Annotated in this window: 407 protein-coding genes, 7 tRNA genes, 3 rRNA genes, 29 pseudogenes and 2 riboswitches (2 of these 448 running past the window's edge); of the genes and pseudogenes, 194 read left to right on the plus strand and 252 right to left on the minus strand. The window is 72.9% G+C overall.

Annotated features, from left to right (window positions below):
- Positions 1–568, minus strand: partial view of a DUF1501 domain-containing protein gene (locus MRQ36_RS05070; RefSeq protein WP_242793243.1) — the start only. Its footprint begins 812 nt before the window's first position; the window shows 568 of its 1380 coding nt (coding positions 1–568); the start codon lies at positions 566–568; its stop codon lies beyond the left edge, outside the window.
- A gap of 8 nt (positions 569–576) precedes the next feature.
- A complete protein-coding gene (locus tag MRQ36_RS05075) occupies positions 577–2619 on the minus strand; it encodes a DUF1800 domain-containing protein (protein ID WP_242793244.1) in 2043 nt (680 codons plus the stop codon).
- Positions 2620–3082: 463 nt separating this feature from the next.
- Between MRQ36_RS05075 and MRQ36_RS05080 the strand changes: the two genes are divergently transcribed.
- Complete coding sequence (locus MRQ36_RS05080; RefSeq protein ID WP_242793245.1) at positions 3083–3340, plus strand: DUF3040 domain-containing protein; 258 nt, start codon at positions 3083–3085, stop codon at positions 3338–3340.
- On the opposite strand, the pseudogene MRQ36_RS05085 reads toward MRQ36_RS05080, so the two are convergent.
- A pseudogene (locus MRQ36_RS05085) lies at positions 3335–4224 on the minus strand (SWIM zinc finger family protein). The gene MRQ36_RS05080 and the pseudogene MRQ36_RS05085 sit on opposite strands and share 6 nt — an antisense overlap.
- Positions 4221–7311, minus strand: a pseudogene (locus tag MRQ36_RS05090) (SNF2-related protein). The pseudogenes MRQ36_RS05085 and MRQ36_RS05090 overlap by 4 nt, the downstream one beginning before the upstream one ends.
- Positions 7312–7373: 62 nt before the next feature.
- Between MRQ36_RS05090 and MRQ36_RS05095 the strand changes: the two are divergent.
- A complete protein-coding gene (locus MRQ36_RS05095; protein ID WP_242793246.1) occupies positions 7374–7844 on the plus strand; it encodes a hypothetical protein in 471 nt (156 codons plus the stop codon).
- Positions 7817–8245: a PfkB family carbohydrate kinase gene (locus MRQ36_RS05100; RefSeq protein ID WP_242793249.1), complete on the plus strand. Its 429-nt coding sequence runs from the start codon at positions 7817–7819 to the stop codon at positions 8243–8245. Before MRQ36_RS05095 ends, MRQ36_RS05100 begins: the two co-directional genes overlap by 28 nt.
- Positions 8246–8263: 18 nt before the next feature.
- Here MRQ36_RS05100 and MRQ36_RS05105 read toward each other — a convergent pair whose 3' ends face one another.
- Entirely contained in the window at positions 8264–8785 is a 522-nt protein-coding gene (locus tag MRQ36_RS05105) for a DinB family protein (protein ID WP_242793251.1), read from the minus strand.
- A gap of 82 nt (positions 8786–8867) precedes the next feature.
- Between MRQ36_RS05105 and MRQ36_RS05110 the strand changes: the two genes are divergently transcribed.
- A complete protein-coding gene (locus MRQ36_RS05110; protein ID WP_242793253.1) occupies positions 8868–9074 on the plus strand; it encodes a hypothetical protein in 207 nt (68 codons plus the stop codon).
- 6 nt (positions 9075–9080) lie between these two features.
- Here the strand turns inward: MRQ36_RS05110 and MRQ36_RS05115 are convergent, their stop codons facing one another.
- Entirely contained in the window at positions 9081–10223 is a 1143-nt protein-coding gene (locus tag MRQ36_RS05115; RefSeq protein WP_242793255.1) for a polysaccharide pyruvyl transferase family protein, read from the minus strand.
- 67 nt (positions 10224–10290) lie between these two features.
- On the minus strand, positions 10291–10869 hold the full coding sequence (locus MRQ36_RS05120; RefSeq protein ID WP_242793257.1) for a TetR/AcrR family transcriptional regulator: 579 nt from the start codon (positions 10867–10869) through the stop codon (positions 10291–10293).
- Positions 10870–10960: 91 nt separating this feature from the next.
- Between MRQ36_RS05120 and MRQ36_RS05125 the strand changes: the two genes are divergently transcribed.
- A complete protein-coding gene (locus MRQ36_RS05125; RefSeq protein ID WP_242793259.1) occupies positions 10961–11530 on the plus strand; it encodes a dihydrofolate reductase family protein in 570 nt (189 codons plus the stop codon).
- A gap of 39 nt (positions 11531–11569) precedes the next feature.
- Here the strand turns inward: MRQ36_RS05125 and MRQ36_RS05130 are convergent, their stop codons facing one another.
- The 3 genes from MRQ36_RS05130 to MRQ36_RS05140 form a co-directional block, all read right to left on the minus strand.
- Entirely contained in the window at positions 11570–12355 is a 786-nt protein-coding gene (locus MRQ36_RS05130) for an alpha/beta fold hydrolase (RefSeq protein ID WP_242793261.1), read from the minus strand.
- A 65-nt stretch (positions 12356–12420) separates the two neighbouring features.
- Positions 12421–12903 (minus strand): GNAT family N-acetyltransferase, encoded by a 483-nt coding sequence (locus MRQ36_RS05135; protein WP_242793263.1) that lies wholly within the window; start codon positions 12901–12903, stop codon positions 12421–12423.
- A gap of 219 nt (positions 12904–13122) precedes the next feature.
- The gene (locus tag MRQ36_RS05140; RefSeq protein WP_242793266.1) at positions 13123–14610 is read right to left on the minus strand and encodes an NCS2 family permease; all 1488 of its coding nucleotides are present in this window, start codon (positions 14608–14610) and stop codon (positions 13123–13125) included.
- A gap of 344 nt (positions 14611–14954) precedes the next feature.
- Here MRQ36_RS05140 and MRQ36_RS05145 point away from each other — a divergent pair, with 344 nt between their 5' ends.
- The gene (locus MRQ36_RS05145) at positions 14955–16802 is read left to right on the plus strand and encodes a glycoside hydrolase family 15 protein (protein ID WP_242793268.1); all 1848 of its coding nucleotides are present in this window, start codon (positions 14955–14957) and stop codon (positions 16800–16802) included.
- A gap of 1 nt (position 16803) precedes the next feature.
- Here MRQ36_RS05145 and MRQ36_RS05150 read toward each other — a convergent pair whose 3' ends face one another.
- Entirely contained in the window at positions 16804–17886 is a 1083-nt protein-coding gene (locus MRQ36_RS05150; RefSeq protein ID WP_242793270.1) for a trans-acting enoyl reductase family protein, read from the minus strand.
- A 96-nt stretch (positions 17887–17982) separates the two neighbouring features.
- Here MRQ36_RS05150 and MRQ36_RS05155 point away from each other — a divergent pair, with 96 nt between their 5' ends.
- Positions 17983–18939 (plus strand): helix-turn-helix domain-containing protein, encoded by a 957-nt coding sequence (locus MRQ36_RS05155; RefSeq protein WP_242793272.1) that lies wholly within the window; start codon positions 17983–17985, stop codon positions 18937–18939.
- Here MRQ36_RS05155 and MRQ36_RS05160 read toward each other — a convergent pair.
- The 4 genes from MRQ36_RS05160 to MRQ36_RS05175 form a co-directional block, all read right to left on the minus strand.
- Positions 18894–20108 carry an acyltransferase gene (locus MRQ36_RS05160; protein ID WP_242793274.1) on the minus strand — a complete coding sequence of 405 codons (1215 nt, stop codon included), beginning with the start codon at positions 20106–20108 and terminating at the stop codon, positions 18894–18896. The genes MRQ36_RS05155 and MRQ36_RS05160 overlap by 46 nt on opposite strands.
- A gap of 179 nt (positions 20109–20287) precedes the next feature.
- Positions 20288–20737, minus strand: coding sequence for an iron chaperone (locus MRQ36_RS05165; RefSeq protein WP_242793276.1), 450 nt, complete (start codon positions 20735–20737; stop codon positions 20288–20290).
- A gap of 209 nt (positions 20738–20946) precedes the next feature.
- Positions 20947–21267, minus strand: coding sequence for a hypothetical protein (locus tag MRQ36_RS05170; protein WP_242793279.1), 321 nt, complete (start codon positions 21265–21267; stop codon positions 20947–20949).
- A 114-nt stretch (positions 21268–21381) separates the two neighbouring features.
- On the minus strand, positions 21382–21756 hold the full coding sequence (locus MRQ36_RS05175; protein WP_242793281.1) for a nuclear transport factor 2 family protein: 375 nt from the start codon (positions 21754–21756) through the stop codon (positions 21382–21384).
- Positions 21757–21934: 178 nt separating this feature from the next.
- Between MRQ36_RS05175 and rox the strand changes: the two genes are divergently transcribed.
- The 3 genes from rox (at position 21935) to MRQ36_RS33140 (ending at position 23973) form a co-directional block, all read left to right on the plus strand.
- A complete protein-coding gene (gene rox, locus MRQ36_RS05180) occupies positions 21935–23377 on the plus strand; it encodes a rifampin monooxygenase (RefSeq protein WP_242793283.1) in 1443 nt (480 codons plus the stop codon).
- A gap of 105 nt (positions 23378–23482) precedes the next feature.
- Positions 23483–23839 (plus strand): hypothetical protein, encoded by a 357-nt coding sequence (locus tag MRQ36_RS05185; RefSeq protein ID WP_242793285.1) that lies wholly within the window; start codon positions 23483–23485, stop codon positions 23837–23839.
- A gap of 5 nt (positions 23840–23844) precedes the next feature.
- Positions 23845–23973, plus strand: a complete 129-nt coding sequence (locus MRQ36_RS33140) for a hypothetical protein (protein WP_278187432.1) — start codon at positions 23845–23847, stop codon at positions 23971–23973.
- A 49-nt stretch (positions 23974–24022) separates the two neighbouring features.
- Here the strand turns inward: MRQ36_RS33140 and MRQ36_RS05190 are convergent, their stop codons facing one another.
- From MRQ36_RS05190 to MRQ36_RS05210, 5 genes are all read right to left on the minus strand, one after another.
- Positions 24023–24196: a hypothetical protein gene (locus MRQ36_RS05190; protein ID WP_242793287.1), complete on the minus strand. Its 174-nt coding sequence runs from the start codon at positions 24194–24196 to the stop codon at positions 24023–24025.
- Positions 24193–24411, minus strand: a complete 219-nt coding sequence (locus MRQ36_RS05195) for a hypothetical protein (RefSeq protein WP_242793289.1) — start codon at positions 24409–24411, stop codon at positions 24193–24195. Before MRQ36_RS05195 ends, MRQ36_RS05190 begins: the two co-directional genes overlap by 4 nt.
- On the minus strand, positions 24408–24746 hold the full coding sequence (locus MRQ36_RS33815; RefSeq protein WP_374251090.1) for a hypothetical protein: 339 nt from the start codon (positions 24744–24746) through the stop codon (positions 24408–24410). Before MRQ36_RS33815 ends, MRQ36_RS05195 begins: the two co-directional genes overlap by 4 nt.
- A 176-nt stretch (positions 24747–24922) precedes the next feature.
- Positions 24923–26134, minus strand: coding sequence for a helix-turn-helix transcriptional regulator (locus MRQ36_RS05205; protein ID WP_242793293.1), 1212 nt, complete (start codon positions 26132–26134; stop codon positions 24923–24925).
- A 150-nt stretch (positions 26135–26284) separates the two neighbouring features.
- Entirely contained in the window at positions 26285–26740 is a 456-nt protein-coding gene (locus tag MRQ36_RS05210) for a DUF4878 domain-containing protein (RefSeq protein WP_242793295.1), read from the minus strand.
- Between the two features lie 129 nt (positions 26741–26869).
- Between MRQ36_RS05210 and MRQ36_RS05215 the strand changes: the two genes are divergently transcribed.
- Positions 26870–27151: a hypothetical protein gene (locus tag MRQ36_RS05215; protein ID WP_242793297.1), complete on the plus strand. Its 282-nt coding sequence runs from the start codon at positions 26870–26872 to the stop codon at positions 27149–27151.
- 20 nt (positions 27152–27171) lie between these two features.
- Here the strand turns inward: MRQ36_RS05215 and MRQ36_RS05220 are convergent, their stop codons facing one another.
- Entirely contained in the window at positions 27172–28104 is a 933-nt protein-coding gene (locus tag MRQ36_RS05220; RefSeq protein ID WP_242793299.1) for a hypothetical protein, read from the minus strand.
- 786 nt (positions 28105–28890) lie between these two features.
- Between MRQ36_RS05220 and MRQ36_RS05225 the strand changes: the two genes are divergently transcribed.
- The gene (locus tag MRQ36_RS05225; RefSeq protein ID WP_242793301.1) at positions 28891–29259 is read left to right on the plus strand and encodes a hypothetical protein; all 369 of its coding nucleotides are present in this window, start codon (positions 28891–28893) and stop codon (positions 29257–29259) included.
- Positions 29260–29477: 218 nt separating this feature from the next.
- Here MRQ36_RS05225 and MRQ36_RS05230 read toward each other — a convergent pair.
- The 6 genes from MRQ36_RS05230 to MRQ36_RS05255 form a co-directional block, all read right to left on the minus strand.
- Positions 29478–29552 (minus strand) — tRNA-Val (locus MRQ36_RS05230).
- 83 nt (positions 29553–29635) lie between these two features.
- Positions 29636–30103, minus strand: coding sequence for a peroxiredoxin (locus MRQ36_RS05235; RefSeq protein ID WP_242793303.1), 468 nt, complete (start codon positions 30101–30103; stop codon positions 29636–29638).
- Positions 30104–30152: 49 nt separating this feature from the next.
- The gene (locus tag MRQ36_RS05240; RefSeq protein WP_242793305.1) at positions 30153–30590 is read right to left on the minus strand and encodes a DUF3052 domain-containing protein; all 438 of its coding nucleotides are present in this window, start codon (positions 30588–30590) and stop codon (positions 30153–30155) included.
- A gap of 112 nt (positions 30591–30702) precedes the next feature.
- Positions 30703–33387 (minus strand): thiamine pyrophosphate-dependent enzyme, encoded by a 2685-nt coding sequence (locus MRQ36_RS05245; protein ID WP_242793307.1) that lies wholly within the window; start codon positions 33385–33387, stop codon positions 30703–30705.
- 51 nt (positions 33388–33438) lie between these two features.
- The gene (locus MRQ36_RS05250; RefSeq protein WP_242793310.1) at positions 33439–33918 is read right to left on the minus strand and encodes a MarR family winged helix-turn-helix transcriptional regulator; all 480 of its coding nucleotides are present in this window, start codon (positions 33916–33918) and stop codon (positions 33439–33441) included.
- 100 nt (positions 33919–34018) lie between these two features.
- Positions 34019–34423 carry a secondary thiamine-phosphate synthase enzyme YjbQ gene (locus MRQ36_RS05255; RefSeq protein WP_242793312.1) on the minus strand — a complete coding sequence of 135 codons (405 nt, stop codon included), beginning with the start codon at positions 34421–34423 and terminating at the stop codon, positions 34019–34021.
- Between the two features lie 164 nt (positions 34424–34587).
- Here MRQ36_RS05255 and aceE point away from each other — a divergent pair, with 164 nt between their 5' ends.
- On the plus strand, positions 34588–37332 hold the full coding sequence (gene aceE, locus MRQ36_RS05260; protein ID WP_308194780.1) for a pyruvate dehydrogenase (acetyl-transferring), homodimeric type: 2745 nt from the start codon (positions 34588–34590) through the stop codon (positions 37330–37332).
- Positions 37333–37601: 269 nt separating this feature from the next.
- Here the strand turns inward: aceE and MRQ36_RS05265 are convergent, their stop codons facing one another.
- Positions 37602–38048 carry an SRPBCC family protein gene (locus tag MRQ36_RS05265; RefSeq protein WP_242793314.1) on the minus strand — a complete coding sequence of 149 codons (447 nt, stop codon included), beginning with the start codon at positions 38046–38048 and terminating at the stop codon, positions 37602–37604.
- A gap of 188 nt (positions 38049–38236) precedes the next feature.
- On the opposite strand from MRQ36_RS05265, the gene MRQ36_RS05270 reads away from it, so the two are divergent.
- Genes MRQ36_RS05270 through gltX form a run of 3 tightly spaced genes read left to right on the plus strand, consistent with a single transcriptional unit; the run spans position 38237 to position 42298 of the window.
- Positions 38237–39568 carry a GH1 family beta-glucosidase gene (locus MRQ36_RS05270; RefSeq protein WP_242793316.1) on the plus strand — a complete coding sequence of 444 codons (1332 nt, stop codon included), beginning with the start codon at positions 38237–38239 and terminating at the stop codon, positions 39566–39568.
- Complete coding sequence (locus tag MRQ36_RS05275) at positions 39565–40842, plus strand: MFS transporter (RefSeq protein WP_242793318.1); 1278 nt, start codon at positions 39565–39567, stop codon at positions 40840–40842. The genes MRQ36_RS05270 and MRQ36_RS05275 overlap by 4 nt, the downstream gene beginning before the upstream one ends.
- A 46-nt stretch (positions 40843–40888) precedes the next feature.
- Positions 40889–42298 (plus strand): glutamate--tRNA ligase, encoded by a 1410-nt coding sequence (gltX, locus tag MRQ36_RS05280; protein WP_308194781.1) that lies wholly within the window; start codon positions 40889–40891, stop codon positions 42296–42298.
- A gap of 340 nt (positions 42299–42638) precedes the next feature.
- Here the strand turns inward: gltX and MRQ36_RS05285 are convergent, their stop codons facing one another.
- Complete coding sequence (locus MRQ36_RS05285) at positions 42639–43190, minus strand: copper resistance CopC family protein (protein WP_242793320.1); 552 nt, start codon at positions 43188–43190, stop codon at positions 42639–42641.
- Between the two features lie 275 nt (positions 43191–43465).
- On the opposite strand from MRQ36_RS05285, the gene MRQ36_RS05290 reads away from it, so the two are divergent.
- A complete protein-coding gene (locus MRQ36_RS05290) occupies positions 43466–44131 on the plus strand; it encodes a hypothetical protein (RefSeq protein WP_242793322.1) in 666 nt (221 codons plus the stop codon).
- Positions 44132–44169: 38 nt separating this feature from the next.
- Here MRQ36_RS05290 and MRQ36_RS05295 read toward each other — a convergent pair whose 3' ends face one another.
- The 3 genes and pseudogenes from MRQ36_RS05295 to MRQ36_RS05300 all read right to left on the minus strand — a co-directional run bounded on the left by MRQ36_RS05295 (position 44170) and on the right by MRQ36_RS05300 (position 46155).
- A complete protein-coding gene (locus MRQ36_RS05295; RefSeq protein WP_242793324.1) occupies positions 44170–45096 on the minus strand; it encodes an NADP-dependent oxidoreductase in 927 nt (308 codons plus the stop codon).
- 36 nt (positions 45097–45132) lie between these two features.
- Positions 45133–45458: pseudogene (locus MRQ36_RS33825) on the minus strand (hypothetical protein).
- Between the two features lie 148 nt (positions 45459–45606).
- The gene (locus tag MRQ36_RS05300) at positions 45607–46155 is read right to left on the minus strand and encodes an orotate phosphoribosyltransferase (protein WP_242800849.1); all 549 of its coding nucleotides are present in this window, start codon (positions 46153–46155) and stop codon (positions 45607–45609) included.
- 112 nt (positions 46156–46267) lie between these two features.
- Here MRQ36_RS05300 and MRQ36_RS05305 point away from each other — a divergent pair.
- The 6 genes and pseudogenes from MRQ36_RS05305 (at position 46268) to MRQ36_RS05330 (ending at position 52764) form a co-directional block, all read left to right on the plus strand.
- Positions 46268–47527, plus strand: a pseudogene (locus tag MRQ36_RS05305) (PucR family transcriptional regulator).
- A 78-nt stretch (positions 47528–47605) separates the two neighbouring features.
- Positions 47606–48772, plus strand: a complete 1167-nt coding sequence (locus MRQ36_RS05310) for an acyltransferase domain-containing protein (RefSeq protein WP_242793326.1) — start codon at positions 47606–47608, stop codon at positions 48770–48772.
- A 58-nt stretch (positions 48773–48830) separates the two neighbouring features.
- Entirely contained in the window at positions 48831–49775 is a 945-nt protein-coding gene (locus MRQ36_RS05315; RefSeq protein WP_242793328.1) for a beta-ketoacyl-ACP synthase III, read from the plus strand.
- A 77-nt stretch (positions 49776–49852) separates the two neighbouring features.
- Positions 49853–50092 carry an acyl carrier protein gene (locus tag MRQ36_RS05320; protein WP_030330276.1) on the plus strand — a complete coding sequence of 80 codons (240 nt, stop codon included), beginning with the start codon at positions 49853–49855 and terminating at the stop codon, positions 50090–50092.
- 2 nt (positions 50093–50094) lie between these two features.
- Complete coding sequence (fabF, locus tag MRQ36_RS05325; protein WP_242793330.1) at positions 50095–51321, plus strand: beta-ketoacyl-ACP synthase II; 1227 nt, start codon at positions 50095–50097, stop codon at positions 51319–51321.
- A 21-nt stretch (positions 51322–51342) separates the two neighbouring features.
- A complete protein-coding gene (locus MRQ36_RS05330; protein ID WP_308194782.1) occupies positions 51343–52764 on the plus strand; it encodes a carboxyl transferase domain-containing protein in 1422 nt (473 codons plus the stop codon).
- A gap of 441 nt (positions 52765–53205) precedes the next feature.
- On the opposite strand, the gene MRQ36_RS05335 is transcribed toward MRQ36_RS05330, so the two are convergent.
- Together MRQ36_RS05335 and MRQ36_RS05340 are read right to left on the minus strand one after the other, a co-directional pair.
- Entirely contained in the window at positions 53206–54936 is a 1731-nt protein-coding gene (locus MRQ36_RS05335) for a glycoside hydrolase family 3 protein (protein WP_242793332.1), read from the minus strand.
- A gap of 25 nt (positions 54937–54961) precedes the next feature.
- Positions 54962–55453, minus strand: a complete 492-nt coding sequence (locus tag MRQ36_RS05340) for a DUF3145 domain-containing protein (protein WP_242793333.1) — start codon at positions 55451–55453, stop codon at positions 54962–54964.
- Positions 55454–55778: 325 nt separating this feature from the next.
- Here MRQ36_RS05340 and MRQ36_RS05345 point away from each other — a divergent pair, with 325 nt between their 5' ends.
- From MRQ36_RS05345 to MRQ36_RS05370, 6 genes are all read left to right on the plus strand, one after another.
- Positions 55779–56108: a hypothetical protein gene (locus tag MRQ36_RS05345; protein ID WP_242793335.1), complete on the plus strand. Its 330-nt coding sequence runs from the start codon at positions 55779–55781 to the stop codon at positions 56106–56108.
- Between the two features lie 204 nt (positions 56109–56312).
- Positions 56313–57251: an alpha/beta fold hydrolase gene (locus tag MRQ36_RS05350; RefSeq protein ID WP_242793337.1), complete on the plus strand. Its 939-nt coding sequence runs from the start codon at positions 56313–56315 to the stop codon at positions 57249–57251.
- Positions 57252–57360: 109 nt separating this feature from the next.
- Positions 57361–59478, plus strand: coding sequence for an AAA family ATPase (locus tag MRQ36_RS05355; protein WP_242793339.1), 2118 nt, complete (start codon positions 57361–57363; stop codon positions 59476–59478).
- Positions 59479–59585: 107 nt separating this feature from the next.
- On the plus strand, positions 59586–60500 hold the full coding sequence (locus tag MRQ36_RS05360; protein WP_242793341.1) for a cation diffusion facilitator family transporter: 915 nt from the start codon (positions 59586–59588) through the stop codon (positions 60498–60500).
- A gap of 143 nt (positions 60501–60643) precedes the next feature.
- Positions 60644–60773: riboswitch (cyclic di-AMP (ydaO/yuaA leader) on the plus strand.
- Between the two features lie 4 nt (positions 60774–60777).
- A complete protein-coding gene (locus MRQ36_RS05365) occupies positions 60778–61851 on the plus strand; it encodes a hypothetical protein (protein WP_242793343.1) in 1074 nt (357 codons plus the stop codon).
- A 115-nt stretch (positions 61852–61966) separates the two neighbouring features.
- Entirely contained in the window at positions 61967–62467 is a 501-nt protein-coding gene (locus MRQ36_RS05370) for a hypothetical protein (protein ID WP_242793345.1), read from the plus strand.
- A gap of 2 nt (positions 62468–62469) precedes the next feature.
- Here the strand turns inward: MRQ36_RS05370 and MRQ36_RS05375 are convergent, their stop codons facing one another.
- Both MRQ36_RS05375 and MRQ36_RS05380 read right to left on the minus strand, forming a co-directional pair.
- On the minus strand, positions 62470–62931 hold the full coding sequence (locus MRQ36_RS05375; protein WP_242793348.1) for an SRPBCC family protein: 462 nt from the start codon (positions 62929–62931) through the stop codon (positions 62470–62472).
- A 98-nt stretch (positions 62932–63029) separates the two neighbouring features.
- The gene (locus MRQ36_RS05380; protein ID WP_242793350.1) at positions 63030–63392 is read right to left on the minus strand and encodes an STAS domain-containing protein; all 363 of its coding nucleotides are present in this window, start codon (positions 63390–63392) and stop codon (positions 63030–63032) included.
- 331 nt (positions 63393–63723) lie between these two features.
- On the opposite strand from MRQ36_RS05380, the gene MRQ36_RS05385 reads away from it, so the two are divergent.
- On the plus strand, positions 63724–63870 hold the full coding sequence (locus MRQ36_RS05385; RefSeq protein ID WP_242793352.1) for a hypothetical protein: 147 nt from the start codon (positions 63724–63726) through the stop codon (positions 63868–63870).
- Positions 63871–63999: 129 nt separating this feature from the next.
- Positions 64000–64401, plus strand: a complete 402-nt coding sequence (locus MRQ36_RS05390; protein WP_242793354.1) for a hypothetical protein — start codon at positions 64000–64002, stop codon at positions 64399–64401.
- Between the two features lie 122 nt (positions 64402–64523).
- On the opposite strand, the gene MRQ36_RS05395 is transcribed toward MRQ36_RS05390, so the two are convergent.
- Both MRQ36_RS05395 and MRQ36_RS05400 read right to left on the minus strand, forming a co-directional pair.
- On the minus strand, positions 64524–67247 hold the full coding sequence (locus tag MRQ36_RS05395; protein WP_242793356.1) for a cellulose binding domain-containing protein: 2724 nt from the start codon (positions 67245–67247) through the stop codon (positions 64524–64526).
- A gap of 194 nt (positions 67248–67441) precedes the next feature.
- Positions 67442–69210: pseudogene (locus MRQ36_RS05400) on the minus strand (hypothetical protein).
- A gap of 171 nt (positions 69211–69381) precedes the next feature.
- On the opposite strand from MRQ36_RS05400, the gene MRQ36_RS05410 reads away from it, so the two are divergent.
- Both MRQ36_RS05410 and MRQ36_RS05415 read left to right on the plus strand, forming a co-directional pair.
- Positions 69382–70059, plus strand: coding sequence for a BON domain-containing protein (locus MRQ36_RS05410; protein WP_242793358.1), 678 nt, complete (start codon positions 69382–69384; stop codon positions 70057–70059).
- The gene (locus tag MRQ36_RS05415; protein WP_242793360.1) at positions 70059–70610 is read left to right on the plus strand and encodes a DsbA family protein; all 552 of its coding nucleotides are present in this window, start codon (positions 70059–70061) and stop codon (positions 70608–70610) included. Before MRQ36_RS05410 ends, MRQ36_RS05415 begins: the two co-directional genes overlap by 1 nt.
- Here MRQ36_RS05415 and MRQ36_RS05420 read toward each other — a convergent pair.
- Positions 70611–73456 (minus strand): annotated as a pseudogene (locus MRQ36_RS05420) (LuxR C-terminal-related transcriptional regulator). It lies immediately after the preceding gene.
- 165 nt (positions 73457–73621) lie between these two features.
- On the opposite strand from MRQ36_RS05420, the pseudogene MRQ36_RS05425 reads away from it, so the two are divergent.
- The 5 genes and pseudogenes from MRQ36_RS05425 to serS all read left to right on the plus strand — a co-directional run bounded on the left by MRQ36_RS05425 (position 73622) and on the right by serS (position 79020).
- Positions 73622–74074 (plus strand): annotated as a pseudogene (locus tag MRQ36_RS05425) (hypothetical protein).
- Positions 74071–75210 (plus strand): zinc-dependent alcohol dehydrogenase, encoded by a 1140-nt coding sequence (locus MRQ36_RS05430; RefSeq protein ID WP_242793362.1) that lies wholly within the window; start codon positions 74071–74073, stop codon positions 75208–75210. The pseudogene MRQ36_RS05425 and the gene MRQ36_RS05430 overlap by 4 nt, the downstream one beginning before the upstream one ends.
- A gap of 28 nt (positions 75211–75238) precedes the next feature.
- A complete protein-coding gene (locus MRQ36_RS05435; RefSeq protein ID WP_242793364.1) occupies positions 75239–76411 on the plus strand; it encodes a trans-acting enoyl reductase family protein in 1173 nt (390 codons plus the stop codon).
- Positions 76412–76520: 109 nt separating this feature from the next.
- A complete protein-coding gene (locus MRQ36_RS05440; RefSeq protein ID WP_242800853.1) occupies positions 76521–77600 on the plus strand; it encodes a MerR family transcriptional regulator in 1080 nt (359 codons plus the stop codon).
- A 133-nt stretch (positions 77601–77733) separates the two neighbouring features.
- Positions 77734–79020, plus strand: coding sequence for a serine--tRNA ligase (serS, locus tag MRQ36_RS05445; protein WP_242793366.1), 1287 nt, complete (start codon positions 77734–77736; stop codon positions 79018–79020).
- Positions 79021–79080: 60 nt separating this feature from the next.
- On the opposite strand, the gene MRQ36_RS34335 is transcribed toward serS, so the two are convergent.
- The 5 genes from MRQ36_RS34335 to MRQ36_RS05465 form a co-directional block, all read right to left on the minus strand.
- Positions 79081–79449: a hypothetical protein gene (locus tag MRQ36_RS34335; RefSeq protein WP_374249904.1), complete on the minus strand. Its 369-nt coding sequence runs from the start codon at positions 79447–79449 to the stop codon at positions 79081–79083.
- A 265-nt stretch (positions 79450–79714) separates the two neighbouring features.
- Entirely contained in the window at positions 79715–79966 is a 252-nt protein-coding gene (locus MRQ36_RS34340; protein ID WP_374249905.1) for a hypothetical protein, read from the minus strand.
- The gene (locus tag MRQ36_RS05455; protein ID WP_242793367.1) at positions 79963–80595 is read right to left on the minus strand and encodes a redoxin domain-containing protein; all 633 of its coding nucleotides are present in this window, start codon (positions 80593–80595) and stop codon (positions 79963–79965) included. Before MRQ36_RS05455 ends, MRQ36_RS34340 begins: the two co-directional genes overlap by 4 nt.
- Positions 80596–80614: 19 nt before the next feature.
- Positions 80615–82081, minus strand: a complete 1467-nt coding sequence (locus MRQ36_RS05460; protein WP_242793369.1) for an NADH-quinone oxidoreductase subunit NuoF family protein — start codon at positions 82079–82081, stop codon at positions 80615–80617.
- Positions 82078–82698 carry a hypothetical protein gene (locus tag MRQ36_RS05465; RefSeq protein WP_242793371.1) on the minus strand — a complete coding sequence of 207 codons (621 nt, stop codon included), beginning with the start codon at positions 82696–82698 and terminating at the stop codon, positions 82078–82080. Before MRQ36_RS05465 ends, MRQ36_RS05460 begins: the two co-directional genes overlap by 4 nt.
- A 78-nt stretch (positions 82699–82776) precedes the next feature.
- On the opposite strand from MRQ36_RS05465, the gene MRQ36_RS05470 reads away from it, so the two are divergent.
- The 4 genes from MRQ36_RS05470 (at position 82777) to MRQ36_RS05485 (ending at position 86478) form a co-directional block, all read left to right on the plus strand.
- Entirely contained in the window at positions 82777–83067 is a 291-nt protein-coding gene (locus MRQ36_RS05470) for a hypothetical protein (RefSeq protein ID WP_242793373.1), read from the plus strand.
- Between the two features lie 345 nt (positions 83068–83412).
- Complete coding sequence (locus MRQ36_RS05475; RefSeq protein WP_242793375.1) at positions 83413–83784, plus strand: hypothetical protein; 372 nt, start codon at positions 83413–83415, stop codon at positions 83782–83784.
- Positions 83785–84034: 250 nt separating this feature from the next.
- On the plus strand, positions 84035–85480 hold the full coding sequence (locus MRQ36_RS05480) for an alpha-amylase family protein (protein ID WP_242793377.1): 1446 nt from the start codon (positions 84035–84037) through the stop codon (positions 85478–85480).
- A gap of 104 nt (positions 85481–85584) precedes the next feature.
- Entirely contained in the window at positions 85585–86478 is an 894-nt protein-coding gene (locus MRQ36_RS05485) for a L,D-transpeptidase (protein WP_242793379.1), read from the plus strand.
- 3 nt (positions 86479–86481) lie between these two features.
- On the opposite strand, the gene MRQ36_RS05490 is transcribed toward MRQ36_RS05485, so the two are convergent.
- The 6 genes from MRQ36_RS05490 to MRQ36_RS05515 all read right to left on the minus strand — a co-directional run bounded on the left by MRQ36_RS05490 (position 86482) and on the right by MRQ36_RS05515 (position 92533).
- Positions 86482–87141 (minus strand): response regulator transcription factor, encoded by a 660-nt coding sequence (locus MRQ36_RS05490; RefSeq protein ID WP_242793381.1) that lies wholly within the window; start codon positions 87139–87141, stop codon positions 86482–86484.
- Positions 87138–88271 carry a sensor histidine kinase gene (locus tag MRQ36_RS05495; RefSeq protein WP_242793383.1) on the minus strand — a complete coding sequence of 378 codons (1134 nt, stop codon included), beginning with the start codon at positions 88269–88271 and terminating at the stop codon, positions 87138–87140. The genes MRQ36_RS05490 and MRQ36_RS05495 overlap by 4 nt, the downstream gene beginning before the upstream one ends.
- 30 nt (positions 88272–88301) lie before the next feature.
- Positions 88302–89099, minus strand: coding sequence for an ABC transporter permease (locus MRQ36_RS05500; protein WP_242793385.1), 798 nt, complete (start codon positions 89097–89099; stop codon positions 88302–88304).
- Between the two features lies 1 nt (position 89100).
- Positions 89101–90060 (minus strand): ABC transporter ATP-binding protein, encoded by a 960-nt coding sequence (locus MRQ36_RS05505; protein ID WP_242793387.1) that lies wholly within the window; start codon positions 90058–90060, stop codon positions 89101–89103.
- A gap of 202 nt (positions 90061–90262) precedes the next feature.
- Positions 90263–91123: a type IV toxin-antitoxin system AbiEi family antitoxin domain-containing protein gene (locus MRQ36_RS05510; RefSeq protein WP_242793389.1), complete on the minus strand. Its 861-nt coding sequence runs from the start codon at positions 91121–91123 to the stop codon at positions 90263–90265.
- A 288-nt stretch (positions 91124–91411) separates the two neighbouring features.
- Complete coding sequence (locus MRQ36_RS05515) at positions 91412–92533, minus strand: DUF3103 family protein (RefSeq protein WP_242793391.1); 1122 nt, start codon at positions 92531–92533, stop codon at positions 91412–91414.
- Between the two features lie 156 nt (positions 92534–92689).
- Here MRQ36_RS05515 and MRQ36_RS05520 point away from each other — a divergent pair, with 156 nt between their 5' ends.
- Positions 92690–93835, plus strand: a complete 1146-nt coding sequence (locus tag MRQ36_RS05520) for an acyl-CoA dehydrogenase family protein (protein ID WP_242793393.1) — start codon at positions 92690–92692, stop codon at positions 93833–93835.
- An 8-nt stretch (positions 93836–93843) separates the two neighbouring features.
- On the opposite strand, the gene MRQ36_RS05525 is transcribed toward MRQ36_RS05520, so the two are convergent.
- The 3 genes from MRQ36_RS05525 to MRQ36_RS05535 all read right to left on the minus strand — a co-directional run bounded on the left by MRQ36_RS05525 (position 93844) and on the right by MRQ36_RS05535 (position 94687).
- Positions 93844–94008 carry a hypothetical protein gene (locus tag MRQ36_RS05525; protein ID WP_242793395.1) on the minus strand — a complete coding sequence of 55 codons (165 nt, stop codon included), beginning with the start codon at positions 94006–94008 and terminating at the stop codon, positions 93844–93846.
- A gap of 113 nt (positions 94009–94121) precedes the next feature.
- Complete coding sequence (locus MRQ36_RS05530) at positions 94122–94376, minus strand: hypothetical protein (RefSeq protein WP_242793397.1); 255 nt, start codon at positions 94374–94376, stop codon at positions 94122–94124.
- A complete protein-coding gene (locus MRQ36_RS05535) occupies positions 94373–94687 on the minus strand; it encodes a DivIVA domain-containing protein (protein ID WP_242793398.1) in 315 nt (104 codons plus the stop codon). Before MRQ36_RS05535 ends, MRQ36_RS05530 begins: the two co-directional genes overlap by 4 nt.
- Positions 94688–94960: 273 nt before the next feature.
- On the opposite strand from MRQ36_RS05535, the gene MRQ36_RS05540 reads away from it, so the two are divergent.
- From MRQ36_RS05540 to MRQ36_RS05555, 4 genes are all read left to right on the plus strand, one after another.
- A complete protein-coding gene (locus MRQ36_RS05540) occupies positions 94961–95797 on the plus strand; it encodes a helix-turn-helix transcriptional regulator (RefSeq protein ID WP_242793405.1) in 837 nt (278 codons plus the stop codon).
- Positions 95798–95810: 13 nt separating this feature from the next.
- A complete protein-coding gene (locus tag MRQ36_RS05545) occupies positions 95811–96017 on the plus strand; it encodes a DUF397 domain-containing protein (protein WP_242793407.1) in 207 nt (68 codons plus the stop codon).
- 138 nt (positions 96018–96155) lie between these two features.
- Positions 96156–97469, plus strand: a complete 1314-nt coding sequence (locus MRQ36_RS05550) for a hypothetical protein (RefSeq protein ID WP_242793409.1) — start codon at positions 96156–96158, stop codon at positions 97467–97469.
- Between the two features lie 473 nt (positions 97470–97942).
- Positions 97943–98365 (plus strand): hypothetical protein, encoded by a 423-nt coding sequence (locus tag MRQ36_RS05555; protein WP_242793411.1) that lies wholly within the window; start codon positions 97943–97945, stop codon positions 98363–98365.
- A gap of 52 nt (positions 98366–98417) precedes the next feature.
- Here MRQ36_RS05555 and MRQ36_RS33830 read toward each other — a convergent pair whose 3' ends face one another.
- A complete protein-coding gene (locus MRQ36_RS33830) occupies positions 98418–100499 on the minus strand; it encodes a prolyl oligopeptidase family protein (protein WP_242793413.1) in 2082 nt (693 codons plus the stop codon).
- A 110-nt stretch (positions 100500–100609) separates the two neighbouring features.
- On the opposite strand from MRQ36_RS33830, the gene MRQ36_RS05565 reads away from it, so the two are divergent.
- The 3 genes from MRQ36_RS05565 to MRQ36_RS05575 are packed head-to-tail and all read left to right on the plus strand — an operon-like array spanning position 100610 to position 102430.
- Positions 100610–100819 (plus strand): type II toxin-antitoxin system VapB family antitoxin, encoded by a 210-nt coding sequence (locus MRQ36_RS05565; protein WP_242793415.1) that lies wholly within the window; start codon positions 100610–100612, stop codon positions 100817–100819.
- Positions 100816–101235: a PIN domain nuclease gene (locus MRQ36_RS05570; protein ID WP_242793417.1), complete on the plus strand. Its 420-nt coding sequence runs from the start codon at positions 100816–100818 to the stop codon at positions 101233–101235. The genes MRQ36_RS05565 and MRQ36_RS05570 overlap by 4 nt, the downstream gene beginning before the upstream one ends.
- A gap of 52 nt (positions 101236–101287) precedes the next feature.
- Positions 101288–102430, plus strand: coding sequence for a site-2 protease family protein (locus tag MRQ36_RS05575; protein WP_242793419.1), 1143 nt, complete (start codon positions 101288–101290; stop codon positions 102428–102430).
- Between the two features lie 4 nt (positions 102431–102434).
- Here the strand turns inward: MRQ36_RS05575 and MRQ36_RS05580 are convergent, their stop codons facing one another.
- Positions 102435–103679, minus strand: coding sequence for an FAD-binding protein (locus MRQ36_RS05580; RefSeq protein WP_242793422.1), 1245 nt, complete (start codon positions 103677–103679; stop codon positions 102435–102437).
- Positions 103680–103770: 91 nt separating this feature from the next.
- On the opposite strand from MRQ36_RS05580, the gene MRQ36_RS05585 reads away from it, so the two are divergent.
- Positions 103771–104109 (plus strand): hypothetical protein, encoded by a 339-nt coding sequence (locus MRQ36_RS05585; protein WP_242793424.1) that lies wholly within the window; start codon positions 103771–103773, stop codon positions 104107–104109.
- A 3-nt stretch (positions 104110–104112) separates the two neighbouring features.
- Here MRQ36_RS05585 and MRQ36_RS05590 read toward each other — a convergent pair whose 3' ends face one another.
- The gene (locus MRQ36_RS05590; protein WP_242793426.1) at positions 104113–105042 is read right to left on the minus strand and encodes an LLM class F420-dependent oxidoreductase; all 930 of its coding nucleotides are present in this window, start codon (positions 105040–105042) and stop codon (positions 104113–104115) included.
- A 91-nt stretch (positions 105043–105133) separates the two neighbouring features.
- On the opposite strand from MRQ36_RS05590, the gene MRQ36_RS05595 reads away from it, so the two are divergent.
- Complete coding sequence (locus MRQ36_RS05595; RefSeq protein WP_242793434.1) at positions 105134–105442, plus strand: helix-turn-helix transcriptional regulator; 309 nt, start codon at positions 105134–105136, stop codon at positions 105440–105442.
- 1 nt (position 105443) lies between these two features.
- Entirely contained in the window at positions 105444–105977 is a 534-nt protein-coding gene (locus MRQ36_RS05600; RefSeq protein WP_242793436.1) for an SRPBCC family protein, read from the plus strand.
- 23 nt (positions 105978–106000) lie between these two features.
- Here the strand turns inward: MRQ36_RS05600 and MRQ36_RS33835 are convergent, their stop codons facing one another.
- From MRQ36_RS33835 to MRQ36_RS05620, 4 genes are read right to left on the minus strand one after another with little or no spacing between them, the layout of a single operon-like run.
- Positions 106001–106654 carry a response regulator transcription factor gene (locus MRQ36_RS33835; protein ID WP_242793437.1) on the minus strand — a complete coding sequence of 218 codons (654 nt, stop codon included), beginning with the start codon at positions 106652–106654 and terminating at the stop codon, positions 106001–106003.
- On the minus strand, positions 106651–107256 hold the full coding sequence (locus MRQ36_RS05610; RefSeq protein ID WP_242793440.1) for a sensor histidine kinase: 606 nt from the start codon (positions 107254–107256) through the stop codon (positions 106651–106653). The genes MRQ36_RS33835 and MRQ36_RS05610 overlap by 4 nt, the downstream gene beginning before the upstream one ends.
- Before the next feature lie 34 nt (positions 107257–107290).
- On the minus strand, positions 107291–108778 hold the full coding sequence (locus MRQ36_RS05615) for a hypothetical protein (protein WP_242793442.1): 1488 nt from the start codon (positions 108776–108778) through the stop codon (positions 107291–107293).
- 24 nt (positions 108779–108802) lie between these two features.
- Positions 108803–109501 carry a hypothetical protein gene (locus MRQ36_RS05620; protein WP_242793444.1) on the minus strand — a complete coding sequence of 233 codons (699 nt, stop codon included), beginning with the start codon at positions 109499–109501 and terminating at the stop codon, positions 108803–108805.
- A 274-nt stretch (positions 109502–109775) separates the two neighbouring features.
- On the opposite strand from MRQ36_RS05620, the gene MRQ36_RS05625 reads away from it, so the two are divergent.
- Together MRQ36_RS05625 and MRQ36_RS05630 are read left to right on the plus strand one after the other, a co-directional pair.
- On the plus strand, positions 109776–110945 hold the full coding sequence (locus MRQ36_RS05625) for an acyl-CoA dehydrogenase family protein (protein ID WP_242793446.1): 1170 nt from the start codon (positions 109776–109778) through the stop codon (positions 110943–110945).
- Between the two features lie 79 nt (positions 110946–111024).
- A complete protein-coding gene (locus MRQ36_RS05630; protein WP_242793448.1) occupies positions 111025–111816 on the plus strand; it encodes a hypothetical protein in 792 nt (263 codons plus the stop codon).
- Between the two features lie 320 nt (positions 111817–112136).
- Here MRQ36_RS05630 and MRQ36_RS05635 read toward each other — a convergent pair whose 3' ends face one another.
- Both MRQ36_RS05635 and MRQ36_RS05640 read right to left on the minus strand, forming a co-directional pair.
- Entirely contained in the window at positions 112137–115451 is a 3315-nt protein-coding gene (locus tag MRQ36_RS05635) for an ATP-binding protein (protein ID WP_242793450.1), read from the minus strand.
- Positions 115448–116119 (minus strand): hypothetical protein, encoded by a 672-nt coding sequence (locus MRQ36_RS05640; protein ID WP_242793452.1) that lies wholly within the window; start codon positions 116117–116119, stop codon positions 115448–115450. The genes MRQ36_RS05635 and MRQ36_RS05640 overlap by 4 nt, the downstream gene beginning before the upstream one ends.
- Before the next feature lie 368 nt (positions 116120–116487).
- On the opposite strand from MRQ36_RS05640, the gene MRQ36_RS05645 reads away from it, so the two are divergent.
- The 3 genes from MRQ36_RS05645 to MRQ36_RS05655 all read left to right on the plus strand — a co-directional run bounded on the left by MRQ36_RS05645 (position 116488) and on the right by MRQ36_RS05655 (position 123866).
- Complete coding sequence (locus tag MRQ36_RS05645; protein WP_242793460.1) at positions 116488–116817, plus strand: CU044_2847 family protein; 330 nt, start codon at positions 116488–116490, stop codon at positions 116815–116817.
- Between the two features lie 15 nt (positions 116818–116832).
- Positions 116833–120903: a trypsin-like peptidase domain-containing protein gene (locus MRQ36_RS05650; protein ID WP_242793462.1), complete on the plus strand. Its 4071-nt coding sequence runs from the start codon at positions 116833–116835 to the stop codon at positions 120901–120903.
- 563 nt (positions 120904–121466) lie between these two features.
- Complete coding sequence (locus MRQ36_RS05655; protein WP_242793464.1) at positions 121467–123866, plus strand: non-reducing end alpha-L-arabinofuranosidase family hydrolase; 2400 nt, start codon at positions 121467–121469, stop codon at positions 123864–123866.
- A 120-nt stretch (positions 123867–123986) separates the two neighbouring features.
- Here MRQ36_RS05655 and MRQ36_RS05660 read toward each other — a convergent pair whose 3' ends face one another.
- Positions 123987–124463: a nuclear transport factor 2 family protein gene (locus MRQ36_RS05660; protein ID WP_242793466.1), complete on the minus strand. Its 477-nt coding sequence runs from the start codon at positions 124461–124463 to the stop codon at positions 123987–123989.
- Between the two features lie 69 nt (positions 124464–124532).
- Between MRQ36_RS05660 and MRQ36_RS05665 the strand changes: the two genes are divergently transcribed.
- Together MRQ36_RS05665 and MRQ36_RS05670 are read left to right on the plus strand one after the other, a co-directional pair.
- Positions 124533–125069 carry a TetR/AcrR family transcriptional regulator gene (locus MRQ36_RS05665; RefSeq protein WP_242793468.1) on the plus strand — a complete coding sequence of 179 codons (537 nt, stop codon included), beginning with the start codon at positions 124533–124535 and terminating at the stop codon, positions 125067–125069.
- Between the two features lie 119 nt (positions 125070–125188).
- Positions 125189–125515, plus strand: a complete 327-nt coding sequence (locus MRQ36_RS05670) for a YciI family protein (protein WP_242793470.1) — start codon at positions 125189–125191, stop codon at positions 125513–125515.
- 38 nt (positions 125516–125553) lie between these two features.
- Here MRQ36_RS05670 and MRQ36_RS05675 read toward each other — a convergent pair whose 3' ends face one another.
- Positions 125554–126198: a hypothetical protein gene (locus MRQ36_RS05675; RefSeq protein WP_242793472.1), complete on the minus strand. Its 645-nt coding sequence runs from the start codon at positions 126196–126198 to the stop codon at positions 125554–125556.
- Positions 126199–126388: 190 nt separating this feature from the next.
- Between MRQ36_RS05675 and MRQ36_RS33175 the strand changes: the two genes are divergently transcribed.
- The 8 genes from MRQ36_RS33175 (at position 126389) to MRQ36_RS05710 (ending at position 132313) form a co-directional block, all read left to right on the plus strand.
- Complete coding sequence (locus MRQ36_RS33175) at positions 126389–126520, plus strand: hypothetical protein (protein WP_278187437.1); 132 nt, start codon at positions 126389–126391, stop codon at positions 126518–126520.
- A 91-nt stretch (positions 126521–126611) separates the two neighbouring features.
- Positions 126612–127418, plus strand: coding sequence for a class I SAM-dependent methyltransferase (locus MRQ36_RS05680; RefSeq protein WP_242793474.1), 807 nt, complete (start codon positions 126612–126614; stop codon positions 127416–127418).
- A gap of 139 nt (positions 127419–127557) precedes the next feature.
- A complete protein-coding gene (locus MRQ36_RS05685; RefSeq protein ID WP_242800855.1) occupies positions 127558–127812 on the plus strand; it encodes a type II toxin-antitoxin system Phd/YefM family antitoxin in 255 nt (84 codons plus the stop codon).
- The gene (locus tag MRQ36_RS05690) at positions 127809–128183 is read left to right on the plus strand and encodes a type II toxin-antitoxin system VapC family toxin (protein ID WP_242793477.1); all 375 of its coding nucleotides are present in this window, start codon (positions 127809–127811) and stop codon (positions 128181–128183) included. The genes MRQ36_RS05685 and MRQ36_RS05690 overlap by 4 nt, the downstream gene beginning before the upstream one ends.
- Positions 128184–128347: 164 nt before the next feature.
- The gene (locus MRQ36_RS05695; RefSeq protein WP_242793479.1) at positions 128348–129202 is read left to right on the plus strand and encodes a helix-turn-helix domain-containing protein; all 855 of its coding nucleotides are present in this window, start codon (positions 128348–128350) and stop codon (positions 129200–129202) included.
- Positions 129203–129277: 75 nt separating this feature from the next.
- Positions 129278–130222 (plus strand): NADP-dependent oxidoreductase, encoded by a 945-nt coding sequence (locus MRQ36_RS05700; RefSeq protein WP_242793487.1) that lies wholly within the window; start codon positions 129278–129280, stop codon positions 130220–130222.
- A 54-nt stretch (positions 130223–130276) separates the two neighbouring features.
- A complete protein-coding gene (locus MRQ36_RS05705; protein ID WP_242793489.1) occupies positions 130277–131215 on the plus strand; it encodes an alpha/beta hydrolase in 939 nt (312 codons plus the stop codon).
- Positions 131216–131230: 15 nt separating this feature from the next.
- A complete protein-coding gene (locus MRQ36_RS05710; RefSeq protein WP_278187438.1) occupies positions 131231–132313 on the plus strand; it encodes an alkene reductase in 1083 nt (360 codons plus the stop codon).
- A 34-nt stretch (positions 132314–132347) separates the two neighbouring features.
- On the opposite strand, the gene MRQ36_RS05715 is transcribed toward MRQ36_RS05710, so the two are convergent.
- From MRQ36_RS05715 to MRQ36_RS05745, 7 genes and pseudogenes are all read right to left on the minus strand, one after another.
- A tRNA-Ile gene (locus MRQ36_RS05715) sits at positions 132348–132424 on the minus strand.
- A gap of 62 nt (positions 132425–132486) precedes the next feature.
- The gene (locus MRQ36_RS05720; RefSeq protein ID WP_242793493.1) at positions 132487–133680 is read right to left on the minus strand and encodes a hypothetical protein; all 1194 of its coding nucleotides are present in this window, start codon (positions 133678–133680) and stop codon (positions 132487–132489) included.
- Positions 133661–133732, minus strand: a tRNA-OTHER gene (locus MRQ36_RS05725). The genes MRQ36_RS05720 and MRQ36_RS05725 overlap by 20 nt, the downstream gene beginning before the upstream one ends.
- Before the next feature lie 454 nt (positions 133733–134186).
- Positions 134187–135134 (minus strand): hypothetical protein, encoded by a 948-nt coding sequence (locus MRQ36_RS05730; protein ID WP_242793495.1) that lies wholly within the window; start codon positions 135132–135134, stop codon positions 134187–134189.
- Positions 135135–135199: 65 nt separating this feature from the next.
- A pseudogene (locus MRQ36_RS05735) lies at positions 135200–136437 on the minus strand (FAD-dependent oxidoreductase).
- Positions 136427–138568 carry an MMPL family transporter gene (locus MRQ36_RS05740; protein WP_242793497.1) on the minus strand — a complete coding sequence of 714 codons (2142 nt, stop codon included), beginning with the start codon at positions 138566–138568 and terminating at the stop codon, positions 136427–136429. Before MRQ36_RS05740 ends, MRQ36_RS05735 begins: the two are co-directional and overlap by 11 nt.
- 175 nt (positions 138569–138743) lie before the next feature.
- Positions 138744–138816: transfer RNA gene (locus MRQ36_RS05745), tRNA-Asn, on the minus strand.
- A gap of 262 nt (positions 138817–139078) precedes the next feature.
- Here MRQ36_RS05745 and MRQ36_RS05750 point away from each other — a divergent pair.
- Complete coding sequence (locus tag MRQ36_RS05750; protein ID WP_242793499.1) at positions 139079–139483, plus strand: hypothetical protein; 405 nt, start codon at positions 139079–139081, stop codon at positions 139481–139483.
- 74 nt (positions 139484–139557) lie between these two features.
- On the opposite strand, the gene MRQ36_RS05755 is transcribed toward MRQ36_RS05750, so the two are convergent.
- The 8 genes and pseudogenes from MRQ36_RS05755 to MRQ36_RS05790 form a co-directional block, all read right to left on the minus strand.
- Positions 139558–140385, minus strand: a complete 828-nt coding sequence (locus MRQ36_RS05755) for an ABC transporter permease (protein WP_242793501.1) — start codon at positions 140383–140385, stop codon at positions 139558–139560.
- Positions 140382–141320: an ATP-binding cassette domain-containing protein gene (locus tag MRQ36_RS05760; protein WP_242793503.1), complete on the minus strand. Its 939-nt coding sequence runs from the start codon at positions 141318–141320 to the stop codon at positions 140382–140384. Before MRQ36_RS05760 ends, MRQ36_RS05755 begins: the two co-directional genes overlap by 4 nt.
- Positions 141321–141464: 144 nt before the next feature.
- On the minus strand, positions 141465–142145 hold the full coding sequence (locus tag MRQ36_RS05765) for a response regulator transcription factor (protein WP_242800857.1): 681 nt from the start codon (positions 142143–142145) through the stop codon (positions 141465–141467).
- Positions 142142–143326, minus strand: coding sequence for a sensor histidine kinase (locus tag MRQ36_RS05770; RefSeq protein WP_242793505.1), 1185 nt, complete (start codon positions 143324–143326; stop codon positions 142142–142144). Before MRQ36_RS05770 ends, MRQ36_RS05765 begins: the two co-directional genes overlap by 4 nt.
- A 262-nt stretch (positions 143327–143588) precedes the next feature.
- Positions 143589–144569: pseudogene (locus MRQ36_RS05775) on the minus strand (polyprenyl synthetase family protein); the annotation flags it as partial.
- A gap of 119 nt (positions 144570–144688) precedes the next feature.
- Positions 144689–145762 (minus strand): YihY/virulence factor BrkB family protein, encoded by a 1074-nt coding sequence (locus tag MRQ36_RS05780; protein WP_242793507.1) that lies wholly within the window; start codon positions 145760–145762, stop codon positions 144689–144691.
- Between the two features lie 63 nt (positions 145763–145825).
- Positions 145826–146635, minus strand: a complete 810-nt coding sequence (locus tag MRQ36_RS05785; protein WP_242793508.1) for an ABC transporter permease — start codon at positions 146633–146635, stop codon at positions 145826–145828.
- A 12-nt stretch (positions 146636–146647) separates the two neighbouring features.
- Positions 146648–147442, minus strand: a complete 795-nt coding sequence (locus tag MRQ36_RS05790) for an ABC transporter permease (RefSeq protein WP_242793510.1) — start codon at positions 147440–147442, stop codon at positions 146648–146650.
- Between the two features lie 631 nt (positions 147443–148073).
- On the opposite strand from MRQ36_RS05790, the gene MRQ36_RS33840 reads away from it, so the two are divergent.
- Positions 148074–149810, plus strand: a complete 1737-nt coding sequence (locus MRQ36_RS33840) for a lamin tail domain-containing protein (protein WP_242793512.1) — start codon at positions 148074–148076, stop codon at positions 149808–149810.
- On the plus strand, positions 149807–150385 hold the full coding sequence (locus tag MRQ36_RS05800) for an SH3 domain-containing protein (protein ID WP_242793514.1): 579 nt from the start codon (positions 149807–149809) through the stop codon (positions 150383–150385). The genes MRQ36_RS33840 and MRQ36_RS05800 overlap by 4 nt, the downstream gene beginning before the upstream one ends.
- Positions 150386–151236: 851 nt before the next feature.
- Here MRQ36_RS05800 and MRQ36_RS05805 read toward each other — a convergent pair.
- Both MRQ36_RS05805 and MRQ36_RS05810 read right to left on the minus strand, forming a co-directional pair.
- Positions 151237–152295: an IS110 family transposase gene (locus MRQ36_RS05805; protein WP_242793516.1), complete on the minus strand. Its 1059-nt coding sequence runs from the start codon at positions 152293–152295 to the stop codon at positions 151237–151239.
- Between the two features lie 236 nt (positions 152296–152531).
- Positions 152532–153464, minus strand: coding sequence for an ABC transporter ATP-binding protein (locus MRQ36_RS05810; protein WP_242793518.1), 933 nt, complete (start codon positions 153462–153464; stop codon positions 152532–152534).
- Positions 153465–153810: 346 nt separating this feature from the next.
- On the opposite strand from MRQ36_RS05810, the gene MRQ36_RS05815 reads away from it, so the two are divergent.
- The 5 genes from MRQ36_RS05815 to MRQ36_RS05835 all read left to right on the plus strand — a co-directional run bounded on the left by MRQ36_RS05815 (position 153811) and on the right by MRQ36_RS05835 (position 160891).
- Positions 153811–156009 (plus strand): TRAP transporter fused permease subunit, encoded by a 2199-nt coding sequence (locus MRQ36_RS05815; protein ID WP_242793520.1) that lies wholly within the window; start codon positions 153811–153813, stop codon positions 156007–156009.
- Positions 156006–157025, plus strand: a complete 1020-nt coding sequence (locus MRQ36_RS05820; RefSeq protein WP_242793522.1) for a TAXI family TRAP transporter solute-binding subunit — start codon at positions 156006–156008, stop codon at positions 157023–157025. The genes MRQ36_RS05815 and MRQ36_RS05820 overlap by 4 nt, the downstream gene beginning before the upstream one ends.
- Positions 157026–157089: 64 nt before the next feature.
- Positions 157090–159534: a sensor histidine kinase gene (locus tag MRQ36_RS05825; protein WP_242793524.1), complete on the plus strand. Its 2445-nt coding sequence runs from the start codon at positions 157090–157092 to the stop codon at positions 159532–159534.
- Entirely contained in the window at positions 159531–159923 is a 393-nt protein-coding gene (locus MRQ36_RS05830; protein ID WP_242793526.1) for a roadblock/LC7 domain-containing protein, read from the plus strand. Before MRQ36_RS05825 ends, MRQ36_RS05830 begins: the two co-directional genes overlap by 4 nt.
- On the plus strand, positions 159920–160891 hold the full coding sequence (locus MRQ36_RS05835; RefSeq protein ID WP_242793528.1) for a TAXI family TRAP transporter solute-binding subunit: 972 nt from the start codon (positions 159920–159922) through the stop codon (positions 160889–160891). The genes MRQ36_RS05830 and MRQ36_RS05835 overlap by 4 nt, the downstream gene beginning before the upstream one ends.
- Positions 160892–160894: 3 nt before the next feature.
- Here MRQ36_RS05835 and MRQ36_RS05840 read toward each other — a convergent pair whose 3' ends face one another.
- The 6 genes from MRQ36_RS05840 to MRQ36_RS05865 all read right to left on the minus strand — a co-directional run bounded on the left by MRQ36_RS05840 (position 160895) and on the right by MRQ36_RS05865 (position 167214).
- Positions 160895–161431 carry a hypothetical protein gene (locus tag MRQ36_RS05840; protein ID WP_242793530.1) on the minus strand — a complete coding sequence of 179 codons (537 nt, stop codon included), beginning with the start codon at positions 161429–161431 and terminating at the stop codon, positions 160895–160897.
- A complete protein-coding gene (gene dnaG / locus MRQ36_RS05845; RefSeq protein ID WP_242800859.1) occupies positions 161431–163302 on the minus strand; it encodes a DNA primase in 1872 nt (623 codons plus the stop codon). The genes MRQ36_RS05840 and dnaG overlap by 1 nt, the downstream gene beginning before the upstream one ends.
- A gap of 118 nt (positions 163303–163420) precedes the next feature.
- Positions 163421–163666: a helix-turn-helix transcriptional regulator gene (locus tag MRQ36_RS05850; RefSeq protein ID WP_242793532.1), complete on the minus strand. Its 246-nt coding sequence runs from the start codon at positions 163664–163666 to the stop codon at positions 163421–163423.
- Positions 163667–163676: 10 nt separating this feature from the next.
- Complete coding sequence (locus tag MRQ36_RS05855; RefSeq protein ID WP_242793534.1) at positions 163677–164528, minus strand: ABC transporter permease; 852 nt, start codon at positions 164526–164528, stop codon at positions 163677–163679.
- Entirely contained in the window at positions 164525–165499 is a 975-nt protein-coding gene (locus MRQ36_RS05860) for an ABC transporter ATP-binding protein (protein ID WP_374249906.1), read from the minus strand. Before MRQ36_RS05860 ends, MRQ36_RS05855 begins: the two co-directional genes overlap by 4 nt.
- A gap of 74 nt (positions 165500–165573) precedes the next feature.
- Positions 165574–167214 carry a BCCT family transporter gene (locus MRQ36_RS05865; RefSeq protein WP_242793536.1) on the minus strand — a complete coding sequence of 547 codons (1641 nt, stop codon included), beginning with the start codon at positions 167212–167214 and terminating at the stop codon, positions 165574–165576.
- 105 nt (positions 167215–167319) lie between these two features.
- Here MRQ36_RS05865 and MRQ36_RS05870 point away from each other — a divergent pair, with 105 nt between their 5' ends.
- Positions 167320–168006 carry a hypothetical protein gene (locus tag MRQ36_RS05870; RefSeq protein ID WP_242793537.1) on the plus strand — a complete coding sequence of 229 codons (687 nt, stop codon included), beginning with the start codon at positions 167320–167322 and terminating at the stop codon, positions 168004–168006.
- Positions 168007–168013: 7 nt separating this feature from the next.
- Here the strand turns inward: MRQ36_RS05870 and MRQ36_RS05875 are convergent, their stop codons facing one another.
- The 4 genes from MRQ36_RS05875 to ppdK form a co-directional block, all read right to left on the minus strand.
- The gene (locus MRQ36_RS05875) at positions 168014–168838 is read right to left on the minus strand and encodes a siderophore-interacting protein (protein WP_242793540.1); all 825 of its coding nucleotides are present in this window, start codon (positions 168836–168838) and stop codon (positions 168014–168016) included.
- A 16-nt stretch (positions 168839–168854) separates the two neighbouring features.
- Positions 168855–170105 carry a deoxyguanosinetriphosphate triphosphohydrolase gene (locus tag MRQ36_RS05880; RefSeq protein ID WP_242793542.1) on the minus strand — a complete coding sequence of 417 codons (1251 nt, stop codon included), beginning with the start codon at positions 170103–170105 and terminating at the stop codon, positions 168855–168857.
- A 58-nt stretch (positions 170106–170163) separates the two neighbouring features.
- Positions 170164–170517 (minus strand): VOC family protein, encoded by a 354-nt coding sequence (locus MRQ36_RS05885; protein WP_242793543.1) that lies wholly within the window; start codon positions 170515–170517, stop codon positions 170164–170166.
- A gap of 121 nt (positions 170518–170638) precedes the next feature.
- Complete coding sequence (ppdK, locus tag MRQ36_RS05890) at positions 170639–173347, minus strand: pyruvate, phosphate dikinase (protein WP_242793546.1); 2709 nt, start codon at positions 173345–173347, stop codon at positions 170639–170641.
- Positions 173348–173817: 470 nt separating this feature from the next.
- Between ppdK and MRQ36_RS05895 the strand changes: the two genes are divergently transcribed.
- Positions 173818–175557, plus strand: a complete 1740-nt coding sequence (locus tag MRQ36_RS05895) for a beta-N-acetylhexosaminidase (RefSeq protein WP_242793548.1) — start codon at positions 173818–173820, stop codon at positions 175555–175557.
- 547 nt (positions 175558–176104) lie between these two features.
- A complete protein-coding gene (locus MRQ36_RS05900) occupies positions 176105–176758 on the plus strand; it encodes a C39 family peptidase (protein WP_242793550.1) in 654 nt (217 codons plus the stop codon).
- Positions 176759–176928: 170 nt separating this feature from the next.
- Here the strand turns inward: MRQ36_RS05900 and dusB are convergent, their stop codons facing one another.
- Positions 176929–178101 carry a tRNA dihydrouridine synthase DusB gene (gene dusB / locus MRQ36_RS05905; protein ID WP_308194783.1) on the minus strand — a complete coding sequence of 391 codons (1173 nt, stop codon included), beginning with the start codon at positions 178099–178101 and terminating at the stop codon, positions 176929–176931.
- A gap of 26 nt (positions 178102–178127) precedes the next feature.
- On the minus strand, positions 178128–179207 hold the full coding sequence (locus MRQ36_RS05910; RefSeq protein ID WP_242793552.1) for a zinc-binding alcohol dehydrogenase family protein: 1080 nt from the start codon (positions 179205–179207) through the stop codon (positions 178128–178130).
- 123 nt (positions 179208–179330) lie between these two features.
- Here MRQ36_RS05910 and MRQ36_RS05915 point away from each other — a divergent pair, with 123 nt between their 5' ends.
- The gene (locus MRQ36_RS05915; protein ID WP_242793554.1) at positions 179331–180107 is read left to right on the plus strand and encodes a helix-turn-helix transcriptional regulator; all 777 of its coding nucleotides are present in this window, start codon (positions 179331–179333) and stop codon (positions 180105–180107) included.
- Positions 180108–180155: 48 nt separating this feature from the next.
- Here the strand turns inward: MRQ36_RS05915 and MRQ36_RS05920 are convergent, their stop codons facing one another.
- From MRQ36_RS05920 to MRQ36_RS05930, 3 genes and pseudogenes are all read right to left on the minus strand, one after another.
- Positions 180156–181535, minus strand: coding sequence for a glycine--tRNA ligase (locus MRQ36_RS05920; RefSeq protein WP_242793556.1), 1380 nt, complete (start codon positions 181533–181535; stop codon positions 180156–180158).
- 113 nt (positions 181536–181648) lie between these two features.
- Positions 181649–182121, minus strand: a pseudogene (locus tag MRQ36_RS05925) (hypothetical protein).
- 120 nt (positions 182122–182241) lie between these two features.
- Positions 182242–182583, minus strand: coding sequence for an antibiotic biosynthesis monooxygenase family protein (locus tag MRQ36_RS05930; protein WP_242793561.1), 342 nt, complete (start codon positions 182581–182583; stop codon positions 182242–182244).
- A 27-nt stretch (positions 182584–182610) separates the two neighbouring features.
- On the opposite strand from MRQ36_RS05930, the gene MRQ36_RS05935 reads away from it, so the two are divergent.
- The 8 genes from MRQ36_RS05935 to MRQ36_RS05970 all read left to right on the plus strand — a co-directional run bounded on the left by MRQ36_RS05935 (position 182611) and on the right by MRQ36_RS05970 (position 187112).
- A complete protein-coding gene (locus MRQ36_RS05935) occupies positions 182611–182868 on the plus strand; it encodes a DUF6703 family protein (protein ID WP_242793563.1) in 258 nt (85 codons plus the stop codon).
- Positions 182869–182984: 116 nt separating this feature from the next.
- Positions 182985–183917 carry a metal ABC transporter substrate-binding protein gene (locus MRQ36_RS05940; RefSeq protein ID WP_242793565.1) on the plus strand — a complete coding sequence of 311 codons (933 nt, stop codon included), beginning with the start codon at positions 182985–182987 and terminating at the stop codon, positions 183915–183917.
- Positions 183914–184675, plus strand: a complete 762-nt coding sequence (locus tag MRQ36_RS05945; RefSeq protein WP_242793567.1) for a metal ABC transporter ATP-binding protein — start codon at positions 183914–183916, stop codon at positions 184673–184675. The genes MRQ36_RS05940 and MRQ36_RS05945 overlap by 4 nt, the downstream gene beginning before the upstream one ends.
- A gap of 1 nt (position 184676) precedes the next feature.
- The gene (locus tag MRQ36_RS05950) at positions 184677–185549 is read left to right on the plus strand and encodes a metal ABC transporter permease (protein WP_242793569.1); all 873 of its coding nucleotides are present in this window, start codon (positions 184677–184679) and stop codon (positions 185547–185549) included.
- 43 nt (positions 185550–185592) lie between these two features.
- On the plus strand, positions 185593–185892 hold the full coding sequence (locus MRQ36_RS05955; protein ID WP_242793573.1) for a metalloregulator ArsR/SmtB family transcription factor: 300 nt from the start codon (positions 185593–185595) through the stop codon (positions 185890–185892).
- Positions 185889–186284 (plus strand): Fur family transcriptional regulator, encoded by a 396-nt coding sequence (locus MRQ36_RS05960; protein ID WP_242793574.1) that lies wholly within the window; start codon positions 185889–185891, stop codon positions 186282–186284. The genes MRQ36_RS05955 and MRQ36_RS05960 overlap by 4 nt, the downstream gene beginning before the upstream one ends.
- 45 nt (positions 186285–186329) lie before the next feature.
- Entirely contained in the window at positions 186330–186935 is a 606-nt protein-coding gene (locus MRQ36_RS05965) for a hypothetical protein (RefSeq protein WP_242793575.1), read from the plus strand.
- 9 nt (positions 186936–186944) lie between these two features.
- Positions 186945–187112 carry a hypothetical protein gene (locus tag MRQ36_RS05970; RefSeq protein ID WP_242793577.1) on the plus strand — a complete coding sequence of 56 codons (168 nt, stop codon included), beginning with the start codon at positions 186945–186947 and terminating at the stop codon, positions 187110–187112.
- 78 nt (positions 187113–187190) lie between these two features.
- On the opposite strand, the gene MRQ36_RS05975 is transcribed toward MRQ36_RS05970, so the two are convergent.
- The 5 genes from MRQ36_RS05975 to MRQ36_RS05995 form a co-directional block, all read right to left on the minus strand.
- Complete coding sequence (locus MRQ36_RS05975) at positions 187191–189296, minus strand: acyl-CoA dehydrogenase family protein (RefSeq protein WP_242793578.1); 2106 nt, start codon at positions 189294–189296, stop codon at positions 187191–187193.
- A 131-nt stretch (positions 189297–189427) separates the two neighbouring features.
- Positions 189428–189931, minus strand: coding sequence for a DUF6328 family protein (locus MRQ36_RS05980; protein ID WP_242793580.1), 504 nt, complete (start codon positions 189929–189931; stop codon positions 189428–189430).
- Positions 189932–190028: 97 nt separating this feature from the next.
- Complete coding sequence (locus tag MRQ36_RS05985; RefSeq protein WP_242793602.1) at positions 190029–190778, minus strand: sugar isomerase domain-containing protein; 750 nt, start codon at positions 190776–190778, stop codon at positions 190029–190031.
- Positions 190775–191587, minus strand: coding sequence for an aminoglycoside N(3)-acetyltransferase (locus MRQ36_RS05990; RefSeq protein WP_242793604.1), 813 nt, complete (start codon positions 191585–191587; stop codon positions 190775–190777). Before MRQ36_RS05990 ends, MRQ36_RS05985 begins: the two co-directional genes overlap by 4 nt.
- Positions 191584–192408: an alpha/beta fold hydrolase gene (locus MRQ36_RS05995; RefSeq protein ID WP_242793606.1), complete on the minus strand. Its 825-nt coding sequence runs from the start codon at positions 192406–192408 to the stop codon at positions 191584–191586. Before MRQ36_RS05995 ends, MRQ36_RS05990 begins: the two co-directional genes overlap by 4 nt.
- A gap of 77 nt (positions 192409–192485) precedes the next feature.
- A riboswitch (TPP riboswitch) is annotated at positions 192486–192591 on the plus strand.
- A 73-nt stretch (positions 192592–192664) separates the two neighbouring features.
- Here MRQ36_RS05995 and MRQ36_RS06000 point away from each other — a divergent pair.
- The 3 genes from MRQ36_RS06000 to MRQ36_RS06010 all read left to right on the plus strand — a co-directional run bounded on the left by MRQ36_RS06000 (position 192665) and on the right by MRQ36_RS06010 (position 195635).
- A complete protein-coding gene (locus MRQ36_RS06000) occupies positions 192665–193255 on the plus strand; it encodes an ECF transporter S component (RefSeq protein ID WP_242793608.1) in 591 nt (196 codons plus the stop codon).
- A 120-nt stretch (positions 193256–193375) separates the two neighbouring features.
- Positions 193376–194791, plus strand: a complete 1416-nt coding sequence (locus MRQ36_RS06005; RefSeq protein WP_242793610.1) for an ABC transporter ATP-binding protein — start codon at positions 193376–193378, stop codon at positions 194789–194791.
- A gap of 43 nt (positions 194792–194834) precedes the next feature.
- Entirely contained in the window at positions 194835–195635 is an 801-nt protein-coding gene (locus tag MRQ36_RS06010) for an energy-coupling factor transporter transmembrane protein EcfT (RefSeq protein WP_242793612.1), read from the plus strand.
- A 67-nt stretch (positions 195636–195702) separates the two neighbouring features.
- Here the strand turns inward: MRQ36_RS06010 and MRQ36_RS06015 are convergent, their stop codons facing one another.
- Positions 195703–195939 (minus strand): hypothetical protein, encoded by a 237-nt coding sequence (locus tag MRQ36_RS06015; RefSeq protein ID WP_242793614.1) that lies wholly within the window; start codon positions 195937–195939, stop codon positions 195703–195705.
- A gap of 332 nt (positions 195940–196271) precedes the next feature.
- On the opposite strand from MRQ36_RS06015, the gene MRQ36_RS06020 reads away from it, so the two are divergent.
- Both MRQ36_RS06020 and gndA read left to right on the plus strand, forming a co-directional pair.
- On the plus strand, positions 196272–196568 hold the full coding sequence (locus MRQ36_RS06020) for an MTH1187 family thiamine-binding protein (RefSeq protein ID WP_242793621.1): 297 nt from the start codon (positions 196272–196274) through the stop codon (positions 196566–196568).
- A gap of 135 nt (positions 196569–196703) precedes the next feature.
- Positions 196704–198140, plus strand: coding sequence for an NADP-dependent phosphogluconate dehydrogenase (gene gndA / locus MRQ36_RS06025; RefSeq protein ID WP_242793623.1), 1437 nt, complete (start codon positions 196704–196706; stop codon positions 198138–198140).
- A gap of 59 nt (positions 198141–198199) precedes the next feature.
- Here the strand turns inward: gndA and MRQ36_RS06030 are convergent, their stop codons facing one another.
- From MRQ36_RS06030 to recO, 3 genes are all read right to left on the minus strand, one after another.
- Positions 198200–198388, minus strand: a complete 189-nt coding sequence (locus tag MRQ36_RS06030) for a hypothetical protein (RefSeq protein ID WP_242793625.1) — start codon at positions 198386–198388, stop codon at positions 198200–198202.
- A 70-nt stretch (positions 198389–198458) separates the two neighbouring features.
- Entirely contained in the window at positions 198459–199259 is an 801-nt protein-coding gene (locus tag MRQ36_RS06035; RefSeq protein ID WP_242800865.1) for an isoprenyl transferase, read from the minus strand.
- 8 nt (positions 199260–199267) lie between these two features.
- Positions 199268–200107: a DNA repair protein RecO gene (gene recO, locus MRQ36_RS06040; protein ID WP_242793627.1), complete on the minus strand. Its 840-nt coding sequence runs from the start codon at positions 200105–200107 to the stop codon at positions 199268–199270.
- A gap of 101 nt (positions 200108–200208) precedes the next feature.
- Between recO and MRQ36_RS06045 the strand changes: the two genes are divergently transcribed.
- A complete protein-coding gene (locus tag MRQ36_RS06045; protein ID WP_242793629.1) occupies positions 200209–200976 on the plus strand; it encodes a DUF4097 family beta strand repeat-containing protein in 768 nt (255 codons plus the stop codon).
- Positions 200977–200979: 3 nt separating this feature from the next.
- Here the strand turns inward: MRQ36_RS06045 and MRQ36_RS06050 are convergent, their stop codons facing one another.
- The 8 genes from MRQ36_RS06050 to MRQ36_RS06085 form a co-directional block, all read right to left on the minus strand.
- A complete protein-coding gene (locus MRQ36_RS06050; protein ID WP_242793631.1) occupies positions 200980–202206 on the minus strand; it encodes an acyltransferase in 1227 nt (408 codons plus the stop codon).
- Positions 202207–202373: 167 nt separating this feature from the next.
- Entirely contained in the window at positions 202374–203273 is a 900-nt protein-coding gene (gene era / locus MRQ36_RS06055; protein WP_242793633.1) for a GTPase Era, read from the minus strand.
- The gene (locus tag MRQ36_RS06060; protein WP_242793635.1) at positions 203270–203656 is read right to left on the minus strand and encodes a cytidine deaminase; all 387 of its coding nucleotides are present in this window, start codon (positions 203654–203656) and stop codon (positions 203270–203272) included. Before MRQ36_RS06060 ends, era begins: the two co-directional genes overlap by 4 nt.
- Entirely contained in the window at positions 203649–205058 is a 1410-nt protein-coding gene (locus tag MRQ36_RS06065) for a hemolysin family protein (protein ID WP_242800867.1), read from the minus strand. Before MRQ36_RS06065 ends, MRQ36_RS06060 begins: the two co-directional genes overlap by 8 nt.
- The gene (gene ybeY, locus MRQ36_RS06070; protein ID WP_242793643.1) at positions 205034–205507 is read right to left on the minus strand and encodes an rRNA maturation RNase YbeY; all 474 of its coding nucleotides are present in this window, start codon (positions 205505–205507) and stop codon (positions 205034–205036) included. The genes MRQ36_RS06065 and ybeY overlap by 25 nt, the downstream gene beginning before the upstream one ends.
- An 18-nt stretch (positions 205508–205525) precedes the next feature.
- Positions 205526–206584, minus strand: coding sequence for a PhoH family protein (locus MRQ36_RS06075; RefSeq protein ID WP_242793645.1), 1059 nt, complete (start codon positions 206582–206584; stop codon positions 205526–205528).
- A 135-nt stretch (positions 206585–206719) separates the two neighbouring features.
- Positions 206720–208096, minus strand: coding sequence for a serine hydrolase (locus MRQ36_RS06080; RefSeq protein WP_242793647.1), 1377 nt, complete (start codon positions 208094–208096; stop codon positions 206720–206722).
- A 20-nt stretch (positions 208097–208116) separates the two neighbouring features.
- Entirely contained in the window at positions 208117–208467 is a 351-nt protein-coding gene (locus MRQ36_RS06085) for a histidine triad nucleotide-binding protein (RefSeq protein WP_242793649.1), read from the minus strand.
- Between the two features lie 93 nt (positions 208468–208560).
- Here MRQ36_RS06085 and MRQ36_RS06090 point away from each other — a divergent pair, with 93 nt between their 5' ends.
- Positions 208561–209322: an SDR family NAD(P)-dependent oxidoreductase gene (locus MRQ36_RS06090; protein ID WP_242793651.1), complete on the plus strand. Its 762-nt coding sequence runs from the start codon at positions 208561–208563 to the stop codon at positions 209320–209322.
- A 74-nt stretch (positions 209323–209396) separates the two neighbouring features.
- On the opposite strand, the gene MRQ36_RS06095 is transcribed toward MRQ36_RS06090, so the two are convergent.
- The 3 genes from MRQ36_RS06095 to hrcA all read right to left on the minus strand — a co-directional run bounded on the left by MRQ36_RS06095 (position 209397) and on the right by hrcA (position 212374).
- Entirely contained in the window at positions 209397–210131 is a 735-nt protein-coding gene (locus tag MRQ36_RS06095) for a 16S rRNA (uracil(1498)-N(3))-methyltransferase (protein WP_242793653.1), read from the minus strand.
- Between the two features lies 1 nt (position 210132).
- Positions 210133–211278, minus strand: coding sequence for a molecular chaperone DnaJ (dnaJ, locus tag MRQ36_RS06100; RefSeq protein ID WP_242800869.1), 1146 nt, complete (start codon positions 211276–211278; stop codon positions 210133–210135).
- A 73-nt stretch (positions 211279–211351) separates the two neighbouring features.
- Positions 211352–212374 carry a heat-inducible transcriptional repressor HrcA gene (gene hrcA, locus MRQ36_RS06105; RefSeq protein WP_242793655.1) on the minus strand — a complete coding sequence of 341 codons (1023 nt, stop codon included), beginning with the start codon at positions 212372–212374 and terminating at the stop codon, positions 211352–211354.
- Positions 212375–212570: 196 nt separating this feature from the next.
- Here hrcA and MRQ36_RS06110 point away from each other — a divergent pair, with 196 nt between their 5' ends.
- Positions 212571–213173, plus strand: coding sequence for a DUF4870 domain-containing protein (locus tag MRQ36_RS06110; RefSeq protein WP_242793657.1), 603 nt, complete (start codon positions 212571–212573; stop codon positions 213171–213173).
- Between the two features lie 44 nt (positions 213174–213217).
- Here MRQ36_RS06110 and hemW read toward each other — a convergent pair whose 3' ends face one another.
- Complete coding sequence (gene hemW, locus MRQ36_RS06115; protein ID WP_242793659.1) at positions 213218–214441, minus strand: radical SAM family heme chaperone HemW; 1224 nt, start codon at positions 214439–214441, stop codon at positions 213218–213220.
- Between the two features lie 19 nt (positions 214442–214460).
- Here hemW and MRQ36_RS06120 point away from each other — a divergent pair, with 19 nt between their 5' ends.
- Together MRQ36_RS06120 and MRQ36_RS06125 are read left to right on the plus strand one after the other, a co-directional pair.
- Positions 214461–215270 carry an enoyl-CoA hydratase-related protein gene (locus tag MRQ36_RS06120; protein ID WP_242793661.1) on the plus strand — a complete coding sequence of 270 codons (810 nt, stop codon included), beginning with the start codon at positions 214461–214463 and terminating at the stop codon, positions 215268–215270.
- A 173-nt stretch (positions 215271–215443) separates the two neighbouring features.
- Entirely contained in the window at positions 215444–216304 is an 861-nt protein-coding gene (locus MRQ36_RS06125; protein WP_242793663.1) for a hypothetical protein, read from the plus strand.
- Here MRQ36_RS06125 and MRQ36_RS06130 read toward each other — a convergent pair.
- Entirely contained in the window at positions 216301–216960 is a 660-nt protein-coding gene (locus tag MRQ36_RS06130) for an MOSC domain-containing protein (protein ID WP_242793665.1), read from the minus strand. The two genes, MRQ36_RS06125 and MRQ36_RS06130, sit on opposite strands and share 4 nt — an antisense overlap.
- 122 nt (positions 216961–217082) lie before the next feature.
- On the opposite strand from MRQ36_RS06130, the gene MRQ36_RS06135 reads away from it, so the two are divergent.
- Both MRQ36_RS06135 and MRQ36_RS06140 read left to right on the plus strand, forming a co-directional pair.
- On the plus strand, positions 217083–217562 hold the full coding sequence (locus tag MRQ36_RS06135) for a hypothetical protein (protein WP_242793667.1): 480 nt from the start codon (positions 217083–217085) through the stop codon (positions 217560–217562).
- Positions 217559–217876: a transcriptional regulator gene (locus tag MRQ36_RS06140; protein ID WP_242793669.1), complete on the plus strand. Its 318-nt coding sequence runs from the start codon at positions 217559–217561 to the stop codon at positions 217874–217876. Before MRQ36_RS06135 ends, MRQ36_RS06140 begins: the two co-directional genes overlap by 4 nt.
- Before the next feature lie 30 nt (positions 217877–217906).
- Here MRQ36_RS06140 and MRQ36_RS06145 read toward each other — a convergent pair whose 3' ends face one another.
- From MRQ36_RS06145 to MRQ36_RS06175, 7 genes are all read right to left on the minus strand, one after another.
- Positions 217907–218737 carry a carbohydrate ABC transporter permease gene (locus MRQ36_RS06145; protein WP_242793671.1) on the minus strand — a complete coding sequence of 277 codons (831 nt, stop codon included), beginning with the start codon at positions 218735–218737 and terminating at the stop codon, positions 217907–217909.
- Positions 218734–219720 carry a carbohydrate ABC transporter permease gene (locus MRQ36_RS06150; RefSeq protein WP_242793673.1) on the minus strand — a complete coding sequence of 329 codons (987 nt, stop codon included), beginning with the start codon at positions 219718–219720 and terminating at the stop codon, positions 218734–218736. The genes MRQ36_RS06145 and MRQ36_RS06150 overlap by 4 nt, the downstream gene beginning before the upstream one ends.
- Positions 219717–221009, minus strand: a complete 1293-nt coding sequence (locus MRQ36_RS06155; protein WP_242793675.1) for a sugar ABC transporter substrate-binding protein — start codon at positions 221007–221009, stop codon at positions 219717–219719. Before MRQ36_RS06155 ends, MRQ36_RS06150 begins: the two co-directional genes overlap by 4 nt.
- A gap of 234 nt (positions 221010–221243) precedes the next feature.
- Positions 221244–221528: a GlsB/YeaQ/YmgE family stress response membrane protein gene (locus tag MRQ36_RS06160; protein WP_089013026.1), complete on the minus strand. Its 285-nt coding sequence runs from the start codon at positions 221526–221528 to the stop codon at positions 221244–221246.
- Between the two features lie 337 nt (positions 221529–221865).
- Complete coding sequence (locus MRQ36_RS34345) at positions 221866–222003, minus strand: MYXO-CTERM sorting domain-containing protein (RefSeq protein WP_374249907.1); 138 nt, start codon at positions 222001–222003, stop codon at positions 221866–221868.
- Between the two features lie 472 nt (positions 222004–222475).
- A complete protein-coding gene (gene lepA, locus MRQ36_RS06170; protein ID WP_242793679.1) occupies positions 222476–224353 on the minus strand; it encodes a translation elongation factor 4 in 1878 nt (625 codons plus the stop codon).
- A 150-nt stretch (positions 224354–224503) separates the two neighbouring features.
- A complete protein-coding gene (locus MRQ36_RS06175; protein ID WP_242793682.1) occupies positions 224504–225037 on the minus strand; it encodes a DUF4240 domain-containing protein in 534 nt (177 codons plus the stop codon).
- Here MRQ36_RS06175 and MRQ36_RS06180 point away from each other — a divergent pair.
- Positions 225036–226160, plus strand: coding sequence for a phosphotransferase (locus MRQ36_RS06180; RefSeq protein WP_374249908.1), 1125 nt, complete (start codon positions 225036–225038; stop codon positions 226158–226160). The genes MRQ36_RS06175 and MRQ36_RS06180 overlap by 2 nt on opposite strands.
- A 145-nt stretch (positions 226161–226305) precedes the next feature.
- The gene (rpsT, locus tag MRQ36_RS06185) at positions 226306–226572 is read left to right on the plus strand and encodes a 30S ribosomal protein S20 (protein WP_242793685.1); all 267 of its coding nucleotides are present in this window, start codon (positions 226306–226308) and stop codon (positions 226570–226572) included.
- A 232-nt stretch (positions 226573–226804) separates the two neighbouring features.
- On the opposite strand, the gene MRQ36_RS06190 is transcribed toward rpsT, so the two are convergent.
- From MRQ36_RS06190 to nadD, 9 genes and pseudogenes are all read right to left on the minus strand, one after another.
- Positions 226805–227269 (minus strand): hypothetical protein, encoded by a 465-nt coding sequence (locus MRQ36_RS06190; protein WP_242793686.1) that lies wholly within the window; start codon positions 227267–227269, stop codon positions 226805–226807.
- On the minus strand, positions 227266–228246 hold the full coding sequence (gene holA, locus MRQ36_RS06195; RefSeq protein WP_242793692.1) for a DNA polymerase III subunit delta: 981 nt from the start codon (positions 228244–228246) through the stop codon (positions 227266–227268). The genes MRQ36_RS06190 and holA overlap by 4 nt, the downstream gene beginning before the upstream one ends.
- Before the next feature lie 124 nt (positions 228247–228370).
- Positions 228371–230751: pseudogene (locus tag MRQ36_RS06200) on the minus strand (ComEC/Rec2 family competence protein).
- A 113-nt stretch (positions 230752–230864) separates the two neighbouring features.
- Positions 230865–231698, minus strand: a complete 834-nt coding sequence (locus MRQ36_RS06205; RefSeq protein WP_242793693.1) for a ComEA family DNA-binding protein — start codon at positions 231696–231698, stop codon at positions 230865–230867.
- A gap of 121 nt (positions 231699–231819) precedes the next feature.
- Entirely contained in the window at positions 231820–232596 is a 777-nt protein-coding gene (locus tag MRQ36_RS06210; protein WP_242793694.1) for an SDR family NAD(P)-dependent oxidoreductase, read from the minus strand.
- Entirely contained in the window at positions 232593–233444 is an 852-nt protein-coding gene (locus MRQ36_RS06215; protein ID WP_242793695.1) for a DegV family protein, read from the minus strand. Before MRQ36_RS06215 ends, MRQ36_RS06210 begins: the two co-directional genes overlap by 4 nt.
- Before the next feature lie 47 nt (positions 233445–233491).
- Positions 233492–234121 carry a histidine phosphatase family protein gene (locus MRQ36_RS06220; protein ID WP_242793696.1) on the minus strand — a complete coding sequence of 210 codons (630 nt, stop codon included), beginning with the start codon at positions 234119–234121 and terminating at the stop codon, positions 233492–233494.
- Positions 234118–234525: a ribosome silencing factor gene (gene rsfS / locus MRQ36_RS06225; RefSeq protein WP_242793699.1), complete on the minus strand. Its 408-nt coding sequence runs from the start codon at positions 234523–234525 to the stop codon at positions 234118–234120. The genes MRQ36_RS06220 and rsfS overlap by 4 nt, the downstream gene beginning before the upstream one ends.
- 110 nt (positions 234526–234635) lie before the next feature.
- Entirely contained in the window at positions 234636–235232 is a 597-nt protein-coding gene (gene nadD / locus MRQ36_RS06230; RefSeq protein ID WP_242793700.1) for a nicotinate-nucleotide adenylyltransferase, read from the minus strand.
- 143 nt (positions 235233–235375) lie between these two features.
- Here nadD and MRQ36_RS06235 point away from each other — a divergent pair, with 143 nt between their 5' ends.
- Entirely contained in the window at positions 235376–236023 is a 648-nt protein-coding gene (locus MRQ36_RS06235) for a PadR family transcriptional regulator (protein WP_242793702.1), read from the plus strand.
- Positions 236024–236181: 158 nt separating this feature from the next.
- A complete protein-coding gene (locus MRQ36_RS06240; RefSeq protein WP_242793704.1) occupies positions 236182–237387 on the plus strand; it encodes an NAD(P)/FAD-dependent oxidoreductase in 1206 nt (401 codons plus the stop codon).
- Positions 237388–237489: 102 nt separating this feature from the next.
- On the opposite strand, the pseudogene pepN (MRQ36_RS06245) reads toward MRQ36_RS06240, so the two are convergent.
- A pseudogene (pepN, locus tag MRQ36_RS06245) lies at positions 237490–240005 on the minus strand (aminopeptidase N).
- 66 nt (positions 240006–240071) lie between these two features.
- Here pepN (MRQ36_RS06245) and MRQ36_RS06250 point away from each other — a divergent pair.
- Positions 240072–240290 (plus strand): DUF397 domain-containing protein, encoded by a 219-nt coding sequence (locus tag MRQ36_RS06250; RefSeq protein WP_242793706.1) that lies wholly within the window; start codon positions 240072–240074, stop codon positions 240288–240290.
- On the opposite strand, the gene MRQ36_RS06255 is transcribed toward MRQ36_RS06250, so the two are convergent.
- Complete coding sequence (locus tag MRQ36_RS06255) at positions 240226–240714, minus strand: hypothetical protein (protein ID WP_242793708.1); 489 nt, start codon at positions 240712–240714, stop codon at positions 240226–240228. The two genes, MRQ36_RS06250 and MRQ36_RS06255, sit on opposite strands and share 65 nt — an antisense overlap.
- A gap of 253 nt (positions 240715–240967) precedes the next feature.
- Between MRQ36_RS06255 and MRQ36_RS06260 the strand changes: the two genes are divergently transcribed.
- Positions 240968–242215, plus strand: coding sequence for a cytochrome P450 (locus MRQ36_RS06260; RefSeq protein ID WP_242793716.1), 1248 nt, complete (start codon positions 240968–240970; stop codon positions 242213–242215).
- 43 nt (positions 242216–242258) lie between these two features.
- On the opposite strand, the gene MRQ36_RS06265 is transcribed toward MRQ36_RS06260, so the two are convergent.
- From MRQ36_RS06265 to MRQ36_RS33185, 3 genes are read right to left on the minus strand one after another with little or no spacing between them, the layout of a single operon-like run.
- Positions 242259–242717: a hypothetical protein gene (locus MRQ36_RS06265; RefSeq protein ID WP_242793718.1), complete on the minus strand. Its 459-nt coding sequence runs from the start codon at positions 242715–242717 to the stop codon at positions 242259–242261.
- A gap of 1 nt (position 242718) precedes the next feature.
- A complete protein-coding gene (locus MRQ36_RS06270; RefSeq protein WP_242793720.1) occupies positions 242719–245166 on the minus strand; it encodes a molybdopterin oxidoreductase family protein in 2448 nt (815 codons plus the stop codon).
- Positions 245167–245170: 4 nt separating this feature from the next.
- A complete protein-coding gene (locus MRQ36_RS33185; RefSeq protein ID WP_278187442.1) occupies positions 245171–245302 on the minus strand; it encodes a hypothetical protein in 132 nt (43 codons plus the stop codon).
- 235 nt (positions 245303–245537) lie between these two features.
- On the opposite strand from MRQ36_RS33185, the gene MRQ36_RS06275 reads away from it, so the two are divergent.
- The gene (locus MRQ36_RS06275; protein ID WP_242793722.1) at positions 245538–246695 is read left to right on the plus strand and encodes a glycosyltransferase family 2 protein; all 1158 of its coding nucleotides are present in this window, start codon (positions 245538–245540) and stop codon (positions 246693–246695) included.
- Positions 246696–246723: 28 nt separating this feature from the next.
- On the opposite strand, the gene MRQ36_RS06280 is transcribed toward MRQ36_RS06275, so the two are convergent.
- The 3 genes from MRQ36_RS06280 to MRQ36_RS06290 are packed head-to-tail and all read right to left on the minus strand — an operon-like array spanning position 246724 to position 248778.
- Positions 246724–247407: a DUF3618 domain-containing protein gene (locus tag MRQ36_RS06280; protein WP_242793724.1), complete on the minus strand. Its 684-nt coding sequence runs from the start codon at positions 247405–247407 to the stop codon at positions 246724–246726.
- The gene (locus MRQ36_RS06285) at positions 247404–247910 is read right to left on the minus strand and encodes a phage holin family protein (protein ID WP_242793726.1); all 507 of its coding nucleotides are present in this window, start codon (positions 247908–247910) and stop codon (positions 247404–247406) included. Before MRQ36_RS06285 ends, MRQ36_RS06280 begins: the two co-directional genes overlap by 4 nt.
- A 31-nt stretch (positions 247911–247941) precedes the next feature.
- Positions 247942–248778, minus strand: coding sequence for a hypothetical protein (locus tag MRQ36_RS06290; protein ID WP_242793728.1), 837 nt, complete (start codon positions 248776–248778; stop codon positions 247942–247944).
- Positions 248779–248978: 200 nt separating this feature from the next.
- Here MRQ36_RS06290 and MRQ36_RS06295 point away from each other — a divergent pair, with 200 nt between their 5' ends.
- Together MRQ36_RS06295 and MRQ36_RS06300 are read left to right on the plus strand one after the other, a co-directional pair.
- Positions 248979–249455 (plus strand): DUF4383 domain-containing protein, encoded by a 477-nt coding sequence (locus MRQ36_RS06295; RefSeq protein WP_242793730.1) that lies wholly within the window; start codon positions 248979–248981, stop codon positions 249453–249455.
- Positions 249456–249578: 123 nt separating this feature from the next.
- A complete protein-coding gene (locus MRQ36_RS06300) occupies positions 249579–250238 on the plus strand; it encodes a DUF6766 family protein (protein ID WP_242793732.1) in 660 nt (219 codons plus the stop codon).
- A gap of 22 nt (positions 250239–250260) precedes the next feature.
- Here the strand turns inward: MRQ36_RS06300 and MRQ36_RS06305 are convergent, their stop codons facing one another.
- The 7 genes and pseudogenes from MRQ36_RS06305 to MRQ36_RS06335 form a co-directional block, all read right to left on the minus strand.
- Positions 250261–250710: a GNAT family N-acetyltransferase gene (locus MRQ36_RS06305; RefSeq protein ID WP_242793734.1), complete on the minus strand. Its 450-nt coding sequence runs from the start codon at positions 250708–250710 to the stop codon at positions 250261–250263.
- Positions 250711–250780: 70 nt separating this feature from the next.
- The gene (gene obgE / locus MRQ36_RS06310) at positions 250781–252256 is read right to left on the minus strand and encodes a GTPase ObgE (RefSeq protein WP_242793736.1); all 1476 of its coding nucleotides are present in this window, start codon (positions 252254–252256) and stop codon (positions 250781–250783) included.
- An 89-nt stretch (positions 252257–252345) separates the two neighbouring features.
- Positions 252346–252600, minus strand: a complete 255-nt coding sequence (rpmA, locus tag MRQ36_RS06315) for a 50S ribosomal protein L27 (RefSeq protein WP_088972745.1) — start codon at positions 252598–252600, stop codon at positions 252346–252348.
- 11 nt (positions 252601–252611) lie between these two features.
- Entirely contained in the window at positions 252612–252926 is a 315-nt protein-coding gene (rplU, locus tag MRQ36_RS06320) for a 50S ribosomal protein L21 (protein ID WP_067312477.1), read from the minus strand.
- Positions 252927–253265: 339 nt separating this feature from the next.
- Positions 253266–256348, minus strand: a pseudogene (locus tag MRQ36_RS06325) (Rne/Rng family ribonuclease).
- A 131-nt stretch (positions 256349–256479) separates the two neighbouring features.
- Positions 256480–257199, minus strand: coding sequence for a TIGR03936 family radical SAM-associated protein (locus MRQ36_RS06330; protein ID WP_308194963.1), 720 nt, complete (start codon positions 257197–257199; stop codon positions 256480–256482).
- Between the two features lie 197 nt (positions 257200–257396).
- Positions 257397–259382: a TIGR03960 family B12-binding radical SAM protein gene (locus MRQ36_RS06335; RefSeq protein ID WP_242793738.1), complete on the minus strand. Its 1986-nt coding sequence runs from the start codon at positions 259380–259382 to the stop codon at positions 257397–257399.
- Positions 259383–259977: 595 nt separating this feature from the next.
- On the opposite strand from MRQ36_RS06335, the gene MRQ36_RS06340 reads away from it, so the two are divergent.
- Positions 259978–261186: a hypothetical protein gene (locus tag MRQ36_RS06340; protein WP_242793740.1), complete on the plus strand. Its 1209-nt coding sequence runs from the start codon at positions 259978–259980 to the stop codon at positions 261184–261186.
- Between the two features lie 50 nt (positions 261187–261236).
- Positions 261237–262706, plus strand: a complete 1470-nt coding sequence (locus MRQ36_RS06345; protein WP_242793742.1) for a cryptochrome/photolyase family protein — start codon at positions 261237–261239, stop codon at positions 262704–262706.
- Positions 262707–262748: 42 nt separating this feature from the next.
- Here the strand turns inward: MRQ36_RS06345 and MRQ36_RS06350 are convergent, their stop codons facing one another.
- Complete coding sequence (locus MRQ36_RS06350) at positions 262749–263447, minus strand: 1-acyl-sn-glycerol-3-phosphate acyltransferase (protein WP_242793744.1); 699 nt, start codon at positions 263445–263447, stop codon at positions 262749–262751.
- Positions 263448–263581: 134 nt separating this feature from the next.
- Positions 263582–266728: an isoleucine--tRNA ligase gene (gene ileS, locus MRQ36_RS06355; RefSeq protein WP_242793747.1), complete on the minus strand. Its 3147-nt coding sequence runs from the start codon at positions 266726–266728 to the stop codon at positions 263582–263584.
- A 419-nt stretch (positions 266729–267147) separates the two neighbouring features.
- Here ileS and MRQ36_RS06360 point away from each other — a divergent pair, with 419 nt between their 5' ends.
- From MRQ36_RS06360 to sigJ, 7 genes are all read left to right on the plus strand, one after another.
- Complete coding sequence (locus tag MRQ36_RS06360) at positions 267148–268062, plus strand: NAD(P)-dependent oxidoreductase (RefSeq protein ID WP_242793749.1); 915 nt, start codon at positions 267148–267150, stop codon at positions 268060–268062.
- Positions 268063–268071: 9 nt separating this feature from the next.
- Positions 268072–269082 (plus strand): ArsR family transcriptional regulator, encoded by a 1011-nt coding sequence (locus tag MRQ36_RS33845; RefSeq protein ID WP_308194784.1) that lies wholly within the window; start codon positions 268072–268074, stop codon positions 269080–269082.
- 60 nt (positions 269083–269142) lie between these two features.
- Positions 269143–270153 carry an ABC transporter ATP-binding protein gene (locus tag MRQ36_RS06370; protein ID WP_242793751.1) on the plus strand — a complete coding sequence of 337 codons (1011 nt, stop codon included), beginning with the start codon at positions 269143–269145 and terminating at the stop codon, positions 270151–270153.
- Positions 270150–270920, plus strand: coding sequence for an ABC transporter permease (locus MRQ36_RS06375; RefSeq protein ID WP_242793753.1), 771 nt, complete (start codon positions 270150–270152; stop codon positions 270918–270920). Before MRQ36_RS06370 ends, MRQ36_RS06375 begins: the two co-directional genes overlap by 4 nt.
- A gap of 10 nt (positions 270921–270930) precedes the next feature.
- A complete protein-coding gene (locus MRQ36_RS06380) occupies positions 270931–271719 on the plus strand; it encodes an ABC transporter permease (protein WP_242793755.1) in 789 nt (262 codons plus the stop codon).
- A gap of 206 nt (positions 271720–271925) precedes the next feature.
- On the plus strand, positions 271926–272366 hold the full coding sequence (locus MRQ36_RS06385; RefSeq protein ID WP_242800875.1) for a carboxymuconolactone decarboxylase family protein: 441 nt from the start codon (positions 271926–271928) through the stop codon (positions 272364–272366).
- Positions 272363–273247, plus strand: a complete 885-nt coding sequence (gene sigJ, locus MRQ36_RS06390; protein ID WP_242793757.1) for an RNA polymerase sigma factor SigJ — start codon at positions 272363–272365, stop codon at positions 273245–273247. Before MRQ36_RS06385 ends, sigJ begins: the two co-directional genes overlap by 4 nt.
- 51 nt (positions 273248–273298) lie before the next feature.
- Here the strand turns inward: sigJ and ndk are convergent, their stop codons facing one another.
- Complete coding sequence (gene ndk / locus MRQ36_RS06395) at positions 273299–273721, minus strand: nucleoside-diphosphate kinase (RefSeq protein ID WP_242793759.1); 423 nt, start codon at positions 273719–273721, stop codon at positions 273299–273301.
- Positions 273722–273863: 142 nt separating this feature from the next.
- Here ndk and MRQ36_RS06400 point away from each other — a divergent pair, with 142 nt between their 5' ends.
- A complete protein-coding gene (locus MRQ36_RS06400) occupies positions 273864–275099 on the plus strand; it encodes a VOC family protein (protein WP_242793761.1) in 1236 nt (411 codons plus the stop codon).
- A 61-nt stretch (positions 275100–275160) separates the two neighbouring features.
- Here MRQ36_RS06400 and MRQ36_RS06405 read toward each other — a convergent pair whose 3' ends face one another.
- From MRQ36_RS06405 to MRQ36_RS06415, 3 genes are all read right to left on the minus strand, one after another.
- The gene (locus MRQ36_RS06405) at positions 275161–275607 is read right to left on the minus strand and encodes a DUF4233 domain-containing protein (RefSeq protein ID WP_242793763.1); all 447 of its coding nucleotides are present in this window, start codon (positions 275605–275607) and stop codon (positions 275161–275163) included.
- A complete protein-coding gene (locus MRQ36_RS06410; protein ID WP_242793765.1) occupies positions 275604–276938 on the minus strand; it encodes a folylpolyglutamate synthase/dihydrofolate synthase family protein in 1335 nt (444 codons plus the stop codon). Before MRQ36_RS06410 ends, MRQ36_RS06405 begins: the two co-directional genes overlap by 4 nt.
- 120 nt (positions 276939–277058) lie before the next feature.
- The gene (locus MRQ36_RS06415) at positions 277059–279677 is read right to left on the minus strand and encodes a valine--tRNA ligase (RefSeq protein ID WP_242793774.1); all 2619 of its coding nucleotides are present in this window, start codon (positions 279675–279677) and stop codon (positions 277059–277061) included.
- A 69-nt stretch (positions 279678–279746) separates the two neighbouring features.
- On the opposite strand from MRQ36_RS06415, the gene MRQ36_RS06420 reads away from it, so the two are divergent.
- Positions 279747–280424, plus strand: coding sequence for a hypothetical protein (locus MRQ36_RS06420; RefSeq protein WP_242793783.1), 678 nt, complete (start codon positions 279747–279749; stop codon positions 280422–280424).
- Between the two features lie 80 nt (positions 280425–280504).
- On the opposite strand, the gene rrf is transcribed toward MRQ36_RS06420, so the two are convergent.
- The 3 genes from rrf to MRQ36_RS06435 all read right to left on the minus strand — a co-directional run bounded on the left by rrf (position 280505) and on the right by MRQ36_RS06435 (position 285716).
- Positions 280505–280621, minus strand: a 5S ribosomal RNA gene (rrf, locus tag MRQ36_RS06425).
- 84 nt (positions 280622–280705) lie between these two features.
- A 23S ribosomal RNA gene (locus MRQ36_RS06430) occupies positions 280706–283816 on the minus strand.
- A 385-nt stretch (positions 283817–284201) separates the two neighbouring features.
- A 16S ribosomal RNA gene (locus MRQ36_RS06435) occupies positions 284202–285716 on the minus strand.
- The 16S, 23S and 5S rRNA genes sit together here, the layout of an rRNA operon.
- A gap of 657 nt (positions 285717–286373) precedes the next feature.
- Between MRQ36_RS06435 and MRQ36_RS06440 the strand changes: the two genes are divergently transcribed.
- The gene (locus MRQ36_RS06440; protein ID WP_242793785.1) at positions 286374–286601 is read left to right on the plus strand and encodes a hypothetical protein; all 228 of its coding nucleotides are present in this window, start codon (positions 286374–286376) and stop codon (positions 286599–286601) included.
- Between the two features lie 5 nt (positions 286602–286606).
- Here the strand turns inward: MRQ36_RS06440 and MRQ36_RS06445 are convergent, their stop codons facing one another.
- From MRQ36_RS06445 to MRQ36_RS06470, 6 genes are all read right to left on the minus strand, one after another.
- Positions 286607–287404 (minus strand): carbon-nitrogen hydrolase family protein, encoded by a 798-nt coding sequence (locus MRQ36_RS06445; protein WP_242793787.1) that lies wholly within the window; start codon positions 287402–287404, stop codon positions 286607–286609.
- Positions 287405–287525: 121 nt separating this feature from the next.
- Positions 287526–288821, minus strand: coding sequence for an ATP-dependent Clp protease ATP-binding subunit ClpX (gene clpX / locus MRQ36_RS06450; protein ID WP_242793789.1), 1296 nt, complete (start codon positions 288819–288821; stop codon positions 287526–287528).
- A 212-nt stretch (positions 288822–289033) separates the two neighbouring features.
- Positions 289034–289696, minus strand: coding sequence for an ATP-dependent Clp protease proteolytic subunit (locus tag MRQ36_RS06455; protein WP_242793791.1), 663 nt, complete (start codon positions 289694–289696; stop codon positions 289034–289036).
- A 10-nt stretch (positions 289697–289706) separates the two neighbouring features.
- A complete protein-coding gene (locus MRQ36_RS06460) occupies positions 289707–290348 on the minus strand; it encodes an ATP-dependent Clp protease proteolytic subunit (RefSeq protein WP_242793793.1) in 642 nt (213 codons plus the stop codon).
- Positions 290349–290518: 170 nt separating this feature from the next.
- Positions 290519–291865, minus strand: coding sequence for a trigger factor (gene tig, locus MRQ36_RS06465; RefSeq protein WP_242793795.1), 1347 nt, complete (start codon positions 291863–291865; stop codon positions 290519–290521).
- A 145-nt stretch (positions 291866–292010) separates the two neighbouring features.
- Positions 292011–292084 (minus strand) — tRNA-Pro (locus MRQ36_RS06470).
- A 176-nt stretch (positions 292085–292260) separates the two neighbouring features.
- Between MRQ36_RS06470 and MRQ36_RS06475 the strand changes: the two genes are divergently transcribed.
- From MRQ36_RS06475 to MRQ36_RS06490, 4 genes and pseudogenes are all read left to right on the plus strand, one after another.
- A tRNA-Gly gene (locus tag MRQ36_RS06475) sits at positions 292261–292334 on the plus strand.
- A 91-nt stretch (positions 292335–292425) separates the two neighbouring features.
- Positions 292426–292806: a VOC family protein gene (locus MRQ36_RS06480; RefSeq protein WP_242793797.1), complete on the plus strand. Its 381-nt coding sequence runs from the start codon at positions 292426–292428 to the stop codon at positions 292804–292806.
- Between the two features lie 88 nt (positions 292807–292894).
- Positions 292895–293950, plus strand: a pseudogene (locus MRQ36_RS06485) (Hsp70 family protein); the annotation flags it as partial.
- A 613-nt stretch (positions 293951–294563) separates the two neighbouring features.
- Positions 294564–295859, plus strand: a complete 1296-nt coding sequence (locus tag MRQ36_RS06490) for a PQQ-binding-like beta-propeller repeat protein (RefSeq protein ID WP_242793799.1) — start codon at positions 294564–294566, stop codon at positions 295857–295859.
- A gap of 175 nt (positions 295860–296034) precedes the next feature.
- On the opposite strand, the gene MRQ36_RS06495 is transcribed toward MRQ36_RS06490, so the two are convergent.
- Positions 296035–296571 carry a hypothetical protein gene (locus MRQ36_RS06495; protein WP_242793801.1) on the minus strand — a complete coding sequence of 179 codons (537 nt, stop codon included), beginning with the start codon at positions 296569–296571 and terminating at the stop codon, positions 296035–296037.
- Positions 296572–296670: 99 nt separating this feature from the next.
- Here MRQ36_RS06495 and MRQ36_RS06500 point away from each other — a divergent pair, with 99 nt between their 5' ends.
- Both MRQ36_RS06500 and MRQ36_RS06505 read left to right on the plus strand, forming a co-directional pair.
- The gene (locus MRQ36_RS06500) at positions 296671–297888 is read left to right on the plus strand and encodes a GNAT family N-acetyltransferase (protein WP_242793803.1); all 1218 of its coding nucleotides are present in this window, start codon (positions 296671–296673) and stop codon (positions 297886–297888) included.
- 19 nt (positions 297889–297907) lie between these two features.
- Positions 297908–298267: pseudogene (locus MRQ36_RS06505) on the plus strand (hypothetical protein); the annotation flags it as partial.
- 130 nt (positions 298268–298397) lie between these two features.
- On the opposite strand, the gene MRQ36_RS06510 reads toward MRQ36_RS06505, so the two are convergent.
- The 4 genes from MRQ36_RS06510 to MRQ36_RS06525 all read right to left on the minus strand — a co-directional run bounded on the left by MRQ36_RS06510 (position 298398) and on the right by MRQ36_RS06525 (position 301256).
- Complete coding sequence (locus MRQ36_RS06510; RefSeq protein WP_242793805.1) at positions 298398–298868, minus strand: ribose-5-phosphate isomerase; 471 nt, start codon at positions 298866–298868, stop codon at positions 298398–298400.
- A 71-nt stretch (positions 298869–298939) separates the two neighbouring features.
- On the minus strand, positions 298940–300139 hold the full coding sequence (locus tag MRQ36_RS06515; protein WP_242793807.1) for a DUF1015 family protein: 1200 nt from the start codon (positions 300137–300139) through the stop codon (positions 298940–298942).
- A gap of 67 nt (positions 300140–300206) precedes the next feature.
- On the minus strand, positions 300207–300482 hold the full coding sequence (locus tag MRQ36_RS06520) for a hypothetical protein (RefSeq protein ID WP_242793809.1): 276 nt from the start codon (positions 300480–300482) through the stop codon (positions 300207–300209).
- Positions 300483–300629: 147 nt separating this feature from the next.
- A complete protein-coding gene (locus tag MRQ36_RS06525; RefSeq protein WP_242793811.1) occupies positions 300630–301256 on the minus strand; it encodes a DsbA family protein in 627 nt (208 codons plus the stop codon).
- Between the two features lie 222 nt (positions 301257–301478).
- On the opposite strand from MRQ36_RS06525, the gene pepN (MRQ36_RS06530) reads away from it, so the two are divergent.
- Positions 301479–304025: an aminopeptidase N gene (gene pepN / locus MRQ36_RS06530; RefSeq protein WP_242793814.1), complete on the plus strand. Its 2547-nt coding sequence runs from the start codon at positions 301479–301481 to the stop codon at positions 304023–304025.
- A gap of 127 nt (positions 304026–304152) precedes the next feature.
- Here pepN (MRQ36_RS06530) and MRQ36_RS06535 read toward each other — a convergent pair whose 3' ends face one another.
- From MRQ36_RS06535 to MRQ36_RS06610, 16 genes are all read right to left on the minus strand, one after another.
- A complete protein-coding gene (locus MRQ36_RS06535; protein ID WP_242793816.1) occupies positions 304153–304566 on the minus strand; it encodes a DUF5130 family protein in 414 nt (137 codons plus the stop codon).
- On the minus strand, positions 304553–304837 hold the full coding sequence (locus MRQ36_RS06540) for a hypothetical protein (RefSeq protein ID WP_242800877.1): 285 nt from the start codon (positions 304835–304837) through the stop codon (positions 304553–304555). Before MRQ36_RS06540 ends, MRQ36_RS06535 begins: the two co-directional genes overlap by 14 nt.
- A 72-nt stretch (positions 304838–304909) precedes the next feature.
- Complete coding sequence (locus MRQ36_RS06545; protein ID WP_242793818.1) at positions 304910–306373, minus strand: amidase; 1464 nt, start codon at positions 306371–306373, stop codon at positions 304910–304912.
- 57 nt (positions 306374–306430) lie between these two features.
- Positions 306431–306856, minus strand: a complete 426-nt coding sequence (locus tag MRQ36_RS06550; RefSeq protein ID WP_242793820.1) for a PIN domain-containing protein — start codon at positions 306854–306856, stop codon at positions 306431–306433.
- Positions 306853–307071 carry a type II toxin-antitoxin system VapB family antitoxin gene (locus MRQ36_RS06555; RefSeq protein WP_242793822.1) on the minus strand — a complete coding sequence of 73 codons (219 nt, stop codon included), beginning with the start codon at positions 307069–307071 and terminating at the stop codon, positions 306853–306855. The genes MRQ36_RS06550 and MRQ36_RS06555 overlap by 4 nt, the downstream gene beginning before the upstream one ends.
- A gap of 14 nt (positions 307072–307085) precedes the next feature.
- Positions 307086–308108 (minus strand): amidohydrolase family protein, encoded by a 1023-nt coding sequence (locus tag MRQ36_RS06560; RefSeq protein ID WP_242793824.1) that lies wholly within the window; start codon positions 308106–308108, stop codon positions 307086–307088.
- A complete protein-coding gene (locus MRQ36_RS06565) occupies positions 308108–308632 on the minus strand; it encodes a 3-hydroxyanthranilate 3,4-dioxygenase (protein WP_242793826.1) in 525 nt (174 codons plus the stop codon). Before MRQ36_RS06565 ends, MRQ36_RS06560 begins: the two co-directional genes overlap by 1 nt.
- The gene (locus MRQ36_RS06570; protein ID WP_242793828.1) at positions 308629–309051 is read right to left on the minus strand and encodes a RidA family protein; all 423 of its coding nucleotides are present in this window, start codon (positions 309049–309051) and stop codon (positions 308629–308631) included. Before MRQ36_RS06570 ends, MRQ36_RS06565 begins: the two co-directional genes overlap by 4 nt.
- Positions 309048–309821: a 2-keto-4-pentenoate hydratase gene (locus MRQ36_RS06575; RefSeq protein ID WP_242793831.1), complete on the minus strand. Its 774-nt coding sequence runs from the start codon at positions 309819–309821 to the stop codon at positions 309048–309050. The genes MRQ36_RS06570 and MRQ36_RS06575 overlap by 4 nt, the downstream gene beginning before the upstream one ends.
- Complete coding sequence (gene dmpG, locus MRQ36_RS06580; RefSeq protein ID WP_242793833.1) at positions 309818–310873, minus strand: 4-hydroxy-2-oxovalerate aldolase; 1056 nt, start codon at positions 310871–310873, stop codon at positions 309818–309820. The genes MRQ36_RS06575 and dmpG overlap by 4 nt, the downstream gene beginning before the upstream one ends.
- The gene (locus MRQ36_RS06585; RefSeq protein WP_242793835.1) at positions 310870–311802 is read right to left on the minus strand and encodes an acetaldehyde dehydrogenase (acetylating); all 933 of its coding nucleotides are present in this window, start codon (positions 311800–311802) and stop codon (positions 310870–310872) included. The genes dmpG and MRQ36_RS06585 overlap by 4 nt, the downstream gene beginning before the upstream one ends.
- Entirely contained in the window at positions 311799–312593 is a 795-nt protein-coding gene (locus MRQ36_RS06590; protein WP_242793838.1) for a 2-keto-4-pentenoate hydratase, read from the minus strand. The genes MRQ36_RS06585 and MRQ36_RS06590 overlap by 4 nt, the downstream gene beginning before the upstream one ends.
- A gap of 32 nt (positions 312594–312625) precedes the next feature.
- The gene (locus tag MRQ36_RS06595; protein WP_242800879.1) at positions 312626–314107 is read right to left on the minus strand and encodes a 2-hydroxymuconic semialdehyde dehydrogenase; all 1482 of its coding nucleotides are present in this window, start codon (positions 314105–314107) and stop codon (positions 312626–312628) included.
- Positions 314108–314127: 20 nt separating this feature from the next.
- Positions 314128–315462, minus strand: a complete 1335-nt coding sequence (locus MRQ36_RS06600) for an NAD(P)/FAD-dependent oxidoreductase (protein WP_242793840.1) — start codon at positions 315460–315462, stop codon at positions 314128–314130.
- A 58-nt stretch (positions 315463–315520) separates the two neighbouring features.
- On the minus strand, positions 315521–316795 hold the full coding sequence (gene kynU / locus MRQ36_RS06605) for a kynureninase (protein WP_278187444.1): 1275 nt from the start codon (positions 316793–316795) through the stop codon (positions 315521–315523).
- Positions 316796–316806: 11 nt separating this feature from the next.
- The gene (locus MRQ36_RS06610) at positions 316807–317694 is read right to left on the minus strand and encodes a tryptophan 2,3-dioxygenase (RefSeq protein ID WP_242793844.1); all 888 of its coding nucleotides are present in this window, start codon (positions 317692–317694) and stop codon (positions 316807–316809) included.
- A 141-nt stretch (positions 317695–317835) separates the two neighbouring features.
- On the opposite strand from MRQ36_RS06610, the gene MRQ36_RS06615 reads away from it, so the two are divergent.
- From MRQ36_RS06615 to MRQ36_RS06625, 3 genes and pseudogenes are all read left to right on the plus strand, one after another.
- A complete protein-coding gene (locus MRQ36_RS06615; RefSeq protein WP_242793846.1) occupies positions 317836–318291 on the plus strand; it encodes an Lrp/AsnC family transcriptional regulator in 456 nt (151 codons plus the stop codon).
- A 126-nt stretch (positions 318292–318417) separates the two neighbouring features.
- A pseudogene (locus MRQ36_RS06620) lies at positions 318418–318928 on the plus strand (hypothetical protein).
- 105 nt (positions 318929–319033) lie between these two features.
- Entirely contained in the window at positions 319034–319846 is an 813-nt protein-coding gene (locus MRQ36_RS06625) for a class F sortase (RefSeq protein ID WP_242800881.1), read from the plus strand.
- A gap of 1 nt (position 319847) precedes the next feature.
- On the opposite strand, the gene MRQ36_RS06630 is transcribed toward MRQ36_RS06625, so the two are convergent.
- Positions 319848–320381: an HNH endonuclease gene (locus MRQ36_RS06630; protein WP_242793848.1), complete on the minus strand. Its 534-nt coding sequence runs from the start codon at positions 320379–320381 to the stop codon at positions 319848–319850.
- Positions 320382–320664: 283 nt separating this feature from the next.
- On the opposite strand from MRQ36_RS06630, the gene MRQ36_RS06635 reads away from it, so the two are divergent.
- The 3 genes from MRQ36_RS06635 to MRQ36_RS06645 all read left to right on the plus strand — a co-directional run bounded on the left by MRQ36_RS06635 (position 320665) and on the right by MRQ36_RS06645 (position 323854).
- Positions 320665–321726, plus strand: coding sequence for a mechanosensitive ion channel family protein (locus MRQ36_RS06635; protein ID WP_308194785.1), 1062 nt, complete (start codon positions 320665–320667; stop codon positions 321724–321726).
- Positions 321727–321991: 265 nt separating this feature from the next.
- Complete coding sequence (locus MRQ36_RS06640) at positions 321992–323362, plus strand: MFS transporter (RefSeq protein ID WP_242793852.1); 1371 nt, start codon at positions 321992–321994, stop codon at positions 323360–323362.
- Between the two features lie 102 nt (positions 323363–323464).
- Positions 323465–323854 (plus strand): globin, encoded by a 390-nt coding sequence (locus MRQ36_RS06645; protein WP_242793854.1) that lies wholly within the window; start codon positions 323465–323467, stop codon positions 323852–323854.
- Between the two features lie 49 nt (positions 323855–323903).
- On the opposite strand, the gene MRQ36_RS06650 is transcribed toward MRQ36_RS06645, so the two are convergent.
- The 4 genes and pseudogenes from MRQ36_RS06650 to ettA form a co-directional block, all read right to left on the minus strand.
- On the minus strand, positions 323904–324488 hold the full coding sequence (locus tag MRQ36_RS06650; protein WP_242793856.1) for a YbjN domain-containing protein: 585 nt from the start codon (positions 324486–324488) through the stop codon (positions 323904–323906).
- 131 nt (positions 324489–324619) lie between these two features.
- Positions 324620–325284: pseudogene (locus MRQ36_RS06655) on the minus strand (hypothetical protein).
- Positions 325281–325727: a thioesterase family protein gene (locus tag MRQ36_RS06660; protein WP_242793858.1), complete on the minus strand. Its 447-nt coding sequence runs from the start codon at positions 325725–325727 to the stop codon at positions 325281–325283. Before MRQ36_RS06660 ends, MRQ36_RS06655 begins: the two are co-directional and overlap by 4 nt.
- Positions 325720–327396, minus strand: a complete 1677-nt coding sequence (gene ettA / locus MRQ36_RS06665; protein WP_242793859.1) for an energy-dependent translational throttle protein EttA — start codon at positions 327394–327396, stop codon at positions 325720–325722. Before ettA ends, MRQ36_RS06660 begins: the two co-directional genes overlap by 8 nt.
- Before the next feature lie 325 nt (positions 327397–327721).
- Between ettA and MRQ36_RS06670 the strand changes: the two genes are divergently transcribed.
- Together MRQ36_RS06670 and otsB are read left to right on the plus strand one after the other, a co-directional pair.
- Positions 327722–329122: a trehalose-6-phosphate synthase gene (locus tag MRQ36_RS06670; protein ID WP_242793862.1), complete on the plus strand. Its 1401-nt coding sequence runs from the start codon at positions 327722–327724 to the stop codon at positions 329120–329122.
- Between the two features lie 26 nt (positions 329123–329148).
- Complete coding sequence (gene otsB / locus MRQ36_RS06675) at positions 329149–331707, plus strand: trehalose-phosphatase (RefSeq protein WP_242800883.1); 2559 nt, start codon at positions 329149–329151, stop codon at positions 331705–331707.
- A gap of 142 nt (positions 331708–331849) precedes the next feature.
- On the opposite strand, the pseudogene cobA reads toward otsB, so the two are convergent.
- From cobA to cobC, 3 pseudogenes are all read right to left on the minus strand, one after another.
- Positions 331850–333102, minus strand: a pseudogene (gene cobA, locus MRQ36_RS33195) (uroporphyrinogen-III C-methyltransferase).
- Positions 333099–334175, minus strand: a pseudogene (gene cobT, locus MRQ36_RS06690) (nicotinate-nucleotide--dimethylbenzimidazole phosphoribosyltransferase). The pseudogenes cobA and cobT overlap by 4 nt, the downstream one beginning before the upstream one ends.
- Positions 334175–335220: pseudogene (cobC, locus tag MRQ36_RS06695) on the minus strand (Rv2231c family pyridoxal phosphate-dependent protein CobC); the annotation flags it as partial. The pseudogenes cobT and cobC, both read right to left, overlap by 1 nt.
- A gap of 257 nt (positions 335221–335477) precedes the next feature.
- Between cobC and MRQ36_RS06700 the strand changes: the two are divergent.
- Positions 335478–337610: a transglycosylase domain-containing protein gene (locus tag MRQ36_RS06700; RefSeq protein WP_242793864.1), complete on the plus strand. Its 2133-nt coding sequence runs from the start codon at positions 335478–335480 to the stop codon at positions 337608–337610.
- Positions 337611–337731: 121 nt separating this feature from the next.
- On the opposite strand, the pseudogene MRQ36_RS06705 reads toward MRQ36_RS06700, so the two are convergent.
- Positions 337732–339095, minus strand: a pseudogene (locus MRQ36_RS06705) (cobyrinate a,c-diamide synthase).
- A gap of 174 nt (positions 339096–339269) precedes the next feature.
- Between MRQ36_RS06705 and MRQ36_RS06710 the strand changes: the two are divergent.
- Positions 339270–340094 carry an SURF1 family protein gene (locus tag MRQ36_RS06710; protein WP_242793866.1) on the plus strand — a complete coding sequence of 275 codons (825 nt, stop codon included), beginning with the start codon at positions 339270–339272 and terminating at the stop codon, positions 340092–340094.
- A 99-nt stretch (positions 340095–340193) separates the two neighbouring features.
- Positions 340194–341132, plus strand: coding sequence for a hypothetical protein (locus MRQ36_RS06715; RefSeq protein ID WP_242793868.1), 939 nt, complete (start codon positions 340194–340196; stop codon positions 341130–341132).
- A 36-nt stretch (positions 341133–341168) separates the two neighbouring features.
- Here MRQ36_RS06715 and MRQ36_RS06720 read toward each other — a convergent pair whose 3' ends face one another.
- The 4 genes from MRQ36_RS06720 to MRQ36_RS06735 all read right to left on the minus strand — a co-directional run bounded on the left by MRQ36_RS06720 (position 341169) and on the right by MRQ36_RS06735 (position 345324).
- The gene (locus tag MRQ36_RS06720) at positions 341169–342761 is read right to left on the minus strand and encodes an ATP-dependent DNA ligase (RefSeq protein WP_242793870.1); all 1593 of its coding nucleotides are present in this window, start codon (positions 342759–342761) and stop codon (positions 341169–341171) included.
- Between the two features lie 215 nt (positions 342762–342976).
- Positions 342977–343183, minus strand: coding sequence for a hypothetical protein (locus MRQ36_RS06725; RefSeq protein ID WP_242793872.1), 207 nt, complete (start codon positions 343181–343183; stop codon positions 342977–342979).
- Positions 343184–343260: 77 nt separating this feature from the next.
- Positions 343261–344613: a dipeptidase gene (locus MRQ36_RS06730; RefSeq protein WP_242800887.1), complete on the minus strand. Its 1353-nt coding sequence runs from the start codon at positions 344611–344613 to the stop codon at positions 343261–343263.
- A gap of 36 nt (positions 344614–344649) precedes the next feature.
- On the minus strand, positions 344650–345324 hold the full coding sequence (locus MRQ36_RS06735) for a uridine kinase (protein WP_242793873.1): 675 nt from the start codon (positions 345322–345324) through the stop codon (positions 344650–344652).
- A gap of 148 nt (positions 345325–345472) precedes the next feature.
- Between MRQ36_RS06735 and MRQ36_RS06740 the strand changes: the two genes are divergently transcribed.
- Entirely contained in the window at positions 345473–345874 is a 402-nt protein-coding gene (locus MRQ36_RS06740) for a rhodanese-like domain-containing protein (protein WP_242800889.1), read from the plus strand.
- A gap of 84 nt (positions 345875–345958) precedes the next feature.
- Here the strand turns inward: MRQ36_RS06740 and MRQ36_RS06745 are convergent, their stop codons facing one another.
- From MRQ36_RS06745 to MRQ36_RS06755, 3 genes are all read right to left on the minus strand, one after another.
- Complete coding sequence (locus MRQ36_RS06745) at positions 345959–347512, minus strand: cobyric acid synthase (protein WP_242793875.1); 1554 nt, start codon at positions 347510–347512, stop codon at positions 345959–345961.
- Positions 347509–348531, minus strand: coding sequence for a cobalamin biosynthesis protein (locus tag MRQ36_RS06750; protein WP_242793877.1), 1023 nt, complete (start codon positions 348529–348531; stop codon positions 347509–347511). The genes MRQ36_RS06745 and MRQ36_RS06750 overlap by 4 nt, the downstream gene beginning before the upstream one ends.
- Positions 348532–348625: 94 nt before the next feature.
- The gene (locus MRQ36_RS06755) at positions 348626–349462 is read right to left on the minus strand and encodes a single-stranded DNA-binding protein (protein WP_242793879.1); all 837 of its coding nucleotides are present in this window, start codon (positions 349460–349462) and stop codon (positions 348626–348628) included.
- A gap of 348 nt (positions 349463–349810) precedes the next feature.
- Between MRQ36_RS06755 and MRQ36_RS06760 the strand changes: the two genes are divergently transcribed.
- Both MRQ36_RS06760 and MRQ36_RS06765 read left to right on the plus strand, forming a co-directional pair.
- A complete protein-coding gene (locus MRQ36_RS06760; RefSeq protein ID WP_242793881.1) occupies positions 349811–350251 on the plus strand; it encodes an HPF/RaiA family ribosome-associated protein in 441 nt (146 codons plus the stop codon).
- Positions 350252–350336: 85 nt separating this feature from the next.
- Entirely contained in the window at positions 350337–351365 is a 1029-nt protein-coding gene (locus MRQ36_RS06765) for an alpha/beta hydrolase (RefSeq protein WP_242793883.1), read from the plus strand.
- A 10-nt stretch (positions 351366–351375) separates the two neighbouring features.
- Here MRQ36_RS06765 and MRQ36_RS06770 read toward each other — a convergent pair whose 3' ends face one another.
- Entirely contained in the window at positions 351376–352101 is a 726-nt protein-coding gene (locus tag MRQ36_RS06770) for a hypothetical protein (protein ID WP_242793885.1), read from the minus strand.
- A 144-nt stretch (positions 352102–352245) separates the two neighbouring features.
- On the opposite strand from MRQ36_RS06770, the gene MRQ36_RS06775 reads away from it, so the two are divergent.
- The 4 genes from MRQ36_RS06775 to MRQ36_RS06790 all read left to right on the plus strand — a co-directional run bounded on the left by MRQ36_RS06775 (position 352246) and on the right by MRQ36_RS06790 (position 355458).
- Positions 352246–352318 (plus strand) — tRNA-Arg (locus tag MRQ36_RS06775).
- 214 nt (positions 352319–352532) lie between these two features.
- Positions 352533–353378: a MerR family transcriptional regulator gene (locus tag MRQ36_RS06780; RefSeq protein WP_242793887.1), complete on the plus strand. Its 846-nt coding sequence runs from the start codon at positions 352533–352535 to the stop codon at positions 353376–353378.
- A 238-nt stretch (positions 353379–353616) separates the two neighbouring features.
- Positions 353617–354528 carry a hypothetical protein gene (locus MRQ36_RS06785; RefSeq protein WP_242793889.1) on the plus strand — a complete coding sequence of 304 codons (912 nt, stop codon included), beginning with the start codon at positions 353617–353619 and terminating at the stop codon, positions 354526–354528.
- A 42-nt stretch (positions 354529–354570) separates the two neighbouring features.
- On the plus strand, positions 354571–355458 hold the full coding sequence (locus MRQ36_RS06790; RefSeq protein ID WP_242793891.1) for a phosphotransferase family protein: 888 nt from the start codon (positions 354571–354573) through the stop codon (positions 355456–355458).
- On the opposite strand, the gene MRQ36_RS06795 is transcribed toward MRQ36_RS06790, so the two are convergent.
- Together MRQ36_RS06795 and MRQ36_RS06800 are read right to left on the minus strand one after the other, a co-directional pair.
- Positions 355451–356029: a GrpB family protein gene (locus MRQ36_RS06795; protein ID WP_242800891.1), complete on the minus strand. Its 579-nt coding sequence runs from the start codon at positions 356027–356029 to the stop codon at positions 355451–355453. The genes MRQ36_RS06790 and MRQ36_RS06795 overlap by 8 nt on opposite strands.
- Positions 356030–356069: 40 nt before the next feature.
- A complete protein-coding gene (locus MRQ36_RS06800; RefSeq protein WP_242793892.1) occupies positions 356070–356396 on the minus strand; it encodes a hypothetical protein in 327 nt (108 codons plus the stop codon).
- 534 nt (positions 356397–356930) lie between these two features.
- On the opposite strand from MRQ36_RS06800, the gene MRQ36_RS06805 reads away from it, so the two are divergent.
- The 3 genes from MRQ36_RS06805 to MRQ36_RS06815 are packed head-to-tail and all read left to right on the plus strand — an operon-like array spanning position 356931 to position 358463.
- Positions 356931–357809, plus strand: coding sequence for a helix-turn-helix transcriptional regulator (locus MRQ36_RS06805; RefSeq protein ID WP_242793893.1), 879 nt, complete (start codon positions 356931–356933; stop codon positions 357807–357809).
- Positions 357802–357999, plus strand: coding sequence for a DUF397 domain-containing protein (locus MRQ36_RS06810; protein WP_242793895.1), 198 nt, complete (start codon positions 357802–357804; stop codon positions 357997–357999). Before MRQ36_RS06805 ends, MRQ36_RS06810 begins: the two co-directional genes overlap by 8 nt.
- A gap of 26 nt (positions 358000–358025) precedes the next feature.
- Complete coding sequence (locus MRQ36_RS06815) at positions 358026–358463, plus strand: hypothetical protein (RefSeq protein WP_242793897.1); 438 nt, start codon at positions 358026–358028, stop codon at positions 358461–358463.
- 84 nt (positions 358464–358547) lie between these two features.
- Here MRQ36_RS06815 and MRQ36_RS06820 read toward each other — a convergent pair whose 3' ends face one another.
- Positions 358548–358742, minus strand: a complete 195-nt coding sequence (locus MRQ36_RS06820; RefSeq protein ID WP_242793899.1) for a hypothetical protein — start codon at positions 358740–358742, stop codon at positions 358548–358550.
- Between the two features lie 159 nt (positions 358743–358901).
- Here MRQ36_RS06820 and MRQ36_RS06825 point away from each other — a divergent pair, with 159 nt between their 5' ends.
- On the plus strand, positions 358902–360083 hold the full coding sequence (locus MRQ36_RS06825; RefSeq protein ID WP_242793901.1) for an acetylhydrolase: 1182 nt from the start codon (positions 358902–358904) through the stop codon (positions 360081–360083).
- Here the strand turns inward: MRQ36_RS06825 and MRQ36_RS06830 are convergent.
- Both MRQ36_RS06830 and MRQ36_RS06835 read right to left on the minus strand, forming a co-directional pair.
- Positions 360073–361350: an RNA polymerase sigma factor gene (locus MRQ36_RS06830; protein WP_242793903.1), complete on the minus strand. Its 1278-nt coding sequence runs from the start codon at positions 361348–361350 to the stop codon at positions 360073–360075. The two genes, MRQ36_RS06825 and MRQ36_RS06830, sit on opposite strands and share 11 nt — an antisense overlap.
- Entirely contained in the window at positions 361347–361670 is a 324-nt protein-coding gene (locus MRQ36_RS06835) for a YciI family protein (RefSeq protein WP_242793905.1), read from the minus strand. Before MRQ36_RS06835 ends, MRQ36_RS06830 begins: the two co-directional genes overlap by 4 nt.
- Positions 361671–361796: 126 nt before the next feature.
- On the opposite strand from MRQ36_RS06835, the gene MRQ36_RS06840 reads away from it, so the two are divergent.
- The gene (locus tag MRQ36_RS06840; protein ID WP_242793907.1) at positions 361797–362573 is read left to right on the plus strand and encodes a trans-aconitate 2-methyltransferase; all 777 of its coding nucleotides are present in this window, start codon (positions 361797–361799) and stop codon (positions 362571–362573) included.
- On the opposite strand, the gene MRQ36_RS06845 is transcribed toward MRQ36_RS06840, so the two are convergent.
- On the minus strand, positions 362527–363234 hold the full coding sequence (locus MRQ36_RS06845) for a TioE family transcriptional regulator (RefSeq protein ID WP_242793909.1): 708 nt from the start codon (positions 363232–363234) through the stop codon (positions 362527–362529). The two genes, MRQ36_RS06840 and MRQ36_RS06845, sit on opposite strands and share 47 nt — an antisense overlap.
- An 80-nt stretch (positions 363235–363314) precedes the next feature.
- Here MRQ36_RS06845 and MRQ36_RS06850 point away from each other — a divergent pair, with 80 nt between their 5' ends.
- Both MRQ36_RS06850 and MRQ36_RS06855 read left to right on the plus strand, forming a co-directional pair.
- Positions 363315–364439 carry an erythromycin esterase family protein gene (locus tag MRQ36_RS06850; protein WP_278187446.1) on the plus strand — a complete coding sequence of 375 codons (1125 nt, stop codon included), beginning with the start codon at positions 363315–363317 and terminating at the stop codon, positions 364437–364439.
- Between the two features lie 432 nt (positions 364440–364871).
- Entirely contained in the window at positions 364872–365771 is a 900-nt protein-coding gene (locus MRQ36_RS06855) for a septum formation family protein (protein WP_242793911.1), read from the plus strand.
- Positions 365772–365780: 9 nt separating this feature from the next.
- On the opposite strand, the gene MRQ36_RS06860 is transcribed toward MRQ36_RS06855, so the two are convergent.
- The gene (locus MRQ36_RS06860) at positions 365781–366659 is read right to left on the minus strand and encodes an NAD(P)-dependent oxidoreductase (protein ID WP_242793913.1); all 879 of its coding nucleotides are present in this window, start codon (positions 366657–366659) and stop codon (positions 365781–365783) included.
- 406 nt (positions 366660–367065) lie between these two features.
- Between MRQ36_RS06860 and MRQ36_RS06865 the strand changes: the two are divergent.
- From MRQ36_RS06865 to MRQ36_RS06880, 4 genes and pseudogenes are all read left to right on the plus strand, one after another.
- A pseudogene (locus MRQ36_RS06865) lies at positions 367066–367630 on the plus strand (sensor histidine kinase); the annotation flags it as partial.
- Positions 367631–367793: 163 nt separating this feature from the next.
- Positions 367794–368294: pseudogene (locus tag MRQ36_RS06870) on the plus strand (hypothetical protein); the annotation flags it as partial.
- Positions 368264–368980: a response regulator transcription factor gene (locus MRQ36_RS06875; protein WP_242793919.1), complete on the plus strand. Its 717-nt coding sequence runs from the start codon at positions 368264–368266 to the stop codon at positions 368978–368980. The pseudogene MRQ36_RS06870 and the gene MRQ36_RS06875, both read left to right, overlap by 31 nt.
- Positions 368981–369050: 70 nt before the next feature.
- Entirely contained in the window at positions 369051–369794 is a 744-nt protein-coding gene (locus MRQ36_RS06880; protein ID WP_308194964.1) for a hypothetical protein, read from the plus strand.
- 643 nt (positions 369795–370437) lie between these two features.
- On the opposite strand, the gene MRQ36_RS06885 is transcribed toward MRQ36_RS06880, so the two are convergent.
- Positions 370438–371184: a 1-acyl-sn-glycerol-3-phosphate acyltransferase gene (locus MRQ36_RS06885; protein ID WP_242793923.1), complete on the minus strand. Its 747-nt coding sequence runs from the start codon at positions 371182–371184 to the stop codon at positions 370438–370440.
- A gap of 48 nt (positions 371185–371232) precedes the next feature.
- Here MRQ36_RS06885 and MRQ36_RS06890 point away from each other — a divergent pair, with 48 nt between their 5' ends.
- Positions 371233–371625 (plus strand): VOC family protein, encoded by a 393-nt coding sequence (locus MRQ36_RS06890; protein ID WP_242793925.1) that lies wholly within the window; start codon positions 371233–371235, stop codon positions 371623–371625.
- Between the two features lie 56 nt (positions 371626–371681).
- Here MRQ36_RS06890 and MRQ36_RS06895 read toward each other — a convergent pair whose 3' ends face one another.
- From MRQ36_RS06895 to MRQ36_RS06925, 7 genes are all read right to left on the minus strand, one after another.
- A complete protein-coding gene (locus MRQ36_RS06895; RefSeq protein ID WP_242793927.1) occupies positions 371682–373742 on the minus strand; it encodes a glycogen debranching N-terminal domain-containing protein in 2061 nt (686 codons plus the stop codon).
- A complete protein-coding gene (locus tag MRQ36_RS06900) occupies positions 373742–374113 on the minus strand; it encodes an SCP2 sterol-binding domain-containing protein (RefSeq protein ID WP_242793929.1) in 372 nt (123 codons plus the stop codon). The genes MRQ36_RS06895 and MRQ36_RS06900 overlap by 1 nt, the downstream gene beginning before the upstream one ends.
- A 158-nt stretch (positions 374114–374271) precedes the next feature.
- Positions 374272–374688, minus strand: a complete 417-nt coding sequence (locus tag MRQ36_RS06905; protein ID WP_242793931.1) for a CBS domain-containing protein — start codon at positions 374686–374688, stop codon at positions 374272–374274.
- Positions 374689–374760: 72 nt separating this feature from the next.
- On the minus strand, positions 374761–375201 hold the full coding sequence (locus MRQ36_RS06910) for a PPOX class F420-dependent oxidoreductase (protein ID WP_242793933.1): 441 nt from the start codon (positions 375199–375201) through the stop codon (positions 374761–374763).
- Between the two features lie 24 nt (positions 375202–375225).
- Positions 375226–376251 carry an aspartate-semialdehyde dehydrogenase gene (locus MRQ36_RS06915; RefSeq protein ID WP_242793935.1) on the minus strand — a complete coding sequence of 342 codons (1026 nt, stop codon included), beginning with the start codon at positions 376249–376251 and terminating at the stop codon, positions 375226–375228.
- A gap of 69 nt (positions 376252–376320) precedes the next feature.
- Positions 376321–377676 (minus strand): pitrilysin family protein, encoded by a 1356-nt coding sequence (locus MRQ36_RS06920; protein ID WP_242793937.1) that lies wholly within the window; start codon positions 377674–377676, stop codon positions 376321–376323.
- Entirely contained in the window at positions 377673–378965 is a 1293-nt protein-coding gene (locus tag MRQ36_RS06925; protein ID WP_242793939.1) for a pitrilysin family protein, read from the minus strand. Before MRQ36_RS06925 ends, MRQ36_RS06920 begins: the two co-directional genes overlap by 4 nt.
- An 81-nt stretch (positions 378966–379046) precedes the next feature.
- Here MRQ36_RS06925 and MRQ36_RS06930 point away from each other — a divergent pair, with 81 nt between their 5' ends.
- A complete protein-coding gene (locus MRQ36_RS06930) occupies positions 379047–379769 on the plus strand; it encodes a phosphodiesterase (protein ID WP_242793941.1) in 723 nt (240 codons plus the stop codon).
- Here MRQ36_RS06930 and MRQ36_RS06935 read toward each other — a convergent pair.
- Positions 379736–379951 carry a hypothetical protein gene (locus tag MRQ36_RS06935; RefSeq protein WP_242793943.1) on the minus strand — a complete coding sequence of 72 codons (216 nt, stop codon included), beginning with the start codon at positions 379949–379951 and terminating at the stop codon, positions 379736–379738. The genes MRQ36_RS06930 and MRQ36_RS06935 overlap by 34 nt on opposite strands.
- 444 nt (positions 379952–380395) lie before the next feature.
- On the opposite strand from MRQ36_RS06935, the gene MRQ36_RS06940 reads away from it, so the two are divergent.
- The 3 genes from MRQ36_RS06940 to MRQ36_RS06950 all read left to right on the plus strand — a co-directional run bounded on the left by MRQ36_RS06940 (position 380396) and on the right by MRQ36_RS06950 (position 382108).
- Entirely contained in the window at positions 380396–381481 is a 1086-nt protein-coding gene (locus MRQ36_RS06940; protein WP_242793946.1) for a 3-deoxy-7-phosphoheptulonate synthase, read from the plus strand.
- A 158-nt stretch (positions 381482–381639) separates the two neighbouring features.
- Positions 381640–381864 carry a hypothetical protein gene (locus MRQ36_RS06945; RefSeq protein ID WP_242793948.1) on the plus strand — a complete coding sequence of 75 codons (225 nt, stop codon included), beginning with the start codon at positions 381640–381642 and terminating at the stop codon, positions 381862–381864.
- 25 nt (positions 381865–381889) lie between these two features.
- On the plus strand, positions 381890–382108 hold the full coding sequence (locus MRQ36_RS06950; protein WP_242793950.1) for a hypothetical protein: 219 nt from the start codon (positions 381890–381892) through the stop codon (positions 382106–382108).
- A 55-nt stretch (positions 382109–382163) separates the two neighbouring features.
- On the opposite strand, the gene MRQ36_RS06955 is transcribed toward MRQ36_RS06950, so the two are convergent.
- From MRQ36_RS06955 to MRQ36_RS06965, 3 genes are read right to left on the minus strand one after another with little or no spacing between them, the layout of a single operon-like run.
- The gene (locus MRQ36_RS06955; protein ID WP_242793952.1) at positions 382164–382706 is read right to left on the minus strand and encodes a DUF1360 domain-containing protein; all 543 of its coding nucleotides are present in this window, start codon (positions 382704–382706) and stop codon (positions 382164–382166) included.
- Between the two features lie 31 nt (positions 382707–382737).
- Positions 382738–383067, minus strand: coding sequence for a hypothetical protein (locus tag MRQ36_RS06960; RefSeq protein ID WP_242793954.1), 330 nt, complete (start codon positions 383065–383067; stop codon positions 382738–382740).
- Positions 383067–383375 (minus strand): DUF6158 family protein, encoded by a 309-nt coding sequence (locus MRQ36_RS06965; RefSeq protein ID WP_242793956.1) that lies wholly within the window; start codon positions 383373–383375, stop codon positions 383067–383069. The genes MRQ36_RS06960 and MRQ36_RS06965 overlap by 1 nt, the downstream gene beginning before the upstream one ends.
- Positions 383376–383506: 131 nt before the next feature.
- On the opposite strand from MRQ36_RS06965, the pseudogene MRQ36_RS06970 reads away from it, so the two are divergent.
- Both MRQ36_RS06970 and MRQ36_RS06975 read left to right on the plus strand, forming a co-directional pair.
- Positions 383507–383925, plus strand: a pseudogene (locus MRQ36_RS06970) (hypothetical protein).
- Positions 383926–383950: 25 nt separating this feature from the next.
- The gene (locus MRQ36_RS06975) at positions 383951–384280 is read left to right on the plus strand and encodes a DUF3817 domain-containing protein (RefSeq protein ID WP_242793958.1); all 330 of its coding nucleotides are present in this window, start codon (positions 383951–383953) and stop codon (positions 384278–384280) included.
- A 33-nt stretch (positions 384281–384313) separates the two neighbouring features.
- Here the strand turns inward: MRQ36_RS06975 and MRQ36_RS06980 are convergent, their stop codons facing one another.
- Positions 384314–384835, minus strand: coding sequence for a DUF6232 family protein (locus MRQ36_RS06980; protein ID WP_242793960.1), 522 nt, complete (start codon positions 384833–384835; stop codon positions 384314–384316).
- Between the two features lie 508 nt (positions 384836–385343).
- Between MRQ36_RS06980 and MRQ36_RS06985 the strand changes: the two genes are divergently transcribed.
- Positions 385344–386318, plus strand: a complete 975-nt coding sequence (locus tag MRQ36_RS06985) for an NlpC/P60 family protein (protein ID WP_242793962.1) — start codon at positions 385344–385346, stop codon at positions 386316–386318.
- Positions 386319–386391: 73 nt separating this feature from the next.
- Here the strand turns inward: MRQ36_RS06985 and MRQ36_RS06990 are convergent, their stop codons facing one another.
- From MRQ36_RS06990 to MRQ36_RS07000, 3 genes are all read right to left on the minus strand, one after another.
- Positions 386392–387381 (minus strand): RNA polymerase sigma factor RpoD/SigA, encoded by a 990-nt coding sequence (locus MRQ36_RS06990; RefSeq protein WP_242800893.1) that lies wholly within the window; start codon positions 387379–387381, stop codon positions 386392–386394.
- A gap of 458 nt (positions 387382–387839) precedes the next feature.
- On the minus strand, positions 387840–388796 hold the full coding sequence (locus MRQ36_RS06995; RefSeq protein ID WP_242793964.1) for an N-acetylmuramic acid 6-phosphate etherase: 957 nt from the start codon (positions 388794–388796) through the stop codon (positions 387840–387842).
- Entirely contained in the window at positions 388793–389707 is a 915-nt protein-coding gene (locus MRQ36_RS07000) for a MurR/RpiR family transcriptional regulator (protein WP_242793966.1), read from the minus strand. The genes MRQ36_RS06995 and MRQ36_RS07000 overlap by 4 nt, the downstream gene beginning before the upstream one ends.
- A 290-nt stretch (positions 389708–389997) precedes the next feature.
- Here MRQ36_RS07000 and MRQ36_RS07005 point away from each other — a divergent pair.
- A pseudogene (locus tag MRQ36_RS07005) lies at positions 389998–390686 on the plus strand (SDR family NAD(P)-dependent oxidoreductase).
- Here the strand turns inward: MRQ36_RS07005 and MRQ36_RS07010 are convergent.
- Positions 390671–391387, minus strand: a complete 717-nt coding sequence (locus tag MRQ36_RS07010; protein ID WP_242793968.1) for a dTMP kinase — start codon at positions 391385–391387, stop codon at positions 390671–390673. The pseudogene MRQ36_RS07005 and the gene MRQ36_RS07010 sit on opposite strands and share 16 nt — an antisense overlap.
- Positions 391388–391429: 42 nt before the next feature.
- On the opposite strand from MRQ36_RS07010, the gene MRQ36_RS07015 reads away from it, so the two are divergent.
- From MRQ36_RS07015 to MRQ36_RS07035, 5 genes and pseudogenes are all read left to right on the plus strand, one after another.
- Positions 391430–392131, plus strand: coding sequence for a nucleotidyltransferase (locus MRQ36_RS07015; protein ID WP_278187447.1), 702 nt, complete (start codon positions 391430–391432; stop codon positions 392129–392131).
- Positions 392128–392400, plus strand: coding sequence for a hypothetical protein (locus tag MRQ36_RS07020; protein WP_242793973.1), 273 nt, complete (start codon positions 392128–392130; stop codon positions 392398–392400). The genes MRQ36_RS07015 and MRQ36_RS07020 overlap by 4 nt, the downstream gene beginning before the upstream one ends.
- A gap of 13 nt (positions 392401–392413) precedes the next feature.
- Positions 392414–393189 (plus strand): annotated as a pseudogene (locus tag MRQ36_RS07025) (metallophosphoesterase).
- Positions 393180–393323 carry a GPGG-motif small membrane protein gene (locus MRQ36_RS07030; protein ID WP_018786997.1) on the plus strand — a complete coding sequence of 48 codons (144 nt, stop codon included), beginning with the start codon at positions 393180–393182 and terminating at the stop codon, positions 393321–393323. The pseudogene MRQ36_RS07025 and the gene MRQ36_RS07030 overlap by 10 nt, the downstream one beginning before the upstream one ends.
- Positions 393324–393493: 170 nt before the next feature.
- Positions 393494–393988 (plus strand): TspO/MBR family protein, encoded by a 495-nt coding sequence (locus tag MRQ36_RS07035; protein WP_242793977.1) that lies wholly within the window; start codon positions 393494–393496, stop codon positions 393986–393988.
- A 62-nt stretch (positions 393989–394050) separates the two neighbouring features.
- On the opposite strand, the gene MRQ36_RS07040 is transcribed toward MRQ36_RS07035, so the two are convergent.
- Positions 394051–394824: a M23 family metallopeptidase gene (locus MRQ36_RS07040; protein ID WP_242793979.1), complete on the minus strand. Its 774-nt coding sequence runs from the start codon at positions 394822–394824 to the stop codon at positions 394051–394053.
- Positions 394825–395085: 261 nt separating this feature from the next.
- Here MRQ36_RS07040 and MRQ36_RS07045 point away from each other — a divergent pair, with 261 nt between their 5' ends.
- From MRQ36_RS07045 to MRQ36_RS07065, 5 genes are all read left to right on the plus strand, one after another.
- The gene (locus MRQ36_RS07045) at positions 395086–396426 is read left to right on the plus strand and encodes an ABC transporter substrate-binding protein (RefSeq protein ID WP_242793981.1); all 1341 of its coding nucleotides are present in this window, start codon (positions 395086–395088) and stop codon (positions 396424–396426) included.
- Positions 396427–396493: 67 nt separating this feature from the next.
- Positions 396494–397543: a carbohydrate ABC transporter permease gene (locus MRQ36_RS07050; protein WP_242793983.1), complete on the plus strand. Its 1050-nt coding sequence runs from the start codon at positions 396494–396496 to the stop codon at positions 397541–397543.
- 1 nt (position 397544) lies between these two features.
- Positions 397545–398507: a carbohydrate ABC transporter permease gene (locus MRQ36_RS07055; protein ID WP_242793985.1), complete on the plus strand. Its 963-nt coding sequence runs from the start codon at positions 397545–397547 to the stop codon at positions 398505–398507.
- Between the two features lie 61 nt (positions 398508–398568).
- The gene (locus tag MRQ36_RS07060; RefSeq protein ID WP_242793987.1) at positions 398569–399633 is read left to right on the plus strand and encodes a LacI family DNA-binding transcriptional regulator; all 1065 of its coding nucleotides are present in this window, start codon (positions 398569–398571) and stop codon (positions 399631–399633) included.
- An 83-nt stretch (positions 399634–399716) separates the two neighbouring features.
- Positions 399717–401381 carry an alpha-amylase family glycosyl hydrolase gene (locus MRQ36_RS07065; protein ID WP_242800895.1) on the plus strand — a complete coding sequence of 555 codons (1665 nt, stop codon included), beginning with the start codon at positions 399717–399719 and terminating at the stop codon, positions 401379–401381.
- 170 nt (positions 401382–401551) lie between these two features.
- On the opposite strand, the gene MRQ36_RS07070 is transcribed toward MRQ36_RS07065, so the two are convergent.
- From MRQ36_RS07070 to xylA, 3 genes are all read right to left on the minus strand, one after another.
- On the minus strand, positions 401552–402964 hold the full coding sequence (locus MRQ36_RS07070; protein WP_242793989.1) for an MFS transporter: 1413 nt from the start codon (positions 402962–402964) through the stop codon (positions 401552–401554).
- A gap of 147 nt (positions 402965–403111) precedes the next feature.
- On the minus strand, positions 403112–404581 hold the full coding sequence (xylB, locus tag MRQ36_RS07075; protein WP_242793991.1) for a xylulokinase: 1470 nt from the start codon (positions 404579–404581) through the stop codon (positions 403112–403114).
- An 11-nt stretch (positions 404582–404592) separates the two neighbouring features.
- A complete protein-coding gene (gene xylA, locus MRQ36_RS07080) occupies positions 404593–405780 on the minus strand; it encodes a xylose isomerase (protein WP_242793993.1) in 1188 nt (395 codons plus the stop codon).
- A gap of 49 nt (positions 405781–405829) precedes the next feature.
- Here xylA and MRQ36_RS07085 point away from each other — a divergent pair.
- The 4 genes and pseudogenes from MRQ36_RS07085 (at position 405830) to MRQ36_RS07100 (ending at position 409890) form a co-directional block, all read left to right on the plus strand.
- A pseudogene (locus MRQ36_RS07085) lies at positions 405830–407088 on the plus strand (ROK family protein).
- 129 nt (positions 407089–407217) lie between these two features.
- Entirely contained in the window at positions 407218–408888 is a 1671-nt protein-coding gene (locus MRQ36_RS07090; RefSeq protein ID WP_242793995.1) for a PP2C family protein-serine/threonine phosphatase, read from the plus strand.
- Positions 408885–409721: a B12-binding domain-containing protein gene (locus tag MRQ36_RS07095; RefSeq protein ID WP_242793997.1), complete on the plus strand. Its 837-nt coding sequence runs from the start codon at positions 408885–408887 to the stop codon at positions 409719–409721. The genes MRQ36_RS07090 and MRQ36_RS07095 overlap by 4 nt, the downstream gene beginning before the upstream one ends.
- Complete coding sequence (locus MRQ36_RS07100) at positions 409675–409890, plus strand: hypothetical protein (protein WP_242793999.1); 216 nt, start codon at positions 409675–409677, stop codon at positions 409888–409890. The genes MRQ36_RS07095 and MRQ36_RS07100 overlap by 47 nt, the downstream gene beginning before the upstream one ends.
- A 10-nt stretch (positions 409891–409900) precedes the next feature.
- On the opposite strand, the gene MRQ36_RS07105 is transcribed toward MRQ36_RS07100, so the two are convergent.
- Entirely contained in the window at positions 409901–410404 is a 504-nt protein-coding gene (locus MRQ36_RS07105) for a MarR family winged helix-turn-helix transcriptional regulator (RefSeq protein ID WP_242794001.1), read from the minus strand.
- A gap of 95 nt (positions 410405–410499) precedes the next feature.
- On the opposite strand from MRQ36_RS07105, the gene MRQ36_RS07110 reads away from it, so the two are divergent.
- Positions 410500–411630, plus strand: coding sequence for a PP2C family protein-serine/threonine phosphatase (locus MRQ36_RS07110; protein ID WP_242794003.1), 1131 nt, complete (start codon positions 410500–410502; stop codon positions 411628–411630).
- A 44-nt stretch (positions 411631–411674) separates the two neighbouring features.
- Here MRQ36_RS07110 and MRQ36_RS07115 read toward each other — a convergent pair whose 3' ends face one another.
- The 7 genes from MRQ36_RS07115 to MRQ36_RS07145 form a co-directional block, all read right to left on the minus strand.
- Positions 411675–413159 carry a sugar transferase gene (locus MRQ36_RS07115; RefSeq protein WP_242794005.1) on the minus strand — a complete coding sequence of 495 codons (1485 nt, stop codon included), beginning with the start codon at positions 413157–413159 and terminating at the stop codon, positions 411675–411677.
- A 216-nt stretch (positions 413160–413375) separates the two neighbouring features.
- Positions 413376–415121, minus strand: a complete 1746-nt coding sequence (locus MRQ36_RS07120) for a VWA domain-containing protein (protein WP_242794007.1) — start codon at positions 415119–415121, stop codon at positions 413376–413378.
- Between the two features lie 181 nt (positions 415122–415302).
- Positions 415303–416343: a lactonase family protein gene (locus MRQ36_RS07125; protein ID WP_242794009.1), complete on the minus strand. Its 1041-nt coding sequence runs from the start codon at positions 416341–416343 to the stop codon at positions 415303–415305.
- 103 nt (positions 416344–416446) lie between these two features.
- A complete protein-coding gene (locus tag MRQ36_RS07130) occupies positions 416447–417049 on the minus strand; it encodes an ATP/GTP-binding protein (protein ID WP_242794011.1) in 603 nt (200 codons plus the stop codon).
- The gene (locus tag MRQ36_RS07135; RefSeq protein WP_242794013.1) at positions 417030–417419 is read right to left on the minus strand and encodes a DUF742 domain-containing protein; all 390 of its coding nucleotides are present in this window, start codon (positions 417417–417419) and stop codon (positions 417030–417032) included. Before MRQ36_RS07135 ends, MRQ36_RS07130 begins: the two co-directional genes overlap by 20 nt.
- Positions 417409–417831, minus strand: a complete 423-nt coding sequence (locus MRQ36_RS07140) for a roadblock/LC7 domain-containing protein (protein WP_242794015.1) — start codon at positions 417829–417831, stop codon at positions 417409–417411. The genes MRQ36_RS07135 and MRQ36_RS07140 overlap by 11 nt, the downstream gene beginning before the upstream one ends.
- A complete protein-coding gene (locus MRQ36_RS07145; RefSeq protein ID WP_242794017.1) occupies positions 417831–420179 on the minus strand; it encodes a nitrate- and nitrite sensing domain-containing protein in 2349 nt (782 codons plus the stop codon). Before MRQ36_RS07145 ends, MRQ36_RS07140 begins: the two co-directional genes overlap by 1 nt.
- Positions 420180–420468: 289 nt before the next feature.
- Here MRQ36_RS07145 and MRQ36_RS07150 point away from each other — a divergent pair, with 289 nt between their 5' ends.
- The 5 genes from MRQ36_RS07150 to MRQ36_RS07170 all read left to right on the plus strand — a co-directional run bounded on the left by MRQ36_RS07150 (position 420469) and on the right by MRQ36_RS07170 (position 424611).
- On the plus strand, positions 420469–421059 hold the full coding sequence (locus MRQ36_RS07150) for a hypothetical protein (RefSeq protein ID WP_242794019.1): 591 nt from the start codon (positions 420469–420471) through the stop codon (positions 421057–421059).
- Between the two features lie 348 nt (positions 421060–421407).
- Positions 421408–422043, plus strand: a complete 636-nt coding sequence (locus MRQ36_RS07155) for a hypothetical protein (protein ID WP_242794021.1) — start codon at positions 421408–421410, stop codon at positions 422041–422043.
- Positions 422044–422171: 128 nt separating this feature from the next.
- Positions 422172–423833 (plus strand): sodium:solute symporter family protein, encoded by a 1662-nt coding sequence (locus MRQ36_RS07160; protein WP_242794023.1) that lies wholly within the window; start codon positions 422172–422174, stop codon positions 423831–423833.
- 29 nt (positions 423834–423862) lie between these two features.
- Entirely contained in the window at positions 423863–424168 is a 306-nt protein-coding gene (locus tag MRQ36_RS07165; RefSeq protein ID WP_242794025.1) for a hypothetical protein, read from the plus strand.
- Positions 424169–424239: 71 nt separating this feature from the next.
- On the plus strand, positions 424240–424611 hold the full coding sequence (locus tag MRQ36_RS07170) for a hypothetical protein (RefSeq protein ID WP_242794027.1): 372 nt from the start codon (positions 424240–424242) through the stop codon (positions 424609–424611).
- 268 nt (positions 424612–424879) lie between these two features.
- Here MRQ36_RS07170 and MRQ36_RS07175 read toward each other — a convergent pair whose 3' ends face one another.
- Entirely contained in the window at positions 424880–426697 is a 1818-nt protein-coding gene (locus MRQ36_RS07175; RefSeq protein WP_242794029.1) for a glycoside hydrolase family 6 protein, read from the minus strand.
- A gap of 571 nt (positions 426698–427268) precedes the next feature.
- On the opposite strand from MRQ36_RS07175, the gene MRQ36_RS07180 reads away from it, so the two are divergent.
- Together MRQ36_RS07180 and MRQ36_RS07185 are read left to right on the plus strand one after the other, a co-directional pair.
- Complete coding sequence (locus MRQ36_RS07180) at positions 427269–428525, plus strand: hypothetical protein (RefSeq protein WP_242794031.1); 1257 nt, start codon at positions 427269–427271, stop codon at positions 428523–428525.
- A gap of 1 nt (position 428526) precedes the next feature.
- Positions 428527–429282, plus strand: a complete 756-nt coding sequence (locus MRQ36_RS07185) for a class F sortase (protein ID WP_242800898.1) — start codon at positions 428527–428529, stop codon at positions 429280–429282.
- Positions 429283–429311: 29 nt separating this feature from the next.
- On the opposite strand, the gene MRQ36_RS07190 is transcribed toward MRQ36_RS07185, so the two are convergent.
- Positions 429312–434372, minus strand: coding sequence for an NAD-glutamate dehydrogenase (locus tag MRQ36_RS07190; RefSeq protein WP_242794033.1), 5061 nt, complete (start codon positions 434370–434372; stop codon positions 429312–429314).
- A 286-nt stretch (positions 434373–434658) separates the two neighbouring features.
- Between MRQ36_RS07190 and MRQ36_RS07195 the strand changes: the two genes are divergently transcribed.
- Positions 434659–436626, plus strand: coding sequence for a penicillin-binding transpeptidase domain-containing protein (locus MRQ36_RS07195; protein ID WP_242794035.1), 1968 nt, complete (start codon positions 434659–434661; stop codon positions 436624–436626).
- A 446-nt stretch (positions 436627–437072) separates the two neighbouring features.
- On the opposite strand, the pseudogene MRQ36_RS07200 reads toward MRQ36_RS07195, so the two are convergent.
- The 3 genes and pseudogenes from MRQ36_RS07200 to MRQ36_RS07210 form a co-directional block, all read right to left on the minus strand.
- Positions 437073–438206 (minus strand): annotated as a pseudogene (locus MRQ36_RS07200) (arginase family protein); the annotation flags it as partial.
- 64 nt (positions 438207–438270) lie between these two features.
- Positions 438271–439190: pseudogene (locus MRQ36_RS07205) on the minus strand (tetratricopeptide repeat protein).
- 137 nt (positions 439191–439327) lie between these two features.
- Complete coding sequence (locus MRQ36_RS07210) at positions 439328–441016, minus strand: methylmalonyl-CoA mutase (protein ID WP_242794036.1); 1689 nt, start codon at positions 441014–441016, stop codon at positions 439328–439330.
- A 92-nt stretch (positions 441017–441108) separates the two neighbouring features.
- Between MRQ36_RS07210 and MRQ36_RS07215 the strand changes: the two genes are divergently transcribed.
- Positions 441109–441483, plus strand: coding sequence for a hypothetical protein (locus tag MRQ36_RS07215; RefSeq protein ID WP_242794038.1), 375 nt, complete (start codon positions 441109–441111; stop codon positions 441481–441483).
- A 59-nt stretch (positions 441484–441542) separates the two neighbouring features.
- Here the strand turns inward: MRQ36_RS07215 and MRQ36_RS07220 are convergent, their stop codons facing one another.
- From MRQ36_RS07220 to MRQ36_RS07235, 4 genes are all read right to left on the minus strand, one after another.
- Positions 441543–441782 carry a hypothetical protein gene (locus tag MRQ36_RS07220; protein WP_242794040.1) on the minus strand — a complete coding sequence of 80 codons (240 nt, stop codon included), beginning with the start codon at positions 441780–441782 and terminating at the stop codon, positions 441543–441545.
- 382 nt (positions 441783–442164) lie between these two features.
- Positions 442165–442578, minus strand: a complete 414-nt coding sequence (locus tag MRQ36_RS07225; RefSeq protein ID WP_242794042.1) for an Asp23/Gls24 family envelope stress response protein — start codon at positions 442576–442578, stop codon at positions 442165–442167.
- 72 nt (positions 442579–442650) lie between these two features.
- A complete protein-coding gene (gene meaB, locus MRQ36_RS07230; protein WP_278187953.1) occupies positions 442651–443586 on the minus strand; it encodes a methylmalonyl Co-A mutase-associated GTPase MeaB in 936 nt (311 codons plus the stop codon).
- Positions 443587–443701: 115 nt separating this feature from the next.
- Positions 443702–444898 (minus strand): acetyl-CoA C-acetyltransferase, encoded by a 1197-nt coding sequence (locus tag MRQ36_RS07235; protein ID WP_242794046.1) that lies wholly within the window; start codon positions 444896–444898, stop codon positions 443702–443704.
- Positions 444899–444961: 63 nt separating this feature from the next.
- Here MRQ36_RS07235 and mce point away from each other — a divergent pair, with 63 nt between their 5' ends.
- From mce to MRQ36_RS07255, 4 genes are all read left to right on the plus strand, one after another.
- A complete protein-coding gene (gene mce / locus MRQ36_RS07240; RefSeq protein WP_242794048.1) occupies positions 444962–445432 on the plus strand; it encodes a methylmalonyl-CoA epimerase in 471 nt (156 codons plus the stop codon).
- A 356-nt stretch (positions 445433–445788) separates the two neighbouring features.
- Positions 445789–447144 carry a crotonyl-CoA carboxylase/reductase gene (ccrA, locus tag MRQ36_RS07245; protein ID WP_242800900.1) on the plus strand — a complete coding sequence of 452 codons (1356 nt, stop codon included), beginning with the start codon at positions 445789–445791 and terminating at the stop codon, positions 447142–447144.
- Positions 447145–447424: 280 nt separating this feature from the next.
- The gene (locus MRQ36_RS07250) at positions 447425–448678 is read left to right on the plus strand and encodes a DivIVA domain-containing protein (RefSeq protein ID WP_242794050.1); all 1254 of its coding nucleotides are present in this window, start codon (positions 447425–447427) and stop codon (positions 448676–448678) included.
- Between the two features lie 169 nt (positions 448679–448847).
- A complete protein-coding gene (locus tag MRQ36_RS07255) occupies positions 448848–450884 on the plus strand; it encodes a hypothetical protein (protein WP_242794052.1) in 2037 nt (678 codons plus the stop codon).
- A 121-nt stretch (positions 450885–451005) separates the two neighbouring features.
- Here MRQ36_RS07255 and MRQ36_RS07260 read toward each other — a convergent pair whose 3' ends face one another.
- From MRQ36_RS07260 to MRQ36_RS07280, 5 genes are all read right to left on the minus strand, one after another.
- Positions 451006–451815: an alpha/beta hydrolase gene (locus MRQ36_RS07260; RefSeq protein WP_242794054.1), complete on the minus strand. Its 810-nt coding sequence runs from the start codon at positions 451813–451815 to the stop codon at positions 451006–451008.
- Positions 451816–451881: 66 nt separating this feature from the next.
- Positions 451882–452208 carry a hypothetical protein gene (locus tag MRQ36_RS07265; RefSeq protein ID WP_242794056.1) on the minus strand — a complete coding sequence of 109 codons (327 nt, stop codon included), beginning with the start codon at positions 452206–452208 and terminating at the stop codon, positions 451882–451884.
- Between the two features lie 69 nt (positions 452209–452277).
- Positions 452278–453042, minus strand: coding sequence for a hypothetical protein (locus MRQ36_RS07270; RefSeq protein WP_242794058.1), 765 nt, complete (start codon positions 453040–453042; stop codon positions 452278–452280).
- 124 nt (positions 453043–453166) lie between these two features.
- Positions 453167–453340, minus strand: coding sequence for a hypothetical protein (locus tag MRQ36_RS07275; RefSeq protein ID WP_242794059.1), 174 nt, complete (start codon positions 453338–453340; stop codon positions 453167–453169).
- Positions 453337–453687: the 3' portion of a SigE family RNA polymerase sigma factor gene (locus tag MRQ36_RS07280; RefSeq protein ID WP_242794061.1), read on the minus strand. 144 nt of this gene lie beyond the right edge of the window; the window shows 351 of its 495 coding nt (coding positions 145–495); its start codon lies off the right edge, out of view; the stop codon is at positions 453337–453339. The genes MRQ36_RS07275 and MRQ36_RS07280 overlap by 4 nt, the downstream gene beginning before the upstream one ends.

Raw genomic sequence — 453687 nt, forward strand, 5'->3', positions numbered from 1 at the left:
CGCCGGGCAGGCCGCCCAGGTTGCAGGCATCCGCGGCCTGGAAGTGGCTGCGGGACAGCCGCGGGTCGGAGACCGCCGGGACGAAGCCCAGCTGGCCGGCCTTGAGCCACTTCTCCAGCGGGGCGAAGGCGCTGGTCAGCTTGAAGCCGCGGCCCAGGGCCAGCGAGTCGTTGCCGAGCAGCAGGTCGGGGCGGCTCTTGGCCAGCACCGGGTCGCCGTCCGGGGCGACCAGGCTCAGCCCGTCCAGCCCGCCGTAGAGGAAGACGTGGATCAGGGTGCCGGTCTTGGTCGCCGCGAAGGAGGCCGAGGTGGTGACGAACTGGGCGGTGGCCAGCGCGGTGGCGGTCGCCGCCGCGCCGGCGACGAAGGTACGCCGGGTGACGCCCCGCCCGTCCTGCTGGGCCTCCTCCAGCTCCTCCAGCCGGCGGTAGCGGTCCGCCTCGGCGGCGTTCTCCGCCGCCACCAGGTCGGCCTCCGCGCGCAGCAGCGCCTCGGCCGGGTTGTCGGCCAGTCGCCGCAGGTCCGGGCATTCGGGGTGCAGGGGGTACGAGTACACAGGATTCTCCATCGAATGCCTCACCGGAGGTGGTGCTGGGGGGAAGCGAGGATCGTCCGCGCGACGGCGGCGATGGCCCCGTTGAAGGTGGCGTCGACCTTGGTGGTCGCTGAGACCCCGGCGACGCCCAGGACCAGCGCCTTCTCCTTGGCGCTGAGCTTCTGGTGCACCAGCCGAACCGCCAGCGCGTCCACGTACGCCCCGGCGGTGGCCGGCGGCCGGGCCACCAGCTTCTCCGGCTTGGGATAGGTGAACTGCTTGCGCCAGCCGCCGAGCAGGTCGCCGGCCTCGTTCCAGCCGTCGACCATGGTGCCGGCCGAGGTCCAGGCGACGTAGACGTCGGCGTAGCCGTCCGGGGTGGGCTTGCCCATCGGGTACTGGCCCAGCTCGCGCATCTTGTCCTGGATCTGCCGCAGCCCCTGCTGGTAGGGGGTGCGCCGGTCGTCGCCGGTGAACCCGGCCGACGCCTCCGGCGCCACCCCGAGGGCCCGGTACGTGGCGACCAGGTACTCCATCGGCCGGCGTACCTTCTGCCCCACTGCGGCCCAGAACTCCGACGAGCTGAACAGCGTGATCAGCAGCGGCTTGATCAGACCCTTGTTCGCCGCGTACGTCTTGGCCAGCCGGTCCACCAGTGACTTCGGCGGGGTGTCCGAGACGAACCGGGTGGCGAGGCTGCGGGCCACGTACTGGGCGGTCGACGGGTGCAGCGCGATGTAGGCGATGTACCGGTCGATCGTCGCGTCGGCGACCTTCGGGTCGGCCGAGTTGTTCGGGTGGCTGAAGCCGAGGATCTTCACCTTGCCGAGGTAGTGCCGCTCGGGGAAGAACATGTACTTCCCGTCGGCGACGCCGCGGCCGGTCTGGAGCATCGCGGCCTGCCGGACGTCCTTCTCGGTGTAGCCGCCGTCGACGCCGACCGAGTAGAGCTCCAGGTTCTCCCGGGCCAGGTTCTCGTTCACCGCGTCCTTGCGGGAGTCCACCTGGTTCAGATAGAGCAGCAGCGCCGGGTGCTTGTTCGCGGCGACCAGCATCTCCGGGTAGCTGCCGAGCGCGTGCTTGCGGATGACGTCCCGGTCGAACGAGTTGCGGTAGACCTCGCCGCCGTCGAAGTCGGCGGCGACGTGCAGGAAGTCGTTCCAGAAGTCGACCATCACCTCGAACAGCTGCCGGTCCGACCAGATCTGCCGGGCGATCGTGGCGTCGACCGTCTCCTTCTCCGGCTGGACACCGCGCTCGTTGAGCTGGTCCCGCTGGTCGCGCAGCTGCTGCGGGGTGAGCTTGAGGCTGGGCAGCTCGGCGAGCTTCAGCTCGGCCTTGGTCGGCGCGATCTTCTCCGGGTCGAGCTGCCAGCGCAGCCACGCGTCGATGCCGAGCCGCTTGATGTCGGCCAGCACCTTGGGCGTCGGACCGAAGGTGGCCCGGCTGGCCAGGTGCCGGATCGGGTCCTTGGCGAGCACCGTCTTGACGGTCACCTGGGTCTCCGCCGCCGCGGCGGCCGGGCCGGAGAAGATCCGCCCGCCGGTCGGCGAGTTCTTCTTCAGCGCCGCACCGGCCCGGGAGCCCATGTAGCTCTCGTTCTGCTCGGTGTAGGTGCGTACCGTGCTGGGCTGCTGGCCGCTGGGTCGGGCCGCGGTGCCGTCGGTGACCGTGGTGCCGGTGGCGTCACCGGTCACCGGGGCGTCGGCGAAGAGGCCACGCACCTGGGGGGTCATCGCCAGGGCGGCGCCACCGGCGACCACCGCGGCGGTGCCACCGAGCGCGGCGAGGGCCCGCCGCCGGCCGACCCGTCGGCCCGGCTCGTCGTCGTCCAGGTTGGGCAGCCCGGGGCCGGACTGCGGGTAACCGGGCTGCGGGTAGCCGGCCTGCTGCGGCTGCCCCTGCCGGCCGAAGCCGTCCGGACCCACCCACTGTGGACCCTGCGCGGGGAGCGTGCCGGTGTTGCCGGCGTACCCGCCGTGGCCCGCCTCGGTGCCGTACGGCGCGTCGGCGGTGAGGTGCTGGCGTCCGTCCCAGCCGCGGCCGGGCCGCGGTCGACGTGGTGGCACATTCTGGTCGGCCATGTACCAATCCCGTTTTCTTCGAGCGCCGACCCGGCTGCGACCGGGGGAAGGGCCAGCAGCGGCGGCGACTGTTGCGGAGGAGTTGTTACGGGAAAGTAGCCATGGGCCGGACGGGTCTCAAGGCGCGCCGACGACGCCCGCGAGGGCACTTAAGACGGTGCTCAGGGCCGGTCCCCGGTGACTGGTCCGCCCCGGTCCGGTCCCCGACGTCCGGAGCAGGGACGACGCGGCGTCGCACGGCCGGGGCGTAACGTTTGGGGGCGATGCGGCGCTGGCGCGGCCGTTCATTGCCACAGGGAAACTTAAGGCGGGGATAAGCCTGCCCTGTGCCCGCCCGGGCGGAAGATCCGATCCGCCCCGCCGGCCCCCGGCACCGCGAAAGTAGCACCAGCAGGAGCGCGTGACCGCCCCCCGTTGCGGGTATGCCGCCGAACCGCTGAAGCCGTGAGGGGAAGGCACCGCCATGCTCAGCAAAGAGGATCAGCGCAGGTTCGAGCAGATCACCCGTCAGCTGCGGGAGAGCGACCCGCAGTTCTTCGCCCGGCTCGACCAGCGCGCCCGGGCCCGTCGTGGCCGCTACCTGATGCTGTTGACCATCGTGCTGTGGGCCTCGCTGCCGGCGATGACCGTGCTGGCCGGCCGGCTGGCCGGTGCCGTCTGCGCCGTGGTGCTGGTGGCCAACGCCGGACTCATGTGGCGGTTCCGGCGGCGCTGGCTATGACCCGTCCGGCTCGGACGGGCCGAACTCCCGGTATGCCCGGCGCAGCCGCTCGACCAGGCCGGGACCGCCGATGGCCGCCCCCGGCGGGGCGAGCTGGCGCAACAGCAGCTCCGCACCGGTGGCCAGGGTCGGCGGCCGGTCGGGCAGCGGCACCGGGGCAGCCAGAACCGGTCCACCGCGTCGGCCGGGTCGGGCGCGGGCAGCGCGCCGAGCGCCCGGGCCGCGCCGGCCGCCGGGAGCTCCGGCGTGGACGGTGCCGGCCCGACGACGGCCGGCCGGTCGTCCGACGCCTCGGGGGTGCGCAGCGTACGCAGCCGGTCCAGCAGTTCGGCCCGGCTGCGGCCCCGCCAGTGCAGCAACCGGAACGGGTCGGCGTCGAACGCCTCGGCGAGCAGGTAGAAGCTGGCCGCCAGGTGCTTGCACGGGACCGCGAAGTCGGGGCAGGAGCAGTCCTGCGTCAGCTCGGCCACGCCGGCCGGGAAGAGCGGGGCACCGGCGTGGGCGAACACCTGCTCCAGCTCGGGCGGGAGGTCACCGGCGAGCAGCCGGGCGCTGAAGAACGCCTGGCCGGCCAGTTCCGCCTCGATCCGGTCCCAGACCTCGGGCGGGAACGCCGGCAACCCGATCCGCACCCGGTACGGCTCGGGCCGGGAGCCCTGCACCGCCGCGGTGACCAGCCCCGGCGTCACCTCCAGCCGCAGCACCTGGCCCCGGCGCGCGTACGCCCGGCCCCGGGTGAGCCGGGTGCCCAGCGCGAACGACTCCAGCACCTCCAGGAACCGCCGCGACCACCACGACCGGCCGATCGCGCCCCGGGTGCTGCGCGCCTTCAGCCCGCCCTCGACGCGGCGGGGCGGGCCGTACTCCGCGAAGGGGCTGCTCACTCCACCACCGCCCCGGACTCCAGCGCGAACAGCTCCCGCAGCGCCCCGGTGGACAGCTCGGTGACCCACTGCTCGCCGCTGCCCACCACCCGGGACGCCAGGCTGCGCTTGTCGGCGATCATCGCGGCCACCTTCTCCTCGACGGTGCCCGCGCAGACGAACTTGCGGACCTGCACCCGCCGGCGCTGGCCGATCCGGAACGCCCGGTCGGTGGCCTGGTCCTCGACGGCCGGGTTCCACCACCGGTCCACGTGCACCACGTGGTTGGCGGCGGTGAGGGTGAGCCCGGTACCGCCGGCCTTGAGCGACAGGACGAAGAGCGGCGGGCCGTCCGGGGACTGGAACCGGGTCACCATGGCGTCCCGGTCGGCCTTGCCCACCCCGCCGTGCAGATAGAGCACCTCCCGGCCGACCCGGGCCGACAGGTGCCCGCGCAGCATCCCGCCGAACTCGGCGTACTGGGTGAAGAGCAGGGCCTTCTCGCCCGCGGCGAGCACCTCGTCGACGATCTCCTCCAGCCGTTCCAGCTTGCCGGACCGGCCGGGCAGCGCCGAGCCGTCGCGCAGCAGCTGCGCCGGGTGGTTGCAGACCTGCTTGAGCCGGGTCATGGTGGCCAGCACCAGCCCCCGGCGCTCGATCCCGTCACTGGACTCGATCCTGGCCATCATGTCGTCGACCACGGCCCGGTAGAGGGCGGCCTGCTCGGCGGTGAGGTTGCACAGCACCTCCATCTCCAGCTTCTCCGGCAGGTCGGAGATGATCGACGCGTCGGTCTTGAGCCGGCGCAGCACGAACGGCCCGGTGATCCGGCGCAGCCGCGCGGCCACCTCCTCGTCGCCGTGCCGCTCGATCGGCTCGGCGTAGGCCTTCCGGAAGGCGGCGGCCGGGCCGAGCAGCCCCGGGTTGGCGAACTGCATGATCGACCAGAGGTCGGCGAGCCGGTTCTCCACCGGCGTACCGGTGACCGCGACCCGGTGCCGCGCGGGCAGCGACCGGACCGCCTCGGCCTGCCGGGTGGAGGCGTTCTTGATCGCCTGGGCCTCGTCCACCACCACCCGGTGCCAGTCGATCCCGGCCAGCGCGACGGCGTCGCGGGCGGCCACCGAATAGGTGGTGAGGACCAGGTCCGCGGCGTGCACGGCCGCCGCGAACTCCGCGCCGCGCGCCCGCTCGGCCCCGTGGTGCACGTGTACGCGCAACCCGGGGGCGAACTTCGCCGCCTCCCGCTGCCAGTTGCCGACCAGCGACATCGGGCAGACCAGCAGGGTCGGTCCCGCCTCGGGCGGGTCCCCGGCGAGCAGGGCCAGCAGCTGCACCGTCTTGCCCAGCCCCATGTCGTCGGCGAGCACGCCGCCCAGCCCGAGCGACTGGAGGAACGCCAGCCACGCCAGCCCCCGCCGCTGGTACGGCCGCAGCGTCCCGTGGAACCCCGGCGGCGGGTCGGCCGGGGTGAGCCGCCGTTCCGCCTCCCCGGCGAGCAGCTCACCGAGCGCCCCGTCGGCGGTCACCTCCAGCACCGGCAGCTCGTCCGGCCGGTCGCCGCCGGCCAGCCCCAGCCGGAGCAGGTCGGCCACGGTGAACTCGCCGGCCGAGCGGAGCAGCCGCAGGCCGGCGGCGAGCCGCTTCGGGTCCAGCTCGACCCAGCGCCCGCGCAGCCGGACCAGCGGGGACTTCACCTCGGCCAGGGCGGCCAGTTCCTCGGCGGTCAGCGGCTGGTCGCCGAGGGCCACCTCCCAGCGGTAGTCGACCAGGGCGTCCAGGCCGAGCGCGCTCGTGGCGGCGACGGTCCCCGGCGCGGTCCGGCTGCGCGCCCGCAGCCGCGCCCCCAGCCGCGACGAGGGACGCCGCCACCAGGACGGCAGCAGCACCCCGAAACCGGCCGCGTGCAGCACCGGCGCGCCCTCGCGGAGGAACCGGTGCGCCCCCTCCGGGTCCAGCTCCATCCCCTCCGGCGTGGCGGTACGCAGCGCGTCGTCCAGCTCCGGCCAGAGCCGGCTGGCCCGGCCCAGCTCGGCCAGCAGGGTCTCCTGCGGGGCGTCCACCGCGAGCGCGTCCAGCGTGCCGGGGGCCCGCCACACCTGGGCCGCGTCGACCAGCAGCCCCGGTTCGTCGGCCGGGTGCAGGCCGAACTCCACCCGCCACCGGCCGCCCGGTGCCACCACGGCGGTGGGATCGGCGGGCACCACCAGCAACGGCTCGTCGATCTCGTCGGGATCCGGCTCGACCAGCCGGAAGCCGGCCCGTACAGGCGCCACCGACGGCGTCCCGCTGCCACTGTTCCAGCTCGGTACGCAGCACCTCCAGCGCGGCCGGGTCGGTGGCGAACTCGCGCCGCTCACCGGTCAGCGCCCCCAGCCAGGCCGGCACCGCACCGCCCGGTCGCATTCCCCGGGTCAGGACGGTCCCGCCGAGCGCGGCCCGGGCGGCGGCGTCGGTCAGCGCGTCCAGCGCGTCGGCGACCAGCGGGCCGGGCCCGTCCACCTCGGGCGCGTCGCGCGGGGTAGCCGCGCGGGCGGCCGGGGGCAGGGCGACGGCGAGAGCGCGGGCCCAGCCGGCGTCCGTGCCGGTCAGCAGGGGCCGCCAGACGGCCCGCGCGGTCACCTTCCCGGCCAGCCGGCGACGGCGGGATCGGCGACGGCCGGCAGGAGGCGGCCCCGGCCGACCAGGTCGGCGGCGAAGTCGGCGATCCCGGCCAGGTGGCGCAGGGTGGCCCCGGGCACGGCGGGCGGTCGTCGAGGGCCCGGAGCAGGGCGAGCGCGGCGTCCGGGGCGTACACCAGGGTGGGGACGCGCCAACCGGCGAGGGTGACCGGGCCGCGCACCGAGTTCCGCGACGGCGGTCCGGACCAGCTCCGGTGAGTCCAGCGGCGAGCCGGCCCGGGTGGGCAGGGTGAGCGGGACGGTGGTCGCCTCGGCCGGCAGGTCGCCGACGACGGCGGCCAGGGTGGCGTGGTCGGCGGCGAACGGGTGGGGGCGCTCGCGCGGGCGCGCGGCCGGGCCGGCGCGGCGCCCGGGACGGCAGCGCGCTCTCCTCGGCCCAGACGGCGAGCCCGACACCGGACAGCCACACCCCGTGGATGACCAGCACACGCTCCCCCTCGTCGACGCCCGCCCCAGGATAGGCGGCGTCGGCGGGCTACCGTCGGCGCCATGTTCGATCTTCTCGTGCTCGGCGGGCTCGGCGTGGACATCCGCGCCCAGGTGCCCGGGCTCCCGCTGCCGGCCGTCGACTCGCTCCCCGTCCCCCCGATCGACCTGCGGATCGGCAACACCGGTGCCGGGGTGGCCCTGGCGGCGCACGCGCTGGGGCTGCGGGTGGCGCTGGTCGACGTGCTGGGCGCCGATCCGGCCGGTGCCGTGGTGCGGACGGCGCTGGCCCGGACGTCGGTGCACGCGGTGCTGGTCGACGCCCCGGCGGGCACCCGACGCTCGGTGAACCTGGTCGACCCGGACGGGCGGCGGATGTCGCTGTACGACCCGCGCCCCTGGCAGGGCCGGCGCCGTTCCCGGCGGCCGAGCTGGCCGCGCTGGTCGGGGAGGCGGCCCACGTCCATGTCTCGATCATGGACTGGGCGCGCGACGTCCTGCCGCAGGTGCGCGCCGCGCTCCCCGCCGGGGTGACCCTCTCCACCGACCTGCACGACTGGGACGGCGACAACCCCTATCACCGGCCCTTCGCCGAGGCCGCCGACCTGGTCTTCGTCAGCGGCGTACGGCTCGGCGACCGGGCCGCCGCGCTCGCCGCCGGGCTGGCGCCGCGCACCGTGCTGGTGACCGGCGGCGAGGCCGGTGCCGTCCTGTACGCCCCGGACGCCCCGTCGCTGGCGGTGCCCGCCGCCGTCCCGCCCGCCCCGGTGCGGGACACCAACGGCGCGGGGGACGCCTTCGTCGCCGGGGTGGTGGCCGCCCGTCGGCGCGGCGACGCGCTGCCCGACGCGGTCGGCTACGCCGCGCGGGTCGCCGCCGCCGCGATCACCCACGACGGCATGGAGTATCCGCCCGGCCTGCTGCCCCGGCCGTGAGCCGGCGCCGGGCACCCGTCAGATCGCCCCGGTCTCGCCGTCGGTGAGCTCGCGGAGGATGTCGGCGTGCCCGGCGTGCCGGGCGGTCTCCTCGATCATGTGGACCAGCACCCAGCGCAGCGACACCTCACCGAGCAGCGGGTGCGGCACCACGTGGTCGAGGTCGAACCGGGCCGCCACCTCCCGCGACCGCACGCAGGCGGCCTCGTACGCCGTGGCCAGCCCGTCGACCGTCTCCCCCTCGTCGAGGGTGAAGCCGCCCGTGCTGCCCTCCTCGGCGGTGACGTGGACCTCGCCCGGTCCGGGCGTGAAGAGCCGGGGGAACCAGTTGCCCTCCACCAGGGTCAGGTGTTTGAGCAGGCCGGCGAGGGTGGTCAGGGACGGCACCAGGCGGCGGCTCGCGTCGGCGTGCGCCAGCCCCCGCACCTTCCGCAGCACGATGCCCCGGTGGAAGTCGAGGAACGACTCCAGGACCGCTCGCTCGTCGCCCGTGCGGGCGCGGACCGGGCCGAGGGTGGGATCGATCTTGATGTCCGCCATCGGACCACCGTAACCACGGCGGCGGCCCGCCGCTGCCCCGCTATCCGCTGCGCACCCGCCGGACCCGGGGCAGGATGGGCGCATGGCATCCACGGCACAGATTCCCCTGGTGGGCGGCGAGGCCGACGGTGAGACCGTCACCGTCGAGCTGGACAGCAACGGCCGTCCGCCGCTGACCCACCACCACCTCGGCGAGCAGGGGCTGGCCGAGGCGCAGATCTACGAGCTGGAGTCCGACGACGGGCGCGGCCAGCCGTGGATCTACACCTGGCGGGGCCCGGCGGTCTGAGCGGGCTCACGCCGGGGACATGACCCGCGAGCGGATGCTCTCCAGCACGCCCCGGGTCACCTGCGAGGTGCCCCGGGCCTGCTCGCAGACCTCGGCCACCCGCCGGGCGGTGGCCTCCGCCCGCGACTCCCGCTCGTCCCACAGCCGGTCCACCTCGGCCAGCAGCGGGCCCTCCACCTCCCGCTCCACGCCACGCAGCGCCGGCACGCCGAGCCGCTGGGCCAGGTCGAAGACCTTCCCGGCGTACGGCAGCGGCAGGAACGGCGTGCCCTGCATGGCGGCGAAGATCAGGAAGTGCAGTCGCATGCCGACCGCCAGGTCGAAGTGCCGCATCAGCCCCAGCACCTGCCGGGGCGAATAGTCGCCGTGCAGGATCCGCCCCCGCTCGGCGGCGACCATGTGCGACATCACGCCGTGCGAGTGCCGGATGTCGTCGCGTTCCATCGGCACGAAGAGCACGTACGCGTCGATCCGGTGCACCAGGAAGTCGCTGATCTGGGCGAGCAGCCGGTGGTAGCCGTCCACGTCGAGGCGCTCGGCGGCCCGGCCCGGTTCCCGGACGCTCAGCCCGACCAGCCGCGTGCCGGCCGGCACGCCCTCCTCCCGCAGCCAGCTCTCCGGGAAGTCCTCGGGCTCCAACAGGAACGCCGGGTCGGCGGTGACGGTGATCGGGTTCACCAGCCCGGCCTCCTCCAGCACCATCCGGGACTCCTGGTCCCGGACGGTGACCTCGGTGGCCTCGGCGAGGGTCTCCCGCACCATGCCGCTGTCCACGCCGTCGCTGAGCGGCCCCACCCCCACCGCGTACGTCAGCAGGGGCAGCCCGCGCTCCTGCGCGACCCGGACCACCCGCAGGTAACGCCGCGCCTCCCGGTCGTAGAGGATGCCCCCTCCGCCGAGGATCAGCAGGTCCAGTTCCGCCAGCACCACCGACGAGTCGGCCCGGCTGACGCCCTCCCAGGGCACCGCCTCCACGTCCGGGTGGGCCAGCGCGGTGTGCGCGGGGTTCCGGGAGAAGACGATGATCCGGGCCCTCGGCTCCTGCTGCCGCAGGTCGGCGAGGAGACCGCTGAGGATCGCCTCGTCGCCCAGGTTGCGACCGCCGTACGAGCCGAGCACCCCGATGGTCAGTCCGGCGCCGTCCCTCATCCGTGCTCCTCCCGGGTCGCCTCCGCCGCGGTTTCCCGCTGGACCGGTGGACATACCTGGGCCCGGGTCAGCCGCTGGCCGTACCGACCAGTCGGGACACCAGGGCGGAGACCACCTGGTCGGGGTCGAACCCGGCGTCGACGGAGGTGGTGAGCAGGTCCAGCAGCAGGCCGTCGACGGCGTAGTGCAGCAGGGCGACCTCGAAGGCGCCGCCGGGCAGCCCGGCCGCGACGTGGAAGGCGACGTCGTCGGCGTATCCCCGGCGGAGCACGTCGCCGAGGGCCCGGCGCAGCTCGGGCCGGCGGGACCCTTCCAGCCGCAGCTCGAACAGCGCCCGGGTGAGGTCGGGCTCCCGGGTGGTCCGCTCGACGATGTCCCGCAGGTAGTCGGTGACCAGCGCCAACGACGGCTGGCGCGCGCCCAGCCGGGCCAGCACCGCCGGGTCCGGCGCCAGTCGGTCGAAGATCCGTTCGGCGAGGCCGGCGAGCAGCGCGGCCCGGGACGGGAAGTAGTTGGAGGCCGTGCCGGTCGGCAGGCCCGCCTCCGCGTCGACGGCGCGGTGGGTCAGCCCGCGCGCGCCGGCGGCGGCGAGCACCCGCAGCCCGGCGTCGGCGAGCAGGGTACGTCGTTCCGGGTTCCTGGCCACCCGAACACCCTAGCAATAACCACGACAGGTGTTGTAGATTGTCCCTCGACCACGACAGCCGTCGTGGTTACTCCCGGACATCGGAGCAGGTTTGCGCAAGCTCGTCTACTTCGTCGCCAGCACCCTCGACGGCTTCATCGCCGCCCCCGACGGGTCGTTCGACTTCTTCCCGCTGGCGCCGGACCCCCACCTGGTCGCCGAATGGCCCCAGACCCTCCCCACCGCCGCCCATCGGCACCTCGGCCTCGACGCGCCGCAGGGCCGGTTCGACACCGTCCTGATGGGACGCGGCACCTACGAGCCGGCCCTCGCGATCGGCGTCACCAGCCCCTACGCCCACCTCAAGCAGTACGTCTTCTCCCGTTCCCTGCCGCCGTCGGACGACCCCGGCGTCGAGATCGTCGCCGGCGACCCGACCGCCCTGGTACGCGAGCTGAAGCAGCGACCCGGTGCGGACATCTGGCTCTGCGGCGGTGGCGAGCTCGCCGGCCAACTCCTGCCCGAGGTGGACGAGCTGGTGGTCAAGCTGAACCCGATCGTCGCCGGCAGCGGCATCCCGCTCGTCACCCGGGGCTTCGACCCGCACCGCCTCGCCCTGGTCGACTCCCGGCCCCTGGCCAACGGGGTCCTGCTCCTGAGCTACGCCGCGGCCGGGCGGTGACCGGTCTGCCCGGCGGTGCGGACGGCACCGCTGGACCGGTCACCCGGGCGGCCGGACCTGGTGGGTGAGGAACGGCAGGACGGCCGCGGGCAGCGCCGGCGAGCCGACGACGTCGTAATGGGTCAGTCCCGGCAGGACGGCCAGCCGTGCGGTCGGCCGGTCGGTGCCGTCCCGGTGCCCGGCGCGGAGCAGCTCGAAGAACTCCGCCATGTGGCCGACGGGGATGGAGTCGGCGTCGGCGAAGACCAGCATCGTCGGCACGGTCAGGGCGGCGACCTGCGCCGACCAGTCGTAGTCGCGGCGCAGCAGCTCACCGGTCTTCGCCCAGAGCCGGGGCCAGTCCTGCGGGCGCGGCGCGACCCGGGTGTACAGCTCGTACGGCGGGGTGCCCCGCATCCGCTCGGCGGCCCGTTCGTCCTGGGCCGCCATCGCGGCCAGCACCTCCGGATACCAGCCGCCCCGCCGGCAGGGGGTGGAGACCAGCACCAGCCGGCGCAGCAGCTCCGGATGCCGGATCGCGGTACGCAGCGCGACGCCACCGCCCAGCGAGTAGCCCAGCAGGTCCACCTCGGGCAGGCCCAGGTGCCGCAGCAGGGCGGCGACGTCCTCGGCCATCGACTCGTAGCGCAGCGGCCGGTCCACGTCGGCGGTCCGGCCGTGCCCCTGCAGGTCGAGCGCGACGACCTGCCGCCGGGCGGTCAGCGCGGGCAGGACCGGGGCGAACATCTCCGTCGACCCGTAGCCGCCGTGCAGCAGCACCAGCGGGCGGCCCGCGCCGTGCACCTCGTACCAGAGGCGTAGGCCGTTGACGTTCGCGTAGCTCATGTCCGTACAACGGCGCAGCGGGTGCGTTCGTGGCCGGACGACCACGAACGCACCCGGCGGCGGGGCTAGCCGGCCACGTACCGGTACAGCGTCCCCTCGTCCGAGGTCACGCTGCCGTCCCGGCGCAGGCCGGCCTTCTCCAGCACCCGGACGGACGGCGCGTTGGCCGGGTCCACGGTGGCGAACACCTCCGTCACCCCGGGCAGGGTGCGGGCGTACCCGACGAGAGCGCGGACGGCCTCGGTGGTGTAGCCCCGACAGCGCCGGGACGGCACGACGCCGTAGCCGAACTCGACCGACCCGTCGGTGGTCGGCAACTTCAGCCCGATGGCGCCCACCGTCAGGCCGGTCTCCCGTTCGATCATCAGGAAGTGTCCGTGGGGCGTCTCGGGGTGCCGGCTGATCAGCCCGGCGATCATGCGGTCGCCCTCGGCGGGATAGTCGGCCGCCCAGTGCGGGCGGCGCTCACCGGCGACGACGGCGGCAGCCTCCTCCGTCGGCCAGTGCCGCAGGACGAGACGGTCGGTGGTCAGGTCAGGAAAGGACAACGCGATCTCCAAGGTCGTGGAGCGACCCGGGTCGCGTCAGTCAGCGTGCGCGACCCGGAAAAGGGCATGGCAGGAGAAGCTCATGGCGATCCATGGCCTCACTCCCCTGCGCCCACGACGGTCGCGTGTCCGCGCCTCGGCACTCTAACCCATGATCCGGATATGCCGCGCCCCCGCCGCCTCGGGCCGACGAGGCGTGCGGGGGCGCGGCGGAGCCGGTCAGCTGACGCCGGTGACGGCCTTGACCAGGTTGATGCCGAAGTAGACGACGAAGGCCACGGCGACCGCCCACATCAGCGGGTGGATCTGCCGGGCCTTGCCCTGCGCCACCCGGATCGCCACCCAGCTGACGAAGCCGGCGCCGATGCCGTTGGTGATCGAGTAGGTGAACGGCATGAGCGTCATGGTGAGGAACGCCGGGACCGCCACGCCCACGTCGGTGAAGTCGATGTCCTTCACCTGGCGGATCATCAGCGCGCCCACGACCACCAGCGCCGGGCCGGCGGCCTCGCTGGGCACCAGCGACACCAGCGGGGTGAGTAGCAGCGCGCCGAGGAAGAGCAGACCGGTCACCACGCTGGTCAGGCCGGTACGCCCACCGTCCGCGATGCCCGACGACGACTCGACGTACGTGGTGGCCGAGGAGGCGCTGCCGGCACCACCGGCGACCGCGGCGACGCCGTCGACGAAGAGCACCTTGCCCAGCCGGGGCATGTCGGTGCCGTCCTCGGTGGCCAGGCCGGCCTGCTTGGCCAGCCCGACGGTCGTCCCCATCACGTCGAAGAAGTCGGCGAGGACCAGGGTGAACACCAGCAGCAGCGCGGTCATCACGCCGACGTGCGCGAACGCGCTGAACGACACGTTGCCCAGCAGGTGCAGGTCGGGCGCCTTCACCAGCGGGTCCGGCAGGGTCGGCACGTTGAGCTGCCAGCCGGTCGGGTTGGGCTTGCCGTCCACGAACGCCGGGCCGGGCTTGGCCAGTGCGTTGACGATCACGGCGACCACGGTGGTGGCGACGATGCCGATGAGGATGCCGGCCTTCACCTTGCGGGCCACCAGGATGCCGGTGACCAGCAGGCCGACCAGGAACACGACGGTGGTCCAGCCGCGCAGGGTGCCGTCGGCACCGAGCTGCACGGGGACGGTCGTACCGGCGGCATCCGGCACCCGGCGGACCAGGCCGCCGTCGACGAAGCCGATCAGCGCGATGAACAGGCCGATACCGGCGGCGATGGCGGCCTTGAGCTCGGCGGGGATGGCGCGGAAGACGGCCTTCCGGAAGCCGGTGAGCACCAGCACGGTGATGATCAGACCCTCGATCACCACCAGGCCCATCGCCTCGGCCCAGCTCATCTGGGACGCGACGGCGTACGCGACGAACGCGTTGAGGCCGAGTCCGGTCGCGACGGCGAACGGCACCCGGCCGACGACGCCCATCATGATCGTCATCACGGCGGCGACCAGGGCGGTCACCCCGGCGACGGGCGCGATGCCGAGCAGCTTGCCGTCGGCGTCGGGGGCGGTGCCGATGATGAGCGGGTTGAGCACGACGATGTACGCCATCGTGGCGAAGGTGGTGAGGCCGGCGAGGACCTCTCGCCGGACGGTCGAGCCCCGCCGGGTGATCTCGAAGTAGCGGTCGAGGCGACCGCGCTCGGGTTCCGCCGGGTCGACCGGGGCAGCAGGATCCTGCGTAGTCACGCTCATGGCGTGGCTCACTCCGTTCCGGGTTGGCCCGGCCGGCGTGCCGGTCGGGCGAAGGGGGTGCAGCCGTCCCGGGGCGGTTGGCCCGGAGAACGCCGGTCCGGCTGGGCTCCGCGGATCCCGCGAAGCACTACGAAGCCGCACCCCGGTCGGGGAGCGACTTCGCGCCACCACCTTACCGTCGGGTAAGGACCGCTGGTCCGCCGCTGTGCACCCGGCTCGCACCCGGGGTGGGGAAGGTCACTCCGGGGTGGGTGATCGAGGCGCTGACCGCAAAAGCCTCACTAACCCGACATTTATTCCCTAAAGTTACTGCGCAGGGAGGCAGCCGAGACCGGGGGTCCGACGTGAACACCTATCCGGCGATCGAGGACCACGGACTCATCGGTGACCTCCAGACCGCCGCCCTGGTGACCTGCGACGGGACCATCGACTGGTTCTGCGCGCCGCGCTTCGACTCGCCCAGCATCTTCGCCGCGCTGCTGGACGCCGAACGGGGCGGCTACTTCCGCATCGCGCCGGACGACGTCCCGCACGTCACCAAGCAGCTCTACCTGCCCGGCACCCCGATCCTGATCACCCGGTTCATCAGCGCCGACGGGGTCGCCGAGGTGGTGGACTTCATGCCGGTGACCGGCGAGCGGGCCACCGAGGTGCACCGCCTGGTCCGCATGGTGACCATGGTCCGGGGCACCATGCGCTTCCGGCTGGAGTGCCGGCCCCGCTTCGACTACGGGCGGGAGCGGCACGAACTGGAGCGCCACCGCAACGGGTACGTCTTCCGGGGCACCACGGCGTCGTTCACCTTCAACCCGGTCGCCCCGGTACGCCGCCTGATCGACTCCGGCGACATCCAACTGCGCGACGGCGACCTGATCGGGTACGCCACCCTGAACGAGGGTGACACCGGCGGCGTGGTGCTGGAGACCACCGCCGAGGCCGAGCCCCGGATCGTCCCGCCCGAAGAGGTGCAGGGGATGTTCGAGTGGACCCGGGACTACTGGCGGCGCTGGGTCGACCGGTCCCGGTACACGGGCCGGTGGCGGGAGATGGTGGAGCGCTCCGCCATCACGTTGAAGCTGATGACGTACGCCCCGACCGGCGCCATGATCGCCGCGCCGACCGCCTCGCTCCCGGAGCTGATCGGCGGCACCCGGAACTGGGACTACCGCTACACCTGGATCCGCGACACGTCCTTCTCCGTGCACGCGCTGCTCGGCCTCGGCTTCACCGAGGAGGTCAGCCGCTACATGGAGTGGCTCGACGAGCGGATCCGGGAGGCCGGCGACCAGCAGGACCCCCTGAAGATCATGTACCGGGTGGACGGCTCGTCGGACCTGCACGAGGAGATCCTGGAGCACCTGGAGGGTTACCACGGCTCGGCCCCGGTGCGGATCGGCAACGGGGCCGCCGACCAGCTCCAGCTCGACATCCACGGCGAGGCGCTCTATGCCATGCACCTCGCCGACGAGCAGGGCATCCGCGTCTCCCACCAGGTGTGGCGCAGCACCGTGCGGCTGGTCGACTGGCTGTGCGAGCACTGGGACCGGCCCGACGCCGGCATCTGGGAGAGCCGCCACCACCCGCGCAACTACACCTTCGGCCGGGTGATGTCCTGGGTGGCGCTGGACCGGGCCGTCCGGCTCGCCTCCCGGACCGGCCGCCCCGGTGACATCAGCCGCTGGATCGCGCAGCGCAACCAGATCTACAACCAGGTCATGGCCCGCGGCTACCACCGGGGCCGCGGCACCTTCGTGCAGGCGTACGACGAGAACGTGCTCGACGCCGCGCTGCTGGCCATGCCGTCGGTCGGCTTCGTCACCCCGACGGACCCGCTCTGGCTCGCCACCCTGGACGCGATCGAGCGGGAGCTGGTCTCCGACAGCCTGGTCCACCGGTACGACCCGGTGCACTCCCCCGACGGCCTCCCCGGCCACGAGGGCACCTTCAACATGTGCACCTTCTGGTACGTCGAGGCGCTGGCCCGCTCCGGTCGCCTCGACGACGCCCGACTCACCTTCGAGAAGATGTTCACCTTCAGCAACCATCTCGGCCTCTACGCCGAGGAGATCGCGGCCACCGGCGAGCAGATCGGCAACTATCCCCAGGCGTTCAGCCACCTGTCGCTGATCAACACGGCGCTGGCGCTGAACGACATGCTCGACGCCGAGGCCGACGCCCGCCGCCGCCGCTGACCTACCCGCTCAGTTGGCCGGTCCCCGCCTCCAGCGGGAGCGGATCCGCGTGGTGCGGTGCGACCGAGAGGTGTCCGGAGAGCGCGCGGAGGAAGTCGGGCGCGTCGAAGATCTGGCCGGCGGAGGCGACACCGGTCGTCCTCGTCCGACCGGCGAGAATGCGCTGCACCGCTTCGACCGCCAGCGGCGCGCTGATGGCGTAGATGTCCCGGCCGCTGGCGACGACGCGGCGGCGGGTGTCACCGGCGCGTACGACGACGTCGACGGTGAACGTCTGCGCGGATCGGCCGCGCCCGTCGACCGCGACCGGCGCGGGGGTGCCCGGCGCGGCCAGGTCCTCGGCCGCGTCGACCGTCATGTACGTGCGTACCTCGGGGATGGCCAGGTGGCTGGGGACGGTGACGACATCGGCCATCGTGAAGTCGCCGAGGACGGTCCGGGTGCCCAGCGGAGCGGGAAAGTCCCACTCCAGGCGGGGCAGCTCGCCCTCCCCGAGGTGGTAGTCCAGCCGACCACCGGTGTAGCGGACCCGTCGGCCGTCGCGCCGCTCGCGCGAGACGGTGCCGGAGGCGAGGGTCCCGCCCGTCGGGTGCCAGCTGCTCAGACCGTACGCCACGTGCGCCTCGTCGGCCGTCGTCCAGTCGCCCATCGCCGTGGTGACCAGCAGGTCGCCGAGTCCGCCGAAGAACGCCATCGCCGGGACGACCGCGATGCCGGCGCTCCGGGCGCGGTCGGTGAAGCGCCGGAAGGTGTCGACGTTGGCCTCGATCTCGGCCGCCACGTCGACGTACGGGATGCCGGCCCGCAGCGCGGCCTCGATCACGGGGGCGGCGGTCGAGGCGAACGGGCCGGCACAGTTGACGACCCCCGCCGCTTCCCTCAGTGCCCGGTCGAGCGAGGCCGGATCGTCGACCGACGCGACCCGGTGGTCGAGCCCCGGCTGCGCCGTCGCCAGCGCCCGGAGCCGCTCCACGTCGCGACCGAGGAGCAGCGGGACGAATCCGCGCTCGCGCAACTCCGACACCACGAACCGCCCGGTGTGTCCGTACGCGCCGAACACCGCCACGACCTGCTCCGTACCCATTCCGGTTCCCCCTCGAAAGATCGACTGAGGAGATCCTTCCCGGCGGGACGGGCCGGCGTGAGTGTCCGGAACGCCATCCCCCGTACAGTTTCGGACATGGCCACCATCGCGCTCGCCGCCACCGACGGGATGCTGCACTTCGAGCTCGCCATGGCCTGCGAGGTCTTCGTCCGCGACCCGTCCGGCCTGGCCGACCCGTGGTACGACCTCGTGGTCTGCGGTCCGGGCCCGGTCGGGGTCGGCAGGTTCCGGCTGGAACCGGACGACGGTCTGGACCGCCTCGCCCGCGCCGACACCGTGATCGTCCCGGCCGTGGCGGACATCGACGCCGAGGTGCCGCCCGACCTGCTGGACGCCGTTCGCGCGGCCCACCAGGCGGGCGCTCGGCTGGTCTCGCTCTGCACCGGCGCGTTCGTGCTCGCCGCCGCCGGGGTGCTGGACGGGCTGCGGGCGACCACGCACTGGGCGCACACCGAAGCACTGGCCGCCCGTTTCCCCCGGGTGGAGGTCGACGCGGACGTGCTCTACGTCGACAACGGCAGCGTGCTCGCCTCCGCCGGCAAAGCCGCCGCGATCGACCTGTGCCTGCACCTGATCCGCCGCGACCACGGCGCGACGGTCGCCAACGCCGTCGCCCGCCGCCTGGTGGTGCCGCCGCACCGCGCGGGCGGCCAGGCCCAGTTCGTCACCACCCCGGTGCCCGCCCGCGACGACCATCCGCTCGCCGACCTGTTCCCCTGGGCGATGGAACGGCTGGACCGCCCGCTGACCGTGGCGGACCTGGCCCGTCGGGCGAACATGAGCTCACGCAACCTGGCCCGCCACTTCAGGTCGGCAACCGGCACCAGCCCGCTGCACTGGCTGTCGACCCAGCGGATCCGCCGCGCCCAGGAGCTGCTGGAGAACACCGACCTGAGCATCGACGCCATCGCCCGGGCGGCCGGCCTGGGCACCGCGACGACGGTACGCCGGCACTTCCACCGCACCGTGGGGGTCTCGCCGGACACCTACCGCCGCACCTTCCGCAGCGCCCGGCCCGCGGCGGAGTCGTGACCACCGTCGGTCAGGAGACCGCCGCCCGCCCCGACCGGCGCAGCCAGGTCAGCCGCCGGAAGCGCCCCTGGTCGGGAGCTGTAGCGCTTGTGCCGCAGCGCGGGCTTCTCGACCAGGTGCCACGAGGCGTACGCGATCATCCCGGTGAGGGCGATGGCCAGGGTGACCAGCGCGGTGCCGTGCAACTGCCCGGCGATCCCCGACCAGAGCAGCAGGTTGACCACGGGCATGTGCCAGATGTAGACGCCGAAGCTGAGGTCACCGATCCGCTCGGTGGTGCGGCGCAGCACGGCCGGGCCGTGGTGGCCGACCCAGAAGAGCAGGTACGCCAGCGGCAGCGCGGCGGCGACGGCCACCACCGGGGCCCAGGCCGGACCGACCTGCTGACGCCCCAGGTTGGCGGCCTGGTAGAGCAGCACGGCGGCCACGGCCAGCGTCCAGTGCTGCGGCAGCCGCGACCAGACGCGAGCGGCGGCGATGCCGACGACGAAGACGGCCAGCCACGGCCAGCACGTCACCGCCAGCAGCTTCGCGTCGAGCCGCTCGGTCGTCTCGCCGCCGAGCGCGGCCAGCAGCACGGTCCCGGCGACGCCGACGGTGAAGGCGACCGTGACCATGGCCCGGAAGCCGACCCGGTGCGCCAGCCACACCAGGCCGGGCAGCAGGAGATAGAAGCTGACCTCGACCGGGATGGTCCAGAGGCTGCCGTTCACCACGCCGCTGCCGAAGCCGTGGAAGAGGGCGGGGTGATAGACCGGGAAGAGTGCCAGGTTGCTGGTCGCCCAGGCGAGAAACGGCGTGCTGTGCGCCGCGCCCAGCGGAACGACCCGCAGCGCCAGCAGCGCGACCACCATCACCGCGAGGTACGCGTAGAGCGCCGGCACGATCCGCAGGAACCGGTTACGCAGGTACTCCCGGTAGGGCCGCCCGTCGCGGCGGCACCGTTCGGCGGACGCGTACACCATGCCGCCGCTGAGGATGAAGAACGCCATCACCCCGTCGTAGAACCACAGGCCGTGACCGTGCCCGAGCCAGAGGAACCCCGTATCGAGGTGGGCGGTGGCGTGCTGGACCAGGACACACAGGGCGGCCAGCAGCCGGAGCGCGTCGAAGCAGTTCCGCCGCCGCTCGGTGCGCGGCGGCGCGCTGGGCTCGACGATCACGGCCATGTGGGTGCTTCCGTTCCAGGACTGCGCTCGACACCGGGGCGACCGGGTCAGTCCAGTACGTCACGGCACCCCGTGATCCAACGACGCCGGTCCCGGGCCGGTAGCGGGCCAGCAGGCCGCCGAGCAGCGAACACCCGCAATCGGATACCCGCCGACACCGCGACGTCGTGGAGCGCCGGTCAGGAGACCGCCGCCCGCACCAGCTCGGCGATCCGCTTCTCCACCTCCGGACTCCACTGCTTGAGCGCGTACGACACCGGCCACAGGTCGCCGTCGTCCAGGTTCGCCGCGTCCTGGAAGCCCAGGGTCGAATAGCGGTAGTTGAACTTGCCCGAGTCCTGGAAGAAGATCACGATCTTGCCGGCGGCGTTCGCGTAGGCGGGCATCCCGTACCAGGTCTTCGCCGACAGCTCGGGGGCGTTGGCGCTCACCGTCGCGTGCACGCGTTCGGCGAGCGCCCGGTCCGCAGGCGCCATCTGCGCGATCCGGTCCAGGACGGCCTGCAGCTCGTCGGCCTTCTTGGCACCCTTCTTGCCCTCGGCGCGCAGCTCGGCGGCGCGCTCCTTCATCGCGGCGCGCTCCTCGGCGCTGAAGCCCTCGGACTCGCTGGTGGCATTCTTCGCGGACATCTCGGGCCGCCTTTCGACGCTCAGGGCCCGGCGAGGTGCCGGACCTGAGAGAAACGGTAGGGCCGCCGGCACCCGCGTCGCTTCTCGATTCCTGATCGGATGCGGGTTGGCCGCAGCCTGCCGCTCGTCCGCCCCGACCGCCGCCGTCGAGCCTGCGGCGGCACTGGCCTGCCCCGGTCTTGACCTGCGAACGTCTTCGTCCGTCGTTGCTAGGACGCGAACTGCGGATAGATGCGAGCAATCAATGACGGGTCCCGCACTCCGCGCTGGAAGCTCTCCCAGGCCACCGGATCCTTGTCGGCAGGCGGGCAGTTCTGCGGATTGCGGGTGGCGGCCCGCACCAGCCCACCACCCGTGCGCTCACAGGCGAACTCCGCGTCGTCGGCGGAAAGCCCGAACTCCGCACCGAGAACACCTTCGACCTCCTCCTCGGAGGCGTTCCTGAGCATGAGTGACAGCGTGACATCTACCAGGTCAGCGACTGTCCGCCCCTGCGCCAGCGGAATCGAGAGATCCTCGGTCCACTCCATCGCAACCCCCTCAACGAGACTGGGACGGCAAGGTAGCACCCACCGCCGCGTCAATGGCGGCAATCGCGCCTACCCCGTACGCCGCCTGGTACAACGGCCTTCTCGCACACGCTCTCAGGTGGCCAAGCGCGTGTCGGCGGAGCTCTCCGGCTTCGCCTGCGGCCTGGCGGAGAGGCCCCACAGCTCGACGATCCGATCGCCCTCGAAGGCGAACATCTCCAGCATGGTCGCCGCCGAACCGTCGGCGAAGCCCACCATCTCGGTCCGGGTCGCCACTCGTCGGCCGTCCGCAACGAGCTCCTTGAGCTCCACCTTCAGGTCGGGATGCTGCTCCCACATCCGCTGCCAGGCCCGTTGCACGCACTCCCAGCCGGTGGCCTGCAACGGATGGCTGTAGAAGCCGGCGGCGAAGATGCGTTCGGCGGCCGACGCGTCCCGGCGGTTGAACGCGTCGTACATCCGCTCGGCGATCTGGCGTCCTTGATCCACGAACGCAGTATCCACCGACTGTGCGGACCCCGGCATCCCCGTCGGGAAACAAGAAAGGCAAGGAGGAGAACTCCTTGCCACTATCAACATATACCGCACTCCGGGGCTTGCGGCAAGACCCCGATCGGGGGGCAGAATCGGCGGCCGAACGCAGAATCGGCAGACCATGGGGGAATTCATGTTCGATGTGATCGTCGTCGGCGGCGGGCCGACCGGCATGATGCTGGCGAGCGAATTGCGGCTGCACGGTGTCGACGTGCTCGTACTCGAGAAGGAGCCCGAGCTGCCGCCGTACGTGCGGTCGCTGGGGCTGCACGTACGCAGCATCGAGGTGATGGATCAGCGAGGATTGCTGGAACGGTTCCTCGCGCACGGCAAGCAGTATCCGATTCACGGATTCTTCGCGGGCATCCAGAAGCCCGCTCCCACCGGATTGGACACCGCCCACGGATATGTGCTCGGCATTCCGCAGACGCTCACCGACCGGCTGCTCGCCGAGCACGCGGCCGAGGTCGGAGCCGAGATCCGGCGCGGGCGGGCCGTGGTCGGGCTGGCGCAGGACGACGACGGCGTGACCGTCCGGCTCGACGACGCCACCGCGCCGCCGCTGCGAGCCCGCTTCGTCGTCGGCTGCGACGGTGGGCGCAGCACGGTGCGCAAACTGCTCGGGGTCGGGTTCCCCGGCGAGCCGTCGAGGATCGAGACGCTGTTGGGCGAGTTGGAGGTGACGGCGTCCCAGGAGCAGATCACCGAGGTGATGACCGAGGTGCGCAAGACCGAGATCCGGTTCGGGCTCGGGCCGTCGGGCACGCCGGGGGTGTTCCGGGTGGTCGTGCCGGCCGAGGGCGTGGCCGAGGACCGTTCGGCGCCGCCGACGCTCGACGAGTTCAAGCGCCAGCTCCGCAAGTACGCCGGCACCGACTTCGGCGTGCACTCCCCCCGCTGGCTGTCGCGCTTCGGCGACGCGACCCGGCAGGCCGAGCGCTATCGGGTCGGGCGGGTGTTCCTGGCAGGGGACGCCGCGCACATCCACCCGCCGACGGGTGGGCAGGGGCTCAACCTCGGCATCCAGGACGCGTTCAACCTGGGGTGGAAGCTGGCGGCGGCGATCGACGGCTGGGCGCCGGACGACCTGCTGGACAGCTACGAGTCCGAGCGGCATCCGGTCGCCACCGACGTGCTCCACAACACCCGTGCCCAGATGCAGCTGATGACCAACGAGCCGGGGCCGCGGGCGGTTCGGCGGCTGCTGGCGGAGCTGATGGACTTCAACGACGTCAACAAGTTCCTGATCGAGAAGATCACCGCGATCGGCGTCCGGTACGACTTCGGGGAGGGCCACGCCCTGCTCGGGCGGCGGCTGGCCGACGTACCGCTGAAGCAGGGGCGGCTGTTCGAGCTGCTGCGTACCGGAAACGGGTTGTTGCTGGACCGGACGGGACGGCTCGCGGTGGACGGCTGGGCCGACCGGGTCGACCTCGTCGCCGACACCGGCGACGAGCCGGACGTGCCGGCGGTCCTGCTCCGGCCGGACGGGCACGTCGCGTGGGTCGGCGACGACCAGCAGACCCTCGAGGTCGCGCTGGCCCGGTGGTTCGGCGCCGCCCGAACGGCAGCGTGAGGGACGCGCGTCTGTGGCAGACTCCCGGCATGGCTTCACGACGAAGGGACCGTGCCGCGTAAGCGGCCTGCGGCGCTCCGCGCCGCCGAACCCGGGCGCCGACGGATGCACGAGTCCCGCGCACACCTGCCCGGGATGTCCGGCAAGATCGTCGCCGACATCGTCCGGCTGGAACGCCGGGACAGTCGGCTCCGCCCCGGTGACATCCATCGCGCCCTGCACGGTTGGACCGACACCGCGCGCGGTCCGGCCCGCCAGCTCCGGGAGGACTTCGGCGGCTGCCCCTGCGGCTGCACGTTGGACCATCGGGAGGTGTTGGACATCGCCCTGGGGGCGCTACCTCGACGGGCGGCACGGCAGCTGCGACGCGCCGTCGACGCGGCCGATGATCTCTTCCTCAGCCGGACGCTGGCCAACCCCTGGGCCGACCCCCGCGATCCGTGGTGGGAGCAGCGACTCTGACCGAGGTGACGAACGTCTGGCAGATTCCCGACGGGATCCATCAGCACGTCCTCGTCGCCTCCGGCACCCCGAACGACCTCGACCAGCTCTACGGGCTCAGCCAGCCGTCCACCACGCCAACCGCCGAACGCTGAACGCATTCCGCCGGGGCGCCTCGGCGGGCTGAGCGCGGTACTGCTGGCATCAGACGAGGCGCTGGATGCGGACCGTCGGCTGCTGGTTTCTCAGGTGGCCCAGTTTGTGCTGCCGGACCTGCTCGTCCCAGACCTCCTGGTCGTGGTCCGGGTCCGGTGGGACCCACCGGTGCGAGCCATCGCTGTAGTGGAACTTCTCGTCGCCGCGCCGGAGGATGCTCATCGGGCCCGGCCGACGAACCGGTGGTGCGGGTGGCCGGCGGGGACGTGGGCGAGGTCCCGGGCGGCGTCGACGAACTGGGCGGCCAGGTAGAGGGCCAGCGAGACCGGCACATCCGCGTACTCCGCCCGCAACTCGCACTGCCGGGTGGGGCACGGCCAGGGCAGGCCGCAGCCTCCGCAGCTCCAGACCGGCAGCACCGGGCCGTGGGTGGTCACCGGACACCACCCAGGAACCGGGCGGTGCTCGTCCGGGCCGTGCGGCTGGTCGCCCACTCCACCTGCCAGCACGGGTACGGGGCCAGCCGCGACCACCACGCCCGGCAGCCGACGCACATGCCGTCCATCCCTCGAATGTGTACGGAGAGAATCACCTGTTCATGGGCGTCCGTCACGGCGTCTCCTCGCCGGGCCAGTGGCCACGGTTGATGGGGATGCGGTGGCGGGCATGGCAGGGCAGATCGGCTCCGCAGCGACAGATCCGCCGCCAGAGCTGCCACGACCACACTGGCCGATGCCTGCGCGCGAGAGTCAGTGCAGCGGCCGAAAGGTATTCGTCATACGAGACGCGGCGCACGTACCCTCCCTCGTCGATCACGAGGGCGGCCCCTTGCCCTCGAAACTGAGAGGGACGCGACGACCAGGCGAAACCCGCACCGCCCGCCGCATCCCGTGAGCAAGAAGCTACGGTCGGTGGCGGAGCAGAACGGGTACGGTTCCTACCCCTGGATCACGACAGGAGGCCGACCTTCACCGCGAGGTCACGAGCGTCGTCGCGGGTGGAACGCGGCCCGTCGAGCAGTTCCAAGGTGATCTGACGGGCGTACCCGTTGAAGCGGATCGTCTCCGGAGCCGAGTCGTACGCCTGCCGAAGCATCGCGACGGCCGTTTCCTTGTCGTCCTTGCCGTAGTGCGCCCGCGCGACCTCGATGAGATGGCGTGCCCGGCGCGGCCTCGACGGAATCGCCGCCGAATCATGACGGCGCGCCTGCCGCAACGCCTCACCCGACTTCTGCAACTCGACCGCCACCGTCACCGCGTGAGCGCCCATGATGACCCGCGAGAACGATGTCTGCGGCTGATAGAAATCCTGCGGCAGGCGCTGCGCCACCGCGTCGGCGCGATCCCAGTACCGCCAGGCCCGCCCTTCCTCACCGGCACGAGCGGCGGTGTAGGCGGCCTCGAAGTTCAACGCACCCCACAGCGCCAGCAGGTTCGCGTTCCCGTCGGCCACCTGCGGCTCCACAGCCGACAAGACATCCAGCGTCACCGCCATCGCAGTGTCCCAGTCACCGGCGTCCCGATGCACCTGACACAGGAACCAGCCCGCGCACGCCACCGCCTCCGGATCGCCGGACTCCTGCGCCGCCACCGTCGCCCGATCCGCGACGCGCCACAACAACTCGGCGGCGGGTTGGTAGGCGAGGAACATCTGCGTCAACCCGAGCGTCTCCGCCAGCAGCGCCTGTGCCCGCCGACGCTCGTCACCCTCGTACGCCAGCGCGGCGCGCTGCACATCCCGCAACAGCCCCGGCAACAACCCGCCCAGCACCGTACGGTGATCCGACGCCTGATGGCGGGCCCGCCACGCCACCGCAAGCCGCTCCCCCAGACTGGTCACCGACTCCGCGGGAGCCTCGACGGACGGCCGGAAGCGGTTCACCGCGTCTCGGACCGACCCGAGCGCGGGATGCTCCGGCCCGTTCACCACGGCAGACCGGTCACTCAACTCCCCGGCCAGGACCGACACGTCGACCTTCAGGGCACGCGCAATGCGATCCAGCATGTGAATGCGCGGCGGCAGGATCCGATCGGTCTCCACCGCCTTGACCCACTCGGCGCTCCGGCCAACCAACCCGCCGAGCACCGCGCGGGTTTTCCCGGACCGCTCCCGGTAGACCTTCAAGCGCTGCCCGAAGGTCAGTTCCGGCAAGGACTCCATCCCGAACCTCCTCGTAGCTCGGGATGCACCCATCGGCACCCGGGCCGCCGCCCCGTCAACGCTACCGAGCGGACCGCGCCCTCATAACCCCTCACACGCGGCATCGTGTGCGGCCGGCTGTCCGGTCTCAGGTGCCCGGTGCATGCGGGCTCAGTACGGCTGGCCGCACACCTTCCAGGCCCCCTCCTCCTTCACCAGCATGAATTCGTGCCGGTCGGTGAAGCCGCTGTCCAGTGTCAGGGCCATGGTCACCGTCGCCGACGTGCGGCCGTTGACGCTCGAGACGTTGACGCCGTTGACCTTGTGGCCGCGAATCTTCGGCTGCTTGGCGACGCCCTGGGCGAACCCGTCCCTCGGGTACCTGGCGCGCGTGTCCCTGCACAACAGTCCGTACGCCGCGTCCGCATCGCCGGCCTCCAGGTCGCTCACGAACGACTCGGCGGCCTGCCGAGCCGGATCCGTAGCGCCCTTGATCCCCTTGTACAGGAAGAAGCCGCCGACGCCGACGCCACCGCAGCACAGCACGACGACCACGCCGACGACGACCAGCACGGTTCGCAGCGTCCGCCGCTCCGGCGGTTGGGGTACCTGGTAGGGGTCGATCATGGAAGTGACGGTAGGTGATCCGAGAAGTCCTCGATGCCAACCGAACGGCCGGTTCCTCGCGTGGCGATGACCTCTCGCCGACAGCCGGCCCGCTCCAGCTCGACGACCGCAGCGCGCGAGGATGGACCCATGTCCAGACATCAGCCCTACGGCCGTTTCGCCGAGGTAGACGATCCGCCGGCCACCGCGACCCGGCGGGACATCGCCGACCTCGTCGACGACATGCTCGAAGACCTGGTCACACACCCCGACGAGTGGGAGAACGCCACCCTGGAGTCGTTCCTCGGAGCGCTCGCGCGGTCTCTCGACGACATCGACGGCCGCTACGCCAACCAGGGACGGGTGTTGCCTGATCAGCCGACCTGGCAACTTGTCGGCGAACTGCTGGTGATGGCGAGCGGCTACGAGTAGCGGCTCACACCGTCACCCCGTCACCCGGTCGCCCGCTCGTCCGCCCACAGGCGGCCGGAGTCCTCCGGGTCGTCCGGTTGCACGGTGCCGTCCACCAGTCCGGCAAAGAGGGACTCGAACAGCCGGTCCGGGTCCCGCGCTGCTCGCCCGCCACGGTCGCCCACCGCCTCGTACGCGGCCTGCACCTCGGCCACCCGGCGCACCAGGGCCGGCAGGTCCACGCCGGGGTGGTAGAGCGACGCCCACAGCTCTCTCTCCAGCGCGATCGCGGCTGGCTCCCACGGCTGCGCCGGCTCCGGCGCCTCGCCGTCCTCCTGCTCGGCCTGCCGGTACACCGACCTCGACCATGCCCTCGTCGCCAGTCCCAGGGGATCCGTGATCAGGGCGAACGGTCGACGCTCGATCGGGAACGCCCACGGCAGCGTACGACCGATCCGGGCCACCCCCAGCGCCTTCACCAGGTCGAACAACAGGTCGTCGACCGGCTGCCGGCTCGCGGATTCTTCGTGCGTGATCACCTGGCGCAGCGCCGGGGCGTCCGCCCGCAAACCGGCCGCAGCAGACCACCTGCTCAGCTCCGAGACCACCTCGTCGACGCTGCGGCCGACCGGCTCGGGCCTGCCCCACGGCTGATGGCGGTACGTCCCGCACGGCCCGCTGACGTCCCACAGGTGCGTCAACGGCCCCACCGCTCCCGGTGCCGCCGCACACATCACGGCACAGTCGCCGTCGCTGACGTACGCGGCGAAGACCGGGTGGCCGGTCGACGCCACCATCGCCTCGGACGACCCCAGCAGATCCGGCGGATCATTCCGCCCCTGGGTCTCCACCAACTGCCACTCGTCGCCCAGCTCGCGCAGCCACCGATGGCGGTAACCGAAACCGGTCATGCCGTCCTGCTCGACCAGCAACCCCTGGGCTCGCGCCACCACCACCGTGCCCCAGTAACTCACCCGCGCAGCCTAGGCCGATCACCACTCTCCGGCCTACGCGTTTGTCGAAAGAAGGATCGAATGCGTCCGCCAAAAAGCTTCGGCTGCCCCTGGCCGCCATCGCTGGCGTTCCCCTCGTCCTGGCGGTCGGGGGCTCGCCAGCACAAGCACATATTGCTATCACCTTCCACGGATCCGACTACGCCACCGCATCCTCCGACCACACCTATGTGACGGTTCACGACAAAGAGGCCGACAGTAACGGTGGATACGTGTTCGACGGGACCACCCGCCAGATTGGCGATCCGAATGGAAGCGCCTCAGGCGGTGGAAGTGGCGCCTTCAGTGCCGGTGTGGACTGGTTCCACGTATGCGAGAGAAACGTAGGATGCAGCGGAGCGGTCTACGCCTGGGCATGAAGATCACCCCGATGCAGGATTGCCGGCGGCCCGCAATTCAGATAGAGCCGAGGCAGAACTGCCGGCAACCAGGTGGGCAGATCTCTCCGCCCTCGACCAGGCCGTGACGGGCATGCAGTGCACCTATCACCGCAGGCCCGCCCACCGGCAATGCCGGCCCGGGCGGTCGCGGTGACTTCGGGTGCAGGAGCCGGCCAGGCCCGCTTTGGCTGATTCCGGCCTCGCCGCCGATTCTTCTTGAGGTGGCCACCATGGGGGGTTTCCGTGCCGAATCCGGCCTTTTCGGTGATCCCGAGTTGGAGCGTTGACCCAGAGCATTGGCCTGGGTAATATCCATGCATCTGAACGCGTCACATTGCGTGACGCAATGTCGTAAGACGGGGGAACGATGAAGACAACGCTCAGCCGCGCGGCAAAAGCCTCCGCGCTCTCCGCCGCCCTGGTGCTCACCGGAATCGCCATTCCGGGCGTCGCCTACGCGGACACGACCAAGTGCTCGTACATCGGCTACGACCGGGCGTGCGCCACCAACTACACCAGTGGCTCCACCAAGTCAGTGCTCGAAATTTGCGACAACACGAATGACGGTAAGAGTGTCCAGGCCGCATACCTGATGGAAGGCAGCGGCACGTCGACCAACACTATCGACCCTTATGGCGGGGGCTGCACGGTGCTCAGGAACTCCTCCTGGCGCGTCCACTGGTTCAAGATCCGGAAGACCTACGACACCTGGCAGCCGACCGTCAACATGTACTAGCAGGCACGCGTTCCATTGGTGGAAAGGACCCAGCCCGGCACGATTCTCGGGCTGGGTCCTTTCGCATCGGCGGCCCCGACTCCCCGCCGGCCGCGCCCGCCGCCGGGCATCAGGGGCGAGGGCCGCGGAGCGACAGCGGCAGCAACCGGCACGCGCCCGAGCGGCGGTGACCGTCGGGCGTACCCACAGGTGGTGCCCGAGCCGAGGCTGATGGTACGTGGTGGGCGCGGCAGGTTTCGAACCTGCGACCCCCCGCTTGTAAGGCGGGTGCTCTCCCACTGAGCTACGCGCCCGGAACGCCCGTCGTGGCGGGCCGGAGACCGGCAAGCTTACCTGCCGGCCGCCGACCCGGTGCAACGGCGTGCCTGGGGTGGGATCAGGCGGCGACGGCCTCCGCGAGGGCCTTGCGCCAGCCCTGCTGGTCCCGCGCCTCGCCGGGCATGTTCATCTCGGCGAACCGGACCACGCCGGCCTTGTCGATCACGAAGGTGCCCCGGTTGGCGATGCCCGCGACGTCGTTGAACACGCCGTACGCCTGGGCCACCGCGCCGTGCGGCCAGAAGTCCGCCAGCAGCGGGAACTGGTAGCCCTCCCGGTCCGCCCAGATCTTGTGGGCGTAGACCGAGTCGACGCTGACGGTCAGCACCTGGACGTCGTCGTTGACGTACTCGTTGAGGTTGTCCCGCACCTCGCAGAGCTCACCCTGGCAGATGCCGGTGAAGGCGAGGGGGTAGAAGACCAGCAGCACGGTGCGGCTGCCCCGGAAGTCCGAGAGCCGGACCTCCTGGTTGTTCTGGTCCTTGAGCACGAAGTCCGGCGCCTCGGCGCCAACCTCGACGGGCATGCGAGCTCCTCGAATCGGGTCGGTGGAGATGATCAGCCTGCCACAACCGCTACTTCTTCGCCTTGGACCCACGGCGCAGCACCAGGCGGGCGCCGCTCCAGTCCACGCCGGCGTTGACCGTGGAGGTCTGCTGGAGGCCGGCGGTCTGCGCGCTCTCCGCGACCTCGCTCGGCTCGACGTGGCCGTCCCGGCCGGCCTTGGGGGTCAGGAGCCACACCACGCCGTTGTCGGCCAGCGGGCCGAGGGCGTCGACGAGGAGCTCGAAGAGGTCACCGTCGCCCTCGCGGTACCAGACCAGCACCGAGTCGACCACCTCGTCGGTGTCCTCGTCGACCAGTTCTCCACAGCGGTCGGTCAGGGCGTCCCGGAGATCCTGGTCGACGTCCTCGTCGTACCCCATCTCCATGACGACCATCCCCGGTTCGATCCCGAACCGGTCCGCCAGGCTGCGTACCCCGTCGGCGGCCTGACCAGCGGTCGCGCTCACTGTCGCGTGCCTCCTCATCTCATCCCTGCTCGCGGCGTCTCAGCGACGCCGTCGGGCCAAGTCCACACAGTTGTGGCTCCCCGCGCAAGTGGCGCACCGGGTGGAACGGAATTTACCGTGCCAGGAGCGTACGGGCACCCTGGGTGATTGCTTCCTCGGAGACCAGCACCTGACCGGCCGCCGGACCCAATGGTACAAACGAGTCGATTGCGGCCACCCGGCGCGCCGCCCCCACGTAGCCGGCGTCGACCAGCGCCGCGAGCACTCCCTCACCCACCCCGCCGGACCTGCGCGTCTCGTCCACGACCAGCACCCGGCCGGTCGCCGACGCCTCCCGGATGATGTCCGCCACCGGCAGCGGGGCCAGCCAGCGCAGGTCCACCACCCGGGTCCCGACGCCCTCGTCGGCGAGGGTGGCCGCCGCCCGCAGCGACATCCGCAGCCCGTTACCGAAGGTGATGATGGTGACGTCCTCGGCGGAGCCGACCCCGTACACCCGGGCCCGACCGATCGGGACGTGGCCGGCCGCCCAGGCGCCGGGCTCCGCGTACTCCGCCAGCCACTCGCCGTCGCCCTCGGTGTACAGGTCGCGGGTGTGGTAGAGCGCGATCGGCTCCAGGAAGACGCAGACGCTGCCGTCCACCGCCGCGGCGGCCAGGCAGGTCCGCAGCATGGGCGCGGCGTCGTCCGGCCGCGCCGGCACCGCGATCACCAGCCCCGGCACATCCCGGAGTACGGCGACCGAGTTGTCGTTGTGGAAGTGCCCGCCGAACCCCTCCTGGTAGGCCAGCCCCGCCACTCGCACCACCATCGGGTTGCGGAACGCCCCCGAGGAGAAGAACTGCATGGTGGCCGCCTCGCCGCGCAGCTGGTCCTCGGCGTTGTGCAGGTACGCCAGGTACTGGATCTCCGGCACCGGCAGCATCCCGGCCGTGCCGGCGCCGAGGCCCAGCCCGAGGATCGACGTCTCGTCCAGCAGGGTGTCGAAGACCCGGGCCGGACCGAACCGGTCCCGCAGCCCCTTCGTCACCCCGTACACCCCGCCCTTCGCGGCGACGTCCTCACCGAAGACCACCAGGTGCGGATGGTCGAGCATCCCGTCGGCGAGCGCCGCGTTGACGCTCTGCGCCAGGGTGAGCGGGCCGGCCAGCTCCGGCGGCTTGCCGCCGAACAGCTCGACCCGCGCGGCGGAGTCCGGCCCGGCCGCCCGGGCCGCCGCGTCGGCCACCGCCCGGGCGATCCGGGCGGGGCGGCGCGGGGCGAGCGCCGCCACCACTTCGGCCGGCGAAGCGAGCTTCGGCTCGTCGAGCACCTCTTCGGCGATTCGGCGGACCTGCCAGCCGCGCTCGGCGTACCGGGCGAGCAGTTCCTCGCCGGTGGCGACGCCGCCGGCGACCAGCAGCCGCGCGGTGGCCAGCAGCGGGTCCCGCTCCGCGTCTGCGGCGAGTTCGGCCGTGCTCCGGTACGCGGTCTCCGCGTCCGCGCCGGCGTGGCCCATCAGCCGCACGGTGGTCAGGTGCAGCACGGCGGGCCGCCGGTGCCGGCGCACCCACTCGGCCGCCTCCCCCGCCACCCGGTACGTCTCCACCGGGTCGCCGCCGTCGGCGGCGAAGTAGCGGATCCCCGGCCTGGACCGCAGGGTCGCCGCCACCCAGCCCTGCGGCGACCGGACGCTGATGCCGAGGCCGTTGTCCTCGCAGACGAACAGCACGGGGATACGCAGGCCGGTGTGGTCGTACCAGCCGGCGGTGTTGAACGCGGCGGTGGCACCGGCGTGGTTGACCGATGCGTCACCGAAGGAGCAGACCACGATCGCGTCCGGCGGCCAGGGTCCGTCGACGGGCCGGTCGCCACCGCCGATCCGTACCGGTGGGCCGGTCCGCCGCCCGCCGCGGCGCAGCCGTTCCAGGGCCAGCCCCAGACCGACCGCCCGGGGCAGGTGCGAGGCGATGGTGGAGGTGGTCGGGATGACGGCCAGGTCGGCCCGGCCGAACACCTTGTGCCGGCCACCGGCGATCGGCTCCCGCGCCGAGGCGACCATCCCGCGCAGCACGTCCCGCGCCGCCTCCGTGTACGCGTCCTCGACATCCCGGTTCGCGTCACCACCGTCGACGTCGCGGTCCGCGTCCCCGTCGGGTCGGCCCGGTTCCCGGCCGGTCCGGTGGGGCCCCTCGGCTGTCGGTGCCGCCACCGGCACCCCGACCACGGCCTCACCGGCGGCGTCCACGGCCACGCCGGCACCGACCGGCACGCTCGGGGCGGCGACGGCGGCCGGCACCCGCAGCGGCTCCCGGGCGGGAGTGTCGTCGGCCTCCACCGGTACGCCCAGCGCCTCCCGGACGGATTCACCCGCTTCCGTTGACCGGTGCTCAGCGGCATCCGGCGGGACGGCGACGTCGGCTTCGTCCGTACCCTCGTCGTCCTCGCCGGCCGACGCGGCGGGGAAGGTCCCGGCGGCCTGGGCGGCGCGGAGGCAGTAGAAGGCCCCGGAGCGGTAGTGCAGCAGGGCCGGATCGGTCGGCCGCAGGGCGGCGGCGACCGCGCCGTTCCCCTCGTGACCGGCGGAGCCGATGGTGTAGAAGCCCTCGCCGAAGCTGCGCAGCCAGCGCCCGGCGAGGTCCAGCTGTCGGCTGGTGACCTGCGCGTCGAAGAGGGCCAGGGCCTGCGCGCCGGTCAGTCCGGTGCCGGTGCGCAGCGGCGCGGCCGGGTCACGCCGCTCGGCCGGGCCGGCGAGCGCGGCCAGCGCCTCCCGGAGCCGGTCGTCGAGATCCTGCGGGGTGGTCACGTCGGACAGCATTACCGACGGAGGGGCACCTCGCCCAGTCGGACACGTTTCGTCCGCGCCGGCTCAGTCCGCGTCGCACCGCTCCGGGCAGCCGCCGTCGGACACCTTCCAGACCAGGTCACGCAGGGTGGCCAGGTCGGCGGTGCTGAGTCCGTCGAGGAGTCGGGAGTCGGACATCACCCGGTGCACCCGGTCGCGGGTCCGCCGGCCGGCGTCGGTGACCAGCAGCGTCTTCTGCCGCCGGTCGGTGGGGTCGACCCGCCGTTCCACCAGACCGGCCTGCTCCAGCTTGTCCACCAGGGCGGTCACGTTGGAGCGGTCGCAGTGCAGCTGCTCGGCCAGGTCGCGGGCGGGCAGCGGGCGGTCCGGGTCCAGCTCGTGCAGGGCCCGGGCGGTCGCCGGAGTGAGCCCCAGACCGGCGATCTCGACGTCCTGGTGGTGCCGGATGGCGGCGGCGACGTGCAGGATCCGGCGCACGGCGTCCCCGGCCACATCGGAGCGGTCGTCCGCCCCGGCAGCCTCGGTGGGGACGGACCGCGCCATGACCCCCATCGTACGTCCCGTCGACGGGGCGACTGTCCGGCGAACGGCGACGACCGGGGCCCGGCTGCCACCTGGTGTCACCGGGGTCGGGAGGGGTCGGTCAGGCGGGGAGGAAGGAGAAGCGGACCTTGCGGGTCGGGTTGTCGCCGTTGGTGTCGACCAGGCAGATCGACTGCCAGGTGCCGAGGGCGAGGCGCCCGTCGAGCACCGGCAGGGTCGCGTACGGCGGGACGAAGGCGGGCAGCACGTGGTCGCGGCCGTGCCCCGGCGACCCGTGCCGGTGCCGCCAGCGGTCGTCGGTGGGCAGCAGGTCGTCCAGGGCGCGCAGCAGGTCGTCGTCGGAGCCCGCGCCGGTCTCGATGATCGCCAGCCCGGCGGTGGCGTGCGGTACGAAGACGTGCAGCAGCCCGTCGCCCTGCCCGGAGACGAACCGTTCGGCCTCGGCGGTGATGTCCCGGACGGTCGGCCGGGACCCGGTCTGGACGGTGATCACCTCACTGCGCATGCGGCCCATTCTCCCGTAGCGGGCCGGGCGCCGCCGACGGACAAAGTTACTGGTGGGTACCTGTGTTGAGCGTCGCGTCTGGGGGAGCCAGAGGTGACGACTGGCGCCACGAGGGGGCAGGATGGCGCTAGAGACCTATCCCACACACAACCGAGGGAACGCCTGTGGCTACGGAACGCAAGCGCCCGGTGATCACCGCTGGTCTGCCGAGCCAGCTTCCGGACATCGACCCTGAAGAGACCGGCGAATGGGTCGAGTCGCTCGACGGTGTCATCGACGAGCGCGGGACCAAGCGCGCCCGGTACGTCATGCTGCGCCTGCTGGAGCGGGCCCGCGAGCGACAGGTCGGGGTGCCGTCCCTGACCACCACCGACTACATCAACTCCATCCCGCCGGAGCGGGAACCGTGGTTCCCGGGTGACGAGCACATCGAGCGACGGATCCGGGCCTACATCCGGTGGAACGCCGCCATGCTCGTGCACCGGGCGCAGCGCCCCGAGATCGGCGTGGGCGGCCACATCTCCACCTTCGCCAGCTCGGCGTCCCTCTACGAGGTGGGCTTCAACCACTTCTTCCGGGGCAAGGACCACCCGGGCGGCGGCGACCACATCTTCTACCAGGGTCACGCCTCCCCCGGCATGTACGCGCGGGCGTTCCTGGAGGGGCGGCTGAGCGAGAGCCAGCTCGACGGCTTCCGCCAGGAGCTGTCGCACCCGGGCGGCGGGCTGCCGTCGTACCCGCACCCGCGGCTGATGCCGGACTTCTGGGAGTTCCCCACCGTCTCGATGGGTCTCGGCCCGCTCAACGCGATCTACCAGGCCCGGTTCAACCGCTACCTGCACCACCGGGGCATCAAGGACACCTCCCAGCAGCACGTCTGGGCGTTCCTGGGTGACGGCGAGATGGACGAGGTCGAGTCGCTGGGCGCGATCGGCGTGGCGGCCCGCGAGGAGCTGGACAACCTCACCTTCGTGATCAACTGCAACCTGCAGCGCCTGGACGGTCCGGTCCGCGGCAACGGCAAGGTCATGCAGGAGCTGGAGGCGTTCTTCCGGGGCGCCGGCTGGAACGTCATCAAGGTGGTCTGGGGCCGGGAGTGGGACCCGCTGCTCGCGGCGGACACCGACGGCGCGCTGGTGAACCTGATGAACACCACGCCCGACGGTGACTACCAGACCTACAAGGCGGAGTCCGGGGCGTACGTCCGGGAGCACTTCTTCGGCCGCGACCCGCGGACCCGCAAGATGGTCGAGCACCTGTCGGACGACGAGATCTGGAACCTCAAGCGGGGCGGGCACGACTACCGGAAGCTCTACGCGGCCTACAAGGCGGCGATGGAGCACACCGGTCAGCCGACGGTGATCCTGGCCAAGACGATCAAGGGCTGGACGCTCGGCTCGCACTTCGAGGCCCGGAACGCCACGCACCAGATGAAGAAGCTGACGCTGGAGGACCTGAAGCTCTTCCGCGACCGGCTCTACCTCGACATCCCGGACAAGCAGCTGGAGGAGAACCCCTACCTCCCGCCGTACTACAACCCGGGCGAGAAGTCCGACGAGATGCAGTATCTCCGGGAGCGGCGGCAGCAGCTCGGCGGCTACCTGCCGTCGCGCAACACCGCCCGCAAGACGCTCGCGATCCCCGGCAAGGAGCGGTTCGCCGACGTCAAGCGCGGCTCGGGCAAGCAGAAGGTCGCCACCACGATGGCCTTCGTCCGCCTGCTCAAGGACGTGATGAAGGACAAGGAGTTCGGCAAGCGCTGGGTGCCGATCATCCCGGACGAGGCCCGCACCTTCGGCATGGACTCGCTCTTCCCGACGGCGAAGATCTACTCGCCGCACGGGCAGAAGGCCACCTCGGTGGACCGGGAGCTGTTCCTGTCGTACAAGGAGGCCACGACCGGGCAGATCCTGCACGAGGGGATCAACGAGGCCGGTTCGGTGGCGTCGTTCACCGCCGCGGGCACCGCGTACGCCACCCACGGCGAGCCGATGATCCCGCTGTACATCTTCTACTCGATGTTCGGCTTCCAGCGCACCGGCGACGGGTTCTGGGCGGCGGCCGACCAGATGGCGCGGGGCTTCGTGCTCGGCGCGACCGCCGGCCGGACCACGCTCAACGGTGAGGGCCTCCAGCACGAGGACGGGCACTCGCTGCTGCTCGCCGCGACCAACCCGGCGGTGGTCGCCTACGACGCGGCGTTCGCGTTCGAGCTGGCGCACATCATGGAGAACGGCCTGCACCGGATGTACGGGGAGACGCAGGAGAACGTCTTCTACTACCTGACGGTCTACAACGAGCCGATCTTCCAGCCGGCCGAGCCGGAGGGCGTGGACGTCGAGGGCATCGTCAAGGGCATCCACCGCTACTCCCCCGCCCCCGCCGTCGACGGGGACGCGCCGAAGGCCAACATCCTGGCCTCCGGCACCGGCATGCAGTGGGCGCTGAAGGCGCAGGAGATCCTGGCCGAGGACTGGGGCGTGGCCGCCGACGTCTGGTCGGTGACCTCCTGGACCGAGCTGCGCCGGGACGCGGTGGAGTGCGAGGAGCACAACCTGCTCAACCCGGGCGGCGAGCAGCGGGTGCCGTACATCCAGCAGAAGCTGGCCGACGCCGACGGGCCGAAGGTCGCGGTCAGCGACTGGATGCGCGCGGTGCCGGACCTGATCTCCCGCTGGGTACCGGGCGACTACACCTCGCTCGGCACGGACGGCTTCGGCATGTCGGACACCCGGCACGCGCTGCGCCGGCACTTCCACGTGGACGCCGAGTCGGTCGCGGTCGCGACGCTGCGGCAGCTCGCGCTCCGCGGCGTGGTCCCCGCCGACGTCCCGGCCGAGGCCGCCAAGAAGTACGCGCTGGACGACGTCAACGCCGCCCCGGTCGGTGAGACCGGCGGCGACAGCTAGCTCGTACGCGAAAAGGGCCCGGCGCACCCCACGCCGGGCCCTTTCCCCACCCCAACCCACCCACCCCGCCGCGCCCCGCCCCGCCCCGCGCGTCGATCATGGAGTAGTGGCGGCTGACAAAAGGGGCGTAAGTTCGGGATCGGGCGCCACAACTCCATGATCAACCGTGTCGGGGTGGGGTGGGGTGGGGTGGGGTGGGGCGATGGTCCGGCGTTCCTGGCGGGAACGCCGGACCATCGTCGTCGCGGGTGGCGCCGGGGACGGGCCGGTCAACCGACGGCGGCCAGGTCGGTCAGCCGGGCCAGCGAGTCCTCCAGGTCGGCGCCGACCCGACGGAGGCCCAGCCGGAGCAGGGCCGCCTTGACCGGGCCGGCGGGCCAGCGTACGACGATGAGCCGCACGACGGTCCCGCCCTCCTCCTCGTCCGGGGTGAGCTGCACGTAGATCTCGGTGCGCGCCTCGGCGCGGGCACCGGCCCCCTTGGCCCGCTCGCGCCAGCCGATCAGGGTGGGCTCCTGGTAGGCGATCACCTCGGCCTCGTGCGCCGAGCCGCGCCCGGCCTGGACGAGCTGCCGCCGCCCGAAGCCCTCCCCGGAGAGGACCTCGGCGGCGCGGACCCCGGCCAGCCAGGCCGGCAACTGCTCGGCCCGCTGCACGACGTCCCAGACCACTTCCATCGGCGCCATGACGTGGGCACTGCGTTCCACGAGGATCATTTCTGTCTTTCCCCCACTAAGGACACATCCGAGATATTCCGCACTCTATGCGGTAAATCGGACTTACCCGGACGGGTTCGGCAAAGACACGCCGAAAAGCCTTGCGCCGCCGGCACTCGCGGGCCTATGGCGTATCGGCGGTCGGCACCCTAGAGTCGCGAGCACGCTTCGCGTTTCTGGGAGGGCGAATGACCACCGCGTCGATGCCGGAGTTCCCCGCCGGGTTCCGCTGGGGGGTGTCCACCTCCGCCTACCAGATCGAGGGCGCGACCGGCGCCGACGGCCGGGGACCGTCCATCTGGGACACCTTCGCCCACACCCCCGGCCGGATCGCCGACGGCAGCACCGGTGACGTCGCCTGCGACCACTACCACCGGTACGCCGAGGACGTCGCGCTGCTCGCCGGGCTCGGGGTGTCCGCGTACCGGTTCTCGATCGCCTGGCCGCGGGTGCAGCCCACCGGCACCGGGGCGGCCGACGCGGCGGGGCTGGACTTCTATGACCGGCTGGTGGACGAGCTGCTGCGCCACGACGTCGACCCGGTCGCCACGCTCTTCCACTGGGACCTGCCGCAGTCCCTCCAGGACGCGGGCGGCTGGCTCGCCCGGGACACCGCCGCCCGCTTCGCCGAGTACGCCGACCTGGTCGCCGCCCGCCTCGGCGACCGGGTGAGGCTCTGGATCACCCTCAACGAGCCGTTCATCCACATGAGCCTCGGACACGGCATGGGCGTGCACGCCCCCGGTCAGGTGCTGCTCTTCGGCGCCTTCCCGGTGGCCCACCACCAACTGCTCGCCCACGGGCTCGCGGTCTCCGCGCTGCGCGCCCGCAGCGCCAGCCCGGTGGCGATCGCGAACAACTACTCACCGGTGCGGGTGCTCGGTGACTCCGACGCCGACCGGGCCGCCGGGGTGGCGTACGACGCGCTGCACAACCGGCTCTTCACCGATCCGCTGCTCGGGCTCGGCTATCCCGAGGTGCCGGGCTTCGACGCCGGGGCGGTCCGCGCCGGCGACCTGGACGTGATCGCCGCCCCGGTCGACGTCCTCGGGGTCAACTACTACAGCCCCACCGGCATCCGCGCGGCCGAGGCCGACGCCCCGCTGCCGTTCGAGATCGTCCCGCTCGACGGCTACCCGCGGACCGCCTTCGACTGGCCGGTCGCCCCGGACGGGCTGCGCGACCTGCTCGTCGGGCTGCGCGGCCGGTACGGCGACCGGCTGCCACCGATCCAGGTCACCGAGAGCGGCTGCGCGTACGACGACGTGCCGGACGCCGACGGCCGGGTGCACGACCCCGAGCGGATCGCCTACCTGGACGGGCACCTGCGCGCGGTCCGCGAGGCGATCGACGCCGGCGTCGACGTGACCGGCTACTTCGTCTGGTCGCTGCTGGACAACTGGGAGTGGGCCGAGGGGTTCACCAAGCGGTTCGGTCTGGTGCACGTCGACTACGCCACCCAACGGCGTACCCCGAAGTCGTCGTACACCTGGTTGCGCGACCGGATCGCGCGGCGATGACCACGGTGGACCCGACGCCGGCGTCGCTGCCGGCGGCGCTCGCGGAGCCGACCGTGCCGGTGCGGCGCAGCTGGATCGCGCTGATCTTCGCGGCCAACCTGGGCGTCTGGATGGCCTTCTTCACCCCGATCCAGGTGCTGCTGCCGCAGCAGATCGAGCGGATCGCGCCGGGCGACAAGGAGGCCATGCTCGCCGTCGTCACCGGGCTGGGGGCGCTCGCGGCGGTGCTGGCGAACCCGCTGGCCGGGGCGCTGTCCGACCGGACGGTGATCCGGCTGGCCAACCGGCACCTCGGCCGGCGGCACGTGTGGACCGCCTCGGGCGCGGTGCTCGGCGCGGTCGCGCTGGTGCTGCTGGCCCGGCAGGACACCGTCGCCGGGGTGGCCGTCGGCTGGGTGGCCGCGCAGGTCTGCTTCAACGCGATGCTGGCCAGCCTGACCGCCGCCATCCCGGACCGGGTCCCGGTCGCCCAGCGCGGCGGCGTCTCCGGCTGGGTGGGCATCCCGCAGGCGCTCGGCCTGGTGGTCGGTGCCGTCCTGGTCACCGCGCTGGTCCGCGGCAACGCCGCCGGGTACGCCGCGATCGCGGGGGTGATGCTGCTGCTGTCGCTGCCGTTCGCGCTGCTCACCGCCGACGACCCGCTGCCGCGCGAGCACCGGTCGGCGCTGCGGCTGCGCGGGCTGCTCGCCTCGATGTGGATCAGCCCGCGCCGGCACCCGGACTTCGCCTGGGCCTGGTTCACCCGGTTCCTGGTGCAGACCGGCAACGCGCTGGGCACCCTCTACCTGCTGTACTTCCTCACCGACGGGGTGCGGGTGGCCGACCCCGAGGGTGGGCTGCTGGTGCTGATCCTGCTCTACACGCTCGGCATGATGCTCACCGCCGTGGTCGCCGGCCGGCTGTCGGACCGCTCCGGCCGGCGCAAGGTCTTCGTGATCACCTCGGGCGTGATCATGGCGGTGGCGGCGCTGCTGCTCGCCGTGGCGCCGACCTGGCCGATGGCCGTCGTCGCGGCGCTGCTGCTCGGCGCGGGCTACGGCGTCTATCTGGCGGTGGACGCGGCGCTGATCACCCAGGTGCTGCCGGCCGCCACCGACCGGGCCAAGGACCTCGGCGTGATCAACATCGCCAACTCCGCGCCGCAGGTGCTCGGGCCGGCGCTGTCGGCCCCGATCGTGGTCCACCTCGGCGGCTATCCCACCCTCTACGCGGTCACCGCGGCGGTCACCCTGCTCGGCAGCGCCCTGGTTCTCAAGATCCGTTCGGTGCCCTGACCGGCCCCCTCGGTTATCCGCTGGGCGGCGGCCGTAGGCTGGGGGCGTGACGGTACGTGTACGCTTCGCCCCTTCCCCGACCGGTATGTTCCACGTCGGCGGCGCCCGCTCGGCCCTGCAGAACTGGATCTACGCCAAGCAGCAGGGCGGGGTGTTCGTGCTCCGCATCGAGGACACCGACGCGGCCCGCAACTCCCCCGAGTGGACCGAGGGCATCCTGTCGGCGCTGGACTGGATCGGCATCGAGCGGGGCAGCTACGAGGGCCCGTACTTCCAGTCGTCGTACGCCGGGGAGCACCGGGCCGCCGCACAGCGGCTGCACGACGCCGGCCGGGCGTACTACTGCGACTGCACCCGCGAGGCCGTGCAGGCCCGTACCGGCTCGCAGTACCAGGGCTACGACGGCTTCTGCCGGGACCGGGGGCTCGCCGCCGGCGAGGGGCGGGCACTGCGCTTCCGTACGCCCGACGAGGGCGAGACCGTGGTGGTCGACCTGATCCGTGGCGAGCCGACCTTCGAGAACAAGCTGATCGAGGACTTCGTGATCGCCCGGGGCGACGGGTCGCCGGTCTTTCTGCTGGCCAACGTGGTCGACGACATGACCATGGGGATCACCCACGTGATCCGGGCCGAGGAGCACCTGCCCAACACCCCGAAGCAGCAGCTGCTCTGGGACGCCCTCGGGGTCAAGCCGCCGATCTGGGCGCACGTCCCGGTGGTGGTCAACGAGAAGCGGCAGAAGCTGTCCAAGCGGCGCGACAAGGTCGCCCTGGAGGCGTACCGGGACGAGGGCTACCTCGCCGGCGCGATGCGCAACTATCTGATGCTGCTCGGCTGGGCCCCGTCCGGCGACCGGGAGATCGTGCCCTGGTCGGTGATCGAGGACGAGTTCCGGCTCGACGAGGTGAATCCCTCCCCCGCGTTCTTCGACGAGAAGAAGCTGCGCGCGTTCAACGGGGAGTACATCCGGGCCCTGCCGGTGGAGGAGTTCGTCGCCGCCTGCCAGCCGTGGCTGACCGGCACCGACACCATCGCCCCGCCGCCGTGGCAGCCGGAGGAGTTCGACGCCGCCGCGTTCGCCGCGGTCGCGCCGCTCGCCCAGACCCGGATCGCGGTGCTCAGCGAGATCGTGCCGAACGTCGACTTCCTCTTCCTGGCCGACCCGCTGATCGACGAGGCGGCCTGGGCCAAGGCGATGAAGGAGGGCGCCGCCGACCTGCTGGACGCGGCGGTCGCCGCCTTCGAGGCGCTGGAGTCCTGGGACGCCGAGACGCTGAAGTCCACCCTGGAGGCGGTCGGCGCGGAGCGTGGTCTGAAGCTCGGCAAGGCGCAGGCCCCGGTCCGGGTGGCGGTCACCGGCCGTACCGTCGGGCTGCCGCTCTTCGAGTCCCTCGAGGTGCTCGGCCGCGAGCGCACCCTGACCCGGCTGCGCGCCGCCCGGGTGCGCCTGGTCTGACCTTCGACAACCGCAGGGCCCGCCGGTCAGCCGGCGGGCCCTGCGTCGTACGGCGGCGGTCGTGCGGGGCGGCGGGCTCCGTGCCGCCCTTGGCGGCGGGCTCCGTGCCGCCCTTGGCGGCGGTCGTGCCCGTGGGTCACCGCCTGCGCCCGACCGGCCCGGGCCGCACCCGCCCGACGCGGCGCGGGCACCTGGCCCGGTGCCGCCTTTGCTCTGCAGCCCTCCACGCAGCACCTCGGCCCGCCCAGGGTGCTGCGTCGTGTCCGCCGCAGAGCAAAGGGGGCGTGCGGAGGTGGGTCCGGCCCCGGGCCGGGGCCGGCCGGCGGCCCGACCGGACGGGTCAGCGGCGGCGGCGCCGCAGGAGCAACCCCGCACCCAGCGCGACGACCAGGACCACCACGCCGAGCGCCCACCACCATCCGGTACGCCCGGCGTCACCCGTCGGCGAAGCGGCGGGCGTCGGGCGGGCGGCGGCCGAGGTGGCCGGCGCGCTGGTGGGCGCGACGCTGGCCGACGACGGGCTGGTCGCCGGGGCGCTCGGCGAGGCGGTCGCGGACGCCCCGGCGGTCAGGGTGAAGGTCAGCTGCCCCCGCACCGGGTGCCCGTCGGTCGAGCCGACCTGGTACGCGACCGTGTAGACGCCGGGCGGACCCGCCACGAAGGGCACGCTCACCCGGTTACCGGCGAAGGTCGGCGCACCGGAGGCCGTGGCACGGTCCGGCCCGGTGACTGTGATCCTCGTCGTATCCGGGGAGGGCGTGGCGAGGAAACGGAGCTCGATCCGCTTCGGGGCGGTCGCCAGCCGGGCCCCGTTCTTCGGATCACTGCCGGTCAGCGAGTTGTGCGCCGCCGCCGGCACGGCCGGCAACGCCAGTGACACGCCGATCGCCACGCCGAGAACGGTCACCCAGGCACGCGCCACACGTACGGTCCTGCCCCCCATGCACTCCTCCGTAAAGGTACGATCCGGCCGCTGATCAACGGTCGCTCGTTAGTCGGGCGCAGATCGCACATAGTTCCAATTACTCTTCCAGCAGCTGCAACCCAGCGACGTTCTGCGGAGTCTTTGAGGTGGACACCCGGTCTGCGGGCACGGCCACCGCCGTCTTCCGGTCAGCGTGTCACCTGCAGTGGAAGCCACCCATCGAACGGGGCGAGGAGGCGGCGATGGTCCGACAGGTGAGGCGGCTGCTGGCCGCGGTGACCGGGGCGCTGATCGTGACCGCAGCCTCGCTGGCCCTGGTCGGCGCACCGGTCCGCGCCGCCGGGGTCGCGCCGCCGAAGCCGCCACCGGCCGGGGTGGACATCTCCGGTGACCGGCTCGGCGAGCCGCTGCGGCTGCGCGCCGACACCCAACCGGTCGAGGTGGGCGCGGTCATCGACCAGGTCAGCTGGCTCGGCAGCACCGGCCAGCAGCGCGGGCCGGCCGCCGACAGCCTCGGTCCGAAGTACACGATCGTGGTGCTCGCCGGCGAGGTCCCCCGGTCGACGTACGACCTCTATCCGCTGGCCAGGGGCGGGCCCCGGGTCTACCGTCCGGCCCGGCAGCCCGGCCCGGGCAAGGCCAAGGCCGGCTGGTTCTTCGGCCGGCTCAACATGTCCGAGTCGCTGCGTACCGCGGGGGTGCCGCTGGAGCGGCAGTTCGACACGGTCAGCGGTGGTGTCGGCGGCGGCGAGCGGGTCATCCCCGAGGACAGCATGAACCCGGCGCAGGACATCGACGAGGCGCTCGGCGAACTCCAGCGGCTGCTGCTGCTCAACGTCGGGGTGATGCTCGTGATCACCTTCGGGCTCGCCGGGATCGCGCTGCTCATCCGGCGCCGCACCCACTGACCGGGCCGCCCGGCGACCGCACCGGGACGGCCCACCGGTCACACCTCCAGCACGACCTTGCCCCGGACGTGCCCCTCCGCCACCAACCGCTGCGCCGGGCCCGCCTCGGCCAGCGGGAACGTCCGGGCCACGTGCACCGTGAGCCGGCCGGCGTCGACCAGTCCGGCCAGCATGCTCAGGTCGGCGGTGGACGGCTTGACGAACAGATAGCTGCCGCCCAGCCGGGTGACGTGCTCCGGGTCGGCGGTCGAGACCAGCCGGGCCGGGCGGGTCAGCAGCTCGGCCGACACGTCCAGCGCGTCGCCGCCGAACAGGTCCAGCGCCACGTCCACCCCGTCGGGCGCGACCGCGCGGACCCGGTCCAGCAGGCCGTCGCCGTAGCTGACCGGTTCGGCGCCCAACGACCGGACGAAGTCGTGGTTGGCCTCGCTCGCCGTGCCGATCACCCGGTCCGCGCCGAGCGCCCGGGCCACCTGCACCGCCAGGTGGCCCACCCCGCCGGCGGCCCCGTGCACCAGCACGGTGTCCCCCGCTCCGGTGCGCGCCAACTGCAACGCCTGGTACGCGGTCAGTCCGGCCAGCGGCAGCCCACCCGCCTCGACCCAGGACGCCTGCACCGGCTTGTCCGCCAGGGTCCGCTCCGGGGCCGGCACCAGCTCCGCGTACGTGCCGTGCTGGACGTCGTCGCGCCGGACGTAACCGATCACCTCGTCCCCCACCGCGAAGCCGGTGACCGCCGGCCCGACGGCTTCCACGACCCCCGCGGCGTCCCAGCCGGGCACCAGCGGGAAATGGGTCGGCAGCGCACCGGCCAGGTGCCCGTCGCGCACCTTCCAGTCGACCGGGTTGACCCCGGCGGCGCGGACCCGCACCAGCACGGTGTCCGGGCCGACCGGCGGGTCCGGCAACTCCCGGAGGGTGAGTGTCTCGGCCGGGCCGTACGCGTCGATCGCGATCGCCTTCACCCTGCCCACGCTAGCCGCCGGGCGGCCTCCGCGTGGTCAGCACCAGCGGCGTGGCGGCCGTTCCCGGCGGATCGCCCGGGTACGCGGGCGGACCGCGCCGTGCTGGTGCGCGCCGGCCCAGCCGGCCAGCTCGCTGCGGCAGCCCTGGGCGGGCGCCGTGGCCGGCACGGCCGGCTCCGGTCCCGCTGCCGGGGCACCGGCACGTCGTCCTCGGCCCGCTCGGGCACCCGCCCGACCGTCGGCTCCGCCGCATGCGTCACACCGCTCGACCGGCGGGGGTGCTTGCCCGCCGCTGCCGGGTCGTGGCCCGGCCGGCAGGGCTCGCCCTGGGCGCAGCCATGTTCGGCCTCCCCGTGCGCCATCCCGGTCTCCTCACGCTCGCCATCGCCCGTGGGGCAGGTCGCCCCCACGGACTCTGACACCGTACTGGCCGGTCCTGACGCCCGGTGCGGCGCGTACCCGCCTCGACCGGTGGCCGTGATCGTTCCCGCCGGCCGGGGCCGGCGGCGCTCAGCCGGCCCGGTGCGCCTCCAGGTCGGCCCGGGTGAGCAGGGCACGCAGCGTGATGCCGTGCCCGGCGAGCGCCTCGCCACCGCCCTCGGCGCGGTCGATCACGCAGAGCGCGTGGTCGATGCGGGCGCCCAGCTCGCGGAGCTGGCCGGTGGAGATGACCACCTGGCCGCCGGAGGTGACCACGTCCTCCACCACCAGCACCCGCCGGCCCGCCACCTCGGCCCCCTCGGCGAGCCGGGCGGTGCCGTACGGCTTGGCGGTCTTGCGGACGAAGGCGCACGGCAGGCCGACGTGCCGGGCCAGCGCGGTGACGACGGGGATGCCCCCCATCTCCAGGCCGGCCAGCACCTCGGTGCCGGGCGGGACGAGCGCGGCCAGGCCGGCCGCGACCCGGTCCAGCAGCACCGGGTCGGCCTCGAACCGGTACTTGTCGAAGTACTCGTCGGCCACCCGGCCGGAGCGCAGTACGAAACGTCCGGTCAGCCGGCAGGTGGCGTCGATGTCGCGGGCCAGCGCGGCGGTCCCGTGGTCGGTGGCGGTGTCGATGTCGGTCACGGGAGATCATTCTCGCCGGCCGGTGGTGCCGCGTCGAGCCGCGTCCCGCCGGCAGCCGGACCTCGGCGTCCCGGCGCAGGTCAGCACATGTCAGGCTGGAGTGGTGAGCGAGCCGGGCGCCAGCGACCTGTCGGCCACCCTGCGCCGGATCGAACGGGCGGCGGGGGCGCTGGCGACCGCCAGCGTCTCCCGGATGGACGAGACCCTGCCCTGGTTCCGGTCGCTCCCCGCGGACCAGCGCTCCTGGGTCATGCTGGTGGCCCAGGCCGGCGCCCGGTCGCTGGTGCAGTGGCTGCGCGAGGGCGGCGGCACCGCGGACAGCACGCAGGAGGTCTCCGACGAGGTCTTCGCCACCGCTCCGCAGGCGCTCGCCCGGTCGATCAGCCTCCAGCAGACGGTGGCGCTGATCAAGGTGACCATCGACGTGGTCGAGGAGCAGGTGTCGCACCTGGCGGTCAAGGGCGAGGAGCAGCAACTGCGCGAGGCGGTGCTGCGCTTCTCCCGGGAGATCGCCTTCGCCGCCGCCCGGGTCTACGCGCGGGCCGCGGAGTCCCGCGGCTCCTGGGACGCCCGGTTGCAGGCGCTGCTGGTGGACGCGCTGCTGCGCGGCGACTCACCGGACGTGCTGGCCAGCCGGGCCGCCGCGCTGGGCTGGCCGGACGCCCCGCCGGTGGCGGTGGCGGTGGGCCGTTCCCAGGCGGCGAGGTGGCCGCCGTACTGCACACCGTCTACCGGCAGGCCCGGCGGATCGGGGTGGAGGTGATCGGCGGGGTGCACGGCGACCGGCTGGTCATCGTGCTCGGCGGGGCCGCCGAACCGTTGTCCGCCACGCAGAAGCTGCTCACCGCGTTCGGGGACGGGCCGGTGGTGGTCGGGCCGGCCGTACCCAGTCTGGACGAGGCGACGGAGTCGGCGCGGGCCGCGCTGGCCGGCTTCCGCGCGGCCGGCCTGGCCGACCGCGCCGCGCCCGGTGCCGGCCGGGGACCTGCTGCCCGAGCGGGCCCTGGCCGGGGACGCGGAGGCCCGGCGCCGGTTGCGCCACGACGTGTACGCCGCCCTGGCCCGGGCCAGCGGGGAACTGCTGGAGACGCTGGACGCGTTCTTCGCGGCCGGCGGCACGCTGGAGAGCGCTGCGCGGGCCCTGTTCGTGCATCCCAACACGGTGCGCTACCGGCTGAAGCGGGTGGCCGAGGTGACCGGCTTCTCCCCGCTCACCCCGCGCGACGCGTTCGCCCTCCAGGTGGCGCTGACCGTCGGCCGGTTGGACCCGGTCCCGGCGGTCACACCCGTCCCGAGCCCGACAGCGAACGCAGGAGTGCGAAAAACGTCACAGAACGGCGATGATCACCGCCGATTTTTGTAGGAACCCGACAAACCTTCTAGTGCGGTTTGGTGGCGGACGCTACAGCGCGACCGGTGAGTATCCGTCAGAGTCTTAGACGTGCTCGCCGTACTCTCGCCCGGCCAGGGTTCCCAGAAGCCCGGCTTCCTCGCTCCCTGGCTCGACCTGACCGGCACGGAGGCCCGGCTGCGCTGGTGGTCCGCGCTGGCCGGCGTCGACCTGGTGCACCTCGGCACGCAGGCCGACGCCGACGAGATCAAGGACACCGCCCGGACCCAGCCGCTGCTGGTCGCCGCGGCGCTGCTCGCCGCCGAGCACCTGCCGATGTACGACGTCGCCGTGACCGCCGGGCACAGCGTCGGCGAGCTGGGCGCCGCCGCCCTCGCCGGGGTGCTCCCGGCCGAGGCCGCCATCACCCTCGCCGGGGTACGCGGCCGGGAGATGGCCGCCGCCTGCGCGCTGGAGCCCACCGGGATGGCCGCCCTGCTCGGCGGCGACCCCGACGCGGTGCTCGCCGCGATCGAGGCGCACGGGCTGTACGCGGCCAACCGCAACGGCGCCGGGCAGATCGTCGTCGCCGGCTCGATGGACGGGCTGGACAAGTTCGCCGCCGACCCGCCGGCCCGGGTCACCCGGCTGAAGGTGGCCGGCGCCTTCCACACCCCGTACATGGGGCCCGCCGAGGCGGCGCTGTCCCGGATCGCGGCCGGGATCACCCCGGGCGACCCGGTCCGGATCCTGCTGTCGAATCTGGACGGGTCGGCGGTCAACCACGGCCGGGAGATGGTGCAGCGGCTGGTCCGCCAGGTCACCGCGCCGGTCCGCTGGGACCTGTGCATGCGTACCCTGGCCGACCTCGGCGTCACCGGCGTGATCGAGCTGCCGCCGGCCGGCACCCTGGCCGGCCTGCTCAAGCGGGAGCTGAAGGCGACCGGCGTACCCGAGATCGTCACCCTGAACACGCCCGACGACCTGCCCGCCGCCCGCGACCTGATCGCCCGGCACAGCGGACTGCGCGGCCACGAGCCGGTGGTCCAGTTCCGGGTGGTGGTCTCCCCCGCCGCCGGCACCTTCACCCCGGCCGCCGACCTGGCCGAGGGTGCCGACCTGCGGCTCGGTCAGGTCATCGGGCACGTGGCCACCCGGCAGGGGCCGGTCGAGGTCACCGCGCACGACAGCGGGCTGCTCACCGAGTGGCTCGCCCACCACGACGACCCGGTCGCCCCGGGCCAGCCGCTCGCCCGGATCGGCGGACAGCAGCTGTGACCGCGCGCAACGAGCCGGCCCTGCGGGTCCCGCAGTCCCACACGAAAGGCAGGCACTGATGGCCGGCAGCAGGATCCTCGCGATGGGGCACTACCAGCCGTCCCGGGTGGTCACCAACGACGACATCGCCCAGCTCGTCGACACCAACGACGAGTGGATCCGGGACCGGGTCGGCATCGCCAGCCGCCGGATCGCCGGTGACGAGACGGTCGCCGACATGGCCACCGCCGCCGCCGGCAAGGCGCTGGCCAACTCGGGCCTCACCGCCGCCGACATCGACCTCGTCGTGGTCGCCACCTGCACCTCGGTCGACCGCAGCCCCAACGTGGCCTGCCGGGTCGCCGCCAAGCTCGGCATCACCGCGCCCGCCGCGTACGACCTCAACACCGCCTGCTCGGGCTTCGCGTACGCGCTCGGCACCGTCGACCACGCCATCCGGGCCGGCGCGGCCCGCAACGCGCTGGTGATCGGGGCGGAGAAGCTCTCCGACTTCACCGACTGGACCGACCGCTCCACCTGCATCATCTTCGGTGACGGCGCCGGGGCCGCGGTGGTCACCGCCACCGCCGACGGCGAGCCGGCCGGGATCGGACCGGTGGTCTGGGGCTCGGCCCCGGAGAAGAGCGACGCGGTACGCATCGAGGGCTGGCGGCCGTACATCGCGCAGGAGGGGCAGTCGGTCTTCCGTTGGGCCACCACCGCGCTGGCCCCGCTGGCGCTGCAGGCCTGCGAGCGGGCCGGGGTGGCCCCGTCCGAGCTGGCCGCGTTCGTGCCGCACCAGGCCAACGCCCGGATCATCGACGGCATCGCCAAGCGGCTGAACATCCCGGACGCGATCATCGCCAAGGACATCGTCGAGTCGGGCAACACCTCGGCGGCGAGCGTGCCGCTGGCCCTGTCCAAGCTGATCGAGCGGCGGGAGGTGCCCTCGGGCGCCCCGGTGCTGCTCTTCGGCTTCGGCGGCGGCCTGACCTACGCCGGTCAGGTCGTCCGCTGCCCCTGAAGACCCGGTCCGGCCCCGGCCGTACCGCACCGCCAGCCGGCGGAGAACAACCCCCTATGGAGAGGAACCACACCACAATGACCCGTGACGAGATCACCACCGGCCTCGCCGAGATCCTCGAAGAGGTTGCCGGGGTGAACCCGGACGACGTGGCCGAGGGGAAGTCCTTCACCGACGACCTGGACGTCGACTCGCTCTCCATGGTGGAGGTCGTGGTGGCCGCCGAGGAGAAGTTCGGGGTCAAGATCCCGGACAACGAGGTGCAGAACCTGAAGACCGTCGGGGACGCGGTCAGCTACATCGCGGCGCAGTCCTGATCATGAGTCGTCCCGACGTCGTCGTCACCGGGCTCGGCGCGACGACCCCGCTCGGCGGGGACGTCGCGTCGACCTGGGACGCCATGCTCGCCGGCCGCTCCGGGGTGAGTGCGCTCACCCAGGAGTGGGCCGAGCAACTGCCGGTCCGGATCGCCGCCACGCTGGCGGTGGATCCGGCCGGCCTGCTCGACCGGGTCAAGCTGCGCCGGTTGGACCGGTCCGAGGCGATCGCGATCATCGCGGCGCAGCAGGCCTGGGCGGACGCCGGCCTGGCCGACTCCGGGCTCGACCCGGAGCGGTTGGGCGTCAGCGTCGGCTCCGGCATCGGCGGTGCGCTGACCCTGCTCGCCCAGGACGACATCCTGGAGGCGTCCGGCCCGCGCCGGGTCTCCCCGCACACCATCCCGATGCTGATGCCGAACGGCCCGGCCGCCTGGGTCGGGCTGGAACTGGGCGCCAAGGCCGGCGTGCACACCGTGGCGAGCGCCTGCGCGACCGGTGCGGAGGCGATCGCGCTCGGGCTGGACATGATCCGCGCCGGCCGCGCCGACGTGGTGGTGGCCGGCGGCACGGAGGCGGTCATCCACCCGCTGCCGATCGCCGGGTTCGCCTCGATGCGGGCCATGTCGACCCGCAACGACGACCCCGAGCGGGCCTCCCGCCCGTGGGACAAGGGCCGGGACGGGTTCGTGCTCGGTGAGGGCGCGGGCGTGGTGGTCCTGGAGCGGGCCGACCACGCCGCCGCGCGCGGCGCCCGGGTGTACGCCCGGCTCGCCGGCTCCGGCATCACCTCCGACGCGTACGACATCGTGCAGCCGCACGCCGAGGGCGAGGGCGCGATCCGGGCCATCGCGAAGGCCGTCGCCGACGCGGACGTGGCGAGGACGGACATCGTGCACGTCAACGCGCACGCCACGTCGACCCCGGTCGGCGACATGCTGGAGATCGGCGCGCTGCACAAGGCGCTCGGCGACCACCCGGTGCTGACGGCGACCAAGTCGATGACGGGTCACCTGCTCGGCGCGGCGGGGGCGCTGGAGTCGATCGCCACCATCCTGTCGATCCGGGACGGGGTGATCCCTCCGACGATCAACCTGGACGACCCGGACGAGGGCCTCAACCTGGAGGTGGTCGCCCACAAGGCGCGGCACATGGAGATCCCCGCCGCACTGAACAACGCCTTCGGCTTCGGCGGCCACAACGTGGCCCTCGTCTTCACGCGGGTCTGAGCGCACGGCCGGGAGGCACCAGTGACCAGGACCGCCACGAGCCCGAACAGTGCGACGGACCACCGCGACCCCGAGGTCCGGCTCCGCGCCCTGTTCGACACCGGCTCGCTGCGCCTGATGGCGCCGCGGGACGCCTCCGGCGTGCTCTGGGCGCGGGGTGAGATCGACGGCACGGCCGCGATCGCGTACGCCACGGACGCCACCCGGATGGGCGGCGCGATGGGCATCGACGGTTGCCGGCACGTGGTGGACGCGATCGACACGGCGGTGCGGGAACGGGTGCCGGTGCTCGGCCTCTGGCACTCCGGCGGTGCCCGGCTCGCCGAGGGCGTGGTGGCGCTCGACGCCGTCGGGCAGGTCTTCGCCGCCATGGTCCGGGCCTCGGGGCGGGTGCCACAGATCTCCGTGGTGCTCGGCCCCGCCGCCGGGGGCGCCGCGTACGGGCCGGCGCTGACCGACATCGTGGTGATGAGCGGGGCCGGCCGGATCTTCGTCACCGGTCCCGAGGTGGTCCGCAGCGTCACCGGCGAGCAGGTCGACATGGAGCGCCTGGGCGGCCCCGAGCCGCACGGCCGGCGGTCCGGCGTGGTGCACGTGACCTGCGCCGACGACGGGACGGCGCTGAGCGAGTCACGCCGGCTCGCGGCCCTGCTGGGTCGCCAGGGCCGGCTCTGTCCCGACGACGTGCCGGTCGGCGTCGAGGACGGGCACGACCTGACCGCGCCGATGCCGACCGGAACCAACCGGGCGTACGACGTGAAGCCGGTGGTCAGGGCGCTGCTGGACGTCCCCGGTGTGGAGTTGCACGCCAAGTGGGCGCCGAACGTCGTGACCACGCTGGGCCGGTTCGCCGGCCGGACGGTCGGCGTGGTCGCCAACAACCCGCTGCGGCTGGGCGGCTGCCTGGACGCGTCCAGCGCCGAGAAGGCGGCCCGGTTCGTGCGGATGTGCGACTCGCTCGGGGTGCCGCTGGTCGTGCTGGTCGACGTGCCCGGGTATCTGCCCGGGGTGGGCCAGGAGTGGGACGGCGTGGTCCGGCGGGGCGCGAAGCTGCTGCACGCCTTCGCCGAGGCGGTGGTGCCGCGGGTGACCCTGGTGACCCGCAAGGCGTACGGCGGCGCGTACATCGCGATGAACTCGCACTCGCTCGGCGCCACCGCGGTCTTCGCCTGGCCGAACGCGGAGGTCGCGGTGATGGGTGCCGGCGCCGCCGTGAACGTCCTGCACCGCAAGCGGCTCGCCGCCGCGCCGCCCGAGGAGCGGGAGGCGCTGCGGGAGCGGCTCGTCGAGGAGCAGGTCCGGGTCGCCGGTGGCGTCAACCGGGCGCTGGAGATCGGCGTGGTGGACGACGTGATCAAACCGGAGGAGACCCGGCGGCGGCTCGCCGAGGCGCTGGCCGGCGCGCCGGCCGCCCGGGGCGCGCACGGCAACATCCCGCTGTGACGGCGCGGAGAGACCCCGGCCACCGTCCCGCCGTGGACGGCGATCGGGCACCGCGAGTTCACCGCGCCTGACCCGTCACCGGTCACCGGTCACCCAGCGTTACACCGCCCCACGCCGGTTGAACCGTCGCGCTGCGTGACCAATTTTTCCGGCACCTCAGCCGCTCGTCACTGCCCCGCCGCGGCACAAGCCCGCTGAGCTGGGGCTCCGGCGGGGCAGTCCGTCGGCGGCCCGACCCGTGCCGCTCCCCTTTGCTCTGCAGCCACCGACGCATCGGTCAACCGACGGTGTGCGCTGCGTCGGTGGCGGCAGAGCAAAGGCACCGAGGTGGTCACCTCACTCAACGGGCAACCATCACTTTCCGTCACCGTCCTGACCCGGAACCCGCCCGTCGCCTCGACCGGACTGCGGGCATCGGCCGGAACGCGCCCGGCCGGTCCGTCAGGTGCCGCAGGTGGTGGCGGGAAGCCCGCTCACCGGAACGGGGTTCCGGCCACCCGGCCGAGCCTTGCCGGCGAGCACGTCGGCCAGGGCGGTCATCGACGCCCGGCCGGACGAGTACGTCGCCAGCAGGGTGGGCGACTTGGCGCCGGCCAGCACGTACGGGGTGTCCATGGCGACCGTCACGGCGGCGTCGGCGCGCAGGTCGCCCGTGCCGTCGCCGTACCCGACGAGGTGCACCACGGTCCCGCCGGACGGCACCACCTTCACCCCGGCGGCGGTGAGCGCCTCGGTCAGCGCCGCCCGGGTCTTCTCCCGGCCGCCCGAGGAGGTCACCGTGACCGGGCCGCGCACCGGGGCGCCGCAGGTGCCGCGCAGCTGGGTGACCGCCGCGGCGGCGAGTTCGGCGGCGGCCTTCCGGTGTTCCGCGCTGTTCAGCGTGGACATCTCCGGGGTGGGGCGGTCGGCGATGGTGAACTTCATGGTGAGCACCCGGGTGGCCGCCTCGACCAGCCGGGCCCGGGGCAGCGAACCGTCGCGCAGCGCGGCGAGCAGCCCGTCGTACGCCTGGCCGACGTTCGGGGTCATCAGGATCAGGTCGTTGCCGGCGGTGAGCGCCCGGACCGCCGCCTCCCCGGGCGACCAGCGCTTCGCCGGCGGCATGTTCATCCCGTCGGTGATCACCACGCCCTTGAAGCCGAGCTGGCCGCGGAGCACGTCGGTGAGCAGCTTGTGGGAGAAGGTCGCCGGGGTGCCGGGGTCGACCGCCTTCACGTCGAGGTGGGCGGACATCACGGCCAGCGCGCCGGCGTCGATCCCGGCGCGGAACGGCGGGAACGCGGTGCGGTCCAGGACCGCCCGGGACTGACTGATGACCGGCACGTCCTTGTGCGAGTCGGTGGCGCTCAGGCCGTGCCCGGGGAAGTGCTTGACGCTGGCCGCCACGCCCGCCGACTGGAGGCCCCGTACCGCGCCGGCGACCTGGGCGGAGGCGTTGGTCGGGTCGGCGCCGAAGGAGCGGGAGCCGATCACTGTGCTGCGGGTGGCGAGCACGTCGGCGACGGGGGCGAAGTCGAGGTTGACGCCCATCGCGGCGAGTTCGGTGCCGGCGGCCCGCCAGGCGGCCTCGGTCAGCGCCGGCTTCCCGGCCGCGCCGGCGGCGAGCGGGCTGGGCAGCAGGGTCACCCCGTCGGTGATCCGGGTGACCACGCCGTACTCCTGGTCGGTGCCGATCAGGAAGGGCGCCGGGCCGGCGGCGAGCTTGCCGGCGGCCTCGCGCAGCCCGGTGGTCAGCTCCCGGACCTGCTTCGGGTTGTCGACGTTGGTGGTGGCCTGGTTGGCGCCGGTGGGGTCGTCGGCGCTGAAGCCGACCAGGATCAACCCGCCGAGCCGGTACTTCGCCACCATCTGGGCGGGGGTGTCCACCCCGGCGAGCGCCCGGTTGCCGGCGGCCGAGCCGGGCGAGACATCGGTCGCCGAGCTGCCGTAGGCGTAGGGCATCAGCACCTGGCCGACGAGGTCCTCGTCGGCCAGCGTGCCGACCAGGGCCGCCGCGCGGGCGGCGGGGTCACCGGCGGTGGGGCTCGGCGCGGTGGCGGTGGCCGAGGAGCCGCCGGGTGACGGGGTGGGGCGCGGCCGTTCCGGGTCCGTGGAGCACCCGGAGACGAGCAGCGCGGTCAGTGCGGCGAGCGCGACGCCGGCACGTCGCGAGGAAATCGACACGTCGCCCACCGTATCGGGGCAACTCGGTTGCCTGTCACCCCACCCGGGTGAGCAGGGTCACCGGGGCGCCGTCGCCGGCGTACCGGTAGGGCTCCAGTTCGGCGTCCCAGGCGGTGCCGAGGGCCTTGTCCAGCGCGTGCGCGAGGGCCTCGGGGGCGCGGGCGGCGGCCATGATGGCGCGCAGCCGGTCCTCGCCGAGCTGGATGTCGCCGGCCGCGCCGACGGTGGCCCGGAACAGGCCACGCCCCGGGACGTACATGAACCGTTCGCCGTCGGCGCCCGGACCGGGTTCCTCGGTCACCTCGAAACGGATCATGGGCCACTGCCGGAGGGCAGCAGCCAGTTCGGCGCCCGTCCCCGGGCTACCGGTCCACCCGCACTCGGCCCGGCGGGCGCCGGGATCGACGGGCTGGGCCGTCCACTGCAGGTTGACCGGCGCGGCGAGGACGCGCGCGATCGCCCACTCGACGTGCGAGCACACGGCGAGCGGGGTCGAGTGGACGTATACGACGCCACGCGTTGGCACGGTGACCTCCCGGAGAGCGAGGTGCGTCTTCCCCTACGACCTCGTCCGCCAGGCGGATCCCGCAACACATGATGACCCGTGTGACGGATGGTGCGCCAGGGAATCGGAAAATTCGCCGGGCGCCGCGGGTGGGAAATACCCGGGAGGCTGACCCGGTTGACCCCGTCAGACGACGCGATGACCAGCCAGGGGTCGTGGTCGTGTACAGTTCTCTGGGCGGTTCTGTGCCGCCGTACATCTTCGCGGGCCGAGGCTCCATCCGGGCGTCACCCGCACCAGCCCCCGGACGATCAAGTCCTCCCGTACGTCTGCAAGGAGTACCTCCGTGGCGAGCAACACCTCTAAGACCGCGCGCGCGTCAGTCCGGGCCGGCCAGGCTGGCCAGGGTGGCGCCCTCAGCGTGCTGGGCGAGTTCAAGTACGTGATCCCGCTCAACAGCGGCAAGCACGCGTACGTGCGCAACCTGACCAACGGCAAGACCGTGCACCTGCGTACCGACTCCGACGCCTTCGTCGAGGAGATCCGGGTGCTGGCCGCCGCCGGCCACGCCGCCAAGATCCGGGCGGAGCTCAACGGCCTCGCCGCCGCCCACCCGGGTGACGGCTGGGACAAGACCGAGAAGCGCCTCGTCGAGGCCGGCGTCTTCGAGGGCTGAGCCCTCCCCGCGCAACACCACGGAACCGCCCGTCGGGTCACCCCCGGCGGGCGGTTCCGTGTCTTGCCGTCCCAGGCGAACGTGCACAGTCCGGTTGCGAATCTTCTCACCGGCACGGTTGGCGTGTTGTCATGACGGGTAGCCGGTTGTTACCGCCGGGTTACGCCGGTGTGGAGATGCCGGCCGGCCCTGGGGAGGTGACGGATGCCGGAGCAGACGGAGGTACGGCTTCCCGACGACGTACGCCTGCACGTGGAGGTGACCGGGCCGGCCGACGCCGAGGTCACCGCGGTCCTGCTGCACGGCTGGACGCTCGACGGGCGCAGCTGGCACCGGCAGATCACCGAGATCCGGGAGCGCTTCGGCGGCCGGGTCCGGGTGGTCACCTACGACGCCCGGGGGCACGGCCGGTCGAGCTGCATGGCGCTGCGTACGGCGACGCTGGCCCAGCTCGGTGACGACCTGGCCGCGGTGGTGGACGAGTTCGCCCCGACCGGGCGGGTCGTCCTGGTCGGGCACTCGATGGGCGGCATGACCGTGATGGAGTACGCCCACCGCCACCCCGACCACTTCGCCGCCCGCACCGCCGGGCTGGTCTTCGTCTCGACCACCGCCGAGGGGCACACCCACACCGTCTACGGCCTCTCCCCCCGGATCGCCCGGTTGATCCGGCTCGCCGAGACGACCGGCGCCGGGGTGCTGGCCCGGTGCGGATCCTGGCGGCCACCGCACGCCCTGCTGCGCGCACTGCGCCCGAGCATCCGCTGGATGCTCTTCGGCGACCGCTGCGACCCGGCCGACATCCGGCTGGTCACCTCGGCGGTGGCCCGCGCCTCGCTCCGCTCGATCGGCGGGTTCCGCGCCTCGATCGGCGCCCAGCACCGGCTGGACACCCTGGCCGCGCTGGGACACCTGCCGGCCGCCGCGCTGGTCGGCGACCGGGACCGGCTGACCCCGCCGCCCTGCGCGGAGTCGATCGCCGGGGTGCTGCCGGCCACCGAGCTGACGGTCTGCCCGGGGGCCGGGCACATGCTGATGATGGAGCGGCCGGCGGAGGTCAACGCGGCGCTGACCGGGGTGCTCGGGCAGGTGCTGGGGCAGCCGGCGGTGGAACCGGCGAACCGGGTGGGAACGGCCGGATAACGGTCGGGCCGGGCGGGCGGGGCGCCGGGGAGCGGCATGGCCCCGACGCGGGCCGGCGCGGTGCCCGTACCCTCATTCAGCCTGCCCCGCGACCTCAGGAGCCCCCGCGTTGAGCGACCAGACCACCCTGGAACGGGAGATCGCCGCCGAGCAGCGGCATCTCGACCGGGTGTACGCCCGCCTGGCCGAGCTGCGGCGGTCCGCCGCCGACGCGGAACGGGAGGGTTACCGGCTGGCCCGGGTCGGCAACTTCGGCGCGCTGGTGGAGCGGGACGCGATGGTCTTCCACGCGGCGCAGCGGCGGCACGTGCTGGACGCCGAGCACGAGGGGCTGGTCTTCGGCCGGCTCGACCTGCGGACCCGGCAGGTGCTGCACGTGGGGCGGCTCGGGGTCCGGGGGAACGACGCGGAGACGCTGGTGGTGGACTGGCGGGCGCCGGCCGCCGCCGCGTTCTACCAGGCCACCCCGGCGGAGCCGATGGGCGTGGTCCGGCGGCGCACCATCGGGTCGTCGGCCGAGAAGGTGACCCGGATCGAGGACGACCTGCTCGACCCGGCCGCCGCCCCGCCGGAAATGGCGGTGGTGGGTGACGGGGCGCTGCTGGCCACCCTGTCCCGGGCCACCGGCCGGGGCATGCGGGACATCGTCGCCACCATCCAGCGGGAGCAGGACGAGGCGATCCGCTCCCCCGGCAGCGGCGTGACGATCGTCTCCGGCGGACCGGGCACCGGCAAGACCGCCGTCGCCCTGCACCGCGCGGCCTACCTGCTCTATTCCGACCGCAGCCGGTACGCCGGCGGCGGCATCCTGGTGGTCGGCCCGTCCGGCGTCTTCGTCGAGTACATCGCCTCGGTGCTGCCGTCGCTGGGCGAGGAGACGGCCACCCTGCACTCGCTGGGCTCGCTCTTCCCGGGCCTGTCGGCGTCCCGTACCGACCCGCCGGACGTGGCGGCGGTGAAGGGGTCGTTGCGGATGCGCCGGGTGCTGGAGCGCGCGGCCCGGGACGCGGTGCCGGACTCCCCCGGTGAGCTGCGGCTGCTCTACCGGGGTGAGCTGCTGCGACTGGAGCGCCGCGAGCTGGACGGCGTCCGGGACCGGGCGCTGGTGCGCGGCGCCCGCCGCAACGAGGTGCGCCGGGTCGGTTTCGACGGCGTGCTCGCCGCGTTGTACGCGCAGGCCCGCCGGTTGCGGGTCGGTCGGCTGCCGGAGCAGCGCGCCTTCGAGGACGAGATCATCGAGCGCCCCGAATTCCGGGAGTTCCTGAAGGCCTGGTGGCCCCGCCTGCATCCCCGGCACGTGCTCGGTTGGCTGGCCCGACCGGAGCGGCTGCGCCGGTACGCCGACGGGATCCTGTCCCGTGCGGAGATCCGGCTGTTGGCCGAGGCGTACCGGAGCCTGGAGGTCGACGGGTTGACCATCGCGGACATCGCGCTGCTGGACGAGTTGGACGCGCTGCTCGGCAAGCCGGTGCGCCCGGCGAAACCGAAGCGCGACCCGTTCCAGCTGGCCGGTGGGGTACGCGAGCTGAGCACCGCCGCCGACCGGCAGCGGGCGGCCCGCGCCGCCGCCCGGGAACGTCCGGAGGACTACCGGGAGTACGCCCACGTGGTGGTCGACGAGGCGCAGGACGTGTCGCCGATGCAGTGGCGGATGGTCGGCCGGCGGGGCCGGTTGGCGTCCTGGACGGTGGTGGGCGACCCGGCGCAGACCGCCTGGACGGGTGACCCGGAGGAGCTGACCCGGGCGCGGGACCAGGCGTTGGGGCGGCGACGCCGGCACCAGTTCACGTTGACCACCAACTACCGCAACTCGGCGGAGATCTTCGCGGTGGCGGCGGCGGAGATCCGCCGGCTGTACCCGGACCTGCCGCTGCCCACGGCGGTCCGGTCCACCGGGGTCGAACCGGTCGAGCGGACCGTGCCGGCCGCCGCGCTGCCGGCCGCGACGGTCGAGGCGGCGGGCGCGCTGCTGGCCGAGGTGGAGGGAACGGTCGGCGTGATCACGCCGGTGCCGCGCCGGGACGAGGTGGCCGGCTGGCTGGGCGACCTGGGCGGCTCCCGGCTCCAGGTGGTGACCAGCCTCCAGGCCAAGGGCATGGAGTACGACGGCGTGGTGCTGGTCGCGCCGGGCGAGATCCGGGCGGACCCGGGGTCGGGGGTACGGACGCTCTACGTGGCGCTGTCCCGGGCCACCCAGCGGCTGACCACGATCGACCCGACGGGCTGAGTCGCCCCACCGGCAGTTGTGGCGGCGGTTGCCGGACGTTCACTTGCACACATAGCAATGTGAACATAGATTGGGTCGGGCTCGGCCGAGGGACGGAGGGTGTGGGAGTGGGCGCAGGTCACGACCACAGCGGCGCGATCACCAACGCCGCGCACCGGCACCGGGGCCGGCTCTGGGCCGCGTTCGGGGTCCTCGCCGCACTGATGGTGGTCGAGGCGGTCGCCGCGTTCGCCACCGGCTCGCTGGCGCTGCTCTCCGACGCCGGGCACATGTTCACCGACGTGCTGGGCATCGGCATGGCGCTCGCCGCGATCACCGCCACCCGGCGCGCCGACACCGACCCGCAGCGCACCTTCGGGCTCTATCGGCTGGAGGTGCTGGCCGCCCTCGCCAACGCCGTGCTGCTCGGCGGGGTCGCGGTCTACGTGCTGGTCGAGGCGGTCCGCCGGTTCGGCTCGCCACCCGAGGTGCTGGCCGGGCCGATGCTCGCCGTGGCGGCGCTCGGCCTGCTCGCCAACCTGGTCGCCTTCGCCCTGCTGCGGGCCGGGGCGCAGGAGAGCATCAACCTGCGCGGGGCCTACCTGGAGGTGCTGGGCGACCTGCTCGGCTCGCTCGGCGTGATCGGGGCCGCGCTGGTCATCGCGCTCACCGACTGGTGGTGGGCGGACCCGGTGGTGGCGGTCGCCATCGGCGTGTTCATCCTGCCGCGTACCTGGCGGCTGGGCCGGGCGGCGGTCCGCATCCTGGTCCAGGCCGCCCCGGAGCACCTCCAGGTGACCGCGGTGCACGACCGGCTCGCCGCGGTCCCCGGCGTGGCCGAGGTGCACGACCTGCACGTCTGGACGCTGACCTCGGGCATGGAGGTGGCCTCCGCGCACCTGACCATGACCCCGGGGGCCGAGGTGGGCGACGTGCTGGCGGCGGCGCGTACGGCGTTGCACGAGGACTTCCACATCGATCACGCCACGTTGCAGATCGAACCCGGAGCGTCGGCCGGGGCCTGTGGTGCGGTGGAGTGGTAATTAGCACACGCTTAAATCTCTGTGGTTATTGTGGTGCTATGCCGGTTTTGGCTCGTTCGAGCAGGGCCGCGTACCGAGCCTGCCCGGCATCACGCCGGTAGGCTCGACCGCGGCCTCCGCCGGGCGGCGCCCTCCGGCGCCTGCGGTGGCCGCCGCCTAATCGCCGCAGGGCGAGCCGGGGAACCATGTTCGTGGGGTGCATCCGCGTCAGCGGTAGGGATCTTCCGTCCCGAACCCGTCAGCTAACCCGGTCGGCGGCTGACGGAAGGACATGTGCATGCCATCAGTGGCACCAGTACGACGGACGGCCGCGCGGCTGGCGGCCCTGCTCGTCGCGACGCTCGCCCTCGGCGTCGCGGTCGCGCCGGTCTCCCCCGCGGGGGCCGCCCCGCTGCGCGTCGCCGCCCCCGGCGACGACGAGGGCGGCACCCCGGCGCTGCGCGCCCAACTCGACGCGGCCAGCAAGGGCTGGCTGGAGGCGAAGGCCGCGCTGGCCCGCTCGGTCAAGCGGCAGCAGCAGCTCAACGCGCAGCTCACGACCGTCGAGGCGGAGCTGGCCAACCGGGACGCCAACGTCGGTGAGATCGCCGGGGTGGCGTACCGGACCGGGCGGCTCAGCGCGGCGTCGGCGCTGCTCAACAGCAGCAGCCCGGACGGCTTCATGGACCGTGCGGCGGCGTTGGACCAGGTCGCCGCGCACGAGGACCGGGCGCTGCGCGAACTGATCCAGACCCGCGACGAGGCCACCCGCACCCGGACCGCGCTCGGCATCGAGATCCAGGAGCAGCGCAAGCAGGTCTCGGTGATGGACAAGCGCAAGCAGCAGGCCGAACGCGCCCTCGAGGTGGCGAACGACAAGGCCGAGAGCGCCCGCGACGCCGACAGCGGCAGCACCGGCAACCGGGGCACGTCCAACGCCGACGCCACCCCGGCACCGCGCAACTCGGACGGCTCCTGGCCGCCCGAGTCGTGCAGCGTGGACGACCCGACCCCGGCCGACGGCTGCATCACCCCGCGCACCCTGCACGCGCTCCGGCAGGCCCAGGCGGCCGGCTTCAAGCGGTACGTCTCCTGCCACCGGCCGAGCGGGTCGGGTGAGCACCCGAAGGGCCGGGCCTGCGACTTCGCCGCGCAGACCGACGGCTTCGGCGGCGTCGCCTCCGGCGGGGACCGGACGTACGGCGACAACCTGTCGGCGTACTTCATCCGCAACGCCGACCCGCTGGCGGTGCTCTACGTGATCTGGTTCAAGCGGATCTGGCTGCCGAGCAGCGGTTGGAAGGCGTACAGCGGCGGCAACGGCGACCCGTCCAGCGACCACACCAACCACGTGCACCTGTCCGTCTACTGACCCCGGCCGCCGGCCTGCCCGAGGTGGGGCGGGCCGGCGGCTACGTCCCGGGACGTACCCCGGATGTCGCCGCCGGGCCCACGACGACGCGCTCCGCACGGGCGAGCATCGGGGCATGAGGCGACTCTCCCCGACCGCCCGCAAGGCCCTGCTGACCCTGCACCTGGTCACCTCGCTGGGCTGGCTCGGCGCGGACCTGGCGCTGCTCACCCTGGGGATCGCCGGGCTGCGCGGCGCCGCACCGGAGGCGGTCTATCCAACCGCCGGGCTGGTGGTCACCTGGCTCTTCGCGCCGCTGAGCGTGCTGGTCTGGCTGGTCGGCGTGGCCGGCGCGCTGCTCACCCCGTGGGGACTGCTGCGCTGGCGCTGGGTGCTGGTGAAGTTCGCCCTCACCACGGTCATGCTCGGCCTGGTCCTGCTGCTGCTCACCCCCAGGGTGCGGCGGCTCGGGGAGCTGGGGGCGGCGGCGTCGGACCACCTGCGGGCGGACCTGGTGATCGCCCCGACCGTCTCCAGCACGCTGCTGGTCGTGGCAACCGTGCTCTCCACCTACAAGCCGTGGGGGCGGCTGCGCCGGCCCGCGCCTCGGCCGGTCGCCGCCGGCCGGCGCGGCTGAGGTCAGGCGGGGCCGTCCGGACCACGGTCGAGCACCGCGCCGAGCCGGCTGGCCAGCCCGAGGTGGGCCGCCCGGGCCTGCCGGAAGGCGTAGCCGAAGAGCGGTGCCGGTGCGGTCAGCGTGATCTCGACGTCGATCCGGACCACGCCGCCCGGCTCGTCGCGCAGCCGGGTGTGGTTGCGCACCGTGGTGGCCGGTCGTTGCCGGGCCACCGTCACCACCTCGTCGTCGGTGGCGATCAGCACGTCGGCCTGGTAGGTCACCGGGAAGCGCAGCGGGCCGACCGCCAGCCGGTCGGTGATCGCGTAGCTGGCCAGCACGCCCGGACGGGGCGCCAGCCGGCGGACGCCGACGATCAGCGGGTGCAGCTCCGCCTGCCGGGACGGATCGGCGAGCAACGCCACCGCCTCCGCCCGGGAGCAGCGCGCCTGGACGGTGTAGCTGAACGTGTCCCGCCTGCCCACACCGTCTCCTCACCGTGGCCGGTCCGCACGATCGTCCCGTACGCCGGGCGGGCTGGCAACGGCCGGACGGTCTCCCGCCGGACGGGTGGCGCGGGCGCTCAGGCGCCGGGCAGCACCTCGCGGGTGGCGAGGCCGGCGAGGTAGGGCTCCGGGGCGCCGAAGAGACCGAGCAGCCCGGTGACCCAGAGCTGCCGGTGCACGAACCGGCTGGGCTCGGTGACGACCAGCTTCACGCCGCTGACCTCAGCGGTCTGGAAGCCGGCCACCATGGCGCTGATCCCGACGGAGTCGATGAAGGTGACCAGCCGCATGTTCAGCTCGATCCGGGAGGGACGGCCCTTGGCGAGCACCTCGGCGATCGCTTCGCGCACCTCGTACGCGGTGTCGACGTCGATCTCCCCGCGCGGGGCGATCTCGATGACACCACCCGACAGAACCGACTTCACGATCGACAGGCTCACGCGAGCACCTCCACTCGCCCGTATCGGGCGCCTCATCAGTACGCGGGCCGCGACCGAGAGTATTCCTCCGACGGCCTCGGTCGCCACCCCTCGGGATGAGCAATTCGCGGACTGGGCACAACGGGCGTGCCGTATCCGGACCTTCCGGACTGCAATTTTCCCGCTGGCAGCTTTCCACTCTGCCACGACGGACCGGGTTCGGTCGATCCGCCGGACCAGGGTAGCGGGCCGGCACCGGTCCGCCGCGCACCCGGCACGCGCGGCGCGTAAGGGTGATTGACGGCACTTCCTAGCATCGGGCGGACACCATCCGCCGTGGAGAGGAAGATCGATGCTCAGGAGACTGCTCGGGCTCGCCGGCGTCGGCGCGCTGCTCACCCTCGTCCTGGCGTGCGGCTTCGGTGGCGCGGGGGACGACGACGATGACGACGGCGACGACGACTTCGCCCGAAGCACCGCGGTGACCTCGGTCCGCTGAGCCGAGCGTCACGCAGGTTTGCGCCGGTGCCCGAGTGGGCACTGGCGCGGTGAACCGACAGTCCCGCGCCGGACGGCCACCGGAGTCCGAAGTGGCGGCCGGGCTCTGGCACCCGAGGAGGTAGGCACGATGTTCGGAACCAACCTGCTGGATCGCCGCAAGCCGGAGCGGATCGCGGACCAGGCGTGGCAGAACCTGGTCTCCGCCGTGAGCTCCGCCGGTGACAGCGTCCGGGACACCGCCCGGTCCGCCCGCCGCGGCGGTTCCGGTTTCGCCGACGACGCCACCGACCTGGTCGGCTCCGCCGCCGACGAGGCCCGGCGCCGGGCCACCCTCGCCTTCGACGCGCTCGCCGGACGCCGTCCGGCGCTGCCGTGGACGCTGCTGATCAGCGCCGCGCTGGTCGGCGCGGCGATCGGCTGGGCCGCCGGAACGGCTGCCCGGGCCGCCGGCAGCCGGGACCGGACCACCGACGACATCGAGTTCGTGGACGTGGACCGGCCGAACTCCCCGGTCGGCCTCGACGGCTGACCCACCCGACCACGAACGGCGGTGCCCCCTTCCGCGGGGCACCGCCGTTCGCGTGTCACCGACCGCACCGGCGGCGGGTGGCCGCCCCGCAGCTGACGGGACGACCACCGCGTCCGCACCGGTCAGCGACTGGTGCAGGTCACCGCCGGTACGCCGTTGGTGCCGGTCCAGCTGCCGAGGAAGCCGACGCTGGTGCTGCCGCCGACCCCCAGGTTGCCGTTCCAGCCGAGGTCCTTCACCGACACGGTCGCCCCGCTCTGGGTGTACGAGCCGTTCCAGAGCTGGGTGATCTTCTGCCCGTTCGGGAAGGTCCAGCCGAGCGTCCAGCCGGCGATCGGGGCGGTGCCGGAGTTGCGCACCGTCACCTCGGCCTGGAACCCGCCCGACCAGGAGTTGGTCACCGCGTACGTCGCCGCGCAGCCACTGGACGGCGGCGGGGTCGTCGGCGTCGGGCTCGGCGAGGTCGGGGTCGGGCTGGGCGAGCTGGGCGTCGGGCTCGGCGAGGTGGGCGTCGGGCTCGGTGCCGTCGGGGTCGGGCTGGCCGAGGTCGGCGTCGGGCCGGGGGTGCCGCCGAGCCGGTCGGCGACCAGGATGCCCCGGCCGTTGGTGCCGAGGTAGACCCGCCCGTAGACCCGGGGGTCACCGGTCAGGGCGTCACCGGCGTTGCCGTACTGGTGCTGGTCGTCGTTGATCCGCACCCAGCTCCCGCCGGCGTTGTCGGACCGGAACACCCCACGCGTGCCGTCCACCGTGCCGATGACGAACACCGCCGGGTGGGTCTGGCCGGGTGCCGCCTTGCCGAAGCCGACGTTGCCGGCGGCACCGACCGCGGCGAGCTTGGTGAAGCTGGCGCCGCCGTCGGTCGAGCGCCACAGCCCGCCGGAGCCGGTCACCCAGAGCTCCCCCTCCTGACCGGGAACGGCCTTGAACCGGCCGGACGTCGGCAGCCCGGTGGCGGCGGTCGCGGTGAAGCTCGCCCCGCCGTTGGTGCTGGCGTAGACCTTGCCGCCGCTGAAGCCGTAGAACCGGTTCGGGTTGACCCGGTCGGCGGCGATCTGCGCGTTCGCCGGGATGCCGGTGGCGGCGGACCAGGAGGTGCCGAAGCCGACCGAGTGGACGACGGCCGCGCCGGCGTCACCCGGGGCCCAGAGGAAGCGGCTGCCGTCGGCCGCCGCGGCGACCGCGCCGCCGTCGGTGAGGCCGGCCGGCTCGCTGCCCTGGAACCAGGTGGTGCCGCCGTCGGTGGAGAAGGCGACGTGGCTGTCCCCCGGTCGGTCGGCGTCCTTGAAGCTACCGGCGCGGACGATCACGCTCGGCTTCGTCTCCGCGTAGTCCAGGTCGTGCGGCCCCCAACCGGGGTTGGTGTACGTCCAGCCGGGCACGGTGTCCAGGTCGTCGTGCCTGAAGCCGGAGATGTCACCGAGGGCGCTGAGCAGCGGCGCACCCGAGGGCGGGCTGATCAGGTCGAGCACGGCGGTCTCCTCCAGCCCCTTGACCATCGGGGTGATGGTGAACTGGCCGCCGGTGTCCCACTTGGTCAGGTCGGTGGTGCCGTAGACGGTCGCGCCGGTGCCGTACATCATCCGGTTCGAGTCGAACGGGTCGATCTCGATCGACTCGTTCATCCAGCCCAGCTTCGGCGAGGTGTCCGGCGGGGCGGGGTTGGCGTTGCCGAAGGTCAGCCACGGCACCGAGGAGGCGTCCATCTTGTAGCGGAAGCTGCGGTTCGGGTAGGAGGTCCAGTCCCAGATGCGGGTCCAGGTGGCACCGCCGTCGGTGCTGCGCCAGAAGACCGCGTCCGGCCACCAGGAGACCTGGGTGCCCACCATCAGGGTGTTCGGGTGCTGCCGGTCGATGGTCAGGCCGGAGTAGCCGAAGGTGTCGTCGGTGCTGGTCGACGGGACCGGGCTGATCCGGGTCCACGCGCCGCTGGTCCGGCTGAACTTCCACACGTCGCCCTTGCCGCCGTCGTACGGGCCGCCGGTGTCGCTGGTGGCGAGGTAGAGGTAGCCGCCCACCGGGTCCACCACACCCTTGTGGGCGATGAAGCCGGTGGGGGCGCCGGGGATCGCCTGCCAGGTGGCGCCCGCGTCGGTGGAGCGGTAGACCGGGTTGGCCTTGTCCGCCACGCCGACGTAGATGGTCTTCGTGGCGGTGCCGGCCGTACCGGTGCTCTTGTCGAAGCTGACCCAGACGATGCCCTGGTTGTCGGCGCCGGTGGAGGGATAGTTGCCGACGTTGGGGAAGCTGGTCACCTTGCCCCAGGTGGCACCGTAGTCGGTGCTGCGCCACAACCCGTTGCCGCTGGGCGCACCCAGATAGAGCACGCTGTTGCGGTTCGGGTCGACCGTCAGCCGCTCGCCCATCCCCCGGCCGGGCATGTTCCCGCCGAGGTGGAACGGCAGTTCGCTGGCCTGCCAGGTGGCGCCCTTGTCGGCCGAGCGCAGGATCGCCCCGTTGTTCGGGTCCCAGCCGTTGGTGTACATGCCGGCCGCGACGTACACCCGGTTGGTCTGGACCGGGTCGGTGGCCAGGCTGACCACGCCGTTCCAGCCCCACTTGTCGGCGCCCACCCAGTCCAGCAGCGGCGTCCACGAGCGGGTCGCCTGCTCCCACCGGTACGCGCCCCCGATGTCGGTCCGGGCGTAGATCAGGTTCTTCTCGGTGGGGTTGAAGACGATGCCGGGGACGAAGCCGCCGCCGTCGATCCGGACGTTGCGCCAGGTGTACGGCTCGGCCGAGGCGGCGGCGGCCGACGGGACGGGTGCGGCGGCGAACTGGACGGCGACGGCGGCCGCCGTGGCTGCCAGCGCGGCTGCGACCGCGCCGGCGAGACTTCTACGCATGGTGGCGTTCCTCTCGGGGTTTCCCGGTGGTGGGACGGGAACGACGCGCGGCGGTCGGCGAACGACCGTGCCCGGTGGCGACGTCGGGGTGGGAGCTGCCCAGGCTCCGGTCTCGGCGCGCTGGCTCCGGCAGCCGAGGAACCTCACCCTATTCGCTGCAACCGATTGCATGGAAGCGCTCCCATGCACCGTCCTCAATCGAGGTGGTAGACCCAGCCGTCGCCCACCCGCTCCCGGCGGATCCCCAACCCTTCCACCGGCCGGTCCGCCGCGTCCCGCCACGGCGTGTCCGCCGCGTAGCCGGGCAGCAGCACCACCGTCCGCACCCCGACCGCCCGCAGGTAGGCCACCGAACCGGCGTCCGGGAAGGTCGCACTCGCCGCCCGGATCCGCTCCTGGCTCGCCGGGGTGAACGACGCCAGCCCGTTGACCACCGGCGGGAAGCCGTCCGTCGACCAGAGCATCACGTGGAACTCGCGGGTGCCCCCGCTGGGCAGCACCAGGGCCGGACCGGCCAGCCCGCGCAGCGCCGCCGGCTCGGTCGGCACCGGCACGTGCGGGGTGGTGTTCACCCCCTCCACCAGCACCAGCAGCACCGGCAGCACCAGCGCCCAACGGGCCCAGCGCCGCCAGCCCGCCACCCCCGGCGGCAGCTCCGACCGGCGTACCGTCAACGCCCCGGCCGCCAGCAGCCCGAGCAGCAGCGTGGTCCAGAGCACCAGCCGGCCCGGGGTGCGGATCCCGTCCCAGCCGGGCACGTGCTCGACGAGCGTGACGTAGCCGGGATCGCCGTCCCCGCCCAGCGTGGTGCCCGCCGCCAGCGCCCCGCTGACCAACACGCCCACCGCCAGCGCCACCCGGTGCCGGACTCGCCACACCGAGAAGAAGAGCCCGGCCACGGCCAGCCCGAGCAGCACCATCCCGGGCAGCAGGGTCATCTCGGTGGGAAAGCCCAACCCGGCCCGCGCCGCCGCGTGCGGCCCACCCCAGAGCCAGGACTCCGCCGGCGCGGTGACGAAACCGCGTACCGGCGGGGAGAACATGGCGATCTGGGCGACCGTCCGCCGGCCCTGCGGATGCCGGGCCACCACCTCGAAGTACGGCGCGGCCATCAGCAGGGTCACCCCGGCGAACCCGGTGGCGCCGGCCAGATCGGCCAGGAGCAGCCCGCGCGGGAACACCGGCCGGGCCCGCCGCCGCCACCACGACCGGGCGTAGCCGGCCGCCGCGCCGAGGCAGAGCAGACCCAGCGCGTACGCGAGGGCAGGCCGATGCCGAACCCGAGGGTGACCTGCCACGCGGCGACCGCCCAGCCGGCCCCCGCCCAGCCGGGACGGACCCGGTCCGGCCGGTAGCCCCGGCGCAGCGACCAGCCGTGCCCCCGGGCCAGCATGGCCAGCGCCAGGGCGATCCCGCCCACGCTGAGCACGTGCAGGTGCCCCGCCTGGGCCAGCTTCCACGGCGCGTACGCGAACGACGCCCCGGCCACCGCCGCGCCGGCCCGCCCCGCCCCCACCTGCCGGGCCAGCGCGTACGCCCCGACGAAGGCCAGCGCGTGCACCAGCACGTAGAGCACGTTGTAGCGGGCGACCGCCGCCACCGGCCCGGTCCCCACCATGCCGGCCGGGGCGAACCCGAGCAGGGTGTCCGAGTAGGCGTAGGTCCAGGGCTCCGGGAAGAACGTGTTGGAGTGCCAGACCCGCCCCGGATCGGTGCTCAGCGCGTGCCCGCCCCAGGCGATCTGCCACGCCTGCAACGTCGGGTCACCGGTGTCCTGCGGCAGCGTGCCGGTGACGTCCCGCAGCGTCGGCCAGGTCAGCACGGCGGCCAGCAGCAGCGCGCCGCACACCGTCAGCGTCCACTCGTGCCCCACCGCGTGCCCGGCCACCCGGGCCGTCCCGCGCCACCACCTGCTCGACCCGCCCGGCTCTCCGGCCGCGACCCGCCGCACCACCACCCGCATCCCACGCCTCCCCGCCCCCGCCGCCCCAGATCGTCCCCCACCCCGACCCCGACGTCACCCCCGGCGGGTGAGGGCGGGTCACCCCCGCCGGCGACACGATCGGGAGCGGCGGGCGGCGGCCGGAGACCCCGCGTCCGCTGCGCGAACCCGAGTCGAGGAAGGGAGCCGGCGATGGTCACCGCCACGATCACCCGTACCGACCAGGACATCCAGTCCGACGTGCTCGACGAACTGACCTGGGAGCCCCGGGTCCGGCCGAACGAGATCGGCGTGACCGTCTCCGACGGGGTGGTGACCCTGACCGGCTGGGTGGACAGCTATGCCAAGAAGTGGGCCGCCGAGCGGGCCGCGCACCGGGTGGCCCGGGTCCGCGCGGTCGCCAACGACCTCGCCGTCCGGATCGGCACCGGGGCCGCCAAGAGCGACCCGGAGATCGCCACCGCGGCGGTCCGCACCCTCGAGTGGGACGCCTTCGTGCCGGTCGAGACCCTCGACGTCACCGTGGCCGACGGCTGGGTCACCCTGCACGGCCAGGTCGAGTGGGAATACCAGCGGCGGGCCGCCGAACGCTCGGTGAGCCGGTTGACCGGGGTCCGGGGGGTCAGCAACGGCATCACCGTCCGGCCCGGGATGGCCGCCGACACCCGGGACCTCGCCGAACGGATCGTGGACGCGCTGGCCCGCAACCAGGCGACCGAGGCCGAGGGCATCAGCATCCGGGTGCACGGCGACACGGTGGTGCTGGCGGGGCTGGTCCACTCCGTACCGGAACGGGAGGAGATCGAGCGGGTGGTCTGGTCCGCGCCGGGCATCCGCGAGGTGCACAACCACGTCACGGTGGGGGCCTGATGACCACGCCACTGCAGGTCACCACCGCGCGGTTGCGGACCCCGGTGACCGGGACGGACCACGCCCGCGGGCCGGTCGACGCGCCGGTCACCATCGTCGAGTACGGCGACTTCCAGTGCCCGTTCTGCGGCGCCGCCCACCGGAACCTGACGGAGCTGCTGCGCCAGCGCGGGGAACTGGTCCGGCTGGTCTACCGGCACTTCCCGATCGCCAACGTGCACCCGTACGCGGAGAGCGCCGCCGAGGCGACCGAGGCGGCCGGCCGGCGGGGCCGGTTCTGGGAGTTGCACGACTGGCTCTACGAGCACCAGGACCAGCTCGACCCGGTGCACCTCTCGCTCGGCGTCGAGCAGCTCGGCCTGCCGCCGGACGAGGTCAGCGCGGAGGTCGACCAGCGGGTGCACGCCGACCGGGTGCGGCAGGACTTCGTCGGCGGCATCCGCAGCGGGGTGAACGCCTCCCCGACCCTGTTCGTCAACGACGACCGCTACGACGGCGGCTACGACCTGGCGGACCTGCTCGCCGCCGTGGACGCGGCGGCCAACCCCTGATCAGATCAACCGCAGCTCACGGGCCCGCCGGACCGCCTCGCGCCGGCGGGTCGCGTCGAGCTTGCGGTAGATGTTCCGCACGTGGGTCTTCACCGTGTTGACCGACAGCGACAGCTCGCCGGCGATCTCCACGTTGGACAGGATGCTCTGCAGGTAACGCAGGATGGTCAGCTCCCGCTCGGTGAGCGGCTCGTCCAGGGCCCGGCCCGGCCGCGCGGACGGCGTCTCGTCCGCGTCGTGCTCGTCCACGCCCCGGACCAGGTCACGCACCGTCGCCCAGTGCGCCGTACCGGAGTCGAGGTGCGCGGCGAGCAGGTCGCGTACCCCCGGCTCGCCCCGGGTGAGGACCCGCCGGCAGCCCTCGGGCGCGGCCAGGTCGAGCACCTGTTCCAGGGTCCGGCCGGCCCGCCGCTCGTCGCCGTCCGCACGGGCCAGCACCGCGTCGAGCAGCCCGGCGGCGAGGCGTACCGGCAGCGGCCACGACCCGGCGTCCGGTGCCGACCAGTCGGGCAGCGCCCGACCGGCGGCCCGCCGGTCGCCAGCGCGCAGCTCGACCCGGGCCGCCGCCACCTGCAGCACGGCCGCCGCCGGCCCGTCCGGGTCCGCGTCCCGCAGCGCGTCCGCGAGCCGGGTACGGGCGGTGTCCAGGTCGCCGACGGCGGCGCGGAGCTGCGCCTCGGCGGCGGTCAGCCAGACGGCCGGCTCCCCGGCCGACGACTGGGCGGCGGCGGCCAGCGCGTGCAGGGCCGCGGCCTCCTCGCCCCGCTCGGCGAGCAGCTCCGCCTCGCAGAGCGCGGCGAGCGGGCCGCCCCGGCTCGACCCCGGCCCGACCGGCCAGGGCGAGCTGCGCCGCCGCCTCGGTCGGCTCGTCCCGCTGCAGCGCCACCACCGCCAGCGCCAGGTACGCGTGCCCACAGTCCACCCGGCCCGACCAGCCCTGGCAGGGCGGCATGGCCAGCACCTCCCGCGCGGTCCGCTCGGCGGCCCGCAGCCGGCCCCGTACCGCGTCGAGCAGCGCCGCGCGGCTGGCACAGACCAGCTCGGTACGGGCCCGGCCGGTCTGCCGGGCGGCCGACAGCGCGCGAGCGAACCGGTCCCCGGCGGCGCGCAGCCGGCCCTGTGCCAGCTCCACCAGGCCGAGCGCCGTACCGGCCACCGCCCGCGCGTCCGCGTCCTCCCCGGCCCCGGCCCGGGGATCGTCCCCGGTCCGGGCGCGCCACGGGTGGCGAGCAGCCGGGCGGCGGCCCGGCGTACCTGCCCGTGGTCGCCGGTCAGCCGGGCCAGGGCGAGCTCCACCGCGTCGGCCAGCCGACGGAACCGGTCCCGGCGGGGGACGGGCAGGTCCCGGGCGTACCCGACGGCGGTCCGCAGGTGCCCGGCGGCCGCGTCGACGTCCCCTGCGTACGCCCGCTCCGCCGCGCGGGCCAGGGCCAGTTCCGGGTCCCGGCGCAGCGCCTCGACGGGCGGTTCACCGGGTGGCGGGGCGACCGGACGTCCCGCTCGTGCAGGGCCAGCTCCGGCCACTCGGCGATCAGCAGCTCGGTGGCCCGGTCCCACTCCCCGGCGGCCAGCGCGTGCCGCAGCGCGTCGGCCGGGCGACCGTTCCCGGCGTACCACCTGGCCGCCCGGCGGTGCAGGTCGCGCAGCTCGTCGGCAGGGAGCCGGCCCAGCTCGGCGCGGAGCAGGTCGGCCAGGAGCGGCTGGCACCGGTACCAGGGCGGGTCGCTGTCGTCGTGGTGCAGGAAGCCACCGCCGCGGGCCAGGTCGGCGAGGCGCTGCCCGGCGTCGGCGCGGTCGCCGACCGCACCGGCCAGGTCGGCGCAGACGGTGTCCGCGACGGCGCTGCGCAACAGCAGGTCCCGGTCGTCCGGGTCGAGCGGGCCGAGCACCTCCTCGCGCAGGTAACCGGCCACGTCCGGGTGGTCCCCGCCGAACCGCTCCACCGCGCGGGCCGGATCCGGCTCGGCACGCAGGGCCAGCGCGGCCAGCCGCAGCCCGGCCGGCCAGCCACCGGTGCGCTCCCGCAGCCGGGGCACCACGGCGGCGGGCAGCCGGACCCCGTGCGCGACCAGCAGGTCGGCAACCTCGTCGTCGGTGAGTGCCAGCTCGTCCGGGCCCACCTCGGTCAGCTCCCCGGCCAGCCGCCAGCGGTGCAGCGCCGGCGGCAACCCGGTCCGCGCGCCCACCACCAGCCGCAACCGCCGCTCGGCGTGGCGCAGCAGGAACGCCAGCCCGGCCAGCGCCGCCGGGTCGGTGACCCGGTGCAGGTCGTCCAGGACCAGCAGCACCGGTCGTTCCCGGGCGGCCAGCGCGGCGGCGAGCCGTTCCAGCTGGTCGGGCCGGGGCGGGGTGTCCGGCGCCGGGGGCCCGTCCTCCGGTCCGCCGTCGACGGCGGAGCGGAGCGCCGCCGCCAGGTAGGACCAGAGCCGGGACCCGGTGTCGCCCTCCTCCACCCCGACCCAGGCCGGTGGTGTCGCGCTCTGCCGGGCCCAGGAGGCGAGCAGGGTGGTCTTGCCCCAACCGGCCGGCGCGCGGACCAGGGTGACCGGTCCAATCACCCCCTGCTCCAGCCGGTCCAGCAGGCGGGGCCGCAGCAGCAGCGGCTCCGGGAGCGCGGGCGGCGACAGCCGCGACGCCAGCAGCGGCGGCGCGCCCTCCACGGACGGCAGGCTCGCCGCGGACGGCGCGGTCTTCAAGGACGGCGCGGTCTCCGCGGACGGCGCGGTCTCCACGGACGGCGCGGTCTCCACGGACGGCGGGCTCGCCCTGACCGGCGCGGTCTCCCCGATCGGTGCACGCGACGGACCCGACGGCGCGTCGGTCACCCGGCTGCGCTGCTCCGGCATGCGGCCCCTCCCCGTCGTGCCCGCCCCCGTCGTGCCGGCAGCGGTTACCCGGCCCGGCCGGGTTCACCCCTTCAGGGCGAGCCGGCTTCCCCGGTGGCCCGGACGGTGGAGGGACGCGGGCGGCCGGCCCCGGCCGCCGGTGACCCGGGACGAGGCGAGGGGCGGGTGACACGGATGGGACGGCTGGCCGGTGGCGGGATCGCGGTGGCGGTGGCGGCCGCCGGGGCGGCGGCGGTACGGGCGCTGGTCGTACCCCGACGGGCGGCCTGGCCCCGGGCGGCCGGGCCGACCCGCGGCCCGGGCGGTGGCAGGTGGTCACCGTGGCGGGCCGGCCCGAGGACGTGCTCCCTGCCGGCCGGTGGCCCGAACCGCTGCGCCGGCTGGCCGGTGCGGTGGAGCTGCACGCCCGCCTCGGCGCCCGGCGGCCGCGGCACCGAACTGGCCGCCCGACCGCTGCGCGGTGAGGCGGAGCTGCCCGGCCCGGCCGCGCACCTGGTCGGCGACGATCCCGGCCTGTTCCTGCGGGAGACGCTGCGGCGGGCCAAGCAGCTCACCGAGACCGGCGAGGTGCTGCGCGCCGACCGCTCGCCGATGGACCGGCCGGAGGCGGCCGGGTGAGGGCGCTGTGCTGGACGGGCGTCGACGAGCTGGCCGTACGCGAGGTTCCCGACCCGGAGCTGCGCAACGCGCACGACATGATCGTCCGGGTACGGCGGAGCGCCACCTGCGGCGCGGACCTGGCGCTGCTCGCCGGGCGGACGCCCTTCCTGACCGCCGGTGACGTGCTCGGGCACGAGTTCCTCGGCGAGGTGGTCGAGGTAGGCCCGGAGGTGCGCCGACACCGGCCCGGGGACCGGGTGGTGGTCTGCGCGGCGGTCTCCTGCGGTGCCTGCTGGTTCTGCCGGCAGGGCCTCTTCGCCTGCTGCGACAACGGCAGCACCGGCACGGCGGCGACCGAGGCGGCCTGGGGGCAGCCCACCGGCGGCTGCTACGGCCACCCCGGCACGCTGGGCGGCTTCGCCGGCAGCCACGCCGAGTACGTCCGGGTGCCGTACGCCGACGTGGGCGCGTTCGGTGTGCCGGAGCCGGTCAGCGACGACCGGGCGGTGTTCGCCTCCGACGCCGCACCGACCGGCTGGATGGGTGCCGAACTCGGCGACGTCGGGCCCGGTGACGTGGTGGCGGTCTGGGGCGCGGGGGCGATCGGCCAGCTCACCGCCGGGGCGGCCCTGCTGCGCGGCGCGGAGCGGGTGATCGTCGTAGACCGGTACGACGACCGGCTGCGGATGGTCGAGCGGCACGTCGGCGCGGAACCGCTCAACTACCGGTACGTCGACGTCGCCGCCGAACTGCGGGAACGCAGCGGTGGCCGGGGGCCCGACGTGTGCGTGGAGGCCGTCGGCGGGGAGTCGGCACCACCGGGGCGGCTCGGCGGCGGGACGGACCGGCCGTTGGCGCTGCGCGAGGCGGTGCACGCCTGCCGCAAGGGCGGCACGGTGGTGGTCCTCGGCACCTGGACGGGTTTCGTGGACGCGTTCCCGCTCGGCGCGGTGATGAACAAGGGGCTGAGCGTGCGCAGTTCGCGGCAGCACGGGCAGCGGTGGATCCCGATGCTGCTGGACCGGATGGCCCGCGACGAGCTGCGTACCGAACATCTGGCCACCCACCGGCTGCCGCTGGAGCGGGGCGCCGACGGCTACGCGCTGTTCCGGGACCGGGCGGACGGGTGCGTGCGGGCGGTCTTCTCGCCCTGACCGGCGCGTCAGGTGGCACACTCGGCGGATGCCTGACGATCGCCCGTACGACCTCGTCCTGTTCGGCGCGACCGGCTTCACCGGCGCCCTCACCGCCGAGTACCTGGCCCGGCACGCCCCGGCCGGGCTGCGCTGGGCCCTGGCCGGCCGTAACCCGGGCAAACTGGCCGGCGTCCGGGACCGGCTCGCCGCGATCGACCCCGCGCTGGCCGAGCTGCCGCTGCTGACCGCCGACGTGACCGACCCGGCGTCGCTGCGCGCCGTCGCCGAGCAGGCCCGGGTGGTGGCCAGCACCGTCGGGCCGTACGTCCACCACGGGGAGCCGCTGGTCGCGGCCTGCGCCGCCGCCGGCACCGACTACCTGGACATCACCGGTGAGCCGGAGTTCGTCGACCTGATGTACGTGCGGCACCATGCCGAGGCGGTCCGCACCGGGGCCCGACTGGTGCACGCCTGCGGCTTCGACTCGATCCCGCACGACCTCGGCGTCTGGTACACCCTCAAGCAGCTGGACACGTCCGGTCCGGTCGCCGTGGACGGCTACGTCCGGGCCGGCGGGAAGTTCTCCGCCGGGACGTACCATTCGGCGCTCACCGCGTTCTCCCGCACCGGGGAGGCCAGCCGGGCGGCGAAGGAACGCCGGGCCGTCGAGCCGCGCCCCGAGGGGCGCCGGGTGCGGGCGGTGCCCGGCAAGGTGGGCCGGTCGAAGGAGATCGGCCGGTGGGCGGTGCCGCTGCCCACCATCGACCCGCAGGTGGTCCGCCGGTCGGCGGCGGCCTGCCCGGAGTACGGCCCGGACTTCCGCTACCGGCACTTCGCCGCGGTGAAGCGGCTGCCGACGATCCTGGTCGCCGGGGTCGGCATGGCCGGCCTGGTGGGGCTGGTGAAGCTGCCACCGACCCGGCGTTGGCTGCTCGGCCGGCTGGCCTCCGGTCAGGGTCCCACCGCCGAGCAGCGGGCGAAGTCCTGGTTCAAGGTCCGTTTCGTCGGCACCGGCGGTGGCCGGACGGTGCACACCGAGGTGGCCGGCGGCGACCCCGGCTACGACGAGACCGCCAAGATGCTCGCCGAGTCCGCTCTCTGCCTGGCCCTCGACGACCTGCCGCCCACCGCCGGCCAGGTCACCCCGGTCACCGCGATGGGCGACGCCCTCCTCGACCGGCTCACCCGCGCCGGCCTAACCTTCCGCGTGTTGAAGTAAGGAGGGGCCCCCTGTTAACGCCTCCGGTATGGCAGGGGCCCCCTGTTAACACCCGACGGTTGACCCTCGACCGGGTCGAGGGAACAGGATCTCCGGCGTGGAGAGCGAATTGCGCAGCATCGGCGAACTGGCCCGGGCCAGCGGCCTGACGGTGAGCGCGTTGCGGTTCTACGACCGCTGCGGCGTGCTCGTCCCGGCCCGGGTCGACCCGGCCACCGGCTACCGCTGGTACGCCGACGACCAGGTCGCCCCGGCCCGGCTGGTGGCCGGGCTGCGCCGGGTCGGGTTGCCGCTGGCCGAGATCGGCGCCGCGCTGCGGCACCGGTCGGAGCCGGCGGTGGTCGGCCGGCTGCTGGACGCGCACCTGCGCCGGCTGGAGGACGGCCTCGCCGATGCCCGCCGTGAGCTCTCCCGGATCCGTGCCCTGATCGAACCGGAGGAGTTCCCGATGACCACCCACCTCGTGCTGTCCCGTGCCGACCTCGCCGCCGCCGTCGACGCGGTCCGCTTCGCCGTCGGCGCCGACCCGGAGCTGCCGGTGCTGGCCGGCGTCCTGCTGGAGGTCGAGCCGGACGGCGTCCGGCTGGTCGCCACCGACCGGCACCGACTGGCGGTGTCCCGGGCCGGTGCGACGGTGGACGGCCAGGCGGTGCGGACCCTCGTACCGGTGGCCGCGGTGGACGAGATGCGGGCCCTGCTCGACTCCGGTGTCGGGGCGACGCCGGAGGCCCGGCTGACCGTGGAGCCCGGCGCGGTCACCCTCTCGGTGGCCGGTCGGACGGTGCCGGCCACGCCCCTGCCGTACGACTTCCCGGACTACCGCCGGCTGGTCCACGACCGGGTCGGCGGCGCGCCGGCCCACCGGGTGGCGGTGGACGTGGTCGCCCTGCGGGCGGCGATGACCAGGGACGGCGCGCCGGTGCTGGTCCAGGAGCACGACGGGGTGCGCGCCGAGCTGACCGTGCTCTGCCTGGACGGGCACGGCGGTCTCCGGGTGCTGGGCGCCGAGGAGGTCGCGGGTCCGGACGGCGTGCGGGTCGGAGTGAACCGCGAGTACCTGCTCGAGGCCCTCGAGGCCGGGGGCCGGGGTCAACTGGTGCTCGAACTGGACGGCCCGATCACCCCGCTGGCCATCCGCCGGCTCGACGACGAGCACGCCTTCTCGATCCTCATGCCGGTCCGGCTCTGACCGGGCCGCCGCGTGGGCAGAGCACCCGGGTGCGGCACGGGCGGAGCACCCGGGTGCGGCACGGGCGGAAACGGGCGCGACGGTAACATCTGGTGGTTCCACCCGACTGCCTGGACGGAGGCGTACGAGCAGCATGCTCGACATGGAGTTGATCCGGAAGGATCGCGAGGCGGTGGCGACCGCGCTGGCGAAGCGTCTGGATCCCGCCGAGGTCAACCGGGCGCTGGACGAGATCCAGCGGCTCGACCAGGAACGCCGCGCCCTGATCAGCGGGATCGACGCCGAACGGCAGCGCCGCAAGGCGGAGGCGCGGGCGTACGCGCAGGCGAAGCGGGCCGGCACCGCACCGGAGGCGACCGCGCCGGAGGCCGAGCGCAAGCAGCTCGCCGAGCTGGAGTCCCAGCTCGACGAGGTGCAGTCCCGGCTCCGCGAGGCGATGAGTGAGCTGCCCAACCTGCCCGCCGACGACGTGGTGCCCGGTGGCAAGGAGGCGAACCGGGTCGTCCGGACCTTCGGCGAGCCGCCGGCCATCGCGCAGGTCCGCGACCACGTCGAGCTGAGCAGGGCGCTCGGCCTGGTCGACCACGAGCGGGGCGTCAAGCTCGGCGGTTCCGGCTTCTGGATGTACACCGGCGTCGGCGCCCAGCTGGAGTGGGCGCTGCTCAACTGGCTGATCGAGCAGAACATCAAGGCCGGCTACGAGTTCCTGCTCCCGCCGCACCTGCTGCTGGACACCGCCGGTTTCGCCGCCGGCCAGTTCCCGAAGTTCTACGACGACGTCTACCACCTGGACCGGGAGTCGGCCCCGCGCGGACAGTTCCTGCTGCCCACGTCGGAGACGGCGATCCTCGGGGCCTACCAGGACGAGATCCTGGAGACGGCGAAGCTGCCGCTGAAGCGCTTCGCGTACACCCCGTGCTACCGGCGGGAGGCGGCCGGGTCGCACTCGGACGAGCGCGGCACGGTGCGCGGCCACCAGTTCAACAAGGTGGAGATCTTCCAGTTCACCCTTCCCGAGCAGGCCGACGCCGCGCTGGCGGCGATGGTCGGTCACGTGGAGGGCCTGGTCGAGAAGCTGGGCCTGCACTTCCAGACCAGCCTGCTGTCGGCCGGCGACGCCAGCGCCTCGATGAAGAAGACCCTCGACATCGAGGTCTGGATGCCGAGCACCGGGAAGTACAAGGAGGTGTCGTCGGTCTCCTGGGCCGGTGACTACCAGGCCCGCCGGGCGGCGATCCGCTATCGCGAGCCGGGCGGCAAGCAGACCCGGTTCGTGCACACGCTGAACGGCTCGGCGCTGGCCACCAGCCGGCTCTTCCCGGCCATCGTGGAGCAGTTCCAGCAGCCCGACGGCTCGGTGCTGGTGCCCGAGGTGCTCCGCGACAAGCTGGGCACGGATCGGCTCACCCCGCTCCGCTGACCGGAGCGACACAGGCGGGGGTCGGGCAAGCCCGGCCCCCGCCGCCGTGTCCGCCCGCCCTCACCCCCGGTCAGGTTCCGCCTCGGACGAGGTGTTAACAAGGGGCCCCTGCTCTACCGGAGGCGTTAAGAGGGGGCCCCTCCTTACCAGCAGGAGGAGGGTGAGGAGGGTGGCGGCAATGACGGCGGGGCCGATCGCGGTCAACCCCGCGACCAGGGCGTGCTGGATCCGGGCGGCGGCCACCACGACCGGGTCGCCGAAGGCGTCGTGCCGGCCGTGGGCGAGGCGCACCTCGTACCAGCCGTACCAGGCGACGTAGCCGCCGGCCAGCAGCAGCACCAGGCCGCTGAGCCGGGGCACCCACGCGCCGGCGCCGCGCAGCCGGGCCACCAGCCCGCCGCGCAGCAGCGCCACGCCGAGCGCGGCCACCGCGAGGACCAGGGCATGCCCGTCGCGTACGCGCCGAAGAGCGCCAGCCCGCGCAGCGTCGAGCCGGCCCGGAGGTTGGTCACCACGATCGCCAGGAACGGGGCGATCGAGCAGGTCAGCGACGCCAACGCGTACGCCATCCCGAAGAGCGCCATGGACGGCCAGGACCGGGTCAGCCGGGGCGCCCGGGTGAGCCCGCGCGGGGCGGGCAGCCGACGCCCGGCCAGCAGCCAGCAGCCGGCCGCCACCAGCAGCACGCCGAGGGTCACCGTGGTCCAGGGCAGCCGGGGCGCAGCCGGTCGGCCAGCGGGGCCAGGGCCAGCCCGAAGGCGCCGAAGACCAGCACGTACCCGAGGGTCAGCCCGGCCGTCGCGGTGAGCGCGCGGCCCACCGCGCCGCGCCCGTCGGGCGGGCCGGCGACCAGCAGCGACAGGTACGCCGGCAGCATCGCGAAGCCGCACGGGTTGACCGCGCCGAGCATGCCCGCGGTCAGCGCGAGCAGCAGCGGGCCGGTCATCGGGCCAGCGCGGCGACCCGCTCGGTGAGCGACTCCCCGTCGAGGAAGCCCTGGTGCACGACCCGGCCGTCCCGGTCGATGATCAGGAAGGTGCTCTGCTCGACCACCTCGAAGCGGCGCCACAGGGTGCCCTTGCGGTCGTCGAGCTGGGGCGTGCCGCCGAGGTCGAACTCGGTGACGAACTCCTTCATGGCCTGCTGCCCGCCGAGGCCGGCGACGCCGATGATCGGCACGGTGTCGCGGTACTTCGGGGCGATCTCGGCAACGGTCCAGGCCTGGCTGGCGCAGGTGGCGCACCAGGGCGCCCAGAACCAGAGCACCACCGGTCTCCCGGCCAGCCGGGCGGCGGAGAACGTCGTACCGTCGAGGGTCTTCGCGCTGAACGTCAACGTCTCCGGCACCCGGGCCGGGACCACCGGCGGCGCGGCGGGCGTGCCGGTCGACGCGGCCGATCCCGGGGTGGGCGACCCGGTGGTGGGCGACGTGGCGGCGACCGCGCGCGCCGGTGCCCCCGGTTCCGGGCCGACCGCGCAGGACGCCGCGCCGAGCAGCGCGGCGACGAGCACGGCGGCGGTGCCCAGGTGTCGGGGCGGGACCGCCCGGGTCGGCGCTGACGTTCGACGTGGCATCGCGTCTCCTCTCGGTCGGCTACTCGGCCTTGGCGAGCCGGAGCGCGAGTTCGGGACAGACCTTGACCGCCTTCAGCGCGCCCTCCCGCAGCCAGGTGGGGACCGGGGTGGCCGGGAAGGCCGGATAGCCGTTGGCGTCGAGCCGGATGAAGTCCGGCACCACGTGGGCGCAGAGCCCGTGCCCGTCGCAGCGGGACCAGTCCAGGGTGAGCTTCTGCGGGTTGGCGTCCGGCGCGCCGGGCAACCCCATCACGCCCTTGACCCGCTTGCCGCAGCCGTCGCCGGTGGTGTGCAGTCTCAGGTCGTCGGCGAAGACCTCCATCGCGGAGAGGGCGAACCGGGCGGTGCCGTCCGGGTGACTGCACGCGCCGCGTCCCTTCACGTCGCCCGCAGCCGCCCGGACGATCTCGACGGGGGCGCTGCCGGAGACCGCGAGGTCGACCGCGCGGGCCAGGTCGGGCAGGCCCATCTTGCACGGTCCGCACTGCCCGGCCGACTCGCCGGCCAGATAGCGGACCACCTGGGCGACCTCGCCGAGCGGGCAGGTGTCCCGGGCGAGCGGGATGACGATGCCGGCGCCGAGGGTGCCGCCGACGGCGGCGAGGCCCTTGCGGGAGACCTCGGCCCGGTCGGCCGCCTCGGGGGTGATCCACTTGCCGTGGTAGCCACCCATCAGGATGCCCGGACCGTCGGGCACCTCGCAGAGCTCCAGGATCTCCCGCAACGGCGTGCCGGCGGCGCACTCGACCACCGCGGGGCGGGCCGCCGAACCGGTGACGGTGAGCAGCACGGTGCCCGGCTCGTCGTCGGTGCCGAGCGCGGCGTACTCGTACGGGCCGAGCCGGGCGGCGACGGCGAGCTGCGCGTACGTCTCCGCGTTGGACAGCAGGGTGGGCAGGTTGTTCACGCCGGAGTCGCTGGCGCGCCTCTTGGTGCCCGGCGGGATGTGCGGCAGCCCGTTGATGCCGTTGACCAGCGCGCCGCCCTCACCGGAGATGAACCGGTGCGGGACGGTCACGACCGTGGTCGGCACGGGCATCCGGCGCTCGGCGAGCGCATCGGCCAACGACGGCCCGCCCACCTCGTCGTCGGCCACCCCGATCACGATCTCCTCCGCGTCCAGCGCGTACGCGGCCAGCGCCGCGCCGTCGAGGACGAGGTGCGGGGCGCGGGTGAGCAGCACCTTGTCCTTCCAGCTGGCCGGCTCGCCCTCGGTGGCGTTGACCACCACCACCGCACCGAGGTCCTGCCGTTCGCAGGACTCCAGCACCGCGCGCAGCTTGCGGGCGAACGGGAAGCCGGCACCGCCCTTGCCCTTGAGGTCGATCGCCTCGGCCAGCCGGAGCAGGGTGGCCGGTTCCATCGGTCCGATCGGGCCGTGCACGTCCTCGTGGGCCATCAGGTCGAGCCGGCCGAACTCGGCGAAGCCGGCGGTGAGCCGGGGTTCGCCGACGCAGGCCACCGGGGGCACCGTCGTCCGCATCACCTGGCCTCACCCCGCAGCCCTGCCCAGTACGCCCCGTCGACCGCGTCGGCGTTGGCCCGGCGTCGGCGGGCGGCCGATCCAGGTCGCGGCGCGGCGTCAGACGCGCCGAGCTGGAACGGTCGAGACTTCGCCTCACCCGACGCCCGCAGCGCCCGCCGCGAGGCGAGGTCGACCAGGGTCGGGGTGTCGTCGACGGGCACGTCGTCCGGGACGTAGCTGACCGGCGGGCGCCAGTAGTCGGCCTCGACGGGCACCTCGTCCTCGGCGCTGTGCCGGCCCCCGCCGCTGCGCGGCGCCGCGGAGATCGGCCCGGCGGAGATCGGGCTCGCCGAGATCGGGTCGACCGAGACCGGCTCGGCCGACACCGGACGCTCGTCGCGCTGCCAGCGGCGCGGGCTGTCCCACGGCTCCTCCGGCTCGGCCAGCCGGGGCGGGGACGAATAGCGGGTGCCGGCGTCCACGCGGCGGGTCGCCACCTCCGCCTCGTCCCGGTGACGCCGGCCGGACCGCTCGTCTTCGGCGCGGCGACCGACCGGTTCACGCTCCTCGCGCCGCCGGGTCCGCTCCTCGCGCCGCCGGGTGGGGCGCTCCTCCTCGTGGCGGGCGGCCGGCGCCAATCCTCCTCCCGGCGACGCCGGGCGGTCGCCGCCCGGACGGGCTCGCGGAGGCTGCCCGGTTCCGGCACCACCGGGACGGTGAACCGGTCGGGGTCGCGCCGCCGGGCGGTACCGGCCGGGCCGCCCCACGACGTCGCGGTGGTCTCCGCCCAGCCGCCCCGGCCGCCGGCGCGGCTCTCCTTCTTCTCCTGGTCGCCGGAGCGCCGGCGGCCGAGCCCGGCCAGCAGCCCTCGGCTCACCTCGGTGGGCCGGCCGGCCATCGCCTGGTTGAGCGCGGCGGCCTGGTGCTGCTCGCGGCTGCGCTTGCCGAGGTGGACGGAGGCGCGGACCAGCAGCGCCACCACCACCAGCAGCACGCAGGCCAGATAGCTCAGCACCACCCAGGACTTCGCCGCCCGGCCCGCGTTGAGGCCGTGGACCAGGGCGAACGGCCAGGAGACGTACGCCATGGAGTGCAGCGACCGCCAGAACCACTTCGGACCGACGCCGGCGAAGCGGACCCGGACGATGCCGGTCCAGAGCACGCTGACCATGAGGAAGGCGGCCACCGTGCCGAGCCCGACATAGAGTCCCCGGCCGCCGACGAAGGGCACCAGGGCGTCGGTGGGGCCGGCCCGGCCGATCGCGATCTTGGTGATGACGTGGAAGACGAGGCCCGCCACGCCGAGGATGCCGGTGGCCCGGTGCGCGGACTGGAGCAGCACCCGGTGCCGGATGCCCAGCACCAGCCGGTCGGTGGCGAGCAGCCCCATCATCACGGTGAGGCTCAACGACACCAGGGCGACCACCCCGGCGAAGAACTCGGTGAAGAAGAAGCCGTACGCGTACAACATGGTGCCCGCGCCGGCCAGCTCGACGCCGGCCCACGCGATGCCCAGCGCGGACGCGACCAGCGCGACCAGCGCGGCCTTCGGTCGGGTCCGGACACCTCGGCTGGTGCTCGCGGTCCGGACGGTCGCCGCCTTCTCGTTCTGCTGTGCCCGGCCCATCTGCTCCTCGATCGTCTCGCGGCGGCGCCCCCACCGACCGACCCTGCTCCCTCCTCCAGTACGGGCCGACGGGGCGAGCGGATCAGCGCGGTGGTGAATTTCTCGGCGGTGCCGTCGAACCGTCCCGCCCCGGGGTGCGTGTGGCGGTCGATCCGACGTGGTGACCGTCACGCGGAGGTACGCGTCTGGCGCACTGCGCAACGACGTATTTCTATCCGTTGACAGCTCTTGCAACGCGCTTGTAACCTTGCCGAAAATTTCAGTCCGGACTTGCAAGAACCCGGCACTGAGGTTTCCTCCCCCACGTCGCACCACCACCCCCGTCCCCCGCACCCTCAGGAGTACCGATGCATCGACGTCGATGCCGCTCGGCGATTCTCGCCCTCGGCGTGCTCGCCAGCCTGCTCGTACCGGCCACTGTGGCGGCTCCCCCGGCCTCCGCGGCGACGTCCGGCAGCAAGAAGGTCATCGTCCAGCTCTTCGAGTGGAACTGGCCGTCGGTGGCCAGCGAGTGCACCAACACGCTCGGCCCGAAGGGCTACGGCTACGTCCAGGTCTCCCCGCCCCAGGAGCACGTCAACGCCGCTCCCTGGTGGGTGGCGTACCAGCCGGTCAGCTACCGGATCGAGTCCCGGATGGGCACCCGGGCCCAGTTCCAGTCGATGGTGACCACCTGCCACAACGCCGGCGTGAAGGTCATCGTGGACACCGTCATCAACCACATGTCCGGCCAGGACAACGGCGGCACCGGCTGGGCCGGCACCAGCTACGGCCACTACAACTACCCGGGCACCTACGGCTCCGCCGACTTCCACTACTGCGGTCGCAACGGCACCAACGACATCGTCAACTACGGCGACCGGTACGAGGTGCAGAACTGCGAGCTGGTCAACCTCTCCGACCTCAAGACCGAGTCGGACTACGTCCGGTCGAAGATCGCCGGGTACATGAACGACCTGCTCTCGCTCGGTGTGGACGGGTTCCGGCTGGACGCCAGCAAGCACATGCCGGCCGCCGACATCGCCGCGATCAAGGGCAAGCTCTCCCGCTCGGCGTACATCGTGCAGGAGGTCATCTACGGCGCCGGTGAGCCGATCCAGCCGACCGAGTACACCGGCAACGGCGACGTCCACGAGTTCCGCTACGGCAAGGACCTCGCCCGGATGTTCAACAGCGAGCGGCTGGCGTACCTGAAGAACTTCGGCGAGTCCTGGGGCTACCTGCCCGGCAGCCAGGCGGTGGTGTTCACCGACAACCACGACACCCAGCGCGACGGCGGGGTGATGACCTACCGCAACGGCGGCGAGTACGCGCTGGCCAACGCCTTCATGCTGGCCTGGCCGTACGGCACCCCGGCGGTGATGTCCAGCTACACCTTCAGCAACAAGGACCAGGGTCCGCCCTCGGACGCCAGCAACAAGGTCAGCAACACCACCTGCTACTCGGGCTGGGAGTGCGAGCACCGCTGGCGGGTCATCGCCAACATGGTCGGCTTCAACAACGCCACCCAGGGCGCGGCCGTGGCCAACTGGTACGACAACGGCTACCAGCACATCGCCTTCAGCCGGGCCGGCAAGGGCTTCCTCACCATCAACGACGAGGACTCCGCGATCACCGGCCGGTCGTACTACACCGGGCTGCCCGCCGGCCGCTACTGCGACGTGATCCACGGCGACTACAGCAACGGCTCGTGCAGCGGGCCGGTGATCACCGTCGACTCCAGCGGCTGGTTCGCGGCGAACATCAACGCCCACGACGCGGTCGCCATCCACATCGGGGCGAAGCTGCCCTGACCCGGCCCGGCCGGCGCAGATCCGACCGGCCCGGACCCGAACCGGAGGGCCCCCGGCACCGCCTTTCGCGGAGCCGGGGGCCACCTTTCCATTACAGTCCTTTTGTGACTTTTGCCAGGTTGACCTCGCGGTGGGCGCTCGGCTGGCTGGGCGCCGCGATCGGCGTACCCCTGCTGCTGGCGACCGTGCTGCTGGTCGGCCCGGCCCTCACCCGGCACCCGGCACCCTCTCCGATCCGGGCGGTGCCCGACCCCGCCGCCACGGCGACCCCGACCCCGGACGAGCCGGTGCCCGCCGCGGCGCCCGCGCCGGACGACCTGCCGGTGGTGGACTACGACCCGGCGCCGGCCGGCTTCCCCACCGACACCGACCCGCACGACACCACGCCGCTCACCGAGGGGCTCACGCCGACCACGCGGGTCGCCGCCTACGACGCACCCGGCGGCCGGCCGCTGGCCTTCCTCGCCCCGACCATCAGCGACGTGGCGCTGACCATGCCGGTGGTGGCCCGTCGGGTCGGCTGGACCGCCGTGCTGCTCCCCTCGGCCAACCGCCGGATCGCCTGGCTGCCGGCGGGCGGCTGGACCACCGTCCGGCTGCGCGACCAGCTCGTGGTGGAACGCCGGCCGCACCGGCTCACCTGGTGGCGCGACGGCCACCCGGTGGCGTCGTGGCGGGTCAGCCTCGGCATGCCCGGCCAGTCCACCCCGCTCGGACGCACCTTCGTCCTCGGCCGCACGCCCCCGCCCGAGGCGGTGTACGGCGGGGTCGACATCTTCGCCCTCGGCGCGGTCCCCGACGACCCGGACGCCGTGCCGACCGGCCTGCGCGGCGCCCACATCGGCGTGCACACCTGGCACGACGACGACACCCTCGGCGAGGACGTCACGAACGGCTGCATCCGGCTGACCCGCAGCGGGCAGCAGAGACTGCTCGAGAAGATCCGGCCGGGCACCGCCGTGGTCGTCGTCGACCAGGCGCCGCCCACCACCGGCTGACGGTCACTGCCCGAGCAGCCAGCCGCTCTCCTCGGCGATCCGGACCGCGTCGGCCCGGTTCCGGGCACCGGTCTTGCCGATCGCCGCGGAGAGGTGGTTGCGTACCGTCCCCTCGGACAGGTGCAGCGTCGCCGCCAGGTCGGCCACCGTGCCGCCGGCCCGGGCGGTCCGCAGCACCTCGGTCTCCCGCTCGGTCAACGGGCTCCGCCCGGTGGCCAGGGTCTCCGCCGCCAGCGTCGGGTCGACCACCCGCAACCCGGCGTGCACCCGGCGGACCGCGTCGGCGAGCTGCCGGGCCGGGGTGTCCTTGACCACGAAGCCGTTCGCGCCGGCCTCCATCGCCCGGCGCAGGTAGCCGGGCCGGCCGAAGGTGGTGACCACCAGCACCCGGCAGCCGGGCACGGCGGCCCGCAGCGCGGCGGTCGCGGCGATCCCGTCCAGCCCCGGCATCTCCACGTCGAGCAGGGCCACGTCCGGCGCGGTCCGGCGGGCCTCGCCGACCACCTCGTCACCCCGCCCCACCTCGGCCACCACCGTCAGGTCCGGCTCCAGCGAGAGCAGCGCCGCCAGGGCGCCCCGGACCAGGGCCTGGTCGTCGGCGAGCAGCAGCCGGATCGTTCCGTCCGGCCCACCGGCGTCGGCCGCCGGTCCCCGGCCGGTCACCGGCGCACCTCCGGCACGGCGACGCGGAGCAGGAACCCGCGGCCGTCCGGGCGGCGGCCCACCGACACGGTGGCGTCCAACCGGCGGGCCCGCTCGCGCAGCCCGACCAGCCCGTGCCCGTCCCCGCCCGGTTCCCCGGCCGGGCCCCGCCCGTCGTCGCAGACCTCCACGTGGTCGGTTCCCACCCGGATCTCGCAGCGCCGCGCCCCGCTGTGCCGGACCACGTTGGTCACCCCTTCCCGTACCGTCCAGCCGAACAGTTCGTCCCGCTCCACCGGCAGCTCCGGCACCGCGTCCGGCAGGTCCGCCGCGATGCCCGCCGCGGCCAGGGCCGTCCGGGCGCCGGCCAGCTCCACGCCGAGACTCACCCCCCGGTACGCCCCGACGGTGCCCCGCACGTCGGCGAGCGCCTGCCGGGCCAGACGTTCCACGTCGGCGATCTCGGTGGCCGCCCGCGCCGGGTCCAGCTCCAGCAGCCGCCCGGCCAGCTCCGCCTTGACCGCCACCACGGTCAGCGAGTGACCGAGGATGTCGTGCAGGTCCCGAGCGGTCCGGGCGCGTTCCTCGGCCACCGCCAGCCGGTGGATCTCCTGCTGGGCGGCCTGGAGCTCGGCGTTGCGCTGGGCCAGCCGGCTCACCCCGAACATCGCGAGCGACGCCAGCAGCACCGCGAAGACGATGCCGTTCTCCGACCCCCAGCCGGGCACCAGCCGGCCCAGCACGAGCGGCGTCAGCACGGCCAGCGCCACCACGACGAGGGCCGGCCGGATCGGCAGCAGGAAGATCGCGGCGGCGCAGACGAAGACCAGGGTGCTCATCCACTCGCCCCCGGTGGCCGGTATGCCGGCCAGCCCGAGGGCCACCAGCACACCGAGGATCGTCCAGGCCCGACGCCGTGGGATGGGCCGCCCGGCACGCCGCATCAGCCGGCCCCACTCGAACGCGAGGATGTAGCCGACACCGAAGGCGACCAGGCTGCCCACGCCCAACACCCGCCGCCACAGCTCCTCCTGGGCCAGGGCGCGGCTCAGGGCGACGTTGAGGAAGACCAGCCAGATCGCGGCCAGCAGCCAGCCGGTGAGCCGCCAACGACGGCTCACCGGCTGCGGGTCGACCGGCAGCACGCGCATGGCGCCCACGCTAACCCTCCGACCGACGAGTCAGACGCGGGTGGTGTCCCGGCGGAACAGCCGGGCCGCGCCGAGGCCGAAGCAGGCGGTCCACGCGGCCACGTTGCCGACCGCGGCCCAGTCCACGCCGTCCCCGGTCAGCGGGGCGCGGGCGAGCTGGCCGACGCCGTACACGGGGGTGAACTTCGCGATCTGCTGCATCACGTGCGGCAGCATCTCCAGCGGGATGAAGAGACCACCGAGCATGGCCAGGATGGCCAGCGCCGGTCCCATGAACTGCATGACGTTCTCGGCCGGGGCGAGGTAGCCGACGAAGAGGCCGAGGGCGGCGAAGACCAGCGAGCCGATCCAGGCGGTGAGGCCGGACTCCAGCCAGATGTGCGCCGGCAGCCGGACCCCGGCGGCGGCGCCGACGGCGAACTCGACCACCACCCCGAGCAGGCCGAGCACCATCGCGGTGGCGAGTTTCGTCGCCACGTACGCGGCCGGGTGCAACGGGGTCAGCCGCAGCTGCCGGCTCCAGCCCAACGCCCGTTCGGTGGCGACGGCCGCGCCGGCGCTGGTGGTGGCGACCATGGCCGCGTAGACGGCGAGGCTGATCATGATCCAGCCCATCACCGGCAGGCCGTTGTCGAGGTTCTGCCCCTTCTGCGGCAGGCCGAACAGCAGGAAGAAGACGGCCGGCATGACCAGGATGAACATCAGCGTCCGGCGGTTGCGCAGCACCCGGCGGATCTCGATGCCGAGCACGGTGAGGGAGAACCCGCCCAGGGCGGGCGGCCGGCGGTCGGCGGCCGGTGCGGTGACGGGCGAGGCGGCGAGGGTCATCTCAGGCTCCGAGGGTCTGCGCGGTACGGCGGTCGGCGCCGCCGGTGGTCGGGGTGCCGGCGTCGGCCGGGGTGGTGTCGGTGGTCAGGGCGAGGAAGGCGTCCTCCAGGTTGCGGGAGGTGATCTCCACGTCCCGGGCGGCGGTGCGGGTCAGCAGGTGCCGGGCCACCTCGTCCGAGTCGTCGGTGCGGACGAGCACCGCGTCGCCGCGTACCTCGACCGCCCGGACGCCGGGCAGCGCGGCGAGCACGGCCTGGTCCGCGCCCGGCAGGGTGGCCCGGACGACGCGGCCGGCGGCCAGGTTCTTGATCTCGGCGGTGGTGCCGTCGGCGACCACCCGGCCCTGCCGGACCAGCACGATCCGGTCCGCGTACGCGTCGGCCTCGTCCAGGTAGTGGGTGGCGAAGAGGATGGTCCGGCCGGCCCGCGCGTCGGCCCGGATGGCCTGCCAGAACTCGCGCCGCCCCTCCACGTCCATGCCGGTGGTCGGCTCGTCCAGCACCATCAGGTCCGGGTCGGGCAGCAGGGCCAGGGCGAAGCGCAGCCGCTGCTGCTGGCCGCCGGAGCACTTCCCCACCGGCCGGTCGGCGAGGTCGGCGATCCCGGCCCGCGCCAGCACCTCGCCGACCGGCCGGGCCTGCCCGTAGAACTGCGCGGTCATCCGTACCGTCTCGGCGACGGTGAGGTCCTTGAGCAGGCCGCCGGTCTGCATCACGGCCGCCACCCGACCGTGCCGGACGGCATCGGTCGGCGTGCCACCGAAGAGCCGCACGGTGCCGGCGTCCGGCCGGGCCAGGCCGAGCAGCATGTCCACGGTGGTGGTCTTCCCGGCACCATTGGGCCCGAGGAAGGCCACCACCTCCCCCGGCGCGATCCGCAGGTCGAGCCCGTCGACGGCGGTCACCGGGCCGAAGGTCTTGGTGAGTCCGGCCAACTCGACGGCCGGCGCCATGTTCGTCATGCCATTACCTTGCGGCGCGCGGCGCTCCGCTCCCCGGAGCGCGCGTCACCTTCCGGCCATGACATTTGTCAGCCCCCGCCGCCCCCGCCGCCCCCGCCGCCCCCGCCGCCCCCGCCGCCGATCATGAAGTCGTGGTGGGTGGCGGGTCCGACCTGTCGGTCATAACGGGAGCCGAAAGTCCATGATCGACGGCGTTGGCGGGTCAGCGGCGGGTGAGGAGGGCGCGGAGATCGGTGGCGATGTGGGTGGGGCGGGTGTAGAGGTCGCGGTCGGTGTAGTGGCGCATGGTCCAGCCTTGGGAGGAGAGCCAGTTCATGCGGGATCGGTCGGCGCGCAGGCGGTCGCGGGTGAGGTGAGAGGCACCGTCGTACTCGATGCCGATCCGACGGCCCCGGTAGCCGAGGTCGAGCCGGTAGATCGGCACGCCGAAGGCGTCAGGCACCCAGATCTGCGGCTCCGGCGCCGGCAGGCCAGCATCGATGATCAAGAGCCGGAGTTGGCTCTCCTGCCGGCACTCCGGCCGCGGGTCGGCCAGGCGCACCAACTGGCGGGCCTGGCGGATGCCACGCAGCCGCGCATGCTTCCGCAGCTCCGAACGAAGGTCGTCCGGCCGGCACGCGCCAGAGCGAAGGGCAAGGTCGATGATCGGCAGGGCGTCCGTCCGTCGCAGCCCGCGCGCGAGGTCTACCGCGCACCGGGCAGCCGGCGCCGTCGGCAGCCCCGACAGGAGCACGGGCTCGCGCACCGGCAGTACGGACTCGTGTGCGATCACGCCGCTGATTCTGGGCACGATCGTGCCGGTCGGCACGATCACATGGACGGCATCCTGGGGTACGTCGCCGAAGCCGTGCAACCGGGCAGCGGTGTGGAAACCCACCACCGCCTCCGGCGGCAGACGCAGCAGGATCGCCTTCAACTCGACGAACCAGCCACTGGACTTGACATCGACATAGACGCCTCTGCTCACCCGCCGCAACCGCCCCGAGTCGACCCCGTGCCGAACCGCCGCCCGCGAGCAACCAGCGCTCACCAGATCCCGGTACGCCCACAGCTCTTCGGTCATGCCCGCAGATCCTGACCACCCCCACCAGATCCCCCAACCCCGCCACCCAGCCCTGTGGACACCCCACCCTCCTGTGGAAAACCCCCACCCCCACCCCCACCCTGCTATATCCCCACCCCACCCCGACCCCGCCGATCATGGAAGTGTGGCGGCTCGCAAACCCCTCATAACTCATTTTCCGCACACCACGACTCCATGATCGATGAGGAAGCCAGGGCGGCGTCGGGCGGTCGCGCGCGTGTGGGAGGGGCGCCGGAAGCGTCCCTCCCTCGGGTGTCGGGAAGGGCGTCAGAGCTGTGACACCCAGTACGGGGAGACGTCCAGCCAGCCGTTGGCGCGCGCGCCGTACAGGCGGCCGCTGCTGGTGGTGCTCAGGGTGTACCAGGCGTCCACGAAGTCGGGGTCGTCGGTGTACCAGGAGGTCGGGATGGCGTCCAGGACCGCGTTGACCAGCGGCGTGTACGCGCCACCGTCCACGATCACCAGCAGCGCGTCGGCGATCGCCTTGACCAGCGACGCATAGTTGGTGTCCCCGTCGTCCTCCATCATCACCACGTCGGCCAGGTCGTACTTGTAGGCCGAGAAGTGCACCAGGAGCTGGTTCGGGTAGTAGGTCGTCCCGTCGTTGTCCAGGTACGGCATCTGCACCAGGTCGACCTTGGCCCTGCCGTCCAGCCCGAACCCGGCCACCACGTCGTAGATCTCGGCGGCGCCCTTGATCCAGGGCTCCTCGTCGTCGCTGAGCCGGACCGCGTCGACCTTCGTGGCCCAGTAACCGGCCGAGGCGGTCGCTCCCTGAGTGGCGGCCCGGGCCGGGACGGCCTGGCCGATGCCCCGCGCGTCCAACTCCCGGCGCATCACCGTCAGCCCGGCGGAGAGCGCCCGCTCGGCGTCCACCTCGACCACCAGCACCGGTCGGCGCGGCAGGCGGACCGCGTCCAGCAGCACGGTCCGGCCGGCCCGGTCGTAGGCCCGCACGCTCGTCACCGAGTCGTCGGTCGGGGCGGCGGCCACCAGCGGCGCCTCGCCACGGGCCAGGGCGGCCCGCATGTCCGGGTGGGCCAGCCGCAGCCGCAGCAGTGAACCGGTGCCGCTCGGTAGGCCCTTGGCGGTCAGCAGCCGCTGGTTGGCGGCCCGGAGGTCACCGGCGAGGCGACCCCCGGCGTCGGCGGTGAGCAGGTCGACGGGGCCGCTCGCGGCAGCGGTGCGCAGTCGCGCCACGGTGGACCGGTCGGCGACCGCCAGCCGGTGGGCCACCCCGTCGAGGACGGTGAACACCGGGCCGCCGGCGACGGCAGCCGGTGCGGACGCGACGGGCCCGGCGTACGCCGGACCGGTGACCGTCGCCGCCAGGGTGACGGCCGCGACGCCGATCGACAGGGCGGCGTGCCGGAAGGTACGTGGGTTCACGTGGGGCTCCTCTGCGCGTCCCGGCCACCGACTCATGGCGGTGACCGAGAGGTGGATGGCGACCCATACATGGATATCCGTCCATGAGATGGTCGTCAATGGCCTGCCCCTTCGGGGGACAGCCACCCAGGGGCCGGTCAACCTAGGCTGACGAACATGTCGTCCTCATCCCTCGTGGAATCGGTGGCCGCGCTGGCGAGGCAGGTCCGCACGGACGCCGCCGCCATCGAGCAGGCCGGTCGGCTGCCCGAGCCGCTTCTCGGCCGGCTGGCCGAGCTGGGCGTGTTCCGGCTCGCCGCGCCCCGGTCAGCCGGCGGACTGGAGGCCGACCCGCTGACCCTCTGTACGATCGTGCACGACCTGGCCCGGGCCGACGGATCAGTCGGCTGGTGCGCGATGATCGCCGCCGCCACCAGCGTGACACTCGGCCATCTCGACGAACAGGTGGCCGCCGACCTGCTCGCCGACCCCGGGTTCCTGATCGCCGGGGTGGCCGCCCCGCTCGGCCGGGCCCGACCGGTGGACGACGGATACCGTCTCACCGGTCGGTGGGCGTTCGCCAGCGCCAGCCGGCACGCCACCTGGTTGGTGCTGGGCGCCGTGCTGGCCGGCGAGTCCGGGCCGGGCGGCCGGCCGGTTCTCCGGCACCTCGTCGTGCCGGCGGCCGAGGTGTTGTCGCACGACACCTGGCAGGTCGCCGGGCTGCGCGCCACCGGCAGCGACGACGTGGAGGCACGAGACGTGCTAGTGCCGGCCAACCGGTCGTTCTCGCTGTTCGGGCCGGTGCCGCCGCGACCCGGGGCGCTCTACGCCTTCCCGGTCTTCAGCTACCTGTCGCTCGGGGTCGGTGCCGCCGCGCTCGGCATCGCCCGCGCCGCCGTGGACGAGATCGGCCGGCTGGCGCGGGAGAAGCCGATTCCCGGCCAGGGCGGCACGATCGCCGGCAGGCCGGCCGTCCGGACCGCGGTCGCCCGCGCCGAGATGCTGCTCGGCGGCGGCTGGCACCTGCTGCGGGCCACGGTGGCCGAGTGCTGGCAGACGGCACTCGCCGGCGACCCCGTCACCCTGGAGCAGCGGGCCCGGCTCCGACTGGCGGCGGCGAACGCGGCCGGTTCGGCCGCCGCCGCCGTGGACCTCGCCTACCAGGCGGGCGGCGGCACCTCGGTGTACGCGAGCAGCCCGTTGCAGCGGCACTTCCGCGACGTGCACGTCGCCACCCAGCACGCCATGGTCGGGCCGGACATCGTGGAGCTGGCCGGCGCGGTACTGCTCGGGCAGCAGGTGGACACGGCCCGGCTGTAGCAGGGCGGTCAGGAAGCAGGGCGGCCCGCCGAGCGCCCTGGCGACTCGAGCGCCCCCGCCCTGCGGCGGGCCAGCAGGTCTTCGGTGATGAGCAGCCCGGCCGGGACGAAGCCCAGCAGGAAGCCGCTGGGGCCGATGAGCATCACACAGCCGGCCACCCAGCCACCCAGCATCCAGCCAGCGTAGGCGGGCGCACGCTCGCCGCGGCGCCCCAGCCGCGCCACCAGGAGGCCGCACCTCCCCCACGAGAGCGAGCCCCTCCCCCACCGGGGACGTTGGAGCCTCCTCACCGCAGCCGGAACCGCCGGGAGCACTCGCCGTCGTGGTCGGGCCGCAGCAGACAGCGCTGCCCACCGGGCAGCAGCCGGTCGCAGAACACCCAGTGACGTACGTTCTGCTCGTCCTCCAGCGAGACGGTGGTGCCCCCCGGTTCGGTCTGCGGCAGGACGTGCGTCCAGTGCGCCACCACCCGGGCGAGCCGCTGGGCGGAGACCAGGTCGCTGACGACCACGGGCAGGTGGATGACCCAGCGCTCGGTCACCGTCCCTGACTCCGCTCGGCGCGGGTACGGGCCTGCTCGGACTGCCAGCGGCGCAACGCGTCCTTGATCCGGTCGGTCTCCCGCCGGCTTTGCGCGAGCGCGTCGTAGACGATCGCCAGATCGCCGGCGACCCAGTCGAGGAACTCCCGCACCTCCTGTGGGTCGAGTCCACGCCGGCCGAGCGGAGTGGGCCGGAACCATCGCTCGCGCACCTGCCAGGGGCGCAGCGGATGATAGGTCGCCGCGCGGTAGCAGGTCGGCCCGAGGACCGACCGTTGGCGACGCCGGGCACGCCGGAGGAAGACGCGCATGACAGGACCTGCCTCTCCGTCGAGATGGAAATGTGGAAGGGCGGGCCCGCCGGCCCGCCCGCACCGGCGGACCCACCCCGGCACCTGCCACCGCAGCCTTCATTCAGCAGTACGTCAGCAGGGCCAGTTGAGCAGGGCACGAAGGTGAGCACCCTCCGCTACTCATACGATCCGTGGCCTCACTCATCGTGCATCGCATTGGGCTCTTTATGCAACTCCCGATTAGGGACTGTGTCGTTGCGAAGCGCGTCCGGTTACGTCAGACTGACGCCCATGACTGGAAGTCCGACCGTCCGACGTCGCCGCCTGGCCGCCGCGCTCCGTCGCCTTCGCGAGCAGACCGGCATGACCGCCGACCAGGCCGCCAAGGAGGTGGGCATCTCGAAGTCGGCGATCAGCCGCATCGAGAACGCCCAGGTCTCCGTCATGCCGCCGGTCGCCCGTGGGCTCCTCGAGCTGTACGGCGTCGAGGGAGACGAGGTCGACGCACTCGTCCAGGTGGCTCGGGACGCCCGCAAGCGCGGCTGGTGGCAGGCCTACGACGACGTGCTGCCGGACTGGTTCGAGGTCTACGTCGGACTGGAGGCCGAGGCCTCGGAGATCCGCGCCTTCCAGCCACAACTGATCCCCGGCCTGCTCCAGACGGCCGACTACGCCCGTGCGGTGATTCGTGCCGAGCATCCAGACGCGCCCAGCGAGGAGGTCGACCGACGGGTCGAGCTGCGGATGCGCCGCCAGGACACCGACACCCCGCCGAAGCTCTGGGTGGTGCTGGACGAGGCAGCCCTGCGGCGGCCGGTCGGCGGTGCCGAGGCGTTCCAGGCCCAGTTGCGGCGGCTGATCGAGGAGGCCGACCGACCGGGCCGGACCGTCCAGATCCTGACCTTCGGTGCCGGCGAGTACGGGTCCATGGGCAGTGCCTTCAGCGTGCTGACCTTCCCCGAGCCGGCCGATCCGGGGGTCGTCTACGTCGAAACCCGCGCGGGTAGCCTCTATCTCGAAGGCCAACAGGTCAGGGAGTACAGCCGCGTCTTCGAGCACCTGGTCGCCACGGCGGCCGGCGCCCGCAAGTCGCGCGACCTGATCCAGGGGGCGATCGACGAGCTATGAGAGGACGGCGCGGGTGGAAGAGGTCAACCAGGCCCCGGTGACCTGGCGCAAGAGCACCCGCAGCAACGGCTCCGGCGACTGCGTCGAGGTCGCCGACAACCTCCCCGGCGTCGTCGGGCTGCGCGACAGCAAGAATCCGACCGGCCCTGTGTTGACCTTCGGGCCGAAGGCTTGGTCACTTTTCGTCGGGAGCGTCAAGCAGGGGACGCTCGGTCACTAGCATCCGGGGTCACTGGGCGTTAGCCCGTGCGTGGGACCGCGTCCAGATCGCGCTTCGGGCTCCTCGCGGTGTTGAATGTCTGATCATCGACCCTGATTCGGCCTGTGCAGCGACGTTTCTGGGTGGCAGCATTCGTGGGTGGCGTTCTCATCCTCTGTGGGCGGTCAACCGCCTGCACTGTCAACACCTGGGACCTATGAGGTCGAGTCAAGCTGGAAGCTCGCGGACCTGGTCAAGGATGCGGTTTTCCACAAGACAGGGCGCATGGTGGACATCCGTCCGGTGCCCGAACTGGAGGATGAGCTAACTAGCCGCAGTGTCCGCCCTATGGAGTTGCTACTCGGTCTGGGCAAGACGACGAGCGCACTGCCGGGTCTTCATCAGGCAGGTGCAGCCGGGCTGCCCGGGCTTACCGCGCTCCGCACTGCCAGTCGCTGGGCCATCATCCGTTACCTGTGGGCGTTTGCGGAGGCTCGGCCGGATCTTAGGCTTTCGGCACTGACCAGTCAGGTCCGGAACCATCAGCGTTCGCTCTTCTCCGAGCACTTCGGGATCGCCATCGCCACGGATCTGGTGGAGCAACTGATACTCACCGAGCCCGCCCGAGTGGTCGATGCGGACGCGGTGAACTACGACGCCGTCCTTGGTCCCGCAATGGAGGGCCTGGGCTCCCACAAGCCGGACTACTTCTGGTACAACATGCGCGGCAGAGACTTGACCGATGTTGTCGTGCTGGAAGCCAAGGGCAACAGTTCAGGACGACGGATGACCATCCTGCAACTGGCCCGTGGCGTGCAGCAGGTTCTTGTACCAAAGGCCGTCCCGGGTGCCAGCATGCGCCGGATCGTGATTGGTGCCTGCTTGGCTGGCCGGAGGATCAAGGGCTTTGCCTTGGAGGTCGGCGAGCCTGATGACGAAACCAGGGGAGAAATTGCGGCAGCCTTCGCCATGGAGGAAGCCGGGGTAAGGCCAGGCTACAACGAGCCTGAGAGCGGGGACTGGGTTTCGGAGGATGCCCTCGCCACGCCCGTCAGCCGCGACGAGGTGGTACGTGAGGCTCAAGATCTCGATCGAGCGCGCCTTTTTGCCTTCGCTGGCTTACCCCCAGAACCAGCAGGGCCGCTGTTCGAAGCAGACCGTCAAGCCGCCAACGCGCTGGACATCGTTGATGTGGTTGATGTCAACGAGACCTCATTCCGGTGCGAGACCTCCCTGATCAACCTCGGTGGTCGTTACCTGAGCGTGCGGACAGGTGTAGCCGAAGGATTTCTCTCCATGTCCGGTGACACTGAGGCCGATTTTGAACGACGCCGCGCTCTTTACACGGAGGGCCGACCAGGGCGAAACTCCTACGCCTTCAGGGCAGGCCGGTCGCGGAGCCGACCTCAGGAGGAACTAAGCGTCGTGACCTCGGCGGACGGATGCATGCTCTCTCTGTCGATGCTTAACTAAGCCAAGGGAAAGTTCGCCCCGCAGGGGCGCCGCCCATTCCAGGCCGGGAGCCACTCTGGCGATGGCTGAGGGCTCGACGCCGCCCGACTTCCGCGAGTGAATCACCCACTAGTCATATTGAGAGACACAACAGCATGCACAGAGGGCAACTGAACCGTGATGCGCGGGCCGTGCCGGTCCAACTCGACAACCCATGGCCACCGGACGGGACAATCGGCGTCGTCACTACAGGAGGGCGAACTTTCCATCGGAACACCGACTGTCCCGGCTACCGCCAGGGAGTACGGCAGGCGGAAGAGAAGGGCCGGACCATCAACGAGGTCGAGGCCATCAGCGCCGCCGACGCTCGCCATCGCGGCAAGGGAGCCTGCCGACGCTGCTGGCCATCCACGTGAGGCCGATGCTTCAGCGGCTCGCAGATGGAGCAAAGTTCCCACTTCCGTCGACTCGAAAGCATCGATAGGTTCACTGGCATGAGCGCCTCCCACGAATTCACGCCAGCGCAGGTGGAAGCGGCGATAAGGTTTGTGGTGCATAACGGCGCGGAAGATCGTGGTCAGACGATCTCCTACTCGCGAGTCTTCGATGCCGCCGGGCTGCCAGCGCCTCAGTACCTCCACATGGGCGGCGAGTCGCACCTCGTCACAGAGTTCATGGCAGCGTTTCACCATTTGTGCGTCGACAAAGGCCTGCCGCCGCTGGACTCGCTGGTGGTGCACGTCGCTGGCCCACGTAAGAACTTTCCCGGTGCTGGGTACTTCCGGGTCAACCAACTCCCCGACCCCCTCGGCGAGAAAACGCGGGCCGTAGATCAAGTGACCAGCACCCAGTTCTGGGAGAGGCAACGGGAGGCGTGCAGGTCGTGGGGCGTCCAGAGCCGACGAGGGAGGGTTTAGGACGTCGGCTCAGCGTGGCCTGCGCTTGCAGCACCTTCCAGTTCGGTCCCCGTCAGGTGCTGCGGCCGGCCCGCTCGGTCGCGTCCGGCGCAACCTGGCGCGGCAGGGCGCCGGCCTGTGCCAGCTTCTGCCACAGGAACTCCAGCGTGAGCGCCCAGACGAAGGCGCGCTGCTCGTTGTTGGCCGCCGCGCCGTGACCACCCTCGAGGTTCTCGTAGTACGACACGTCGTGGCCGTGCTCGCGCAGTCGGGCCGCCATCTTCCGGGCGTGCGCCGGGTGCACCCGGTCGTCGCGGGTCGAGGTGACCAGCAGGACCGGCGGGTACGCCTCCCCACCGCGCACGTTGTGGTACGGCGAGTACTCCCGCAGGAAGGCCCAGTCCTCCGGCCGGTCGGGGTCGCCGTACTCGGCCATCCAGGAGGCGCCGGCCAGCAGCCGATGGTAGCGCCGCATGTCCAGCACGGGCACGTGCGCCACGACCGCGCCGAAGAGCGCCGGGTAGCGGGTGAGCATCACTCCCATCAGCAGCCCGCCGTTGCTGCCGCCCTCGATGCCCAGCCGCTCGGGCGTGGTGATGCCGCGGGTCACCAGGTCGGCGGCGACCGCCGCGAAGTCCTCGTACGCCCGGGGTCGGTTCTCCCGCAGCGCGGCGCGGTGCCACCGGGGGCCGTACTCGCCGCCGCCCCGGATGTTCGCCACCACGTACGTGCCACCGCGGGCCAGCCAGCCCCGGCCGATGACCCCGCTGTAGTGCGGGGTCAGCGAGATCTCGTAGCCGCCGTACCCGTTCAGCAGGGTCGGCCCGGTCGCGCCGGGCTCCCCCGCCACGAAGTACGGCACCCGGGTGCCGTCGGCGGAGGTGGCGAAGAACTGGCGTACGGCCAGGCCGTCGGCCTCGAAGAACGCCGGCTGCCGCTTGAGCGTCTCGACCTCGCCGCCGATCTGCCCGAGCCGCAGCGTCGCCGGTTCCAGGAAACCCTCGGAGCTGAGCAGGTACGCGTCGTCGTGGTCCGGGTCGGTCTCGATGACCTCGCTGTGGTCGAACTCGGGTACCCCGGCCAGCGGCTCCCGGTGCCACTCGGCCCCGCCCGGGGTCAGCACCTCCAGCTTGCTCTTCACGTCGGCGAGGGTGGCGAGGATCAGCTTGTTCCGGGTCCAGACGTGCCCGCTCAGGGCCGTCCGCTCGTCAGGGCGGAACAGCACCGTCAACTCCCGTCCACCGGCGAGGAAGTCGTCGAAGCTGGCCGCCAGCAGCGCGCCCGCCGGATGGGTCACCCCGTCGACCGTCCACGGGGAACGCAGCCGGATCAGCAGCCACTCCCGGTGCGCGTCCCACCCGGCGTCCTCGGGGACGGCGAGCCGGATCCGCTCCCCCGCCCCGGTCAGCAGGTGGTTCTCGGTCCGGTAGAAGTCGAGGCTGCGGCCCACGAAGTCGCGCTCGAACCCGGGCGTCGGGTCGTGCGAGGCGTAGACGGCGACGTCGTCCGCCTGCCCCTCGTACACGATCTCGGCCGCCGTCAGGGGGGTGCCGCGCCGCCAGCGCCTGACCACGCGCGGATAGCCGGACGTGGTGAGCGAGCCGGGCCCGAAGTCGGTGCCGACGAAGATGTGGTCGACGTCGATCCAGCAGACGTCGGTCTTCGCCTCGGGCAGCGTGAAGCCGTCCTCGACGAAGGCGCGGCGGTCCAGGTCGAACTCCCGCACCACGACGGCGTCGGCCCCGCCCCGGGAGAGGCTGACCAGGGCCCGGCGGTAGCCGGGGCGCAGCACGGTCACCGTCTGCCAGACCCAGTTCTCGCCCTCGGCGGCGGCGAGGGCGTCCACGTCGAGCAGCACGTCCCACTCGGGCTCCGGCCGCCGGTACTGCTCCAGGGTGGTCCGTCGCCAGATGCCGCGCGGGTGGGCCGCGTCGGTCCAGAAGTTGTACCAGAAGCCGTCCCCGCGCCAGCCCGGATAGGGAATCCGGTCGTCGGCGTCGAGCACCTGCCGGATCTCCGCGCGCAGGCCGGCGAAACCCTCGCCGCCGGTCACCGCCGCGACGGTCGCCGCGTTGCGCTCCCGCACCCACCCGGCGGCGTCGCCACCGTCCAGGTCCTCCAGCCACAGGTACGGGTCGTCACCCTCGTCGCTCACCTCGCCACTATCCCGGATGCGCGGCGCGAATTCACGCCCGGCCGTATATCAACTGCCGCGACTTTTGATATCGTCGGCTGATAACGGACCAGGCTGAGGAGGCGTTGGACGTGTCCCGGACCATCCTCGACGTCGATGACGAACTGCTCGCCGAGGCCGCGAAGATCTTCGGCACCACAACGAAGAAGGCCACCGTCAACGCCGCTCTCCAAGCCGCCGTCAACCGGGAGAAGCGGCGGGAGTTCGCCGACTGGCTCAAGAGCGGCGGCCTGCCCGACCTGACCGATCCGGCCGAGGCGGCGGAGTCGGACGCCGCGTGAGCCGGGAGCGTTACCTGCTCGACAAGTCGGCACTCGCCCGCTGGCCGAAGCCGACCGTCGCGCCGGTCCTCGACGAACTGTCCGACCGTGGCCTGCTGGCGGTCTGCGGCGCGGTCGAGGTCGAGGTGATCCACAGCGCCCGGACGGCGAAAAACGCCCAGCGCGCCCGCTGGCTGTTACGCGGCTTCGACTGGTTGGCGATGCCCGACGACATCTGGGATCGGGCCATCGACGTCCAGGTGCAGGCTCTGCACAAGGGCAACCATCGCGCCCTGTCCATGGCTGACCTGCTGATCGCCGCGACAGCCGAGCGGCACGGGGTCACGGTGCTGCACTACGACGGCGACTACGACATGATCACTGCGATCACCGGTCAGCCCACCACCTGGGTCGTCCCCGCCGGTACCGCTGACTGACCAGTCCCTACGGCCCTGGCATGTCGGGGCGTGGCGCGGGTATGACGAGGGCATGAGGGCGAGCTTCCGGCTTGGCCGGATCGCGGGCGTACCGGTCGGGGTCAATTGGAGTGTCCTGGTCATCTTCCTGCTGATCGCCTGGGCGCTCGCCGCCAACCAGTTCCCCCGCGCCTACCCTGACCGGCCCACCTGGGCGTACGTGCTGGCCGGGCTGGCCGCCGCGGTGGTCTTCTTCCTCGGCCTGCTGGCCCACGAGGTGGCCCACGCGGTGGTCGCGAAGCGCAACGGCATCGGCGTCGAGGGGATCACGCTCTGGCTCTTCGGCGGTGTCTCCGAGCTGAAGGGCGAGGCCCGCGACCCGGGCGCGGAGCTGCGCATCGCCGGGATCGGGCCGCTGGTCAGCCTGATCATCGGGTTCTTCTTCGGCGGCATCGCGGTGCTGCTCACCCTGGCCGGCGTGCACGGGCTGCTGCTGGGCTCGCTGGCCTGGCTGGCCGGCATCAACATCCTGCTCGCGGTCTTCAACGTCCTGCCCGCCGCCCCGCTGGACGGCGGGCGGCTGCTGCGCGCCGCCGTGTGGAAGGCGACCGGTGACCGGACGAAGGCGTCGGTGGTGGCGGCCCGGGCCGGCTGGGTGCTCGGCGCGCTGCTGATCGGGCTGGGACTGTGGCAGTTCATCGCCGGGGCCGGGGTGGGCGGGCTGTGGCTGGCGCTGATCGGCTGGTTCCTGATCGGCGCGGCCGGCATGGAGGAGCGGCAGGCGCGGATGGGCAGCGCGCTGCGCGGCGTACGGGTCGCCGACGTGATGACCCCGCAGCCGCAGACCGCCTCCGGCGAGATGACCGTGGCGGACTTCGTCGACCACTACCTCTTCGCGTACCGGCACTCGGCGTTGCCGCTGACCGACGAGGGGCGGCCGGTCGGCCTGGTCACCCTGGACCGGGTGCGGGGCATCCCCGCCGACCGGCGGCCGTCGACCACCCTGGCGGAGGTCTCGTGCCGGGCCGAGGAGCTGGTGCTGGCCCGGCCCGACGAGTCGCTGAACGAGCTGCTGCCCCGGCTCAGCGAGTGCGCGGACGGCCGGGCGCTGGTGGTGGTCGACCAGCGGCTGGTCGGCATCGTGTCGCCGAGCGACATCAGCCGGGCGGTGCAGCGCGGCAGCCTCCGCGACCAGCTGGCCACCGACCGGCACTGACCGGTCAGCGGGGGAAGTAGCGGTCCAGCTCCGCGGTGCGGAACTTCCCCACCGGGTCGAGGTCGCGCAGCAGCGCCAGGAAGTCGCCGTGCCGGGGGTACGCGGCGGCCACCGCCGCCGGGTCCAGCCCGAAGACCTTGCCCCAGTGCGGGCGCGGGGCGTACGGGGCGAGGCGCTGCTCCACCTCGGCGACGACCGGGGCCACCGCCGCGCCGTCGCCGATCCAGGTGAAGTGGACGGCCAGGCTGTCCCGCCCGTGGTTGGGGCTCAGCCACAGCCCGTCGGCGGCGACCGTACGCAGCTCGCAGACCTGGAGCACCGCCGCGATCCGGTCGGCCACCGGGTCCAGGGCGGCCAGTGCCTCGCCCGCCACCTCCCGGGGCAGGTGGTATTCCGACTGGAGTTCGTCGCCGCTGCTCGGGGTGAAGCCGAGCCGGAAGTGCGGCAGCCGCTCGTGCCACGGCCCGGGCTCACCGAGCTGCGCGGTGCAGTTCTCCGCCGGCATCCCGGCCACCGGGTGGCAGGGACCGTGGGCGGGGGTGGTGCCGAGCCAGTCGGCCGGGGGCGGGGCCTGCTCGGCGCGCTGCTTGCGCCACACCTCCCGGATCCGCCCGGACCGCCAGTCGGTGAAGGCGCTGACGCTGTACGCCGAGGCGAAGGCCGCGTCGAGGTCGGCCCGGTCGAGGTCGAGCCGGACGTACTGCCGGATGTCGAAGGTCGGCACCACGTCGAGGGTGACCCGGGTCACCACGCCCAGCGCGCCGAGGCTCACCACCATCCCGGCGAACCGGTCGTCGGTCCGGTCCACGGTCAGCAGCTCGCCGTCGGCGGTGACCAGTTCCAGGCCGGCGACGGCGGTGGCCAGGTTGCCGGTGGCGTCGCCCGAGCCGTGGGTGCCGGTGGCGACCGCGCCGGCCACCGAGATGTGCGGCAGCGAGGCGAGGGCGGCCAGCGCGTACCCCTGGGTGTGCAGGCGGGTGGCGACGTCGCCGTAGCGCAGCCCGGCGGCGACGGTGACCGTGCCTCGGTCGGGGTCCAGCTCCACCACGGGCGGCAGCGCGGCGACGGAGACCAGGTCGCCGGTGGTGTCGCCGAGCCGGTTGAAGGAGTGCCCGGTGCCGACGGCCCGGACCCGGTCGCTGCCGGCGACGAGCCGGCGCAGCTCGTCGACGCCTGTCGGGGCGTGCCGACGGCGGGCGGCGTAGTGGATGTTGCCGGCCCAGTTCCGGGCGGCGGGGGTGTCGGTCACTCGGCTGACCTCCGGTCTCAGGCGGCGGCACGGGGTGGCGCCGGTCGATCGGCCACGGTTGCCCGGTGCGCCGGTGGGGAACCATACGCCGATGAGCAGCTATCGCGACCCCGCCCCGCGCGGCGACGTGTACCCGTCCGAGGAGGAGATCGACCCGACCGGGATGGGACCCGATCCGGCGTACCCCGGCGACCCGGTGCCCGCGCCGGTCCCGCCGCCCCGGGTCACCGACGGCGGGTCGCACTCGATCGTCACCCACCACCTGGACGGCTCCACCGAGGTGGTGACCGACCTGGACGGCGACGGGATCGCCGACGTGGTGCAGATCGACGTGGACGGCGACGGCGTACCGGACATCACCTATCTGGACAGCGACCGGGACGGGCGGCTGGACACGGTGCTGCGCGCGCCCGGCCGCCCGACCCGCTGAGCGCTAGAGCTGGGGCATGACCTCGGCGGCGACCAGTTCGACGTGGTCCAGGTCGGCCAGGTCGAGCACCTGGAGATAGACCCGTCCGCTGCCGATGGCGGCGTACCGGCCGAGCTTGTCGACGATCTCGGCGGGCGTGCCGGCCAGGCCGTTCTCCCGTAGCTCGGCCGGCTCCCGGCCGATCGCGGCGGCCCGCCGGGCGATCTCCGCCTCGTCGCGGCCGGCGCAGAGCACCAGCGCGTTGGACCAGACCAGCCCGGACGGGTCCCGGCCGGCCTCGGCGCAGGCGGCCTTCACCCGCTCGAACTGTGCCGCGGAGTCCGCCACCGAGGCGAACGGCAGGTTGAACTCGTCGGCCCAGCGGGCGGCCAGTCGCGGGGTCCGCTTCGGGCCCATGCCGCCGAGCAGGATCGGCGGCCGGGGCTGCTGGACCGGCTTGGGCAGCGCGGGCGAGTCGCTGACCGGGTAGTACGTCCCGGCGAAGTCGAACGTCTGGCCGACCGGCGTCTCCCAGAGCCCGGTGATGACGGCGAGCTGCTCCTCCAGCCGGTCGAAGCGCTCCCCCAGTGCCGGGAACGGGATCCCGTACGCGCTGTGCTCCTCCGCGTACCAACCGGTGCCGATGCCCAGCTCGACCCGGCCCCCGCTCATCTGGTCGACCTGCGCGACGGTGATCGCGAGCGGGCCGGGCAGCCGGAAGGTGGCCGCGGTCATCAGGGTGCCCAGCCGGATCCGGGAGGTGTCCCGGGCCAGGCCGGCGAGGGTGGTCCAGGCGTCGGTCGGCCCCGGGTCGCCGCTCACCGAGCCCATCTTCAGGTAGTGGTCGGACCGGAAGAACGCGCCGTAACCGGCGTCCTCGGCGCAGCGGGCCACGGCGAGCAGCTGGTCGTAGCTCGCGCCCTGCTGAGGTTCGGTGAAGATCCGCAGTTCCATGCCCCGAGCATAGGGAGGGGCCCCGGTCGTCGCCCGGCACAACTCGTCGTATTTCTTGACGGGCATATGAGCGAAGAGGCATATTGGGGTGGTGTCCGTCGACGCCTTCACCGTGCTGGCCGAGCCGACCCGGCGCCGCATCCTGGAGCGGCTGCGCCGCGCCGAGAGCAGCGTCGGCGAGCTGGTCGACGCGCTGGGGATGAGCCAGCCGGCTGTCTCCAAGCACCTCAAGGTGCTCCGCGAGGCCGGCTTCGTCACCTGCCGCACCGCCGCCCAGCAGCGCATCTATCGCCTCGACGTCCGCCCGTTGCGGGCCGTCGACGACTGGCTCGGACCGTACCGTCGGCTCTGGACCGACCACCTCGACGCCCTGGAGCGCCATCTCGACAGTCAGGAGTGACATGGACCGCGACAGTTTCCGCCCCGGCCCGCTCGCCGAGGTCACCACCGAGCCGGGCTGGGACCTGGTCTTCGTCCGCGACCTGCGGCACCCGCCGGAGAAGGTGTGGGCGGCGCTGACCGAGCCGGACCAGCTGGCCCGGTGGGCTCCCTTCCTCGCCGGCCGCGACCTCGGCACGCCGGGCGACACCACGCTCAACACCGTCGACGGCGACCGGACCTCCGACCAGCCGGCGACCGTACGCCACGCCGCACGGCCGACGCTGCTGGAGTACACCTGGGGCGACGCCCTGCTGCGCTGGGAACTCGCCCCGGCGGGCGACGGCACCCGGCTGACCCTGCGGCAGCGGATCGGCGATCCGGGTCTCGCCCCGATGGTGGCCGCCGGCTGGCACCTCTGCCTCGACGTCGCCGACCACCTGCTCGCCGGCCACCCGGTCGGCCCGATCCGGGGCGCCGAGGCGAAGGAGTTCGGCTGGGCCGAGCTGCGCGACGCGTACGCCGAACGCCTGGACCGAGAGCCGCCCGCGCGCTGACCGGCGGACCGCCCGCCCGGCGGTCAGGGCTGGCCGAGGCCCGCCTCCCGGGCCCGGACGATGGCCTGGCTCCGGTCGGCGACCTGGAGCTTGGTGAGCACGTTGGACAGGTGGTTGCGGACCGTCTTCGGGCTCAACGTCAACCGGCGGGCGATCACCAGGTTGCTCAACCCCTGCGCGACCAGGTCCAGCACCTCCCGCTCGCGGTCGGTCAGCTCGGGGAAGGGCGTCGCCCCGAGCCCCCGCGCACCGGACAGGAAGCTCACCGCCCGGCTGGCGATCAGCGGGCCGAGCAGCACCTCACCGTTGGCGACCGCGCGCACCGCCCGTTCCACCTCGGCCGGCGCGGCGCCCTTGAGCAGATAGCCGCGCGCGCCGGCCCGCAGCGCCGCGAACACCCAGTCGTCGTCGTCCAGCATGGTCACCACCAGCACCCCGATCCCCGGGTGCCCGGCGACGATCTCCCGGGTCGCCTCGACGCCGGAGCGTCCGCCCAAGTGCAGATCCATGATGATCACGTCCGGCCGGTGCAGGGCGGCCACCCGCAGCGCGCCGTCCGCGTCGGCCGCCTCACCGACCACCACCAGGCCGGGGGTGGAGGCGAGCAGCGCGGTCATGCCCAGCCGGAACACCGGATGGTCGTCGACCACCGCCACCCGGATCGGCTCGCCGCTCACGACCCCACCCCCACCGACCCGGCCGGCGCCGGCACGGTCGACGCCACAGGCACTTCCGGCAGCGGGTCGGGCGGCAGCCGGTCCGCGGGCACCCGGACGACGACCGCCGTGCCGCCGTCCGCACCGGGCCCGACCAGGCACCCCCCGCCGATCCCCTCGGCCCGTTCCCGCATCGACTGCATCCCCACCCCGGCGGGGGTTCCCGCCGGCACTCCTCGACCGTCGTCCACCACCCGTACGACGAGACCCTCCGGGCCCCGGTCCACGCTCACCCGGCAGGTCACCGCGCCGGAGTGCCGCTGCGCGTTGCGTACCGCCTCGGAGACGATGCCGTAGAGCGCCGTGGCGACCGGTTCGGGCAGCGCCAGCGGTACCGCCGCCACCTCGACGGCCAGCCCGGAGGTGGCGTAGCGGTGGGCCAGCTCGTGCAGCGCCGGGGCCAGGCCGCGCTCGCCGAGCACCGGCGGGAGCAGGCCCCGCGCCAGGTCCCGGACGTGCTCGACCCGCTGGTCGGTCTCCGCCCGCAGCCGGTCCAACAGCTGCCCGGCCGCCTCGGGGTCCACGGTCAGCAGGTTACGGGCCGCTTGGAGGCCGAGCGCCACCCCGGCCAGCGCCGGGCCGAGCCCGTCGTGCAGGTCACGGCGCAGCTTGCGGCGCTCCTCCTCGCGCGCCTGCGCCAGCCCCGCGAGGCGGCGAGCGCCCGACCGGTGACGTCGCCAGGCCGGCCGCCGAGGAGACCAGCGGCACCAGATCCACCAGCGCCGCCCGGGTACGCCCGTCCAGCCGCTCCCCGGCCCGCGCCCAGGCGACCAGCCGACCCACCTCCCGCTCCCCCCACCGCAGCGGCAGCACCAGCGGCGCCCCCACCGGCCCGGTCGGGGCGCGGTGGGCGGTGCCCGGCTCCGGGCCGTCCAGCTCGATGTCGCAGCCGCCGAGCCGGAGCAGGTCGGTGAGGCTCTGCGCCACCCCGGTGAGCACGTCGGCGGGGTCCTCGGCGGCGCTGATCCGGTGCCCGACCCCGCGTACCACGCCGAGCGGCTCGACGGCCGCGCCATGGATCAGCCGGTCGACGCCCCGTTGCACCCGGGCCCGCACGGGATGGATACCGATCGCCACCACGGCGGTGACCAGCACCCCGGGCACGGCCGGCGTCGACGGCAGCAGCGCGTCCAGCACGCTCACCCCGAGCACGTAAGCGGCGACCAGCAGGAACGTCAGCAGGAACCAGACCAGCGTACGGCGGACCGCGATCTCGATGCCCCAGAGCCGTTGCCGGAGCACGACGGCCAGCACCGCCGCCGGGAAGAACGCCTGCGAGGCGAGCATCGCGGTCGGGGCGAGCCAGTCGGGGACGTGCCGGGCCCAGTCGGCGGGGAAGCCGACCGGCGCGAAGCTCAACGCCAGCAGCGCGGTGCCGACCGCCAACCAGCCCAGCCCGATCCGTTCGGCCGCCGGACCGGTCCGCCAGCGGCGGGCCACCCCGGCGGCGGCCAGCAGCCCGAGCACCGGCACCGCCAGGAACAGCACCGGCTCGGTCCGCACCACGAACTCCGCCCAGGCCGCGCTCTCGACGGCCAGCGGCGCCCCGGACGGGCGGGCCGGGGTGCCGGGCCAGGTCAGGTGGTACGTCTCGATCACCGCGACCAGCAGCGCACCCGCCCCGACCGCCACCCGGGCGGGGACGGGCAGCCGCCCCTCCCGGACCAGCCAGGGCAGCACCACGATGAGCGAGAGCATGCCCGGGATCCAGCCCCAGTGCCGGGCCGTGGTGAGCAGGCCGAGGTGCGGCAGGTCGGGGTGCACGGTGAGCAGGTCGGCGTACTGGGCGCCGAGGGCGGAGAGCCCACCGCCGACGCCGGTGGCGGCGAGCAGCCACGCCACCGGGTGCCCCCGGCGCAGCAGGACCAGCCAGGCGACCGCGCCGTAGACCGCGCAGTCGGTGAGGTCGACGAGGAAGTAGAGCTGCGACAGGCCCCACGGCCGGCGGGCCAGGAACCAGCAGGTCACCGTACCGGTGAGCAGCAGCGCGCAGGCGACGGCGACCAGCCGGGCGGCGACCGGGCGGCGACGGTCGCCGCCGGTCACCGCCCGGCCCGGTGCCACCGTGGTCGGGTCGGCGGGCATGGCCTGATCCTGGCAGCCGGCGGGTCAGTTGCCGAGACCCCGCCGTTCCAGCGCGAATGTCAGTCCGGCGACACTCGCCCAGAGCGCGGCCGGCGCGAGCGCCAGGTATTGCAGCGGCACCACCTGGGTGACCCCGATCAGCAGCGCCATCAGCAGGCTGAACCCGGCGAGCCACCGGCTGACCGAACGGCGGCGCAAACCGGCGACGGCGACGGCCCCGGCGCTGAGCCCGGTGCCGGCCCACACCCACGGAAAGGTGCCGTAGCCGGTCGCCAGCGCCGCCACCGTGTCCGGGTCGGTCTCCGACAGGTGCAGCAGGTCCCAGTACAGCTCGGTGGAGACCCCGCCGCCGACCAGCAGCAGCGCCGCCGTCAGCAACAGGCCCCCGGCTGCGGCCTCCGGCAGCAGGGCGCCGGCCGGCTCCCGCGCGGCCAGCCGCCGCCGCAGCCCGGCCGCGAAGACCGCCAGGCAGCCGGCGGCCAGGGTGGACAGCACCTGGAAGACCCAGACGTACGCCTCCCGGCCGTCCATCGCCGCGACGTAGCGGGCGTTGTCGGCGATGAGCGAGCGGTCCACACTGGTCAGCTCCGGATTGAGCTGGAACAGGGCGATGCCGGTGAGCCCCGCCACTGCTCCGGCGACCGCCCAGGCACGCCTCCGGCGGACGGCCGGGACAGGCGTGGCGGTGGTGGCGTCGAACGTGGCGCTGGTCGGCACGGACATGGGTTCCTCCTGGGAAAGAGGGCACGGCGAACCGGCGAGGACCGGAACGGCGAACCGGCGAGGACGGGCACGGCGGAACGCCGCGAGGCGAAGCGTCGCCGTCCCGGCGTCCCGGGCGCATGGTGCGGGGCGTCCCGGCCACCCGGGCGGTCGTGCCGGCATCGGCCGGTCGGCCTCCGGCGCGCGTCCCGACCGGTCGGTGCCGGTGTCCCTGGCGACCGGGACGGTGGGCCCCGCACCGTCGGGGTCACCACGCCGACCGGGAGGACCTCCGATGGACGACCAGCACCGCACCGACCTGCTCCACGCCGTACGCGAACTCACGCCGGAGCTGACCGCGCGGGCCGCGGAGATCGAGCGGGCCCGGGACCTGCCGGCCGACCTGCTCGACCGGCTCCGCGCGGCCGGCTGCTTCCGGATGTTCGTCCCGCGCAGCCACGGCGGGTACGAGGCGGACCTGCGCACCGGCCTGACCGTGCTGGAGACCCTCGCCCGGGCCGACGGCGCGACCGGCTGGACGGTGATGATCGGCGCGGAGACCCCGCACCTGCTGGCGATGCTCTCCCGGGAACGCTTCGACAAGATCTACGCCGCCGGGCCGGACGTCGTGGTGGCCGGCGGCTTCGCCCCGCAGGGGCGGGCGGAACTGGCCGACGGCGGCTACCAGGTCAGCGGCCGGTGGGCCTTCGCCAGCGGTTCCCGGCACGCCGACTGGATCTTCGGCAACTGCCTGCTCACCTGGGACGGCCAGCCGTTGCCCGGGTCCGCCGGCCGGCCGCCGGAGACCCGCTCGATGCTCTTCCCGGCCGACCGGGTGACCGTGCCGGACACCTGGCACGCGCTCGGCCTGCGCGGCACCGGCAGCCACGACGTGCTGATCGAGCCGACGTTCTGCCCGGCCGAGGAGAGCTTCGACCTGTTCGCCGGCACGCCGTGCGTCCCCGGCCCCGGGTTCGTCGCGCCGCTGGTGCAGTTCGTGCTGCACCTCGGAGCGGTCGCGGTCGGCATCGCGCAGGGCGCGCTGGACGACCTGACCGCCCTGCTCGGCGACGGGCGCCAGCGCCTGTACGCCCGGCAGCCGCTGGCCGACTCGCCCGCGTTCCGGATCCAGCTCGGCCGAGCCGACCTCGACGTCCGGGCCGCCCGGGCCCTGGTGCACGCCCTCGCCGACGAGCTCTGGGCGGCCTGCGCGGACGACCCGGCGGCGGTCGCCCGGCTGCACCCCACCATCTCCGCGTCGCTGCCCCGGGTGACCGAACTGGCCGTCGCCGCCGTCGACACCTGCTACCGGGCGGCCGGCGGCGGCGCGGCCCGCGACGACTCGCCCGTCCAGCGCCGGTTCCGGGACATCCACACCTTCGCGCAGCACGCCGCGGCGGCCGAGGGCTGGCTCGGCAACAACGGGGCCGCGCTGCTGGGGCGCCCGGTGGAACTCGCGTACTGACCCCCGCGCCGTTCGGGGCGCGGGGCACCATGGGCCGGTCGCGGGAACTACGCTGTGCCGCACTGTGGAAGGGGTGCTCGTGCGAGATCGGGTGTGGCAGGTCGCGATGCTGCTGCTGGGCGCAGTGCTGCTGGGCACGGTCGGCCTGAGCGTCGGCTCCTGGTACGGCGGCCGCGGTGCCGCACCGATGAGCTACGAACAGGCTCAGCGCGCGGCGACGGAACTGCTCCCCGCGGCCCGGCCCAACGGCTCGGTCGACGTGCACGCCTTCCGGTACGGCGTCTTCCTGGCCGCCGACGACTTCGGCTCCCGTTACACGCAGTTCCACTACGGCGACCGTGCCGACTGCACACTCTCGGACCAGCTCCGCCGTAACGCCGAAGCGCGGGGCTGGCCGGGCCGCCGAGGCGAGCCGGGCGACCCGTGCGACGGCCGGCGGGTCGAGGTGGACGGTCTGCTGGTCACGCTCACCCACCGGCCGACCGGGTCGACGTTGCACGTCACGCCGGCCCCGCCGGACGGATTCCTCACCATCACGCTCACCGGCACTCTGCTGGGTGCCGCCGCCGGTGCCGGGCTGTTGTGGCTGGCGGCGCGGCGGCGGCCACCCGTACCCCGGCTGGTGGGCACGCTGGTGACGGTCGCCCTGCTCCCGGGGGCGGCCCTCACCTGGACGGATCTGGCCACGAACGGGCTCGTCGAGCCGGTGTGGCCGATCTGGCGGTCATTCCTCCTGCTCGCGCCGCTGTGCCTCGTGCTGCTGCTGACCGGGTTGCTGGTGCTCACCCGGCGACGGCAGCCGACCGACTCCGCCACCGACGAGACGGCTGTGGCCGCCGCACCCGGGCCGAGCGCCAGGAGCAGCGGCTGAGGGCCGGAGTCGTCCGGGCCGACACCACAGGACCTACGCGACGCTGCGGCCGATGGGCCCGAGTCAGCGGTTCGCCACGCCGGGACAGGTTTCGACTGCCCCGGTTCCGCTGCACCAGAAGGCGGCCGTCCTCCACCCAGATGATTTCGCCGGAACTAACGAGGACCGGTTGGTTCAGGACGAAGTGCTGCCAACGATCGACCAGTGTGAGGCGGTCAGCCCGCTCACGGTGGACCGGTCGACCCGTCCTAGCGGCACCCATGAACGACAGCGTACGAGTGGGGAGGGCTTCCCACCCACGGCGTGGTGAGGGTGCCGCGTCAAGCCCCGGCCGGCGTGGGTGCGGCCGCTCGCTGGACGACTTCCTCCGTGGTCAGCGGACTACGAGGATGGTGGGTCAAGCACATCGCGGCCTGCATCTTCACGAATCGGGCACCCTCCACCCCGGTGTAGAACTGTCCCGTACGCATCTTGCCGACATCCGGGATGTCGGTACCCTTCGCCCTGGCGACCTCACGGGCTGCCTCGATCTGCACCGGCGCGGTCAGCAGACCGAAGAGCTGGGTGGCCGCGTTGCCAGGGATCTGGTTGTGCAACGCCTTCGGCGCCTGGGTGGCGAAAACCAGGCCCAGCCCGTATTTGCGGGCCTGGGAGGTCAACGCCAAGGTGCTCTGGGTGCAGGCGGTGACAGCGCCGGAGGGAGCGAGAGTCTGCGCCTCGTCCATCACGAAGAGCCCACCAAGTGGCCGATCCCCGGCGGGATGACGCTTGATCCAGGTGAACAGGGCGAGCTGCAGCTGGTTGACGAAACTCTGCCGCTGGTGGTCCTCGGGCAGCCCCACGAAGCTGATCACGGACACCCGGGCGCGTCGACCGGGACCCGGGGTAAACAGTTCCCCGGGGTCGACGGGAGTACCGACGCCGCCGAACAACGGATCGTTGATCAGTGCGGCCTTGAGCAGTTGCGACATGGCCGCCCCCAGCTTGGGTGCGCTGTCGATCTGGCTCACCCCGTCCGGCAGGTCGTTGAGCACCTCGGTGAACTCGCGAAGGTCGTTGGCACCGGTGCGCGCGTAGCTGATCAACGCCTCCCGCAGCACGGCCCGCCCCAGTCGCGCCTTGTCCGTGCCACCGTCCACCCGCGCGTGCGGGGCGAGCGTGGCGACGGCAGCGTTCACCGCGGCGGTGAACCCGTCCGGATCGTCGAGCACCTCGGCGAACCTGGGTAGCGGCTGGAAGGTGAGTGGTCGGCCGCTCTGCCGCCCCGGCGTCCAGATGACGACGTCGGTGCCGGAGAGGTACGCCTCGGCCAGGCGGCTGTCGTCCGGCCCCCATCCCTGCGGCGCCGCCGGCCACGCCTCGCCCAGCCGGGCCAGGTCGTTGTTCGGGTCGAGCACGATAGCCGAGACTCCGCGCAGCGCGCACTCCTCGACCAGGCGACGGATCAGGACGGTCTTGCCCGAGCCGGACCCGGCGAAGATGACCGTGTGCCGGCGCAGTACCTCGAGATCGATCCGCAGGGGGTCCGGCCGTCCGGCAACGGTTCCGAGCGGCATCGACGAAGGATCGATCCCCGCGACCGGCTGCGCGCTCACGACGGGCACCGCCGGTCCGGCCCCCGGCGAAATAGCGGGGGGGCGCGGATCGGTGGTACCGGGCCTCGGCGGAATCGGGGCACCCTCGGTCACCGTCGCCAACGACGCCTGGGGCGGGACGGCCGACCTCGGCTCCGGCCGCGGCGGGCCACCCGGTCGCCGTGTCGGCTCGGCCGCGTCGGACCGCCCGCCCAGCGCCTCCCTGAGGAAGGTGATCTCCGAAGCTGGTCGCCGGTCGGCGAACCACGGGCGCAGGGTCTCGAGCCCGTAGTGGTGGACGAGCTGTTCGAGGGCGGCCAGTCGACGGATGTCGGCGGCGGAGAAGGGCAGCGTCCGGCCGCCAGCCCGCTCGAACGCCTCCAGCACTTCACGGGTACGAGCGCCGGCAGACCATGGCGTGCTGCGCAACAGGAACAGCCGACGCTTGGCGACTCCCTCGGTGAGCCCGGCGGTGGTGACGGCGTTGCGGATCCGGTTGAGCGCGGCGATGTGATGAGGCGCGGAAACCGCCCGGAACGACCAGTGCTCTTCGTCCTCGCTCTCCTCGTCGAGGCTGTGTCGCAGTCGCGCGTGCAGGGCCGGCTTTCCGCCGACGGGGAGGGGGTCGAGGCTGAAGGCGTCGATGGCGCTTCCCTGCTCTGCTATCCAGGCGGTCAGCCCGGCTCGCAGCAGTGAAGGAACCGTCCCGTCCTCGGCCTGGGGAAGGACGGCGAGCTCGGGATCCGCACGGTCGACAAGTTCGGCATATCTGGCGTCGATCTTGTTCAGCTGGTCCTGCGAGCTGCTGGCTGCCGCCGTGCCGACCGTTGAGGTCGACTCGGCCACAAAGGCCGAGGGGTCGGCGGTGGCGTGCAGCAGGTGCCGGAGTTCGCGTACCTCGTCGGCCGCGAGGCACGCTCGGACGTGCGTGTCGATCCGGCGGAGCAGTTCGCGAGGGGTGAAGCCGACCACCTCGTCGAACGCCGACGGGTGAACGGGCCAGGTCGGGTAAGGCGGCTGGAACCCGAGTTCGTCGAAGATCACGGCGAACCGCTTCTCGACCAGCTCCCGTCCCACCGCGGTGGCGGGGATCTCCTTGAGCGGGGCCGCTTCACGGAACCGGTCCTGGACCGTGTCGGTGGCCTGTTCCTTGACGTTCTGCCAGGTCTGCGGGAGGCAGGACACGACGGACAACGACCGCCTGGTGGTCTCCCGCAACGCCATCAGCCCACTGGCCACCTGCTCCAGCAGCAGTGACGTCTGCCAGTCGGTCTCGCCCCGGACATCCTGGTTGGTCGCCTTCACGGACTGGGCCACCATCAGGTCGATCTGATCGACCGCGATCACCGTCGGGCCGACCATCGCCAGCAGTCGGGACGCATCACGGACCACCTCCTGCGGGGCCCGCCGGCTGCGCCGCAGGCCCCACCCGGCCCGGGTTCCCGGCTCCTCTTCGTCACTGGAGCAGAGGAAGTCGTAGCCGACGTCCTGCATCGCGGGATCCTCGGCGGCGTAGAGCACGAGCGCTCGGGCCGTGTCCTGGCACTCGGTTCCGATCTGGCGATTCGCCTTGCGGACCAGGTCGATGAAGGCGTCGAGTGCGGGGCGGGTGAGCTCACTATCCCCGGTGACCGCCCGGCGGACCGACCGTGGGGCACCGACCAGGTCCGCCAGCAGGCGCAGGAACGTCCGCAGTTGCGTCGTCCCGTCCGGCATGGGCCGGGCGAAGTCCGCCAACATCGACATGGCGGTGCTGTGCCAGAACGCCCGCGCCTCCAGCAGCGCGACCAGGAAGAAGAACCCACCGCGCCGGTGCACCTCCTGGCGCACCGTGCCGAGGAGGTGGGTCTTGCCGGTGCCCCGCTGGCCGAGTACGGCGACGCCCACCGGACTGGAGTCGGCGCTGCCGTCCGCCTCCAGGAAGCTGTCCAGCACCGTCCTGACGACATCGTGGTGCAGGCCTTCGACATGGAACGGGGCCGGCTTCCAGACGTCGTCCGGAGTGGGGGCCCAGTTGAACCTCAGCGCGGCCAGGGCACGCCGCTCCTCGTCACCGATCATGACGAGATGGCGATGAGGTGCTTGTCCTGGTTGCCGATGCTGACTGCGGCGGCCCGCTCCTCCGGCCGGAGCACCTTCTGGTTCGATTCGGGCACCAGGTGCACGTTCCGCTCCCGGTTCAACTCCACCAGGGCGGCGTCGACCTCGGCACGCGACAGGTCGTCGAGGGCCGACCGCAGGTCGGACAGCATGACGTAGTCACCGGGCGCAGCAGCCAGTTCCCGGTACGTCTGGCGTACCCGCGCGACCGGGTCGGCCTGCCGGTCCGGTGCGGGGTCGGACGCCGGCGCTGCGGTCACCGCCGAGACGACGTCGCCACCGGTGATTCGCAACCGGAACAGGTCGTCGGCGCGGGTGCCCGAGTGGTCGATCAACCGGCGCAGGAAGTCCAGTGCGACGTAGAGCGTGCCGCCGGCAGCCCCGGCGCGCTTCGGCGGCTCCGCTCCCAGTTCCTCGGCGGCCCGCTTCCATCCCTCGTCGGTCAACTCCAGGGTGATGGGCTTCTCGGCGACCTCGATGAGGCCGAGGGATTGCAGCCGGCGCCGATGGTCGGGCTTCATGCTGATCCCCACCACATTGGTGAAATATGTCTGCGGCAGCGGCGTTGCCTTGATCATGAGGGTGACGAGAATGCACCGGTCAACGAGCGTGAGTTCCTTTTCCGGCATGCGGATGCTCCTTAGCGGCGCGCTCCCTCATCACGTTCCGGTGATGACCGAAGCCTCGAAGGGTGGCCGTGCTCCAGGCAACGGGGCGCCCCGTCGCCGGGCCGATTCTGCCGACGCCGACCGGCGAGCGCAAGGTCACCAATCGGGCTGCAGAAAAACGACAGCACAGTAGAGTCGATCTTCCCAGGTCCTGCTTGGACGGCAGCGCGGAAATGCCCGAGCGGCACGATCCGGAGTGAACGAACGACGCACCGTTGCCAAACATCGGTGGCAGGAGGCAGCATGGTTGACCGGCGCGAGGCAGGTCGGCCATTTCGGCACCGGACTCTCACGCACCCCCTTTCCGCGAATCCGTCACGGAGGCGACCGTGCAGCCCGAGGTGGTCCGTTACCAGGTCGACGAACAGACGGTCGCGCTGATCGAGGTGGAACCGCCCGCCGGTTTCCAGCCCGCCGGGGTCGGCGACGTCGCCGGCTGGGTACGGGAGTCCGCCGCGCCTGTGGTGGCTGCCGCGAAGGAACTGCTCGAAGAGGTGAAGACGGTCGCCCCGGACGCCGTCGAGGTGAAGTTCGGGGTCAAAGCCACCGGGACCGCGAGCTGGGTGGTGGCCAAGGCGACCGCCGAGGCCAACTTTGAGGTCACGCTGCACTGGAACGCCGCCGGCTCGGACGAGCGCGACACGAGGCAGGGGCGTTGACGGACGGGACGGCCGGTGACCTCAGCTCCTGACGACAGCCCCTGGGCGGTCGCACTCCATCGGGGTAACCAGCACGCACCGGTCGGCACCGGCGTGGTCATCGACACGAGCCTGATCCTCACCTGCCACCACGTGGCGTTCGCCGCTGACGGCACCCTGCACGACGACCTCTCGGTCGCCTTTCCGCGGGCCCCCAAGGTCAAGTACTTCGATCGGCGCAAGATCCGGCAGTGCCTGCACAACGGGATGCGGGCCGCGCACGTCGACCTGGTCGTGCTGGAACTCGTCGAGCCGGTGCCGGCGACGGTCGCACCGGCCCGACTGCGCTGCCTGGAGCCCGGGCCGCTGCTCGGCCGCCCCGTCTGGGCGTACGGCTATCCGGCCGCGGTTGACGGCGGCACGTCGGCCACCGGCACCCTCACCGACATCGGCGGCTGGGGACGCGTCATGATCGACAGCGGTACCGGCGGCACGCTGAGCAAGGGCTTCAGCGGCGGTGCGGTCTGGTCGCCGGAATACCAGGCTGTGGTCGGTGTCGTCGTCACCGCCGACGGGCAGGGCAAGGGGCAGGCGGTGACCCTCCACTACGCCGACGAGCAACTCCCCGAGATGAAGCTGAGGATGCTCTCCGCGTGGCGGGTTGAGGACGCCGACGACACCGCCCTCTCTGCCTGGGGTTGGACGCTGAGCACCGACGGTGAGGCCGGGCGCCACTGGTTGCCCCGCGCCCGGGGCGTGGCGGTCGACACCGAGGGCGGGGCTCGGTTCCGCGGCCGGACCACCGCACTCCAGCAAATCGTGGACTGGATCGACGGGACGGCACCGGTCACCCGGCCACTGATCGTCACCGGATCCCCCGGTGTGGGCAAGTCCGCGGCCCTCGGCCGGATCGTGACCACCGCCGACCGGCAAATTCGGGCGACCCTGCCGGACGATGACGTCGCCGTACGGGCCACCGTCGGCTCGGTCTCGTGTGCCGTGCATGCCAAGGGCAAGACCGCCATCGAGGTGGCGACGGAGATCGCCCGCGCCGTCGCCGTCGACCTGCCTGCCGCACCGGCCGACCTGATGCCGGCCGTACGCGAGCGACTGGAGCGACGGCCCACCCGCTTCGCGCTGATCATCGACGCGCTGGACGAGGCCGCCGACCCCGGCCAGGCGCGAAGCGTCATCACCGACATCCTGCTGCCTTTGGCCCGAGATTGCGGCCGGTACGGGGTCCGGGTCGTGGTCGGCACCCGACGTTCCGACGATCGCGGCGACCTGATCGCCTGCTTCGGCGCGGACGCCGAGCTGATCGATCTGGACACGCCCGAATACTTCGCCGAGTCCGATCTCGTCAACTATGCCCAGGCGACCTTGCAGCTGCTCGGCGCCGAGCGCCCGACCAACCCGTACACCGATCCCCGGAGCGCCGCGCCGCTCGCCCGGCGCATCGCCGCGTTGGCGAAGGGGAACTTCCTCGTCGCCGGTCTCGTCGCGCGGGCGCACGCGCTGCGGGACATCGAGCCGGTCGATCCGGCCCTGGTGTCGTTCACCGCCACCGTGGCGCACGCACTGGACGCGTACCTCGCCGGGTTGCCGGCGGCCGGCTCGACCTCCGCCCGGCTGGCGCTAACCGCTCTGGCGTACGCCGAGACACCGGGTCTGCCGCTGGGTCTGTGGCACGCCGCGGTGACGGCCCTGGGCGGGACGGTGACCGAGGCCGAACTCGGCGGCTTCGCACGGACCTCGGCGGCGAACTTCCTGGTCGAGACGGGCGGCGGCGCGCAGCCGGCGTACCGGTTGTTCCACCAGGCCCTCAACGACGCGTTGCTGGCGGACCGGGACGTACGATCATCGCGCCGGGACGACCAGCACCGGCTGGTGTCGGCCTGGACCGAGCCGGTCGCCGCCGCCGGTTGGGCCGACGCCCCCGACTACCTGCTGCGGTCGCTTCCGCAGCACGCCGCCCGGGCCGGGCTCGTCGAGCGGCTGCTCGTCGATGAGGACTACCTGCGGCACGCGCACCTGGACCGGCTGCTCACCGTGGTGGACTCGACACCGGCACCGATGGCGCCCCTGCCGCTGGCCAGGGCCCGGCTGCTGCAACGTACGCCGCTGGCGGTGTCGGCAGAACCGGCCGAACGAGCCGCACTCTTCTCGGTCGTCGACCGCCTCGACGGCCTGCACAGCGGGATCGTGGCGGACGCCGCACCGTACCGGGCCCGGTGGGCGCACTCCCCGCCGCGGCAGGAACGCAGCGTGCTCGACGGGCACTCGCAGGCCGTCTACGACGTCGCCGCCGTCGAGATCGACGGCCGCCGGTTGCTCGCCTCCGCCGGTGACGACGGTACCGTCCGGCTCTGGGACCCGTTGACCAATCAGGCCGAGCAGGTCTTCACCTGCCACGACGACACGATCCGCAGCGTGTGCGCGGTGCGTACCGGCGCCGGCAAGGTGCTGATCGCCACCGCCAGCCACGACGGCACGGTCGGGCTGTGGGATCCACAGACCGGCCACCGACGGCACGAGCTGCGAGGACACCACGACTGGGTACGCAACGTCTGCGCCATTCCACTGCCGACCGGCGACCTGCTCGCCTCGGCGGGCGACGACCGCAGGGTACGGGTGTGGGACCCGGTCACCGGCACCCAGCAGTACGAGTTGATCGCGCACGCCGGTTGGGTCACGGCCGTGACGTACGTGCCGGCCGGCGGCCGCCACCTGCTGGCTTCCACCGGTTACGACGGCGTGATCCACATCTGGGAGCCCACCGCCACGGGTCGACCCGCGCTGACCCTTACCGGTCACGTGGGCTGGGTCACCACTCTCTGTGCGGTCCGTACACCCGACGGCATGCTGCTCGCCTCGGCGGGTTACGACGGCACCGTCCGGCTCTGGGACCCGCTGACCGGCCGACCGGTCCGGAGCCTGGAGACCGGTGGTCCGATAACCGATCTCTGCACGGTCGACGTCGGCGACGGTTGCCTGTTGGCCTCCACCGGCGAGGACGGGCTGATCCGGCTGTGGGAGGTGCCGAGCTGGGCGATCCGGCCGAGCCTGCGGGGGCACGCGGCCTGGATCCGTGCGGTGTGCGAACTGCGGACGTCGGCGGGCCGGATGCTTGCCACCGCGGGAGACGACGGCACGGTGCGGTTGTGGGACCCGGCCGGCGGCCAACCGGACACGGTCGCCGAGCACGACAGGTTTGGACCGGTGGACGCGCTCTGCCGGGTCCCCGGCGAGCAGCCGACGGTGGCCTCGGGCGGCGCCGATGGTCAGGTACGGTTCTGGGACGTCGACACCGGCGCGCGACTGCCGGTGGAGTTCAAGACGGACGGCTGCGTGAGCGCGATGTGCGCGATCGCTGACGCCGAGGAGTCGCTGGTGCTCACCACCGGCGACACCGATGTGGTCCAGACGTGGGACGCCCGGGACGGCTACCCGGTGCGGCAGATGCTCGGCCACTACGCCCCGGTCGCGGCGGTCTGCCCCATCATCGTCCACGGGGAGACCCTGATCGCGTCGGCCGGCGACGACCAGGTCATCCGGGTGTGGGACCCACACACCGGCGTCGTACGACAGGTCCTGCTCGGGCACGTGACCCGCGCCTGGGTGACCGCACTGGCCACGGTCGCCTGCTCCGGCTTCGAAGCGCTCGCCTCCGCGGACAAGAGCGGCACGGTGATGCTGTGGGTCGGTGGCGACACCCCACTCTGGACCCAGCACGGCCACCAGGACGCGGTGACCGCCCTTTGCGGTGTCACGGTGGCCGGCCGGCCGGCGGTGGTGTCGGCCAGCGCGGACCACGCGATCCGGATGTGGGACGCCGAGCAGGGTCAGCCGGTTCGGTGGTTCATCGGGCACCGGGGGCCGGTCACCGGACTGAGCCTGGTGAGGAGCGGGCCCCGGACCCTGCTCGCCTCGACGAGCCGGGACCGTACGGTACGGCTCTGGGACCTGGTGAGCGGACGATTGGTACGGACCATCCCGGTCTACCATCCGGCGCTCACTTGCTGCACTGTCGGCGACACCCTACTGGTGGGTCTGGACCAGGGCCTGCTGGCTCTAACGATCGCGGAGTGGGACGGTAGCTTCCGCTAGTGACGCTTCGACCGCAGCCGGTTCCGGCGGTTGGCGGAACCGGCCGGACAGCCGGCCAACAAAGTTCAGAAACCCGACCGGCGGCCAGTGACCTTGCGCTGGTTCGCCTGCGGGGCCAGCGAACCTGAAACTTTCGGAGTTCATACCGAAGTCTGATCTTCCGGTCCGCTGAAACCCTGCCGGCCCGGGGGCTCCCCATCCGACTGTCGCTCGCCCGGCGCAACCCCTGCCCGTATCGATATGTGGCGTGACGCCCCGACACGCAGAGCGGACCGACAGTCAGAGAGCAGCCACAGAGAGCGGCCTCATCGACGTTGACCGATTATCCTGCCACGAGTATCGTCCCAGTGAAACTTATCGGTAAAGTTTTCGAAAGTTTCGGATTGGTGGCGCGAAGGGTGGCCGCGGCAACCGATCCCGGCCAGTCGAAGGCAGGACGCGGCGAGAAGAGGCACCGCAGCGCGTGCACCGTCCCAGGGCAGCGGTCGGCACGCAGGCACGCCCGCTTCTCCCCCCGACCCTGCGCATCGTCGTTCGACGCAGGAGACAGGAGAAGGAGTGTCATGAAACGTCTACCGAGGCGGGGCGGCTTCCGGCTGGTGCTCGCCGGAGCCGCCAGCGCGCTGGTCGTGGCCGGCGCGGCGCTGGTGGTACCCACCCTGGCCCAGGCCGCCACCACCCTGGGCGCCGCAGCCGCGCAGTCGGGCCGGTACTTCGGTACCGCCATCGCGGCGGGTCGGTTGGGTGACTCCACGTACAGCACCATCGCGGCGCGCGAGTTCAACATGGTCACGGCCGAGAACGAGATGAAGCCGGACGCGACCGAGCCGCAGCAGAACGTCTTCAACTTCTCCGCCGGGGACCAGATCTACAACTGGGCCACCAGCCGCGGGATGAAGGTGCGGGGGCACACCCTGGCCTGGCACTCCCAGCAGCCGGGGTGGATGCAGAGCCTGGGCGGCAGCGCGCTGCGCAGCGCGATGATCAACCACATCAACGGCGTGATGGGCCACTACAGGGGCAAGCTCGCCGCCTGGGACGTGGTCAACGAGGCGTTCAACGAGGACGGCAGCCGCCGCCAGTCCAACCTCCAGGCCACCGGCAACGACTGGATCGAGGTGGCCTTCCGTACCGCCCGGACGGCCGACCCGGGCGTCAAGCTCTGCTACAACGACTACAACATCGAGAACTGGACGTACGCCAAGACGCAGGGCGTCTACCGCATGATCCAGGACTTCAAGTCCCGCGGCGTACCCATCGACTGCGTCGGCCTGCAGACCCACTTCACCGGCGGCAGCTCGCTGCCCGGCAACTTCCAGACCACGCTGTCCAGCTTCGCCGCGCTGGGGGTCGACGTCGCGTTGACCGAGGTCGACGTCACCAACGCCTCGACCACCCAGTACGCCGGGCTGACCCAGGCCTGCGTGAACGTCCCGCGCTGCATCGGCATCACCGTCTGGGGCGTCCGCGACAGCGACTCGTGGCGTTCCGGCGAGAGCCCGCTGCTCTTCGACGGCGGGGGCAACAAGAAGCCCGCGTACACCTCGGTCCTCAACGCCCTCAACGCCGCCGGCCCCGCGCCGACCGGCACGGCGACGCCGACCGCGACGCCGACCACGCCGCCGCCGTCCGGCGGCGCCAACAGGATCGTCGGCAACCAGTCGGGCCGGTGCATCGACGTGCCCAACTCCTCGCAGACCAACGGCACCCGGGTGCAGCTGTACGACTGCCACGGCCTGACCAACCAGCAGTGGACGTACACCGCCAACAAGCAACTGACGGTGTACGGCAACAAGTGCCTGGACGCCAGCGGCCAGGGCACCGCCAACGGCACCGCCGTGATCATCTGGGACTGCAACGGCCAGGTGAACCAGCAGTGGAACGTCAACGCCAACGGCACCATCACCGGCGTCCAGTCCGGCCGCTGCCTCGACGTGTGGGGCACCGCCAACGGCCAGCAGGTGCAGATCTACGACTGCAGCGGGCAGGCCAACCAGCAGTTCCACCTCGAGCCCATCGCCGGCTCCACCCCGACGCCCACCCCGACCGGCGGCTCCTGCACGCTCCCGTCCACCTACCGGTGGACCTCGACGGGCGCGCTGGCGAACCCGCAGAACGGCTGGGTCTCGCTCAAGGACTTCACCAACGTGGTCTACAACGGCAAGCACCTGGTCTACGGCTCGAACGTCAACAGCAGCGGCTCGTACGGCTCGATGAACTTCAGCCTGTTCACCAACTGGTCCGACATGGCCTCGGCCCCCCAGACCGGGATGAGCCAGGGCACCGTGGCGCCCACGCTGTTCTACTTCGCCCCGAAGAACATCTGGGTGCTGGCGTACCAGTGGGGCCCGACCTCGTTCAGCTACAAGACCTCCAGCGACCCGACCAATGCCAACGGCTGGTCCGCGGCACAGACGCTCTCCACCGCGAGCCTCCCCGACGCCCCGTACGGCGTGATCGACCAGACCCTCATCGGCGACGACCAGAACATGTACCTGTTCTTCGCCGGGGACAACGGCAAGATCTACCGGTCGAGCATGCCGATCGGGAACTTCCCGGGTAGCTTCGGCTCGAGCTACACGACGGTCATGAGTGACTCGACCAACAACCTGTTCGAGGCGGTCGAGGTCTACAAGGTCCAGGGCCAGAACCAGTACCTGATGATCGTCGAGGCGATCGGGAGCCAGGGGCGCTACTTCCGCTCCTTCACCTCCAACAGCCTCAGCGGCTCGTGGACGCCGCAGGCCGCCAGCGAGAGCAACCCCTTCGCCGGCAAGGCCAACAGCGGCGCCACCTGGACCAACGACATCAGCCACGGTGACCTGGTCCGCACCAACCCCGACCAGACCAAGACCATCGACGCGTGCAACCTGCAGTTCCTCTACCAGGGCAAGAACCCGACGGCGGGCGGCGACTACAACCTGCTGCCGTGGCGGCCGGCGGTGCTGACGCTGCAACGCTGACGGTCCTGACGTCCGTCGGTCCTACGCTCGATCGGTAGGCGTCGGCACGGCGGTCAGGATGAGATTCGGGTACGGGCGGGCTCGGTGCCACACCGGGCCCGCCCGTACCACGTTCGACGGTCAGGACATGTCCGGAGCCGGGCTCAGCGCGGCGGCCAGGGCCGGCAGGCGGCCGAACGCGCGGGCGGCGGCGACGTGGTCGGCGTAGTCCCGGGACTCGACGATCTCGCCGTCCCGGACCCGGACCACGAAGATGCAGGGCAGACTGAAGGCCCGGCCGTCGATCACGCCGGCGTACCGGAACTCGAAGATCACCACTTCGGGGTCCGCTGTGGCGTGCACACGGTCGTCGACGACGTCGAAGCTCTCCACCCCGGCCGGCGGCCCGCCGGCGGCGAAGTGCTCCCGCAGGCTCGCCCGGCTGCGCAGCGGTGTGTCGCCCAGCGGGTGGAACGGGTGGCGCACGTCGGTGCGTTCGGCGTAGCAGGCGGCCAGCCCGTCGAGCTGTGCCGCCTCCTCCGCAGCGGTGAGTCCGCCGCGCATCAGACGGCAGACGCCGGCGGTCACGGCACGAGCGGTCTCCTCGGGCGTACGCATGGGCAGCTCCTAACGAAGTCTGGACTCCGTTTAGCGTATCGAAGTGCAGGCTCCGGTTAAAGTGGCGTCATGCGTCAGGATGCTCGGGAGAACCGTGAGCGCATCCTCGCGGCCGCTGACCGGGTCTTCGGCGCCCAGGGCGAGGCCGGCTCCACCGAGGAGGTGGCGCGGCTGGCCGGGGTCGGCATCGCCACCGTCTTCCGGCACTTCCCGACCAAGGAGGCGCTGATCGAGGCCGCGCTGGTGCGGCACTTCACCGGCCTGCTCGACCAGACCCGGACCGCAACCGCCGCGCCGGACCCGGCGACGGCGTTCTCCGCGCTGGTCCGCGACATGATCGAACGCGGCGCGAGCAAACTGACCCTGGCCTCGATGCTGGGCGAGCCGCCACCGGCCGTCGTGACCGTGGCGGGCGAGCTGAAGGCCGCCGTCGCCACGGCGCTCCGGCGCGCCCAGGCCGCCGGAGCGGTCCGGGCGGACGTCGACGTCGAGGAGATCTACCTGCTGATCCGGGGCCTGGCGCAGACCACCGCGGCGGCGCCGGTCTCCCCGGCGGTGCTCGATCGCGCCATCGACGTCATCCTGACCGGCTTCGCCACGCGATAGCCGCTGCCCCGCGCTCAGCACGGATGCCCGGCGCTCCACTTCGGCTGCGGGCGACGGTTCGGGCGGCGATGATTGGTCAGCCGAACGGCGGTGGCCGTTCCCAGCGTGAGGAGTGTGCCGTGGCGAAGTTCGTGACCATCGGGTACGGCGACCAGGCCGGCTACGAGCGTACCGAGGCGAGCGTGCGGGACGCGGCGCACGCGCATGACGACCGGCTACGCCGGGACGGGGTCGAGATGGGCCGCGCCGGCCGACCCGTGCAGGTCCGTAACCACGACGCGGCCGGCGTGACCACGCAGGACGGACCTTTCCTCTCCTCCGCGCTCCCCCTGGCCGGGTTCGCCGTCATCGAGGCCGCGACGCTGGCCGAGGCGGTCGAGATCGTGTCGCGTACGCCCTGCGCCGTCGCGCACGGCGTGGTCGAGGTCTGGCCGCTGGAGGAGTAGCCATAGGCGCAGTGCCGGCCGGCAGCGGGGCCCGTGGTTCAGCACCCGGCCCGGCGCAGCCGACCGGCGATCTCAACGCCCAGGCCGATGAGCTGGTCCAGCGCCGGTGCCGAACACCACCAGCCCTGGGCCCGCAGGTCCAGGCCGTCCTGGTGCAGCCAGACCGATCCCAGCCGGGCGGGACGCTCGTCGCCCGGCCCCCACCACGCGGTGGGCCACCTGTTGAACCAGGGGGCGAGGCCCGGGTCGAGCACCCCGCGCGGATCGCGCACCGTCCAGTCGGGGCCGAGGACGCCGGGCGGGATCGCGCCGGCCGGAGCGGCTGCCGTCCGTCCGCCGGCCCGCCGGTTGCGGAACCCGCTCCACGCCATGAACGCCCCGGCCAGCAGGAACCCGACCGCACCGCCCTCGACGTCGCCGAGGCCGGCTGCGCTCTCCTCGACCGCACGACTCACCACCAGTTGCCGGGTCGCGTCGTCGGCGTCGGCCCGCAGGTCGGCGCAGCGCCAGCGGATCTCCGCCGGATCCTCGCCGGAGGCCGGGGTCAGCGTCACCGACCAGCTCAGGCCCGGCGGGCCGCCACGGAGCCGCCACCGGGACCCGGCGCCGCCCTCCAGCAGGGCACCCCGGTGGGCCGCGACCTCGGTGATGAACCCCTGTTCGTGCCAGCGGTACTTCGACATCACTCCCACCGCCCTGCTCGTGTCCGGTCCTCGGACCGTGCCCCACCCGGCGTCCGACTGCTGCTTCCTCGCCGGGCGTTCAGCGGTTCACGCTGCCGGGAAAAGTGGCCACCACCCCGGCGGCCCGCTGCACCAGCAGGTGGCCGTCCTCGACCCAGATGGTCTCGCCGGGACGCACGAGGACCGGCTGGTGCAGGACGAAGTGCTGCCATCGGTCGACCAGGGTGAGGCGGTCGGCCTGTTCACGGTGGACCGGTCGACGTCTGCTCGCTGGGGCCACGGCTACAGCATCGGCTCGATGTCGACGAGCGACAAGGGCTGACCGCCTGCGGATCAGCAGAGGATCCGGCTGGCCGGCCAGCAGGCGACGCCCGAGGCCGCACCGGCGCACCAAGATCAGCTAGCCTCGCCGGATGTCGAACCCTCCGGACCCCACCTTCGAGCCCGGCCTGGACGCCTGGCGTGACTGGCAGGAAGCGCCGTGGGGCCGCCTGCGGTACGCGCAGGCCGAGGCGAACCTGGCCCGACACCTACCCGCCGCACCGGCGCGGATCCTCGACCTGGCCGGTGGCGACGGCGCCGACGCCGTCCGGCTGGCCGGACTGGGACATCACGTCACGATCGTCGATAACACCCCCGGCATGCTGGCCGCCGCCCGCTCGCGCTTCGCCGAGGCCGGGCTCGCCGATCGCGTACGCCTCGTCGAGGCCGACGTGACCGCGACGCCCGCCCACCTCGGCGGTGACGCGTACGACGTGGTGCTCTGCCACAACCTGATCCAGTACCTGTCCGATCCGGCCGCCATGATCGCCACCGCGCGCCGCGCCGTCCGTCTCGGTGGGTCGGTCTCGGTGATGGCGATCAACCCGGCCTCGGAGCCGCTGTTCCGGGCGACCCGCGACCTGGACCCGGCGGCGGCGCTGGCCGCCCTGGACGCGGACGAGGCGATGGGTCGCACGTTCGGCATCACCGTGCGGCACTGGCCGGCCGAGCGGGTGGCGCAGTGGCTGACCGACAGCGACTGCCGGCTGGTCGGGCACTACGGCATCCGGGCGGTCAACGACTACGTACGCGACAACGAGCGCAAGCAGGATCCCGAGTTCTTCGACGCCCTGCTCCGCCTGGAGCTGGCGCTGTCCGACCGGATGCCCTATCCGCTGATCGCCCGCTTCTACCACCTGATCGCCGAAGCCCGGCACGACGGCCCGGGACGCGGCTGAACGTGGTGGGTCCGTGCGAACGGCACCGTCACGATCGCCGGCGATCCGCTGCCGATGAGTTTGCCCAGCTCATCGGAGGCATCGGTGACGACAGCGGGCCGAGTTGGCTAAGCTGTTAGCTAAACAAGGAGGTCGGATGATGTCGGCTGAAGCCGTGCACTACAACATGCATGACGCCAAGACCCACCTGTCGCGCATCATCGAGCGAGTGGAACGCGGCGAAGAGATCATCATCGACCGGGCGGGCACCCCGGTGGCGAAGGTGGTGCCGCTCGTGCGGCGGGCCAACCGCACCGCAGTCGGCTCCCTCGCCGGGCAACTGGACCTCTCCGGCGATTGGGACTCCCCCGAGACCAACGCCGAGATCGCCGCTGACTTCGGCATCGGCGCATGACCCTGCTGCTGGACACCCACGTCGCGCTCTGGGCCATCACTGGTGATGCGACCCTCGGCACCGAGTTCCTCGATCAGCTACGCCACGACCCGGACATCTTCCTTTCCCCGGTCAGCCTGTGGGAGATCACCATCAAACAGAGTGCAGGGAAGCTTGCCGGGCCCCCGGACCTCGCCGAGCGGGTAAGGGAGATGGGCTTCCGGGAACTTCCGGTCACCCATGTCCACGCCATCGCCGCCGGCCGCCTGCCGCCCCACCACCGTGATCCCTTCGACCGCATGCTCGTGGCACAGGCGATCACCGAGAGTCTGACCCTGGCCACCCGCGACGCGTCGATGGCGCTGTACGACGTGGACGTCCTCAAGGTGTGATCAGGCACGCTCGTTCCGGCGCGCCCGCAGGCCGGTCCGGTCTGTTCCCGCGCACAGCAACGGGCCGGGCCCCGTGGTGGGAGCCCGGCCCGCTGGCCGTGGTGATGAACACCAGGGCCGCCCGCCAGGGGCCGCTGTCCGGGCTGTCCGGGCACAATCGGGCGGTGGAACATCACGAGTTCGGTGCCGCGGTGCGCCAGTTGCGGGAGAGCACGGCGCCAACGGCTGTCGGGCTGACGATCGGCCGTCGGCGGGTGCAAGGGTTGCGGCGGGAGGAGCTCGGCGAGCTCGCGGGGATGTCCGCGGACTACGTACGCCGATTGGAGCAAGGGCGCAGCCATCCGTCGGCCGGGGTGGTGAACGCCATCGCCCGTGCGTTACGGATCGGGCGGGCGGAGTACGAGCGGCTCTGCGCGCTGGCCGGGTACGCCGCCGCGGACGGGCAGGTGCCGAACGACGTCGGTCCGGGTGCGATGCGGCTGCTGGAGCGGTTCACGGACACTCCGATGTTCGTCTCCGACGCGGCGATGAATCTCGTCGCCGTGAACAGTGCGTTCATGGCCCTGGGGCACTGGGATCTCACCGGGGACCCGTGGGAGTGGAACATCGCCTGGCGTACGTTCTGTGATCCCTTCAACGGCTTCAAGCAGTCCGCGGCGGACGCGACCGATCATGAGGCGATCCTCGCCGCCCAACTGAAGAGCGCGCTGTTGCGCTACCCCGCCGACGCGTCGCTTGCCGCGCTGGTGGACGAGATGCGGAGCCGAAGCCGCCTGTTCGACACCTTGTGGCGCGCGCCGCGACCGGTGGCGGCCTACGAGAGCAGTGCGGAGTTCATTCATCCGGACGGCGGCGCCGTCACGCTCGTCGGCAGCATGCTCGCCATCCCGGGCGACGACTTGGCGGCTCTGATGCTCACCGCGGCGCCGGGCTCGGCCGATGCGGCGCGGCTCGCGGAGATCGTCGGCGGCGCCGGGGAACCGACCATCGTCAAGGTGGGCCAGCCCGGCCCAGGTTAACCGCGCTGAATCCTGCGAAGTTGGGTGACGTCACCAGCAACACGCTGACGGCACTCACCGAAAGCAGGTTCAGCAATGAAGGCAGTTCGTTTCCACGAGTTCGGCGGTCCCGAGGTCCTGCGGTACGAGGACGTCGAGCAGCCCACCCCCGGCACCGGTCAGGTCCGGATCCGCGTCGCCGCGACCTCGTTCAACGGCGTCGACGGCAACATCCGCGCGGGCTACATGCAGGGCCCGATCCCGGTCGAGCTCCCGCACACCCCCGGCCTCGACGTCGCCGGCACGGTCGACGCGCTCGGTGACGACGTGGACGACATCGCGGTCGGCGACCGGGTCGTCGGGTTCCTGCCGATGACGGGGACCGGGGCGGCCGCGGAGTACGTGATCGCGCCGGCGGAGATTCTGACGGGGGCACCCAGGAACATCCCGCTGGCCGACTCGGCCGCGTTCCCGCTGGTGGGCTTGACCGCGTGGCAGGCGCTGTTCGACCACGGCAAGCTGACCGCCGGTCAGCGGGTGCTGATCAACGGCGCCGGCGGGGCGGTCGGCGGATACGCGGTGCAACTGGCCAAGGAGGTCCGTGCCCAGGTGATCGCGACGGCCAGCCCGCGCAGCGCCGAGCGGGTCAAGGCCGCCGGCGCCGACGAGGTGATCGACCACACCACCACCGCCGTGACCGCGGCGGTGACCGAGCCGGTCGACCTCGTACTCAACCTCGCGCCGGTCACCCCGGAGCAGCTGGCCGCGCTGGTCACGCTGATCCGTGACGGCGGCACCCTCGTCAACACCACCGTCTGGATGCCCGCCCCTTCCGACGAGGTGCGCAGCGTGCGTGGCATCGACTTGTTTGTCCGCAGCGACGCCGACCAACTCGCCGACCTGGCCGCCCGCGTCAGCACCGGTGAGTTGCGCGTCGACGTCGCCCACCGGGTGGCGCTGGCCGATCTGCCCGCACTCCACGCCCAAGCCGGCGCGGGCGAGCTGCTGGGCAAGACCGTCGTCCTCGCCCCCACCGCCTGACACATCCCGGCAGAACCTGACCCACCCCCAGGAGAAACAGTCATGTCTTTGTCTTTGGATCCCGAGATCGCCGCGGCGCTGGCCCCGATGGCCGGGGCGATGGCCGAAGCCGCACCACCGGCGGTGGGCGACATCGAGGGGCGTCGCGCCTGGTGGGAACCGATCATCGGTGCCGCGAGCAACGCCCAGCCCATTCCTGCCGATGTCACGATGACCGACCACACCGTGACCACCGCCGATGGCGCGCAGATCACGGTGCGCTGGTACGTCAAGGACGGCGTGACGCCGGGCTCGGCCGTGGTCTTCTTCCACGGCGGCGGATACATCTTCGGTCACATCGACCTGTTCGACGGTCCGGTCGCCCGTTACGTGTCGGCTTCCGGCGTGCCGATGCTGTCGGTGGAGTACCGCCGCGCGCCCGAGTTCCCGTTTCCGACGCCACTCGAGGATGCCTACACCGCGCTGCGCTGGCTACACGATCACGCTCCCGAACTGGGCGTGGACCGCGACCGGATCGGGGTGATGGGCGACAGCGCCGGCGGCGGTATGGCGGCGGCGCTGACGATCCTGACCCGCGAGCGTGGCGGCCCGAAGATCGCCCACCAACTGCTGCTCATGCCGATGCTCGATGACCGCCCCACCGCAGCCGATCCCTACATCGAGCCGTACGTGTTGTGGTCCTACGACGACAGCCGTACCGCGTGGCCGGCGCTACTCGGCGAGGCTGCCGGCGGACCAGATGTCCCGCCCACCGCCGCTCCGGCCCGGCTCGACGACGCCACCGGCCTGCCGCCGGCCTACATCGAGGTGGGCCAGCTCGACGTCTTCCGCGACGAGGACCTCGCGTACGCGGCCGAACTCAGCCGCGCGGGCGTCCCGGTCGAGTTTCACCTGCACCCCGGCGCCCCACACGAGTTCGACTCGATCGCTTTCGCGTCCGACGTCGCTCGACGCGCCATCGCCGACCGCGTCCGCGTCCTCACGTCGCTCTAGAACCGAGGTCTTCTGATGAACACTCTCTGGACTCCCACCACTGTCGGATCCATCGAGCTCCCGCACCGTCTCGCCATGGCGCCGATGACCCGTGACCGGTCCCGGGCCGACGGCGTCCCCACCGGTCTCAACCGCGAGTACTACCGCCAGCGCGCCTCGATGGCCCTGATCATCACCGAGGGCACCCAGCCTTCCGCCGACGGGCAGGGCTACCTGCTGACCCCGGGCATCTACACCGAGGCGCACATCGCGGGCTGGCAGGAGGTGACCAAAGCGGTGCACGCCGCCGGCGGGCGCATCGTCGTCCAGCTCATGCACACCGGTCGCATCTCCCACCCCGACAACACGCCGCACGGCCGGCAGCCCGTCGCGCCGTCGGCCCTCCAGCCCAAGGGCGCGATGTTCACCGCATCCGGCCTGCAGGACATGCCCACCCCACGGGCACTGGACACCGACGAGGTCGCCGGGGTCGTCGGAGAGTTCCGCCACGCGGCCTCAGCGGCAATCGCCGCCGGCTTCGACGGCGTGGAGATCCACGGCGCCAACGGCTACCTCGTCCACCAGTTCCTCGCCGGCAACACCAACTACCGCGCCGACCGGTACGGCGGCTCGATCTCCAACCGGATCCGGTTCGCAGTCGAGGTCGCGTCGGCGGTGGCCGACGAGATCGGTCCCGAGCGCACGGGCATCCGCCTCTCGCCGGGCAACCCGTACAACGACATCGTGGAGAACGACACCCACGCGGTGTACCCGACGCTGATCGCTGCCCTGGCTCCGCTGAACCTCGCCTACCTGCACCTGATGCACGCCGGCGACGACGAACTGCTGCGCGCACTCCGCCGGGCCTGGCCGACGGCCGTGCTCCTCAATCGCGCGGGTGCCGGCATCAACGCCCGCGTCGCCGATCTCGACGCAGGACTGGCTGACATCATCACCGTCGGGACGATGGCGCTGGCAAACCCCGACCTGCCCGCTCGCCTCCGCGCCAGCGCACCGCTCAACGAACCGGACCCGGCCACCTTCTACGGTGGTGACCACCACGGTTACACCGACTACCCCACGCTGGAAGACCCGCCCTCTAGCGAAGACGCCGCTTGAGGTACGGATTCCGGATTTCCCGGTCACGTGCCGTTGGTGGGGCGGGCGGGACTCGAACCCGCGACCGAGGGATTATGAGTCCCCTGCTCTAACCCGCTGAGCTACCGCCCCGCTACCGCGCCGGATCGTAACCCGCCCGGTCGATCTTCGACCACCACCGGAACGGCGGTCTCTCAGCGCCTCCGCCGCCGCACCAGCACGATGGGCAACGCGAGGATAACAGTGAGCAGCCAGCCGAAGACGACCATGCCCCACAGCATGCCGTCGTCCGGGTCCGACTCCTCGGCAAGGAGCATGCCGAGGGTCAGCAGCAGGCTGAGCCCACCGACGGCGAGGGCGGCGAGACCGCTGACCACCATCAGCGGGATCTCCCACCCGGCGCGCTTCACCGGCTCGGGACGCTGCGCCGGCCGGGGCCGGTTGCCGCCCGCGTACGGCTGGGGGATCTTCTCCGGCGGGCGGGCCGGCATGGGCACCCGCCGGTCGGCGGCGACCTGCTGGTCGATGACGCCGATGGCGCCGGGGTGCAGGTCGAACAGGGTGGGCTCGATGTGCATGGCGATGGCGTCGTTGCCGATCAGCCGGCGGGCGCCGTCGGGCCAGGCGAGCATGGCGGCGCACTCGGCGTACCGGACGGTGAGCGGGCCGCCGGGGCCGACGTAGCTGACCCCGTCGAGGCCGACCCGCAGTTCGCCGTCGCCCTGCCGTTCCCGGTAGGCGGTGCCGGTGACGGTGTGGGTGGAGCGGGTGGGTGCCTCGACGAAGCCGGCCCAGTCGGCGGTGTGCCCCTCGGGGACCATGAGCAGCGCGCTGGCGGTGACCTCGCGGGTGACCTCGTGCAGGTCGGCGAGGGTGACGGCCTTCAGCTCGCCGCGCAGCTCGTCGACGGTGAGGCTGCGCTCGCCGGTGAGCAGGTTCAGCGCGCAGCCGGGCAACCGGTCGGCGTCCGCCTCGGCGGAGGCCAGCGAGTCCTCCCGCTTGGCCACCGCGGCGTCCAGGTCGGCCTGTTCGATCCGGCCGACCCGCAGCTTGGCCAGCACGTCGACGAAGCCGCCGAGCAGGGCGTCCTGCTTCTCCGGCAGCGCGTCGGCGAGGGCGCGGAGGGTGGCGTGGCCGTCGCCGCGCGGCTGGTAGCCGGTGTTGATGGCGTAGGAGACGCCGTCCTCCTGGCGCAGCGTGCGGTAGAGCTCGCGTTCCAGCACCCCGGCGAAGACGCTCGCGGCGGTGCGGCGCCGCACGACGGCGTCCAGCACCACGGCCCGCGAGCCGTTGACGAAGTACGCGGGCGTGTGCGGCAGCGCCGACGACGCGGCCGGCACGGGCCGGCGTACGCCGCTGGGCAGCGCCAGGCGCAGGCCGGCCGGCACCCGGTCGCCGGCGATCCACAGTACGGCGTTCTCCCGGGTGAACCACTGCGCCGCCCACCAGCGCAGGTCGTGCTCGGTGAGCGCGTTGAGCCCGAACTCGGCATAGCTGGGCAGCCCGTGGTCGCGGGCGCCGTGCCGCCACAGCGGGATGTCACCGATGGTCGAGTTGCCCCGGCTGGACCACTCGGTCCGCAGGATCTCCTTCTCCACTTCCAGCCGGGCCATCGGCAGGTCGTGGATGGTGCGGCAGACGGTGCCGAGGAAGCCGGCGACGTCCGACTCGGAGCCCTGCATGTAGAAGGAGGTGAAGGTCGGCGCGGTGGCGCCGTTGAAGTGGTGGTCGGCCAGGCCGAGCGGGGCGAGGGCCAGGTGTTCCAGCAGGTGGGTGATGCCGCTGCGGGCCAGCGTCTCGTCGGCGATGCCGACCCGGAAGGTGAGGCCGGCCCGCATCGGCCCGGCGGTGGGGGCGAGCAGCGTGGGCACGCCGTCGACGTCGAGCCGGCGGATCATCGGGGGCCACCCTTCGCGTACGCCTCGGCGCGGAACTTGTCGAGCGTGCTGGTCCCGTTGAGGTAGGACCAGGGGTATTCGCTGCCCAGGTGTCCCAGGGCGGCGAACTGGGCGGCGGCGGCGGGCCACTGGTCGAGCAGCCCGAACCAGAGGGCGAAGACGGAGCGGGTGGACACCCAGCCGGGTTCGTGCCGGAAGTGCGGGTGCAGCACGGAGCGCTGCGCGGCGGTCCAGATGTCCTGGGCGACCCGCGGGTCCCGCACGTACGCGGCCCGCTCCCCCTCGGTGTCGAAGTCGAAGTACCGCTCGAAGTGCGCGTCGGCGAGCAGGACGGCGTTCTGCGCGCCCTCGGGGGCGGCCAGCATGCGTTCCCGGGCGAAGGTGAAGACGGCGTCCCAGCTGCCGCTCCACTTGGGGCAGAGCTGCTGGAGCAGGTTGGACTGCCCGCGTAGATCGTGCGGCGCGTACCGGGCCAGCCGGTCGTAGCGGCGGCGGGTCTCGGCCTGGCCCAGTTGCAGGCCCCGCGCGGTGGTCAGTCGCTCCTGCCAGGCGAGGACGTTGCCGGGTTCGCGGGCGCAGACGTCGATGAGGATCTGTTCGGCCCGTCGCAGGTGGTCGTGGAGCTGGTCGAACTGCTCGCGGCTGACGTGTTCGGCGCGCAGGCTGGTACGGATCTTCCAGCCCTCGGCGACCAGGTGGGCGGCGAGCATGGTGGCGGCGACCGTGTCACCGGGCCGGTGGGCCAGCACCGCGCGCAGGAAGTCGCCGACCCCGTCGACGTCGTCCGCGGCGTCGGCCAGGAGCGACCGGCCGGCCCAGTCGCGGGGGTCGAGCAGCTGCCGTACCCGGGTCCAGTCCCGCGCGGCGAGCGCGGCGCGCATGTCGTCGACCTCGGGGAACGCGGCGGCCGGGTCGAAGTCGATCGCCGGGAGGGGTACGGGCATGGCGGCGATCATAAGTGATCAACAGTGGGGTGCGGGTCCCCCGTCCAGCCGGTACGCCACCCTCCCTAGCTGGACCGCAGCGCCGCCAGGACGGCGCCGGCGGTGCGCCAGCCGCTGGCGAGCGCCCCCTGGATCGACGGACTGTCGCGGTGGTCACCGGCGACGAAGAGCCCGTCGCCGAGCGCGACCGGTTTGCGCAGCCGTCCCTGCGGGGGCGGGGCGGCGGGCAGCGCGTCCGGGATCGTCACGGTGGTCAGGTGGGTCCAGTCCGCGGTGGACCGTCCGTAGAGGCGGGCCAGCTCGCGGCGGACGGCCGGCTCGGGCGGGGCCTGGGGTCCGACCGCGGAGGTGGCCACCAGGTGCCGCCCGGCCGGCGCGTACGTCGGCGCGGCGTTGCTGAGCACGACGGTGTTGGCGACGACTTCCCGCCGGTCGCCGTCGACCAGCAGGATCGGCTCGGCCAGCGGCGGGGTGTCGGTGGCGTGGTACCAGGTCGTGTAGCTGTGCATGCGTACCCGGGAGAGCCGGGGCAGCAGGTCGGCCGCGGCCGGCGGGTCGACGGCGACCACGACGGCCCGGCAGGCGAGGTCGCCGGCCTGGGTGCGGACCCGGCCCGGCGCGACCTCGGCGACCGGGGTGTCCAGGTCGATCAGGTCGGCGGGCAGCGGGGCGGCGACGGCCGCCGGCAGCGCGGCCATGCCCTGTGCGGGCAGGCCGATCCGGCCCCGGGCGAAGGAGCGCAGCACCATCGCCAGCACGTGGCTGGAGGTCTCCAGCTCGCGGTCGATGAAGACGCCGGAGAGGAACGGGCGCAGCAGCTCCTCGATGATGGCGTCGGAGAGGCCGGCCCGGCGCAGCGCGGCCTCGCTGGTGGTCTCCTTCGCGTCGAGCAGCCGGCCGACGGGCAGGTGGCGCAGCCGGTGGCGAGCGCGGCGAAGCGCAGCCGGTCGGCCAGCGAGCCGACCCGGGCGGCGGCGGTGCGGGGCGCGCCGGCCGGTTCGCGCAGCGGGTTGACCAGCCGGTCGAGCCGGTCGCCGCGGCGGACCAGCACGCCGGAGGTGAAGAAACCCAGGTCGAGGATGTCCAGGTCGAGCAGGGTGCCGAGCCGGGGGTAGGCGGTGTTGAGCACCTGGAAGCCGCGGTCCAGCAGATAGCCGTCGACCTGGTCGGTGGCGACCCGGCCGCCGAGCCGGTCGCCGGCCTCCAGCAGCCGCCAGGGCACGCCGGCGCGGTGCAGCCGGCGGGCGGCGGCGAGGCCGGCCAGGCCGCCGCCGACGATCACCACGTCGGTCTCAGCGAGCACGGTCGGCCTCCGCGCCGGTCCGGTCCCCGTCGCGGGTCGTCCGGGACAGCCGGCTGGGCCACCACACCTTCGGCCCGATGTCGTACGCCAGGGCGGGCACCAGCAGCGACCGGACGATGATCGTGTCGAGCAGCACCCCGACGGCGACCGCCACGCCCAGCTCGACCAGCACCACCAGCGGCAGTACGGCGAGCGCGGAGAAGGTCGCGGCGAGCACGATGCCGGCGGAGGTGATGACCCCGCCGGTGACGGCGAGTCCGGCGAGCACCCCGGCCCGGGTGCCGCGTTTCACCGATTCCTCGCGCACCCGGCTCATCAGGAAGATGTTGTAGTCGATGCCGAGGGCGACCAGGAAGACGAAGGCGAAGAGCGGGAACGACTGGTCGACGCCGGGGAAGTCCAGCAGGTACTTGAAGATCAGCGCGCAGAGGCCGAGCGTGGCCAGGAACGACAGCACCACGGTGGCGATGAGCAGCAGCGGGGCGAGCAGGGCACGCAGCAGCAGCGCCAGGATGACCGCGATGACCAGCAGCACCACCGGGATGATGACGTTGCGGTCCCGGGTGGAGGCGTCGGCGGTGTCCACGTTGATCGCGCTGAACCCGCCGACCACCGACTCGGAGCCGGGCACCTTGTGCACGGCCTCACGCAGGTCACGGATGGTCCGTTCGGCGCCGTTGCTGTCGGGCGGGTCGGCGAGCGTGGCCTGCAGCTGCACCCGCCCGTCGACCACCTTGGGCGGGGCGTTGGGGTCGGGCGGACCGGCCTGGCCCTGCTGCGGGGTGAGCGGACGGACGGAGGAGACGCCGGGCACCTGCTGAGCCACCTGGGCGACCTGCCGGGCGGTCTGCTCGGTGGTGAAGATGGTGGCCGGGCTGCCGGTGCCGGCCGGGTAGTGCCGGGCGATCGCCTCCTGGCCGGCCACCGAGTCGGTGCGGTTGGTGAACAGGTCGGACTGGCCGAGGGTGGTGGCGCCGAGCTGGGTGACGCCGATGGCGAGGGCGGCCAGCCCGACGGCGGTGACCAGCCACACGGTCCGGGCCCGCCGGGCGACGAAGGCGGCGATCCGGCTCCAGATGCCGTGCTCGGTCTGCGGGTCGGCCTCGTCGTGGCGGGGCCGGCGCGGCCAGAACGCCCACCGTCCGCCGAGGACCAGCAGGGCGGGCAGGAAGGTGAGCATCACCAGCAGCGTGGCGGCGATGCCGACGGCGGCGACCGGGCCGAGCGCCCGGTTGGAGTTGAGGCTGGACAGCAGCAGGCAGAGCAGGCTGACGATGACGGTGGCACCGGAGGCGACGATGGCCGGCGCGGCGCCCTTCCAGGCGGTCCGCATGGCGTCCCAGGGGCGTTCGTGCCGGTGCAGTTCCTCCCGGTAACGGGCGATCAGCAGCAGCGCGTAGTCGGTGCCGGCGCCGAAGACCAGCACGGTGAGGATGCCCTGCGCCTGCCCGTTGAGCTTGATCACGTCGTTCTTCGCCAGGAAGTAGACGAAGACCGACGCCAGCGAGTAGGACATGCCGGCGGCGAGCAGCGGGAACACCCAGAGCACCGGGCTGCGGTAGACGATCAGCAGGATGATCAGCACCACGACCAGGGTGACCAGCAGCAGCGGGCCGTCGATGGCGGTGAAGACCTCGATCAGGTCGGCGAGCAGCCCGGCCGGTCCGGCCACGTCCACGGTGAGTCCGTCGCGGTCGCTGCCGGCGATCTCGCGGAGCCGGTCGACGACCTGTCGGATCTGTTCGCCCTCCGCGCTGTCGATCGGGACGACGACCTGCACGGCCTGCCGGTCCTGGCTGACGATCGGCGGCGACAGCGGGGTGACCACCCCGGGCACCTGGGCGAACCGGGCGGCGTCGGCCTGCACCCGCTGCTGGTCGGCGGGCGTGATGCCGGAGCGGCGCTCGTAGACGACGAGGGCGGGGGTGGTCTCCTTCTCCACGAAGCCGGCGGAGAGGTTCTGCGCGCGGGTGGCCTCGGCGTCGGCGGGCAGGAAGGAGGCGTTGTCGTTGGTGGCGACGTCGCCCAACTTGCCCGAGTACGGTCCCGCGATGCCGCCCACGATCAGCCAGCCCAGCACGATCGCCACCGCGATCAGCGTGGCAGTCCAGCGGCCCCGTCCTCCGGCCATCTTCACCCACCCCTGAGAAATCGACGCACCAATCGACGCAGCGGGAAGTCTAGGTCGACATCGACCATCCTGCCGGGCGAGGGGACACTCCGGGCGGAAAACGGCCGGCGAGGACGGACGGGCACAACGAGAAGCGCCCGCCGGCAGGGGCCGACGGGCGCGCTGTGGAGCTGAGCTCCCCCGATTGGACTCGAACCAATAACCTGCCGGTTAACAGCCGGCTGCTCTGCCAATTGAGCTACAGGGGATCGTGCACCGCCCCGACCGGCGGATCTCTCCGCGCCGTGGCGACGGGACAAGAGTACAGGACGGTGGGGGGTGGCGCGCCAGGGGGTTACCGCATCGCCGACCGGTCTGTTCCGTCCCCCGATTACGGACAATTCGTCATCTCGGCGCAGGGAGGCATGAGCGCGGAGCAGGATGGGTAGTTAGCCGTCGACAGAGAACGTAGGCGCGAGTAGGCCGCTCCCGATCGGGAACGGCAGCGCGTCAGGTACGAGAGGAGCCGCCATGCGCGGAAAGATCATGTTTCTTGGCGGGCTGGCTGCGGGATTCGTCCTGGGCGCCCGTGCCGGTCGGGAGAAGTACGAGGAGCTGGTGGTCCGGGGCCGCAAGGTGCTCGACCACCCGACCGTCCAGGAGGCGGCGGGGGTCGCGCAGGCCCAGGCCAACCGGCTCTACAGCGAGGGCAAGGACAAGCTGGGCCAGACCAAGCTCGGCGAGAAGCTGAACACCGGCAACGGCAGCCGGGAGCTGACCGAGGCCGACAAGCCCTTCGCCGGCACCCCGGCCACCGTAGGCGCCAAGGCCGGCTCGTCCAGCACGGGCTCGACCGCTTCGACCACCGGCTCGTCGGCGACGACGACCCCGCGGCCGAAGCCGTCCGGCACGGGCACCAACAACAGCACGCTCTGATCCGTACGACCGAGCGGGCCGGCACCTCCGGGTGACCGGCCCGCTGTCGTGTGCCCTGCCGACCGCGACGTGCCTCAGGCGTCGCGGCGGGAGAGCAGCACGGTGGCGGTGCCCAGGAGCAGCACCAGCCAGCCGACGAAGACGGCCAGACCCGCGCCCGGGGAGAGCAGGTCCGGGCTGGACGAGATCGACATGAACGCCTGCCCGGCGTTCGACGGCAGGTACGGCGAGATGGTGTCCGACCAGCTCTCCGGCAGCAGCGACACCACCCCGGGAATCACCAGCAGCAGCGCCACCACGCTGGTCAGCGCGCCGGCCGTGTTGCGCAGCAGCGCGCCCAGCGCCATCCCGAGCACGCCGACCCCGGTCAGGTAACCGGCGGTGCCGAGCACCGCGCGCAGCACCCCGTCGTCGCCGAGGGAGATGCCCTTGTCGCCGAGGACGGCCTGCCCGCCGAGGAAGGTCAGCAGCACGGTCGGCACCAGCACGGCCAGCGAGACGCCGGCCAGCACGGCCACCTTGCCGGCGAGCACCGGCCAGCGCCTCGGCACGGCGGCCAGCGAGGAGCGGATCATGCCGGTGGAGTACTCCCCCGCCACCAGCAGGACGCCGAGCGTGCCGATGAGCAACTGGGCCAGGTTGACCCCGCCGAGGCTGGCGCCGAGCGGGTCCAGCGAGGACGGGCCGCCGGGCGGTGCCGGGGTGCCCGGCTCGATGGTGGCGTCGGACAGGAACGCCGAGAAGCCGAGCCCCAGGGCGACGAAGACGACCACCGTGGCGGCCAGCATGATCAACGACGAGCGGAGCGAACGGAACTTGATCCACTCGGCGCGCGTCACCCGCCACCAGGTGACCCGCGCGTCGGCGGGAACGGTGGTGGCGGGAACGGTGCTGGCGGTCATCGGGTGCTCCTTCCGGCGGGTACGGGCCCGGCGAGGTCACCGGAGTATTCGACGGCGTCCCGCGTCATGGTCATGAACGCCTCCTCCAGGGAGGCCTCGGTGGCGGTCAGCTCGTGCAGGGTGAGACCGGCCCCGGCGGCCCGGTCGCCGATCTGCTCGCGGCTCAGCCCGGTCACCTCCAGCAGGCCCGGCTCGCTTGAGGTGACCGTCACGTCCGCGCCGACCAGCAGCTCACGCAGCGTCCCGGCCTGCGGCGAGCGGACCCGGACGCCTGTCCGGGACGCCTGCCGGGTGAACTCGGCCAGGGAGACGTCGGCGATCAGCCGGCCCCGACCGACCACGATCAGGTGCTCGGCGGTCTGCGCCATCTCGCTCATCAGGTGCGACGAGACGAAGACCGTCCGCCCCTCGGCGGCGAGCCCGCGCAGCAGCCCTCGGATCCACCGGATGCCGTCCGGGTCGAGGCCGTTGACCGGCTCGTCGAGCATCACCACCGTCGGGTCGCCGAGCAGCGCGGCGGCGATGCCGAGCCGCTGACCCATGCCGAGGGAGAAGCCACCGGCCCGCTTGCCGGCCACCTCGTGCAGGCCGACCAGGTCGATCACCTCGTCGACCCGGCGGCGGCCGATGCCGTGGGTGGCCGCCATGGCGAGCAGGTGGTTACGGGCCGACCGACCGGTGTGCACCGCCTTCGCCTCCAGCAGCGCGCCGATCTCGCGCAGCGGGGCCGGGTGGTCGGCGTACCGGCGGCCGTTGACGGTCACCGTGCCGGAGGTCGGGGCGTCCAGGCCGAGGACCATCCGCATGGTGGTGGACTTGCCGGCGCCGTTCGGGCCCAGGAAGCCGGTGACGATCCCCGGCCTCACCCGGAAGGTCAGGTCGTCGACGGCGAGCCGGTCGCCGTAGCGCTTGCTCAGGTGCGTCACGTCAATCATGGGCCCAACGGTGGCCCGCGTAGCCGGCCCGCCGCGTCGGCCGGTCGCGGACACCTGCGCGTACCGCGCCCGCGGTACGCGCACGCCCCCGCTACCGCAGCCGTCGCGGCCGGCCCACCCGCCGGTCCGCGCCGAGCGGCCGGGTCAGCGCGCCGGGGGCTCGCCGACCCGGACCAACCCGCTCTGGTACGCCACGACGACGAGCTGGGCCCGGTCCCGGGCGCCCAGCTTCATCATCGCCCGGTTGACGTGCGTCTTCGCGGTCAGCGGGGAGACCACCAGCCGCTCGGCGATCTGCTCGTTCGACAGTCCGGCGGCGACCAGGGTCACCACCTCACGCTCCCGCTCGGTGAGCACCCGCACCTGCTCCGGGGTGGCCCGCGGGTCCGGCTCCGGCTGGGCCAGGAACCGGGCGATCAGCCCCCGGGTGGCCTTCGGCGACAGCAGCGCCTCCCCCGCCGCGACGGTACGGATCGCGTCGAGCAGCTCGGCCGGTTCCACCCCCTTGCCGAGGAAGCCGCTGGCCCCGGCGCGCAGCGCCTGGAAGACGTACTCGTCGACCTCGAAGGTGGTCAGGATCAGCACCCGTACGCCGGCCAGGTCCTCGTCGGCGGTGATCTCGGCGGTGGCGGCCAGCCCGTCCAGCTCGGGCATCCGGATGTCCATCAGCACCACGTCGGCGCGGAGGCTGCGGGCCCGTTCGACGGCCTCCCGGCCGGTGGCCGCCTCACCGACCACGGTCAGGTCGGGCGCGGAGTCGATGAGCACCCGGAATCCGGCCCGCAGCAGCTTCTGGTCGTCGGCGAGCAGCACCCGGACGGTCATGCGGCCTCCTCCTCGGGGGCGGGCAGCTCGGCCCGGACCAGCCAGCCGCCCTCCGGTCGCGGCCCGGCCGAGAACGCGCCACCCACCGTCTCGGCCCGCTCCCGCATGCCGACCAGTCCCAGCCCGGCACCGGGGCCGGCGGCGTCGGCCGGCCGGGGCGGGCCGTCGTCGCGTACCTCGATGGTGACGCCGTCGGGGTCGTAGCGCAGGCGGACCGCGACGGCCGCACCCGGCGCGTGCTTGTGCGCGTTGGTCAGCGACTCCTGGATGATCCGGTACGCGGCCACGTCGACGGCGCTCGGCAGCGGCCGGGGCTGCCCGGCGACGGTCCAGCGCACCGGCTGCCCGGTGCTGAAGCCCTCCACCAGCGCGTCGAGCCGGTTGAGGCTGGGCGCCGGCTCGGTCGGCGCGTCGGTCTCGTCGTCGCGCCGCAGCACCCCCAGCAGGGTGGCCAGCTCGTCGAGGACGGTCCGGCTGGCCGAGCGGACGTGCCCGAGCGCCTCCTGCGCCGCGTCGGGCTGCTCGCGCAGCAGGTGCCCGGCCACCCCGGCCTGCACGTTGATCAGCGCGATGTGGTGGGCGACCACGTCGTGCAGCTCCCGGGCGATGCGCAGCCGCTCCTCGGCGACCCGACGGCCGGCCTCCTCCTCCCGGGTCTGCTCGGCCCGCCGGGCCCGTTCCTCCAGCACCGCCACGTACGCCCGCCGGCTGCGCACCGCGTCGCCGACGGCGACCGCGACACCGAACCAGAGCAGCAGCACCACCACGGCCGGGTCGTACCACGACACGTCGAGCGTGGCCGCTCCCGCGGCGCCGAGCAGGAGGGCACTCGCCGCACCGGCCGCGACGCCGGTGCGCCGGTCGGTGCGGGTGGCGACGGTGTACGCGGCGATCCCCACCGTGAGCACGAAGGGGCCGCGTGCCTGGTGGCCGAGAAGGGCGAGCACGACGGCGGCGAGCGTCGCACCGAGCACCGGCAGCGGGTACCGGCGGCGCACCGCCAGCGCGGCGCAGCCGATCAGGACGAGCAGCACCGCGCCGAGGCTGAGCGGGTCCCGGGGCGGCCCGCCGGGCGGGTTCACCGGCAGCAGGCTGACCGCGAAGAGAACCGTGGCCAGCAGCGCGTCGGCAACCGTCGGGTGCGTCCGCGCGACCCGACGCCAGTCCGCGAGGCGTCCCATGCGGCCAAGGTACGGCAGCCGGCCGGGGCGGGACCGGGCGCGTCCCGGGGTCGGGCCGGCGTCGGTGCTGCCGGTGCACCGCGCGGGCCGCCAACCCGGCCAGCGCCGATCGCGCCGGCTCCGTCACCGGCAGCCGGTCCAGCGCGGCCAGGCCATCGCGGCGCGTACCCCGATCATCTGCTCGACCCGCCGGCGAAGCGCCGGTCGCCTCGATGACCCGGCGCAGCTCGGCGGCGTCCGCCCCGGCCAACGCCGGGTCGCCGACGAGGTCCCGCAGCCGGGCGGACTGGGCCGGGTCCGCGGCGGCCCGGGTCAACGCCAGCAGCACCGTGGGCTTCCCCTCGCGCAGGTCGTCCAGGTTCGACTTGCCGGTCACGGCGGGGTCGCCGAAGACGCCGAGCAGGTCGTCGCGGAGTTGGAAGGCGTCGCCGAGCGGATCACCGAACTCCGCCAGCGCGCGCAGGGCGACCCGGTCCGCACCCGCCAGCGCGGCCCCGATCTGCAGCGGTCGGGTCACCGTGTAGCGGGCGGACTTCATCCGGATCACCGTCAGCGCGGTCCCCACCGCACCGTCACCGGCCGCGCCGTCGCCGTCGGCGCTCGCGGCGCGTACGTCCAGGTACTCCCCCGCGATCACCTCGGCGCGCATCAGCGCGAAGACCCCGTACCCCCGGCGCACCTGCTCGGCGGGGAGCCCGCAGCCGTGGAACATCCGGTCCGACCAGATCGCGCAGAGGTCCCCGCAGAGCAGCGCGGTGTTCCGCCCGTACGCCTCCGGGTCGCCCCGCCAGGACGACCGGACGTGCAGGTCGGTGAAGAGCCGGTGCACCGACGGCTCGCCGCGCCGGTGATCGCTGCGGTCGATGATGTCGTCGTGGATCAGCGCGAACGCGTGGAACAGCTCCAACGCCGCCGCGGCCACCACGATCGGGCTGCCGTCCGGGGCGCCGCAGCCACGCCAACCCCAGTAGCAGAAGAGAGGCCGCAGCCGCTTCCCCCCGGTCAGCACGAACCGGTGCAGGACGGCGAGCACCGCCCCCGGCACCTCGACCGGCCCGCCCGGCACGTCGACCGACCGGCCGGGCCCCTGACGGTCGAGGAAGGCGGCCAGTTCGGCGTCGAACCGGGTGCGCAGCGCGGCCGGATCGGTCGGTGCGACGGTGACGGTCATCGGGTGGCCCCGACGCGCGCCGCCTCCGGGTCGGGACAGTTTCCGAGCCGGTCGGCATCCATGGTTGACCATACCCCGGGGCCGGCCGGTGGACCCGGTGCGGCCCGGTCCGGTGCACCGCAGGACCCCGACGCCGGACAGCCGTCCGCCCCGCAGCGGACGCGGCGGGGCGGACGGGCGACGGTACGCGGTCAGCGACGGGCGTTGCGCTTCTTCTTGAGCTTGCGGTCGTCGCGCAGCTCGACGTACGGCTCCTCCTCGACCGGGTGCCCGGCCTCGATCGCCCGGCCGCGTTCCAGTTCGGCGTCGAACTCCGCGCCGAGCAGGATGGCGATGTTGCTCAGCCAGAGCCAGACCAGGAAGACGATCACGCCGGCCAGCGCGCCGTAGGTCTTGTTGTACGAGGCGAAGTTGCTGACGTAGAGGGCGAAGAGACCGGAGATCACCAGCCAGATCACCACGGCGAGGATGCCGCCCGGGCTGACCCAGCGGAACCCGCCGTGCCGGGCGTTCGGCGACGCCCAGTAGAGGATGGCGAACATCAGGCTGACCAGGATCAGCAGCACCGGCCACTTGGCAATGTTCCACACCGTCAGCGCGGTCGAGCCCAACCCGATCACGCTGCCGACCTGCTCGGCCAGGCCGCCGGTGAAGACCACGATCACCGCGGCCGCCAGCAGCAGCACACCGACCAGTGCGGTCACGCCCAGCCGGATCGGCAGGGTCTTCCAGATCGGCCGTCCCTCCGGCACGTCGTAGATCGAGTTGGAGGCGCGCATGAAGGCGGCGATGTAGCCGGAGGCCGACCAGAAGGCGGCGAGCACACCGATGATCGCGGCGATGCTGGCGAGGCCGCCCGAGGCGCCCGCCTGGTCGATCGCCGCCTGGATGATCTTCTTGATGCTGTCGTCGGGCACCACCTGGTTGACGGTGTCCTTGACGCCTTCGGTGGCACTGGTGCCGAGCAGGCCGAGCACGGAGATCAGCACCAGCATGCCCGGGAAGATCGACAGCACGCCGTAGTAGGTGAGGGCGGCGGCCCAGTCGGTCAGGCTGTCGTCCTGGAACTCCTTGACCGTGCGCTTCAGCGCCGCCTTCCAGCCGCTGCCCGGCAGCTCGGTCGGGCTGTCCGGCCCCTCGTCCGGCCCGACCGGTCCGCGGTTGCGCCCGCGACCGGCCGGCAGGTGCGCCCGGTCCCGGGTCTCGACCGCGCCGGATGGGTCCCGGTCGGGCCCGGTGCGGGCGGAAGTCTCGTCGGAGGCCATCGCCCCTCCCTCGTCATCGTCGTCACCCCTGGACATGCCCCGGGCGAGCCGACGGATAACCACCTACTTGTAGAGCAGCCGCCCCATCCGTCGGCCGGCCACCACGAGACCGAACGCCGTCATGAGCAGCAGGTATGCCACGTCGATCAGCCACGACCAGTCGGCCACGCCGACCGAGACGCCGCGGATCAGGTGCACCGAGCGGTAGAGCGGGCTCGCCTCGACCATCCAGCGCAGCAGCGCCGGGTAGGCCTGGGCCGGGACGAAGGTGCCGGAGAAGAGGAAGAGGGTGAACTGGGCCGAGCCCATCAGGTCGAAGTCCTGCCAGCTGCGCATGAAGGTGGCGACCGCCATGCCGAGCGCGCCGAAGGCGAAGCCGACCAGCACCGCCGCCGGGAACGCGGTCAGCGCCCGCCCCGCGCTGGTCAGGTCCATGGCGACCATCACCACCAGGAACGCCGCCGAGTAGAGACTGCCCCGGATCATCGCCCAGCCCAGCTCACCGAGGGCGATCTCGAACGGCTGCACCGGGGTGGCGATGACCCCGTCGTACAGCTTCATGTACTTCATCTTCCCGAAGAAGTTGAAGGTGGTCTCCGCCAGCGCGCCGGTCATCGCCGACGACGCCAGCATCGCCGGGGCCACGAATGCGGCGTACGAGACGAGCTGACCGCCGGGAAGGGCGAGGTCGCCGACCAGCGCACCCACCCCGACGCCGATGGAGAAGAGATAGAGCACCGGCTCCAGGAAGCCGGAGATGAACACCAGCCAGTACGCGCTGCGCAGCGACGTGAAGTTGCGCTCGGCCACCGAGGCCGACCGCCGGGGCGCCCCCTCGAAGCTGACCAGCCGGGGCAGGACGAGACCGACCACGACACCCCTCCCCTAGACGACGAGCGTGCGACGGAACACGTGCCGGGCCAGCAGCCAGCCGGCCGCGGCCCAGGCGGTGAGATAGAGCAGGTGCCCGACGACCGACCACTGCGGCGGCACCCCGAGCGCCGCCGCCCGGCACAGGTCGACCCCGTGCCAGAGCGGGGTCGCCCAGGCCAGCCAGCGCAGCCCTGTCGGCAGCGACTCGACCGGGAAGAACACCCCGGCGAAGAGCGTCATCGGGATGACCGCGAAGCGGAACAGCAGAGCCAGATAGCTGTCGCTGGGCACCCAGGCGCTGAACGCGAAGGTGGGCAGGGTCACCGCGACGGTGAGCAGCAGCACCACCGGCAGGGCGACCATCGCCCACGGCGAGCGCAGCGCCCCGAACAACGCCGTCACCACCAGGAACGCGACCGTGCTGGTGAGCACCCGGAACAGCACAAAGGCGAGGTGACCGCCCACGATGTCGCCGACCCGGAGCGGGGCCGCGGCCTGCGCGAAGTAGGTCTTGATCCAGCGCACGTTGCTGTGCACCGGCCAGGTCGCCTCGCCGATCGCCACCTGCAGCGCCGTCGAGGCGAGCAGGCCGGGCACCAGCCAGTCGAGGTAGCGCACACCGCCGACGCCCTGGTCCACGTAGGCGCCGACACCGAGCCCGAAGCCGAGCACGGTGAGCACCGGCAACAGGAACGACGAGAAGACGCTCGCCCGCCAGGTGCGCCGGTAGCCGGTCAGGTAGTGCGCGAGCACCGCCAGCGCCGGCACCCGGGGCAGCGCCGGCCGGGTCCGCTCCGCCACGCTCATCTCGCCCTCCCCCGCTCCGCGCCCACTCCGGCCTTCCTACCCAAGGGGTACGACAAGGCCGGCGGCCACCCTACGGCCGGCGCCCCGGTCGTGTCGCCACGGTTTCCACCGCCTGCGCCGACGGCGACCGGTCGGCGGGGGCGTTGCTGTCGGACGGTCGTACTAGCCTCGGGCTGACTCCGGGCAGCCGACCGGTTGCGGAGCGCGGAGAGCAGCAGGGGGGCGAGCATGAGCGACACCGAACCGCAGACCGCTGACGGGAAGGTGCTCTGGCACTTCACCATGTCACTGGACGGTTTCGTGGCGGGGCCCGGCACGAGATGGACTGGATGACCGGCATCTCGGTCCGGCCGGGCCTGATCGACGAGTACGTCCCCCGGCACGACGGCACCGCTCCGCAGGGGCTGACCGAGCGCTTCGTGACCTGGGCCAGCGCCCGGTGATCCGTCCATGCCGCAGCAGCCGGGACACCGGGTGCCGGCGGGACCGCCGGGTGTGAGCGGCGAGGGAGTCGCCGTCCGGTCGTTACCGATCCGACACCCGGCAATCGCGCTATCGATGTCTGTCACTGCGAGTGTCCGGTCCCGACGCGAACCATCGCGTCGCACACCGGGTACCTCGGAGGCCAACAGTGCGTCGTCCCCGTCCCGTTCCGCTGCTGGCAGCGGGGCTCCTGCTCGCGGCCACCGCCGCGCTCGTCACCCCGCCCGCAGCGTCCGCCGCCGTGGCGGACGCGCCGCACTGCTCGACCGCCGGCACCTGGCGGCAGGGCGAGTTCAACATCTACTGGTTCGACGTGGAGCAGGGCGACTCGCAGCTCATCGTCGGCCCGACCGGCCGGACCATGCTGGTCGACCTCGGTGAGACGGCCTTCAACTCCACCACGAACACCAACGCGACGAAGGTGGCCGCGCAGATCCGCGCCGTCTGCGGAATCGCGGCGGGCCCGGTGCACCTGGACTACGTGCTGGCCTCCCACCACCACCTCGACCACATCGGATACGCAGCCAACCCCAACGACACCACGAAGTACGGCAACGGCCTGTACCAGCTGCTCGCCCCGACCGCGAGTGGCGGTCTCGGCTTCACCGTCGGCGCCCTCTACGACCACGACGGCGGGGTCTGGTCGGACGCCAACGGCGACGGTGACTGCGACCCGGGCACCTCCACCACGCCGAGCAACGAGGTCGCCTACCACAACGCGGGCACCACCTCGACCACCGCCGTCCGCTGGATGTGCTGGCTGTACGGCCCCGCGGCGCAGGCCGACCGGGCGAACATCGCCGGCAAGGTCCAGCGGATCACCAACAGCACCGCCTGGCCCACTTTCGACCTCGGCACCGGGGTCACCTCGGCCGTGGTCGAGGCGAACGGCAAGGACATCAAGCAGGCCGACGGGGTGACCACGGTCAGCGGCAACCACACGGCCGACGCCAGCCCACCCAGCGAGAACGACTACTCGATCGGCGTCCGCACGGCCTTCGGGCCGTTCGTCTACGCCACCGCCGGGGACAGCGACGGCGAGTGGACGACCAGCGCCAACGGCTACACCTACAACAACATCGAGGCGCTGCTCGCCACGAAGATGGGCGCGGTCAACGCGCTGCGGGCCAACCACCACGGTTCGGCGCACTCGTCGTCCGACACCTATCTGAAGGCGACCACCCCCCAGGTCGGCTTCATCTCCTGCGGAGCGAACTCCTACGGCCACCCGGGTAACCGGACCCTGGACGCGTTCCGGGCGGTCGGCGCGGACATCTACCTCGCCAACGACCCGTGCGACACCACCGACACCACCGGCGCGGCGATCGACTACTCCGGCACCTTCAACCACGACGGCACCGTGCACCTGTTCACTACCGGCGGCGGCACCGGTTTCACCGTCACGTACGACGCGGGCAGCCGTACCTACACCACCCGGACCGGCGGCGGCACCGGCGGAACCGGCGGGGACCCGACGAAGGTGAAGGTCAACGAGGTGCTGATGGCCCCGTCCGGCACCGGCTCGGAGTGGGTGGAGCTCTACAACCCGACCACCTCGCCCGTCGACCTCGGCGGCCTGTACGTGGACGACGTGGCCGGTGGCGGCGGCTCGCCCCGGCAGATCCCGGCCGGCACCACCATCCCGGCCGGTGGGCGCTGGGTGATGGACATCCCGAGCGGCTTCCTGAACAACACGGGCGCCGAGTCGGTCCGGTTCCTGAAGATCGCCGGCGGCGTGGAGACGGTCTACGACACCTACTCCTGGTCGCTCGGCTCCACCCAGTACGACAAGGTCTTCCATCGTGCCGGTGACGGTGGCACCTGGTGCGGCACCATCTCCGCCGCCGTCACGAAGGGCACCGCCAACCCCACCACCTGCCCGTGACGCCCCGGAAGAAGGGCACGCTGGCCGGCGCGGCTCTGCTGCTGGCCCTCGCCGGCACGACGGCGGGCATCGGCGGCGGGGCGGCCTCCGCGCGGCCGGGACCGGTCGCCACCGGGGACGGCCGGCTGGTCCTGGTCAGCGGGCGGGACGACCACGGCTTGCTCGCCGACGAGCGGGTGACCCTGCGGGACCGACCGGCGGCCGACGGGACCGGGACGGGACGGGTGCCGGACGGCACCCTCGCCCGGGTGGAGGAGGTACGCGGCACCTGGCTGCGGATCCGGACCGTGGAGGGGCCACCGACGCGGGGCTGGCTGGACGACTTCTTCCTGCGGGGCGGGGTGCACCTGGTGGGTCCGCCGCCGACCTGCTCGGTGCCGTTCGACGGCGGGACGCTGCCGGCGGGCGAGCAGGCGGTCGTGCTCGACCTGCGGGCGGCCCGGGTCAAGGTGCGGATCAACCGCACCGGGGCGACGGACTGGGTGGACCGGACCGTGGTCCGGGAGATCCCGCCCGACCGGTGCGCGCCGATCGGCCGGGACGAGCCCGTCGGCGACCACGAGCACCACCACTGACCGCGCGGCCGGCCCGGCGCCGCTGGCGCCGGCCCGGTGCCCGGCCCCCGTCGCTGCGGCACGGTGGCGCCATCGGAACGACCGAGAACCACGCGGGGGTCGGTGAACCATGCCGCATCACGGAGCGTCACCATCTCCGCGCCCGCCCGGCAGCGGTTCCATTCCCTTTGCTCTGCAGCCTTCCACGCAGCAGACACCCAGCGTGGACTGCTGCGTATAGGGCTGCAGAGCAAAGGGGACAGTGGGTGGTATGGCCGACGGGCGGGGGCTCGGCGCAAAAGACCAGCTCATCGGCATTTTCAAGGCCCAACTGATCGGGAGAGGCCGGTGAGCCGGCGATCGCCCGTCGCTACTCTACGTGGCATAGCTCCGAACAGCCCGGGACATCACGCTCGGTCAGCAGCGGAACAGGAGTCGATCAGCCAACGGCAGGTCGGCGGTGCCGTGCCGTCAGCGGTCGGGGCGTTGCAGCGGCGATCCGGAGGCATCAGGAGTGGCGGGTGGCCGCCACGGCCGGGCGGACAGCGGCGGGCCGCAGCCGCAGCTGGGCGGACAGCGGCGAACGGCAGCGGCAGGCGGGCAGACAGCGGCAGGCCGGCGGACATCGGCAGCGACGGGAGGGCAGAGGGAGGGTGGGATCGGCGCCACAGCGACCGTGGCCGATACCGACCGGCATGCGCCCGCAACGGGACGCGTGCCGGGGTGCGCCGGCAACGGGACGCGTGCCGGGGTGCGCCGGCAACGGGACGCGTGCCGGGGTGCGCCGGCAACGGGACGCGTGCCGGGGTGCACCGGCACATCGGACCCGCGCCGGACGGCGGGCGACGGTGCGGTGGATGCTCCTATGGATGTCAAGGGGTGTGGAGAGCGGCGAAGTCGGCGAGGAGGGCGGTGTGGATCTCGCGGACGACGTATCGCTTGAGGCACCGCATGATCTCTTTCTTGCCGAGGCCTTGTTTGGTGCGTTTGTCGACGTAGGTGCGGGTGCGCAGGTCGTAGCGCATCCGGCTGAGCACGATGGTGTGCAGGGCGTTGTTCGCGGCTCTGTCACCGCCGCGGTTGAGGCGGTGGCGGTTGGTGCGTCCGCTGCTGGCGGGTATCGGGGCGACGCCGCAGAGGTGGGCCAGGGCTGCTTCGGAGCGGAGCCGGTCGGGGTTGTCGCCGGCGGTGGTCAGCAGTTGCCCCGCGACCTCCGGTCCTGCGCCGAACAGGCGGCTCAGGGCCGGTGCGGTCCGGGCAACGGCGGGGCGTATCCGTCGATCGGCGTGGGCGATCTCGGCGTTGAGCGCGGTGATCCGGGCGGCGATCGAGGCGAGAGCGGCGTTCGTGGCGTGGACCGGGTCGGTGAGTGCGGACTCATCGACCCGGAGATCGACGCATCGTTGGACGAGCGCGGGACCGGTGAGGCCGGCCAGATCCTCCCTCAGTGTGTCCGGCGCGGAGGTAATGAGGCCGTGGAGCTGGTTGAGGGCTGCGGTGCGGGCCTTGACCGCGCCGCAGCGGGCCACCCGCAGGACACGGATCGCCTCGACCGGCCCGGTGCGGGTCTTCGGGACGCCAGTGGCCTGCCCCGACAGGGCCGCGCGGGCGGCGGCGAGGGCATCGATCGGGTCGGACTTGCCCTTACTCCGACGGGTCTTGCGGTCAGGGCGGTCGATCTCGATGACGGTGATGCCCGACGCGCTCAGGTGACGTGCCAGGCCAGCGCCGTAGGCGCCGGTGCCCTCCACCCCGACCTTGACCACCCGGCCGAAGGTGCGCAGCCAGCGCAGCAACTGCTGATATCCGGCTGCGGTGGCCGGGAACTGCTGATCACCGAGCACCCGACCCGCCTGGTCGACCGCAGCGGCGTGATGAGTCTTGCCGTGGGTATCAACCCCACCCGTGACCTGGCGCTTCTTGGCTGTCATCCTGGAACCGTCGTCCCTTTCGCTTGCACCGACAGGGTCGGCACGCACTCGCCGGGACGGGCGGACAGGACAGTGACGGGGCCTCTTGCACAGGCTCCTATCAGGTCACGACGCCCCTGCCAGTGACGTGCAGGACGGGGTCACCCGGAACCGGTCGACGAATCCACAGCAGGACAGCATCGTCGGTCAGTCGGTGAGTCAGACCAGACCGGGTGACCCCACCTACATCCTCACTGTCAGTCGACCAGGGTGCGGCCGGTGAGGTGCAGGAAGACGTCTTCCAGGCTGCTGCGTCGGACCAGCACTCCGGCCGGGACCAGACCGCGCGCGGTGACCTGGTCGACGGCGGCGTCGCCGTCGGAGACGTAGAGCAGGACGCGGTCGGGCAGCACCTCGACCCGCTCGCCCAGGCCGTCGAGCTTGCCGGCGAAGGGCTCCTGCGACTCGGCGGCGAAGCGCAGCTCCACCACCTCGCGGGTGGAGTGCTCCTCGATCAGCGCCCGGGGCGAGCCCTCGGCGACGATCCGGCCGCCGTCCATCACCACGAGACGGTCGCAGAGCTGCTCGGCCTCGTCCATGTAGTGCGTGGTGAGCACCAGCGTGACGCCCTGCTGCTTGAGTCGGAACAACCGCTCCCAGACCAGATGGCGGGCCTGCGGGTCGAGCCCGGTGGTCGGCTCGTCGAGCAGCACGATCTCGGGATTGTTGACCAGCGATCTCGCGATCGTCAGACGGCGCTTCATGCCGCCGGAGAGCGGCTCGACCTTGCTGTCGGCCCGCTCGGCGAGCTGGACGAAGTCGAGCAGCTCGGCGGCGCGCTCCCGCGCCACCCGGCGCGGAATGCCGAAGTAGCGCGCGTAGGTGGTGAGGTTCTCCCGGACGGTCAGCTCGGGGTCGAGGTTGTCCAGCTGGGGGCAGACGCCCAGCCGGGCCCGGATGGCGGTGCCCTCGCGCACCGGGTCCATGCCGAGGATGCGCAGCTCACCACCGGTGGGCGGCGAGATGCACCCGATCATCCGCATGGTGGAGGACTTGCCTGCGCCGTTCGGGCCGAGAAAGCCGAACGCCTCGCCGGGCCGCACCTCGACGTCGATGCCGTCGACGGCGGTGAAGTCGCCGAACCGCTTCACCAGCCCCCGCGCCCGGATGAGTGGTTGCGCTGTGGTCACCGACCGACCCTAACCGGGGGCACCGACACCATCGACCGATAAACCCGGGACCTGCGGCGGCATCTCCACTACGCAGAGCTATCACGGTTACGCATCGTGATCTGCGGTCCGGCCGCCGGGCCGTCCCGTCACGACTGATTGCCGTGGGGCAAGCGCCCCCATAGTGGACAGATCGTTTTCGGACGCCGCCGAAACGGCCACAGCCGCTCGGCAACACCCGCAAATATAGTGAAAATTGTTTCAGTATTGCCGTGCGCTGAGTAGTTGAGGACACATTTCCGTGACTTAGCGGAATCATTGCCGGCAATGTTCCATGGCGTACCTGATTCGCGTATCGTGCCCCCTCGTGTCATCCGTTCGGAACGGCCCCTCGGTGCCGCTGCCACCCGAGGACGAGGCGGTCGCCGACCCGTCCTGGGCCGACGACGGGCCCAGCCACCCGCACCACGACCCTCGCGAACTCGCCGCCCGTTTCGAGGACGAGAAACCGGGGCGCACGCTCTCCGGGCCGGTCGGGATCGTCGTCACTGCGGCGACCGTGGGGATCGCGCTCCTCGCCCTCAGGCAGGTCTTCTTCCCGCTCGCCCAGGGCAGCAAGTACTACCTGATCATTTTCCTGGCCGGGGTGCTGCCGGTGGTGTTCCTGGCGTACCCGGCGGATCTGCCGATCCCCCGCCGGGCCCGCACGGAGGACCACACGGAGGGCCGCGCCGGGGACCGCGCGCCGGCGGACGGTACGGCCGACCGGCCAGCCGGCGGGCCGACGGTGGTCGACTGGGTGCTGGCCGCCGCCGCCCTGGTCAGCTGCCTCTACCCGGTGCTGCCGGTCGCCCTCGGCTCCGGCGGCGGCGGGTACGACGCCTTCCTCGACCGGCAGGGCCTGCTGGTCCCGCTGGACGTGGCCATGGGCACGGTGCTGCTGCTCCTGCTGCTGGAGGCGTGCCGGCGCACCACCGGTTGGATCCTGCCCGCCGTCTGCCTGCTCTTCCTGGCCTACGGCTACTACGGCGGGCTGCTGCCGCAGTCCTGGCCGGTGGCCCACGCCGGGCTCGACTTCGACCAACTCGTCGACGCCTTCTACAACTCCGACAGTGGTTTCTACGGCACCCCGCTCGACGTCGCCGCGTCGTACATCGTGCTCTTCACGATCTATGGTGCGGTGCTCGACCTCTCGGGCGCGGGCCGGTTCTTCGTGGAGCTCTCCGCCGCCGCCTTCCGGCGCTCCCGGACCGCCGCGGGCCGCACCGCCGTCGCCTCCGGCTTCCTGCTCGGCACCGTCTCCGGCTCGGGTGCCGCGACGACGGTGAGCATCGGGGCGGTCACCTGGCCCATTCTGCGCCGCGCCGGCTACCCGGCGGAACGGGCCGGCGGCATGCTGGCCGCCGCCGGCGTGGGCGCGATCCTCTCCCCGCCCACACTGGGCGCGGCGGCCTTCATCATCGCCGAGTACCTCGGCGTCTCCTACCTCCAGGTGCTCGGCTGGGCGACCGTCCCGACGATCCTGTACTACCTGGGCATCCTGCTCTCGGTGGAGATCGACGCCCGGCGCTCCGGGGTACGGCCGGTGGTGATCGACACCGGTTCGGCGTGGCGGCTGCTCGGCCGTTTCGGCTACCACTTCCTCTCGCTGATCGTGATCGTCGTGGTGCTCGCGGTCGGCGCGTCCGCGACGAAGGCGGTGGTGATCGCCACCGTCCTCGCCGCGGCACTGTCGTTCCTGGACCGTCGGCACCGACTCACCCCCCGCCGGCTGGTCGCCGCGCTCGGCAACGGCGTACGCGGGGTGCTCGCGGTGAGCGCGGTCTGCGCGGCGGCGGGCATCATCACCGCGACGACCACCAAGACCGGGCTCGGCCCGCAGGCCGCCGCGCTGCTGGTCGGTGGGGCCCGGACGGTGAGCGCCGAACCGGCGGTGGTGCTCGCGCTCACCGCGCTCCTCGCCGCCGTCGCGCTGAGCCTGCTCGGGCTCGCCGTACCGGTCACCGCGTCCTTCGTGATCGGTTGGGTGATCATCGGGCCGGCGCTGCTCGACCTCGGCGTCGCCGCACCCGCCGCGGCCATGTTCGTCTTCTACTTCGCGGTGCTGTCCGAGGTCTCCCCACCGACCGCACTCGCCGCGGTGGCCGCCGCCGCGGTGACCGGCGGCCGGCTGGTGCCGACCATGTGGCAGACCCTGCGGTACGCGCTGCCCGCGTACCTCATCCCGATCGCCTTCGTCATCACCCCGGCCGGCCTGGGGTTGCTCGGCATCGGCGGCCCGGTGCGGATCGCGGTCGCCGGGGTGGTCGGGGCGCTCGGCGTCGCCGTGCTGGCCGTGGCCGCCGGCGGCTGGCTGCCCGGCGTAGGCCCGGCCGGCGTGCCGGAACGGCTGCTCGGCGCGTTCGCCGGGGTGACGCTGCTCTGGCTCGAACCCGTGCCCGTCGCCGTCGGCGCGCTCGCCGCCGCCGTGATGGTCGCGGGCGTGCTCGTACGACGCGGATCCGCCGGCCGGGCCGGCGGACCGTCGGCAGGACAACCGGTGCACCATGGGGAGGAGACACAGTGAGACGGATCAACGTGCGGATCGCCGCGGGCGCGGGTGTGCTGGCCCTCGTCGCGGCCGGCGCCGCCGGATGCGGGGGCCGTCAGGACGGCGCGGCCAAGGACGACGCCGCGAGCGAGATCACCTGCAAGGTCACCAAGGACACCCGGGTCGGCATCGCCACCGGCAACGCCACCGGCGTCTACTACGTCGTCGGCAACGCCCTGGCCGGTCAGCTCTCCGGTGCCACCGGCGGCAAGCTCACCGGCACCGCCGCCGAGACCGGCGCCTCCGTGCAGAACATCGAACAGCTCGTCGGCGGCCAGTACGACGTCGCCTTCTCGCTCTTCGACACCGCGGTCAACGCGGTCCAGGGCAAGGGCAGCTTCACCGCGCCACAGCCGGTGGAGGCCCTCGCCCGGATCTACGACAACTACACCCAGGTCGTGGTCCGCTCCGACGCCGGCATCAGCTCGGTCGCCGACATGAAGGGCAAGAAGATCTCCACCGGCTCGCCCAAGTCCGGTACCGAGGTCATCGCCAACCGGCTGCTCACCGCCGCCGGCCTGGACCCGGCGAAGGACGTCCAGGCCCAACGGCTGGACCTGGCGAAGACCGTGGACGGGATGAAGGACGGCAGCATCGACGGCTTCTTCTGGTCCGGCGGCGTCCCGACCGGCGGGGTGACCGACCTGTTCACCACCGCCGGCGACAAGGTGAAGTTCCTCGACATCAGCCCGCTGCTGCCGAAGATGACCGAGCTGAACCCCGCCTACCAGGCCGGGACCATCAAGTCGGACGTCTACCGGACGGCGGCGGACACCCCGACCATCGTGGTGCCGAACGTGCTGTTGGTCCGCAAGGACCTCGACGCCAACGTGGCCTGCGCGATCACCCGGACCGTCTTCGACAAGAAGGACGCGCTGGCCCAGGCGAACCCGGCCGCGAAGGGCATCGCCCTGGAGAACGCCCGCAAGACCGACCCGGTGCCGCTGCACCGGGGCGCGGCGAAGGCGTTGCAGGACCTCGGCGCGAGCTGACCCAGCGGTGCCGGGCCCGGACAGACCCCGGGCCCGGCACCTCCGACCCCCACCGGGAGACCCCGTGCCGCTCCCCGCACCCGCCCGCGTACGCCGGCACCACCGGCCGACGAACGCCACCGACCAGCTCCGGTCGGTCCGGACCCAGCTGCTCGCCCCGATCCTGGTGGCGACCGTCGGGCTGATCGTGCTGGGCGTCCCCCAGACCGGGACCGCCCTCGACGCGTCCGCCGACGCCGACCGGGCCCGGGTGCTGGCCGGTACCGCCACCGCCACCGTCCGCCTCGTGCACGAGCTGGAACGGGAACTCGGCGAGACGGCGGCCCTGCGTCAACGGGGCGGCACGTCCGGCCGGCCGCTGGTGGACGCGCAGCGCCTGCGGGTGGACACCGCCGTCGACCGGTACCGCTCGGCCAGCCGAGCGGCCCGTGGGGCGGCACCGGACCTGTCCCGGGTGCTGGAGGACGCGGACGGGCAGCTCGGCCGGCTCGACCCCACCAGGAACCTGGCGCTGGTCGCGGAGACCGCCGACCCCGCGTACGGGTCCATGGTGGAGTCGCTGCTGGCGGTGGCCGACGCGCTGCCGGCCCAGCTGCGCGACGCCGACCTGGCCAACGGGGCCCGCGAGGTGGCCGCGGTGGCGGCGCAGGAACACCTGGCCGCGCTGGAACGGGACCGGCTCCGCACCATCTTCGTGCGGGGCACCCTCGCCGCCGGGGACCTGACCCGGCTCGGTGAGCTGCGGGGCGCCCGGGAACAGCGGCGGGCCGAGTTCTCCCGGATCGCCACCGGACCGGCCGCCGCAGCCTGGTCCCGCCTGGTGACCGGGCCCGACGTGACCGCCGCCGAGCGGCTGCGTGACGCCGCGCTCGCCGCCGAGAGCGCGCCGGCCGGGCTGCGGACCGACCCGGACGCCTGGTACGTCGCGCAGAGCGGGGCCATCCGCCGCTACAACCTGCTCGGCCGGGAACTCTCCGAGGACCTCGACCGGGACGCCGTCGAGCTGGCGCGTACCGCCCGGCAGCGGGCCCTGCTCACCGCCGGCGCGACCACCACGGTCGCGCTCGCCTCGCTGCTCACCGCGATCCTGCTGGCGGTACGGACCAGCCGGCGGCTGCACCGGCTGCGGGTCGCCGCGCTCACCATGGCGCACCGGGAACTGCCGGAACGGATCACCGCGATCGCGGCCGGGGAGAGCGGCCCCGGCGAGGGCTCGGCGACCCGGATCACCGCCGGGATCCGCCGGGGCCGGGACGAGGTGGGACAGGTCGCCGAGGCGTTCGACACGGTGAACCGGGCCGCGCTGCGGCTGGCCGGTGAACAGGCCGAGCTGCGGCTGGACGTGACCCGGATGGCGGAGGCGCTGGCCCGGCGGATCCGTACGCTGATCACCCGCCAGCTGCGGCTGCTCGACGAGTTCGAACGGGAGGAGACCGACCCGGAGGCGCTGGCCCGGCTGTTCGCGCTGGACCACCTGGCCGCCCGGATGCGGCGCAACGGCGAGAACCTGCTGGTCCTGGCCGGCGGCGAGCCGGGACGCGGACACGAGGGCGCGCACCTGCTCGCCGACGTGGTCCGGGCCGCCGCCGCCGAGATCGAGGAGTACCTCCGGGTGGAGGTGGCGGTGCCGCTGGCGGCGGTGCACGGCACGGCGGTGGGCAACCTGGTGCACCTGCTGGCCGAGTTGCTGGAGAACGCCACCCTCTACTCGCCGCCGCACACGCCGGTGCTGGTGGACGGTCGCCGTACCGTCGACGGGCTCACGCTGCGCGTGCACGACCAGGGCATCGGCATCAGCGCCAGCCGGCTCGCCGTGATCAACGAGCGGCTGGCCGCGCCGGCCGTGCTCTCCAGCGCCGCCGCCGGCAGCATGGGGCTGCACGTGGTGGCCCACCTGGCGGCCCGGCTCGGGGTGCGGGTGCAGCTGCACGACACCGGCAGCGGCACGGTCGCCCAGGTGGAGGTGCCCGAGGCGGTGCTGACCCGGGTCGACTCGGTGTCCCGCAGTCCCGCCCCGGTCGGACGGCGTCCCGTCGCCGCCGCGGCGGCCCCCTGGTTCCGCCCCCGCGCCGAGGCCACCACGGGCCCGTCCACCGGTCCGGGGCCGTCCCGCGACCTGGTGGCCACCGCACCCGACCCGGGCAGCCTGCACCGGACGGCCACCGTCACCCTGCCGCCCGGCGTACCGGCCGCGCGCACCGGCACGGTCCGGGGCACCGCCCGGGTGGCCGGTTCCCCGCCGGCCGGGCCGGCCCCGGCCGGTCACCCCGTCCCGACCGCCGGAACGCGCCCGCCGGCCGGGCCGGCTCCGGTCACCCAGGCCGGCCTGCCCCGCCGGACCCGGGGCGGTCAACTGCCCGCCCCGCTGCACGAGATGCCGCCGTCGCGGCCCACGGACGACCTGCTCGACCCCGAGGTGGTGCGGGCCCGGCTGTCCGCGCTCGCCGAGGGTGTCGCCACCGCGATGCGGCGTACCCCGCCCACCACACCACCCGGGAGATCCGAATGACCCCCTCCGTCAGCACCGGCCTCGACTGGCTCCTGGCGAACTTCGCCGAGCAGGTGCCGGACGTGTCGCACGCCCTGGCCGTCTCCGGCGACGGGCTGCGGCTGGCCGCGTCGCCCGATCTGTCGACCGACCAGGTCGACCAGCTCGCCGCCGTGATCAGCGGTCTGGCCAGCCTCACCGTGGGTGCCGCCCGGCTGATGTCGGCCGGCCGGGTACGCCAGCAGATCGTCGACATGGACGGCGGGGTGCTGCTGGTGATGGCGGTCGGCGAGCGGGCGCTGGTCGGGGTGCTCGCCGCGCCGGGCTGCGACCTCGGGCAGATCGGCTACGAGACGGCGATGCTCGTCCAGCGGGTGGCGGAGGCGCTGGAACCGGCGGTCCGGGCGTGACGCGTCGCCCGTCGCGACTGCTGGCCGCCCTGCTGGTGGCCGTCCTCGCGGCGACCGGCTGCGGTGCACCGGACCGGGGGCCGCGGGCCTGGCACGAGGGCCGCATCTTCCTGGCCACCGGCAACACCACCGGCGTCTACTACCAGCTCGGCGGCGGCTACGCGGACGTGATCAGCCGGCACCTGCCCGGGTACGAGGCGCGGGCCGAGCCGACCGGTGCCTCGGTGGAGAACATCAACCGGCTGGTCAGCGGCGACATGGAGATCGGCTTCAGCCTGGCCGACACGGCGGCGGACGCGATCGCCGGGCGCGGCGCGTTCGCCGGCCAGCCGCAGCCGGTCCGGGCGCTGGCCCGGGTCTACACCAACTACACCCACGTGATCGTGCGGAACGACGCGAAGATCAGGAACTTCGCCGAGCTGCGCGGCAAGCGGGTCTCCACCGGTTCCCCGAAGTCCGGCACGGACATCATCGCGGGGCGGCTGCTGACCGCGTCCGGGATGGACCCGGACCGGGACGTCCGGCGGTTCACGCTCTCCCTGCCGGAGACGGTCAAGCGGATGCGGGCAGGGACGCTGGACGCGATGTTCTTCTCCGGTGGCCTGCCCACCCCCGGCGTCAAGGACCTGCTCTCCAGCGCGCCCGGGAAGTTCCAGCTGCTGCCCGTCGCCGACCTGATCGACCCGCTCACCGCCCGCTACGGCTCGGTCTACACCACCGCGCCGCTGCCCAAGGAGGTCTACGGCACGGCGGTCGGCACCCCCACGGTGACGGTGGCGAACGTGATCCTGGTGAACGCGGACATGCCCGAACAACTCGCGTACGACCTGACCCGGTTGCTCTTCACCTATCAGGGCGACCTGGTCAAGGTGCACCCGGAGGGGGCGAACTTCACCCGGGAGAGCGGAGCGTTCACCGGACCGATCCCGCTGCACCCGGGCGCGGCCCGGTACTACAAGCGGTACTGAGGCTCAGACGTCGGCGGGCGTGGTGGCGGTGCGGGCGGCGGCGACCAGCCGGTCGGTCTCGGCGGCCACCGCCTCGTCGTCGGCGGGCGTGCCCGGGTCGTAGCGGACCGTCCAGGTCAGCCCGTCGGCGCCGGGCACCCGGCGGGCCGCGATCCGGCCCGCGCCGCCGGGCACCGGGTGGTGTCGGGTGTACGCCACCGAGCGGGTCACCCGGGCGCGCACCTGGTGCGGCAGCTCGCCCGGGTCGAGCAGCAGGTAGGTCTCGGCCGGGCAGTCGGCGACCACCCGGTAGCCGTCGCGCTCCGCGACGGACTCGGCCGGGGTGACGCTGAGTTCGCGCCCGGACCAGACCGCCTTGAGGATGTCGTGCCAGCCGAGCCGGTCCGCCCGGCCGGGCAGCCAGAGCCCGAGGTTGCTGGCGACCACCACGCCGTCGCCCTCACCGTTGCCGGCGGCGGCCCAGGCCAGCACCCGCTCGTCGGCGCCGAGCGGCGGCCGGGCGGCGGGCGGCAGCTTCGGCCGGCGGTGGAACAGTCCCATCACAGCCCTCCCGCAGCCTGATCGCCAAGTGCCCGCGCATGCTGCTCCAGCGAGAGCAGTTCCCCGAAGAGCGCGAAGTACTCGTCCTTGTTGCTGACCGGGTTCAGCCGTTGTAGCTTCGACTTGACTTCGCGGATACGGGCAGTTACTGAACCACGTTGGAGACGTGCCAACTGGATCGCGACGTACCTGGGGTCCGGTTCGCCGTCCAGGCGAAGGGGCTCGACCGAAAGCTCGCTTACCAGGGCTTGAGCTGCGAGGTCCTCACAGGCATCGCGAACCTTCTCGATCCAGACAGCACCACTCGTGCCGCCGGAGGCCCCACCGGCTGCGGCAATGGCGGTGCGCACCGATGCGTGGAGCGGGTGGCGGTACTCAGCGGCTTCTACCGCATCAAACATCGGCCCAGCAAGGGCAGGCTCCTGGAGAGCAAGCTTCAGTGCTTCGCGCTCGACCCTAGATTGCGGGCTGTCGACCGTCGGCACGCTCTGACCGGTCCGCACGACCGGGGCTGCGCCCTTGCTGGGCGCTGCGGTCCCAGCGGCGCGCACTGCCCGTTGCACCACATCAATTTCCATACCGAGAAGGTCCTCGGCGAGCCTACGGCCGTACCCCTCGCGCTTCTCACGGTCCTTGATACTGGCTACGAGCGGGGCAGCACGATGCATGGCTTCAACGCGGCCGTCGACAGTGTCGAGATTGAATCGACTGACAACGTGACGAAGTGCGAAATCGACAAGCGGTTCGCGGCGGGCGACCAGGTCGCGGACGGCCAGATCGCCCTTGGCCAGGCGCAGGTCGCAGGGATCCATGTTGTCCGGGCTGACCGCGATGAACGTACGCCCGACGAAGCGCTGGTCGTCCTCGAAGGCACGCAGCGCGGCCTTCTGCCCGGCCGCGTCCCCGTCGAAGGTGAAGATGATCTCCCCTGCTACCTCGTCGCTGTCAAACAACAGCCGACGCAGGACAGCGATGTGGTCGGAGCCGAACGCCGTGCCGCAGGTCGCCACCGCGGTCGGCACCCCGGCCAGGTGGCAGGCCATCACGTCGGTGTAGCCCTCGACGACGACCACCTTGCCCTGCTTGGCGATCTCCCGCTTGGCCTGGTCGATGCCGTAGAGGACGTGCGACTTCTTGTAGATCGGCGTCTCGGGGGTGTTCAGGTATTTCGGGCCGTCGTCGTCGGCGAAGAGCTTGCGCGCGCCGAACCCGATCACGTCACCGGTGAGGTCGCGGATCGGCCACATCAGCCGGCGGCGGAACCGGTCGATCAGGGTGCCGGAGCGGGACGGCCGGGACAGCCCGCCGGTGACCAGCTCGTCGTGGGTGAAGCCCTGCTGGCGCAGGTGCTTGGTGAGCAGGTCCCAGGCGTCGGGCGCGAACCCGCAGCCGTAGCGCTCGGCGGCGGCCCGGTCGAAGCCGCGCTGGGCGAGGAACTCCCGGGCCGGGCGGGCACCGGCGGTGCCGAGCTGGGCCCGGTAGAACTCGACGGCGGCGGCGTGCGCGGCCACCAGCCGCTGCCGCTGCCCCTGCTGCGGCCGGGTACGCGGCGCGGCGGTGTCGTTCTCCACGTACCGCAGCTGGATGCCGGCGCGGGCGGCGAGCCGCTCGACGGACTCCACGAAGCTCAGGTGCTCGGCGTCCATCAGGAACTTGATCGCGTCGCCGCCGGCCCCGCAGCCGAAGCAGTACCACACGTTGCGGGCGGGCGAGACGTTGAACGACGGGCTCTTCTCGTCGTGGAACGGGCAGAGCCCCTTGAGGTTGCCGCCGCCGGCCGACTTCAGGGTGACCGTGTCGGAGATGACCTCCGCGATGGAGGTGCGCTCGCGGACCAGCGCGATGTCCTCGTCCCGGATCCGCCCCGCCATCTGCGCCACCACCTCCGGCGTACATCCTGCCCTGCCGGACCGACGATCCGGCGCCCGGGGGACGCCCGTGTGGCGAACGACGCCGCCCGACCGCCCGGCCCGTCGGCGGGCCGGGCGGTCAGGCGGAGCGGCTGATGGTCGCGTCGCCGATCCGGGGGAACGGGTCGATGGAGAAGACCACCTCGACCGGCACCTCGAAGTACGCGGCGATCCGCAGCGCCAGGTGCAGGCTCGGCCGGAACTCGCCCCGCTCCAGGTAGCCGACCGTCTGGTAGTGCACGCCCAGCGCGTCGGCGAGCTGCCGGCGGGAGACGCCCCGCTCGGCGCGCAGCACGGCGATCCGGTTGTGCACCGTCTCACTCATCGACGCCCTCTCATCCCACCCGCTGCATGGCGCGTTCCCGGCGGGCGGCGACCCGCGACCCGGACTCCCGGCGGGCCATCCGGCGCAGCACGACCGGGGCCAGGATCAGCCCGAGCACCGCCCAGAGCCCCAGTACGCCGACGGTCTCCAGGTGCCGCCAGGAGCCACCCAGCTCGACGGCCGCCATGCCGTCGGGGAGCAGCGCCGAGCGCATGCCCAACCCTAGCCAGTAGATCGGGAAGACCTGCGCGACGCCCTGGAGCCAGCCCGGCAGGCCGTTGATCGGATAGAAGATGCCGGAGAGCGCGATGAGGCCGAAGATGGGCAGCACCACCAGGCCCATATTGCGGGGATTCTCGATCAGCGAGCCGATCACGGCGCCCAACGGGAGCGCCGCCACCAACCCGAGCGGCACCACCCAGGCCAGCGTGAGCCAGGCGCCGGGGTCACCGAGCCGGAGCCCGTCCAGGAAGAACAACCCCGGTGTGAGCTGGAGCGCCAGCCCGATCATCGACACCGCCGAGATCAGCACGATCTTGCCGATCAGATAGCCGAGCATCCCGTTCGGCGTCGCCTTGGCGCGCAGCAGGGTGCCGTCCTCCCGGTCGACGATCAGCTGCTGGGAGAGGCCGAGCAGGCCGCCGAAGACCAGCCCCATGCCGAGGGTGCTGGGCAGCGCCCGGGCACCGAGGGAGAAGTCGGTGCCGGGCACCGTCGAGCCGCGCATGAAGAACATCGCCACCAGCAGGATCGCGGTGGGGAAGAAATAGCTCCACAGGTCCTGGCCGTTGGTGAGGGTGTTGCGCAGCTCGATACCGCCGCGTCGCACACCGGCGCGGACGGCTCCCGCCGTGGGGCTCATCGGTCGTCTCCCGTCTGCCAGACCCGGGCGGCCGCACCGGCCCGGGCACCGGACTCCTGCTCGTACACCAGCGCCAGGTAGGCGTCCTCCAGGCTGGCCCGCCGCACCTCCAGCTCCTGCACCGCGTCGCCGTGCTGCCGGAGCAGGTCGCGGAGGAAGCCGGTGGCGTCCGCCGCGGCGTGCACGAAGCGCTCGCCGTCCCGGCTCCAGCGGATCTCGGCGTCCCCGGAGACCCGGCGGGCCAGCTCGTCCGGCGAGCCGTCGGCGATGATCCGGCCGCCGGCCAGGATGAGGATCCGGTCGGCGAGCTTCTCGGCCTCGTCCAGGTCGTGGGTGGTGAGCAGGATGGTGGTGGAGTCCAGGTCGGCGAGGCGGTGCACCAGCTCGTGGAACTCCCGCCGGGCGGCCGGGTCGAAGCCGACCGTCGGCTCGTCGAGGAAGAGCAGCTCCGGCCGGCCGACGATGCCGACCGCCACGTCGAGCCGGCGGCGCTGGCCGCCGGAGAGCTGGTGCACCCGCTTGCCGGCGTGCGCGGTCAGGCCGACCGTGGCCAGCAGCTCGTCCACCGGCCAGGGCCGGCGGACCCGGTCGGTCGAGTACGGCGCGTAGAAGTCGCCGAGGTGCGACAGCAGGTCCCGGACCCGCCACTTGCCGTGGTCCCGCCAGGACTGGAGCACCACGCCCAGCCGGGACCGCCACCGCTCGTCGCCCCGGCCCGGGTCGACGCCGAGGACGCGCACCTCACCGGCGGACCGCAGTCGGAAGCCTTCGAGGATCTCGATGGTGGTGGTCTTGCCTGCCCCGTTGGGCCCGAGCAGGGCGAGCACCTCCCCGCGCCGGGCGGCGAAGCTCACGCCGTGCAGCACGTCCACGGTGCCGTAGCGCATCCGCAGGTCACGGACGTCGAGGACGAGGTCGTCGTCGGGTGGGTGGGGAGTCGCGTCGACTCCCGGAAGTTGGACCGCGGTCATGACCGTTCCCCCGCTGTGTGACGGATCAATACCTCGGAATGTAGCATCCCTACTACATATCGAGGTAGACCCACTCAGCCTCGTGGGCGGTGGAACCAGCGGGTGACCGGTGCCGGATCCTCCTCCCCGTACGACCGGGCGGCCCGCACCGCGGCGGCCAGGCCGGACCGGCGCGGTCGGGCCGGTGGTCGGACCGCCGGGTCGGCGGCCAGCTCCCGGACCAGGGCGACCGCCAGGCCGAGCATCACCACCACGAACGGCAACGCGACCAGGATGGTGGCCTGCTGCAACGCGGCCAGCCCGCCGGCGAGCAGCAACGCCGCCGCGACCGCCCCGATGAGTACGCCCCAGAGCACCACCAGCACCCGGTGCGGCCGCAGCGCGCCCCGGGACGTCAGCGACCCCAGCACCAACGAGGCCGAGTCGGCGCTGGTGACGAAGTAGAGCGCGACCAGCACCATGGCGACCCCGCTGGTCACCGTGGCCAGCGGCAGCGCGTCCAGCAGCCCGAACAGGGCCTGCTCGGAACTCGCGCCGACGTCCGCGACCAGGTCCCGGGTGCCGGTGGACTGGGTCCGCAGCGCGCTTCCGCCGAGCACGGCGAACCACACGGCGCTCGCCCCGCTGGGGACCAGCAGGACGCCGACGAGGAACTGGCGGACCGTCCGCCCCCGGGAGATGCGCGCGATGAACGTGCCCACGAACGGCGCCCAGGAGATCCACCACGCCCAGTAGAAGATCGTCCAGGAGCCGAGCCAGGCGGGATCGGAGAACGCCCCCGTCCGGGTCGACATCCGGATCAGGTTGCTCAGGTAGTCACCGACCGAGGCGGGCAGCACCTCCAGCGTGTAGATGGTCGGCCCCACCACGAAGACGAAGAGCATCAGCACGACGGCGAGCACCACGTTCGTGATGGACAACCACTTCACGCCCCGGTGCAGGCCCGAGAAGGCGGAGGCGACGAACGCCAGGGTCAGCGCGCCGATCACCACGACCTCCAGCGCCCTGGTGTCCGGCACGCCGGCCACCAGGTCCAGACCGGCGGCCACCTGGAGGGCGCCGAGACCCAGGCTGGTGGCCGAGCCGAAGACGGTGGCGAAGACGGCCAGCAGGTCGATCAGCCGACCCGGACCACCGTCGGCGCGGGCACCGAGCAGCGGGTGGAACGCCGCCGAGATCCGGTTGCCGCGCCCCTTGCGGAAGGTCGAGTACGCCAGCGCCAGTGCGGCGATCGCGTAGATCCCCCACGGGTGCAGGGTCCAGTGGAAGAGGGTGTACTGCATGGCGACCGACGCGGCCGCCCCGCTCTGCGGCGGCACGCCCGCCGCCGGTGGCGGTGTCGCGTAGTGCTGGATCGGTTCGGCGACGGCGAAGAAGACGAGGCCGATCCCCATCCCGGCGCTGAACATCATGGCGACCCAGGCGAGGGTGTCGAACTCCGGTTCGTCGTCGTCGGCGCCGAGCCGGATCCGCCCGAACCGGGACGCCGCGAGGACCACGGCGAGCACCAGGAAGGCGTCGGCGGCGACCACGAAGAACCAGCCGAACGTGGCGATCGCCCAGGCCAGCCCGGCCTCGCCGAAGCGGGCGAGGGAGCCCTGGGCGAGCACTCCCCAGGCCACCACCGCCAGCACCCCGCCGACACTCAGCGCGAGCACCACCGGATCCACCGTCCGGCCGGCCTGCCGCTGTCCCTCGTCCACCTGCTCCGCCATGACCCAATCCTGGGCGGGCGACCGGTTCCGCCGGGGCGATACCGGGCATCTACCCTTGCGGATCTTGGCTATGGTCGGGACCGCGACCACGGGGAGGACCACCGGATGAGCCAGGACCAGGACACGCCGCTGACCATCGCCCTCGCCGAGTACGAGCACCTGCGCGAGCTGAGCCGTGCGGTGCACGACCAGTCCGCCGCCCGGTTCACCTTCTTCCTCGCGGTGGCCACCGCCGCCACCGCCGTCTCGGCCGGGCTGGTCACCACGGGCGGCAGCGCCCTGGCCGGCCCGGTCCGGCCCGCCGTACTGGCCGGGCTGGGCGTGCTCGTCCTGCTCCTCGGGGTGGCCGTCTTCGCCCGGCAGATCGAGCTGAACGACCGCGGCCGCCGGTACGCCGTCGCCGCCACCGTGCTGCGCACGTACCTGACCCGCCGCGCCCCGGAACTGGCCGCGTACGTGATCATGCCGACGCTCGACGACCCGGGACCCTTCGCGCCGGAGCCGTTCCGCCGGCACTGGTTCCGCGACCTGGTCAGCCAGGCCGGCATGATCGCCGTGGTGAACAGCGTGCTGGTGGCCCTGGCCGCCGCGCTGGCGGTGCTGGCCGCCGGGCCGGTGTGGCTGGCCGCGACGGCCGCGGCGCTGGTCGTTGCCGGCTCGCTGGCGCTGCACGTGCGGGTGATCCGCCGCCGCATCGCCGGCTCCGCCGCGCAGGTCGGCCTGGTCCTCGACCGCCGTTCGCTGCACCCGACGGAGCGGGCGGTCGTCGGCACGGGCGAGACCTACGCCTGACCCGGGATCAGGCGGTGACGGTCGCCTCCTCGGCCTCGACCTGGCGGTTCCAGTCGGCCTTGGTGGCGCGCCAGCCCTCGTCGTCGAAGCCGCGCCGCCAGTAGCCGGAGATCGAGAGAGCGTCGCGCGGCACGCCCCGCTCGACCCGCAGCAGCCGGCGCAGCTCCTTGACGAAGCCGGCCTCGCCGTGCACGAAGGCCTGCACCGCGCCGGGCCGGAACTCCAGCGCCCGGACCGCCTCGACCAGGGCCGCACCGACCGGGCGACCGGCCCGGTGCAGCCAGGTCAGCTCCACCGCACCCGGGCTGGCCAGCGGCAGTTCGTCGGCCGGGCCGTCGACCTCCAGGAAGACCGTGGCGGGCGCGCCGGCCGGCAGCCGCTCCAGCGTCGCGGCGATCGCCGGCAGCGCGCTCTCGTCGCCGACCAGCAGGTGCCAGTCGGCGGCCGGGTCCGGGGCGTACGCGCCACCGGGGCCGGTGAAGAGCACCCGGTCACCGGGGCGCAGCGCGGCGGCCCAGGGGCCGGCCAGCCCCTCGTCGCCGTGGTGCACGATGTCGACGGTCAGCTCAGCGGCCGCCGCGTCGAAGGCCCGCACCGTGTACGCCCGCAGCCGCGGCCACTGCTCGCGGGGCAGGTCCCGCTTGAGGGTGGCCAGGTCCACCGGGTGCGGATAGCTGACCCCGGCCGGCGGGAAGACGAACTTGACATAGTGGTCGGTGTACTCGCCCACCGGCAGGCCGGCCAGCTCCGCCCCGCCGAGCACCAGCCGGATCAGGTGCGGGGTGGGCCGCTCGGTACGCAGGACCGTGGCGGCGGTGAGCTTCTTCGTCATGCCGGTAAGGCTAGCCTCAGTCCCGCCCGTCCCCCACCCGCCCGCCGACCAGGCGACCGTGCCAGGCCAGCGCGGCCGGGTCGGTGAGCGAGGCGACCTGGTCGATCACCACCCGGAGCCGCGCGGCGTCGTCGGTCGCGTCCCGCCACAGCGGCGCGAAGACCGGGTCGAGCGCGTCCGGCGCCCGGTCGACCAGGGCGGCGACCAGCTCGGCGAGGATCTCCCGCTGCCGGGCGTACCGGGGGCCCGCGCCGGGACGGCGCATCACGTAGCGCAGTGCGATGCCCTTGAGCAGCGCGCACTGGGCCCGGATCCGGCGCGGCACCACCAGGTCGGCGGCGTACCGGCGGTGCGGGGCGGGGCCGAACCGGTCCCGGGTGGCGGCCACCACGGTCGAGACGAACCGGCCGGTGAGCACGCTGGTGGTGGCCTTCAGGGCGGCCTGCGCGCGGTGGCTGCCGTCGTACCCGGCGAGGGGGGCGAGCACCGGCTCGGCGAGCAGGTCGACCAGCACCTCGTCCAGGTCGTCCGCGGACTCCCCGGAGTACGCCGTCGCCACGTCGGCGCAGAGCGCCCGCCGCTCGTCCGGGTCGGCCAGCGGGGCGAGGCTGACGTACCCGCCGTGGATGCCGTCCTCCACGTCGTGCACCGAGTACGCCACGTCGTCGGCCCAGTCCATCACCTGCGCCTCCAGGCAGCGCCGGCCGTCGGTCGGGGCGCCCGCGCGCAACCAGTCGAAGACCGGGCGGTCGTCGGCGTACACGCCGAACTTGCGCCGGCCGGGGCGGCGCGGCCACGGGTACTTGCCGACCGCGTCGAGCGACGCGCGGGTGAGGTTCAGCCCGGCGGAGGTGCCGTCCGGGGCGAGCACCTTCGCCTCCAGCCGGGTGAGCACCCGCAGCGTCTGCGCGTTCCCCTCGAAGCCGCCGCAGTCGGCGGCGAGGGTGTCCAGCGCGTCCTCGCCGTTGTGCCCGAACGGCGGGTGGCCGAGGTCGTGCGCGAGCCCGGCGGTGTCCACCACGTCCGGGTCGCAGCCCAGCCGGTCGCCCATCTCGCGGGCGATCTGCGCCACCTCCAGCGAGTGGGTCAGCCGGGTACGCAGGAAGTCGTCCGTGCCGGCGGTGTGCACCTGGGTCTTCGCGGCGAGCCGCCGGAACGCGGCCGAGTGCAGCACCCGCGCCCGGTCCCGCTCGTACGGCGACCGCCCGTACCCGGTGTCCTTGGGCGCCTCCTCGACCAGGCGCGCCGCGTCGTCAGCCTCGCTCACTCACTCCTCGCGCCCCCTGGCCCACTGAGGTCGCGACTGCGGGGCTCGCAACCCCGGCTCACTCCTCGCGCCCCCGCAGTACGCAGAACTCGTTGCCCTCCGGGTCGGCCAGCACCGTCCAGCCGACGTCGCCCTGGCCCACGTCGACGTGCCGGGCGCCCATGTCGACCAGCCGCTCGACCTCGGCCTCCCGGTCGGCCGGGCGCAGGTCGAGGTGGAGCCGGTTCTTGGTCTGTTTGGCGTCGGTGACCGGGACGAAGACGATGCCGGGGAGTCGGTCCGCCGCGGGGCGGATCTCCACCTCGTCCGGCTTGTCGGCGACCACCTGGTAGCCGAGTGCCTCCGCCCACCAGTGGGCCAGCCGGGAGGGATCGCGGGCGTCCACGGTCAGGCTCTCCCAGACACTGGTCATGCGGCCACCTCCGGTCGATCGGACAGTGCGCCCAGGTTACGCCGGGACGGGGCGATCGGCGCGCCGGGCGACCCGCCGCACGGGGCCGCCGGACGTACCGGCGACCCCGTGGTGGACCGGGTCAGCGGGAGTCGGAGCCGTCGGTCTCCACCGCCGCGCGACCGGCCTCCAGCCGGGCCACCGGGACCCGGAACGGCGAGCAGGAGACGTAGTCCAGGCCCACCTCGTGGAAGAAGTGCACCGAGTCCGGGTCGCCGCCGTGCTCGCCGCAGACGCCGAGCTTCAGCCCGGGCCGGGCGGCCCGCCCCTCCTCGGCGGCGATCCGGACCAGCCGGCCGACGCCCTCCCGGTCGATCGACTCGAACGGGGAGATGCCGAAGATGCCCAGCTCCAGGTAGCGCCAGAAGAACGCGCCCTCGACGTCGTCGCGGGAGAAGCCCCAGCCCATCTGGGTCAGGTCGTTGGTGCCGAAGGAGAAGAACTGGGCCGCCTCGGCGATCTGCCCGGCGGTGAGCGCCGCCCGGGGCACCTCGATCATGGTGCCGATCAGCACCTCGACGCCGCTGTCCCCGACCACCTCGGCGATGATCTTCTCGGCCTCGGCGCGTACCGTCTCCAACTCCTGCACGGCGCCGACCAGCGGCACCATGATCTCCGGGCAGGCGGCGCCGCCGTCGCGGGCGACCGCGACCGCGGCCTCCGCGATGGCCCGGACCTGCATGGCGAAGAGACCGGGGATGACCAGGCCGAGGCGTACGCCACGCAGGCCGAGCATCGGGTTCTCCTCGTGCATCCGCCGGACGGCGGCGAGCAGCGCCTCCTCCTTGGCCACGTCCTCGCCGCGCTCCTGGGCGACCGCCACGTTGACCGCGAGCTGCTCCAGCGGGGGCAGGAACTCGTGCAGCGGCGGGTCGATCAGCCGCACGGTGACCGGCAGCCCGTCCATCTCGCGGAAGATCTCGATGAAGTCGGCCCGCTGCAACGGCAGCAGCGCGGCCAGCGCGTCGTCCCGCTCGCCGTCGGTGCGGGCCAGGATGAGCCGCTCGACCAGCTCCCGCCGGTCGCCGAGGAACATGTGCTCGGTGCGGCACAGGCCGATGCCCTCGGCGCCGAACCGCCGCGCCCGCGCGGCGTCCTCGCCGGTGTCGGCGTTCGTGCGGACCGCCAGCCGCCGCTTGGCGTCGGCGTGCGTCATGATCCGGTGTACGGCCCGGACCAGCGCGTTGTCGACGTGCTCCGGTTCCAGGCTGCCCTCGAAGTACTGCACCACCTCGGACGGCATGACCGGCACCTCACCGAGGTAGACCTTGCCGGTGGTGCCGTCGATGGAGACGACGTCGCCCTCGCCGACGACGTGCTCGCCGACGGTGAACTTCTTCGCCGGGACGTTCACCTCCAGCGCGTCGGCGCCGGAGACGCAGGTCTTGCCCATGCCCCGGGCCACCACCGCGGCGTGGCTGGTCTTGCCGCCGCGCGAGGTGAGGATGCCCTTGGCGGCGATCATGCCGTTCAGGTCGTCGGGGTTGGTCTCCCGGCGGACCAGGATCACCGACTCCCCCTCGGCGGCCAGTTCGACGGCGCGGGCGGAGGTGAAGACCACCTTGCCGGAGGCGGCGCCCGGCGAGGCGCCGATGCCCGTGGCGACCGGCTGGAACTCGTGGTCGAGCTGGAAGCGGGGGAACATCAGCTGGGCGAGCTGCGCGCCGTTGACCCGGTGCAGCGCCTCGTCGAGGTCGATCAGGCCCTCGTCGACGAGCTGGCCGGCGATCACGAAGGCCGCCGCGGCGGTGCGCTTGCCGACCCGGGTCTGGAGCATCCAGAGCTTGCCGCGCTCGATGGTGAACTCGATGTCGCAGAGGTCCCGGTAGTGCTCCTCGAGCCGGGCCATGATCCCGAGCAGCTCGTCGTACGAGGACTTGTCGAGCTGCTCCAGCTCCTGCAACGGCACGGTGTTGCGGATGCCGGCGACGACGTCCTCGCCCTGTGCGTTGGCCAGGTAGTCGCCGTAGATGCCCTGCGCGCCGCTGCCCGGGTCGCGGGTGAAGGCGACGCCGGTGCCGGAGTCGGGGCCGAGGTTGCCGAAGACCATGGAGACCACGTTGACCGCGGTGCCGAGGTCGGCGGGGATGCGCTCCTGCCGCCGGTAGAGGATGGCGCGCTCGGCGTTCCACGACTCGAAGACCGCGCGGATGGCCAGGTCGAGCTGCTCGCGCGGCTCCTGCGGGAACTCCCGCCCGGTGTGCTTGACGAAGATCTTCTTGTACGCGTCGACCAGCCCGCGCAGGTCGTCCGCGTCGAGGTCCAGGTCGTTCTGCGTACCCTTGGCGCGCTTGGCCTCGTCGAGCGCGTGCTCGAACTCCTCGCCCGGCACCTCGCAGACGGTCTTGCCGAACATCTGGATCAGGCGGCGGTAGGAGTCCCAGGCGAACCGGTCGTTCCCGCCCGCCTGGGCGGAGAGCCCGACCACGGAACGGTCGTTGAGGCCGACGTTGAGGACGGTCTCCATCATGCCGGGCATGGAGAACTTGGCACCGGAGCGGACGGAGACCAGCAGCGGGTCACCCGCGTCGCCGAGCTTGCGCCCCATCTCCCGTTCCAGGGACGCCAGGTGCGCCTCGATCTGTCCGGCCAACCCGTCCGGCTCCCGGCCGGTCGTCAGGTACGCCTTGCAGGCCTCGGTGGTGATGGTGAAGCCGGGCGGAACCGGCAGGCCGAGGTTGGTCATCTCGGCGAGGTTGGCACCCTTGCCGCCGAGCAGGTCCTTGAGGTCCTTGTTGCCCTCGGCGAAGTCGTAGACGTACTTGTGCTCGACCGTCTCTTGCGCTGCCACCAGAGCCTCCCACGCGCGCCATTGACACTTAACGAAGGTTCAGTTCGGACTTACCCCGGGAGCGACCACCGGTAATCCCGGCGTCGTCAGCGATCGGTGGGCGAAGGTTAAGCGAACTTCGAGTGGGCTGGGACCGTTCGGTGACAATCGGCACAACGGTCACCACTGTCCGCGTCCGTACCGGTTTCTGGGAACGCTTCCACGCGCACGATCACGCAACCTCGCCGCCCCTCGTACTCTTGACAGCGCTCGTTCGGCCGAAACTCACCTTTGCCATATCCCACGCGAATACACCCCGGAGCCGCCACCGTGTCGACCACCCCGGACACCAGCCCCGGCCAGGGCCGGACGGTCCCCCGGCCTGCTGCCGGCGAGCCCGCCGCCGTTTCCGCCCCACCCGCCGTTCCCGGCGTCCCCGCGCAGCCGGCGGAGCGGCCGGTGCCGCCGGGGATCTCGCGCGCCCGCCGGCGGTGGCCGACCTCGCCCACGCCGCCGCCCGGTCGGCGGACCGGCTGATCACCCCGCCGGCCCCGGTCCGACTCGGCGACGTGGTGCCGGCGCCGGAACGCGTCCACCCCGACCCGGCGGCCGACTTCACGCTTTCTGCGGACGCCGTCGTCCGGGTGAGCCCCGACCCGGCCGCCCGGGACGTGGCCGAGCAGCTCGCCGACCTGCTGCGTCCCGCCACCGGCTACCGGCTTCCGATCACCGAACTGGCCGACGCCGGGGCCGACGGCCACCTGGTGCTCACCCTCTCCGCCCCGATGCCGACTGCGCCCCGATCCACCCCGGCTCCGGCGCAACCCGGCCCGGCGGACACGGCTCCCGCGCAGTCCGTCCCGACGGGCCCGGCTCCGGCGGCCGGGGTCGGGCCGGCGGCCGACGGGGGCTACCGGCTGACGGTCGCCCCCGACGAGGTACGGATCGTCGCGGCCGGCGCGGTCGGGCTCTTCCACGGAGTGCAGACGCTGCGCCAACTGCTGCCGGCGGCGATCGAGAGCCCGAACCCGGTGACCGAGCGCTGGACGGTGCCCGGCGGCACGATCGTCGACCGGCCCCGGTTCCCGTACCGGGGCGCGATGCTCGACGTGGCCCGACACTTCTTCGCCGTACCCGACGTGCTGCGGGTGATCGACCTGCTGGCCCGGTACAAGCTCAACCACCTGCACCTGCACCTCACCGACGACCAGGGCTGGCGGATCGCCGTCGACTCCTGGCCCCGGCTGGCGACCGTGGGCGGCGCCACCGAGGTGGGCGGTGGCCCCGGCGGCTGGTACACCGGGGCGGACTACCGCCGCATCGTCCGGCACGCCGCGCGCCGGCACATCACCGTGGTCCCCGAGATCGACCTGCCGGGCCACACCAACGCGGCCCTGGTCGCCTACCCCGAGCTGGCACCGAACAAGATCGCGCCGCCGCCCTACACCGGCACCGAGGTCGGCTTCAGCCACGTCGACCACGCCGACGAGCGGACGTACGACTTCGTCGCCGACGTCCTCGGCGAGCTGGCCGCGCTCACCCCCGGGCCCTGGCTGCACATCGGCGGCGACGAGGCGTTCAAGGTGAAGGGGGCCACGTACACCGGTTTCGTGGAGCGGGTCCAGCGGATCGTCGCCGGCACCGGGAAGACCGTCGTCGGCTGGCACCAGATCGCTCCGGCCGGGCACGTCGACGGCCGGGTGGTGCAGTGGTGGGGCACCCACGGCGACGACCCCGAGACCGCCGACGCGGTACGCCGCGGCGCCCGGCTGATCCTCTCCCCCGGCAACCACGCCTACCTGGACATGAAGTACGCCCCGGACACCCCGATCGGACACGACTGGGCCGGGCTGATCGACGTGCGGCGGGCGTACGAGTGGGATCCGGGCACGCACCTGACCGGCGTGCCGGCCGAGGCGGTGCTGGGCGTCGAGGCCCCGCTCTGGACCGAGTCGGTCACCACCCCCGCCGAGATCGAGTTCATGCTGCTGCCCCGGCTGCCCGCCCTCGCCGAACTCGCCTGGTCGCCCCGGTCGACGCACGACTGGGCCGGCTTCCGGGAGCGGCTGGCCGGCCACGGCCCCCGCTGGACCACCGCCGGCATCGCCTTCCACCCCTCCCCGGAGGTCCCCTGGCCGGCGGCGACCCACTCCCGCCCGGTGCCCGCCCGACCCACGCCGGACGCGGCGGCCGATTCGCCCCGGTCAGGTGCCACCCCGCACGTAACGTGAGACAGCCCCGCCAGGGAGCGCCCAAGACGGCGAAGGCGAACGGCGCCGGCAACCGGCCCCAGCAAGACGGCCGGCCCGGAGGAGCGCGAGGAACCGCGCGGTCCGCACAGGCCGCAGGCGGACACGGACCGGTCGGCAGGGACACGTCCAGGCCGAGACCGCCGCCTCCGGGCGGGCAGTCTGGCCACCGTGTCCGGTTCATGCCCTCGCGTCCCGTGGTCGGGGCCACGCCAGCGGCGGAATCACGCCGGGAGCGGGGTCGTTGAACATGGCAGACCGCGCGGCATCCCGGCCCCCCGAGCCGGCCCGCCGCCCGGTCGGAATGACCGGCCACCGGCCGTGGTTACCTCCCCCGGCACCGCGAACACCGGGTCCCGAGCCGGTGAGGTCGAGGGAATCACTCCCCGCCACCGGTCGTTACATCCCCGGGCCATCGAGCAGGTCGACCACGATCGCCGGATGCCCCGAGACTTTCCTCTTTCGCGGCACGACCGCATCCCCCGTCGCGGGTGCCGCGCAACCCCCGAATGGAAGGCGTGATCTGATCATGGCTACCACTCTGCTGCGCAAGACCGTGCTGACCGCTGCCGGTATCGCCGCCACCGCCGGTGGCATCGCCGGACCCGCCATCGCCGCCCAGGCCGCCCCGGCCGAGAAGGCCGCGTCGTCGGTGACCACCGACCGCAAGGGTCACGGCGAGCGGGAGCTGGACGTCCGCTACGAGGCCCAGCCCAACTTCTACTACTGCGGCCCGGCCGCCACCCGTAACGCCCTGAGCGTCCTCGGCAAGAACATCGACGTCGACGCCATGGCCAAGGAGATGGGCACCACCGAGAACGGCACCAACAGCATCAACGACATCACCCCGGTGCTGAACAAGGAGACCGGCAAGCACTACCGGTCCGTCGAGATCCGGGACAGCAAGGCCGACGACAAGCAGACCGACACCCTGCGCGCCGACATCGTGCGTACCGTCGACGACGGCCGTGCCGTGGTCGCCAACATCGCCGGCACCGCCACCGACACCGACGGCAACACCCACAGCTTCGAGGGTGGGCACTACATCAGCGTGGTGGGCTACCGCGACGGCGGGAAGATCGTGACGATCGCCGACTCGGCCAACCCGGACCAGGCCGCCTACCGGATGAGCGTGGACAACCTCGCCGACTGGATCGCCACCCGCGGCTACAGCGCCTCCTGACGATCCCGGCACCTGACGAAGGGCCCGACCCCACCACGGGGTCGGGCCCTTCGTCGTCTCCATTCGCCCGGAGCGGGCCGACGCAGGCCGGGCACCCGGAACGCCGGCCGACGCGGCCCGGGCACCGGAGCGCGGGGCCGGCGACTGCCGCCGGGAGCGGGCAGGGCGGCTCAGCCGCCGGAGTCGTCCAGCTCGGCGCCCTCGGGCACGGTGTCGTCGTCCCGGCTGGCCAGCCAGCCGTCGGGCAGGGCGACCCTGCCCGGCGAGTTGGTCCGGCCGCGCGGCTGGCCCAGGTTCTCCACCGGGAACGGCACCGCCGGGTCCAGCTTGCCGAGCAGGTCGTCGAGCTGCGCCAGGCTGTCGATCATGGCGAGGGAGCGGCGCAGCTCGCTGCCGACCGGGAAGCCCTTGAGATACCAGGCGACGTGCTTGCGGAAGTCGGTGCAGCCGTCCCGCTCGCCGCGCGCCGGGTTGCGGGCACCGGCCACGAACTGGTCCACCAGCAGTTCGGCGTGCCGCCGCATGGTCACCGCCACCTCGCCCAGGGAGGGCAGCCGCCGGTCGGCCCGGCCGTTGAAGGCGGCCTCCAGGTCGGCGAAGAGCCACGGCCGGCCGAGGCAGCCGCGCCCGACCACCACCCCGTCCACCCCGGTGTGCGCGACCATCCGCAGCGCGTCGTCGGCCTCCCAGATGTCGCCGTTGCCGAGCACCGGCACGTCGAGGGCCTGCTTGAGGGTGGCGATGGCGTCCCAGTCGGCGGTGCCGGAGTAGCGCTGCGCGGCCGTACGACCGTGCAGGGCGACCGCGGCGACGCCGGCGTCCTGGGCGGCGAGGCCGGCCTCGACGTACGTCAGGTGGTCGTCGTCGATGCCCTTGCGCATCTTGACCGTGACCGGCACCCCGGCGGGTGACGCGGCGTCCACCGCGGCCTTGACCAACCGGGCGAAGAGCCGGCGCCGCCACGGCAGGGCCGACCCGCCGCCGCGCCGGGTGACCTTCGGGACCGGGCAGCCGAAGTTGAGGTCGATGTGGTCGGCGAGGTCCCGCTCGACCACGATCCGCACGGCGGCGGCGGTCACCTCCGGGTCGGTGCCGTAGAGCTGGAGGCTGCGCGGGTGCTCGTCCGCCCCGAAGGCGATCATGCGCAGCGTCTTCGGGTTCCGTTCGACCAGCGCCCGCGTGGTGATCATCTCGCAGACGTAGATCCCCCCGCCCTGCTCCCGGCAGAGCCGCCGGAAGCCGACGTTGGTGATCCCCGCCATCGGCGCGAGCACCACCGGCGGCCACACCTGGTACGGGCCGAGGGTGAGCGGGCGCAGCGCGGGCACGGTCGGAGCAGTCACCGGACAAGTGTACGGAGGGTGCCGGCTCAGGGTCGGACGACGGTGAGCCGGAACCGGCCGCCGGTCTCCGCGGCGTGCGCCACCGCCCGGTTCACGGCGTCGAGTCCGAACTCGGTCACCTCGAAGGCGTCGAGGTCCAGCAGCCCGGACCGGGCCAGGTTGATCAGGCGGAGGTTGGCCTCCTGCGGATACATCCACTGCCCCCGTACGGTGATGCTGTCGCGCATCAGCCACGGGTACGGCAGGGCCAGGTCTGCGCCGCCGAGCATCCCCACGCCCCCCATCAGGACGACCCGGCCGAACTCACGGACGGTCATCGCGGCGGCCCGGACGGCGGTGGCCGGGGCGGCCGGCGGCAGCAGGTCGAGCACCAGGTCGATCGGTCCGGGGGCGGCGGCCCGCATCCGCCGCCGGTCGTCGTCCTCGTCCCCGCAGAGCCGCACGGTACGCACCCGGGGCCCGAACCGGTCGGCGAGGGCGGCGAGCATCCGCTCGTCCCGGCCCGGCGCGACGACGCAGCCGGCGCCCAGGGCCAGCGCGACGGCCACCCCGGCGCTGCCGAAGTTGCCTGTCGCGCCGCTGATCAGGACCGTCTCGCCGGGGCGCAGGTCACCGGCGAGGAGCCCGCCGAACGGCACCAGGCAGAGCCGCAGCGCGCACCACCGGCCCGCCTCGGCGGGGTCGATCGGCCCCAGCGGGTGGACGTTCTCGGTGGGCGCGAGGACCTGCTCCGCGTACGAGCCGTGGCCGAAGTGGCGCTGCAACCGGAGGCCGCCGTCGCCCCGGCCGCTCAGGCCCTGGAGGGTGATGTCCGGGGTCGGGCCGCCGTCGCGGGAGCGTACCGTCGGGTCGACGGAAACCCAGTCGCCCACCGCGAGGCGGGTCGCGTCGGGCCCGACCGCGCGGACCCGGCCGACCGCGCCCGCGCCGGGCACGACGGGCAGGGTGAGCGCGTACGACCGCTCGCCGCTGAAGACCTCGGCGGCGTACGGGAGCACACCCGCCGCCACCACGTCGACGACGACCTCACCCGTGCCGAGCACGGGGTCGGGCACGGTCTGGACGGTCAGGGGTGTGCCGAACTCGGTGAGCACAGCGGCGCGCATGATCGACTCCTGTCTGCGGACGGGCGGGTGACCGACCCATCGTGCGTCGACCGGACGGACCGGATTCAGGACCGGAGCGATCCTGGGACCGGCGCGTACCACCCGAGGAGCGAGGAGGAGACGATGGCTGAGCGGACCCGGAGCGGGCTGGGCGAGTTCCTGCGGTCGCGGCGGGCGCGACTGACGCCGGTCGCGGTCGGCCTGCCCGAGCGGGGTCGGCGCCGGACCCCCGGCCTACGCCGGGAGGAGGTCGCCGAGCTGGCCGGGATCGGCATCGACTGGTACGTCCGGCTGGAGCAGGGACGGGACGTCAGCCCGTCCGGGGCGACGGTGGACGCGCTGGCCCGGGCGCTGCGGCTGGACGGCGCGGAACACGCGCACCTGCGGGCGCTGGCCGGCCCGCGCGGGCTGCCCCCGTTCGTCCGGGAGAGCGTGCCCGACGACCTGCGGCGGCTGCTCGACACGTTGACCCAGCCCGCGTACGTGACCGGCTGCCGGTGGGACCTGCTGGCCTGGAACGCCGCGGCGGCGGAGCTGTTCGGCGGGTTGGTCGGCCTGCCCGAGCCGGACCGGAACTCGCTGGTATACCTGTTCCTGGAGCCGGACGCCAAGCGGCTGTTCGGGGCCGGCTGGGCCGACGACGCGCGCCGGGTGCTGGCGAAGTTCCGGGTGGCGCACGACCTGCACCCGGGTGACCCGGCGTTCACCGGGCTCACCGCCCGGCTGCGGGCGGGCAGCCCGGAGTTCGCGCGCTGGTGGGACCGGCACGACATCGACCGTGGCGGCAGCGGCCACAAGACGCTGCACCATCCCGACCGGGGCGCGCTGCGGTTCGCGTACTCGGCCCTGCACCCCACCGGGAACCCGGCGCTGAAGCTGGTCGTCTACACGCCCGCCTGAACGCGACGGGGCCCCGACCGGACGGTCGGGGCCCCGTCGCTCGTTCGCTCAGCAGCCGGGCAGGCGCTCGATCAGGTAGCGCTCGACCTGGTCCAGGGCGACCCGCTCCTGGGCCATGGTGTCCCGGTTCCGCACGGTCACCGCGTCGTCGTCGAGGGTGTCGAAGTCGACGGTCACGCAGAACGGGGTGCCGATCTCGTCCTGCCGGCGGTAGCGGCGGCCGATCGCCTGCGAGTCGTCGAACTCGACCACCCAGCGCTTGCGCAGCTGGGCGGCGAGGCCCTTCGCCTTCGGCGAGAGCGCCTCGTTGCGGGACAGCGGCAGCACCGCCACCTTCACCGGGGCCAGCCGAGGGTCGAAGCGCATCACGGTGCGCTTGTCCACGCCGCCCTTGGTGTTGGGCGCCTCGTCCTCGTCGTACGCCTCCAGCAGGAAGGCGAGCACCGCGCGGGTCAGGCCGGCGGCCGGCTCGATCACGTATGGCATCCAGCGCTCGCCCTTGGTCTGGTCGAAGTACGACAGGTCGACGCCGGAGTGCTTGCTGTGCGTCGACAGGTCGAAGTCCGTCCGGTTGGCGATGCCCTCCAGCTCGGCGAACTCGGTGCCGCCGAAGCGGAACCGGTACTCGATGTCGACCGTGCGCTTCGAGTAGTGGGAGAGCTTCTCCTTGGGGTGCTCGTAGAAGCGCAGGTTGTCGGCGGAGAGGCCGAGGTCGAGATACCAGTTCCAGCGCTCGGAGAGCCAGTACTCGTGCCACTGCTCGTCGGAGCCCGGCTCGACGAAGAACTCCATCTCCATCTGCTCGAACTCACGGGTCCGGAAGATGAAGTTGCCCGGGGTGATCTCGTTGCGGAACGACTTGCCGGTCTGCGCGATGCCGAACGGCGGCTTCTTGCGGGCGACCGTCTCGACGTTCTTGTAGTTGACGAAGATGCCCTGGGCGGTCTCGGGGCGCAGGTAGTGCAGCCCCTCGTCGCTCTCCACCGGGCCCAGGTAGGTCTTCATCAGGCCGTTGAACATCTTCGGCTCGGTGAAGGTGCCCTTGTTGCCGCAGTTGGGGCAGTTCAGCTCCTGCAGCGAGGTGAGCGGCTTGCCGTGCTTCTCCGCGTACGCCTCCTCGAGGTGGTCGGCGCGGAACCGCTTGTGGCAGGACTGGCACTCGGTGAGCGGGTCGACGAACTCGGCGATGTGGCCGGAGGCCTCCCACACCTTGCGGGCCAGGATGACCGCGGAGTCCAGGCCGACGACGTCGTCGCGCTGCTGGACCATGGTCTTCCACCACTGCCGGCGGACGTTCTCCTTGAGCTCCACGCCGAGCGGGCCGTAGTCCCACGCCGACCGGGTGCCCCCGTAGATCTCGCTGGAGGGGAAGACGAAGCCTCGGCGCTTGGCGAGGCTGACGACGGCGTCGATACGGTCGGCTGGCATGTTTCCTCCTACGCCGGCTGGCGGTCGGCGGGGGTGCGGTGTGAGTGGAACGGTCAGTTCGGACAACGGTACGGCGACCGGGTGCCCGAGCCCAGCAGAATACCGGGGTCGGGTCAGCTCACCCCGCACACCTCCATGCCGCCCGTCTGCTGGTCCGGCGCGAGGGTGACCTGCTGGAGGTTCCGGTCGCCGCCGCTGAAGACCACGTTGACCGGGACGGTGAGGGTGTTCGGGTTCACCGGGCCCACCCGGTAGCTGGCGATCTGCGGCTCGGCGGCGACCCGTCGCTCGAACTCGGGGCGCGACTCGCGCTGCTGCGCGGTGTCGCAGAGCTTGTCGTACGCCTTGCGCCAGTCCTTCTCCACCAGCGCCTGATAGTAGTCGTCGGTGACCGCCCGGCCCTGTTCCTCGACCGCCTGGATGTTGGTCACCGCGAGCCCGATGACGGCTGCGCCGCCCCCGCCGCAGCAGAGCAGCACGGCCAGCGCGCCGACGCCCAGCCCGAGCCAGAGCCGCCGCCGGCCGCCCTCGGTCGGGGGCGCGGCGAACGGCGGCGCCACCCGGGGCCGGCCGGCGGGGTCGGCACGCCGGGCTCGGACGGCGGACCCGCGACCGGCGGGGCACCGTCGGCGCCGGGCAGCAGGTTCGGCGGGGTGGGGCTGCCGGTCCGGGAGCGGTCATACGCCAGAGGGTAGTGCCCGTTTGCTCAACGGTAAGGGCCAGCGGCCCGATCACTGGGGACGATGACGATCTCGCCCGCCGGAGCGGCGCTGGCGAGCGTCTCGTACGCGGACGGTTCGTCGACCGACTCGGCGAGCAGCGGGGTGGCGTGCACCTTGACGTCGAAGCCGCCCAGCGCCCGCCGGTAGGTCCCGACGGACTCCCACTCGGTGACCAGGCACCAGTGGGTCGGGTCGTCGAGCGCCCGCAGCAGTTCCCCGCGCAGATAGCCGGGGCGGGCGGCGAGCGCCGCGAGGGCGGCGTGGGCCCGCTCGGTGAAGGCCGCACTGGCCTCCGTGTCCACCACGAACCGGTTGGTGACCAGCACCCGCGTCCTCCTCGTAGAGTCTGTGGGATGCAGCGTACGCAGCGCCCCCTGCTCGCCCGGCTGGCCCGGGTCAACCCGACGACGGTGTTCCTGGCCACCCTGGTCCTGGTGCTGGTGGCGTTCTTCGCGCCGGGCCCGGTGGGCGGGGTGCTGCTGCTGGTGCTGGCCGCGGGGCTGGTGTGGCTGATGGCGACCACCTGGCCGGTGCAGTCCCCCGCCACCCGGGTGATCCGCCTGGTCATGCTCACCCTGCTGATCGCGGTCGCCCTCGCCAAGCTCTCCTGACCCGGTGGTGAGAGGGGGACCCTTCTATACCGGAGGCGTTAACAGGGGGCCCCTCCTTACACACATGCAAGCATGCGTTTTTGACAATCAATTTCGTTATCGCGGACAGTGGGGACATGACCGTCCGTCCCCGCGCCGTGGCCGCCGCCACCACCGCCCTGCTCGCCCTCGGTGGCGTCGCCGCCTGCGGTGACGCCGGAGCTGGCGCCGACCCGGACCGGGTCGACGTGGTGGCCGCCTTCTATCCGCTGCAGTTCCTCGCCGAGCGGATCGGCGGGGACGCGGTCCGGGTCACCGGCCTGGCCAAGCCGGGCGCCGAGCCGCACGACCTGGAACTGCACCCGCGCCAGGTCGGGCAGGTCGTCGACGCGGAACTGGTCCTCTATCTCAAGGACTTCCAGCCGGCGGTGGACGAGGCGGTCGCCCAGAACGCCGCGGACCGGGCCCTCGACGTGGCCACCGTGCAGCCGCTGCTCGACGCGGCGGCCGGCGGCCACGACCACGAGGGCGAGGCCGGGCACGCGGAGGAGACCGGGGGCAAGGACCCGCACCTCTGGCTCGACCCGACCCGGCTGGCCACCGTCGGTGACCGGATCGCCGAGCGGCTCGGCCGGCTCGATCCGGGCCGGGCCGCCGACTTCACCGCCCGGGCCGCGGCCTTCCGCGCCGACCTGGACACCCTCGACCGGGAGTACGTCACCGGCCTGGCGCGCTGCCAACGACGGGAGATCGTGGTGAGTCACACCGCGTTCGGCTACCTGGCCGCCCGCTACCGCCTCGAACAGGTCGGCATCACCGGCCTCACCCCCGACACCGAGGCCCCCGCCGGGCGGCTCGCCGAGGTGGCGAAGGAGGCCCGCGAGCACGGTGCCACCACCATCTTCTTCGAGCGGCTGGTCAGCCCGAAGGTCGCCGAGACCGTCGCCCGGGAGGTCGGGGCGCGGACCGCCGTGCTCGATCCGATCGAGGGGCCGCCCGCCGACGGGGACTACCTGTCGGCCATGCGGACCAATCTCCGGACCCTGCGAACCGCGTTGGACTGCTCATGAGCGCACCAGTGATCCAGGTCGACCACGCCGCCGTCGGCTACGACGGGCGGTCCGTGCTGCGGGACGTGTCGCTGACCGTCACCGCCGGTGAGGTGGTCGCCGTGCTGGGCGCCAACGGCTCCGGCAAGTCGACCCTGATCCGGGCCGTGCTCGGGCTGGTGCCGCTGGGTGCCGGGTCGGTCACCCTCTTCGGCACCCCGCAGCGCCGCTTCCGGCACTGGCACCGCATCGGGTACGTCCCGCAGCGGCTCGGCGCCGGCAGCGGCGTACCGGCCACGGTGGGTGAGGTGGTGGCTTCGGGGCGGCTGGCCCGCCGGGGCATCCTGCGTCCGTCGGGGCGCGCCGACCGGGAGAAGGTCGCCGCCGCACTGGCCGCCGTCGGGCTGAGCGACCGGGCCGGCGATCCGGTCGCCACCCTCTCCGGCGGGCAGCAGCAGCGCACCCTGATCGCCCGGGCGCTCGCCGGCGAGCCGGAGGTGCTGGTGCTCGACGAGCCGACCGCCGGGGTGGACGCGGTCAGCCAGGAGGCGTTCGCCGGCGCGCTGCGCGGTTTCCTGACCGGCGGCGGGACGGTGCTGCTGGTCGCCCACGAGCTGGGGCCGCTGCGCCCGCTGATCAGCCGGGCGGTGGTCGTCCACCAGGGCGGCATCTGCCACGACGGCCCGGTGCCGGAACCGGCCGGGCACCACGCGGAACCGGACCACGACCACGTGCACCCGCACTGCGACGAGGAGCCCGCCGGGCTGTGGAGCATCTGACATGGACCTCTTCCAGTACGACTTCATGCTGCGCGCCCTGGTCGGCGCGCTGGTCATCGGGCTCGCCGCGCCGGCGCTCGGGATCTATCTGGTGCAGCGCCGGCTGGCGCTGATCGGCGACGGGATCGGGCACGTGGCGCTGACCGGCGTCGGGGCGGGGCTGCTGCTCAACCGCTCCCCGGTGCTGGTGGCGGTGCTCGCGGCGACGCTCGGCGCGGTCGTCATCGAGCTGGTCCGGGCCCGCGGGCGTACCTCCGGCGACCTGGCGCTGGCGCTGCTCTTCTACGGCGGTATCGCCGGCGGCGTGATGCTGGTCGGCCTCTCCGACGCCAGCAGCGCGTCGCTCAACTCGTACCTCTTCGGGTCGCTGACCACGACGTCACCGGCCGACCTGGTCACCATCGGCGTGCTCGGCGTGGTGATCGTGGTGGTCATGCTGGCGCTGCGCCCGGCGCTCTTCGCGGTCTGTCACGACGAGGAGTACGCCCGGGTCTCCGGCCTGCCTGTCCGGGCGCTGAACCTGCTGCTCGCGGTGACCACCGCGGTCACCGTGACCATCGCCATGCGGGCCGTCGGGGTGCTGCTGATCAGCGCGCTGATGGTGGTGCCGGTGGCCACCGCGCAGCAGGTCACCCGGGGTTTCCGCAGCACCATGGCGGCCGCGATGACGCTGGGGCTGTTCGCCGCCGGGGCGGGCATCTGGGTGGCGGCCACCGCCGACACCGCGCCCGGCGCCTCGGTGGTGCTGCTCGCCATCGCGTCGTTCCTGGTGGTCGCGCTCGGCGCGGCGGCCTGGCGGGCGGTACGCCGCCGGAACCGGCCGGCCGGCCCGCCGGTCACCGAGCCGCACGAGCCCGAGGTGGTGCTCGGATGAGGCTCCGCCGGGCGGCCCGGTTGGCATTGGTTACCGTTACGGGGTGACCGGCACGAACGGGTACGACGCCTTCGAGGGTGCGGGTGACCTGCTGCGCGCCCTGTCGGCGCCGATCCGGCTGGCGATCGTGAGCGAACTGGCGCAGGGTGAACGGTGCGTGCACGAGCTGGTCGAGAAGCTCGGCGCACCGCAGCCGCTGGTCTCGCAGCACCTGCGGGTGTTGCGCGGCGCGGGGGTGGTGCGCGGCTCCCGGCGCGGCCGGGAGATCGCGTACGCGCTGGTCGACGAGCACGTCGCGCACATCGTCGCCGACGCGGTCAGCCACGCCGGGGAGGGGCCGTGAGCGAGGGTACGTTGCGCAACACCCGCCAGCGGACGGCGGTGAGCACCCTGCTGGCCGAGGTGGAGGGCTTCCACAGCGCCCAGGAGCTGCACGCCATGCTGCGCCAGCGGGGTGAACGGGTCGGCCTGACCACCGTCTACCGGACGTTGCAGGGGCTCGCCGACGCCGGTGACATCGACGTGATGCGCCCACCGGGCGGTGAGCACCTCTACCGGCGGTGCAGCGAGGGCCACCACCATCACCTGGTCTGCCGCGCCTGCGGGCGGACCGTCGAGGTGGCCGGCCCGGCCGTGGAGAGCTGGGCCGAGCGGGTCGCCGCCCAGCACGGGTACGCCGAGGTCAGCCACACCCTGGAGATCTTCGGCACCTGCCCGGCCTGCGCCGGCCGATAGAACCGACCCGTGCCCGGACGGCCGGGGCGTGGCACGCTGTCCGGCGTGAAGATCTACGCCGACCGTTTTCCCACCGCCCTCCGTCAGCTCCTCACCGACCTGCTCGTCGTGGTCTGGGTGTACGCGGCGATCCGCTTCGCACTCTGGCTGCACGACCTGGTCGAGAAGCTGGCCGTACCCGGGAAGAAGCTGGAGGGGGCCGGCGGCGGCCTCGCCGACAACCTGGCCGACGCCGGCGGCAAGGTCGGCCGGGTGCCGCTGGTCGGCGACGAGCTGACCGCGCCCTTCACCCGGGCCGCCGACGCCGCCCGGGCGATGGCCGAGGCGGGCCGCGACCAGCAGGAGCTGGTCGGCCAGCTCGCCCTCGCGCTGAGCATCGCGGTGCTGGTCTTCCCGCTCGGGCTGGTGCTCTTCGGCTGGCTGCCGCTGCGGGTCCGCTGGATGCGCCGGGCCGGCGCGGCCAAGGCGCTCGCCGCCGTGCCCGCCGGGCGGGACCTGCTGGCGTTGCGCGCCCTGGCCGGTCAGCCGCTGGGCCGGCTGGCCCGGATCGCGCCGGACGTGGCGGAGGCGTGGCGGCGCGGCGACGACGCCACCGTCGACGCGCTCGCCGCGTTGGAGCTGCGCGGACTCGGGCTCAAGCCCGGTCGGTAGGGTGTCCGGGTGCTCTACTTCCTGATCGTCGTCGCCGTGCTGCTGCTGGTGTACGCGGGTGTCCTGGTGAGCTTCGTCCGTAAGGGTCGCAAGATCCCGCCGGCGGCGTACCTGGTGCTGGCCGGGCTGAACGGGCTCATCCTGGCCGCCGTGATCGCCTGGGCCGTCGCCCGCTGAGCGCTCGGCGCGGCCCGCGCTGGGGTGTTAGCAGGGGCCCCCTGCTATGCAGCAGGCGTTAACAGGGGGCCCCTGCTTTCACTCGGGGCGGGGGATGCGGCGGCGGACGTCCTCGGCGGTGGACGGGCCGGGGGTCCAGCGGGCCACCCAGGGGGCATCGTCCGGCGGGGTGGCGATCCCCTCCTCCAGCGCGGCGTACCGGCCGGCGAGGATGCGCTTCGCGGCTGTCACGTCGAGGTCGTCGGTGTTCGACCAGAGCCCGGTGAACAGCTCGTCGATCCGCAGCCGGGCCTGCCGGCAGAACAGGTCGGCCAGCTCGACGTTCTCCGGGCGCTCGGCCCGCTCGGCGGTGGCCCGGACGCAGACCGCGGACATCGCGAACAGCTCGGCGCCGATGTCCACCACCCGGCCCAGGAACGCCTGCTTGCGCTCCATCTTGCCCTGCCAGCGGGACATCGCGTAGAAGGTGGACCGGGCCAGCTTGCGGCTGGTCCGCTCGACGTGCCGCAGGTGACCGGCGAGCGGACCGAAGTCGGCGTACGCGCCGGGCGTCTGGCCCTTGCCGACGGCGAGGGTGGGCAGCCACTTGGCGTAGAAGACGCCGGCCTTCGCGCCCGCCTTCGCCTTGCGGCCGAGGCCGGCGTCCGGGTCGATGATGTCGCCGGCCACCGAGAGGTGGGCGTCGACCGCCTCGCGGGCGATCAGCAGGTGCATGATCTCGGTGGAGCCCTCGAAGATCCGGTTGATCCGCAGGTCCCGCAGGAGCTGCTCGACGGCGGCCGGCCGCTCGCCCCGGGCGGCCAGCGAGTCGGCCGTCTCGTAGCCGCGCCCACCGCGGATCTGGACCAGCTCGTCGGCGATCTTCCAGGCCATCTCGCTGGCGTAGAGCTTCACCAGCGCCGCCTCGATCCGGATGTCGTTGCGGTCGTCGTCGGCGAGCAGGCAGCACAGGTCGAGCATGGACTCCATGCCGTACGTGGTGGCGGCCATGAAGGCCAGCTTCTTGGCCACCGCCTCGTGCTCGCCCACCGGCCGGCCCCACTGGACCCGGTCGGCGGCCCACTCCCGGGCCACGTTCAGCGCCCACTTGCCCGCGCCGACGCACATCGCCGGCAGCGAGAGCCGCCCGGTGTTCAACGTGGTCAGGGCGATCTTCAGGCCCTTGCCCTCGCCGCCGATCACGTTCTCCCTGGGCACGAAGACGTCGTGGAAACGGGTCAGGCTGTTCTCCAGGCCGCGCAGGCCGATGAAGGAGTTCCGCCGTTCCACGGTGATGCCCTCGCTGTCGCCCTCGACCACGAAGGCGGTGATCCCGCCGCGCCGGCCCTCGGCGGCGGGCACCCGGGCCATCACCACCAGCAGCGTGGCGACGGTGCCGTTGGTGGCCCAGAGCTTCACCCCGTTGAGCCGGTAGCCGCTGCCGTCCTCGGTCGGTTCGGCGGTGGTCGCCAGCCGGGCCGGGTCGGAGCCGACGTCCGGCTCGGTGAGCAGGAAGGCGGAGACCTCACCGGCGGCGAGCCGGGGCAGGAACCGCTCCTTCTGCTCGGTGGTGCCGAACATCTTCAGCGGCTGCGGCACGCCGATCGACTGGTGCGCCGAGAGCAGCGCGCCGATCGCCGGGCTCACCGAACCGGCCCGCATCAGGGCCCGGCAGTAGTGCAGGTTGCTCAGCCCCAGCCCGCCGTACTTCCGGTCGATCTTCATGCCGAAGGCGCCCCGGCGGGCCATCCCCTGGAACACCTCGTCCGGGATGGACGCGTCCCGCTCGATGGCCGCGCCGTCCACCTCGGCGTCCAGGTACGCCCCGAACCCGGCGAGGAACTCCTCGGCGCGCGCCACGTCGTCCGGGTCGGCACGCGGCCAGGGGTCGATCAGGTCGAGCCGGAACCGGCCGAGGAAGAGCTCCTTGCCGAAGCTGGGCCGGTCCCAGGCCGACTCGCGGGCCGCCTCGGCGACCTGCCGGGCCTCCTTCTCGGAGACCTGTCCCGCCTCGGCGGGCAGCGGTGCCGCCCCGCCGGCCTCGTCGACCGCCGCCGCCGTCGCCGCCGCCGCCTCGTCCCCGGGGGCTGCCGTCTCCTCGGCGGCCGGCCCGCCGCCGGCCGCCGGTGCGGCGTCGTCGATCGGGGCGACGCGGCCGGTGGGACCCCCCGTCCCGTCGGGTCGGCTGTTCTGTGTCGTGGTCACGGCTGCCTCCTCGAACCTCGGTCCGGCTGCGTCGACGTGCTCGACGAAAACGACGCTACCCCCGGGTGTTACCCAGGGGTAGCGTCCGCTGCACGTCCGATTTGGCGTACCGGCCCGTCCGTGGCGAGGGGTCAGTCGCCGGTGAGCACCTGCGGGTCGTCGTCATCGTCGTCGATGTCGTCGTCGCCCCAGCCGCGCCGAAGGAACGGCAGGAACATCCAGAAGGTGAGGAACCAGACCGCGGTGACCGCGGTGAGGATCAGGGCGGTCGAGCGGTGCAGCACGAAGTCGGTCACCAGCAGCACCGCGCTGACCATCGAGATCAGCATGAAGGCCAGGCCCCCGCTGGCCATCCGGTGCGCGAACCGGACCAGCTCCGGCTTGCGCCCCTGCCGGAACAACGCCCGGTGGAAGGCGACCGGCGAGATGATCATCGCGGCGGACGCGGCGGCGGAGAGCAACGCGACGATGTAGACGTCCTTCTGGAAGCCACTGGTCCGGGTGAAACCGTTGCTGAACGGCAGGGTCAGCAGGAACGCGAAGAGGATCTGCACACCCGTCTGCGCCACCCGCAGCTCCTGGAGCAGGTCGGCGAAGTTGCGCTGCCAGCGCTGCTTCTCGGTTTCCTTGGACACGCGCAACCTCCACGGAAGACGGTACTGCCGGCGGGGAGCACCCCGTCGGCAGCAACGCCAGTGCCCCGCCCGGACCTCGGCGAAACGCGACCCGCGCTCAGGAACCGCGGCGGATCCGGCCGGCGTACCGGGCCTCCAGCGCGGCGTTGTGCTCGTCGCCGCCGGTGATGTTGGCCGACAGGTAGACCGGGGGCCGCTCCCCCGCCGCCAGCAGCCGGGCGCACACCTCCGCCACGATCTGCTGGGCCAGCAGGGCGGCGGTGATCGAGGAGACCGCGCCGACCGCGCCGCCGTCGGGCAGCGGCAGGGTCGCGTCGCCGTACGGGGCGCCGTTGTCGAGCACCACGTCGGCGAAGTCGGCGAGCTTGCGCCCCGACGGGTGGCGGGACGTCATCCGGCCGGAGTGCGCGGTCGAGGTGATCGCCACCAGGGCGTGCCCGCGCTGCTTCACCAGCGACGCGAACTCCACCATCGCGCCGTTGACGCCGGAGTTGGAGGCGAGCACGAAGATGTCCTGCGGGCGTACCGGGGCCAGCTCGTAGAGCCGGTGCGCCACCGCCGGGTCACGCTCCAGGTGCGGCCCGAGGATGCTCGCGGGCTCGCCGCCGTGCAGCACCAGGTCACGCAGCGCGATCCGGTTGGTGGGCACCAGCCCGCCGGCCCGACCGGCGATCTCCATGGCGAGCGCCTCGGAGTGCCCGGTGCCGAACGCGTGGATCACCCCGTCCGCCCGCAACGCCTCGGCGACCAGGTCGGCGGCCCGCCCGACCGCCTCCCGCTGCCCGGCGGCCACCCGGGCCATCGTCGCGGTCACCGTCGCCAGGTACGCCTCGGCGCTCACCGTCATGCTTCCTCCGTCCGTCGGTTACGGGCCAGCCACTCCACCGCGAAGCCGACCGCCGCGCGCTGCCGCACCAGCCGGCCCTCCCCGGCACCGACCGGCCCCACCCGGACCGCCCCGGTCGCCTCCAGGTCGCGGCCCAGTTGCCCGAAGTCGCTCTCGTCCAGGTCCACGTCGTCCCACCACACCCACTCCCGGCCGCCGTCGCCGGTCCGCACGGCGGCCCCCAGCCGCGTCCGCGGTGCTCCGGGCCGGCGGTACTCCGCCAGGTGCAGCGAGGTGTTGGAGCCGTGGTCGACGCCGAGCAGCAGCACATCGGCGCCGAGGTCGTAGAGCCGGGCCAGCGGGGAACCCTCGCCGAGCATGTCGGCCCGGGAGTGGTCGGCGACGATCCGGCCGGCGGCCGGACCGACTGCGGCGAAGGAGACCTGCGGGTGGTCGCTGCGCAACGCGCCGGGCCAGGTGCGGACCTGCTCGGCGAGCGCGCCCATGAACCGGCTCGGGCTCAGCGCCGGGTCGAAGCCCGGCAGCTCCGCCCGGATCACCGGCCACCAGTCCGCCGGCACCGGCGGGTTGCACCACCCGGCCGGATCGCTGTTCTCCGGGGTGTGGGTGGGCACCACCAGGGTGCCGTCCGGTCCGAGCACGTCGCGCAGCGCCAGCACCACCGTCTCGGGGCCGCCGCAGACGAACCCGAGCCGGCGCAGCGCCGCGTGCACCAGGACGACCCCGCCGGGGCGTACACCGAGGTGGTGGAACTGCGCGGCGAGCGACGCGCGGGTGTGCGGCCGGGCCGGCGCGGACGCCGCGGTCACCCGCCGACCCGGGCGAGGATCGCCTCGGCCAGCGGACCGGGGGCCGTGTCGGGGATCCAGTGGCTGACGCCGGGGAGCACCACGAAGCGGAAGTCGCCGGTCACGTGCCGGGCGCACGCCTGCGCGGCGGTGCGGCCGATCGCGACATCCCGGTCGCTCCAGACGAAGGTGGTCGGCACCTGCACCGGCGGGATGGCCTTCATGTCCGCTCCGGACATCGCCCGGTACCAGTTCAACGCGGCGGTCAGCGCACCCGGCTCGCGCAGCGGATCGACGTAGCGGGCCACCCGGGCGGCGTCGCCCACGTCGGAGAGCATCCGGCGCAGCACGGCCGCGTCGAACGAGAGCAGCACCCGCTCCGCGAGGTGACGTCTGCGGAACAGTGCCATGTAGGTCGACCGGGCCCGCTGCCCGAAGTCGGTGGCCAGCGCGTCCGCCATCGCCGTCGGGTGCGGCACCGAGACCGCGGTGAGGCTGCGGACCAGCTCCGGCCGCGCCCCGGCGAGCCCCCACGCCGTGACCGCGCCCCAGTCGTGCCCGACCACGTGCGCCGCCGCGACGCCGAGCGCGTCGAGCACCGCCGCCGCGTCGTCCACCAGCTCCGGGATCCGGTACGCCCCGACCTCCGCCGGCCGGGCACCCGGCGAGTAGCCCCGCTGGTCCAGCGCGTACGTGCGCAGCCCGGCGGCGTGCAGCGCGGGCAGCACGTCGTCCCACTCCCCGCTGTGCTGGGGGAAACCGTGCAGCAGCAGGACGGGCGGGCCGTCCTCAGGGCCGCCGGTGTGCACCTCGAACGTCAGACCCCGCGCCTCGACCCGCATGATCGCCACCCTACCCAGCAAGCGGGTCCTGCTGGGTCGTCGACGCAGGTCGGTGCTAGCGTCTGCCGAGACAACTTCACATCCGACAGGGGAGCGCACAGCGCTGAGAGTGCGGGCACCGCCCGCAGACCCTCGAACCTGATCTGGGTAATGCCAGCGCAGGGAGTTCGGTCGACCTCCAGCCGCGCCGTGGTCCGGTGACAACCGGGCGCGGCGTGCGTCTTGCCTGGTTCGTACCACTGAACTGGGAGCATTCATGAACCACACGGACAGCAACCGCTGGCGCACCATCGACATCGTGGTCGCCTCGGTGATCGCGGTCGCCTTCGGCGTCATCTTCTGGGCCTGGGGCCTGGTCTGGAGCGCCACCGAGGGTGCCTTCGCCTTCTTCCCGCCCGCGCAGACCCTGCTCTACGGCGTGTGGCTGATGCCGGCCGTGCTGGGCGGGCTGATCATCCGCAAGCCCGGTGCGGCGCTGTACTGCGAGACGGTCGCCGCGGTCGTCTCCGCGCTGCTGGGCAGCCAGTGGGCGGCCACCGTCATCCCGCAGGGCATCGTCCAGGGCCTCGGCGCCGAGCTGGCCTTCGCCGCCTTCCGCTACCGCTCGTTCCGGCTGCCCACCGCGCTGCTGGCCGGCGCGTTGACGGGGCTCAGCGCCGCGCTCTTCGACTTCTTCGTCTGGAACGCCGCCTACGACCTGTCCAGCTACCGCCTCCCGTACGCGCTGCTCACCATCGTCAGCGCCACGATCATCGCCGGCGCCGGCTCCTGGCTCCTGACCCGCGCCCTGGCAGCCACCGGCGCCCTGGACCGCTTCCCCGCCGCCCGCGACCGCACCCTGGTCTGACCCCCTGCACCCCCACCCTGCCGAGTTGATCATGGAGTTGACGGCGATGTGGATCTCTGAAACGTCCGTCAACCTCATGATCGACTCGGCAGGGTGGTGCCGGGAAGGAGGTGGGGGCCGGTGGGTGCGGTAGTTCTGCGGGGGTTCGGGTGGCGGCACGCGGGGCGGCGGGCCTGGGCTCTGCGGGGGGTGGAGCTGCGCGTCGAGCGTGGGGAGCGGGTGCTGCTGCTGGGGGCGTCGGGGGCGGGTAAGAGCACGCTGTTGGCCGCGCTCGCCGGGCTGCTGCCCGCGGACTCCGGGGAGCAGGAGGGCAGCGTCGAGATCGACGGACTCGACCCGCGCGCGGGCCGCACGCAGGTCGGCGTCGTCTTCCAGGACCCGGAGAGCCAACTGGTGATGGCCCGGTGCGGCGACGACGTCGCGTTCGGGCTGGAGAACCGGGGCGTACCGGCGGCCGAGATCTGGCCCCGGGTGGACGAGGCGCTGCACCGGGTCGGCTTCCCGTACCACCGGGACCGGCCCACCGCCGCCCTCTCCGGCGGCGAACAGCAACGCCTCGCGCTCGCCGGGGCGCTGGCCCTACGGCCGACGCTGCTGCTGCTCGACGAGCCGACCGCCAACCTCGACCCGGCCGGCGCGGCGCTGATCCGGCGGGCCGTCGCGGACGCCGTCGACGCCGACACCACCCTGATCCTGGTGGAGCACCGGGTCGCCGAGGCGCTGCCGCTGGTCGACCGGGTGGTCGTCCTCGAACCCGGCGGCGGGGTCCGGGCCGACGGACCGCCGGCCGCCGTCTTCGCCGCGCACGGCGACGCGCTCGCCGCCGAAGGGGTCTGGGTGCCGGGTCGGACCGTGCCGCCCCGGCCCGCGACCACGCCCGCCGGGGAGCCGCTGATCACCGCCGACCGGCTCGGCCTGCCACCCCGGCTGGCGGAAACCGATCTTCGGGTACGCGCCGGCGAGGCGCTCGCCGTGCTCGGCCCCAACGGCGCCGGCAAGTCCACCCTGGCGCTGCTCCTCGGTGGCCTGCTCCGCCCCGGCACCGGTACGGCCACCGCCACCCCCGCCCTGGCCGGCCGGGACGCGCGCACTCCCCCGCACCGCTGGCGGGCACCCGCCCTGGCCGGGCGGATCGGCTCGGTCTTCCAGGACCCGGAACACCAGTTCGTCACCGGCACCGTGCACGACGAACTGGCCCTCGGTCCCCGCCGGACCGGCCAGCCCGAGCCGGCCGTCCGGGCCACCGTGGACGCCCTGCTGGAGCGGCTGCGACTGGCGAAGCTGGCCGGTGCCAACCCGTACACCCTCTCCGGCGGGGAGGCGCGGCGGCTGAGCGTGGCGACCGCCCTGGCCACCGCGCCCCGCCTGCTGATCTGCGACGAGCCCACCTTCGGTCAGGACCGGCGGACCTGGCTCGGGCTGGTCGACCTCTTCGCCGAGCTGCGCGACGCCGGGCACGGCATCGTCGCGGTCACCCACGACACCGACTTCGTCGCCGCACTGGCCGACCGCACTCTCACCCTGGAACGCCGATGACGACCACCGCCGCACCCGAGCGCGCCGTCACCCCGGAGCGATCGTGATCGACGTGCAGCCGGTGGCGGTGCCCGGCGCACCGCTGGCCCGGCGGAACCCGGTGGCGAAGCTGGCCGCCGCGATGGTCTTCTCGTTCGTCCTGATCGCCACCCTGGACCCGGTGGCCCCGGCGCTGGCCATCGCCGCCGAGCTGGCCCTGCTGCCGCTCTTCGGCATCCGCTACCGGGTGCTGGCCCGGCGGGCCTGGCCGCTGCTGGCCAGCGCCGGGGGCATCCTGGTCACCCTGGTGCTCTTCGCCGCCGACCGGTCCGGGCGGGTGCTGCTCGACGCCGGTCCGGTGGTGGTCACCTCGGGGGTGCTGGTCGCCGCGCTCGGCCTGGTGCTCCGGCTGCTCGCCGTGGCGCTGCCCGGGATCATCGTCTTCGCCACCACCGACCCGACCGACCTGGCCGACGCACTGGTGCAGAACGCGAAGGCGCCGGCCCGGTTCGCCATCGGTGCGCTGGCCGCGTTCCGGCTGGTGCCGCTGCTGGAGCAGGAATGGCAGATGATCAGCATGGCGCGCCGGGCCCGGGGGGTGGACGCCGGGCGCAATCCGCTGGCCAAGCTGCGACTGTTCGCCTCGACCGCATTCGCGCTGCTGGTCGGGGCGATCCGCCGGGGTACCCGGCTGGCGGTGGCGATGGACGCCCGTGGCTTCGACGCCGGGACGCCACGTACGGTCGCCCGGCGGCAGGACTTCACCCGGGCCGACGCCCTGCTGATCGCCGGGGCGGCGGCGTTGGCCGGCGGGGCGCTCACGGTCAGCGTCCTGCTGGGCACCTTCCGCCCGCTGATCGGCTGACCGACTGGTCGCTCCGGGGCGGTGTGGTTGCCGTTGCCGGGGCGACGACAACCACACCGGGGCCGGGTCAGCTGCGGCGGAAGGCGTACCGGCGGGCCTGGCCCTTCTGCTGGGCACGGCCGGCGAACCGGGCGTCCCGACCCGGCGGCGGACCGGCCTTCGGTGGGGCCGGCGACTCCACCGGCAGGGCGACCGGTGCCGCCGGGGCCACCGCGATCGTGTCGAGGTCGGGTGGGGTCAGGTCCACCAGGGACGGCTCCACGGACGGCTTGCGGGACTTCTTCGGACTGCGCTTGGCGGGCATCCACTACCTCCTTCTCACCGACGACCCTCCGTCGCATTGGACGGACGGACTCGGCGACGCGGGACCGGCCCACGGGGCCGGTAGCCGGGTTCCGACCACGACGACAGGGTCCGGCCGGACGAGCACGGGAAACGGGTCCGTCCGGGCGACGGGTCCGACCACGACGAGGGCCACGAGCCGCGGCAGTGGAGGAGGCGGACGCCCGGAAGCGGACAGCTCCGCGGCGGACGGCGGCGGAGCAGGCTCGACGATGAGGGCGTCAGTTACGCATGCCGACACGCTAACCGGCCGCCGGGCCGTTCCGCAGCCGATTTACTGGCACCATCGGCGGCATGCTGATCGCGTTCTCCATCACCCCGCTCGGCGTGGGTGAGTCCGTCGGCGACCTGGTCGCCGACGCCGTCCGGGTGGTCCGCGAGTCCGGACTGCCGAACCGCACCGACGCCATGTTCACCACCGTCGAGGGCGAGTGGGACGAGGTGATGGCGGTGGTGAAACGGGCGGTCGACGTGGTCGCCGCCGAGGCGCCCCGGGTCGGCCTGGTGCTGAAGGCGGACCTCCGCCCGGGTGTCACCGACGCGCTGACCGCCAAGGTCGCCCACGTCGAGGCCCGCCTCGCCGAGGACTGACGCGCGAGGGCTGACGGACGAACGCCGACCACCGAGCGTCACCGGAACCGCACCAGCCGTCGACGACCCGGCCCGGGCCGCCGTCGACCGCGATACGGTCGCAGCACGGCGACACGACGAGAGGTGGCGGTACGAATGGCGGAGCGGGCGCAGATCGGCGTGACCGGGTTGGCGGTGATGGGTCGTAACCTGGCCCGGAACCTGGCCCGCAACGGCTTCACCGTGGCGGTGCACAACCGTTCGCCCGAGCGCACCCGCAGCCTGGTGGCCGAGCACGGCGACGAGGGCGCCTTCGTGCCGGCGGAGTCCCTGGCGGACTTCGTCGACTCGCTGGAGCGGCCCCGCGCGGTGATCGTCATGGTGAAGGCCGGTGCCCCCACCGACGCGGTGATCGACGAGCTGGTCCCGCTGCTCGACGAGGGTGACATCGTCGTCGACTGCGGCAACGCGCACTTCGCCGACACCCGCCGCCGGGAGGAGGCGCTGCGCGGGCACGGGCTGCACTTCGTCGGCACCGGCGTCTCCGGCGGCGAGGAGGGGGCGCTGCGCGGCCCGAGCATCATGCCGGGCGGCTCCGCCGAGTCGTACGAGAAGCTGGGGCCGATCTTCGAGAAGATCGCCGCGCAGGTCGACGGCACCCCGTGCTGCCGGCACATCGGGCCGGACGGGGCCGGTCACTTCGTCAAGATGGTGCACAACGGCATCGAGTACGCCGACATGCAGCTCATCGCCGAGGCGTACGACCTGCTGCGGGCAGGGCTGTCGGCCGGGCCGGCGGAGATCGCGGAGATCTTCCGGGAGTGGAACGGCGGCGAGCTGGAGTCGTTCCTCATCGAGATCACCGCCGACGTGCTGGCGCACACCGACGCCGCGACCGGCCGGCCCTTCGTCGACGTGGTGCTCGACCAGGCCGAGCAGAAGGGCACCGGCCGGTGGACCGTGCAGAGCGCCCTCGACCTGGGCATCCCGATCACCGGCATCGCCGAGGCGACCTTCGCCCGGTCGCTGTCCGGCCACGCCGACCAGCGCGAGGCCGCCCGCCGCGCCTTCGCTGACGCGGGCGCGAAGTGGCAGGTGGACGACCGGGAGACGTTCGTCGAGGACGTCCGGCGCGCGCTGCTGGCCAGCAAGATCGTCGCGTACGCGCAGGGCTTCGACCAGATCCGCGCCGGCAGCCGGGAGTACGACTGGGACATCGACCTCGGCGGCACCGCCACCATCTGGCGGGGCGGCTGCATCATCCGGGCCCGTTTCCTGGACCGCATCCGCGAGGCGTACGACGCGGAGCCGGACCTGTCGACGCTGCTGGTGGCCCCGTGGTTCGCCGACCGGGTCGGTGCCGGGGTGCCGGGCTGGCGGCGGGTGGTGGCCGACGCGGCCCGGGCGGGCGTGCCCACCCAGGCGTTCTCGTCCTCGCTGGCCTGGTTCGACGCGCTGCGCGCCGAGCGGCTGCCGGCCGCGCTGATCCAGGGGCTGCGGGACAACTTCGGCGCGCACACCTATCACCGGGTGGACCGGGCGGGCTCGTTCCACACGCTCTGGGGCGGGGACCGCTCCGAAGTGGAGGCGTGAGGGCCCGCCCACACGTTAGCGCCGTCACCCTCGCAGGTGACGGCGCTGACGGGAGTCGGTCAGAAGAAGCGACGCTTGCGCTTCGCTTTCTGCGGCCGGAGCATGTCGGCGCCCTTGGTGAGCAGTCGGCTCACCCCGGACGGGCCACGCCGGGCCTCGAGGGTCGTGCTGAGCCGGCGGGCACCGGCCGCGGCCAGCGGCACCGCGACCGCCATGACCGCCCACTGGGCAATACGCTTCTGAATCATGTGGGTTCACCTCCGCAATTGGCTGCTACCCCTACCGGTACCCAGCCCGCCACGTCGGTAAGCGTGCGCTCTACAGCACCGGGGCCACCGGATTGGGCAGCGCGCCGCCGAAGCGGCGGTCCCGCTGGGCGTAGAGCTCGCACGCGTACCACAGGTGACGGCGGTCGAAGTCCGGCCAGAGCGTGTCCAGGAACACCAGTTCGGCGTACGCGCTCTGCCAGAGCAGGAAGTTGGAGGTGCGCTGCTCGCCGGAGGGCCGCAGGAAGAGGTCCACCTCGGGGATCTCCGGGTGGTAGAGGTATTTCTGGATCGTCTTTTCGGTGATCTTGTCCGGGTGCAGCCTGCCGGCGGCCACGTCGCGGGCGATGGCGGCGGTGGCATCGGCGATCTCCGCGTGCCCGCCGTAGTTGACGCAGAACTGGAGGGTCAGCGTCGAGTTGCCCCGGGACATCTCCTCGGCGGTCTGCAACTCGGAGATGACGCTCTTCCACAGCCGACCGGCCCGCCCGGACCAGACCACCCGGACGCCGAGGTCCACCAGCTGGTCGCGGCGACGGCGGATCACGTCCCGGTTGAAGCCCATCAGGAAGCGGACCTCGTCGGGCGAGCGCCGCCAGTTCTCGGTGGAGAACGCGTACGCCGAGAGGTAGGGCACACCCAGCTCGATGGCGCCCTCGATGGTGTCGAAGAGGCTGTGCTCGCCCTGCTCGTGACCCTTGGTGCGGGGCAGGCCGCGCTCCTTGGCCCACCGGCCGTTGCCGTCCATCACCACCGCGACGTGCCTCGGCAGGGCCTCGGCGGGCAGCGCCGGGGGCCGGGCACCCGACGGGTGCGGTGTCGGCGGCACCGGCTCGCGCCGGCCGGCCCTCATCGATCGGATCACTCGGTTCTCTCCCTGTTCACACCGGCCGTGCCCGGTCCGCCTGCGCCCGGTGGCGACGGGACCGTGCCGGCCGCGCCCCGGTCGACCAGCGGCAGCGAGCGTAACGCGCGCTCCAGGTGCCACTGCAGGTGCGCCGCGACCAGGCCGCTGCACTCCCGGCGTACCCCGGTCTCGGTGGCGTCGGCGAGCACCCAGTCGCCGGTGGTCAGCGCGGACATCAGGTCGATGGTGGCCGGCGCGGGGTGGGCCGCGCCGGGCGGCCGGCAGTCCGGGCAGACCGCGCCCCCCGCCGGTACGGAGAACGCCCGGTGCCGTCCCGGCGTGCCGCAGACCGCGCAGGCGGTCAACGCGGGCGCCCAGCCGGCGAAGGCCATCCCCCGCAGCAGGTAGGCGTCGAGCACCAGGGTGGTGGCGTGGTCGCCGCGGGCGAGGGACTTCAGCGCGCCGAGGGTGAGCTGGAACAGCCGCAGCGACGGCTCCCGCTCGACCGGGGTGAGCCGCTCGGCGGTCTCGGCGATCGCGCTGGCGGCCGTGTAGCGGGGATAGTCGCCGAGGAACCGCTTGCCGAACAGGTCGATCCCCTCGACCTGGCTGATGCTGTGCAGCGAGCTGCCGTGGTTGCCCTTCGGGTCACCGGCGAGTTGGACGTCCACGTGGCCGAACGGCTCCAGCCGGGCGCCGAACTTGCTGGTGGTGCGGCGTACGCCCCGGGCGACCGCGCGCAAACGCCCGTGCCGGCGGGTGAGCAGCGTGATGATCCGGTCGGACTCGCCGAGTTTCTGCACACGCAGCACCACCGCGTCGTCGCGGTAGAGCTGTCGGCGGTACCCGGCCATCCCGTCATTCTCCCTCGGGGTGCGATCTCAGGGTCGGTTCGGGGTGGACCGGCGGTCGGACCCCGATGTGCCGCCTCCCGGTCCACCCGTAGCGTGCTGCCATGGCTCTGCACCGGACCACTTCCCCGCGCTGGGTGGCTGCTTCCGCGGCGACCCTGATCCTCCTCTCCGGGTGTGACACCCTCTCGTCCCGTCGACTCGACTTCGACAACACCGAGGCGGTACGGATCACCCGGGTCACCGTCCGCCCCGGCGCCGGGGACGTGGTGGTCCGGGCCGCCGGCACCGCCGCCCAGGTGCGGATCAAACGGACAGTGCGCTACCAGGGCGACGAGCCCACCGCCCGGTACGAGATCAAGGGCGACGAGCTGGTCCTGGACACCGACTGCGGTCCCCGGTGCAGCATCTCCTACGAGGTGACCGCGCCGCAGGGGGTGGCCGTCCGGGGCGAGACGGGCTCGGGTGACGTCGAGCTGTCCGGGGTCGGGCCGGTCGAGATGAAGCTCAGCTCCGGCAACATCACCGTGGTCGGGGCGACCGGCGACGTCCGCGCCGAGACCAACTCGGGCAACATCGAGGTCTCCGACGTGACCGGCACGGCGAGCCTGCGGGCCGCCTCCGGCGACGTCAGCGCCCGCGGGCTCGCCGGCCCGGTCGACGCCGCGGCCGGCTCCGGCAACGTCGAGGTGGAGCTGGCCAGGCCGGGGTCGGCCCGCGCGCACGCCGGCAGCGGGAACGTCGACCTGATCGTGCCGGCGGGGCGGTACCGGGTCCGCGCGCACGCCGACTGGGCGACACCGACGTGGCGGTGCCGGACGATCCCGCCGCCACCCAGGTGCTCGACGCGCGGGCGGGCAGCGGGAACGTGACCGTCAGCCAGCGTTGATCTCCACCGTCGCCAGCTCGCCGGTGACGCTCCGGCACGCCGGCACCCGGGCCCGGCCGGCCGCCGCGCCCGCGGTGCCGGGCTCCCGACGCCTCGGAACCGGCAGGTCCGCCGCGCCGGCCGGCGCCGGGCTGGCCGGGGCGGTGGCGATCCGGCGGACCGCGCTCTCCCGGATGTTCGCGGCGTCGCCGGAGCTGCTGTGCCGGGAGGGAGTGCGGCCACCCGGCAGCAGCTCCGGCGGGCGGCGGGCCGCCAGGTCCTCGACCCAGCCCACCAGCAGCGTGACCACGCCGACCAGGGCGAAGACCAGCACCACCCGGACCGCCAGGCCGACGGGGTCCCGCACGGACCAGCCGACCAGACCGACCAGCGGGGTGAGCAGCACCACGAACGGCATGTGCCACAGATAGACGGTGAGTGCCCGCCGGTTCACCAGGGTCACCGCGCGGCCGAGCACCCGGCTCCGGTCCACCCACTCGGCGGTGGCCGGGGCCCGACCGATCACCACCAGGATGAACGCGGCGGACCAGAGGGCGTTGCCCAGGTGGATGTCGTTGAGGTCGTACCCGCGGGGACCGGGGTGGGTGACGATCCAGCCGAGGCCCGCCGCGCCCAGCAGTACGGCCACCGGCACCAGCACCCGGTTGGCGAGCCGGGCCAGCAGACCGTCGTGGTGGGCGAAGCCGAACAGCCAGGCGCCGAAATAGAGGCCGAACTCGCGCAGCACGGTCGGCGGGTCCGCCAGGATGCCCACCTCGATCGCCACGAGCAGCAGGTACGGGGCGATCAGGGTGGGCAGCGGGGCGCGCCGGAACAGCCACAGGGCGACCGGCGAGGCGAGCACGAACCACAGGTAGTCCCGCAGGTACCAGATCGGGCTCAGCGCCAGCCCGCCCCAGTAGTTGGCCGGTGGGTCACCGACCGGGAAGAGCCAGAGCAGCACCTTCGGGGTCAGCGGCAGCCCGGTGAGCAGCATCGCCGGCACGAAGACCGCCGCCGCCACCCAGAGCGACGGCAGCAGCCGCCGCAGCCGACGCCCGACCGCCGGCACCCCGGTACGGTCCAGCGAGGCGGCCATCAGCGAGCCGGCCAGCGCGAACATCACCGACATGGCCGGGAAGACCAGGGTCAGCGCGGCGTAACCCGTCACGTGATAGACGACGACTCGCACGATGGCCAGGAAGCGGAGCAGGTCCAGGTATCGGTTTCGCATCAGCCTGCATCTGGGTCCGGGGGCGGGGGCTAACCTTCCCTACCCTCCGGGCCGACGACGACAACCGGCCGACACCCCCGGGGAAACGTGAAACAGACCATATGTCCGACCGGTACCGATCAGTGACGGCCGCCGGACCGGTGGCCCGGCCGGCGACCGTCGACCGGTCAGAAGCCGAGCTTGCGCAGCTGCTTCGGGTCGCGCTGCCAGTCCTTCGCGACCCGGACGTGCAGGTCCAGATAGACCCGGCTGCCCAGCAGCTCCTCGATCTGCTTGCGGGCGGTGGTGCCGACCGCCTTGAGCCGGCTGGCCCGGTGCCCGATCACGATGGCCTTCTGGCTGGGCCGCTCGACGTAGAGGTCGGCATAGATCTTGGTGAGCTGCCCCTCGACGATCATCTCCTCCACCACCACGGCGATGGAGTGCGGCAGCTCGTCGCGGACCCCCTCCAGGGCCGCCTCCCGGATCAGCTCGGCGCAGAGCACCTGCTCCGGTTCCTCGGTGAGCATGTCGTCGGGATAGAGCTGCGGCGACTCGGGCAGATAGCCGGTCATCACGTCGACCAGGGTGTCCACCTGGTGCCCGGAGACCGCGCTCACCGGCACGACGGCGGCGAACTCGCCCAGCTCGCTCACCGCGAGCAGCTGCTCGGCCAGCTTCTTCTTGTCCACCAGGTCGGTCTTGGTCACCACGGCCAGCACGGTGGCCTTCAGCTCGGCCAGCTCGCCGGTGATGAACCGGTCGCCCCGGCCGATCGGCTCGTCCGCCGGGATGCACAGGCCGATCACGTCCACCTCGCTCCAGGTGGAGCGGACCAGGTCGTTGAGGCGCTCGCCGAGCAGCGTCCGGGGCCGGTGCAGACCCGGCGTGTCGACGAGGACGAGCTGCGAGTCCGGCCGGTGCAGCACGGCCCGGATGACGTGCCGGGTGGTCTGCGGCTTGTTCGAGGTAATCGCGATCTTCGTACCGACGATCGCGTTGGTCAGCGTCGACTTGCCGGCGTTCGGCCGCCCGACGAAACAGGCGAAACCCGCACGGTACGGCGGACGCGGCGCGGCCCCGGTCACTCCACCACCGTGCCGAGGACCGTGCCGTCCGGGGCGGCCACGTGGATCGGCGCGTCCGGTGCCAGGTCACGGACCGCGGCGTGCCCCGCGCCGTCCAGCGTCGACGCCTCGGTCACCACCACGGCGGCTTCCAGCCGGCTCGCGCCCGCGGCCACCGCCGAGGCGACCGCGAGCTGGAGCGCGGTCAGGGTCAGCGACGGCAGCGCCACGCTGGCTGCGGCGTACGTCCGACCGTCCTGGTCACGGACCGCCGCGCCCTCCACGGCGCCGACCCGGCCGCGCGCGCCCCGGGCCAGGATGACCAGCTTGCCGTCCTCGGCGCTCAGCTCGGCCGGATCGGACGGGGTGGGCCGGGCAGCCGGCACGGCGGGTGACTCAGGCATCGGCGGGTAGCCTCTCCTCGGATCGGTTCTGGTTGTTGCGGGACTCGGCGTGCTCGCCGCGCCCCGGACTGTCCTGCCCGTCGGTCGGCTCGATCCGGCTCACCAGCACGGTGTCGATCCGGTTGCGCCGGCCGGTGGTGCCCTCGGCGATCAGCCGCAGGCCGGCCACCTCGGCCTCCGCCCCGGGGATCGGGACCCGACCGAGGGACTGGGCGAGCAGACCGCCGACCGTCTCCACCTCGTCGGTGGGGAGTTCGGTGTCGAAGAGCTCGCCCAGATTCTCCACCGGGAGCCGGGCGGTGACCCGTACGGCCCCGTCGTCCAGGCGTTCGACCGGCGGGCGTTCGACATCGTACTCGTCGGTGATCTCGCCGACGATCTCCTCCAGGATGTCCTCGATGGTGACCAGGCCGCCGGTGCCGCCGTACTCGTCCACCACGATGACCAGGTGGTTGCGGGCCGCCTGCATCTCCGACAGCAGGTCGTCGACCGGCTTGGACTCCGGCACGAAGGTCGCCGGGCGCATCAGCTCCGCCACCGGCAGTTCCTCGGCCCGCGGGTCCCCGCCCCGGGTACGCCGGATCAGGTCCTTCAGGTAGAGCACACCCAGCACGTCGTCCACGCTCTCGCCGATCACCGGGATGCGGGAGAAACCGGAGCGCAGGAAGAGCGCCAGCGCCTGGGAGAGCGTCTTGCCCTCCTCGATCCACACCATCTCGGTACGCGGCACCATCACCTCCCGGGCGATGGTGTCGCCGAGGGCGAAGACCGAGTGGATCATCTGCCGCTCGCCGTGCTCCACGACACCGCGCTGCTCCGCCAGGTCGACCAGCTCGCGCAGCTCCACCTGGGTGGCGAACGGCCCCTCCCGGAAGCCGCGCCCCGGGGTGACCGCGTTGCCGATCAGGATCAGCAGCGAGGCGAGCGGGTTGAGCGCCCGGCCCAGCCAGCGCACCAGCGGCGCCACCGCCCGACCGACCGCGTACGCGTGCTGCCGGCCCAGGGTGCGCGGCGCAACCCCGACCACCACGAAGCTGACCACGGTCATCGCCCCGGCGGTGACCAGCGCCGCCCGCCAGCCGGCGCCGAAGCTGTCCACCGCGACCAGGGCGACCAGGGTGGTGGCGGTCAGCTCGGCCAGCAGCCGGAGCAGCAGCAGCAGGTTGAGGTGGCGCACCACGTCACCGGCGACCGCCTGCAGCGCCCGCGCCCCGCGTGCGGAGTCCCGGGCCAGCTCGGCGGCCCGGGCCGGGGAGACGGCGGCCAGCGCCGCCTCGGTCATCGCGATGAGGCCGGCCAGCACCACCAGCCCCGCCGCGAAGACGACGAGCTGGACGTCGGGCAGGCCCGGGGCGGCGCCGGCCGCCAGGGTGGTCATCACCGGGACCGGGTCGACCGCCAGCTGGCCAGCAGTCGGGCCTGGAGCCCGAACATCTCGCGCTCCTCCTCCGGCTCGGCATGGTCGTAGCCGAGCAGGTGCAGCACGCCGTGCACGGTGAGCAGGTGCAGCTCGTCCGCGGGCGAGTGGCCGGCGGTGGCCGCCTGCTTGGACGCCACCTCCGGGCAGAGCACGATGTCGCCGAGCAGCGCCGGCTCACCACCGGCCGGGGCGCTCTCCCCCGGGCCGTGGTCGACGCTGCCCTCGTCCATGGGGAAGGCGAGCACGTCGGTCGGACCGTCGCCGCCCATCCAGCGGTGGTTCAGCTCGGTCATGTAGTCGACGTCGACCAGCAGCACGGAGAGCTCGGCGAGGGGGTTGACCCCCATCTCGTCGAGGGCGTGCCGGGCGACGGCGAGCACGGCGTCGGTGTCGACCTCGACACCGGACTCGTTGGCGATCTCGATGGACAACTGTCTTCCTCTGGTAAGTTAGCGGCGCCGGCCGGCCCGGCCGCCCTGGGCGGTCCGCCCGGGCACGGCGTGCACGCTCTGCGCCTGCTGGTTCTCCCGCTCGGCGTCCCAGCGGGCGTACGCGTCGACGATCTCCCCCACCAGCTTGTGGCGGACCACGTCGGAGCTGGAGAGCTGGGCGAAGTGCACGTCTTCGACGCCTGCCAGGATCTCCCGGACCACCCGCAGCCCGCTGGTCGTCCCGCCGGGAAGGTCCACCTGGGTGATGTCGCCGGTCACCACGATCTTGGAGTTGAAGCCGAGCCGGGTGAGGAACATCTTCATCTGCTCGGGCGTCGTGTTCTGCGCCTCGTCCAGGATGATGAACGCGTCGTTAAGGGTTCTGCCCCTCATGTATGCCAGCGGGGCGACCTCGATCGTGCCGGCGGCCATCAGCTTCGGGATGGACTCCGGGTCGAGCATGTCGTGCAGCGCGTCGTAGAGCGGGCGCAGGTAGGGGTCGATCTTCTCGTTGAGCGTGCCGGGCAGGAAGCCCAGCCGCTCCCCCGCCTCGACCGCCGGCCGGGTCAGGATGATCCGGTTGACCTGCTTGGCCTGGAGCGCCTGGACGGCCTTCGCCATGGCCAGGTAGGTCTTGCCCGTACCGGCGGGGCCGATGCCGAAGACGATGGTGTGCGCGTCGATCGCGTCGACGTACTTCTTCTGCCCGAGGGTCTTGGGGCGGATGGTGCGGCCGCGCCGGGAGAGGATGTTGAGCGTCAGGACCTCGGCGGGCCGCTCGGCGGTGCCCTGCTCGAGCATGCCGACGGTACGCCGGACGGCGTCAGTGGTCAGGGTCTCGCCTTTCTCGATCAGTTCGAGCAGCTCACTGAAGAGACGCTCGGCGAGGGCGTTGTCCGCGGGGGCGCCGGTGATGGTGATCTCGTTGCCGCGCACGTGGACGTCACTGTTGACCGAACGTTCGACGAGTCGCAGGATCTCGTCGCCCGCGCCGAGCAGGTTCACCATGATCTTCGCGTCGGGGACCGTGATCCTGGTCTGCACCCGGGGCGGGCCGGGAGGTGGGGTGCCGGTCATAGTTCGGGCCCGTCGGGCCCTGCGCCACCTGCTCTCGATCTCGGCGCCGGGCCCTGCTGGCGCGGCGGACGGACGTTACGCCCATGCTATCCGGTCAACACCGGGCGCACCTCGCCCATTTCCCCGGCTCGGAGATCAACTACCGGTGCGGAAGTCGTAGCCGTCGAAGGTCTCCTGGGCGCGGGTGAAGCGGTAGGTGGCCCAGTGCATCCGGACCACCACGCCACGCTCGTCGCGGGTCAGCCGGAGCAGCTCGCCGACCTCCCGCCCGGCCACCGTGCGGAACACGTCCGGCCGGTCCGGCAGCGGGGCGAAGACCGCCGGGGGGCGACCCGCCGGATCGTCCGCGCCCCGGGCCCGCAGGGTCCCGTCGTGCCAGGAGAAGACGTACTCGAAGCCCTCGCCCCACCACCGGCCCAGCACGCCCCGCAGGTGGTCGGGGGCCGGCTCGCCCGGCCGCCACGGCGCGATGTCGGCCGGGTCGTGCTCGGTCGCGGCGGCGAGCAGCCGGTGCGGCAGGTCGAAGACCTCCACGCCGGTGCCGGCGGAGCCGAGCACCGCGCAGCCCATCGCACCGGCGGTGCCGTCCCCACCCCGCCGGCCGTAGACGGCGGCCAGGAACCCGGGCATCGCCCCGTCGTGCCCGACGTGCACCACCCGCTGCCCCTGCGGCACCAGGATCAGGCCGAGCCCGAAGCCGGCCGCCCAGAGCGTCTCGTCGGTGGTGGTCAGCGGCCAGCGCATCTCGTCGAGGGTGGCCGGGGCGAGCACCGCGCCGGTCGGGTCCAGCGCGGCCGGGTCGGCCAGGAAGGCCGCCCAGCGGGCCATGTCGGTCGCGGTGCTCCAGAGCTGCGCGGCGGGGGCCACCGCCCCGAAGTCGGTCGGCGGTTCCGGCCGGGCCTCGTCCGAGTACGCGTCCACCAGGAACCCGGTCGCCGCCCGCTGTCCCGGCGTCGGCGAGGTCGCGGTCAGCCCGAGCGGGGCGAGCACCCGCTCGGCGAGCACCTCCGCCCAGGTGCCGCCGCGCAGCCGGGCGACCAGCTCGCCGAGGAGCGCCATGCCGAGGTTGGAGTAGTGGTAGCGCCGCCCGGTGGGCAGCACCCGCTCGACCCGGTGCAGGTCGGCGAGGAGCTGGTCCACGCCGGGGGCGCGCAGGGTGTCCCAGACGTCGCCGTGCGGCTCCCGCTGCAGGCCCGCGGTGTGCGACAACAGCCGGCGTACGGTCAGCTCGCCGTGCGCCGGCAGGTCCAGGTGCCGCCCGATCGGGTCGTCCAGGTCGAGCAGGCCCTCGTCGCGGCACTGGAGCACCAGCACCGAGGTGAAGGTCTTGGTGACCGAGCCGATCCGGAAGACGGTCTCCGGCCCCAGCGGGGTGTCGTTGCCGGTCCCGCCCACCGTGCAGGTCCAGAGCGGCCGGTCGGCCCGGTGCAGGGCGGCCGAGACCGCCGGGATCCGGCCCTGCGCCTGGGCCTGCGCCACCATCCGGCCGAGCCGGTCGTGCACCGTGATCATGAGGGCAGTCTAGGGCCGCGTCAGCGGCAGAGCATCGGGCCGAGCGGCGCGCCGCCGAGCAGGTGCGCGTGCACGTGGAAGACCTCCTGGCCGCCGTACGGGCCGGTGTTGAACATCAGCCGGAACCCGTCGACGGTCAGCCCCTCCTCCTCGGCCACGAGGGCGGCGGTGGCGAGCACCTCGCCGGCCAGGCCGGGATCGCCCTGGGCGAGGGTCGCCACGTCGGCGTAGTGCTCCTTCGGGATGACCAGCACGTGGGTGGGCGCCTTGGGGTCGATGTCCCGGAAGGCGAGGGTCGTGGCGGTCTCCCGCACGACGGTGGCCGGGATCTCTCCCGCGACGATCCGGCAGAACAGGCAGTCGGTTCCCATCCGGGCAGTGTAAGGAAGGGCCCCCTGTTAACGCCTTCTGCATAGTAAGGGGCCCTTGTTAACGCCGTGCCGGGCTGCGGCAGGATGGCGGCCATGGCGGGACGGGCGGTACTGGTGACGGGGGCCTCGCGCGGCATCGGCAGCGCGGTGGCGAGGGTGTTCGCGGCGGGCGGGGACCGCGTGGCGGTGCACCACCGCGACTCCGCCGAGCTGGCCGAACGGGTACGCGCCGACCTGCCCGGCGACGGGCACGTGGTGGTCCGCGCCGACCTCGCCGACCCGGACGCCGTCCGGGCGATGGTGGACGAGGCCGCCGAGCGCCTCGGCGGGCTGGACGTGCTGGTCAACAACGCCGGTGTCTACGGCCCCCGGGAGCTGCCGCACCCGGTCTTCGGCAACACCTACGAGCAGTGGCGCGAGCAGTGGCGGCTGGTGCTGGAGACCAACCTCACCGGCGCCGCCAACGTCACCTGGTGCGCCGCCCAGCACATGCGCGAGCGGGGCGGCCGGATCGTCAACGTCTCCTCGCGGGGTGCCTTCCGGGGCGAGCCGGAGCAGCCCGCGTACGGGGCGAGCAAGGCGGGGCTGAACGCGCTCGGTCAGTCGCTGGCCCTGGCCCTGGCCCCGTACGGCATCGCGGTGGCCACGGTCGCCCCCGGCTTCGTCGAGACCGACATGACCACCACCCACCTGGCCGGCGAGCGGGGCGACGCGATCCGCGCCCAGAGCCCCTTCAACCGGGTGGCCCGCCCGGCGGAGATCGCCGCCGCCGTGCACTGGCTGGCCAGCCCCGAGGCCGAGTGGGCCTCGGGCACCATCGTCGACCTCAACGGCGCCTCCTACCTGCGCAGCTGACGCCGCAGGGGCACGCTTCCGCCGGCGGCTCCGGGCACGCCGGCGAGGGGCCCGGAGACGACGGACCCCGCGGGCTACCAGCGGTCGAGGCGGGCGGAGAGGACGCTCAGGGCGGCGACGCCGGCCGTGGAGGTACGCAGCACCGACGGGCCCAGCCGGACGGGGCGGGCACCGGCCTCCCGGAAGGCGGCAAGCTCGGCCGGCGCGATCCCGCCCTCGGGGCCGACCACCAGGACGATCTCCCCCGTCGCGGGCAGCTCGGCGGTGGTCAGCCGCTCCTCGGCCTCCTCGTGCAGCACGAACGCGGTGGCGGCCCCGGCGATCCGCCGGACCACGGTGCGGGTGGACTCGTCGGGCGCACCGGCCACCACCGGCAGCCACGCCCGGCGGGCCTGCTTGGCCGCCTCCCGGGCGGTGGCGGCCCACTTCTCCCGGGCCCGTACGCCCCGCTCACCGCGCCACTGCGCCACCGAGCGGGACGCCGCCCAGGGCACGATCTCGTCCACGCCGACCTCGGTCATCGCCTGCACGGCCAGCTCGCCCCGGTCACCCTTGGCGATGCCCTGCACCACCACGAGCCGCGGGACGGACGCGTCGACGTACCCCCGAGAGGTGAGCCGGACGTCGAGGGTGCCCTTGCCGGCGGCGGTGACCACGGCGGCGGCCGTGCCACCCCGCCCGTCGGCGAGGAGCAGCTCCTCGCCGACGCGCAGCCGCTGCACGTCGGCGGCGTGGTGCCCCTCGGGACCGTCCAGGGTCAGCGTGTCACCGGTGGGCAGCGCCTCGACCAGGAACAGCGGCGCCGACACCTCAGGGGTGCCCGTTGAAGGCGTCGCGCATCCGGGAGAAGAAGCCACCCTGCTTGGTCAGCTCGGCGACCTCCTCGCCCCGGGTCTTGGCGAAGTCGCGCAGCATCTTCTCCTGGTCGGCGTCGAGCTTCGTCGGGGTCCGCACGTCCAGGTGGACATAGAGGTCACCCCGGCCGGTGCCGCGCAGGTGCGGTACGCCCCGGGCGCGCAGCCGCAGCGTGCTGCCCGGCTGGGTGCCGGCCTTGACGTCGACCGTCTCCTCGCTGTCGAGGGTCTTGATGGTCAGCCGGGTGCCGAGCGCGGCGGCGGTCATCGGCACGGTGACCCGGCAGTGCAGGTCGTCGCCCTTGCGGGAGTAGACGTCGTGCGGCCGCTCGTGGATCTCCACGTAGAGGTCGCCGGCCGTGCCGCCGCCCGGGCCCACCTCACCCTGCTGGGCCAGCCGGATCCGCATGCCGTCCTCGACCCCGGCCGGGATCTTGACGGTCAGCGAGCGGCGGGTCCGCACCCGGCCGTCACCGGCGCAGGTCGGGCAGGGGTGCGGGATGGTGGTGCCGTAGCCCTGGCAGACCGTGCAGGGCCGGGCGGAGACCACCTGGCCGAGGAAGGTCCGCTGCACCGACTGCACCTCGCCCCGGCCGCCGCACGCCTCGCAGGTGGCCAGGTGGGTGCCGGCCGCGGTGCCGGCGCCGGAGCAGGTGGTGCAGAGCACCGCGGTGTCGACGGTGATCGGCGCCTCGACGCCGAACGCGGTCTCGTGCAGGTCCAGCTCCAGCCGCAGGATCGCGTCCGCGCCCGGCCGGGTCCGTGGACGGGGCCCCCGGGCACCGCCGGCCGCCCCGCCGAAGAAGGCGTCCATGATGTCCTGGAAACCGACGAAGGGTCCCGCGCCGCCCGGTCCCCCGGGGCCGCCGGCACCGCCGCCGCCCGGGGCGAGCGGGTCGCCACCCAGGTCGACGATCTGCCGCTTCCGGTCGTCCGAGAGGACCTCGTACGCCGCGTTGATGTCCTTGAACTTCTCCTGTGCCTCCGGGTCCGGATTGACGTCCGGGTGGAACTGCCGCGCCAGCTTGCGGTAGGCGCGCTTGATCTCGTCGTCGGAGGCCTCCCGGTTCACACCGAGAATGCCGTAGTAGTCCCTGGCCACTGCGTTCCGTGTCCTCATGTTCGTCTCGCGTTGCACCGGTCGTCGGCCGGAGCCGGCCGTCGGCCCTGACTGGTCAGTTCTGGGCCAGCAGCTCGCCCACGTAGCGTGCCACGGCCCTCACCGTGGCGATCGTGCCGGGGTAGTCCATCCGGGTGGGACCCAGCACACCCAGGCCGCCGAGGGCGGTCGAGCCCGGGCCGTACCCGGTGCTGACCACCGAGGCGGCCCGCAGGTTGTCGATCTCGTTCTCGTCGCCGATCAGCACCCGGGTGGTGGTGGACTCCGCCTCGCCGATCAGCTTGAGCATCACCACCTCCTCCTCCAGCGCCTCCAGGATGGGGCGCAGCGAGCCCTGGAAGTCGAGCAGTCCACCCCGGGTGAGGTTGGCGGTGCCGGCCAGCGCGATGCGCTCCTCGTGCCGCTCGACGAGGGTCTCCAGCAGCACGGTCGACAGCGTGGTCATCGCCCCGCGCAGGTGCGGCACGGCCTCGTCGACCAGCGCCTGGACCAGCGGCGGGGTCTCCGACAGGCGGCTGCCGACCAGCTTCTCGTTGACCAGCCGGCGCAGGTCGGTGACGTCGTCGGCGGGGATCGGCGCGGGCAGCTCGACCAGCCGCTGCTCGACCCGCCCGGTGTCCGCGATCATGACCAGCATCAGCCGGGTGGTGGAGATCGGCACCAGCTCCAGGTGACGCACCGAGGAACGGGCCAGCGACGGGTACTGCACGACGGCGACCTGGCGGGTGAGCTGGGCCAGCAGCCGGACCGTGCGGTGCACCACGTCGTCCAGGTCGACCGCGCCGACCAGGAAGCGTTCGATGGCGCGGCGTTCGGCCGGGCTGAGCGGCTTGACCCGGGACAGCCGGTCGACGAAGAGCCGGTAACCCCGGTCGGTGGGCACCCGGCCGGCACTGGTGTGCGGCTGCCGGATGTAGCCCTCCTCCTCCAGCACCGCCATGTCGTTGCGCACCGTCGCCGGGGAGACGCCGAGCTGGTGGCGCTCGACGAGGGCCCTGCTCCCCACCGGTTCCTGGGTGGCGACGTAGTCCTCGACGATCGCGCGCAGCACGGCGAGCTTGCGGTCGTCGAGACCCATCTCCCACCTCCTGGCGCACTCCTGGCACTCGACTGTAGCGAGTGCCAGTCTACGTCGGTGCCCCCGCCGACGCGATGATCAGCGACGGACCTCCGGTGCGGCACCCCCGACGTCGACACACCAGAGCCGATCAGCCGGACATCCCGGGCGGTGTCGCTCTGGCGCCTGCTTGCCACCGGCCCCTACCGTGGCGTCCATGACTGAACCACCTCGCCCGCCCGGAGCGGGGGACCCCGGCGCCCAGCCGGACCCGACCGCGCCGTACGGCTCGTCGGAGCCACCCACCGCACCACTGTCCGGGGCACCGGGCGGCGCCGGGTATCCCCCGCCCGGTGGCTATCCGCCGCCCACCGGCGGTCAGCCGCCGTCGGGCGGCTACCCCCCGCCGGGCGGCTACCCGCCGCCGAACGCCGGCTACCCGACCGGCGGCGCGTACGGCGCCCCCACCGGCGGCTACGCCAACAACGACGACAAGACCTGGGCCCTGGTCGCGCACTTCGGCGGTGCCGCCGGCGCGCTGATCAGCTTCGGCCCGCTGGGCTTCGTCGCCCCGCTCATCGCCTACCTGGCCCGTGGTCAGCAGTCGCCGACCGTCCGGGCGCACGCCCTGGCCGCGCTGAACTTCCAGATCCTCTGGTCGATCATCGCGTTCGTGCTGCTCTTCGTGAGCTGGTGCCTGCTCTTCCTGCCCAGCATCGCGGTCGTGGTGATCCAGATCCTGTTCGGGATCATCGCCGGCATGAAGGCCAACGAGGGTCAGCCCTACCGCTACCCGATGTCCGCGAACTTCATCAAGTGACACCGGCCCGGCCGGCCCACGGGGTCGGCCGGGTCCCCGGGCGGTCAGGCCAGCAGGTCGCGGACCACCGCGTCGGCCAGCAACCGCCCGCGCAGGGTGAGCACCGCCCGCCCCGCCGCGTGGTCCGGCGCGGCCAGCAGGCCGTCGGCCAGGGCACGGGCCGCAGCCGCCCGGCCCGCGTCGTCCAGCACCGCCAGCGGCAGCCCCGACGCGAGCCGCAGCCGCAGCATCACGTCCTCCATGTGCGCCTCGTCGGGCGTGAGCAGTTCCCGGGCCAGGCCGGGTGACTCCCCCGCCGCCAGGCGCTTCGCGTACGCGGTGGGGTGCTTGACGTTCCACCAGCGGACCCCGCCGACGTGGCTGTGCGCCCCCGGCCCGAGGCCCCACCAGTCGGCACCGGTCCAGTAGAGCAGGTTGTGCCGGCACCGGGCCGCCTCGGAGCGGGCCCAGTTGGACACCTCGTACCAGGAGAAGCCGGCCGCGTCGAGGGCGGCCTCCGCGGCCAGGTAACGGTCCGCCGCCACGTCGTCGGAGGGGTACGGCAGCTCGCCGCGCCGCATCCGCGCCGCGAGCCGGGTGCCGTCCTCCACGATCAGGGCGTACGCGCTGACGTGGTCCACGCCCGCCGCCACCACCTGCGCGAGCGAGGCGGCGAAGTCGTCGGCGCTCTCCCCCGGCGTGCCGTAGATCAGGTCCAGGTTGACGTGGTCGAAGCCGGCCTCCCGGGCTTCCCGGGCGGCCTCGGCGGCCCGGCCGGGGCGGTGCCGGCGGTCGAGCACCGCCAGCACCCCGGGCGCGGCGGACTGCATGCCCAGCGAGATCCGGGTGTAGCCGGCCGCCCGCAGCGTCCGAAGCGACTCGGGCGTGACCGACTCGGGGTTGGCCTCGGTGGTCACCTCGGCGTCGGCGGCCAGCCCCCAGGTGCGGTCGATCCCGTCCAGGATGCGGGCCAGGTCGTCGGCGGACAGCAGGGTCGGCGTGCCGCCGCCGACGAAGACGGTGTCCACCCGCCGCGGCGGGGTGTCGCCGAGCACCCGACCGGCCAGCGCCAGCTCGGCCAGCACCGTGTCGGCGTACGACTCGCGGTCGGCGCCGCCGCCCAGCTCGGCCGAGGTGTAGGTGTTGAAGTCGCAGTAGCCGCAGCGGCTGGCGCAGAACGGCACGTGCACGTACACGCCGAAACCGCGCGCGCCGACCGAGGTCAGGGCGGTGGCGGGCAGCGCACCGTCGACGGGGACGGTCTCGCCATCTGGAAGGACGCCGGGCATGGCCACTAGTGTGCCCGGCATGACCTCTCCGGACGCTCTCGTGCGGGTCGCCACGGCCCGTGGGGTGACCACCCTCACCCTGGACAGCCCGCACAACCGCAACGCGCTCTCCACGCCGCTGATGACCGAGCTGCTGGCCGGGCTGGCCGCCGCGGTCGCCGACGACACCGTCCGGGCGGTCGTGCTGGACCACACCGGCCCGGTCTTCTGCTCCGGTGCCGACCTCAAGGAGACCGCCGCCGCGTACGCCAGCGGGACCGTGCCGGCCGGCATGCTCGGCGACGTCCTGGCGGCGGTGTGGGAGTGCCCGAAGCCGGTGCTGGCGAAGGTGGCCGGGCCGGCCCGGGCCGGCGGGCTGGGCCTGATCGCGGCGGCGGACCTGGCGGTCTGCGCGCAGGAGGCGACGTTCGCGTTCACCGAGGTCCGGATCGGCGTGATCCCGGCGGTCATCTCGGCGACCGTGCTGCCCCGGCTGCACCCACGGGCCGCCGCCGAGCTCTATCTGACCGGCGACACCTTCGACGGCCGGCGGGCCGCCGAGATCGGCCTGGTCACCGCGGCGGTGCCGGCCGACGGGCTGGACGCCGCCGTGGCCCGCTACTGCGACTCCCTGGTACGCGGCGCGCCGGGTGCGCTGACCGGCGCGAAGGAGTTGCTGCGCCGGCCGGCCACCACCGACCTGCGCGCGGAGATCGCCGAGTTGGCAACGCTCTCCACCGGGTACTTCCTCTCCGACGAGGGCCGCGAGGGCGTCCTGGCCTTCCGCGAGAAGCGATTGACTCGATGGGTGGCCGCTCTCGATGGTGGTCGAGGAGAGAGTGCGGGGTAGGAGCGTCGGCGGTCGGCCGGGTGGGAGGTAGGAGGGTCGGCGGCCGGGCGGGCGCGAGGTGGGCGGGTCGGGGCGCGGTCCGCAGCGGGTCGGTGACACTGCGGGAGGGGGCCGGTCGGACGACCCGGACGGTGTGTCGGGGGACGTACTCTTGGCGGACGGTCGAACAGGGGGTGCGGGTGCGAAGTCGGGCAGTCGTGGCAGCCGGCGTGGCGGTGGCGGTCGTCGCCCTCCTCGGGATCTGGTTCGTGGTCCGGCAGCTCGGGCCGCACCTCACCCTGCCCCTGGCCAGCCGCACCTGCACGGTGCAGGCCGACGGCCGGGTGGTGCTCGGCGCGGACCAGATGGCCAACGCGGCCACCATCGCGGCGATCGGCATGCAACGCGGGATGCCCGAGCAGGCCGTGGTCGTGGCGCTGGCCACCGCCTACCAGGAATCGCACCTGAAGAACATCGGCCACGGCGACCGGGACTCGGTGGGGCTGTTCCAGCAGCGGCCGAGCCAGGGCTGGGGCACCGCCGAGCAGATCCAGGACCCGCGCTACGCGGCGGCCCGGTTCTATGCCGCGCTGAAGAAGGTCAAGGGCTGGCAGGGGATGCGGGTCACCGAGGCCGCGCAGCGGGTGCAGCGGTCGGCCTACCCGGAGGCGTACCAGAAGTGGGCCGACGAGTCGCAGGTGCTCACCCGGGCCCTGCTCGGCGACGCGACCGGCGCGGTGGCCTGCACGGTGGGCCCGACGCCGACGATGCGTGGCGCGGCGGCCGCCGCCGCGCTGACCCGCGGTCTCACCCTGGACTGGGGGCTGCCCGAGGCGGCGGCCGACCCGACCGGGCTGGCCGTGCCGGCGTCGGACGCCCGCAACGGCTGGCGGTACGCCCACTGGCTGGTCTCGCACGCCGGCGACCACGGGGTGAAGCGGGTGCGCTTCGGTGACCTGGAGTGGACCGCCCGGCAGGGCACCTGGGCGAAGGCGCGCGGCGACGATCGGGCCGGCACCGGGCAGGTCCTGGCCGAGGTCTTCGCCGACGTCTAGCCGGCGGTCGCCGCCGGGCCAGGGTGGGCGAGCCGACGGCGGGCCTTCTCCCGGATCCGGTCCGGCAGGCCGGGGGCGTCGAGCAGCCGGGGCAGCAGGTCCGGCTCCAGGGTCGTCGCCCGGAACACCTCGCCGATGGTCACCCCGTGCGCGGGGCGCTCCACCACCTCGACCGGGTCGCCCGCGGTGACCTCGCCGGCCCGCAGCACCCGCAGGTAGGCCCCGGGCGCGGCCCGGACGGTGAACCGCTTGATCAGGTCCGGCACCCCCCAGAAGCCGGCGAACGTGGTGCACGGACTGCGCGGCTTGGTGACCTGGAGCAGAGCCGAGCCGACCGCCCACTGCTCGCCGATCACCGCTCCGGTGACGTCGACCGCGTAGGTGGTGAGGTTCTCCCCGAAGGCACCCGGTCGGATCTCGCGGCCGAGTTCGGCCGCCCACCAGCCGGCGTCCTCCTCGGCATAGGCGTAGACGGCCTGGTCGGCGGCGCCGTGGTGGGCCCGCTCGCCGATGAAGTCGCCGGCCACCCCGTCGGGCCGCAGCAGCACCGGGCCGTCGACCGGTCGCTTGTCGATGCCGCTGCGGCCGCTCGCGTCGCCCGCCCACGCCGCCTCGGTCACCGCACCGACGTTCACCGTCACCAGTCTCCCCGCCATGCCGCTCAGCCTAGTCGGCGAGCCAACCGGAATTCGCCCCCGGAAAGTACTTGCCCGATCGGAAAGTGAGGCGTTTACTTTCCAATCAGGCAAGTACTCGTCCCGCCCTCAAGGAGGCTGTCATGCCCGAGCCGGCCGTCTCTCCCGCCGCCGCCGCGGCGGCGCTCACCGAACTCCACGTCCGCCGCGACCAGGCGGTCACCGCCGCCCTGGTGCCCCGCTGGTACTGGGCGGCCGTCGGCGCCCTCATGGTCGCCTTCACCGCCGCCGTCGAGACGCACCGCCCGTGGGTGGTCGCCGTCGGCTCCGTCGGATACGCCGCCGCCCTCGGCGCGCTGATCGCCGTGGTGGTGCGGCGGCACCGCGCGCAGGTACGCACGTCGCTGCTCGGCGCGCGCGGCGCCGTCACCATCGTCGGCTTCGTGTTCGCCCTGGTCGGGCTCGGCCTGGTCACCGGCTTCGCCGCCGCGGCGCTCAACGTCCCCTGGCCGGCGACCACCGGCGCCACGATCACCGGGATCACCATGGCGCTGACCGGGCCCCGGCTGATGCGCTACCTTCGCGGCGTGATGACCGCCCGGCCGATCGGCAGCGGCCGGTGACCGCTCCCCGGTTCGACGAGCTGATCCACGCGCCCACCCGGCTGTCGCTGGTGGGCCTGCTCGCCGCCACCGAATGGGCCGAGTTCCGTTATCTGCGCGACGAGCTCGGGCTCTCCGACTCGGCGCTGTCCAAGCAGCTCAGCGTCCTGGAGCAGGCCGGTTACGTCGAGGTGCGCAAGGGCTTCGTCGGCAAGCGGGCGCGCACCTCGGTGCGGTTGAGCCGGCACGGACGCGGCGCGTTCGACGGCCACGTCGCCGCGCTCCAGGAGATCGTCGCCCGGGCCGGCGCGACCCTGGTCCCGCCCGGGGCCTGACGGGCGGCCGGCGGCCCCCGTCAGGCCCGGTCAGCCCTTGACCGCGCCCGCGACCAGCCCGGAGACCATCCGGCGCTGGACCAGCAGGAAGAAGACGATCACCGGGAGGGTGAAGAGGGTGGACGCCGCCATCACCGAGCCCCAGGCCGTGTCGTCCCGGCCGAAGAAGAACGTCATCGCCACCGGCAGGGTGTAGCGGCTCTGGTCGTTGACGAAGGTCAACGCGAAGATCAGCTCGTTCCAGGCGGTGATGAAGGAGAAGATGCTGGTGGCGACCAGACCGGGCGCGACCAGCGGGAAGAGGATCCGGCGGAAGGTCTGCGCCCGGCTCGCGCCGTCGATCGCCGCCGCCTCCTCCAGCTCCTTCGGCACCGCCGCGACGAAGCCGCGCAGCATCCACACCGCGAACGGCAGCGAGAAACCGAGGTACGTCAGGATCAGGCTGGGCAGGGTGTTGTAGAGCCCGAGCCGCTGGATCATCAGGAAGAGCGGGATGACCAGCGCCTCCAGCGGGATCATCTGCACCACCAGCAGCAGGATCAGGAACGTGGTCCGCAGCCGGAACCGGAAGCGGGCCACCGCCGTCGCGGCGAGCAGCGCCACCAGGCCGCTGAGCAGCACCGTCGACACCGCCACCAGGACGCTGTTGAGGAAGAAGTCGACGAACGTCACGCCCGGGATCAGGTTGCCGGTCAGGATCTCCCGGTAGTGCTCCAGGGTCGGCTGGGCCGGCACCGGACGCGGCGTGCTGGAGAAGATCTCCCGGTTGGGCTTCAGCGAGGTCGCGACCATCCAGTAGACCGGGAAGGCCGCGAAGAGCGCGACCAGCAGGCCCGCGCCGTTGAGGGCGAACTTCTTCACGACTCGTCCTCCTGCCGCAGCACCATGCGGACGTAGACACCGGTCACGACGAGCAGGATCAGGGTCAGGATGACCGCGATCGACGCGCCCAGGCCGTACTTGGGCGGCGGCGAGAACGCCTCCGCGTACGAGTAGATGGAGAGCATGAAGGTCGAGCGGTCCTGGGTGCCGCCGGCCAGGACGAACTGCTGGGTGAAGACCTTGAAGTCCCAGATGGTGGAGAGCACCACCAGGATGCCGAAGACCGGCCGCAGCATCGGGAAGGTGACCGACCAGAAGACCCGCCACGGGCCGGCGCCGTCGACCCGGGCCGCCTCCTGCAACTCGCTCGGTACGCTCTTCAGCCCGGCCAGCACACTGACGGCGATGAACGGGAACGAGTGCCAGACCACCACCAGGGTGAGGATGGAGAAGAACAGCAGCGGGTCGTTGAACCAGCCGTAGCCGGTCCAGTCGCTGCGCCCGAAGAGGCTGGTGGAGAGGCCGTCGGGCAGCTTGTTGAACAACCAGGTGACCAGCCCACTGGTGTCGTCGAAGATCCACTTCCAGACGATGGTGCCGGTCAGCGCCGGGGTGGCCCAGGCCAGCATGACGCAGCTGGCGACGAAGGTGGCCATCCGCTTGCCGAGCCGGTTGAGCAGCAGCCCGACCAGGGTGCCCAGGATCATCGTCAGCACCACGTTGGCCGCGGCGAAGAGCACGGTGTTGCGCAGCACCGTACGGAAGAACGGGTCACCGAGGATCTGGGCGTAGTTGTCCAGGCCCACCCAGGGCCACTCGCGGTCGCCGCGCAGCTGGCGGACGCTGTTGAGCTTGAAGAACGACATGCCGACGACTTCGCCGAGGGGCCACAGCAGCAGCACCCCGATGATCACCAGGCAGGGCAGCAGGAGCAGGTACGGGAGGCGGTCGACGCGGGGCCGCCGCCGCGCGGGGGTCTCCCGCGCGGCGGCCGTCCCGGTGCTCTCGGTCAGGACACTCACTTGGCGTTGAGGATGCTTTCCATCTCGGTGGCCGCGTCGGCGGTGGCCTTCTCGACCGTCTTCTGCCCCTTGATCACCGAGCTGTTCATCGCCTGGGTCACCGTCTTGGTCCGGCTCACCTCGACCCACTTCGGGGTCAGCGGCGTCAGCTTGGTGTTCTGCATGCTGGTCGCGAAGGCGGCCATCACCTTGTCGTTGGCGTAGTTCCCGCCGCTGACCAGGTCCTGGTAGACCGGGAAGAAGTTCAGGCTGCTGGCGAACTCCTGGTCCTTCTGCTTGCTCAGCAGCACGGTCAGGTAGTCCCAGGCCAGGTCCTGCCGCTTGCTGTCCTTCCAGAGCGCGATGTCGGAGCCGCCGGCGAAGGCGGGCGCCGGCTTGCCGTCCGGACCGGGGATGGGGAACGTGCCCCACACCTTCTCGATGTCCGGGTTGTCCTTCTTCATCGCGCCGCCCTGCCAGCTGCCGGCGAAGGCCATCGCGGCCTTACCGGTGGCGAACTGGGTCCGGGCGTCGACCTCGTTCCAGCCGGCGGCGGCCGGCGGGGCGACCTTGTGCACGGTCACCAGATCGGTCCAGAACTTGACGGCCTTCTGGGCCTCCGGCGTGTTGTAGCCGGACTTCCAGGTGTCGCCGTCCTTGGTGGCGATCTCCGCGCCGGCACCCCAGAGGAAGGAGTAGAACGGCAGCTCGGAGTTGCCGGGCAGGGCGATGCCGTAGGTGCCGGGCTTCTTGGCCTGGACGGTCTTCGCGGCGGTGACCAGCTCGTCCCAGGTCGTCGGCGGCTTCACGCCGGCCTCGGCGAACCAGTCGGTGCGGTAGTAGATGGCCCGCACGCCGGCGTACCACGGGACGCCGTACTGCTTGCCGTCGAGCTGGGCGTTCTGCACCAGGCCGGGGAGGATGTCCTTCCCCTCGGACCAGCCCTTGAACTTGTCGGTCACGTCGGCGAGCGCCTCCTGCGCCGCCCAGCCCTGGGTCTCGGTGTTGCCCAGTTCGGTCACGTCCGGTCCCTCACCGCCGGCGAGCGCCGCCTGGAACTTCTTCGGCGCCTCGAGCCAGGGGATGTACTGGACGACCACGTCGGTCTCCGGGTGCTTCTTCTTGAACTCGGTCTCGACACCGTCGAGGAACTTCGTCTGGGCGTCACCCCCCTCGCCCATCATCCAGACCGTCAACTTGCTGTTGTCGGCGGCCTTGTCGTCATCACCGGAGCCACCGCAACCGGCGAGCACCATCGCGGCCGAGGCCACGATGGCGGTGACCGGAGCCAGCCGCTTCCACCTGTTCACGCCATATCTCCCTCGGGCCGTTTGGCACTAACCTTCTCCGCCGCACCTTAGTAGGAAAAATTCCTTTACGACAGGGGGAGGCGGCGACGACCGGGCGAGGCGACCGTATCGCAGCCGCCAGGGGCGCGGGCAAGGGTGCTTTACCGGCCGACCGAGGGCGTTTCGGGCAGCACGAAACGACGCGGGCGCCCGACCGTGGAGGTCGGACGCCCGCGTCGGTGGTTCAGGGGTGCGTCAGTAGCGCGAGACGCTCCGGCGGCGACCCACACCGGCCACCAGGGCCACGGCGATGGCGGCGAAGAGGACCTGCAGGAGCAGCTCCCGCCAGTCGATGCCGGCGGTGTCGGCGAAGCCGGACGCACGGGCGACGATGGTGCCGAGCAGAGCGGCGCCGACGCCGATCAGCATGTGCAGCCACATCGGCATGTTCTGGCGGCCCGGCACGACCAAACGGCCCAGAGCGCCGACGATGAGACCAACGATGAGCGCGGTGATGATGCCCCAGACGGTGAGCTCCACGGTCGCTCCTCCTCCTCAGATGTTTTCACACGATCTGTGTGGTTGCTGTCGTGACCGCTAAGTTCCCGACCCGCAGAAAATCCAAACCGACTCCGGTGACGAACTACGCAACAAGTCTGTGACCAGCACTGTCATCGCTCCCACGGGAGCCCCGCACCACCCGCACGGCATCGAACCACTCGAATCCCGTGCCAGCGCGGGCATCGATGTCGCCCACCGCCTCCCAGCCTCCCGAGGCGCCGCGGAGGACGGCAATCGCCCCGGGACCGACGACGGGCCCGGGGCGGAACGCGAAACGGGCGCCCGACCGTGGAGGTCGGACGCCCGCGTCAGCGGTTCAGGGTGCGTCAGTGGTGCGTGACGCTCCGGCGGCGACCCACACCGGCCACCAGGGCCACGGCGATGGCGGCGAAGAGGACCTGCAGGAGCAGCTCCCGCCAGTCGATGCCGGCGGTGTCGGCGAAGCCGGACGCACGGGCGACGATGGTGCCGAGCAGAGCGGCGCCGACGCCGATCAGCATGTGCAGCCACATCGGCATGTTCTGGCGGCCCGGCACGACCAGGCGACCCAGAGCGCCGACGATGAGACCAACGATGAGCGCGGTGATGATGCCCCAGACGGTGAGCTCCACGGTCGCTCCTCCTCCTCAGATGTTTTCACACGATCTGTGTGGTTGCTGTCGTGACCGCTGAGTTCCCGACGCGCCGAAAATCCAAACCGACTCGACGCCCGGGACGGTCCCGGATGTCGATGCCCGGCCACCGCGTCGATTGACCCTGTCGCGCGAAAACAGCAGGTGGAGAGCATTCCGGCCACGCCCGGGGCAGGGCCGCCGAGCCAAGAAAAAATTCTCCGCGTACGCGAGGAAAAAGCCGGCGCCCCGCCGGTGCGGACCGGTCGGTCCGCTCCGGGCGGGGCGCCCTCGGCCGGGATCACCCGGCGGCGGTCACTTCTTGCCGGCGGCCTTGCCGTCGCCGGAGTCGGAGGAGAGCGCGGCGATGAAGGCCTCCTGGGGGACCTCCACCCGGCCCACCATCTTCATCCGCTTCTTGCCTTCCTTCTGCTTCTCCAGCAGCTTGCGCTTCCGGCTGATGTCACCGCCGTAGCACTTGGCGAGCACGTCCTTGCGGATCGCCCGGATGGTCTCCCGGGCGATCACCCGGCTGCCGATGGCCGCCTGGATCGGCACCTCGAACTGCTGGCGCGGGATCAGGTTGCGCAGCTTGGCCGCGATGGTGACCCCGTAGTTGTACGCCTTGTCCTTGTGCACGATGGCGCTGAACGCGTCCACCGGCTCGCCGTGCAGCAGGATGTCCACCTTCACCAGTTCGGACGCCTGCTCGCCGGAGGGCTCGTAGTCCAGCGAGGCGTAGCCCTTGGTACGACTCTTCAACTGGTCGAAGAAGTCGAAGATGATCTCCGCGAGGGGCAGCGTGTAGCGCAGCTCCACCCGGTCCGCGGAGAGGTAGTCCATGCCGAGCAGGCTGCCCCGGCGGCCCTGGCACAGCTCCATCACCGCGCCGACGTAGTCGTTCGGGGTGAGCACGGTGGCCCGCACGACCGGCTCGTACACCTCGGCGATCTTGCCGGTCGGGTACTCGCTCGGGTTGGTCACCACGATCTCCTGGCCGTCCTCGGTGATGGCCCGGTAGACCACGTTCGGCGCGGTGGAAATCAGGTCGAGGTTGTACTCCCGCTCCAGCCGCTCCCGGATGATCTCCAGGTGCAGCAGGCCGAGGAAGCCGCAGCGGAAGCCGAAGCCGAGCGCCCCGGACGTCTCCGGCTCGTAGTCGAGCGCGGCGTCGTTGAGCTTGAGCTTGTCCAGCGCCTCCCGCAGGTTCGGGTAGTCCGACCCGTCGATCGGATAGAGGCCGGAATAGACCATCGGCTTCGGGTCCTTGTAGCCGCCCAACGCCTCCTTGGCCGGGTTGCCGTTGATGGTGACCGTGTCACCGACCCGGGACTGGCGGACGTCCTTCACGCCGGTGATCAGGTAGCCCACCTCGCCGACGCCGAGCCCGTCGGCCTTCACCATCTCCGGGGAGATGACGCCGATCTCCAGCAGTTCGTGCACCGCGCCGGTGGACATCATCTTGATCCGGTCCCGGGCGCTGATCCGGCCGTCGACCACCCGGACGTAGGTGACCACGCCCCGGTAGACGTCGTACACCGAGTCGAAGATCATCGCGCGGGCCGGAGAGCCGGCCTCGCCGGTGGGCGGGACGAACTGCCGGACGATCTCGTCCAGCAGATGGGGCACGCCCTCGCCGGTCTTGCCGGAGACCCTGATGCAGTCCGCCGGGTCGCCACCGATCAGGTGGGCCAACTCCTCGGCGTACTTCTCCGGCTGGGCGGCGGGCAGGTCGATCTTGTTGAGCACCGGAATGATGCGCAGGTCGTTCTCGAGCGCCAGATAGAGGTTGGCCAGCGTCTGCGCCTCGATCCCCTGCGCGGCGTCCACCAGCAGGATCGCGCCCTCGCAGGCGGCCAGCGAGCGGGACACCTCATAGGTGAAGTCGACGTGACCCGGGGTGTCGATCATGTTGAGCACGGCCTGCTCGCCGGCCCGGTCACCCTCGCGGATGGTCCACGGCATGCGGACGGCCTGGCTCTTGATGGTGATGCCGCGCTCGCGCTCGATGTCCATCCGGTCGAGGTACTGCGCGCGCATCTGCCGGGGGTCGACCACGCCGGTGAGCTGCAGCATCCGGTCGGCCAGCGTCGACTTTCCGTGGTCGATGTGGGCGATGATGCCGAAGTTCCTGATGCGCGCCGGGTCGGTGGCACCAGGAGCGTTCGCGCCGGGATCGAGCGTCGGTGGCACAGCGGTCCGTTCTGGTCGGCTGACGTGAGCGGGCCGACGCGTCGCCGGCCCCCTCTATGCTCCCACGTCGCCCGCGACGCGGTCCGATCACTCCTGGGGTGCGGGGCCGGTCACCCCCGCCGGGGCCCGGTCACCCTGCGGCGGCTCCGGTCACTCCGCCGGCGGCTCGACGAAGAGCGCCGCGAGCTTCGGCAGCCGGCGACGGGCTTCCTCCTCGTCGTCGAAGTCCCAGAAGTCGTTGAGGTCCGGCACTTTCACCGGGTCGCGGTCCGCCGGGAGATCGGTCGCGGTGGCCTTCCGGTACGCGTCCCAGGGCACCGACAGCATCTCCTCGCACTCGAACTCCTCGCCGCTGAGCGCGGCGGCCCGGACCTGGGGCAGCTCCGCGAGGGCGTCGGGATTCCGGACGGCCTGCGCGAGGACGGCCCGCCCCTGGGTCATCAGCCAGCCCCGGAAGTACTCGAAGCCGTCGTCGGAGGCGCCACCGTTGATCAGGTAGGCCGCGCCCCACAGGTCGACGGTGTAGGAGGCGGCGAGGACGCGCTGCTGGTGGTGGGCGTACCCGAGGATCTCCTCCGGGGGCAGCTCGGCGAGCAGGGCGACCGCCCGGGCGGCGACCGCCCCCGGTTCGCCCGCCCCGGTCCGGGCGCGGTCGATCAACTGCCAGAAGTCGTCGGTCCTCATGGCTCGCCAGTCTGGCAGAGCACACCGACAGTCGACCCGCTCGCCGGGCCGACGGCCGGTCGGGCGGCACCGGCCGGTCGGGCGGCACCGGCCGGTCGGGCGGCACCGGCCGGTGCCGGTCCGGCAGCATGGGCCGGTGGCCGACATCTCGCTGCCCCCGGTGCCGTACGACGCGACGGCGCTGCGCCCGGACTGGGGCACGCTCCCGGCCACCCTGCGCGCCGCCGTCGCCGCCCGCCTCGGCGCCCCGCCGACGGTGGTCCGGGTCGCCACCGCCGGGTTCACCCGGGGCTTCGCCGGGGTGCTGGAGAGCGCCGACGGCACCCGGGTGTTCCTCAAGGCCGCGTCCCTGGCCGACCAGCGGCACCTCGCCGACTGGTACTTCCGGGAGGCGCAGATCCTGGCCCGGCTCCCCACCGGCCTCCCCGTGCCCCGGCCGCGCTGGGCGCTCGCCGAGGCCGACTGGTACGCGGTCTGCCTCGACGCCGTCGACGGTCGGACCCCCCCGCTGCCCTGGGACCCGGCGGCGCTGACCGCCACCCTCGCCGCGTATGCCGAGGTGGCCGCCGCGCTCGCCGGACCGCCCCCGGAGCTGGTGGCGCTGGGGCTGCCGCACCTCGCCGACCTGGCCCGCGACGACATCCTCCGGTGGGGCGGGGTGGCCGCCGGCCGGGAACCGACGCCGCCGCTGCCGGCCTGGGTGCCCGCCCGGCTGCCCGAGCTGGTCGCCCTGGAGTCCCGCCTCCCCCGGTACGCGGCCACCGCCCCCGGGCTGGTCCACTGCGACCTGCGGGTGGACAACGTGCTCGTCGACGCGGGCGGCCGGGCGTGGATCTGCGACTGGAACTGGCTCTGCCACGGGCCGGCCTGGTTCGACCTGGCCGGCCTGCTGATCACCGCGTACGCCAGCGGCCTCGACGCGGATGCCGCCTTCGCCACCCACCCGGCGGTCGCCGGCGCACCCCTGGACGCCCTGGACGTGACGCTGGCCGCGCTGGCCGGTTACTACCTGACCAGTGCCGCCGCCGGAGCTTCCGACGCCTCCCCGCACATCCGCCCGCACCAGCGGTGGAGCGGCGAACAGGCCCTGGCGTGGCTGGCCGCCCGGCAGGGCTGGCGCTGAGCGGTTCCGGCCCGTCCGGGCCGACCTCGCGCCAGGCGTTTTGGCTCGTCCCGGCGGACCTGGTAACCTGGCTCTTCGCGCGGCGATGGACCATGCTCGTCGTGCGGAAGCAGACCAAACCGAGCTATCAAGACGAGGCTGTCGCGTGGCGAACATCAAGTCCCAGATCAAGCGCAACCGGCAGAACGAGAAGCGCCGGCTGCGTAACAAGTCGGTCAAGTCGTCGCTGAAGACCGCCATCCGCAAGTTCAACGAGGCTGCCGAGGCTGGCGACGCCGAGAAGGCCACCGTGCTGATGCGGGATGCCGCCAAGAAGCTGGACAAGGCTGCCAGCAAGGGCGTCATCCACGCCAACCAGGCGGCCAACCGGAAGTCGGCGATCGCCAAGCGCGTCGCTTCCTTCTCGGCCTGACGGAGGCCCACAGACCTGACCGGAAGCCCCGGGGCACACCCCGGGGCTTCCGGCTGTCTGCATTTCCCGGACGCCCGCCGTTCTCCCGGCCGGCTGTTCTTCCGTCGGCCGCGGCTCCAGCTGCCTGCTCCTCGGGGCGGCTGCGGCAGGGGTGCGGTCAGGTGGCTACCGACTTGACGACATTGATGAATCACCGCAACGGGTGACCGACGTCGGAGATCGACGTCCCGGGTCAGGGCAGCGGGTCGTGGTACGGGGCCGGTCGCCAGTCGTTGTACCGGACCGGACGATCGTCGGGGCGGGCGGACCGCAGCACCGGTTCGGCGCCCAGCACGATGCCGGGCAGCGCCCGGGACGGCACCCGGGCCCGGCCGACCACCGGCTCCACCTGCCGGCGGAACCGGTCGCGTTCCTGCTCCGGCACCAGCGCGGCGGTGCGGAACACCAGCTCGGCGACCATGTCGTTGAGCTTCACCATCACCGCCACCGCCACCGGCAGCACCAGCACCGCCCACCAGCTCACCAGCTCGGCGAGGGCGAGCAGCACGGCCAACGCCACCGACCCCTCGAAGAAGAGGAAGCAGAGCACGCCGCCCGGGTTGACGAAGCGCAGCCCGAGGAGCCGGGCGTAGAGCGGACGGTGCCGTTCCTCCTCGGCGGCGACGGTGGCCCAGGCCGCGCGGGGCGTTCCGGTCACCGGGCGCCACCGGCCCGGGCCGCGGCGACCGAGAAGACCGCCCGCTCCAGCGCGTACGCCCGGTCGTCCGCGCCGCCCTTGACGGCCGCGTTGCACTCGGCGGCGACCCGCATCGCCTGCACCAGCCCCTCCGGCGTCCAGCCCCGGCCCTGCCGCTGGGCCCGCTCGATCTTCCAGGCGGGCATGCCGAGGCTGCTGGCGAGCTGGTACGGACTGCCTCGGCCGGCGGACGCGACCCGGGCCACCGTACGGACCCCGTCGGCGAGGGCGTCGGCGATCGGGACCGGGTCGACGCCGACGTGCAGCGCCCAGCGCAGCGCCTCCAGAGCGGCGGGAACGTCGCCGACCATCGTCGCGTCGGCGACCGTGAAGCCGGTCACCTCCACCCGGCCCCGGTAGTAGCGGGAGACGGTCTCCGCCCCGATCCGGCCGTCGGTGTCGGCGACGAGTTGCGAGCAGGCCGCAGCCAGCTCGCGCAGGTCGGTGCCGACCGCGGCGATCAGCGCCTCGGCGGCATCCTCGGTGCAGGTGCCGCCGCTGCGGCGGACCTCGTCCCGGACGAAGGCGACCCGCTCCCGGTGCCCCTTGAGCTTCGCCGCCGGCACCACGGTCGCGCCGGCCGCCTTGAGGCCGTCCGCGAACGCCTTCCCCTTGGCGCCGCCGAGGTGCAACACGACGAGCTGCACCTCGGGGTCGGGGTTCTTCGCGTACGCCAGCAGGGCGGCGACCAGGTCCTTGCGGGCGTCCTGGCCGGCCCGGAGCACGAGCACCCGGCGCCCGCCGAAGAGCGACGGGCTGAGCATCTCGGCGATCTCGCCCACCGCCAGCGTCCCGCCCTGGTATTCCCGCACGTCCACGTCCGGGTCGACGGCGCGTACCCGGGCGACGGCGTCGGCCACCGCGCGCGTGGCGAGCAGCTCCTCATCGCCGAGGACGAGCAGAATGGGAGGCAGGCTGACGGGGGTCACGCCGCCCATATTCGCACGGCCTGCGGCGCTGTCGTGCCTGCTCATCGGTGACTGTGACGGCACAGCCCGCACTCAGCGCAAATCCAGACATTTATCTCGATCCCCCTTCTATGCGAGCAATAACCTCGGCCGTTCACGGCTGTCGGCCCGGCCGGGTGCCGCGGACCACCACCGCCAGTCCGCGCCGGTCCCGTACCGCCGCCAGGTCCCCCTGGGTGTCGGTACGCAGCACCCGCGCCCCGTTGCGACCCAGTCGGGCCAGCAGACCGGGATTGGGATGCCCATAGTCGTTGTCCACACCGACCGACACCAGGGCCACCGTCGGCCGGACCGCGTCCAGGAACTCCGGATCCTGATACGCCGAGCCGTGGTGGGCGACCTTCAGCACGTCGGCCCGGAACGCCCCGGGCGGCCCGGAATCCAGCAGGGCCCGCTGTTCCTCGGTCTCGGCATCACCGGCCAGCAGGATCCGCACCCCGGCCACGGTCGCGGCCAGCACCAGCGAGTTGTTGTTCGGGTCCGACCGGCTGCCCCGCAGCGGGTACGGCGGCCCGAGCAGCAGCAACTCCACTCCCCCGGCCCGCCACCGCCAGCCCACCGACGCCGTCCCGAGCGGGGCGGCGCCGGCGGCGGCGGCGGACCGGACCTGGGCCGATCCGAAGGCCGGCTCGTCCCAACCGGGGGTGAGCACACCGGCCACCCGCCGGCCCCGGAAGACCCCGGCGATCCCGCCCACGTGGTCGGCGTGGAAATGGCTGACCACCAGCAGCGCCACCTCCCGCACGCCGAGCCGGCGCAGGCAGCCGTCCACGGCGGCCGGGTCGGGTCCGGCGTCCACCACCACCGCCCGGCCACCGGCCACCGGCAGCACCAGGGCGTCGCCCTGGCCCACCGCGCAGGCCACCACCAGCCAGCCCGGCGGGGGCCAACCACCGGCCAGCAGCCGGACGGGCAGCGTACCGAGCACCACCGCGACGGCGAGGGCGGCGACCAGCCGCCGGACCACCGGCCGGCGGAGCGCGATCAGCAGCGCCACCGTGAGCGCCGCGAGCAGCAGGGCCCCGGCACCCCACCCGGCCAGGGCAGGGTGCCGGCCGGCAGTTGGGCCCCCTGCCGCGCCACGGTCACCAGCCACCACGCCGGCCAACTGGCCAGCCAGGCGGCGAACTCGGCGCCGGCCGGCCAGACCGGCGACACGACCGCGGCGGCCACCCCGAGCACGGTGGCCGGTGCGATGGCCGGCACCACCAGCAGGTTCGCCGGCACGGCGACCAAACTCACCGTCCCGGAGATCCCCGCGACCACCGGACCACAGGTCAGCTGCGCGGCCGCCGGCACCGCCAGCGCCTCGGCCAGCCCGGCCGGTACGCCCCGCCGCCGCAGCCCGTCGCGCCACGCGGGAGCCAGCAGCAACAGCCCGGCGGTGGCCAGTACGGAGAGGGCGAATCCGGCGTCCCCGGCCAGCTCGGGGTCGACCAGCACCAGCGCGACCACCGCGGCGCAGAGGGCGGGCAGGGCCGCGCGGGGACGGCCGGCGGCGAGCGCGGCCAGCCCGATCGCGCCCATGGTGGCGGCACGCACCACGCTGGGCGAGGGTCGGACCAGGACGACGAAGCCGACCAGGGCGAGCCCGCAGCAGCCGGCGGCCAGCCAGGGACCGGCCCGGGCCCAGCGGGCGGCCAGCAGCACCGCGCCGACGACGATCGCCACGTTCGAGCCCGAGACGGCGTTCAGGTGGGTCATGCCGGTGGCCCGGAAGTCCTCCTCCACGGCGGGTGTGAGCCGGCTGGTGTCGCCGACGACCAGGCCGGGCAGCAGGCCACCCCGGTCCTCGGGCAGCGGCGCGCAGGCCCGTTGCAGGCCGGTACGCAGCGCACCGGCGGCACGCTGGAGCCAGGGCGCGGACCCGTGCCGGACCGGTGGACCGGTCACCGTCAACACGGCGGCGGTCAGGTCACCGCCGCGCGGCGCGGACAGCCGACCCTCGGCGCGTACCCGCTGGCCGGGCAGCAGGCCGCGCCAGGCCGGGTCCTTCGTCAGCAGCAGCACCCGGGCCGGTCCGCTCACCCGGGGACCGTCGCGTGGGGTCAGGCCGACCAGGTCGGCGGCGACGAGCACCATCGCCGGTCGACCGGCGGCGCCCCGTACCGGGCGGGGATCGTCGCGCAGGACCAGGTCGGCGCTGACCACGGCCCGCTCGTCGACCAGGGCCCGGATCGGGGCGGCGTCCCGGACGGCCAGCCGGGCGGCGGTGGCGGTCGCGCCGCAGACCACGCCGAGCAGCACCGCGACGGCGACCCAGCCGTACCGGCGGACGAGGGTGGTGGGCCGGCCGAGCCGGCCGGTCAGGTGCCCGGCGGCCAGCGCGGCGAGGCCGGCGGCCACGCCGGCCAGCCCGGCCGCCGCCGACGGGCTCAGGTGCAGCCCGGCGAGGGCGGCGAGCCAGGCGGCCACCGCGAGACCGGCCAGCCGCAGGTCCGGTACGGCCGCCGACGTCGCCCCGCCACCCGGTATCGGCGCAGACCAGGAGTGGTCATCACCTGCGACGGCTGGGCCCACGTCGCCTGAGGCAGGTCGCGTCGGCCGGCCCGTCGCCGCACCGGGGTCGGGCCGCGCCGGTCGGGTGCTCACACCGTCACCAGTTCCTTGAGCTGTTCGTAGCGGGCGTCGCCGATCCCCTCGACCTGGCGCAGGTCGGCCACCGACCGGAAGGGGCCGTGCTGCTCGCGGTGAGCGAGGATGCGCTGGGCGAGCACCGGGCCGACGCCGGGCAGCGCGTCGAGCTGGGCCAGGGTGGCGGTGTTCAGGTTCACCGGGCCACCGGGGACGGCTCCCTCCCCCGCCGCTCCGGCCGGCGCCCCGGGCGGTGCTCCGGCGGGGGCGGGTGGGGCGGTCGCGCCGACCACCACCAGCTCACCGTCGGTGACCTTACGGGCGGGGTTGAGCAGGGCGGTGTCGACCCCGGGCAGGGCGCCACCGGCCGCCTCGATGGCGTCGGCGACCCGGGCACCGGCCGGCAGCCGGACCAGTCCGGGACGGCGTACCTTGCCGGCGACGGCGACCACGAGTTGGGCGCTGCTGCTCGCGGCGGCGGAGCCAGCCGCCGCGGGCTCCGGGAGCGCGCTGGCGGCGGCGGTGGCGACCGGGCTGACCGGCTCGGCGTGCGGCCGGGAGCGCCACGCCCAGAGGCCGGCCCCGAGCGCCACGACGGCGGCGACCACGGCCAGCGCCCGTACGCCCCGCCGGCCGGGATCGAACGCACCCGGCCCGGGCAGCCGGGACGGCGCGGCGGGCGACGGCTCCTCGACCTCGGCGGCGGTCGTCCGCGCGGGCGCGGCAGCTTGGGGGGCGGCACGGGCCGGTCGCCGTTCCACCTCGCGGGGTGGGCCGACAGCGCTCCCAGCCGCCTGGAACAGGCCGGACAGCCGCTGCCGCACCGTGGTTTCCTCGTCGTCGGGCACGGCGCGAGGCTAGGTGGACGAGAGGGCCGTGGCGCGAAGACGACGGTCGGTTGTGGACGACCGCGTCGGCTGTGGACAACGCCCTGATCATGCTCCGAGGTGCTAACGCGGCCTGGTCGGCTCAGCGTGCCTCGGGGTCGAGGCCGAGCGCCGCCCGCCCCCCGTCCACGGGCAGGACCACCCCGTTGACGAAGGCGGCCTGCGGGGAGAGCAGGAACGCCACGGCGTCCGCCACCTCGTCGGCGCGGCCGATCCGCCCCACCGGGTGCAACCGGCCCAACTCGGCGCTGATCCGCGCCCTCTCGGCCGGGTCCTGACCGTTGAGAAAGGTCGCGTGCCGCTCGGTGTCGATCGAGCCGAGCGCGACCGCGTTGGTGCGGACGCCCCGACCGGCGTACTCGACGGCGAGGGCGCGGGTCAGTCCCTCGACGGCGGCCTTCGCGGTGGCGTACGGCAGCGCACCGGGGACCGGTCGCGCGGCCTGGTGAGAGGAGACGTTGACGATCGCCCCGCCGGTGCCGGCGGCGAGGAACCGCCGGACGGCGGTGGCCGCGCCGACCACCGCGGGCCGCAGGTTGAGCCCGATCAGGTCGAGGACCTCGGCGACCGGGGCGGAGTGGACGGCGGCGTCCCGGAAGACGGCGGCGTTGTTCACCCAGCCGGCGAGCGGTGCGACCCGCTCGGCGAGGTCGGCGGCGTGCCCGGCGACCTGCTCGTCCCCGGCGTCGCCGACGACCGGGACGAGCCGCTCGGCGGCGGGGTGCCGCGCCGACCAGGCGAGCGCCTCCGGGTCGTGCTCGACCACCACCACGGTCCCACCGTCGTCGACGAGCCGAGCCACGATCGCCCGGCCGACGCCCCGGCCACCGCCGGTGACCACGTACGACCCGGCGGTCACGCCGGCCGCCGGTGGATCACCACGCAGGCGAGACCCGGTCCCGCGTGCGCGGCCACCACCGCGCCGGCCTCGGAGACGTACGTGTCGTGCAGGCGGTCGCCGAACCGGGCGCGCAACGCCTCCAGGAGCTGCTCGGCACGCTGCGGTGCGGCCAGGTGGTGCACGGCGAGGTCGACCTCGGCCTCACCGGCCGCCTCGACGGCCAGGTCGACCAGGCGGGCGATGCCCCGGCTGGCGGTACGCACCTTGTCCTTGAGCACGATCGCGCCGTCCGGCATGTGCATGATCGGCTTCACCGAGAGGGCGGTGCCGAGCAGCGCCTCGGCGGCGTTGATCCGTCCGCCCCGGCGGAGGAACTCCAGCGTGTCGACATAGAACCAGATGGTGGTGCGCTCGATGGCGTCCAGCGCGGCCTGGCGTACCCCGGGGAGGTCGGTGCCGTGTGCGGCGGCCGTGGCGGCGGCGAGCACCGGGAAGCCGAGGCCCATCCCGGTGGACCGGCTGTCGACCACCTCGACCCGGTCGCCGACCTCGGCGGCGGCCAGCCGGGCGGCCTCGACCGTGCCGGAGAGCTCGGCGGACAGATGCACCGAGACGACGCCGTCGGCGCCCTCGGCGAGCAGCGCGCGGTAGACCTGGGCGAACTGCTCGGGCGACGGCCGGGACGTGCTCACCGAGACCCGGCGCCCGCCGAGCGCCCGGGTGGCGTCGGCCGGGAACGTCTCGACCCCTTCCAGCCCTTCCGCGCCGTTGAGCACGACGGTCAGCGGGACGACGGTGAGCCGGTGCGCCCGCACCAGCTCGGGTGGGAGGTAGGCGGTGGAGTCGGTCACGACCGCGACGGGCATGCCCGGCACGCTAGCCGATCCGGAGCCGGCATGCCCGGAGCGTACGGTCAGACCGCCTCGGTGAGCGCCGGCTGCGTGATCAGGCCGACATTGTGGGCGCGCAGGTGCCAGCCCCGCACGTCGTCGTGCCGCAGCTCGGTCCAGTGGCAGTTGGAGAGCGAGCCGACGCCGCGCAGCACGGCGTGGTCCCAGCCGAGCAGGTGGCCGACACCCTGCCGGGCACCGCCGCCGTGGGTGGTGACCACGACGGTGCCACCGGCGGCCAGGTCGGCGGCGTCCCGGAAGCCGGCGCCGATCCGTGCGCCGAGGTCGTCGAGGCTCTCGATGTCGGCACCCGGGTCCGGGTCACCGGCCCGCCAGCGGGCGTACTCGTCGGGGAAGCGCTCGGCCACCTCGGTGAGGGCCAGGCCCTGCCAGCGGCCGAAGTGCCGCTCCCGGAGCCGGGCGTCGGTGCGGACCGGCAGGCCGGTCAGCGCCGCGAGGGCGGCGGCGGTGTCGGCGGCCCGGCGCAGGTCGCTGGCGACGATGGCGTCGGGCCGGAGCCCGGCCAGCACCGGCGCGGCGGCCCGCGCCTGCTCCCGGCCGAGGTCGTTGAGGGGTACGTCGGTCTGCCCCTGGACCCGGCTGGCGGCGTTCCAGTCGGTGTTGCCGTGCCGCCAGATGATCAGTCGGGTCATTCGGCGGTGGCGCCGGTGGCGGAGTCGGCCTCGACCAGGTCCCGGTCCACGAACGGGATCTGCGGGCAGTCCTTCCAGAGCCGGTCGAGGGCGTAGAACTCGCGCTCCTCGGTGTGCTGGACGTGCACCACGATGTCGACGTAGTCGAGCAGCACCCAGCGACCGCCGCGCTCGCCCTCGCGCCGGAGCGGCTTGGCCTTCTCCGGCAGTTCGAGCAGCCGCTCCTCGATGGCGTCGACGATGGCCAGCACCTGACGCTCGTTGGGGGCCGAGGCGACCAGGAACGCGTCGGTGATGGCGAGTTGGTCGCCCACGTCGATGACGACGATGTCCTGAGCCTTCTTGTCGGCCGCGGCCTGGGCGGCGGCCATCGCCAGCTCGTGAGCGCGTTCGGAAACTGTCACCGTTCTCCTTCGATCAACCGTGCGACCCTCCAAGCGTCTCACACCCGGCGGCGCGGCTACTTGTCAGTTCTGGCCGGTTACCGGGCGAAAGGCCCACACAACGGGCGGAATCACCGCTGGTAGAGCCGCCGTTTGGCGATGTACTGCACCACACCGTCCGGCACGAGATACCAGACCGGCTCACCGCGGGCCACCCGGGCGCGGCAGTCGGTGGAGGAGATGGCCATCGCCGGGACCTGCACCAGGCTCACCGTGTCGGCGGGGAGGTGCTTGTCGGTGAGTTCGAAGCCGGGCCGGGTCACCCCGATGAAGTGGGCCAGCTCGAAGATCTCGTCCAGATCCTTCCAGGACAGGATCCGCTCCAGCGCGTCCGCCCCGGTGATGAAGTACAGCTGCACCTTCGGGCCGAGCTCGGCGTGCAGGTCGCGCAGGGTGTCGACGGTGTAGGTGGGTCCGGCCCGGTCGATGTCGACCCGGCTGACCTGGAAGCGCGGGTTGGAGGCGGTCGCGATGACCGTCATCAGGTAGCGGTCCTCGGCGGGGCTGACCGGCTCGTCCGCCTTCTGCCACGGCTGACCGGTGGGCACGAAGATCACCTCGTCCAGCCCGAACCGGTCCGCCACCTCGCTGGCCGCCACGAGGTGCCCGTGGTGGATCGGGTCGAAGGTCCCGCCCATGATCCCGATCCGCCGGATGTCTTCCTCCACCCCGCGATCCTAGGCCGATCGGTCGACGCCGACCCGTCCGGCGTCCATGGGTGGGGCCAGGTGCGCGGGACGGGGTTCCCGCGCGGGCCGGCACGCCCTATGCTCGTCCACGAGTAATCGTTTGCAAGTATCGGGAGGGCGGCGTGCCCCGGCAACGCAAGGTGGGCAATCTGGTGGCCCTCGCCGTGCTCTCCGTCCTCGTCGAGCGGCCCCGACACCCGTACGAGATCGCCACCACCCTGCGGACCTGGGGCAAGGACCAGGACATGGAGATCAAGTGGGGGTCCTTCTACACGGTCGTCCGCAACCTGGCGCGACACGGCCTGATCGAGGCCGTGGAGAGCGTCCGGGAGGGCCGGCGCCCGGAACGCACCGTCTACCGGATCACCGACGCCGGTCGGGCCGAGCTGGTCGACTGGGCCCGCGAGTTGATCTCCACCCCCGAGTCGGAGCACCCCCGCTTCCGGGCCGGCCTCTCGGTGCTCGCCGCCCTGCACCCCGATGAGGCGACAGCTCTCCTGGGACAGCGACTGGCCCGGCTGGAGGACGGCATCCGGGCCGGTCGGGCGGCGCTCGCGGAACACCTGCGGAGCGTGCCGCGGCTCTTCCTGATCGAGTCCGACCACGACCTCGCCATGCGTGCGGCGGAAGCGGCCTGGATCCGGTCCCTGCTGGCCGAACTCACCTCGGGCAGCTATCCGGGCCTGGCCGAATGGCGGGCCTTCCACGAAGCCGGCGACCGGCCGGCGAAGCCGACCGACGGCCCGGAAGGGAGCGGCCCCACCCCGTGAGAGCGGCCCCGGCACGGTGCGCCAACACCGTGCCGGGGCCCTTACCCCGAACCGACACCTGGACAGGCGCCCGGCCCGAAGCGGCAACCACGAGGATAGTCGGGCTCTCTCCAGGTCGGTCCCTGCGCACCACCGACAGAACCCTGGAGGGAAGCACCATGACCACCGTGAAGACAGCGATCGTGATCGGCGGCGGCATCGCCGGCCCCGTGACCGCGCTGGCCCTGCGCCGCGCGGGCATCACCGCCACCGTCCACGAGGCGTACCCGAGCACCGCCGACGGCATCGGCGGCACCCTGGCCCTCGCCCCCAACGGCGTCGCGGCCCTGCGCGTCGTCGGCGCGGACCGGGCCGTCACCGCGATCGGCACCCCGATCCACCGGACCAGGATGGCGGTCGGCCGGAAGCGGATCGACCTGCCCGGCCTGACGGGTGTGCCACCGCTGCACGTGGTGCACCGGAACGCCCTGCACCAGGCGCTGCACGACCGCGCCCGCGCCGAGGGCGTCGTCGTCGAACACGGCCGGCGCCTGGTCGACGCGCGGGAGACCGACACCGGCGTCACCGCCCGCTTCGCGGACGGCGGCACGGCCACGGCGGACATCCTGATCGGGGCCGACGGCATCCGGTCGACCGTCCGCACCCTGATCGACCGGGACGCCCCCGGACCGCGCTTCACCGGGCTGCTCGGCTTCGAGGGGGTGGCCCGGCACGAGGTCGACGCCGCCCCGGGCACCATGACCTTCGCCTTCGGCCGGCGCGGCTACTACCTGTACTGGCCGGAGCCGGGCGGCGGCACCCGGTGGGGCGTCAACCTCCCCCAGGAGCGGCCGATGAGCCTCACCGAGGCGCGCGCGGTGCCCCCGGCCGAATGGATGCGGACGCTGCGCACCGCGTACGGGGACGACGAGCCGGGCCGCGATCTGCTGGCGAGCACCAACGCCGACGACGTCCAGGCGGTGGGCTCCCTGCACATCATGCCGAGCGTGCCGCACTGGCACCGGGGGCGCATGGTGCTGGTCGGCGACGCGGCCCACGCGCCCTCCAACAGTTCCGGGCAGGGGGCGTCGCTGGCGATCGAGAGTGCCGTCCAACTGGCCCGCTGCCTGCGTGACCTGCCGGACATCCGGTCGGCGTTCATCGCCTTCGAGCAGCTGCGGCGGGCCCGGGTGGAGAAGGTGGCCGCCCGGGCGGCGCGGATCAACCGGACCAAGGCACCCGGCCCGGTGGGCCGGGCGCTGCTGCCGCTGATGATGCCGTTGCTGGTGCGGACCGCGATGGACCCGGAGAAGACGATCGGCGCCGAGCAGCGCTACCTGATCGACTGGGACGCCCGGGTGGCGTCGGCGTCGACCGGCGGTTGAGCGGCTGCGGGCGGCGCCCCGCGCCAGGTGCGCCGCCCGCGTCGCGCCGGGACCTGACCGGTCGCGACCGGTCAGGTCCCGGACCGGCCGCGGCCCGCCCGGTCAGGCACCGGCGGCGGCCACCGCCGTCCGGGCCACCAACGCGCGGCGCAGGTCGTCGTCGAGGTCGACCACCTCGCGCCGCAGGCCGGGCGTGAGGTCGTCGCGGGCCAGCAGCGCCGCGGCCAACTCCCGGGTCGGCTGCGTGACGGCGTAGCGAGGAAAGGCCAGCGCCGCGACCCGGTCCGCCACCCAGGGGGTACGCCTCGCGCGGCGGCCGGCATGTCGGCGAAGTACCGGGCCACGTACGACGCGGTCAGCTCGGCCTGCTCGGGCTGCCAGAAGCCCTCCGCGGTGGCCTCGACCAGCCGGTTGGACAGCTCGGTGTTGCTGGTCACGATCTCCCAGGCGGTCGTCTTGGCGGCGGCGTCGGGCAGCGCGGCGCGGCAGGCGGCGGCGCGTTCCGTGCCGGTGGCGCTGCGGTCCGCGTCGGCCTCGGCGGCGATCTCCGGCTCGCCGGCCGCACCGAGCACCACCAGGCGCAGCAACACCGCCCAGCGCAGGTCGGCGTCCACCGCCAGCCCCGCCGGTACGCCGTCGCCGGCCAGCCAGCCGGTGAGCAGGGCGGTGTCGGTGGTCGCCCCGATCAACTCCCGGGCGGCGGCGAGCTGCAATGACCCACCGGCCGGCGCCCCGGCCAGCAGCGTGGTGCAGGCCCCGGCGACCCGGAGCAGGGCGGCGTCCCGGGCGAGCGGGTCGAGGTAGCGGTCGACCAGGTCGCGGGCGAGGGTGAGCACGTCCTCCGCGATGATCACTTCGGTCTCGCCGGGCAGTGCCGCCGCGATCAGGGAGACCAGCGAGGTGACCGGCCGCTCCCCGTCGGTGGCCGCGTCCAGCGCCTCGCCCCAGAGCAGCGCCCGGGCCAGCGGGTCGGCCAGCGTCGGCAGCACCGTCGGCACCGCGTCGGCCGACGCGGGATCGAGGCGGATCTTGGCGAAGGTCAGGTCGCCGTCGTTCGGCAGCAGCAGGCCGGTGGCGGGGACACCGACCAGCTCGGCGAGGGTGGTGCGGCCGTGGTCGGCGTCCGGGTCGAGGTCCACCTCGAACCGGCCCGCGGTGCCGTCCGGGGCGTACCGGCCGACGCCGATGCGGTGCGGGCGCAGCACCGGGTGAGCCGGTGGCGCGGTCTGCACCACCGCCACATCGGTCCACCGGCCGTCGGCGTCGACCGAGGTCGCCATCCGCAGCGTGTTGACCTGCGGGCGGCGCAGCCAGCGCTCCGCCCAGCCGGTCAGGTCCCGCCCACCGGCGGCGCTGAGGCTGTCGAGCAGGTCCGCCAGGGTGGCGTTGCCGAACCGGTGCTTCGCGAAGTGCGCGTTCAGGCCGGCGAGGAAGGCGTCGTCGCCGAGCCAGGCGACGAGCTGGCGCAGCACGCTGGCGCCCTTGGCATACGAGATGCCGTCGAAGTTGAGCAGGCCCTCGGCGGCGTCGGCGACCTGCTCGGGGGCCACCGGGTGGGTGGAGGGGCGCTGGTCGGCCGCGTATCCCCAGGCCTTGCGGCGCAGCGCGAAGGTGGTCCACGCGGAGGTGAAGCGGGTCGCCTCGGCGGTGACCCGGGTGCCGAGGTATTCCGCGAACGACTCGTTCAGCCACAGGTCGTCCCACCAGCGCATGGTGACCAGGTCGCCGAACCACATGTGCGCCATCTCGTGGGCGATGGTGGTGGCCCGCAGCTCGCGCTGGCTGTCGGTGACCGCGGAGCGGAAGACGTAGTCGTCCCGGAAGGTGACCAGACCCGGGTTCTCCATCGCACCGGCGTTGAACTCGGGCACGAACGCCTGGTCGTACTTGCCGAACGGGTAGCGCTCGGCGAAGAGCTGGTGGAAACGGTCGAAGCACCGCTTGGTGACGGTGAAGATCTCGTCGGCGTCGGCGTCGAGGTGGGCGGCGAGCGAGCGCCGGCACCAGATGCCCAGCGGGATGCCGTCGTGCTCGTCGCGGCGGACGTGCCACGGGCCGGCGATCAGCGAGAAGAGGTAGGTGGCCAGGGGCTCGGTGGGCGCGAACTCCCAGCGCCCGGGGCGGGGCCGCGCGGCGACCGGGCCGTTGGCCGCGACGGTCCACTCGGGCGGGGCGGTGACCGCCAGGGTGATCGGGGCCTTCAGGTCGGGCTGGTCGAACGCGGCGAAGATGCGCGGCGCGTTGTCGAGGAAGGACATCGCCCAGAGGTAGGTCTCGCCGTCGGCCGGGTCGACGAACCGGTGGATCCCCTCACCGGTGTTCGAGTAGGCCATCTCGGCGGTGACCGTGAGCGTGTTTTGCGCGGCCAGCCCGTCCAGCGGCAGTCGGTCGTCGGTGAGGCTGCCGGGATCGAGGTCCCGGTCGTTGAGGCGTACCCCGGTCAGGGTCGCGGCTTTGACCTCGACGAAGCTCGCGGCGCCGGGGGTGGCCCGGAACCGGATGGTGGCGGTCGAGCGGAACCGCTCGCCGCCGCCGGTCAGGTCGAGGTCCACCTGATAGGACTCGACGGTAATCAACGCGCCACGCGCGGTCGCCTCTACACGGGTCAGGCTCGGCATCCGCTTATCCTGCCCGATGGGGATCCGAACGGACTCCCCGTGACGCATGGCGATGGAGGAGCAACGATGGGTCAGCACCCCAAGGGTGACTTCGATCTCTCCCGAGCGGTCTGGCAGCGAGCCGAGGGCGACACCTCCGACAGCGCGGTCGAGGTGGCCTTCGTCGACGACCTGATCGGCATGCGCAACTCGGCGGAGCCCGAGGGGCCGGTGCTGGTCTTCACCCAGGCCGAGTGGGACGCGTTCGTGGCCGGCGCGCAGGACGGCGAGTTCGACCTGGACTGAGCGGCGCGGGCGGCTCACCGGTCGCCCTCGCCCCAGCCCAGGCCGCCGGGGCCGGGGGCGTGGTGGAAGCCGGGGTGGCCCGCGACGTCCGCGCAGCGTTCGCCGTCCGGCCCCTCGGCGCTCCGCAGAACAACCGCTCGGCCCGGTGCCAGGCGTCCGCCGGGGACCAGGCCGCGACACCGAGCACCAGCTCGGGCCGGAGCAGGCTCAATGCCTCGACGTACGCGACGGCGAGGTCGCGGGCCTGCTCCGGCCCGGCGGCGGTGAAGCCCAGGTGGGCGGTGAACCAGCGGGCCGGGCGGGGTGCCCGCCGGGGCGCGGCGATCAGCGGCGGCTCCCCCGGGTCGGGACCCACCCCGCCGGGGCGCTCGATCCCCCGGACCATCCGCCGCTGCCGCCAGTCGGGCGGCATGTTCTCCCGCATCGGACCTCCCCGTCGTCGACGTGCGCCGACCGCACCGCCGGCACGGGGTCGAGCCAACCAGCTTCCCGGCCCCCTGGGAGGGGCCAGCAACGGGTTCGCCGGCTGGCCCCTCCCCCGGGGCGCACCACCCGGTAGCCTGCCGGCGGCTCGCACCGGAACCGGTCCACGCCGAGCGGGATTCAGCCCCGGCCACCGGGGTAGACGCGCACCAGCCGACCAGGTCGGCCGCCGCACCCGCGTCAGGAGAACCCAGATGGCCACCACCCCTGTCGACCGCAGCCCGGACAGCACCCTGGCCTTCCTCCGGGAGGGGTACCGGTTCGGCAGCTCCCGCTACGAGCGGTACGGCAGCGACATCTTCCGGACCCGGCTGCTGCTGGCACCGACCATCTGCCTGCGCGGCCGGCCGGCCGCGACGCTCTTCTACGACCCGGAACGGTTCAGCCGCGCGGGCGCGATGCCGAAACGGGGACAGCGCACGCTCACCGGCGTCGGCGGGGTGCAGGGCCTCGACGACGGCGCGCACCGCGACCGCAAGGCGATGTTCCTGTCGATCATGACGCCGAGCGCGATCCGGCAGCTCGGCCAGCTCTTCGACGACGAGTGGCGGTCCCGCATCCCCGACTGGGAGCGCTCCGGGTCGGTCGTCCTCTACGACGAGGTCGGTCGGCTGCTGACCCGGGCGGTCTGCGCCTGGGCCGGCGTCCCGCTCGACCTGGGTGAGGTGGCCCGGCGCACCGACCAGCTGCACGCGATGATCGAGGGGCCGGCCGCGCTCGGGCCCCGACACTGGCGGGGCCTGCTCGCCCGCCGCCGGGCCGAACGCTGGCTCGCCGACCTGGTGGACCGGGTCCGGGCCGGCACGCTGCCCGCGCCGGAGGGCAGCGCGCTGCGGGTTATCGCCGAGCACCGGGACGGGCGGGATCGGTCGCTGCCCCGCCGGATCGCCGCCGTGGAACTGCTCAACGTGCTGCGACCCACCGTCGCCGTCGACCGGTACGTGGTCTTCGCCGCGCTCGCCCTGCACGACCACCCGGCGTGGCGGGAGCGGGTCCGCGACGACGCCGACGCCACCGAGTGGTTCGTGCAGGAGGTCCGCCGCTACTACCCGTTCTTCCCGTTCGCGGCGGCCCGGGTACGCCGGTCCTTCGAGTGGCAGGGGCACCACTTCCCGGCCGGTCGGCGGGTGCTGCTGGACCTGTACGGCACCAACCACCACCCGGACCTGTGGCCCGAGCCGGAGCGGTTCCGGCCGCAGCGGTTCGCCGGCTGGCGGGACGACCCGTACGGCTTCGTGCCGCAGGGTGGGGGTGAGCCCCTAGCCGGCCACCGCTGCGCCGGTGAGTGGCTCACCATCGAGCTGATGAAGCGGGCGGTCGGCCTGCTCACCACCGCCATGCGCTACGAGGTGCCGCCGCAGGACCTGGCGGTCAGCCTGAGCCGGATGCCCACGCTCCCGCCCAGCGGCTTCCTGCTCGACGGCGTCCGCCGTACCGCTTGACCGGGCGCGGCGCCGGGCGCTCGTCGAGCCCGAGCCGGCCGGCCTACCCCGCCACCACCAGGGCCTGCGGGGCGGCCTGCTTCATCCGGGTACGCAGCCACTTGAGCTGGATCGCCGTCTCCTGCTCGCAGGACTTCACCACCGCCAGCAGCTCCTCGTCCCGGGCCCCGTACGCGGCCTGGCCGATCACCGCCCAGGAGATGTCGCACTCGGCGGCCATCAGGTAGAGGTCCTGGAGGTCGCGGAGCAACCCGAGCCCGCCGGTGCGGGTGCCGGAGAAGAGGTCCGAGTGCAGCCGGTCCGGCTCGGCCGGGGCGTCCTCGGCGTACCGGCGGGCGAACGGGGCGAGCTTCTCCGCGTGGCCGCGGCACTGGGTGGCGAGCTTCCCGCAGGTGTGGAAGACGTCCGGCTCCTCCCGGTGCGCCTCGCCCACCTCGGTGAAGGCGTCGCCCAGCCGTTCCTGGGCCTTGTGCAGCAGCCCCAGATAGTGCGCGAGGTGCATCTCATTCCCCCCTCGACGGTGCCTCGGCGGCCGGGCCGCCGACGGTGGCCGGGATGTCGGATCCGGCCGGTGGCGCGGAGCCGCCGACCGTGGGCGCGGGCGACGGACGGCCACCCGAGTCGGCCTCCTTGACCACCCGGACCGCGGCCACCTTGAAGATCGGTTGCTTGGAGACCGGGTCCCAGGCGGTGATGGTCAGCTCGTTGGCCGCCCGGTCGTGCCGCCCCTCGCCGGGGTCAGCCCCGTCGGCGGTGTCCCAGTAGCCGTAGTGGAAGGGGACGAAGACGACGCCGGGGCGTACCCCGCAGATCCTGGCGCGACCGCGGACGGCGCCGCGCGGCGACTCGACCCGGACCAGGTCCCCCTCGCCGACGCCGAGCCGCTCGGCGTCGGCCGGGTTGAGTTCCACCCAGGACTCCGGCGCGGCGTGCACCAGCTGGGTGGCCCGGCCGGTCTTGGTGCGGGTGTGGAACTGGTAGACGGTGCGGCCGGTGGTGAGCAGCAGCGGGTAGTCGTCGCTCGGCACCTCCGGCGACGGCTGGTACGCCACCGCGTGCAGGAACGCCCGCCCGCCCGGCTGCTTGGCCTTGTATTCCTCCGGGAGCAGCTCCGCCCCGGTCGCCAGGTCGTGGCCGTACGACTCGCAGTAGTCCGGGTCGGTGTTGAACACCCCGTCGGTGTACAGCCGTTCAGTGCCGTCCGGCTGCTCGTCGGTGCACGGCCACTGGATGCCGCCGGAGCGCAGCCGTTCGTAGGTGATCGCGGTGTAGTCGCAGGGTCGGCCCCGCGAGCACTCCTGCCACGCCTCGAACACCTCCTCCGGCCCGGTCCACCGGATCAGGGGATTCCCGTCCTTGTCGCGGAAATCCATCCGGCGCGCGTAGTCGAGGAAGATGTCCAGGTCGGGGCGGGCCTCGCCGGGCGGCTCGACGGCCTTGTCGGAGATGTGCACGGTCCGGTCCACGCTGGTGAAGGTGCCGGTCTTCTCGCCCCAGGTGGCCGCCGGCAGCACCACGTCGGCCAGCTCGGCGGTCTCGGTGAGGAAGAGGTCCTGCACCACCACGAAGAGTTCCGGCCGGGCCAGGATGCGCCGGATCCGGGCCAGGTCGGGCAGGGAGACCGCCGGGTTGGTGGCCGAGATCCAGAGCAGCTTGATCGAGCCCTGCTCGGCGTAGCGGAAGATCTGCATGGCGTGCGTCGGCGGCGACCAGTGCGGGATGGTGTCGACCTCGACGTTCCACAGCTTCGCCAGCTCGGCGACGTGTTCGGTGTTCTCCCAATTGCGCAGGCCGGGCAGGTCGCCGTCGGCACCGCACTCCCGGTTGTTCTGCGCGGTCGGCTGGCCGTTCATCTGATAGAGCCCGGCCCCCGGCCGCCCGATCATGCCCCGGATCAGGTGGATGTTGTTCACCTGGCAGGAGGCCGCGGTGGCCTGGTTGGACTGGTAGAAGCCCTGGAGCACGGTGGAGAGCAGCCGCTGCGACCCGCCCAGCAGCTCGGCGGCGCGTTCGATGTCGCGGGCCGGCAGGTCGCAGATCTCGGCGACCTTCGCCACCGGATAGTCCTCGACCACCCGGCAGAGCTCGTCGAAGCCGAGGGTGTGCGCGCGGACGTACTCCTCGTCGTACCAGCCGCGGTGGATCAGCTCGCGGAGCAGGCCGTTGAGCAGCGCCATGTTGGTGCCGTTGCGCAGCGCGAGGTGCACGTCGGCCTCCCGGGCCACCGGGGTCGCGCGCGGGTCCACCGCCAGCATCGCCGGCCGGTTCGGCCCGCGCCGCCGGTCCAGCATCCGCATCCAGAGCACCGTCTGGGTCTCGGCCACGTTGTGCCCCCACAACGCGATCGCGTCGCAGTGGTCCACGTCGGTGTACGACCCGGGCTGCCCGTCGGTGCCGAAGGACGCCTTCAGCGCGGCGGCGGCGGTCGCGGTGCAGAGCCGGGTGTTGCCGTCCATGTGCGGGGTACCGATGCCGGCCTTCCCGATCACCCCGAGGGTGTAGTACTCCTCCAGGAAGAGCTGCCCGCTGGTGTAGAAGCCGAAGTGCCCCCAGCCGCCGGGGCCGTCCAGCAGGTCCTTCGAGCGGGCCACGATCCGGCCCATCGCGGTGTCCCAGTCGGTCTCCACCAGCCGGCCGCCCTCGCGGACGAGCGGGCGGCGCAGCCGGTCGGGGCTGTGGTTCGCCTGCCAGCCGTACAGGTCCTTCGGGTCGACCCGGCCGTGGTTGATCCGGTCGCCGGGCCGGCCCCGGACCCCGACGATCCGGTCGTCGACCACCACGATGTCCATCGCGTCGCCGTTGGAGTGCAGGATCGACGCGCTCGGCACCCAGCGCTGCACGTCGGCCTCGGTGTGGCCGTCGGCGAGGAAACTGTCCACCCGCACCGGCCACCGTTCACCCGCACCGTACGGCGTGCGCGGGCCCCACGGGTCCGCGATCCGGTCCACCATCTTCTCAACCTTCCTTCGGCGCCGCCCAGACCGGCATCCGGCGGCCGGTGGCCCGGTTGAACAGCAGGTCCACCAGGAGCACGGCGGCGAACGCGATCACCAACTGCGTGGGGGTGTGCAGCAGGCCCAGGCTCACGATCAGTGTGGTCGCCCCGGCGTAGCCGGCGAGCAGCGCGACTCCTCCACCCGGGCGTCCGGGAGTGGACCGCCCGTATCCCGCAGCGCTACCCGGCGAGGCGGCGTCGAAACGACAAAACGGTTTCATCAGCGAGAATCCGGGCAACCGGCGGCGACCGATCGCCCGACCCTCAGGAGGCGGCCTTGGCCTTCGACCCCGCCGCGCACGCCCGTCACCGGCGCGGGGAGGCGGCATGAGCGCCCCGGCCCGCGACCCCGACGCCCGCCCGGCCGCCGTCACCGACCGGCGTCCCGTGACCGCCCCGGTCCACGGCGGTCCGGCCGGCGCGACGGGCCCCGGCCCCCGGACCCCGCTCCTGCCGATGGAGTACGTCCTGCCGCTGCGCTGGTCCCACGACACCGGCCTGACCGAGCTGACCGACCACCTGCGCGCCCTCGCCCGCTGGGTGGACGTGACCGTCGTCGACGGTTCCCCGCCAAACCTCTTCGCCCGGCACGCCGCCAGCTGGCGGGACCTGGTCCGGCACGTCCGGCCCGATCCCGCGCTGCGCGGCGCCAACGGCAAGGTGCTCGGCGTGCTCACCGGGCTGGCCCTGGCCCGGCACGAACACGTGGTGGTCGGCGACGACGACGTCCGGTACGACGAGGCGGCGCTGCGCGCCGTGCACGCCCTGCTGGACCGGGTGGACCTGGTCCGGCCGCAGAACCACTTCGACCCGCTGCCCTGGCACGCGTGGTGGGACACCGGCCGGACCCTGCTCAACCGGGCCTTCGGCGGCGACTGGCCGGGCACCCTGGCGGTCCGCCGCAGCACGTTCCACGCCATGGGCGGCTACGACCCGGACGTGCTCTTCGAGAACCTGGAGCTGGTCCGCACCGTGCGCGCGTACGGCGGCACCACCGCGACGCCCGCCTGGCTGCACGTCCGCCGGTTGCCGCCGACCGCCGCGCACTTCGGTGGGCAGCGGGTCCGGCAGGCGTACGACGACCTGGCCCAACCGGTGCGGCTGGTGACCTCGCTGGCGGTGCTGCCCGGCGTGCTGGCCGCGCTCGCGGCCCGCCGCCCGGCGCTGCTGCTCGGTGCCGGCGCGGTGACCGTGGCGGTCGCCGAGCTGGGCCGCCGGCGGGCCGGTGGCGGCCGGGTCTTCCCGGCGCACACCGCCCTGGCGGCGCCGCTCTGGCTGCTGGAACGCGGGGTCTGCGCCTGGCTGGCGCTCGGCCGACGGCTACGCGGCGGGGTGCCCTACGGCGGCACCCGGCTGCGCGTCGCGGCGCACTCCCGGCGCGTCCTGCGCTGCCGGCTGGCCGATGCCGGGCCCGCCGACCTCGCGCTCTGGGTGCAGGCGGGCGAACGCGACGAAGGGCCCCCGGTCGACGCCGCCAGGCGTTGACAGGGGGCCCTGCTCGCAGTGAACCGGGTCAGTAACGGACCTGGTCGCGGGACTGCTGCGCGGTGTCCTTGACGTCCTGCGCGGCGGACTTCGAGTCGTCCTTGACCGCGTGCACGGCGTCCTGGGCGGTGGACTTCAGCGACTCGGTGGCGTGCTGCGCCGGCTCGCGCAGCTCCTCCTTGATCTCGCTGGCGACCTCGCCCAGCTTCTCCTTCACCACACCGCTGTGCTCGCTGGCCTTCTCCTTGACCTGCGTGGCCAGCTCCTGCTCGCGACGGGTGGTCGGGATCAGCGAGGAGACCAGCATGCCGACGCCGAAGGCGATCAGGCCGGCGGCCAGCGGGTTGCCCTCGGACTTCTGCCGGATCACCTGCGGGGCCCGCTGAGCGGCGTCGCCGACCGTCGAGGCGGCGGCGTGCGCCTTGTCGCCCACGGTGGACGCGGCGGCGTGCGCCTTGTCACCGACGGTGGAGGCTGCGGAGGAGACGTGCCCGCCGGCCGAGTGCGCGGCGTAGCCGGTGCTGTGACCCAGGTCGGAAGCGCTTCCCATCACCCTGTCCTTAACGTTCTGGAGCGCGTTGCGCGCCCGCTGCTTGCGGTCGTCGACGATGCGGCTCGGGCTGACCTTGTACGCCAGCGCGTCCACGTCGGTGCTGAGGCTGTTGCGCGTCGCCTCGATCTCCCGGCGGATCTGGTCGGGATCGGTGCTCATCGGGTGACTCCCTCCGGGTGCGGCTTGAGCGCGTCGGGAATGCGCTGCACGCTGTCGTTGGTCTGCTTGAGGCCGCGGATGTTCTCGGCGTTCTTCTTGGCCTTGGAGTAGAGGACGGCCGCGACCACGGCCCAGACAACGGCCACGATCAGCGCGGCGAGGCCCGAGTCCATCACGTTGTCCAGGAACTGCCAGATGGCGATGGACACGAAGAGCGCCACCATGTATCCGCCGAAGCCGGCGCCACCGTAGAAGCCGGCGGCCTTGCCCGCCTTCTTGCCCTCCTGGCGGATCTCCGCCTTGGCCAGCTCGACCTCCTGGCGCATCAGCGTGGACAGGTCGGTGGTGACCGAGCGCATCAGCTCACCGATCGAGCTGCCCCGGACCTCGTCCGCGCTGTGCGGCGCGGTCGGGTCCCCGGCGTAGGGCGCGTTGTTCGCGTGGTGCCCCGGGTCGACCGGGTACGCGGCGTTCACGCCGGATCCCTGCGTCGGCATGCTCATGCCGTCGCCTCCGTTCTGTCGGGTCGGCCGGTCACGGACGGGTGGTGCCGCTGGACGGCACGCCCGGCAGCGGGTCGGTCTGGCTCACCGGCGGCAGCGGCTGGCCGGTGCCCGAGTACGGGTCGGCGTAGCTGCCCGGGGTCGGGTCCGTGTAGCTGCCCGGGGTCGGGTCCGCGTAGCCACCGGAGGCCGGCTGTGCGTAGCCACCCGGCGCGGCGTAGCCCGGGTCCGGCTCGGCGTAGGTGCCCGGCGTCGGGTCGAGGTAGCCGCCCGGCGGGACGTCCGAGACGGGGCGCGCGGTCGGGATGACCGCGGTCCGGTCCGGGTCGTAGCCGTACGCCCGCCGGCCGGTGCCGTTGTCGTCACCGGCGGCAGCGATGTTCTTGGTCAGTCGGCCGGCGAGCACGCCGAGGACGGCGGCGCCGACCAGGAAGGTGCCCGGGTTGCGGCGGGCGTAGCTCTTCACCTCGTTGAGGATGTCGCCCGGCTCGCGCTGCTCCAGCCAACCGGCCACGCCGTGCACCCGGTCGGCGGCCTGGTGGGCCAGCTCGGTCACGGGGCCGCTCTGGCCACTGCTCTGCGCCATCGAGCGCATCTCCTCGGCCAGCGACCGCAGCCCACCGGCGGCCCGCTGCTGCTGCTGGCTGGTCTGGGCGGTGACCTGGTTGCGGGCCTCGCCATAGAGGTTGCGGGCCTGGCGCTTCGCCTCGCCGACAACCTCCTTGCCCTGGTCCTTGGCGGTCTGCGCGACCGCGCCACCCGCGTTGGCGGCTTCTGAGCCGACCTGGCGGGCCTGGTCGCGGACACCGCCGCCGTTGTTCGACTCCTGCCCGTACGTGGAAGACGTGGGTGAGAGATCGTAAGTCATGATGTCCCTTCCGCTCGGAAAGTCGTCGCGGTTGCGCTGGGGGGGGGATCACACCGATTGGTTTCGGTATGACAACTGACCTACCCCCCGTTGTCGGGTCCATGCACGATTCGTCATTTCTCTGCGGGAGCGCCCCGTCGCGGTCACACAATGGAGGGTCGTCCCATCCGGTGACGACTTGTCCACGGAGGGTGACAGCGATGGCACACGTACGCGGACGGACCCCGGCCCGACGACCGGCGATCCAGAAGGTCGCCCTCGCGGTGGCCGCCGTCTTCGTGCTGATCGGCGTCCTCGGGTTCGTCCCCGGCTTCACCACGCACTACAACGAGCTGGCCTTCGCCGGTCACCACTCCGACGCGAAGCTGATCGGCCTGTTCCAGGTGTCGGTCCTGCACAACGTGCTGCACCTGCTCTTCGGCCTGGTCGGGCTGGTGCTGGCCCGCCGGCTCGCCGGGGCCCGGCTCTTCCTGGCCGGTGGTGGTGCCGCCTACCTCGGCCTCTGGCTCTACGGCTTCGCCATCGACCGGGAGAGCGCCGCCAACTTCGTGCCGTTCAACGACGCGGACAACTGGCTGCACCTCTTCCTCGGCTTCGGCATGCTCGCCCTCGGCCTGCTGCTGAACAACGACGTGGGCACCGGCGGCCGGTTGGACACCCCGATCGACCGGCCCTGACCTGCGGCGTCACCCGGACGGGGGCCTCGGGCCGACACGCCGGGCCGGGGTTTACGGAAATATTGCCCCGGGCAACGGAAAGTGACCAGGGGAGGGAGCCCCGACGGACGAGGAGGTCCTGCGATGCCACGGTGGTTGCGGGAGAACGCTCTGACGGTCGCCATGCTGGGCGCGTTCCTGATCTTCCTCTTGTTGCAGAGCGTGTTCGGTTGGCAGGTGCACAACGAGGAGCTCACCCAGTACGGCGCGGCGCCGCTGAGCTGGTGGGCGTACCTGGGCACCGGGCACTTCGCCGAGGCGGTCTTCGAGAACTGGGAGTCGGAGTTCCTCCAGATGGGCGGCTACGTGCTGCTCACCGCGTACCTGGTGCAGAAGGGCTCGGCCGAGTCCAAGCCCGAGGACCAGACCGACCGGCCCGAGGACGACCCGCGCCGGGCCAAGCCGGACTCGCCGTGGCCGGTCCGCGTCGGCGGGCTCCCCCTCGCCGTCTACCGCAACAGCCTCTCCATCGCGCTGCTGATGATCTTCGCCGGCTCGTTCCTCGGCCACCTGCTCGGCGGCGTGGTGGAATACAACGAGGAGCAGGCGTTGTCCAGTGGCGCCGCCCCGATCAGCGCCGTGCAGTTCCTCGGCACCAGCGACTTCTGGTTCCAGTCGATGCAGAACTGGCAGAGCGAGTTCCTCGCCGTCGGCGTGCTGATCCTGCTGAGCATCGTGCTGCGCCAGCACGCCAGCCCCGAGTCGAAGCCGGTCACCGCCGCCCACGCCGAGACCGGCGCGTGACCCCGGCCGGTCCGCGGGTCACTCAGGCCGCCACCGGCAGGCGCTTGGCGAAGCAGACGCTGTACGGATTGTCGACGTACTCGCCGTAGACCGGGATCGGCCGGTAGCCGGCGGAGGTGTACAGGCCGATCGCCGCCGGCAGGTACGTCCCGGTCTCCAGGCACACCACCTGGTGCCCCTGCTGGAAGGCCAACTCCTCCAGGGCGGTCAGCAACTGCCGGGCGATGCCCCGCCCCCGGTACGCCGGGCGGACGTACATCCGCTTCAGCTCGCCGGTGTCCCGGCCCAACGCCTGGATGCCGCCGCAGGCGACCGCCCGACCGCCGTCGACCACCACCAGGTACCGGATGTCGTCGTGGGTGATCGTCGCCTGGCCGTCCAGCCCGCCGTCCGCCGCGCGCAGCTCCCGCTGCTGGGCGCCGACCAGGGTGGCGACCTCCGGATCCGTGACGGGACGGGACTCGATCAGCATTCCGTCACGGTAGGCGCGGCGGATTTCACCGAGGTTTCCGACCGGCGACCCGGACGCGACCCGGGCGGGGCTATTCCCAGTCGTCGTCGTCCATGTCGGCGTCGAAGCCGTCCTGCTCCGGGCCCGCCTGCGCCTCGTCCTCCGGCCGCTGCCGGCGCGCCTTGCGGGCAGCCAGCCGCTCGGCCGCGGAGAGCCGGTTGGACTTCTCCTCCAGCCGGACGTCGGTGCCCCGGTTGCCCGGCACGAAGTCCACGCCCGCATAGAGGGTGGGCTGCCAGTCGAACTCCCGCTCGCCGATGCGGACCAGGTCGCCCGGGTTCGCGCCGGCCTTGGCCAGCTTCTCCTCGACGCCCAGCCGGGCCAGCCGGTCGGCCAGGAAGCCGACGGCCTCGTCGTTGTCGAAGTTCGTCTGCCGCACCCAGCGCTCCGGCCGCACACCCTTGACCGTGTACGACCCGTCCGGCTCGGCCACGATGGTGAAGCCGGCGTCGTCGACCGCCTTCGGGCGGATCACGATCCGGGTCGGCTCGGCCGGCGGCGCGGCGTTGCGGGCCTGCTCGACCAGCTCCGCCATCGCGTACATGAGCTCCTTGAGCCCCTCGCGGGTGGCCGCGGAGACGTCGAAGACCCGGAAGCCGCGGGCCTCCAGGTCCGGCCGGACGATGTCGGCGAGGTCCTGCCCGTCCGGTACGTCGACCTTGTTGAGCGCGACCAGCCGGGGGCGGTCGGCGAGGCCGCCGTACTCGGACAGCTCGGCCTCGATGGTGTCGATGTCGGCCAGCGGGTCGCGGCCGGGCTCCAGCGTCGCGGTGTCGACCACGTGCACCAGCACGGCGCAGCGCTCGACGTGGCGGAGGAACTCCAGCCCGAGCCCCTTGCCGGTGGCCGCGCCGGGGATCAGCCCGGGCACGTCGGCGACGGTGAAGGTGTGGTTGTCGACCCGGACCACGCCGAGGTTCGGCACCAGGGTGGTGAACGGGTAGTCGGCGATCTTCGGCTTGGCGGCGGAGATCACCGAGATCAGCGACGACTTACCGGCGGACGGGAAGCCCACCAGGCCGACGTCGGCGACGCTCTTGAGCTCCAGCACGACGTCGAGCCGGTCGCCGGGCTCGCCCAGCTCGGCGAAGCCGGGGGCCTTGCGCCGGGCGTTCGCCAGCGAGGCGTTGCCCCGGCCGCCGCGCCCACCCCGGGCCGCCTCGAAGGTGGTGCCCGTGCCGACCAGGTCGGCCAGCACCTCACCGTCGAGGGTCTGCACCACGGTGCCGTTCGGCACCTTGATGACCAGATCGTGGCCGTTGGCCCCGTCCCGGTTCGAACCCGCGCCGCCCTTGCCGTTCTCGGCCTTCAGGTGCGGGCGGAAGTGGAAGTCGAGCAGCGTGGTCACCTGCGGGTCGACCACGAGCGAGACGCTGCCGCCGTGCCCGCCGTTGCCGCCGTCGGGGCCGCCGAACGGCTTGAACTTCTCCCGGTGGATGGAGACACAGCCGTGCCCGCCGTCGCCGGCCTGCATGTGCAGGACGACCCGGTCAACGAACGTCGTCACGACGCCAATCCTTCCAGCGGGGTCCGCCCCGCACGGGGAAAGACGAAGCGGGCCGGGACACGAGGTCCGCGGCCCGCTTCGCGAGAGAACTACTGCTGCGGCACGATGTTCACGGTCTTGCGACCGCGCTTGGTGCCGAACTGGACCGAGCCGGCGGCCAGCGCGAACAGCGTGTCGTCGCCGCCACGGCCGACCAGGTCACCGGGGTGGAACTTGGTGCCACGCTGACGGATGAGGATCTCACCCGCGCTGACGACCTGACCACCGAAGCGCTTCACGCCGAGTCGCTGGGCCGCGGAGTCACGACCGTTACGCGAGCTGGACGCACCCTTTTTGTGAGCCATTGGAGGACGACCTACTTCCCGCTGGAGATGCCGGTCACCTTGACCTGGGTCAGCGGCTGGCGGTGACCCTGGCGCTTGTGGTAGCCGGTCTTGTTCTTGAACTTGTGGATCCGGATCTTCGGGCCCTTGGTGTGCGCGGCGATCTCGCCGGACACCGCGACCTTGGCAAGCTTCGCCGCGTCGGTCACCAGGTCGTCACCGTCGACGAGGAGCACCGCGGTGAGCTTCACCGCGTCACCGGGGGCACCGGTGAGCTTCTCGACCTCGATCACGTCGCCCTCGGCGACCTTGTACTGCTTGCCGCCGGTCTTGACGATCGCGTACATCGGAGGCGGACTCCCTGTCGTTGAGGCTGCTAGCGTCTTTTCCCACCGTTGCCGGTCGGTCGTTCCCACGGCAACTCGCCGGGTAGCAGTGACACCGGCGGCGCGGGCACGCGGGAACTCGGCACACCAAAGTGCGCCGCAGGAAAGAGTACGCCATGCACCCGCCCGCCCCCAAACCGGCCCCACCGTCGAAGCCCCGCCCCGGCCCTGCTCGCCGGCCCAGCGGTGCCCGGTGACGCCCGGAACGGGCGGGGCCGGGTGCTGCGACGACGGCAGGGCCCCGGCCACCGGTCGGTCGCCGGGGCCGGGGCCCTGTCACACGTCGTGCTGGTCAGCGCCTCACGGGCGGGTACGCCGCCGGGCACCACCGCGGCGCGAACGCCGCCGCCCGCTGCCGCCGTCGGCACCGTCGTCCTCGCCGTCGCCGAGCGCGTCCGGGTCGTCCGCGGCGGCCAGCCGGGCGGAGTCGCCCTCCTGGCTGTCGGCGACCGACGTCTCGGTCTCGTACCGGGACAGGTCGTACCCCATGGTGTCGTGGTATTCCGCCTCGGTCGGTGGCTGCACCCGGGGCGCCTCGACCCGGGCCGGCTCCACCCGGGCCGGCTCCACCCGGGCCGGCTCGACCCCGGCCGGCTCGGCCTCGGGCGCCTCGGTGACCTCGGCCACGGACCGCTCCGGCACCTGCGCCGCCTTGCGGGCCCGCCGCCGGGACGACGCGGTGCTCGGCTCGGCCGGCGGGGTGGTGACCGCCGAGGCGACCGCCTTGACCTTCTCCCCCGCGTTGCCGCCGTTTCGCGGCTTCTCCGGCACCGGCTCGGTGTGGATGATCAGACCGCGGCCCTTGCAGCACTCGCAGGTCTCGCTGAACGACTCCAGCAGGCCTGCGCCGACCCGCTTACGGGTCATCTGCACCAGGCCCAGCGACGTGATCTCGGTGACCTGGTGCTTGGTCCGGTCCCGGCCCAGGCACTCGGTGAGCCGGCGCAGCACCAGTTCCCGGTTCGACTCCAGCACCATGTCGATGAAGTCGATCACCACGATGCCGCCGAGGTCGCGCAGCCGCAGCTGGCGCACGATCTCCTCGGCCGCCTCCAGGTTGTTCCGGGTGACCGTCTCCTCCAGGTTGCCCCCGGAGCCGGTGTACTTGCCGGTGTTGACGTCGATGACCGTCATCGCCTCGGTCCGGTCGATCACCAGCGAGCCGCCCGAGGGGAGGAAGACCTTGCGGTCCAGCCCCTTGAGGATCTGCTCGTCGATCCGGTACTCGGCGAAGACGTCGTTCGCGCCGACGTGCCGGCGCAGCCGCTCCACCAGGTCCGGCGAGACGTGCGACAGGTACGACTCGACCATGTCGTACGACTGGTCGCCCTCGATCACCAGCTCGCGGAAGTCCTCGTTGAACAGGTCCCGCACCACCCGGATGACCAGGTCCGGCTCCTCGTAGAGCAGCACCGGGGCACCACCCTCGGCCGCCTTGGCCTGGATGTCCTCCCACTGCGCCTGGAGCCGCTTGACGTCGCGGGCCAGCTCGTCCTCGCTCGCCCCCTCGGCGGCGGTCCGGACGATCACGCCGGCGCCGTCCGGGACCAGCTTCTTCAGCGCGTCCCGCAGCCGCTTGCGCTCGGTGTCCGGCAGCTTCCGGCTGATGCCGGAGGCGTTGCCGTTGGGCACATAGACCAGGTGCCGGCCGGAGAGCGCGACGTGGCTGGTCAGCCGGGCACCCTTGTGTCCGATCGGGTCCTTGGTGACCTGCACCAGCACCGAGTCGCCGGACTTGAGGGCCTGCTCGATCGAGCGGGCCCGGCCCTCCAGGCCGCTGGTGTCCCAGTTCACCTCGCCGGCGTAGAGCACCGCGTTACGGCCGCGCCCGATGTCGACGAACGCCGCCTCCATGCTCGGCAGCACGTTCTGCACCTTGCCGAGATAGACGTTGCCGGCCATGGTGCCGGATGAGTTGCGGGTGACGTAGTGCTCGACCAGCACGCCGTCCTCGAGGACGGCGATCTGGGTCCGGTCGCCGCGCTGGCGGACCGCCATCACCCGGTCGACCGCCTCCCGGCGGGCCAGGAACTCCGACTCGCTCAGGATCGGCGGCCGGGTACGCCGCTGCTCGCGCCCGTCCCGGCGGCGCTGCCGCTTGGCCTCCAGCCGGGTCGAGCCCGAGACGCCCTGCACCTCGTCGACCGCCCGGCGCGGCTCACGGATCTTCACCACGGTGGGTACGCCGTCGTCGGCACCCCCCTCGACGTCACCGGCGCCCCGCCGACGGCGGCGGCGACGACGGCGGGTCAGCCCGTCGCCCTCGCCCTCCTCCTCGGCCTCCTCGGCCTCGGTCTCCGCCTCGGTCTCGGCGGCACCGGCCGCCACGGGCTCCTCGGACTCGTCGTCCTCGGTGTCGTCCGCGCCGCCCTTGCCCCGGCCCCGGCCCCGACGACCGCGCCGCCGACGGCGGCGGGCCGCGGCGGTCTCGTCCTCGTCCTCGTCCTCCGCCTCGGCGCTCTCCTCGGCCTCGGCGGTGGGCTCCTCCTCGGCCTCGACCTCGACCGGCTCCGCCTCGCGGCGGCCCCGACGGCGACGCCGGCCGGTCTCGACCGGTTCCTCGGCGGCCGACTCCTCGACCACCGGCGCGGCCGGGGTGGTCGCCCGGACGACCGGCACCTCGTCTGGCTGCGGGGCCATGAAGAGCACGGTCGGCGCGGAGAGCGCGGGCCGGCGACGGCGGGTCCGCGGCCCGGCTGCTCGGCCTCGGCGGGCACGGCCGCGCCGGGCGCGACCTCACCGGTACCGGCGGCGGCCGGCGCCTCCCGGGTCGGGGTGGCGGCCGGCACCTCGGCGGCGCCGACGGCGGTCGGGGTGGGCGCACCGGCGACCTGCTCGACCGGGGCCGGCGCGGTCTCCTCGGTCTCTTCGACCTCCTCGGCCGGCACCGCGTCGGCCTGCGGCTCGGCGACCGCGTGCGGCTCGGTGCCCGGCCCCGCGAAGGCCACGGGGGCCTCCTCGGCGGGGGTCTCGGCGGCCGGCGGGACGGCCTTCTTCCGCTGGGTACGGGTCACCTTGACCGGCGGGACCACCTCCGCGGTGGTCTCCTCGGCGCCGTCGGCGAGCACCGGCTCCCCGGCCGCCTTGGCGGTGGTCGCCTTACGGCGTCGGCGGGTGGTCTTCGGTGCGGATTCCAGCTCACCGGCGATGGGCGCGAGCACCTCCGCCTGGGGTGCCTCGCCGCTGGTCGAGCCGGCGGCGGTGGACGCCTCGGCCGGGGCGTCGATCTGCTCCGGCTGGTTGAGCGGGGCCACCCGGCGTCGGCTGGCCCGCTTGCGCGGCGGCGGCGCGGTCTCGGGCGTGCCGGCGGTGCTGGTCTCGGCGGTGTCGGCGGCCGGCTGGGAACCGGTCCGTTCGCCGCCCTCGGGCTCGTTCTCGAGCATGGACGTTCTCCAGTTCTGGCTGCCCCGGGCGCGGGTGAGCGCTGCCACGCAGGGTCGCCGCAAAAGTGTTTCCGCCGGGCGCGCCGGAAGCGCGACCGCCGAAGTCTGCCTGCCAGAACACTGACCGTCGGTCAGTGTTCTCCGATGGCTGCCCCGTCGCGATCCGCATCCAACGGATCCACGATCTCGCCCAGCGCGGTCAACGTGCCCTGCGCCAGCCGTGTCACCCTCGGGGAGACCGGCGGCTCCAGGTCGGCCACCACGCGGAGGCCGGAAAGGACGTCATCGGGCCGTACGGACGGGGTGACCTGCCGCACGACCAGTTCGAGTATCGCACACGGCACCGCCGGGGCCCCGGAAGGCGTCTGGGCCGACGGCAGGACATCGATGCTGATGACGGCGGCACGGGCGTCGAAGGTGCGCCGCCCCTGCTTGGTCATCCGCTCCACCTGGATCTCGTCGGCGGCGGTGAAGGCGGCGACCGCGCGGTCCAGCACGGCCGGCTCGACCTCGGGCAGCTCGATCCGCCAGTGCGAGGCCTCGATCCGGTCCGGCAGGTTGCCGCCGGCGGCCACCACGGCGTCGAGCACGTCGAGGCCGGGTGAGAGGGCCGCGTCGAGCGCCACCCGTAACTGCGCCGGGTCGACCGGTTCGCGGAGCCCGATCTCCAGGTACTCCGCCTCGCTGGCCACCCCGGTGGGTGCGGCGGAGGCGTACGAGATCTTGGGGTGCGGGGTGAAGCCCTGGGAGAAGGCGATCGGTACGCCGGCCCGGCGCAGCGCGCGCTCGAAGGCCCGGGCGAAGTCCCGGTGCGAGGTGAACCGCAGCGGCCCACGCTTGGCGTACCGGATCCGGACGCGCTGGACGACGGGCGCCTGCCCGCCCTCCGGCTGTGGTTTCTTGCTGATCGTCGTGCTCCTCGCTCGGTCAGAACCGGATGATCATGGAGTTGTCGTCGGCGCCACGCCGTGCCGCAGACGATAACTTCATGATCACCGGACGGAGCGGGCGGCGCGCGGGGACGCGCGGACCGCCCGCTCCGGTGCGGTCACTGCTGGGCGCCGGTGGGCACCTTCAGGCCGTTGATCGGGGTGAGCGGGAGCAGCTTCTTCCCGGTGGGGCCGATCTGGATCTCGGTGTCCATGGACGGGCAGACGCCGCAGTCGAAGCACGGGGTCCACCGGCAGTCGTCCTGCTCGTACTCCGACAGGGAGTCCTGCCAGTCCTGCCAGAGCCAGTCCTTGTCCAGGCCCGAGTCCAGGTGGTCCCAGGGCAGGACCTCCAGCTCGTCGCGCTCCCGGGTGGTGTACCAGTCGAGGTCCAGGCCGAAGGTCGGCAGCACCTCGCCGGCGGCGTCCACCCAGCGCTGGTACGAGAAGTGCTCGCTCCAGCCGTCGAACCGGCCGCCGTTCTCCCACACCTTGCGGATCACCGCGCCGACCCGCCGGTCGCCCCGGCTGAGCAGGCCCTCGATCAGCGACGGCTCGCCGTCGTGATAGCGGTAGCCGATCGCCCGACCCAGCGAGCGGTCCGAGTTGATCGCCTGCTTGAGCAGCTTCAGCCGGCGGTCGATGGTCTCCGGGTCGGCCATCGAGGCCCACTGGAACGGGGTGTGCGGCTTGGGCACGAACCCGCCGATGGAGACCGTGCAGCGGATGTCCTTCGAGCCGGTGGCGGCGCGACCGGCACGGATGACCTCGTGCGCCATGTCGGCGATCTCGAGGACGTCCTCGTCGGTCTCGGTGGGCAGGCCGCACATGAAGTAGAGCTTCACCTGCCGCCAGCCGTTGGTGTACGCGGTGACCACGGTCCGGATGAGGTCGTCCTTCGACACCATCTTGTTGATGACCTTGCGGATCCGCTCCGACCCGCCCTCCGGGGCGAAGGTCAGACCGGTACGTCGCCCGTTGCGGGACAACTCCTGCGCCAGGTCGATGTTGAACGCGTCCACCCGGGTCGACGGCAGCGACAGCGAGACGTTGGTGCCGGCGTACTGCTCGGCGAGGCCGGAGCACATGTCGCCGATCTCGGAGTGGTCGGCGGACGACAGCGACAGCAGGCCCACCTCGTGGAAGCCGGAGAACTCCAGCCCCTCCTTGACCATCTGCCCGACCGTGGTGATCGACCGCTCCCGGACCGGACGGGTGATCATGCCGGCCTGGCAGAACCGGCAGCCGCGGGTGCAGCCGCGGAAGATCTCCACCGCGTAGCGCTCGTGGACCGTCTCGGCGAGCGGGACCAGGGGCTTCTTCGGGTACGGCCAGGCGTCCAGGTCCATCGTCGTGCGCTTGTGCACCCGGAACGGCACGTCCGGGCGGTTCGGCACGACCCGCTGGATCCGGCCGTCGGGCAGGTAGTCCACGTCGTAGAAGCGGGGGACGTAGACGCTCTCGGTGCGGGCCAGCCGCAGCAGCAGCTCGTCCCGGCCGCCCGGGGAGCCCTCGGCCTTCCACGCCCGGACGATCGTGGTGATCTCCAGGACCGCCTCCTCGCCGTCGCCGAGCACGGCGGCGTCCACGAAGTCGGCGATCGGCTCCGGGTTGAAGGCCGCGTGCCCGCCGGCCAGGATCACCGGGTCGGCCTCGGTGCGGTCGGCGGCGAGCAGCGGGATGCCGGCCAGGTCGATCGCGGTGAGCAGGTTGGTGTAGCCCAGCTCGGTGGAGAAGGAGACGCCGAAGACGTCGAAGTCACGGACCGAGCGGTGCGCGTCGACGGTGAACTGCGGCACGCCGTGGGCGCGCATCAGCTTCTCCAGGTCGGGCCAGACCGCGTACGTCCGCTCGGCGAGCACGTCGGGCAGCTCGTTGAGCACCTCGTAGAGGATCTGGACGCCCTGGTTGGGCAGCCCCACCTCGTACGCGTCGGGATACATCAGCGCCCAGCGGACGACCGCCGCGTCCCAGTCCTTGACCACCGCGCCCAGCTCGCCACCGACGTACTGGATGGGCTTGGTCACCTGGGGCAGCAGCGGCTCCAGCCGGGGCCACACAGAATTGGCCGCGGCGGGGCGCGGCGTCGTGGACGGGGCACTCATGATGCCCAAGGGTACGCGCCCGCCCGGCGGGCGGGTTCGGCGACGGTGGCGCGTCGGTACTAACCTCGGATCGGCGCGAGAGGAGATTGCCGCGATGCCGGAGCCGCAGCCGGGAGCAGACCGGCCGGCCGACGGGAGCACCCCGCCCACCGACCACGAACGGGATCCGGCGCTCCCCGACGAGCCCACCCCTCCTCCCCCCGCACCCCCCACCGCCTCGGAGCCGGACGGACCCTCGACGCCGCTTGATCGTCTGCACATCGCGGCACCGACACGCCGGGCGGAAGTGCCGGGAACGTCAGACGATCTTGATCCGCCCTCGCCCGAGTCCGAACCCGAGCCGGCCGAGGCCGAGCCGGCCGAATCCGAGCCGGCCGAGTCAGAGGAGTCCGAGCCGCCCGAGTCCGAACCCGAGCCGGCCGAGTCCGATCCCGAGACGCCCTCCACCGGGACCGAGCCGCTCTCCCCCCAGGCCGAGTCGACTTCGCCCGAGTCCGAGCCGGCTGCGCCGGTGACCCCGGCTCGGGGATCAGCCGCCGTCCCAGCCCGGCCGACCGGCTCGGCACCGGTCCCCGGCCGCCTCGACCCCACCCGCGTGGAGGGCGGCCCGACCCCGGTCCCCGGCCGGCCGGACCCCACCCGGGTGGAGAGCCGACCCGACCCGGTGGAGAGCCGACCCGGCCCGGTGGAGGGCCGCCCCGACCCGACCCGGGTCGAGGGCCACCCCGACCCGACCCGGGTGGAGCCGCCGGCGCCCCGGTGGAGCGGGTCCGCGCCCGTGCCACCCCCGCCGCCCCGCAGGCGTGGCTGGGGCGAGTCGGCCGAGCCGACCCCGGTCCCGCCTGCGCCGGCGGCCTCGCCGGAGCACCAGGTCCCGGTGGACCCGTGGGCAGGCGTCGACACCGGCGGCTGGGAGCTGAACTCGGCCCACTTCCCGGCACTGCCGCCCACGCTGCCCTACCCGGCGACGCCGCACACCCTCCCCTATCCGGTGCCGGCCCTGCCGCCACCGGGTCCGCCCGCGGCCCGGCCGCCGGCCCCGCCGGTCAGCCCGGCGCCGATGGTGGCGCGCCCGGTGTCACCCCCGCCCGTCAGCCACCCACCCGTGGCCGCGCGCCCGGTGTCGCCGCCGCCGCGTCAGGCGCCGCCCGCGCCGGTCCGGCCACCGAAGCAGCGCCGCGCCACGGCACCACCGCCGGCCACACCGCCGCCCGGCTGGCAGGCCCCCCGGGGGTACGTCCCGGTGCCGGTCCGCCGCCGGCGGCGCTGGCCGTGGGTGCTGCTGCTCACCGTGGCCTGCTGCTGCGGCGTGCCGCTGTGGTGGGCGCAGCCGTACTCCACCCAGTACCCGGTCAACGCGGCGCTGCCGGAGGAGGTCACCGGCCTGCAACTGCGCGACGACGCGCAGAGCCAGGCCACCGTCCGCCAGCTCGAGGCCGAGGTACGCCAGGAGAACCTGCTCGCCGAGGACACCTTCGCCGGGGTCTACGGCAGCTCGACGGGGAAGCTGGTGACCGTCTTCGGCAGCACCGGGATCCGGCTCAGCCCCGAGTCGGACGCGAAGGCCGAGCTGACCCGCCTCCAGGAGCGCTACCAGCTCGAACCCGGGGTGCCGGTGGAGACCGGGGTCCGGGGCCGCTACGAGCGCTGCGCGGTCGGCCGGACCGACGGCGACGCGGTGGTGGTCTGCACCTCGGTCGACCACGGCAGCCTGGCCACCGGCGTCTTCACCCGGCTCTCGGTGGACGACAGCGGCCGGCTGCTCGACGAGCTGCGCCAGCAGATCATCACGCCGAAGGCGTAAGGTCTTCGGGTTTCCTGGCGGAAGATCCGGCAGCCGGCCACAATCGGAACATGTCGCGGCGTTGGCTCTTCGCCGATCAGCTGGGGCCGCACTTCCTCGACGACCGGAAGCAGCCGGTCCTGCTGATCGAGTCGAAGGCGGTCTTCCGGCGGCGTGTCTACCACCGGCAGAAGGCCCACCTGATCCTCTCGGCGCTACGACACCGCGCCGCCGAGCTCGGCGACCAGGCGATCTTCCTGCGCGCCGAGACGTACGGGCAGGCACTGAGAAAGGTCCGCGAGCCGCTGGAGGTGTGCCATCCGACCTCGCGGCGTGCGCTGAAGTTCGTCACCGGCCTGGACCGGGTCACCATGCTGCCGGCCCGGGGCTACCTGACCAGCCTCGAGGACTTCGCCGAGTGGGCGGACCAGCGCCGGGGCGCACTGCGGATGGAGGCGTTCTACCGGTTCGCCCGGGAGCACCACGGGGTGCTGATGGACGGCGGTGAGCCGGCCGGCGGCCGGTGGAGCCTGGACACCGAGAACCGCGAGCCGCCCCCGAAGGACGGCAAGCTGGACGTGCCGGCCGCGCCGATGCCGAAGGAGGACGACATCGACGCCGAGGTCCGGGCCGACCTCGACCGGTGGGAACGGGAGGGGATCCGGTTCGTCGGGCGGGACGGCCCGCGCCGGTTCCCGGCCACCGCCAAGGAGGCCAAGGCCCGGCTGCGGCACTTCCTCGCCAAACGGCTCGCCGCGTTCGGCCCGTACGAGGACGCGATGCTCTCGACCGACCCGTGGCTGGCGCACAGCATGCTGTCGTCCTCGTTCAACCTGGGCCTGCTCGACCCCGCCGAGGCGGTACGCGGCGCGGAGCAGGCGTACCGGAAGCAGGGCGCGCCGCTGGCCAGCGTGGAGGGCTTCGTCCGGCAGATCATGGGTTGGCGGGACTACATCTGGCACACCTACTGGTATTTCGAGCCAAGCTGGCGAAACAGCAACGAGCTGGGCGCCCGCCGGTCCCTGCCGGCCTGGTGGAACGACCTGGACGCGGACGCCGTCGACGCGCACTGCCTCTCCGACGTGCTCGCCGGGGTCCGCGACCGGGCGTGGGTGCACCACATCCCCCGGCTGATGGTGCTCGGCAACTACGCGCTGCAGCGCGGCTTCCGCCCGTCCGAGCTGGTCGAGTGGTTCCACACCCGGTTCGTGGACGGCTACGAGTGGGTGATGACCGCGAACGTGGTCGGCATGAGCCAGTACGCCGACCTGGGCCGGATCACCACCAAGCCGTACGCCTCGGGCGGCGCGTACATCAACCGGATGAGCGACTACTGCGGCGGCTGCCGGTACGACCCGAAGAAGCGGGTCGGTCCGGACGCCTGCCCGTTCACCGCCGGCTACTGGGCCTTCCTCTCCGCCAACCGCGACCGCATCCCGGGCAACGCCCGGATGGCGCGCACCATGAAGCAGATGGAACGCCTCGCCGACCTCGATGCGGTGGTCGACCAGGAGAAGCGCCGGGGCGGCGACCCGCCGTGACGGGCGGGCCGGCCGGGGGCACCCCCGTTACCGCCCGCCGGTTCAGACCGCGCCGGGCTCGCCCGCGACCGGTGGGTGGGCGCGCGGCGGCGCGTAGCGGGGCACGTACTCCTGGCCGGTGAGTTGCTGGATCTCGGCCATCATCTCGTCGGTCATCTCGCGCAGCGAGGTCCGGTCGTCGGACCGGCCGGTGAAGTCCAGCGGCTTGCCGAACCGGATGCTGATCTCGGCCCGGCCCGGTCGGGGCACCCGGGTCCCGATCGGCTGCGCCTTGTCGGTGCCGGTGACGCCGACCGGGATGATCGGCACGCCGGCCGCCACGGCCAGACGGGCCGCGCCGGTCCGCCCCCGGTAGAGCCGGCCGTCCGGCGAGCGGGTCCCCTCCGGGTAGACGGCGACCAGGTCACCGGCCTTCAGCACCGGGATGGCGGCGTCGAACGCGGACAGCGCGGCCCGGCCGCCGGCCCGCTCCACTGGGATCGCGCCCAGCCCGGTGAGGACGAACTTGGAGAAGGCGCCCTTCACACCGGTGCCCTTGAAGTACTCCGACTTGGCCCAGAAGGCCAGGTGCCGGGGGACGACGGTGCCGAGCAGCAACTCGTCGGCGACGGAGAGATGGTTGCCCGCGAAGATGGCGCCGCCGGTCGCCGGAATGTGCTCCAACCCCTCCACGCGTGGCCGGAACGCCAACCGGAGCGCGGGCGCCACGGTGAGCTTGCCGATGGTGTAGAGCAGCGGCACTGGTCCTCCGGCGGTCGTACGTGAACAGGCGGTGTCACCGTAGCGGACGGTTCCACCTCCGGCCGATCGGGTGGCCGACCGTCCGTGGGGTGGTCCGGCGGCGGCAGCGCCGCCGGACCACCACCATCAGGACGTCATACCCGGCGGACGGCGACCGTCACCCGTTCGCCGTCGCCGACCTCGCCGGCGAAGCCCTCGACGCCCTCGACGAAGTCGATGCTGTCGGCCAGCACCTCCCGCGCCACGAAGTCGGTGTACGCGGCCACCGCCGCGCGGACCTCCTCCGGCGCCGACACGGACACCACGATCCGGTCGGACACGTCCAGGTCGGCGTCCCGGCGGGCCTGCTGCACCACCCGGACCACGTCCCGGGCCAGCCCCTCGGCGGCCAGTTCGGGAGTGACCTCGGTGTCCAGCACGACGACGCCCTCACCGCCGGGCAGCGGCGCGGAGTGCTCGGCGTCGGCGGCGACCAGGCGCAGCTCGTACTCGCCCTCGGCGAGGGTGACCCCGGCGGCGACCGGGGCGCCGTCGACGAGTTCCCACTCCCCCGCCTTGACCGCCTTGATGACCTGCTGCACCTGCTTGCCGACCCGCGGGCCGAGCGCCCGGGGCACCACCGTCAGCACCTGCTGGCAGTAGTTCGCCACCTCCGGCGAGAACTCCACCGTCTTCACGTTGACCTCGTCGGCGACCAGGTCGGCGAAGGGCCGGAGCTGGTCGGCGACCGGGGAGGCCACGGTCAGCTTCGACAGCGGCAGCCGGACCCGCAGGCCCTTCGCCTTGCGCAGCGACAGGGCCGCCGAGCAGACGTCCCGGGTGGCGTCCATCGCGGCCACCAGGGCATGGTCGGCGGGGAACTCCTCGGCGGACGGCCAGTCGGTCAGGTGCACCGACCGCTCGCCGGTGAGGCCGCGCCAGATCTCCTCCGCGGTCAGCGGCGCCAGCGGCGCCACCACCCGGCAGAGCGTCTCCAGCACCGTCCACAGGGTGTCGAACGCCTCGGCGTCGCCGGACCAGAACCGGTCCCGGGAGCGGCGCACGTACCAGTTGGTCAGCGCGTCCAGGTAGGACCGGACGGTCGCGCAGGCCCCGGAGATGTCGTACGCGTCCATCTGCGCGCCGACCGTCGCCACCAGCTCGTTCGTCTTCGCCAGCACGTACCGGTCGAGCAGGTGGGTGGAGTCGGTGCGGCGACGGGCGGTGTGGCCGTCGGCGTTGGCGTAGAGGGAGAAGAAGTACCAGACGTTCCACAGCGGCAGCAGCACCTGACGCACCGCGTCCCGGATGCCCGCCTCGGTGACCGCCATGTCACCGCCGCGCAGCACCGGCGACGACATCAGCATCCAGCGCATCGCGTCGGAGCCGTACGCGTCGAAGACGTGGTAGACGTCCGGGTAGTTGCGCAGGCTCTTGGACATCTTGCGCCCGTCGGAGCCGAGCAGGATGCCGTGACTGAGGCAGTTGCGGAACGCCGGCCGGTCGAACAGCGCGGTGGCCAGCACGTGCATGGTGTAGAACCAGCCGCGGGTCTGTCCGATGTACTCGACGATGAAGTCGCCCGGGTAGTGGTGCTCGAACCAGTCGGCGTTCTCGAACGGGTAGTGCACCTGGGCGAACGGCATCGAGCCGGACTCGAACCAGCAGTCCAGCACCTCCGGCACCCGGCGCATCATCGACTTCCCCGTCGGGTCGTCCGGGTTGGGGCGGACCAGGTCGTCGACCGCCGGCCGGTGCAGGTCGGTCAGGCGTACGCCGAAGTCCTGCTCGATCTGCTCCAGCGAGCCGTACACGTCGACCCGGGGGTAGGTCGGGTCGTCGGACTTCCACACCGGGATCGGCGAGCCCCAGAACCGGTTCCGGCTGATCGACCAGTCCCGGGCGTTGGCCAGCCACTTGCCGAACGAGCCGTCCTTGATGTGCCCCGGCGTCCAGTTGATCTGCTGGTTCAGCTCGACCATCCGGTCCCGGAACTTCGTCACCGCGACGAACCACGACGACACCGCCTTGTAGACCAGCGGGGTGTCGCAGCGCCAGCAGTGCGGGTAGGAGTGGGTGTAGGTGTCCTGCTTGAGCACCACCCCCCGCTCCTTGAGTTCCCGGATCACCGGCTTGTTGACGTCGAAGACCTGCTCGCCCTGGTAGGGCGGGACGAGCGCGGTGAACCGGGTGTGGTCGTCCACCGTGACGACGGTGGGGATGCCGGCGGCGTTGCAGACGTTCTGGTCGTCCTCGCCGAAGGCCGGGGCCAGGTGCACGATCCCGGTGCCGTCCTCGGTGGTGACGAAGTCCGCCCCGAGCACCTGGTAGGCGTTCTCGCCGGCCTGCTCGACCAGGAAGTCGTAGAGCGGGGTGTAGCGGCGCCCGACCAGGTCGCGGCCGTACACGCTGCCGACCTGCTCGTACCCCTCCAGCTCCTTGGCGTACGCGGCCAGCCGCGCGGCGCCCACGACGTAGCGGTCGCCGTCGCGCTCCAGCACCGCGTACTCGATGTCGGGGCCGACGGCGAGCGCCAGGTTGGACGGCAGGGTCCACGGCGTGGTGGTCCAGACGCCCAGCTTGACCGGCCCGCGCAGCAGCTCGGGGGCGCTCTCGTCGGCGGTCAGCCCGAACCACACCGACAGGGTGGGGTCGTGCCGGTCCCGGTAGACGTCGTCCATCCGGGTCTCGGTGTTCGACAGCGGCGTCTCGCACCGCCAGCAGTACGCCAGCACCCGGAAGCCCTCGTAGACCAGGCCCTTGTCGTGCAGGGTCCGGAAGGCCCACATGACGCTTTCCATGTAGTCCAGGTCGAGCGTCTTGTAGTCGTTGGCGAAGTCGACCCAGCGGGCCTGCCGGGTGACGTACCGCTCCCAGTCCTGGGTGAACTCCAGCACCGAGGCGCGGCAGGCGTCGTTGAACCGGGCCACGCCCAGATCGAGGATCTCCGCCTTGCTGGTGATGCCGAGCTGCTTCTCGGCGACCACCTCGGCGGGCAGGCCGTGGCAGTCCCAGCCGAAGCGCCGCTCGACGTGCTTGCCGCGCATGGTCTGGTAGCGCGGGACGACGTCCTTCACGTACCCGGTGAAGAGGTGGCCGTAGTGCGGCAGGCCGTTGGCGAAGGGCGGGCCGTCGTAGAAGACGTACTCGTTCTTGCCGTTCTCGCCGGTCGGCCGCGCCTCGACGGACGCCTCGAAGGTCTTGTCGGCCGTCCAGTGCTCCAGCACCCGGCGCTCGACCGCGGGCAGGTCCGGGCTCGCCGGGACACCGGCGGCGGTCGGGTCGTGCAACGGATAGGCCATCGGGGGTCGCTCTCCTCGCGCAGCTCACTCATCTGTGGTCTGCGAGGACGAGCCTTTTCCGGTACGCCGTCTCCGGCGTACCCGGGGTCAGGCCCGCGGTACCACCCCGCTTGGCGGTCGAGGTGCGGCCGCCCGCTCGTTGGTCGGCTGTGACGGGCCGTCCCGTCCGGTTCTACTGGGCCGGTCACCCGGCTGTTCTTCCGGAGGCTCACCGGTGATGGCCGGGTCGTCGCCTGTGCCGTCAAGCGTACTCGACCCGGCGGGTGCGCCGCCCCCGAGTATCGGCGCAAGGAGGGGCCCCCTGTTAACGCCTCCGGTAGAGGAGGGGCCCCCTGTTGACAACCCGGTCGTCACAGTGCCCGCCTCGTCCCCGTCCTCGTTGAGGCAGCAGCAGTGCAGGACCGGATCGGGAGGTAACGGTGAGAGTTCTGGTGGCCGGCGCCGGCGGCGCGATCGGCGTACCCCTGACCCGGCGGCTGCGCGAGCACGGCCACGAGGTGTACGGCCTGACCCGCGACCCGGGCCGGTCCCGGGCGCTGGCCGACCGGGGTGTCCGGCCGGTGGTCGCCGACGCGATGGACCGGTCCGCGCTGCTGCGGGCGGTCGACGGGCTGGCCGCCGACGCGGTGGTGCACGAGCTGACCGCGCTGGCCCGCACCCCCACCCGGCACGCCGGCATGGCGCAGACCAACCGGCTGCGCGTCGAGGGCACCGCGAACCTGCTGGCCGCCGCCGAGGTGGTCGGCGCGCGGCGGTTCCTCACCCAGTCGATCGTGCTCGGCTACGGCTACCGGGACCACGGCGACCGGGTGCTCACCGAGACCGACCCGTTCGGCGAGCCGCAGGGCACGAAGGTCGACCCGCACCTGGCCGCGATGCGCGCCACCGAGCAGCAGGCGTTCACCGCCCCGCACGGCATCGCCCTGCGCTACGGCCTGTTCTACGGCGGGGACACCGCCCGACTCCGGCCGCGGCTGATGAAGCGCCGGCTGCCGGTGACCGACGGTGGCGTGCTGCCCTGGGTGCACGTCGAGGACGCGGCGGCGGCCACCGTGGCGGCGCTGGAGCACGGGCGGGCCGGTCAGGCGTACAACGTCGCCGACGACGAGCCGGCCACCCTGGCCGAGGTGTTCACCGCCCTGGCCGGGGCGTTGGGCGCTCCCCCGCCCCGGCGGCTGCCGGCCTGGCTGCTCCGCCTCGCCGCCCCGTACGTGGTGACCACCGCGGTGGAGACGAACCTGCGGGTCGCCACCGCGAAGGCGAGGACGGAGCTGGACTGGCGGCCGGCCTACCCGAGCTACCGGGAGGGCGTCGCCGCAGCGGCCCGCGGCTAGGCTGCCGGGGTGATCCGGATCGAGTTGGACGAGCCGACGCTGGCCCGTACCCGGATCGCCACCAGCCCGCTCTGGGAGGTGCTGACCAGCCTCTACCTGCTGAAGCGGCACCCCGGGGAGGTGCCCTGGCCGTACACCGGCTGGGCCCGGCACGCCCGACGGGTGCTGGCCGACCTGCCGGACCCGGCACCGGTCCGGGTGCTCACCGCCGCCGCCCGCGCGCCGGACTTCCTCACCCCGGTCCCGCCGTCGGCGGCCCCCACCCTGGGCGAGGAGCTGGCCGTGCTGCGCGCGACCCCCGCCGAGGTGATCGCCGAGCAGATTCCCCGCTACCACGACCCGGACGACCTGCCCGACTGGCTCCGCCCGTTCGTCGCCGACCGGCACGCCGCGCTGAACCGGCTCGCGGACGGGATCCAGGCGTACTGGGACGCGGCCATCGCGCCCTGGTGGCCGGCGATGCGGGCGGCGCTGGACGAGGAGGTGCTGCACCGGGCCCGGGCGCTCGCCGCCGACGGACCGGACGCCCTCCTGGCCGATCTGCACGAACGGGTGCGCTGGGAGCGGCCGGTGCTGACCCTGGTCAAGCCGCTGGAGCAGAGCTTCCGGGCGGTGGACCAGCGGTTGCTGCTGATCCCGCTGATCTTCTCGCGGGGCGCGTTGACCTGCTCCACGGACCATCCGGAGGTCGTCGCGGTCTCCTACCAGGCGCGCGGGGCGGTGCTGCTCGCGGAGGGCGCCCCCGCCCCGGCCGGGCCGGACACCGACCGGCTGGCCGTCCTCGTCGGGCGGGGCCGGGCCCAGGTGCTGCGGGCGCTGACCCGGCCGGCGACCACCGCCGGGCTGGCCGCCACCCTGGGACTCGCCCCGAGCACCGTCTCGGAACACCTGACCGCGCTGGCGACCGCCGGCGTGGTGCACCGCCGCCGGGTCGGCCGACGGGTGCTGTACGGCCTCGAACCGGCCGGCCTGGCGCTGGTCGCGCTGATCGGCGCGGACCCGGCCACCGCCTCGGCCTGAGGATTCGGCCCACACCGAATTCGTTTCCCCGCCCCGCCCCGGCTCCCTAGATTCACCGGCATGAGCGAGTACGCGATCGAGGCGGCCGGGCTGCGGCGGACCTATCGCAGCCGGACGGGATGGTTACGACCCCAGCGCCGGGAGGTGGAAGCGGTCCGCGGCGTCGACCTGACGGTCGGCAACGGGGAGCTGTTCGGCCTGCTCGGACCGAACGGCGCGGGCAAGACCACCACCATCAAGCTGCTGAACACGCTGCTCATCCCGACCGCCGGCACCGCCCGGATCTGCGGCCACGACGTGGTCGCCGAGACCCGGGAGGTCCGCCGGCGGATCGGGTACGTCTTCGGCGGCGACCGGGGCCTCTACGACCGGCTCTCCGCCCGGGACAACCTGCGCTACTTCGCCGAGCTGTACGGGGTGCCCGGCCGCGAGCAGAAGCGGCGGATCGCCGAGCTGCTGGAGCTGGTCCGGCTCGACGGCCGGGAGGACGAGCGGGTCGAGGGCTATTCGCGGGGCATGCGGCAGCGGCTGCACATCGCCCGGGGTCTGCTGCACCGGCCCCGGGTGCTCTTCCTCGACGAGCCGTCGATCGGGGTGGACCCGGTGGCCGCCCGGGAGCTGCGGCAGACCGTCGCCGGGCTGGCCGCCACCGGCACCACCGTCCTGCTGACCACCCACTACATGGCCGAAGCGGACGAGCTCTGCGACCGGATCGCGGTGATCGCCGGTGGCACCATCCAGGCGCTGGGCACCCCGGCGCAGCTGCGCCACCACGCCGACGGCCGGCAGGTGCTGGAGGTCGAGGCGTACGGGGTGAGCGACGACCGGCTCGCCGTCATCCACGCCCTGCCGGGGGTGCGGGAGGCGAGCGTGACGGTGAGCGGGGCGGCGCAGACGGTGACCGTGCAGTCCGACGCGGGGGTGGACGTGCAGGCGGACGTGCTGCGAGCGCTGGACGGGGTCCGGCTGGGCCGGGTCACCGCCCGGCAGCCGACGCTGGAGGACGCGTACGTGGCGATCGTGAACCGGGTCGCCGCGGCGCCCCGACCGGTCGAGGCGGTGGCCGCGTGAGGACGCTGCGGATGCTCGCGGTCGGCGCGCTGCTGCACGCCAAGCAGCTCAGCCGGTCGCCGTTCGAGATCGCCACCGCGCTGATCGTGCCGGTGGTGCAGGCCACCCTGGCGGTCTATCTGTTCCGGGCCGGCGGCGAGCCGGGCCGCCTGCTGGAGGCGGCGGTCGGCGCGGGCCTGATGGGGGTCTGGTCGTCGGTGCTCTTCGGCTCCGGCGGCGCGATCCAGGGGCAACGCTGGCAGGGCACCCTGGAGATGATCATGCTGGCGCCGCGTCCGCCCGCCCTGGTCATCCTGCCGATCACCCTGGCCACCGCGCTCACCGGCACGTACGCCATGCTCGCCACGCTGCTCTGGGGCCGGCTGCTCTACGGCATCCCGTTGGAGTTCGCGCACCCGCTGCTCTTCCTGGTCGCGGTCCCCGGCTGCGTGCTCGGCCTCGGCATGTTCGGCCTCCTGCTGGCCTCCACGTTCGTGCTGATGCGCAACGCCAACGCGCTGACCAACACCCTCGAATACCCGATCTGGCTGGTCTCCGGGATGCTCGTGCCGCTGACCGTGCTGCCCGGCTGGACCGGCCCGATCGCCGCCGCGCTGCCCACCACCTGGGGCGCCCGCGCGGTCCGCGAGGCGGCCACCGGTGGGCCGGTCTGGCCCTCCCTCGGCATCTGCCTGGCGATCAGCCTCGGCTGCCTGGTGGTCGGCGCGCTGATGATGACCCACGTCGAGCGACGGGCCCGCGCCGCGGCGACCCTCGCCCTGGCCTGAGGAGACGACGATGACGGCACTCCTGCGGCTGATCGGTGTGGGCGGCGTGATCGCCTACCGGGCCCTGTTCAACTGGACCACCCCGGCGATGTTCGTCGGCTCGCTGCTGGTCGGCCCGATCTTCCAGCTGCTCTTCTTCGCCTACCTGGGCCGGCAGCTCGGCGTCGCCGACGACCGGTTCTACATCGTCGGCAACGCGGTGCTCGCCGCCTCGCTGTCCTGCGTCTTCGGCGGCACCATGGCGGTCGCCAACGAGCGGCGCTACGGCACCCTCGGGCACGTGCTGCTCTCGCCGCGCAGCCGCACCGCCGTCTTCCTCGGCCGGGTCCTTCCGTACGCCGGCAACGGCCTGCTGATCGCGGCCAGCACGCTGACCATCGGCTCGCTGCTGCTCGGTCTGCGGATGCCGGTCACGGTCCTGCCCGGCCTGCTGCTCACCCTGGCGGTGGGGGCGCTGTCCTGCGGCTTCTTTGGCCTGACCCTGGGTGCCCTCGGGCTGCGCTTCCGGGACGTGTGGGTGGTCTCGAACGTCTCGGTGGCGCTGCTGCTCCTGCTCACCGGGGTCAACGTGCCGGCCGCCGGCCTGCCGGGCTGGATGCGGATGGTGGGCGACCTGCTGCCGATCACCCACTCGGCCCGGGCCGCCCGCCGCCTGGTCGCCGGCGAGGGCTTCACCGCCGCCGCCCCGGCACTCGCCGCCGAACTCGCCGTCGGCCTCGCGTACGCGCTCCTGGCCGCCCTCCTCCTGAAGCTCTTCGAAGCCGAGAGCCGCCGCCGAGCCTCCCTAGACACCCTCTAACCCCACCCCCCTCTCCCACCCCTCCCCCCTCCCGGTGATCATGGGGTTGGCGGCAGTCAGGGAGATCGACATCGCCGTCAACTCCATGATCACCGGAGCGAAGGGGGGAGGGGTGGGGTGTGACGCGGGTCATGGCGGGGGGTGTCACGTTGGGGGGTGGGGTGGGCGTCGTGTGGGTGGACGACGACGAGGAGAGGGAGACGGTCATGGGTCGGATCGACATGGCGGCGGTCGCACCGGAGGGCTACCGGGCGGTGCTGGGGCTGGAGCGGTACGTCCGGGCGAACCTGGACCACACCGTGCTGGAACTGGTGAAGCTGCGGGCGTCGATGCTCAACGGCTGCGCGTTCTGCGTGGACATGCACAGCCGGGAGGCGCTGACGGCCGGCGAGTCGAGCCGGCGGCTCTTCGCCGTCGCCGCCTGGCGGGAGGCGCCCTTCTTCGACGAGCGGGAACGCGCCGCGCTGGCGCTCACCGACGCGGTGACCCGGCTCGGCGAGCACGGCGTGCCCGACGAGGTGTGGGACGCCGCGGCGAAGGTCTGGTCGGAGAAGGAACTCGCCGACCTGGTCGTCGCCATCGCGACAATCAACGTATGGAACCGGATCGCGGTCACCAGCCGGACCGAGCCGCCGACCGAAGGGTGAGCCGGGCCGGGGCGGCGCAGGCGGCCGGGGCGCTCACCGCGCACCGGCCGATGCTGCTCGGGCTGGCGTACCGGCTGCTGGGCAGCCTGCACGACGCCGAGGACGTGCTCCAGGAGGCTTACCTGCGCTGGCTCGACGTCGACCGGGACGCGGTCGCCGAGCCGCGCCGCTACCTGTCCCGGGTGGTGACCCGGCTGGCCCTGGACCGGCTGCGCGCCCGGCAGGCGGCCCGGGAGACGTACGTCGGCCCGTGGCTGCCCGAGCCGGTGCCCACCGGGCCGTCACCGTTCGGTCCGCTGGACACCGTCGAGCTGCGCGAGACGGTCTCCACCGCGCTGCTGCACCTGCTGGAACGGCTCACCCCGCCGGAGCGGGCGGTGTACGTGCTGCACACCGCCTTCGCCCTGCCGTACGCCGAGATCGCCGACCTGCTCGGCCGGTCCGTGCCGGACTGCCGCCAACTGCACCACCGGGCGGCGGCCCGGATCGCGGACGACCGGCGGCGTTTCACGGCGGGGCCGGACGAGCAGCGGCGGTTGCTCGACTCCTTCGTGGCCGCCGCGTGCGACGGCGACCTGGCGCGGCTGACCGGTCTGCTCGCGGCCGACGCCACCGCCTGGTCCGACGGTGGCGGCCGGGTCCGCGCGGCGCGTAACCCGCTGTCCGGCGCGGACCGGGTGGCCCGCTTCTTCGCCGGGGTGTACGGCCGCCGCCGGCCCGGGGTGCACGCCACGCCGATCGAGCTCAACGGCGCGCCGGCGCTGCTGCTGACCTGGCCGACCGGCGTCCGCTACACGCTCGGCGTCGCCGCCGCCGACGGCCGGATCACCGGCCTCTACCTGGTCGGCAACCCCGACAAGCTGACCCGGGTCCCGGGCTGAACGCCAGACGGCCCCGGCCCCACCACGGGGCCGGGGCCGTCGATCCGGACGTCAGCCCAGCTCAGGGAACCAGAGGGCGATCTCGCGCTTGGCGCTGTCGGTCGAGTCGGAGGCGTGCACCAGGTTCTCCCGGTTCGACAGGGAGAAGTCGCCACGGATGGTGCCGGCGGCGGCCTTCCGCCCGTCGGTGCTGCCGATCATGCCCCGGACCACCTCGATCACCTGGTCGCCGGAGAGCACCAGGGCGACCAGCGGACCACCGGTCATGAAGGCCTTCAGCGGCGGGTAGAACGGCTTGTCCACGTGCTCGGCGTAGTGCTGGTCGGCGAAGTCGCCGTCCATCGTCCGGGTCACCAGCGCGTCGATCCGTAGGCCCTTGCGCTCGAAACGGGCGAGGATCTCGCCGACCAGGCCACGGCGGACCGCGTCGGGCTTGATCAGTACGAGCGTGCGCTCGTCCGGGCTGTTGGACACGCTGGGTTCCTCCTGTGCGCACAAGGCGGTCGGGCTGGGTACGGTCAGCCTAGCGACCCGGTCCCGGCGCCGGCTCGGCGGCTGCTCTTTCCCTGGGTCGCCGATCCGGCCTAGCCTGGCCCTGACCCCTGGGAGGTCCACTGTGGCGAATGGCGGGAACCGACCCATCGCGCCGGTACGCAAGCTGATCGCCGCGGTGCTCGGCACCGTGGCGACCTTCATCGTGCTGTTCGGGTTGGGGATGACGAGCTGGGCGATCGTGGCGCTCGGCGTCGCGCTGCTGGTGCTGGCGGTGGCCCTGGCCACCGTGCGCGGCGGCGGACGCACCTGGGTGATCGGGGTGGGCCACGTGCACAGCGCCTCCGAGCCGCCCACCCAGTACGCGTTCGGCCGCTGCGAACTGCAACTGGTGCTCGACGCGCCCGGGCTGCCGCCCCGGTCCAAGAAGATCATCGAGCCGCGGGTGCCGGTCGCGAAGTGGCCGTCGCTCGGCCAGACCCTGCCGATCCGGGTCGCCCTGGACGACCAGCGGCACGTCCGGGTCCTCTGGGACGAGGTGCCCACGCACGCCGAGACCGCCGCCATGGCCGACCTCCCGCCGGAATACGGGGGCCCCGACCCGGTCGAGGAGATGCTCATCGCGCAGGAGGCCCCGCCGTGGGCGGACCGGCCGGAGGACGACTTCCGCGACGACCCGCCCGGCGCCGACCCGCTGGCCGAGGAGGTGACCGTGCTGACGGAGGAGCGGGAGCCGGTGGTGCTGCACCAGAGCCCCGGCGGGCGCGTGGTGCTGGAGGGCCAGCTCGTCGAGCAGCAGGCCCCCGGTCCGCTGCCGCGCCGCGCCGCGCCGTCCCCGCGCCCGCCCGCCGAGGAGCGGTTCGACACCGTACCGGTCGAGGCGATCGACGTGCCGCTCGACGAGCCGACCGCGGAGGCGCCCACCCCGGAGGAGCTGGACGAGGCCATCTTCGGGTCCACCGGCGACGAGCCGGTCGAGGTGGCCGGCCCGATCAGCGGGGTCGGCATCACCCTGCTGGTGACCGACCTGGACCGCTCCCTCGACTTCTATTCCGACCTGGGCTTCGACGAGGTGGACCGGGGCTCCGGCAACGCCGTCCTCGCCTCCGGGGCGACCCGGCTGGTGCTGCGGGAGGTGACCGGCGCCGCCCCGATCAGCCGCCGGCTGGTGCACGTCAACCTGGAGGTCGACGACATCCAGGCCGCGTACGAGCGGCTGCGCGGCACCGGCGTCCGCTTCACGTACGCCCCCCGGGTGGTCAACCGGGGCAGCAAGCTGGAGGTGTGGGCGGCGGCCTTCCGCGACCCGGACGGCCACGGCGTCGCCCTGACCCAGTGGCGCAGCCTCGCCGACGTGTAAGGAAGGGCCCCCTGTTAACGCCTGGCGTATAGCAGGGGGCCCCTGTTGACCGAGTGCGGGCTCAGCCGAGGATGACCCGGCGGACGTGCACGGCGTAGGCCCAGACCAGCGCGAAGATGACGCCCAGCACGAAGAGCGACCAGTGCAGCAGGCCGGAGAGCAGCAGCAGGCCCTGCAGGACCGTGCCGGCGTGCCACGCCCAGGCCCGGCCCATCAACCCGGCGAGCACCACGCAGCCGACGGCCAGCGCCACGATCGCGCCGATCGCCGCACCGCTGAGGTGACCGCCGACCACCCGGATCGGCTGGATGGCCAGCAGCAGCACCAGCGCCTCCAGGGCGAGGGTGCCGGCACCGAGCCCGCGGGCCGCCTTCTCCGGGTTCCGCAGCCCGGACCGCCGCTGTCCCGGCGCCGGTCCACCGGCCTCCGAGTTCCCGGCTTCCGGGGTCCCGGCCTCCGGGCCCTGCGGGTCGCCGCCGCCCGGGCGGTCCGACACCGGCCCGGTCATCGCTTCAGCAGCCGGCGGGCGTCGGCCACGGTCACCACCGAACCAGTGATCAGCACGCCCACCCCGGCCAGCTCGCCCGGTACGTCGTACTCGGCCTCGGCGATCGCGGCCTCGATGGCGTCCGGCATCTCCTCGGCGACCTGCACCCGCTCCGACCCGAAAACCTCCCGGGCCAGCTCGGCCAGCTCGTCGGCCGGCATCGCGCGGGGCGAGCTGTTGCGGGTCACCACCAGCGAGTCGAGCACCGGCTCCAGCAGCTCCAGCAGGCCGGCGGCGTCCTTGTCGCCGAGCACGGCGAGCACACCGACCAGCTTGCTGAACGCGAACTCCTCCTGGAGCGCGGTCACCGTGGCGGCCATCCCGTGCGGGTTGTGCGCGCCGTCCAGCAGCACCGTCGGCGCGCTGCGGACCTTCTCCAACCGGCCCGGTGAGCTGGTCGCGGCGAAGCCCTCCCGCACGGCCTCGATGTCGAGCTGCCGCTTCGCGCCGGCACCGAGGAACGCCTCGACGGCGGCGAGCGCCAGGGCGGCGTTCTGTGCCTGGTGGGCCCCGTGCAGCGGGATGAAGAGCTCGTCGTACACCCCGCCGAGGCCCTGGATGCTGAGCACCTGGCCGCCGACGGCGATCTCCCGGCGCAGCACGCCGAACTCCGCGCCCTCCCGGGCCACGGTGGCGCCGACTTCGGCGCAGCGTTCCAGGATCGGCCGGGCGGCCTCCTCCTCCTGCGCGGCGCAGACGACCGTCGCGCCGGCGTGGATGATGCCCGCCTTGTGCAGCGCGATGTCCTCGATCGTGTCGCCCAGCCACTCCGTGTGGTCCAGCCCGATCGGGGTCAGTACGGCCACCCCGGCCTGGAGCACGTTGGTGGCATCCTCGGCACCGCCGAGCCCCACCTCGACCACGGCGACGTCGACCGGCGCGTCGGCGAAGGTGGCGAACGCCAGCGCGGTGGTCATCTCGAAGTACGTCAGCGGCTCGGCGGAGCGCTCGTCGACCAGCGCGGCCAGCGGCTCCACCTCCCGGTACATGGCGACGAAACGCTCCTCGCCGACCGGCTCGCCGTCCAGGCTGATCCGCTCCCGGACGGTCTCCAGGTGCGGGCTGGTGTAGCGGCCGGTGTGCAGCCCGAAGGCCCGCAGCAGCGAGTCGATCATCCGGGCGGTCGAGGTCTTGCCGTTGGTCCCGGTGAGGTGGATCGACGGGTACGCCCGCTGCGGGCTGCCGAGCAGGTCGAGCAGCGTCTCGATCCGCTCCAGCTCGAAGTGCACACGGGTGAAGCCGCGCGCCCCCAGGGCGGCGTCGACGGCGGCGAACTCGGTGCGGTCGGTCATGCGGAGCCAACTTTCGTTCGCGACTGCGGGGCTCGCAACCCCGGCTCACTCCTCGCGCTCACGCGGAGCCAACTTTCGTTCGCGACTGCGGGGCTCGCAACCCCGGCTCACTCCTCGCGCTCACGAGGAGAGCGCCTCCAGCGCGGCGTCGATGCGGACCAGGTCCGCCTCGGCCACCGCGAGCCGGTCCCGGATCTTGGCAACCACCGGCTCCGGGGCCTTGCCGACGAACGCCGGGTTGTCGAGCTTGCCCCGGGCCTGCGCGACCTCCTTCTCGGCCGCCGCCCGGTCCTTGGTGAGCCGGGCCCGCTCGGCTGCCACGTCGATCGTGCCGCGGGTGTCCAGCGCGACGCTGACCTCCCCCGGCATGGCGAGGGTGGCGCTGGCCTGGAAGTCGTCCGCCGGGGCGTCCAGGCGGACCAGCGAGCGGATCAGCGGCTCGTGCGCCGCGATGCCCGCCGGGGCCAGCCCGTCGAGCCGGGCCGCGACCCGCTGGGTGGGGCGCAGCCCCTGGTCCGAGCGGAAGCGCCGGATCTCGGTCACCACCCGCTGGAGGGTGCCGACCTCGCCCTCCGCGGCGTCGTCGACTCCGGTACGGTCGGCCACCGGCCAGTCCGCCGTCATCACGCTCTCGCCGCCGGTCAGCGCGGTCCACAGCTCGTCGGTGACGAACGGGATCACCGGGTGCAGCAGCCGCAGCAGCTGGTCCAGCACGTGCCCCAGCACCCGGCGGGTGGCGTCCGCCGCCGGGCCGCCCTCGGCGAGCACCGGCTTGCTCAGCTCCACGTACCAGTCGCAGACGTCGTCCCAGGCGAAGTGGTACAGCAGGTCGCACACCTTCGCGAACTCGTACGCCTCGAACTGCTCGTCCACCTCGGCGGTGACGTGCGCCAGCCGGGACAGGATCCACCGGTCGACGGTCGACAGGGTGTCGGCCGCCGGCAGCGGGCCCTCCGTGTGGGCGCCGTTCATCAGCGCGAACCGGGTGGCGTTCCAGAGCTTGTTGCAGAAGTTCCGCGAGCCCTGGCACCACTCCTCGCTGACCGGCACGTCCTGGCCGGGGTTGGCGCCCCGGGCGAGGGTGAACCGGGTGGCGTCGGCACCGAAGCGGTCGATCCAGTCCAGCGGGTCGACGACGTTGCCGAACGACTTCGACATCTTCTTGCCGTGCTCGTCGCGGACCATGCCGTGCAGGGCCACCACGTCGAACGGCTGGACGCCGTCCATCGCGTACAGGCCGAACATCATCATCCGGGCGACCCAGAAGAAGAGGATGTCGTAGCCGGTGACCAGCACGCTGGTCGGATAGAACTTCGCCAGGTCCGGGGTGCGCTCCGGCCAGCCGAGCGTGGAGAACGGCCACAGGCCGCTGGAGAACCATGTGTCCAGGACGTCCTCGTCCTGGTGCCAGCCGTCGCCGGTGGGCGGCTGCTCGTCGGGGCCGACGCAGACGATCTCGCCCTCGGGGCCGTACCAGACCGGGATGCGGTGGCCCCACCAGAGCTGCCGGGAGATGCACCAGTCGTGCATGTTGTCGACCCAGGCGAAGTAGCGCTTGGCCAGCTCGGCCGGCTCGATCGTCACCCGACCGTCGCGCACCGCGTCGCCGGCGGCCTTGGCCAGCGGGGCGGTGTTGACGAACCACTGCAACGACAGCCGCGGCTCGACCGTGGTCTTGCACCGCGAGCAGTGCCCGACCGAGTGCTTGTACGGCCGCTTCTCGGCCACGATCCGGCCCTGCTCGCGGAGCGCGGCGACGATCGCCGGACGGGCCTCGTAACGGTCCAGGCCCTGGAACGGGCCGTGCGCGGTGATCACGCCCCGCTCGTCCATGATCGTCAGCGAGGGCAGGTCGTGCCGCTGGCCGATCTCGAAGTCATTGGGGTCGTGCGCCGGGGTCACCTTCACCATGCCGGTGCCGAAGCTCGGGTCGACGTGCTCGTCGGCCACGATCGGGATCCGCCGGTCGGTGAGCGGGACGGCCACCTCGGTGCCGATCAGGTGCCGGTACCGCTCGTCGTCGGGATGCACGGCCACGGCCGTGTCACCGAGCATCGTCTCCGCCCGGGTGGTGGCCACCACGACGTCGTCGCTGTAGCGGATCGAGACCAGCTCGCCGTCGTCCTCGGTGTGCTCCACCTCGATGTCCGACAGGGCGGTCAGGCAGCGCGGGCACCAGTTGATGATCCGGTTGGCCCGATAGATCAGGCCGTCGTCGAAGAGCTTCTTGAACATGGTCTGCACGGCCCGGGACAGGCCCTCGTCCATGGTGAAGCGCTCGCGGTCCCAGTCGACGGCGTCGCCGAGCCGGCGCATCTGGCCGAGGATCGCGCCACCGGACTCGGCCTTCCACTGCCAGACCCGCTCGACGAACTTCTCCCGGCCCAGGTCGTGCCGGGACAGCCCCTGGGTGGCGAGCTGCCGTTCGACCAGGTTCTGGGTGGCGATGCCGGCGTGGTCCATGCCGGGCAGCCAGAGCGCCTCGAAGCCCTGCATCCGCTTACGCCGGTTCAGGGCGTCCATCAGCGTGTGCTCGAACGCGTGCCCCATGTGCAGCGAGCCGGTCACGTTCGGCGGCGGGATGACGATGGTGAAGGGGGGCTTGTCGCTCTCCGCCGACGCCCGGAAGTGGCCGGCGGCTACCCACTGCTCGTACCGTCGCTGCTCTACCTCGCCGGGCTGGTACTGGCCGGCAAGGGTCGGGGCGTCGGGGCGTCGGGCATCCAGTCTCTCGGTCACCCTGAAAGTCTACGGAGCGCTTCCGGAGACCTGACGTGCGCCACCGGTAGTTCGCGTACGGTGGCGGACATGTCCGACGCGCACCTCACCGAGCGTCCGGTCGGGGACACGCCCGAGCCGGTCGAGCTGACCGACGAGCCGATCCGGCTGAGCATGCGCGAGCCGGACGACGGGCCGGAACGGAAGCCGAGGTCCCGCCGCGGGCGGGTCGTCCTGGCCTTCGCCCTCGCCGCCGGGCTCGCCGGTGCCGGGGCGTTGGCCGCCGGCGGATGGCGGGTGCTCCAGCAGAAGGACACTCGGGTGGGCACCCCGGCGGCGGTCGCCGGGCTGACCCGGGACGACAGCGACCGGGCCCGCAGCACCGCCGACTACCTGCGGGACGGCTTCGCCGCCGACATCGACCTCGACCGGAGCTTCGGCACGGTCTACAGCGACCCGGCGGACCCGAAACGGTCCGTGCTGATCTTCGGTGGCACCACCCTGCTGTGGCAGCCGGAGCGGGACCTCGACAGCCTCTTCGGGCTGATGGCCGACGAGACCGGCAAGGTGACCGGGCTGCACGAGGTGACGGCCGGCCGACTGGGCGGCGTGATGAAGTGCGGTCGCACCGCGGGCGACGGTGGTGACTTCGCGGTCTGCGGGTGGGCCGACCACGGCAGCGTGGTGATCGCGATGTTCCCCGGCCGCTCCGTCGACGACTCCGCGACCTTGCTGCGCCGGCTCCGCGAGGGCATGCAGACCCGCTGACGCCGGCAACGAGACCCGGAAAAGGGTACGCATACGCAGTTGAGGCCACCCCTTGCGGGGTGGCCTCAACTGGAATGTTTGTCCGGCGGTGTCCTACTCTCCCACACCCTCCCGAGTGCAGTACCATCGGCGCTGGAGGGCTTAGCTTCCGGGTTCGGAATGTAACCGGGCGTTTCCCCTCCGCCATGACCGCCGTAACTCTATGAACATATCAAAACACACCGGGCTGACTCACGGGTGTTCGCTCGTTCAGAGTTGCACAGTGGACGCGTAGCAGCTTCGTAGTCAAGTCCTCGGCCTATTAGTACCGGTCAACTGAACCCGTTACCGGGCTTACATTTCCGGCCTATCAACCCAGTCGTCTAGCTGGGGGCCTTACCCCACCAAAGTGGGTGGGATACCTCATCTTGAAGCGAGCTTCCCGCTTAGATGCTTTCAGCGGTTATCCCTTCCGAACGTAGCTAACCAGCCGTGCCCCTGGCGGGACAACTGGCACACCAGAGGTTCGTCCGTCCCGGTCCTCTCGTACTAGGGACAGCCCTTCTCAAGTATCCTACGCGCACGGCGGATAGGGACCGAACTGTCTCACGACGTTCTAAACCCAGCTCGCGTACCGCTTTAATGGGCGAACAGCCCAACCCTTGGGACCTGCTACAGCCCCAGGATGCGACGAGCCGACATCGAGGTGCCAAACCATCCCGTCGATATGGACTCTTGGGGAAGATCAGCCTGTTATCCCCGGGGTACCTTTTATCCGTTGAGCGACACCGCTTCCACTCGCAAGTGCCGGATCACTAGTCCCGACTTTCGTCCCTGCTCGACCTGTCAGTCTCACAGTCAAGCTCCCTTGTGTACTTGCACTCAACACCTGATTGCCAACCAGGCTGAGGGAACCTTTGGGCGCCTCCGTTACCCTTTAGGAGGCAACCGCCCCAGTTAAACTACCCACCAGACACTGTCCCTGAACCGGATAACGGTCCGAAGTTAGATACCCAAATCAACCAGAGTGGTATTTCAAGATTGCCTCCACCCATACTGGCGTATGGACTTCACCGGCTCCCACCTATCCTACACAAGCTAATTCGGATACCAATGTCAAGCTATAGTAAAGGTCCCGGGGTCTTTCCGTCCTGCCGCGCGTAACGAGCATCTTTACTCGTAATGCAATTTCGCCGGGCCTGTGGTTGAGACAGTGGGGAAGTCGTTACGCCATTCGTGCAGGTCGGAACTTACCCGACAAGGAATTTCGCTACCTTAGGATGGTTATAGTTACCACCGCCGTTTACTGGCGCTTAAGTTCTCCGCTTCGCTCGTGAGAGCTAACAGGTCCCCTTAACGTTCCAGCACCGGGCAGGCGTCAGTCCATATACATCGAATTACTTCTTCGCATGGACCTGTGTTTTTAGTAAACAGTCGCTTCCCCCTGCTCTCTGCGGCCATACAACGCTCCACCCGCGCGGGGCTTCACGTCTCCGGCCCCCCTTCTCCCTAAGTTACGGGGGCAATTTGCCGAGTTCCTTAACCACAGTTCGCCCGATCGCCTCGGTATTCTCTACCTGACCACCTGTGTCGGTTTGGGGTACGGGCCGCTAAGAACTCGCTAGAGGCTTTTCTCGGCAGCATAGGATCACTGACTTCACCTGAATCGGCTCGGCATCACGTCTCAGCCTACATGCACCGCGGATTTGCCTACGGTACGGCCTACACGCTTACCCCGGCACAACCACCGGCCGGGCTCAGCTACCTTCCTGCGTCACCCCATCGCTTGACTACTACCCGCCAGGTTCCCACGCTCCCCACCTTTGGTCCGAAGACCGCCGGCGGTTCGGGTGGTTAGCACAACGAGGTTCATCAGGGACGCTCTTTCGCGGGTACGGGAATATCAACCCGTTGTCCATCGACTACGCCTCTCGGCCTCGCCTTAGGTCCCGACTCACCCAGGGCGGATTAGCCTGGCCCTGGAACCCTTGGTCATCCGGCGGAAGGGTTTCTCACCCTTCTTTCGCTACTCATGCCTGCATTCTCACTCGTGCCGCGTCCACAACTAGGTCACCCCGTTGCTTCACCCCCGGCACGACGCTCCCCTACCCATCCACACACCTGCACGGCACATCAAGGCGCCGCGAGGTTGAAATGTGAATGCCACAGCTTCGGCGGTGTGCTTGAGCCCCGCTACATTGTCGGCGCGGAACCACTTGACCAGTGAGCTATTACGCACTCTTTAAAGGGTGGCTGCTTCTAAGCCAACCTCCTGGTTGTCTATGCGACCCCACATCCTTTTCCACTTAGCACACGCTTAGGGGCCTTAGCTGGTGATCTGGGCTGTTTCCCTCTCGACTACGAAGCTTATCCCCCGCAGTCTCACTGCCGCGCTCTCACTTACCGGCATTCGGAGTTTGGCTGATTTCGGTAAGCTTGTGGGCCCCCTAGACCATCCAGTGCTCTACCTCCGGCAAGAAACACGCGACGCTGCACCTAAATGCATTTCGGGGAGAACCAGCTATCACGGAGTTTGATTGGCCTTTCACCCCTAACCACAGGTCATCCCCCAACTTTTCAACGTTGGTGGGTTCGGCCCTCCACGCGGTCTTACCCGCGCTTCAGCCTGCCCATGGCTAGATCACTCCGCTTCGGGTCTAGAGCATGCGACTACAGAGCGCCCTATTCAGACTCGCTTTCGCTACGGCTCCCCCACACGGGTTAACCTCGCCACATGCCACTAACTCGCAGGCTCATTCTTCAAAAGGCACGCCGTCACCCCGCAAGGCTCCGACGGATTGTAGGCGAACGGTTTCAGGTACTATTTCACTCCCCTCCCGGGGTACTTTTCACCATTCCCTCACGGTACTCGTCCGCTATCGGTCACCAGGAAGTATTTAGGCTTACCAGGTGGTCCTGGCAGATTCACGGCAGATTTCAGGGGTCCGCCGCTACTCGGGAACACCCACAGAAGATCAGCAACTTTCACGTACCGGACTCTCACCGTCTACGGTCAGCCATTCCAGACTGTTCCGCTAGCCACTGACTTTGTAACTCCTCAAACGAGTGTCAGCTCGTTTCGCAGGGTCCCACAACCCCGACCACGCAACCCCTGACAGGTATCACACGCAGCCGGTTTAGCCTCAATCCGCTTTCGCTCGCCACTACTCACGGAATCACTATTTGTTTTCTCTTCCTACGGGTACTGAGATGTTTCACTTCCCCGCGTTCCCCCCATACACCCTATGTGTTCAGGTGCAGGTGACACCACATGACTGGTGCCGGGTTCCCCCATTCGGACACCCTGGGATCACAGCTTGGTTGACAGCTCCCCCAGGCCTATCGCGGCCTCCCACGTCCTTCATCGGCTCCTGGTGCCAAGGCATCCACCGTTCGCCCTTGACAACTTGACCACAAAGATGCTCGCGTCCACTGTGCAATTCTCAACAAACGACCAACCCACAACCCGACAGTCTCCCACCAGCCCGACGTCACCGCCGGCGGTATGAGAAACCAGGCCATGCCTGGCAGACTCCCGAAACCCACCATCGGGCTCCGCAGCAGTCTCCGAAAGAAACAACCAAAAGTTGTTCTTTCAGGACCCAACAGGGTGCTCTACGCCAGTCACCAGCCGCACCAGGACCAACCCGTTCCCACCACCCCGAAGAGCAGCTGTACTAGGAAGTCCCGGCCGTTGCCGGCGCCTGACTGACCAGTGTCTCCGCCATTCGAGCACCCCACCATCGCATTCGGACGGTGCGGGCTCCATGCCGTCTTTCGACGGATGGTGCTCCTTAGAAAGGAGGTGATCCAGCCGCACCTTCCGGTACGGCTACCTTGTTACGACTTCGTCCCAATCGCCAGCCCCACCTTCGACGGCTCCCTCCACAAGGGTTGGGCCACCGGCTTCGGGTGTTGCCGACTTTCGTGACGTGACGGGCGGTGTGTACAAGGCCCGGGAACGTATTCACCGCAGCGTTGCTGATCTGCGATTACTAGCGACTCCGACTTCACGGGGTCGAGTTGCAGACCCCGATCCGAACTGAGACCGGCTTTTTGGGATTCGCTCCACCTCACGGTATCGCAGCCCATTGTACCGGCCATTGTAGCATGCGTGAAGCCCTGGACATAAGGGGCATGATGACTTGACGTCATCCCCACCTTCCTCCGAGTTGACCCCGGCAGTCTTCGATGAGTCCCCGCCATAACGCGCTGGCAACATCGAACGAGGGTTGCGCTCGTTGCGGGACTTAACCCAACATCTCACGACACGAGCTGACGACAGCCATGCACCACCTGTGACCGCCCCCGAAGGACCCCCCATCTCTGGAGGTTTTGCGGCCATGTCAAACCCAGGTAAGGTTCTTCGCGTTGCATCGAATTAATCCGCATGCTCCGCCGCTTGTGCGGGCCCCCGTCAATTCCTTTGAGTTTTAGCCTTGCGGCCGTACTCCCCAGGCGGGGCGCTTAATGCGTTAGCTGCGGCACAGGGAACCGGAGAGGCCCCCCACACCTAGCGCCCAACGTTTACAGCGTGGACTACCAGGGTATCTAATCCTGTTCGCTCCCCACGCTTTCGCTCCTCAGCGTCAGTATCGGCCCAGAGACCCGCCTTCGCCACCGGTGTTCCTCCTGATATCTGCGCATTTCACCGCTACACCAGGAATTCCAGTCTCCCCTACCGAACTCTAGCCTGCCCGTATCGACTGCAGGCCCGCGGTTGAGCCGCGGGTTTTCACAGTCGACGCGACAAGCCGCCTACGAGCTCTTTACGCCCAATAAATCCGGACAACGCTCGCGCCCTACGTCTTACCGCGGCTGCTGGCACGTAGTTGGCCGGCGCTTCTTCTGCAGGTACCGTCACTTACGCTTCGTCCCTGCTGAAAGAGGTTTACAACCCGAAGGCCGTCATCCCTCACGCGGCGTCGCTGCATCAGGCTTCCGCCCATTGTGCAATATTCCCCACTGCTGCCTCCCGTAGGAGTCTGGGCCGTGTCTCAGTCCCAGTGTGGCCGGTCGCCCTCTCAGGCCGGCTACCCGTCGTCGCCTTGGTAGGCCATCACCCCACCAACAAGCTGATAGGCCGCGAGCCCATCCCAGGCCGAAAAACTTTCCACCAAAAGACATGCGTCCAAAGGTCGTATTCGGTATTAGCCCCCGTTTCCGAGGGTTATCCCAAAGCCTAGGGCAGGTTGCTCACGTGTTACTCACCCGTTCGCCGCTCGAGTACCCCGAAGGGCCTTTCCGCTCGACTTGCATGTGTTAAGCACGCCGCCAGCGTTCGTCCTGAGCCAGGATCAAACTCTCCAACAAAAACTTGTTGAAAAAATGTCCCGACAACAAAAGTGTTGCCAAAGGAATCCCCACCAGCCAGACCTCCGAAAAGGACCGACCAGTGCGGGGTATAAAACAATTGGCACTGGCTTATCAAGCACCCTGTTGAGTTCTCAAAGAACAACCACACACCAACCGGAAGCTCCACTCGGTGGAACCCCCGTCTGGGGCAACCCCTCAAACTTACCCGGTCCTACTTTCGCTGTCAACCTCGTTGCCGAGGCGATCAACTTGGTGGCCCGATTCCACGCTGACGCACGCCGTATCTGGCGGTCGTTTCTGTCGTGGGAAGCGGCAGACCGGCCGGTCGCCGCTTTCGCGGCCACCCGCCCGGCTCCCTGCCGGCTTTCGAACTCTACCCGGTCGGCTTCGCGATCGCAACCCCGTGTTTGTCGGAGCGTGTCGCACCACCCGGATCCTCAGTCTCGCTCGGCGTCTCCGCCACGAGCCTGGCGCCCGCTCTCGGCCGGTTTGTCCGGCCTCCCGCGTGCAGAGAGAAAGTTACGCGGACGTTCGTCGGAAGGCAAATCAACATCCGTCACTACGCCGTCGGACGGTGCCTAGCCGGTTATCGGACGGCGGACAACCACCGTCGGTGGGAACCGCCGAGGTCGCCGCCGTGCCAGAGTGTCTGGCATGGATGACGTGTCCCGGTTCCCGGCGGCGACGCTCGCCGAGGAGACACTGCTCGGGCTCCTCCTGCCGTTCTGGCAGCTGGTGATCGGGGCCTTCGTGCTCTTCGTCGTCCTGGCCTCGGTCGGGCGGTTGCTCCGTCGGGGTCCCTCCCGGATGACGACCGCCCTGCTGATCACTGCCGCCGCCATCGCCGGCTTCACCGTGGTCGGGGTGCTGCTCGAGAGCTGAGCCGCTCAGAGCCGCCGATTGGCGAGGCTCGGCAACTCGCTCCGGATCGTCCCGAGCCGGTCCAGGTCCAGGTCCGCGACCGCGAGCCCCGCCCCGTCGGGGACCTGGGTCAGCACGAGACCCCACGGGTCGACGACCATGCTGCGGCCGAAGCAGGTCCGCCCCGGCTCGTGGTCCCCGGTCTGGCCGGCCGCCGCGACGAAACACTGGTTCTCGATCGCCCGGGCCCGCAGCAGGACCTCCCAGTGGTCCCGGCCGGTGTGCATCATGAACGCCGCCGGCACGACGATCAGCTGGGCCCCACCGTCCGTCGCGAGCTGTCGGTACAGCTCGGGGAAACGCAGGTCGTAACAGATCGACAGGCCGACCCGCAGACCCTCGACGTCCACCACCACCGGCTGCTCACCGGGCGCCACGGTCGCCGACTCCAGGTAGGACACCCGGCCGGGGATCTCCACGTCGTACAGGTGGATCTTGCGGTAGCTGGCGGCGAGCGTGCCGGTGCGGTCGAAGACCAGCGACGTGTTCCAGGTGTGCTCGGGGTCGGGGCCGGCCTCGTGGAACGAGCCGGCGATCACCCAGATCCCCAGCCGGCGGGCGACCTCGGCGAAGAACTGCCCCACCACGCCGTCGACCGGTTCCGGGGCCGGCATGCCGTCGGCCGGGCCGAGGTAGTCGACGTACTCCGGGAGGACCGCGAGATCGGCGCCCGCCGCGGCGGCCCTGACCAGCAGGGCCTCGGCGGCGGCGAGGTTCGCCGCACGGTCGTCGCGGGCGTTGAGCTGGCAGACGGCGACACGCATGTCGATCAGCGTACGGGTGGAGCAGGAGCGGCGACAGGGGCTCAGCCGCCCCGACGCTCGTCGACGACCCCGGACACGCCGACGGCGCCCGGGGTGACCCGGACGCCGTCGAGGTGAGGACTCAGGCGGATTTCTCCTCGCGGTCCCGCCGGGCCCGACGGCCGGTGAACTCACGGGGAACGATGGTGGGATTCACGTTCTCCAGCACCACCTCGCGGGTGATGAGGACCCGGGCGGCGTCCGGGTTGCTCGGCACCTCGTACATCACGGAGAGGAGGACCTCTTCCATGATCGCGCGGAGACCACGGGCACCGGTGCCGCGGAGCATGGCCTGGTCGGCGATCGCCTCCAGCGCCGGCGGCTCGAACTCCAGCTCGACGCCGTCGAGCTCGAAGAGGCGCTGATATTGCCGGACCAGGGCGTTGCGCGGCTCGGTCAGGATCCGCACCAGCGCGGAACGGTCGAGGCTCCGCACGTTGGTGATGACCGGGAGCCGGCCGATGAACTCCGGGATCAGCCCGAACTTGAGCATGTCCTCCGGCATGACCTGGCTGAAGATGTCGTCGGTGGACCGCTCCGAGACCGACCGGAGCCGGGCGCCGAAACCGGTGCCGCCGTGACCCGTGCGGGACTCGATGATCTGGTCCAGGCCGGCGAAGGCACCGCCGCAGATGAAGAGCACGTTGGTGGTGTCGATCTGGATGAACTCCTGGTGCGGGTGCTTGCGCCCGCCCTGCGGCGGCACGTTGGCGACCGTGCCCTCGAGCATCTTCAGCAGCGCCTGCTGGACACCCTCGCCGGAGACGTCCCGGGTGATCGACGGGTTCTCCGACTTACGGGCGATCTTGTCGACCTCGTCGATGTAGATGATGCCGGTCTCGGCGCGCTTGATGTCGTAGTCCGCGGCCTGGATGAGCTTGAGGAGGATGTTCTCCACGTCCTCGCCGACGTAGCCCGCCTCGGTGAGGGCGGTCGCGTCGGCGATCGCGAACGGGACGTTGAGCATCCGCGCCAGGGTCTGCGCCAGGTGCGTCTTGCCGCACCCCGTCGGCCCGAGCAGGAGGATGTTCGACTTGGCCAGCTCGACGGCGTCGCTGCCGGAACCCGGCGCGCCGGCCGCCTCGGCCTGGATCCGCTTGTAGTGGTTGTAGACCGCGACGGCGAGCGCCTTCTTGGCCTGGTCCTGGCCCACCACGTAGTTGTCGAGGAACTGGCAGATCTCCATCGGCTTGGGAAGCTCTTCCCACTTCACCTCGCCGGACTCGGCCAGCTCCTCCTCGATGATCTCGTTGCACAGGTCGATGCACTCGTCACAGATGTAGACCCCAGGGCCCGCGATGAGCTTCTTGACCTGCTTCTGCGACTTGCCGCAGAAGGAGCACTTGAGTAGGTCGCCGCCGTCACCGATCCGTGCCACCTACGTTCTCCCTGCACTCGTCGGCCGGAGCGCCGGCCCTGACCTGCGGGCGCCGAGCGCCCGTCCGTCTTGTTGTCACCCCGTCGGTCCGACCCGGCAGAGCGGTACAGACCCGACGTTACCCGCTGGCGGAGGTTTCTCCGACCCCCAAAACGGGTGTGTCAGAGGTCGGCCGGGAACGCCATCCACGGCCGACCTCCGACCACTGCTGCTCAGCTGGCGGCGTTCGCCGCCAACAGGCCCTTCTTACGGCTGTTCAGGATCGTGTCGACCAGCCCGTACTCCTTGGACTCCTCGGCCGTCATGATCTTGTCACGGTCGATGTCCTTGCGGACCTGCTCGATCGGGCGGTTGCAGTGCCTGGAGAGCATGTCCTCCAGCTGGGTCCGCATCCGCAGGATCTCCCGGGCCTGGATCTCGATGTCCGAGCCCTGCCCGTAGCCGCCCTCGGTGGCCGGCTGGTGGATGATGATCCGCGAGTTCGGCAGGGCCATCCGCTTGCCCGGCGTGCCGGCGGCGAGCAGCACCGCGGCGGCGCTGGCCGCCTGACCCAGGCAGACCGTCTGGATGTCCGGCCGGACGTACTGCATGGTGTCGTAGATCGCCGTCATCGCGGTGAAGGAACCACCCGGCGAGTTGATGTACATGATGATGTCGCGGTCCGGGTCGGTGCCCTCGAGCGTCAGCAGCTGCGCCATCACGTCGTTGGCCGACGCGTCGTCCACCTGGACGCCGAGGAAGATGATCCGGTCCTCGAAGAGCTTGTTGTAGGGGTTGGACTCCTTCACCCCGTACGACGTGCGCTCGACGAACGACGGCAGGACGTAGCGGTTGTGCACGGCCGCGAACTGGGGCGGCAAACTCAGGTCGGTCATCGTCAGCTCCTCAGCTCAGGGTCCCGGCGCCTTCCGGAACCTGGGTGGCTCCGGTGATCACCTTGTCGATGAAGCCGTAGTCCATGGCCTCCTGGGCGGTGAACCAACGGTCCCGGTCGGAGTCCGCCTCGATCTCCGCCGCGGTCCGGCCGGTGTGGTGCGCGACCCGCTCCTGGAACATCCGCTTGGTGTAGAGCATCTGCTCCGCCTGGATGGCGATGTCGGCGGCCGTGCCGCCCATGCCGCCGGACGGCTGGTGCATCATGATCCGCGCGTGGGGCAGGGCGTACCGCTTGCCCTTGGTGCCCGCGCAGAGCAGCAGCTGGCCCATCGAGGCCGCCATGCCCATCGCCACGGTCGAGACGTCGTTGTCGATGAACTGCATGGTGTCGTAGATCGCCATGCCGGAGTAGACCGAGCCACCCGGCGAGTTGATCCAGAGGTTGATGTCGCGGTCCGGGTCCTCCGCGGCCAGCAGCAGCAGCTGCGCGCAGATGCGGTTGGCGACCTGGTCGGTCACCTCGCTGCCCAGGAAGATGATCCGTTCCTTGAGCAACCGGTTGTAGACCGAGTCGTCGAGGTTGCCAATGGAATCGCCACCTCGAGCCTCGATCGCCCGCAGCGGCTTCGCTGGGATGTGCATGTCGGTCATGGCAGCCCTTCGCTCTCCGTACCGTCCTACCCGACACTAACCGCTCGGGCAGGGCGCGTACTCCCGGTCGGGGCACTGTTCGCTCTCAGCGCAGCTGGCCGAAAGGCGTACCCGAGAAAGGGTTTCGGCCGCCGTCCACCGCGAGCGGCGGACGGCGGCCGTCCCGACGATCAGTGCTCGTGGTTGTGCTCGGCCTCGCTCTGCTCACGCAGCGCGTCGAGGCTGACCTCGTTGCCGGCCGAGTCCTTGATCTTGACCTTCTCCATCACCGCGGCCAGCGCCTTGCCCCGGCGGACGTCGCCGAAGACGGCGGCCGCCGCGCCCGAGCGGACCAGCTGGTCGTAGTACTGCTGCGGCTGCATCCCGGCGCGCTGGGCGCGGTGGACGATCTCGTGGCCGAACTCGTCGTCGGAGACCTGGACGTCCTCGGCGTCGGCGAGCGTGTCCAGCAGCAGCTGGATCTTGACGCCGTCGGTGGCCGCCTCGGTCAGCTCGGCGTCGATCTGCTCCTCGGTCTTCTCCTCGGCGGCGAGGTATTCCTCCAGGGAGGCACCGATCCGCTCGAGCTGGTCGACCATGGCCGCCTTGCGGCTCTCGACCTCCTCCTTGACGACACCCTCCGGCGCCGGCACCTCGGCGGCGGCGACCATCTGCTCCAGGGCCTTGTCCCGGGCGGCGTAGATCTGCTCGACCCGCTTGCCCCGGGTGACCCGCTCGCGCACGTCGTTCCGCAGCTCTTCGATGGTGTCGAACTCGCTCGCCATCTGGGCGAAGTCGTCGTCCAGCTCCGGCAGCTCCTTCTCCTTGACCGTCCGGACGGTCACCGCGACGTCGGCGTCCCGGCCGGCGTAGTCGCCGCCCACGAGCTGGGTGGTGAAGGTGGTGCTGTCACCGGCGGCGAGACCGACCAGGGCCTCGTCCAGCCCCGGCAGGAGCTGCTTGCTGCCGACCTCGTGCGAGATGTTGCTCGCCTGGCCGCCCGGCACGTCCTCGCCGTCGACGGTGGCGTTCAGGTCGATCTGCACGTAGTCGCCCTCGGCGGCGGCCCGCTCGACGGTCTTCAGGGTGGCGAACCGCTCGCGCAGGTTCTTCACCTGCTCGTCGATCTCGCTCTCGTCGATCTGCAGCTCGTCCACGGTCACCTCGATGGTGGCCGGGTCCGGCAGGGTGATCTCGGGCCGGACGTCGACCTCGGCGGTGAAGTTCAGCGAGTCACCGTCGTTGAACTCGGTGATCTCGACCTCCGGACGACCGAGGGTCTTCAGGTCGTGCTCCCGGACCGCGGCGAGGATGTTCTGCGGGATGGCCTCCTGCACCGCCTCGTTGAGGACGGTGCCCCGGCCCACCCGCTGGTCGATCACGGCCGCCGGCACCTTGCCCCGGCGGAAGCCGGGCACCTGGACCTGCGAACCGATCTCCCGGTACGCCTTCTTGAGGCTCGGCTCGAGCTCGACGAACGGCACCTCGATGGCGAGCCGCACGCGCGTCGGGCTCAGAGTCTCGACGGTGCTCTTCACAGGCGTACTCCTTGACGGATCTCAGTTGAGTCTGGGCGTGATTGCGCGCATCGAGTGTAGGCGAGCCGGGCTGCTGCCTCGGCAGCGCCCGGGTACCGCGCGGAAAAAACGGCGGTTCCCGGGGTGACCCGGCCGCGGACGACAGTCGGGGTGGCGGGATTTGAACCCACGGCCCCTCGCTCCCAAAGCGAGTGCGCTACCAAGCTGCGCCACACCCCGTGGCGACGAGAAGTGTAAGCCGTCCGCACCCCTGCCGGGCCCACCGGGGCGCGCGACGCGGGACGAGGCGGAGATGACGGCGCACGCGGCGGGCCGGGGGTCGCGTGGGACGGGCTGCGCGGGGCGGCGGCGGATTGGGTACGCTGTCGGCGCGCCCTGCGGACCGTGGGGTGCTCGCGGGCGTAGCTCAATGGTAGAGCTTCAGTCTTCCAAACTGACTACGCGGGTTCGATTCCCGTCGCCCGCTCCACGCACGAAGGCGCAGGTCAGGCCGGCGCCGGCCGGCAGCGCCGGATCGAAACGGGTTGACCCGTCCCGCGGGCGGGCCTGAGGCTGACCGGATGGGGACCGCCATCCGCAACATCGCCTTCGACTGCGCCGACCCGTACGCCCTGGCGTACTTCTGGGCCGGGGTCTTCGACTGCCCCGTCGACCCGGAGCACCAGCCCGACGACGAGGAAGTGGCCATCGCGCAGCCCGGCGGCCCCTGGCTCTATTTCCAGCGGGTGCCGGAGCCGAAGCGCGGGAAGAACCGGGTGCACGTCTGCCTCCGACCCGACGTGCTCCGCGATCAGGAGGTCGAGCGGCTCCGCGCGCTCGGGGCCACCGTCGTCGCCGACCACCGGAACCCGGACGGCAGCGGCTGGGTCGTGCTGGCCGACCCGGAGGGCAATGAGTTCTGCGTGCTGCGCAGCGACGCCGAGCGCCGGACGACCGGATAGGCCGGCCGGACGCCGTCCGCGCGACGGGGTCGGCGGGGCTGCGTACGATGCGGGCCGGCATCCCCTCGTGCGGCGGAGGTAGCGACGGATGGCAGGCCAGCAGGACGGTTTCGCCCTCGGCGTCGACCTCGGCACCTCCAACACGGTGGCCGTGCTGCGCTGGCCCGACGGGCGGACCCGCCCGCTGCTCGTGGACGGGCAGCCGATCCTCCCCTCCGGCGTGTACGCCGACGCCGACGGGCACCTGCACGTGGGCCGGGACGCGCAGCGGCTGGCCCAGGCCGACCCGGACCGGTACGAGCCGAACCCGAAGCGCCGGATCGACGAGCCGGAGATCCGGCTCGGTGACCGTGGGCACGCCCCCGCCGAACTCCTCGCCGCCGTGCTGTTCGCCGTCGCCGAGGCGGCGGTCGGTGCGGTCGGCTTCCTGCCACCGGCGGTGGTCACCTGCCCCGCCACCTGGGACGCCGACCGTCGGCGGGTGCTCGCCGACGCGCTGTCGCTGGCCGGTTGGCCGTCGGCGGCCGAGCACACCATGTCCGGCCCCACGCCGGTCGGCACCCGACTGCTGCGCGAGCCGGTGGCCGCCGCCCGCTACTACACCGAGGTGCTGCGGCGGCCGGTGCCGGTCGGTGGCGCGATCGCGGTCTTCGACTTCGGCGGCGGCACCCTGGACGTCGCCGTGGTACGCAACGACGGGGCCGACCCGTGGGGCGACTCCGGCTTCACCGTCATCTCCTGCGGGGGCCTCGACGACCTCGGTGGGCTCGACGTCGACACGGCCCTGGTCGCGCTCCTCGGCGAACGGATCGCCGCCGAGCACCCGGCCGAGTGGGCCCGGCTGACCGAGCCGGAGAGCGCCGGCCAGTGGCGGGACCGGCTCCGGTTCGCCGAGAACGTCCGGGGCGCGAAGGAGATGCTCTCCCGGACCACGGTGGCGCCGGTGGCCGTACCGGGGGTGGAGGCGGTGGTCACGCTCAGCCGCCAGGACCTGGAAGGGATCGCCACGCCGCTGCTGGCCCGGGCGGTCGCCGAGACCCGCCGGGTGGTCGCCGCCGCCGGGCTGACGCCCGAGCAGCTCGCCGGACTGTTCCTGGTGGGTGGCTCGTCGCGGATGCCGCTGGTGGCCCGGCTGCTCCACGCCGAGCTGGGCGTCGCACCGACCGTGCTGGAGCAGCCCGAGCTGCCGGTCGCCGAGGGCGCGCTGACCGACCTGCCGCTGCGCCGCCCCCGCCCGACGCACCCCCTGGTCCCGCCGTCGGCCCCCGCCGCGACGATGCCGGAGGCGGGTGCCACTCCCCCGGTGTCCGGTGCGCCGGCCCCCGGGCCCGCGAGCACGCTCGCGTCGCGCCCACCCCGGCGTGCCGGGCCAGGCGGACGGCGGGCCCTGGGCAGCGGACCAGGGTGCCGCCGGGATGGTGCCCCGACAGGCGGGGGTCCCCGGGGTGACGGCCACCGCGGCGGCACCGACCTGGCCCGCCGCTCCCCAGCCACCCGCGGGCCGGCCCGGCACCGCGCCGGGAACGCCACCGGGCTGGCCGGGTGCCGCACCGGGAGCGCCACCGGGCTGGCCGGGCCCGGGGCAGGGTCAGCCCCAAGGCGGGCCGGGCGCACCGCAGGGCCCACCGGCCGGTGGGGCGGCCGTACCTCCGGGTGGGGCGGCCGGCTGGCCCGGCGTACCCCCGCAGGGGCCGACGGCCGGCGGCCGGCGACGCGCGCTGTGGATCTCGCTCGGCGCGGTCGCGGCCCTGGCCGGCGTGGCCGTCGCGGCCCTGTTCTGGTTCACCCGGGACCGCCACCCCGAGCTGGACTTCCACACCGTCGCCGAGGTCAGGCGGATCCCGGCGGGCGCGGAACGCCCGGCGGACATGTTCACCGCGATCGTCGGCGACCGGGCCTACCTGGCGTATCCGCGCGACGACAACCGGCTGGAGGTGGTCGCGGCCGACGCCGCCACCGGCAAGGAGCTGTGGCGGCGGCAGAGCGCCGCGACCGCCGACCGGTGGGACCGGATCGTCGCGCTGCCCGGCGGGGTGGCGCTCTTCGCCGACGCCGCCGGCACCAGCACCACCCGCGAGCTGGAGGTGCTGGACGCCACCTCCGGCGGGCAGCGCTGGCACCGCCCGGTGTACGGCGACGACGAACTGCTGGTCAGCGGCGACGCGGCGGTCCTGGTCGACCGGACCGGGAAGCGGCTGGTCGGCCTCGACCCGCGCACCGGCGCCGAGCGGTGGGTACGGGCCGACCCCCAGGACGAGTACGGCAACTCCCGCACCAGCGTGCACCTGGTGCACAGCGCGGAAGGAATGGCCGGGCCGGGCTTCGCCGACGGCGCGTCCCGGGACCCCGGCGCGGACGACACCGGCCGGCTGGTGCAGGTCAGCGCGGACCGCTCGGTCCGGTTGATCGACATGACCGGGGGCGGTGAGGTGCGCCGCCGGACCAACGTCGCCCGTCCGGACGACCTGGTCGTCGCGTACGAGGACCGGTTGTACGTGGCGGGCGACGACGGTCGGCTGCTCGCGTACGACCTGGGCAGCCTCGCCGAGCCCCGGGTGCTCTACACCGCGCCGGACGACGAGCACCGCACCCGGGACCTGGTGCCGTGCGGCGAACACCGCGCCTGCCTGCTGGAGGTAAGGGGTGCCGACCAGTCCACGGCCGAGGTGGTGGCCGCCGCCGAGGGCAAGAAGGCGGAACGCTGGTCGGCACCGGGCGCGGACCATCTGGTGCCGGTCGGCGACGCGGTGCTGGCCACCCGGACGTACCCCGACCCGGCGGTCACCCTCTTCGGGGCGGACGGGAAGCGGCTGCTCGACGCGCGGGACGGCGTGGCCGTCCGGCTCGACGCCGGCAACCTGCTGGTCTTCGCCGAGGCGCTGGGCAGCGGTGAGGACAACCGGAGCGTCGCCGGGGTGGGCGCCGCCTCCGGCCAGGTGGCGGAGCTCGGGCAGCTCAAGGGGGTACGCGGCGCGTCCTGCTCGTGGAACACCTCGGTGATCGCCTGCGGCGCCCAACAGGACTTCGTCCTGTACCGGTTCGCCGACGCCTGACCGACCGGGCCCGAGCGGCCCGGAGCCGGCCGGTTCGTCGTTTTCGTCCGGGGCACCGGGGGCCGGACGGACGGATGAACCGGGCCCGGCCGGGTAAGCGGGGCCGGTCCTGGTGGAGTGACGACCGGAGCCGCGGGCGGGCGGCACACGCCGACCCGCCCGCGGGTGCCGGACCTCAGTTGCCGGTGACCCAGTTCCAGGCCGTCATGACCCACTCGGTCTGCTGGAGATAGGCGACGCCGACGCCGGCGAGGAAGAGCGCGGTCACCAGGTGGGCGCCCCGGGCACTGCGCCGGACCCGACCGAGCTGCCGCTCCAGCACCAGCCGGCCGATCAGGCGGGCCAGGGCGAAGAGGCCGACCGCGGTGAGCAGGCTCAGCACGAAGGTCAGCAGCGGAGCGCCGAGATTGCCCCGCCCGGAGATCGCCCAGACCCCCCAGCAGACGAAGGCGAACAGGCCACCGGCCGCGCTCCACTCCCCGCCGCGGCGCAGCTGGGCCAGGTGCCAGCTCATCGGCCGGCGCGGCGCCGAGTCCGCCGACCAGTCGTTCGGGTCGACCGCCGGGAACTGCTCGGTACGCGGGGTCCGGCGCGACTGGCCCACGGTGGCCACACCCCGGCGGAACGCGTCCCGCTGCGCCGGCACCCCGACACCGGGCTGCGGCGGCACCTCGACGGTGCGCTCGGCCCACGGCTGGGTCTGGTCCGCCATCTCGATTCCTCCCCCTGACCGACGACCGGCCTCCGTTCCGAGGGTAACGAGCCGGCAAATCGGTCGCCGACCCCGACCATGATGGGTTACACACATCCGATGACCGACGTGGTGGTGCCCCGGGCCGAGGACTTCGACGAGATCGCCGGGCTGCTCGGCCTGGCCTTCCACGAGACGCTCGACCCCGAGCTGCTGGCGGTGGAGCGCGCCGTCTTCGAGCCGGAGCGTTGCCTGCTGGTCCGCGACGGGACGACGGCAGTGGCCCATGCCGGGGCGTTCAGCCGCGACCTGGCGGTGCCCGGCGGGAGCGTACCGGCGGCGCACGTGACGATGGTCTCGGTCGTGCCGACGCACCGGCGACGGGGGCTGCTCAGCGGGCTCATGCGCCGGCAGCTGCGGGAGATCCACGACGCCGGCCGGGAACCGGTCGCGGTGCTCTGGGCCAGCGAGGGCCGGATCTACCCCCGGTTCGGCTACGGGCTGGCCGCGCAGGGCCTGACGTTCCGCTGCGCGACCACCGAGCTGCGCCTGCCGGAGCCCGGGTCCGCACCCGGCACGCTGCGCCTGGACCGCCCGGCCGTGCACCAGGCCGAGCTGGCCCGGCTGTACGACCGGGTCCGCGCCGGGCGCCCCGGCTGGTCGAGCCGGGACGAGCACTGGTGGGGGTACGTCCTCGCCGACGTCAGGAGCCGACGGAACGGGGCCACCGAGCGGCGGGTGCTGCTGCACGAGGGACCGGACGGGCTCGACGGGTACGCGCTCTACCGCACCACCGACGACTGGGACGCCGACGGCCCCCGGGGCGAGGTCCGGGTCGACGAGGTGGTCACCGCCGACGCCGGGGCGTACCTGGCGCTGTGGCGGCTGCTGCTCTCGGTCGACCTGACCCGGCGGCTGAGCTACCGCGGGGCGGTGGACGAGCCGCTGCTGCGGCTGGTGAACGAACCCCGCCGGCTCGGTGGCCGGCTCACCGACACCCTCTGGGTACGCGTCGTCGACGTCCCCGCCGCGCTGGCCGCCCGGCGCTATGCCACCGAACTGGACGTGGTGGTCGAGGTGACCGACGAGCTGCTGCCGGAGAACACCGGCCGGTGGCGACTCGCCGGCGGACCGGCGGGTGCCACCTGCACGGCCACCACCGAGCCGGCCGGCCTCGCCTGCGACGTGCGCTGCCTCGGCGAGCTGTATCTGGGCGGGACCGGCCTCGGTGCGCTCGCCGCCGCCGGCCGGGTCCGGGAGCTGCGCCCCGGCACGCTCGCCGCCGCCGGGCCGGCCTTCGGCTGGCACCGCGCCCCGGCCGCCATGGACGTCTTCTGACCGGTACGGTCGATGGATGGTGGGTGATGCGGAGCGACGGCGACGCCGGCTGCGGCACCACGGCGACAGCGGGCACACCGCTCGGGACGCCGACGGGGTGAGCGCGACCACGTCCGGCGTGCACGACGACGACAGCGCCCGGTCACGTGCCACCGGGCGCACCGAGCCGGAACCGGTGGAGCCGCGCGTGCGGCGTACCGCCGGGGACGAGGGCGACCGGGGGCTGCGGGGCCTGGTCGGCTCCGGGTCGTCACAGGTGGGGGTGACCGCCGCGCTGCGCGCCCGGGACGCCGCCCGACCGACCGAGCAGGACCTGGCCGAGGCCGAGGCACGCCTGGTCATCGTGCGTCGCAACTGGGTGCCCCGGAGGACCTCCCCCGCTCCGGCCGCTGACCGGCGGTCCCGCACCCGGTCGGGCGGTGCCCGGGCCGCTGGCGGCGGTGCGGGCCGGCCCACGGCCACGGCCCGGCGGGCGGGGCGGCCCGTGCGGACCGCCCCGGCGTCGGGGGTCAGGCCGGCAGGTCGGGGAGCCGGCGGCTCTGCTCGTAGGAGGCGACCTGGTCGATCCGGCGGGAGTGCCGCGGGTTGCCGGAGAACGGCGTGGTCAGGAAGGCCTCCACCAGGGCCGTCGCCTCGTCCAGGGTGTGCTGGCGGGCGCCCACCGCGACGACGTTGGCGTCGTTGTGCTCCCGGGCGAGCTGCGCGGTGTCGATGTTCCAGGCGAGCGCCGCGCGCACCCCGGCGACCTTGTTGGCGGCGATCTGCTCGCCGTTGCCGGAGCCGCCGATGACCACCCCGAGGCTGCCCGGGTCGCCGACCACCCGGTCACCGGTGTGCAGGCAGAACGCCGGGTAGTCGTCGTCCGGGTCGAAGGCGTGCGGGCCGACGTCGACCACCTCGTAACCCTGCTTGGCCAGGTGGTTGGCCAGGTGCACCTTCAGCTCGAAACCGGCGTGGTCGGATCCCAGATAGACGCGCATACCGCGCAGTCTGACAGGCCCGCCTCCGTACCGGCGCGCGGGCGGCGGCACGGAGGCGGATTCGTCACAGCTCAGTGCGCGACCTCGGCGACGACCAGGCCGCCGCGGGCCTTCGGGGTGAACCAGGTGCTCTTGCGCGGCATCTTCTCCCGCGCCAGGTTCACCGCGACGAAGTCGTCCACGGTCACCGGGGCGATCAGCACGGCCAGCTCCGCCCGGCCCGCGTCGACCTCACCGGTCAGCCAGCTCGCCGGGTAGTCGCCGCCCACGTAGGTGATCCGCTTGTCGCCCGGGTCGAGGCCGAGCGCGTCCCGCAGCAGCAGCCGCTCCACCAGGGCGTGGTCGAGGTTCTCCAACCGGCCGCCGGCGAGGTGCGGCAGGGTCACCGCGTACCCCTGGCCGGCGAGGTGGAGGTGGACGGTGCCGCCGGCCGCCGGGACCTCGACCGGGCCGGCGACCGGGGTGACCTCCGCGCCCGCGGCGCGGAGCCGGTCCAGCAGCTCGTCCGGGGTGCTGGTCAGCTCGCCGACCAGCCGGTTGTACGGCTGGATGGCCACCGACGCCGGCGTGGTGATCACGGACAGGAAGCGCGGCAGGCCACCGGTCTGCGCGGCCAGGCTGCGGTGGTTGCCGTCGGCCACCACCAGCTCGCCGCCGCCGGCCAGGGCGGTCAGCTCGTCCTGCTCCGGGCCGGGGCCGAGCAGCCAGATGGCGTGCGTACGCCCCGACTGGTCGACGTCCGTGGCGGCGGGCGCGCCGGCCGACTCGGTCGCCGCGGCGAGGGCGGCGTGCAGCGCGTCGCCGCTCCCGGTCTGCAGCAGCAGGACGGGCGAGAGCAGGTGTCCGAGCGCCTCCGCGAGGGCCACCCGCTCCCGCACCTTGGCGATGAACACGTCCTCGTTGCGGATCACCAGGCCGGGCTCGTCGGCGCTGGTGGAGATCTGGTCGGTGTCGACCATCGCCCACAGCCCGTACGCGGTCTCCTCGCCGGGCGCGCTGATCCGGTAGAGCACCACGACCTGCTCGGCCGGGGTGTAGCTGCCGTCGGCCTTCGCCTCGGCGAGCCGGGCCACCGCGTCGGGCAGCGCGTCGAGGAAGGACTTCCCGAGGCTCTCCGGTGCCCGGTGCGGCATCTCGATGCCGAGAGCACTGTGCGGGTTCGCCTCGATGATCGCGGTGATCTCCGCGTCGTCGGCGAACTCGTCGTAGTTCTGCGCGCCGGTGCCGCCAGTGGTGATCCAGGCCCGGGCGATCGGATGCACGACCGTCATGCCCACCGACGCTACCCGGGTCCACCTGTTGAAAGCAGGGACCCCCGGCCACACCGGGCGGGTCGGTTCAGGCGCGGTCGGCCGGGGCGCGGGTCGGGCGGTGCCGGCCGGTGGACGCGGCGAAGCGTACGGTCGTCGCGGCGGGCGGGCTCATCCGGGAGGTGGCCACCACCCGGGCGACACCGACCACGATCGGGGGCGCCAGCAGGTCGGCCATCTCGGCGGGCAGGGCGGGCCGGACGGCCGGCCAGTCCGCCTCGGCCACGGACCAGTACGTCGCACCGGAGTCCCCGGTCGCCGGCTGCAGCGGCGCGTCGTCGGACGTACGGCGGTGCTTACCCATGGGAATGCCTCCTCCGAGCTGCCATGGCGCGGTCCCGCGGACCACTGGCGCGGACACCCGGAGAAACGAGCCCCGCGCCACCGGGGTGACGCGGGGCTCGCGGTGCCGGCAGGCTTCCCGCCGCCGGTCAGTCGAACCTGCTGCCGCTCACTCGAAGATGGGGCCGAGGGTGCGGGAGCGCTTGAGCTCGTAGAAGCCGGGCGTGCCGGCGACCAGCAGGACGCCGTCCCAGAGCCGGCCGGCCGCCTCACCCTTCGGGGCCGGGGTGATCACCGGGCCGAAGAAGGCGACCGGGTCGCCGTCCGGGCCCGGGGCGTGGATCACCGGGGTGCCGACGTCGGTGCCGACCGGCCGCATGCCCGCCTCGTGGCTGGCCCGCAGCGCCTCGTCGTACGCGGTGGTGTCGGCGGCGTCGGCGAGCGCCGGGTCCAGGCCGGTGTCGGTGAGCGCGCCGACCAGCATGTCCCGGCCGAGCGCCTCCTTGCCGAGGTGGATCCGGTTGCCCATCGCGGTGTAGAGCTTCGCCACGGCCTCCGGGCCGTGCGCCTGCTCGACGGCGATGCAGACCCGCACCGGGCCCCACCCGTTCCGCATCAGTTCCTGGTACTGCTGGGGCAGGTCGTCGCGGCCCTCGTTGAGCACCGCGAGGCTCATCACGTGGAACCGGATGTCCACCGGGCGGACCTGCTCGACCTCCAACAGCCAGCGGGAGGTGATCCAGGCCCACGGGCAGAGCGGGTCGAACCACATGTCCACGGCGACACGTTCGGTCACGGTGCATCCCTTCACGATGTCGAGCGCCGGGACACCGGCGCGTTCCTCCTGACGATCCTCACCCCGGACGGCATCGACCGGCACGGGAATGAGAGCGTGACCTCGACCACCGGAGGTGCCGGTGCATGGAAGACTCGGTTTCGGACCGGCTGTCACGAGCGGGCCGGCGAGGCCGGTGCCGCCGGGGCGGCGCGAGTGGGATGGAGACGAACAGTGCCGGGAGTGCGCAACCTGACCCAGGTGGAGGCCACCGAGCGGGCCCGCCTGCTCGAGGTGACCGGGTATGACATCAGCCTGGATCTGTCGACCGCCGTGCAGGCCGAGGGCCGCACCTTCCGTTCCCGGACGGAGGTCGGTTTCCGCTGCGCCGAGCCCGGCGCGGCGACCTTCATCGAGGTGGCCGCCGAGTCGGTCCGGTCGGCGACGCTCAACGGCGCCCCCGTCGACCTGTCCGGCTGGTCGGCCGAGAAGGGCCTCGCGCTCACCGGCCTGGCCGCCGAGAACACCCTCGTGGTGGAGGCCGACTTCGCCTACTCCAACAGTGGGCAGGGCCTGCACCGCACCGTGGACCCGGTCGACGGGGAGACCTACCTCTACAGCCAGTTCGAGACGGCGGACGCGCAGCGGGTCTACGCCTGTTTCGACCAGCCCGACCTGAAGAGCGTCTACACCTGGCACGCCACCGTCCCCGAGCACTGGCGGGTGGTCTCCAACATGCCGGTGGAGCGCGAGGAGGCGGCCGGCGAGGGGCTGAAGGCCGTCCACTTCGTCCCCTCGGCGCGGATGAGCACCTACATCACGGCGCTCTGCGCCGGGCCGTACCACGAGGTGCGGGACAGCCACGACGGCATCGACCTGGGCGTCTTCTGCCGCGCGTCGATGGCGCAGTACCTGGACTCGGGCGACCTGTTCCTGGTCACCAAGCAGGGTTTCGACTTCTTCCACGAGCAGTTCGGGGTGCGCTACCCGCTGCCCAAGTACGACCAGCTCTGGGTGCCGGACTTCAACGCCGGCGCGATGGAGAACTTCGGCTGCGTGACGCACGCCGAGTCGCACTACATCTTCCGCTCCCAGGTCACCGACTTCGAGTACGAGCAGCGGGCCAACACGATCCTGCACGAGCTGGCCCACATGTGGTTCGGTGACCTGGTCACCATGCGCTGGTGGAACGACCTGTGGCTGAACGAGTCGTTCGCCGAGTGGGCCAGCCACTGGTGCAACACCCACGCCACCCGGTTCTCCGAGGCGTGGACGACCTTCCTGTCGATCCGCAAGAACTGGGGTTACCGGCAGGACCAGCTCTCCTCCACCCACCCGGTCTACTGCGAGATGCCGGACCTGGAGGCGGTCGAGGTCAACTTCGACGGCATCACCTACGCCAAGGGCGCCAGCGTGCTCAAGCAGCTCGTCGCGTACGTGGGCGAGGAGCCGTTCCTGGCCGGCCTGCGGGCATACTTCGGCAAGCACGCCTGGGGCAACGCCACCTTCGACGACCTGCTGTCGGAGCTGGAGACCGCCTCCGGCCGGGAGCTGCGCAAGTTCGCCGCGCAGTGGCTGGAGACCGCGCAGGTCAACACGCTGCGCCCGGAGGTGGGCATCGCCGCGGACGGCACGTACGAGCGCGTGCTGGTCCGCCAGGAGGCACCGGCCGGACACCCGACGCTGCGGACCCACCGGATCGGCGTGGGCCTCTACGACCTGGCCGACGGCCGGCTGGTGCGCCGGGAGCGGATCGAGGTGGACGTGACCGGCGAGCAGACCGAGCTGTCGGTGCTGCACGGCAAGCCGGCCGCCGACGTGCTGCTGCTCAACGACGACGACCTGACGTACACGAAGCTGCGGCTGGACGAGCGGTCCATGGCGACCGTGGTGCAGCACATCGCCGGCTTCGAGTCGTCGCTGGCCCGGGCCCTGTGCTGGACCGCCGCCTGGGACATGACCCGGGACGCGGAACTCGCCGCCCGCGACTACGTCGCGCTGGTGCTGGCCGGCCTGCCCGCCGAGACCGACATCAACCTGGTCACCGCCACCCTGCGACAGGCGGCCACCACGCTGACCTTCTACGCCGACCCGACGTGGGCGCCGACCGGCTGGACCGAGCTGGCCCGGACGGCGCGGACGGCCCTCGCGGCGGCCGAGCCGGGCAGCGGCTTCCAGCTGGCCTGGGCCCGGGCGTACGCCGCCGCGGCCCGCTCGGCGGAGGACCTGGCGACGCTGCGCGGCTGGCTGAACTCCGGCGAGGTGCCGGCCGGGCTGACCGTGGACACCGAGCTGCGCTGGACGGTGCTCCAGGCGCTGGTGGCGAACGGGGCGGCGGGGGCCGCCGAGGTGGAGGCCGAGCTGGCCGGGGACCGCACGACGAGCGGCGAGCGGGAGGCCGCGTACGCGCACGCGCTGGTGCCGACGGTGGAGAACAAGGCGGCGGTGTGGGCGGAGCTCACCGGCCCGGAGGCGCTGCCGAACTGGCGCAACCGGGCGCTGCTGCAGGGCCTCACCCACCCGGCGCAGGTGGAGCTCACCGCGCCGTACCGGGAGAAGTACTTCGCCGCCGTCGGCGAGGTGTGGGCGCGCCGGGACAGCGAGCCGGCGCAGGAGTTCGCGCAGCTCGCCTACCCGGCGGAGCTGGTGGACGACGACACGGTGGCGGCCACCGACGCGTGGCTGGCCCAGGAGGGGCACCCGGCGTCGCTGCGGCGGCTGGTCGCCGAGGGCCGCGACGGCGTGGTACGGGCCCTGAAGGCCCGCGCCAAGGACGCCCGGAGCGCCTGACCAAGGGGTACGCGGCCCGGGGCCGGCGTGGGCAGAGCCCGCGCCGGCCCCGGGCCGTCATCTGAGGCGGGACACGAGAAAGCCCGGCCCGCGTGAGCGCGGGCCGGGCTTCGTCGTACGGGAAGGGTCAGCCCTTGCCGGCGTGGCTGGCGAGCTGGTCGAGGCCCTGGATGATGCCGCCGGCCAGGTCGCCGCCGCCGAAGGAGGCCACCATGGAGAGCGCGGCCAGCTTGGCGTACGTGTCGGGGATGCGCTTGCGGGCGTACTTGCCGGTGACGATCTCCAGCTGCCGCTGGTTGGGCGACACGGCGATCAGCACCGACTTGTCGGGCTCGGCGAGCTGGCGGTGCAGCCGCTGGGCGTGCTCCCGGATCGGGTCGTCGAGACCGCCCACGTAGACCGAGAAGACCAGGCCGGTGCCCTGGTCGGCCAGGCGCAGCGCCTCGTCGATGCGGAGCAGCTGGCGGGTCGAGAAGGGCCCGTCCAGCACGTCGGGCGGGGTGCCCGTCGGAGTCTCGGCCTGCTTCTCACCAACGGTCACTTGCGCCTCCGGTTCCACCGGCCGGCGCCTCGACGCCGGCCTTCTCCTGCTTGTGGCTGGTCAGCGCCGGCGCCTGCGCGCCCGCCGCCAGCGCCGTGCCGGCCGAGTCGGCCAGCTGCTCCGGACGGCCCAGGAACCAGACCGGAGTGAAGTCGAAGGGCCGGCCCGGCCGGTAGCGCTTGGCGCCGCCACCGCCACCACGGCCGCCGGCGAGTGCCAGTCCGGCGATCACCAGCACCGCGGCCGCCGGGATGCCGACGAAGACCAGCAACGTCTCGGTAACAGACAATCCCAACGCCCCCAGGCGGAAAGAGAGACCAGGAATTCCGGGTCGGGTGGACGATCATGGCGTCGACCGCCCGACTCCGCTTGTGGTATTCACGTTAGCGGAGCCGACGGCCCGCCAGATTGCGGGGTGGTGATCCCACCCGCCACATCCGTGCTCCAGTTGCGCGGCAGTGGCGGTCAACGTGGCGTCGTCACCGTACCGACCGGTGAGGAGCACCCCGACGGGCAGTCCGTCGGTGGTGCGGCCGGCCGGCAGGGAAACCGACGGCTGGCCGGTGACGTTGAAGATGGCGCAGTACGGCGAGAACCGGCGTTGCCGGTCGAAATCCTCCGCCGGGGACAGGGCCGCGAACGCGCCGACGGGTGCCTGCGGTGCGGCCAGGGTCGGGCAGAGCAGCAGGTCGCAGCCGGCGGTGCGGGACGCGCCGAGGCGTACCTGGGCCTGGAGTTCACCGAGGGCGGCCAGCAGCGCGCCGGCCCCGACGGCCGCACCCCGGTCGCGCAGGAACCGGGTCAGCGGCAGCAGTCGGCGCTCCCGCTCCGGAGGCAGCGGGGTGAGCGCCAGGACGTACCAGATGGTCTCGAAGAGCGGCCACGCCGTGGGGCCGAGCGGCGCGGGGACCTCGACCACCTCGTGGCCGGCGGCGGCCAGCAGCGCGGCGGCCCGGTCCACGGCGGCCAGGCAGTCCGGGTGGACCGGTTCGTCGGCGAGCATCGGCGTGGTGAACCGGCCGATCCGCAGCCGGCCGGGGTCGGCGCGGCGGGCCGCGCCGAGGTAGCCGTCGGCGGGCCGGGGCGGCGGCAGGTAGGGCTCGCCGGGCACCGGCTGGGCCATGACGTCGAGCAACGCGGCCACGTCGGCGACGGTCCGCCCGATCGGACCGGCGGTGGGCAGCCCGAACGCGCCGGAGCCGAGCGGCCCGCCGGAGACCAGCCCTCGGCTGGGTTTGTAGCCCACCAGGCCGCAGAGCGACGCCGGGATGCGCAGCGACCCCCCGCCGTCGGAGCCCTGGGCGACCGGGACCAGCCCGGCCGCCACCGCGGCCGCCGCGCCGCCGCTAGACCCACCCGCGGTGTACGCCAGGTCCCACGGGTTGCGCGCCGGTGGCGCGACCAGTCCCTCCGAGTAGAGCGAGCAGCCCAGCTCGGAGGTGGTGGTCTTGCCGAGGCTGACCATGCCGGCGGCCGTCATGAAGCGGACCACGTCGGCGTCGACCGGCGGCACGAAGTCGGCGAAGGCCGCCGAGCCGAAGGTGGTGCGCACCCCGGCGGTCAGCGTCAGGTCCTTGATCGCGGTCGGTACGCCGTGCAGCGGCCCGCGCTCCCCGGCCGGCGTCGCGTCGGCGGCCCGGGCGGCGGCGAGCGCCCGGTCCGGGGTGACGGTGACGAACGCGCCGACCGTGTCGCCGAGCGCGTCGACCCGGGTCAGGTGGTGTGCCACCAGGTCCACGCTGGACAGCTCGCCCCGGGCGATCGCGGCGGCCTGCTCCAGGGCGGTCAGGTCGTGCGGCTCGGCCATCCCCCCATCCTGCCCGCTCGTTCCGAGCTTCGCCGTCTCGACACGGGGGGGGGCGACTCACAGAGTCCCGGGCGGGGCCACCCATTCGGACCGGGGGCCACCGACCTCTGCCAGCAGGTCGAAGTCGCGATCGTAGTGCAGGACGGTGGCGGAGTACTCGGCCGCGACCGCGGCGACGGTGAGGTCGACCGGGCTGGCGGCGCGATGATGACCTCGGGCGGTCAGCGCCAGCTGAAGGTCACGGGCACGGGTGGAGACGGCAGCGGTGATGGGCAGTTCCGCCATCAGTTGGGCGCGACGGGCCCGAATCGCCATGGCATCGCGGAAGTCGCGGGCGCTGCGGCCGTCCTCGAGGTCGAGCGGCAGACACGTCGCCGCCAGCCCTTCCTCCAGGATCGCGGTCACCCGTTTCCTGACCAGCGGAAGGCGCAGCCGGGCCCAGGCCGAGGTGTCGATCAGGTAGAGCCCACCGGGCACCGTCACGCCGCGTCCCGCTCGCTGTCGGGCACCTTGTCGTCGACGACGATGCCGGTCCAGTCGCGGTCGATCGACAGCAGTTCCCTGATCGCCTCCACCCGCTCGTCCCGTTCCGCCACCAGCCGCAGAGCGGCATGGATGGTGTCTTTCTTGCTCTTGGTGCCGAGCGCCTGCCGGGCTCGTTCGAGCAGCTCATCGTCAAGATCGATAACAGTCTTCACAAGGGGAGTGTATATCAGAGCACATTCTTTATATACGACTCGCCGAGAAAGCGTAGGGCGTTGCCCCCGAGGAGCTTGTCGCGCTGGTCGGCGGTGAGGAAGTCGGCGTCCCGGACCACCCGCCCGACCGGCCGCTCCCCCAGCGGGTACGGGTAGTCGCTGCCGACCAGCACCCGGTCGACCCCCATGATGTCCACCAGCAGCCGCAGCGCGGCCGGGGCGAAGACCACCGAGTCCACGCTGAACCGGTCGACGTAGGCGCTGGGCGGGGCGGTGGAGGCACCGCGTACCAGGTCGCCGCGGCGGTGCCAGGCGTTGTCGGCGCGGCCCAGCCAGAACGGGAAGCTGCCGCCGCCGTGCGCGAAGCAGATCCGCAGGCTCTCCGGCACCCGGTCGAAGACGCCGCCGAGGATCAGGGCGAGGACCGACAGGTGGGTCTCGGCGGGCATCCCGGCCAGCCAGCGGGCCATCCACCGGTCCAGCCGGGGCCCGCCCGGCATGTCCCACGGGTGCACGAAGACCGGCGCGCCGACCTCGGCGCAGTGGGTCAGGAACTGCACGATGCCCGCGTCGTCCAGATCACGGTCGCCGACGTGGTTGCCGATCTCCACGCCGGCGTGCCCGGCGGCCAGGCAGCGGTCCAGCTCGGCGCAAGCCAGGTCGGCGTCCTGCAACGGCACCTGGCAGAACGGCACCAGCCGGTCACCGCCGGCCGCCGTCACCTCCAGCGCCAGGTCGTTGAAGATCCGGGCCACCTTCGCCGCCTGGTCGCCCGCGCGGTCGTAGGAGAAGAAGACCGGCGTCGGCGAGACCACCTGCACGTCGACGCCGTCGGCGGCCATGTCGGTCAGCCGGGTGGGCGCGTCCCAGCACTCCGCGCCGACCGGCCGGAACTCCGTCTCCCCGACCATGATCATGGCGGCGCGTTCGGAGTCGACCCGCAACCAGGGCCAGCCGGACCCGCCGCACGCCGCGCCGAGGTCCGGCCACCCCTTGGGTACGACGTGCGTGTGCACGTCGACGACCGGTGTGCCCATCAGCCCTTGCCCGGGTGCAGCGCGCCGCACCGGTCGCAGGTGCGCGCCTTCTCATCGGCGTAGAACGCCTGGAAGACCGGGGGCAGGTCGGCGGCGATGTCCCGGACCTGGAGTTCCACCTCGTGCACCTTGTGCCCGCACCCGGGGCAGTACCACTGGAACTTCTCCAGCGTGCCCTCCTCGCGGACCCGTTCCACCACCACGCCGATCGAGCCGGCCTCCGGCCGCTGGGGCGAGTGCGGGGTGTTGCGCGGCAGCATCCACATCTGACCCTCGCGCACGTGCACCGTACGCGGCCCCGCAGGCGTCATCAGGTTGATGTGCATGTTGCCCTTGACCTGGTAGAAGAACTCCTCGTACGGGTCGACGTGGAAGTCGGTGCGCTGGTTGGGCCCACCCACCACCATCACGATGAAGTCGTCCCCGCCGGGGAACATCTCCCTGTTCCCCACCGGCGGCTTCAGCAGGTGCTGGTTCTCCGCGATCCACCCGGGGAAACTGAACGGCTCGGCGATCTCACTCACGACTGACCTCCCGACGGAAGAAGGGCCACGGCCTGCATCTCGATCAGCAGGTGCGGGTGCGGCAACTGGTGCACCGCCACCGTCGTCCGGGTCGGCCCGGACGCGTCGAAGAACTCCGACCACACCGCGTTGTAACCACCGAAGTCGTTCATGTTGACCAGGTAGGACGTCACCTGTACCAGGTCCGCCAGGTCCGCGCCGACCGAGCGCAGCAGGTCCCGGATGTTGCCGATGACGGCCCGGGTCTGCTCCCGGATGTCGAGGTCGGTGGTGCCGAACTCGTCCACCGCGACGCCGGCGAAGGTGTTGTCGGGCCGACGGGACGACGTACCGGAGACGAAGACGAACCCACCGGCGACCTTGACGTGCGGGAACGCCCCGCGCGGCACGGCCTTCCCGGCCACCACCTTCCCGGTCATGCGGCGGCCCGGAGCGAGGCGGTGCCGAGCTTCTCGACCACGGCCCGGACGTGCGCGCCCGGGCGCAGCGGGACGGCGGCCGTCGCGGCGCCGGCCAGGAAGACCCAGCCGGAGCGGAGCCGGACGCCGTGCCGGCCGGCCAGCCGGATGCCCTCGTCCAGCGCGCGGCGCGGATCGCCGAGGATCGCCGCCGTCGAGCCGACCTGCGCGACCCGCCCGTCGATCTCCAGCAGTACGCCCAGGTTCTCCAGCCCGTCCGGCACCGGCGACCACGGTCCCACCACGAACGCGGCGGCCGAGGTGTTGTCGGCGACCACGTCCGGCAGGGAGAAGGTGAAGTTGGCGTACCGGGAGTCGATCAGCTCGATCGCCGGGGCCACCGCGCGGACCGCGTCGGCGAAGGCACCGACCGGTTCACCGGGCTCGGGGAGCCGGTCCAGCAGGAACGCCACCTCCGGCTCGACCCGGGGGTGGATGAAGTCGCCGACGTCGACGGTGCCGCCGTCGGGGACCCGCATCACGTCGGTGAGCCGACCCCAGATCACCTCGTCCACGCCGACCTGGGCCATCTTCGCCTTGCTGGTCAGCCCCATCTTCAGCCCGACCAGCCGCTCGCCCCGGTCCAGCCGGCGCTGGAGCAGCGCGGTCTGCACCGCGTACGCGGCGTCGACGTCCAGGCCCGTCTCGGCGGCGACCTGCGGGACGGCGGTGGCGTGGTCGGCCGCCGCGCCCAGCTTCTCGGCGATCCCCGCGATGTCCGGCCCGATCATGAGGTCTCCTTACCGGCGAGGTCCAACGCCACGTCCACGATCATGTCCTCCTGGCCACCCACCATGCGGCGCCGGCCCAGCTCGACGAGGATCGAGCGGACGTCCACGCCGTACTTGGCGGAGGCGCGTTCGGCGTGCCGGAGGAAGCTGGAATAGACGCCCGCGTACCCGAGGGAGAGCGTCTCCCGGTCCACCTGGACCGGCCGGTCCTGGAGCGGGCGGACGATCTCGTCGGCCGCGTCCATCAGCGCGAACACGTCGCAGCCGTGCTTCCAGCCGTGCAGCTCGGCGACGGCGACGAAGACCTCCAGCGGGGCGTTGCCCGCGCCCGCACCCATCCCGGCCAGCGAGGCGTCCACCCGGACGGTACGCCCGGCCGGGGAACCGACCGGCCCGTCGCCGAGGATCCGGCCGTGCTCGACCGCCACCACGCTGTTGGCCACGCCGAGCGACAGGTTGTGGTGGGCGTGGATGCCGATCTGCGTCGTCGGCTCCAGCACCTGCCGGTACGCGTCGACCCGCTCGGCCACGTCGGACATCAGCAGCCGGCCGCCGGAGTCGGTGACGTAGACGCAGTGCGCCCCGTACGACTCCATCAGCTTCGCCTGGGCGGCCAGCCCGGCCGGGTCGAACATGTGCGACATCATCAGGAACCCGGAGACGTCCATGCCGTTCTCCCGGGCCCAGGAGATGTGCTGGGCGGAGATGTCCGCCTCCGTGCAGTGGGTGGCGATCCGGACGCTGGTCACCCCGAGCGCCTGCGCCGCCCGCAGGTCGGCGATGGTGCCGATGCCGGGCAGCAGCAGGGTGGTGAGCTTCGCGTTCGTCAGCACCTCGGCGGCGGCGGAGATCCAGTCGGCGTCACTCGCCGCGCCGTGGCCGTAGTTGACGCTGGAGCCGGCGAGGCCGTCGCCGTGTGCCACCTCGATGGCGGCCACCCCGGCCGCGTCCAGCGCGGCGGCGATGGTCCGCACCTGGTCGACGGTGTAGCGGTGGGCGACGGCGTGCATGCCGTCCCGCAGCGTCACGTCCTGGACGTACAGGTCGGTCATCGGATGGCCCTCTCCGTCCGCAGGGCGACCAGCCGCTCCGCGGTGCGCAGCGCGGCCGAGGTCATGATGTCCAGGTTCCCCGCGTACGCGGGCAGGTAGTGCCCCGCACCGGAGACCTCCAGGAACACCGACACCTGCAGCCCGGTGAGGTGCCGCCCCAGCGCCGGCACGTACGTGTCGACGGGATCGAACTGCACGTCCTGCTTGAGCCGGTAGCCGGGGACGTACTCCTGCACCGTCGCCACCATCTCGGCGACCGAGGTGGCGATCGCCGCCCGGTCGGCGTCGGCGTCCGGGCAGAGGCAGTAGACGGTGTCCCGCATCAGCAGCGGCGGGTCGGCCGGGTTCAGCACGATGATCGCCTTGCCGCGTCCCGCGCCGCCGACCACCTCGATGGCCCGGGCCGTGGTCTCGGTGAACTCGTCGATGTTGGCCCGGGTGCCCGGCCCCGCCGAGCGGGACGCGATCGAGGCGACGATCTCCCCGTACGCCACCGGGGTGACCCGGCCGACGGCGGCGACGATCGGCACGGTCGCCTGCCCGCCGCAGGTCACCATGTTGACGTTGGTCTCGTGCAGGTGCTCGTCGAGGTTGACCGGCGGCACCACGTACGGGCCGATCGCGGCCGGGGTCAGGTCCACCACGGTCCGGCCGAGGGCGCGCAGCACGGCGTCGTTGTGCCGGTGCGCGCCGGCCGAGGTGGCGTCGAAGACCAGCTCGACGTCGGCGAACTCGGGCATCGCCACCAGGCCGTCCACGCCCTGCGCGGTGGTGGCCACGCCGAGCCGCCGGGCCCGGGCCAGCCCGTCGGAGTCCGGGTCGATGCCGGCCATCGCCACCATCCGCAGGTGCTCACTGAGCCGGCGCACCTTGATCATCAGGTCGGTGCCGATGTTGCCGGACCCGATCACGGCCACGCCGACGCTCATCGGTCGCTCCCCGTGCCGAAACAGGTCCGCACCGAACCCAGCCCGGAGATCCGCGCCTCGTACGCGGCCCCGGGGGTCACCGGGACCATCGGGCCGAGCGCCCCGGAGAGCACCACGTCACCGGCGCGCAGCGGGTCACCGGTGCGGGCCATCGTGCCGACCAGCCAGTGCAGCGCGTGCAGCGGGTTGCCCAGGCAGGCCGCCCCGGCCCCCACCGAGACCGGCTCCCCGGCGTGCTCCAGCACCATCCCGCACAGCCGCAGGTCCACGTCGGCGAGCCGGCGCGGCGTGGTGCCGAGCACGAACAGGGCGCTGGAGGCGTTGTCCGCGACGGTGTCCACGATGGAGATGTCCCAGCCGGCGATCCGCGAGTCGACGATCTCGATGGCGGGCAGCACGTGGTCGACGGCCCGGATCAGGTCGACGCTGGTGACCCGCTCGTCGGTCAGGTCCGCGCCGAGCACGAAGGCGATCTCCGCCTCCACCCGGGGCTGGAGCAGTCCGTCGATCGGCACCTCAACGCCGTCGCCGACCGCCATGACGTCGGTGAGCACCCCGAAGTCCGGCTGGTAGACGCCGAAGCTCTCCTGCACCACCCGGGAGGTGAGCCCGATCTTCGCGCCCACCCGGCGTTCACCCCGGTCCCACCAGGCCTGCGCCTGGCGCTGCTGCACCCGGTACGCCGACTCGACGTCCCCCTCGGGCAGCAGCCGCCCGCGCAGCGGCGGGCACGGCTTCCCGCTCTCCCGCGCCTCGGTCAGCTCCCGCGCTGCCGCATCAATGTCGATCATGCTCTGCCTGACGCTTCGATCGCTGCGCTCGCTCATGACAGGTCCACGCAGACGTTGGTGAGTTCGGAATAGAAGTCGAGCGAGTGCACGCCGCCCTCCCGGCCGATGCCGGAGGCCTTCACCCCGCCGAACGGGGTGCGCAGGTCGCGCAGGAACCAGGTGTTGACCCAGACGATGCCGGCGTCCAGCCGGGTGCCGGCCCGGTGCGCCCGTCCGACGTCCCGGGTCCAGACCGTCGCCGCCAGGCCGTACTCGGTGCCGTTGGCCAGCGCGTACGCGTCGTCCTCGGTGTCGAAGGGGGCGACGTGCACCACCGGGCCGAAGATCTCCTCGGTGTTGGTCCGGGCGTCCGGGGCCAGCCCGGTCAGCACGGTCGGCTGCACGTACGCGCCGCCGTCCCGGGGGTCGCCGAAGCGCGGCACCCCGCCCCCGGCCAGCACCTCGGCGCCCTCGGCGCGGGCCAGGTCGTAGTGGCAGATGACCTTCTCCCGGTGGGTGTGCGAGATCAGCGGCATGTTCACCGTGGCCTCGTCGGCCGGCCAGCCGTACGCCAGCTCACCGGCGCGCTTCGCGAGCCGGGCGGTGAACTCCTCGAAGACCGGCCGCTGGACATAGATCCGCTCGGTGCAGAGGCAGACCTGACCGCCGTTGGTGAAGCTGGAGCGGACCGAACCGGCGACCGCCGCGTCCAGGTCGGCGTCGGCGAACACCAGCCCGGCGTTCTTGCCGCCCAGCTCGAAGCTGACGGCCTTCACCCCGTCGGCCGCGGCGCGCATGATGGCGCTGCCGGTGGCCGACTCCCCGGTGAAGGTGATCGCGTCGACGCCCGGGTGCCGGGTCAGGAACTCCCCGGCCGAGTCCGGCCCGAAGCCGTGCACCAGGTTGAACACCCCATCGGGTACGCCCGCGGCGGCCATCACCTCGGCCAGCAGCGTCGCCGACGCCGGGGTCTCCTCGCTGGGCTTGACCACCACCGCGTTGCCGCAGGCCAGGGCCGGGGCGACCTTCCAGGTGAGCAGCAGCAGCGGCAGGTTCCACGGCACGATCACCGCGACCACGCCGACCGGTTTGCGGACCGCGTAGTTCAGCGCCCGGCCGCCGGTCGGGGTGACCGTGGTGAACGACTCGGTCGGCGCGGTCGCCACGATCTCGGCGAAGGCCCGGAAGTTGGCCGCGCCGCGCGGGATGTCCAGGGTGCGGGCCTGCGAGATGGCCTTGCCGGTGTCGGCGACCTCGGCGGCGACCAGGTCGTCGAAGCGGCGTTCCAGCTCGTCGGCGACCCGGCGCAGCACCTCGGCGCGCTCCCGCTCGCCCATCCGGCCCCACGGCCCGCGCAGGGCCGCCCGGGCCGCCGCCACCGCGTCGTCCACCACGGACGACGACGCCTCGGCCACCTCGAAGACCGGCTCACCGGTCACCGGGCTGCGCTTGGTGAAGCGGCGTCCGTCGGCGACGAACTCACCGCCGACGAAGTTGCGCAGCAGGCCCGGCCCGTCGGGCGCGTGCCCGGCCATCAGCCGGGGATCCCAGAGCGTCATCCGCGCCTCCCTCGGGCGAGCGCCGCCACACCGGCGGCCAGCAGCGCCAGCCCACCGACCGCCACCGCACCCACCGCCCGGTACTGCCGGCGCACCCGGCGGCGCACCTCGGCGTACGGGGTGGTGGAGAAGGACACCAGCTCGTACTGCGAAACGTACCGGCCGGGCAGGGCCCGTTCCAGGGTGTGTTCGACGCGCTTGCGGGTCCGGAAGACCGGCGAGGCGACCTTGTCCCGCATCTCCACGAAGTTGGCCAGCGCCATCCGGGCGATCGCCTCCGCGTTCGCCTGCCGGCGCTGCTGGAACAGCGGCAGCGCCGCCGACCACTCGTCGCCGCACTCGTCCAGGCAGCGGTCCAGCTCCACCACGTCCTCGAAGGCGCAGTTCGCGCCCTGGCCGTAGAAGGGCACGATGGCGTGCGCGGCGTCGCCGAGCAGGCCGACCCGGCCGTCGACCTGCCACGGCGTGCAGCGGACCGTGCCGAGCACCCCGACCGGGTTGTGCTGGTAGTCGTCGACCAGGTTCGGCGCGAGCGGCGGCAGGTCCGGGTAGTGGGTGGCGAAGTGCTGCTCGATCGCGGCCGGGCTGCCCAGCGAGGCGAAACTCGCGGTGCCGTGGGTGGGCCAGAAGAGCGTGCAGGTGAACGACCGGTCCGGGTTGGGCAGGGCGATCATCATCGAGGTGCCGCGCGGCCAGATGTGCAGCGCGTCCGGGTCGAGGGCGAACTCGCCGCCGAGCGGCGGGATGGTGAGTTCCTTGTAGCCGTAGTCGAGGAAGTCGAGGCTCTCGGTCAGCACCCCGTACCCGAGGAGCTGCCCGCGCACGGCGGAGCCGGCGCCGTCGGCGCCGAGGACGACCGACGCGGCGGTGGTGACCTTGCCCTGCGGGGTCTCGAAGGTCATCTCGCCGGTGGTCGGGTCGAGCCCGACGAGCCGGTGGTCGAAGGCCATCCGCACGCCGGGCAGCTTGCCGGCCGCGTCGAGCAGGGCGTTGTTCAGCGCGCCCCGGCTGATCGAGTTGATCGCCCGGTCGCCGGAGCCGCTGTACGACTGGAACTGCGGCTCCCCCACCACCGGGTGGATCATGCGACCGCGCATCGGCAGCGCGTCCGCCATCACCTGCTCGGCCAGCCCGATCCGGCGCAGCGCGTCGAGCCCTCGCTCCGACAGCGCCAGGTTGATCGAGCGCCCCCGCTCGACCGTGCCGCTACGGGGATCCGGCCGCCGCTCGTAGAGCGTCACCTTGTAGCCGCGCCGGGCCAGGAAGCAGGCCAGCAGGCAGCCGGCCAGCCCGGCCCCCACCACCGCGATCTCGTCCCGTTCCCGGTCCATCAGTGCCAGCCTCTCGTTTGCGACTGCGGGGCTCGCCAACCCGGCTCACTCCTCGCGCTCACCGGACCTCCACCGTCGCGGCCAGCGCGTCGGCGACCCGCCAGCAGTCGTGGTACGTCGAGTAGAGCGGCACCGGGGCGAACCGGACGACGTCCGGCTCCCGGGCGTCGGCGATCACGCCGTGCTCGTGCCGCAGCCGCTTGGTCAGCTCGTTGGCGCTACCGGTGCCGATCCGCACCGAGAGCTGGCAGCCGCGGCGTGCCGGGTCGCGCGGCGTCACCACGGTCAGCGGCCGGTCGGCGGTCACCTCGTCGAGCAGCCGCTCCAGCCAGCCGGTCAGCCGCAGACTGCGCTCGCGCAGCGCCGGCATGCCGACCGAGTCGAAGAGTTCCAGCGACGTGCGGACCGGTCCCATCGCGAAGATCGGCGGGTTGGAGACCTGCCACGCCTCGACGGTGGCCGGCGGCCGGGACACCGGCGTCATCTCGAACCGGGTGGTCGCCTCGGTGCTCCACCAGCCCTCGAAGCGCGGCAGCGCCGGGTCGCCGAGATGCCGTTCGTGGACGAAGACGCCCGCGAGGGCCCCCGGCCCGGAGTTCAGATACTTGTAGGAGCACCAGGCGGCGAAGTCGACGTCCCAGTCGTGCAGCGCGAGGGGCACGTTGCCGACCGCGTGCGCGAGGTCCCAGCCGACGACCGCACCGGCGGCCCGGCCGGCGGCGGTGATCGCCGGGATGTCCATCAGCTCGCCGGTCAGGTAGTTGACCCCGCCCAGCAGCACCAGCGCGACGGTGTCCCCCTCGGCGGCGAGCAGGTCGAGCACGTCCTGCGTGCGCAGGGTGTCCTCGCCGTCGCGGGGGCGCAGCCGGACCACCGTGGCGTCCGGGTCGAGGCCGTGGAAGCGGGCCTGGCTGCGTACCGCGTAGCTGTCCGAGGGGAAGGCGCTGTCCTCGATGACGATCCGGGTCCGCTCCCCCTCCGGCCGGTAGAAGCTCACCATCAGCAGGTGCAGGTTGACCGTGAGGGAGTTCATCACCACGACCTCCGCGGGCCGGGCGCCGACCAGTCGCGCGGTCGGGCCGGTCAACAGCTCGTGGTACGGCAGCCACGGCCGGCCGGCCTCCAGGTGCCCCTCCACGCCCAGCCGGGCCCAGTCGTCCAGGTCGGCGAGGAGTTCGTCCCGGGTGGCCCGGGGTTGCAGCCCCAGCGAGTTCCCGGCCAGGTAGGCGGCCTGCGGATAGCGCCCACCGTCGGCGGGCGGCACGTGGAACAGGTGCCGGTGCCCGGGGTCGGCCGCGTCGAGGCGGTGGGCCTCCTTCTCGGTGGCGTTCATCGCGTCCCCGTTCACATCGCGGTCCGGGCGGACCACAGCTCCGGGAAGACCACCCGGGCCATGCTGCGCTGCAACCAGGCCAGCCCGGCGGAGCCGCCGCTGCCCACCTTGGCGCCCATCGCGCGCTGCACCGCCTTGAGGTGGTGCCAGCGCCAGTCACCGAACCGCTCGGCCACCTCGGTCAGCGCCTCGCCGAGCAGCCGCAGGTGGTTGTCGGGACCGCTGTCGCCGTAGATCCGCACCCACGCCGCCTCGATGGCCGGGTGCGGCTCGTGCTCGGCGGTCACGTCCCGGTCGAGCAGGTCGGCGGGGACGGCGAAGCCCCGCCGGGCCAGGAGGGCGACCACGTCGTCCCAGAGGCTCGGCGCGGCGAGGGTGGCGGTCAGCCCCGCGTACACCTCGGTCTGCCGGCGGAACGGGCGGATCAGCGCCGGGTCGCGGAGGCCGAGCAGGAACTCCAGGTGGCGGTACATGGCCGACTGGAAGCCGGAGCCCTCACCGAGCAGGTTGCGGAACCGGTTGAAGTCGGCCGGGGTCATCCAGCGCAGGCCCTGCCAGGCGGCGTTGAGCCCCTCCAGGTGCAGGGCGGCGCGGCGCAGCGGCGGCAGCGCGTCCCAGACCCGGTTGGCCCGCAGCTCCCGCTGGGCGTGCCGCAGCTCGTGGCAGGTCAGCCCGAAGTAGAGCTCCATGATCTGGCTGACCATCAGGAAGGACATCTCGCCGGGGTCGTCGCTGAGCGGCTGTTGCAACCCGTGCAACGTGCTGGCGTGCACGTACGCGTCGTAGGGCACCCGCTCGGCGAACTCCAACGTCGGTTCGCCGCCGTTGCGCGCCGCCCGGGCCGCCCGCTGTCGCGGGGTGGCCGGACGCACGGCCGCCGTCACCTGTTCCACCGTCATCTCCCTGGAGTACGTCGGGTCGGACGACATGGTCCCGCAGGTGGATCGGCCGATGGAATGCCTGTTCAACGGCGCTACTGTTACCGGACCTGTCGGATCGAAGGCGGAATCGGTTCCGGGTTCACGAAGGAAAGGTCACGCATGGACGAGATGGACTGGGCGCTGCTGCGGGAGCTCCAGACCGACGCGCGGCTCTCCTTCAGCGAGCTGTCCCGACGGGTGCACCTGTCGCCACCGGCCGTCGCCGAGCGGGTCCGTCGGCTGGAGGAGTCCGGAGTGATCACCGGTTACCACGCGCACGTGGACCTGACCCGGGCCGGCCGCACGGTGGTCGCGATGATCCGGATGTCCTGCTACGGCCCGCGCTGCATCCTGCACGACCCCGAGGTGGCCGGCTGGGCGGAGATCCTGGAGATCCACCGGATTACCGGGGACGCGTGCAGCATGCTCAAGGTCGCCGCCGGCTCGATCGACGAGTTCGAGCGGGTCATCGACCGGCTCGCCCCGTACGGCCAGCCGTCCAGCACGATGGTCCTGTCCACCCCGCTGGACTGGCACCCCGTCACCCCGCTCGGCCCGCCCGCCCGCCGGAAGTAAGGAGGGGCCCCCTGTTAACGCCTGCGGTATAGCAGGGGCCCCCTGTTAACAGCCGCTCACGGTGGGAATGCACGCCGCACTGCCCGTCAGCAGGATTCCGGTGCACCGCACCGGGAGGGGGGAATCATGCGGGGGCTTCTGCCACATCGTGCCCTGGCGGCCGTGTTGACCGTGCTCGGCCTGGTCGGGGCGTTCGTCCTGACCACCGTCACGCCGGCCCGGGCCGGGACGACCGTCTTCATCGAGATCACACCGAACAGCGTGCAGGCCGGTGGCCGGGTGAACATCCGGGCCAGTTGCGACAGCAACAACGACCGGCAGGCGCAGGTCACCTCGGACGCCTTCGGCCGGGTGGTGCTCCGGCCCGACAACGGCTTCCTCACCGGCGCCGTCACCGTCCCGAACAACAAGGCGCCCGGCGACTATCCGGTCGACCTGAGCTGCGCAGGCGGCGGGACCGCGTCGACCATGCTGACCGTGCTGAACATGGCGCAGCCGAGCAAGGGACCGGCCACCGGGGGCGGCGGCACGGCGGGCGGCCGGGGCGCCGCTGCTGGTCGGCGGGCTCGCCGTGGTGGCGGTGGTGGCCGGCTTCGGCGCCGTCGGCACCCGGCGCAGGACCGGACCGCACGCCTGACGGGACCACGGCCATGGCCCGCTCAGCCGACCGGGACCGCCGGCCGACCCCGGACCGGGCCGCGCCGGGCGGATCACCGGCTCGGCGCGGGGCCGGGGACGACGGCTGGCGTACGCGGACCACGGGCGGAGGTCGCCCCGGGCGGTAGCCGGGTTCCGGCTGCTGGCCCGGGCGTCCCGCCGGTTCGTCCGGGTCGCCGGGCACGCCTTCTCGGCCAGCGTGACCACCGCCGACCCGCAGGCGCGTGCGGTGCCGGTGCGCCGGCCGGCAGCACCGACCGGCCGGCGGCGGACCGTCGGGTCCACCGGGCCGGGTGCCCCGGTGCTGGTGATCGCCGCGCTGATGGTGCTGATCGTGGCGATGCTCGGCGTCGAGCGGGTCACCGGCATCAGCGTGCTGCCGCAGCAGTGGAGCGCCGGCCTGCGTCCGCCGCCGAAGAAGTTCCCGGTGCTGCCGGCGAGCCCGCCGACCGGCATCACCATCGGGAAGATCGACCTGCGGGCGCCCGTACACCGGGTGGGCCTGGCGCCGGACGGCACGATCGCCGTGCCGGACGTGGGCAAGGCCGGCGAGGCCGGCTGGTACGACCAGGGGCCGACCCCCGGGCAGTACGGTCCGGCGGTGATCGTCGGGCACGTCGACACCACCACCGGACCGGCGGTCTTCCACGAGTTGAAGAGCCTGCGGGACGGCGACCGGGTGGAGGTGACCCGGCAGGACCGCTCGGTGGCCGTCTTCGAGGTCACCTCGGTGCGGCGGTACGGCAAGGACCGGCTGCCGGCCGACGAGGTCTTCGGTGACTTCAGCCGGCCGAACCTGCGGTTGATCACCTGCGGGGGCCGCTGGGTGGGCGGCGAGACCGGCTACGCCGACAACGTGGTGGTCTACGCCTCGCTGGTGAAGGCGCGCGGGCCGTGACTCAGGCGGCCTCGGACTCGCGCAGGTCGAGCCAGTCCGCCCAGCGCGGGTCGGGGGCCCGGTGGCCGAGCACCCGCCAGGCCGTCCCCTTCGGCGGGGCCGGCAGGCTGTGCAGCCGCCAGCCCAACTCCGCCGGGGTCTTGTCGCCCTTGGTGTGGTTGCAGCGGGCGCAGGCCGCCACGACGTTCTCCCAGGCGTGCCGGCCACCGCGGCTGCGCGGGAAGACGTGGTCGATGGTCTCCGCCGGGCCCCGGCAGTAGGCGCACCGCCAGCCGTCCCGGGCGAAGATCGCCCGGCGGGAGAGCCCGACGTGGGTGCGGTACGGCACCCGGACGAAGCGGGTCAGCCGGACCACCGACGGCACCGGGAGCGCGTCCCGGGCGCTGTGCAGGATGCCGTCGCCGTCGGCCACGCAGACGGCCTTGGCGGACAGCACGAGGATGGCGGCCCGACGCACGGACACGACGCACAGCGGCTCGTAGGTGGCGTTGAGGACCAACGCGCCGGAGCCCGCCGTGGGTCGTATGTCAGGCATCGTGCTCACCCTCCCGGTCCAGCCGCTCCTGCCGCTGTCCCGCCGGTGACCTCCCACGGGCAGCGGGAAACACACCGGCGTCGGCCGGATCACCGACGTCCGTTGCGCCAATAGTCCCTGATCGGCACCGGGATTGCACGTACTAATCCGGGGTCCCCTCGGGAAGCTTTCCCCCGTCGTGTCAGGATGACCGGTTCCGCCCCGGTTGATCTCCGCCGCCCGGTCCGCCCGTAGCCGGAGGGTCGGCGTCCGGCGCGGCCCGGCGTTGCGGTACGAAGACACGGTGAGTGCCACCGGTCTACTGCTTCTCGCCCTGTCCGCCGGGGCGGACCCGAGTCCGAGCCCGACGCCGTCGGTCGAGTGCCGCGCGGATCCCTGGTGCAAGAACGTCTGGGAGATCACCGGGTCCGGCTGGTTCGCCGAGGGCAGCTACTGGATCGTGCTGAAGCCGCTGCGGGTCGTGCTGATCCTGCTGTTGGCCGTCGCCGCCCGGTGGGCGCTGCACCGGACCATCAACCGGCTGGTCCGCACCACCACCGACGGCGCGGTGCCGACCATGCTCCGGCCGCTGCGCGAGCGGATTCCGAGCGCCACGCTCGATCCGGAGCAGTTCGTGCCGGAGCGGCGGCGGCAGCGGGCCGAGGCGATCGGCTCGGTGCTGCGCAGCATGGTCACCGCGTTCGTCTTCGGCATCGCGCTGCTGATGGTGCTCAAGGAGTTCAGCTTCGACCTGGCCCCGCTGCTGGCCAGCGCCGGCATCGCCGGTGTGGCGCTCGGCTTCGGCGCGCAGAGCCTGGTCAAGGACCTGATCGCCGGCCTGTTCATGCTGATCGAGGACCAGTACGGGGTGGGTGACACCGTCGACCTCGGCGAGGCGACCGGGGTGGTCGAGTCGGTGGGGCTGCGGGTCACCACGGTCCGCGACGGCCGGGGCGTGCTCTGGTACATCCGCAACGGCGAGATCGTCCGGGTCGGCAACAAGAGCCAGGGCTGGGCGCTGGTGGTGGTCGACCTGCCGATCGGGTTCGCCGGCACCGAGGAGGCCACCGCCGTGCTACGTACGGCCGCCGCCTCGCTGGCGATGGACCCGGAGCTGGCGCCGCAGATCGTCGAGGAGCCCGAGGTGCTCGGCGTCGAGCAGGTGACCGTCGACGGCGCCGTGCTGCGTACGGTCGTCAAGACCACGGCCGAGGGGCAGTTCTCGGTCGGCCGGGAGCTGCGCCGCCGGCTCGCCGAGGCGCTGGAGAACTCGGGGATCACCGCCCGGATCGCCGCCGCCCGCCTGTACGCGACACCGGCGCGGATGCCCGGACCGGGCGAGACCGGTGCGGGTGGCCCGACCTGAGCCGGCGGCCCGACCCGAGCTGCGCCCCGGCCGGAGCGGGCCGGACGAGCGGGGGTCGCGCACCGCCCGGCCCCTCGGGTATCGTCCGTTCGTTCAGTCGGAGATGCGACGATCAATCCGTTCACCCTAGCCAGTTGTCAGACGATCGGGCAGAATCCGGTGACACACGCTCCTCTTAACGGGGACGTGCTCGTGTCCTCGCTGATCCGTGGATCTGACGACGGTTCCCGGGCCGGTCATCACGAGTGGCCCACCTTGGGGAACGATGGAGGCGACGGTGTCCGACGAGCGACCCGTTCGGGAGGGACCAGCCACCTTCCGTGAAGTGTTCGCCCAGGTCGAATATCGCGCCGTCTTCGCGGCCAGCACGCTGTCCTGGGTCGGCGACTACATCGCGAAGGCCGCGGTCACCGTCCTGGTCTACCGGGAGACCGACTCGGTCGCGCTCTCCGCCGCCGCGTTCGCGGTCAGCTATCTGCCCTGGCTGGTCGGTGGACCGCTGCTGGCCACGCTGGCCGAACGGCACCGCTACCGCAGCGTGATGGTGACCTGCGACCTGGTCCGGATGGCGCTGATGCTGCTGGTGGCCATCCCGGGCAACCCGCCGTGGCTGATCCTCGGGCTGCTCTTCGCCGCCACCCTGGCCAACCCGCCGAGCCAGGCGGCCCGGTCGGCGCTGATGCCGCTCATCCTCACCGGGGACCGGCTGGTGGTCGGCCTCTCGGTCAACGCGAGCGTCGGTCAGGCCGCGCAGGTCGTCGGCTATCTGATCGGCGCGACCATCGCCGTGGTCTCCCCCACCCTCGCCCTGCTGATCAACGCGGCGACCTTCGGCGCGTCCGCCCTGCTGGTCCGGTTCGGGCTGCGGAACCGGCCCTCGGCGATGAGCCCGGCACACCGCAGTCACCTGATCCGGGAGACCGGGCAGGGCTTCCAGATCGTCTTCGGCCGACCCGTGCTGCGCGCCATCGCCGTGCTGGTCTTCAGCGCGATGCTCTTCTCCATCGTGCCGGAGGGACTCGCCGCGGCCTGGGCGGCCGAGCGGACCGGCAACGGTGTGGACACCGGGGTCGCGCAGGCCGTCATCATGGCCGCCAACCCGGTCGGGTTCATCCTGGGCGGGCTGCTGGTCGGCCGGGCGCTGTCGCCGGAGCGTCGGCTCGCGCTGATGCGACCGCTGGCGGTCCTCGCGCCGCTGGCCCTGGTCCCCGCTCTCCTCGACCCACCGCCGCTGGTGGTGGCGGCGCTGGCCGCGATCTGCGGCTTCGCCGTCGCCGGGCTGCTGCCGATGGCCAACGGGCTCTTCGTCCGGGCGCTGCCGGACGGCTACCGGGCCCGCGCGTTCGGCGTGATGGCCAGCGGCATGCAGGTCATCCAGGGTCTCGCGGTGCTGGTCACCGGGCTGCTGGCCGAGCGGTTCCCCATCCCGCTGGTGGTGGGCGCCTGGAGCGTGGCCGGCGTGGGGCTGATGCTCCTGGCCACCCTGACCTGGCCGAGCCGCGAATCCGTGCAGGCCGCCGTCGACCAGGCCACGCGGGACAACGCCGCCCGGTCCGCGGCCGGCGACCCCCGCCCCCGTACGCCGGCGGACGAGCGGCCGGGCGACCGGGGTCGTCCCAGTCACGCGGTGAGCTGATCGACACGGCCACCGACCGGTGGCCACCGGTCGGGAGTCCCGCGCGCCTGGCAGGATGGAACGGTGAATCCCGCAGGCGAATCCGACCGGTCCGGAACCCCGATGACCCTCTTCGAGGCGGTCGGCGGCGAACCCACGTTCCGCAAGCTGGTGGACGAGTTCTATGCCGGCGTCGCCACCGACCCGCTGCTGCGGCCGATGTATCCGGAGGAGGACCTCGGGCCGGCCGCCGACCGGCTGACCCTCTTCCTCATGCAGTACTGGGGCGGCCCTAACACCTACTCGGCGCAGCGCGGCCACCCGCGCCTGCGGATGCGGCACGTCTCGTTCCGGATCGGCGCGGCCGAGCGGGACGCCTGGCTGCACCACATGCGTCGGGCGGTGGACCGGCTGGACCTGCCGCCGGAGATCGCCACCGCGCTCTGGGACTACCTGGAACGGGCCGCGTACTTCATGGTCAACGTGGCGGAGGACCCGACCGCCGGCGCGTGACGCCGCCCGACCCGACCGGCGCGGCCGGGCGGCGGGCCCGGCCGGCCGCTCAGAGCAGGGCGCCCTCGTCGTGCAGCCAGTCCACGAAGGTGGTGGCGACCGCCGCGCCACAGTCGAGCATCTCGACCAGGAGCGCGTCGTGCGTCCCGGCGCCGAGCGGCACCTGCAGCTCGGCGTAGATCGGCAGCTGACCGCGCTCGGTCGGGTCCCCGATGTAGGCCTTGCAGAACCGTCGGGTGTGGTTCCACTCGTTGACCACCCGGTAGGCCCGGTCCGCCCAGTCCGGCGGCACCGTCGCATGTGGGCGGGCCCGCATCACCAGGATCTCGTCCTCCGGACCCTCCAGCGTGACCAGTACGGCGTGTCGCTCCCACATGGCCAGCAGGTTGCCGTCGCCGTCGGCCAGGTAACGCACGTCGAGCAGGTCGAGCGCGTCGCAGACCCGCCCGAGGGTGACCGGCGCGACCGTCGCCGGCATCTCGGTCCGCACCGCCCGGTCGACGGCCGGGGTGTCGTCCCCCGGCTGACGAGGGGCCGGCGCTCCGACCCGGACGGTGTCATCCACTGTGGTCCCGCTTCGAGTTTCCGGGTCGCCGCCGCCGGCGGGACCTGGGCGCCATGACCACCACGGCATCGCTCGCGCACCTCACTCCCCAGCGGATCCAGCCGCCTACGGTGCGTTGGATCCGAGGATGGACGGTACCCGGACAGCCGGGTTGAAGCATCCCCCCAACGGCTGCCCCAGCCCGGAAGAACGATCCGGGGTCATCCGTTCGGACGATCGGCGACGGGCGTCAGGGCGAGATCCGCGACCTTCCGCGACCACACTGCTCCGTACGGTCCCACCAGCCCGACCCAACGGCCGGCGGCCCGCACCTGGACGTCGCCGTCGCCGAGGAAGCCCATCCGGACCAGCCCCTGCACCAACCGCTGCGGCACCTCCACCGGGGCGTCCGGCGCGTCGTCGGGGGTGACCACCACCGCGACGTGGTCGAGCAGCGCGTCCCGCAGCACCCGCTGCCCCACCGCCCGGCCACCCACCCCGTGGGCCGCCGCCTCGCGCAGCGTGCCGGCCGCCGCGGCGGCGATCCGGCGTACCTGGTCCGCAGGAGCAACTCCACCGCCCGGCTGGCCACCGGCGGCAGCGGCCAGCGCCACTGGTCGTCCCGGCGCTGCGGCAGGGCGGCACCACCGGCCGCCAGCTCGGCCAGCAGGTCGGCCGCGACGACGGTCACGTCACCGGGTGCCGCCCCGGTCACCGTCCGGACCACGAGCACGCCCCACGGCAGCCGCGCCCAAAGGGCCGTACGACCCGTTCCCGGCACCGGCCGGAGCCGGACCACGGTGGCCGGGTCGAGCCGGACCAGCCGGGCCAGGAAGGCTCCCGCGTCGGCCACGCCGTCCAGCCCGTGCCCGGCGGGCCCACTCACGAGCCGCCGCCGGCGGGGGCGTAACGGAGCAGGAAGGTGCGCTCCTCCGGGCTGATCCGGCGGGGCCGCTGCGCCGCCAGGTCGAACGGGACCAGCACCGAGCGGGCCCGGCTGGCCAGCACCTCACCGTCGTACAACTCGTAGGCGACGGTGAACGAGGCGGCCCGGACGTCCTCGATCCACAGCTCGATGCGGACGGTCGGGGCCGCCTCCGCGCTGGCCCGGCCGAGGGCGTAGTCGACCGGGCGCAGGTAGTCGACCTCGTGCCGGCGGATGACCACTCCGTCGGCGAACGAGCCCACCCCCCACGCCCGGCCCCCGGCGAACATCAGCGCCACCCGCGCCTCCTCGTAGAGGGTGAGGAAGCGCGAGTTGTTGACGTGGCCGTACGCGTCCAGGTCGGACCAGCGCAGCGTGCAGTGGTAGACGAACCGGTCAGTCACGGGTGAGCTTGCGGTAGGTCACCCGGTGCGGGCGGGCCGCCTCGGCGCCGAGCCGGTCGATCTTGTTCTTCTCGTACGCCTCGAAGTTGCCCTCGAACCAGAACCACTTCGACGGGTCCTCGTCGTCGCCCTCCCAGGCCAGGATGTGCGTGGCGACCCGGTCCAGGAACATCCGGTCGTGGGAGATGACCACGGCGCAGCCGGGGAACTCCAGCAGCGCGTTCTCCAGGCTGGAGAGGGTCTCCACGTCCAGGTCGTTGGTCGGCTCGTCGAGCAGGATGACGTTGCCGCCGATCTTGAGGGTCAGCGCCAGGTTGAGCCGGTTCCGCTCGCCACCGGAGAGCACCTTGGTCGGCTTCTGCTGGTCCGGCCCCTTGAACCCGAACGCCGCGATGTACGCCCGGGACGGCATCTCGACCTTGCCGACCATCAGGTAGTCCAGGCCGTCGGAGACGACCTCCCAGACCGTCTTGTCGCCGGCCAGACCCTGCCGGTTCTGGTCGACGTACGACAGGGAGACCGTCGGGCCGACCTTGACCTCGCCACCGGTCGGCTGCTCCAGCCCGACGATGGTCTTGAACAGGGTGGTCTTGCCGACGCCGTTCGGACCGATGATGCCGACGATGCCGTTGCGCGGCAGCGAGAAGGAGAGGTTGTCGATCAGCAGCCGGTCGCCGAAGCCCTTGCTCAGGTTGTGCGCCTCGATGACGGTGCTGCCCAGGCGCGGGCCCGGCGGGATCTGGATCTCCTCGAAGTCCAGCTTCCGGGTCTTCTCCGCCTCGTTGGCCATCTCGTCGTAGCGGTCGAGGCGGGCCTTGGACTTGGTCTGCCGGGCCTTGGCGTTGGAGCGGACCCACTCCAGTTCCTCAGTGAGCCGCTTCTTCATCTTGGCGTCGCGGCGACCCTCCACGGCGAGCCGGGCGGCCTTCTTCTCCAGGTAGGTGGAGTAGTTGCCCTCGTACGGGTAGGCCCGGCCGCGGTCCAGCTCGAGGATCCAGTTGGCCACGTTGTCCAGGAAGTACCGGTCGTGGGTGATCGCCATGACGGTGCCGGCGTACTTCGCCAGGTGCTGCTCCAGCCAGGAGACGCTCTCCGCGTCCAGGTGGTTGGTGGGCTCGTCGAGCAGCAGCAGGTCGGGCGCCTCGAGCAGCAGCTTGCAGAGCGCGACCCGGCGCCGCTCACCACCGGAGAGCTGGGTGACGTCGGCGTCCGGCGGCGGGCAGCGCAGCGCGTCCATGGCCAGTTCGAGCTTGGAGTCGATGTCCCAGGCGTCGAGGTGGTCCAGCTCCTCCTGGAGCTTGCCCATCTCCTCCATCAGCTCGTCGGAGTAGTCGGTCGCCATCTGCTCGGCGATCTTGTTGAACCGCTCCAGCTTGGCCTTGGTCTCGGCGACCGCCTCCTCGACGTTGCCGAGGACGGTCTTGGCGTCGTTGAGCGCGGGCTCCTGGGCGAGCATGCCGACGGTGTAGCCGGGCATGAGCCGGGCCTCGCCGTTGCTCGGCCGGTCCCACCCTGCCATGATCTTGAGGAGGCTGGACTTACCGGCGCCGTTCGGGCCGACCACACCGATCTTGGCCCCCGGCAGGAAGTTCAGCGTCACGTTGTCGAGCACGACCTTGTCGCCGTGCGCCTTGCGCGCCTTTTCCAGGACGTAGATGAACTGGGCCACGGTGCGGGCTACCTCCGTCGGTTGCGATCGCGAGCTGGTGCGGCGCGGCGCGGGCGGCGACTTCCGCCCGCCGCCGCCGGCCGGGAGCCGGCCGCGCGCACGCCGCCGTCAATCCTGACAGGTACGGCCCGCTCCGCCCACATCACCCCGCCCCAGCAGTACGCCCGGCGCGTCTCCTTGTCGAAGGGGTGATGTCGACAAGATCACGCCGAGGGTTCAGCAACCGTGGGACGGGTAGGTGAGTCCGGCACGGGGGATCAGACGCCGCAGCTACGCTCAGTACGCTCATCGCGGTGGACCCGTCAGTACCCGGAGGTGGCCGATCGTGACCGTCCGTAGCTCCTTTGTCGTAGTGGCGAACCGACTGCCGGTCGACGAGGTGAGCACACCCGAGGGGCGACAGTGGCGGCGCAGCCCCGGCGGGCTGGTCACCGCGCTGCACCCGGTGCTCGCCGAGCACCAGGGGACCTGGGTCGGCTGGGCCGGCGGCACCGGTGCCGCACCCGAACCGTTCGACCTGGAGGGGATCCGGCTGCACCCGGTGCCGTTGAGCGCCGAGGAGCTGGAGCGCTACTACGAGGGCCAGTCCAACGCGACGATCTGGCCGCTCTACCACGACGCGGTGGAGACCCCGGCGTACAAGCGCCGCTGGCGCGAGGCGTACCGGCTGGTCAACGCCCGGTTCGCGGAGGCCGCGGCGGAGGTCGCGGCCGAGGGCGCGACGGTCTGGGTGCAGGACTACCAGCTCCAGCTGGTCCCGGCGATGCTGCGCGAGCTGCGGCCGGACCTGAAGATCGGGTTCTTCCTGCACATCCCGTTCCCGCCGATCGAGCTGTTCATGCAGATGCCGTTCCGGACCGAGATCCTGCGCGGTCTGCTCGGTGCCGACCTCATCGGTTTCCAGCAGCGGCTGGCCGCGCAGAACTTCGTCCGGCTGGCCCGGCACCTGCTCGGGCTCCGCTACGAGGGCCAGATGATCCAGGTCGACGGGCGGCAGGTGAAGGCGGGCGCCTTCCCCATCTCGATCGACACCCGGGAGATGGAGCGGCTGGCCGAGGACCCGGCGATCCAGGCCCGCGCGAAGCAGATCCGCGAGGAGCTGGGCAACCCGAAGACGATCATCCTGGGCGTGGACCGGCTGGACTACACGAAGGGGATCGAGCTCCGCCTCAAGGCTTTCCGCGAACTTCTGTCTGACGGAAAGTTGACAGTTCCGGATGCGGTTATGGTGCAGGTAGCCACGCCCAGCCGCGAGCGGGTGGAGCACTACCAGGCACTTCGGGTCAAGGTGGAACGCGAGGTTGGTCGGATTAATGGTGAATTCGGCCGGGTCGGCGTGCCTGCCGTGCATTATCTGCATCAGTCGTACAGTCGCTCCGAACTGGCTGCGATGTACGTCGCGGCCGACGTGATGATGGTGACCCCGCTGCGAGACGGAATGAATCTGGTGGCCAAGGAGTACGTCGCATCGCGCGCCGACCAGGGCGGCGCGCTCGTGCTCAGTGAATTCGCCGGCGCCGCCACCGAGCTGCGCCAGGCCTTCCTCTGCAACCCGCACGACCCCGACGCGGTCAAGGACGCGCTGCTGCGCGCCGTGCACGTCGAAAAACCGGAGGCCCGCCGTCGGATGCGGGTGATGCAGCGACACCTGCGCACCCACGACGTGGGCCACTGGGCCAAGTCCTTCCTGACCGAACTCGGTGTGCCCGATACGGAGGTTGCGTGAACTCCCCCACCACCCAAGCCGCTGTGATGGACCCGGAGCTGCGTGCCGCCATCGGCCGCATCGCCCGGGTCCCGCAGCTCCTGGTGGCCTGCGACTACGACGGCACCCTCGCGCCGATCGTCGAGGACCCGAGCAAGGCCGTACCGCTGCCCGAGTCGGTGGCCGCGATCCGCGCGCTGGCCTCGCTGCCGCAGACCAGCGTCGCGGTGGTCTCCGGCCGCGCGCTGCGCGACCTGGCGACGCTCTCCCGGCTGCCCAGCGAGGTCCACCTGGTCGGCAGCCACGGCTCCGAGTTCGACATCGGCTTCGTCGAGCGGCTCACCCCCGAGCTGATCGCGGTCCGGACCCGGCTGCGCGAGGCGCTGCGCGAGATCGCGGCGGCCCACCCCGGCGTACGCCTGGAGCGCAAGCCGGCCAGCGTCGCCGTGCACACCCGCGGGCTCGACCCGCAGGTCGCCGCCGCCGCCATCGACGCGGTCCGCAGCGGCCCCGCCACCTGGGACGGCGTGACCGTCACCCAGGGCAAGGAGGTGATCGAGCTGTCGGTGGTGGCCACCCACAAGGGCACCGCCGTCGACCAGCTCCGCACCCAGCTCGCCGCGAGCGCGGTGCTCTTCATCGGCGACGACGTCACCGACGAGAACGCCTTCGGCAACCTGCACGGCCCGGACGTCGGCATCAAGATCGGTCCGGGTGAGACCCGTGCCGACTACCGGGTCGCCGAGCCGATCGAGGCGGCCCGGGCGCTCGGCCTGCTGCTGGAGACCCGGCGGCACTGGCTCTTCGGCGAGCGGGCCGTCCCCATCGAGCGCCACTCGATGCTGGCCAACGGCCGTACGGTCGCGTTGCTGACCCCGGAGGCGAAGGTCACCTGGCTCTGCCACCCCAAGCCGGACTCGGCGGCGATCTTCGCCGACCTGGTCGGCGGCAGCCCCGCCGGGCACTTCAGCGTCGCCCCCGAGCGCGGCGGCATCCCGCTCGGCCAGCGCTACCGCAACGGCACCATGACCGTGGAGACCCGCTGGTCGGGGCTGACGGTCACCGACTGGCTGGACCTGCCGGCCCGGGAGACCACCCCGGACGGCCCGGCCGTCACCGGCGACTCGACGATGGTCCGGGTGCTCGACGGCCGCGGCAAGGTCCGCATCGAGTTCGCCCCCCGCCCGGAGTTCGGTCAGGTCCAGGTGCAGCTCCAGCCGCTGGACGACGGCCTGCTGGTGCTCGGCTCCAACGAGCCCGTCGCCCTCTACTCCCCCGGGGTGGAGTGGCAGGTCACCAACGACGGCGGGTACGAGACGGCGAAGGCCGTGGTGGACCTGTCGGCCGCCGGTGGTCAGGTGGTGCTGGAGCTGCGCTTCGGCACCCAGAGCCTGGAACACCACCGGGTGCCGGTGCACGAGCGGCAGGCCGCCGCCGAGCAGCCCTGGAAGGACTGGGTGGCCTCGCTGCGGCTGCCCACCACCGCCCGGGACCTGGTCGCCCGCAGCGCACTCACCCTGCGCGGGCTCTGCCACGAGGCGACCGGCTCCATCCTGGCCGCGGCGACCACCTCGCTCCCGGAGGAGCTGGGCGGCGTCCGGAACTGGGACTACCGCTACTGCTGGCTGCGGGACGCCGCGATGACCGCCCGCGCGCTGGTCGACCTCGGTTCCACCGAGGAGGCCGAGGCCCTGCTGCGCTGGGTCGACGGCTGCATCGAGCGCACCGGCGGGCACCCGGAGCGGCTGCACCCGCTCTACACCGTCGACGGGTACGAACTCGGCGCCGAGGCGGTCATCGACACCCTGCCCGGCTACGCCGGCTCCCGGCCGGTACGGGTCGGGAACCTCGCCAACCACCAGCTCCAGCTCGACGTCTTCGGCCCGATCGCCGACCTGATCGCGGCCGTGGCCGACGCCCGGGGCTCGGTCCGCGAGGACGAGTGGCGGGTGCTGGAGAACATGGTCGAGGCGGTCCGCCGCCGCTGGCACGAGCCCGACCACGGCATCTGGGAGGCCCGCCTCCCACCCCGGCACCACATCTTCTCCAAGGTGATGTGCTGGATGACCGTCGACCGGGCGCTGCACGTGGTGCGGCAGCACGACGGCCAGGACCGGCCGGAGTGGGTGGAGCTGCGCGACCGGATCGGCGCGAACGTCCTCGAACACGGCTGGCACGACGACGCCGAGGCGTACAGCGTCGCGTACGGGCACGAGGACATGGACGCCTCCTCGCTCTGGATCGGCCTGTCGGGGCTGCTCCCGGGCGACGACCCGCGCTTCCTCTCCACCGTGCTCAAGATCGAGGCGGACCTGCGCAGCGGCCCGGTCGTCTACCGCTACCACTGGGACGACGGCCTGCCCGGCCGCGAGGGCGGTTTCCACATCTGCACGGCGTGGCTGATCGAGGCGTACCTGCGCACCGGACGGCGGACCGACGCGGAGGAACTGTTCGCGCAGATGGTCCTCACGGCGGGCCCGACCGGGCTGCTCCCCGAGCAGTACGACCCCCTCGCCGAGCGCGGGCTGGGCAACCACCCGCAGGCGTACAGCCACCTCGGCCTGATCCGCTGCGCCCTGCTGCTGGACAACATGCTCAAGCAGTGACCTGACCAGCGACCCGACGGCGGTGGAGGACCTGGATCCTCCACCGCCGTCGCCGTCCACGATGCCCGCCAAGGGCGACGGGAAGGGGTTCCGCGCTCGGGCTACGCCCGGCACCCGACGCATGCCCGCGCGGGGGCGTGACTCAGGTGGGCGGCTGGCCGTCGACGAGGGCGTCGACCACATCGCCGATGACGACGATGGCGGGTGGGCGGAGCGCGGCGGCCTCGGTGTCGGCGGCCACCGCGCCCAGGGTCGAGCGGAGCATCCGCTGGCTGGCCGTGGTGCCCTCCTGGATCACCGCGACCGGAGTGTCCGCCGGCTTCCCGTGCGCCACGAGGGTGGCGCTGATCGCCGCGAGGTTCTTCAGGCCCATCAGGACCACCAGGGTGCCGCGCAGCCCGGCGAGGGACTCCCAGCGGACCAGCGAGGCGGGCGAGTCCGGCGCGACGTGGCCGGAGACCACGGTGAACTCGTGCGCCACCGCCCGGTGGGTGACCGGCACGCCGGCCACCGCGGGCACCGCGACCGCGCTGGTCACCCCGGGCACCACGGTCACCGGCACGCCGGCCGCCGCGCAGGCCAGCAGCTCCTCACCACCGCGGCCGAAGACGTACGGGTCGCCGCCCTTGAGCCGCACCACGACCTTCCCGGCCAGCGCCCGGTCGACCAGGATCCGGTTGATCTCCTCCTGGGTGCGGGACGGCCCGTACGGGATCTTGGAGGCGTCCACCAGCTCGACGTCGGGACGCAGCTCGTCCAGGAGCAGCCCGGGAACCAGCCGGTCGGCGACCACGACCTCCGCCTCGGTGAGCAGCCGCCAGCCCTTCACGGTGATCAGCTCCGGGTCCCCCGGCCCCGCCCCCACCAGCGCCACCCGCCCCAGCCCGGTGTTAACAGGGGGCCCCTGCTCTACCTGAGGCGTTAACAGGGGGCCCGTGCTTGCACCCAGGAGGGTGCGGATGGCGTCGCGGACGGTGATGGCGCGGTGCGGGTCGCCGCCGCCGAGCACCGCCACGGTGACCGGGCCGTGCCGGGTGACGGCCGGCGTCCACGCGGTGGCCGCCGTGCGGTCGTCGGCGCGGACGCAGAAGATCCGGCGCTCGGTCGCGGCGGCGCTGACGGACGCGGCGGCGGCCCGGTCGTCCACGGCCACCTGGACCAGCCACGCGCCGTCCAGGTCGGCGGGGGCGAACCGGCGCGGCTCCCAGTGCAGCCGGCCGGCGTCGACGTGCGCCCGCAGCGCCGGGTCAGCTCCGGCGACACCAGCAGGACGTCCGCGCCGGAGTCGAGCAGGGCCGGCACCCGGCGGGTGGCGACGGCACCGCCACCCACCACGACCACCCGCCGGCCGGCGAGCCGCAGGCCGAGCGGGTAGGGGTTGGGTCCGGTGCTCACTTCTCGGCCACCCCGGCCGAGTCGAAGGTGGCCACCTCGTGCAGCACCCGGACCGCGCCGGTGACGACCGGCAGCGCGAGCAGCGCGCCGGTCCCCTCGCCGAGGCGCAGACCCAGGTCGATCAGCGGGTCGAGGCCCAGGTGGCGCAGCGCCGCGGTGGCGCCGGGCTCGGCGGAGCGGTGCCCGGCGATCATCGCGCCGACCGCGTCCGGGGCGAGGGCCGCGGCGGCGAGCGCCGCGCTGACCGCGATCACGCCGTCGAGCAGCACCGGGACCCGCCGGCGGCGGCGCCCAGGATCAGCCCGGCCAGCGCGGCGTGCTCCAGGCCGCCGACCGCGGCCAGCACCCCAGCGGATCGCGCGGGTCGGGCGCGTGCCGGTCCAGCGCGGCCCGCACCACCGCCACCTTCCGGGTGTACGTCTCGTCGTCCACCCCGGTGCCCCGGCCGGTCGCCTCGGCCGGGTCGACGCCGGTGAAGGCGGCGATCAGCACGGCCGCCGGGGTGGTGTTGCCGATGCCCATGTCCCCGGTCAGCAGGATGCCCGCGCCCGCGTCGACCAGCTCACCGGCGACCCGGATGCCGGTCTCCACGGCGGCCCGCGCCTCGTCGCGGGTGAGCGCGGCGCCGACGCTCAGGTCCCGGTGCCGGGCCGGACGTTCGCCCGGACCAGCCGCGTGCGCCCGCGCCACCGACCGCGTCGGCCGGGTCGAGCGGCAGCGGGGTGGCCACGCCGACGTCGACCACGGTCACCGAGGGCGCCGGCCTGCCGGGCGAACGCGTTGACGACCGCGCCGCCGGCCAGGAAGTTCCCGATCATCTGGGCGGTGACCTCCTGCGGCCACGGAGTCACCCGCTGGGCGTGCACCCCGTGGTCACCGGCGAAGATCGCCAACGCGGCCGGCTCGGGCAGCGGCGGCGGGCAGGTCCCGGCCAGGCCGGCGAGGCGTACGGAGAGGGGTTCGAGGGCGCCGAGCGAACCGGCGGGCTTGGTCAGCCGGCCCTGGAGGTCGCGGGCGGCCGCCATCGCCGCCTCGTCCAGCGGGCCGATCGCCGCGACGGTGGACTCCAACATCATGCCTCCAGGACCTCTGCCAGTACCTCGGTGAACGCGTCGCTGGTCGCCGGGTCGCGCACCGCGATCCGCAGCCAGTCCGGGCCGAGCCCGGGGAAGGTGTCGCCCCGGCGGACCGCCCAGCCCCGCTCGCGCAGCCGTTCGCGTACCCGGTCGGCGCCGGGCCGGTGGATCAGCACGAAGGCGCTGGCCGGCTGGCCCGCGACGCGTACCCCGGGCAGGCCGGACAGGCGGGCGACCAGGTGGTCGCGGTCGGCGGCGAGCCCGGCGGCGATCTCGCGCTCGGCCGCGACGGCGGCCGGGCCCGCGCAGGCGGTGGCGGCGGCGAGCGCCGGGGTGGAGACCGCCCAGAGCGGCTGGGCCAGGGCGAACCGGGCCAGCAGCTCCGCCTCGCCGAGCAGGTAGCCGATCCGCAGGCCGGCCAGGCCCCAGGTCTTGGTCAGGCTGCGCACCACGACCAGGCCGGGCAGGTCGCGGCGGGCGGCCAGGGACTCCGGCTCGCCGTCGACGCCGGGCGCCCGGGTGGTGTCGGCGAACGCCTCGTCGACCACCAGCACCCGGCCGGGCCGGGCCAGCGCGGCCAGCGCGGCCGCCGGGTGCAGCACCGAGGTGGGGTTGGTGGGGTTGCCGATCATCACCAGGTCGGCGTCGGCGGGCACCCGGGCCGGGTCGAGGCGGAAGCCGTCGGCCGGCTCCAGCAGCACCCGCTCGACCCGGTGCCCGGCGGCCCGCAGGGCGGCCTCCGGCTCGGTGAACTGCGGGTGCACCACCACCGGGCGGCGGGCCCCGCGCAGCGCCCGGGCGATCAGCACGAAGCCCTCGGCGGCACCGGCGGTGAGCAGTACCTCTTCCGGGGGACGGCCGTGCCGGGCGGCGACCGCGGCCCGGGCCGGCCCGGGGTCCGGATAGGCGGCCAGCTCGCCCAGGGCGGCGATCACCGGATCCGCCAGCCAGTCGGGCATCGGGGCCCGCCGGACGTTGACCGCGAGGTCGACCAGGCCGGGGTGGCCTCGGCGTCGCCGTGGTGGCCGAGGTCGGGCTCGGGCCGGTCCGCCGCGCTCCCGGCGGCCTCACGCGGCGCGGCGGCCTCCCGGGCGCGGTTTCCCCGGGCACGGCGGGGGCGGTCCGTCCCCGGCGGGGCCCGGGGTCCCGGTCAGCTCAGCGCGCATGTCCGCGATCCTGCCGGGAAGCCGCCGTGCGGGACAGCGGATCCCGGCGTGGGCCGCGTCACCACCCCACCACCCGCTCGCCCGTTTATGAATTCTTCTCATTTCCGAATCGGAAATGTCATAGCTTGACCCTGTGAGCAATCGACCCCTTGCCTCCGCTGGTCGTGCCGTTCCCCTCCTCCGCGCCGGACTCATCGCCGGCATCGTGGTCGCCGCCGTGGCGTACCCGCTCGCCGCCGTGACCGGGATCGGGGCCAAGGCCACCGCGCACGCCGTGGAACAGAAGACGAGCATCCTGAAGACCGCGCTGCCGGCCGAGACGTCGTACGTCTACGCGCCGGACGGCCACACCGTGCTGACGATGTTCTACGAGGAGTACCGGCAGTACACCAAGATCGAGGACATGTCCCCGAACATCCAGCAGGCCATCGTGGCCGCCGAGGACAACCGCTTCTATCAGCACCGGGGCGTCGACCCGAAGGGCGTGGCCCGCGCGTTCGTCGCGAACGCCCGCTCCAGCGGGGTCTCCCAGGGCGCCTCCACGCTCACCATGCAGTACGTCCGGATGGCCCTGCGGGACAGCGCGCACACCCCGCAGGAGGTCCAGGAGGCCACCCAGCAGACCAGCCTGCGCAAGGTCAAGGAGATGCGGATGGCGCTGGACGTGGAGAAGGAGCTGACCAAGGAGCAGATCCTGGAGCGCTACCTCAACTCCGCGTACTTCGGTCACCGGGCGTACGGCATCTACGCCGCCTCGGAGATCTTCTTCTCCAAGACCCCGGCCACCCTCAGCCCGGTCGAGGCGGCCACCCTCGCCGGCCTGGTCAAGTCCCCCTCCGAGTACGACCCGATCACCTCGGACCAGAAGGACGCCACCGGCCGGCGCAACTACGTCCTGGACAACATGGCCCGGCTGGGCTACATGTCCCCGGACGCCGCCGCCGCCGCGAAGAGCCAACCGATCCGGCTCAAGCTCACCAACCCGCCCAACGACTGCGCCTCGATCACCCAGCAGTACCGCAGCTGGGGCTTCGCCTGCGACTACCTGAAGAACTGGTGGAGCGCGCAGCCGGCGTTCGGCGAGAACCGGCTGGAACGGATGGACAAGCTGCGCCGCGGCGGCTACCGGATCGTGCTCAGCATCGACCCGAAGATCCAGTCGGCGGCCGAGACGAACGTCGGGGCGAAGGAGAACACCGGCAGCCCGTTCGCCAACGGGATCGTGGTCGCCGAACCGGGCACCGGGCGGATCAAGGCGATGGCGGTGAACCGGAACTACTCGCTGGACCTCAGCGAGAACGGGCCCAGCTCCAACCCGGAGGCCGACCCGAAGACCAAGGCGAACTACCCGAACACCGTCGCCCCGCTGCTCGGCGGCGGCTCGCTCCCCGGCTACCAGGCCGGCTCGACGTTCAAGATGTTCCCGATGCTCGCCGCGCTCAACGCCGGGATGCCGCTCTCCACCGCGTACAACTCGCCGTACCGCTACCAGTCCGCCGCCTACGACGGGTGGGCGCCGTCCAACGCCAGCGGCGCGATGACCGGCCGGCAGACCATGTGGTCCGGCTTCGGCAAGTCCGTCAACACCTACTTCGTCCAGCTGGAGGAGCAGGTCGGCGCGGACAGCGCGGTGCGCCTCGCCGAGCAGCTCGGGCTGCGCTGGCGTACCGACGTGGACAAGGAGCAGGCGTCGCCGGGCAAGGCGAAGAAGTGGGGCGCGTTCACCCTGGGCGTCTCCGACGCCACCCCGCTGGAGATGGCGAACGCCTACGCCGCGGTGGCCGCCGACGGACGGTACTGCGAGGCCATCCCGGTCAACTCGATCACCAACCGGGACGGCACGCCCGCCACGTACACGACGGCGGGCGGGGTGCAGCGGGAGATCGCCAAGCCGCGCTGCCGGCAGGTGGTCAACGCCGACGCCGCCCGCGCCGCCACCGACGCCGCCCGCTGCCCGACCGGTGACACCCCGGCCCGCGGGAGCTGCGGCGGCTGGTCGACGGCCGACAGCGTCCGGGGTACGGTCGGCCGCCCGGTCGCCGGCAAGACCGGTACCACGGACAGCACCCGGTCGGCCTGGTTCGTCGGCTTCACCCCGGAGTTGGCCGCGGCGAGCTTCATCGCCGACCCGGACAACCCGTTCAACGCGGTGGGCGACGGCCAGTCCCAGATCCCGGTCGACGCGGTGGCGAAGACCCTCCGCGACGCCCTCAAGGGCCAACCCACCCGCCAGTTCACCCCACCCTCCGACCGCATGGTCGGCTGACCCACCCACCCACCCCGAGTTGCCCGGGGGTGCGCCCGGGCTAGTTGATCAAGAGGCTTGCGTCAGGATCACGGGGATCCTTGACGCAAACCTCTTGATCAACGCCGGGGGGCCGAGGGGGTCAGGCCGGGAGGGGGGTCTGGTGGGCGGCGGTGAGGAGGCGGGAGGCGATCTCGGGGTGGGCGGCCCAGTGGGGGACGAGCTGGGAGGCGTGCACGCCACGCCAGACGAAGCCCTCCGGGGAGCCGCCGTCCCAGGTCCAGGCCGGCCGGTCGCCGGCCCGGGGGGTGATGACGGCGGCGTGCTGCTTGTGCCCGATGACCACCTCGCCGGTCGCCGCCACCACGCTGTCCGTCCGCGCCGTCGCCTCCCGGTAGCCGATCACCATGCCCTCCCGGGTCGCGCCGATCGCGTCCAGCACCCCGCACATCGGCAACCCGTCCAGCTCGCGGGCCAGCCAGAGCAGCCCGGCACCCTCCGCGATCACCGGCCGGCCGGTCCGGGCCAGCTCGGCGACGGCGATGCAGAGCCGCCGGTTGGCGGAGAGCTGCTCCGCGTACGACTCGGGGAGCCCGCCGCCGACGACCAGCGCGCGGGTGCCGGCGGGCAGCGCCTCGTCGCGCAGCGGGTCGACGGTGACCACCTCGGCCCCGGCGGCCCGCAGCAACTCGGCGGTCTCCGGGTGGCTGTAGCTGCCACCCGGCCCCCGGCCAGCGCCACCACCGGGCGCTCCCCGGCCGGCGGGCCCCCGGCCGGCGCCGGCGACCACGGCTCGACGGTCAGCTCGGGCGCGGAGCGGGCCAACCCGAGCAGCCGCTCCAGGTCCACCGTGGCGGCCACCGCCTCACCCAGCCGGCGCACCGCCCGGGCCGCCTCGTCGTCGCCCTGCACGACGGGCACCATGCCGTGCCGGCGGGCGGGCAGCACCGGGGGCAGCTCGTGCCGGCGCAGCGCGCCGTAGACCGGCACGCCGATGTCGTCGAGCGCCTCGCGCAGCATGGCCTCGTGCCGGGGCGACGCCACCCGGTTGAGGATCACCCCGCCCAGCCACAACTGCTCGTCGTACGCCCGGAAGCCGTGCACCAGCGCGGCCACCGACTGGCCCATCGCCGCGACGTCCACCATCAGCACGACCGGGCTGCGCAGCGCGGTGGCGATGGCGGCGGTGGACTCCGTCTCGGGATGCCCGGAGACCGAGTCGTAGAGCCCCATGGTGCCCTGCACCACGGCCAGCCCGGCCCCGGCCGCACCGTGCGCGAAGAGCGGGGCGATCCGCTCCGGCCCGACCAGCCTCGGGTCGAGGTTGCGCCCGGGACGGCCGGCGGCCAGTCCCAGGTAGGCCGCGTCGACCTGGTCCGGGCCGACCTTGAACCCGGCCACGGCGACGCCGGAGTCGGCGACGGCGGCGAGCAGGCCGAGGGCGAGGGCGCTGGTGCCGTGACCGGAGGAGGGGGCGCTCAGCACGACGCGCGGCAGGACGCTCATCATCGACTCCTCGCAGGGGACGGGACGGAGGCGGTGGGGTGGTGCGGCGGCGGACCCGCGCCCGGCGTTCCGCCCGCGTGACCATACCCGGCCCGCCCGAGCGGCGCGGCCGCCGAACAGCCGGATCCGGCCCCGCGCAGGTCGGCGCGGTCGCGGCGCGGGTAGCCTCGACGCGTGTACCGGTTCCTGCTGACCCCACGCTGGCTGGGCTGGCTCGCGCTGACCCTGGTCGCCGCGGCGGTGATGGTCTTCCTCGGCAACTGGCAGCTGGACCGCTACCGGGGCCGGACGGCGGTCAACGAGCGGATCGACGCCGGCGCGACGATGGCGCCCGCCCCGCTGCACGACGCGCTGCCCGCGCCCACCGGAGGCCCCGGCACCGCCGGCCCGGCCCCCGCCGACGACCGCACCTGGACCCGGGTGACCGTCACCGGCCGTTACGACCCGGCCAACCTGGTGCTGGTCCGGGGCCGGACGGTCGACAACACCGTCGGCTTCGAGGTGCTGACCCCGCTGCTCCTCGCCGACGGCACGGCCGTGCTGGTGGACCGCGGCTGGATCCCGCCGGCCCCGGGCGCCGGCGCGACCACCCAACCGCAGGTGCCCCCCGCGCCCGGTGGGGACGTGACCGTCACCGGTCGGGTGGTGTCGAGCGAGAGCGGCGGCGGCGCGGTGGCGCGCCGCGACGGCAAGCTGGAGACCCGACGCATCGCCGTCCCCCGGCTCGCGAAGGAACTGCCCTACCCCGTCCATGGCGGGTACGTCCTGCTCGACCACCAGACCCCGGCCGCCGATCCGGTGTTCCAGGCGGTGCCGATCGGGCACACCAACAACTGGCAGAACTTCGGGTACGTGGTCCAGTGGTGGCTCTTCGCCGGGATGAGCCTGGTCGGCTACGGCTGGGTCGCCCGCCGGGAGGCACGCCGTGCGGCCGGCCTCGACCTGCCCCGCCGGCCCGTCGACCGGGCCGCCGAGCCGACGCCCAGCGTCTCCGGCTGAGCCGGATCCGGCGGTCCGGAACCGGACAGCCGGTGGCTCCCCGGACAGGACGGGACGTTGTAGTGTGCGCTGAATGATCACCCACCGTGGGGGGTCGCGGTGACGACCCCTGACCCCACGATGCACCTGCCGCACGCGGAGCCGCCCTCCTACGACCCGTGGGAGGTGACGCCCCGGCCGGGCACCTACACCGCGGCGGCAGCCGGCGAGCCGGCCCCGGACGCGCCGGCCGGTCCGCCCGCCGACACCTGGCCGCCGATGACCGCCGTACCGCCCAGCGCCGCACCGTTCTCCGCGCCGCCGGCCGCCGCGCCGCCGGCCGCCGCCGCGCCGGGGTCACCGGCCGCGCTTCCCGCCCCGCCCGCCGTGCCGTCGCCGCTCCCGGCACCCCCGACGCCGTTCCCCACCCCGCCGACCGGCTTCTCCACCCCGGCACCGTTCTCCGTCCCACCGGCCGGGTTCTCCGCACCACCGGCCGCCGCGCCCTTCTCCACCCCACCGGCGACCGCGCCGTACTCCGCGCCACCGGCCGCCGCGCCTACCCGCGCCGCCGGCCACCGCGGCGTACCCGGCACCGCCGGCTCCGCACTCGGCACCCCGGCGGCGCTGGCCGCGCGGCCGGGGCCCTACCCGCCGGCGCCGATGTCGGCCGTCCCGGTGACGCTGCCGCCGCACCCGGTCGGGCAGTCCGTGGTCGCCGTGCAGATCGGCGAGATCATGGTGACCCCGCCGGTGATCCGTACGCCGACCGGCGTCCTGCCCCTGGCCGGCGCGACCTGGCACGTCACCGACCACTGGCAGCGGGAGGAGAAGATCGCGACCTGGGCGGTGGTCTGCGCCATCCTCGGCTTCTTCTGCCTGACCTTCTTCAGCCTGCTCTTCCTGCTGGTCAAGGAGACCCGGCACCACGGCACCGTGCAGGTCACCGTCACCAGCGGCGCGCACCAGTACGTGGCCCGGATCCCGGTGGTCGACCAGGGTCAGGTGCAGCACCTCAACAACCAGGTCAACTACGCCCGCTCGCTGTCCCTGGGCTGAGGGCCCCGCCGGGGGCGTACGCCGCCCCTCGGCGGGTCAGCCGGTGACCCGGCCGGCGTGGATGGCGCGTACGGCGTCGATGGTGTCGGCCTCGGCCGCGCTCTTGTCGTCGCGGTAGCGCACCACCCGGGCGAAGCGCAGCGCCATCCCGCCCGGGTAGCGGCTGCTGGTCTGCACCCCGTCGAACGCGATCTCGACGACCTGCTCGGGTCGGACCCGGACCACCCAGTCGCCCCTCTCCACCGCCAGGTCGAGGAAGCGTTGCGTCTGCCACCGCAGCAGCTCGTCGGTGAGTCCCTTGAAGGTCTTGCCGAGCATGACGAAGTCGCCGGTGCGCGGGTCGCGGGCGCCCAGATGCAGGTTGGACAGCCAGCCCTGTCGCCGGCCGCTGCCCCACTCCACGGCCAGCACCACCAGGTCGAGGGTGTGCCTCGGCTTGACCTTGACCCAGGCGGAACCGCGCCGACCGGCCTCGTAGGGCGCGGCCGGGTCCTTGACCACCACGCCTTCCTGGCCGGCGTCGACGGCGGCGGCGAACGCCGCGCCGGCCTGCTCCGGCCCGTCGACCTCCAGCCGGCCGACCAGCAGCGCCGGGTCGACCACGCGGGCCAGGGCGGACCACCGCTCGTGGCCGGGCAGGTCGATCAGGTCCACGCCGTCGAGGTGCAGCAGGTCGAAGAAGTACGGCGTCAGCACCGTTTCGTGGCCGCTGTCGGCGGCGGCCAGCACGGCCGGGGCGGCACTGTCGGGACCGGTGCTGCTCGGGGTGGTGCGCCGGGCGGCCCGGCTGGAGGTCTGCTGGAACGGCAGTGGCCGGCCGGTGGCGTCCAGCCCGATCGCCTCGCCGTCGAGCACCAACTCCCGGGCGGGCAGGGCCCGGACGGCGGCGACCACCTCGGGCAGCCGGGTGGTGACGTCGTCCAGGCTGCGGGTGAAGACGGCGATGTCCCGGCCGGAGCGGTGCACCTGGATGCGGATCCCGTCGAGCTTCACGTCGACCACCGCCGGCACCCCGGTGGCGGTGAGCGCCTCGTCGACCGAGGGGGCGCTCTGCGCCAGCATCGGGGCGAGGGGGCGGCCCACCTGGAGCCCGAACCGGGCCAGTGCGTCGGCGCCCCCGGCGAGCGCGGCGACCGCGACGGCCCGCAGGTCACCGGCGAGCAGCAGCGCCCGGCGGACGGCGGTGACGGGCACCTCGGCGGCCCGGGCGACCGCGTCGGCGAGCAGCCCGGCCTGGGCACCCTGGCGCAGTTCACCGCTGAAGAGGCCGACCAGCAGACGTTGCTCCTCGGCGGTGGCCCGGGCGAAGAGGCGGCCGAGCAACTCCCGGCGCCGGGCCTGGGAGCCGGTGCCACGGACGGCCGCCAGCTCGTCGATCGCGGCGTCCACGCCGGCCACGGTCAGCGTCGGCTCGGCGGCCGGCGGGGGCAGGTCGCGCAGGGCCGCCCAGCCCACCCCGGTCTGGCGTTGACGCAGCTCACCGGCGAGATAGCCGGCGCCGGCCGGCACCTCGGACGGGTCGAGCGCCCGGAGGGCGGCGGCGAGCAGCTCCACCTTGGCCCGCCGGCCGCTGGTGGCGCCCACCGCGGCGGAGGTCGCCGCCAGGTCGAGGAACCGCACGGCTCCCATCCTGCCAGCCACCTCCGACACGGCGGGGCGTTCCGACCGGGCGACGGGTCCCGAGCGCCGCCCGATCGGATCACCTGCCGGACGCCGCACCCCCGATCACCGACCGACGGCCGTCCCCCCGGACCGCCGGCCGCCGATCGAGAGCCGCCGATCGAGGGCCGCACCCGATCGCCCGGCCACGGCCGCACCCGGGACGGCGAGAAGGCCGGTCCCGGTCAGGCCGAGACCGGCTCCTCGATCCGCAGGCCGCGGGCGCGCACCTCGTCGGCGACCCGGGTGAGCAGGGCGTCGAGCGAGACCAGCGCCGCGGAGAGCTCGCCGAGCTGTTCCTTGAGGGTGTCCTCGGGCCACGCGGAGACGTCGACGTCCCCCAGAGCACTGACGGCGGCTTCGAGCCGCGACATCTCGTCGTTCGTACGCATGTTCGAAAGGCTATAACAGCCCCGCGCCCGACACACCGCAAACTCCGACATCGACTGCGAAGTTACGGTTCCGACACCTAACTCCGGTTCGCCCCCACCTCGGCGACCTTGGCCAGCAGCAGCGCCTCGGCCACGCAGACCCGGGCGAACTCCCCCAGGTGCAGGCTCTCGTTCGGGCCGTGCGCCCGGGCGTGCGGGTCCTCCACCCCGGTCACCAGGATCGCGGCCTGCGGGAACATCTCCTGGAAGGTGGCGATGAACGGGATCGAGCCGCCGACGCCGATGTCCACCGGGTCGGTGCCGTCCCAGGCACCCTTGAAGGCGGCCCGGGCCGCGTCGAACATCGGCCCGGTGGCGTCGATGACGCACGGGTCGCCGTCCTGTTCGAGGGTGACCGTGACCCGGGCGCCCCACGGCGTGTGCTTCTCCAGGTGCGCCTGGATCGCCTCGTACGCCTTCTTCGGGTCGTCGCCCGGCGCCAGCCGTACGTTCAACTTGGCCTTGGCCGACGGGACCAGCGCGTTCGGCGCCTCGCCGGTGGCCGGCGCGTCGATGCCGAGCACCGCGACGGCGGGCTTGGTCCAGAGCCGGTCGGTGATCCGCCCGGTGCCGAAGAGCTGCACCCCGTCGACCAGGCCGGCCTCGGCGCGGAACCGGTCCTCCGGGTAGTCGACGCTGGCGCCCTCCCGACCGACCAGTCCGTCGACGGCCACGTCACCGGCGTCGTCGTGCAGGGTGGCCAGCAGCCGGACCAGCGCGGTCAGCGCGTCCGGGACGGCCCCGCCGAACATGCCGCTGTGCACCGCGTGCTCCAGGGTGCGGACCTCGACGAAGCAGTTGACGATGCCGCGCAGCGAGGTGGTCAGCGCGGGTACGCCGATGTCCCAGTTGCCGGAGTCGGCGATCACGATGACGTCGGCGGCCAGCTCATCACGGTGCTCCTCCAGCAGCTGCTCCAGCGAGGCGGAGCCGTACTCCTCCTCGCCCTCGACGAAGAGGACGACACCGACCGGGAGCCGGTCGCCGAACGCGCGCAGCGCCGCGATGTGCGCCATCACGCCGGCCTTGTCGTCGGCGGCGCCGCGCGCGTAGAGGCGGCCGTCCCGCTCGACCGGCTCGAACGGGTCGGACTCCCAGAGCGCCCGGTCGCCGACCGGCTGCACGTCGTGGTGGGCGTAGAGCAGCACGGTGGGCGCGCCGGGCGGAGCGGCCTTCGTCCCGATCACGGCCGGCTGCCCGAAGGAGCGCACGATCCGCACGTCGAGGTCGCAGCCGCGCAGCAGCTCGGCCACCGCCTCGGCGGAACGCTCCACGTGCGAGTGGTCGAAGCCCTCGAAGGCGATACCCGGGATGCGGACGAGGCGTTCGAGGTCGGCACGGACTCCGGGCAGTTCACGCGCTACGGCGGCCCGTACCTCGGACTCGGACATGATCGGTGAGGTCATGACCGGCATCGTATGCCGGCCTTACCTGAGGGCACCGCCCGCGCCCGTCGGGCCGGACCCGGCGGGCGCCGGCCGGGGCCGGCGGAGGTAGTAGCTGGTGGGGTCGTGGGGCAGGGCGGGAGCGCCGTCGACCACCAGGTCCGCCGCCGCCTCGGTGCCGTCGGCGGCGAAGTGCGCGCGTTCCCCGGCGTGCCAACGGCGCAGCTCCGGCAGGATCTCCGCCCCGTCCCGGGCGACCGCACGGGACAGCCGCAGCGCCGCCGGCGCGGTCACGAAGACCGACAGGGTCAGCTCCGGGCGGGCCGCCGCCCGGGCGCTGCTCACCCCCTCGACGACGAGCACCGGTCCCACCGGCACCGGCACCGGCCGGTCCAGGAAGCGCCGCCGCACCCAGCTGTAGCGGCGGTAGGCGCCCGGCCGACCGGCCCGCACCGGCGCCAGCACCCACTCCTGCAATCGGGGCCAGAAGGTGAGCTGGTCGTCCCAGCCGTCCAGCAGGTCGTCGGTGTGGACCACGGGCGGCCGGACGCCGCCGGGCAGGGCGGCGAGCGCGTCCGCGAGGCGCGTCGCGAAGACGCTCTTCCCCGCGCCGCTCGGTCCGTCGACCGCCACCAGTCGGGTACGCCCCAACCGCGCCGGCCCGGCCAGCACCCGCCGGGCCAGCCCGGCGTACGCCTCGACCACCGTCACCGTCACCCGCCCGACGCTAGCGCCCTGCCGGCGCGGCCTGCCCGGCCCTACCGGCGGGTCCGTCCCCCGTCGGCGGGATCCTGCAGGGCAGCCGGGCGTTCGCCGGGCGGACCGGGGGCGCCACCGGCATCATCGGGGAGTGCTGCATGACGTGATGAGTCCGGGCGTGGACGCCCTGCTGGAACAGGCCCGGGCCGGGCTGCGCCGGCTCACCCCGCAGGAGACCGTCGAGGCGGTCCGCGCCGGTGCGCTGCTGGTCGACACGCGGACCGAGGTGCAGCGCCGCGAGCAGGGCGAGCTGCCCGGGGCGATCGTGATCGACCGGACCGTGCTGGAGTGGCGGCTCGACCCGGCGTGCGCCTGGCGGATCCCGGAGGCCACCGGCTACGACCGGGAGATCGTCGTGGTGTGCCGACACGGCTTCAGCTCCAGCCTGGCGGCGGCCAGCCTCCAGGTGCTCGGCCTGCGCCGGGCCACCGACATGATCGGCGGCGTGCAGGCCTGGCGGGAGGCGGGACTGCCGATGTCCGACCGCCCGGCCGACGTCCGCCTCTGACCGCTGCTCCATCCCACCCACCGGACTGACCGCCGGCCGGCACGGCCCACCGGGCGAATCAGCCGGGCGAATCAGCCGGGCGGCTCATTCGGGCGGCGGCAGTGGGGGTGCGCCGGGCGGGACGAACGGGAGGTCGGCGGGCGGGCCGGACTCGATCAGGCGCCAGAGGGCGTCCGTGTCCAGGTGCTCCTCGACCAGGTCACCGAGCAGGTCGAGGGTGCGCTCCCGGGCGGCGGCGAAGGAGGTGTCCGGGGCGACCCGGAAGCCGCGCCGGCCGGCCAGTCGGGCGACCTCGGTGAGGAAGCGCCTGCGGAACTCGTCGGACTCGAAGGCGCCGTGCCAGTGGGTGCCGTGCACCGCGCCGAGCCGTGCGCCCTCGCCGGTGCCGTCGACGTAGCGCAGCAGCGGCGGCAGGGCCGGGTCGGCGGTGGAGACGTACCCGTGGTGGATCTCGTAGCCGTCGACCGGGACGTCGCCGGCTGCCGTGCCGGTGGACCGCCGGACGGTCTTGCGCGGGTCGAAGGTGATCTCGACGGGGAGCAGCCCCAGACCGGGGACGCTGCCCTGCCGGCTCTCCACCGGGTCGTGGATCGCCCGGCCGAGCATCTGGAAGCCACCGCAGATGCCGAGCAGCGGCTTCCCGGCGGCGGCGTGCCGGGCGACGGCGTCGGCGAGGCCGGTCTCGCGCAGCCAGGCCAGGTCGGCCACGGTCGACTTGGTGCCGGGGAGCACCACCAGGTCGGCGGCGGCCAGTTCGGCGGGTTCGACGGTCAGCCTGACCCGGACGCCCGGTTCGGTGGCCAGGGCTTCGACGTCGGTGGCGTTGCTGATCCGGGGCAGCCGGACCACGGCCACGTCCAGCCACTCGGTCCCGTACGGCCCGGCCGGCCGGCCCAGCACCCGGCCGTAGGCGAGCGAGTCCTCGGCGTCCAGCCACAGGTCCAGCGCCCAGGGCAGCACCCCGTACGTCGGCCGGCCGGTGACCTGGTGCAGCATGTCCAGCCCCGGCCGGAGCAGTCCCAGGTCGCCCCGGAACTTGTTGATCACGAAGCCGGCGACCAGCGCCTGGTCGGCCGGGTCGAGCAGCGCGACCGTGCCGAACATGGCCGCGAAGACACCGCCCCGGTCGATGTCACCGACCACGATCGTGGGCAGCCGGGCGTGCCGGGCCAGCCCCATGTTGACGTAGTCCCCGGCGCGCAGGTTGATCTCGGCCGGGCTGCCGGCCCCCTCGCAGATCACCACGTCGTACGCGGCCCGCAGCTCGGCGAGCGCGGCGTGGGCGGTCTCGGCGAGGCGGGGCCGCAGGGTGCGGAAGTTGCCGGCGGTGACCGTGTCGACGGCCTCGCCGAGCAGCACCACCTGGCTGGAGTGGTCGCTGCCCGGCTTGAGCAGCACCGGGTTGAAGCGCAGGTCGGGCGCGAGCCCGCAGGCGGCGGCCTGCATCGCCTGGGCCCGGCCGAGTTCGCCGCCCCGCCCGTCGGGGCCGACCACCACGGCCGAGTTGTTGGACATGTTCTGCGCCTTGAACGGGGCCACCCGGACACCCTTGCGGCGCAGCCAGCGGCAGATCCCGGCGGTGAGCACGCTCTTGCCGGCGTCGGAGGTGGTCCCGGCGACCAGCAGTCCGCCGCTCACCGACCACTCCCCCGCACCGTCCCGGCCGCCTGCCGTACGCCGCGCAGGCCGGCCCGCCCGAGCGCGCCCACCAGCCGGCCCACGGTGAGCGGGTAGGCCGCCGCGATCCCGAGCGCGGCGAGCCCGACCGCACCGGAGATCCGGGCGGCCCGCTTGAGGTGCCGCCCCTCGGGGCGCGGCCCGTCACCGAGGAAGGGCCGCACCTCGGCCCGGCCGAAGTAGACGTTGCGCCCACCGAGCCGGACACCGAGCGCACCGGCCATCGCCGCCTCGCACTGCCCGGCGTTGGGGCTGGGATGGTCGTTGCGGTCCCGCCGCCACACCCGCCAGGCGCGCTGCCGGTCGCCGTGCGCGACGGGCGCGACGGCGATGGTGAGCAGCCCGGTCAGCCGGGCGGGCAGCAGGTTGAGCAGGTCGTCGAGGCGCGCGGCCGGGGTGCCGAACCGGGCGTACCGGGGTGAACGGTGGCCCACCATGGCGTCGAGGGTGTTCGCCGCCCGGTAGCCGAGCAGGCCGGGCAGCCCGGCGACCGCGCCCCACACCAGCGGGGCGACGACCGCGTCGGAGGTGTTCTCGGCGACCGACTCGACGGTGGCCCGGGCCAGCTCGGGCTCGTCCAGCGTCGACGGGTCCCGGCCGCAGAGGTGGCCGAGCCGGCGTCGGGCGGCGGGCAGGTCACCCGCGCGCAACGCCCGGCCCATCACCCGGGACTCCCGGCGCAGGGTACGGCCGCCGAGCACCGTCCAGGTGCCGGCCGCCACGAGTGCCGCCCGGGCCACCGGCCGGTCGCGGGTGGCGCGGCTGGCGGCGACGCCGAGCAGCACGGGCGTGCCGACCGCCAGCGCGGTGAAGAGGGTGCCGGCTGCCCGGTCGGGCCGGTGCACGCGTCGCTCCAACGCGCCGGCCGCCCGGCCGAAGCCGGCCACCGGGTGCCACCTGCGGGGGTCACCGAGCAGCGAGTCCAGGGCGTATCCCGCCACCAGTCCCGCCGCGTCCGCCACCGCGGTCGTCTGCCGCACCCGGCACCACCTCCGGCCGGCCAGCCTAGTCGTACGGCGGGGTGGCCACGTCCGCGTCGCCACCCCGCTCCCCCGTGCACGACCCGCGTCGATCTCAGGCGGGCACCGGGGCCCGTCCCCGCCCCCGTCGACCCCGGCCGGTCGGCGTGACACCGCTGACCGTGTCCGCCCCGGCCGCGCCCGGTCCGGTGGCCCCGGCAACGACCTCCCGGTCCCCGCCGAGCCCGTCACCGCCGGGCCCACCATCGTCGAGCCCGGGACCGTCGAGCGCACCACTGTCCAGCCCGTCGCCGCCGAGGCCGTCGCTGTCCGGGCCCCCGCTGTCCGGGTCGCCCTCGGCGGGGTCGTCGAAGGGGTCGGCCAACTCGTCGAAGCCCGGCCGGTCGGGCAGGTCACCGCCGGGCAGCCCGTGCCCGGCGTGCGGTGGGGCGAACCCGTCGACCTCGTCGTCGAAGGGCCGGTCGTCGAACGAGGCCGGGGCCTCGCCGGCCGGCACGGGCTCGGTCGCCTCACCGTGCACCCGGCTCTCCGCCTCGGCGTCCTCCACCGTGCTGGTGGTGGCGCCGGGCCGGTTGCGCAGGAAGCGGGACCGGCCACGGGACAGGTCGTGCCCCACCGCGACGGCCTCCAGCTCGTAGAGCGTGCGGTGGTTGCCGGCGTCGTCGGTCCAGTCCCGGGTGTAGAGCCGGCCGGCGACGATCACCGGGTCACCGACCATCACCGAGGCGGCCACCCCCTCGGCCAGCTTGCGCCAGCAGTTGACCCGGACCCGCAGGCTGTTGCCGTCGACCCAGCGACCGCTGTCGCGGTCGAGGCGACGGGCGGTGGAGGCGACCTTGAAGTTGGCCACCAGGGTGTTGCTCTGGGTGGTGCGGCGCCACGCGGGCGCGGTCAGCACGTTGCCGACGATCGTTACGTAGGTGTCGAACATCGTCCCTCCAGGGGGAGATCCGCAGCTTGCCGTGGTGGGTCGACCCGGTGCCGAGCCTGGGCCACCGGGAGCCACCCGGGCCAGCCGTACCGGCCGGCCTGTGGACGACGGATCGCCCTGTGGACAACGACCTGATCAAGGTCCCGTCTGCTAGGGCCGACGGGCCCTGGGGCGCCGGTCTGCGGCTGAGCATGATCGGGAACGCCAGCCGGTCAGCGGCGCCGGGGCGGGTTCCGGAGGGACGCCGACTGGGTATGGCGTTGATCAACCGAGAGAAAGGGCAGCGATGATGATCCTCTGCTCAGGTCGTACGACCGGTTCCGTCCGCACCCAGGGTGAGGTGCGGCGATGAGCGCCGTGGCGAACCCCGCCACCGTGGCCGAGTGCCTGCGGGTCGGCGCCGGGTTCTCCCAGGGTGACCGGAACTGGATCGCGGAGCAGTTCGCGACCCTGGACGCCCGGCTGGCCGGGTTCCACGCCGACGCCACCGAGCTGGAGGTGTCGGTCAAGGACCGCGAGGCCCGGGGGCAGAAGGTGACCCTGGAGTGCTGGGTGGCGGGTCGGCAGAAGATCGTCACCACCTCCTCGGAGGAGGACCTGCACGCCGCGCTCAACGACGTACGGGACGACCTGCGCCGCAAGCTCAACGACGCGAAGACCCGGCAGGAGCCGCGCAGCAACAAGCACCTGCGCGACACCGGGCTGCCCGAGGGCGTGCCGGTCCAGGCCGGCGAGGCGGACGAGCTGCCCGCCGCCGACCCGAGCCGGGCCGACGCGGAAACCGCCTGAGACCAGCCGGGCCCCGTCCACCCGGTGCGGGTGGGCGGGGCCCGGGGGCTACCGCCGGGTAGCTTGGCGGCGTACCGTCGCGGTCGTGGAACCGGACGTGCTGGGGCCGCCGTACGAGCGGCAGACGATCGACCTGGGCACCGACGACGAGGGACCGGTCGTCGCGACCCTGGTCCGCCGGCGGGCGGAGCGCCCGACCGGCCGGGCCGTGCTCTACGTGCACGGCTTCGTCGACTATTTCTTCCAGACCCACGTGGCCGACTTCTTCGCCGAGCGCGGCTGGGACTTCTACGCCCTCGACCTGCGCAAATACGGTCGCAGCCTGCTGCCGCACCAGACCCCGAACTTCTGCCGGGACCTGAGCGACTACTTCCCCGAGCTGGACGCCGCCGCCAAGATCATCCGGGCGGACGACGGGCACGACACGCTGCTCGCCATGGGCCACTCCACCGGCGGCCTGATCATCTCGCTCTGGGCGCACGCCCGCCGCGAGGCCGGCCTGGTCGACGGCCTCTTCCTGAACAGCCCCTTCTTCGACATCAACGCGCCCTGGCTGGTCCGTCGACCCCTCGCGGCGGCCGTCTCCCGGCTCGGCCGCCGGGCGCCGCACCGCATCCTCCCGTTCGGGCTCGGCACCGTGTACGGCGAGAGCCTGCACGCCGACCACCGTGGCGAGTGGCGCTACGACCTGGCCTGGAAGCCGCTCGCCGGGTTCCCCGTCCGGGCCGGCTGGATCAACGCCATCCGGGCCGGCCAGCGGCAGCTCCGCGCCGGGCTGGACATCCAGGTGCCGGTGCTGCTGGCCTGCTCGACCCGCAGCTACCGGGGCACCAAGTGGCACGAGTCGGCCACCCTCGCCGACGCGGTGCTCGACGTGGAGCACATGGTCCGCTGGGCACCCCGGCTCGGCCCGCACGTCACCCTGGCCCGCTTCGACGGCGGGCTGCACGACCTGACGCTCTCCAGTCCCGCCGTACGCGAAAAGGTCTTCACCGAGGCCGGGCGGTGGGCGGAGGGTTTCCTCGGCGCGGGCCCCACGCCGGAGCAGCCGACGGGCGCGCCGGCCGCGCGGCAGCCGGCCGACGACCGGGCCGGGGCGACCGTCGAGGGCTGACGCGGCCGGTTCAGCGCCAGTCGGCGGTCGCGGCCGCGACGGCCGACCGGATCCGGTCGAAGGTCGCGATCCGGTGGCCGCCCTGACCCGGCAGCACCAGGCCCAGGCAGTGCAGCGCGGGCTCGCCGGCGGCGTTCGCCTCGACCCGGAAGACGGGCGCGCCGACGTAGCCCGCCGGCAGCCCGGTGGTGATCCGCAGCTCGTCGCCGTCGCCAACGACGCGTTCGATGACCGCCTCCAACGGCCGCGAGCCGTCGTCGGCGACGCCGAGCGCCAGCACGAACGCCGAGGCCGGCTCGGCACCGACCCGCGCCACGACCTCCGCGCGGGCGGCCAGCCCGTCGGTGACCTGCTGGGTACGCCAGCGCCAGCCCCGGTCCTCGGCGTGCCCGTGCAGGCCGCCGGTGGGCATGGCGGCCACGCCGGCCTCGGGCAGGTGCAGCCACTGCTCGGCGAAGTCGGGCAGCAGAATCGCGTCCGAGGCCACCCCCGCCGGCTCCGTCACGCTCGGCCGCACCCCGATCTCGCCGTACGCCGCGTCGGTGAGCACGTCCGCCGTCAGCAGGTACTCGTGCACCACCTCGCCGTCGTCGGTGGACCCGATCAACTCGTTCCAGAAGAAGGCGGTGCCGGGCGCGCCCGCCCCGCCGACCTGACGGATCGGCAGGATGGCGCGGCCGAGGAGCTGGCACAGCTGGTAGGCGATCTCGTTCTCGGTCTCCGGGTCAAGCAGCACCCGACGAGGGTACGGCCGCGCGCCGGAACGGGGCTGCCACGGGTGGGGGTGGCGTGGGACCCTGATCGCGGTGTGACGCGGCCACCCGTTCCGTTGCCCCAGGCGGGGACGGCGGTACCCTCTTGGGCGCGAGACCCATGTTGCGCGCCCGTAGCTCAGCGGATAGAGCAGGGGACTTCTAATCCCAAGGCCGCAGGTTCGAATCCTGCCGGGCGCACAGGCACTTATTCCAGCCGACCGGCTCGCGTGGAGCTATGCGTGGAGCCCTCGGGCCACTGCCGGCCCCGTGGCACCGCTGATCGTCGTTCGTCATGCCCGTCTGACGTCCGGCGGCTCGGCGACGGCCTGGCCCGTCGCCCGTCCCGCAGCAAGGACAACAGCCGTACGCGACGCTTGACTCTTCCCTACGGGCAGACGGCAGCCTTCAGGCCATGGAAAGGCACCGGCTCATACCGATCGGTCAGTTCGCTCAAGCCAGCGGCCTGTCGCTGAAGGCACTTCGTCTCTACGACGCCGTCCAACTCCTGAGGCCGGCTCGGGTCGATCCGTCGTCCGGGTACCGGCACTACGCCCCCTCCCAGCTCGGACCGGCCCAGCTCATCCGCATGCTCCGTCAGCTGGATTTCTCCGTCGATCAGATCGGCGACCTCATGCGGCGCATCGAGGCAGGCAAGGACGTCACCGCAGCACTCACCGATCACATCGCCGCAGCGGAGCAGCAGCTGAGCCGGCGTCGAGCCGTACTCGACCAGATCCGGCAACGGATCGCCCTTCAAGGAGGAGAGATGAACCATCCGGTACGCGTAAGCCGTCTCGCGGTCGGCTCGGTCCTGGCACAGCGTCACACCGTAGGTGTCGAAGACCTCGACCAGGTCGCCCGGAAGGGCTTCGCGGATCTGTACGCAGTCGCCGGACGCGGTCCGCTGACGCTCACCACCAAGGCGTTCATCCGCTACCACGGCCGACTTGACGAGGACAACCGCAGCGAGATCGAACTCTGTCTGCCGTTCTGGAACGACGGCGCCGCTCCGATGGACCTTCCAGAGGACGTCTACGTCCTCGACCTACCGGATGTCCAGTTCGCCTACACCGCACTTTCCGGCAGCGACTCGACCTTCCCCACGGCTCTCCAAGGCTACGACGCGGTCGCCGACTGGATCGTTCGACACGGATTCGCCCTGGAAGGCCCCGCCTACGAGATCTTTCGACGTTGGCGCGGCCAGGCCGGTCACCCCGACAACATCCTGGAGGTCGGATGGGCCATCGAGGCATCGTAATTCGGCTATGTGGTGGCCGTACGGGCACTGATCGGCCGGCCTGAGCCCGCCCGACCGGTCGGCTGCCGGCCGGCCCGCCAGGTAAGCGGACCTTGACACGGGTTCGCCCGCTGGCGGGTCGGGCGGCGGTCTGCTCGGCTTGCCCGGGTCGATGGCAGGCGAGATGGCCCACCGCAACAACCCACGGGAGCCCGGAAACCCGGATGCGCATCCACAGGTACGAGTGGATGCTGGCGCGATGAGCTTTGAGACCATCAGGCGGGAGTGGCAGACCCATGGGTTCGCCATCCTTCCCGGCTACCTCCCGGCGCAGGACCTGGCACCGGCTCTTCGCGAGCTCGACACCATGTTTCCCTCACCTGAAGGTTTCCATGACGGCACCGACCCCCGCCGGAGCCGCTACGTCGACGACGAGTTCGCCGGGATCGACGAGTTCCCGTTCGCCATCCTGGAACTCGGCCTGCTGGCGGTGAACGAGCGCCTGGTCCGGCTGGCCCGGGAGTTGCTCGCCGACCGGGACCTCCGGATCTATTCGGCCGAAGGGTGGGCGAAGTTCACGGGAGCGGCGGACTACGACCAACCGCTGCACCGCGACTACCTCAACCACACGATGCTGGTGCCCACCGACGATCCCGGCTACCAGCAGTTGGAGATGTTCGTCTACCTCGTCGACGTGCCCGAGGAGCTCGGCCCGCCACACATGCTCTCCAGGGAGCACACCAGGGACCTCCCGGCGAAGCCGAACTGGTATCCGCCGAACGACGTCGGCGACAAGTACGGCGAGTTCGTCTCGCCCACCGGCAGCCCGCACCTGTACGACGCGGAGGTGTCGGGTGCCGGACCGGCCGGCACGGTCGTCGCCTTCCAACCGGGCACCTTCCACCGTGGCACCGGCATGACAGCGCCTCGCGGGGCCCGCTACACCATGCACCTCAACTACCGGCCGGCCGCGGTGGAATGGGGGCAGCGCCATTCGTGGGTCCATCGCAGCCACGAAGCCGCCTGGTACCGATTCATGACCCGGGCCACCCCTGAGCAACTTGCGCTCTTCGGCTTCCCCCCGCCCGGCCATCCGTACTGGACTCCCGACACCCTCGCGGGGGTGGGCCTGCGCTATCCCGACCTCGACATGACGCCGTGGAAGGCCTGAGCCCGGGCAGCCTCTCGCGGCTCGGGGGTGCCGATCGGCCCGATGATCCGGGTCCACGGCGGGTTCGCCAACCGGATGTACCGACTCGACACCGACCAGGGGTCGTTCGCGGTGAAGGAGTTGAACGTCCTCGACCGCCGCTGGACCTACCGCGCCGAGGACGTGTTCCGGTTCGAGCGGGCGGCCTTCGCCGCCGGCATCCCGCTGCCGGAGCCGATCTCGGCCAGCCATCACACGCTCGTCCACCGGTGGGTCGAGGGCGAGCAGCTGCCCGAGGCACCGGTGTCGCCGGCGTACGCGTTCGAGATCGGTGAGATCCTCGCGCGCATCCACGCGCTCGACGTCGCGTGGACCGAGGGCTCGGTCGAGGATCCGACGCCACGGGACTGGCGCGAACTCGCCGAGCGGGCCACGGCGACCGGACAGCCGTGGGCCGGTGAACTCGCCGCCCAGGTCGGGACGTTCCTCGCGATCGCGCGCTTCGTCGACACCTGCGAGCGACCGGGTCCCGTCGTGCTGACCCACCGGGACGTCCAGCCGTGGAACCTGCTCGCTCGACAGGGTCAGCCGGTGGTGCTCGACTGGGAACTATCGGGGATGCTCGACCTGTCCGGTGAGCTCGGCTCGACAGCGCTGAGCCTCGCGAAGGGACCCGGCTTCGACGACATCGAGCCCGCCATCTTCCGCGCGGTCCTCGACGGATACGTCGCCGGGGGCGGAGCGCTGCCGCCGCCGGGTCCGAGCTGGTTCGCGTACCTGATCGGCGGCTGGCTGGGACACACGAGGTGGAACATCCTCCGCTGCCTCGCCGGGGTCGAGGCCAGCACCGGCCCTGACCTTGCGCTGTCGCACGAGTCCGTACGCACCGGAGTGCGTGGCCTTCCCGACCTGTTCCGCCGGCTTCCCGAACTCGACGCGCTGCTCAGGTGACAGTCGACGACCAACCGCCGCCTCCCCCTGCCTCGGAATCCGCGGATCGGCTCCACAGGCGGGCCTCGGCCGACAACTGCGTCATCACTTCTTCCTTCGCGGCGCCGTACTGGGCCCGGCTGTCGGGATGCAACTCGGCCGCGCGCCTCTTTGCCGCCTCGTAGCGGCGGGCCGCCTCGGGATGGGCCGCGATGTAGGCGCAGAAGACCCGGTTCTCCGCCGGCACCGGCGACGTGACGCCGAAGACGTGCAGATGGTGGCTTCGCTTCCCGTCGGTGTCCTTCGCGAAGAACAAGTGATCACTGTCCTCCGGGAAGGCCGTCGGACGATAGACGTACCCGAGCTGCTCAAGTGGCCGGAGGCCGGCGACGACCTCATCGACCTCGGGTACGACCACCAGGATGTCGATGATGGGCTTGGCCGCCAGTCCGGGAATGCTGGTGGACCCGAAATGCTCGATGCTCAGCGCTGCGGGCAGCGCCTCCGACAACAGCCGCTGTTCGACCTGGAATCGCTCCGACCAGGCCGGGTCGTAGGGCACGACCTCGACTACGGGGGCAGCGTCCTTCATGTCGGCCACCGTAGCGACTCCGTACGGTCATGCCCGTTCGCTAATGCCGGCGTTCGTCGATAACGACGGACGGCTGACGGGATCGGGCCGGTCGCCGTGTCCCCCGGACAGCCGAGTCGGCCGAAGAAGTGCGTCGTGGCCTGGGTGACGGAATGGAACCCGCCCTCAACCCATGTCGCATCACGAAGATTGAACGACGCGCCACGGCGTCACCTCGCTTGTCGAGCTGGTAGCCGTCCAGCCACGTCCAGCCGTCGTAGGTGATCCAGTCGAGGACGCGAATCAGCCGGAAGTTGAAAGGCTTCACGAACTGGACGCTGGCCTCCCTGCTGACGAGGAGCAGCGCACCGGCCTTCAGCTCCGCCACTGGTCGCTGACCCTGCGCCAGGCGCGGATGCGGGCTCGCGCGACGACGACGCGAGGACACCAGCCATACGGGCGGCAACGCGAGCAGGTGTAGACGACGTGGTAATCGATGATGGCCCAGGAGAGCGCCACCAGGAAGGGCACGTCGAGCCGCTGTTCCGGCCTCACGGCTCGCCGCCGTTACGACGCTTCTGAGGGCTGTCCGGCCGCACCTGAGCAGCCCGAGCCATCGCCACAATCCTGGCCGGGCCGTTCCGCTTCACCGTTCCGCCGACCCCGCGAGGACGCTCGTTGGTGCCCGGCCGCTGCACCACATCGACCGGCTCATTACTGCGTTGGAACCACTTCCAGCGGGGCACCGCGCACCTCCGGCGATCGTCGGCCGACCTCGTCTAGCAGCCAACTTGGTGCAGCTCCGCTTCCGTCTGCAACGTCTCACTTGGAGATTCGAGGAAAAAGATTGACGGCGTGCCATCGTGGCGTGCAGGGTGGCTGAAATGAGACAGACCGGCATCTCAAGTGAGATTGGGGCCAGATGACCGACACCGGATCTTCCGTCCCGCGACGACAACTCGGACGGCTGCTGCGGCAGGCTCGCGAGGAGGCCGGCGTCAACCTGGAGGCCGCGGCGAAGACGCTGGAATGGTCGCGGGCGAAGATGTATCGCTTGGAGGCCGGACAGACCTCGCTACGCACCCATGACGTGAACCTGATGTGTCAGCTCTACGGCACCTCAACCGACCTGACCGAGGTCCTCGTCGCGCTCGCCAGGGAAAGCAAGAGCCGGGGCTGGTGGCACGCCTACGGTGAGGTGATCCCCGCGTGGTTCGAGCTGTACGTGGGGCTGGAAGCAGCGGCGTGCCGCGTCCGGCAGTACGAAACGAACCTGATCCCGGGGCTTCTCCAGACGCCCGAGTACATGTCCACGTTCTTCGAGACAAGGCCCGACCGCACGCCGCAGGAGGTGGCCCAGAAGGTCGCCCTGCGGATGGAACGGCAGAAGCTCCTGACTCGACGGAGCCCAGCAGCCCCTCGGTTCGAAGCGATCGTCGACGAGTCCGTCCTGCACCGTCCCGTCAGCGACGTGGAAGCCTGGCGAGCCCAGCTGGCGCATCTGGTCAACGCAGCCCAGGCCAGGAACATCAAGGTCCGCGTCCTACCCAGGAGCGTAGGCCCACACCGCGCGTCCGCCGCTGGAGCGTTCGTGCTGCTCGACTTCCCCGCGAAGGGCACCCGGCCTGCTGAGCCCAGCACCGTCTACAGCGAATCGCTGACCGGCAGCATCTACCTCGACCGACCCAACGAGGTAGAGACGTACTCTTCGGTTTGGAAGACTCTGTGGGACCTTGCCATGGACGAACGCGCGTCCGAGGATCTGGTAGGCGCCCTGATCAAGGAGACTTACGATGACTGAGATGACCGAGGCTCGGTGGCGCAAGAGCAGCTACAGCGGCAACGAGGGCAACTGTGTCGAGGTTGCCGACAACCTTCCGAACGTCGTGTGTGTCCGTGACAGCAAGGACATCGCCGGCCCGGCGCTTACCTTCGGCGCTGTCCAGTGGGATTCCTTCGTCGAGTTCGTCAAGGACCAAGCCCGCAACTGAGGCGAACCTCGATCTAGGATCTGCAGGTGAGGAAACGCCTGCGGGTCATGGTGGGAGTGGTCGTGGCCGGCATGCTCGCCATACCGGCCGTCGTTATCGGCGTCCATGTCGCACACCCTCGTGACGAGGACAGATACCTGGCGTACCTCAAGCGGTGGGGCGATCTGGAGAGCAACAAGCCGCTGGAAGTACTGCCGCCGACCGCGGATCTCATCGCCGCGGGTGACGCGGCATGCGACTGGCTACGCGAGCAGCCGTACGCCCTCTGGCGGCACGACCCGCAGTACCGCGAGTTGAGGATCTATCAGCGCTACCTCGATCAGCTCGGCGGCCACCCGCCGAGGTGGGGCGAAGCGCTGCCGAATCTGGGATCCGTGACCTCGGCAGCATGGACCTACCTGTGTCCGGCGGACCGGGAGCTACGTGAACCCCGCAGCAACCCGTTCGCCCCCGAGCCGGATTGAACGACGCCCCTGGGCGTAGCCCTGCTCGACCAACGCGGTGAGCTGGTCGACGCGTGTTCGGATGGCAGGGCCGAACCAGGGCAGCTACGGCCTGCGGTCGGTGATGGCTGCCTCGATACGCAGCCCGACGCCGGTCACCACCAGGAAAGCGGCCATGAGGTACGGCTTCCCGCCGTCGTAGCCCGACGACATGGTGAGCAGCGAGGTCAGGAAGCCGCTGACCAGCAGCACCGTGCCGACCACGCGTACCGTGTCAGCCCGCTTTGATCGAAGGTCCACGATCGGACCCTATCGGAGCGACCGGCATCCTTGCCTCTATACACCCGGTGTATATACTGAGCGAGTAAGTTCACTCGATGGCCGGTCCGTTCCGCACCGGTATCGGGCAACCCACGGGGAGGACCAGTGACGATCGAGACACCTGTCGGTGGACGAGGGATGACGCGGCGCGGGCTCATCGGAGCCGCGTTGGCCGCGGGGGCCAGCGTGCCGATCGGCGCCGCCGGGCTCGGCGGTCGCGCGTCGGCGGCCACGACCGACCCGGGACCGGTCCGGCTCACCCTGCCCGCACCGACCGGGCCGTACCCGGTGGGCATGGTTCCGCTGCACCTGATGGACCGGTCGCAGCCGGACCCGCTGGCCGGCCCGGGGCGGTACCGGGAGCTGATGGTCAGCGTCTGGTATCCCGCCCGGGACGTGTGGCGCTACCCGCTCGCCCCGTGGATGACCGCCGCGTCGATGCGCGGGCTGCTGGAGTCCGCCGGGTTCGACCCCACTGCGGTGCTGGCGCCGCTGACGGCCGGTCACGAGGGCGCGCCGGTACGACGCACGAATCGCCGACTGCCGGTGGTGGTCTACTCGCACGGTGCGGGCAGCCACCGTTCGGACACCACCATCGTGGTCCAGGAACTCGCCAGCCACGGATATGCGGTGGTCACGGTGGACCACACGTACGACGGGCCCGGCGAGTTCCCCGACGGTCGGGTCACCACCCGGGAGTACGACTACGACTCGACTCCGTGGACCTACACCCGTGACGTCCGGTTCGTGCTGGATCAGATCGCCGTCCTCGCCACCGGAGACAATCCCGACGTCGACCACCGGCCGCTCCCGGCCGGGCTGGGCGCCGCCCTCGACCTGGACCGGATCGGCATGTTCGGTTGGTCGAAGGGCGGGACCGCGACGGCTCTCACGATGGCCACCGACCCGCGGGTCCGGGCCGGGATCAGCTTCGACGGCCCGATGCTGTCGCAGCCGCTGCCCAGCACCGACCTGGACCGGCCCTTCATGTTGTTGACCGCGGAGTTCACCCGCACCGCGGAGCCCGCCGTCGCCGACTTCTGGTCGCACCTGCTCGGCTGGCGGCTCAACATCCAGGCCGCCGGCGCGGTCCATTCGTCGTACGGCGACAACCAGTGGCTGGTGCCGCAACTGGCCCGGGTCATCGGGATGAGCGACGCGGAGCTCACCGACTGGATCGGCACCCTTGACCCGGCCCGCGCGGTACGCATCCAGCAGGCGTACCCGCTGGCGTTCTTCAACCTGCACCTGCGGCACCGCCGGAGCCACCTGCTGCGCGGCCCGAGCCGGTCCTTCCCGGAGGTGATGGTCATTCCGTGAGCCGGTGCACCTCGGCGCGCGGGAGTCGGGGCGGGTCGCCCAGCTGATCGCGGCGGCGGGTCAGGTGGGCGATCTGTGCGCTGTTGCCCGTCAGCTCGATCGCCCGGTCGTACGCCGCACGCGCCTCTCCCCCGCGACCCAGCCGGCGCAGCAGGTCCGCGCGCGTCGCGTGGTAGGCGTGGTAGCCGGCCAACGCGGCCTCCAGCCGGTCGACGGCCGCCAACGCCACCTGCGGCCCGTCCAGTTCGGCGACGGCCACCGCCCGATTGAGGGCGACGATCGGCGAGGGGTCGAGCCGGGCGAGCTGGTCGTAGAGGGCGACGACCTGTGACCAGTCGGTGTCGCGTACGTCGCGGGCCGAGGTGTGCACGGCGTTGACGGCGGCGAGGAGCTGGTAGCGCCCGGGGGCCACCCCGCTGGCCAGGCGCTCGCGGACCAGCCGGTGCCCCTCGGCGATCAGCGCGGCGTCCCAGGCGTCCCGGTCCTGCTCGTCGAGGGTGACCAGTTCACCGCCGGCCGAGACGCGCGCGGGGCGGCGGGCCTCGGTGAGGAGCATCAGCGCCAGCAGGCCGGTCACCTCGCCGTCGTCGGGCAGGAGTGCGTGGACCAGGCGGGTGAGGCGGATCGCCTCGGCGGTCAGGTCGTGCCGGACGGGAGCGCTGTCCGGGCCGGTCGCCAGATAGCCCTCGTTGAAGACGAGGAAGAGCACGGCGAGCACGCCGGACACCCGTGCCGGGAGGTCGTCGGCCGCCGGCACCCGGTACGGGATGCGCGCCGCCTTGATCTTGGCCTTGGCGCGGGTGATCCGCCGTTCCATGGTGGTCTGCTGCACCAGGAAGGCGCGGGCGATCTCGGCCACGGTCAAACCGGCGACCATACGCAGCGTCAACGCCACCCGGGTCTCCGGGGCGAGCGCCGGGTGGCAGCAGGTGAAGATCAGCCGAAGCCGCTCGTCCTCGATCGCGCCGACCGGCTCGGGCGGGTCGTCGTCGGCCAGCAACTGGGCCTCCCGGTGCTTGTCGTCCCGCTTGTTCTCCCGCCGGATCCGGTCGATCGCCCGGCGGGTGGCGGTGGTGGTCAGCCAGGCGCCGGGGTTGGGTGGTACGCCGTCGACCGGCCACCGCTCGACCGCCGTCGCGTACGCCTCGGCCGCCGCCTCCTCGGCGATGTCGAGGTCACCGAAGCGCCGGGCCAGGGCGGCGACGATCCGGGCCCACTCCGCACGGTGGGCCCGGATGATCGCCTCCCGGGCGTCGGTGCCGCTCACCGGAACGGCCGCACCTCGACCTTGCGGTTGCAGGCCCGCGACCCGTCGGCGGCGAGCTTGAGCGCCACGTCGAGGTCGGCGGCCTCGATGATCCAGAAGCCGGCGAGGAACTCCTTCGACTCCACGAAGGGCCCGTCGGTGAAGAGCGGCTCCCCGCCCCGGTTGTCGATGACGGTGGCCGACTCGGGCGCGGCGAGGCCACCGGCGAAGACCCAGTGCCCGTCGGCCCGGAGCCGGTCGTTGAACACGTCGATGGCCGCCATCTCGTCGTCGGTGGCGAGGTCGGCCGCGTCGTAGATCACGGAAACCAGGTACTGCATCTCGGCTCGTCTCCTGTCGTTCGGGGCACCCGGCGTGGGCGACCGTCCACCCCTGCTACGAACAGCGCCGCCCCGGTCCGACAGCGTGTCACCGGAATTCTTCCCGCCCGTGCCAGGATGCTCGGCATGTCTCGACGCGCACTGGGCTTCGGCGTACGGGCGGCAGCGTACGAACGGTTCCGGCCGGGGTATCCCGACGAGCTCGCCGACCTGGTGCTGGCGTACGCGGGTCGGCCGGTGCGGACCGCTCTGGAGATCGGCGCGGGGACCGGCAAGGCGACCCGGCTGTTCGCGCAGCGGGGGGTCACGGTCACCGCGACCGAACCGGACGGGGCCATGCTCGCCGAGCTGCGCAAGCACGCGCCGGCGACCGTCCGGACCGTGCATGCCGCGTTCGAGCAGCTACGGCCGGGCGAGCGCCACGACCTGGTGTACGCGGCGGCGGCGCTGCACTGGACGGAACCGGCGGGCCGGTGGTCGCGGATCGCCGCGCTGCTGGAGCCGGGGGGCGTGGTCGCCTCGTTCGGTGGACCGGTCCGGCTGGCCGACCCGGCCGTGGCGGAGGCGGTGCGGGCGGTCCGGGCCGCGTTCCTGGCGAGCGACGAGGTGCCGTCCCCGGACGGGACCCCGCCGGAGCAGCCGATGCAGTGGCCGGGCACGGAACTCCAGCGGTCCGGGTTGTTCACCGACGTCCGGCAGACCGTGCTCGAACGGCGGATCACGATGAGCGCCGGTGACTACCTCGGCCTGCTGTCGACCATCTCGGCCTATCTGGAACTGCCGGCACCGGTGCAGGAGCAGCTGTACGACCGGATCGCGCGGGTCCTGCCCGAGACGGTCGAGGTCGACACGGACCTCACCGTCCACCTGGCCCGCCTCCGGCCAGACGCAGATAGTCGCTGAGCCGGGCGGCGGCGTCGAGCCGGGCGACGCCCTGCGCGGTGAGCCGTCGCCGCCAGTCGTCCAGCGCCCGGGCGAGCGCCTGCGTGCCACCGGCCGTGCGGACCTGCTGGAGCACGGTCGCGATCCGGTCCAGCGGGTATCCCCCGCGCCGCAGCAGATGGGCCAGCTCGGCGTCCCGGGTGTCGCTCGCGCGGAACACCCGGTGGCCGGTGACCGGATCGCGCAGCGGGGCGAGGATGCCGACGCTCTCCCAGGTGCGCAGGGTGGCCGGAGTGACCCGCAGCCGGCGCGCGAGTTCGCCGACCGTCCACGTGCCGGCTCGCGGCGAGTCGTCCGGCCCCGTGGGGAGGCCCGCGATCGCTTCCCGTACCGCGTCCAGGGTGTCCCGGTCGCGCAGCGTCCGGGCGTGTTCGCGGTCGACGACGAGCAGCGCGTCGTCGAGTCTGCCGGCGTGCAGCGCGGTCATCACCTGGCCGGCGGCCCGGTGGCCGTGGCCGGCGACGAGCGCCAGGTAGGCGCGGAGCGCCGCCGCGTGCACCTCGGTGTAGCGCCGGTAGCCGCTGGGCGTGCGCTGCGCGGGCGGGAGGAACCCCTCGGCCTCGTAGTTGCGGACCGCCTGGGTCGAGAGGCCGTGCTCGCGCGCGAGGTCGACCGGTCGCACGGTGGAGACTTTACCGCGCGGCCACGCAGTTCGGACCGGGAAAAGTCTCCACCGAAGTTTCAACGGTACGGTCGAACCACATGAGCCAGGACATCCGCGCCCTCGTAACCGAGTCATGTGACCTGCTCGCCCTGGGCGAGCCCACCCACCAGGAGCCGGCCTTCGGCCGGATCCGCAACGAGCTGGTCGCCCAGCTGGTCGAGTCGGGCTTCCGGTCGATCGCCCTGGAGACCGACCGGGTGGCCGCGTTCGCCGTCGACGACCACGTGCGGCACGGCACCGGCAGCCTCGACCAGGTGCTGCGCGACGGCTTCTCCCACTTCGGCGACCTGGACGCCAACCGCCGGCTGGTCGCCTGGCTGCGGGAGTACAACCGGGACCGGCCCGCACCGGAGCACGTGGCCTTCCACGGGTTCGACGCCCCGACCGACAACACCAGCGCACCGAGCCCGAGGGCCTTCTTCGAGTACGCCCGCGACTACCTCGACCTCGACCTCGACGTCGCGGCCGTCGCCGGGGACGACCACCGCTGGAGCCGCCAGGAGGCGATCCTCGACTTCACCGAGTCCATGGGCGCCACGCCCGAGGCGGAGCGGTTGCGCCCGATCGGCGCGGACCTGCTCACCCGGCTGCACGCCCGCGCACCGGAGCTGATCGCGCGGAGCTCACCGGCCGAGTGGCACCGGGCCCGGGCGCACGTCGACGCCGGCCTCGGGCTGCTGGACTACCACTGGCAGGCGGCCCGGCCCCTCGGGCAGAGCGACCGGATCTGCCTGCTGCTGGCCACCCGGGACGCGTGGATGGCCCGCAACCTGCGCGACATCCGCAGCGTGGAGGCGGAGCGCGGGCCGACCCTGGTCTTCGCCCACAACGCCCACCTGCAGCGGAACCCGAGCGCCTGGCGCATGGGCGACCGGAGCGCCGACTGGTACGGCGCCGGGGCGATCGTCGACTCGCTGCGGCTCGACGACTACGTCTTCGTGGCCGGCAGCCTCGGGCGCAGTGCCGCGCTCGGGTTGGGCGAGCCCGCGCCGGACACCTTCGAGGGTGCCCTGCAACGCCGGGTCACCGACTGGGGTCTGGTCCCGGCCGGCGAGCTGCCCCCGGCCGCGACCCGCACGGACACCGTGCCGCAGCAGGGCTACTTCCCGCTCGAACAGGCGACCGTCGACCGGGCCGACGTGATCCTGCACGTCACCGGCTGAGCCGGGGCAGCGGCGGGTGGGAGGTGGGGCGGCAGCCGGGGACCCGGCCGCCGCCCCGCCGCGCCGGGGAGGGCGCGGATCGCGACGCCGTTCGGATGACCAGGGGGGGTAGGTCATCCGGACGGTGTCGCCGTCCCGACGCCGGGCGGGCGGAGGGGGGTGGGTTTCCCGCCCGGGCGTCGGAGGTCGGTGGGCATCTCGCGGGTGAGCAGCCGCGCGAGGGCCTGTCCAACCTCTCGTGCCCCTCAGCGCCGGGTCCTCGCCGAATGTCACACCGTCACCGTGTGGCGTCCCGGCCCGGACCGACAGCGACGGCCCGGCCCGGCCCGGCGCCAGGGGTACGCGGGCGGCGTCCGCCGATCACGGGCGTCGCCGCGCAGCCCGCTGGCATATGCTGCCCGCGTCCACACGGGGGCCTCGGGGGAGAGTGACATGCGACGGTGGTGCGCTGCGGCGGCGGCTGCCCTGATCACGGCGGTGCTGGCCGGTTGCGGCACGCCGGCCGGGACGGACGGCGACCTGACCGACGACTGGCGACCGGTCGGCCAGGTGACCCAGTTCGCCCCGAAGGCGGGCGACTGTCACCTGAGCGCCGAACCCACCAGCTACCTCACCGGCTACCAGCCGGTGGACTGCACCCGCACGCACCTGGTGGAGACGGTCCACCTAGGCACCTTCACCGGGGCGGTGGCCGCCCGCGCCACCCCGCCGCCGCTCGGGTCGGCGGCGATGCGTCCCGCGTTCGCCGAGTGCGACGCGAGGACGACGGCGTTCGTCGGCGGTGACTGGCGGGGTGCGCGGCTGACCTTCCAGGTGGTGCCACCGTCCCCGGCCGGATGGGCCGGCGGCAGCCGCTGGTTCCGCTGCGACCTGTTCGAGTTGTCCACCATCGAGGGCGGCACCCGGCGCAGCCGGCCGAACGACTACCCGGTCCAGCGCAGCGGCACCCTGCGGGACGCCCTGAAGGGCCCGTCGAAGCTGGCGTACGGCTGTCTGACCGAGGACGAGTGGGCCAGCTTCCAGCAGACCACCTGCCAGCAGGGGCACCAGTACGAGTACGTCGGCACGTGGACCGCCCCGGACGGCCAGTACCCGGACGCGGCGGCCCGGGAGGACGGCATCCACGCCAACTGCCGCACCGTCGTCGCGCGCTACGCGAAGGTCCCCGTCGACGGCCAGCTGCGCTACCGCACCGGCACCTCGTACCGGTTGCCGACGGTGGAGGCGTGGGCCCGGGGCGACCGCGGGGTGCGCTGCTTCTTCTGGTCCGGCGGGAAGAAGCTGACCGGGTCGATCCGGGGTGGCGGGACGAAGGCGCTGCCGGTCAACTGACCGGCCGGGTCACCGGTCGCGCCACCACACCGGCAGGGCACGGGTGTCGTCCTGGCCGTGGCCGGCGGCGTGGGCCTCCTCCCCCACCCGGCGGGCGGCGTCGACCAGCGGCAGCCGGGGTTCGGCGGCCAGGCAGAGCCGCAGGTCCTTGGTGAGCATGTCGACGGTGAAACCGGCGGTCCCGGGCGGCCCGGAGGCCAGGATCTCCCGGACGCCGGGGAAGGCCGCGCCGAGCGGACCGGCGGCCATCAGCTCGTCCACCACGTCGGCGGGCAGGTCGAGGGTGGCGGCGAGCCGGAGCGCGTCACCGATCCCGGCGAGGGCGAGGCCGAGACTGAGGTTGCGGACCAGCTTCGCGGCGCTGCCCGCGCCGACCGGCCCGACGTGCCGCACCTGCTCCGGGTCGCCCCAGAGTTCCAGCAGCGGCCGGGCCGCCGCCACGTCGGCCTCGTCGCCGCCGGCGAGCACGCCCAACGTTCCCGCGGTGGCCGGGCCGACCGAGCCGTAGACGGGCGCGTCGACGTACCGCAGCCGGTGGTCGCGCACCCGGGTGGCCATCCGGCGGGAGGCGTCCGGGCCGATGGTGCTGCCGTCGACCACGAGGGTGTCGGGATCCGCGCCGGAGGCCACCCCGTCCGGACCGAGCAGCACCTGTTCGACCGCGTCCGGGTCGGCCAGCATCAGCACCACCACGTCCCGACCGGCCGCCGCGGCGGCGGGTGTGTCGGCCACGGTCGCGCCGGCCGCCGCGAGGGCGTCGGTCTTCCCGGGGGTACGGTTCCAGACGGTCAGGTCGTGGCCCGCCTCGCGTACGTGGCGGGCCATCGGGGTGCCCATCCGGCCGAGTCCGAGGAAGGCGACCCGGAGTCGCCGTGCGTCACTGCCCATACCGGCAGTCAACCGCATCGCCGGCGGAACCGCGCGTCGTCCGGGGCAGGAGGCGGGTCAGGGGGCCCGGCGACGCGTCGCGTACCGTGGGTGACCGGTTGTCCTGGCGCATGTTATTCTCCGGCGTCGATCTATGCCGTGCGGACCCGACCGGGTCGTTGCCGGAAGGACGCCTCCCCCGATGCCGGTCGTTGCCGTTGCGATCTCGCCGCCGTCCCCGTCGGACCGCCCGGCGGGCGCGTTCACTCTGGTCCGCACCGTCCTGGCCCTGCTGCGCCGCGCCGCCGGCCTGGTGGGGGCGCTGCCGTGGCACCGCGAGCGGGCCTTCGGTGCAGCGCCGGCACGGAGGCCGCCGGTGAGCGGACCCGCGGCGGCGGACGCCCGGCGACCGGCCCGCGAGGCGGCGGCCCGTTCCGCCCGGGCGGCCGAGCGTCGGCAGAACCGGGACCTGCACGACACCGTGCTCGCCACGTTGACCATGATCGGGCTCGGTGCGGTGTCCGGCCCGTCGGCCGCCCTGCGCGCGCGGTGCGCGGCGGATCTGCGTACCCTCGCCGGCCTGGCCGACACGCGGCCGGCACCCGCGCCCGGGCCGGTGGCGTTGGACGACCGGCTGCGCGTCGTGCTCGGCCGGCTGCCGGAGCTGCCGGTCGCGGCGTCCCTGACCCGGTGCGTGCTGCCGGCGGAGGTCGCCGAGGCGCTCGCCGGGAGCGCCGCCGCGGCGCTGTCCAACGTGGTCCGGCACGCACCGGGGGCCAGCACCACCCTGCGGCTCGCGCGGGAGGCCGGCACGGTCGTGGTGGAGGTCGTCGACGACGGTCCCGGCTTCGACCCGGCCACAGTCCCGGCCCACCGGTACGGGCTGCGGAGTCCGTCCACGGGCGGATGGCCACGGTGGGTGGACGCGCAGAGGTGACTTCCGCCCTGGCGCGGGCACCCGCATCCGGCTGGAGTGGCCTGATGTCCATTGACCTCGACGCGGCGACCGTGGTGGCCGCCGGCTGCCTGGTGACCGCGACGATCGGCGTCGGGGCCGCCGCGTTCGCCGCCCGCAGCCTGGCCTGGGCCGGCACCGCGGGGGCGACCCCGACCGTGGCGACGGACCGGGGTACGCCGGAACGGGCCGGCGAGGATCGCCGGGCGCGGCTGGCCGTGGCCAGCGGCAGCGCCGCGGAGGTGCTGGCCGCCCTCGCCGCGGGCGAGGCCGACCCGGCCGACCCCGAGGTACGCCGCCGGTGCGTGCTCGCCGCCGCCCGGCTGCGCCGGCTGATCGCCGAGTCGGACGACGTGCCCGACCCGCTGCTGCACGAGTTGCGGGCCGCCGCCGACGTGGCGGAACGCAAGGGGGTGCCGGTCGAGCTGGTGGCCGTCGGGGTGCCGCCGGACCTTCCGGTGGAGGTGCGGCGGCGGCTGGTCGACCCACTCGTCGCCGCCCTCGCCGACGCCCGGGACCGGGCCCGACTGACCGTCGTCGCGCGACCCGACGAGGTGGTGGTGGGTCTGGTCACGCCGGACCACGACGGGCCGGAGGCGACCGGCCCGCCGGGCGGGACCGCGCAGCACGGCCCGGTGGAACTTCTGCAGGAACGGGACGGGGAGATCAGGTGGACGCAGACCCGATGGCGGAGGACGTGACGGGTGGGCAGCCGGTCGGTGTGTCGATCGTGGACGACCACCCGGTCGTGCTCGACGGGGTGCGGGCCTGGCTGTCCACCGAGCCTCGGCTGCGGGTGCTGGCCACCGGGAACGACCCGGAGGTGGTGCTCCGGTCCGCCCCGGAGGCCGACGTGATCCTGCTCGACCTCCGGCTGCACGGTCGGATGGTGATCGACAAGCTGGCCGGGTTGAGCGCCGCCGGCCGCCGGGTGGTGGTCTACTCGGAGCACACCGAACCGGAGACGATGCTGGCCGCGCTGGACGCCGGGGCGGTGGCGTTCCTCGCCAAGCACGAGGGACGCGAGCACTGCGTGGCCACCGTGCTGGCCGCCGCCAGCGACCGCCCGTACGTGCCGCCGGCGCTGGCCGGGGCGATGGTCGGTGACACCCGCCCGGACCGGCCGGCCCTGTCCGACAAGGAGCGTGAGGCGCTGCTGCTGTGGTTCCAGTCGATGTCGAAGGCGTCGGTGGCCCGCCGGATGCAGATCAGCGAGCACACCGTCAAGCAGTACGTGGACCGGGCGCGGATCAAGTACAGCCGGGCGGGCAGACCGGCGGCGACCAAGGCGGCGCTGCTCGCCCGGGCGATCGAGGACGGCCTCGTCCGGCCGGAGGAGATCGGCATCTACCGGTCACACGCGTCGACCGACCGGCCGACCCCCTAACGGGTGTCATGACAGCCGGTGGTGCGGTCGACCAGGCTTGCCGTACCGCCAACCGTCCCGGGAGGTGACTGTGCAGGAGGACGTCTCGCCCTTCTTCATCGGGCCGCACCGCTTCGACGCGCACGACGACACCGACCGCCCGGTGCTCGACCGGCGGTACGCCCTGGTCCCCGAACCCGGTGAGCAGGTGCTCGGGCAGCACCTGCTGCGGGTCTCCGGCGACCTGCTCGGCCCGACCGACAGCACCCGCCGGTGGACCCTCCCCGCCCCGGCGACGGTGACCGTGACCGACCGCCGACTCGCGTACGTCTGCACCGGGTCGGAGCTCTCCCTGGTCCCCGGGCGGGACAGCCCGGCCGACGCCCGGCACCGGCGTCCGGCCCGGCTGTCCCGCCTGGTCAGCGGGCAGGTCCGCTGGCAGTGGCCGTCGCGGCTGGAGCTGCGGGCCGACGCCCCGGCGGGTACGGCCGAGCTGCTGGTGGTCTGCGACGCGCTCCGCACCATCCGGCAGCCCGCGCTGGCCCTGGCCGGCCCGGCCGCGCTGGTCGCCGACCTGGCCGGGCGGGTACGCCATGCGGTGGCCACGTTCCGGCTGGTGCACCCCGAACTGGTGGACCTCTCCCCGCCCGAGCGGACCGCGCTGGTGGCCCGGGTCGGTCCGCGCTACCTCCCCGGCCCGGGGCCGGTCACGCTCCCCGGTTCCCTGCCGGTCGAGTTCCTCTCCCGGGACGACTACTACCGTCCGGAGGCCGACGAGCCGCCCGCCTGGCCCCGGGAGGTCACCCGACGCGACCGTCCCGGCTCCGCCTGCTGACCCGTCCCCTCGGCAGGGCACCCGGTCAGCCGGCACCCGGTCGGACGCGGGCGCGCGGTCGGCGCGGCATCCGCGACTCGGTGAAGCCGACCGCGGTGGGCGGCCCGCCTCCCGGTGGCCCGTGCCGATCAGGTGTTCGGCGCCTTCGACCCGAGGCAGCTACCGGTAGCGGACGGTTCCCGGCGGCGGACAGCGTCGGGCAGCGGACGGTGCCGGGCGGCCGAAGGTACCGGGCAACGGCGGACGGGTGCCGGGGCTGCGCCGGTCGACTCCCCCGAACGGAAGGGTCTCCCGCGATCGCTACGAGTTTGATGACGTAGATGAATCACGGCGCATCCAGCAACGGGAGCCGCCGAGCGGCCGGCAGGCCCGGACCGGCGACAAGCCGGTGATTCATTGATGTCATCAAACTCGTAGCGTCCTGCTGGCAACCAGCCGAGCGTCGCAGCGGACCCCGACCCGTCCCGGATGCATCCCGCGCGGTCCGCGGCATCCCGCACACCGGTCCCGCGGACCGCATCTCGCAGGCCCCGCCCCGCCCGGACAGGAACGCGCGGAGCGGGATTCCGCGTACCCGGATCTCGCGGACCGGGATCCCGCGGAGCAGGCCCGAGGGGGCGGGATCAGGGGGTACGGGAGCGGGTCAGGCGGTGGACTTGCGGCGGGCCCGGCGGTCCAGCTCGACCGCCTCCTCCAGGGTGGGCGCGGTGCCGCCGAGGCTCGCCGGCTGCCACCAGGTGTCGTCGCCGGAGGGCCGGTCCGGGTATTCCCGCTGCGCCCGGTCCACCAGTGCGCTCAGCCGGCTCTTCAGCTCGGCGGTCATCGCGGTGGCGTCCGGGTAGGCGGTCGGGTCCATCGGCTCCCCGATCAGGATGGTGATCGGGGTGTGCCGGCGGGTGAGGGTCTTCGGGCGGCCCTTGGTCCAGAGCCGCTGGGTGCCCCAGAGCGCCACCGGGAGCAGCGGCACGGCGGCCTCCTGGGCCATCCGGGCGGCGCCGTTCTTGAGCTCCTTGACGAGGAACGAGCGGCTGATCGTCGCCTCCGGGAAGACACCGACCACCTCGCCGCGCTGCAACGCCTCCACGGCCGTGTTGTACGACCCGGCACCGGCCGACCGGTTCACCGGGATGTGCTTCATGCCGCGCATCAGCGGACCGGAGACCTTGTGCGCGAAGACCTCGTGCTTGGCCATGAAGCGGACCAGGCGACGGGACTCGTGCGCGCCGTAGCCGCAGAAGATGAAGTCGAGGTAACTGACGTGGTTGCTGGCCAGCACCGCACCCCCCGTACGCGGGACGTGGTGGCTGCCCTCCACGGTCAGGCGCAGGTCGAGGACCCGGAACATCGTCTTGGCGGCGGTGATCACGGGTGGGTACACGAGTTCCGGCATCCGGCAACTTTACCCCGCGTAGGTTTCCGGCCCGACTACCGTCAGGGCATGCCCGACCTCGCCGCGATCGTGATCCACTGCCGTGACCCGTACCTGCTCGCGCCGTTCTGGAGCGCGGTCACCGGGCTGCCGGTCGCCGACGAGGACCGGACCAGGCTCGCCGACCGTACCCTCGGACCGACCGAGGCGGTGCTGTTGCGCGACCCGGCCGGGCACCGCCCGGACGTCTGGATCAGCCCGGCCGACGACCTGCCCGCGCCCGGCCGGATCCACCTGGACCTGGTCGGCGACGCCGAGGAACGGGCGGCCGTCCTGGAGGTGGGGGCCACGGTGGTGCGGGAGCTGCCCCGCTGGACGGTGCTGGCCGACCCGGAGGGCAACGAGTTCTGCCTCCTCCCCCGGACCGAGGCGCACGCCGACCCGCTGGTGCCGGGACACTGACGGCTCCGGTGCCGCCGCCGGCCGGACGACCGACGGCGGCACCGGCACCACGGGCGTCAGTCGGCGAGCTTGTGCAGCTCCATCCGGCCCCGGGCGAAGGCGTCCACCCGACCCCACCGGCCCGGGATGTCCAGCACCTCGATCCGCCCCATCCCGACCGGCAGGCGCGGGTCGACGGCGAGGTGCCCCTCGTGCGGCTCCAGCCCCAGCATGGTGCGGATCAGCAGCAGCGGGGTGCCGGTGGACCAGGCCTGCGGACTGCACGCGGTCGGGTACTCCACCGGGAACTTGGTCAGCTCCCGCTGGTAGCCACCGAACGCCTCGGGCAGCCGGCCGTCGAAGTAGGTGGCGGCGTCCAGGATGCCGCTGGCGATGGTCGCCGCCTCCTCGGCGAAGCCGTACCGGCGCAGGCCCCAGGCGATGAACGAGTTGTCGAACGGCCAGATCGTGCCGTTGTGGTAGCCGATCGGGTTGTAGCGGACCTCCCCCTCGGCGAGGGTGCGTACCCCCCAGCCGGAGAAGAGCCGCGGCCCCACCAGGTGTTCGGCGATCTTCGCCGCCCGGTCGGAGTCGACGATGCCGCTCCACAACAGGTGACCGATGTTCGAGCTGAGCACGTCCATCTGCCGGCCGTCCGGGTCCAGCCCCAGGGCGTAGAACTCCCCGTCCGCCACCCACCAGTCCCGGTTGAACCGGGCCTTCAGCTCGGCCGCCTCGCGCTCCAACTGGTCGGCGTACCCGGGGTCGTCCCAGAACTCCCGGGCCAGCCGGGCCGCCCGCATCTTCGCGTCGTACGCGTAGCCCTGCACCTCGCAGGTGGCCCGGGGGAACGGTGGCAGGGTGCCGTCGCGGTAGGAGATGGAGTCCCAGGAGTCCTTCCAGCACTGGTTCTCCAGGCCGGTGTCGGTGTTGCGCCGCTCGTACCAGATGTAGCCGTTGCCGACCAGGTCGGCGTAGTCGTCGACCCACTTCAGCGCGGCCCGGCACTCCTGTTCCAGCTCCTCGACCAGGGCGACGTCGCCGCTCCACTTCTCGTACTCGTCGAGCAGCACCACGAACAGCGGGGTGGCGTCCACCGAGCCGTAGTACGGCGAGTGCGGCTGCTCCTCGAACGCGGCCGTCTCGCCGTACCGCATCTCGTGCAGGATCCGGCCCGGGTCCTCCTCCCGGAAGTCGTCGAACCGGGTGCCCTGCAACGCGCCGAGGATCCGCAGCGTGGTCTTGGACAGCTCCGGCGCGAACGGCAGCACCTGGAGGCAGGTGAGGATGCTGTCCCGGCCGAACATGGTCATGAACCAGGGCAGGCCGGCCGCCGGGAGCGTCTGCCCGCCGAGGGAGAGCGGCGAGAAGCGCAGCGCCGCCAGGTCGATCAGGCTGCGCTGGTAGGTGGCGGAGACCCGGCCGTGCTGGCTGTTCACCTTGGGCGCCTTGGCGATCCACTCCTCCAGGTCGTGCTGGAGGGCCAGCCGCTCGGTGCCGTGCGCCCGCAGCCCGATCCGCAGGTCGCGTCCGCCCGGGCCGACCGCGAACGTCTGCACGTCGATCGAGCTGTCCCACTGCTCGTTGGGTTCGAGGTGGATGGTCCAGGCCAGGCCGTTCTGGTCGAAGCGGGGCGGCACGGAGGCGGAGATGACGGTCTCCCGCTTGAAGTTCCCGCGCCGGTAGCCCAGCCGCAGCCGGTCCGCCTCCACCTCGGTGTAGATCTCGCCCTTCTTGTTCAGGATCTCGTCCTTGACCTGGAACAGGTCGGCGAAGTCCGAGCCGGCGTCGATCCGGATCTCCAGGTCGACCGGCTTCTCGTCGTGGTTCAGGATGGTCAGCTGCTCGCGGAAGCTGCCGCCCACCGTCCGCTCCCGGATGATGGACAGTTTGGCGTCGATGTAGTGCGTCGCCATGCCGGGCACCAGGAAGAACCGCGCCTCGTAGTACTGCAGGTCGTCGTAGGAGAGTGCGTTGAGCCGTTCCCCGTTGACGGTGAGCACCCACCTGGACAGGAACCGGGTGTCGATGGAGAAGAGGCCGGTCGGCTCGCTCGGCGTGGCCTCGATGTCCCCGGTGTCCTCGGAGACGACGAAGGTGTTGCCGTCGAGGATCCGGACCGTGTTGCTCGCGGCCATCAGCACACCTCCCGGCAGGACGCGCGACGGGGCCCCCGGGTGCCCGCCGGGCTGGGGAAGAGCCGTTCGACCTGGAGCACCAGGCGCAGGTCGCCGGTGACGGTCATCTCACCGCGCAGCAGGGCCGCGATGGTGTTCTCACCGCCGGTGACCAGGTCGTCGAAGAACCTCGGATCGGTCCCCACGACCGTGTCGGCCTCCCGGTCCTCCTGACTGACCGCCAGCTTGCCGCGGTCGATCTGGAGCATCCAGTGCGTGGTCTGCGCCCCTTCGTTCAGGTCGAAGCGCAGGGTTCCGGAGGTCTTCGCCAGCAGGGGTTCGAACTCCCGCCGGTCCAGGTCCTCGAAGAACCTCGTGGTCGCGTCCACCATCGGTTCCACTCCTCCCGCGAGCCGCGGCCGTCGACGTCGCAGGAGGGTCCCCATCGGGTACGGGGTCAACCTCGCCCGGATCGGGTGAGCCGGCACCCGGGCGGGCACGGCACGACGCCGGCCCCGAACCGGGTGCCGGCGTCGTGGTGGACGGGCGGTCAGTTGTTGGGTTCGTCGGCGCTGATGTCGGCCAGCACCGACTGGGGCTCCCGCTCGACCGCCAGGTCACCCATGGAGACCAGGCCGACCAGCCGGCCGTCGTCGATCACCGGCAACCGGCGTACGGCGTACGTCCGCATCAGGTCGGCGGCGGCCACCGCGTCGTCGTACTGGCTCACCGTGATCACGTCACGGCTGGTTATCTGGTTGAGGGTGGTCGAGTCGGGATCCATGTTCTCGGCGACGCCCCGGACCGTGATGTCCCGGTCCGTGACGATGCCGACCACGTTGTCGCCGTCGGTCACCACCACGTCGCCGATGGCGCTGTCGCGCATCTCCTGCGCCGCCGCGGTGAGCGTGTCGTTGCCGTCCATCGTCACCAACCGGGTCGTCATGAACTCTCCGACCGTTGTCATGGTGCTCCCCTCTCGGTGTCGGCAGGCGTGTCTACCCGCCGCCGCCGAGCGGTAACGCCGGCCGGCCGGGGCTCAGCCGCGCGGCGGCAAGCCGTAGACCCGCTCGACGTGCAGCCGCAGCACCAGCCGGCCGTCGGCGACCATGGCGGCCCGGTAGTCCGCCCAGTCGGGGTGTTCGCCCTGCACCGCGCGGTAGAGACCGACCAGCTCCTCGACGGTGTCGTCGTCCGCCCGCGCGGCCACCGGGGTCAGCTCGGCGCGCGCCTCGGCCACCGCGTACGACCAGCCGTCGTCGCTGCTGACGTGGAAGCTGGCCCGGGGGTCGCGACGCAGGTTGGCGACCTTGGCCCGCCCGTCGGTCACCGACACCCGGATCAGTCCCGCGGCCCGGTCGAAGGCGTAGTTCACGCTGGACAGCTGGGGACGGCCGTCCCGCTTGACGGTGGCCAGCACCCCCAGCTGCCGGCTCGCGATCAGGTCGGTCAGGGCCTGCCGGTTCTGCTCGTCCGCCATGCGTTCCTCCTCGGTCGGTGGGGGTCAGCGGCGTTCGGCGGCGACCAGCTCGGCGAGCTGAACGGCGTTGAGCGCGGCACCCTTGCGCAGGTTGTCATTGGAGCAGAAGAGCGCCAGGCCGTGCTCGACGGTCTCGTCGGCGCGGATCCGACCCACGTACGTCGGGTCCTGGCCGGCGGCCTGCAACGGGGTCGGCACGTCGGAGAGCGCCACCCCGGGGGCGCCGTCGAGCAGGGCACGGGCCCGCTCCGGGCTGATCGGCCGGGCGAAGCGCGCGTTGATCTGGAGCGAGTGGCCGGTGAAGACGGGCACCCGGACGCAGGTGCCGGAGACCTTCAGCCCGGGGATCTCGAGGATCTTGCGGCTCTCGTTGCGGAGCTTCTGCTCCTCGTCGGTCTCGAACGAGCCGTCGTCGACGATCGAGCCGGCCAGCGGCAGCACGTTGAAGGCGATCGGGCGGGCGAACGAACGCGGCGCCGGGAACTGCACGGCGGTGCCGTCGAAGGCCAGCCCGCCGGCCTGCTCGGCGACCTTGCGCACCTGCTCGTCCAGCTCGGCGACACCGGCCAGCCCGGCCCCGGACACCGCCTGGTACGTCGACACGACCAGCGCGACCAGCTCCGCCTCCTCGTGCAGCGGGCGCAGCACCGGCATCGCGGCCATGGTGGTGCAGTTGGGGTTGGCGATGATCCCCTTGGGCCGGTCGGCGGCGGCGTGCGGGTTGACCTCGGCGACCACCAGCGGCACCTCGGGGTCCATCCGGTAGGCCGAGGAGTTGTCGATGACGACCGCGCCGGCCTCGGCGACCCGGGGGGCGAGCTCCTTGGCGGTGCCCTTGCCGGCGGAGAAGAGCACGATGTCCAGCCCGCGGTAGTCCGCGGTGGCCGCGTCCTCGACGGTGACCTCGCCGTCCCGCCAGGGCAGCGTGCGCCCGGCCGACCGGGCGGAGGCGAAGAGCCGCACCTGCTCCGCCGGGAAGTCCCGCTCCGCCAGCACCTGCCGCATCACGCCACCGACCTGGCCGGTGGCCCCCACAATGCCGATCCTCATGCCCGCGAGGCTACCCAGGTCGCGGGCCGGGCGGGGAACCCTTTCCCACCGCCCGGACCGCGACCGACGTCACACCGGTCGGCCGGCGTGGTCGACGACCTCGCCGAGACCGGCGGCGACGAGTTCGTCCCGGATGACCGCCGAGTCACCCTCGACGACCAGGGTGAGCGCGTGCGGGTGCAGGTGCGCCGCCGCCGCCGCGGAGACCTGGGCGACGTCCGCGGCGAGCAGCGACTCGCGCAGCCGGGCGTGGTAGTCGTCCGGCAGGTCGTGCACCACCAGCGTGGTCAGCGCGGAGGCGATCGCCCGAGGGCTCTGCAGCTCCACCGAGAGCTGCCCGGCCCGCCAGGAGCGGGCCACCGCCAGCTCGTCCTCGGTCACCCCGGTCGACTGGGTACGGGTGATCTCGCCGACCGCCTCGACCAGCGCCGGGGCGGTCACCGCGGTCTGCACCCCGGAGGCGACCGCGAACCGGCCGAACCGGCGGGACGAGGCGAAGTCGCCGCGGATGCCGTACGTGTAGCCGCGCACCTCGCGGATCAGGTGGTTGAGCCGGGAGGTGAACGCGCCGCCCAGCACGGTGCCCGCGAGGGTCATCGGCACGTGGTCGGGGTGGGCGCGGTGCGGGGACGGGTGTCCCAGCCGGAGCGTGGACTGCACCGACCCGGGCCGGTCCACCAGGATGATCCGCCGCCGGTCGTGCAGCGGCACCTCGATCGGGTCGCCCTTGGCGACCGGGCCGCCCCCGCTGCCGGCGAACGCCGCCGCGCCGAGCGCGTCCAGGTCGATCCGGTCGAGGTCGCCCGCGACGACCAGGGTGCCGGGGCGCAGGAACCACTCGGAGTGGAAGACCGTGACGTCCTCGACGTCCAGCCCGGCCACCGAGGCGGGATCGCCGTACATCGGGCGGCCCCAGCGGTTCTCGGCGCCGAAGAGGTCGGCCCGCAGCGCGGCGTCCGCCCGGGGGCCCGGGTTGGCCCAGTCCATCCGCAGCGCGGTCGCCTCGTCGTCGCGGACCCGGCGCACGTCCTCCGGGTCGAGCCGGGGCGTACGGACCGCCTCGGCGAGCAGTTCCACGGCGGCGCTCAGCCGCTCCACCGGCACCTGCACGCTGACCTGGAAGGAGTCCCAGTCCAGCGCGGTCACCAGCTCGGTGCCGAGCGCCTCGATCGCCAGCGCGTACGTGGTGGCGTCGCGCTGCGCGGTCCCCTCCTCCAGCGCCTTGGCCAGCACCCCGCCGAGGCCCTCCTTGCCGACCGGCTCGCGCCCGGCGCCGGCGTCGAGCAGCAGCAGCGCGACGGCGAGGTTCTGCCCGGGCAGGTGCGCGGCGACGACCTGGCCACCGGCGACACCCCGGCGGACCACCTGCGGGAACCGGTACGGGCGGGCGGCACCCGGCCCGGGACGGTCGGTGATCAGCGTCATGCGGTCTCCTCGGGCAGGTAGGTCAGGGTGACCCGGTCGTCGGCGCCGAGCAGCTCGGCGGCCAGCTCGGCGATCTGCTCGGCGGTGACCGCCAGCCAGGCCGGCAGCCGCTCGCCGGCCTTCGCCGGGTCGCCGAACTGGGTGGCGTACCGGCCGAGGGTGTCGGCCCGGCCGTCCACCGTGGACATCTGTCGCCACCACGCGGTGCTCAGCAGCGCCTTGGCCCGGTCCAGCTCGGCGGCGGTCACCGGCACGGTGGCGAGCTCGTCGACCACGTCGGCCAGCCCGGCGGCGAGCCGCTCGGCGGTCACCCCGGGGCGGGCGGTGGCGGTGGCGATCAGCGGGGCCGGCGCGTGCGCCAGGTCCACCCCGTACGCCCCGACCAGGTCGGGCTGGGCGATCCGCTCGCCGTGCGCGAGGCGCTGGTAGAGGCGGCTGCCCCGGCCGCTGCCGAGCACGGTGGCCAGCACGGTGGCCACGTCGTACCCGGGGGTGCCGAAGGGGTGGGTGCGGTGCGCGACGTACACCCGGGGGGCGGGCACGTCGGCGGTGACCGTCTCGGCCACCGGCCGGCCGGTCCGCGCCACGGTACGCCCGTCCGGCGCACCGGGGATCTCCGCGCGGGCCGGGACGGCGCCGAAGTACTTGTCGGCGAGGGCGAACACCTCGGCCGCCTCGGCGTCACCGACCACGGTGAGCACCGCGTTGTTCGGCGCGTAGTACGTGGTATGGAAGGACTGGAAGGTGGCCAGGTCGGCGGCGTTCAGGTCGGCCATCGACCCGATCGTCGCGTGGTGGTAGGGGTGCCCAGGCGGATAGAGCAGCGGGAGCAGCCGCAGCCACGCGTCACCGTAGGGCACGTTGTCGTAGCGCTGGCGGCGCTCGTTCTTGACCACCTCGCGCTGGTTGTCCAGGGTCTCCTGGGTCAGCGCCGGGACCAGGCCGCCCATCCGGTCGGCCTCCAGCCAGAGCGCCAGCTCCAGGTGTTCCGCCGGGACCGTCTCGAAGTAGTTCGTCCGGTCCGGGTTGGTGGTGGCGTTGAGCGAACCGCCGGAGCCCTGGATGAGCTTCATGTGCTCGGTCTTCGCGACGTTGACGGACCCCTCGAACATCAGGTGCTCGAAGAGGTGGGCGAAGCCGGTCTGTCCGTCCGGCTCGTGCCGGGAGCCCACGTCGTACCAGAGGTTCACGGCGACCGCCGGGGCGGTGCGGTCCTCGCTCACCACCACGCGCAGGCCGTTGTCCAGTCGGGTCGTCTCGATGGGCCAGGGGTAACCGCTGTCGGGCATGGCACGACGCTATCCGATCCCGAGGGCGGAAAGGTGACGAGCGGGAAGCATCGACGGCCCGCGTCGGGGTACTCGCGCAGCATGCCCACCCCCGTGTCCTCCGCCGTCGAACGGGCCGCCGCCGCCCTGGCCCGCCGGCGGCACGCCCGGCTGCTGCACCCGGCCGGCCGCACCTTCTCCGCCGAGGTGATGATCTGGGGTACGCCCGGACCGCCGACCGGTGTGCCGCTGCTCGACCTGCCGAGCCGCTGCCCGGCGACGGTGCGCCTGTCGAAGGGGGTGCCGACCCCGGGGAGCTGGCCGGACGTGCTGGGGCTGGGCGTGCGGCTGCACCGGGATCCGCAGCCGCCGGTGGACCTGCTGGTGTCGTCCAGCGGCGCCGCCCCGGTGCTGCGGAACCTGCCGCTGCCCCGGCGGGACTTCACCGGGACGTACTCCTCGATCATGTCGTTCCGGGCCGGCCGGCGGCGGCTCTTCCTGGCCGCGCTGGCGGACCCGGACTCGCCGGACCTGGGTCGCGGCCTGGCGGCGCTGTCGGCGGCGGCCGGCACCGGGGAGCCGCGGCTGGTGCTGGCGGTGGCCTCGGGGGTCGGGCCGTGGCGACCGTTCGGGCAGGTCTGCCTGGACGGGCGGCGCGACGCCCGGGCGGACGCCGCGCTGGCCTTCGACCCGATCGGCAACCTGCCGCCGGGGCTGCGGGCGGTGGGCCCGGTCGCGCGGCTGCGCGACCGGACCTACTCCGGTTCCCGCCGGGCCCGCGGTGCGTCGGCTCAGTCGGGCGGTTCGACGGGGTTCACGGTCTGATCGGACGTGCGGTGCTCCAGGACGGTGTCCGGCGCGGCGTTCCGGTCGGCCTCCCGCAGGTCCGACTCGGCGAGGATGGCCTCGGCCTGGGCCTCCGGGTCGTCACTGCCCACCGCCGCCTCCTCGGGGAGCAGGTGGGCCCGGGACTCCACCCGGTCGGCGTCGTGCTGCTGTTCGGTCATGCCGGCCTGCATACCCCGGCGGCGGCTCGGCGGAACCGGCCGCGCGCCCGGCGGGCGATCCGCCGGTCGCGCTTTCCCAGGATCCGGTACGCCGGGAACATCGTCCGGTCGTGGTCGACGCGCACCCCGCCGGTACGCCCGGCGCGAGGCCGGCCGCGGTGCACCACCGAGCATCGCATCGGCGAAGGTGAACCTGCGGTACGGCCTGCCCGACGATGGAGTGAGGGCTGCCCGACCCGTCGGGTACGCTGGCTGACGTGACGCGGTCGTATCGATGGTTTAGGCAGCCGGCTGGAGGAGCCGGTGACTTCACCATGAACTGACGTCACTCCTCTTCGAGCCGGCTGGGCAGGGCCTTGAGTCCCTGCCCTTTTGCGTACGAGCAGCCGGCTCGAACCCCCGGGCGCCGGCACCGGGGGCACGGTCGGCGGAAGGAACCCCACCGTGACGACCCCGGATTCCCATCAGGTCATCGACCAACGGATCGACCGTGTCGTTCCGCTGACCACCCCGGCCCTGCTGCACCACCACCTGCCCCTGGACGCCACGCTCACCGAGGCCGTGCTGGCCGGTCGACGCGCGGTCAGCCGGGTGCTGGACCGCGCGGACGACCGCCTGCTGGTGGTGGTCGGCCCGTGCTCGGTGCACGACCCGGCCGCCGCCCTGGAGTACGCGGGCCGGCTGCGCGAGGTGGCCGACCAACTCGCCGACGACCTGCTGGTGGTGATGCGGGTCTACTTCGAGAAGCCGCGCTCCACGGTGGGCTGGAAGGGCCTGATCAACGACCCGGGGCTGGACGGCTCGGGTGACGTCAACACCGGCCTGCGGACCGCCCGCGCACTCCTGCTCGACGTGCTGCGCCTGGGCCTGCCGGTGGGGTGCGAGTTCCTCGACCCGATCACCCCGCAGTACATCGCCGACACCGTCGGCTGGGGCGCGATCGGCGCGCGGACCGTGGAGAGCCAGGTGCACCGGCAGCTCGCCTCCGGCCTGTCCATGCCGATCGGCATGAAGAACCGCCCCGACGGCAGCATCGACACGGCGGTGGACGCGATCCGGGCGGCCGGGGTGCCGCACGTCTTCCCCGGCATCGACTTCTCGGGCACCCCGGCGATCATGCACACCCGGGGCAACGCCGACGGTCACCTGGTGCTGCGCGGCGGGGGTGGCCGCCCGAACTACGACGCCCAGTCGGTGGCCGGGGCGTTGGACCTGCTGCGCGCGGCCGGGCTGCCGGAGCGGGTGGTGATCGACGCCAGCCACGCCAACAGCGGCAAGGACCACCGCAACCAGCCGAAGGTCGCGGCCGACGTGGCCGGGCAGCTCGCCGCCGGCCAGCGCGGCATCGTCGGCATCATGCTGGAGAGCTTCCTGCTCCCCGGCCGGCAGGACCTGGACCCGACCCGGGAGCTCGAGTACGGCCGCTCCGTCACCGACGCCTGCATCGGCTGGGACACCACCGCCGAGGTCCTCACCGACCTCGCCACCGCCGTCCGTACCCGCCGCGCCACCCTCCCCGCCCACGCCTGACCCCCCTTCCCCCGGCCTCCCCCTCCCCCCTCGCTCCGGTGATCATGGAGTTGGCGGCAGTTTCGGAGATCCACGTCGCCGCCAACCTCATGATCACCGGAGTGAGGCCGGGCGTGAGTGGGGGGTTTGACCGGTTCGGGGTCGGGTAGGCCAGGCCTGTGACCGATGACGTGGCTGTGCCGGAGGAGCCGGACACCCGGCGGCTCGACGACCTGCTCGACGACCTCTACCGCGGTCAGGAGCGGATCAGTCAGGCGGACATCTACCGCCGGGCGGTCGCCGCGGAGCTTCCCGCGGAGCTGCTCACCCGGATCGCCGCCCTTCCCCAGGGCGAGTACGCGGCGGACGAGGCGGCCGACCTGCTGGGCGGCACGGTCGCCTGAGCCGGACGACGGAGAGGACAGCCAGATGACCGAACGCGACCAGGACCCGGCGCACCACGAACACCTCGAGGCGCTCGGCCAGCCCCCGGGTGGCCGGGACACGCTGCCCGAGCCGGACTTCGCCAATGAGCACGACCGCACCGCCGTGGACCGCGACGTGGTCACCGGGGCCGACGAGGACGAGCGGGAGCCCGAGGCGTCGCGCGGCTGGGCCGGCGAGGACCACGGCACCACCCCCACCTGACCGACGCACGGAAAAGGGGGCCGGCGCGGACGCCGGCCCCCTTTTCGCGTCGGGTTCACTTCTCGTCGTGGTGACCGCCCTCGGCCGCCTGCTGGGCGACCGCGTAGCCCATCTGGAGGAAGTCGGACGCGGCCACGGCGGTGAGCGCGGTGGCCACCAGCCGGGTGAGCCGGGGCGCCAGCACCAGACCGCCGGTGAGGCCGGTGGCCACCCAGACCGCCAGGCAGAACGGGCAGCTGAGCAGCTCACCCACGGCGTGCCGGGTGGGGCTGCCCTGGTCGCGGACCTGCTCCATCACCTCGCCGCTGCCGATCGGGTGGTCGTAGCGGGTGAACGGGGCCCGCAGCGGGCTGGTGATCGCGTCCTTGGAGAGCAGCCGACTGAGCTTGTGGGTCGCGACGGAGAGCAGCACCACGTCGGCGGTGCTGGGCCGCTCGGGGACCGGTCGGCCGGTCGCCCGGACCAGGCCCACCAGCGACGCGGTCACCGTCGCGTAGGTGCCCATCGCGGCCAGGTAACCACCCAGCGGTCGGTACTCGTGCGGCGCGTACGCCTGGCGCAGCCGCGCCACCTTCTGTTTCAGGCCACCCTGGGTCAACCCGGTCTCCTCGGTTCGTCGCCGTTCCGGCTCAGCCGGCGGTCAGGTTGTCGGCCACCTCGCGGGCGAGGTTGGCCAGGGTCTCGTCGGCCAGCCCGTCGCCGTCCCCGCCGGCCAGGTCGAGCCGGACCCGGGCGCCACCGGCGTCGGCCGGCTGCACCTGGATCTCCGCCGACCAGTCGGGCGCGGTGTCGCTGGCCCAGCGGGCCCGCATCTCGTCGGCGCTGGTCACCTCGGGGCGGGCGGCACCGTCCTGGCGCAGCGGCGCGGGGAGCCAGGCCGCCGCGCGGTCGGGGTCGGTGGCGGTGTTGAAGACCACCTCGGGCGGCGCCGACATGCCCCGTTCGGCGTGTGCGGCCATCAGACGCCCCGCAGCCGGCTCGGGTCGACCTCGCGCCCCGGGTGCCGGGCGAGGTACTCGGTCTCCAGCTCGGCGGTGCGGCGCAGGTGGTTGGCGAGCGCGGAGTCGGCGGCGTGCCGCAGGGTGTCCAGCCGGGTGCGGTGCAGGCTCTGCATCTCGCGGATCAGGTCCTCGTCACCCAGCTCGGACGGGTCCACCCCGAGCAGCTCGCCGTCCGACGCGGTGGCGTCCTGCACGTGGTCACCGTTCCACTCGGGCATGCGCTGCTCCGGGCTGGCGTCGCCGGCCTGGCGTACTGATTCGGTCATCGTCGCCCCCTCGTCTCGTTCGGGCTGGCGACTAGACGGATGCCCAGCCGGGGTGTCACCAAACCCCGGGCCGGCGCGACGACTACGACACCGCGTCGGAGACGGCGGCCCGTCCCGGTACCCTCGATGCCATGAAGCGGCTCTGGACACCGGCGTGGATCGTGCGCCACGTGGCCATGGTCGTGCTGGTCGTGGGCTTCCTCGGGCTCGGTTGGTGGCAGGTCACCCGGGCCGCCGAGGGCAACGCGCTCAGTTTCGGTTACGCCATCGAGTGGCCGGTCTTCGCCGCCTTCGTGGTCTTCGTCTGGTGGCGTGAGGTGCGGCACGCGCTGCGTCGCCCGCCCGGGGCCGAGGCCCTCGTGCCCGCGCCGTCGGCGACCGCCGGCTCCGCGCCGGCCGCCGACTCCCCGGGGTACGCCGACCCGTGCGGGTCGCCCGCGCCGGTGTCCCCGGTGCCGGGCCGGAGGACGGCGAACTCGCCGAGTACAACCGATACCTGTCATGGTTGAACGCCAACCCGGGCGCCCGGCCCGGTGACTATCCCGGCTGAGGCCGGCGCGGAAGGACGGACGACGGTGGGCGGAGCCTTTACCCGGTACCGCGTGATCGCCTGGGTCGTGGGCGTGGCGCTGGTGGTGCTGGTCCTGATCGGCATGCCACTGAAGTACGTGTTCCACGACGACACCGTCGTGGCGGTGGTCGGCACCGCGCACGGCTGGCTCTACATGCTCTATCTGGCCGCCACGTTCGACCTGTCCCGCCGGGTCGACTGGCCGCTGAAGCGGATGCTGCTGGTGATGCTCGCCGGCACCGTGCCGTTCGTCTCGTTCTACGCCGAGCGCCGGGTCACCCACTGGCTCGCCGCCGAGCAGCAGCCGCGTACCCCGGCGCCGGTGGCCGGCTGACGCCACGGCGGGGCCGACGGCCCGGCAGCACGGTCAGCGGTGCGGCCGCCACGGCGCGGCGCCGGTGAGCGGGTCGTCCCACCCGTCGTGACGGGCCCGCTCGCGGGCCCGCCGCAGCGCCCGGGTCACCTGGCCGAACTGCCGCTCGTCGTCGCTGCTGAACAGCAGCACCTCGACCCCGCGGTGCCGCCCCCACAGCTCGTACGCGGGCGGTCGCCAGCGGTCGCCGACCAGCACGAGCAGCACCGGCAGCAGCCCGACCGCCCCCAGCGCCAGGTACGCCCCGGCGGTCAGCCGCTCCAGGCCGCCGGTGAAGCCGAGCAGCACCCCCACCGCGCCGATGGTGCCGGCGGTGACCGCGACGGCGCGGACGGCGAGCCGGTCGTGGGCCCCGCGACCGGTCCAGAGTTGGGTCAGTTCGGGGACCGGCCAGCTGCGGTGGCCGACGGTGAAGCGTTCGGTGGTGACGACGATGCCGGGCCGCGCATAGAGCAGCTCCGGGGTGGTCGCCCTCGGCGAGCGGGGTGGGCGGGTTGCGGAGCCATCGATCTGCACGGCTTCCTCCCAGGGCCGGGCGCGCCGGGCTGCCTGCTGCCCCACCGACGAGCTGCACCGATGCCGTCCGACGGGATTCCCGGCTGCGGGCTTCATTGTGTTGCCGACGGTCCACCCGGGGCGCGGGATTCCGGCCGATCGGCGGCGTGCCGGTCGATGCCACATGCCGGCAAACGGAATCCATTTCGGTCTTTGTCCGGACTTTACGCCGGGCACCCTGACGACATCCGTCCAGAACGACGAATCGGACCACTCGCCCGTTCCGCGCAAGCGACCTGTCGGCGATGACCGGGTGCGGGAAATCCGGACACGAAGCGTCATCGTCATCAGCACCAATTTCCGCCACTTTGCCAACATTCGCCCCTGCTTCAACTCCCATCTCCTCGCGCAACGGGTTAGGTTGGGCAGGCTGCGCCCGGTAGACCGCCATCCACCCGGATGGCCCCGGGTCGGTGTCGCCCCGGCGAGGACCGCCGGCGGCGAGGAGGTGGAGAGGAGCTTTCCGCTCTTGTCGTCCTTACGGATCCTGCTGCGCTCGCTGGCGGTGGCCGGTCTCTCGGCCGCGCTGCTCGCCCCGGCGACGGTGGCTCGGGCCGAGCCCACCCCCGCCGAACTGACGAAGCAGATCGAGAAGTCCTCGACTGAGCTGGAGCGAATCGTCGAGTCCTACAACAAGCTCAGCGAGGAGATCAAGGCCAACCAGACCACGGTGGCCGCGTTGCAGGTCAAGATCGGCCCCTTGCAGGCACAGGCCGAGCAGAGCCGCGCCGACGTCGGCGCGATGGCCGTGACCGCGTACAAGACGGGCAAGCTGGGCACGGCCGAGGCCCTGCTCCTGCCGGGCGGCTCCGGCGCGATGATGGAACGGCTGGGCACCCTGGACCAGCTGACCCGGCAGCGCCAGGAGACCATCGCCGGGTTCACCTCCGACCAGCGGAAGCTGATCGACCAGAAGACCCGGCTGGACGCCACGCTGGCCCGCCAGGCCGCGCAGGCGAAGCAGCTCACCATCGGCAAGAAGAAGATCGAGACGGACCTGAAGCGGCTCTACGAGTTGCGCCGGCAGGCGTACGGCCGGGCCACCGAGGCACCGTCACCCAGGGCGAAGTCGTCCGCGGGCAGTGCCCCGGCGATCGCCGGCTCGGCCGGCACCGCGGTCCGGTACGCCTACGGGGCGATCGGCAAGCCGTACGTCTGGGGCGCCGACGGTCCCAGCGGCTACGACTGCTCCGGCCTCACGCTGGCCGCCTGGCGGTCCGCCGGCAAGTCGCTGCCGCACAACGCGGCGATGCAGTGGGACGCCACCTCACGGGTCAGCCGCAGCTCGCTGCAACCGGGGGACCTGGTCTTCTACTCCGGCCTGGGGCACGTCGCGCTCTATGTCGGCGACGGCCAGGTGATCGACGCGCCGAGCGCGGGCCGCAACGTCAGCAAGCGGGGCATGAACATGATGCCGATCCAGGGCTACGGCCGGGTGCGCTGACCGCCCCGACACGGCGAACGGCCGGCGTCCCCCTATCGGACGCCGGCCGTTCGTGGAATCAATTACTACCAGGTCAGGCCGCCTGCAGCCCCTCGGCGCGGGCCAGCTCACGGAGCCGGCCGAGGGCCTGGATCTCCAGCTGACGGATCCGCTCCCGGGAGAGCGAGAAGCGCGACGCGACCTCGGTCAGCGAGTGCTCCCGGCCGTCCTCCAGGCCGTAGCGGGCCCGCATGATGCCGGCGGAACGGTCGTCGAGGTGGTTGAGCAGTCCCTCGATCCGCTGCCGCTCCAGACCGGTGAGGACGATGTCCTCCGGCGACGGGGCGTCACTGTCGGCGACGAGGTCGCCCAGGTTGGTGTCGCCGTCGTCACCCACCGGGGTGTCCAGCGAGACGGTGTCCTGCGACCAGCGACGCAGCTCGTTGACCCGCTCGACGGTGACCCCGAGGGACGCCGCGATCTGCTCGGGCTCCGGGTCGCTGCCCAGCTCACGGGTGAGCTGGCGGGCGACGTTGCGCATCCGGTTGACGTCCTCCACCAGGTGCACGGGGAGCCGCACGGTGCGCTCCTGCTGGGCGATGGCCCGGCTGATCGCCTGCCGGATCCACCAGGTGGCGTAGGTGGAGAACTTGTAGCCCCGCTCGTAGTCGAACTTCTCGACCGCCCGGACCAGGCCGGTGTTGCCCTCCTGGATCAGGTCCAGCATGGGCATCCCCGAGCGCACGTAGCGTCGGGCGATGGAGACGACCAGCCGCAGGTTGGCGCGGATGAAGAGGTCCTTCGCCCGCTCCCCCTCGACGACCAGCCGTTCCAGGTCCTCCCGGTCGACGCCGGCCGGCACGCGGTCCTCGCCGATCAGGTGCTCGGCGTAGAGGCCCGCCTCGATGGCCTTGGAGAGGTCGACCTCCTTGGCGGCGTCCAGCAGCGGCGTCCGGGAGATCTCGTGCAGGTAGACGCCGACCAGGTCACGCTCCTCGGCGACCTCGTCGGTACGCATTCCGATGTTCTTGTCCACGATGCCCACGGTCCCCTCGCTCGCGCCGGTTGCCCGGTTCCTTGCCATCCCCACGTCCATCAGCCCCTCCCCCGCAACCTCCGCTGTGCCCGTCGGTGGTGACACCTACACAACAGATGAGACGTGTCGGGGATTCCATGTCGTGAGTCGAAACTGTCACGAATGCCTGAGTAGTAGCTGAGAGCCCGATCCATGTTCGCTGTCAGGACCCCCGTCGGCCGCCCCTGCGGGAGCTGTCCGAACAGTGGGGCGGATCGGCGGAATCGACACCGCCCATGGAATCGCACCATTGCGAATTCCATGAACACAGCGATCCGCGTCACCGCCTGCTTGCGATCCTGGTCACTGGCAGATACGCGTCGGTGGACCGGGTGGTTCAGCCACGGCTCAGGATTACCCCACGCCTCGTTGAACAATCCGCAGCGGGAGGGACGTCCCCTCCCGAGCGTGATACGCGTCGCAGCGACGGTTCGGATGCAGGGCCGAGCGGAGCGGGCCGCAGGGGCTCAGGAGGCGAGCAGGTGCAGCGCGTCGCGTACCTGGTCGGCGGAGCGGGCCAGCGCGGCCCGGGCGGCGGGGACCTCGGCGCCGGAGACCAGCGAGACCAGCGCGGTCTTCAGGTCGCCGTCGGCCTCGTGCAGCGCCCGCCGGCAGACCTCCTCGGCACAGCCGGTGGCCTCCATCAGGATCGAGATCATCCGGCCGCGCAGCTTGGCGTTGGTGGCCACCATGTCGATCATGAGGTTCGAGTAGACCCGACCCAACCGCACCATCACGGCGGTGGAGAACGTGTTCAGCACCAGCTTCTGCGCGGTGCCCGCCTTCATCCGGGTCGACCCGGTGACGACCTCCGGCCCGGTGTCCACCCCGATGAAGACGTCCACCGACGAGGCGGCGTCGGCCTCCGGATTGGCGCAGAGCAGCACGGTCCCGGCCTGCTGCGCCCGGGACGCGGCGAGCGCCCCGAGGACGTACGGGGTGCGTCCGCTGGCGGCCAGCCCGACGACCAGGTCGCCGGCGCGGACGCACTCGGCGGCCTCGGCCGCCCCGCCCCGCTGATCGTCCTCGGCGTCCTCCACGGCCCGCCACATCGCCTCCGGCCCGCCGGCCAGGTGGGCGCAGAACCAGTGCCGGGGTGAGTTGAAGGTCGGGGCCAGCTCGGCGGCGTCGAGCACGCCCAGCCGGCCGGAGGTGCCGGCGCCGAAGTAGTGCACCCGGCGACCGCCGCGCAGCGCCGCCACCGCCAGGTCGACGGTCTCGGCGATCTCGTCCAGGACGGCGGCCACCGCGGCCGGCACCCGGCGGTCGGCCTCGTTGATGACGGTGAGCACGTCGCGGGTCGACATCAGGTCCAGGTCGACGCTGAGCGGGTTGCGCCGCTCGGTGGGCGCACCCACCCGGACCACCGGCCGGGCCGGCGCCGGCGGGGCGGCCTCGTCGCGCTCCACCCGGCCCGCCGTCACGCCCGCCTCCGGCCGAGGCCGACCCGATGGGAGGTGACCGCCTCCGCGGTCGCCTCCAGCGCCTTCCTGGCCCGGGCCCGGTTCCGCGCCGCCACCCCGACGAAGAGGCAGTCGACCACGGTGAGCTGGGCCAGCCGGCTGGCCGTCGCGCCGGAGCGGTAGGTGGTCTCGCGGGCCGCCGTGGTGAGCACGAAGTCGGCGACCTCGGTGATCGGCGAGCGGGGGAAGTTGGTCAGCGCCACCGTGGTCGCGCCCCGCGCCTTGGCCTGGTCGAGCACCTCGATGACGTCGGAGGTGGTGCCGGTGTGCGAGATCCCGACCGCGACGTCGCCCCGGCCGAGCAGCGCGGCCGATGTCAGCGCGGTGTGCACGTCCGGGAAGTAGAAGGCGATCCGGCCGATCCGGTGCAGCTTCTGCTGGAAGTCCGAGGCGACGAAGCCGCTGGCGCCGGCGCCGTACACGTCGATCCGGCCGGCGCCCACGATGGCCTCGACGACCTGCTCGCAGATGGCCGGGTCGAGCTGCTCGGCCGTCTCCTCGACGGCCCGGGCGTCGTTGAACGCGATGGTCGCGATGATCTGGGCCAGGTCGGCGCCGGGCGGGATGTCGCCGCCGACCACCCGGGCGTCCGGCGGCTCGATCCGGCGGGCCGCCTCGGCGGCGAGCCGGATCCGCAGCTGCGGGTAGCCGTCCATGCCGACCGACCGGCAGAACCGGATGACCGTCGCCTCCGAGGTCTCGGCGGCGGTGGCGAGATCGGTGATGGTGCGCCGGGCGGCGTCGGCCGGGTCGGCGACGACCAGCCGGGCGACCCGCTGCTCGGCCGGGGACAGCGACGGGAGCAGGCCACTGATGTGGACGATCAGTCCACCGGGCTCGTGACTCGCAGAAATCTTCGGACTCTTCGCCACGGATGAAACTTACTTTCACGAGGCGTGACCGTCAACCACGTCCGCACGTATCCGGAAAAGTACCGCCCTCCGGGTGACCGTTCCCTGGCCAGGGTCCCATTGCCGCAGCCCGGCCGCCTCCACCGCTCCGGTCGTCTCCCCGGTGCCGGCCGACCCGGGGACCGGCCGGCGGCCATCCCCCCCCCCCAACCGGACGGTCCGGCCACGCCGCCGGACGGCCGGCCCGGCACGTCCCGGCCCGACCGCGGCCCCGGTCACCACGGCCGGGCCGGGGCGGCTAGCGTGTGGCCATGGCGGAGCGCAGTGTGCTGATCACCGGCGGCACGGGCGGGCTCGGCGGTGCGGTCACCGCCGCGTTCCGCAAGGCGGGCTGGCGGGTGGTCGTACCCGCGCGGGAGGGCACGCCGACGCAGCCGGCGGGGCCGGAACTGGTCCGGCTGGCCGCGGACCTGACCGAACCGGCCGGCGCGGCCCGCGCCGCCGAGGTCGCCGCGGGTGACCCCGACGCGCCGCTGCGCGCGGTGGTCAACCTCGTCGGGGGGTACGCCAGCGGCGGGCTGGTGACGAGACGCCGGTCGAGGAGTTCGACCGGATGCTGCGGATCAACCTGCGCCCGACGTACCTGGTCACCCAGGCGGCGTTGCCGCACCTGACGGCGGCGGGCGGGGGCGCGGTGGTCTGCGTGTCGGCGCGGGCGGCGCTGGCGCCGTTCCCCGGCGCGGCCGGCTACGCGACCGCCAAGGCGGCGGTGCTCGCCTTCGCCAACGCGGTCGCGGTGGAATACCGGCCGCAGGGCGTACGGTGCAACACCGTGCTGCCCAGCGTCATCGACACACCGGCCAACCGGGCCGCCCAGCCGGACGCCGACCACCGGCGCTGGGTGGAGCCGGCCGAGATCGCCGGGGTGATCCGCTTCCTCGCCTCGGACGAGTCCGCGCCGACCAGCGGCGCCGCCGTCCCGGTCTACGGGCGGGCCTGAGCCGGCAGCGGTCCGTCCGAGCGCGTGACCAGCGCCCGGGGCGCCCCGTCCCCGGCCGGCGGCGACCCGCCGGGCAGCCACTCGGCCAGGTGGGCCCGGATCCGCCGGGACACCTCCTCCGGCGAGCCACCGGCGTCCACCACCACGAAACTCGCGTACTCGGGCAACGTCCGGTACGCGGCGTCGGCGGCGGTCAGCCAGCCCATGCTCTCGTGGTCGGTGCCGCGCCGCTCGATCCGCCGGTACGCCTCGACCGGGTCCACGGTCAGCAGGAAGGTGACCTGCGGGGCGGGGAAGACCCGGTAGCCGGCCCGGGCCAGCCGCTCCCAGCGTTGCCCACCGTGCGCCCGGATGCTGGCGTACTGGCAGGCGGAGTAGCGGTCCATCACCGCCGTCCGTCCGGTGACCAGACAGGTCAGCAGCGCCACGGCGATGGCCAGCCAGCGCAGCACGGACTCCACCGCGAGCACGCCGTTGCGCCCGACCAGCCGCTGCGGGTCCGGCCGGCCGAGCAGCCGGGCGAGCCGGCCCAGCCAGCGCCGGCCGCTGGCGTTGCGATGGTAGGTGGCCGGCCGGCCGGCCGCGGTGAGCGCCTCGGCGAGCCGGTGCGCCTGGGTGGTCTTGCCCGATCCGTCGATGCCGATCAGGGCGACGGCGCGCAACCGGGGCTCGCCGCGCCGCGCCCGCCGTGAGTCAGCCACCCTCCACAGATTATCCGACCCACGCTCACGCCTGGAGAAGAAATGTCCGTTCCCGCCCGCTTGCGGGCCTTCCGCGTAGCGCGGCAGGTGTGGCCGACCGGATCGCCGGGTACGCAACTTCAATTCCCACCGCCACACCCACGACGACGGGAGACCCAGATGGCCGAGCGCGGGGACGAGACCCTGGTGCACACGCTGAAGAAGGTCGCCGCCGTGCTCAAGCAGTCCGAGATCCCCTTCGCGCTCGGCGGCAGCTTCGCCGTGTACGCGCACGGCGGCCACTCCAGCGAACACGACGTGGACTTCCTGCTCCGCGAGCAGGACGTCGACCGGGCCCTGGAGGCACTGGTCGAGGCCGGCTTCACCGCCGAGCGTCCGCCCGAGGACTGGCTGGTCAAGGTCTATGACGAGGGCCGGATGGTGGACCTGATCCACCGGCCGATCGAGACGCCGGTGACCGAGGAGACCTTCGCCGACACCATCGTCCGGCCGGTCGACGCCATCCACATGCCGGTGCTCTCGGCCAGCCAGCTCATGGTGCACAAGCTGCTCAGCTTCTCCCAGCACTACTGCGACTTCGCCCGCGCGCTGCCGCTGGCCCGGTCGCTGCGGGAACAGATCGACTGGGAACGGGTACGGAAGGAGACGCAGCACTCGCCGTACGCGGAGGCGTTCCTGGTGCTGCTCGACCGGCTGGACGTGCTGCCGCACGCCGGCGCACCGGGAGGAAGGGAGACACCGTGACCGAGCAGTACGGCGGCGGCGCACCGCCGGACGAGTATGTCGAGGCGGAGATCCACCGCCTGCTGGCCGAGGACCCCGCCGTCGCCGAACAGGGCATCACGGTGGTCCGCCGCGAGCGGGGCCTGGTGCTCTACGGCGAGGTGGAGAGCCCGCACCGGCGCGAGGAGATCCTGCGCCGGGTCGCCGAACGCTTCCCCGACGTGCCGGTCACCAGCGACATCGGGGTGATCCGGGCGCAGGCGCCCACCCAGGTCGAGGAGCTGCCGTGAGGGAGGTACACCAGTGATCCGGATCGCCGCCGTCGGCGACGTACACCTGGACCAGGACGTGGTCGGCCGGTTCCGGCCCGCCCTGGAGGAACTGCCCGACTGCGCGGACGTGCTGCTGCTCGCCGGCGACCTGACCCGGCACGGCACCGAGTCGGAGGCGCGCTGTGTGGCGCAGGAGTTCGGCGGGCTGGGCGTGCCGGTGATCACCGTGCTCGGCAACCACGACCACCAGTGCGACCAGGTGCCGCAGGTGGTCAAGGTGTTGGAGGACGCCGGGATCACCGTGCTGGAGGGGACCGGGACGGTGCTGGAGACACCGGCCGGGCGGCTCGGCGTGGCCGGGGTGAAGGGCTTCGGCGGCGGTTTCGCCGGCCGGTGCGCCAGCGACTTCGGCGAGCCGGAGATGAAGGCGTTCGTCCGGACCACGAACGAGAGCGCGGAGGCGCTGGGCAAGGCGCTGCGCGAACTGGACTGCGACCTGCTGGTCGCGCTCACCCACTACTCCCCCGTGCCGGACACGCTCGCCGGCGAGCCGCTGGAGATCTATCCGTTCCTGGGGTCGTACCAGCTGGGGCAGGCGATCGACTCCGCACCGACCGCGCTGGCCCTGCACGGCCACGCGCACGCCGGCACCGAGCGGGGCACCACGCCGGGCGGCGTACGGGTCCGCAACGTCGCCCACCCGGTGATCAAGCAGGCGTACAGCATCTTCCACCTGGGAGATCATCTAGTCGGCTGAGACAGGTTTCCGGGAACGGTAGGACGGGTATCCAGCAACCATGGAGCTGATTCTCTGGATTCTCGCAGTCGTACTCGTGGTCGCCGGCATTCTCGCGCTGTTCCGCCGGCAGATCCTGTGGGGCATCGTCCTCATCGTGGTCGGTCTTCTGGTCGGCCCGGGTGGCGTCAGCATCTTCAGTTAACGCCTTTCCGTATCCACCTGGACCCGCCGGGGTCGTCGCGTCCGGATCTCCGTCCTCCCAGACAGGAGAGCCGAACGTCGACGACCCCGGCGTTCTGTCGTTCCGACCGGCGACAGCCGGTTCCGGTGGGGTGACGTTTACCGGCCGCCGCCGGCGGAAATCTCTCGACCATGGAGATATCGGAGGGCAGCCGGCGGACGACCGGCGCGCGCAAGTGGTGGGCGCTCCTCGGCTTCGGCGCGGCGGTGACGGTGGCGGCGGCCGCGGGCGGGCTGGGCGTCCGGGGCACCAGTCAGGAGTACGCGAGCCTGAACCAACCGTCGTGGGCCCCGCCGTCCTGGCTCTTCGGCCCGGTCTGGACGGTGCTCTACGCCCTGATCGCGGTCGCCGGCTGGCTGGTGTGGCGCCGGGTCGGCTTCGGCCCCGCCCTCTGGGCCTGGGTCGTCCAGCTCGTGCTCAACGCGATCTGGACCCCGCTCTTCTTCGGTGCCGGCCAGTACGGGCTGGCGTTCGCCGAGATCGTGCTGATGTGGCTGGCGATCGGCGTCACGGTGGTGCTGTTCCGGCGGGTCTCCCGGCCGGCCGCCGCGCTGATGCTGCCGTACTGGGCCTGGGTGACCTTCGCCGCCGCCCTCAACCTCGCCATCTGGCGGCTCAACGCCTGAAGTGCAAGGAGGGGCCCCCTGTTAACGCCTTCTGCATAGCAGGGGGCCCCTCCTAACACGGGTCAGCAGCGCGGGACGCCGGGGATGTAGCCGTCCGAGCCGGTGTAGACGTACGCGTCGGCGATGTAGCGGCCGGAGCCGATCCGGTCCCAGATCGAGCTGGTGCCGTACGTGCCGGTGACGCTGGTGCCGCTGGTCTGGCAGTAGATGGTGACCCGGGTGCCGTCGGCGACCGAGCCGACCGCGGTGTAGCCCGTGCCCGGTCCGGACCGTACGGTCAGGTCAGCTCCGGCCGTGTTCACCGTGCCGGAGCCGGTGCTGGCGGCGCAGTTGTTGTCGCTGGTGTAGGTCTTGGTGCCCCAGTAGAGCGCGAGGGCGCCGTTGAACCGGGCCTGGATGTCGTTGCCGTTGAGCCGCTGCTCGTAGTGCAGGTGCGGGCCGGTGGAGCCGCCGGTGCTGCCCACCCAGCCGATCACCTTGCCGTAGCCGACGCTCTGGCCGACGGAGACGTTGAAGCCGTTGAGGTGGGCGTAGTAGGTGGTGTAGCCGCCGCCGTGGTCGATCCGGACGTACTTGCCGTAGCTGGTGCCGCCGAGGTCGGTCACCCGGTCGACGGTGCCGGGCGCGCTGGCCACCACCGGGTCGCCGAGGTCGTCGGTGCGGTTGAAGTCGATCGCGTTCGCCGGGCTGTGGTCGGTGCGGGTCTGTCCGGACCAGGACTGCCCGCAGGGGAAGGGCACCTTGAAGGTCGGCGCGGCCATCGCCGGGGCCGCGGGGAGCAGGGTCGCCGCGATCAGCAGGCCGGCCGCCGCGAGGCTGAACCACCGTCTACGCATCCAGCACCTCCTATGTCGAAATCCTTCGATCTGGAGGGTTCAGCCTGACAGAAACTGCCATCGATGGGAAGGGCCCGCCAGCTGCGGGAACCACGTCGCGTGGGAGCGCGCCCACAGCCGGTGAGCGGGTTTCGGGATTGTTACCGGGCCGTGTCCGGACAGGGGTGGACCGGACGCGATGCAAGCGCTTACATGTGGGGACGACACATCGGACCGGCGCGCGTTCGATCTCCCCCCGCGCCGGCAAGGAAGGAGAACGGCATGGCGTTTGCCAGATCACGCCAGGCTCTCGCGATCGCCGGCGTACTGGGGCTGGCGCTCACCGCCACCGCCTGCGGCACCGGCAACGACAAGAAGAGCGACAGCGCGAGCAAGCCCGAGTGTGCCCCTTACGAGAAGTACCAGGGCAACGACGGCAAGAAGGTCACGATCTACTCGTCGATCCGGGACATCGAGGCCGACCGCCTGGAGCAGTCCTGGAAGCAGTTCGAGGACTGCACCGGCATCAAGATCGACCACGAGGGCAGCGGCGAGTTCGAGGCCCAGCTCGGTGTCCGGGTCGACGGCGGCAACGCCCCCGACCTGGCGTTCATCCCGCAGCCGGGTCTGCTCAAGCGCTTCGTCGACTCGGGCAAGCTCAAGCCGGCCGGCAACGACACCAAGGCCATGGCCGAGCAGAACTACTCCCCCGACTGGCTGAAGTACAGCACCGTGGACGGCAAGTTCTACGGCGCCCCGCTCGGCTCCAACGTGAAGTCCTTCGTGTGGTACTCGCCGAAGACCTTCAAGGAGAAGGGCTGGACCGTCCCGACCACCTGGGACGAGCTGATCAAGCTGAGCGACACCATCGCGGCGAGCGGCACCAAGCCGTGGTGCGCGGGCATCGAGTCCGGTGACGCCACCGGCTGGCCGGCCACCGACTGGATCGAAGACCTCATGCTGCGTACGCAGACGCCCGAGGTCTACGACCAGTGGACCACCCACGGCATCAAGTTCAACGACCCGAAGGTCGCCGAGGCGGTCGACAAGGCCGGCACCATCCTCAAGAACGAGAAGTACGTCAACGGCGGCTTCGGCGGCGTGAAGAGCATCGCCACCACCTCCTTCCAGGAGGCCGGTACGCCGATCCTCAAGAACAAGTGTGCCCTGCACCGCCAGGCGTCCTTCTACGCCAACCAGTGGCCGAAGGGCACCAAGGTGGCCGAGGACGGCGACGTCTTCGCGTTCTACTTCCCGGCCGTCGACCCGGCCAAGGGCAAGCCGGTGCTGGGTGGCGGCGAGTTCGTCGCGGCCTTCGCCGACCGGCCCGAGGTCCAGGCCGTGCAGACCTACCTGGCCTCCGGCGAGTACGCCAACAGCCGCGCCAAGATCGGCGACTGGGTGTCGGCGAACAACAAGCTCGACATCAACAACGTCCCCAACCCGGTGGACAAGCTCTCCGTCCAGATCCTCCAGGACCCGAAGACCGTGTTCCGGTTCGACGGTTCGGACCTGATGCCGGCCGCGGTCGGCGCGGGCACCTTCTGGAAGGGCATGGTCGACTGGATCAACGGCAAGGACACCGCCACGGTGCTCAACGGCATCGAGTCCAGCTGGAAGTGATCTGAGGCGGTGGCCCGGTCGGACGACCGGGCCACCGCCCTCATCCCGAACCCTTGAAGGAGGGTCGATGGAGTTCGACTTCGCGGAGGAACAGCCCAAGTTCCTCATGCTGATGTACGGGCTGATCGCTTTCGTCGCGGTGGTGGGCGGTCTGCTCCTGCTCCTCGACGTGGTGCCGGCCTGGTTCGCCCGCCGCCGGGAGGCGGCGCTGATCGCCGCCTCGGCGAGCGGCGCCCCGCTGCCCCGCCGGCGTAAGCAGCGGGAGGGCGTCTTCGCCCTCTTCTTCCTGCTGCCGACGCTCTTGCTGCTCACCGTGGGGCTCGTGGTGCCGGCGATCCGCACCACGCTGCTCTCCTTCATGGATGCCGGCAGCAACAACTGGGTGGGCCTGGAGAACTACGGTTGGATGTTCTCCGAGTCCTCGATCATCCGGGTGCTGATCAACACTTTGGTCTGGGTGCTCCTGGTCCCGCTCGTGGCCACCGCGTTCGGCCTGATCTACGCGGTGATGGTGGACAAGGCCCGGTTCGAGTCGATCGCCAAGTCGCTGATCTTCCTGCCGATGGCGATCTCGTTCGTCGGCGCCACCATCATCTGGAAGTTCGTCTACGCCTACCGCGGTGACGGGCAGGACCAGATCGGTCTGCTCAACCAGATCGTGGTCAGCCTCGGCGGCGAGCCGAAGCAGTGGCTGCTCGAGTCGCCGCTGAACACCTTCCTGCTCATCGTGATCATGATCTGGATCCAGGCCGGGTTCGCGATGGTCGTGCTCTCCGCCGCGATCAAGGCCATCCCGGCCGACATCGTCGAAGCGGCCCGGCTCGACGGGACCACCCCGTGGCAGATGTTCTGGCGGATCACCATGCCGAGCATCCGGCCGGCGCTGATCGTGGTGGTGGTGACGCTCTCGATCGCCACGCTCAAGGTCTTCGACATCGTCCGGACCGCCACCAACGGCAACTACGACACCAGCGTCATCGCGAACGAGATGTACAACCAGGCGTTCCGCTACGGCCAGAACGGGCAGGGCTCGGCCCTGGCGGTCTTCCTCTTCGTCCTGGTCATCCCGATCGTGATCTACCAGATCCGCAACCTGCGTCAGCAGCGGGAGGGCTGAGATGACCACCGCCACGCCCACCGTCGCAGCGGGTACCCAGGCCACCGGGCCGACCACCCGCGCCGCCCGGGTCCGCAAGCGGCTCAACAGCCGTACGGCCACCCTGGTCTCGATCGTCATCGCACTGCTCTGGACGATCCCCACCTTCGGCCTGCTGGTCTCCTCGGTCCGGCCGGAGGACGAGATCAAGAGCACGGGTTGGTGGACCGTCTTCACCAACCCGCAGTTCACCCTCGACAACTACAAGGAGGTGCTGTTCAGCAGCTCCTCCTCGTCGGGGCAGCTCGCCAGCTACTTCATCAACTCGCTGGCGATCACCATCCCGTCGGTGCTCTTCCCGCTGGCCTTCGCGTCGCTGGCCGCGTACGCGCTGGCCTGGATCAACTTCAAGGGGCGCGACTGGCTCTACATCGCGATCTTCGCGATGCAGATCGTGCCGCTGCAGATGGCCCTGGTGCCGCTGCTGAAGTTCTTCTCCACCGGGGTCAGCATCGGCGGGGTGACCCTGATGCCGGCCTGGGACCTGGTCGACGAGCAGAAGTTCGCGCAGGTGTGGTTCGCGCACACCTGCTTCGCGCTCCCGTTCGCCGTCTTCCTGCTGCACAACTTCATCTCGCAGCTGCCCGGTGACCTGATGGAGGCGGCCCGGGTCGACGGGGCCACCCACCCGAAGATCTTCCGGACCATCGTCCTGCCGTTGATCACCCCCGCCCTGGCGGCGTTCGGCATCTTCCAGTTCCTCTGGGTCTGGAACGACCTGCTGGTCGCGCTGATCTTCGCCGGTGGCGGCAACGAGACCGCCCCGCTCACCGTCCGGCTGGCCGAGATGGCCGGCACCCGGGGCAACGAGTGGCAGCGGCTCACGGCCGGCGCGTTCGTGTCGATCGTCGTACCGCTGATCGTGTTCCTGTCCCTCCAGCGCTACTTCGTGCGCGGCCTGCTCGCCGGCAGCGTCAAGGGCTGACCCGCTGGCCCGCCGCCGCCGGTCCCCGGCGGCGGCGGGCACGGGTCGCAGCGGGGGAACGATGACGAAGATTGACGATGTCGCCCGCCTGGCCGGGGTCTCCACGGCCACCGTCTCCCGGGCACTGCGGGGGCTGCCGACGGTCTCGGCCGCGACCCGCCGCCGGGTGCTCGCCGCCGCCGAGCAGCTCCAGTACGCGGTCTCGCCGAGCGCCTCCCGGCTGGCCGGCGGACGCACCGGCACCGTCGCCGTGGTGGTCCCCCGGATCACCCGGTGGTTCTTCGGCACGGTCGTCGAGTCGGTCGAGGAGTTCCTCCACCAGTCCGGTTACGACCTGCTGCTCTACAACCTCGGTGGTCGCGAGCAGACCCGACAACGGGTGCTGCGGACCGCCAGCCTGCACAAGCGGGTCGACGCGGTCATCCTGGTCGCCACCCCGCTGCGCCCCGCCGACGTCGCCGCGCTGACCAAGCTGGACATCCCCGGTGTCACCATCAGCTCCGGCAGCGGCGTACCCGGCTGGCCGTGCGTGCGGATCGACGACGTGGCCGCCGCCCGGACCGCCACCCGGCACCTGCTCGACCTGGGTCACACCCGGATCGCGCACATCTCCGGCGACCCGGACGACGAGCTGGCCTTCACCACGCACCTGGACCGGCGGCGCGGCTACCAGGAGGCGCTGCGGGCGGCCGGCCTGCGCCCCGACCCGGGCCTGGACGTGGAGTCGCAGTTCACCATCGACGGCGGCAACCGGGCCGCCGCCGAGCTGCTGGCCCGGGGCGAACCGCCGACCGCGATCTTCGCGGCCTGCGACGAGATGGCGATGGGCGCGATGACCGCGCTGCGCGACGCGGGCCTGCGGGTGCCGCAGGACGTGAGCGTGATCGGCATCGACGACCACGACCTGGCCGGGGTGCTGGGCCTGAGCACCATCGCCCAACCGGCGGCCGAGCAAGGGCTGCTCGCCGCCCGGATCCTGCTCGACCCGCTCGGCGCCCGCAGCGCCGACCCGTACGCCGGTCAGGTGCCCCAGCCGCGCACCGACGGCGACCAGCCGGCGGCGCCGGTGATCCTGCCCACTCGCCTGGTGGTGCGTGAATCGACCGCCCCGCCGCGGGCACACTGAACGGACCCGTCCGCCCGGGTGGCGGCCGGACGCAGCAGAAGTCCGGGCCCGGACGGCACGGCACGACACAAGGGGAGAAGGCTCTGAACACCGACGTGAACGCGACGCAGCAGGAGACGGCCGGCGCCCCGGCCACCGGCTGGTGGACCGAGGCCGTCATCTACCAGATCTACCCGCGCTCCTTCGCCGACTCGAACGGCGACGGGATCGGCGACCTCCCCGGCATCACCGCCCGCCTCGGTCACCTCGCCGAGCTGGGCGTCGACGCGGTCTGGCTGTCGCCGTTCTATCCGTCGCCGCAGGCCGACGCCGGCTACGACGTGGCCGACTACCGGGACGTCGACCCGCTCTTCGGCACGCTCGCCGACGCCGACGCGATGATCGCCGAGGCGAAGAGCCGCGGCCTGCGGGTGATCGTCGACCTGGTGCCCAACCACACCTCCTCCGCGCACCGCTGGTTCGTCGAGGCCCTGGCCGCCGCGCCGGGCAGCCCCGCCCGGCAGCGGTACGTCTTCCGGGACGGTAAGGGCCCGGACGGCGCCGAGCCGCCGAACGACTGGCAGAGCGTCTTCGGCGGACCCGCCTGGACCCGGGTGGCCGACGGGCAGTGGTACCTGCACCTGTTCGACACCGGCCAGCCCGACCTGAACTGGGACAACCCCGAGGTCCGCACCGAGTTCCTGGACGTCCTGCGGTTCTGGCTGGACCGGGGCGTCGACGGTTTCCGGGTGGACGTGGCGCACGGCCTGATCAAGCAGGCCGACCTGGCCGACTGGCAGGAGCCGCAGGAGATCCTCTCCGGCAACGAGGTGGACAAGCCGCGCCCGCCGATGTGGGACCAGGACGGCGTGCACGAGATCTACCGGGAGTGGCGGCGGCTGCTCGACTCCTACGACGGCGAGCGGATCCTGGTCGCCGAGGCGTGGGTGGAGCCGGCCGAGCGGCTGGCCCGCTACGTCCGCCCCGACGAGATGCACCAGGCGTTCAACTTCGAGTACCTGCTCGCCTCCTGGACCGCCCCGGCCCAGTACGCGGTGATCACCCGCTCGCTGGAGGCCACCGACGCGGTGGGCGCCCCGACCACCTGGGTGCTCTCCAACCACGACGTGGTCCGGCACGCCTCCCGGCTCGGGCTGCCGATCAGTGGTGGCCGCCCGAACGGCATCGGCATCGGCGACCCGCAGCCGGACGCCGCGCTCGGCCTGCGCCGGGCCCGCGCGGCCAGCCTGCTGATGCTGGCCCTGCCCGGCTCCGCCTACCTCTACCAGGGCGAGGAGCTGGGCCTGCCGGAGCACACCACGCTGCCCGACGAGGCCCGCCAGGACCCGACCTGGGAGCGCAGCGGTCACACCCAGCGCGGCCGGGACGGCTGCCGGGTGCCGATCCCGTGGGAGGCCGACGCCCCGTCGTACGGCTTCGGCCCGACCGACGCGAGCTGGCTGCCGCAGCCGGAGTCCTGGGCCGAGTACGCCCTCGACCGGCAGGAGGGCGTGCCCGGCTCGACGTACGAGCTGTACCGGACGGCGCTGCGGCTGCGGCACGAGCACGAGCTGGGCCGGGGCACGCTGCGCTGGCTCGCCTCCGGTGACGAGGTGCTGACCTTCACCAACAACGGCCTCACCGTGCTCACCAACTTCGGCACCGCCCCGGTGCCCGCGCCGGCCGGCGCGGAGCTGCTGGTGTCCAGCGCCCCCCTCGACGACGACGGCCGCGTCCCCACCGACGTCACGGCCTGGTTCCGCGCCTGACCCCTCACCCGCCCGCAACCCGCGCGACCGACCCGTCGCGCGACCGCACCGCAATTTCACGGAAAGAGTGGCTTCCCGGCGTGGGGAGGCCACTCTTTCCGTGAATGAGGGCGGTCGTGAATGAGGGCGGTCGCGGGTGGGGCGGTCGCGGCGGCGCGGAAGGAGCGCGGTCAGAGGTGGTCGGCGCGGCGGTGCAGGAGGGCGTGGACGGAGTCGATGTCGCCGGGTGAGGTGCGGGCGGCCAGCCAGTACATGATCCCGGTGGGGATGAAGAAGAGCTGGAAGGCGGCCAGCCCGACCGCGAAGTTCAGCGGCGGCGGGAACGCCGCCCGCAGCCCGTGGAAGGCCACCCCGACCAGGCCGTTGCCGGCCGCCCGGCCGACCCCGTTGACCAGGTTGCCGAGGCTGTAGACGGTGCCCCGGTGCTCGGGCGGGTTGACGTCGGCGATCAGCGCGAACCAGTTCGGCGAGTTCGCCGAGGTGAGCGCCAGCGCGACCACGGCGGTGAGCAGGCTCAACCCCACCGTGGGCTCGGTGACCACGCTGGCCAGCACCGCGGCGATCACCGCGCCGGAGCCGGCGCCGTCCGGCACGTCGATGCGTACCGGCACGAAGAACAGGACCAGGTAGAACGGCAGCGCCGCGAGGATGCCCACCGCCGCGACCAGGGCCCGGCCGCTGGGGGTACGCCGTTGCAGCGCGTCGCCGGCCAGGCCACCCACGATGGAGAGCACCCCGCCGAGCTGGAACAGGGTGGCGAAGACGCTGCCCACCACCACGGCGGTGGCCGGCGAGTAGCCCTGCGCCCGGGCCCGCTCGGCGAAGAGCACCGGCAGCCAGACCAGCGAGCCGAACGCGGCCTGCGCGGTGAGCCCCTGCAGCACCAGCCAGCGGTTGGTCCGGCGGGCGAGGATCCGGGGCAGGTCGGCGCGGCTGATCCGGTAGTCGTACTCGGCCCCGGCGTCGATCGCGGCGGCCAGTTCCGGTTCGCTCTGGCCCCGGCGTACGTCGTAGGTGAACAGGTACGCCACCGTGGCGGCCAGCCCCAGCACGGCGAGCAGCGCGAACGGTCGCCGCCAGTCGACGGCGCCGAGGATGCCCCCGGTCAGCGTGCCGGCCAGCGTGCCGACCCCCTGGGACAGTCCCCAGAAGCTCATCACCAGGCCCCGCCGCCGCGGCGAGATCAGGTCGGTGACGACCGAGAAGCCGACCGAGCCGACCGCGCCCAGCCCGACCGCGGCGAGCAACTGGGCGGCCAGGAAGATCGGATAGTTCCCGGCCAGTGCGCTGCCGCCGGTGCCGGCCGCCCAGATCAGCGTGCCGACCATCAGCAGCGGCTTGCGGTCGGTGCGGTCGCCGACGTACGCCCAGCCCACTGCGGCCACCGCGCTGACCAGGAAGCTCGCCGCGGTGACCAGGCCGAGCAGGCGCTGCGACACGTCCAGCCCGGCGGAGATCGGCCCGTACAGGGGTGGGACCAGGCCGATCGCCACGTTGTCCAGCGACGCGAGGAGCACGAAGACGACGACGCTGTAGAGGCGGTGCGCCGCGTTCCCGCGTCGGGACGTCCTGCTGCCGGTCATGTCCGGCAGCCAACCAGGAGCAGGTCACGGCCGGATGACGAACCCCTGCCGGCACGCCGGTCCGGTCACCCGTCCGGCCCGGCGACGGGGTCACCCCGCCGGGCCGGGCGAAGGGGTCACTCGGGGACCGGGCGGGCTCCCGACGGGTCACTCGCCGCCGGAGCGGTCGACGGTGTGGTCGCGGGCCCGCGCGTACTGCTCGCGGATGGCCGGGACGGGCTCGGCCGCGTACTCCTGCGTGTCGGCGAGGGTCCACTCCGGTGGCGCCGCGCCGCCCAGGGCGAGCCAGGCGGCCTGGCGGGCCGCGCCGTCGGCGACGTACTCCCCGGGTGGCGGGACCACCACGGGCCGGCCGAAGACCTGCGGGGCGATCCGGCGTACGGCCGCCGAGCGGGCCCCGCCGCCGACCAGGACGACCCGCTCCACGGTGGCGCCCTGGGCGGTCAACGCGTCCAGGCCGTCGGCGAGCGCGCAGAGCATCCCCTCGACGGCGGCCCGGGCCAGGTGGGCGGGGGTGGTGTTGGCCAGGGTCAGGCCGTGCACCGCCCCGGTGGCGAGTGGCTTGTTCGGGGTCCGCTCCCCCTCCAGGTAGGGCACCATGACCAGTCCGTCCGCGCCGGGCGGGGCGGCCAGTGCCAGCTCGCCCAGCTCGTCGAGGCCGACCCGCAGCAGGGTCGCCGCGGCGTCGAGCACCCGGGCCGCGTTGAGTGTGCAGACCAGCGGCAGGAACCGGCCGGTGGCGTCGGCGAAGCCGGCCACCGCGCCGGACGGGTCGGCGGCGGGCGCGTCGGCCACCGCGAAGACCGTGCCGGAGGTGCCGATCGAGACGACCACGTCGCCGGGGCCGGCGCCGACGCCGAGCGCGGCGGCGGCGTTGTCCCCGGTGCCCGGGCCGAGCAGCACATCCGGTCCGCTCGCCGACGCCCGGTCGGTCGGCCCGGCACCGGCGAGGGCCGCCGGGTCCAGCCGGCCCGCCGGCTCGGCCGGGCCGAGCACGGTCGGCAGGTGCAGCCGCCGGCCGGAGGCCTGTTCGAGCAGGTCGAGGCGGTAGTCGCCGGTGGCCGGGGACCAGTAGCCGGTGCCGCTGGCGTCACCCCGGTCGGTGCGTAGCCCGGCCAGGCCGGGTGCACCGGCCAGCCGCCAGGTCAGCCAGTCGTGCGGCAGGCAGACCGCGGCCACCCGCTCGGCGTTCGCCGGCTCGTGCCGGGCCAGCCAGCGCAGCTTGGTGACGGTGAAGCTGGCCACCGGCACCGAACCGACCGCGTCCGCCCAGAACCGGCGGCCGACCGGCCCGCCACCCGCCTCGGCGATCAGCTCGTCGGCCGCGCCGGCCGAGCGGGTGTCGTTCCACAGCAGCGCCGGCCGGACCACCCGGCCGGCCTCGTCCAGGCAGACCATGCCGTGCTGCTGCCCGGCCACCGAGACGGCCGCCACGTCGGCCAGCCCGCCGGCCGCCTCGACGGCCGTCGTCAGGGCCGTCCACCAGGCCTCCGGGTCGACCTCCGTGCCGTCCGGGTGCGGGGCGCGGCCCTGCCGGACCAGCGCGCCGGTCTCCGCGTCCCGGACGACCACCTTGCAGGACTGGGTGGAGGAGTCCACCCCGGCGACGAGCGGCATGTCGGCCCGCCTCAGCGCGCGCCGAGCAGGTGCTCGACGGCGAGCTGGTTGAGCCGGACGAAGCCGTAACCCTTCGCGCCGGCCGGCTCCGGGTCGAAGTCCTCGAACGCGGACCGGTCGGCGAGCAGCTCGACGTGGCCCTCCCCCGGATTCAGCGTCGGCGTGGCCAGGTCGGCGACCCGGCTGGCGGCGAGGGCCTCGGCCACCTCCGGGTCGGCCCGGAACGCCGCGGCCCGCTCCTTGAGCAGCAGGTACGTCCGCATGTTCGCCTCGGCCGAGGCCCACACGCCGGTCATGTCCTCGGTGCGGGACGGCTTGTAGTCGAAGTGCCGGGGCCCGTCGTAGGCGGGGCCGCCGTCGGGGCCGCCGTGCTCCAGCAGGTCCACCAGGGCGAACGCGTTGAGCAGGTCACCGTGACCGAAGACCAGGTCCTGGTCGTACTTGATGCCGCGCTGGCCGTTGAGGTCGATGTGGAACAGCTTGCCCTGCCAGAGGGCCTGGGCGATGCCGTGCGCGAAGTTCAGCCCGGCCATCTGCTCGTGGCCGACCTCCGGGTTGAGCCCGACCAGCTCGGGGCGGGCCAGGGTGGAGATGAACGCGAGCGCGTGCCCGACGGTGGGCAGCAGGATGTCGCCGCGCGGCTCGTTCGGCTTGGGCTCGATGGCGAAGCGCAGGTCGTAGCCGTTGTCGACGACGTACTGGCAGAGCAGGTCGACGGCCTCCCGGTAGCGGTCCAGCGCGGCGCGGACGTCCTTGGCCAGGTCGTACTCGGCGCCCTCCCGGCCGCCCCACATGACGAACGTCTTCGCGCCCAGCTCGGCGGCGAGGTCGACGTTGCGCAGCACCTTGCGCAGCGCGTACCGGCGGACGTCGCGGTCGTTGCTGGTGAAGCCGCCGTCCTTGAAGACGGGGTGGGTGAAGAGGTTCGTGGTGACCATCGGGACGACCAGGCCGGTCTCGTCGAGGGCCTTGCGGAACCGGGCCAGGTGGGCGTCGCGGGTGGCGGCGTCCGCGCCGAAGGGGACCAGGTCGTCGTCGTGGAAGGTGATCCCGTACGCGCCGAGCTCGGCCAGCCGGTGCACCGCCTCGACCGGGTCCAGCGCGGGGCGGGTGGGGTCGCCGAACGGGTCGCGGGCCTGCCAGCCCACCGTCCAGAGACCGAAGGAGAACTTGTCGGCGGGGGTGGGACGGGGTGCCATGGCAGACCTCCGGGGTGTCGTCCACAAATTTGTTCAGTGGTTGAATTAAATGACCGCGGTGTGGCACTGTCAAGCGGTGACTAGCGCCAGCACCGCCGGAGCCGTCCGGCAGGGAACTCTGCGCGAGCTCAACCTCGCCGTGGTGCTCGGGCGGATCGCCGCCGCCGACCGTCCGCCGTCGCGGGCCGACCTCGCCGCCGCCACCGGGCTCACCCGGGCCACCGTCTCGGCCGTCGTCGAGGATCTGCTCGACGGCCGGCTGGTCGCCGAGGCCGACCCGGCACCGCGTACCGGGGCGGGCCGCCCGCGCGCGGCCTGGTGCTGGCCGACCACGGCCCGGCCGGGCTCGGCCTGGAGATCAACGTCGACTACCTCGCCGCCTGCGTGGTCGACCTGACCGGCACGGTCCGCCACCACGTGGTCGAACGCGCCGACCTGCGCCCGGTCTCCCCCGCCGACACGCTGGCCCGGCTCGCCGCGCTCGCCGCCGCCGCGCACACCGCGGCCGTACGCGACGGACTGACCCCGGCCGGCGCGGCCCTCGCCGTGCCCGGCCTGGTCGACGCCGACGGCCTGGTCCGGCTCGCGCCCAACCTCGGCTGGCGGGACGTCGACGTCCCGGGGCTGCTCGCCGGTCACCGGCTGGCCGAACCGGTGGACGGGATCCCGCCGCTGGTGGTCGAGAACGAGGCCAACCTGGCCGCCCTCGGCGAACTGCACGCCGGACCGCCCGGCGCCGGGAGCTTCCTGCACATCTCCGGCGAGATCGGCATCGGCGCCGGGATCGTCCTCGACGGCGCGCTCTACCGGGGTGCCCGCGGCTGGAGCGGCGAGATCGGTCACATCCCCGTACACCCGCAGGGGCGGCCGTGCCGGTGCGGCGGCCAGGGCTGCCTGGAGCGGTACGCGGGCCAGGAGGCCGTCCTCGCCGCCGCCGGACTGGCCGGCGCCGACCTGCCCGCCGACATCGCCGCCACCCGGCTGGCCGACCTGGCCCGGGCCGGTGACCCCGCCACCCTGACCGCGCTGACCGACGCGGGCACCGCCCTCGGGGTGGCCGTCGCGGGCGTGGTGAACCTGCTGGATCTGGACACCGTGGTCCTCGGCGGCGGATACGCCCCCCTCGCGCCGTGGCTGCGCCCGCCGGTGGTGGCCGAACTGTCCCGCCGGGTGCTCACCGCGGCCTGGTCCCCGGTGACCGTCCGCCCGGCGGCGCTCGGCGCCCGGTCCGCGGCCGTCGGCGGGGCCACCTCGGTGGTCCGCCGGATCATCGACCGACCGGCCGGCTGGCTCGCCCGGACGCGCTGACCCGGCCCGTTCCTCGATGGGCGATCGCCGTCCCGCGTCGGTACGCTTGCCCGGACGCCACCACCCGAGCGAGGAGTCCACGAACAGCATGCGCACAGGTCGACGGACCCGGGCGCCCGGCGAGCAGCGGTGACGACCGCCCGCCGGGGTGGTCTCGCCGGACCGGTAAGCGGCGGCGGGCAGGCGTCCCGGCCCCGCACCCGGCGTCCCGCCGAGAGCCCGCTGCCGGCCGACTCGAGACTGGCCCGGGAACTGCTGGACGGTCTCGCCGAGGCGATCGTCACCACCGACCCCGCCGGCGTGGTGACCCTGGTCAACGCGATGGCGGTCGAACTCCTCCCCGACCTCACCCCCGGCACCGACCTGGCCCGCTGCGCGATCGACCCGCTGGCCCACGCGACGCGGTCCGGTGCCGACACCGTCGACCTGGAGCACCGCGGCCGCCGGTTGCGCGGGGTCCGCCGCGCCCTGGCCACTGGCTGCGCCTGGTACGTGCGGGACATCACCGAGGAGCAGGCCCGCACCGACGCGCTGCTGGCCGAGCGCTCCCGTACCGCCTTCCTGGCCCAGGCCGGCAGCCGGCTCGGCCTCTCCCTGCACCGGGACCAGACGCTGCGCACGGCCGCCACCCTGCCGGTGCCCTACCTCGCCGACGTCGCGCTGGTCGTCCACCGCCCGCCGCCGCCCGCCGAGGACCAGCCGCACTGGCTCCGGTACGCCGAGGGTGAACGCGCCCCGACCACCGGGATCGGCACCTGGGCGCTCGCCGACGCCGTGCCCGGACTCGCCGAGGCACTCGACGGTGACGCCACCGACCCCAGCCCGTGGCTGGACGCCGAACTGGCCCACCTGGCCGACCTGCTGCCCGACGGCTTCGGCCGGCCCGGCACGGTGCTGGTCAGCCCGATGCTCAGCGCCGGCGGCCCGGCCGGCGCGCTGCTGCTGATCCGCCACGCCGAACGCCCCGGTTTCGACCAGCGGGAGATCGAACTGGCCCGGGAGTTCGCCGCCCGCGCCGGTGCCGCCCTGGCCGCCGCGGACCTCTACGGCGAGCAGACCCACCTGGCCCGGGTGCTGCAGCACAGCCTGCTGCCGCCGGAGCTGCCCACGGTGCCCGGGATGCGACTGGCCGGTGGTTACCGCGCCGCCGGGGACAGCCTGCGCATCGGCGGCGACTTCTACGACGTGTTCCGCACCGCCTCAGGGGCGCTGTTCGCCCTCGGCGACGTCTGCGGCAAGGGCGTCGGCGCCGCCGTGCTGACCGGCCGGGTACGCCAGTCGTTGCAGACCCTGCGGCTGGTCGAACAGCGTCCGCTGGAGCTGATCGAGCTGCTCAACCGGGCGCTGCTCGACGCGCCCGACGCCGCCCGGCGCAGCCAGTTCACCACCCTGCTGCTCGGCGGGCTCACCCGCGAACCGGACGGCGGACTGCTGGTCACCCTGGCCGGCGGGGGTCACCCGTCGCCGCTGGTGGTCCGCGCCGACCGGACCGTCGAGCCGGTGCAGGTGGGCGGCATGCCCGTCGGCGCGTTCGCCACGGCCCGCTTCGCGGCGGCGCAGGTGCGGCTGGCGCCCGGAGAGGTGCTGCTCGCGTACACCGACGGGGTGACCGAGGCGCGGGGCGGTCCGGGCGAGCTGGCCATGTTCGGCGACGGCCGGCTGCTCTCCGCGGTCCGCTCGGTCGCCGGCCTGCCCCCGGCCGTGCTGGTCGAGCGGCTGCTGCAACTGGTCGACGAGTGGCTGGACGGGCAGGTCCACGACGACATCGCGATGCTGGCCGTGGCGGCGGCACCCGCGTGAGCGGGACGGCCACCGGTGGGATCGGGCCGGGCACCGTCGAGGCGTACCTCGACTGCCTGGACCGGGCCGACCAGGCCGACGCGGTCGACCTGGTGGCCGGGCTGCTCGACGCGGGTGTCCCGGTGGCCGACGTCCTGGTGGACGTGGTCGCCGAGGCACAGCGGGAGATCGGCCGACGCTGGCTGACCGGGTCCTGGAGCGTCGCCCGGGAACACGCCGCGACGCACGTCAGCGAGGTGGTGGTGGGTGCGGTGGCGGCCCGGGTCACCGCCGTCCCGCGCCGCGGACACGTGGTGACGGCCTGCGTCGAGGGCGAGTGGCACGCGCTGGCCGCCCGCATCGTGGCCGAGGTGGTCCGGGCAGCCGGCTGGCGGGTGACCTTCCTGGGCGCCAGCGTGCCCGCCCGGCACCTGGTCTCCTACCTGCACCAGACCGGACCCGACGCGGTGCTGCTCAGTTGCGTGCAGCCCACCCGCCTGATCCGCGCCGCCCGGATGGTGGAGTCCTGCCGTGCCGCGGGGGTGCCGGTCGTCGCGGGCGGCCCCGGCTTCGGCCCGGACGGCCGGTGGGCCGCCGGGATCGGGGCGGCGGCCTGGGGTGCCACCGCCCGGGGACGCGGTCCGGCTGCTGGACCGGCAGGTCTTCACCGACCACCACACCGGTCCCGGCGCGCCGGCCGGCGACGACGAGTACGTGGCCGTGCTGCGCCGCCGCCGGGAGGTGGTCCACGCGGCCCTGCGCGCCGTCGACCCGGCCGAGGAGGCCGCCGAGGACATCGCCACCGGCGTGGCCCACCTGGTGGACGCCCTGGCGGCGGCGATCCGGGTCGGTGACCCGGAGCTGCTGGTCGACCACGTCCGCTGGCAGGACGAGGCGCTCGCCGCACGCGGCGGCCGGCCGCTGCTCGACGCGGTGCTCGCGAGCTGCGCGCAGACCCTGGCCGAGCATCCCCGGGCCGGCCACCACCTGCGGCTCGCCCGGGCGGCGACCGCCCGGAACTGAGCGGGCCCGGTCAGGCGGTACGCGCCACCGGTGGGTGGCCGCCCGGCTCCGCCGACCGTTCCCCGGCGGACTGGAGGACCGGCCAGCTGCCCTCCCGGGTCTCCCGCCCCCGGACGACCTCGTTGAACTCCGCCACCCCCCGGATCAGCTCGGCCCGCCCCTCCGGGCTCATCCCGGCCAGCACCCGCTCCAGCCGGTCTCGGCGGGCGGCGCGCAGCTCGGCCAGGACGCGGACCGCCTCCGGGGTGAGGTGCAGGGAGATCTCCCGCCGGTCGAACCGGCCCGGTTCGCGCTCCAGCATGCCCGCCGCGACCAGCCGGTCGCAGAGTCGGCTGGCCGAGGAGAGCAGCATGTCCAGTTGGGTCGCCAGCCGGCGGAGGTTGATCCCGTCGTGCTGCTCGACGACCATGACAGCGCGTAACTGGGCGCCGGAGAGCCGGGTGCCGGTCCGCTCCCGGGCCGCCTCCCAGACAGCCAGCAGGGTGCCCGCCGCCTCGTCGAGAGCGGCAGCCATACTCGCTTCTGGTCCGTAGGGACCGTGTTCTTCGGCCATGGTGGGCCCGAGACTACCCGGCCCATCAGGCCGACGACCTGTGCAAAGGAGCAAAGATGAGCGGACCGGAGGAACAGGCCCGCCGGACCCTCACCGAGGCACCGGCCGATCTTCTGCTCGACCGGCTCGCGGCCGAGCTGAAACGGTCGTACGGGATCGCCGAGGCGGAGCTGTTCCAGGTCGACTACCGGCTGTCGGTGCTGCTCCCGCTGCGCGGCGGCGAGTCGATCAGCGCGCCGGGGCACCCGGCCTGGCGGTGCTTCGACCACCAGGAGCCGATCGTCAACGACGGCACCGGATGGTTCCCGGTGGGCATGCGGGGCGAGCGGCGCGGGGTGCTGCGGCTGTCCCCGGTGCCCGCCGATCCCGCCGTCCTGCCCGCGCTGGACGAACTCGCCACCGCCTTCGGGCACGAGGTGGCCGCGGTGACCGCCAGCACGGACGTCTACCTGTCCGCCCGGCGCACCCAGCGGCTCACGCTCGCCGCCGAGATGCAGTGGGAGCTGCTGCCCGGCCGCAGCCGGATCCGGCCGTCGTTCAGCCTGGCCGGTCAGCTCGAACCGGCGTACGCGGTGCGGGGCGACAGCTTCGACTGGTCCGACGACGGGCACCGGCTCTGGCTGACCGTGATCAACGGGGCCGGTGAGGGGGTGGCCGCCTCGCTGCTCACCACGCTCGCCACCCACGCGCTGCGCAACGCCCGCCGGGCCGAGCTGGACCTGGCCGACCAGGCCGCCCTGGCCGACCAGGCGATCTATGCCCTGCACCAGGGCGATCAGCACCTCTCCGCGCTGCTGGTCGAGCTGGACCTGGCCGAGGGCCGGCTGACCGTGGTCGACGCCGGCTCGCCGCGGCTGCTCCTGCTCCGCGACGGCGACGTCAGCGAACAGAGCCTGGAGAAGCAGTTCCCGCTCGGCATGTTCGAGGACACCGACTACCGGGAGCAGCACTTCCAGCTGCGCCGTGGGGACCGGCTCTTCGTGGTCAGCGACGGCGTCATCGACGCCACCGGGCAGCAGGTCCGGTACGGCGAGACGGCGCTGGACCGCTTCCTGCGCCGGACCGGGCCGATGGCACCGCTGGACGCCGTCCGGTCCCTCATCGGCGACCTGCGCGCCTTCGTCGCCGGTGACCTCGTCGACGACGCGGTGGTGGTCTGCCTCGACTGGCTCGGTCCGCAGCCCTGACCGCCGGCCGGCACCCCGGCACGCCTCGCGCGCCGGGGTGCGGCTCAGTACGCGCCGCGGCTGTTGACCACCGCGCCGAAGGTCTTCCACAGGATGGTCAGGTCGGCGGCGAGCGACCAGTTCTCCACGTAGTAGAGGTCGAGCCGGATGCCGTCCTCCCAGCTCAGGTCGGACCGGCCACTGACCTGCCAGAGCCCGGTCATGCCGGGCTTGACCAGCAGGCGGCGGGCCACGTCGCCGTCGTACCGGGCCACCTCGCTGGGCAGCGGGGGGCGGGGTCCGACCAGGCTCATCTGGCCGAAGAGCACGTTGGCGAGCTGGGGCAGCTCGTCCAGCGACCACTTGCGCAGCAGCTTGCCGACGCGGGTGACCCGAGGGTCGTCGCGCATCTTGAACATCAGCCCGTCGGTCTCGTTCCGCGCGGCCAGCTCGGCCAGCAGGGCGTCGGCGTTGACCACCATGGTGCGGAACTTGAAGACGCCGAACTCCTTGCCGCCCTGGCCGACCCGGGTCTGCCGGAACAGCACCGGGCCCCGGCTGTCCAGCTTGATGGCGAGCGCGATGAACAGCAGCACCGGCAGCAGCAGGGTCAGCGCGACGAACGAGATGGACCGGTCGACGAAGCCCTTGACCAGCTTCCGGGCGCCCCGGAACTCGGGTGCCTCGACGTGGATCAGCGGGAGGCCGGCCACCGGGCGGGTGTGGATGCGGGGGCCGGCGACGTCGGTCAGCGCGGGCGCGACGACCAGGTCGACACCGGTGCCCTCGAGCTGCCAGCCGAGTCGGCGCAGCCGGGTGGCGGTCAGCTCGCCGGAGGCGGTGACGGCCACGGTGTCGGCGCCGATGGCGGTGGCCGCCTCGGGGATGCCACGGAACGAGCCGACCACCGGCACGTCGCCGAGGCGCTGCGGCACCGGGGCGAGCAGGGCGTCGGGGATGCAGGCGCCGACCACCTGATAGCCGGCGTACGGCTCGCGGCGCAGGGTGTGCACCAGTTCCAGCACGTGGGCGGTGTCGCCGACCACCAGCACCTTGCGGGACCAGCCGGCGCCCCGGTCGCGGGCCCGGTGCAGGCGCTTGCGGGCGGCGAACCGGGCCACCTCCAGTCCCAGGGTGCCGACCGCGAAGGAGATGCCCAGGAAGCCCCGGGAGACGCCGACGTCGGCGATGTAGCCGGCGATCGCGATGCCACCGGCCAACCGGAGACTGGCGGAGCTGACCCGGCGGTACTCGTCCGCGCCGTAGCCGAGCACCCGGTCGTCATAGCAGCGCAGCGCCCGGAGCGAGATGAGCCAGACGAGCAGCAGGCCGGGCGCGACGACCACGTACGGGATCTTCGAGCCGCTCGGTTCCTCCTCGCCGAACCGGGCGACGTATCCCACCAGGATGGCCAGGGACAGCACGAAGGTGTCCAGGACCACCAGGAGCCGGACGTACGCCCGTTCGTCGGCACGGCCCGCCGGTCCCGGACGGTGACCGCCCGGTCCGGACGAGGTCCTGGCGGGGGTCAACAGCGTCGCCGAGGTCACCGGCCCTCCCCACTTCGCTCAGGCCGGCCCCGGCGAGGCAGCCGGCCCCGGGCGGGATCGGCCGTGCCGGGGCACGTCGACATCTTGCCTCGATAATTATGAATGCCGATTGCTTCGGACGTATTGCCGTCACTTTTCCCGACCCACCCGTGGCCGGGAAGCGTGCCGCCGTACCGGGTTCCCGGTACGGCGGCACACCCTATCCTGATTGGCGGCTCAGCGGGGTGCGTTCGGCCGCAGCGCGATCGCCTGGAGGAAGATGTCGCCGATCTTGGCCGGGTCCTCGGTGACGAAGGCGCCGCCCCCGGTGACCTTGGTGATGGACTTCAACTCGGCCTGACTGACGTCGGCACCGATACCGATGATGACCACCTGGACCGGCTGCTCCGGGTCCCTGATCTTGGCGAGCTGCTTGAGCAGCTCAGCCTGCGAGATCCCGTTGTCGTCGTCGTTCTTGCCGTCGGTGAAGAGCACCACCGAGTTGACCTTGCCCGGCTCCCACTCCCGCTGGACCTCCTTGTAGGCCGCCAGCATGGTGTCGTAGAGGCCGGTGTTGCCGTCGGACGGCCGGATCCCGGCCAGGCCCTGCTCCAGCGCGCCCCGGTTGCCGGACAGCGGGTTTATCCCCACCAGCTGCCGGTAGTCGGTGTTGCCGTTCAGCTTGGTGGAGAAGGTCCAGAGCCCGATCGACCAGGAGTCGTCGAAGAGGCTCAGGCCCCGCCGGGCCGCCTCGACCGTGACCTGCTCGCGGTTCGCGCTGCCGGCGCTCGGCACCACCTGCTTCATCGAGCCGGAGACGTCGATGACGCAGAGCATCCGACCGGACTGGGTGGCCACGGACCAGGTGGCGGTGGCCCGCTGGATGGCGGCCGGGTCGAGACCCGCCGTGCCGCCCTGGCCGGTCGCCGGGACGGCACTCGCGCCGCCGTTGGCCGGGCTGGGGGCACCCTGGGGCGCCTTGAAACCGTCACCCCAGTTGCCGTCCGGCCCGCGCAGCGACTGGGCGGCCAGCCGGTCCCGGAAGTTCCGCTTGGTGAGCACCTCGAAGAGCACCTTCGCGGCCGACGCCTTCGCCGGCTCGATGCCGGGCAGCACCGCGAACGGGTAGTCCAGCGGCATCGGCGACGGCTCCAGATAGAGCGCGGCCAGCTGGATCGGCGGCTTGGTCTGGTTGTACGCGATCACGTCCTCTTCGGAGAGCGCCGCGGCACCGAGGCCGTTGGCGATCGCCGCCGGGTCGGACGAGCGCGGGAAGCGCGCGAGGAGGTCCTGCCGCAGCGCGGACCGACCGGTGGCCAGCGCCCGGAACGCGGCGGTCATCGCCTTCTGCGCGTCACCGCCGCCGCCGCTCGCCGCCGCGGTCAGCGAGAGCAGCCCGGAGAGGCCGGCCGCGTCCTGGGTCGGCTCGACGATGCCGGCGCGCAACGGCTTGCTGCTGGTTACCTGGCGCAGCAGGTCGGTCCAGGTCAGCTTCTTGTCGGGCCAGTTCAGCCGGGCCGAGGCCACCGGCTCGGGCACCGCCACCACGATCGGGCTGCGGGCGATGGAGGCGCCGTTGGCCGGGGCGAAGGCGGTGGCCCCGCCGTTGCGCAGCCGCAGCAGCCAGGTCGAGGAGTCCGGCACCCAGACGTCCGGCGTGACCGCGGTGCCGCTGGCCTGGCCGACCCCGGCCAGGGTGGCGCCGTGCTTGGTCGCCACCGCGGCGGCCACGTCCACCGGCTCGGCGGCGGTGACGTTGACGGCGAGGCAGGTGCCCCCGACCGCCGCTCCGTCGGCGACCCACTGGTCCGCCGCCGCCTTCACCGCCGGGGCGATCTCCGGGGCGGTCGCGACCGACAGCTGGATCTGTCCCGAGCACGAGGGCCCGGCCAGCTGCTGATAACCGAACCAGGAGCCGGCGACGACGGCGACGAGAGCAGTCGCCGTCGCGGCGGCACCTGCCCCGCGGAGGCTTGAACGCATGCGATGGCGGCCTGACACGCTGACCATCTTGCGTATCTCGTGGGGTTACTGCCATAACCGTTCGGACGAAAGTTACGCAGGAGAAACAGTTGATCGCGAAACTGCTACGGTGAGTGGTCGCTCGGTCTCCTGCCGTGGCGTCGTCCACTCCGGAGGGTGCCGGACCGACCCCGCTGCGTGCTCACGACCAGGGCAGTACGCAGGTGGGGCTGGGCGTCAGCACCGGCTCCCCCACCGGCTCCGGCAACCCGTCGGCCGGATCCACCCGGAACACCCGGATCATGTCGGCGCGCTCGTCGGCGACATAGAGATGCGCCCCGGCCAGGGCGAAGTGCCGTGGCCACTCGCCCCCGGTGTCGACCTCGGCCACCAGCTCCGGTGCCGCACCGGCGAGCGAGAAGACCGAGACCGTGCCGACGCCCCGGTTGCCGACGTAGAGGAAGCGACCGTCCGCTCCGACGGCGACCTCCGACGGCTGCACGTGCCCGGCCCGCCCGCTCGCCTCCACCCGCTGCCGCTGGTGCAGCGTGCCGTCGGAGAGGTCGTACGCGGTGACCGTGCCGTCCAGCTCGCCGACCAGCCAGCACCGCCGGCCGTCCGGGTGCCGGGCCAGGTGCCGGGGGCCCGTGCCGGCCGGGGTACGCACCCGCGGCGCGCGGGGCACCAGCCGACCGGAGGCGACGTCGAGGTCGTAGCGGTAGACCGAGTCGGTGCCCAGGTCGACGGCGAGCAGCGGCCCGCCGGCCGGATCGGGCGAGACCATGTGGCAGTGGGCGCGGTCCTGCCGCTCCGGATCCGCGCCGTGCCCCTCGTGCCGGACCAGGTCGCTGCGGTCGCCCGGCACACCCTGCGCGTCGAGCGGGAAGACGGCCACGCTGCCCCCGCCGTAGTTGGCGACGAAGAGATGCCGACCGTCCGGCGCGACCGCCAGGTGACAGGGCTCGGCACCGCCGGTGGGCCGCACCCCGAGTTCGGTCAGCTCACCGTCGGGGGCCGCCCGGAAGGCGCTGACCTGCCCCTCGGACAGCTCGTTGACGGCATAGACCACCGGTAGCGCCGGGTGCCGGACGAGAAACGACGGCGACGGCGTCACCGCCGCCGTACCGATCGGGGTCAGCTCCCCCGACGCCGGGTCGCGCCGGGCGGCCTCGATTCCCGCGGCCCGCCCACCGCTGTCCGCCGTGTAGCCGCCGATGTGGACGATCTCGCCCTGACCGGTCACCGGATCCCACCTTCCGCCGTTCCTCCGTCGATCCAACCAGAGGCTTCCCGGCGAGCCGGTGGTTCAGCCCTCTTTTCCGCGACCGGTTCGCCACCGGGTGACCTCAGCCGACCGGGACCGGCTCGCCCCGCTGCCGGGCGACGTGCTCGACCAGCGAGATCAGCACCAGCTTCCCGGACTGCCGGTCGCGGGCGTCGCAGAGCACCAGCGGCACGTCCAGGTCCAGGTCGAGCGCGTCCCGGACCGACTCCAGGCTGAACCGGCGGGACCCGTCGAAGCAGTTCACCCCGACCACGAACGGGATGTTCCGCTGCTCGAAGTAGTCGATCGACGGGAAGCAGTCGGCCAGCCGGCGGGTGTCGGCGAGCACCACCGCGCCGAGCGCCCCGAAGGCCAGCTCGTCCCAGAGGAACCAGAACCGGTCCTGGCCGGGGGTGCCGAAGAGATAGACCTGGAGATCGTCGTTGATGGTGATCCGGCCGAAGTCCATCGCCACCGTGGTCGTCGACTTTTGCTCCACCCCGGAGAGGTCGTCGGTGCCGATCCCGGCGTCGGTCAGCACCTCCTCGGTCTGCAACGGCCGGACCTCGCTCAACGCGCTGACCAGCGTCGTCTTGCCGGCCCCGAAACCGCCCGCGATGAGGATCTTCAGGGCCAGCGGGACCGGCCGGCCGACCGCCTCCCGGTCACAGCGCACGGAGTCCACTGACCACCGCCTTGAGGATGTTGTCGTCGGGCAGGTGGGAGGCGGCCGGCGGCCGGTGCACGGTGACCAGCCGGCGGGCCAGCAGGTCGCCGATGAGCACCCGGACCACACCGACCGCGAGGTCGAGGTCGGCCGCGAGGTCGGCCACCGCCACCGGCCGTCGGGCCAGCTCGACCAGGCGCCGGTGCTCCGGCTGCAACCCCGGCTGACCGACCGGGTCGGCGGACTCCGTGGCCAGCACGAAGGCGACCAGGTCGAAGCCCTCCACCGGCGGCCGGACCCGGCCGCCGGTCAGGGTGTACGGGCGCACGACCGGACCGGCGGCCGCGTCCAGCCACTCGTGCTGGGGTCCCGGCGACTCAGTCCGCATGGGCCGTACCCGACGACGACCGGGCCGGGGCGCTGAGGTTCTCGCCCACCCGGATCACCAGCATCGCCATCTCGTACGCGACCAGGCCGATGTCCGCGTCCGCCTCGCTCACCACGGCCAGGCAGGCGCCCTGGCCGGCGGCGGTGACGAAGAGGTACGCGGAGTCCATCTCCACCACGGTCTGCCGGACCGCCCCGCCGGCCAGGTGCCGGGTGGCGCCCTTCGCCAGGCTGGAGAAGCCGGAGGCCAGCGCACAGAGGTGCTCCGCGTCGGTCCGGTCCAGCTCGGCGGAGGCTCCGAGCAGCAGCCCGTCCGCCGAGAGCACCACGGCCTGGCGGGCGGCCGGGACCCGGGCCACCAACTCGTCGAGCAACCAGTCGAGATCGGCGTTCTGCCTCGTCGTGTGCACCACTAGGCGTCCCTCTCAGTTGCGTTCGGCAGGTCCGGAGCCACCGACGGCTCCGGCGGGGAGGACTCGTCCGCCCGGTCCGGCCCGATCGGCTTGACCTGGGCGAGCGGGACGGTCGGGGCGGTCATCGCCCGCGCACCGTCCCGTCGGCCCCGCGCCGTACCGGCCTGGAGGGCGGACATCGTCCGGCGTACCTCCTCCGGCGGGCGGGGCGCCGGGGTGTCCGCGACGGCCGGCCGGGGCCGGGCCGGGCCGCGTCGGCGTACCCGGCGGGGCAGGCCGTCGCCGTCCGCGGGCGCCTCGACGCCTGAGCCCCGGCCTGCCGCGAAGGGCAGCACCGGGGTGCCCGACTCGGACCGGTCCCGGGTCGGGCGGGCGTTGCGCGGCCGGGGCAGGGTGCTCAGCCGGGTCACCTTGGCCATCCGCTGGTCGCCGGTCGACCCGCCGTCCCGACCGGCCGGCCCCACGGCCGGCTCGTCGGTGACCAGGTCGGCCGGGACGAGCACGACGGCGGTGACCCCGCCCGGGGTGGCCGGGCGCAGCTGGACCCGGACGCCGTGCCGGGCGGCGAGCCGGGCGACCACGAAGTGGCCGAGCCGGGCGCTGTCGGCCGGGTCGAAGTCGGGCGAGCGGGACAGCCGCCGGTTGGCGTCGTCGAGCGCCTGCGGCGACATGCCGAGGCCGTGGTCGGTGACCTCGATGGCGTACCCGTTGGACACGGCCTGACCGGTGACGTCGACCCGGGTGCCGGGCGGGGAGAAGGCGGTGGCGTTCTCGATCAGCTCGGCGAGCAGGTGGATGACGTCACCGACCGCCCGGCCCAGCACCCCGGCGGGCTGCACTTCCCCGACGTCCACCCGGTCGTACGACTCCACCTCGGAGATCGCGCCGCGGATCACGTCGACCGTGGCGACCGGGTTGCGCCAGCCCCGGCCGGGCGCGGCACCGGCGAGGATGACGAGATCCTCGGCGTGCCGGCGCAGCCGGGTGGCGAGGTGGTCGACCTGGAAGAGGCCGGCCAGCTCGTCCGGGTCCTCGGTGTGCCGTTCCAGCCGGTCGAGCAGGGCGAGTTGCCGGTGCACCAGGCCCTGGCTGCGCCGGGCGATGTTGAGGAAGACGTCGTTCAGCCCGCGGCGCAGGGTGACCTCGTCCACGGCGGCCTGGACGGCGGTCCGTCGTACCTCGTTGAAGGCCCGGCCCACCTGGCCGATCTCGTCGGCGCCATGGTCCAGCTCGGGGGCCTCCCGGGCGACGTCGACCTCCTCGCCGCGGCGCAGCCGGGCGACCACGTCGGGCAGCCGCTGCTCGGCCATCTCCAGCGCGGCGGTGCGGACCCCGGTCAGCCGCCGGGCCAGCGACCGGCCGACCCGGAGCGCCACCAGTACGCAGACCACGATCGCGGCCAGGCCGAGCAGCCCGGCGGCGGCGAGGCGGATCAGGATGCCGACCGCCATCGGGACGGAGCGTTCGGCCAGCCCGTCGGCCTGGCTCAGCTCGAAGTCGCGCAACTCCCGCTGGACGGTCGCCTGGCTGGCCTCCCAGGTGCGTACGTCGAGCCGGGTGGGCAGGTCGGGGGTGCGGACCAGGGAGTCCTGGAGGCCGCGCAGCCGGACGAAGGCCTCCCCCTCGGTCAGCCGCTGGTAGGCCGCGCGCCCCGGGCCGGGCAGGTCGGCGACCGCGGTCTCGGCGAGGAACCGCTGGTTGTTGATGGTCTGCACGACCTGGGCGTGCTCACCCTCGGCGTACCGGCCGGCGGTGAGCGCGCCGGCCAGCAACGCGTCGGTCTGGCCGAGCAGCTCGCGGGATCGGCCGAGCGCGGTGAGCGCCAGCGCCTCCCGGTTGAGCTGCATGTCGGGCAGGGTGGCCATGGCGGAGAACGCCTGGAAGGCCGAGGAGATCATTCCGCTGTAGAGGCCGAGCGCCCCGGCCCGGTCCACCTGCCGCCGGTCGATGAAGCCACGCCCGGCGGGCAGCGCGTCCAACGCGCCGGCGAGCTGGTCCAGTCGGGTGTCGAGCAGGTCGCCGGCCGCGTCCCGCAGGTCGTCGCCGTCGATCCGGCGGCGCAGGTCGGCCACCGCCCGGTCGGTACGCAGCCGCTGCTCGGTCAGGGCCGGCAGGTCGGTCGTGCCGGCGAGTTCGACCACCGAGAGCCGGCGTTCGCGTTGCAGCTCGGCGACGACGGTCTCGCCGGGCCGGCCGAGGTCATAGAGGAGGGTGCGCGCGGCGAGCAGGTCGAGGGCCGGCCCGAAGGTGAGCGTGGTGGCGAAGATCCACAGTGCCAGCAGCGCGCTCACCGGCCCGATGACCAGCGCGGTCAGCTTGGCGCGGATCGGCCAGTCGCGGGTGTTCATCAGACCTCGCCCGGAAGGTGTCGCAGGGGTGGCACCGGGACCGGACCGGGCGGTGTCCCGGCCGCGGCGCCGGGCCCCGGCTCGGGCACCCTGGGAAGGATACGTAATCCATTCGCGATGCACTACCGGCCGTCTCGGTGGTCCCTACCGTCCGCTGGCACCCTCCACACCGGTTCCCGGCGTCCCGATGCCTGAAAGCCGCGAGAGTGGGGAATCGGCCAGGAAAGTGGCCCGGATCGGGATTGGCGATCACCGGACGGAGGGAATACCAGCGGGCGAAGGAGGAGCCATGTCGCCCACGCAGGTAGTCGTCATAGTCGTCGTCGTTCTGGTGCTCGCGGCGCTGGCCGCGTTCGCCGTGGTGGCGAGCCGTCGCCGAGCCCTCAGGCAGCGCTTCGGGCCCGAGTACGACCGGGTCGTGCAGGAGCGGGACAGCCGCAGCGCCGCCGAGCGGGAGCTGCGGGACCGGGAACGCCGGCACGCCGAGCTGGAACTCACCCCGCTCAGCCCGGAGTCCCGGACGAAGTACGCCGCCGCCTGGGAGGAACTCCAGGTCCGGTTCGTCGACTCCCCGGCGGAGACCGTCGGTGACGCCGACGAGTTGGTCAGCCGGCTGATCGCCGAGCGGGGCTACCCGACCGGCGACTTCTCCGACCAGATCGCGCACCTCTCGGTCGAGCACGCCCGCACCCTCACCCACTACCGCGACGCCCACGAGATCCGGCTGCGCAACGAGCGCGGCGAGGCCAGCACCGAGGAGCTGCGCCAGGCGGTCGTGCACTACCGGGCCCTCTTCGCCGACCTGCTCGGCACGGACCCGGTCGGCCAGCAGCCCGAGCAGCACCACCCCGACCACCAGCCCGACGTCACGAGCCGCTGAGGAGGCTGCGATGCGTTCCGAAGAGCAGCAGGTCACGAACGGGCACCCGGAGGCCGTCCGGTCCGCACCGGTGCCGGTGCCGCACCCGGAGGACGTACCCGGGGAGACCCGGCGCGACCGGGCCGCCCGCGCCGACGTACCGGAGGACGCGCTGGACGACCGGGGCACCTTCGACGACCCGGCGGTCGCCGACGGGCGCCGGGCCGCCGATCCGGACGAGACCCGGGGGTACGACGCGCGGGAGCTCCGCGCCGCATCGGCGGCCGACGCCGACCGGGACGGCCGGCCCGAGTTCCACGAGCCCGCCCCGCTGCCGACCGCCTTCGGCGCACCACGGTCGGCGACGCGGTGGCCGCCTCGGCGATGGCGAGCGGCCGTCCGGAGGACGAGCGGGACCCGCGCGCCGAGGACACCGCCATGCCGGGCGACGGCGCTCCCGGGCGGACCGACGCGTTCGACGACGAGCGGGCCGACCCGACGGCCGGCGACCGGTTGCACGACCGGGACCGGTGGGCGGCCGAGCACGCCGGCGACGGGGACCACCGGGTGGCGGAGCGGGACGACGACGCGCCGCGTGCCGGTGCCGCCGGGTACGGCAGCGCCGAGCCGACCATGGTCGACCCGGACACCGACACCGCGACGGGCGGTGCCGGCGTCGCGGCGGGTGCGGGACTGGCCGGGGCGGCCCGCCCCACCCCCGGTGCGGTGCCCGCGGACGCCGCCACGCTCTTCGACCCGGCGACCGCGCAGGGCTTCCGGGACCGCTGGCGCGGCGTGCAGCTCCGCTTCGTGGACGACCCGAAGGCCGCCGTCGGTGAGGCGCAGTCGCTGGTCGAGGAGGCCATCGAGGCGCTCTCCGCCGCGCTGCGCGCGCAGAAGAGCAAGCTGGGCGGCTGGCAGGAGTCCGGCTCGGCGGACACCGAGCAGCTGCGGGTGGCCGTACGCGACTACCGGGACTTCCTGGACCGCGTCCTCGGTCGCTGAGCCCCGTACGGACGCCCCGGCCGGCTCCGGCCGGGGCGTCCTGCTGTCCGTTTCCTGCCCGGCAGGCATGAAGGTCCGGACATCGGGGTAGGAGCCGCGCACTACCGGCGTGGAAGAGGGGTGGCGGGATGGGCGACGGCGGCGGCCTGCGGTTGAACATGAACGCGCTGGACTACGGCATCCTGGCGCTCTATTTCGTCACCGTGCTGGGGGTCGGCTTCGCCGCCCGTCGGGCGATCCGGACCAGCGTCGACTTCTTCCTCTCCGGGCGGTCGCTGCCCGCGTGGGTGACCGGCCTGGCGTTCGTCTCGGCGAACCTCGGCGCCCTGGAGATCATCGGGATGGCCGCCAACGGCGCCCAGTACGGCGCGATGACGGTCCACTACTACTGGATCGGCGCCGTGCCGGCGATGGTCTTCCTCGGCATCGTGATGATGCCCTTCTACTACGGCTCCCGGGTGCGCAGCGTCCCGGAATACCTGCGGCTGCGGTTCAACCGGCCGACGCACCTGCTCAACGCGATCACCTTCGCCGTGGCGCAGATGCTCATCGCCGGGGTGAACCTCTACGCCCTCGCGCTGATCATGCAGGCGCTGCTCGGCTGGCCGCTCTGGGTGGCGATCATCGTCGGCGCGGTGATCGTGCTGGCGTACATCACCATCGGCGGGCTCTCCGGCGCGATCTACAACGAGGTGCTCCAGTTCTTCGTGATCGTGGCCGGGCTGGTGCCGATCACCGTGCTCGGCCTGGTCAAGGTCGGCGGGGTCAACGGTCTGATGGACGCGGTCCGGGACTCGAAGCTCGGCGAGGCCGGCCTGCACGCCTGGCAGGGCACCGGCAGCACCGACAACCCGCTCGGCGCGCACTGGCTCGGCATCGTCTTCGGTCTCGGCTTCGTGCTCTCCTTCGGCTACTGGACCACCAACTTCGCCGAGGTGCAGCGCGCCCTGTCGGCCAAGAACATGAGCGCCGCCCGGCGGACGCCGATCATCGCCGCGTACCCGAAGCTGCTGATCCCGGCGGTCACCGTGATCCCCGGCCTGATCGCCCTGGTCACCGTGAAGGGGCTGGGCGCCGAGTCCGGCGACATGGTCTACAACAACGCGATCCCGCTGCTCATGCGCGACCTGCTCCCCAACGGCGTGCTGGGCGTCGCGGTGACCGGCCTGGTCGCGTCCTTCATGGCCGGCATGGCGGCCAACGTGAGCGGCTTCAACACCGTCTTCACGTACGACATCTGGCAGGAGTACGTCCGCCGGGACCGGGGGGACGAGTACTACCTGCGGATCGGCCGGATCGCGACGGTGGTCGGGGTGCTCGCCGGCATCGGTACGGCGTTCATCGCCGCCGGCTTCAGCAACATCATGAACTACATCCAGGCGCTCTTCTCGGTCTTCAACGCCCCGCTCTTCGCCACCTTCATCATCGGCATGTTCTGGAAGCGGATGAGCGCGCTGGCCGGCTTCTGGTCGCTGCTGTCCGGCACGGTCGTGGCGGTGGCGACCTACCTGCTCTACAAGACCGGGGTGCTGAGCTTCAACTCCGACCTGGAGGAGAGCTTCTGGGGTGCCGGGCTCGCCTTCGTCACGGTGGCCGTCGTCGCCGCGGTCATCACCCCGCTCACCCGGCCCAAGCGCAACGAGGAGTTGGAGGGCCTGGTGTACGGCATGGGCGGCGTCGACCTGAAGGCCGACGTGCTGGCCGGCGACCAGGTCTGGTGGCGTTCCCCGGTGCTGCTCGGGGCGATCGCGGTGGTCCTGGCCGCGCTCTTCTACATCCCGGTCTTCTGATCCGGCCACCCACCCTGAGGAGGTTGACCATGGACCACCGCAACGAGCGGGCGCACGACCCGCAGGTCGAGGAGACCGAGGCCGAGCGCGCCCGGTCCGCCGCGGCCCGGCTCTTCGACATCCGCCGGGTGATCGGTGGGCTCTTCGTCGCGTACGGGGTGATCGTCGGCCTGGTCGGGATCTTCGACTCGGCAGCCGAGATCGACAAGGCGCAGGGGGTACGGATCAACCTCTGGGCCGGGCTGGCGATGCTCGCCTTCGGGCTGCTGATGCTGCTCTGGCAGTGGCTGCGCCCGCTCCGGCCGCCGACCACCGAGGAGGCCCGGGAGGTCTGACCTTCCCGCATGGCCCGCCCCCGACGGGGTACCCGGGACGAGGGAACGTGTCCGGGACGAGGAGGGTCATCATGACTGATCGGGACCGACCGCTGGAGGAGACGCCCGAGGCGGCCGCCGCGGTGGACGACGACAGCACCGTGCCGCAGCTCCGGACCGGCGGCACCGACCCGGACAATCCTGTCTTCACCGAGCCCGACGGCGCGGTACCCGACACCGGCTCCCCCGACCTGCTGGGCGACCCGTACGCGGCCGGCACCGGGGCGACCGGGACGGGCACCGGCGCCGGCGGCGACAACATCCGTACCGGCGCGGAACAACCGTGGGAACCGGAGGACCTGGTGATGGCCCGGGGCCAGGACCTCACCCCCGAGAACCTCGACCGCGCCCGCCGCGACCTGGCCGAACTGGGCCCCGCCGCCATCGAAAAAACCGTCCCCTGACCCCCTCCCCTCCCCTCCCCACCCCACCCGAACTGGGTTGATCATGGGGTTGGCGGCAGTTCCGGAGATCGAAAACGCCGCCAACCCCATGATCGACCGGGAGGTCGGGTGAGCGGGGAGCGGGACGGGAGGGGACGGGGGACGGGACGGGGGACGGGACGGCGGGGGCCCCTGGTCCGACCGGTGCGCGGTCGGACCAGGGGCCCGTGGGAACCTGCCGCGGCGGTGCCTCACTCCCGCTGCGGCGGGTAGGCCTGCCGGTTCTTCGTCAGAGCGCCGGGTAGGCGTTCTTCATGAGCTCCTGGAACTGCGCGGAGAACCAGGCGCCGGAGATCGGCGCGTTCGGCAGGGCGCCGCTCATGCTGTTGCCGTTGCGGGCGTTACCGGTGTAGGTCGGGTCGCACATCCGGTCGAAGCCCTTGCCCTCGTTGTTCGGGATGAGGGTGCTGGAGCCGTCCGACTCACCCGGGGGCTTCACCCAGACGTAGGCGTCGATGCCCGGCTCCGGGTTGGCCTTCGGACGCTCGCCGAGGCCGGCCCCGGCCTGGTTGCACCAGTTGCCGGCGTGGATCCGGCGGTCGATGCGGCCACCGTTGACGTAGGTGTCGACGCTGGTCGTCGCGCCCGGGCCGGTGGGCCGGGCGGTGCCGCCCCAACCGTTGCGGGAGGTGTCGATCAGCATGCCGATGTTGCTGTCGAAGCCGATGGAGACCAGCTTGTTGCGGAACGCCTGGGCGAACGTGAGCTCGTCGACGTACTGGTTCCAGTCGATCCACTTGGACTGCCGCACGGTCTGGCCGTTCACCGAGTCGGTGATCTTGATGTACGGCTCCTTGAGCGCGGAGTAGTTCGCCGTGTTCACGATGAAGCCATGCACGTTGTGCACCGTGCTGCCGGACGCGGTGGCGGCGGCCAGGAGCTGGTTGGCGGTCGGGCCGAAGTTGCTGTCCCAGCCGATCCAGCCGTGGTGCGCGGCGTCGATGTAGTTGTAGGTGTTGCCGAGGGCGCCCAGCTTGTTCAGGGCGTAGCCGACACCGTTCACGTAGGCGCCGTTGGCCTTGACCGTGTCGCACATCGCGGTGCCGCCTGGCTGGCCGGAGGTGTTGGTCACCAGGTTGGGCAGCGAGTCGATCTCGATGATGTTGACGATCCGCAGGCCGGCGTACTTCGGGTCGGCCTGGATCGCGGCGATCGGGTCGATGTACTCGCTCTTGTAGCGGGGCAGGTCGTCCGGACCCAGCTCACCGTTGGAGGCCAGCGCGGCGCAGTCCCGGCCGGGCAGGTTGTAGATGACGAACTGGATGTAGCCGGCGCCCTGGGCGAGGGCCTTGTCCAGGTGGTCCCGGACGCCCATCGCACCGTTGGAGCTGCTGTCGGTGGTGCCCTTGATGGCGGCGATCCGGTCCAGCCACACCGCGGTCGGGTTGTTCGAGACCCGGCTGCCGCCCGGCTCGGCGTCCGCCTTGGCCTTCCACTCCGGGTTCACGTACCCCTTGACCCCGGCGTAGGGGTTGTCCACCTTCTGCCCCGGCGGGGTGGTGGTGGGCGGCGGGGTCGTGGGCGGCGGGGTGGTGGGCGGGGGCGTCGTCGGCGGCGGGGTCGTCGGCGGCGGAGTCGTCGGCGGCGTGCTGGTGGGCGGGGTCGTGGTCGGCGGGGTGCCGCCGTTGCAGACCGTGCCGTTCAGGGTGAACTGGGTCGGCTTCGGGTTGGTGCCGCTCCAGGCGCCGTTGAACCCGATGGTGGTGCTGGCGCCGCTGGCCAGCGAGCCGTTGTAGGACTCGTTGGTGGCGGTGACGTTCTGGCCGGTCTGCGACCACTTGGCCGACCAGCCCTGCTGCACCTTCTGGCTGGTGGTCGGGAACGTGAAGCCGAGGTTCCACGAGCTGACCGGGTCACCGAGGTTCTTGATGGTGACGGTGCCGGTGAAGCCACCCGGCCAGTCGCTGGTGGTGTAGTCCACCTGACACTGCGTCGCGGCCTGCGCCGCGGTGACCGGGAGGGTCACCAGTCCGCCCGCGACCAGGACGCTCGCGCCGGTCAGCGCGATCGCCCGGTTTCGGCCGGACAGCCTTCTCCACACATTCATGCCACTGATCTCCTTGGGCGAGACCGGATCCGCGTACGGCCCGGCGAAATGGCCCGCTGGACGTCCGGTACGGACGACCGTCGGCACCACGGGGGTGTATTTCGGGGGATGCCCGACCCGGACGGTCGGACGGGTGGTGGTGGTGACGCGACCGGCGCGACGGCCGGTCGGACTGCCCGATGTCGCCCGGTTGACCCGGATGCCCTCGACACCTGACCTCGCGGTGTGGCTCCCCGAACCGCGTGCAGCGATTCTTACATGGGAGCGCTTCCATGGCAATGGTTCGATACCCGCCGGACACCTGGCGGCCACCGGACGGCGCGGCACGACCGGGCCGCAGCCGCCCGAGCAGCCCGGAACGCACTGGTCAGGGGGCGGCCCACCCGACGGGGGCGCAACCGCTGAGCAGGGCGCAACACCGTCATAGGCGGCGTAGCACTCCTATGGCCCTTAGCTTCCGCAAACTCCAATACGCGAATCTTTCCTCGGATAAGTCGCGAATCGGTCTAACGTCGGACGTAGCTCGACTGTCGTCGGGCTCAGGACGAAGAGGGATGGAGTGACGCAAGTCATGGCTAACAAGATGCTCGGGAAGGTCGTCGCGGGTGCCGCCCTCGGCGGCGCGTCCCTGCTGGTGTTCAGCCCCGCAATCGCGTACGCGGACGGCCACCACAGCGAGGACGAAGGCAAGGTCTTCGCCAAGCCGCACGCGGTGCGTGCCGGTGACGAGGTCAAGCTGCTCGAGATCTGCCCGGAGGCGCAGGAACACGCCTTCGTCTGGTCCAAGGTCACCGGGAAGGTCAAGCTCCACCCGGCACGCGAGGACGGCGGCGAGGAGCACGGCGGCTGGAAGGGCGAGAAGGATGCCGACCACGGCCCCGACGGCAAGGACCGGCACGGCGACTGGAAGGGCGAAGAGGACGCCGACCAGGGCCCCGACGGCAAGGACCGGCACGGCCGGGAGGAAGAGGGCAAGGGCGAGGAGCAGGGCAAGGACGAACACGGCAAGGGCGAAGAGCAGGGCAAGGACGAACACGGCAAGGACGAAAAGGGCAAGGACGAACACGGCAAGGGCGAGGAGCAGGGCAAGGACGAGCACCAGCCGCCGGCCGAGGGCGGCCAGCCCCCGGCGCCGGGCGGCAAGGGCGGCGGCATGATGGCCGACGACAGCCACGACTGGGCGAGCTACGAAGAGGCCGGCCAGGGCGACGAGTACGGCCGTGACGGCAAGATGAAGCACGGGTCGGAGTACGGCCAGGAGTCCGGGTACGGCGCGAAGGGCGACCGCGGCTCCGAGTACGGCTCGAAGAAGGACCACGAGTCCGAGTACGGCCAGGAGTCGGAGTACGGCTCGCACAAGGGCTACGGCTCCGAGTACGGCCAGGAGTCGGAGTACGGCTCGCACAAGGGCTACGGCTCCGAGTACGGCCAGGAGTCCGAGTACGGCTCGCACAAGGGCTACGGCTCCGAGTACGGCCAGGAATCCGAGTACGGCTCGCACAAGGGCTACGAGTCCGAGTACGGCATGGGCGACGAGCACGGCCGTGGCGAGGACAAGGGGAGCTGGGAGCACCAGAAGGACTTCGTCTACTACGGCGAGGCCCACGTCTCCGAGGACGCCCGTCCGGGCAAGTACGAGCTCAAGGGCTCGTGCGGCGAGGGCGAGCTGGTCGTCCTGCCCAAGGGTCACGTCGACGGCGGTGACGGTGGCATGACCACCACCAGCACCGACCGGAGCATGGCCGCCGGCGGGGCGGGCATGGTCGGCGCGGCCGCCCTGGGTGGCATCGTGCTGATGCGTCGGCGCCGGGCCAATGGGCTCGTCTGACCTGACGGCGACACCGGCCGGCGGCCGTCACGGGAGACCGTGGCGCGCCGCCGGCGCGGCCGTCGTCGTCCTGCTCGCCATGGCGGGATCCGGCATGATCGGCGCGTCCGTGCGGACCGTGCCGCCGCCCCGCCCGCCCCAGCCGCTGGCCCAGGCCGGACCCGCCGACCCGGTCACCACCGCACCGGGGGGCGCCGAGGGCACCGACCCCGACGGCCTCGACCCGGACGCCGCCGACCAGGCGACCACCGAGGACCCGGCGCCGGAGTCCACCGGACCGGACGCCGCCCCCACCGGACTGCCCCGGTCCGCCCCGACGACCATCTCGATCCCCCGGATCGGCGTACAGGCCGACATCATGTCGCTCGGCACCAATGCCGACGGCACCGTTCAGGTCCCCCCGCTGGACCAGGCCCAGCGGGCCGGCTGGTACTCCCCCGGCCCCAGCCCCGGCGAGGTCGGCAACGCCGTGGTCGTCGGCCACGTCGACTCGGCCAAGCTCGGACCGGCGGTCTTCTTCAACCTCGGTTCGTTGAAGCCGGGCGACCCGATCACGATCACCCGCCAGGACGGCTCCCAGGTCACCTTCACCGTCGACGAGGTGAAGTCGTACCCGAAGACGGCGTTCCCCACCGACCTGGTCTACGGCCCCGGCGACAAGCCCGCGCTGCGGGTGGTGACCTGCGGCGGTGTCTTCGACCGCGCCGCCGGCAGCTACCTGGACAACGTCATCGTCTTCGCCAGCATGACGACATGACGCCGACCGGCACGGCGCGGCCGTGCGGGTCAGGCCGCGGCGGAGGTCCGCACCAGGGTACGGATCTGCCGCAGCAGCACCGACAGGGCGGCCAGGTCGGCCCGGGACTCGTCGAACTCCCCCATCGCCCGGTGCGCCCGGTGGATCGAGGTGGCGTTCGCCTGCTCCCACTCCTGCACCCGCTCGTGCGGCGGCAGGCTGTCCGCCGTGGAGTCCAGGACCTCCGCGGTGAGCGCGGCCAGCGCGGCGTAGAGGTCGTAGCGCAGCGCCATCCGGGCCAGCGTCTGCCAGCGGTCCTCCCGCGGCAGCAGGGAGATCTTCGACAGCAGCGAGTCCACCCGGAACCGGTCCGACAGCACGAAGTAGACCCCGGCCACCTCGTTGACGTCCCGGCCGGTGGCCTGGGCGGTCTCCACCACGTCGAGCAGCCCGAAGCTGTACATCAGGCGGGTCGCCTGCTCGGCCAGCTCGCGCGGCAGCCCCTTCCCGGTCATCGAGTCGATGTGGGCGACGATCGCCTCCCGCTCGCTGCCGTAGAAGAGGTTCTCCAGACCGGGCAGCAGGCGGGCGACCCCGTCCCGCAGCCGGCTGATCTCCGCCGGGACGTCGATCGGCGATCGCCGGTTGGTCACCAGCCAGCGCACCGCGCGGTCGAGCAGCCGCCGGGTGTCCAGGTAGACGTTCGTCTGCAACTCCGGCGAGACCCGGTTGTCCAGCGCCTCGACCGCGTCCCAGAGGTCCCGCAGCCCGAACACCTCGCTGACCACCACGTAGGCGCGCAGCACGTCCGCCGCCGAGGCGGCCGTCTCCTCGACCACCCGGAAGACGAACGAGATGCCGCCCCGGTTGATCACCTCGTTGACCAGCACGGTGGTGACGATGTCCCGGCGCAGCCGGTGCTGGCCCATCCGGTCGGCGAAGCGCTCGCGCAGCGGCGTCGGGAAGTAGTTGACCAGGATGTCGGTCGTCCACTCCTCGTCGGCCAGCCCCTCGCCCACGATCTCCCGCTCCAGCACGATCTTGACGTACGCCAGCAGCACCGCGAACTCGGGCGCGGTCAGTCCGGACTCGGTCCGGACCGCCAGTTCCTCGTCCGGCGGCAGCGCCTCCAGCGCCCGGTCGAGCTGGCCGGCCCGCTCCAGCTCGTTGATCATCCGGCGGTGCACCGGGAGCAGCGAGGCGGCCTGCGCCTGGGCGTTGTTGATCGCCCGGGCCTGGTCGTAGTTGTCCCGCAGCACCAGCTCGGCGACCTCGTCGGTCATCTGCGCCAGCAACTCGTCCCGCTGCGGCACGTCCAGCGCCCCGTCGGCGACCGCCGTGTTCAGCAGGATCTTGATGTTCACCTCGTGGTCGGAGCAGTCCACCCCGGCCGCGTTGTCGATGAAGTCGGTGTAGATCCGGCCGCCGGTCAACGCGTACTCGATCCGGCCGAGCTGGGTGCAGCCCAGGTTGCCGCCCTCGCCGACCACCCGGCAGCGCAGGCTCTTGCCGTCCACCCGGATCGCGTCGTTGGACTTGTCCCCCACCTCGGCGTTGGTCTGCGTCGACGCCTTCACGTAGGTGCCGATGCCGCCGTTCCAGAACAGGTCCACCGGTGCGGTCAGGATCGCCTTCATCAGCTCCTGCGGCGAGAGCTGCGTGACGTCGTCGTCCAGCCCGATCGCCGCCCGGACCTGCGGGGTGAGCGGAATGGACTTCGCGGTACGCGGGAAGATGCCGCCGCCGGCCGAGATCAGCTCCGGGTCGTAGTCCTCCCAGGACGAGCGGGGCAGGTCGAACAGCCGCTTCCGCTCGGCGTACGAGGTGGCCGCGTCCGGGTCCGGGTCCAGGAAGATGTGCCGGTGGTCGAAGGCCGCCACCAACCGGATGTGCTCCGACAGCAGCATCCCGTTGCCGAACACGTCGCCGGACATGTCACCGACGCCGACCACGGTGAAGTCCTGGGTCTGGGTGTCGTGCCCCATCTCCCGGAAGTGCCGCTTCACCGACTCCCACGCACCCCGGGCGGTGATGCCCATCCGCTTGTGGTCGTACCCGGCCGAGCCGCCGGAGGCGAACGCGTCGCCCAGCCAGAAGCAGTGCGCGGCGGAGATCTCGTTGGCGATGTCGGAGAACGTCGCGGTGCCCTTGTCCGCCGCCACCACCAGGTACGGGTCGTCCGCGTCGTGCCGGACCACGTCGTCCGGCGGGACGATCCGGCCGCCGACGATGTTGTCGGTGACGTCGAGCAGCGCGCCGACGAACTCCTTGTAGCAGGCCACCGCCTCGTCCCGGTCGCCCGGCTTCTGCTTGAGCACGAAGCCGCCCTTGGCGCCCACCGGCACGATCACGGCGTTCTTCACCATCTGCGCCTTGACCAGGCCGAGCACCTCGGTACGGAAGTCCTCCCGCCGGTCGGACCAGCGCAGCCCGCCCCGGGCCACCGGCCCGAACCGCAGGTGCACACCCTCGAACCGGGGCGAGTAGACGAAGATCTCGAACTTGGGGCGCGGCGCCGGCAGCTCCGGGATCGCCTGCGGGTCCAGTTTGAACGCCACGAACGACTTCGGTCGCCCGCCCACCGGCTTCTGGTAGAAGCTGGTCCGCAGGGTGGCCTGGATCAGCGTCAGGTACGACCGCAGGATCCGGTCCTGGTCGAGACTGGCCACGTCGTCCAGTGCCTCGCCGATCGCGGCGACCAGCTCGCCGCTGCGCTGCCGGCGCTCGTCGAGCGTCTCCGGGCCGGGCGCGAACCGGGCCTCGAAGAGCTCCACCAGCAGCCCGGCGATCCGCGGGTACGCGATGAAGGTCTGCTCCATGTACTCCTGCGAGAAGACCGTGCCGGTCTGACGCAGGTACTTGGCGTACGCCCGCAGCACCACCGCCTGCCGCCAGGTCAGCCCGGCGCGCAGCACCAGCTCGTTGAAGCCGTCCACCTCGGCCTCGCCGCGCCACGCCGCCGCGAACGCGTTCTCCACGTGCGGGCGTACCTCGGCCAGCTCCTGGTGCCCCTCGGGCAGGCGCAGCCCGAAGTCGTACAGGAAGACCTGGCCGTCGATCCGGTCCACCTCGTACGGGTGCTCGTCCACCACCCGGACGCCGAGGGAGTGCAGCACCGGCAGCACGGCGGAGAGCATCATCGGCTCGCCGTACCGGTAGACCTTGAACCGGACGTCCATCGTCTCGTCGACGTCCGCCTCGCCGGCCCGCCCGGTCCGGGGCGCCAGCTGCTTGCGGAACAGGTGCATCTCGAGCTGGCCGGGCTCCTCCAGCAGCTCCAGCTTGGCCAGGTCCTTCATCGCCTCGTACGGCGTGTGCCCGTCCTTGTAGCCCTCCGGGAAGGCGTCGGCGTACCGGCTGAACAGGTGCTTGGCCTGCTCGTCGCCGAGCTTGCGCTCCAGCACCAGCCGGTAGTCGTCGTCCCACAGCCGGGTGGCGTCCGCCAGCTCCTCGGCCAGCAGGTCGGCGTCGATGTCGCCGGGCGGGTTGGTCGGGTCGGTCCGGACGATGAAGTGCACCCGGGCGAGCATCGACTCGGTGACCCGGGTGGTGTAGTCGACCCCGACCCCGTTCAGCTCGCGCAGCAGGATGTCCTGCATGCGCAGCCGGTTCTGGGTGGTGAACCGGTCCCGGGGCAGATAGATCAGGCAGGAGATGAACCGCCCGTACGCGTCCCGGCGCAGGAACACCCGCAGCTGCCGGCGACCCGCCATCCGCAGCACGCCGATCACCGCGTGGTAGAGGTCGTCGGTCTTGATCTGGAACAGCTCGTCGCGCGGGTAGGTCTCCAGGATCTGGAGCAGGTCCTTGCCGGAGTGGCTGCGCAGGCTCAGGCCCGAGCGGTCCAGCACCTCGGCGACCTTCCGCCGGACCACCGGCAGCTCCTGCACGCTGGTCCGGTACGCCGCGGTGGAGAACAGGCCCAGGAACCGCCGCTCGCCGACCACCTCGCCGGCCTCGTTGAAGATCTTGAAGCCGATGTAGTCCAGGTAGGCCGACCGGTGCACGGTGGCCCGGGAGTTCGCCTTGGTGATGATGAGCAGGCGCTTCTCCAGCACCCGCTCGTGCGCCTCCGGCGTCATCGAGTTCAGCGACCGCGCCTCCGGCGAGTCGGAGCGCAGGATGCCCAGCCCGGTGCCGAGCACCGCCTCCAACGCCTGGCCGCCGTCGGCCCCGTCGGTGTCGACCAGCCGGTATTCGCGGTAGCCGAGGAAGGTGAAGTGGTCGTGCGCCAGCCAGCGCAGCAGCTCGACCGAGTCGGTGATGTCCTTCTCCGGCACCGGCGGACGGCTGTCGGAGGTGCGGGCGGCGGCCAACTCGTCGGCGAGCGCCAGGGCCCGCTGGCGCATCTTCGGCCAGTCCTCCACGGCCTCCCGGACGTCGGTGAGCACCCGCTGCAGCTCGCGGCGCAGCTTCTCCCGCTCGGCCGGGTCCCGGACCGGGTCGATCTCGACCCGCATCCAGCTCTCGACCAGGTCACCGGCGATCGCGTCGTCCGGCTCGACGTCGGCGGAGACCTCGGTCAGCCGGCCCAGCGGCTCCCGGCGGACCACCACCAGCGGGTGCACCAGCAGGTGTACGTCGAGGTGGTGCGCGTTGAGCAGCGCGGTCACCGAGTCGACCAGGAACGGCATGTCGTCGGTGACGATCTCGACGACCGTGTGGTGCTGGTCGGCGTGCGGTTCGTGGATCCGCAGCTTCAGCTCGCCCGGTACCCGCTGCTGGGCCAGGTCACGGTGCGCCCGGGCCGCGTCGAGCATCTCCTCGGCGGTGAAGCCGATCAGCTCCTCGTCCGGCGCGAACCGCCAGAACCGGTCCACCAGGGTCGCCGCGTCGTGGTCGTCACCGGCCAGCGCGACGGCCTGGGCCACCAGGCGCTCCGCGTTGGGCACCGGCTCGTCGAGTTCGGTGTCCTCCACGTCGTCGCCCAGCGCCGGTGCCGGCAGACCGAGGTCGTAGAGGGTGTCGATACTCGAACCGGTCACCCCGGTCACTCCTGTGTCGAGATGCCCGTAGCCATCTCCGTCGGTCGCCGAATCGAAGCTGTCGTCCCGGCCGGTGTCAGCCTGCCGGAGGTCGGGTCCCGGTTTGATCGCCGGACGCCGGTCCATCGGTGCCACTCCCCTCGACCCACCGCGTTGTGGGTCACTCTGCCGCCCAGCCTAGGCCCTGCCGCTCTGTCCGTATGTCGGCGGACCACTGGCCGGACGTCCGGATCGGGACTCTGTCCTTTCACCCGTTGCGGGTCCGTGGTCGGCCGGTCGCGGAGTACCCCGTCGGGATGTTCATCACACTGACCCTGACCGCTCTTTCCGCACGTCCCGGCCGTGGCGGGGCAGTACGGAGGCCGGCGACGTACTAGCGTGCAGGGCAGTTTCGCACCGGAGGGACCGTTTCATGCCCCTGTCGTACCCCGTTCGTGGCCGCTCACCCCGCTCCCGCCGGGCGCTCGCGGCGCTGGCCGCCACCGCGCTGGCCGCCGGTGCGGTGACCGGGTGTTCCGGGGAGGACGGACCGGACAGCACCGCCGACGCCTTCCTGACCGGCTGGCGCTCCGGCGACCTCCAGGCGGTCGGCTTCGTCGACCCGACCGGGGCCCGGGTGCCGGCCGCCGACGTGACGAAGGAGATCAAGGCCCTCTCCGGTGAGCTCGCGGCCACCCCACCGCAGCTGACCCGCCGGGGTGACGCGAAGGTCACCGCGGACATCGCGACCACCCCGGTCGAGGTCGCCTGGACGCTACCCGGCGGGACCCGCTGGGCGTACGAGCGGCCGGTGCGGCTCAAGCGCGGCAAGGACGACCAGTGGCAGGTGATCTGGGAGCCGCAGATCGTCCAGGAGAAGCTGGAGGCCGGCGACCGGCTGGCCCTGCGCCGGCAACCCGGCACCCGGGCCGCGATCCTCGACGCCGCCGGTGCCCCGGTCGTCGCGCCCCGCCCGGTGGTCCGGGTCGGCGTGCAGCCCGGCGAGGTCACCGACGTCAAGGCCCTGAGCCGGCAACTGGGTGCCGCGTTCGCCGCGATCAAACCCGCGCTCACCCCGCCGGTCGACCTGTCCGACCTGCCGAAACGTCTCAGCGAGGCCGAGCCGGGCGCCTTCGTCGAAGTGGTGACGCTGCGCGAGGAGGCGTACCGGCAGATCAAGTCGCGGATCTACGACCTGCCGGGCACCAAGTTCCAGGCCGACAAGCTGGACCTCGCACCGACCCGGGAGTTCGCCCGGGCGCTGCTCGGCTCCGTCGATCCCGCCCAGGCCGACGACCTGGCGGCCCACCCCGACCGCTACGTCGCCGGTGACCTGGTCGGCCACGGCGGCCTCCAGGGTCGCTACGACGACCGGCTGCGCGGGGCCCCGGGGCTCACCGTGGTCACCGAACACCCCAAGCCCGGCGAGCCGGGCACGGCGACCGGCACCGAGGTGTTCCGCGTCGAGCCCCGGCCCGGCCAGCCGCTGAAGACCACCCTCGACGTGGCCACCCAGAACGCCGCCGACGCGGCGCTGCGCGGGGAGAAGCGCCGCTCCGCCCTGGTGGCGGTCCGGGTGGGCGACGGCGCCGTGCTGGCCGCCGCGAACGGTCCCGGCCCGGCCGGGGAGAACCTGGCCTTCACCGCCCAGGTGCCACCCGGCTCGACGTTCAAGATGGTCAGCGCGCTCGGGCTGCTGGACCGCGGCGCGGTGACCGCCGACGCGACGGTCCCCTGCCCGAAGACGTTCGTGGTGGACGGCCGGTCCTTCAAGAACTCGGACGACTTCGTCCTCGGGCCGGTCCCGTTCCGCACCGACTTCGCGAAGTCCTGCAACACCGCGTTCGCCTCGCTGGCACCGAAACTCGGCCCGGACGGGCTGGTCACCACGGGTCGTACCCTCGGTCTGGAATCGACCTGGGACCTCGGCGCGGACGTCTTCACCGGGAAGGTCTCCACCGGCGGTTCGGCCACCGAGCAGGCCGCCGCCGCGATCGGCCAGGGCACCACCGTGGTCAGCCCGCTCGCCATGGCCGGCGCCACCGCCGCCGTCGCCCGGGGCCACTGGGAGCAGCCGAAGCTGGTGCTCGACCCCGCCCCGCAGCAGCCGGCCGCGGCCGGACCGCAGCTCAGGCCCGAGTCCGTCACGGCCCTGAAGACCATGATGCGCGAGGTGGTCACCGCCGGCACCGGCAGCGCGCTGAAGGACGTCCCCGGCCAGCCGGTGTACGGCAAGACCGGCACCGCCGAGTACGACAACAACCCGGCCCACACCCACGCCTGGTTCGTCGGCTGGCAGGGTGACGTGGTGTTCGCGGTCTTCGTCGAGCAGGGCGGCTCCAGCACCACCAGCGCGGTCCCCATCGCCGAACGCTTCCTCCGCGCCCTCCCGCCCCGCTGACCCGCCCCGGCACCCCTCGCCCACCCGGAGCCCGCGTCCCACGACCGCCGCGCCTGCGCACCGCGCGGGCCTGCTCGTTACGCAAGACCGTGCTCGCACGTGGAAGTAGTGGCCTCGTCGTCGCAGCGAGAGCACTACTTCCGGGGTCGAGCGCGATCTTGAAGCGGCGGGCCGCGCGATGCTCAGGCGATGTCGAGGCCGGGCTTCGACGGGGTCGGGCCGCCGGTGGGGGTGGTCGCCTCGTCCTCAACGGGCACCCGGCGCAGCAGTCCCGGCCCGGCCGACGCGGCGGGTTCGTCCGACCCGCCATGTGCCTCGCCGGAAACCCGGCGCAGCAGTCCCGGCCCGACCGACGCCGGCGGGCCGACGGGCTCGGGAGCCTCGGGCAGCGCCTCTCCGCCCCTCGGCGCGAGCAGGTCGGGGTCGGTGGCGCCCGACCGGCCACCGGCCTCGGTCGACGGCAACGAGCCGCCCCGCTCCCCGGTACCCACCGGAACCGGAGCACCCCCGGGAGCCGGAACGACCCCGGGAGCCGGGGCCACCGCAGGAGCCGGGGCCACCGCGGGGACCGGAGCGACCGGCGGCAGGACCGCGCGTTCGGCCGGGCGCCCGTTGCTCCGCCGGGGTGAGGGCGCAGCCGGCAGCAGCCGGGGCGGTACGGCGGCCGGGGCGGAGACCGGCGCCAGCCCCGCCACCACGGTGTTGACGATCTCGGCCGCGTACGACCCGTCGGGGTCGTAGTCGGGGTCGAAGACGGTGAGCTCGACGCCGAGGCAGTGCGGGGTGTCCACCAGGCCGGCGAGCAGGATCTCCAGCTCGGCGAAGGCGATGCCGCCCGGGTCGGGGGCGTCGACCGCCGGCATGACGGCGGGGTCGAGCACGTCCACGTCGATGTGCACCCAGTAGCCGGCGCAGTCGGCGAGCTGCTCGTGCGCCCACTGGGCGGTCCGCGCGGCGCCCTCCGCCCGCAGTGCCGGCACCGGCCGGGTGGTGATCCCGGCGGCCTGGAGGTCGAGCCGGTACTCGTCCTGGGCCCGGATGCCGAGGACCACCACGTCGACGTCGCGGAAGTAGGGGCGGCGGCCCTCGATGGCGGCCAGGTCGGCCTGTCCCCGCCCGGTCACCAGGGCCAGGTCCTCCCCGGCCGCCGCGCCCACGTACGAGGCGTTGCCGGGGTGCCGGAAGTCGGAGTGACCGTCGACGAAGACCAGCCCGATCCGGCCGCCGACCGCCTCACCGAGCCGGTGCATGGCCAGTGCCGAGCCGAGCAGCACCGAGCAGTCGCCGCCGAGCACCAGTGGGAACTCGCCGCGGTCGATGATGGCGCCGATCCGGTCGGCCAGCGTGACCGAATAGCCGGAGATCTCCCGGGCGTGGCAGACGCCGTCGCCGGGGCGCCAGTCACCCGGGTCGTACCGGGGCGGGGTGAGGCAGCCGGCGTCGCGGGCCCGCAGCCGGGCGAGCAGCTCGTGGTCGCGCAGCGCGCCCGGGGCCTTGGCGCAGCCGGGCACCGAGGTGGCGGTGGGCGGCCGCAGGCCGAGGTTGGTGGGCGCGTCGAGGACGGCGATCCGGCGCATCATGGGCTCCCGTCCTCGATGGTGGGCGGGCCGGCCGGAACGCCGGCCCGCGCTGACGTGCGTGGACTCAGAACAGGGCGCTGGCCAGGGCCCGGCGCGCCGAGGCGACGGCGGGGTCCTCCGGTCCGGCGATGGTGAAGAGGCTGACCAGGTGCTGGCGTACCTTTTCCCGGTCGTCGCCGGCGGTCCGCCGGACCAGGCCGACGAGCCGGCGGTAGGCCTGCTCGGCCATGCCGCTGAGCACCTCGATGTCGGCGGCGAGGAGCTGCGCCTCGACGTCGTCGGGGCGCCCTCGGCGGCGGTGAGCGCGGCCTGCGGGTCGGCGCCGGCGACCCGGCGGGCCAGGCCGACCTGGGCGAGGCCGGCCTCGGCCGCCGCGTCCGCCGGGGTCTCGGCCAGGATCTTCTTGTACGCCCGCTCGGCGGCGTCCAGGTCGCCGCTCATCAGCGCGTCGTCGGCCTCGTCGAGGCGGGGGTCCTCCGGCTCGGTGACGGCGACGCCGCCGGCCTTGAGCACCGCACCGATCCACTGGCGGAGCTGGGCCTCCGGCACCACGCCGGAGAAGGCGTCGATCGGCTGGCCGCCGACCACCGCGTAGACCATCGGGATGCCCTGCACCCGGAACATCTGGGCGATCCTCGGGTTGGCGTCCACGTCGACCTTGGCCAGCACCCACGCGCCGTCGCCCTCGGCGGCGAGCCGCTCCAGCACCGGGGAGAGCTGCTTGCACGGCTCGCACCACTCGGCCCAGAAGTCGACGATCACCGGGGTGCTGAGGGATCGCTCCAGCACCTCCGACTGGAATGTCGCCTCGGACACGTCGATCACGGCCACCCCGCCGCCGCCGGCGGGTGCGCCCGGAAGGCCGGTGGGCGGCCCGGACTGGGTCGGTGTGGTGGGACGGGCAGGGGCCGGAGTGCTGCGCAGCGCGCTGAGGTCGACCGCGCCGCGGGTGAAGATCGACGAGGTGATCCGTGGGTCGCTCATGGTTACCTAGTCTCGCACGTGTGCCGCGCAACTCAGATCAACCGCGACGGCGACAGTTGCAACTCTCACGCCTGGCCAGATGCAAGGAGGGGCCCCTTGTTAACACCCGTCTGTTAACAAGGGGCCCCTCCTTGTCGTCAGAAGCGGGCGGGCTCGCGGTAGACGCCCCACTCGGCGCGCAGCGCGTCGCAGATCTCGCCGAGGGTGGCCTCGGCGCGGACCGCGTCGAGCATGGCGGGGATCATGTTGCCGTCGGTCCGGCCGACCTCGACCATGCGGGCGATGGCGGCCTTGACCGCCGCGTCGTCCCGGGCGGTCTTGCGCTCGGCCAGCACCCGGCGCTGCTCCAGCTCCACCTCGTGCGAGATGCGCAGGATCTCCAGGTCCTTGGCGAGGGTGCCGGTGTGGCAGTTGACCCCGACGATCCGCTTGTCGCCCTTCTCCAGCGCCTGCTGGTAGACGAAGGCGGACTCGGCGATGTGGCCGGTGAACCAGCCGTCCTCGATGCCGCGCAGGATGCCGGAGGTCATCGGGCCGATCTGGTGCGGGCCCTCGCCACCGAGCTGGCGGATCCGGGCGAAGATCTCTTCCGCCTCCGCCTCGATGGAGTCGGTGAGCGCCTCGACGTACCAGGAGCCGCCGAGCGGGTCGGCCACGTTGACCACGCCGGTCTCCTCCATCAGCACCTGCTGGGTACGCAGGGCGATCTCGGCGGACTCGTCGGTGGGCAGCGCGAGGGTCTCGTCCAGGGCGTTGGTGTGCAGCGAGTTGGTGCCGCCGAGCACCGCGGCCAGCGCCTCGACGGCGGTGCGGACCACGTTGTTGACCGGCTGCTGGGCGGTCAGCGACACTCCGGCGGTCTGCGTGTGGAACCGCAGCCAGAGCGCCTTCTCGCTGGTGGCCCCGTAGACGTCGCGCAGCCAGCGGGCCCAGATCCGGCGGGCCGCGCGGAACTTGGCGATCTCCTCGAAGAAGTCCACGTGGGAGTCGAAGAAGAAGCTCAGGCCGGGGGCGAAGACGTTGACGTCCAGCCCGCGCGACAGGCCCAGCTCGACGTACCCGAACCCGTCGGCGAGGGTGTACGCCAGCTCCTGCGCGGCGGTCGCGCCGGCCTCGCGGATGTGGTAGCCGGAGACGGAGAGCGGCTTGTAGCGCGGGATCTCGGCGGCGCAGTACTCCATCAGGTCGCCGATGAGGCGCAGGTGCGGCTCGGGGTCGAAGAGCCACTCCTTCTGCGCGATGTACTCCTTGAAGATGTCGGTCTGCAGCGTGCCGTCCAGCCTGGACAGGTCGGCGCCCTGCCGCTCGGCGGCGACCAGGTACATGCAGAAGACCGGCACGGCCGGACCGGAGATGGTCATCGAGGTGGTCACGCCGGCCAGGTCGATGCCGTCGAAGAGCACCTCCATGTCGGCGGCCGAGTCGATGGCCACGCCGCAGTGCCCGACCTCGCCGAGCGCCTGCGGGTCGTCCGAGTCGCGGCCCATCAGGGTGGGCATGTCGAAGGCGACGGAGAGCCCCCCGCCGCCCGCGCCGAGGATCATCTTGTAGCGCTCGTTGGTCTGCTGGGCGTTGCCGAAGCCGGCGAACTGCCGGATGGTCCAGGTCCGCCCGCGGTAGCCGGTCGGGTGGAGCCCCCGGGTGTACGGGAACTCGCCCGGCCAGCCGATCCGCTCGAAGCCCGGGTACGCGGTGCCCTCGGGCGGGCCGTACACCGGCTCCACGGGCGTTCCGGACAGGGTGGTGAAGTCGGCGTCCCGCTTGCGCGCGGCGTCGTACCGGGCCTGCCAGCGTGCCCGTCCGGCGGCGATCTCGTCGGCGTTCATGCGCGGGGCTCCTCCTCGAGTCCTCGACTGGACCCCGAGTGTAGAACGACAACCTGAACGATCGCTAAGGCAACTCACTCACCCACCCCCCCTTGTGCCCTCCCCTCGCCCACCAGCCGCAGCGGATGCGCCGGGCCACCACGCCCGGCGACCGGGTCCTGGCCTACGTGGCGGCCAACCTCCACCTGGTCGCCAAGGGCGAGCACGGGGTCGTCCGCGGGCTGTCGGCGATCGCCTCCCCGGAAGTGCTCGCCGAGCCCAGCGGTCGGCTCCACGAACAGCTGCGCGCCCCGCTCGTGGCGGCCCTCGCCGAGCACGGCGCACCCGACCCGACCGGCACCGCCGAACTCATCCAGGCGATCGTCTACACCGCCTCCTACATGATCGAGAACTGCGTCGGGGAGGCCAAGGCCCGCTCGCTCGCGCGTGGGCTGCTGGAGCCGTACCTGCGGCAACCGACCGGCTGACCGCAAACGTCCCCGGGCGGCGGAATCCGGTCGTCCCATTCGGAACGGTGCGGTCCGGATCAGGTGTAGAGCACCAGGTGCCAGTGCGGCGTGTGGGTGGCGGAATAGTTGCACGCGTAGTCGCGGTACGGCGAGTTCGGCTGATCGACCGCATTGCTTCCAGCCTGGTAGCAGGCGGTGCTGGAGGTGAACCAGCCGCCGTTCACCGTGCTGGCGCTCGCGGCTGCCGCCGTCGTCGCCAACGTCAGCGACACGGCGCCGACGACGAGCGCGCCGGAAACGCCGAGCCGGGTGGCCATTGTTCCGATTCTAGTCACGGTATGCCTTTCCTGCCTCGATTCGGAGACCGCGCCCCGCGCGACAGAATGCGTCCGGGTCCGAGATCAGTTCGTCGTTCCTGTATACACGGGTACATCGCGGCATTCAAGACTGGCAATGCGTCGCCCGTGAAAGGAAGGTGGCGTCCACCGCCGTCCGGCTCACCACCCCGGGTCGGACAGGGTGGTGAAGTCCGCGTCCCGCCTGCGCGCGGCGTCGTACGGGCCTGCCCGCGCGCTCGTCCGGCGGCGATCTCGTCGGCGTTCATCCGCGGGGCTCCTCCTCGGCTCCTCGCCTGGAGTCCGCTTGTGGAACGCCTGCCTGAACGATCGCCAAGGATGTTCGTACCGGCCGGTAACCGGGTCAGGTCGAGGGCACCGCCGGACCGCCCAGGGCCACGTCGTCCACCCGGATGTTGATCTCGTCGACCCGCAGCCCGTACGCCTCGACCGCCGACGTCACCGCGGCCCGGACGCCGTCGGTCACCTCGGGCACCGGCCGGCCGCCGTCGATCACCAGCACCAGGTTGACCACGGCGGCCCCGTTCGTGACGTGCGCCGAGCAGCCCCGCCGCGCGTCGCCCACCTGGTCCAGCCCGACCCGGTCGAGCACCGCGTTGAAGAACCGGGCCACGTCGCCGCCCAGCTCGGCCACCCCGGGCACCGACTTCGCGGCGGCCACCGCGATCTTCTCCACCACCTCGTCGGAGACGTGCGTCGCGCCGCCCGCCACCGCGCTCGGCACCACCGACAGCTCCTGGGTCGCCTCGTCCGCCATGCTCTCCCCACAACGTCGCACCGCCCCACGGGTGCCGTGAGGCGGTGCGAGCGTACTAGGTGGACGGCGCGTTCAGGAGCCGAGCTGCGCCAGCAGTTCGTCGGCCGCCGCGTACGGGTCGAGTGCGCCCTGCGCCACCTTCGCGGCGAGCGTCGGCAGTTCCGTACCGTCGCGCAGCGAACCGATCCGGGCGCGCAGCGCGCCGAGCGCGATGGCCTCGATCTCGGCGGCGGCCCGCGTCTCCCGGCGGCGGCGCAGCTCGTCGTGCTGCTCCAGCCAGCCGCGGTGCTTGTCGATGGCGGCGGCGATGTCGTCGATGCCCTCGCCCCGGGCGGCGATCGACCGGACCACCTGCGGTCGCCACTCCCCCGGGCCGCGCTCGCCCAGCGCGATCATGCCCTGGATGTCGCGGACGGTGGCGTCGGCGCCGTCCCGGTCGGCCTTGTTGACCACGAAGACGTCGGCGATCTCCAGGATGCCGGCCTTGACCGCCTGGATCGCGTCGCCCATGCCGGGGGCGAGCAGCACCAGCGTGGTGTCCGCGAGGGAGGCCACCTCGACCTCCGCCTGGCCGACGCCGACGGTCTCCACCAGCACCACGTCGCAGCCGGCGCCCTCCAGCACGCGGACCGCCTGCGGCGTCGCCGCGGAGAGCCCGCCGAGGTGGCCCCGGCTGGACATCGAGCGGATGTAGACGCCCGGGTCGGTGGCGTGGTCCTGCATCCGGACCCGGTCGCCGAGGATCGCCCCGCCGGTGAACGGGCTGGACGGGTCGATGGCCAGCACCCCGACCCGGTGGCCGCGCGCCCGCAGCGCCCGGACCAGCTCGTTGGTGGTGGTGGACTTGCCCACGCCCGGCGAGCCGGTCAGGCCGACCACCTGGGCCTGGCCGGCGTACGGCGCGAGGGCCGCCGCGACCTGCGGCAGCACCTCGTCGCCGGACTCGACCAGGGTGATCAGCCGGGCCACCGCGCGGGGGTCACCGTCGCGGGCCCGTTCCACCAGCATGGGTACGTCCCGACTGCGGCGCACCGATCCGGTGGCCGCCGTCGGGGCGTGGTCGACCGCTTCGCTCACTGCACCACTCTCGCTCAGTACCGCCGAGGCTCGCCGGACGGGGTCGTCACTCGGTCTCGGCACCGGTGGGCACGTGAATGATCAGCGCGTCGCCCTGACCGCCGCCGCCGCAGAGCGCCGCCGCGCCGGTGCCGCCACCGCGCCGCTTCAGCTCCAGCGCGAGGGTGAGCACCAGCCGGGCCCCGGACATGCCGATCGGGTGGCCCAGTGCGATCGCGCCGCCGTTGACGTTGATCTTGTCGGTGCTGATCCCGAGGTCCCGCGCGGACTGGATGCCGACCTGCGCGAACGCCTCGTTGATCTCGATCAGGTCGAGGTCGTCGACGCTCAGGCCGCCCTTCTTCAGGGCGTGCTGGATGGCGTTGGACGGCTGCGAGTGCAGGGAGTTGTCCGGGCCGGCCACGTTGCCGTGCGCGCCGATCTCGGCGAGCCAGGTCAGCCCCAGCTCCTTGGCCTTCGCCTTGCTCATCACGACCACCGCGGCGGCGCCGTCGGAGATCGGCGAGGAGCTGCCGGCGGTGATGGTGCCGTCCTTGGCGAACGCCGGGCGCAGCTTGGCCAGCGACTCGGCGGTGGTGTCCGGGCGGATGCCCTCGTCCTCGCTGATCACCAGCGGGTCGCCCTTGCGCTGCGGGATGATCACCGGGGTGATCTCGTCGGCGAAGTGGCCGTTCTTCTGGGCGGCGGCGGCGCGCTGGTGGCTGGCGGCGGAGAAGGCGTCCTGCTCCTCGCGGGTGATGCCGTGCTTCGCGCCGAGCCGCTCGGTGGACTCGCCCATCGAGCAGCAGTCCCAGGCGTCGGTGAGCCCGTCGAGGGCCATGTGGTCGGAGATCGTGACGTCGCCGTACTTGTAGCCGGTGCGCTGGCCGCGCAGCAGGTGCGGGGCGTTGGTCATCGACTCCATGCCGCCGGCCACCACGATGTCGAACTCGCCGGCCCGGATGAGCTGGTCGGCCAGGGCGATCGCGTCCAGGCCGGAGAGGCAGACCTTGTTGATGGTCAGCGCCGGCACGGACATCGGGATGCCCGCCTCCACGGCCGCCTGGCGAGCCGGGATCTGGCCGGTGCCGGCCTGGAGCACCTGTCCCATGATCACGTACTGCACCTGGTCGGGGGCGACGCCGGCCCGCTCCAGTGCGGCCTTGATGGCCACCCCGCCGAGCTTCGTCGCCGGGAGGTCCTTGAGGTTGCCGAGCAGGCGCCCCATGGGGGTCCGCGCGCCGCTGACGATCACCGAAGCCATTGCCTGCCTCCGAGGGGGGTGCCGACCTGTACGCCTTAACGATTGTTCGGTCAGACTAGCGCCATGGCTGAGAACTCCCCCGTCGAGCCCGCTGCGGACTACGTCACAGACATCGGGCTGCGCCGCATCGACCACGTCGGGATCGCCGTCGCCGACCTGGACGCCGCGATCGACTTCTACCGCCGCACCTTCGGGATGCGCTGCGTACACACCGAGACGAACGCCGAGCAGGGCGTCCGGGAGGCGATGCTGGCCGTCGGCCCGACCGCCGAGGGCGGCTACCTGCAGCTGCTCGCCCCGCTCTCCCCGGAGTCCACCATCGCGAAGTTCCTGGACCGCAACGGGCCGGGGGTGCAGCAGGTCGCGTACACGGTGGCGGACATCGACGCGGCCTGCAAGGCGCTGCGCGACCGGGGCGTCCGGGTGCTCTACGAGACCCCGAAGCGCGGCACCGCCGGCTCCCGGGTCAACTTCGTCCACCCGAAGGACGCCGGCGGCGTCCTGGTCGAACTGGTCGAGCCCGCCGACCACTGACCCCCGCCGCGCTCGGCAACGGGTGCGTTTCTGGTCGCTCGGACGACCGGAGACGCACCCGTTTGCCGTCACCGCGGAGTTCGTCGGGAGCTGGCGGGACGGACAGCTTCCCGAACAGTGGGAAGAGGCGCGGCAGTGCGCGGTTCCGCGTTCCCACGGACAGCTCCACGCATCGGTCGATGCAGTTTTTCACACAGGACTTCCGACCCTAGCTACCGTTCAGTAACGTCCGCCCTCACAGGAGCGGCGACCGGTGCGGATGTGTCGATCACCGACATGGCGGTCCCGGCGTACCGGCGCCGACTATGGCAGCACCGCCCCCGCCCGACGCGGGTGCGGAGGAACGGGAGGGCACCGTGCAGGACATCCTCGAAGCGATCATGGCGGCGGAGGGCTCGGCGCAGCCGGAGCGGGAACTCGCCGGCCTCGCCGGCCTGCCGGTACCGGAGAGCTACCGCGGCGTGGTCGTCCGCGCGGAGGACACCCGGATGTTCGACGGGATGGCCACCCGCGACAAGGACCCGCGCAAGGCGCTGCACGTCCAGGAGGTGCCCACCCCGGAGCTCGCCCCGGGCGAGGCCCTGGTCGCGGTGATGGCCAGCGCCATCAACTACAACACGGTCTGGACCAGCATCTTCGAGCCGATGTCCACCTTCAAGTTCCTCCAGCGCTACGGCCGGCTCTCCGAGCTGACCCGCCGGCACGACCTGCCGTACCACGTGGTCGGGTCGGACGCGGCCGGCGTGGTGCTGCGGACCGGGCCGGGCGTGACGAAGTGGAAGGCCGGCGACGAGGTGGTCGCGCACTGCCTCTCCGTCGAGCTGGAGGACTCGGCCGGCCACGACGACACCATGCTCGACCCGCAGCAGCGGATCTGGGGCTTCGAGACCAACTTCGGCGGCCTCGCCGAGCTGTGCGTCGTCAAGGCCAACCAGCTGATGCCGAAGCCGCGCCACCTGAGCTGGGAGGAGGCCGCCAGCCCGGGGCTGGTCAACTCCACCGCGTACCGGCAGCTGGTCTCGCACCACGGGGCCAACATGAAGCAGGGCGACGTGGTGCTGATCTGGGGCGCCTCCGGCGGCCTGGGCGGCTACGCCACCCAGATGGCGCTCAACGGCGGGGCGATCCCGGTCTGCGTGGTCTCCTCGCCGGAGAAGGCCGAGCTGTGCCGGTCGATGGGCGCCGAGCTGGTCATCGACCGCTCCGCCGAGGGCTTCCGGTTCTGGAAGGACGAGCAGACCCAGGACCAGGACGAGTGGCGCCGCTTCGGCGAGCGGATCCGGGAGCTGACCGGCGGCGAGGACCCGGACATCGTCTTCGAGCACCCCGGCCGGGAGACCTTCGGCGCCAGCGTCTATGTCGCGAAGAAGGGTGGCACCATCGTCACCTGCGCCTCCACCAGCGGCTTCATGCACCAGTACGACAACCGCTATCTCTGGATGCACCTCAAGCGGATCGTCGGCAGCCACTTCGCCAACTACCACGAGGCCTGGCAGGCCAACCGGCTCGTCGCGCTGGGCCAGATCCACCCGACGGTGTCCAAGACCTATCCGCTGGAGCAGACCGGCCAGGCCGCGTACGAGGTGCACCGCAACGCGCACCAGGGCAAGGTCGGGGTCCGCTGCCTCGCCCCGACCGACGGTCTCGGCGTACGGGACACCGGGCTGCGCTCCCGGCACGAGACGGCGATCAACCGGTTCCGGGGCCACTGATCCGACCGGGTGACCCCGGCGTGACCATTGCGGTGAGCGGGCCAATCCCTTTCCACCGCACCGGGAGACCATTCGAGTGAGTCGGCGACAAAGGGCCGCGGGGCAGGTCCCCGCGGCCCTTTTCCCGGTCACCCGGAGTATCGACCGACCCGCCCGGGAGCTGCCAAGATCGCCGTTCGGTCCGGTCCCGGCGGGCATGGTGAGTTGACCATGTAATGAGGACACGAAAGCTCCGGACCGCTCTTGCGAAGCACCCCGGGGGGTCTGGGAGTATGTCCCAATGCCCCAGCAGCAGTCCTCCCCTCTTGCGTTCTTCGATAACGCGAACTCGCAGCCCGATTTCACCGTTGGCCTGCGCGGCTACAACACCGGTCAGGTCGATGACTTCATCGGTCGGCTGACCGCCGCGCTGACCCAGTCCGAGCAGGCCCGCGCCGAGGCCGAGCAGCGGATGAACGACGCCCAGCGTCGGCTCCGGCAGGCCGAGCAGCGGCAGAGCGGGCTGGAGCAGAAGCTCGCCGACACCAACAAGCAGCTCGAGGAGAACAGCCGGCCCACCCTCTCCGGCCTCGGCACCCGGGTCGAGCAGATCCTCCGGCTGGCCGAGGAGCAGGCCAACGACCACCGCAACGAGGCCAAGCGGGAGTCGGAGGGCATCCTCTCCGCCGCCCGCCTCGAGGCCCGCGAGATCACCGACAAGGCGCGCGCCGAGGCGGCCGCCATGAAGGCCACCGCCGAGCGGGAGGCCGGCAACGTCCGGACCACCGCCGAGCGGGAGGCCGCCGAGGTCCGGGTGCAGGCCCGCCGCGAGGCCGACACGCTGCGCGCCGACGCCGACCGGGAGACCAAGCAGCTGCGTACGGTCACCGCGCACGAGGTGGCCGAGCTGAAGTCCACCGTCGAGCGTGAGGTCGCCACCCTCCGGGCCACCGCCGAGCGGGAGATCACCCAGCAGCGGGCGAAGGCCGCCCGGGAGGCCGAGGAGAAGCGCGCCGAGGCGACCAAGCTGCTCACCGACGCCCGCGACAAGCGCGACAAGGACCTCCAGGCCCTGGAGCTCCAGCTCGCCGAGCGGCGGGAGAAGGCCGAGCGCGAGGAGTCGGAGCGGCACGCCGCCCAGGTCGCGCAGACCCAGAAGCTGGTCGGCGAGGCCGAGCAGCGGGCCCGGGCCGCCCAGGAGCGGGCCAAGGAGATCGAGCAGCGGGCCGAGGCCCGCCGGGTCGAGTCGGAGCGCACCGCCAACGAGACGGTCGAGAAGGCCAAGGCGCTGGCCGAGAAGACCCTCAACGAGGCCAAGGCCGAGTCGCAGCGCCTGCTCAGCGAGGCCCGCACCGAGGCCGAGCTGACCACCCAGGCCGCCCGCCGCGAGGTCGAGGACCTCACCCGGCAGAAGGACGCGGTCACCTCCCAGCTCGGCCAGATGCTCTCCGGTCTCGCCGGCATCGTGCCGGGCGTCCCGGCGGCCCCGGCCAAGGCCGAGCCGGCCAAGGCGGAGGGTACCGAGAAGCGGGTCGCCGCCGAATCCGCCAGCTGAGCACCACCCGCAGCGGGGCATGAGCCACGGCGCGGGGTGACACCGGGTGACCGGTGGATCCCCGCGCCGTCATGCGTTCCCGGGTCCGTTACGTCGCATCAGTGAAGTAGCTCCCAACAGGGCCGTCCGTATCGCCCCAGCAGAGCCGGATGCGTGTGAGGATGGGGGCATGTCGCACGGCGAGGAACTGTTCGCTCTCTCCGGGGACGTGACCACGGAGCCCAGCTTCGAGTCCGCTCTGAAGGGGTACGCGAAACGACAGGTCGACCGGTACGTCGCTCGCGCGGAACACGAGATCGCAACCCTCACCGCCGAGCGGGAGCAGGCGTACACCCAGATCCACAAGCTGGCCGGGCAGGTCGAGGTGCTGCAACGCGACCTCGCCCAGGTGCGCAAGCAGGTGGGCGTGGTGGACCGGGCCTCGTTCCGGCATCTCGGGCCCCGGGTGGAGCAGATTCTCGCGATGGCCGAGGAGCAGGCCGACGACATCGTGGCCGCCGCCAACGAGGAGATCGAGGCACGCCGGGCCGCCGCCGAGCACATCATCGCCGAGGCCCGGGAGCAGGCCGCCCAGGCCCTCAAGGACTTCGAGATCGCCCTCGCCGCCCGGCGGGCCGAGGAGGAGCGGCACACCGCCGCCCGCAAGGCCGAGGCGGAGTCCACCCTCAAGGCCGCCAAGGAGCAGGCCGGCAAGCTCCGCAAGGACGCCGCCGACGAGGCGACCGCCCTGCGCCGGACCGCCCAGGAGGCGCTGGCCAAGGCGCAGCAGGAGGCCACCCAGCTCCGGGACACCGCCAAGGAGATCCACGCCCGCGCCCAGCAGGAGTCCGCCCGGCTGCGCGAGGCGGCCAAGGAGGCACTCGCCAAGGCCCAGCAGGAGGCCACCCAGCTCCGCGAGGCGGCCAAGGAGGTGCACGCCAAGGCCCAGCAGGAGGCGAAGCGGCTCACCGACTCCGCCGCCGAGGCCGGCCGGGCCACCCACGCCAAGGCGCTCCAGGAGGCCAAGAAGATCGTCGACGACGCGGAGGAGGCGGCGAAGGCCACCCGCGGCCGGGCCCGGACCGAGGCCAACCGGCTGACGACCGAGGCCGCCGAGGCCGGCAAGCGCAACCGGGCCGAGGTCGAGGCGTACGTCCAACGGATGCGGAGCGAGACCGAGGCGTACGTGCAGCAGGCCCGGGCGCAGACCCAGCAGGAGCTGGGCGCCTGGCGGGCCGGGGTGGAGCAGGAGGTCAACTCCCGGCGGGAGGCGGCCGACAAGGAGCTGGCCCAGCGCCGCGCCGCCGCCGAGCAGGAGTTCGCCAAGCGCCGCGACGAGCTGGACAAGCAGCACAGCACCCGGCACGCCGAGCTGGAGAAGCTGCACACGAGCCGGCAGGCCGAGTTGGAGCAGGCGTACACGGCCCGCCGGCACGAGATCGAGCAGGGGGCCGAGGCGATCCGCCAAGCCGCCGAGGCCGACGCGACGACCCTGCGGCAGCGGGCCGAGGACGAGTCCGCCGAGCTGCTGCGCCGGGCCGAGGCCGAGGCGGGCGACCGGCGCCGCAAGGCCGACGAGCACGTCGCCGCGTCCCGCCGCCAGTTCGAGGAGTACGCGGCCACCACGCAGCAGCACCTGGCCACCACCCAGCAGCACCTTGCCGCCACCCAGCAGGAGGTGGCCGCCGGCCGGCAGCAGCTCGCCCAGGTGATGCTGGAGATCGCCCAGGCCCAGCAGGAGCTGGCCGACCTGCGGACCGAGACGTGGAAGTCCCGGCAGGAGTCGGACGAGCTCCAGCGCAGACTGGCCGAGCTCCAACTCCAGGGGACCACCGGGAAGCCCGGTGCCGGCCTCGCGGCCACTCCCGTCTCGGCGGACGGCGTCGGCAGGAAGGCGGGCACCGGGACCAAGGAGCCCGCCACCGGGGCGAAGGAGCCGGTCACCGCGACCAGGGAGGCCACCGGGAAGGAGACCGGCGCCGCGGCGCCGGTCGCCGACGCGGGGAAGGCGCGGCCGGTCGGCGAGCCGGTGACCACGATGGACGGCGCCGGCGCGACCGCCGGGGTGGACGGTGAGCCGACGGTGGCCGCCGTGCCCGGTGAGGGCGGCCGGGGCGCCACTCCCACGAAGATCACCAGCACCGGTGAGAACGGCAAGCGGCCGACGAAGCCCACCGTCGACGAGCGCAGCGCCAAGCCGAGCACCGTCACCGTCGAGTCCGACTGATTTCGCCGACCCTCGGCCTGCCGAAGACCGGTCGAGGGCTCGGGCCGCCAGGTCGACGGAGGCCGCCCTCGGGCTCATCCTCCGCGAGGGGGTCCTCCCCCGGCAGGAGTCCCGCTGAGCCTCAGCCGGCCTGGCGCTGCTGCGGCCCGGGGACCGGGGTGTCCGCGAAGGAGGCGACCGTCCGGTCCGCGTACGCGCTGACGTCGCCGGTCTCCACCGGGCCGTCCCAGGTGGTCGGCAGGGGCACCGGCACCGCCGGGTTGACCCGGCGGACGATCTCGTCGAGCACGGTCTCCGCGTCGCCGACCCAGAGGTGCTTGGCACCGGGCACCCCGACCACCTCGGCCTGCGGCACCGCCGCGAACCGCTCCCGCGCCTCGTCGGGGCGCAGGTAGTCGTCGAACTCGGGCACCAGCGCGGTGAGCGGCTTGCCGCTGGAGGCCCACTGGGTCAGGTCGTCCGGCGCGGAGTAGCGCAGCGGCGGGGAGAGCAGGATCGCGCCGGCCACCGCCGGGTCGCAGCCGTACTTCAGGGTCAGGTCGGTGCCGAACGACCAGCCGACCAGCCAGATGTTCGGCAGCTCGGCGAACTCCGCGTACTCGATGGCGGCGGCGACGTCGAAGCGCTCGCCGACCGCGTTGTCGAAGGCGCCCGCGCTGGTGCCGCGGACGCTGCTGGTGCCCCGGGTGTTGAACCGGAGCACGGCCAGGTCGGCCAGGGCGGGCAGCCGCCAGGCCGCCTTGCGGAACACGTGGCTGTCCATCATCCCGCCGTGGGTGGGCAGCGGGTGCAGGCAGACCAGGGTGCCGGCGGGCTCCCGGTCCAGCGGCCGGGCCAGCTCACCGACCAGCGTCAGCCCGTCGGCGGTGTGCAGCTCGATGTCCTCCCGGTGACCGGGCAGGATCGTCGACGCGCGGATCGGTGTGCTCACCGTCCCAGTCTCGCGCGTCACCGCCCGCGCCGCCCGCCCGGGCGGAAACCGGGTGATCCAGATCGCTCAGCCGTGCCGGGGAGCGCCCCGACCGCGCTGGATCACCGGCCCGCGCCGGTCCCGGGCCCGCCAGCAGCCGCTGTGCCAGTGCCGCCGGTCGGTGAGGTCACCCCGGTCGTCCGCCGGCCAGGCCACCAGGTGCGGCACGCCGGGGCGGATCTCCTGGTCACAGCCGGGACAACGGTACGTCTTGGTCGACGCCCCGCCGCTGATCCCGCGTACCTGCCAGTCGCCGTCGCGCCACTGCTGCACGGTGGGCACGCCCTGGCGGGCCCGGTCGGAGTCCAGCTGGGTGGTCTCGTCCCGGCGGGGGCGGTTGCGACGGGGGCTCACGGTCACCAAGCGTACGGGCCGGCGGCGGGACCGGCCCGGGTCGGGCGGGTCCCGCCGAGGCGGCTGGCGTCAACCCCAGGTCTCCGGGCGGGTCGGGTCGCCGGCCACCTGCGCGCCGGCCAGGACGGCCGCCGCGTCCAACTCGGTGAAGCCGGGGGTCGGCCAACCGTACTCGGCCGTGAGGCGTGCCTTCGGGAAGCCGAGCAGCTCCAGCCGCTTGAGGTCACCCAGGGCGTACCGGACGGCCGGCCGCCCGTTGATGGCGGTGTCCCCCTTCCTCGGCGAGTCGGCCAGGCCGACCGCGTACCGGTAGGTGACGCCCATCCGCTCCTCGGCGGGGCCGGTGATGGTGAACCGGGCGGTCAGCAGGTTCGGGAAGGTGCTCGCGTCGACCGCGCAGGCGGTGACGTGCGCGCCGGCCGGCAGGGAGCTCAGCCGCAGCGGCCCGCCGCAGCGCCGGGCCTCGGTCAGCCGGAGCGCACCGGCCACGGCGCGCAGACCCGCGTCGTCGGACGCCCGAACGGTGGCGCGGGCGTACACCCCGGGGGCGGGGCGCCACAACCGGACCTGGAGCGCCCCGCCGTCGCCGGCCACCTGGACCCGCCGACCGTCGAACGCCGAGTCGAGGGCCAGCCGGGACACGTCCACCGGCATCCCGTCGAGGCTGTACCGCCGCAGCGCCGTCGCCGAACGGGCCAGCTCCAGGGTGACCGGCTGCCCCACGCCGAGGTCGAGCCGGACCGCCTCCACCTCCTGCTCGACCTGCCAGGCCAGGTAGCGGCCCTTGGCGGGGGCGATGCCGAAGTGCAGCACCCCCGGGTCGGTGCCGACCACCTGCGGTGCGGCGGCGGCCCCGGCGCGGCCGGGAACACCGGTGGCACCGGGTTCGGCGCGGCCGGGGTCACCGGCCCGGCTCCGGTGCGCAGCCGGTCCACGCCGGGCAGCCCCGGGCCGGCGGTCAGGCCGGCCCCGAGCACCGCCACCAGCGCGAGGCCGCCGCCGGCCACGGCGAGCCGCCGGTGCCGCCGGGCCGCCCGCCGGCCACCGCCCGCGCGGTGAGCCGGTCGATGTCCACCGGGCGCTCGGCGCGCTCCCGCAGGGTACGAAGGATCTGCTGGTCGAGGTCGGTCACGGCCGGCTCCCGTGGGTCATCGGGGCGCCGACGCGCTCCCGGAGATGGGCGAGCGCCCGCATCGCGTGGGTGCGGACGGTGACCGGGGAGCAGTCGAGGATCTGCGCGATCGTCGGGTCGTCGAGGTCCTCGTAGTAGCGCAGCACCAGCACGGCGCGCTGCCGGTCGGGCAGGCCGAGGATGAGCCGCCACAGCTCGTCCCGCTCGACCGTCTCGTCGTCGAGGTGGCCGCGCTGCGCCCGGTCCTCGAACGTGGCGGTGGCCACCTCACGGCTGGACCGGCGCCGCCACCACGAGGCGTTCGCGTTGACCAGCATCCGCCGGACGTAGACGTCGGGCCGGTCGGC

Origin of the sequence: Micromonospora sp. R77, from assembly GCF_022747945.1 — a bacterium.
GTDB lineage: Bacteria > Actinomycetota > Actinomycetes > Mycobacteriales > Micromonosporaceae > Micromonospora.

Bases quoted from the DNA above. Each gene is read 5' to 3' on its own strand.
- MRQ36_RS05075 (WP_242793244.1), bottom strand. From the start codon at position 2,619: ATGGCCGACCAGAATGTGCCACCACGTCGACCGCGGCCCGGCCGCGGC.
- MRQ36_RS05080 (WP_242793245.1), top strand. From the start codon at position 3,083: ATGCTCAGCAAAGAGGATCAGCGCAGGTTCGAGCAGATCACCCGTCAG.
- MRQ36_RS05095 (WP_242793246.1), top strand. From the start codon at position 7,374: ATGTTCGATCTTCTCGTGCTCGGCGGGCTCGGCGTGGACATCCGCGCC.
- MRQ36_RS05105 (WP_242793251.1), bottom strand. From the start codon at position 8,785: ATGGCGGACATCAAGATCGATCCCACCCTCGGCCCGGTCCGCGCCCGC.
- MRQ36_RS05110 (WP_242793253.1), top strand. From the start codon at position 8,868: ATGGCATCCACGGCACAGATTCCCCTGGTGGGCGGCGAGGCCGACGGT.
- MRQ36_RS05115 (WP_242793255.1), bottom strand. From the start codon at position 10,223: ATGAGGGACGGCGCCGGACTGACCATCGGGGTGCTCGGCTCGTACGGC.
- MRQ36_RS05130 (WP_242793261.1), bottom strand. From the start codon at position 12,355: ATGAGCTACGCGAACGTCAACGGCCTACGCCTCTGGTACGAGGTGCAC.
- MRQ36_RS05140 (WP_242793266.1), bottom strand. From the start codon at position 14,610: ATGAGCGTGACTACGCAGGATCCTGCTGCCCCGGTCGACCCGGCGGAA.
- MRQ36_RS05150 (WP_242793270.1), bottom strand. From the start codon at position 17,886: ATGGGTACGGAGCAGGTCGTGGCGGTGTTCGGCGCGTACGGACACACC.
- MRQ36_RS05155 (WP_242793272.1), top strand. From the start codon at position 17,983: ATGGCCACCATCGCGCTCGCCGCCACCGACGGGATGCTGCACTTCGAG.
- MRQ36_RS05160 (WP_242793274.1), bottom strand. From the start codon at position 20,108: ATGGCCGTGATCGTCGAGCCCAGCGCGCCGCCGCGCACCGAGCGGCGG.
- MRQ36_RS05165 (WP_242793276.1), bottom strand. From the start codon at position 20,737: ATGTCCGCGAAGAATGCCACCAGCGAGTCCGAGGGCTTCAGCGCCGAG.
- MRQ36_RS05170 (WP_242793279.1), bottom strand. From the start codon at position 21,267: ATGGAGTGGACCGAGGATCTCTCGATTCCGCTGGCGCAGGGGCGGACA.
- rox (WP_242793283.1), top strand. From the start codon at position 21,935: ATGTTCGATGTGATCGTCGTCGGCGGCGGGCCGACCGGCATGATGCTG.
- MRQ36_RS05185 (WP_242793285.1), top strand. From the start codon at position 23,483: ATGCACGAGTCCCGCGCACACCTGCCCGGGATGTCCGGCAAGATCGTC.
- MRQ36_RS05190 (WP_242793287.1), bottom strand. From the start codon at position 24,196: ATGAGCATCCTCCGGCGCGGCGACGAGAAGTTCCACTACAGCGATGGC.
- MRQ36_RS05205 (WP_242793293.1), bottom strand. From the start codon at position 26,134: ATGGAGTCCTTGCCGGAACTGACCTTCGGGCAGCGCTTGAAGGTCTAC.
- MRQ36_RS05210 (WP_242793295.1), bottom strand. From the start codon at position 26,740: ATGATCGACCCCTACCAGGTACCCCAACCGCCGGAGCGGCGGACGCTG.
- MRQ36_RS05215 (WP_242793297.1), top strand. From the start codon at position 26,870: ATGTCCAGACATCAGCCCTACGGCCGTTTCGCCGAGGTAGACGATCCG.
- MRQ36_RS05225 (WP_242793301.1), top strand. From the start codon at position 28,891: ATGAAGACAACGCTCAGCCGCGCGGCAAAAGCCTCCGCGCTCTCCGCC.
- MRQ36_RS05235 (WP_242793303.1), bottom strand. From the start codon at position 30,103: ATGCCCGTCGAGGTTGGCGCCGAGGCGCCGGACTTCGTGCTCAAGGAC.
- MRQ36_RS05245 (WP_242793307.1), bottom strand. From the start codon at position 33,387: ATGCTGTCCGACGTGACCACCCCGCAGGATCTCGACGACCGGCTCCGG.
- MRQ36_RS05250 (WP_242793310.1), bottom strand. From the start codon at position 33,918: ATGGCGCGGTCCGTCCCCACCGAGGCTGCCGGGGCGGACGACCGCTCC.
- MRQ36_RS05255 (WP_242793312.1), bottom strand. From the start codon at position 34,423: ATGCGCAGTGAGGTGATCACCGTCCAGACCGGGTCCCGGCCGACCGTC.
- MRQ36_RS05265 (WP_242793314.1), bottom strand. From the start codon at position 38,048: ATGATCCTCGTGGAACGCAGTGCCCACGTCATGGCGCCGATGGAAGTG.
- MRQ36_RS05270 (WP_242793316.1), top strand. From the start codon at position 38,237: ATGACCACCGCGTCGATGCCGGAGTTCCCCGCCGGGTTCCGCTGGGGG.
- MRQ36_RS05275 (WP_242793318.1), top strand. From the start codon at position 39,565: ATGACCACGGTGGACCCGACGCCGGCGTCGCTGCCGGCGGCGCTCGCG.
- MRQ36_RS05290 (WP_242793322.1), top strand. From the start codon at position 43,466: ATGGTCCGACAGGTGAGGCGGCTGCTGGCCGCGGTGACCGGGGCGCTG.
- MRQ36_RS05315 (WP_242793328.1), top strand. From the start codon at position 48,831: ATGGCCGGCAGCAGGATCCTCGCGATGGGGCACTACCAGCCGTCCCGG.
- MRQ36_RS05320 (WP_030330276.1), top strand. From the start codon at position 49,853: ATGACCCGTGACGAGATCACCACCGGCCTCGCCGAGATCCTCGAAGAG.
- fabF (WP_242793330.1), top strand. From the start codon at position 50,095: ATGAGTCGTCCCGACGTCGTCGTCACCGGGCTCGGCGCGACGACCCCG.
- MRQ36_RS05350 (WP_242793337.1), top strand. From the start codon at position 56,313: ATGCCGGAGCAGACGGAGGTACGGCTTCCCGACGACGTACGCCTGCAC.
- MRQ36_RS05365 (WP_242793343.1), top strand. From the start codon at position 60,778: ATGCCATCAGTGGCACCAGTACGACGGACGGCCGCGCGGCTGGCGGCC.
- MRQ36_RS05370 (WP_242793345.1), top strand. From the start codon at position 61,967: ATGAGGCGACTCTCCCCGACCGCCCGCAAGGCCCTGCTGACCCTGCAC.
- MRQ36_RS05385 (WP_242793352.1), top strand. From the start codon at position 63,724: ATGCTCAGGAGACTGCTCGGGCTCGCCGGCGTCGGCGCGCTGCTCACC.
- MRQ36_RS05390 (WP_242793354.1), top strand. From the start codon at position 64,000: ATGTTCGGAACCAACCTGCTGGATCGCCGCAAGCCGGAGCGGATCGCG.
- MRQ36_RS05395 (WP_242793356.1), bottom strand. From the start codon at position 67,247: ATGCGTAGAAGTCTCGCCGGCGCGGTCGCAGCCGCGCTGGCAGCCACG.
- MRQ36_RS05410 (WP_242793358.1), top strand. From the start codon at position 69,382: ATGGTCACCGCCACGATCACCCGTACCGACCAGGACATCCAGTCCGAC.
- MRQ36_RS05415 (WP_242793360.1), top strand. From the start codon at position 70,059: ATGACCACGCCACTGCAGGTCACCACCGCGCGGTTGCGGACCCCGGTG.
- MRQ36_RS05435 (WP_242793364.1), top strand. From the start codon at position 75,239: ATGCCTGACGATCGCCCGTACGACCTCGTCCTGTTCGGCGCGACCGGC.
- serS (WP_242793366.1), top strand. From the start codon at position 77,734: ATGCTCGACATGGAGTTGATCCGGAAGGATCGCGAGGCGGTGGCGACC.
- MRQ36_RS34340 (WP_374249905.1), bottom strand. From the start codon at position 79,966: ATGACCGGCCCGCTGCTGCTCGCGCTGACCGCGGGCATGCTCGGCGCG.
- MRQ36_RS05455 (WP_242793367.1), bottom strand. From the start codon at position 80,595: ATGCCACGTCGAACGTCAGCGCCGACCCGGGCGGTCCCGCCCCGACAC.
- MRQ36_RS05475 (WP_242793375.1), top strand. From the start codon at position 83,413: ATGCCCAGCACCAGCCGGTCGGTGGCGAGCAGCCCCATCATCACGGTG.
- MRQ36_RS05480 (WP_242793377.1), top strand. From the start codon at position 84,035: ATGCATCGACGTCGATGCCGCTCGGCGATTCTCGCCCTCGGCGTGCTC.
- MRQ36_RS05495 (WP_242793383.1), bottom strand. From the start codon at position 88,271: ATGCGCGTGCTGCCGGTCGACCCGCAGCCGGTGAGCCGTCGTTGGCGG.
- MRQ36_RS05500 (WP_242793385.1), bottom strand. From the start codon at position 89,099: ATGACCCTCGCCGCCTCGCCCGTCACCGCACCGGCCGCCGACCGCCGG.
- MRQ36_RS05505 (WP_242793387.1), bottom strand. From the start codon at position 90,060: ATGACGAACATGGCGCCGGCCGTCGAGTTGGCCGGACTCACCAAGACC.
- MRQ36_RS05510 (WP_242793389.1), bottom strand. From the start codon at position 91,123: ATGACCGAAGAGCTGTGGGCGTACCGGGATCTGGTGAGCGCTGGTTGC.
- MRQ36_RS05520 (WP_242793393.1), top strand. From the start codon at position 92,690: ATGTCGTCCTCATCCCTCGTGGAATCGGTGGCCGCGCTGGCGAGGCAG.
- MRQ36_RS05525 (WP_242793395.1), bottom strand. From the start codon at position 94,008: ATGCTGGGTGGCTGGGTGGCCGGCTGTGTGATGCTCATCGGCCCCAGC.
- MRQ36_RS05535 (WP_242793398.1), bottom strand. From the start codon at position 94,687: ATGCGCGTCTTCCTCCGGCGTGCCCGGCGTCGCCAACGGTCGGTCCTC.
- MRQ36_RS05540 (WP_242793405.1), top strand. From the start codon at position 94,961: ATGACTGGAAGTCCGACCGTCCGACGTCGCCGCCTGGCCGCCGCGCTC.
- MRQ36_RS05555 (WP_242793411.1), top strand. From the start codon at position 97,943: ATGAGCGCCTCCCACGAATTCACGCCAGCGCAGGTGGAAGCGGCGATA.
- MRQ36_RS05575 (WP_242793419.1), top strand. From the start codon at position 101,288: ATGAGGGCGAGCTTCCGGCTTGGCCGGATCGCGGGCGTACCGGTCGGG.
- MRQ36_RS05585 (WP_242793424.1), top strand. From the start codon at position 103,771: ATGAGCAGCTATCGCGACCCCGCCCCGCGCGGCGACGTGTACCCGTCC.
- MRQ36_RS05590 (WP_242793426.1), bottom strand. From the start codon at position 105,042: ATGGAACTGCGGATCTTCACCGAACCTCAGCAGGGCGCGAGCTACGAC.
- MRQ36_RS05600 (WP_242793436.1), top strand. From the start codon at position 105,444: ATGGACCGCGACAGTTTCCGCCCCGGCCCGCTCGCCGAGGTCACCACC.
- MRQ36_RS05615 (WP_242793442.1), bottom strand. From the start codon at position 108,778: ATGCCCGCCGACCCGACCACGGTGGCACCGGGCCGGGCGGTGACCGGC.
- MRQ36_RS05620 (WP_242793444.1), bottom strand. From the start codon at position 109,501: ATGTCCGTGCCGACCAGCGCCACGTTCGACGCCACCACCGCCACGCCT.
- MRQ36_RS05625 (WP_242793446.1), top strand. From the start codon at position 109,776: ATGGACGACCAGCACCGCACCGACCTGCTCCACGCCGTACGCGAACTC.
- MRQ36_RS05635 (WP_242793450.1), bottom strand. From the start codon at position 115,451: ATGATCGGTGACGAGGAGCGGCGTGCCCTGGCCGCGCTGAGGTTCAAC.
- MRQ36_RS05640 (WP_242793452.1), bottom strand. From the start codon at position 116,119: ATGCCGGAAAAGGAACTCACGCTCGTTGACCGGTGCATTCTCGTCACC.
- MRQ36_RS05655 (WP_242793464.1), top strand. From the start codon at position 121,467: ATGAAACGTCTACCGAGGCGGGGCGGCTTCCGGCTGGTGCTCGCCGGA.
- MRQ36_RS05660 (WP_242793466.1), bottom strand. From the start codon at position 124,463: ATGCGTACGCCCGAGGAGACCGCTCGTGCCGTGACCGCCGGCGTCTGC.
- MRQ36_RS05665 (WP_242793468.1), top strand. From the start codon at position 124,533: ATGCGTCAGGATGCTCGGGAGAACCGTGAGCGCATCCTCGCGGCCGCT.
- MRQ36_RS05675 (WP_242793472.1), bottom strand. From the start codon at position 126,198: ATGTCGAAGTACCGCTGGCACGAACAGGGGTTCATCACCGAGGTCGCG.
- MRQ36_RS05680 (WP_242793474.1), top strand. From the start codon at position 126,612: ATGTCGAACCCTCCGGACCCCACCTTCGAGCCCGGCCTGGACGCCTGG.
- MRQ36_RS05685 (WP_242800855.1), top strand. From the start codon at position 127,558: ATGTCGGCTGAAGCCGTGCACTACAACATGCATGACGCCAAGACCCAC.
- MRQ36_RS05690 (WP_242793477.1), top strand. From the start codon at position 127,809: ATGACCCTGCTGCTGGACACCCACGTCGCGCTCTGGGCCATCACTGGT.
- MRQ36_RS05700 (WP_242793487.1), top strand. From the start codon at position 129,278: ATGAAGGCAGTTCGTTTCCACGAGTTCGGCGGTCCCGAGGTCCTGCGG.
- MRQ36_RS05710 (WP_278187438.1), top strand. From the start codon at position 131,231: ATGAACACTCTCTGGACTCCCACCACTGTCGGATCCATCGAGCTCCCG.
- MRQ36_RS05730 (WP_242793495.1), bottom strand. From the start codon at position 135,134: ATGCCCGTACCCCTCCCGGCGATCGACTTCGACCCGGCCGCCGCGTTC.
- MRQ36_RS05740 (WP_242793497.1), bottom strand. From the start codon at position 138,568: ATGGCCGGAGGACGGGGCCGCTGGACTGCCACGCTGATCGCGGTGGCG.
- MRQ36_RS05750 (WP_242793499.1), top strand. From the start codon at position 139,079: ATGCGCGGAAAGATCATGTTTCTTGGCGGGCTGGCTGCGGGATTCGTC.
- MRQ36_RS05755 (WP_242793501.1), bottom strand. From the start codon at position 140,385: ATGACCGCCAGCACCGTTCCCGCCACCACCGTTCCCGCCGACGCGCGG.
- MRQ36_RS05760 (WP_242793503.1), bottom strand. From the start codon at position 141,320: ATGATTGACGTGACGCACCTGAGCAAGCGCTACGGCGACCGGCTCGCC.
- MRQ36_RS05765 (WP_242800857.1), bottom strand. From the start codon at position 142,145: ATGACCGTCCGGGTGCTGCTCGCCGACGACCAGAAGCTGCTGCGGGCC.
- MRQ36_RS05770 (WP_242793505.1), bottom strand. From the start codon at position 143,326: ATGGGACGCCTCGCGGACTGGCGTCGGGTCGCGCGGACGCACCCGACG.
- MRQ36_RS05780 (WP_242793507.1), bottom strand. From the start codon at position 145,762: ATGGCCTCCGACGAGACTTCCGCCCGCACCGGGCCCGACCGGGACCCA.
- MRQ36_RS05790 (WP_242793510.1), bottom strand. From the start codon at position 147,442: ATGAGCGTGGCGGAGCGGACCCGGCCGGCGCTGCCCCGGGTGCCGGCG.
- MRQ36_RS05805 (WP_242793516.1), bottom strand. From the start codon at position 152,295: ATGACAGCCAAGAAGCGCCAGGTCACGGGTGGGGTTGATACCCACGGC.
- MRQ36_RS05830 (WP_242793526.1), top strand. From the start codon at position 159,531: ATGACCCCCTCCGTCAGCACCGGCCTCGACTGGCTCCTGGCGAACTTC.
- MRQ36_RS05840 (WP_242793530.1), bottom strand. From the start codon at position 161,431: ATGGGACTGTTCCACCGCCGGCCGAAGCTGCCGCCCGCCGCCCGGCCG.
- dnaG (WP_242800859.1), bottom strand. From the start codon at position 163,302: ATGGCGGGGCGGATCCGGGACGAGGACATCGCGCTGGTCCGCGAGCGC.
- MRQ36_RS05850 (WP_242793532.1), bottom strand. From the start codon at position 163,666: ATGAGTGAGACGGTGCACAACCGGATCGCCGTGCTGCGCGCCGAGCGG.
- MRQ36_RS05855 (WP_242793534.1), bottom strand. From the start codon at position 164,528: ATGAGCCCCACGGCGGGAGCCGTCCGCGCCGGTGTGCGACGCGGCGGT.
- MRQ36_RS05860 (WP_374249906.1), bottom strand. From the start codon at position 165,499: ATGACCGCGGTCCAACTTCCGGGAGTCGACGCGACTCCCCACCCACCC.
- MRQ36_RS05865 (WP_242793536.1), bottom strand. From the start codon at position 167,214: ATGGCGGAGCAGGTGGACGAGGGACAGCGGCAGGCCGGCCGGACGGTG.
- MRQ36_RS05870 (WP_242793537.1), top strand. From the start codon at position 167,320: ATGAGCCAGGACCAGGACACGCCGCTGACCATCGCCCTCGCCGAGTAC.
- MRQ36_RS05875 (WP_242793540.1), bottom strand. From the start codon at position 168,838: ATGACGAAGAAGCTCACCGCCGCCACGGTCCTGCGTACCGAGCGGCCC.
- MRQ36_RS05885 (WP_242793543.1), bottom strand. From the start codon at position 170,517: ATGACCAGTGTCTGGGAGAGCCTGACCGTGGACGCCCGCGATCCCTCC.
- MRQ36_RS05900 (WP_242793550.1), top strand. From the start codon at position 176,105: ATGGCTACCACTCTGCTGCGCAAGACCGTGCTGACCGCTGCCGGTATC.
- MRQ36_RS05910 (WP_242793552.1), bottom strand. From the start codon at position 179,207: ATGCGCGCCGCTGTGCTCACCGAGTTCGGCACACCCCTGACCGTCCAG.
- MRQ36_RS05915 (WP_242793554.1), top strand. From the start codon at position 179,331: ATGGCTGAGCGGACCCGGAGCGGGCTGGGCGAGTTCCTGCGGTCGCGG.
- MRQ36_RS05920 (WP_242793556.1), bottom strand. From the start codon at position 181,535: ATGCCAGCCGACCGTATCGACGCCGTCGTCAGCCTCGCCAAGCGCCGA.
- MRQ36_RS05935 (WP_242793563.1), top strand. From the start codon at position 182,611: ATGCAGCGTACGCAGCGCCCCCTGCTCGCCCGGCTGGCCCGGGTCAAC.
- MRQ36_RS05940 (WP_242793565.1), top strand. From the start codon at position 182,985: ATGACCGTCCGTCCCCGCGCCGTGGCCGCCGCCACCACCGCCCTGCTC.
- MRQ36_RS05945 (WP_242793567.1), top strand. From the start codon at position 183,914: ATGAGCGCACCAGTGATCCAGGTCGACCACGCCGCCGTCGGCTACGAC.
- MRQ36_RS05950 (WP_242793569.1), top strand. From the start codon at position 184,677: ATGGACCTCTTCCAGTACGACTTCATGCTGCGCGCCCTGGTCGGCGCG.
- MRQ36_RS05985 (WP_242793602.1), bottom strand. From the start codon at position 190,778: ATGACGGTGAGCGCCGAGGCGTACCTGGCGACGGTGACCGCGACGATG.
- MRQ36_RS05995 (WP_242793606.1), bottom strand. From the start codon at position 192,408: ATGCGGGTCGAGGCGCGGGGTCTGACGTTCGAGGTGCACACCGGCGGC.
- MRQ36_RS06000 (WP_242793608.1), top strand. From the start codon at position 192,665: ATGAACCACACGGACAGCAACCGCTGGCGCACCATCGACATCGTGGTC.
- MRQ36_RS06015 (WP_242793614.1), bottom strand. From the start codon at position 195,939: ATGCCCGCCAAGCGCAGTCCGAAGAAGTCCCGCAAGCCGTCCGTGGAG.
- MRQ36_RS06020 (WP_242793621.1), top strand. From the start codon at position 196,272: ATGCTGATCGCGTTCTCCATCACCCCGCTCGGCGTGGGTGAGTCCGTC.
- gndA (WP_242793623.1), top strand. From the start codon at position 196,704: ATGGCGGAGCGGGCGCAGATCGGCGTGACCGGGTTGGCGGTGATGGGT.
- MRQ36_RS06030 (WP_242793625.1), bottom strand. From the start codon at position 198,388: ATGATTCAGAAGCGTATTGCCCAGTGGGCGGTCATGGCGGTCGCGGTG.
- MRQ36_RS06035 (WP_242800865.1), bottom strand. From the start codon at position 199,259: ATGAGGGCCGGCCGGCGCGAGCCGGTGCCGCCGACACCGCACCCGTCG.
- recO (WP_242793627.1), bottom strand. From the start codon at position 200,107: ATGGCCGGGTACCGCCGACAGCTCTACCGCGACGACGCGGTGGTGCTG.
- MRQ36_RS06045 (WP_242793629.1), top strand. From the start codon at position 200,209: ATGGCTCTGCACCGGACCACTTCCCCGCGCTGGGTGGCTGCTTCCGCG.
- MRQ36_RS06050 (WP_242793631.1), bottom strand. From the start codon at position 202,206: ATGCGAAACCGATACCTGGACCTGCTCCGCTTCCTGGCCATCGTGCGA.
- MRQ36_RS06060 (WP_242793635.1), bottom strand. From the start codon at position 203,656: ATGCCTGAGTCACCCGCCGTGCCGGCTGCCCGGCCCACCCCGTCCGAT.
- MRQ36_RS06075 (WP_242793645.1), bottom strand. From the start codon at position 206,584: ATGACCGGCACCCCACCTCCCGGCCCGCCCCGGGTGCAGACCAGGATC.
- MRQ36_RS06080 (WP_242793647.1), bottom strand. From the start codon at position 208,096: ATGATCACGGTGCACGACCGGCTCGGCCGGATGGTGGCGCAGGCCCAG.
- MRQ36_RS06085 (WP_242793649.1), bottom strand. From the start codon at position 208,467: ATGGGAACCGACTGCCTGTTCTGCCGGATCGTCGCGGGAGAGATCCCG.
- MRQ36_RS06090 (WP_242793651.1), top strand. From the start codon at position 208,561: ATGGCGGGACGGGCGGTACTGGTGACGGGGGCCTCGCGCGGCATCGGC.
- hrcA (WP_242793655.1), bottom strand. From the start codon at position 212,374: ATGGGTCTCGACGACCGCAAGCTCGCCGTGCTGCGCGCGATCGTCGAG.
- MRQ36_RS06110 (WP_242793657.1), top strand. From the start codon at position 212,571: ATGACTGAACCACCTCGCCCGCCCGGAGCGGGGGACCCCGGCGCCCAG.
- hemW (WP_242793659.1), bottom strand. From the start codon at position 214,441: ATGCCCGGCGTCCTTCCAGATGGCGAGACCGTCCCCGTCGACGGTGCG.
- MRQ36_RS06120 (WP_242793661.1), top strand. From the start codon at position 214,461: ATGACCTCTCCGGACGCTCTCGTGCGGGTCGCCACGGCCCGTGGGGTG.
- MRQ36_RS06130 (WP_242793665.1), bottom strand. From the start codon at position 216,960: ATGGCGGGGAGACTGGTGACGGTGAACGTCGGTGCGGTGACCGAGGCG.
- MRQ36_RS06135 (WP_242793667.1), top strand. From the start codon at position 217,083: ATGCCCGAGCCGGCCGTCTCTCCCGCCGCCGCCGCGGCGGCGCTCACC.
- MRQ36_RS06180 (WP_374249908.1), top strand. From the start codon at position 225,036: ATGGCTCGCCAGTCTGGCAGAGCACACCGACAGTCGACCCGCTCGCCG.
- MRQ36_RS06175 (WP_242793682.1), bottom strand. From the start codon at position 225,037: ATGAGGACCGACGACTTCTGGCAGTTGATCGACCGCGCCCGGACCGGG.
- holA (WP_242793692.1), bottom strand. From the start codon at position 228,246: ATGGGCGGCGTGACCCCCGTCAGCCTGCCTCCCATTCTGCTCGTCCTC.
- MRQ36_RS06215 (WP_242793695.1), bottom strand. From the start codon at position 233,444: ATGCCCGTCGCGGTCGTGACCGACTCCACCGCCTACCTCCCACCCGAG.
- MRQ36_RS06220 (WP_242793696.1), bottom strand. From the start codon at position 234,121: ATGACCCGACTGATCATCTGGCGGCACGGCAACACCGACTGGAACGCC.
- MRQ36_RS06240 (WP_242793704.1), top strand. From the start codon at position 236,182: ATGACCACCGTGAAGACAGCGATCGTGATCGGCGGCGGCATCGCCGGC.
- MRQ36_RS06250 (WP_242793706.1), top strand. From the start codon at position 240,072: ATGGGTCAGCACCCCAAGGGTGACTTCGATCTCTCCCGAGCGGTCTGG.
- MRQ36_RS06255 (WP_242793708.1), bottom strand. From the start codon at position 240,714: ATGCGGGAGAACATGCCGCCCGACTGGCGGCAGCGGCGGATGGTCCGG.
- MRQ36_RS06260 (WP_242793716.1), top strand. From the start codon at position 240,968: ATGGCCACCACCCCTGTCGACCGCAGCCCGGACAGCACCCTGGCCTTC.
- MRQ36_RS06265 (WP_242793718.1), bottom strand. From the start codon at position 242,717: ATGCACCTCGCGCACTATCTGGGGCTGCTGCACAAGGCCCAGGAACGG.
- MRQ36_RS06270 (WP_242793720.1), bottom strand. From the start codon at position 245,166: ATGGTGGACCGGATCGCGGACCCGTGGGGCCCGCGCACGCCGTACGGT.
- MRQ36_RS06275 (WP_242793722.1), top strand. From the start codon at position 245,538: ATGAGCGCCCCGGCCCGCGACCCCGACGCCCGCCCGGCCGCCGTCACC.
- MRQ36_RS06280 (WP_242793724.1), bottom strand. From the start codon at position 247,407: ATGAGCACCGATCCCGACCAGATCCGCCGGGAGATCGAGGCGACGCGC.
- MRQ36_RS06285 (WP_242793726.1), bottom strand. From the start codon at position 247,910: ATGAGCATGCCGACGCAGGGATCCGGCGTGAACGCCGCGTACCCGGTC.
- MRQ36_RS06290 (WP_242793728.1), bottom strand. From the start codon at position 248,778: ATGACTTACGATCTCTCACCCACGTCTTCCACGTACGGGCAGGAGTCG.
- MRQ36_RS06295 (WP_242793730.1), top strand. From the start codon at position 248,979: ATGGCACACGTACGCGGACGGACCCCGGCCCGACGACCGGCGATCCAG.
- MRQ36_RS06300 (WP_242793732.1), top strand. From the start codon at position 249,579: ATGCCACGGTGGTTGCGGGAGAACGCTCTGACGGTCGCCATGCTGGGC.
- MRQ36_RS06305 (WP_242793734.1), bottom strand. From the start codon at position 250,710: ATGCTGATCGAGTCCCGTCCCGTCACGGATCCGGAGGTCGCCACCCTG.
- rpmA (WP_088972745.1), bottom strand. From the start codon at position 252,600: ATGGCTCACAAAAAGGGTGCGTCCAGCTCGCGTAACGGTCGTGACTCC.
- rplU (WP_067312477.1), bottom strand. From the start codon at position 252,926: ATGTACGCGATCGTCAAGACCGGCGGCAAGCAGTACAAGGTCGCCGAG.
- MRQ36_RS06335 (WP_242793738.1), bottom strand. From the start codon at position 259,382: ATGAGTGCCCCGTCCACGACGCCGCGCCCCGCCGCGGCCAATTCTGTG.
- MRQ36_RS06345 (WP_242793742.1), top strand. From the start codon at position 261,237: ATGTCGCGGCGTTGGCTCTTCGCCGATCAGCTGGGGCCGCACTTCCTC.
- ileS (WP_242793747.1), bottom strand. From the start codon at position 266,728: ATGGCCTATCCGTTGCACGACCCGACCGCCGCCGGTGTCCCGGCGAGC.
- MRQ36_RS06370 (WP_242793751.1), top strand. From the start codon at position 269,143: ATGAGCGAGTACGCGATCGAGGCGGCCGGGCTGCGGCGGACCTATCGC.
- MRQ36_RS06380 (WP_242793755.1), top strand. From the start codon at position 270,931: ATGACGGCACTCCTGCGGCTGATCGGTGTGGGCGGCGTGATCGCCTAC.
- MRQ36_RS06385 (WP_242800875.1), top strand. From the start codon at position 271,926: ATGGGTCGGATCGACATGGCGGCGGTCGCACCGGAGGGCTACCGGGCG.
- MRQ36_RS06405 (WP_242793763.1), bottom strand. From the start codon at position 275,607: ATGACCGGGCCGGTGTCGGACCGCCCGGGCGGCGGCGACCCGCAGGGC.
- MRQ36_RS06410 (WP_242793765.1), bottom strand. From the start codon at position 276,938: ATGACCGACCGCACCGAGTTCGCCGCCGTCGACGCCGCCCTGGGGGCG.
- MRQ36_RS06420 (WP_242793783.1), top strand. From the start codon at position 279,747: ATGTCCGACGCGCACCTCACCGAGCGTCCGGTCGGGGACACGCCCGAG.
- MRQ36_RS06440 (WP_242793785.1), top strand. From the start codon at position 286,374: ATGGATGACGTGTCCCGGTTCCCGGCGGCGACGCTCGCCGAGGAGACA.
- MRQ36_RS06445 (WP_242793787.1), bottom strand. From the start codon at position 287,404: ATGCGTGTCGCCGTCTGCCAGCTCAACGCCCGCGACGACCGTGCGGCG.
- MRQ36_RS06455 (WP_242793791.1), bottom strand. From the start codon at position 289,696: ATGACCGACCTGAGTTTGCCGCCCCAGTTCGCGGCCGTGCACAACCGC.
- MRQ36_RS06460 (WP_242793793.1), bottom strand. From the start codon at position 290,348: ATGACCGACATGCACATCCCAGCGAAGCCGCTGCGGGCGATCGAGGCT.
- MRQ36_RS06480 (WP_242793797.1), top strand. From the start codon at position 292,426: ATGGGGACCGCCATCCGCAACATCGCCTTCGACTGCGCCGACCCGTAC.
- MRQ36_RS06495 (WP_242793801.1), bottom strand. From the start codon at position 296,571: ATGGCGGACCAGACCCAGCCGTGGGCCGAGCGCACCGTCGAGGTGCCG.
- MRQ36_RS06500 (WP_242793803.1), top strand. From the start codon at position 296,671: ATGACCGACGTGGTGGTGCCCCGGGCCGAGGACTTCGACGAGATCGCC.
- MRQ36_RS06510 (WP_242793805.1), bottom strand. From the start codon at position 298,868: ATGCGCGTCTATCTGGGATCCGACCACGCCGGTTTCGAGCTGAAGGTG.
- MRQ36_RS06515 (WP_242793807.1), bottom strand. From the start codon at position 300,139: ATGACGGTCGTGCATCCGATCGCCCGGGCCTGGATCACCACTGGCGGC.
- MRQ36_RS06520 (WP_242793809.1), bottom strand. From the start codon at position 300,482: ATGGGTAAGCACCGCCGTACGTCCGACGACGCGCCGCTGCAGCCGGCG.
- MRQ36_RS06545 (WP_242793818.1), bottom strand. From the start codon at position 306,373: ATGGCCGAGCCGCACGACCTGACCGCCCTGGAGCAGGCCGCCGCGATC.
- MRQ36_RS06560 (WP_242793824.1), bottom strand. From the start codon at position 308,108: ATGGGCACACCGGTCGTCGACGTGCACACGCACGTCGTACCCAAGGGG.
- MRQ36_RS06570 (WP_242793828.1), bottom strand. From the start codon at position 309,051: ATGACCGGGAAGGTGGTGGCCGGGAAGGCCGTGCCGCGCGGGGCGTTC.
- MRQ36_RS06575 (WP_242793831.1), bottom strand. From the start codon at position 309,821: ATGATCGGGCCGGACATCGCGGGGATCGCCGAGAAGCTGGGCGCGGCG.
- dmpG (WP_242793833.1), bottom strand. From the start codon at position 310,873: ATGACCGACCTGTACGTCCAGGACGTGACGCTGCGGGACGGCATGCAC.
- MRQ36_RS06585 (WP_242793835.1), bottom strand. From the start codon at position 311,802: ATGAGCGTCGGCGTGGCCGTGATCGGGTCCGGCAACATCGGCACCGAC.
- MRQ36_RS06590 (WP_242793838.1), bottom strand. From the start codon at position 312,593: ATGATCGACATTGATGCGGCAGCGCGGGAGCTGACCGAGGCGCGGGAG.
- MRQ36_RS06595 (WP_242800879.1), bottom strand. From the start codon at position 314,107: ATGGCCGGGCACGCGCCCGACGGGCCGGGCCTGCTGCGCAACTTCGTC.
- MRQ36_RS06600 (WP_242793840.1), bottom strand. From the start codon at position 315,462: ATGGACCGGGAACGGGACGAGATCGCGGTGGTGGGGGCCGGGCTGGCC.
- kynU (WP_278187444.1), bottom strand. From the start codon at position 316,795: ATGAACGCCACCGAGAAGGAGGCCCACCGCCTCGACGCGGCCGACCCC.
- MRQ36_RS06610 (WP_242793844.1), bottom strand. From the start codon at position 317,694: ATGACGGTGGAACAGGTGACGGCGGCCGTGCGTCCGGCCACCCCGCGA.
- MRQ36_RS06615 (WP_242793846.1), top strand. From the start codon at position 317,836: ATGGACGAGATGGACTGGGCGCTGCTGCGGGAGCTCCAGACCGACGCG.
- MRQ36_RS06630 (WP_242793848.1), bottom strand. From the start codon at position 320,381: ATGCCTGACATACGACCCACGGCGGGCTCCGGCGCGTTGGTCCTCAAC.
- MRQ36_RS06640 (WP_242793852.1), top strand. From the start codon at position 321,992: ATGGAGGCGACGGTGTCCGACGAGCGACCCGTTCGGGAGGGACCAGCC.
- MRQ36_RS06645 (WP_242793854.1), top strand. From the start codon at position 323,465: ATGACCCTCTTCGAGGCGGTCGGCGGCGAACCCACGTTCCGCAAGCTG.
- MRQ36_RS06650 (WP_242793856.1), bottom strand. From the start codon at position 324,488: ATGCCGTGGTGGTCATGGCGCCCAGGTCCCGCCGGCGGCGGCGACCCG.
- otsB (WP_242800883.1), top strand. From the start codon at position 329,149: ATGGACCCGGAGCTGCGTGCCGCCATCGGCCGCATCGCCCGGGTCCCG.
- MRQ36_RS06720 (WP_242793870.1), bottom strand. From the start codon at position 342,761: ATGGGAGCCGTGCGGTTCCTCGACCTGGCGGCGACCTCCGCCGCGGTG.
- MRQ36_RS06725 (WP_242793872.1), bottom strand. From the start codon at position 343,183: ATGCGTACGAACGACGAGATGTCGCGGCTCGAAGCCGCCGTCAGTGCT.
- MRQ36_RS06730 (WP_242800887.1), bottom strand. From the start codon at position 344,613: ATGTCCGAGTCCGAGGTACGGGCCGCCGTAGCGCGTGAACTGCCCGGA.
- MRQ36_RS06740 (WP_242800889.1), top strand. From the start codon at position 345,473: ATGAGTCCGGGCGTGGACGCCCTGCTGGAACAGGCCCGGGCCGGGCTG.
- MRQ36_RS06755 (WP_242793879.1), bottom strand. From the start codon at position 349,462: ATGTTCGACACCTACGTAACGATCGTCGGCAACGTGCTGACCGCGCCC.
- MRQ36_RS06760 (WP_242793881.1), top strand. From the start codon at position 349,811: ATGAGCGCCGTGGCGAACCCCGCCACCGTGGCCGAGTGCCTGCGGGTC.
- MRQ36_RS06780 (WP_242793887.1), top strand. From the start codon at position 352,533: ATGGAAAGGCACCGGCTCATACCGATCGGTCAGTTCGCTCAAGCCAGC.
- MRQ36_RS06785 (WP_242793889.1), top strand. From the start codon at position 353,617: ATGAGCTTTGAGACCATCAGGCGGGAGTGGCAGACCCATGGGTTCGCC.
- MRQ36_RS06790 (WP_242793891.1), top strand. From the start codon at position 354,571: ATGATCCGGGTCCACGGCGGGTTCGCCAACCGGATGTACCGACTCGAC.
- MRQ36_RS06795 (WP_242800891.1), bottom strand. From the start codon at position 356,029: ATGAAGGACGCTGCCCCCGTAGTCGAGGTCGTGCCCTACGACCCGGCC.
- MRQ36_RS06805 (WP_242793893.1), top strand. From the start codon at position 356,931: ATGACCGACACCGGATCTTCCGTCCCGCGACGACAACTCGGACGGCTG.
- MRQ36_RS06810 (WP_242793895.1), top strand. From the start codon at position 357,802: ATGACTGAGATGACCGAGGCTCGGTGGCGCAAGAGCAGCTACAGCGGC.
- MRQ36_RS06825 (WP_242793901.1), top strand. From the start codon at position 358,902: ATGACGCGGCGCGGGCTCATCGGAGCCGCGTTGGCCGCGGGGGCCAGC.
- MRQ36_RS06835 (WP_242793905.1), bottom strand. From the start codon at position 361,670: ATGCAGTACCTGGTTTCCGTGATCTACGACGCGGCCGACCTCGCCACC.
- MRQ36_RS06840 (WP_242793907.1), top strand. From the start codon at position 361,797: ATGTCTCGACGCGCACTGGGCTTCGGCGTACGGGCGGCAGCGTACGAA.
- MRQ36_RS06850 (WP_278187446.1), top strand. From the start codon at position 363,315: ATGAGCCAGGACATCCGCGCCCTCGTAACCGAGTCATGTGACCTGCTC.
- MRQ36_RS06855 (WP_242793911.1), top strand. From the start codon at position 364,872: ATGCGACGGTGGTGCGCTGCGGCGGCGGCTGCCCTGATCACGGCGGTG.
- MRQ36_RS06860 (WP_242793913.1), bottom strand. From the start codon at position 366,659: ATGGGCAGTGACGCACGGCGACTCCGGGTCGCCTTCCTCGGACTCGGC.
- MRQ36_RS06885 (WP_242793923.1), bottom strand. From the start codon at position 371,184: ATGCCGGAACTCGTGTACCCACCCGTGATCACCGCCGCCAAGACGATG.
- MRQ36_RS06890 (WP_242793925.1), top strand. From the start codon at position 371,233: ATGCCCGACCTCGCCGCGATCGTGATCCACTGCCGTGACCCGTACCTG.
- MRQ36_RS06895 (WP_242793927.1), bottom strand. From the start codon at position 373,742: ATGGCCGCGAGCAACACGGTCCGGATCCTCGACGGCAACACCTTCGTC.
- MRQ36_RS06900 (WP_242793929.1), bottom strand. From the start codon at position 374,113: ATGGTGGACGCGACCACGAGGTTCTTCGAGGACCTGGACCGGCGGGAG.
- MRQ36_RS06905 (WP_242793931.1), bottom strand. From the start codon at position 374,688: ATGACAACGGTCGGAGAGTTCATGACGACCCGGTTGGTGACGATGGAC.
- MRQ36_RS06910 (WP_242793933.1), bottom strand. From the start codon at position 375,201: ATGGCGGACGAGCAGAACCGGCAGGCCCTGACCGACCTGATCGCGAGC.
- MRQ36_RS06915 (WP_242793935.1), bottom strand. From the start codon at position 376,251: ATGAGGATCGGCATTGTGGGGGCCACCGGCCAGGTCGGTGGCGTGATG.
- MRQ36_RS06920 (WP_242793937.1), bottom strand. From the start codon at position 377,676: ATGACGCTGATCACCGACCGTCCCGGGCCGGGTGCCGCCCGCCCGTAC.
- MRQ36_RS06925 (WP_242793939.1), bottom strand. From the start codon at position 378,965: ATGCCCGACAGCGGTTACCCCTGGCCCATCGAGACGACCCGACTGGAC.
- MRQ36_RS06930 (WP_242793941.1), top strand. From the start codon at position 379,047: ATGCCCACCCCCGTGTCCTCCGCCGTCGAACGGGCCGCCGCCGCCCTG.
- MRQ36_RS06935 (WP_242793943.1), bottom strand. From the start codon at position 379,951: ATGACCGAACAGCAGCACGACGCCGACCGGGTGGAGTCCCGGGCCCAC.
- MRQ36_RS06950 (WP_242793950.1), top strand. From the start codon at position 381,890: ATGACCGAACGCGACCAGGACCCGGCGCACCACGAACACCTCGAGGCG.
- MRQ36_RS06960 (WP_242793954.1), bottom strand. From the start codon at position 383,067: ATGGCCGCACACGCCGAACGGGGCATGTCGGCGCCGCCCGAGGTGGTC.
- MRQ36_RS06965 (WP_242793956.1), bottom strand. From the start codon at position 383,375: ATGACCGAATCAGTACGCCAGGCCGGCGACGCCAGCCCGGAGCAGCGC.
- MRQ36_RS06990 (WP_242800893.1), bottom strand. From the start codon at position 387,381: ATGGCAAGGAACCGGGCAACCGGCGCGAGCGAGGGGACCGTGGGCATC.
- MRQ36_RS07015 (WP_278187447.1), top strand. From the start codon at position 391,430: ATGTCCGTTCCCGCCCGCTTGCGGGCCTTCCGCGTAGCGCGGCAGGTG.
- MRQ36_RS07030 (WP_018786997.1), top strand. From the start codon at position 393,180: ATGGAGCTGATTCTCTGGATTCTCGCAGTCGTACTCGTGGTCGCCGGC.
- MRQ36_RS07035 (WP_242793977.1), top strand. From the start codon at position 393,494: ATGGAGATATCGGAGGGCAGCCGGCGGACGACCGGCGCGCGCAAGTGG.
- MRQ36_RS07040 (WP_242793979.1), bottom strand. From the start codon at position 394,824: ATGCGTAGACGGTGGTTCAGCCTCGCGGCGGCCGGCCTGCTGATCGCG.
- MRQ36_RS07045 (WP_242793981.1), top strand. From the start codon at position 395,086: ATGGCGTTTGCCAGATCACGCCAGGCTCTCGCGATCGCCGGCGTACTG.
- MRQ36_RS07050 (WP_242793983.1), top strand. From the start codon at position 396,494: ATGGAGTTCGACTTCGCGGAGGAACAGCCCAAGTTCCTCATGCTGATG.
- MRQ36_RS07055 (WP_242793985.1), top strand. From the start codon at position 397,545: ATGACCACCGCCACGCCCACCGTCGCAGCGGGTACCCAGGCCACCGGG.
- MRQ36_RS07060 (WP_242793987.1), top strand. From the start codon at position 398,569: ATGACGAAGATTGACGATGTCGCCCGCCTGGCCGGGGTCTCCACGGCC.
- MRQ36_RS07070 (WP_242793989.1), bottom strand. From the start codon at position 402,964: ATGACCGGCAGCAGGACGTCCCGACGCGGGAACGCGGCGCACCGCCTC.
- xylB (WP_242793991.1), bottom strand. From the start codon at position 404,581: ATGCCGCTCGTCGCCGGGGTGGACTCCTCCACCCAGTCCTGCAAGGTG.
- xylA (WP_242793993.1), bottom strand. From the start codon at position 405,780: ATGGCACCCCGTCCCACCCCCGCCGACAAGTTCTCCTTCGGTCTCTGG.
- MRQ36_RS07105 (WP_242794001.1), bottom strand. From the start codon at position 410,404: ATGGCTGCCGCTCTCGACGAGGCGGCGGGCACCCTGCTGGCTGTCTGG.
- MRQ36_RS07110 (WP_242794003.1), top strand. From the start codon at position 410,500: ATGAGCGGACCGGAGGAACAGGCCCGCCGGACCCTCACCGAGGCACCG.
- MRQ36_RS07120 (WP_242794007.1), bottom strand. From the start codon at position 415,121: ATGCGTTCAAGCCTCCGCGGGGCAGGTGCCGCCGCGACGGCGACTGCT.
- MRQ36_RS07135 (WP_242794013.1), bottom strand. From the start codon at position 417,419: ATGCGGACTGAGTCGCCGGGACCCCAGCACGAGTGGCTGGACGCGGCC.
- MRQ36_RS07145 (WP_242794017.1), bottom strand. From the start codon at position 420,179: ATGAACACCCGCGACTGGCCGATCCGCGCCAAGCTGACCGCGCTGGTC.
- MRQ36_RS07150 (WP_242794019.1), top strand. From the start codon at position 420,469: ATGTCGCCCACGCAGGTAGTCGTCATAGTCGTCGTCGTTCTGGTGCTC.
- MRQ36_RS07160 (WP_242794023.1), top strand. From the start codon at position 422,172: ATGGGCGACGGCGGCGGCCTGCGGTTGAACATGAACGCGCTGGACTAC.
- MRQ36_RS07165 (WP_242794025.1), top strand. From the start codon at position 423,863: ATGGACCACCGCAACGAGCGGGCGCACGACCCGCAGGTCGAGGAGACC.
- MRQ36_RS07170 (WP_242794027.1), top strand. From the start codon at position 424,240: ATGACTGATCGGGACCGACCGCTGGAGGAGACGCCCGAGGCGGCCGCC.
- MRQ36_RS07175 (WP_242794029.1), bottom strand. From the start codon at position 426,697: ATGAATGTGTGGAGAAGGCTGTCCGGCCGAAACCGGGCGATCGCGCTG.
- MRQ36_RS07180 (WP_242794031.1), top strand. From the start codon at position 427,269: ATGGCTAACAAGATGCTCGGGAAGGTCGTCGCGGGTGCCGCCCTCGGC.
- MRQ36_RS07190 (WP_242794033.1), bottom strand. From the start codon at position 434,372: ATGGACCGGCGTCCGGCGATCAAACCGGGACCCGACCTCCGGCAGGCT.
- MRQ36_RS07195 (WP_242794035.1), top strand. From the start codon at position 434,659: ATGCCCCTGTCGTACCCCGTTCGTGGCCGCTCACCCCGCTCCCGCCGG.
- MRQ36_RS07210 (WP_242794036.1), bottom strand. From the start codon at position 441,016: ATGAACGCCGACGAGATCGCCGCCGGACGGGCACGCTGGCAGGCCCGG.
- MRQ36_RS07220 (WP_242794040.1), bottom strand. From the start codon at position 441,782: ATGGCCACCCGGCTCGGCGTTTCCGGCGCGCTCGTCGTCGGCGCCGTG.
- MRQ36_RS07225 (WP_242794042.1), bottom strand. From the start codon at position 442,578: ATGGCGGACGAGGCGACCCAGGAGCTGTCGGTGGTGCCGAGCGCGGTG.
- meaB (WP_278187953.1), bottom strand. From the start codon at position 443,586: ATGCTGGTGGAACGGGCCCGCGACGGTGACCCCCGCGCGGTGGCCCGG.
- MRQ36_RS07235 (WP_242794046.1), bottom strand. From the start codon at position 444,898: ATGGCTTCGGTGATCGTCAGCGGCGCGCGGACCCCCATGGGGCGCCTG.
- mce (WP_242794048.1), top strand. From the start codon at position 444,962: ATGGCTGAGAACTCCCCCGTCGAGCCCGCTGCGGACTACGTCACAGAC.
- MRQ36_RS07250 (WP_242794050.1), top strand. From the start codon at position 447,425: ATGCCCCAGCAGCAGTCCTCCCCTCTTGCGTTCTTCGATAACGCGAAC.
- MRQ36_RS07255 (WP_242794052.1), top strand. From the start codon at position 448,848: ATGTCGCACGGCGAGGAACTGTTCGCTCTCTCCGGGGACGTGACCACG.